The 461,373-nt window shown below is 33.9% G+C and carries 420 protein-coding genes, 15 tRNA genes, 3 rRNA genes, 2 other RNA genes, 20 pseudogenes and 1 riboswitch (1 of these 461 only partly in view); of the genes and pseudogenes, 188 read left to right on the forward strand and 272 right to left on the reverse strand.

The window, feature by feature from the left end:
• Nucleotides 1–610: 610 nt before the first annotated feature.
• From ABWU33_RS05815 to ABWU33_RS05830, 4 genes and pseudogenes are all read left to right on the forward strand, one after another.
• Nucleotides 611–1,957 carry a hypothetical protein gene (locus tag ABWU33_RS05815; RefSeq protein ID WP_264337866.1) on the forward strand — a complete coding sequence of 449 codons (1,347 nt, stop codon included), beginning with the start codon at nt 611–613 and terminating at the stop codon, nt 1,955–1,957.
• A 20-nt stretch (nt 1,958–1,977) separates the two neighbouring features.
• Entirely contained in the window at nt 1,978–3,570 is a 1,593-nt protein-coding gene (locus tag ABWU33_RS05820; RefSeq protein ID WP_353280600.1) for an ankyrin repeat domain-containing protein, read from the forward strand.
• Nucleotides 3,571–4,038: 468 nt separating this feature from the next.
• Nucleotides 4,039–4,158 (forward strand): annotated as a pseudogene (locus ABWU33_RS05825) (IS982 family transposase); the annotation flags it as partial.
• A gap of 144 nt (nt 4,159–4,302) precedes the next feature.
• Nucleotides 4,303–4,713, forward strand: coding sequence for a latrotoxin-related protein (locus ABWU33_RS05830; protein WP_246433180.1), 411 nt, complete (start codon nt 4,303–4,305; stop codon nt 4,711–4,713).
• A 4-nt stretch (nt 4,714–4,717) separates the two neighbouring features.
• Here the strand turns inward: ABWU33_RS05830 and ABWU33_RS05835 are convergent, their stop codons facing one another.
• The 4 genes from ABWU33_RS05835 to ABWU33_RS05850 all read right to left on the reverse strand — a co-directional run bounded on the left by ABWU33_RS05835 (nt 4,718) and on the right by ABWU33_RS05850 (nt 9,234).
• Nucleotides 4,718–5,317 carry a hypothetical protein gene (locus tag ABWU33_RS05835; protein WP_246433179.1) on the reverse strand — a complete coding sequence of 200 codons (600 nt, stop codon included), beginning with the start codon at nt 5,315–5,317 and terminating at the stop codon, nt 4,718–4,720.
• A gap of 328 nt (nt 5,318–5,645) precedes the next feature.
• Nucleotides 5,646–6,539: a helix-turn-helix domain-containing protein gene (locus tag ABWU33_RS05840; RefSeq protein ID WP_353280603.1), complete on the reverse strand. Its 894-nt coding sequence runs from the start codon at nt 6,537–6,539 to the stop codon at nt 5,646–5,648.
• Between the two features lie 320 nt (nt 6,540–6,859).
• A complete protein-coding gene (gene ltrA / locus ABWU33_RS05845) occupies nt 6,860–8,203 on the reverse strand; it encodes a group II intron reverse transcriptase/maturase (RefSeq protein ID WP_353280605.1) in 1,344 nt (447 codons plus the stop codon).
• Between the two features lie 437 nt (nt 8,204–8,640).
• The gene (locus ABWU33_RS05850; protein WP_353280607.1) at nt 8,641–9,234 is read right to left on the reverse strand and encodes a hypothetical protein; all 594 of its coding nucleotides are present in this window, start codon (nt 9,232–9,234) and stop codon (nt 8,641–8,643) included.
• Nucleotides 9,235–9,430: 196 nt separating this feature from the next.
• On the opposite strand from ABWU33_RS05850, the gene recO reads away from it, so the two are divergent.
• On the forward strand, nt 9,431–10,159 hold the full coding sequence (recO, locus tag ABWU33_RS05855; protein WP_007302913.1) for a DNA repair protein RecO: 729 nt from the start codon (nt 9,431–9,433) through the stop codon (nt 10,157–10,159).
• A 22-nt stretch (nt 10,160–10,181) separates the two neighbouring features.
• On the opposite strand, the gene ABWU33_RS05860 is transcribed toward recO, so the two are convergent.
• From ABWU33_RS05860 to ABWU33_RS05880, 5 genes and pseudogenes are all read right to left on the reverse strand, one after another.
• Entirely contained in the window at nt 10,182–11,558 is a 1,377-nt protein-coding gene (locus ABWU33_RS05860; protein ID WP_007302914.1) for a PleD family two-component system response regulator, read from the reverse strand.
• Complete coding sequence (locus ABWU33_RS05865) at nt 11,530–11,820, reverse strand: twin-arginine translocase TatA/TatE family subunit (RefSeq protein ID WP_211908077.1); 291 nt, start codon at nt 11,818–11,820, stop codon at nt 11,530–11,532. The genes ABWU33_RS05860 and ABWU33_RS05865 overlap by 29 nt, the downstream gene beginning before the upstream one ends.
• Nucleotides 11,821–11,825: 5 nt before the next feature.
• Nucleotides 11,826–16,496, reverse strand: a complete 4,671-nt coding sequence (locus ABWU33_RS05870; protein WP_264337582.1) for an NAD-glutamate dehydrogenase — start codon at nt 16,494–16,496, stop codon at nt 11,826–11,828.
• Between the two features lie 27 nt (nt 16,497–16,523).
• Nucleotides 16,524–19,085: an ATP-dependent chaperone ClpB gene (gene clpB / locus ABWU33_RS05875; RefSeq protein ID WP_353280610.1), complete on the reverse strand. Its 2,562-nt coding sequence runs from the start codon at nt 19,083–19,085 to the stop codon at nt 16,524–16,526.
• Nucleotides 19,086–19,154: 69 nt separating this feature from the next.
• A pseudogene (locus tag ABWU33_RS05880) lies at nt 19,155–19,621 on the reverse strand (ankyrin repeat domain-containing protein).
• Between the two features lie 125 nt (nt 19,622–19,746).
• Between ABWU33_RS05880 and tnpA (ABWU33_RS05885) the strand changes: the two are divergent.
• A complete protein-coding gene (gene tnpA, locus ABWU33_RS05885) occupies nt 19,747–20,184 on the forward strand; it encodes an IS200/IS605 family transposase (RefSeq protein ID WP_265024376.1) in 438 nt (145 codons plus the stop codon).
• Between the two features lie 2 nt (nt 20,185–20,186).
• Here tnpA (ABWU33_RS05885) and ABWU33_RS05890 read toward each other — a convergent pair whose 3' ends face one another.
• Nucleotides 20,187–27,992: a tetratricopeptide repeat protein gene (locus ABWU33_RS05890; RefSeq protein ID WP_353280612.1), complete on the reverse strand. Its 7,806-nt coding sequence runs from the start codon at nt 27,990–27,992 to the stop codon at nt 20,187–20,189.
• A 378-nt stretch (nt 27,993–28,370) separates the two neighbouring features.
• Here ABWU33_RS05890 and ABWU33_RS05895 point away from each other — a divergent pair, with 378 nt between their 5' ends.
• The 7 genes and pseudogenes from ABWU33_RS05895 to ABWU33_RS05925 all read left to right on the forward strand — a co-directional run bounded on the left by ABWU33_RS05895 (nt 28,371) and on the right by ABWU33_RS05925 (nt 40,944).
• On the forward strand, nt 28,371–29,000 hold the full coding sequence (locus tag ABWU33_RS05895) for a hypothetical protein (protein ID WP_353280614.1): 630 nt from the start codon (nt 28,371–28,373) through the stop codon (nt 28,998–29,000).
• Nucleotides 29,001–29,213: 213 nt separating this feature from the next.
• Complete coding sequence (locus ABWU33_RS05900; RefSeq protein ID WP_353280616.1) at nt 29,214–31,106, forward strand: hypothetical protein; 1,893 nt, start codon at nt 29,214–29,216, stop codon at nt 31,104–31,106.
• Between the two features lie 836 nt (nt 31,107–31,942).
• Nucleotides 31,943–33,280, forward strand: coding sequence for a hypothetical protein (locus ABWU33_RS05905; RefSeq protein ID WP_096097233.1), 1,338 nt, complete (start codon nt 31,943–31,945; stop codon nt 33,278–33,280).
• 7 nt (nt 33,281–33,287) lie between these two features.
• Nucleotides 33,288–35,486, forward strand: coding sequence for a hypothetical protein (locus tag ABWU33_RS05910; protein WP_096097234.1), 2,199 nt, complete (start codon nt 33,288–33,290; stop codon nt 35,484–35,486).
• Nucleotides 35,487–36,135: 649 nt separating this feature from the next.
• Nucleotides 36,136–38,079, forward strand: coding sequence for an ankyrin repeat domain-containing protein (locus tag ABWU33_RS05915; RefSeq protein WP_264336127.1), 1,944 nt, complete (start codon nt 36,136–36,138; stop codon nt 38,077–38,079).
• A 356-nt stretch (nt 38,080–38,435) separates the two neighbouring features.
• Nucleotides 38,436–39,743, forward strand: a complete 1,308-nt coding sequence (locus ABWU33_RS05920; RefSeq protein ID WP_019236482.1) for a hypothetical protein — start codon at nt 38,436–38,438, stop codon at nt 39,741–39,743.
• Between the two features lie 355 nt (nt 39,744–40,098).
• Nucleotides 40,099–40,944, forward strand: a pseudogene (locus tag ABWU33_RS05925) (IS982 family transposase).
• Between the two features lie 286 nt (nt 40,945–41,230).
• Here ABWU33_RS05925 and ABWU33_RS05930 read toward each other — a convergent pair.
• Nucleotides 41,231–42,643 (reverse strand): IS4-like element ISWosp2 family transposase, encoded by a 1,413-nt coding sequence (locus ABWU33_RS05930; protein ID WP_264686125.1) that lies wholly within the window; start codon nt 42,641–42,643, stop codon nt 41,231–41,233.
• A gap of 75 nt (nt 42,644–42,718) precedes the next feature.
• On the opposite strand from ABWU33_RS05930, the pseudogene ABWU33_RS05935 reads away from it, so the two are divergent.
• From ABWU33_RS05935 to ABWU33_RS05975, 9 genes and pseudogenes are all read left to right on the forward strand, one after another.
• Nucleotides 42,719–43,090 (forward strand): annotated as a pseudogene (locus tag ABWU33_RS05935) (phage major tail tube protein); the annotation flags it as partial.
• An 82-nt stretch (nt 43,091–43,172) separates the two neighbouring features.
• Complete coding sequence (locus ABWU33_RS05940; RefSeq protein WP_262986551.1) at nt 43,173–43,427, forward strand: phage tail assembly protein; 255 nt, start codon at nt 43,173–43,175, stop codon at nt 43,425–43,427.
• A gap of 115 nt (nt 43,428–43,542) precedes the next feature.
• Complete coding sequence (locus tag ABWU33_RS05945) at nt 43,543–45,822, forward strand: phage tail tape measure protein (protein WP_264954164.1); 2,280 nt, start codon at nt 43,543–43,545, stop codon at nt 45,820–45,822.
• Complete coding sequence (locus tag ABWU33_RS05950; protein ID WP_213863735.1) at nt 45,822–46,178, forward strand: phage tail protein; 357 nt, start codon at nt 45,822–45,824, stop codon at nt 46,176–46,178. The genes ABWU33_RS05945 and ABWU33_RS05950 overlap by 1 nt, the downstream gene beginning before the upstream one ends.
• The gene (locus ABWU33_RS05955) at nt 46,175–46,384 is read left to right on the forward strand and encodes a tail protein X (protein ID WP_213863736.1); all 210 of its coding nucleotides are present in this window, start codon (nt 46,175–46,177) and stop codon (nt 46,382–46,384) included. Before ABWU33_RS05950 ends, ABWU33_RS05955 begins: the two co-directional genes overlap by 4 nt.
• On the forward strand, nt 46,385–47,320 hold the full coding sequence (locus ABWU33_RS05960) for a contractile injection system protein, VgrG/Pvc8 family (RefSeq protein ID WP_213863737.1): 936 nt from the start codon (nt 46,385–46,387) through the stop codon (nt 47,318–47,320).
• Nucleotides 47,321–47,372: 52 nt separating this feature from the next.
• Nucleotides 47,373–47,903, forward strand: a complete 531-nt coding sequence (locus tag ABWU33_RS05965; RefSeq protein WP_265024771.1) for an ankyrin repeat domain-containing protein — start codon at nt 47,373–47,375, stop codon at nt 47,901–47,903.
• Nucleotides 47,904–47,969: 66 nt separating this feature from the next.
• Complete coding sequence (locus ABWU33_RS05970; protein ID WP_265024772.1) at nt 47,970–48,191, forward strand: hypothetical protein; 222 nt, start codon at nt 47,970–47,972, stop codon at nt 48,189–48,191.
• A 15-nt stretch (nt 48,192–48,206) separates the two neighbouring features.
• A complete protein-coding gene (locus tag ABWU33_RS05975) occupies nt 48,207–49,115 on the forward strand; it encodes a patatin-like phospholipase family protein (protein ID WP_265024773.1) in 909 nt (302 codons plus the stop codon).
• A 123-nt stretch (nt 49,116–49,238) separates the two neighbouring features.
• Here the strand turns inward: ABWU33_RS05975 and ABWU33_RS05980 are convergent, their stop codons facing one another.
• The 9 genes from ABWU33_RS05980 to ABWU33_RS06020 all read right to left on the reverse strand — a co-directional run bounded on the left by ABWU33_RS05980 (nt 49,239) and on the right by ABWU33_RS06020 (nt 57,163).
• Nucleotides 49,239–50,162 carry a helix-turn-helix domain-containing protein gene (locus ABWU33_RS05980; RefSeq protein ID WP_265024774.1) on the reverse strand — a complete coding sequence of 308 codons (924 nt, stop codon included), beginning with the start codon at nt 50,160–50,162 and terminating at the stop codon, nt 49,239–49,241.
• A 91-nt stretch (nt 50,163–50,253) separates the two neighbouring features.
• Nucleotides 50,254–50,481, reverse strand: coding sequence for a hypothetical protein (locus tag ABWU33_RS05985; RefSeq protein WP_341815162.1), 228 nt, complete (start codon nt 50,479–50,481; stop codon nt 50,254–50,256).
• A gap of 82 nt (nt 50,482–50,563) precedes the next feature.
• A complete protein-coding gene (locus tag ABWU33_RS05990) occupies nt 50,564–52,210 on the reverse strand; it encodes a recombinase family protein (RefSeq protein WP_230609048.1) in 1,647 nt (548 codons plus the stop codon).
• A 289-nt stretch (nt 52,211–52,499) separates the two neighbouring features.
• Complete coding sequence (locus tag ABWU33_RS05995; RefSeq protein WP_265024776.1) at nt 52,500–53,450, reverse strand: hypothetical protein; 951 nt, start codon at nt 53,448–53,450, stop codon at nt 52,500–52,502.
• A 287-nt stretch (nt 53,451–53,737) separates the two neighbouring features.
• Nucleotides 53,738–53,974 carry a JAB domain-containing protein gene (locus ABWU33_RS06000; RefSeq protein WP_246485249.1) on the reverse strand — a complete coding sequence of 79 codons (237 nt, stop codon included), beginning with the start codon at nt 53,972–53,974 and terminating at the stop codon, nt 53,738–53,740.
• Between the two features lie 499 nt (nt 53,975–54,473).
• Nucleotides 54,474–55,493, reverse strand: coding sequence for an IS110 family transposase (locus ABWU33_RS06005; protein ID WP_214303242.1), 1,020 nt, complete (start codon nt 55,491–55,493; stop codon nt 54,474–54,476).
• Between the two features lie 95 nt (nt 55,494–55,588).
• Complete coding sequence (locus tag ABWU33_RS06010) at nt 55,589–56,056, reverse strand: DNA repair protein RadC (protein WP_353280622.1); 468 nt, start codon at nt 56,054–56,056, stop codon at nt 55,589–55,591.
• A 206-nt stretch (nt 56,057–56,262) separates the two neighbouring features.
• Nucleotides 56,263–56,625 (reverse strand): helix-turn-helix domain-containing protein, encoded by a 363-nt coding sequence (locus ABWU33_RS06015; RefSeq protein ID WP_265032143.1) that lies wholly within the window; start codon nt 56,623–56,625, stop codon nt 56,263–56,265.
• Nucleotides 56,609–57,163, reverse strand: coding sequence for a helix-turn-helix domain-containing protein (locus tag ABWU33_RS06020; protein ID WP_265024780.1), 555 nt, complete (start codon nt 57,161–57,163; stop codon nt 56,609–56,611). Before ABWU33_RS06020 ends, ABWU33_RS06015 begins: the two co-directional genes overlap by 17 nt.
• 121 nt (nt 57,164–57,284) lie before the next feature.
• On the opposite strand from ABWU33_RS06020, the gene ABWU33_RS06025 reads away from it, so the two are divergent.
• Nucleotides 57,285–58,250, forward strand: a complete 966-nt coding sequence (locus ABWU33_RS06025) for an Rpn family recombination-promoting nuclease/putative transposase (protein ID WP_264706885.1) — start codon at nt 57,285–57,287, stop codon at nt 58,248–58,250.
• Nucleotides 58,251–58,573: 323 nt separating this feature from the next.
• On the opposite strand, the gene ABWU33_RS06030 is transcribed toward ABWU33_RS06025, so the two are convergent.
• A complete protein-coding gene (locus ABWU33_RS06030; RefSeq protein ID WP_353280625.1) occupies nt 58,574–68,824 on the reverse strand; it encodes an ankyrin repeat domain-containing protein in 10,251 nt (3,416 codons plus the stop codon).
• A 50-nt stretch (nt 68,825–68,874) separates the two neighbouring features.
• On the opposite strand from ABWU33_RS06030, the gene ABWU33_RS06035 reads away from it, so the two are divergent.
• Complete coding sequence (locus ABWU33_RS06035) at nt 68,875–69,894, forward strand: IS110 family transposase (protein ID WP_214303242.1); 1,020 nt, start codon at nt 68,875–68,877, stop codon at nt 69,892–69,894.
• A gap of 450 nt (nt 69,895–70,344) precedes the next feature.
• Here ABWU33_RS06035 and ABWU33_RS06040 read toward each other — a convergent pair whose 3' ends face one another.
• Entirely contained in the window at nt 70,345–72,078 is a 1,734-nt protein-coding gene (locus ABWU33_RS06040) for an OTU domain-containing protein (protein WP_353280627.1), read from the reverse strand.
• Between the two features lie 202 nt (nt 72,079–72,280).
• The gene (locus ABWU33_RS06045) at nt 72,281–72,862 is read right to left on the reverse strand and encodes a hypothetical protein (protein ID WP_353280629.1); all 582 of its coding nucleotides are present in this window, start codon (nt 72,860–72,862) and stop codon (nt 72,281–72,283) included.
• Between the two features lie 80 nt (nt 72,863–72,942).
• Between ABWU33_RS06045 and tnpA (ABWU33_RS06050) the strand changes: the two genes are divergently transcribed.
• Nucleotides 72,943–73,380 carry an IS200/IS605 family transposase gene (gene tnpA, locus ABWU33_RS06050; RefSeq protein ID WP_265024376.1) on the forward strand — a complete coding sequence of 146 codons (438 nt, stop codon included), beginning with the start codon at nt 72,943–72,945 and terminating at the stop codon, nt 73,378–73,380.
• A gap of 2 nt (nt 73,381–73,382) precedes the next feature.
• Here the strand turns inward: tnpA (ABWU33_RS06050) and ABWU33_RS06055 are convergent, their stop codons facing one another.
• Nucleotides 73,383–74,120, reverse strand: coding sequence for a hypothetical protein (locus ABWU33_RS06055; protein WP_353280631.1), 738 nt, complete (start codon nt 74,118–74,120; stop codon nt 73,383–73,385).
• A 930-nt stretch (nt 74,121–75,050) separates the two neighbouring features.
• On the opposite strand from ABWU33_RS06055, the gene ABWU33_RS06060 reads away from it, so the two are divergent.
• Both ABWU33_RS06060 and ABWU33_RS06065 read left to right on the forward strand, forming a co-directional pair.
• Nucleotides 75,051–76,490, forward strand: coding sequence for a hypothetical protein (locus tag ABWU33_RS06060; RefSeq protein ID WP_353280632.1), 1,440 nt, complete (start codon nt 75,051–75,053; stop codon nt 76,488–76,490).
• Nucleotides 76,491–76,637: 147 nt separating this feature from the next.
• The gene (locus ABWU33_RS06065; protein WP_353280634.1) at nt 76,638–78,644 is read left to right on the forward strand and encodes an ankyrin repeat domain-containing protein; all 2,007 of its coding nucleotides are present in this window, start codon (nt 76,638–76,640) and stop codon (nt 78,642–78,644) included.
• A 297-nt stretch (nt 78,645–78,941) separates the two neighbouring features.
• Here ABWU33_RS06065 and ABWU33_RS06070 read toward each other — a convergent pair whose 3' ends face one another.
• From ABWU33_RS06070 to ABWU33_RS06135, 14 genes and pseudogenes are all read right to left on the reverse strand, one after another.
• Nucleotides 78,942–79,085 carry a hypothetical protein gene (locus ABWU33_RS06070; protein WP_230609241.1) on the reverse strand — a complete coding sequence of 48 codons (144 nt, stop codon included), beginning with the start codon at nt 79,083–79,085 and terminating at the stop codon, nt 78,942–78,944.
• A gap of 93 nt (nt 79,086–79,178) precedes the next feature.
• A complete protein-coding gene (locus tag ABWU33_RS06075) occupies nt 79,179–80,669 on the reverse strand; it encodes a recombinase family protein (RefSeq protein WP_230609239.1) in 1,491 nt (496 codons plus the stop codon).
• Nucleotides 80,663–81,097 carry a DUF2924 domain-containing protein gene (locus ABWU33_RS06080; RefSeq protein ID WP_230609237.1) on the reverse strand — a complete coding sequence of 145 codons (435 nt, stop codon included), beginning with the start codon at nt 81,095–81,097 and terminating at the stop codon, nt 80,663–80,665. The genes ABWU33_RS06075 and ABWU33_RS06080 overlap by 7 nt, the downstream gene beginning before the upstream one ends.
• Before the next feature lie 4 nt (nt 81,098–81,101).
• Complete coding sequence (locus ABWU33_RS06085) at nt 81,102–81,566, reverse strand: ankyrin repeat domain-containing protein (RefSeq protein ID WP_353280636.1); 465 nt, start codon at nt 81,564–81,566, stop codon at nt 81,102–81,104.
• Nucleotides 81,567–81,604: 38 nt separating this feature from the next.
• Nucleotides 81,605–82,318, reverse strand: coding sequence for an ankyrin repeat domain-containing protein (locus ABWU33_RS06090; RefSeq protein WP_353280638.1), 714 nt, complete (start codon nt 82,316–82,318; stop codon nt 81,605–81,607).
• A 168-nt stretch (nt 82,319–82,486) separates the two neighbouring features.
• On the reverse strand, nt 82,487–83,653 hold the full coding sequence (locus ABWU33_RS06095) for a phage tail protein (protein WP_353280640.1): 1,167 nt from the start codon (nt 83,651–83,653) through the stop codon (nt 82,487–82,489).
• Nucleotides 83,654–83,916: 263 nt separating this feature from the next.
• On the reverse strand, nt 83,917–84,717 hold the full coding sequence (locus tag ABWU33_RS06100) for a baseplate J/gp47 family protein (RefSeq protein WP_226080699.1): 801 nt from the start codon (nt 84,715–84,717) through the stop codon (nt 83,917–83,919).
• A 2-nt stretch (nt 84,718–84,719) separates the two neighbouring features.
• Nucleotides 84,720–85,055 carry a GPW/gp25 family protein gene (locus ABWU33_RS06105; protein WP_264706622.1) on the reverse strand — a complete coding sequence of 112 codons (336 nt, stop codon included), beginning with the start codon at nt 85,053–85,055 and terminating at the stop codon, nt 84,720–84,722.
• A 2-nt stretch (nt 85,056–85,057) separates the two neighbouring features.
• A pseudogene (locus tag ABWU33_RS06110) lies at nt 85,058–85,304 on the reverse strand (PAAR domain-containing protein).
• A complete protein-coding gene (locus ABWU33_RS06115; RefSeq protein ID WP_047759504.1) occupies nt 85,301–85,765 on the reverse strand; it encodes a phage baseplate assembly protein V in 465 nt (154 codons plus the stop codon). Before ABWU33_RS06115 ends, ABWU33_RS06110 begins: the two are co-directional and overlap by 4 nt.
• Nucleotides 85,752–86,225 (reverse strand): hypothetical protein, encoded by a 474-nt coding sequence (locus tag ABWU33_RS06120; RefSeq protein WP_253308731.1) that lies wholly within the window; start codon nt 86,223–86,225, stop codon nt 85,752–85,754. The genes ABWU33_RS06115 and ABWU33_RS06120 overlap by 14 nt, the downstream gene beginning before the upstream one ends.
• On the reverse strand, nt 86,222–86,722 hold the full coding sequence (locus ABWU33_RS06125) for a phage tail protein (RefSeq protein WP_264374787.1): 501 nt from the start codon (nt 86,720–86,722) through the stop codon (nt 86,222–86,224). Before ABWU33_RS06125 ends, ABWU33_RS06120 begins: the two co-directional genes overlap by 4 nt.
• Before the next feature lies 1 nt (nt 86,723).
• On the reverse strand, nt 86,724–87,029 hold the full coding sequence (locus ABWU33_RS06130) for a hypothetical protein (RefSeq protein WP_214303342.1): 306 nt from the start codon (nt 87,027–87,029) through the stop codon (nt 86,724–86,726).
• A gap of 82 nt (nt 87,030–87,111) precedes the next feature.
• Nucleotides 87,112–87,552, reverse strand: a pseudogene (locus ABWU33_RS06135) (major capsid protein); the annotation flags it as partial.
• A gap of 75 nt (nt 87,553–87,627) precedes the next feature.
• Here ABWU33_RS06135 and ABWU33_RS06140 point away from each other — a divergent pair.
• Both ABWU33_RS06140 and ABWU33_RS06145 read left to right on the forward strand, forming a co-directional pair.
• Complete coding sequence (locus tag ABWU33_RS06140) at nt 87,628–87,927, forward strand: transposase (RefSeq protein WP_353280344.1); 300 nt, start codon at nt 87,628–87,630, stop codon at nt 87,925–87,927.
• Complete coding sequence (locus ABWU33_RS06145) at nt 87,903–88,781, forward strand: IS3 family transposase (RefSeq protein ID WP_353273672.1); 879 nt, start codon at nt 87,903–87,905, stop codon at nt 88,779–88,781. Before ABWU33_RS06140 ends, ABWU33_RS06145 begins: the two co-directional genes overlap by 25 nt.
• Before the next feature lie 42 nt (nt 88,782–88,823).
• Here the strand turns inward: ABWU33_RS06145 and ABWU33_RS06150 are convergent.
• Nucleotides 88,824–89,213 (reverse strand): annotated as a pseudogene (locus ABWU33_RS06150) (gamma carbonic anhydrase family protein); the annotation flags it as partial.
• A 116-nt stretch (nt 89,214–89,329) separates the two neighbouring features.
• On the opposite strand from ABWU33_RS06150, the gene secG reads away from it, so the two are divergent.
• The 4 genes from secG (at nt 89,330) to ABWU33_RS06170 (ending at nt 92,015) form a co-directional block, all read left to right on the forward strand.
• A complete protein-coding gene (secG, locus tag ABWU33_RS06155) occupies nt 89,330–89,650 on the forward strand; it encodes a preprotein translocase subunit SecG (protein WP_250120325.1) in 321 nt (106 codons plus the stop codon).
• Nucleotides 89,650–91,257: a CTP synthase gene (locus ABWU33_RS06160; RefSeq protein WP_127464150.1), complete on the forward strand. Its 1,608-nt coding sequence runs from the start codon at nt 89,650–89,652 to the stop codon at nt 91,255–91,257. Before secG ends, ABWU33_RS06160 begins: the two co-directional genes overlap by 1 nt.
• A 39-nt stretch (nt 91,258–91,296) precedes the next feature.
• Complete coding sequence (locus ABWU33_RS06165; RefSeq protein WP_246433144.1) at nt 91,297–91,455, forward strand: hypothetical protein; 159 nt, start codon at nt 91,297–91,299, stop codon at nt 91,453–91,455.
• A gap of 152 nt (nt 91,456–91,607) precedes the next feature.
• Nucleotides 91,608–92,015 carry a nucleoside deaminase gene (locus tag ABWU33_RS06170; protein ID WP_211907921.1) on the forward strand — a complete coding sequence of 136 codons (408 nt, stop codon included), beginning with the start codon at nt 91,608–91,610 and terminating at the stop codon, nt 92,013–92,015.
• Nucleotides 92,016–92,458: 443 nt separating this feature from the next.
• On the opposite strand, the gene ABWU33_RS06175 is transcribed toward ABWU33_RS06170, so the two are convergent.
• Nucleotides 92,459–93,541, reverse strand: a complete 1,083-nt coding sequence (locus ABWU33_RS06175; RefSeq protein WP_250120323.1) for a hypothetical protein — start codon at nt 93,539–93,541, stop codon at nt 92,459–92,461.
• A 187-nt stretch (nt 93,542–93,728) separates the two neighbouring features.
• Between ABWU33_RS06175 and tnpA (ABWU33_RS06180) the strand changes: the two genes are divergently transcribed.
• The gene (tnpA, locus tag ABWU33_RS06180; RefSeq protein ID WP_265024376.1) at nt 93,729–94,166 is read left to right on the forward strand and encodes an IS200/IS605 family transposase; all 438 of its coding nucleotides are present in this window, start codon (nt 93,729–93,731) and stop codon (nt 94,164–94,166) included.
• A gap of 108 nt (nt 94,167–94,274) precedes the next feature.
• Here tnpA (ABWU33_RS06180) and ABWU33_RS06185 read toward each other — a convergent pair whose 3' ends face one another.
• The gene (locus tag ABWU33_RS06185; RefSeq protein ID WP_246433142.1) at nt 94,275–94,496 is read right to left on the reverse strand and encodes a hypothetical protein; all 222 of its coding nucleotides are present in this window, start codon (nt 94,494–94,496) and stop codon (nt 94,275–94,277) included.
• 436 nt (nt 94,497–94,932) lie between these two features.
• Between ABWU33_RS06185 and ABWU33_RS06190 the strand changes: the two genes are divergently transcribed.
• Complete coding sequence (locus ABWU33_RS06190; protein WP_250120322.1) at nt 94,933–95,364, forward strand: hypothetical protein; 432 nt, start codon at nt 94,933–94,935, stop codon at nt 95,362–95,364.
• 202 nt (nt 95,365–95,566) lie between these two features.
• Nucleotides 95,567–96,190, forward strand: a complete 624-nt coding sequence (ccmA, locus tag ABWU33_RS06195) for a heme ABC exporter ATP-binding protein CcmA (RefSeq protein ID WP_211907917.1) — start codon at nt 95,567–95,569, stop codon at nt 96,188–96,190.
• Nucleotides 96,191–96,205: 15 nt separating this feature from the next.
• On the opposite strand, the gene argS is transcribed toward ccmA, so the two are convergent.
• Entirely contained in the window at nt 96,206–97,912 is a 1,707-nt protein-coding gene (argS, locus tag ABWU33_RS06200; RefSeq protein ID WP_211907915.1) for an arginine--tRNA ligase, read from the reverse strand.
• Nucleotides 97,913–98,057: 145 nt separating this feature from the next.
• On the opposite strand from argS, the gene ABWU33_RS06205 reads away from it, so the two are divergent.
• On the forward strand, nt 98,058–98,615 hold the full coding sequence (locus tag ABWU33_RS06205; RefSeq protein WP_246111582.1) for a hypothetical protein: 558 nt from the start codon (nt 98,058–98,060) through the stop codon (nt 98,613–98,615).
• Nucleotides 98,616–98,788: 173 nt separating this feature from the next.
• Here the strand turns inward: ABWU33_RS06205 and ABWU33_RS06210 are convergent, their stop codons facing one another.
• The 4 genes from ABWU33_RS06210 to ubiE form a co-directional block, all read right to left on the reverse strand.
• Nucleotides 98,789–100,993: a hypothetical protein gene (locus ABWU33_RS06210; protein WP_353280647.1), complete on the reverse strand. Its 2,205-nt coding sequence runs from the start codon at nt 100,991–100,993 to the stop codon at nt 98,789–98,791.
• Nucleotides 100,994–101,080: 87 nt separating this feature from the next.
• On the reverse strand, nt 101,081–101,722 hold the full coding sequence (locus ABWU33_RS06215) for a hypothetical protein (RefSeq protein WP_353280648.1): 642 nt from the start codon (nt 101,720–101,722) through the stop codon (nt 101,081–101,083).
• A 666-nt stretch (nt 101,723–102,388) separates the two neighbouring features.
• Nucleotides 102,389–104,086, reverse strand: a complete 1,698-nt coding sequence (locus ABWU33_RS06220) for an ABC transporter ATP-binding protein (protein WP_353280649.1) — start codon at nt 104,084–104,086, stop codon at nt 102,389–102,391.
• 182 nt (nt 104,087–104,268) lie between these two features.
• Complete coding sequence (ubiE, locus tag ABWU33_RS06225) at nt 104,269–104,967, reverse strand: bifunctional demethylmenaquinone methyltransferase/2-methoxy-6-polyprenyl-1,4-benzoquinol methylase UbiE (protein WP_211907911.1); 699 nt, start codon at nt 104,965–104,967, stop codon at nt 104,269–104,271.
• 125 nt (nt 104,968–105,092) lie between these two features.
• Here ubiE and ABWU33_RS06230 point away from each other — a divergent pair, with 125 nt between their 5' ends.
• Nucleotides 105,093–106,244, forward strand: a complete 1,152-nt coding sequence (locus tag ABWU33_RS06230) for a Bcr/CflA family efflux MFS transporter (RefSeq protein ID WP_211908763.1) — start codon at nt 105,093–105,095, stop codon at nt 106,242–106,244.
• 138 nt (nt 106,245–106,382) lie between these two features.
• Nucleotides 106,383–107,828 (forward strand): ankyrin repeat domain-containing protein, encoded by a 1,446-nt coding sequence (locus ABWU33_RS06235; RefSeq protein WP_211907910.1) that lies wholly within the window; start codon nt 106,383–106,385, stop codon nt 107,826–107,828.
• Between the two features lie 760 nt (nt 107,829–108,588).
• Here the strand turns inward: ABWU33_RS06235 and ABWU33_RS06240 are convergent.
• Nucleotides 108,589–109,269, reverse strand: coding sequence for a thiamine diphosphokinase (locus ABWU33_RS06240; protein ID WP_211907909.1), 681 nt, complete (start codon nt 109,267–109,269; stop codon nt 108,589–108,591).
• A complete protein-coding gene (locus ABWU33_RS06245; protein WP_353280650.1) occupies nt 109,241–109,411 on the reverse strand; it encodes a SemiSWEET family transporter in 171 nt (56 codons plus the stop codon). Before ABWU33_RS06245 ends, ABWU33_RS06240 begins: the two co-directional genes overlap by 29 nt.
• A 109-nt stretch (nt 109,412–109,520) precedes the next feature.
• Here ABWU33_RS06245 and ABWU33_RS06250 point away from each other — a divergent pair, with 109 nt between their 5' ends.
• Both ABWU33_RS06250 and ABWU33_RS06255 read left to right on the forward strand, forming a co-directional pair.
• Nucleotides 109,521–109,820: a transposase gene (locus tag ABWU33_RS06250; protein ID WP_353280344.1), complete on the forward strand. Its 300-nt coding sequence runs from the start codon at nt 109,521–109,523 to the stop codon at nt 109,818–109,820.
• Nucleotides 109,796–110,674 (forward strand): IS3 family transposase, encoded by an 879-nt coding sequence (locus ABWU33_RS06255; RefSeq protein WP_353273672.1) that lies wholly within the window; start codon nt 109,796–109,798, stop codon nt 110,672–110,674. The genes ABWU33_RS06250 and ABWU33_RS06255 overlap by 25 nt, the downstream gene beginning before the upstream one ends.
• 119 nt (nt 110,675–110,793) lie before the next feature.
• Nucleotides 110,794–110,896: riboswitch (TPP riboswitch) on the reverse strand.
• A gap of 76 nt (nt 110,897–110,972) precedes the next feature.
• Here ABWU33_RS06255 and ABWU33_RS06260 read toward each other — a convergent pair.
• From ABWU33_RS06260 to pgsA, 6 genes are all read right to left on the reverse strand, one after another.
• Complete coding sequence (locus tag ABWU33_RS06260) at nt 110,973–111,842, reverse strand: SPFH domain-containing protein (RefSeq protein ID WP_353280651.1); 870 nt, start codon at nt 111,840–111,842, stop codon at nt 110,973–110,975.
• Entirely contained in the window at nt 111,826–112,884 is a 1,059-nt protein-coding gene (locus tag ABWU33_RS06265; protein WP_353280652.1) for a M23 family metallopeptidase, read from the reverse strand. The genes ABWU33_RS06260 and ABWU33_RS06265 overlap by 17 nt, the downstream gene beginning before the upstream one ends.
• Entirely contained in the window at nt 112,881–113,621 is a 741-nt protein-coding gene (locus tag ABWU33_RS06270; RefSeq protein ID WP_211907905.1) for a YebC/PmpR family DNA-binding transcriptional regulator, read from the reverse strand. The genes ABWU33_RS06265 and ABWU33_RS06270 overlap by 4 nt, the downstream gene beginning before the upstream one ends.
• A 7-nt stretch (nt 113,622–113,628) precedes the next feature.
• Entirely contained in the window at nt 113,629–114,315 is a 687-nt protein-coding gene (gene bamD / locus ABWU33_RS06275; protein ID WP_353280653.1) for an outer membrane protein assembly factor BamD, read from the reverse strand.
• Between the two features lie 67 nt (nt 114,316–114,382).
• Nucleotides 114,383–115,357, reverse strand: a complete 975-nt coding sequence (locus tag ABWU33_RS06280) for a hypothetical protein (RefSeq protein WP_250120318.1) — start codon at nt 115,355–115,357, stop codon at nt 114,383–114,385.
• Nucleotides 115,358–115,457: 100 nt separating this feature from the next.
• Nucleotides 115,458–116,000 (reverse strand): CDP-diacylglycerol--glycerol-3-phosphate 3-phosphatidyltransferase, encoded by a 543-nt coding sequence (gene pgsA / locus ABWU33_RS06285; protein ID WP_250120317.1) that lies wholly within the window; start codon nt 115,998–116,000, stop codon nt 115,458–115,460.
• Between the two features lie 119 nt (nt 116,001–116,119).
• Here pgsA and ABWU33_RS06290 point away from each other — a divergent pair, with 119 nt between their 5' ends.
• The 3 genes from ABWU33_RS06290 to grxD are packed head-to-tail and all read left to right on the forward strand — an operon-like array spanning nt 116,120 to nt 118,036.
• A complete protein-coding gene (locus ABWU33_RS06290; RefSeq protein WP_353280654.1) occupies nt 116,120–117,439 on the forward strand; it encodes a malic enzyme-like NAD(P)-binding protein in 1,320 nt (439 codons plus the stop codon).
• 38 nt (nt 117,440–117,477) lie between these two features.
• Nucleotides 117,478–117,696 (forward strand): BolA/IbaG family iron-sulfur metabolism protein, encoded by a 219-nt coding sequence (locus tag ABWU33_RS06295; protein WP_211907895.1) that lies wholly within the window; start codon nt 117,478–117,480, stop codon nt 117,694–117,696.
• 16 nt (nt 117,697–117,712) lie between these two features.
• Complete coding sequence (grxD, locus tag ABWU33_RS06300; protein ID WP_211907893.1) at nt 117,713–118,036, forward strand: Grx4 family monothiol glutaredoxin; 324 nt, start codon at nt 117,713–117,715, stop codon at nt 118,034–118,036.
• A 184-nt stretch (nt 118,037–118,220) separates the two neighbouring features.
• On the opposite strand, the gene ABWU33_RS06305 is transcribed toward grxD, so the two are convergent.
• The 6 genes from ABWU33_RS06305 to ABWU33_RS06330 all read right to left on the reverse strand — a co-directional run bounded on the left by ABWU33_RS06305 (nt 118,221) and on the right by ABWU33_RS06330 (nt 128,333).
• The gene (locus ABWU33_RS06305) at nt 118,221–119,255 is read right to left on the reverse strand and encodes an efflux RND transporter periplasmic adaptor subunit (protein WP_250120316.1); all 1,035 of its coding nucleotides are present in this window, start codon (nt 119,253–119,255) and stop codon (nt 118,221–118,223) included.
• Between the two features lie 739 nt (nt 119,256–119,994).
• Nucleotides 119,995–121,014 carry an IS110 family transposase gene (locus ABWU33_RS06310; RefSeq protein WP_214303242.1) on the reverse strand — a complete coding sequence of 340 codons (1,020 nt, stop codon included), beginning with the start codon at nt 121,012–121,014 and terminating at the stop codon, nt 119,995–119,997.
• Nucleotides 121,015–121,934: 920 nt separating this feature from the next.
• Nucleotides 121,935–123,107: a hypothetical protein gene (locus ABWU33_RS06315; RefSeq protein ID WP_250120314.1), complete on the reverse strand. Its 1,173-nt coding sequence runs from the start codon at nt 123,105–123,107 to the stop codon at nt 121,935–121,937.
• Between the two features lie 339 nt (nt 123,108–123,446).
• On the reverse strand, nt 123,447–124,790 hold the full coding sequence (gene ltrA / locus ABWU33_RS06320; protein ID WP_353280605.1) for a group II intron reverse transcriptase/maturase: 1,344 nt from the start codon (nt 124,788–124,790) through the stop codon (nt 123,447–123,449).
• Nucleotides 124,791–125,467: 677 nt separating this feature from the next.
• On the reverse strand, nt 125,468–128,137 hold the full coding sequence (gene ppdK / locus ABWU33_RS06325) for a pyruvate, phosphate dikinase (protein ID WP_353280655.1): 2,670 nt from the start codon (nt 128,135–128,137) through the stop codon (nt 125,468–125,470).
• A gap of 64 nt (nt 128,138–128,201) precedes the next feature.
• Nucleotides 128,202–128,333, reverse strand: a complete 132-nt coding sequence (locus tag ABWU33_RS06330; RefSeq protein ID WP_256438220.1) for a hypothetical protein — start codon at nt 128,331–128,333, stop codon at nt 128,202–128,204.
• 469 nt (nt 128,334–128,802) lie between these two features.
• On the opposite strand from ABWU33_RS06330, the gene fabG reads away from it, so the two are divergent.
• Both fabG and ABWU33_RS06340 read left to right on the forward strand, forming a co-directional pair.
• The gene (gene fabG, locus ABWU33_RS06335) at nt 128,803–129,537 is read left to right on the forward strand and encodes a 3-oxoacyl-[acyl-carrier-protein] reductase (RefSeq protein WP_211907885.1); all 735 of its coding nucleotides are present in this window, start codon (nt 128,803–128,805) and stop codon (nt 129,535–129,537) included.
• Nucleotides 129,538–129,630: 93 nt separating this feature from the next.
• On the forward strand, nt 129,631–129,966 hold the full coding sequence (locus tag ABWU33_RS06340) for a TrbC/VirB2 family protein (protein ID WP_250120311.1): 336 nt from the start codon (nt 129,631–129,633) through the stop codon (nt 129,964–129,966).
• Between the two features lies 1 nt (nt 129,967).
• Here the strand turns inward: ABWU33_RS06340 and ABWU33_RS06345 are convergent, their stop codons facing one another.
• From ABWU33_RS06345 to carA, 36 genes are all read right to left on the reverse strand, one after another.
• Nucleotides 129,968–131,257: a M48 family metalloprotease gene (locus ABWU33_RS06345; protein WP_211907881.1), complete on the reverse strand. Its 1,290-nt coding sequence runs from the start codon at nt 131,255–131,257 to the stop codon at nt 129,968–129,970.
• Between the two features lie 71 nt (nt 131,258–131,328).
• Nucleotides 131,329–131,982: a 3,4-dihydroxy-2-butanone-4-phosphate synthase gene (gene ribB / locus ABWU33_RS06350; protein ID WP_211907878.1), complete on the reverse strand. Its 654-nt coding sequence runs from the start codon at nt 131,980–131,982 to the stop codon at nt 131,329–131,331.
• Nucleotides 131,983–131,985: 3 nt separating this feature from the next.
• Nucleotides 131,986–132,480, reverse strand: coding sequence for a transcription elongation factor GreA (gene greA / locus ABWU33_RS06355; RefSeq protein ID WP_211907876.1), 495 nt, complete (start codon nt 132,478–132,480; stop codon nt 131,986–131,988).
• 9 nt (nt 132,481–132,489) lie between these two features.
• Nucleotides 132,490–134,031: a F0F1 ATP synthase subunit alpha gene (atpA, locus tag ABWU33_RS06360; RefSeq protein ID WP_007302558.1), complete on the reverse strand. Its 1,542-nt coding sequence runs from the start codon at nt 134,029–134,031 to the stop codon at nt 132,490–132,492.
• A complete protein-coding gene (gene atpH, locus ABWU33_RS06365) occupies nt 134,028–134,576 on the reverse strand; it encodes an ATP synthase F1 subunit delta (RefSeq protein ID WP_250120310.1) in 549 nt (182 codons plus the stop codon). The genes atpA and atpH overlap by 4 nt, the downstream gene beginning before the upstream one ends.
• Before the next feature lie 38 nt (nt 134,577–134,614).
• Nucleotides 134,615–134,968: a YraN family protein gene (locus ABWU33_RS06370; protein ID WP_264330569.1), complete on the reverse strand. Its 354-nt coding sequence runs from the start codon at nt 134,966–134,968 to the stop codon at nt 134,615–134,617.
• 11 nt (nt 134,969–134,979) lie between these two features.
• A complete protein-coding gene (rplQ, locus tag ABWU33_RS06375; protein WP_010404731.1) occupies nt 134,980–135,408 on the reverse strand; it encodes a 50S ribosomal protein L17 in 429 nt (142 codons plus the stop codon).
• 7 nt (nt 135,409–135,415) lie between these two features.
• Complete coding sequence (locus ABWU33_RS06380; RefSeq protein WP_353280656.1) at nt 135,416–136,483, reverse strand: DNA-directed RNA polymerase subunit alpha; 1,068 nt, start codon at nt 136,481–136,483, stop codon at nt 135,416–135,418.
• A gap of 20 nt (nt 136,484–136,503) precedes the next feature.
• Nucleotides 136,504–136,890 carry a 30S ribosomal protein S11 gene (gene rpsK / locus ABWU33_RS06385; RefSeq protein WP_006012273.1) on the reverse strand — a complete coding sequence of 129 codons (387 nt, stop codon included), beginning with the start codon at nt 136,888–136,890 and terminating at the stop codon, nt 136,504–136,506.
• A gap of 24 nt (nt 136,891–136,914) precedes the next feature.
• Nucleotides 136,915–137,283 (reverse strand): 30S ribosomal protein S13, encoded by a 369-nt coding sequence (gene rpsM / locus ABWU33_RS06390; protein WP_006012270.1) that lies wholly within the window; start codon nt 137,281–137,283, stop codon nt 136,915–136,917.
• Nucleotides 137,284–137,342: 59 nt separating this feature from the next.
• Nucleotides 137,343–137,984: an adenylate kinase family protein gene (locus ABWU33_RS06395; protein WP_211907868.1), complete on the reverse strand. Its 642-nt coding sequence runs from the start codon at nt 137,982–137,984 to the stop codon at nt 137,343–137,345.
• Nucleotides 137,981–139,309, reverse strand: a complete 1,329-nt coding sequence (secY, locus tag ABWU33_RS06400; RefSeq protein ID WP_353280657.1) for a preprotein translocase subunit SecY — start codon at nt 139,307–139,309, stop codon at nt 137,981–137,983. The genes ABWU33_RS06395 and secY overlap by 4 nt, the downstream gene beginning before the upstream one ends.
• 3 nt (nt 139,310–139,312) lie before the next feature.
• Nucleotides 139,313–139,783 carry a 50S ribosomal protein L15 gene (gene rplO / locus ABWU33_RS06405; RefSeq protein WP_006012263.1) on the reverse strand — a complete coding sequence of 157 codons (471 nt, stop codon included), beginning with the start codon at nt 139,781–139,783 and terminating at the stop codon, nt 139,313–139,315.
• Between the two features lie 3 nt (nt 139,784–139,786).
• Nucleotides 139,787–140,299, reverse strand: coding sequence for a 30S ribosomal protein S5 (rpsE, locus tag ABWU33_RS06410; RefSeq protein ID WP_010404712.1), 513 nt, complete (start codon nt 140,297–140,299; stop codon nt 139,787–139,789).
• Nucleotides 140,300–140,311: 12 nt separating this feature from the next.
• Entirely contained in the window at nt 140,312–140,683 is a 372-nt protein-coding gene (rplR, locus tag ABWU33_RS06415) for a 50S ribosomal protein L18 (RefSeq protein ID WP_211907864.1), read from the reverse strand.
• A 5-nt stretch (nt 140,684–140,688) separates the two neighbouring features.
• A complete protein-coding gene (gene rplF, locus ABWU33_RS06420) occupies nt 140,689–141,234 on the reverse strand; it encodes a 50S ribosomal protein L6 (RefSeq protein WP_250120306.1) in 546 nt (181 codons plus the stop codon).
• 16 nt (nt 141,235–141,250) lie between these two features.
• Complete coding sequence (gene rpsH / locus ABWU33_RS06425; protein ID WP_211907861.1) at nt 141,251–141,646, reverse strand: 30S ribosomal protein S8; 396 nt, start codon at nt 141,644–141,646, stop codon at nt 141,251–141,253.
• Nucleotides 141,647–141,668: 22 nt separating this feature from the next.
• Entirely contained in the window at nt 141,669–141,977 is a 309-nt protein-coding gene (gene rpsN, locus ABWU33_RS06430; RefSeq protein WP_211907860.1) for a 30S ribosomal protein S14, read from the reverse strand.
• A gap of 12 nt (nt 141,978–141,989) precedes the next feature.
• Nucleotides 141,990–142,526 carry a 50S ribosomal protein L5 gene (gene rplE / locus ABWU33_RS06435; protein ID WP_211907859.1) on the reverse strand — a complete coding sequence of 179 codons (537 nt, stop codon included), beginning with the start codon at nt 142,524–142,526 and terminating at the stop codon, nt 141,990–141,992.
• 6 nt (nt 142,527–142,532) lie between these two features.
• Nucleotides 142,533–142,850 carry a 50S ribosomal protein L24 gene (gene rplX / locus ABWU33_RS06440; protein WP_369800742.1) on the reverse strand — a complete coding sequence of 106 codons (318 nt, stop codon included), beginning with the start codon at nt 142,848–142,850 and terminating at the stop codon, nt 142,533–142,535.
• On the reverse strand, nt 142,850–143,209 hold the full coding sequence (rplN, locus tag ABWU33_RS06445) for a 50S ribosomal protein L14 (RefSeq protein ID WP_007302542.1): 360 nt from the start codon (nt 143,207–143,209) through the stop codon (nt 142,850–142,852). The genes rplX and rplN overlap by 1 nt, the downstream gene beginning before the upstream one ends.
• 18 nt (nt 143,210–143,227) lie before the next feature.
• Nucleotides 143,228–143,458 (reverse strand): 30S ribosomal protein S17, encoded by a 231-nt coding sequence (gene rpsQ, locus ABWU33_RS06450; RefSeq protein ID WP_211907858.1) that lies wholly within the window; start codon nt 143,456–143,458, stop codon nt 143,228–143,230.
• On the reverse strand, nt 143,451–143,654 hold the full coding sequence (rpmC, locus tag ABWU33_RS06455; RefSeq protein ID WP_211907857.1) for a 50S ribosomal protein L29: 204 nt from the start codon (nt 143,652–143,654) through the stop codon (nt 143,451–143,453). The genes rpsQ and rpmC overlap by 8 nt, the downstream gene beginning before the upstream one ends.
• Before the next feature lie 11 nt (nt 143,655–143,665).
• Complete coding sequence (gene rplP, locus ABWU33_RS06460; protein WP_211907856.1) at nt 143,666–144,079, reverse strand: 50S ribosomal protein L16; 414 nt, start codon at nt 144,077–144,079, stop codon at nt 143,666–143,668.
• Nucleotides 144,080–144,090: 11 nt separating this feature from the next.
• A complete protein-coding gene (gene rpsC, locus ABWU33_RS06465) occupies nt 144,091–144,711 on the reverse strand; it encodes a 30S ribosomal protein S3 (RefSeq protein WP_211907855.1) in 621 nt (206 codons plus the stop codon).
• Nucleotides 144,712–144,750: 39 nt separating this feature from the next.
• A complete protein-coding gene (gene rplV / locus ABWU33_RS06470) occupies nt 144,751–145,101 on the reverse strand; it encodes a 50S ribosomal protein L22 (protein ID WP_211907853.1) in 351 nt (116 codons plus the stop codon).
• Between the two features lie 9 nt (nt 145,102–145,110).
• Complete coding sequence (rpsS, locus tag ABWU33_RS06475) at nt 145,111–145,395, reverse strand: 30S ribosomal protein S19 (RefSeq protein ID WP_211907851.1); 285 nt, start codon at nt 145,393–145,395, stop codon at nt 145,111–145,113.
• A gap of 3 nt (nt 145,396–145,398) precedes the next feature.
• Nucleotides 145,399–146,223 (reverse strand): 50S ribosomal protein L2, encoded by an 825-nt coding sequence (gene rplB / locus ABWU33_RS06480; protein WP_353280658.1) that lies wholly within the window; start codon nt 146,221–146,223, stop codon nt 145,399–145,401.
• A gap of 1 nt (nt 146,224) precedes the next feature.
• On the reverse strand, nt 146,225–146,512 hold the full coding sequence (locus ABWU33_RS06485) for a 50S ribosomal protein L23 (RefSeq protein ID WP_211907847.1): 288 nt from the start codon (nt 146,510–146,512) through the stop codon (nt 146,225–146,227).
• On the reverse strand, nt 146,509–147,123 hold the full coding sequence (gene rplD / locus ABWU33_RS06490; RefSeq protein ID WP_006012216.1) for a 50S ribosomal protein L4: 615 nt from the start codon (nt 147,121–147,123) through the stop codon (nt 146,509–146,511). Before rplD ends, ABWU33_RS06485 begins: the two co-directional genes overlap by 4 nt.
• Before the next feature lie 2 nt (nt 147,124–147,125).
• A complete protein-coding gene (rplC, locus tag ABWU33_RS06495; RefSeq protein ID WP_012482005.1) occupies nt 147,126–147,848 on the reverse strand; it encodes a 50S ribosomal protein L3 in 723 nt (240 codons plus the stop codon).
• A gap of 9 nt (nt 147,849–147,857) precedes the next feature.
• Entirely contained in the window at nt 147,858–148,178 is a 321-nt protein-coding gene (rpsJ, locus tag ABWU33_RS06500; protein WP_012482004.1) for a 30S ribosomal protein S10, read from the reverse strand.
• A gap of 14 nt (nt 148,179–148,192) precedes the next feature.
• Nucleotides 148,193–149,365: an elongation factor Tu gene (gene tuf / locus ABWU33_RS06505; protein WP_211907845.1), complete on the reverse strand. Its 1,173-nt coding sequence runs from the start codon at nt 149,363–149,365 to the stop codon at nt 148,193–148,195.
• A gap of 77 nt (nt 149,366–149,442) precedes the next feature.
• Nucleotides 149,443–149,513, reverse strand: a tRNA-Gly gene (locus ABWU33_RS06510).
• 4 nt (nt 149,514–149,517) lie between these two features.
• Nucleotides 149,518–149,599 (reverse strand) — tRNA-Tyr (locus ABWU33_RS06515).
• Nucleotides 149,600–149,708: 109 nt separating this feature from the next.
• Nucleotides 149,709–150,797 (reverse strand): glutamine-hydrolyzing carbamoyl-phosphate synthase small subunit, encoded by a 1,089-nt coding sequence (carA, locus tag ABWU33_RS06520; protein WP_211907842.1) that lies wholly within the window; start codon nt 150,795–150,797, stop codon nt 149,709–149,711.
• Between the two features lie 289 nt (nt 150,798–151,086).
• Here carA and ABWU33_RS06525 point away from each other — a divergent pair, with 289 nt between their 5' ends.
• Both ABWU33_RS06525 and ABWU33_RS06530 read left to right on the forward strand, forming a co-directional pair.
• Nucleotides 151,087–151,716, forward strand: coding sequence for an SDR family NAD(P)-dependent oxidoreductase (locus tag ABWU33_RS06525; protein WP_246433137.1), 630 nt, complete (start codon nt 151,087–151,089; stop codon nt 151,714–151,716).
• Nucleotides 151,717–151,848: 132 nt separating this feature from the next.
• Nucleotides 151,849–152,316, forward strand: a complete 468-nt coding sequence (locus ABWU33_RS06530) for a hypothetical protein (RefSeq protein WP_250120303.1) — start codon at nt 151,849–151,851, stop codon at nt 152,314–152,316.
• Between the two features lie 762 nt (nt 152,317–153,078).
• Here ABWU33_RS06530 and fsa read toward each other — a convergent pair.
• Nucleotides 153,079–153,720, reverse strand: a complete 642-nt coding sequence (gene fsa / locus ABWU33_RS06535) for a fructose-6-phosphate aldolase (protein ID WP_211907840.1) — start codon at nt 153,718–153,720, stop codon at nt 153,079–153,081.
• 426 nt (nt 153,721–154,146) lie between these two features.
• On the opposite strand from fsa, the gene ABWU33_RS06540 reads away from it, so the two are divergent.
• A complete protein-coding gene (locus ABWU33_RS06540; RefSeq protein WP_353280659.1) occupies nt 154,147–156,750 on the forward strand; it encodes a hypothetical protein in 2,604 nt (867 codons plus the stop codon).
• 287 nt (nt 156,751–157,037) lie between these two features.
• Here ABWU33_RS06540 and ABWU33_RS06545 read toward each other — a convergent pair whose 3' ends face one another.
• The 3 genes from ABWU33_RS06545 to pstC all read right to left on the reverse strand — a co-directional run bounded on the left by ABWU33_RS06545 (nt 157,038) and on the right by pstC (nt 160,006).
• On the reverse strand, nt 157,038–157,379 hold the full coding sequence (locus ABWU33_RS06545; RefSeq protein WP_211907837.1) for a F0F1 ATP synthase subunit epsilon: 342 nt from the start codon (nt 157,377–157,379) through the stop codon (nt 157,038–157,040).
• Nucleotides 157,380–157,384: 5 nt separating this feature from the next.
• The gene (gene atpD, locus ABWU33_RS06550; RefSeq protein WP_353280660.1) at nt 157,385–158,821 is read right to left on the reverse strand and encodes a F0F1 ATP synthase subunit beta; all 1,437 of its coding nucleotides are present in this window, start codon (nt 158,819–158,821) and stop codon (nt 157,385–157,387) included.
• A 96-nt stretch (nt 158,822–158,917) separates the two neighbouring features.
• Entirely contained in the window at nt 158,918–160,006 is a 1,089-nt protein-coding gene (pstC, locus tag ABWU33_RS06555) for a phosphate ABC transporter permease subunit PstC (protein ID WP_211907836.1), read from the reverse strand.
• Nucleotides 160,007–160,113: 107 nt separating this feature from the next.
• Between pstC and rpmH the strand changes: the two genes are divergently transcribed.
• From rpmH to ABWU33_RS06570, 3 genes are read left to right on the forward strand one after another with little or no spacing between them, the layout of a single operon-like run.
• The gene (gene rpmH / locus ABWU33_RS06560; protein WP_010404613.1) at nt 160,114–160,248 is read left to right on the forward strand and encodes a 50S ribosomal protein L34; all 135 of its coding nucleotides are present in this window, start codon (nt 160,114–160,116) and stop codon (nt 160,246–160,248) included.
• Nucleotides 160,232–160,609: a ribonuclease P protein component gene (gene rnpA, locus ABWU33_RS06565; RefSeq protein WP_250120424.1), complete on the forward strand. Its 378-nt coding sequence runs from the start codon at nt 160,232–160,234 to the stop codon at nt 160,607–160,609. The genes rpmH and rnpA overlap by 17 nt, the downstream gene beginning before the upstream one ends.
• Before the next feature lie 60 nt (nt 160,610–160,669).
• Entirely contained in the window at nt 160,670–160,891 is a 222-nt protein-coding gene (locus tag ABWU33_RS06570) for a hypothetical protein (RefSeq protein ID WP_211907835.1), read from the forward strand.
• 26 nt (nt 160,892–160,917) lie between these two features.
• On the opposite strand, the pseudogene ABWU33_RS06575 reads toward ABWU33_RS06570, so the two are convergent.
• The 3 genes and pseudogenes from ABWU33_RS06575 to ABWU33_RS06585 form a co-directional block, all read right to left on the reverse strand.
• Nucleotides 160,918–161,728 (reverse strand): annotated as a pseudogene (locus ABWU33_RS06575) (IS66 family transposase); the annotation flags it as partial.
• Between the two features lie 191 nt (nt 161,729–161,919).
• Nucleotides 161,920–162,026: ribosomal RNA gene (gene rrf, locus ABWU33_RS06580) — 5S ribosomal RNA — on the reverse strand.
• A gap of 67 nt (nt 162,027–162,093) precedes the next feature.
• Nucleotides 162,094–164,858: ribosomal RNA gene (locus ABWU33_RS06585) — 23S ribosomal RNA — on the reverse strand.
• A gap of 331 nt (nt 164,859–165,189) precedes the next feature.
• On the opposite strand from ABWU33_RS06585, the gene ABWU33_RS06590 reads away from it, so the two are divergent.
• The 3 genes from ABWU33_RS06590 to ruvX are packed head-to-tail and all read left to right on the forward strand — an operon-like array spanning nt 165,190 to nt 168,618.
• A complete protein-coding gene (locus tag ABWU33_RS06590; protein WP_211907834.1) occupies nt 165,190–166,260 on the forward strand; it encodes a methyltransferase domain-containing protein in 1,071 nt (356 codons plus the stop codon).
• A gap of 48 nt (nt 166,261–166,308) precedes the next feature.
• Nucleotides 166,309–168,093: a ribonucleoside-diphosphate reductase subunit alpha gene (locus ABWU33_RS06595; RefSeq protein ID WP_250120301.1), complete on the forward strand. Its 1,785-nt coding sequence runs from the start codon at nt 166,309–166,311 to the stop codon at nt 168,091–168,093.
• 57 nt (nt 168,094–168,150) lie between these two features.
• Nucleotides 168,151–168,618 (forward strand): Holliday junction resolvase RuvX, encoded by a 468-nt coding sequence (gene ruvX / locus ABWU33_RS06600; protein WP_264337837.1) that lies wholly within the window; start codon nt 168,151–168,153, stop codon nt 168,616–168,618.
• Nucleotides 168,619–168,643: 25 nt separating this feature from the next.
• Here the strand turns inward: ruvX and ruvC are convergent, their stop codons facing one another.
• The 16 genes from ruvC to ABWU33_RS06680 all read right to left on the reverse strand — a co-directional run bounded on the left by ruvC (nt 168,644) and on the right by ABWU33_RS06680 (nt 178,814).
• Nucleotides 168,644–169,132, reverse strand: coding sequence for a crossover junction endodeoxyribonuclease RuvC (gene ruvC, locus ABWU33_RS06605; RefSeq protein ID WP_211907830.1), 489 nt, complete (start codon nt 169,130–169,132; stop codon nt 168,644–168,646).
• Nucleotides 169,133–169,960: a cytochrome c oxidase subunit 3 gene (locus ABWU33_RS06610; RefSeq protein WP_211907828.1), complete on the reverse strand. Its 828-nt coding sequence runs from the start codon at nt 169,958–169,960 to the stop codon at nt 169,133–169,135.
• 47 nt (nt 169,961–170,007) lie between these two features.
• Nucleotides 170,008–170,295 carry a hypothetical protein gene (locus ABWU33_RS06615; RefSeq protein WP_353280661.1) on the reverse strand — a complete coding sequence of 96 codons (288 nt, stop codon included), beginning with the start codon at nt 170,293–170,295 and terminating at the stop codon, nt 170,008–170,010.
• Nucleotides 170,296–170,353: 58 nt separating this feature from the next.
• On the reverse strand, nt 170,354–170,791 hold the full coding sequence (gene tnpA, locus ABWU33_RS06620; RefSeq protein ID WP_265024376.1) for an IS200/IS605 family transposase: 438 nt from the start codon (nt 170,789–170,791) through the stop codon (nt 170,354–170,356).
• 78 nt (nt 170,792–170,869) lie between these two features.
• Nucleotides 170,870–171,259, reverse strand: a complete 390-nt coding sequence (locus ABWU33_RS06625; protein ID WP_353280662.1) for a hypothetical protein — start codon at nt 171,257–171,259, stop codon at nt 170,870–170,872.
• Between the two features lie 39 nt (nt 171,260–171,298).
• Nucleotides 171,299–171,964: a TenA family protein gene (locus ABWU33_RS06630; protein WP_353280663.1), complete on the reverse strand. Its 666-nt coding sequence runs from the start codon at nt 171,962–171,964 to the stop codon at nt 171,299–171,301.
• A 109-nt stretch (nt 171,965–172,073) separates the two neighbouring features.
• Complete coding sequence (metK, locus tag ABWU33_RS06635) at nt 172,074–173,240, reverse strand: methionine adenosyltransferase (protein WP_250120300.1); 1,167 nt, start codon at nt 173,238–173,240, stop codon at nt 172,074–172,076.
• Between the two features lie 39 nt (nt 173,241–173,279).
• A tRNA-Ile gene (locus tag ABWU33_RS06640) sits at nt 173,280–173,356 on the reverse strand.
• Nucleotides 173,357–173,364: 8 nt separating this feature from the next.
• The gene (gene rpmA / locus ABWU33_RS06645; protein ID WP_006012184.1) at nt 173,365–173,634 is read right to left on the reverse strand and encodes a 50S ribosomal protein L27; all 270 of its coding nucleotides are present in this window, start codon (nt 173,632–173,634) and stop codon (nt 173,365–173,367) included.
• A 10-nt stretch (nt 173,635–173,644) separates the two neighbouring features.
• Nucleotides 173,645–173,947 (reverse strand): 50S ribosomal protein L21, encoded by a 303-nt coding sequence (gene rplU / locus ABWU33_RS06650; protein ID WP_015588327.1) that lies wholly within the window; start codon nt 173,945–173,947, stop codon nt 173,645–173,647.
• 218 nt (nt 173,948–174,165) lie between these two features.
• Nucleotides 174,166–174,645: an outer membrane beta-barrel protein gene (locus tag ABWU33_RS06655; RefSeq protein WP_211907817.1), complete on the reverse strand. Its 480-nt coding sequence runs from the start codon at nt 174,643–174,645 to the stop codon at nt 174,166–174,168.
• Nucleotides 174,646–174,879: 234 nt separating this feature from the next.
• The gene (locus tag ABWU33_RS06660) at nt 174,880–175,350 is read right to left on the reverse strand and encodes a P44/Msp2 family outer membrane protein (RefSeq protein WP_211907815.1); all 471 of its coding nucleotides are present in this window, start codon (nt 175,348–175,350) and stop codon (nt 174,880–174,882) included.
• Nucleotides 175,351–175,585: 235 nt separating this feature from the next.
• Nucleotides 175,586–176,122: a hypothetical protein gene (locus ABWU33_RS06665; protein ID WP_353281070.1), complete on the reverse strand. Its 537-nt coding sequence runs from the start codon at nt 176,120–176,122 to the stop codon at nt 175,586–175,588.
• A 78-nt stretch (nt 176,123–176,200) separates the two neighbouring features.
• Nucleotides 176,201–177,436 (reverse strand): NTP transferase domain-containing protein, encoded by a 1,236-nt coding sequence (locus ABWU33_RS06670; RefSeq protein ID WP_264337833.1) that lies wholly within the window; start codon nt 177,434–177,436, stop codon nt 176,201–176,203.
• On the reverse strand, nt 177,437–178,480 hold the full coding sequence (gene pheS / locus ABWU33_RS06675) for a phenylalanine--tRNA ligase subunit alpha (protein WP_353280664.1): 1,044 nt from the start codon (nt 178,478–178,480) through the stop codon (nt 177,437–177,439).
• A gap of 193 nt (nt 178,481–178,673) precedes the next feature.
• The gene (locus ABWU33_RS06680; RefSeq protein ID WP_250120297.1) at nt 178,674–178,814 is read right to left on the reverse strand and encodes a hypothetical protein; all 141 of its coding nucleotides are present in this window, start codon (nt 178,812–178,814) and stop codon (nt 178,674–178,676) included.
• A 452-nt stretch (nt 178,815–179,266) separates the two neighbouring features.
• Between ABWU33_RS06680 and ABWU33_RS06685 the strand changes: the two are divergent.
• Nucleotides 179,267–180,193, forward strand: a pseudogene (locus ABWU33_RS06685) (hypothetical protein); the annotation flags it as partial.
• Nucleotides 180,194–180,262: 69 nt separating this feature from the next.
• On the opposite strand, the gene tnpA (ABWU33_RS06690) reads toward ABWU33_RS06685, so the two are convergent.
• The gene (gene tnpA, locus ABWU33_RS06690) at nt 180,263–180,700 is read right to left on the reverse strand and encodes an IS200/IS605 family transposase (RefSeq protein WP_265024376.1); all 438 of its coding nucleotides are present in this window, start codon (nt 180,698–180,700) and stop codon (nt 180,263–180,265) included.
• Nucleotides 180,701–180,785: 85 nt separating this feature from the next.
• Between tnpA (ABWU33_RS06690) and ABWU33_RS06695 the strand changes: the two are divergent.
• From ABWU33_RS06695 to ABWU33_RS06705, 3 genes and pseudogenes are all read left to right on the forward strand, one after another.
• Nucleotides 180,786–181,571, forward strand: a pseudogene (locus ABWU33_RS06695) (hypothetical protein); the annotation flags it as partial.
• A 40-nt stretch (nt 181,572–181,611) separates the two neighbouring features.
• The gene (locus ABWU33_RS06700) at nt 181,612–182,208 is read left to right on the forward strand and encodes a riboflavin synthase (protein WP_139686594.1); all 597 of its coding nucleotides are present in this window, start codon (nt 181,612–181,614) and stop codon (nt 182,206–182,208) included.
• 57 nt (nt 182,209–182,265) lie between these two features.
• A complete protein-coding gene (locus ABWU33_RS06705) occupies nt 182,266–182,853 on the forward strand; it encodes a CvpA family protein (protein ID WP_211907805.1) in 588 nt (195 codons plus the stop codon).
• Between the two features lie 130 nt (nt 182,854–182,983).
• Here ABWU33_RS06705 and ABWU33_RS06710 read toward each other — a convergent pair whose 3' ends face one another.
• The gene (locus ABWU33_RS06710; RefSeq protein WP_264337832.1) at nt 182,984–184,309 is read right to left on the reverse strand and encodes a phosphomannomutase/phosphoglucomutase; all 1,326 of its coding nucleotides are present in this window, start codon (nt 184,307–184,309) and stop codon (nt 182,984–182,986) included.
• Nucleotides 184,310–184,438: 129 nt separating this feature from the next.
• Between ABWU33_RS06710 and ABWU33_RS06715 the strand changes: the two genes are divergently transcribed.
• From ABWU33_RS06715 to ABWU33_RS06730, 4 genes are all read left to right on the forward strand, one after another.
• Nucleotides 184,439–186,454 (forward strand): hypothetical protein, encoded by a 2,016-nt coding sequence (locus tag ABWU33_RS06715; protein ID WP_264337831.1) that lies wholly within the window; start codon nt 184,439–184,441, stop codon nt 186,452–186,454.
• A 193-nt stretch (nt 186,455–186,647) separates the two neighbouring features.
• On the forward strand, nt 186,648–188,144 hold the full coding sequence (locus tag ABWU33_RS06720; RefSeq protein WP_353280665.1) for a hypothetical protein: 1,497 nt from the start codon (nt 186,648–186,650) through the stop codon (nt 188,142–188,144).
• A gap of 226 nt (nt 188,145–188,370) precedes the next feature.
• Nucleotides 188,371–189,078 carry a uroporphyrinogen-III synthase gene (locus tag ABWU33_RS06725; protein WP_211907801.1) on the forward strand — a complete coding sequence of 236 codons (708 nt, stop codon included), beginning with the start codon at nt 188,371–188,373 and terminating at the stop codon, nt 189,076–189,078.
• Nucleotides 189,078–189,860, forward strand: coding sequence for an exodeoxyribonuclease III (locus tag ABWU33_RS06730; protein ID WP_353280666.1), 783 nt, complete (start codon nt 189,078–189,080; stop codon nt 189,858–189,860). The genes ABWU33_RS06725 and ABWU33_RS06730 overlap by 1 nt, the downstream gene beginning before the upstream one ends.
• A gap of 37 nt (nt 189,861–189,897) precedes the next feature.
• Here the strand turns inward: ABWU33_RS06730 and ABWU33_RS06735 are convergent, their stop codons facing one another.
• The 6 genes from ABWU33_RS06735 to ABWU33_RS06760 form a co-directional block, all read right to left on the reverse strand.
• Nucleotides 189,898–190,857: a hypothetical protein gene (locus tag ABWU33_RS06735; RefSeq protein ID WP_353280667.1), complete on the reverse strand. Its 960-nt coding sequence runs from the start codon at nt 190,855–190,857 to the stop codon at nt 189,898–189,900.
• A gap of 646 nt (nt 190,858–191,503) precedes the next feature.
• Nucleotides 191,504–194,032 (reverse strand): DNA polymerase I, encoded by a 2,529-nt coding sequence (gene polA, locus ABWU33_RS06740; protein ID WP_353280668.1) that lies wholly within the window; start codon nt 194,030–194,032, stop codon nt 191,504–191,506.
• Nucleotides 194,033–194,143: 111 nt separating this feature from the next.
• Nucleotides 194,144–195,610, reverse strand: coding sequence for an Asp-tRNA(Asn)/Glu-tRNA(Gln) amidotransferase subunit GatA (gene gatA / locus ABWU33_RS06745; protein ID WP_211907797.1), 1,467 nt, complete (start codon nt 195,608–195,610; stop codon nt 194,144–194,146).
• A gap of 200 nt (nt 195,611–195,810) precedes the next feature.
• Nucleotides 195,811–198,183: a DNA topoisomerase (ATP-hydrolyzing) subunit B gene (gene gyrB, locus ABWU33_RS06750; RefSeq protein ID WP_211907796.1), complete on the reverse strand. Its 2,373-nt coding sequence runs from the start codon at nt 198,181–198,183 to the stop codon at nt 195,811–195,813.
• 223 nt (nt 198,184–198,406) lie between these two features.
• Nucleotides 198,407–199,639 carry a hypothetical protein gene (locus ABWU33_RS06755; RefSeq protein WP_353280669.1) on the reverse strand — a complete coding sequence of 411 codons (1,233 nt, stop codon included), beginning with the start codon at nt 199,637–199,639 and terminating at the stop codon, nt 198,407–198,409.
• A gap of 77 nt (nt 199,640–199,716) precedes the next feature.
• Nucleotides 199,717–200,583 carry an ankyrin repeat domain-containing protein gene (locus ABWU33_RS06760; RefSeq protein ID WP_250120291.1) on the reverse strand — a complete coding sequence of 289 codons (867 nt, stop codon included), beginning with the start codon at nt 200,581–200,583 and terminating at the stop codon, nt 199,717–199,719.
• A 234-nt stretch (nt 200,584–200,817) separates the two neighbouring features.
• Between ABWU33_RS06760 and ABWU33_RS06765 the strand changes: the two genes are divergently transcribed.
• The 5 genes from ABWU33_RS06765 (at nt 200,818) to plsY (ending at nt 205,908) form a co-directional block, all read left to right on the forward strand.
• Nucleotides 200,818–201,501, forward strand: a complete 684-nt coding sequence (locus ABWU33_RS06765) for a phosphatidylserine decarboxylase (protein WP_211907793.1) — start codon at nt 200,818–200,820, stop codon at nt 201,499–201,501.
• Nucleotides 201,498–202,283, forward strand: coding sequence for a CDP-alcohol phosphatidyltransferase family protein (locus ABWU33_RS06770; protein ID WP_211907791.1), 786 nt, complete (start codon nt 201,498–201,500; stop codon nt 202,281–202,283). The genes ABWU33_RS06765 and ABWU33_RS06770 overlap by 4 nt, the downstream gene beginning before the upstream one ends.
• An 8-nt stretch (nt 202,284–202,291) precedes the next feature.
• Entirely contained in the window at nt 202,292–203,626 is a 1,335-nt protein-coding gene (locus ABWU33_RS06775) for an alanine/glycine:cation symporter family protein (protein WP_250120290.1), read from the forward strand.
• Nucleotides 203,627–203,628: 2 nt separating this feature from the next.
• On the forward strand, nt 203,629–205,095 hold the full coding sequence (locus tag ABWU33_RS06780; protein WP_319606907.1) for an alanine/glycine:cation symporter family protein: 1,467 nt from the start codon (nt 203,629–203,631) through the stop codon (nt 205,093–205,095).
• 237 nt (nt 205,096–205,332) lie between these two features.
• Nucleotides 205,333–205,908 (forward strand): glycerol-3-phosphate 1-O-acyltransferase PlsY, encoded by a 576-nt coding sequence (gene plsY / locus ABWU33_RS06785; RefSeq protein ID WP_211907784.1) that lies wholly within the window; start codon nt 205,333–205,335, stop codon nt 205,906–205,908.
• Here plsY and ABWU33_RS06790 read toward each other — a convergent pair.
• From ABWU33_RS06790 to ABWU33_RS06800, 3 genes are all read right to left on the reverse strand, one after another.
• On the reverse strand, nt 205,903–207,783 hold the full coding sequence (locus tag ABWU33_RS06790) for a hypothetical protein (RefSeq protein ID WP_250120287.1): 1,881 nt from the start codon (nt 207,781–207,783) through the stop codon (nt 205,903–205,905). The two genes, plsY and ABWU33_RS06790, sit on opposite strands and share 6 nt — an antisense overlap.
• A 55-nt stretch (nt 207,784–207,838) precedes the next feature.
• Nucleotides 207,839–208,735 (reverse strand): cation diffusion facilitator family transporter, encoded by an 897-nt coding sequence (locus tag ABWU33_RS06795; RefSeq protein ID WP_250120286.1) that lies wholly within the window; start codon nt 208,733–208,735, stop codon nt 207,839–207,841.
• 28 nt (nt 208,736–208,763) lie between these two features.
• Nucleotides 208,764–208,836: transfer RNA gene (locus ABWU33_RS06800), tRNA-Val, on the reverse strand.
• Between the two features lie 529 nt (nt 208,837–209,365).
• On the opposite strand from ABWU33_RS06800, the pseudogene ABWU33_RS08180 reads away from it, so the two are divergent.
• Nucleotides 209,366–212,718: pseudogene (locus ABWU33_RS08180) on the forward strand (peptidase M2).
• 338 nt (nt 212,719–213,056) lie between these two features.
• Entirely contained in the window at nt 213,057–214,442 is a 1,386-nt protein-coding gene (locus ABWU33_RS06810; protein ID WP_353280671.1) for a collagen-like protein, read from the forward strand.
• 297 nt (nt 214,443–214,739) lie between these two features.
• Here ABWU33_RS06810 and rlmB read toward each other — a convergent pair whose 3' ends face one another.
• Nucleotides 214,740–215,507: a 23S rRNA (guanosine(2251)-2'-O)-methyltransferase RlmB gene (gene rlmB / locus ABWU33_RS06815; RefSeq protein ID WP_353280672.1), complete on the reverse strand. Its 768-nt coding sequence runs from the start codon at nt 215,505–215,507 to the stop codon at nt 214,740–214,742.
• A gap of 92 nt (nt 215,508–215,599) precedes the next feature.
• Between rlmB and ABWU33_RS06820 the strand changes: the two genes are divergently transcribed.
• Nucleotides 215,600–216,091, forward strand: a complete 492-nt coding sequence (locus ABWU33_RS06820; RefSeq protein WP_211907769.1) for a Smr/MutS family protein — start codon at nt 215,600–215,602, stop codon at nt 216,089–216,091.
• A gap of 11 nt (nt 216,092–216,102) precedes the next feature.
• On the opposite strand, the gene uvrC is transcribed toward ABWU33_RS06820, so the two are convergent.
• From uvrC to secB, 14 genes are all read right to left on the reverse strand, one after another.
• A complete protein-coding gene (gene uvrC, locus ABWU33_RS06825) occupies nt 216,103–217,920 on the reverse strand; it encodes an excinuclease ABC subunit UvrC (protein WP_211907768.1) in 1,818 nt (605 codons plus the stop codon).
• Nucleotides 217,904–220,012: a glycine--tRNA ligase subunit beta gene (gene glyS / locus ABWU33_RS06830; RefSeq protein ID WP_250120280.1), complete on the reverse strand. Its 2,109-nt coding sequence runs from the start codon at nt 220,010–220,012 to the stop codon at nt 217,904–217,906. The genes uvrC and glyS overlap by 17 nt, the downstream gene beginning before the upstream one ends.
• 3 nt (nt 220,013–220,015) lie before the next feature.
• Nucleotides 220,016–220,855, reverse strand: a complete 840-nt coding sequence (locus ABWU33_RS06835) for a glycine--tRNA ligase subunit alpha (protein WP_211907766.1) — start codon at nt 220,853–220,855, stop codon at nt 220,016–220,018.
• Nucleotides 220,856–220,899: 44 nt separating this feature from the next.
• The gene (locus ABWU33_RS06840; protein WP_211907765.1) at nt 220,900–221,658 is read right to left on the reverse strand and encodes a phosphatidylglycerophosphatase; all 759 of its coding nucleotides are present in this window, start codon (nt 221,656–221,658) and stop codon (nt 220,900–220,902) included.
• 664 nt (nt 221,659–222,322) lie between these two features.
• Nucleotides 222,323–223,321 (reverse strand): porphobilinogen synthase, encoded by a 999-nt coding sequence (gene hemB / locus ABWU33_RS06845; protein WP_353280673.1) that lies wholly within the window; start codon nt 223,319–223,321, stop codon nt 222,323–222,325.
• Nucleotides 223,314–224,339, reverse strand: coding sequence for an NADH-quinone oxidoreductase subunit NuoH (gene nuoH / locus ABWU33_RS06850; RefSeq protein WP_211907759.1), 1,026 nt, complete (start codon nt 224,337–224,339; stop codon nt 223,314–223,316). Before nuoH ends, hemB begins: the two co-directional genes overlap by 8 nt.
• Complete coding sequence (locus ABWU33_RS06855; protein ID WP_250120279.1) at nt 224,323–224,682, reverse strand: hypothetical protein; 360 nt, start codon at nt 224,680–224,682, stop codon at nt 224,323–224,325. The genes nuoH and ABWU33_RS06855 overlap by 17 nt, the downstream gene beginning before the upstream one ends.
• Nucleotides 224,683–224,755: 73 nt before the next feature.
• Nucleotides 224,756–226,804: an NADH-quinone oxidoreductase subunit NuoG gene (gene nuoG, locus ABWU33_RS06860; RefSeq protein ID WP_353280674.1), complete on the reverse strand. Its 2,049-nt coding sequence runs from the start codon at nt 226,802–226,804 to the stop codon at nt 224,756–224,758.
• 5 nt (nt 226,805–226,809) lie between these two features.
• Nucleotides 226,810–227,022, reverse strand: coding sequence for a hypothetical protein (locus ABWU33_RS06865; protein ID WP_211907752.1), 213 nt, complete (start codon nt 227,020–227,022; stop codon nt 226,810–226,812).
• 257 nt (nt 227,023–227,279) lie between these two features.
• The gene (locus ABWU33_RS06870) at nt 227,280–228,737 is read right to left on the reverse strand and encodes a leucyl aminopeptidase (RefSeq protein WP_246433126.1); all 1,458 of its coding nucleotides are present in this window, start codon (nt 228,735–228,737) and stop codon (nt 227,280–227,282) included.
• A gap of 135 nt (nt 228,738–228,872) precedes the next feature.
• A complete protein-coding gene (locus ABWU33_RS06875) occupies nt 228,873–229,514 on the reverse strand; it encodes a protocatechuate 3,4-dioxygenase (RefSeq protein ID WP_264337819.1) in 642 nt (213 codons plus the stop codon).
• Nucleotides 229,515–229,680: 166 nt separating this feature from the next.
• Nucleotides 229,681–232,821, reverse strand: a complete 3,141-nt coding sequence (putA, locus tag ABWU33_RS06880; RefSeq protein WP_353280675.1) for a bifunctional proline dehydrogenase/L-glutamate gamma-semialdehyde dehydrogenase PutA — start codon at nt 232,819–232,821, stop codon at nt 229,681–229,683.
• A gap of 127 nt (nt 232,822–232,948) precedes the next feature.
• Complete coding sequence (gene acnA, locus ABWU33_RS06885; RefSeq protein ID WP_211907748.1) at nt 232,949–235,552, reverse strand: aconitate hydratase AcnA; 2,604 nt, start codon at nt 235,550–235,552, stop codon at nt 232,949–232,951.
• Between the two features lie 6 nt (nt 235,553–235,558).
• Nucleotides 235,559–236,062: a protein-export chaperone SecB gene (secB, locus tag ABWU33_RS06890; RefSeq protein WP_007302467.1), complete on the reverse strand. Its 504-nt coding sequence runs from the start codon at nt 236,060–236,062 to the stop codon at nt 235,559–235,561.
• A 163-nt stretch (nt 236,063–236,225) separates the two neighbouring features.
• Between secB and ABWU33_RS06895 the strand changes: the two genes are divergently transcribed.
• From ABWU33_RS06895 to ABWU33_RS06905, 3 genes are read left to right on the forward strand one after another with little or no spacing between them, the layout of a single operon-like run.
• Entirely contained in the window at nt 236,226–236,885 is a 660-nt protein-coding gene (locus tag ABWU33_RS06895) for a Tim44/TimA family putative adaptor protein (protein WP_250120273.1), read from the forward strand.
• Nucleotides 236,885–237,589, forward strand: coding sequence for a DNA polymerase III subunit epsilon (dnaQ, locus tag ABWU33_RS06900; RefSeq protein ID WP_250120272.1), 705 nt, complete (start codon nt 236,885–236,887; stop codon nt 237,587–237,589). Before ABWU33_RS06895 ends, dnaQ begins: the two co-directional genes overlap by 1 nt.
• A gap of 35 nt (nt 237,590–237,624) precedes the next feature.
• The gene (locus tag ABWU33_RS06905; RefSeq protein WP_211907744.1) at nt 237,625–238,224 is read left to right on the forward strand and encodes an SCO family protein; all 600 of its coding nucleotides are present in this window, start codon (nt 237,625–237,627) and stop codon (nt 238,222–238,224) included.
• Nucleotides 238,225–238,276: 52 nt separating this feature from the next.
• On the opposite strand, the gene rnc is transcribed toward ABWU33_RS06905, so the two are convergent.
• The 20 genes from rnc to ABWU33_RS07005 all read right to left on the reverse strand — a co-directional run bounded on the left by rnc (nt 238,277) and on the right by ABWU33_RS07005 (nt 257,472).
• Nucleotides 238,277–238,969, reverse strand: coding sequence for a ribonuclease III (rnc, locus tag ABWU33_RS06910; protein ID WP_211907743.1), 693 nt, complete (start codon nt 238,967–238,969; stop codon nt 238,277–238,279).
• Between the two features lie 92 nt (nt 238,970–239,061).
• Nucleotides 239,062–240,138: a quinone-dependent dihydroorotate dehydrogenase gene (locus ABWU33_RS06915; RefSeq protein WP_211907742.1), complete on the reverse strand. Its 1,077-nt coding sequence runs from the start codon at nt 240,136–240,138 to the stop codon at nt 239,062–239,064.
• Nucleotides 240,139–240,352: 214 nt separating this feature from the next.
• Nucleotides 240,353–240,424, reverse strand: a tRNA-Cys gene (locus tag ABWU33_RS06920).
• 6 nt (nt 240,425–240,430) lie between these two features.
• On the reverse strand, nt 240,431–241,321 hold the full coding sequence (locus ABWU33_RS06925; protein ID WP_211907741.1) for a class I fructose-bisphosphate aldolase: 891 nt from the start codon (nt 241,319–241,321) through the stop codon (nt 240,431–240,433).
• A gap of 58 nt (nt 241,322–241,379) precedes the next feature.
• A complete protein-coding gene (locus tag ABWU33_RS06930) occupies nt 241,380–242,387 on the reverse strand; it encodes a molecular chaperone DnaJ (RefSeq protein WP_211907740.1) in 1,008 nt (335 codons plus the stop codon).
• A gap of 56 nt (nt 242,388–242,443) precedes the next feature.
• A complete protein-coding gene (locus ABWU33_RS06935; RefSeq protein WP_211907739.1) occupies nt 242,444–244,723 on the reverse strand; it encodes an AAA family ATPase in 2,280 nt (759 codons plus the stop codon).
• Between the two features lie 297 nt (nt 244,724–245,020).
• Nucleotides 245,021–246,247, reverse strand: a complete 1,227-nt coding sequence (locus ABWU33_RS06940) for a DEAD/DEAH box helicase (protein ID WP_250126911.1) — start codon at nt 246,245–246,247, stop codon at nt 245,021–245,023.
• Between the two features lie 34 nt (nt 246,248–246,281).
• Nucleotides 246,282–246,533: a cold-shock protein gene (locus ABWU33_RS06945; RefSeq protein ID WP_006015726.1), complete on the reverse strand. Its 252-nt coding sequence runs from the start codon at nt 246,531–246,533 to the stop codon at nt 246,282–246,284.
• A gap of 174 nt (nt 246,534–246,707) precedes the next feature.
• Nucleotides 246,708–248,042, reverse strand: a complete 1,335-nt coding sequence (locus ABWU33_RS06950) for a TldD/PmbA family protein (RefSeq protein ID WP_250120269.1) — start codon at nt 248,040–248,042, stop codon at nt 246,708–246,710.
• 18 nt (nt 248,043–248,060) lie between these two features.
• Nucleotides 248,061–248,933, reverse strand: a complete 873-nt coding sequence (gene atpG / locus ABWU33_RS06955) for an ATP synthase F1 subunit gamma (RefSeq protein ID WP_211907736.1) — start codon at nt 248,931–248,933, stop codon at nt 248,061–248,063.
• 166 nt (nt 248,934–249,099) lie between these two features.
• Nucleotides 249,100–250,320: a tetratricopeptide repeat protein gene (locus ABWU33_RS06960; RefSeq protein WP_250120268.1), complete on the reverse strand. Its 1,221-nt coding sequence runs from the start codon at nt 250,318–250,320 to the stop codon at nt 249,100–249,102.
• Nucleotides 250,317–251,048 carry a hypothetical protein gene (locus ABWU33_RS06965; RefSeq protein ID WP_211907734.1) on the reverse strand — a complete coding sequence of 244 codons (732 nt, stop codon included), beginning with the start codon at nt 251,046–251,048 and terminating at the stop codon, nt 250,317–250,319. Before ABWU33_RS06965 ends, ABWU33_RS06960 begins: the two co-directional genes overlap by 4 nt.
• Nucleotides 251,041–252,270, reverse strand: coding sequence for a lipoprotein-releasing ABC transporter permease subunit (locus ABWU33_RS06970; RefSeq protein ID WP_211907733.1), 1,230 nt, complete (start codon nt 252,268–252,270; stop codon nt 251,041–251,043). Before ABWU33_RS06970 ends, ABWU33_RS06965 begins: the two co-directional genes overlap by 8 nt.
• A 116-nt stretch (nt 252,271–252,386) precedes the next feature.
• Nucleotides 252,387–252,593: a hypothetical protein gene (locus ABWU33_RS06975; protein ID WP_353281071.1), complete on the reverse strand. Its 207-nt coding sequence runs from the start codon at nt 252,591–252,593 to the stop codon at nt 252,387–252,389.
• The gene (locus ABWU33_RS06980) at nt 252,568–253,071 is read right to left on the reverse strand and encodes a hypothetical protein (RefSeq protein WP_353280676.1); all 504 of its coding nucleotides are present in this window, start codon (nt 253,069–253,071) and stop codon (nt 252,568–252,570) included. The genes ABWU33_RS06975 and ABWU33_RS06980 overlap by 26 nt, the downstream gene beginning before the upstream one ends.
• A gap of 46 nt (nt 253,072–253,117) precedes the next feature.
• Nucleotides 253,118–253,687: a sugar phosphate nucleotidyltransferase gene (locus tag ABWU33_RS06985; RefSeq protein ID WP_246433123.1), complete on the reverse strand. Its 570-nt coding sequence runs from the start codon at nt 253,685–253,687 to the stop codon at nt 253,118–253,120.
• A 118-nt stretch (nt 253,688–253,805) separates the two neighbouring features.
• Nucleotides 253,806–255,050, reverse strand: coding sequence for a hypothetical protein (locus ABWU33_RS06990; RefSeq protein WP_211907732.1), 1,245 nt, complete (start codon nt 255,048–255,050; stop codon nt 253,806–253,808).
• A 76-nt stretch (nt 255,051–255,126) separates the two neighbouring features.
• Nucleotides 255,127–255,492, reverse strand: a complete 366-nt coding sequence (sdhD, locus tag ABWU33_RS06995) for a succinate dehydrogenase, hydrophobic membrane anchor protein (RefSeq protein ID WP_211907731.1) — start codon at nt 255,490–255,492, stop codon at nt 255,127–255,129.
• Entirely contained in the window at nt 255,489–255,866 is a 378-nt protein-coding gene (gene sdhC, locus ABWU33_RS07000; protein WP_211907730.1) for a succinate dehydrogenase, cytochrome b556 subunit, read from the reverse strand. Before sdhC ends, sdhD begins: the two co-directional genes overlap by 4 nt.
• A gap of 102 nt (nt 255,867–255,968) precedes the next feature.
• Nucleotides 255,969–257,472 (reverse strand): 16S ribosomal RNA (locus ABWU33_RS07005).
• A gap of 153 nt (nt 257,473–257,625) precedes the next feature.
• Between ABWU33_RS07005 and ABWU33_RS07010 the strand changes: the two genes are divergently transcribed.
• Complete coding sequence (locus ABWU33_RS07010) at nt 257,626–258,243, forward strand: hypothetical protein (RefSeq protein WP_211907729.1); 618 nt, start codon at nt 257,626–257,628, stop codon at nt 258,241–258,243.
• Nucleotides 258,244–258,776: 533 nt separating this feature from the next.
• Here ABWU33_RS07010 and ABWU33_RS07015 read toward each other — a convergent pair.
• From ABWU33_RS07015 to ABWU33_RS07055, 9 genes are all read right to left on the reverse strand, one after another.
• Entirely contained in the window at nt 258,777–258,941 is a 165-nt protein-coding gene (locus ABWU33_RS07015; protein WP_246433122.1) for a GDSL family lipase, read from the reverse strand.
• 932 nt (nt 258,942–259,873) lie between these two features.
• Entirely contained in the window at nt 259,874–261,769 is a 1,896-nt protein-coding gene (gene rpoD / locus ABWU33_RS07020; RefSeq protein WP_211908756.1) for an RNA polymerase sigma factor RpoD, read from the reverse strand.
• A gap of 139 nt (nt 261,770–261,908) precedes the next feature.
• A complete protein-coding gene (locus ABWU33_RS07025; protein ID WP_211907728.1) occupies nt 261,909–262,211 on the reverse strand; it encodes a cation:proton antiporter subunit C in 303 nt (100 codons plus the stop codon).
• Complete coding sequence (locus ABWU33_RS07030) at nt 262,208–262,627, reverse strand: Na(+)/H(+) antiporter subunit B (RefSeq protein ID WP_010404274.1); 420 nt, start codon at nt 262,625–262,627, stop codon at nt 262,208–262,210. The genes ABWU33_RS07025 and ABWU33_RS07030 overlap by 4 nt, the downstream gene beginning before the upstream one ends.
• Entirely contained in the window at nt 262,620–263,144 is a 525-nt protein-coding gene (locus ABWU33_RS07035; RefSeq protein ID WP_211907727.1) for a DUF4040 domain-containing protein, read from the reverse strand. The genes ABWU33_RS07030 and ABWU33_RS07035 overlap by 8 nt, the downstream gene beginning before the upstream one ends.
• 11 nt (nt 263,145–263,155) lie before the next feature.
• Nucleotides 263,156–263,428 (reverse strand): monovalent cation/H(+) antiporter subunit G, encoded by a 273-nt coding sequence (gene mnhG, locus ABWU33_RS07040; RefSeq protein WP_012481981.1) that lies wholly within the window; start codon nt 263,426–263,428, stop codon nt 263,156–263,158.
• 6 nt (nt 263,429–263,434) lie between these two features.
• Nucleotides 263,435–263,680: a monovalent cation/H+ antiporter complex subunit F gene (locus tag ABWU33_RS07045; protein ID WP_012481980.1), complete on the reverse strand. Its 246-nt coding sequence runs from the start codon at nt 263,678–263,680 to the stop codon at nt 263,435–263,437.
• A 29-nt stretch (nt 263,681–263,709) separates the two neighbouring features.
• Nucleotides 263,710–264,102, reverse strand: a complete 393-nt coding sequence (rpoZ, locus tag ABWU33_RS07050; protein ID WP_353280677.1) for a DNA-directed RNA polymerase subunit omega — start codon at nt 264,100–264,102, stop codon at nt 263,710–263,712.
• A gap of 60 nt (nt 264,103–264,162) precedes the next feature.
• Nucleotides 264,163–264,459: a helix-turn-helix domain-containing protein gene (locus ABWU33_RS07055; protein WP_353280678.1), complete on the reverse strand. Its 297-nt coding sequence runs from the start codon at nt 264,457–264,459 to the stop codon at nt 264,163–264,165.
• 598 nt (nt 264,460–265,057) lie between these two features.
• Between ABWU33_RS07055 and ABWU33_RS07060 the strand changes: the two are divergent.
• The 9 genes and pseudogenes from ABWU33_RS07060 (at nt 265,058) to ABWU33_RS07100 (ending at nt 279,870) form a co-directional block, all read left to right on the forward strand.
• Nucleotides 265,058–266,006 (forward strand): annotated as a pseudogene (locus ABWU33_RS07060) (IS110 family transposase).
• Between the two features lie 596 nt (nt 266,007–266,602).
• The gene (gene purE / locus ABWU33_RS07065; protein WP_214249852.1) at nt 266,603–267,103 is read left to right on the forward strand and encodes a 5-(carboxyamino)imidazole ribonucleotide mutase; all 501 of its coding nucleotides are present in this window, start codon (nt 266,603–266,605) and stop codon (nt 267,101–267,103) included.
• Complete coding sequence (mutL, locus tag ABWU33_RS07070) at nt 267,103–268,932, forward strand: DNA mismatch repair endonuclease MutL (RefSeq protein WP_211907724.1); 1,830 nt, start codon at nt 267,103–267,105, stop codon at nt 268,930–268,932. The genes purE and mutL overlap by 1 nt, the downstream gene beginning before the upstream one ends.
• Before the next feature lie 403 nt (nt 268,933–269,335).
• Entirely contained in the window at nt 269,336–270,361 is a 1,026-nt protein-coding gene (gene hflK, locus ABWU33_RS07075; protein ID WP_211907723.1) for an FtsH protease activity modulator HflK, read from the forward strand.
• 2 nt (nt 270,362–270,363) lie between these two features.
• Nucleotides 270,364–271,236, forward strand: coding sequence for a protease modulator HflC (hflC, locus tag ABWU33_RS07080; RefSeq protein WP_211907722.1), 873 nt, complete (start codon nt 270,364–270,366; stop codon nt 271,234–271,236).
• A 3-nt stretch (nt 271,237–271,239) separates the two neighbouring features.
• Complete coding sequence (locus ABWU33_RS07085; RefSeq protein ID WP_211907721.1) at nt 271,240–272,703, forward strand: DegQ family serine endoprotease; 1,464 nt, start codon at nt 271,240–271,242, stop codon at nt 272,701–272,703.
• A gap of 372 nt (nt 272,704–273,075) precedes the next feature.
• Entirely contained in the window at nt 273,076–277,308 is a 4,233-nt protein-coding gene (locus tag ABWU33_RS07090) for a collagen-like protein (RefSeq protein WP_353280679.1), read from the forward strand.
• 4 nt (nt 277,309–277,312) lie between these two features.
• Complete coding sequence (locus ABWU33_RS07095) at nt 277,313–278,638, forward strand: hypothetical protein (RefSeq protein WP_211907719.1); 1,326 nt, start codon at nt 277,313–277,315, stop codon at nt 278,636–278,638.
• Nucleotides 278,639–278,877: 239 nt separating this feature from the next.
• Nucleotides 278,878–279,870, forward strand: coding sequence for an AAA family ATPase (locus ABWU33_RS07100; RefSeq protein ID WP_353280680.1), 993 nt, complete (start codon nt 278,878–278,880; stop codon nt 279,868–279,870).
• A gap of 678 nt (nt 279,871–280,548) precedes the next feature.
• Here the strand turns inward: ABWU33_RS07100 and ABWU33_RS07105 are convergent.
• Nucleotides 280,549–281,661 carry an alpha/beta hydrolase gene (locus ABWU33_RS07105; protein WP_353280681.1) on the reverse strand — a complete coding sequence of 371 codons (1,113 nt, stop codon included), beginning with the start codon at nt 281,659–281,661 and terminating at the stop codon, nt 280,549–280,551.
• Nucleotides 281,662–281,730: 69 nt separating this feature from the next.
• Between ABWU33_RS07105 and terL (ABWU33_RS07110) the strand changes: the two are divergent.
• Nucleotides 281,731–283,128, forward strand: a pseudogene (gene terL, locus ABWU33_RS07110) (phage terminase large subunit).
• Nucleotides 283,129–283,258: 130 nt separating this feature from the next.
• Nucleotides 283,259–283,780 (forward strand): pyrimidine dimer DNA glycosylase/endonuclease V, encoded by a 522-nt coding sequence (locus tag ABWU33_RS07115; protein ID WP_211907715.1) that lies wholly within the window; start codon nt 283,259–283,261, stop codon nt 283,778–283,780.
• A gap of 208 nt (nt 283,781–283,988) precedes the next feature.
• On the opposite strand, the gene trmB is transcribed toward ABWU33_RS07115, so the two are convergent.
• Nucleotides 283,989–284,633: a tRNA (guanosine(46)-N7)-methyltransferase TrmB gene (gene trmB, locus ABWU33_RS07120; protein WP_353280682.1), complete on the reverse strand. Its 645-nt coding sequence runs from the start codon at nt 284,631–284,633 to the stop codon at nt 283,989–283,991.
• 103 nt (nt 284,634–284,736) lie between these two features.
• On the opposite strand from trmB, the gene ABWU33_RS07125 reads away from it, so the two are divergent.
• The 3 genes from ABWU33_RS07125 to ABWU33_RS07135 are packed head-to-tail and all read left to right on the forward strand — an operon-like array spanning nt 284,737 to nt 287,048.
• A complete protein-coding gene (locus tag ABWU33_RS07125; RefSeq protein ID WP_264337808.1) occupies nt 284,737–286,389 on the forward strand; it encodes a 30S ribosomal protein S1 in 1,653 nt (550 codons plus the stop codon).
• Between the two features lie 19 nt (nt 286,390–286,408).
• Nucleotides 286,409–286,687 carry an HU family DNA-binding protein gene (locus ABWU33_RS07130; RefSeq protein WP_211907712.1) on the forward strand — a complete coding sequence of 93 codons (279 nt, stop codon included), beginning with the start codon at nt 286,409–286,411 and terminating at the stop codon, nt 286,685–286,687.
• A gap of 43 nt (nt 286,688–286,730) precedes the next feature.
• Nucleotides 286,731–287,048 (forward strand): cell division protein ZapA, encoded by a 318-nt coding sequence (locus ABWU33_RS07135; RefSeq protein ID WP_214249966.1) that lies wholly within the window; start codon nt 286,731–286,733, stop codon nt 287,046–287,048.
• On the opposite strand, the gene ABWU33_RS07140 is transcribed toward ABWU33_RS07135, so the two are convergent.
• Nucleotides 287,026–287,292 carry a succinate dehydrogenase assembly factor 2 gene (locus ABWU33_RS07140; protein ID WP_211908755.1) on the reverse strand — a complete coding sequence of 89 codons (267 nt, stop codon included), beginning with the start codon at nt 287,290–287,292 and terminating at the stop codon, nt 287,026–287,028. The two genes, ABWU33_RS07135 and ABWU33_RS07140, sit on opposite strands and share 23 nt — an antisense overlap.
• 99 nt (nt 287,293–287,391) lie before the next feature.
• Here ABWU33_RS07140 and rseP point away from each other — a divergent pair, with 99 nt between their 5' ends.
• From rseP to ffh, 8 genes are all read left to right on the forward strand, one after another.
• Nucleotides 287,392–288,507 (forward strand): RIP metalloprotease RseP, encoded by a 1,116-nt coding sequence (gene rseP / locus ABWU33_RS07145; RefSeq protein WP_250120231.1) that lies wholly within the window; start codon nt 287,392–287,394, stop codon nt 288,505–288,507.
• Between the two features lie 7 nt (nt 288,508–288,514).
• Complete coding sequence (bamA, locus tag ABWU33_RS07150) at nt 288,515–290,848, forward strand: outer membrane protein assembly factor BamA (protein WP_264337807.1); 2,334 nt, start codon at nt 288,515–288,517, stop codon at nt 290,846–290,848.
• Nucleotides 290,849–291,409 carry an OmpH family outer membrane protein gene (locus tag ABWU33_RS07155; RefSeq protein WP_211907708.1) on the forward strand — a complete coding sequence of 187 codons (561 nt, stop codon included), beginning with the start codon at nt 290,849–290,851 and terminating at the stop codon, nt 291,407–291,409.
• 4 nt (nt 291,410–291,413) lie between these two features.
• Complete coding sequence (gene fabZ / locus ABWU33_RS07160) at nt 291,414–291,845, forward strand: 3-hydroxyacyl-ACP dehydratase FabZ (protein ID WP_211907707.1); 432 nt, start codon at nt 291,414–291,416, stop codon at nt 291,843–291,845.
• 45 nt (nt 291,846–291,890) lie between these two features.
• Nucleotides 291,891–294,962 (forward strand): WPE palindromic element domain-containing protein, encoded by a 3,072-nt coding sequence (locus ABWU33_RS07165; RefSeq protein WP_353280683.1) that lies wholly within the window; start codon nt 291,891–291,893, stop codon nt 294,960–294,962.
• Between the two features lie 85 nt (nt 294,963–295,047).
• Complete coding sequence (locus ABWU33_RS07170) at nt 295,048–295,449, forward strand: hypothetical protein (RefSeq protein WP_211907705.1); 402 nt, start codon at nt 295,048–295,050, stop codon at nt 295,447–295,449.
• A gap of 618 nt (nt 295,450–296,067) precedes the next feature.
• Nucleotides 296,068–297,627, forward strand: coding sequence for a proton-conducting transporter membrane subunit (locus tag ABWU33_RS07175; protein WP_353280684.1), 1,560 nt, complete (start codon nt 296,068–296,070; stop codon nt 297,625–297,627).
• Nucleotides 297,612–298,955 carry a signal recognition particle protein gene (ffh, locus tag ABWU33_RS07180; RefSeq protein WP_211907703.1) on the forward strand — a complete coding sequence of 448 codons (1,344 nt, stop codon included), beginning with the start codon at nt 297,612–297,614 and terminating at the stop codon, nt 298,953–298,955. Before ABWU33_RS07175 ends, ffh begins: the two co-directional genes overlap by 16 nt.
• A gap of 279 nt (nt 298,956–299,234) precedes the next feature.
• On the opposite strand, the gene ABWU33_RS07185 is transcribed toward ffh, so the two are convergent.
• Both ABWU33_RS07185 and ABWU33_RS07190 read right to left on the reverse strand, forming a co-directional pair.
• Nucleotides 299,235–299,936 carry an ABC transporter ATP-binding protein gene (locus ABWU33_RS07185; protein WP_211907702.1) on the reverse strand — a complete coding sequence of 234 codons (702 nt, stop codon included), beginning with the start codon at nt 299,934–299,936 and terminating at the stop codon, nt 299,235–299,237.
• A complete protein-coding gene (locus ABWU33_RS07190) occupies nt 299,929–300,711 on the reverse strand; it encodes an MlaE family ABC transporter permease (protein WP_211907701.1) in 783 nt (260 codons plus the stop codon). The genes ABWU33_RS07185 and ABWU33_RS07190 overlap by 8 nt, the downstream gene beginning before the upstream one ends.
• Before the next feature lie 231 nt (nt 300,712–300,942).
• Between ABWU33_RS07190 and rpmF the strand changes: the two genes are divergently transcribed.
• The 4 genes from rpmF (at nt 300,943) to ABWU33_RS07210 (ending at nt 303,336) form a co-directional block, all read left to right on the forward strand.
• The gene (rpmF, locus tag ABWU33_RS07195) at nt 300,943–301,125 is read left to right on the forward strand and encodes a 50S ribosomal protein L32 (RefSeq protein WP_006014434.1); all 183 of its coding nucleotides are present in this window, start codon (nt 300,943–300,945) and stop codon (nt 301,123–301,125) included.
• Nucleotides 301,126–301,133: 8 nt separating this feature from the next.
• Nucleotides 301,134–302,171, forward strand: a complete 1,038-nt coding sequence (plsX, locus tag ABWU33_RS07200; RefSeq protein ID WP_211907700.1) for a phosphate acyltransferase PlsX — start codon at nt 301,134–301,136, stop codon at nt 302,169–302,171.
• Entirely contained in the window at nt 302,161–303,120 is a 960-nt protein-coding gene (locus ABWU33_RS07205) for a beta-ketoacyl-ACP synthase III (RefSeq protein ID WP_211908754.1), read from the forward strand. Before plsX ends, ABWU33_RS07205 begins: the two co-directional genes overlap by 11 nt.
• Nucleotides 303,121–303,262: 142 nt before the next feature.
• A tRNA-Arg gene (locus ABWU33_RS07210) sits at nt 303,263–303,336 on the forward strand.
• An 8-nt stretch (nt 303,337–303,344) separates the two neighbouring features.
• Here ABWU33_RS07210 and ABWU33_RS07215 read toward each other — a convergent pair.
• Entirely contained in the window at nt 303,345–304,295 is a 951-nt protein-coding gene (locus ABWU33_RS07215) for a complex I NDUFA9 subunit family protein (RefSeq protein ID WP_250120234.1), read from the reverse strand.
• 48 nt (nt 304,296–304,343) lie between these two features.
• Nucleotides 304,344–305,720 (reverse strand): UDP-N-acetylmuramoyl-tripeptide--D-alanyl-D-alanine ligase, encoded by a 1,377-nt coding sequence (locus tag ABWU33_RS07220; RefSeq protein WP_211907698.1) that lies wholly within the window; start codon nt 305,718–305,720, stop codon nt 304,344–304,346.
• Between the two features lie 184 nt (nt 305,721–305,904).
• Between ABWU33_RS07220 and ABWU33_RS07225 the strand changes: the two genes are divergently transcribed.
• The 7 genes from ABWU33_RS07225 to mdh are packed head-to-tail and all read left to right on the forward strand — an operon-like array spanning nt 305,905 to nt 309,689.
• Nucleotides 305,905–306,639, forward strand: coding sequence for a hypothetical protein (locus tag ABWU33_RS07225; RefSeq protein ID WP_264337802.1), 735 nt, complete (start codon nt 305,905–305,907; stop codon nt 306,637–306,639).
• A 3-nt stretch (nt 306,640–306,642) separates the two neighbouring features.
• On the forward strand, nt 306,643–306,924 hold the full coding sequence (locus tag ABWU33_RS07230; protein ID WP_041581354.1) for a hypothetical protein: 282 nt from the start codon (nt 306,643–306,645) through the stop codon (nt 306,922–306,924).
• A gap of 6 nt (nt 306,925–306,930) precedes the next feature.
• Nucleotides 306,931–307,299 (forward strand): HIT domain-containing protein, encoded by a 369-nt coding sequence (locus ABWU33_RS07235; RefSeq protein WP_006014413.1) that lies wholly within the window; start codon nt 306,931–306,933, stop codon nt 307,297–307,299.
• A gap of 17 nt (nt 307,300–307,316) precedes the next feature.
• Nucleotides 307,317–307,670 (forward strand): NADH-quinone oxidoreductase subunit A, encoded by a 354-nt coding sequence (ndhC, locus tag ABWU33_RS07240; protein ID WP_211907694.1) that lies wholly within the window; start codon nt 307,317–307,319, stop codon nt 307,668–307,670.
• Nucleotides 307,661–308,164 carry a NuoB/complex I 20 kDa subunit family protein gene (locus ABWU33_RS07245; protein WP_211907693.1) on the forward strand — a complete coding sequence of 168 codons (504 nt, stop codon included), beginning with the start codon at nt 307,661–307,663 and terminating at the stop codon, nt 308,162–308,164. The genes ndhC and ABWU33_RS07245 overlap by 10 nt, the downstream gene beginning before the upstream one ends.
• Nucleotide 308,165: 1 nt before the next feature.
• Nucleotides 308,166–308,741, forward strand: a complete 576-nt coding sequence (locus tag ABWU33_RS07250; protein WP_250120238.1) for an NADH-quinone oxidoreductase subunit C — start codon at nt 308,166–308,168, stop codon at nt 308,739–308,741.
• 3 nt (nt 308,742–308,744) lie between these two features.
• A complete protein-coding gene (gene mdh, locus ABWU33_RS07255) occupies nt 308,745–309,689 on the forward strand; it encodes a malate dehydrogenase (protein WP_211907691.1) in 945 nt (314 codons plus the stop codon).
• 5 nt (nt 309,690–309,694) lie between these two features.
• Here the strand turns inward: mdh and ABWU33_RS07260 are convergent, their stop codons facing one another.
• The 3 genes from ABWU33_RS07260 to ABWU33_RS07270 all read right to left on the reverse strand — a co-directional run bounded on the left by ABWU33_RS07260 (nt 309,695) and on the right by ABWU33_RS07270 (nt 311,553).
• A complete protein-coding gene (locus ABWU33_RS07260; RefSeq protein WP_211907690.1) occupies nt 309,695–310,483 on the reverse strand; it encodes a TatD family hydrolase in 789 nt (262 codons plus the stop codon).
• Complete coding sequence (locus ABWU33_RS07265; protein WP_211907689.1) at nt 310,473–310,961, reverse strand: RNA pyrophosphohydrolase; 489 nt, start codon at nt 310,959–310,961, stop codon at nt 310,473–310,475. The genes ABWU33_RS07260 and ABWU33_RS07265 overlap by 11 nt, the downstream gene beginning before the upstream one ends.
• A 103-nt stretch (nt 310,962–311,064) precedes the next feature.
• Complete coding sequence (locus tag ABWU33_RS07270; RefSeq protein WP_211907688.1) at nt 311,065–311,553, reverse strand: AAA family ATPase; 489 nt, start codon at nt 311,551–311,553, stop codon at nt 311,065–311,067.
• Nucleotides 311,554–311,681: 128 nt separating this feature from the next.
• On the opposite strand from ABWU33_RS07270, the gene rsfS reads away from it, so the two are divergent.
• Entirely contained in the window at nt 311,682–311,999 is a 318-nt protein-coding gene (rsfS, locus tag ABWU33_RS07275; RefSeq protein ID WP_007302263.1) for a ribosome silencing factor, read from the forward strand.
• 230 nt (nt 312,000–312,229) lie between these two features.
• Nucleotides 312,230–313,492, forward strand: a complete 1,263-nt coding sequence (tyrS, locus tag ABWU33_RS07280) for a tyrosine--tRNA ligase (protein WP_353280685.1) — start codon at nt 312,230–312,232, stop codon at nt 313,490–313,492.
• A 102-nt stretch (nt 313,493–313,594) separates the two neighbouring features.
• Here the strand turns inward: tyrS and ABWU33_RS07285 are convergent, their stop codons facing one another.
• Nucleotides 313,595–314,347, reverse strand: a complete 753-nt coding sequence (locus ABWU33_RS07285; protein WP_353280686.1) for an ankyrin repeat domain-containing protein — start codon at nt 314,345–314,347, stop codon at nt 313,595–313,597.
• A 499-nt stretch (nt 314,348–314,846) separates the two neighbouring features.
• On the opposite strand from ABWU33_RS07285, the pseudogene ABWU33_RS07290 reads away from it, so the two are divergent.
• A pseudogene (locus ABWU33_RS07290) lies at nt 314,847–315,229 on the forward strand (IS4 family transposase); the annotation flags it as partial.
• Nucleotides 315,230–315,431: 202 nt separating this feature from the next.
• Here ABWU33_RS07290 and ABWU33_RS07295 read toward each other — a convergent pair.
• Complete coding sequence (locus tag ABWU33_RS07295) at nt 315,432–315,860, reverse strand: hypothetical protein (protein WP_246433121.1); 429 nt, start codon at nt 315,858–315,860, stop codon at nt 315,432–315,434.
• A 391-nt stretch (nt 315,861–316,251) separates the two neighbouring features.
• On the opposite strand from ABWU33_RS07295, the gene ABWU33_RS07300 reads away from it, so the two are divergent.
• Both ABWU33_RS07300 and ABWU33_RS07305 read left to right on the forward strand, forming a co-directional pair.
• Complete coding sequence (locus tag ABWU33_RS07300; protein ID WP_250120223.1) at nt 316,252–317,271, forward strand: Mrp/NBP35 family ATP-binding protein; 1,020 nt, start codon at nt 316,252–316,254, stop codon at nt 317,269–317,271.
• Nucleotides 317,272–317,420: 149 nt separating this feature from the next.
• A pseudogene (locus ABWU33_RS07305) lies at nt 317,421–317,645 on the forward strand (IS5/IS1182 family transposase); the annotation flags it as partial.
• 216 nt (nt 317,646–317,861) lie between these two features.
• On the opposite strand, the gene ABWU33_RS07310 reads toward ABWU33_RS07305, so the two are convergent.
• Nucleotides 317,862–318,413 (reverse strand): DNA-3-methyladenine glycosylase, encoded by a 552-nt coding sequence (locus ABWU33_RS07310; protein ID WP_012481934.1) that lies wholly within the window; start codon nt 318,411–318,413, stop codon nt 317,862–317,864.
• A 68-nt stretch (nt 318,414–318,481) separates the two neighbouring features.
• Complete coding sequence (locus ABWU33_RS07315) at nt 318,482–319,459, reverse strand: hypothetical protein (RefSeq protein WP_250120224.1); 978 nt, start codon at nt 319,457–319,459, stop codon at nt 318,482–318,484.
• Nucleotides 319,460–319,616: 157 nt separating this feature from the next.
• Between ABWU33_RS07315 and mraY the strand changes: the two genes are divergently transcribed.
• Both mraY and ABWU33_RS07325 read left to right on the forward strand, forming a co-directional pair.
• The gene (gene mraY / locus ABWU33_RS07320) at nt 319,617–320,597 is read left to right on the forward strand and encodes a phospho-N-acetylmuramoyl-pentapeptide-transferase (RefSeq protein WP_250120225.1); all 981 of its coding nucleotides are present in this window, start codon (nt 319,617–319,619) and stop codon (nt 320,595–320,597) included.
• Between the two features lie 5 nt (nt 320,598–320,602).
• Complete coding sequence (locus ABWU33_RS07325) at nt 320,603–321,196, forward strand: ribonuclease HII (protein ID WP_211907682.1); 594 nt, start codon at nt 320,603–320,605, stop codon at nt 321,194–321,196.
• A 7-nt stretch (nt 321,197–321,203) separates the two neighbouring features.
• On the opposite strand, the gene virB9 is transcribed toward ABWU33_RS07325, so the two are convergent.
• From virB9 to ABWU33_RS07340, 3 genes are all read right to left on the reverse strand, one after another.
• On the reverse strand, nt 321,204–321,989 hold the full coding sequence (virB9, locus tag ABWU33_RS07330; protein ID WP_211907681.1) for a P-type conjugative transfer protein VirB9: 786 nt from the start codon (nt 321,987–321,989) through the stop codon (nt 321,204–321,206).
• A gap of 516 nt (nt 321,990–322,505) precedes the next feature.
• Complete coding sequence (locus ABWU33_RS07335) at nt 322,506–322,871, reverse strand: histidine phosphotransferase family protein (protein ID WP_125855783.1); 366 nt, start codon at nt 322,869–322,871, stop codon at nt 322,506–322,508.
• Nucleotides 322,856–323,131: a hypothetical protein gene (locus ABWU33_RS07340; protein ID WP_012481935.1), complete on the reverse strand. Its 276-nt coding sequence runs from the start codon at nt 323,129–323,131 to the stop codon at nt 322,856–322,858. Before ABWU33_RS07340 ends, ABWU33_RS07335 begins: the two co-directional genes overlap by 16 nt.
• 137 nt (nt 323,132–323,268) lie before the next feature.
• Here ABWU33_RS07340 and purM point away from each other — a divergent pair, with 137 nt between their 5' ends.
• A complete protein-coding gene (purM, locus tag ABWU33_RS07345) occupies nt 323,269–324,306 on the forward strand; it encodes a phosphoribosylformylglycinamidine cyclo-ligase (protein WP_211907680.1) in 1,038 nt (345 codons plus the stop codon).
• On the opposite strand, the gene purC is transcribed toward purM, so the two are convergent.
• Nucleotides 324,303–325,025 carry a phosphoribosylaminoimidazolesuccinocarboxamide synthase gene (purC, locus tag ABWU33_RS07350; RefSeq protein ID WP_353280687.1) on the reverse strand — a complete coding sequence of 241 codons (723 nt, stop codon included), beginning with the start codon at nt 325,023–325,025 and terminating at the stop codon, nt 324,303–324,305. The genes purM and purC overlap by 4 nt on opposite strands.
• A 65-nt stretch (nt 325,026–325,090) precedes the next feature.
• Between purC and trmD the strand changes: the two genes are divergently transcribed.
• The 4 genes from trmD to ABWU33_RS07370 all read left to right on the forward strand — a co-directional run bounded on the left by trmD (nt 325,091) and on the right by ABWU33_RS07370 (nt 328,462).
• Entirely contained in the window at nt 325,091–325,789 is a 699-nt protein-coding gene (gene trmD, locus ABWU33_RS07355) for a tRNA (guanosine(37)-N1)-methyltransferase TrmD (protein WP_211907678.1), read from the forward strand.
• On the forward strand, nt 325,786–326,163 hold the full coding sequence (rplS, locus tag ABWU33_RS07360; RefSeq protein ID WP_064085768.1) for a 50S ribosomal protein L19: 378 nt from the start codon (nt 325,786–325,788) through the stop codon (nt 326,161–326,163). Before trmD ends, rplS begins: the two co-directional genes overlap by 4 nt.
• Nucleotides 326,164–326,417: 254 nt before the next feature.
• A complete protein-coding gene (locus tag ABWU33_RS07365) occupies nt 326,418–327,668 on the forward strand; it encodes a PstA family ABC transporter permease (protein WP_250120227.1) in 1,251 nt (416 codons plus the stop codon).
• Nucleotides 327,665–328,462: a phosphoribosylformylglycinamidine synthase subunit PurQ gene (locus ABWU33_RS07370; RefSeq protein WP_211907676.1), complete on the forward strand. Its 798-nt coding sequence runs from the start codon at nt 327,665–327,667 to the stop codon at nt 328,460–328,462. Before ABWU33_RS07365 ends, ABWU33_RS07370 begins: the two co-directional genes overlap by 4 nt.
• A gap of 113 nt (nt 328,463–328,575) precedes the next feature.
• Here ABWU33_RS07370 and pdxH read toward each other — a convergent pair whose 3' ends face one another.
• Genes pdxH through ABWU33_RS07385 form a run of 3 tightly spaced genes read right to left on the reverse strand, consistent with a single transcriptional unit; the run spans nt 328,576 to nt 330,109 of the window.
• Nucleotides 328,576–329,169 carry a pyridoxamine 5'-phosphate oxidase gene (gene pdxH, locus ABWU33_RS07375; protein ID WP_211907675.1) on the reverse strand — a complete coding sequence of 198 codons (594 nt, stop codon included), beginning with the start codon at nt 329,167–329,169 and terminating at the stop codon, nt 328,576–328,578.
• Nucleotides 329,170–329,184: 15 nt separating this feature from the next.
• A complete protein-coding gene (gene mutM / locus ABWU33_RS07380; RefSeq protein WP_029237631.1) occupies nt 329,185–330,000 on the reverse strand; it encodes a bifunctional DNA-formamidopyrimidine glycosylase/DNA-(apurinic or apyrimidinic site) lyase in 816 nt (271 codons plus the stop codon).
• Complete coding sequence (locus ABWU33_RS07385; RefSeq protein ID WP_164819321.1) at nt 329,966–330,109, reverse strand: hypothetical protein; 144 nt, start codon at nt 330,107–330,109, stop codon at nt 329,966–329,968. The genes mutM and ABWU33_RS07385 overlap by 35 nt, the downstream gene beginning before the upstream one ends.
• A gap of 19 nt (nt 330,110–330,128) precedes the next feature.
• Between ABWU33_RS07385 and ABWU33_RS07390 the strand changes: the two genes are divergently transcribed.
• Nucleotides 330,129–330,201: transfer RNA gene (locus ABWU33_RS07390), tRNA-Thr, on the forward strand.
• A gap of 141 nt (nt 330,202–330,342) precedes the next feature.
• Here the strand turns inward: ABWU33_RS07390 and ABWU33_RS07395 are convergent.
• The 4 genes from ABWU33_RS07395 to ABWU33_RS07410 form a co-directional block, all read right to left on the reverse strand.
• A complete protein-coding gene (locus ABWU33_RS07395) occupies nt 330,343–330,618 on the reverse strand; it encodes a hypothetical protein (protein ID WP_052264961.1) in 276 nt (91 codons plus the stop codon).
• Between the two features lie 121 nt (nt 330,619–330,739).
• Entirely contained in the window at nt 330,740–330,994 is a 255-nt protein-coding gene (locus ABWU33_RS07400) for a hypothetical protein (RefSeq protein WP_211907674.1), read from the reverse strand.
• A 65-nt stretch (nt 330,995–331,059) separates the two neighbouring features.
• Nucleotides 331,060–331,584, reverse strand: coding sequence for a hypothetical protein (locus ABWU33_RS07405; RefSeq protein ID WP_246433120.1), 525 nt, complete (start codon nt 331,582–331,584; stop codon nt 331,060–331,062).
• A 67-nt stretch (nt 331,585–331,651) separates the two neighbouring features.
• Complete coding sequence (locus ABWU33_RS07410) at nt 331,652–332,287, reverse strand: hypothetical protein (RefSeq protein ID WP_246433119.1); 636 nt, start codon at nt 332,285–332,287, stop codon at nt 331,652–331,654.
• Nucleotides 332,288–332,551: 264 nt separating this feature from the next.
• Here ABWU33_RS07410 and ABWU33_RS07415 point away from each other — a divergent pair, with 264 nt between their 5' ends.
• Nucleotides 332,552–332,851, forward strand: coding sequence for a transposase (locus tag ABWU33_RS07415; RefSeq protein ID WP_353280344.1), 300 nt, complete (start codon nt 332,552–332,554; stop codon nt 332,849–332,851).
• On the forward strand, nt 332,827–333,705 hold the full coding sequence (locus tag ABWU33_RS07420) for an IS3 family transposase (RefSeq protein WP_353273672.1): 879 nt from the start codon (nt 332,827–332,829) through the stop codon (nt 333,703–333,705). The genes ABWU33_RS07415 and ABWU33_RS07420 overlap by 25 nt, the downstream gene beginning before the upstream one ends.
• Before the next feature lie 373 nt (nt 333,706–334,078).
• On the opposite strand, the gene ABWU33_RS07425 is transcribed toward ABWU33_RS07420, so the two are convergent.
• The 3 genes from ABWU33_RS07425 to ABWU33_RS07435 form a co-directional block, all read right to left on the reverse strand.
• Complete coding sequence (locus ABWU33_RS07425; RefSeq protein ID WP_211907673.1) at nt 334,079–335,605, reverse strand: acyl-CoA carboxylase subunit beta; 1,527 nt, start codon at nt 335,603–335,605, stop codon at nt 334,079–334,081.
• A gap of 124 nt (nt 335,606–335,729) precedes the next feature.
• Nucleotides 335,730–336,146, reverse strand: coding sequence for a hypothetical protein (locus ABWU33_RS07430; protein ID WP_353280688.1), 417 nt, complete (start codon nt 336,144–336,146; stop codon nt 335,730–335,732).
• Nucleotides 336,147–336,242: 96 nt separating this feature from the next.
• Entirely contained in the window at nt 336,243–336,554 is a 312-nt protein-coding gene (locus tag ABWU33_RS07435; RefSeq protein ID WP_353280689.1) for a hypothetical protein, read from the reverse strand.
• 135 nt (nt 336,555–336,689) lie between these two features.
• On the opposite strand from ABWU33_RS07435, the gene der reads away from it, so the two are divergent.
• From der to lpdA, 5 genes and pseudogenes are all read left to right on the forward strand, one after another.
• Nucleotides 336,690–338,015, forward strand: a complete 1,326-nt coding sequence (gene der, locus ABWU33_RS07440; protein WP_353280690.1) for a ribosome biogenesis GTPase Der — start codon at nt 336,690–336,692, stop codon at nt 338,013–338,015.
• A gap of 108 nt (nt 338,016–338,123) precedes the next feature.
• Nucleotides 338,124–339,092, forward strand: a complete 969-nt coding sequence (locus ABWU33_RS07445; RefSeq protein ID WP_353280691.1) for a hypothetical protein — start codon at nt 338,124–338,126, stop codon at nt 339,090–339,092.
• 214 nt (nt 339,093–339,306) lie between these two features.
• Nucleotides 339,307–340,255: pseudogene (locus ABWU33_RS07450) on the forward strand (IS110 family transposase).
• A 323-nt stretch (nt 340,256–340,578) separates the two neighbouring features.
• Entirely contained in the window at nt 340,579–341,058 is a 480-nt protein-coding gene (locus ABWU33_RS07455; protein ID WP_211907670.1) for a disulfide bond formation protein B, read from the forward strand.
• A gap of 678 nt (nt 341,059–341,736) precedes the next feature.
• Nucleotides 341,737–343,122 carry a dihydrolipoyl dehydrogenase gene (gene lpdA / locus ABWU33_RS07460; protein WP_250120201.1) on the forward strand — a complete coding sequence of 462 codons (1,386 nt, stop codon included), beginning with the start codon at nt 341,737–341,739 and terminating at the stop codon, nt 343,120–343,122.
• A 1-nt stretch (nt 343,123) separates the two neighbouring features.
• On the opposite strand, the gene ABWU33_RS07465 is transcribed toward lpdA, so the two are convergent.
• Nucleotides 343,124–343,489, reverse strand: a complete 366-nt coding sequence (locus ABWU33_RS07465; RefSeq protein ID WP_211907668.1) for a hypothetical protein — start codon at nt 343,487–343,489, stop codon at nt 343,124–343,126.
• Nucleotides 343,490–343,562: 73 nt separating this feature from the next.
• Here ABWU33_RS07465 and ABWU33_RS07470 point away from each other — a divergent pair, with 73 nt between their 5' ends.
• Nucleotides 343,563–344,585, forward strand: a complete 1,023-nt coding sequence (locus ABWU33_RS07470; RefSeq protein WP_211908752.1) for a UDP-N-acetylglucosamine--N-acetylmuramyl-(pentapeptide) pyrophosphoryl-undecaprenol N-acetylglucosamine transferase — start codon at nt 343,563–343,565, stop codon at nt 344,583–344,585.
• On the opposite strand, the gene gshB is transcribed toward ABWU33_RS07470, so the two are convergent.
• On the reverse strand, nt 344,570–345,496 hold the full coding sequence (gene gshB, locus ABWU33_RS07475) for a glutathione synthase (protein ID WP_211907667.1): 927 nt from the start codon (nt 345,494–345,496) through the stop codon (nt 344,570–344,572). The two genes, ABWU33_RS07470 and gshB, sit on opposite strands and share 16 nt — an antisense overlap.
• A 63-nt stretch (nt 345,497–345,559) precedes the next feature.
• Here gshB and bcp point away from each other — a divergent pair, with 63 nt between their 5' ends.
• On the forward strand, nt 345,560–346,027 hold the full coding sequence (gene bcp / locus ABWU33_RS07480; protein ID WP_211907666.1) for a thioredoxin-dependent thiol peroxidase: 468 nt from the start codon (nt 345,560–345,562) through the stop codon (nt 346,025–346,027).
• 8 nt (nt 346,028–346,035) lie between these two features.
• Complete coding sequence (gene recF, locus ABWU33_RS07485) at nt 346,036–347,115, forward strand: DNA replication/repair protein RecF (RefSeq protein ID WP_211907665.1); 1,080 nt, start codon at nt 346,036–346,038, stop codon at nt 347,113–347,115.
• Nucleotides 347,116–347,130: 15 nt separating this feature from the next.
• Here the strand turns inward: recF and ABWU33_RS07490 are convergent, their stop codons facing one another.
• The 3 genes from ABWU33_RS07490 to ABWU33_RS07500 all read right to left on the reverse strand — a co-directional run bounded on the left by ABWU33_RS07490 (nt 347,131) and on the right by ABWU33_RS07500 (nt 350,677).
• Nucleotides 347,131–348,291, reverse strand: a complete 1,161-nt coding sequence (locus ABWU33_RS07490) for an aspartate kinase (protein WP_211907664.1) — start codon at nt 348,289–348,291, stop codon at nt 347,131–347,133.
• Nucleotides 348,292–348,380: 89 nt separating this feature from the next.
• Entirely contained in the window at nt 348,381–350,099 is a 1,719-nt protein-coding gene (locus ABWU33_RS07495) for a monovalent cation:proton antiporter-2 (CPA2) family protein (protein ID WP_064085907.1), read from the reverse strand.
• A 5-nt stretch (nt 350,100–350,104) separates the two neighbouring features.
• Nucleotides 350,105–350,677: a thioredoxin family protein gene (locus tag ABWU33_RS07500; RefSeq protein ID WP_353280692.1), complete on the reverse strand. Its 573-nt coding sequence runs from the start codon at nt 350,675–350,677 to the stop codon at nt 350,105–350,107.
• Nucleotides 350,678–350,779: 102 nt separating this feature from the next.
• On the opposite strand from ABWU33_RS07500, the gene tmk reads away from it, so the two are divergent.
• Nucleotides 350,780–351,397 (forward strand): dTMP kinase, encoded by a 618-nt coding sequence (tmk, locus tag ABWU33_RS07505; protein ID WP_211907662.1) that lies wholly within the window; start codon nt 350,780–350,782, stop codon nt 351,395–351,397.
• A gap of 131 nt (nt 351,398–351,528) precedes the next feature.
• On the opposite strand, the gene ABWU33_RS07510 is transcribed toward tmk, so the two are convergent.
• Nucleotides 351,529–351,605 (reverse strand) — tRNA-Met (locus tag ABWU33_RS07510).
• Nucleotides 351,606–351,701: 96 nt separating this feature from the next.
• Between ABWU33_RS07510 and ABWU33_RS07515 the strand changes: the two genes are divergently transcribed.
• From ABWU33_RS07515 to ABWU33_RS07525, 3 genes are read left to right on the forward strand one after another with little or no spacing between them, the layout of a single operon-like run.
• Nucleotides 351,702–353,762: a ComEC/Rec2 family competence protein gene (locus ABWU33_RS07515; RefSeq protein WP_264337791.1), complete on the forward strand. Its 2,061-nt coding sequence runs from the start codon at nt 351,702–351,704 to the stop codon at nt 353,760–353,762.
• Nucleotides 353,763–353,770: 8 nt separating this feature from the next.
• On the forward strand, nt 353,771–355,579 hold the full coding sequence (locus tag ABWU33_RS07520; protein ID WP_353280693.1) for a coiled-coil domain-containing protein: 1,809 nt from the start codon (nt 353,771–353,773) through the stop codon (nt 355,577–355,579).
• Nucleotides 355,579–356,532, forward strand: a complete 954-nt coding sequence (locus tag ABWU33_RS07525) for an RluA family pseudouridine synthase (protein WP_410542180.1) — start codon at nt 355,579–355,581, stop codon at nt 356,530–356,532. Before ABWU33_RS07520 ends, ABWU33_RS07525 begins: the two co-directional genes overlap by 1 nt.
• 6 nt (nt 356,533–356,538) lie before the next feature.
• On the opposite strand, the gene ABWU33_RS07530 is transcribed toward ABWU33_RS07525, so the two are convergent.
• From ABWU33_RS07530 to ABWU33_RS07545, 4 genes are all read right to left on the reverse strand, one after another.
• Nucleotides 356,539–356,886 (reverse strand): diacylglycerol kinase, encoded by a 348-nt coding sequence (locus ABWU33_RS07530; RefSeq protein WP_211907660.1) that lies wholly within the window; start codon nt 356,884–356,886, stop codon nt 356,539–356,541.
• A gap of 271 nt (nt 356,887–357,157) precedes the next feature.
• Nucleotides 357,158–360,385: a carbamoyl-phosphate synthase large subunit gene (carB, locus tag ABWU33_RS07535; RefSeq protein ID WP_353280694.1), complete on the reverse strand. Its 3,228-nt coding sequence runs from the start codon at nt 360,383–360,385 to the stop codon at nt 357,158–357,160.
• Nucleotides 360,386–360,814: 429 nt separating this feature from the next.
• Entirely contained in the window at nt 360,815–361,579 is a 765-nt protein-coding gene (locus tag ABWU33_RS07540) for an SDR family NAD(P)-dependent oxidoreductase (protein ID WP_250120206.1), read from the reverse strand.
• Nucleotides 361,566–362,381 (reverse strand): YihY/virulence factor BrkB family protein, encoded by an 816-nt coding sequence (locus ABWU33_RS07545; protein ID WP_264337790.1) that lies wholly within the window; start codon nt 362,379–362,381, stop codon nt 361,566–361,568. Before ABWU33_RS07545 ends, ABWU33_RS07540 begins: the two co-directional genes overlap by 14 nt.
• Before the next feature lie 128 nt (nt 362,382–362,509).
• On the opposite strand from ABWU33_RS07545, the gene ABWU33_RS07550 reads away from it, so the two are divergent.
• Nucleotides 362,510–362,863 (forward strand): TrbC/VirB2 family protein, encoded by a 354-nt coding sequence (locus ABWU33_RS07550; protein ID WP_211907655.1) that lies wholly within the window; start codon nt 362,510–362,512, stop codon nt 362,861–362,863.
• 725 nt (nt 362,864–363,588) lie between these two features.
• Here the strand turns inward: ABWU33_RS07550 and purF are convergent.
• On the reverse strand, nt 363,589–364,974 hold the full coding sequence (purF, locus tag ABWU33_RS07555) for an amidophosphoribosyltransferase (protein ID WP_353280695.1): 1,386 nt from the start codon (nt 364,972–364,974) through the stop codon (nt 363,589–363,591).
• A 249-nt stretch (nt 364,975–365,223) separates the two neighbouring features.
• Between purF and ABWU33_RS07560 the strand changes: the two genes are divergently transcribed.
• On the forward strand, nt 365,224–365,499 hold the full coding sequence (locus ABWU33_RS07560; RefSeq protein ID WP_353280696.1) for a hypothetical protein: 276 nt from the start codon (nt 365,224–365,226) through the stop codon (nt 365,497–365,499).
• A gap of 6 nt (nt 365,500–365,505) precedes the next feature.
• A complete protein-coding gene (locus tag ABWU33_RS07565) occupies nt 365,506–366,456 on the forward strand; it encodes a hypothetical protein (RefSeq protein ID WP_353280697.1) in 951 nt (316 codons plus the stop codon).
• A gap of 131 nt (nt 366,457–366,587) precedes the next feature.
• Here the strand turns inward: ABWU33_RS07565 and ABWU33_RS07570 are convergent, their stop codons facing one another.
• The 3 genes from ABWU33_RS07570 to def form a co-directional block, all read right to left on the reverse strand.
• Nucleotides 366,588–367,127 (reverse strand): demethoxyubiquinone hydroxylase family protein, encoded by a 540-nt coding sequence (locus ABWU33_RS07570; protein ID WP_211907652.1) that lies wholly within the window; start codon nt 367,125–367,127, stop codon nt 366,588–366,590.
• Nucleotides 367,128–367,561: 434 nt separating this feature from the next.
• Nucleotides 367,562–368,344 (reverse strand): uracil-DNA glycosylase family protein, encoded by a 783-nt coding sequence (locus ABWU33_RS07575; RefSeq protein WP_211907651.1) that lies wholly within the window; start codon nt 368,342–368,344, stop codon nt 367,562–367,564.
• On the reverse strand, nt 368,337–368,873 hold the full coding sequence (def, locus tag ABWU33_RS07580; protein ID WP_211907650.1) for a peptide deformylase: 537 nt from the start codon (nt 368,871–368,873) through the stop codon (nt 368,337–368,339). Before def ends, ABWU33_RS07575 begins: the two co-directional genes overlap by 8 nt.
• 131 nt (nt 368,874–369,004) lie before the next feature.
• Between def and ftsA the strand changes: the two genes are divergently transcribed.
• Nucleotides 369,005–370,243, forward strand: coding sequence for a cell division protein FtsA (ftsA, locus tag ABWU33_RS07585; RefSeq protein WP_353280698.1), 1,239 nt, complete (start codon nt 369,005–369,007; stop codon nt 370,241–370,243).
• 118 nt (nt 370,244–370,361) lie between these two features.
• Nucleotides 370,362–371,144, forward strand: coding sequence for a type I methionyl aminopeptidase (gene map, locus ABWU33_RS07590; protein ID WP_211907648.1), 783 nt, complete (start codon nt 370,362–370,364; stop codon nt 371,142–371,144).
• A gap of 30 nt (nt 371,145–371,174) precedes the next feature.
• Here the strand turns inward: map and ABWU33_RS07595 are convergent, their stop codons facing one another.
• Nucleotides 371,175–372,386 carry an MFS transporter gene (locus tag ABWU33_RS07595; protein WP_211907647.1) on the reverse strand — a complete coding sequence of 404 codons (1,212 nt, stop codon included), beginning with the start codon at nt 372,384–372,386 and terminating at the stop codon, nt 371,175–371,177.
• 205 nt (nt 372,387–372,591) lie between these two features.
• Here ABWU33_RS07595 and rsmH point away from each other — a divergent pair, with 205 nt between their 5' ends.
• Nucleotides 372,592–373,476 carry a 16S rRNA (cytosine(1402)-N(4))-methyltransferase RsmH gene (gene rsmH / locus ABWU33_RS07600; RefSeq protein WP_250120212.1) on the forward strand — a complete coding sequence of 295 codons (885 nt, stop codon included), beginning with the start codon at nt 372,592–372,594 and terminating at the stop codon, nt 373,474–373,476.
• Nucleotides 373,477–374,306: 830 nt separating this feature from the next.
• Here rsmH and ABWU33_RS07605 read toward each other — a convergent pair.
• Nucleotides 374,307–374,606, reverse strand: coding sequence for an ETC complex I subunit (locus ABWU33_RS07605; RefSeq protein WP_211907645.1), 300 nt, complete (start codon nt 374,604–374,606; stop codon nt 374,307–374,309).
• A gap of 142 nt (nt 374,607–374,748) precedes the next feature.
• Between ABWU33_RS07605 and ABWU33_RS07610 the strand changes: the two genes are divergently transcribed.
• Both ABWU33_RS07610 and pth read left to right on the forward strand, forming a co-directional pair.
• Nucleotides 374,749–375,360 (forward strand): 50S ribosomal protein L25/general stress protein Ctc, encoded by a 612-nt coding sequence (locus ABWU33_RS07610; RefSeq protein WP_211907644.1) that lies wholly within the window; start codon nt 374,749–374,751, stop codon nt 375,358–375,360.
• Nucleotides 375,360–375,923 (forward strand): aminoacyl-tRNA hydrolase, encoded by a 564-nt coding sequence (pth, locus tag ABWU33_RS07615; protein WP_211907643.1) that lies wholly within the window; start codon nt 375,360–375,362, stop codon nt 375,921–375,923. Before ABWU33_RS07610 ends, pth begins: the two co-directional genes overlap by 1 nt.
• 34 nt (nt 375,924–375,957) lie before the next feature.
• Here pth and recA read toward each other — a convergent pair whose 3' ends face one another.
• Nucleotides 375,958–377,025, reverse strand: a complete 1,068-nt coding sequence (gene recA, locus ABWU33_RS07620; protein WP_353280699.1) for a recombinase RecA — start codon at nt 377,023–377,025, stop codon at nt 375,958–375,960.
• 114 nt (nt 377,026–377,139) lie between these two features.
• Here recA and truA point away from each other — a divergent pair, with 114 nt between their 5' ends.
• Nucleotides 377,140–377,877 (forward strand): tRNA pseudouridine(38-40) synthase TruA, encoded by a 738-nt coding sequence (gene truA, locus ABWU33_RS07625; protein ID WP_211907641.1) that lies wholly within the window; start codon nt 377,140–377,142, stop codon nt 377,875–377,877.
• Nucleotide 377,878: 1 nt separating this feature from the next.
• Here the strand turns inward: truA and dnaN are convergent, their stop codons facing one another.
• The 7 genes from dnaN to ffs all read right to left on the reverse strand — a co-directional run bounded on the left by dnaN (nt 377,879) and on the right by ffs (nt 383,863).
• Nucleotides 377,879–379,030 (reverse strand): DNA polymerase III subunit beta, encoded by a 1,152-nt coding sequence (dnaN, locus tag ABWU33_RS07630; RefSeq protein WP_211907640.1) that lies wholly within the window; start codon nt 379,028–379,030, stop codon nt 377,879–377,881.
• Between the two features lie 111 nt (nt 379,031–379,141).
• Complete coding sequence (locus ABWU33_RS07635) at nt 379,142–379,639, reverse strand: invasion associated locus B family protein (protein WP_211907639.1); 498 nt, start codon at nt 379,637–379,639, stop codon at nt 379,142–379,144.
• A complete protein-coding gene (locus tag ABWU33_RS07640; RefSeq protein ID WP_250120214.1) occupies nt 379,632–380,525 on the reverse strand; it encodes an RNA polymerase factor sigma-32 in 894 nt (297 codons plus the stop codon). Before ABWU33_RS07640 ends, ABWU33_RS07635 begins: the two co-directional genes overlap by 8 nt.
• Nucleotides 380,526–380,808: 283 nt before the next feature.
• Nucleotides 380,809–381,492 (reverse strand): P44/Msp2 family outer membrane protein, encoded by a 684-nt coding sequence (locus tag ABWU33_RS07645; RefSeq protein ID WP_353280700.1) that lies wholly within the window; start codon nt 381,490–381,492, stop codon nt 380,809–380,811.
• 336 nt (nt 381,493–381,828) lie between these two features.
• Complete coding sequence (locus tag ABWU33_RS07650) at nt 381,829–382,143, reverse strand: YbaB/EbfC family nucleoid-associated protein (protein WP_211908748.1); 315 nt, start codon at nt 382,141–382,143, stop codon at nt 381,829–381,831.
• A 21-nt stretch (nt 382,144–382,164) separates the two neighbouring features.
• A complete protein-coding gene (gene dnaX, locus ABWU33_RS07655) occupies nt 382,165–383,748 on the reverse strand; it encodes a DNA polymerase III subunit gamma/tau (protein WP_250120215.1) in 1,584 nt (527 codons plus the stop codon).
• Between the two features lie 16 nt (nt 383,749–383,764).
• Nucleotides 383,765–383,863: signal recognition particle sRNA small type (gene ffs, locus ABWU33_RS07660), an RNA gene on the reverse strand.
• A gap of 121 nt (nt 383,864–383,984) precedes the next feature.
• Here ffs and ABWU33_RS08185 point away from each other — a divergent pair.
• Both ABWU33_RS08185 and ABWU33_RS07670 read left to right on the forward strand, forming a co-directional pair.
• Nucleotides 383,985–384,095: pseudogene (locus tag ABWU33_RS08185) on the forward strand (WPE palindromic element domain-containing protein); the annotation flags it as partial.
• 203 nt (nt 384,096–384,298) lie between these two features.
• Entirely contained in the window at nt 384,299–384,952 is a 654-nt protein-coding gene (locus ABWU33_RS07670; protein WP_211907634.1) for a glutathione S-transferase family protein, read from the forward strand.
• On the opposite strand, the gene ABWU33_RS07675 is transcribed toward ABWU33_RS07670, so the two are convergent.
• Nucleotides 384,924–385,601, reverse strand: coding sequence for an O-methyltransferase (locus tag ABWU33_RS07675; protein WP_006013497.1), 678 nt, complete (start codon nt 385,599–385,601; stop codon nt 384,924–384,926). The genes ABWU33_RS07670 and ABWU33_RS07675 overlap by 29 nt on opposite strands.
• Before the next feature lie 250 nt (nt 385,602–385,851).
• Between ABWU33_RS07675 and ABWU33_RS07680 the strand changes: the two genes are divergently transcribed.
• On the forward strand, nt 385,852–386,130 hold the full coding sequence (locus ABWU33_RS07680; protein ID WP_010403908.1) for a DUF2671 domain-containing protein: 279 nt from the start codon (nt 385,852–385,854) through the stop codon (nt 386,128–386,130).
• Between the two features lie 28 nt (nt 386,131–386,158).
• Here the strand turns inward: ABWU33_RS07680 and ABWU33_RS07685 are convergent, their stop codons facing one another.
• The 3 genes from ABWU33_RS07685 to ssrS all read right to left on the reverse strand — a co-directional run bounded on the left by ABWU33_RS07685 (nt 386,159) and on the right by ssrS (nt 387,545).
• Complete coding sequence (locus tag ABWU33_RS07685) at nt 386,159–386,851, reverse strand: thioredoxin domain-containing protein (RefSeq protein WP_353281073.1); 693 nt, start codon at nt 386,849–386,851, stop codon at nt 386,159–386,161.
• A 65-nt stretch (nt 386,852–386,916) separates the two neighbouring features.
• The gene (locus tag ABWU33_RS07690) at nt 386,917–387,366 is read right to left on the reverse strand and encodes a type II toxin-antitoxin system RatA family toxin (protein ID WP_353280702.1); all 450 of its coding nucleotides are present in this window, start codon (nt 387,364–387,366) and stop codon (nt 386,917–386,919) included.
• Between the two features lie 17 nt (nt 387,367–387,383).
• A non-coding RNA gene (ssrS, locus tag ABWU33_RS07695) (6S RNA) lies at nt 387,384–387,545 on the reverse strand.
• 115 nt (nt 387,546–387,660) lie between these two features.
• Between ssrS and ABWU33_RS07700 the strand changes: the two genes are divergently transcribed.
• Nucleotides 387,661–388,245 (forward strand): phospholipid-binding protein MlaC, encoded by a 585-nt coding sequence (locus ABWU33_RS07700; protein WP_353280703.1) that lies wholly within the window; start codon nt 387,661–387,663, stop codon nt 388,243–388,245.
• A complete protein-coding gene (locus ABWU33_RS07705; protein ID WP_250120218.1) occupies nt 388,242–389,540 on the forward strand; it encodes a bifunctional folylpolyglutamate synthase/dihydrofolate synthase in 1,299 nt (432 codons plus the stop codon). Before ABWU33_RS07700 ends, ABWU33_RS07705 begins: the two co-directional genes overlap by 4 nt.
• Here the strand turns inward: ABWU33_RS07705 and ABWU33_RS07710 are convergent.
• From ABWU33_RS07710 to ABWU33_RS07720, 3 genes are all read right to left on the reverse strand, one after another.
• Entirely contained in the window at nt 389,528–390,448 is a 921-nt protein-coding gene (locus tag ABWU33_RS07710) for a molecular chaperone DnaJ (protein WP_353280705.1), read from the reverse strand. The two genes, ABWU33_RS07705 and ABWU33_RS07710, sit on opposite strands and share 13 nt — an antisense overlap.
• A gap of 729 nt (nt 390,449–391,177) precedes the next feature.
• The gene (locus tag ABWU33_RS07715; RefSeq protein WP_211908747.1) at nt 391,178–391,684 is read right to left on the reverse strand and encodes a hypothetical protein; all 507 of its coding nucleotides are present in this window, start codon (nt 391,682–391,684) and stop codon (nt 391,178–391,180) included.
• A 62-nt stretch (nt 391,685–391,746) separates the two neighbouring features.
• Nucleotides 391,747–391,831 (reverse strand) — tRNA-Leu (locus ABWU33_RS07720).
• 62 nt (nt 391,832–391,893) lie between these two features.
• On the opposite strand from ABWU33_RS07720, the gene tldD reads away from it, so the two are divergent.
• The gene (gene tldD / locus ABWU33_RS07725) at nt 391,894–393,324 is read left to right on the forward strand and encodes a metalloprotease TldD (RefSeq protein ID WP_211907628.1); all 1,431 of its coding nucleotides are present in this window, start codon (nt 391,894–391,896) and stop codon (nt 393,322–393,324) included.
• Between the two features lie 450 nt (nt 393,325–393,774).
• Here the strand turns inward: tldD and ABWU33_RS07730 are convergent, their stop codons facing one another.
• The 7 genes from ABWU33_RS07730 to ABWU33_RS07760 all read right to left on the reverse strand — a co-directional run bounded on the left by ABWU33_RS07730 (nt 393,775) and on the right by ABWU33_RS07760 (nt 399,742).
• On the reverse strand, nt 393,775–393,933 hold the full coding sequence (locus ABWU33_RS07730) for a hypothetical protein (protein WP_226079405.1): 159 nt from the start codon (nt 393,931–393,933) through the stop codon (nt 393,775–393,777).
• A gap of 366 nt (nt 393,934–394,299) precedes the next feature.
• Nucleotides 394,300–394,899, reverse strand: a complete 600-nt coding sequence (gene petA, locus ABWU33_RS07735) for a ubiquinol-cytochrome c reductase iron-sulfur subunit (protein WP_211907626.1) — start codon at nt 394,897–394,899, stop codon at nt 394,300–394,302.
• A 94-nt stretch (nt 394,900–394,993) separates the two neighbouring features.
• Entirely contained in the window at nt 394,994–397,696 is a 2,703-nt protein-coding gene (gene gyrA, locus ABWU33_RS07740; RefSeq protein ID WP_264337782.1) for a DNA topoisomerase (ATP-hydrolyzing) subunit A, read from the reverse strand.
• A gap of 51 nt (nt 397,697–397,747) precedes the next feature.
• Nucleotides 397,748–397,820 (reverse strand) — tRNA-Val (locus ABWU33_RS07745).
• A 64-nt stretch (nt 397,821–397,884) separates the two neighbouring features.
• Nucleotides 397,885–398,751: a tetratricopeptide repeat protein gene (locus tag ABWU33_RS07750; RefSeq protein WP_211907624.1), complete on the reverse strand. Its 867-nt coding sequence runs from the start codon at nt 398,749–398,751 to the stop codon at nt 397,885–397,887.
• A 68-nt stretch (nt 398,752–398,819) separates the two neighbouring features.
• Nucleotides 398,820–399,218 (reverse strand): DUF1284 domain-containing protein, encoded by a 399-nt coding sequence (locus ABWU33_RS07755; RefSeq protein ID WP_211907623.1) that lies wholly within the window; start codon nt 399,216–399,218, stop codon nt 398,820–398,822.
• Entirely contained in the window at nt 399,215–399,742 is a 528-nt protein-coding gene (locus ABWU33_RS07760; protein WP_211907622.1) for a biotin transporter BioY, read from the reverse strand. The genes ABWU33_RS07755 and ABWU33_RS07760 overlap by 4 nt, the downstream gene beginning before the upstream one ends.
• Before the next feature lie 96 nt (nt 399,743–399,838).
• Between ABWU33_RS07760 and ABWU33_RS07765 the strand changes: the two genes are divergently transcribed.
• Nucleotides 399,839–400,411, forward strand: coding sequence for a nitroreductase family protein (locus tag ABWU33_RS07765; RefSeq protein ID WP_211907621.1), 573 nt, complete (start codon nt 399,839–399,841; stop codon nt 400,409–400,411).
• On the opposite strand, the gene ABWU33_RS07770 is transcribed toward ABWU33_RS07765, so the two are convergent.
• Complete coding sequence (locus ABWU33_RS07770; RefSeq protein ID WP_353280708.1) at nt 400,387–401,532, reverse strand: glycoside hydrolase family 5 protein; 1,146 nt, start codon at nt 401,530–401,532, stop codon at nt 400,387–400,389. The two genes, ABWU33_RS07765 and ABWU33_RS07770, sit on opposite strands and share 25 nt — an antisense overlap.
• Before the next feature lie 72 nt (nt 401,533–401,604).
• Here ABWU33_RS07770 and dapF point away from each other — a divergent pair, with 72 nt between their 5' ends.
• Nucleotides 401,605–402,399, forward strand: a complete 795-nt coding sequence (gene dapF, locus ABWU33_RS07775; RefSeq protein ID WP_010403976.1) for a diaminopimelate epimerase — start codon at nt 401,605–401,607, stop codon at nt 402,397–402,399.
• A 6-nt stretch (nt 402,400–402,405) separates the two neighbouring features.
• Here dapF and sucD read toward each other — a convergent pair whose 3' ends face one another.
• The 8 genes from sucD to hemF form a co-directional block, all read right to left on the reverse strand.
• Entirely contained in the window at nt 402,406–403,287 is an 882-nt protein-coding gene (sucD, locus tag ABWU33_RS07780) for a succinate--CoA ligase subunit alpha (RefSeq protein WP_064085491.1), read from the reverse strand.
• Between the two features lie 3 nt (nt 403,288–403,290).
• The gene (gene sucC / locus ABWU33_RS07785) at nt 403,291–404,451 is read right to left on the reverse strand and encodes an ADP-forming succinate--CoA ligase subunit beta (RefSeq protein WP_211907619.1); all 1,161 of its coding nucleotides are present in this window, start codon (nt 404,449–404,451) and stop codon (nt 403,291–403,293) included.
• Between the two features lie 30 nt (nt 404,452–404,481).
• Nucleotides 404,482–404,682: a 30S ribosomal protein S21 gene (rpsU, locus tag ABWU33_RS07790; protein ID WP_211907618.1), complete on the reverse strand. Its 201-nt coding sequence runs from the start codon at nt 404,680–404,682 to the stop codon at nt 404,482–404,484.
• Nucleotides 404,683–404,880: 198 nt separating this feature from the next.
• Nucleotides 404,881–404,954, reverse strand: a tRNA-Pro gene (locus ABWU33_RS07795).
• 120 nt (nt 404,955–405,074) lie between these two features.
• Entirely contained in the window at nt 405,075–405,770 is a 696-nt protein-coding gene (locus tag ABWU33_RS07800; protein WP_353280711.1) for a 16S rRNA (uracil(1498)-N(3))-methyltransferase, read from the reverse strand.
• Nucleotides 405,771–405,802: 32 nt separating this feature from the next.
• Nucleotides 405,803–405,874 (reverse strand) — tRNA-Glu (locus ABWU33_RS07805).
• A 68-nt stretch (nt 405,875–405,942) separates the two neighbouring features.
• Nucleotides 405,943–407,082 carry a hypothetical protein gene (locus ABWU33_RS07810; protein ID WP_264337777.1) on the reverse strand — a complete coding sequence of 380 codons (1,140 nt, stop codon included), beginning with the start codon at nt 407,080–407,082 and terminating at the stop codon, nt 405,943–405,945.
• 82 nt (nt 407,083–407,164) lie between these two features.
• Nucleotides 407,165–407,989 carry an oxygen-dependent coproporphyrinogen oxidase gene (hemF, locus tag ABWU33_RS07815; RefSeq protein ID WP_250120005.1) on the reverse strand — a complete coding sequence of 275 codons (825 nt, stop codon included), beginning with the start codon at nt 407,987–407,989 and terminating at the stop codon, nt 407,165–407,167.
• Between the two features lie 159 nt (nt 407,990–408,148).
• On the opposite strand from hemF, the gene ABWU33_RS07820 reads away from it, so the two are divergent.
• The 3 genes from ABWU33_RS07820 to ABWU33_RS07830 all read left to right on the forward strand — a co-directional run bounded on the left by ABWU33_RS07820 (nt 408,149) and on the right by ABWU33_RS07830 (nt 412,421).
• Complete coding sequence (locus tag ABWU33_RS07820; protein WP_211907614.1) at nt 408,149–410,629, forward strand: response regulator; 2,481 nt, start codon at nt 408,149–408,151, stop codon at nt 410,627–410,629.
• An 86-nt stretch (nt 410,630–410,715) separates the two neighbouring features.
• The gene (locus ABWU33_RS07825) at nt 410,716–411,558 is read left to right on the forward strand and encodes a ParA family protein (RefSeq protein WP_211907613.1); all 843 of its coding nucleotides are present in this window, start codon (nt 410,716–410,718) and stop codon (nt 411,556–411,558) included.
• The gene (locus ABWU33_RS07830) at nt 411,555–412,421 is read left to right on the forward strand and encodes a ParB/RepB/Spo0J family partition protein (RefSeq protein WP_211907612.1); all 867 of its coding nucleotides are present in this window, start codon (nt 411,555–411,557) and stop codon (nt 412,419–412,421) included. Before ABWU33_RS07825 ends, ABWU33_RS07830 begins: the two co-directional genes overlap by 4 nt.
• A gap of 84 nt (nt 412,422–412,505) precedes the next feature.
• On the opposite strand, the gene ispD is transcribed toward ABWU33_RS07830, so the two are convergent.
• Nucleotides 412,506–413,711 (reverse strand): 2-C-methyl-D-erythritol 4-phosphate cytidylyltransferase, encoded by a 1,206-nt coding sequence (ispD, locus tag ABWU33_RS07835; RefSeq protein ID WP_211907611.1) that lies wholly within the window; start codon nt 413,709–413,711, stop codon nt 412,506–412,508.
• 277 nt (nt 413,712–413,988) lie between these two features.
• Nucleotides 413,989–414,135: a hypothetical protein gene (locus ABWU33_RS07840; protein WP_019236829.1), complete on the reverse strand. Its 147-nt coding sequence runs from the start codon at nt 414,133–414,135 to the stop codon at nt 413,989–413,991.
• On the opposite strand from ABWU33_RS07840, the gene ABWU33_RS07845 reads away from it, so the two are divergent.
• The 12 genes from ABWU33_RS07845 (at nt 414,134) to ABWU33_RS07900 (ending at nt 423,923) form a co-directional block, all read left to right on the forward strand.
• Nucleotides 414,134–414,703 carry an alpha/beta hydrolase gene (locus ABWU33_RS07845; RefSeq protein ID WP_250120007.1) on the forward strand — a complete coding sequence of 190 codons (570 nt, stop codon included), beginning with the start codon at nt 414,134–414,136 and terminating at the stop codon, nt 414,701–414,703. The genes ABWU33_RS07840 and ABWU33_RS07845 overlap by 2 nt on opposite strands.
• A gap of 49 nt (nt 414,704–414,752) precedes the next feature.
• On the forward strand, nt 414,753–415,826 hold the full coding sequence (locus tag ABWU33_RS07850; protein WP_211907608.1) for an AI-2E family transporter: 1,074 nt from the start codon (nt 414,753–414,755) through the stop codon (nt 415,824–415,826).
• Between the two features lie 408 nt (nt 415,827–416,234).
• Complete coding sequence (locus tag ABWU33_RS07855; RefSeq protein ID WP_353280716.1) at nt 416,235–416,513, forward strand: hypothetical protein; 279 nt, start codon at nt 416,235–416,237, stop codon at nt 416,511–416,513.
• Nucleotides 416,510–417,997, forward strand: coding sequence for a group II intron reverse transcriptase/maturase (gene ltrA / locus ABWU33_RS07860; RefSeq protein ID WP_353280717.1), 1,488 nt, complete (start codon nt 416,510–416,512; stop codon nt 417,995–417,997). The genes ABWU33_RS07855 and ltrA (ABWU33_RS07860) overlap by 4 nt, the downstream gene beginning before the upstream one ends.
• Nucleotides 417,998–418,026: 29 nt before the next feature.
• Nucleotides 418,027–418,326 carry a transposase gene (locus tag ABWU33_RS07865; RefSeq protein ID WP_353280344.1) on the forward strand — a complete coding sequence of 100 codons (300 nt, stop codon included), beginning with the start codon at nt 418,027–418,029 and terminating at the stop codon, nt 418,324–418,326.
• Entirely contained in the window at nt 418,302–419,180 is an 879-nt protein-coding gene (locus tag ABWU33_RS07870; protein ID WP_353273672.1) for an IS3 family transposase, read from the forward strand. Before ABWU33_RS07865 ends, ABWU33_RS07870 begins: the two co-directional genes overlap by 25 nt.
• Nucleotides 419,181–419,333: 153 nt before the next feature.
• Nucleotides 419,334–419,495, forward strand: a complete 162-nt coding sequence (locus ABWU33_RS07875) for a hypothetical protein (RefSeq protein WP_211907584.1) — start codon at nt 419,334–419,336, stop codon at nt 419,493–419,495.
• An 18-nt stretch (nt 419,496–419,513) separates the two neighbouring features.
• Nucleotides 419,514–420,149 carry a DnaA ATPase domain-containing protein gene (locus tag ABWU33_RS07880; RefSeq protein WP_211907585.1) on the forward strand — a complete coding sequence of 212 codons (636 nt, stop codon included), beginning with the start codon at nt 419,514–419,516 and terminating at the stop codon, nt 420,147–420,149.
• A gap of 371 nt (nt 420,150–420,520) precedes the next feature.
• A complete protein-coding gene (locus ABWU33_RS07885) occupies nt 420,521–421,507 on the forward strand; it encodes a tyrosine-type recombinase/integrase (protein ID WP_264337774.1) in 987 nt (328 codons plus the stop codon).
• Between the two features lie 56 nt (nt 421,508–421,563).
• Nucleotides 421,564–422,289 carry a lysophospholipid acyltransferase family protein gene (locus ABWU33_RS07890; protein WP_029237643.1) on the forward strand — a complete coding sequence of 242 codons (726 nt, stop codon included), beginning with the start codon at nt 421,564–421,566 and terminating at the stop codon, nt 422,287–422,289.
• 43 nt (nt 422,290–422,332) lie between these two features.
• The gene (gene rpsT / locus ABWU33_RS07895) at nt 422,333–422,602 is read left to right on the forward strand and encodes a 30S ribosomal protein S20 (RefSeq protein WP_211907588.1); all 270 of its coding nucleotides are present in this window, start codon (nt 422,333–422,335) and stop codon (nt 422,600–422,602) included.
• 79 nt (nt 422,603–422,681) lie between these two features.
• A complete protein-coding gene (locus ABWU33_RS07900) occupies nt 422,682–423,923 on the forward strand; it encodes a citrate synthase (protein ID WP_211907589.1) in 1,242 nt (413 codons plus the stop codon).
• 44 nt (nt 423,924–423,967) lie between these two features.
• On the opposite strand, the gene ABWU33_RS07905 is transcribed toward ABWU33_RS07900, so the two are convergent.
• Together ABWU33_RS07905 and ABWU33_RS07910 are read right to left on the reverse strand one after the other, a co-directional pair.
• Complete coding sequence (locus ABWU33_RS07905) at nt 423,968–425,398, reverse strand: hypothetical protein (protein ID WP_353280720.1); 1,431 nt, start codon at nt 425,396–425,398, stop codon at nt 423,968–423,970.
• A gap of 29 nt (nt 425,399–425,427) precedes the next feature.
• Nucleotides 425,428–425,601, reverse strand: a complete 174-nt coding sequence (locus ABWU33_RS07910) for a hypothetical protein (protein WP_353280722.1) — start codon at nt 425,599–425,601, stop codon at nt 425,428–425,430.
• 142 nt (nt 425,602–425,743) lie between these two features.
• Here ABWU33_RS07910 and ABWU33_RS07915 point away from each other — a divergent pair, with 142 nt between their 5' ends.
• Complete coding sequence (locus ABWU33_RS07915) at nt 425,744–426,037, forward strand: GIY-YIG nuclease family protein (RefSeq protein WP_250120010.1); 294 nt, start codon at nt 425,744–425,746, stop codon at nt 426,035–426,037.
• 144 nt (nt 426,038–426,181) lie between these two features.
• On the opposite strand, the gene ABWU33_RS07920 is transcribed toward ABWU33_RS07915, so the two are convergent.
• The 3 genes from ABWU33_RS07920 to ruvA form a co-directional block, all read right to left on the reverse strand.
• On the reverse strand, nt 426,182–427,405 hold the full coding sequence (locus ABWU33_RS07920; protein WP_264337771.1) for a hypothetical protein: 1,224 nt from the start codon (nt 427,403–427,405) through the stop codon (nt 426,182–426,184).
• A 260-nt stretch (nt 427,406–427,665) separates the two neighbouring features.
• Nucleotides 427,666–428,655: a Holliday junction branch migration DNA helicase RuvB gene (ruvB, locus tag ABWU33_RS07925; protein WP_353280725.1), complete on the reverse strand. Its 990-nt coding sequence runs from the start codon at nt 428,653–428,655 to the stop codon at nt 427,666–427,668.
• A complete protein-coding gene (gene ruvA / locus ABWU33_RS07930) occupies nt 428,652–429,224 on the reverse strand; it encodes a Holliday junction branch migration protein RuvA (protein WP_211907593.1) in 573 nt (190 codons plus the stop codon). Before ruvA ends, ruvB begins: the two co-directional genes overlap by 4 nt.
• 299 nt (nt 429,225–429,523) lie before the next feature.
• Between ruvA and ABWU33_RS07935 the strand changes: the two genes are divergently transcribed.
• A complete protein-coding gene (locus tag ABWU33_RS07935; protein WP_007302376.1) occupies nt 429,524–430,048 on the forward strand; it encodes a c-type cytochrome in 525 nt (174 codons plus the stop codon).
• Nucleotide 430,049: 1 nt separating this feature from the next.
• Nucleotides 430,050–430,805, forward strand: a complete 756-nt coding sequence (locus tag ABWU33_RS07940; protein ID WP_250120012.1) for an alpha/beta hydrolase — start codon at nt 430,050–430,052, stop codon at nt 430,803–430,805.
• 42 nt (nt 430,806–430,847) lie between these two features.
• Here the strand turns inward: ABWU33_RS07940 and ABWU33_RS07945 are convergent, their stop codons facing one another.
• Complete coding sequence (locus ABWU33_RS07945; RefSeq protein WP_211907595.1) at nt 430,848–432,761, reverse strand: ATP-dependent helicase; 1,914 nt, start codon at nt 432,759–432,761, stop codon at nt 430,848–430,850.
• Between the two features lie 128 nt (nt 432,762–432,889).
• Complete coding sequence (locus ABWU33_RS07950) at nt 432,890–433,117, reverse strand: hypothetical protein (RefSeq protein WP_353280726.1); 228 nt, start codon at nt 433,115–433,117, stop codon at nt 432,890–432,892.
• A gap of 402 nt (nt 433,118–433,519) precedes the next feature.
• Here ABWU33_RS07950 and ABWU33_RS07955 point away from each other — a divergent pair, with 402 nt between their 5' ends.
• The 7 genes from ABWU33_RS07955 (at nt 433,520) to ccmE (ending at nt 440,437) form a co-directional block, all read left to right on the forward strand.
• A complete protein-coding gene (locus tag ABWU33_RS07955) occupies nt 433,520–434,107 on the forward strand; it encodes an NADH-quinone oxidoreductase subunit J (RefSeq protein WP_211907596.1) in 588 nt (195 codons plus the stop codon).
• Complete coding sequence (gene nuoK / locus ABWU33_RS07960) at nt 434,098–434,406, forward strand: NADH-quinone oxidoreductase subunit NuoK (protein WP_211907597.1); 309 nt, start codon at nt 434,098–434,100, stop codon at nt 434,404–434,406. The genes ABWU33_RS07955 and nuoK overlap by 10 nt, the downstream gene beginning before the upstream one ends.
• A 4-nt stretch (nt 434,407–434,410) precedes the next feature.
• On the forward strand, nt 434,411–436,258 hold the full coding sequence (nuoL, locus tag ABWU33_RS07965; protein WP_353280727.1) for an NADH-quinone oxidoreductase subunit L: 1,848 nt from the start codon (nt 434,411–434,413) through the stop codon (nt 436,256–436,258).
• Nucleotides 436,259–436,261: 3 nt separating this feature from the next.
• The gene (locus tag ABWU33_RS07970; protein ID WP_353280729.1) at nt 436,262–437,704 is read left to right on the forward strand and encodes a NuoM family protein; all 1,443 of its coding nucleotides are present in this window, start codon (nt 436,262–436,264) and stop codon (nt 437,702–437,704) included.
• Nucleotides 437,701–439,086, forward strand: coding sequence for an NADH-quinone oxidoreductase subunit N (locus ABWU33_RS07975; RefSeq protein ID WP_211907600.1), 1,386 nt, complete (start codon nt 437,701–437,703; stop codon nt 439,084–439,086). The genes ABWU33_RS07970 and ABWU33_RS07975 overlap by 4 nt, the downstream gene beginning before the upstream one ends.
• 4 nt (nt 439,087–439,090) lie before the next feature.
• Nucleotides 439,091–439,927, forward strand: coding sequence for a biotin--[acetyl-CoA-carboxylase] ligase (locus ABWU33_RS07980; RefSeq protein ID WP_211907601.1), 837 nt, complete (start codon nt 439,091–439,093; stop codon nt 439,925–439,927).
• Between the two features lie 117 nt (nt 439,928–440,044).
• On the forward strand, nt 440,045–440,437 hold the full coding sequence (gene ccmE, locus ABWU33_RS07985) for a cytochrome c maturation protein CcmE (RefSeq protein ID WP_250120016.1): 393 nt from the start codon (nt 440,045–440,047) through the stop codon (nt 440,435–440,437).
• Between the two features lie 110 nt (nt 440,438–440,547).
• Here ccmE and ABWU33_RS07990 read toward each other — a convergent pair.
• From ABWU33_RS07990 to ABWU33_RS08020, 7 genes and pseudogenes are all read right to left on the reverse strand, one after another.
• Nucleotides 440,548–441,629: pseudogene (locus ABWU33_RS07990) on the reverse strand (IS481 family transposase).
• 87 nt (nt 441,630–441,716) lie between these two features.
• Nucleotides 441,717–442,181 carry a hypothetical protein gene (locus tag ABWU33_RS07995; RefSeq protein WP_211907603.1) on the reverse strand — a complete coding sequence of 155 codons (465 nt, stop codon included), beginning with the start codon at nt 442,179–442,181 and terminating at the stop codon, nt 441,717–441,719.
• A gap of 85 nt (nt 442,182–442,266) precedes the next feature.
• Entirely contained in the window at nt 442,267–442,620 is a 354-nt protein-coding gene (locus ABWU33_RS08000; protein WP_250120167.1) for a hypothetical protein, read from the reverse strand.
• Nucleotides 442,621–442,701: 81 nt separating this feature from the next.
• Nucleotides 442,702–442,989 carry a hypothetical protein gene (locus ABWU33_RS08005; RefSeq protein WP_250120168.1) on the reverse strand — a complete coding sequence of 96 codons (288 nt, stop codon included), beginning with the start codon at nt 442,987–442,989 and terminating at the stop codon, nt 442,702–442,704.
• Complete coding sequence (locus tag ABWU33_RS08010) at nt 442,977–443,804, reverse strand: magnesium transporter MgtE N-terminal domain-containing protein (protein WP_246433114.1); 828 nt, start codon at nt 443,802–443,804, stop codon at nt 442,977–442,979. The genes ABWU33_RS08005 and ABWU33_RS08010 overlap by 13 nt, the downstream gene beginning before the upstream one ends.
• Entirely contained in the window at nt 443,747–444,187 is a 441-nt protein-coding gene (locus ABWU33_RS08015; protein ID WP_250120169.1) for a hypothetical protein, read from the reverse strand. Before ABWU33_RS08015 ends, ABWU33_RS08010 begins: the two co-directional genes overlap by 58 nt.
• A 226-nt stretch (nt 444,188–444,413) precedes the next feature.
• A tRNA-Ala gene (locus ABWU33_RS08020) sits at nt 444,414–444,489 on the reverse strand.
• A gap of 299 nt (nt 444,490–444,788) precedes the next feature.
• Between ABWU33_RS08020 and ABWU33_RS08025 the strand changes: the two genes are divergently transcribed.
• Nucleotides 444,789–444,861: transfer RNA gene (locus ABWU33_RS08025), tRNA-Lys, on the forward strand.
• Nucleotides 444,862–444,878: 17 nt separating this feature from the next.
• The gene (nuoF, locus tag ABWU33_RS08030; protein WP_353280732.1) at nt 444,879–446,132 is read left to right on the forward strand and encodes an NADH-quinone oxidoreductase subunit NuoF; all 1,254 of its coding nucleotides are present in this window, start codon (nt 444,879–444,881) and stop codon (nt 446,130–446,132) included.
• Between the two features lie 22 nt (nt 446,133–446,154).
• Here nuoF and infC read toward each other — a convergent pair whose 3' ends face one another.
• The 3 genes from infC to nuoI all read right to left on the reverse strand — a co-directional run bounded on the left by infC (nt 446,155) and on the right by nuoI (nt 449,255).
• Nucleotides 446,155–446,673, reverse strand: a complete 519-nt coding sequence (gene infC, locus ABWU33_RS08035) for a translation initiation factor IF-3 (protein WP_353280734.1) — start codon at nt 446,671–446,673, stop codon at nt 446,155–446,157.
• A gap of 12 nt (nt 446,674–446,685) precedes the next feature.
• A complete protein-coding gene (thrS, locus tag ABWU33_RS08040) occupies nt 446,686–448,587 on the reverse strand; it encodes a threonine--tRNA ligase (RefSeq protein ID WP_211907606.1) in 1,902 nt (633 codons plus the stop codon).
• A 185-nt stretch (nt 448,588–448,772) separates the two neighbouring features.
• Nucleotides 448,773–449,255, reverse strand: a complete 483-nt coding sequence (gene nuoI, locus ABWU33_RS08045) for an NADH-quinone oxidoreductase subunit NuoI (RefSeq protein ID WP_250120441.1) — start codon at nt 449,253–449,255, stop codon at nt 448,773–448,775.
• A 131-nt stretch (nt 449,256–449,386) separates the two neighbouring features.
• On the opposite strand from nuoI, the gene mnmE reads away from it, so the two are divergent.
• Nucleotides 449,387–450,715 (forward strand): tRNA uridine-5-carboxymethylaminomethyl(34) synthesis GTPase MnmE, encoded by a 1,329-nt coding sequence (gene mnmE, locus ABWU33_RS08050; RefSeq protein ID WP_353280736.1) that lies wholly within the window; start codon nt 449,387–449,389, stop codon nt 450,713–450,715.
• Nucleotides 450,716–450,762: 47 nt separating this feature from the next.
• Nucleotides 450,763–450,850 (forward strand) — tRNA-Ser (locus tag ABWU33_RS08055).
• A gap of 124 nt (nt 450,851–450,974) precedes the next feature.
• Here the strand turns inward: ABWU33_RS08055 and ABWU33_RS08060 are convergent.
• Entirely contained in the window at nt 450,975–451,454 is a 480-nt protein-coding gene (locus ABWU33_RS08060) for a group II intron maturase-specific domain-containing protein (RefSeq protein WP_353280738.1), read from the reverse strand.
• Between the two features lie 132 nt (nt 451,455–451,586).
• On the opposite strand from ABWU33_RS08060, the gene ABWU33_RS08065 reads away from it, so the two are divergent.
• Nucleotides 451,587–451,886, forward strand: a complete 300-nt coding sequence (locus tag ABWU33_RS08065) for a transposase (RefSeq protein ID WP_353280344.1) — start codon at nt 451,587–451,589, stop codon at nt 451,884–451,886.
• The gene (locus ABWU33_RS08070; RefSeq protein WP_353273672.1) at nt 451,862–452,740 is read left to right on the forward strand and encodes an IS3 family transposase; all 879 of its coding nucleotides are present in this window, start codon (nt 451,862–451,864) and stop codon (nt 452,738–452,740) included. The genes ABWU33_RS08065 and ABWU33_RS08070 overlap by 25 nt, the downstream gene beginning before the upstream one ends.
• Nucleotides 452,741–452,781: 41 nt before the next feature.
• Here ABWU33_RS08070 and ABWU33_RS08075 read toward each other — a convergent pair whose 3' ends face one another.
• Nucleotides 452,782–453,081: a transposase gene (locus tag ABWU33_RS08075; RefSeq protein WP_353280344.1), complete on the reverse strand. Its 300-nt coding sequence runs from the start codon at nt 453,079–453,081 to the stop codon at nt 452,782–452,784.
• Between the two features lie 91 nt (nt 453,082–453,172).
• On the opposite strand from ABWU33_RS08075, the gene ABWU33_RS08080 reads away from it, so the two are divergent.
• The 4 genes and pseudogenes from ABWU33_RS08080 (at nt 453,173) to ABWU33_RS08095 (ending at nt 458,148) form a co-directional block, all read left to right on the forward strand.
• Nucleotides 453,173–453,547, forward strand: a complete 375-nt coding sequence (locus ABWU33_RS08080; RefSeq protein WP_353277290.1) for an integrase core domain-containing protein — start codon at nt 453,173–453,175, stop codon at nt 453,545–453,547.
• Nucleotides 453,548–454,030: 483 nt separating this feature from the next.
• Nucleotides 454,031–455,035: an NAD(P)/FAD-dependent oxidoreductase gene (locus ABWU33_RS08085; protein ID WP_211907583.1), complete on the forward strand. Its 1,005-nt coding sequence runs from the start codon at nt 454,031–454,033 to the stop codon at nt 455,033–455,035.
• 623 nt (nt 455,036–455,658) lie between these two features.
• Nucleotides 455,659–457,091, forward strand: a pseudogene (gene terL / locus ABWU33_RS08090) (phage terminase large subunit).
• 121 nt (nt 457,092–457,212) lie between these two features.
• Nucleotides 457,213–458,148 (forward strand): ankyrin repeat domain-containing protein, encoded by a 936-nt coding sequence (locus ABWU33_RS08095; protein WP_353280741.1) that lies wholly within the window; start codon nt 457,213–457,215, stop codon nt 458,146–458,148.
• On the opposite strand, the pseudogene ABWU33_RS08100 reads toward ABWU33_RS08095, so the two are convergent.
• Nucleotides 458,107–458,846: pseudogene (locus ABWU33_RS08100) on the reverse strand (IS982 family transposase). The gene ABWU33_RS08095 and the pseudogene ABWU33_RS08100 sit on opposite strands and share 42 nt — an antisense overlap.
• A 417-nt stretch (nt 458,847–459,263) precedes the next feature.
• Between ABWU33_RS08100 and ABWU33_RS08105 the strand changes: the two are divergent.
• Nucleotides 459,264–460,511, forward strand: coding sequence for an IscS subfamily cysteine desulfurase (locus tag ABWU33_RS08105; protein ID WP_211907580.1), 1,248 nt, complete (start codon nt 459,264–459,266; stop codon nt 460,509–460,511).
• A 48-nt stretch (nt 460,512–460,559) separates the two neighbouring features.
• On the opposite strand, the gene rodA is transcribed toward ABWU33_RS08105, so the two are convergent.
• Nucleotides 460,560–461,373: the 3' portion of a rod shape-determining protein RodA gene (rodA, locus tag ABWU33_RS08110; protein ID WP_250126904.1), read on the reverse strand. Its footprint extends 290 nt past the window's final position; the window shows 814 of its 1,104 coding nt (coding positions 291–1,104); its start codon lies beyond the right edge, outside the window; its stop codon occupies nt 460,560–460,562.

Below are 461,373 nucleotides of genomic sequence, written 5' to 3' on the forward strand. Positions count from 1 at the left end.
GTATTGTATGCTCTATATATAATAATTGCAATTGATTTGAACATGATTTGTTTGCTAATTAGTATTGTGAATTTTCACAGAATAGATTTATATGCAAAATATTATGATACCATATAAGCAGATGGATAATTCATAGTCTTTTTGAAAGGATAACTCTAATGAGAGGACCATGATAATTAGTGTTATAAAGAATTGAATTATTGACTCTTCCTAAAATTGCAAAAAAGGTCGTATATTTGTGAGAACAAGCCGCGTAAAAATAAGGTTATAAAAATAGAAGATTTAAATTATTTCTATAAGTTTGAGAAAATTAGTTCGTATGTAGATATGGATGAAATGGGCTAATGTAGCTAGTTTTAGCGTATAGTTAAATTGTTATATTAAAAAGTTCGTATGGTACACATGGTAGACCAATTGATTCCAAGAAAAACACTTCTCACCGTCCTTGGTTTTGGTTGCTGAAAGTGACTATACTTTTTATTTCTTAATTAAGATACACCGTTAAATTAATAATGATTCACTCAAAATAGCCTAAGTAAAATACTATAATATGCATCAAAATTATTGATAATTATCAATCTGTTTGTTATAGTATAGGGTTGAGGTTGAAATGGAAAATTCAAAAAAGAAAACTATTTCGGAAAAATTAGAAGGGGTACAATATTTAAAGCAGCCAGACTTGCAAAGTAACGCTCTCCTCTTCAAACGCTCAGATAATAATCCAGAGTTGCCAGAGAATTTTAAGGTAGGAAAAGCAGTGGGTGGTGGAGATTGTTTCTTCGACTCAGTTGCACAAGGACTAAGACAATTGAAACCTGAAATAGTCTTTACTGTTAAACCTTTGAGAGAAATTTGTAAGAAATTCGCAGAAAGTCAACTAGAAGATGATTACTCATGGCTTAAAGAGGCTTTAAAAGGTGAAAATCAACAAATTAATGAATATATTACACGTATTGAATTTACTGCCGGTGATGTTGAACAAAAGCCTGAGCCAAATGCCTTGGGTATGGTTTCACCAATATGGGGTAGAGGTGATATTGAAGGGAGAATAATTTGTAAAGTATATGGTGTACAGTTACATATTCTTGAAAAACATATTGTTGAAGAAAGAGAAGTATGGCTAGATCAGTTAATAAGCAGTGAAACTTCTAAGTCTATAGATAATATAAATTATAATGAGCAGAATACCGTACACATAATCAATGCAGGTAATGCACATTTTAATCCGATAATAAATCATAAAAACTTACAAGCTTCAGTTGAACAATCATCGACTCAACGAAAAAGAACTAAAACTGATTCTGAAGAAGATAGAATGGAAGATACAAGTTCTAAAAAGCTAAAAACTTCTTCTCAAGCAGTAGAGATTGTTGGCCTTGATCAGGCAAAAAAAGTGCTAGATGATGAGGAAATTGAAATTACCTCAGTTGCAGGTAATATGTCCGTACAAGCAATGGCGAGATTACAAAATAAACCTACATATCAAAAGTGGGAACAGAAAGGTTTTGATATTAATAATTATCAAGGGATAGAGGAATACTCTCCAAGTAAAGCAGATGATATACCGACTACCAGTATTGAGGAAAAGCAGCAAAGTGCTACCAAATCGAATAAACCATTACAAGATCACATTCCTGATAATAGGAAGGAGTTCCTTCTAAGTGTTTTAAAATCAGCTGAAATTAATGGTATAAAACATTTTAATACTCACCATGGAAAAATCAGTCGTATTGGTCAACATAAATTAACTATGACATTACTAGGTATCGCTCTTGAGCTTGATGCTAAGGAAGTCATTAGCTGTATTCATAAATTAGCTAAAAACAAGGGTGAACTAGAAAAGGTTCTCAACTCTACCAGCCATACTCTAGAACTTCAAAATGGTAAAATACTTCATCATACACCAATTAGTTGGGCGATCCGAAGAGGCAATGTGTCCCAAATCTCCACTATTTAGGATTAGCTAGGGCACGTGGCTTGAATAAATTAGCCTGCAATTCTTTATTTATTGCTATTAAACTTTGCAATATAGTAGCAGTGTCTTACATAATAAAAAACTTTGTTGTTCCAAACATAATAGATGAAAACACGAATACTCCTCTGCATATGGCAGCTGTTTGTGGCAATACTAGGATAGTAGAAGTTTTAATAGAAAATGATGCTTATGTGAATGCAGGAGATGCAATTGGAAATGCCCCATTACATGTTGCAACTGAAAATAACAATGTAGAGATAGTAGATGCTTTATTAAATAGAGGTGCTGATGTAAATGTAAAAAATTATCATGGATATACTCCTTTACATATTGCTGTTGCAAAGAACAATATAGTGGTGATAGATGCTTTATTAAATAGAGGTGCTGATATAAATGTAAAAAATTGTGAGGGATATACTCCTTTACATATTTCTGTTGCAAAGAACAATATAGTGGTGGTAGATGCTCTATTAAATAGAGGTGCTGATACAAATATAAGAAATGATAAATGGTATACTCCTTTACAACTTTCTATTCTAAAGGGCTATAAAGGAATATTATCATGTCTATTAGAGAGGATAAAACCAGATATTAATGAAAGGTTAAAAATTGGTTCTAATTGTGATACTACTCTTTTGTTGTTTGCTGCTCAAAATTGCCATGAAGGAGTAGTAGAACTTTTAATAGAAGAAGGTGCTGATACAGATGTAAGTTTCTACTCTGAGGTTACTTTCTTAGAATATTGTGTTTCCGAAAGAGTGGAAATGGTAGAAACCTTAATAGCACTTGAAACTAGATTAGATTACTTTGAGAACAGAGAAGAGTTGTATAATCTCATACAAAGTAGGTTATCTCACGATCTTGCGCAACAAATGTTAGAATATCGTAGTAGGTGTATAGATGAACTAGAAAGAATGAAAGAAAAAAAGATTAACAAAAGTTGTACATTGTATGATATTCTGAAAAGTAAGGAAGCTAATAAATTAGCATCTTACGTACGAGACAGAAATATGAGAGAAAAGTTAGAAAAAGCTAAAAGTGAATTTCCCATCTTTGCTGAACGAATAGAAAGTCAATATCAAAAAGGGAAAGGAAGACTTGATTTACTAGAACAAGGTTCGAGTAATTTACACAAGGTATTTCCACCAAAAGCTTTTCTTTATAATATTCTGAATAACGTTCTGACAAGTAAGGAGTCCAATAAATTAGCATCTTCTCTACGAGAGAAAGATATGGAAAGCAAGTTAGAAGAAGCTAAAAGTGAATTTCCTATCCTTGCTTACCTAATAGAGAGTAAAAATAAATCAGTGATAGAAATACTGGATTTGTTGGAACAAGTTTCTGGTAATTTACCAGTGTTAGTTCCAGAGGAAGTTTCTCTACAAGTCTTTGAACTTCTAGACAACGTAGATATAAAAAGGTTTAATGAAGCAGTCAATGGTATTGAAAAGTGGATAGGGACATCATTTTCAATGCATAGAGGTAAGCAAAGTAGTGAGTGTTTTTCTGCCTCCAATATTAAAGAACCTAATACCGAGGTGAGAGAGGTAAATATTGAAAGTAAAAACAAGACAGTAATAGGTGAACGAACTTGAGATACAAACTAATATTCATGAGAAATAGCAGAAAATTAACATCGTTTCTGGAGGATTTATCTTTCAATCTAAGAATGTGTAATAGACACAACTTAATCTAACAAGTAAGTTATAAGAACCTCTATTAATCACACGTATATTTATTACAATTTTAGACAAAGAAGATAATAATAATCCTAATATACTTAATCTACGTGTAAGAAACTAGCAAGAAACCCAAAATGCTCCAATAGAAACACCAAATGCTTCAAATGACCTCTTTTGAGCTAAAATAAAGCCAAGTAATACTAAAGAAGAAAAATTCATCATACTCCAAAACCATAAGCATAGTAGTAAATTTTTTAGAAACTATCTTGAGATATTAACTTAATGACCCCAGTTATGGATTAGAAAATAGATAAAAGTAGAATTAATAAAGAAGGAAATAGGGTAAACTCGAGTATTTTAGCAATAATTAAGAGGTTACCCATGAAAAAAGATATTACAGAACTTTACTGTTTCATAGAAGATTTTTGTCGCATTGCTGATGAAAAAATTTCAGGAAAGCTCCTATCAAGTGGGAAAAACCCAACAAGAATACCTAAAATTATAGCTTTTCTTATAATAGTCCGAATGCGATAAGATATGTGTTGATGGCTATAGCAGGCCAGTAGCATATTACGATCTGTTCGGATTATTGTAAAAAGAGCTATAAATGATTTATTTGGCTGGGTAAAAAGCTCTGTAAGTGGATTGTTAAGTTCTAAACCTGAGAGCACTCCAAGTCCAATCTCACAAGTAAATGCAAAAATGGATGTAAATGGTACGATAATGTTACTTGACATGCTCATTAGAAAAGTTACAGGTCAAAAGTATGTTTCTACAGTAGATCAGTCTATATCTCCACTAGAAGCACAGGGATATGCACGCAATATTACAAAGAGATTTGAGAAAGTAGTAGAGCAAGCTGGATTAAAAAGTGGTGTATCAATGCACCGGTTAAATATTGATTATATGGGAATGCAAAAAGAGATTACTAGAAAAGTCATGAGTGGTAAATTTAATGAGATTTCAGGGATTTTAAGCTCATATGTAGAGAAAGCGTTCCCTGGTAGAGGAGCTGGCAAGTTAAGTCCGAAAAAGTTTGACAAGTTTATGTTGTAATAGTTTAGACTTGATAGAGTTTGTTATGCATTTCACTTATTCCCTTATCCTGCAATAGATCGTATCTGAATATTGCTCCATTTAGCATCAATTCACATATTATGTCTTCCTTCTCATTTTCTTTGCATTTGATCAAAGACATTTTCGATATCACCGTATCAGCAAAACTCTTCTGTCCTTCGCTATACGCATTTATCCTTATTCCAGCGCTTAGTGCTTGATCTATTACTTTGTTCAGTTCGTCTACGCTTTTTGCCTTTACTACTGCATTTTTAAACCATCTTAACTCTGTATTTTCACTCACACTTGGCTCTATCTTGCTTAAGGCTGGAATAAACGGATTTTGACGATTTGAAGATTTTGTGTTATAAACCTCGCGTCCTTCTCCAAGATTGATTAATTTTTCAGAAACATCGCTAGGGGAAGGCACACCTTCAGGATTCTCAAACCTACTTTTATCATCAAATATTTTCGGATCAGTCTCGTCTACAAGTATAAGCTGCTGATTTTTTTTGCTAGTACGCCTTATACCTTCAATAGCACTATATAGTCCTTTTGGTAACTTTTTAGAATCAATGATTAACTCATAAGTATTTCCATCCATATCATCAAATGATACTGTTTTTTTTAGTAGTCATACACCCTCCTATATTAAGCATATTATTTAAGTCTATAGAGCAATTTATTGCTTTCTCCACTCTGTAATACTCTCTCTATTTCTTCTGTAAGTTTTTCACTATTATTCATAAAATATACTCCTCGTTAATAACAAATTGTTTTTAATTATTTACTGCTGTTTTTTATCAGCATTGGCATAGAGCCATAGCTTTCGAGTGAAGTCAAATCAATTTTTCAATCTTTTTTACTTATTTTTTCATTAATAAGTTAAGATATTAATAGATACTTATTTTATCTAATTGAAAATTAATTCTTTATGTAAAAGAAGTTGTTACTATTTTAGAAATAACATCAGTAGAAAAACCTAACTGAAGTAAATTATTTGCAACTTTCATTCCCTCTATTTTATCAATCTTCTCTTTGTAAATTTGCTTTCTTTGCAAGAAAAATTCTACCCATATATTTAGCTCATCTCGTGATTCTTGATTGTCAATTTTTCTATATTCTCTTGCCAAACTTAATAATTCACTTTCTTCTTCGCAATCATTTTCTTTGTACTCCTTTATCAGATCTTCAGCATTCACTGATAATTCTCTTGCTATCTCCCACAACCTTTCACTTAAAAGAGTAACGCTACCTTGCTCATAATGATGTATTTGCGAGGGTCCCACATTAAGCTTTTTTGCTAACTCTTCTTGTGTATATCCTCTGATTATTCTCCACTTCTTGATCTCTTGCCCTCTGTTTGGCTCGTATCTCTCTTTATCAGCATATTCTTCAATTGATAAGCCTGTTGCTCGATAGATAATCTCAGTAGCAAACCCCGCCTTAACTAGACCTTTTGCAATTCTTATTCTTGCTGCTTTTATATTACTTTCTTCTTCAGCTCGGACAAATGCATAAATTGCTTTGTGTCCTCCTGTTTTTTCTATGAAATTATACATTTCCTCGGTCTTGACTTTGTCGAAACAACTATCTTCTTTTAGTACTTTTCGTCTTGGAAAGAGATTTCTAATAGGAATTGATAACGCCTCTGCTAGGATTTTTAACTTTTCAGTTGGAATGCCACATGTTCCTTGCTCGTATCTTATTAATGTATGATAGTTTATGCTTGTTTTGTCTACTAAGTCTTTTAGAGTATATTTTCTCTTTAACCTCCAGCTCCTTACTTTTTGTGCTATCTGGTACCTTATCGAGATGTTTGTCATAAATATTATACAGGTTAATACTACCAAATAAAGATATACAAAAGGGATGCTTCTTTCTATGTTTGAATTTTAGTTGAATATTTCTTCACAATTGTGTATAATGATCAATGCTTTTTATCTTACTTTCTCATGGCTCTTTCGAAGTTCCTTGATGCTCGCAATGATATAGCTTTTCGCCGTATTTGTAGGGTCGAGAACTGGCGCGCCTTCTTTAGGGTTTAGTGGCTATTCCGTCGTTTTCACTGTGGGCCTCAATCCAAATTCCCATGTTAACGTTTCCAGCTCCCGCCTCGTCAAACGCAGCATGCGGTTTTCCCGCACTACGCTTTCCTAGCAAGTTCTTTACCAAAGTTTATCACATATTGTGTTGGTGATGCTTTCGGTCTGTAATACCTTATTCTGTAATCTGAATATAGATCCAGCGTTTTGTATATCCATTCGCTACTCCACTTCTTCCACCCAAACCCTTTCTTTGCTTTCCTGGCTCGCATTAAGTTGCGTCTTACCTTCTTTTCCACCCAATGTTTTACGTAATTGAACTTTCGACCAGAGTTCCCTATCCTAAAGTAGTTTACCCACCCTCTCAATATCGGATTGATGTCATTTATCACTCTTTTTATCGGTTGCGATTTATGGCGCCGAAATATTTCCTTCAACTTGCGTAGCAGGTTTGTTCGTGCTTTCATCTGCGGTGTTTTCCTGACATTCCACTTTCCTTGTCTTGTGATATTCTCTTGAAAATCAAACCCTAGGAAGCTAAATGTTTCTCCTTTCTTTAGGTCGATGACTTTTGTCTTTTCTTCATTTACGCTCACTTCTAGTTTTGCTAATTCTTCTTCCAACCTTCTGTATACTGCTCTTTCTAGCCATTCCCGTTTCGGGTATTCTCTGATCAGTATCACTAAATCTTCTGCCCATCTGGCATATTCCATACGTTGGTACTTTCCTTCTTTGGTCACACCTTTTGCTTTCTCCAACATTTTATCTACCTCATTTAGGTATATATTGCTTAGTAGTGGCGAAAGTGGTGATCCTTGTGCTATTCCTCGTTTTCCTCCTGTTTTGAGGATTAGCTTAACCATGTGCATGATTTCTTTGTCATTTATTCTTTTGGCAATCTTTTCCATCAGAATATGATGTCGCACATTGTCGAAGTAGGATTTCAGATCTACGTCAATTACTTTTGTATTGCCTTTGATTGCTGCTTCCGTTACTTTTTGTACTGCTTCATGCGCATTACGCTTAGGTCTATACCCGTATGATCCTTTTTGGAAGTCTGATTCGAATATCGGTTCAAGTATTAGCTTCAGTGCTGTTTGCACTATTCTATCCCGGATGCAGGGTATGTTCAACTTTCTGAATTTTCCTCCAGATTTTGGTATTTCCTTCTGCCGGTTCCTACTTGGGCTATAGGTCTTGGTTATTAGTCCGTGTCTTATTTGTTGAAGATACTTTTCTAAGCCTTCTGCCTCTATCGATTCGAATGTCATCCCATCTATTCCTGGTGCCCCATTACTCTTCTTTGTTAGCTTATATGCTTCTTCCAGTGTCTCCATCTTGCAGACGTGAACATAGATTCCCCAGAATCGCCATTCCGGTTCTGCTTTCGCTTTGATATATATCTTTCTTCTCAGGTCTTGTAATTTTATTGGCATTTTTATCATTTTTACCTTTACCTTCCTTTTGTTAAAAGATTTCTACTAGCAGGGTGCCTTTGCTCCATGAGCGTTACCTCACTTCTTCACTACTACGCACCCATCCGCCACCCTCTCATCTTCGGTTCACTTCCTGTTTTCCAGTTATAGAACCTATCTCTCCAAGGTATTTCTCCTTGGGATGAGGAGGGCTTCTCCAGTTGCTTTGTATGTCCTCATTGCCATGCCGTTACTAACACCCCGCTGAAGTAGACCAATCGTTTCATCCGTTTTTCGTCTGGTCTATCCTGTCTTCGCCAGTACCAAGATGGCTCGACCTTCAGAATATTTCTTTCGAGGCAATCTGTGTATTCGCTTTCGCTACGGCCTGGTAATTCGCCATTATCCTACGATAATGTTGTCGGTAGGCTTCAACATTTTGGTTTCCCTCCATGCTGCTACCCAAGCTACAGGATTCCGACTTTTATCCTGGTAGGTCTATCTCCTACTGAACAATACTCACCTTCTCTGGACGCACTTGGTACAATAAAATCTAACGTGACTTCGCGCCAAATGTGATGCTGCTCAGCAGGTAAGCCAATTAACGGGCTACATTTATATACTGCACGCATTGCATTATCTGCTGCTGATCTAAAAAGAGGATTATTTTGATAAGAACTACTATCTGCTACGTTGGCTACAACGATCTCGCCTTTACTGGATAATAATAAGTTAATTTTTATACTAAAACTTTCTTTATAAACTATGCCCTCAGGAATGCTCCAACACTCTGTCAGTTTATCCCTTATAGAATTAATAATTTCTGTTACAGCCAATTCATCATCTTTGTTCTCAATATTTTTCTTATCTCTTATTTCATTTTTCACCTCTTTAATGTCTTCTCTTAGTTTTCTTTCTACACCCTTTTTTCTTTTGGGAATTGGAATATCCTCATCAATTTCCTGTATTTCAATAATTTGCCTCGGTTGTACTAACTCAACTAATTCTTTTTTTCTTTGTGGTATAGGAATAACTGACGAATCATCCGTTTGGGCTTTCATTGAAAAAAGCAAAAAACAACATAGAAACAAAAGAAGAATATAATTAAAATAGAGAGGGCGCATATGTTAAGCAGCTTGTTTTACTGGTTTAAAGCTAATATTGCACATAAAGTCAATATATTTCAGTTGACTTAAACTCAAATTTGCTACACTAATTTTATTATCTCTATAATATCATATGGTCAATATACTCTAAATGAGATGGAAAGATGAAGGTGTTATTATAGCTGTTAAAAAATACGGTGATAAAAATTTAATTCTTTCTCTATTTACAAAAAATCATGGAAAGTGCAGAGGATTAACTAGGTTAACAAACAATAGCAATTATAAGTTTCAAATAAGTAATCTATTACATGCAGAATGGAGTGCTAAGCTACCTGAAAATCTAGGTTTTTTAAAGTGCGAATTGATTGAATCTCCATTTCATCATTTCTTTCAAGATAGGTTAAAAAGCATTGCTATTGTTTCTTTCTCGTCTATATTAGAAAAAGTGCTTCCAGAAAGTGAATCCTGCATCAAGTTGTATGATAATTTTAGACACTTCATCGATGTAATAAAACATAATAGCCAGTTTTGGCAAAGTCATTACCTTAACTTAGAGCTTCTGCTTCTTACGCAACTTGGATTTAAGTTAGACCTATCAAAATGTGCTGTAACAGGTGTGAAAGAAAATCTACAATTTATTTCTCCAAAAACTGGTAGAGCAGTGTCAAAAAAAGTAGGTGACTGTTATGCAGATAAATTACTACCTTTTCCACAGATGTTGCATGATGTATACAATAACAACCTACAAAATAGCTACTCATATCAAGAATTCAGACTAGGGTTAAAAATTACAGGGTATTTTTTAAATAAATATCTATTTCTGCAGTTAAATGCGAAATTTCCGGAGTTGAGAAATTTTATGCTATCATTTGAATCTTAGTTACTACTTATTTGAAAGAACTTCAACCAGTAACCACTCTATTTCTACCACTGTTTTTTGCTTTATATAAATATTTGTCAGCACGTACTATAAATTTTTTAACATCATCAAGGTCAGATCTTTGCATTGCTGAAATTCCAATGCTCACAGTTACATTATGGGTTGTATTTTTACCCACAAGTATAAAAGGTTCTTTGGCAATAATTTTCCTTATTCTCTCTGCAATAGTATACGCATCTGATACATTGGTATCTGGCATTACAACAACAAATTCCTCACCACCAAACCTAGCTAATAAATCTGTCACTCTGATATTTTCAGAAATTCTTTTCTGTATTTCCTTTAAAAGTTCATCTCCAGCATTATGCCCAAAGTTATCATTCACCATCTTAAAATAATCTATATCAAGTATCATAAGAGATAAACTTCTATCTTTTTCCACAGAATCCTTAACAATATTTCTTAAGTGTGCATCAAAATATCTTCTATTATAACAGTTAGTTAATGGATCCTTTATAGACATTTCTACATTATTAAATAAATTCATTCTCAAGGCATCTTGATACCTTTTGCGTTTCACTTGCAAATTAACCCTAGCTATTAATTCACTCTCATCTAAAGGTACTGTTAAATAATCATTAGCACCTACATCAAGTGCCTTTACTAAATTGCTTTTATCATAATCTTCAGAAAGGATCAGAATTGGTGTATAACGTGTTTCTACTTTACTACGAAACTTAGAACACAACCGTAGGCCGTCAGTTTTTGAAAACTGCATGTCAGAAATAATCAGGTCGTAATTATCCTTAATACCAACCTTTAATGCTTCTTTTGGATCGTGCAGTATTTTAATTGATCTGAAGCGTTGCTTTAGAACATTGTGTATCTGCTCTGCTTGAAAGGTGTCCTCATCTACAACAAGTATGTTAGCATCAAAAATCTGATTAGAATAATCCATAATACTGCTTTCTGCTACTCCACCAATCTCAGCATTAGTTTCTCCTCTCAAGCACAACTCATCTATTATCATCTTTAAGCGCACAAGAGACTTAATTCTTGCAGATAAAGCAGTTTCATCTATCGGCTTAGTTAGAAAGTCATCCGCACCAGCATTAATTCCTTCCACTCTATCATGAGTGTCATGCAGCGCAGTTACCATAATTATTGGAATATAAGTCGTTAAGGGATCATTCTTTAGCTTCTTACAAACCTCAAAACCACTCATTTTTGGCATCATGACATCAAGTAAGATAATATCTGGCTGCTGTTCCGCTACTAAATCTATCGCCTCCTCGCCATCATAAGCTACAATAACTGTATAGTACTCTGCTTTTAGCTGAGCCTCCAAAAGCTTAACATTAGATGGTATATCATCTACTACTAGGATTTTTGCTGTCATTTTTTGTACTATCTAAATTGTAAGTAGGATAAAGCTTGCCATCTTCACCAATTATGTAATTGACTTTTTCAACGTTATGCCCTTCATATAATTCTTTAATTCCGGTATCCTTCAACAATTTCCTAACTCTTGATTTTACAACCCAGAAATACCTATATATATTTTTAATAAGATTAAGAAATACAGGTACTTTACTTTTATCAAAAACAATTATACTCACTAAAGCTACAACTAAAATTTCTGAAAGACCTATATTAAACATTTTTCCTATGAAGCAAGTACTTTAACTCTCCTGATTATGAGTATTAATTTACTTAAATCAAGTTTAGAAGCAACCATCTCATCTAAAAAGCTATTGTAACGCTCTATATAATCCTTATCATTAAGAGCCCAAGTTTGAACCTTATCTACATGATTATCAGTAGCTTTTATAACTTTAACAGCTAGCTTATGATGATAATTGCTTAAATCATCTAATAAATCATTAATTAAGCTGCGATCCCAATAAGAAGAATGGCTTTTAATCTTGACAGCAATTGTTCTAATCATATCAAACCTTAGCAGCGACTTTAATTTAAAGTATATTCTACCAGCTTCAAAGATTGATAAAGATGTCTGTTCAGCAATAGATATAACGTCCAGCGCATAAATAAGAATACGTAAATCAGCAACCTTTTTTGCTAGATCTTTATTTATGTTAAGCTCTACCAAAGAGGTTAATCCATGATTATAGATCTTTAACAGGCGATCATCTAAAACATCATGGCCTAAAGTTTCAATTGTACCCCTAAATTTTGTAACATCATCTAGTTCTGTAAGATTAAGTTCACCAAGATTTTTTACTAACCAAAATGACACTCTACCAATAAATTTTTGTACATTTCTCACTATTTGTAAATACAAATCGGCATCAATTTTGCCATCCAATTCATCAATTTCATGCCAAAGGCTATTTAAATTATATAGGTGATTCACAACAATATATATGTTAACTGCTTCATGTACTCTAATTCCAGTACTCTCAACCAAGTTATTAATAAATATACAGCCCATCTTATTTATTACATCATTTGCAATGCAAGTAGAAATAATTTCCCTGCGAAGTTGGTGTTTCAATATGGAATCCTTAAATTTTATTACCATCTTTTTAGGAAAATAACCTAGCAAGTAGTTATGAGATATAAGATCTTTTTCAGACAGATCGGAATGTATAATTTCATTTTTTATTCCTGTTCTAGCATAAGACATTAGAACAGAGAGCTGAGGAGAACTGAAACCTTCTGCACCAGTTAACATCCTTGCTATCTCTTCTTCAGTTGGAAGAAATTCTACGCTTCGGTTTAACAGCCCAGATTTTTCTAAACTGAGTAATAATTTATGGTGCTGCTCCAACTTTTCTTTAGCTTGCAAGCACTCAAGAAGCAATGCTTTTGTTTCAATCCTGTTATGATTTTCAAGTACCTTAGATGCAACTTCATCTATCATGCTAGCCAGTATTTCATTCCTTTTTTCCAAGGAAATTCCCCCTTCTTTCATAATTGCAACAAAAGCAATCTTGATGTTAACTTCAAGATCAGAACATATTACTCCTGCTGAATTATCAATAAAATCTGCATTGATATACCCACCTATTTTAGCGTATTCTACCCTTCCAAGCTGCGTGCAACCAAGGTTGCCACCCTCTATAAACATAGAAGCTCTAATATCATGACCGTTTACTCTTAATTCATCATTTGCTTTATCGCCAACCATGCCATGGCTTTCACTTTTTGCCTTAACAAAGGTGCCAATTCCTCCATTCCATATGAAATCCACTTTTGCCTTGAGCAAATATCGAATCAAATCATTTGGAGATAATGTATCTTCCATTATATCAAAGCACTTTTTCATTTCTTGAGAAATTTCTACTTGTTTGCTACTACGTTCAAATATCCCGCCACCATGAGAAATCAAATCTCTATTGTAATCCATCCAAGTGGAAAACGGTAATTCAAAGAGCCGTTTACGCTCCACGAAACTCTTTTCCGCATCAGGATTTGGATCAACAAAAATATGCATATGATTAAATGCTCCAATTAAACTCATATTTCTTGAAAGCAGCATGCCGTTCCCAAATAGATCGCCAGCCATATCTCCAATTCCAATAACAGTTGTATCCTGGTAAATATCCTTATTCATTCTCCAAAAATGGCGTTGTGCTGCAATCCATGCACCTCTTGCTGTAATACCCATCTTTTTGTGGTCATAACCTGCTGATCCACCAGATGCAAATGCATCTTCGAGCCAAAAGTTATATTCAGAGGATATTTCGTTTGCATAATCAGAAAATGAAGCAGTGCCTTTATCTGCTGCAACTACCAAATATGGATCATCTTCGTCATACCTAATCACATTTTCTGGTGGAGTTATTTTGCCATCAACTACATTATCAGTAATATCAAGCATTCCTCTGATGAAATTCTTATAGCATTCAACACCTTTCTCCCTTAAAATGTTTTTGTCTTTATAAACTTGCTTTATTACAAACCCACCCTTTGCGCCAACAGGTACAATGACCGCATTTTTTGTCATCTGGGCTTTCATGAGTCCCAAAACTTCAGTGCGAAAATCTTCCGTTCTATCCGACCATCTCAAACCACCACGAGCCAACTTCCCTCCTCTTAGATGTATTCCCTCAAAAAGGTTTGAATAAACATACAATTCACGGTATGGGCGCGGATCAGGTAAACCATTTATTTTACTTGAATCAAATTTGATAGATAAGTATGGCTTATCATCTTGATAATAACTGGTTCTCAAAATTGCCATTATCAAGTTAAATATCGAACGCAAAACGTAATCATGTGAAACGTTGCTGATCTCTTTTAGTAGTTCTTCAATTTTTTCCTGGAAAATGTTAGTAGTTTCTGCTCTATCAATATCTATATTAGGATTGAATCTTGCACGAAATAGCTGTATCAGATATTTCACTATTTTTGGGTACTCTGAGACCACTTTTTGGATATATTCTGGGTTATAGTTAAATAACGTCTGCTTTAGATAGGCACTTAGCACCCTAATAAGAAGTACTTCCTTCCATTTGAGCCCAGCAATAATGATCAAACTGTTGAAATAGTCATTTTTAATTTCCTTGTTGAACACTTTTGCAAGCGTTATTTCAAATTGCTCTTTCAGAGTAATGTCACTTATTAACTCATCGACTCTTGACAACACAAAGTGGTGTATCCATATTCCACCATTGATTTCTATATAATAACCATTATGAGATAGAATTTTTGCTCCCAAATTCTTAGTAATTTTTAATATCTTTGATAATTCAAGACCACCATTGCTTGGAGTATAAACTTTTAACTGATAGTTAAGATTGTCACAAGTAAGTCTCAAATCAACCTCACTTACTCCTTTCTTCCTTACTATCTCCAATTTTTTCATGTCGTAATATGCATCATGAGGTTCAAAATTCTCTTGATAGCTTACCGGAAATGCATTGGAATAGCGGATGAATACATCCTCAACAGTGCTAAAAGTATTATATAAATTGTCTATAAAACGATCTTCCCACTTTTCCGTAATGTTTCTTAATTTGTTTTCGATACGCAAAACTTCATAATCAAGAACGCTAGCATTTTTGGCCTTTAGTACTACATGTAATTTCATCAGATCATATTCATTGATAATGTGATTGTTATAAATATCTGAACTTCCTGCACTTGTTTCATCCTTCAATATATCACGTATCTTGAACATTAGCCTAGCGCTAGCATAACGCATCGGTATCAGTACTATGCAACTAATAAAGTTCCCTAGCTTTCTCAAAAATAACTTGACTCTTGGTCTAATCGCAAGAGACATGATCGAGGTGCAAGTTTCAAATAACTCGTCTTCATTTGATTGGAATAATTCGTCACAAGAAAATGCCTGTAAAATGGAAATTAAAGCTTTATTGTTATGGCCACCAGGAACAAATCCTGCCTTTTTTTCTATTGTTGTAACCTTATCCTTTATTAACGGAATAGTTCGAATATCTTGCACTTCTGCTATAGAAGTAAATAGCCCAAAAAAATGCTGTTCCCTTATTACATCACCCTGATCATTAAATTCTTTCACTCCTATACAATTCATATAGGTACGCCGATGAACTATTGAGATTAGGTCTGATCTTAGTATGTATAAAGAATTCAAGCTTTCAGAAGAAATTGATGAATTTTGGTACTCTTCACTTGCTCTCATTAACCCGAGGCTCTCCTTACCACTTAGAGCAAGCTTTCCTTCTTTATTAGTAATGTATTCTTGATAACCTAAAAATACAAAATTGTTATTTTTCAACCAAGCTAGAAAATCTCTGCCTCCAGCATCCAATGCCGGAAGCTCAAGAAGCTTCTTGAGCATCAATTGCCAGTCCTTTACAACGCAGTTAACTGCTTTTAGCGTCTTTCGTAGAGATTCTTCTAGTGTATCAACAAAGCTACCACTTATGCCTTTAATAATTACATATATTACTGACTCTTTGATTCCATTACTTTCTTCCAAAAGATGAATTTTATCTATTAGGCTATTTTTTCTTTGAACATTAATTATGCTGTTACTATAATAGCATATAGTTAAACCGTGTGACTTAATAGTGGAAATGACAGAATCCACTAAAAAGGGCATGTCATAATTTGTGATTTTAATTATAGTGAAATTGCCTTCTATTCCTGAAATATCATTTACATTACTTACTGCCAATTTACTTTCTTCTTTTTCTTTTTTAAGAATGAAGTTGTATGCATCTTCTGCAATGTATAAAAGAAATTTATCGTTGACTTTTAGGTCACTATTATAAACAAAATTATAAAAGTACTGTATAAACTCTTTAATTTTTTCTTTCTCTTTTTTATTCCCTTGATCAACTAGCTTAAATAAAGACTCAACATTAACATTATGATTTATACACATTTTTCAAAACAAAAATACACAGCGAATCTAGATCTTTTTAACTAAGATTTCGTTACCAGAAGTATACACCATTAGTTCATCTCCTTCTACTATTTCCCCCGATAAAACTAACTTAGCTAGATTATTTTGAATGCATTCTTGTATTACCCTTTTCAGAGGCCGCGCTCCATATTCAGGGTCATATCCAGTTTGTGCTATTAGTTCTTTAGCTTCTTGCGATAAACTAATACTCAGTTTACGCTTAGCAAGCATCTTTTGTAAATAAGAGAATTGAACATCTATAATTTTATCAATGTCATCTTTGGTTAAGCTGTGGAATATAATAATTTCATCCAGTCTATTTAAAAATTCTGGACGAAACGCTGACTTAACTATTTTCATCACCTCATCTTTCACAGATTCGGTAGTTCCTCTTAGCATTATCTCAGCGCCAAGGTTAGAAGTTAAAATCAGTATGGTATTGCGAAAATCAATTAATTTGCCATGGCTATCGGTGAGTCTACCTTCATCCAAAATCTGCAGTAATATATTAAATATATCTGGATTTGCCTTTTCTATCTCATCAAACAAAATTACCTGATATGGTCTTCTTCTTACTGCTTCGGTTAATCTGCCACCTTGTTCATAACCAACATATCCTGGAGGCGCACCAATTAACTTTGAAACGGAGTGTTTTTCCATATACTCTGACATATCAAAGCGTAGAAGTGCTGATTGATCATCAAACAAAAATTCGGCAAGAGATTTTGCTAACTCTGTTTTTCCAACTCCGGTTGGACCTAAGAATAAAAATGAACCAAAAGGTCGATTAGTATCCTGAACACCAGAACCGGAGCGCCTTACTGCATTACTTATCGCTTCAATTGCATCTCTCTGCCCTATTACTCTTTTTCCTATTTCATTTTCCATGTTAAGGAGCTTTTCCTTTTCACTATGCATCATGTTATCAACTGGAATGCCTGTCCATTTTGAAACAATATTTGCAATATCACTCTCAGTAACTTCTTTCTTTAGGAAACTATCAGTAACTTTTTCCTGATTTTTTAACTCATTTTCAAGTTGAGGAATCACACCATACATCAACTCCCCTGCCCTTCCTAAATTTCCATTGCGCTGAGCCAATTCTAGCTCTTTCCTCGCGTTATCCAATTTTTCAGCAGTTTCTTGTATTTTAGCTATTTTATTCTTTTCCATCTGCCATTTACTGCTTAAGTCAGCAAATTTACTGTTTAGACTCTCAATTTCCTCATTTATCTTTTTTAAACGTTGCTTAGAGTTCTCATCACTTTCTTTTTTCAAAGCCTCTGACTCAATTTTCAGCTGTATAATCTTTCTTTCAAGCTCATCAACAACCTCAGGCTTGCTGTCCATTTCAATTCTAACCCTACTTGCTGCTTCATCAATTAAATCGATCGCTTTATCAGGTAAAAACCTATCTGTTATATATCTATTAGAAAGCGTTGCAGCAGCGATTATTGCACCATCTGTGATTCTAATACCATGGTGCACCTCATACCTCTCCTTCAAACCCCTCAGTATTGAAATAGTATCAGTCTCAGTCGGTTGAGAAATAAACACAGGCTGAAAACGCCTTGCAAGCGCAGGATCTTTCTCTATATGTTGACGATACTCATCCAAAGTTGTAGCCCCTATACAGCGAATTTCTCCACGCGCAAGAGCAGGCTTGAGCAAATTTGAAGCATCCATCGCACCACTTGTCGCTCCTGCTCCCACTAAAGTATGAAGCTCATCTATAAACAAAATAACTTTTCCCTCTGCTTTTGAAATCTCATTAATCACTGCTTTTAGTCTCTCTTCAAACTCCCCTCTAAATTTTGTTCCAGCAATTAATGCACCAAGATCCAAAGCTAAAACTTTTGCATCACGCAAACCAAGTGGTACATCATTTGCAACAATTCTGTTTGCTAAACCTTCAACTATTGCAGTTTTTCCAACACCAGGTTCACCTATCAGTACTGGATTATTTTTTGTTCGCCTCAACGATACCTGCATAGTTCTTCTGATTTCCTCATCACGACCAATTACAGGATCAAGCTTACCTTGCATAGCAAGCTCTGTAATATCTTTTGTATACCTCTTTGCCGCATTTAATTTTTCCTCGCTATTTGGAGAGTCTGCACTGCCACCTTTTCTCATTTCTGCAATAACTGAATTTAATTTTTGCGGTGTTACACCACCTTCTGCTAAAATTTTACCTACAATTTCATCTTTTTGTGCAGCAAGGCCCTGCAACAACCGCTCAACAGTAACAAATGTGTCTTTATTTCTCCTCGCAATACCAATTGAATCATCAAAAACTTTTGCTACCTCTCTTGAAAGCTGAAGTCCACCACTACCTGGTCCTCCAACCACTGGAAACTTTTTAATTGTACTACTCACAGCATCAGAAATATTCTGAATATTTCCACCACAAGTGCCTATCAAATCCTGAACTAAACCTGACTCATCTTCAAGCATTACTTTAAGTAAATGTTCAGGCATAAAAATCTGATGCCCAGCTCCCAATGCTTTCATTTGAGCGCTCTGGATTAGGCTTTTTGCTTTTTCGGTAAATTTATTCAAGTCCATAATACAAATTTAACTCATACTTGCTGATATATATAACAACTACTTTCTCAATTTTAAACTTAAAGTCATTCAGCATTCAACCACTATGGATTTCAATCCATAGTGGTTGAATATTTGATCATAGGGCTTATCTTTGTTATGCCTTGACCTTAACACAGCTACATTTCTAGGTTTTTTTCCATCATCGTTTATAATGTTAGGATTAGCGCCTTTTTCTAGCAAAAATTTGATAATCCTTAAATCACCATAATATGCAGCATTATGTAGTGCTGTGCTTACATACTTGTTAATAATGTTTACGTTAACTCCCTCATCTATTAAAAACCTAACTATCTCTAAACATCCCCTTCTGCAGCGTAATGTAACGCAGTTAACTTAGGCATGTGTGTATCAGTATCTAATAAATTTTTTACTGAGAATTTTACAGTTTCTAAGTTACAATTTTGAGAAGCAATGCGTAATATCGTTTTATAATTATCTGCAGCTTTTGCCTTCATGTAGTAATAGGTAGCAATAATACATACTATTACTGTTATAAGCCACTAAAAATGCAGCTTGTTTTTTGTATCTTGACTTTCCATAAGATGGTACAAGCCTCCACCTTCTAGGTGGAGAAACTTTAGTTTGTCAATGTCATAACTGTACTTTATAAAGTATAGTTATGACGGAATATGACAAAGGAAAACACACTGTATTTTATCATAGGTACCATATAGTCTGGATTACAAAATATCGGTACAGAGTATTAACTAAGGCTATGAAGGAGAGAATACGAACAATCATAGCAGAAGTATCTGAAGAAATGGGGATTAAGATAGAAAACGGAGTAATATCATCAGATCATTTACATTTATTCGTAGTAATACCTCCTCATATAGCTGTGAGTGATTTTGTTCAAAGAGCCAAAGGCAGGTCTTCACGCAAAATTCAACAAGAATTTCCAGAGCTAAATAAAATGTACTGGGGAAAGCGTTTTTGGGGAAGAGGATACTTTAGTGCTACCAGCGGACATATCACAGATGAAGTCATTAATGAGTACATCAATAAACATACAGATGCACATCAGCCTCATTCTATATCTAGTATAAGATTGGAGTAGCTTTAGCTTCTCACCGCGCTTCCAGCGCTATATCCAACCTTTCGGCTCTCAGCCGATAGTGGTTGAGTCGGATAATCCATAACTGGGGTTTGTAGCTGTTTGTCCACTGTTGTGTTATTAAAATAGCTTCTAGGTTTATTATCAGCAATGTCATTAGGTTGATATCCACCATTAACTATCTGCTGCTTATCAAACATCTTTTCAATATTGCCTTTTAAAATACTCAAAAACTTCTCATTTTCCGGATAGGCTTCTTCTGCGGCTGAATATAATGTACTTGGTATTTTAGAATATCTTTCGTTCCTTACATGACCTGCTATATCTGAATACACTTTAAAAAAGTCAAAACCTTTCACTGATACACCAGATTGTTTAGCTGTTTTTTTAAGTGTCTTTTTAAATTCTTCCATTATATTAAGTGTATCAGCCAGCACTTCTTCATGAGTAGCAGAACAAAACTTAGGAAGAGGATATTTTTTATCTAGGAAACTTTGTAATAAGAAGAATCCTAAACCAAAATTGTTACTGATACAAACTTCACTACTAAATTGGCTAGTACCAGATGTATTAGAATAATTTGCTGAAGTTTCAGGCAGAGCAGCTCTCGAATCTAATAACCCACTCACAGAGCTTTTTACCCAACCAAATAAATCATTTATCCATGAAGATGGTCGTCTTGTACCACTACTCATTGTGTACTCACTTCTACGGTTTCTAATGTGCTGCCTATGTCTATGAGGTTGATCAGATAACATGACTTCTGTAAACACATCATCGTACACTTGATCCTTATATTCTTTTTTCACAACATTAACGTCTCTTGCTGTACTTATTTCTTTCTCATAATCTTTTAACACTATCTCTTTATCAGTAAATTTTATTGATAACGTTTTCATCTTAGGTGTTTTATAGAATTTACTAAGTGTAATACTGCAAAAATCATCTTTAGTAATAGTCGAATCAAAAGCATTAGTTATTATTAGATCATGACCATTACTACGAACAAACGTATTGTTTCCTCCTTTTCTAGGCGTGATAAGCTCAGCATCTTTCTCCACATCTTGACCCGTTACCACAATAATTTCTTTATCCTTTTCAAAGATCAAAGGTAGTGGCTTTAATTCTAATTCAGAACTTATTTTCATAGGCGCACTATCTGAGATAATACAAAGCTTTCCATACCAGTCCAAACCGTTTCTTAATCTTATTGTCAGCACTTCTACTGTTGGCACTTCTAATAAAAAGCTTTGCTTTACTTCTGTTTCTAACTTAACTAGCAAATCATTCCCATCTTGAAAAATTCTTGGCAGATTAATATGTATTTTCAAATCATCTTGTATTATTTTTATCACGTTACGTAAATCTAACGTATCTATAGAACTTGCTTGATCAGGATTGTAGATGTTTATTTGTGGCATAGAAAAAATATTATGTTCATATCTTTGCTCACCTGAGGCTATAGTAATTACGTATATGTTTTTACCACCATTTCCAATTAAGTGACTGTTATAGATTGGATTATTGTAAATTACCTCACACTTCCCATAGCCAAAAAGTATAGATTCATCACCATCTTGAACAGCGATAGTCATATTGAGTTTATTTGCTATAGCTGGGTAACTTTCTATAATTTCATCAATAGTTTTATTAGTATTCTGTATTGCATACAAGTTTCTTTCCTTACCTACTTTTATTTCAGCACTGTCTTTTAATTGATAGATTATATTGTTCATTATGTTATATGAGATAGATATACTAAAGTTACTATTTGCAACTTTTGAGGAAAAATCGAACTTTATACTATTGTGATCTTTAATATCAATATTCTGAATATCAGCAAGCAAGTAGTCAAATATAAACCTATGGTTATTTTCGAAATTAGCAAGTAATTTAACAGATGCACTACCTTTTTGAAATGGTACAATATAGTTAAAGTTACCTTTGAGTGCTAGATTATTTACTTCAGTGTAATTTCTAACTATTACTTGTATATCATAGACACAGTTATTATCTTTTATTTCCAAATAATCAAGTTGATCTTCCTTACCACCATTACCATCCAAGAATTTAGTTTCACATGCACTAAATATATGATCTGCCTTAGCTTTTCTACCAAGCACTCTTTCTACTGAATTAATTTGAAATCCAGAATAACCATATCTGTTGTACATAATAGTGCCAATATTTGTATTTAAATACACATTCACACTTACAGCTTCTTGAGCAAATTCAGTCAGATCTAAGGTATCAATTCCATCCTCTCCGTACAAAGACCCTTCTATCAGATCTCCCTGCAAAACAAAGATATCATTCTTATTTCCTCCATAATATTCTTTAGACCCATCATTCACTACAAATATGTTCGAACTATCCTTAAATCCTTTTGCATAATCTTCACCTTCTCCTAAATTAATCAGAGTATATCCTTCTATCTTGTTATCAGATAAACCAATTGCATTTTTACATAAATATGAGCCATAACTTGGAGCAGGCTCATCATCTCCTTTTGGTAAACAAAACAATTTTCCACCACTTGGATTATTCGGCCTTGCTCTGCTCCATTTTATATCATTTCTTTTTCTGTCAAGCAGTACTGTACTGTCTAAATCTATCTCAAATTTAGTTGTACATTCTTCAGTATAATAATGTCTAATCCCAAGTGATGTTGTGTGCAGCACTTTACGACAAGAATTCACAACTGATTTACCAGTAGGGAATACATAGCTTTGAATATCACTATACTCCTTTAAATACTCAAATCCTTGCTTAACTAATTGGTTATAAAGTTGTTTTTCTTCCATTAACTTTTCTACATATTGTTCAGGTCGCATACCTATAAATGCACGCAATCCTTCAATAAATTTTTCTCCTCTAGTTAAGTGAATAATTTCATCAATTTTATCAACTCTCTTTACTGCCATATAAATATCAGTGTAAATAAATACTGCAGTGCCAACTCCTGCTCCAATAGGTCCAGTAATAGATGAAACTCCTTCTAATACTTCAAAACCTTTAGCAACTTCAATCCCAATCTCTGCAGCGTCAACTCCCAGGTAAATGCTATCTCCTACTACGCCAACCAATGCTCCTTCTGTACCATTTTTAAATGCTTTTACCTGATTTACTAAATCATAAATAATAAAGGCAGAAGTACCTCGAGCAAGAAAAGGTGATGCAACTCTTAAAGACCTACCAAGTAATACCTTTTCTTCTGAGAGCAAATTTAATCCTTTACGAGATGCAACTTCAGCAACTTTAGCAAATCCTTGACCACCGGCAATAAAGCCAACATTAATTGCTACACCCTGATAATCTCCGGTTAAAAAGTCAGCTAAAATATTTTTAGCTATCATTCCATGCATAGTTATGCTAGAGATTTTCTTTACTCTATTTAAATGATTCATGACCTTCTGATTACTGGTAAGCTTATTGACCAAATTGCTAAACCTACCCTTAACTTGCACTTTATCTTCTAGCTCAATTAGCTGAGAACGTTTTTCTTCTGGTATATCTTTTATATAGTCAATAAACTTTTTACTATCTATTTTAATTTTACTAAAATCTCTTTTCTCATCTTTTTCTGTATTGAATTCATCTACGTCTTCCCAAGACAGTTTACACTCCCCAATCTTCGCTTCTCTTTTGCTCTTTCCTGAACTCGTACTTGGCAAACATTCTTCAACTTTACCTCTTTGATATATTACAGACACCCTTTCTAACAACTCTTTTGCTCTCTGAACATTACCTAAAGCTCCATCGGCAATAGCTAAATCTTCTAAGGCTATAGCTACTTCAAAATGATTTTCTCCATAATGCTTCTCTAAAATAGGTAAAGCTCTTTCTAGCAACCCCTTTTGTTTCTGATAATAACCTAAAACTTCATAACTGATACTCAGGTTTACTAATGTTTTAGCTACTTCAAAATGTTCTGCTCCATAACATTTCTCTAAAATAGATAAAGCTCTTTCTAGCACCTCTTTTGCTTCTTCAGAATCACCTAACATTAGATAATACATACCTAAATCTTCTAGCATTATCCCTACTTTAAAATGCTCTGCTCCATAGTAATTCTCTAAAACAGGTAAAGCCTTTTCTAGCAAATCTTTTGCTTCCTCATAATCACCTAAAGTTTCGTAAGCATTACTAAGATTTGCTAGAGCTATAGCTATTTCGAAATGATTTTCTCCATAATGCTTCTCTAAAATAGGTAAAGCCCTTTCTAGCAACTTTTTTACTCCCTGAGTATCACCTAAACCTCTATAGGCGATACTCAAATTTACTAATATTTTACTTACTTCAACATGATCTCTTTCATGATATTTCTCTAAAATAGATAAAGCTCTTTCTAGCACCTCTTTTGCTTCCTGATTATCACCTAAGGCTATATAATCAGTGCCTAAACTTTCCAGAATCATACCTATTTCAAAATGCTCTTCCCCATAGTGCTTCTCTAAAATAGGTAAAGCTCTCTCTAGCAACTCTTTTGCTCCTTGATAATCATCAAAGTATCTATAGATGTTACTTAAATTTACTAATATTTTAGCTACTTCAACATGATTTTCTCCATAATGATTCTCTAAAATAGGCAAAGCTCTTTCTAGCAACTCTTCTGCTCTTCCATAATCATCTAAAGCTATATAAGTGATACCTTGATTTGTTTTAGCTATAGCTACCTGAAAATGATCTTCTCCATAATAATTTTCTAAAATAGGTAGTGCCCTTTCTAGTAACTCTTTTGCTCTCTCATAATCACCTAAAGCTATATAACTGATGCTTAGATTTACTAGTGTTATAGCCACTTCAAAATGATCTTCTCCGTAATGATTCTTTAAAATAGGCAATGTCCTTTCTAGCAACTCCTTTTGCCTCTTAGGATTACCCAAGTTAAGATATCCGTTACTCATCAATATCAACAAATTCTCAAGATAATCCTTTTCTATTTTTTCTTTATCTTGAGGATTCTTTTTTAACCAACTATCTATACGTGATAAAAATGCCTCTAAGTGCGGTAATAATTCTCGTTTTTTTAAATAGTCTTCTAATTTATCACTACCATAAGGAAAACTTGCTCTGAGTAGCTCGAAAGTCTCTTTCATAACTTCTTCGCTTTTACCCTCTTCTTCTAACGCTATTTTTGTCACTTCTTGAACTAATTTATGAATACTCAACACACCTTGCTCTTGTTCACCATTAACCATAGAATATTTTATAAGTAAACGAACAGCAGACCTTAATTCCTCTTCATTATTTCCTGTCAAATCTAAAAAGAATTCTCTACTAATATTGTCAGGTGCAAGATAAGAGATAACATCAAGAATCCTTAAAGCTAAATTTCCATGCTTTTCATTGCTTGCTATCTTATCGATTGTAATCTTCCAAGTTGTGAAAGTTGTTTTTGCATAGTTATTATCAATTCCTCTAAATCCTTCATAATTAAGCAAATCTTTCGCTTTTTTCTCATATTCCTTTAGGTAATCATCTATATCAAATTTTCTAGTAACTCTTTGATCTTCAATATATGATATTGCTTGCTGTATAGCTAAAGGAAAGTGTTGTAATTTCTCTACCAAAGCTTTTATCTTTTCATTTTGAGATTCATCTTCTATACTAAAGCCCTTTTTTACAAATTCTATCGCTTCTTCTGACTTTAATTCGTTTAGATTAATAACTTCTATCCCCCTTTCCCACTCTCGATTACGAGAAGTAATTAAAATATAAGGTCCATTACCACCCGGTAATGAATCATGAATTGGTAAAAACTTATTCAAATAATTACTTTTCTCGGCATCATCAAAAATAAACAAGCTTTTACTATTACTGAAAAATTCATAAACCTCTTCTATGAGAGCTTTTATATCCTTTTCTTTTCCATTCTCATCTTTTATATCAATTCTTAGTTTATTCTTCGCTAATCGAGTAAATGATTCAACAAGAGCTATCTCACTTTCAGCATTGATCCATATAACGTTGTCATAACAATCTTTACTATATTCTTGAACATATTGTCTAGCTAACTCAGTTTTTCCTATTCCTCCTAAACCGCTAATTGAGGTTATTTGTGATATTACTGTTACTTTTTCTGAACTACGTTGTATCTTATTATGTAGGTCAATTAACTCTTCCCTTCTTCCAGCAAACAAAATTACTGGCTTTTTCACATTAAACCAAATAGGCTCTCTTGCTACAATTGCATCATATATCTTATCAAGCTTTTTATCTATTTTCTCGAAACTTTTTTCACTTTCTTTCCTTCCTTCTACAATAGAATCTGCTATCTTGTGACGTTGCCTACTGGCTTCCTGATATTGACTCATTAATTCATCAAAGACTCCCTTAATCTCATTTTGATTACTTTCTATGTAACCTGATAACTCATTAAAATTCTTACCTATATAATCCTCTAATTCATTGAAGTTTTTTTCAGCTTCCTGTTCCATTTCTCCTTTGAATTTGCTTAGTAACCTCTCTTCGACTAACTTCGGATCTTGCTTATTAATCTCATTCAATAATTCATCTTCCCATTCTTCATTTGTTTTCCCATCTGACTTTAAAACATACCTATACTCTTCTCTGGGAGGATTTTCTTCACTGTATTCTTTCATGAATTTTTTTATTTTATTTTCCAACTCCCACTTCAAAAGAAGACGATAGCCATATTTGCTAGTATCACTCTTTCCATCTATTCTCCTATAGTATTTATCAGCACGACCATCGCTCTTTATCGTTACTAATCCCGCTTTATCAAATATTTCTGCAGTATTCCATGAATTTTTACTTTCTAAAGTATGTCCTAGCTTAATATGAGGAACACCAGTGTAGGTTTGTTTATATCTTTTTGATTCTCCAAAAATAATACCCTCAGTAATTGAGGAAGCACAAAGCTCTTTTTCAGTATTTTTTCTATAGTAATCAACCACTCTATTCACAGCATCTTCTGCTAATTTTGTCATTGCTCTCCGCCAACTTCCTTCTGCTGTTACTTGTATAAATTGGCTCTCAAAACTTTGAAAGATTTCAATACCAGATTTTACTAACTCTTCCCTGACTTTGATTGGATCCTTTTTAAATATATACAATTGATCTATCAGCTTTTTAAGCTCTGCTCTATTATAACTACTACCAATGCTGGATATTGTTGCTCGAAGAATGTTAATTCCAATAAGAGGAATTACTTTTGATTCCGCTTCTCCTTGTTCTGTTCCACCTTTTCCTATATATATTATCATATTAACAAAATCAGCCCATTTACCTTGCTTTCCTCTTTGATTTTCTAGTCTCTTATAGTACTCTGATAAAGAGCGTTCATAAATAAAAACAAAATCTTCAACAAACTTTCTTAGCTTTTCATGTACTTCCTCCTCCTGTGCAGAAAGTCCTTTTACTTGATCAGAAAATTTTTTTAAATGTTCTTCTAGAGTCCTAATAATCTCTCCCTTATTTTGTTGCTTAGCAATATCTAGTGGAGTTTTACCTTGATTATTTTTAATATTTGGGTCTATACCAGACACATTCAAAAGAAGTTCAACAATGTCTTGATGATTTTTGCTTACAGCAACATGTAGTGGTGTATTACCACCATCATTGAGATCAATATCATTAATATTTTCTACTTGAGTAAGTAACCCTTCAATTTCACTAATCTTATTTAGCTGAGGATTATCCGTTCTATGCTCACGTATCGCAAGAAACAACTTGGCAACATTAATATCATTAGGGTTATATTGACGTCTTATTCTATTTTTAAATTGAAAAGATTTTTCTTCCCTATCTGAACTAGTTGCTTGTGGGTTAGTCTTTATATCTTGCATAAAATCCCTCTCTATTTCATATAAAAACCTAAATTTTGTTATATGCTAATAAATAGAATTGGCAATGCAAGTAGTTCTTATGTGTATTTTGATATTTTATCTTCAGGCTATTTTATTTAAGTTTTTGACTAAAGAGTTATATATCTCTTTGGCCTAGCAATACATTTTACTAAAAATTTAAATAAAATAACCATTTCCAGAACTCAAAACCGGCTAGTGAGAGAAGAGTTTGTTTTGGGATGTATTGATCTGGTATTTTTAACGAAAGTTTCATGTTTTATATCTATTCTTTATATAAGTTAAGTAGTTACTTAATTTTATAAATAACAAATATTAACTACTTATTATAAAGATGGTTATTTTGATACTTAATCTATCATGATTGATTGTAAGAAGAATAAAAAATTAAAATACCAGTACAATAGCATTGATGTCGTAAAGGATAGTAAACTAGAAACTCTAGTTGATAAGCATGAGGGAATATATGAAACTTATTCAGCTTCTGGACTGAAATATAGCCTACATGGTAATGTCTACCAATTAAAACTATTAATGCTCTTTTTAAACCGCGGTTTAAACAAAGGTTATGACTTCCGTCTAGCAACAGAATGGGATGATGCAGAAAAATTTGATGACTTAGTATTCCGGTATATCGATAATCAAGGCCATATCAGGTATCGTTTTCTACAGGCTAAACATAAATTAGATGAGAATAAAAAAATTACTGTGGGAGATTTACTGACGCAAAATAAAAATGGTGAATTTAACTTGGAAAAGTATTTTATTTCCTATTTAAAAATTAAAAAGAACAAAAGTTTTAAAGAAGGCATCTTAGAGGATTTTATTATCTGTACTAACATTGATTTTGGCAATGCAGTACAAGATCAAACAAGAAAACTCAAGAGCAATTCAATAGAAATCTTAGTAAAAACAATCAGCACCTATGATTGTTTTTTTCAAGATGGTGGCATAAGGTATAGATTAGAAAGTAATAATGATCTGATTTAATATTTCACACAAAGTAGCACAGCACAAGAAGAAATTAATGGACAAGGTATAGATCAAAAAGTAGAAGAGTTTCTTGCACATCTAGTATTTGCAGTAAATCAACCTAATGAGATTGTACTGGATAGCATTATTGGTAGAGAAATAGGAAAAAAGTTTAAGTTAATTGACTCTGATCTCATTTCACATGATTTTCAGAAACAGATGCTAGACTGGATGAAAGAGAAAGGATTAAAGGGAAAAGAAGGAAGATTTCTTTCGACTGACAATGGTAGGAAATTCTTTGATTTCATAGAAGAAAAAATACACAAGATAGAAATGGTAGGACCAACGTTAAGATATAGTAGAAAATTAAGACAATTTAATATTTTTTTTAAGAGTGGTAACTTAGCAAAAATTAAAAATTTCTTAAGTAGGGGTAAAAAACAGGTTTTGAACCTCGTAGCTCAACAGGGAACCAGATTGAGTGCTATTAAAGTCAATCAAATTTTGTATAGCCTATATGATAGTGAAGATAGCTTTATTCTCATATCTCTAGCCAACATACTAAGACTACAAGACAAGGTATTAAGTGCTTTTCAAGCAGAAAATACTGGGAATTTGTTGGTAATCAAGTGCAAAAATAAGGAAGTATACGATGTACAAGATTTATATATGAAGTTAAAGAATACTATAAGAGATAATATCAATAAAAAGATTATCCTTATTACTGGGAGTAACAACCATTTAGCCGATGCATTCAAAAATGATTGCAACATAGGAAGTAGATATCAAGAAAGCAATGATAATATTAAAGGCTTATGTGATCTTACTGTAGATTCACAAAATAAAATTTTAGAAAGAAAAGTGATTTTTCAAGGTGAGGAAATATTCCTCGGTGATTTATTGTCTAATAAAAAAGACATAATTAATGGGGAAACATTTTCTAGATTAATTAGTGGTCAAATTGAAATAGGTAGTACAGTTCCGAAATTAAACTGGATAGACAGAAAATGCTATATAGAACGTACATTTAGTAACGTAGAAAAAGGCATTTCTAATGCGGAAGAAATTACTGATAAGGTAGCAATTATAGCTGCTGATTCTGGTATGGGTAAATCTACTGTATTAACTCATTTGGCAGAACAGGAAAAAATTAACAGTGCTTCTACGTGGGTAGTTAAAATTGATTTAAGCGAATATGGGCAGTTATTAAATGCAGAAAACTTTAAAGGCTGTAGCAAAGAAAAGGCAATTGATTTTTTGTCAGAGATAATAAACTTGAATACTTATTTAGAAAAAGAATTATTCAGGAAGAGTTTTGATCAGCCAAACAAGGTTGCTTTGTTTTTTGATGGAGTTAGTTTTGCTTGCAAGGGAGCTATCACACTTCTTAAATCTCTAAAGAATACTCAAGTAAAAAAGTTATGGATAACTATTAGAATGAATATATACAAAAAACTAGAAAAGGAGCTAGATGTATTTTCGTATAAGCTGAATTCTTTGACAGCAAATCAGCAGAAGGAATTTCTAAAAAAGTTTTTTCAAGTCAATCTAAAAGTTAATAACATAGATGAAAGCCGTTTAGATTTCTGCATTCAAAAATTGTTTAATGCTTTTAGTAGTAGAATGAATATGAAAGAGGAATTTACATCTTCTCCACTGCAGCTAAAAATAGCAGCTAAAATTTTTCAAGATGATTTCCAAAGATTTTATAATGATAACAGTCAAGGTGAATTCCTACTGCAAGACTGCTTTGACCTAAATAATATATATAAAGAGTTTATTAAGACTAGATTTGACATATATTCCAGTATACACGAAAGAAATATAAGACCAAGTGATAGATTATCATTTAATAGTTTTTTTAAGCAGCGTCAATTTTTGGCTTTATACTTAGTTTTTGGAAAAGAGGTTTTAAAGTGTTTATATCCTAGTAAAATACAAGAAATAAATTCTTTGATAGAAGATATGAAGAAAGGAAATGGGTATGTTGGAGTAGTGGATGATATTATAGATGATAAACAGAAGTTTACTCATAATACTTTTACTGAATATCTTGTTAGAAGAGGACTTATTTATATATCCAACAAGCACAAAAAATATAAGCTAGAGCAGGAAGAACTATAAAGACAGTTGTAACCTAATCTTGCACAGTTGTTTTTGTAATAACGACAAAAAATAAGTTAAGGGATCTTGTCACATAGCTACTCATGAGAAGAATTTATGAAGCAAATTCAAAAAGAGATACACTAATATCAGTAAATTTGTTAATCAAGTAGCATTTTGAGAGCTAACCTTATCCGAGAAGAAGGTGCAGAAGACAGGAATATTTTTCATAAGAAGAATGATACCAATAAAAATCTTTTATTCTATTCAAGATATAAAGCTACCATACTTTCCTATATATTTTAGATAAATCTTTACTAATTTAATAATATATACTATTGATAACTTAAATAATTACACATTTCTAGTGTTTAAAATTAAGAGCGGTGAGAAGTGTTTTTCTTGGAATCAATTGGTCTACCAAACGATACATACGAACTTTTCTAGATAATAATTTCATTATACGCTGAAATCAGCTATATTGGCTCACTTTTACTAAACCTACGTACGAACTGTTTTGCCTAAGCTTATGAAAATAATTTAAACCTTCTATTTTTATAACCTTATTTCTATGCGGCTTGTTCTCGCAAATATACGACCTTTTTTGCAATTTTAGAAAGAGTCAATAATTCAAATTTTTGCAGCACTAAAATAGACGTTTCTTTAGTTACAACAAGGTCTATTTTTTCGTAAATAAAAATGTTTTATAATAATTAATTATTAGAATGAAAATATCATACTTGGCTCTCAAGAAATTTCCTGTTGTGCAGTGGTAAGGTTTGGAGAAAAAGATTGACTTGGCAACGATAATTTACTAGACTAAAGTTTATATTAAAATACAAAATGGGGTTGCGGGTATGGAATCTGGTTTGGATCACAATTACAATAAAATACTTGATATATTAAAAGGTGCTATTAAAGGCGACGATAATCAAGTTAAAGCAAGAAAACACCTTAGAGTAGAAAGATGGTTGAGGGCTTATATTCAATTAATTGAAGATTTTGATGAGGAAAAACTAATTTTTTTTTCTGATATATTCTCTGATAATTCTTGTTGGGATGGAATAAAATTAAAGAATAAAGCTGTTGGTGAAAGGCTAACTGAAGAAAAAAATAAAAATGGAAAAGAAAATCCGCTTGATCTTGCAGATAGATATTACTTGGCATGTAAATATTGTCTAGAAGATAAGATTCCTGGATTATTTGAACAAGTATTTATGAGATTTAAGAGAAGTGCCTTTGAAGAAGATGGATCTGATGATGATCTGAGAAGAGAATTATTGGAAAATATCGAAGAAACTAGCCCTATAGAAGCTTTCTGGTCTTTTCTTATTGATAAGCAGATTGGAAAACTAAACGAATATAAATCAGTTGAAGGTTTGCAAAAATCCATACAGATAAATTCTAATAAAAACTGGGAAGAAGGTATAGAGTTCTTCTATAATAAATTACACAATGATTCCAGTATTTCTAGTCAAGATAAAGATGATCTGTTAATTGAAGCAGCTTTATCTGCAGTAAAGGGTTACAAAGAAGTAGACACCATAGAGTTTTGCCTGTCTAAAATGGATGATGAGCAAAAGAAAAAATTACTAGATAGAGATTATAAGGAAAATACTTATTATGCAGTGTTGAATGTGCTAGTAGGTCAGTATTACTTTGATTCTTTTATGGAATTAATCCGATTGTGTAGTCAGATTGAATGTGAACGTTACACAACTTTTTTATCTTCATTATCAGATCAAGTACTGAAGAATCCAGATCTGTCTGAAGAAACAAAAAAATGTATGATGAATGTTTGGGAACGTATAATAAAATTAAAAACTCAAGACCGCGGGGAGCAATCTATTTCCTCTATTTTTGTAGACTATTCAGTTACATATACAATAGCAAATTTAATTGTGGATCCAAGTAGACAAGGGGTAAGTAAAGAAGAAATATTAGGGAAGATATTAAAGCACGTAAAAGAAATGAGTGGTGAAGAGATGATAAAGGTTAAAGATTCTGTATTAAGTAAAATTCAGTTATTTCATGGGGGTAAAAAATTGCAGTTAGGAGAACAAGTATTTTCTAAATTAGCTCAAGAAGCTTCTAAAGAATCAATTTTGCGTGAAGCTGGTGATACTTTGCCACAGTCAAGTCTCAGTACGACTGATACCCCATATAATATAAAATCTTTAAGCCATAGCAAATAGGAGTAATATGCCAAGTAATGTCAAGCCGCTTGAGTTGGTACAGCTTCTGTTAATGAGAAATAAATCAAAAGACGAGTTCCTAGATTTTCAAAAAAGGTTCCAATCGTTTATCAATCAATCTCCTTCTTTTTTGCATTCAGTTGGAAAGCCAGGCTTTTTCCCTAGTTTCTTTTTTGGTATGTTTGCTACTGTATTAGACACAGAACTTGCTACTAAAATTGGTATTAAAAAACTTCATTTTCGTTTTGATGATAATAGAACTTTAAAAATAGCTATATTAACTAATGAGGGACTTAAGTGTATAACGATGTCTGATCAAGTTGATGGTAACATGCATCTAAAGTTCTCTCAAGGAGAGTTAGAAAAAATAGCACAGAAATGGAAAATGGGAGCAGAGTTTGATAAACTAGAAAAAGAAGAGCATGAAATAACAATTACAGGAAAAGAAGTAAAGTACGGAAAGGTTGATCCAGCTTTTAGTAAAAAGACTGATTATTCACAAAAAGGTTTTACAGAAATAGAAAAAGATCGTGACCAACAAGACCTAGAGAGCTTAATTTCAAAATTGAGTAATCAAGATTTCGAAGAAGTAAAAAAGAACGCTAGAAGAATGTTTAATTATATTACAAATGTCTATAAGAAATATGAAAAAGAAACTCTATTTAGCGGTAAAGAATCAAGTCATCATGGGTTTTTAGCTGGGTTTTTGATAAATTTTAAGTATCGTTTTCACCTAAAACTTTATCTCGAATTATTTGCTGGAAAAGGTTACGCAGACATTATTTTACTTGTGCGCGGTTCTGATAAGTCGCTAAGCTCTATTCCTATTATTATTGAGCTTAAAGCAGGTACTGGTGAGATAAGTACAGTGATAAAAGCATTGAAGCAAGCACAAGATTATGTTAAGGGCTCTTTTTCTAACTCTATAAGAATGATTACTATAGCTAATGAAGCTATTTGTGTAGGATTAAATTTTGACATGGTTCATCACGAAAATGTTAAAATTGATGTAGAAAATTTTCTTAGTCGAGAAGGTAATTCTGTAATAGAAAAGTTACTTGGCACTGAAGCAGCGAATGCTGAGGTGATAAGAACACAGCTAGAGTATCTTTACTATGGAATTGTTTGGAGCAATGGTGGAAGTGATAATATTAATTATGTCAGCAGAATGATCTTAGGTCAGCTAGTACTTATTTCTAATATTATTAAGCGTGAAAAGTTAGGTAAACATATTTTTATTTATGATCAAAATGATAAAATGGTTACTGGATCACAGAAACGCCCAGAAGCAGCAAAAGAAAGTATTGAGGATTGTGTTACAACTATAGTGCTAACTTTAGGTAAGAAGGTGCTTATACTCAACATAAATGAAAAAAATGAATTTGCATTGAGAGTGCCAGATAATAAAGGAATTCCTATTGAAAATATTAGGAGAATTCAAAACGTCAATGACATAAAGATACAAGAAATAACCTGTAACTTATACAGTACGCCTAGTAATAAGAATCCATTTGATCAGTACTGTAATAAGAATAAGGGAATTACAGTAAATACGTATGACTCATTGGACAAATACAAAAGAGGTAAAGAAATTTTACAAGGTAATTTTACTCGAATTGTGGAAAATAAAAAATTTAAAGCAGCTTTGAGCAAAGCTATAGAATCTGGTAAATATGATGATTACAAAAAACTATTTGAAGAAATTTCTCATATACTACATCCTTTCAAATCATTAATAAGCAATGAGGCTACATTTCAAGCTGTATTGCATGGTTTATTTAGTAGCTACGGAGAAGATAATATAAAAGTTATTACTGAATTTCAAATAGGTGGTGGAGAGAAGTTGGATGTTATTTTGGTTATAAATGCTACTGATCAAAAAAAAGAATACCCCCCAGTTGGAATAGAGCTAAAATTTGCTAAGAAAGGAGAATTGGATAAAAAAGAAAAAGATGCTAAGGACCAGTTGAAAAGATATAAAGAAGGTGAAGCGTATAAGGTAATTACTGATGCTGGCAAAGTGAAACTGATATATGCTGTTTTTAATAAAGGTGCAACAGATGAAGGTTCCCTTATAAAAATTGGTAATGAGTTTGTAGAGGTAGATGTAAGACATAGCTCTGTGGTTGCTTTTGGTCAACAGCCAGGTAGTCTCCAACAACCTTATGTTAAACAAGCAGGTCTATCTCGAGCAGTTAATCAGTGATCTAGTCTTAAGAAATAGTCATCTTAAGTAGGTTATGCTGTCGGGAAGTTTTGTGACAAAGTTATAGAAGGAAAACAAAATGATCCTGATACGAGTACATGGAGTGCTGTTAAAAGTTCGTTTTCCGATACATTTATTACTAAGCATAATATGAATTACATTTATAGTAATCAATCTCCAGTGAATTCCTTAGATAGCTAAGAGCTAAAAGTATGTATTGTGTAAATAGTTACCAAGGCTGGAAGGTTTTGAACTTTTTTTCACAACACTGATGTTCTTGCTAAAATATTTTTGAAAAAGTTAGTTGACTTATAAATAATTCTCTACTAATACTGGCATGTGTTTGTTTATTCTGCTGAAGTGGCTCCGCAGGTTACTGTATAAGCTTCAGCAGTTTCCGTGCTCCTTTAAAGCATCATGCTCTTATAGTAGTGATATCAAGTATAGGTCTTAACCATGTTGATTTATAGTAAAATTAGCTCAAATTTGGAGTCATAAGCAACTTTTAACCTCTCTATATACTCCATTGTTACTCACCATAAAAACTTAACAAAAGCTTAACGACGTGAGCAGTAAAAAGATTATGGTTATTGACTTAATGTTACATATCGCATACAATATATCATATATCTTAGCTTAAGGGGTAAGTATGAGTGAGTCTACTGGGATGGTAAAATCTATCATCAATCTACTAAAGCCAAAATCCAAATCAGAACTATATGATTTCGAATATGAGTCCATTATAGAACATCTATCATCTAAAGAGCATTTATTAAATGAGCTGATGAATGATATGTGGTACTCAGGAGACTTACCATCAGTCAGAAACTATAATGAACCATTATCTTTGATAGATAGCAAACTTGGATTAAGTGAACAAATTTGTGTTTGGTTTGCTCTGGACCATGATCTTACGCCAAGTCAAAAAATTTTAAACAAAAAGTTACTTAGTGCTCTAAAATGTTTAGCTTCTAACTGTGGTTCATTTGATAATACTGAGCCCCTTGAAGAATTTTTACATGATAATAAAAACAATAAAGATTTAAAAGTGATTCTTAACCTAAGAAGAGGAGAATCTCAATCAACAGTATTGCATGCGATTGCAGGAGCAAATATTGGTGGATTTCGTCGCATAGGAAATCAGGCTATAGATTTACTCTTAGAAGCAGGCGCAGATCCTAACATACAAGATAATAAAGGAAAAACACCATTATGCCTTGCTGCTGCCAAAGGTCATTACGATAATACAAACTCTCTCCTCTCAAAAGGAGCTAACCCTAATATAACAAGTAGAAAGGGTAAAACTCCACAACAAATAGCAACTAATAAACTCTGCTATAATATAGAAGAATTATTTTTAACTGATAAACAGAAAAAGATGAATAAGGAATTGTATGACTTACTTGCACTAGATTCAGACTGCACTAAAAATTTAAAGGAGTTTTTAAGTAAGCATAAAAGAGACTCAGACCTAAAAGTGGTGCTAAATATTCGGCACGGAATGGGTGAGTCAAAAGTGTTCTCATATGTTGAACGTTTTGCTTGGGACAATGAAGATCTTGCTCAAGAGTTAAGAAAAATATTTCTAGAAGCAGGAGCATTAGATTATGATAAAAATATTATTTATCGTCAGCAAAAGAAAGGACAGGTCAGCAAATTACTCGTTAATTTAACCTCAAATCAAAAGGAGAAGTTAAATAAGTTTTCTGATAAGATGTTTCAAGCTCAAAATATGGCTGAACTTGAAGAGATTGTAAACGATGCTATAAAGTCTGGTGTACGATTAAACTATTCTCTTTCACAAGATTTCTTTTCAGGTAATGAATACACTTTTACCGATTATGTGATGAAAAAAATCAGTGAGTTGGAAAAAAATCCTAAAGTTGCTAGTAATATAATATGTCAATTAGTATCAAAAGGGGCAGTGTTTGGTAATACAGTTGATGCTAACACACTGACACCAGAATTTAAAGAGCATAAAACTAACCTAAAAAAAGCTTATATAGATTATGTTAGCAATTCTCATAAGTTTATTGAAATCGCAAAAAATGCAACCAATAGCGAGCTAAAAGATGTAAGAGTAGACAACTCCGTTTTTTACTTAGAATATTCTAAAGATAGTAAAATAGACATTATAAAGATAACAGATGGGGTAAGGGATTTAGGTCTCACAGATGGGGATGTAAAGTGTGGAAGAAATATAGTAAGGATTGGTAATAGTGAAGTAGAAATTAAAACTGAAGATGGCATAAGGAATTATACAGATCTTACAGAAGGCAGCAGTATAGTATTAACTTTCTATACTAGTTTGGGAGAATTGGAAGTTAGATTATATCCTGATGAGAACAATAAAAAATTGATAAGAGTAGAAGTGAGCGATGAAGATCTATTTGAAGAAATAGCAAGTCATGAAGAAATAGGGCAAAATTGCTTATTGGGAGGTTTATCGGTTATTGAAGCTATAGATCAAGGTGTTTTTGCTAGATCTGGTGGATTAATGCATCCTGAAGTAATAAGCGAGTCTAACAACAAATGGACAGAACGTGAAGAGTTAAGAAGAGTTTCTGACTCTAGGGGAGAAATTGCTAGGTAAATTATGCAGCTAACCACTTTTGCATCTAGAGTGATTATGCTTTAGTATATAATCAAGTTCTGTAACACTGTTCTAACCCCAACTATGAATTAGATTGTAGGTAAATTATTGAAAATCACTACTTTTTTAGTTAAGTTTGATCAAATTTAAAAGTAGCGTATGCATCATGCAGCTAATACCAACACTCATTGTTGGGAACGCAAATGATAAATTTGTTTAACTTCTCAATTATAGGCAAAAACAGCTCTTTTTCATGTGTTTCATAACTAACGGAAATTGGTATTAGAAAAATTATACTTGCATTAGCTTTTATTCATGCTAATTATGTACATAATATATCTATAGATTGAGGGATTATGATATTAGAATATATTTTAGGAACTAAGCAAGTTCATGCAAATGGTGGATTAGCTACTGAAGAACAGCACATGGAACGTTTTGGTCAGCAAACTCTGGAGCCTAGTCCATCATTGTTAGATCAAGAACAAACTGATGACTGGCATGAGTCCGTTGTTGAAGACAACAATACTGTTGTTGAAAGTTCTTTTATTCCAGAGAACTCAATTTTAATGAATTTAGCAAATCTGTTAACTGAAAGCGAAAAAGTTTCGATTGATGAATTTCATGACAAGATGGAAAGTATAATGAAAGAGTTTCATGAAAATAGATACGAAAGTTCTGCAAAGGTCACTCTAGAAAAGATGGAACGTTTAATAGATGAACATTTGAAAAGAAAAATAAAGCTAAATTTACGCTGTGATCACTATGAACGTAGTGTGTCGAATTTTATATTTAAAAAAATAATTGACATTGCTAATGCTAGCAGTGTTATGCGTATAACTCCTACTACTATATCACGTTATAAGGACAATGGGGAAGAGGCAATAGATGAGTGGGAAGAGGCTTTAGAACCTTTATTCAATATTGTCAATAAGCTACTATTAGCAGGTGCAAAAATAGAGTCTGATTTTTACAATGATAGAATGATAGGTGAAACTATGTGGGGAAGTGATGAGCCTATTTTTACAGAGTGTAAAAAAATTAAGGACAAACTGAAAAGTATCGCATATGAAGGTTTAATAAATAAGAATGAACAAGTTCAAGATGATGATCTGCAAGTAGAAGTAGATAACAATCTTGTTCTTTTTAGGTGGCCAAAAAACAGTATTGTTGAAGTTGGAAAGGTTATGAATAGTAAGGTGAATGAAAACTTTAGTATAGAAAGTAGCATCCTACAGATTGGAGAGAGTATAGTAAGAGTTGAAAATATAGGAGGAAAAAGAAATTATACAGATGTCTTAGGAGATAGCATTGAAATGTCCTTTACCACTGAAGTAGGCGAGATTAGTATTCATCTGTATCCTAGTGATAGTAATATAATAAAAGTAAAGCTTGATGGAGAGAACCAGGAGAAGTTTAACAAATTAAAAGATAAATCAAGTCTAGGAGAAAGCTGCTTTTTAGGAGGAAAAAGTGTTCTACAAGCTGTTAACGATAAAGGTTTTGAAAGAAACGGTAGAATACTTATAGAGTCAGCTGAAACTATTAAACAATCAAATTTTGTAGTGAAAGAATCAGGTGTCCCATCTACTCTTATGAGGCCAATCGATAGTTTAGACCAGCTGCAAAAGGTGGGAGCTTCGAAAGAAATAGTAGTGTGTTAATGAAGTCAACTAAAATTAGTAAACAAAAGAAAGGTCTTGGAGGGTAAAAAAATTGATGTATCTTCAAAGTAAGATTTTCTTAGGTATAAACTATACTCTCAAGGTGAGAAGAAATAGTAGGGGGATAAGTGTTGACTTAATAATTTAGAGATTCTTCTAAAGAAATTATTTTTCTCTCTTGATGTTTATTCTTTTATAGGTATAGCCTTTTGTGTTTGATTGAATTGACTTTTGTGATACCTACAGAATTTCCTTTATCACCCCAACTATGGATTAAATAAAGAGATAAAAGTGCAGCTAAGAAGAGGAAAACAGGGTAAGCTCAAGTATTTTATCAATAATTAAGAGGTTACCCATGAAGAAAGATATTACAGAACTTTACTGTTGCGTCGAGGATTTTTGTCGCACAGTCGATGATAATTTTGCTAATATGCTCCTATCAAAAGGAAGAAAACCCACTAGAATAACGGACTTCGGAAATTCTCACCATAATTCTATTATATCATCAATCCCCTTGCAAAAGTTTCAAAGCTTTTTACCTACTTTATCTGCCACTTTATAAATCTGAGTTTTCTAAATTGCCAACATATGACCGATTTATCGCTCTTAAATCACGGGTTTTATGGATTACTTTTGCAATGGTTCTGCAAACAAGCAAAAATGACAGGTATTGCCTACATAGACACTTCTACAATCGCTGTTTGCCACAAAAAAAGAATCTCCAAGAACAAAGTTTTTGATGGTTTGGCAGAAATTAGTAAGAGCACATATGGTTGGTTTTTTGGCTTTAAATTGCACTTGGTAATTAATGAAATTGGAATCACTTACTCTAACCAAAGGTAACGTTGATGACAGAAAACCTGTGCCAACTCTCACTAAAAGACTGACCGGACTTTTGTTTGGAGATAAGGGCTATATAAAGAAAGAGCTCTTTGAGAAACTCTTTGATAGAGGCCTAAAACTCGTCACTAAAGTAAAAAAAGGTATGAAAAACGTACTCATTTCACTTAAAGAGAAGATTTTACTAAGGAAAAGATCGATTGTTGAGACTGTTTTCGACTCCTTGAAAAACAAATTTGAGATTGAGCACACAAGACACAGATCGCCAACAAATTTCCTAATTCATGTTTTTTCTGTTCTGATTTCCTATTCCATGCAGTCGAAAAAGCCCTCTATTTCTATGCCTTTCTTTGCTGGCTAATCCATAGTTGGGGTTTTATCAGACCCACCACATGATTCAGCGGGAGAAGGGCTATCAGGTTCTTACGCAATAACTTTGGAGTTCTGGAATCGTTTCATATGTATGTTTAAGATTATCACTATTTTTATTACATAGTTAAGTATCAGTTCCTGTAAAACTAGTTTACCTTAATTCTTTGTTTTAAAGTATTGGTTTTCTGGCACATAGTCTTTTCCATTGCCTATTGCTTTTGTAAATTGAGATTCTAAGCCGTAAAACTTCTCCAATTGGTCACTCCATCTTACTATTACCCACAAATATAAAGTTCGTGAGCAAGTCGCCATCCTTCTGCTAGATCAAAGAGACGTCTCCATCCTTTCCAAATAGTAATGGGTCCTGGTTCTAGATCATTTTTTCTAGCCAAATGTCCTCCAAGTTGAGCAACCCATGAAACAGCTTCTTTTATAGTAGGAGTTGCATTTGAACATGGTTTTCTATGTATTTTTACATATAGAACTTTCCATTCTTCTTCGGCTAATAAGGTAGTACACGGTAATGTTGGATCAGTTCTTGCAATTGTTGTAATAAAGAAAATTCTCCAAGCAATAATACTCATTACTGTTAAATATCGCATCAACCTTTCTGCTGTTCCAAGCCTACATTCTTCAACTTTGAGACCAGATTTTAAAATTTTATGTAATATTTCTATTTTCCATCTAAGACAATACCACCTAACTTTTTCAACAGCTTCATCAAAGGTATTGACTGGAAGATTTGTTAAAAGCATCCACTCTAGCGGACTTGTTTCAGAAGGAAAGTCTTTTTCAACAACGTAAACTGCATAGTGTGGTAATTTAAGTAATTCTTCTTTCTTATGCCTAATACTATTCTTAGATGGATGCATAATAAACTTTCCGAATCTAACTTCCAAATGTGCTGTTCTTTTTGGCTTATTATCTTTTGCAGGAACTTCAACTTTTACCGTACCTGCACAATGAGAGGATTTAATAAATTCCCATAACTTCTGCTCACCTTTTTCAGGATATCGAGATTTTCTATTTACTGCCCTATCTTTGGAAGCTCTAACTAACACTGCCGAATTAAGATTATGTGCAAGCTCAAAAAACTCATATATATCTGCTTCTCTATCGCATATAGTTATAGTCTCAGTTTGAGTTGAATCAATAATGTTGTTTGTGTTGCTTAAAGTTTCTAACCATTTTATACTCTCTTTATCTTCAATGCGGATACTGTCATTGTTCTTTTTTTTTATGTTTTCAGATTCTTCAGGTCTTGAATAAATTTTTTGATCTAGTATCCCTAGTACCAAACCTTCTATACTAACAGCTAGAGCTGTATGCATTATAATACCTTGACTATGTTTTCTTGTAATAACTCCCAATCCACTTGTTTTTTCATGGTCTGTGTATGAAATATAACTTGTATCTTGGATCACAAAAATTTTTTTATGGGCTTTTGTTCTTTCAACTGTTTTAGCAACGTGTGAAGCTAGAATATCGCCTTCTTTCACGTTCTCATTTTGAAAAAAACGATATGCTGCTTTTGCTTCTGACCAACTTCCACACGCCTGATTGATTGAGCTTTCAGGTAAACTTGTAAAACTATCAGCAATATTTACTAATCGGTCAGTTAACCTTTTATCTCCAAGTACAGCATCTCCAAATTCATTTTCAGCCCATTCATTATTCCTGTTTGCCATTTTTTACCCTCAATGTTTGCAAACTTTAATGTTGTAATACTTTATTTTTATGTCCATTTATATTTGTGGGTAATAGTAAGTATTGACATGGGCATGGAAAAGCTTGAAGCAGATTTTACTTTTGCAGAATATGATTCAGAACTTTTTAGACTTTTTGGTTTGATAGATGGAAATTCAGTAGCTTTGACGCTCCGTGGTGGAATGCAAGGGAGTGGTAGTAACGATATTGAAGCTGTAGTAATCAATCTCAGGGGAATATTCAAAGAATTTGACTTTGGTAGCTGGAAACCTGCTGAAAAAGCCACTCTCAAATGCACTGTCGCTGCTCATTACTATAAACTTACTATAGGTGGTAATGAGTTAATAGAAATCGATGCTGAAAATATGATTAGAAAGATAAATGGTGTTGATCAGATGGCACTACTTCAAACGGTGCTTGGAATATGAAGATTTTTAGAATTCTATTTTTTAGATGTTGATCAAATAGTTACAACATTTTACAAGATTTTATTTTTTATAGGAGAATTTTATGCAAACTATAACACTAAACAACCCAATAACAGTTGATGGTATTTCTGTCTCAGAGTTATCGATGCGTGAACCTAAAGTAAGAGATTTACTTACTATAGAACGCATAGAAGGCGAAGCTTTGAAAGAGGTAGCTTTAATTGCTAATCTAGCATCTGTGCCAAAAGAAGTAGTTGAAGATTTATGTATTAAAGATTATGTAGAAATACAAAAGGTACTAAAAGATTTTTTGTCGCCGCTGGAACAGAGGAGTTAAGATTCAATATTTTAAAACTTAGCTCAACAACAGGAAGTGGAATTGAGCAAATTATTAATATGAGTATAAAAGAGTTTCTAAAGTGGTTAGAAGTAAGTGAAGGAGTAACAAAAAAATGTCAATGCTTTCAATAAAGATCGGTGCAACGTTAGATGGCAGTTTTAATAGTGCAATGACAGGTAGTACAGCAAAGCTTTCTAAGTTGGGTGATAGTATAAAGCAGCTTGATTCGTCAATGAAATCTGTTTCCAAATTTAAGCAACTAAATCATGATGCCCTTGAAGCCATGAAGAATTGGAAGGAAGCGGAGAAGAAAGCAAAAGAATCAGCTGCAGTAATTGCTAAAGAGAAGAAGGAAAAAAAAGAACCAAGCAAAGCACTGAGAAATGAATTCGAAAAATTGAAAGCATCGGCATCAAAGGCAAAAGAGGCTTATATCAAAAAGAGAGATACACTTCACACATTAAATGAAGAAATAAGGAAAAGTGGAAAGGATATTAAATCTTTAGTGAGGGATCAAACTAAACTTGGTTCATCTATTGAAGTACTTAAAGGGAAATACAGTAAATTAGGATCTGTAATACAAAAACAGCAAAATGCTCTGGCAAAAAAAGCTTATTATAGGTCACAAGTAATGGAAACTATAGGACTAGGACTTTCACTTGCAGCACCAATTAAAGTTGCGATTGACTTTGAAAGTGCTATGGCTGATGTTAAAAAAGTAGTGAGATTTGCTGAAGATGAGGCAGCTCACAATCAAGGAGCCGCAGAATTTGGTCAGACATTGAAGGAACTGTCCCATACGATACCACTGTCGGCTGCTGAGTTAGCTCAAATTGCTGCAAGTGGTGGCCAGCTTGGTATCGACAAAGATAAGCTACTTGGATTTACCACAACAGTAGCTAAAATGGCCACGGCATTCGATATGTCCGCTGAACAAGCTGGTGATTCTATAGCTAAACTTTCTAACGTTTATGGAATTGATGTTAGCAAAATGGAACACGTTGGTAATGTAATCAATCACTTATCAGATAATACTGCTGCCAAAGCAAAAGATATGGTTGAAACTCTAGCAATAGTTGGTGGTACTGCAAAACAATTTGGTCTTGACATCAAGGAAACAAGTAGTTTAGTAAATGCCTTCGTTAGTTTAGGTAAACAACCAGCAAAAGCAGGAACTGCCATAAATGCTTTACTTTCTAAGCTCCAAACTGCTGAAGGGCAAGGCAAAGAATTTAAAGCAGCATTGGAATCCATAGGCATAACTGCAGAAGAGATGTCACAAAAAATTGCTCAAAATGGTCAAGAAGCATTACTATACTTTTTTAAAACTTTAGAGAAAACAGATAAACAAGAACGTTCGCAAATTCTTCTCAACCTCTTCGGTCAAGAATATCAGGATGATATTGCACTACTAGTTGGAAGCTTAAAGAATTATAAAGATGCCATAAATCATTTAGCTGACGAGAAAAAATTTAAAAAGTCCATGCAAGAAGAGTTTAATAATCGTGCAGCAACTACAGCAAATAACTTGCGATTATTGAAGAATGCGATAGCAGAGTTAGGAATGAACCTGGGCTCAGTAATGCTACCTCCTTTAAAGTGGATAAGTAATATTCTAAGAGAGATAACTAACCTCATAGCTTGGTTTGCAGAGAAGTGTCCAATTTTGACTACAGGAGTTATGAGCATAATTTCAGCTCTTATTATTGGTAAGATTGCAGTGGTAGGTTTTGGTTATGCATTTGCATTGGCTGGAGGTGGAATATTAACTTTTAAGGCTATTTTGCAGGGAACACTTTTGCCAGTATTAACTTCGTTATCAGCTCGAGTAATTCCAGCAGTGATCATGGGACTGAAAGCTTTAACGCTAACCAATCCTATAGGAGCTGCTATTGCTGGACTATCAATTGGTGCAGCGCTTGTAATCGCTAATTGGCAAAAGGTAAAGAACTTTTTCTCAAGTATCTGGAAATCAGTGACAAAACCTATAGAAAATTGGATTAGTGTAGAAAAATTGTTTAATGATAGTCCAATAAAAGCATTAAAGAAACCAGTAGAAGCAAAAATAGGCAGTGCAACTAGTGAAAATAGAAATGTTTTTAGTAAAGGAAATCCTTTATTAAATAATAATGCTTTTAGTGGAATTTCGAATAGTAGAACGAATATTGAAAGTGTGATTACAGAAAAAAGTTCTGCAGGAGATAATTCAGAGAAAGTTTTAAAAGACTGTGAAAAGTGTGAACAAAAAATTTTCAATCAAACTTTTACATTTAATATAAGTATAAAAGCAGAACCTAACCAAGATGTACGTAGTCTTGCTGATGCAGTAATAAAAAGAATAAGAGAAAAATCGCGAGACGTTCTATTTGATTCAATAGAACCAATTTACTAATGCTATCACTTGGTCAACATAAGTTTTCTCCAACAAGTGTAAGGTATAGTAAAGAAAATCGTTGGAGTACAATTGAGTCTATTGGTAAAATACCTTCATTACAAAATATTGGCCAAGGTACAGAAAATATAGACTTAGAAGGAATAATTTATTTCCATAATCTCAATGATTTAAATCAATTAAAAAGTATGAAAGAAGCTGAGAAAAATCAGGAACCAAGTATCTTAGTAGATAGTTTAGGAAATGTTTTGGGAAGATTTGTTATTGTGCGGTTAGAAGAAAAGCAAATGTCGTATTTTCCCTGTGGATTACCAAAAAAGGTTGAATTTAGCTTAAGTTTAAGGAGTTATGTATGACAGTACATTATATAGCACGAGAAAATGAAATGTTAGATTACATATGTTTTAAGCACTATGGATATAGCTCTGGAGCAGTAGAAATAGTATTGGAGGCTAATCCTGGTCTTGCAGAGTATGGAAGTTTTTTGCCTGCAGGATTAAAGATCAGGTTACCTAGAATACAAGAGCAATTAAAAAAATCGAAGTTAAAAGTGTGGGAATAAATGAAACCTGAATTTAGCATTGAAGGAATAAAAGATCATGTAATATCGGTGCATCTTACTGATGAATCTGGTACTATAGATGATATCGCAGAGGTATGTGTTGATTATGGCAATGAAAATGTAGAAGTTCCAAATGAATTGAACATAGCACTAGGTTATAAGGAAACGGGAATCTTTCCAATGGGTGTATATACAGTCAATGAAGTTACGATACAAGGCCCACCTAAGACCCTACTAATAAAAGCTCATGCAACAAATTTAAGAATATCTTTGAAGGCAAAAGTATCAAAAGAATGGCGCCAAATTACCATAGAAAACTTAGTAAAAGAAATAGCTCAAAAACATGGATATGGATACAAAGTCGCTGAGGAATTTAAGAATGTATTGATACCCCATATTAATCAGGCAGATGAAAGTGATATAAGTCTGTTAACAAAGATCGCAACAGAGCGTGAAGCAATGGCAAAATTAGCTGGTGGGTATATATTGTTTATTTCAAAAAATATGGCAAAATCAGCCACAGGAAAAGCTTTAGGAACAACGACTATTAGAACTCAAGACACAATTAATTGGAAAGTGCATTTTACCGTACGTGATAAGTATAATTCAGTAGTAGCAAAATGGCACAGCTATGAAAAGGGCGAAACTATTAAAGAAACAGTTGGTAGTAGCGAGCCAAGTTATATTATGCTGGAACTTTACTCTAATGCAGAGTCAGCGCTGAGTGCAGCAAATGCCAAGTTGAAACAATTGAAGCGTAACAATGAAACTTTAGATATAACTATGCCTGGTAATCCTCAAATTTTTGCAGAAGCTAAACTTAATCTTATAGACTTTAACCAAGCGGTAGATGGTGAATGGATAGTTAATAGAGCGGAGCATACTCTAAATAGCTCAGGCTACCTTACTATGTTATCAGCATCTTTGAGTAAGTAACGTTAAGGAAAAATAAGTATATAGTCTATTCAATGTAAAGAAACTACTGAATATGAGTCAACTGAAATGTAATGAAAAGGAAAAAATACATTTTGTATGGTTTATAATATTAATGGTATGTGTTGTTATTACTTATTGCTACCAAAGATCTAAAGCTGCAGATAATTATAACAAAACATTACAAGTGGCTACTAATAATTGCAACTTAGAAATAGTAAAACTTTTAGTAAAAGACATGGCTCCAAACTTGAGTGGAACAACGTTACATTTTGCAGCAAGAAAAGGATGTTTAGACATTATCAGATTTTTAATAGAAGAGGAAAAAGTAAATATAAACGCACTTGATAGAAATGCATTTAAAAGAATAGCTTTACATCACGCTGCAGGTGAAGGACACCTAGAAGTTATTAAGTTTTTATTAGACAAAGGTGCAGACCCTACCATTAGAGACACAGATGGGAAAAACCCAAGAGATGTAGCTGTACTAAGATCAAGGCACAATAAAGATAAACCTTACAGAGAAATCATTAAGCTACTTGCAGAAGCAGAGGATCGATACGAATCAACAAAGAGTAATCACTGAAGCTATAAGTTTCTATAATCTGTATATAAACTTCCAAAACTATCCATAATGGATTAATATTCTTACATGAAAAAGCAAAAAATCCCAATAGCGGTAATAATAACAATAGCTGTACAGACTATAGGGTTCATATGGTGGTTGGCAAAACTCGACTTACGTGTACAAATCAATGATAAATTTATAGAAAAAAACCAAGGACTAATAGAAATAGTCTATCGACTTGAAGAGAGAGTGAAAAACCTCACTGAAGAAGTCAACGAACTTGAAGCTATTCACAAACACAAATAACGACTGAATTTTACAATGACTAGATATATCTTGTCTGTTGATGGCGGAGGCATAAGGGGCATAATACCAGCCATTATTCTAGCAGAAATAGAAAAGATGGCAAAGAAACCGATAGCTGAAATCTTTGATCTGATCGCAGGAACCTCAACTGGTGGAATTGTTGTAGCAGGATTATGTAAAAAAGATAAACCTCAATATTCTGCTAATGATTTAGTCGAGTTCTATCGGGAATATGGACCATATATTTTTAAGTCTTCATTTTTTAGGCGATCAATACTATCTTGGTTTCACTGCGCACAATATCCACATAAAAATATTGAATCTGTACTGGATAAATATTTTGGAGAGGATATTCTAAAAAAGACATTAAGTAATTTGCTAATCACAAGTTACGATATTAACAATAATTGTCCATTTTTCTTCAAAAGCTGGAAAGAAGGTAATATTAAGCTGAAAGATGCACTCAGAGCTACAACAGCTGCACCTACTTATTTCATACCAAAACATCTAAAAATCAACCAGATAGACAGAGTATTAGTGGATGGAGGGGTTTTTGCCAATAATCCAGCGGCTTGTGCATATGCAAGTGGTAAGAGGTTATTTCCAAATGATGATATTCTACTGTTATCGATAGGTACTGGCAGAACAGATAGAAGCATAGCCAATTCAAAGAGATTGGGAAAAATAGGCTGGATAAAACCACTACTACATGTGATGTTTGCCTCAAGTTTAGATGCAGTAAATTACCAACTTGATCAAGTTATAGGTGATAAATATATACGCATACAATCGCAACTAAAAATAGCATCACCTGACATGGATAATATTACATCAAAAAATATCAAATCTCTTCAGCAAGAGGCAAAGGCAATGATAGAGGACAATCAGGAACTGATAGATAAATTCTGTGATGTTATATCTTGATAAGTAGAGATGCCAAATTCTGCAGAGCTAAACAAGAGTTTAGAGTAGATATATTAACTACTTTTATTTATATCTTAATATATTATTTCTGAGTCAATAAACTATCGCTGTTTTTAACCCAGGCTAAGTTTTGAAAGCATAATTTTCAAGCTCCTCAATAGATAAATCTGTTATTTTAGAAATAGCATCAATAGAAACGTCCAACATACGTAAATTATTCGCAACTTTTATTGCCTCTGCTTTATAAATCTTTTCTTTGTAAACTTGCTTTCTTTGCGATAAAAATTCTACCCATATATCCAGTTCATCTCGTGATTCTTGATTGTCAATTTTTTTAGACTCTCTCACCCAACTTAATAGCTCGTTTTCTGCTTTGCAATTATCTTCTTCATACTTCTTCATCAGATCTTCAGCATTCACTGATAACTTCTCTGCTATTTCCCATAATCTTTCGCTTAAAATAGTAACACTACCTTGTTCATAGTGATGTATCTGTGATGGTCCTATATCTAGCTCTCTTGCTAAATCCTCTTGAGTATATCCCCTTATTATTCTCCATTTTTTTATCTCTTGTCCTTCGTTTGAATGCTCAGAGCCTTTTTTCTCATCATATTCTTCAGTTGATAAACCAGTTGCCCGATAGATAATATCATTATCAAACCCTACTTTCGCTAAGTTCTTGGCCATGCTTACCCTTGCAGCTTTTACATTATTTTCCTCTTCAGCTTGAATAAACCCAGTTAAGTCGCGAATCAACTTGCATGATTCTTGTCCCTTTATTTTTGCTATCATCCATTCTTTGTTAAAAGAACAATTTTCTCTCAGTACTTTTTGTCTAGGAAATAAGCTGCCAACATGAACTGATAATGCTTCCGCTATTACTTTTAATTTTTTAGTTGGAATGCCACATGCTCCTTGCTCATATCTTAGCAATGTATGATATTTTATGCCGGTTTTATCTACTAAATCTTTTAGGGTATACTTTTGTTTTAGCCTCCAGCTTCTTACTTTTTGTGCTATTTTGTATCTTATAGAGATATTTGCCATATCGTAACAATTTTACCGAAATAAACATCTGTTAGAAAGCCTTTTTCAATTTTATGGTTGTAAGTAAGAAGGGAAGAAAACCTCCCTTCGTTTAAAGTTTCCGAGAAGTTTCTTTACTACCTCCACATACCTTATCAACCCACGATAATGTTTCGCTATTACTAATTGTCTTTTCAACCTTATCTTTACTCCACTTGCCACTCCTAGGAAAACTTCCTTTTTCTACCGCTTCTGTGACCGTCATTCCTCCAAAAAAACACCCTTTTCCTATATTTTCCCCTCTCTTTTGTAGTTCAGACCACATTTCTTTATCTGCCACTCTGACCTCTACTTGACTGTCATTTTCCGCATTATGGTATACTACAATTTTTAGGCTACCAATACTTGTAGGAAATGTTATTTCAAATACACCTACGACAATGTTGCAAATTTTTATTTTCCTTTCCATTATGTCCAGAAGAGTTCGGTAGCTCTTTTACGCGAAATACCACATTTACGTCCTCAAGGTTAATTTCAATTCTCTTGACCAATGTTCTGATAATATCACGTTTAGTTAACCAGTCTGCGTTATCAAGGTTTAACGTAATATTGGAAGAAAAGTCTTCTAAATTGGCCACAACCAGAGTTACCTCCTGTTCTAATTCCTTTTGATAAAATATCTTTTTCTTCTCTTCTTTAATTGTTTTTAAGCTTTGTTTCATTGCTTTAATTCGTGGTTCAAATTCCTCTTGATTGATATATTCTTGAGCATAACTATCGATAAGTCTAGCAATACCACGTTTTAATTTATTTTCTTGTTTCTCTAGCAGGTCACTTTTTTGATCCAATGATGATTTTTTTAGTTCTGAAAGCCTACGCTTGTATTCTTCTAAAATCCTGTTTGGATTTTTCAATAACTGCTTAACCTCTTCCCACACAGCTGTTTCTAATGCATCTGAGCGAATGGGTTTATTGTCACAAATCTTATTACCACCAAAACGGTAAGAATCTTTACCACTACAACGGTAATATGCATAATGACCACCTTCTTCTTCTCGTCTACTTCTCATGCAAGTTCCGTAACATCCGTAATTACAACGCTTACATATGACTAAACCTTGTAGTAAGTACTTTGCTCCTCTTTTTCTTGTCCTTGCTACTTTTCTATTTTCAGCTAATTGTTCTTGAACAATATCAAATATATCTTCATCTACTATATTTGGCACTTTAATATAAATCCAATTTGCTTTTTCAACAGGATAGACAGAGTGGTTACTTTTTGGCTGCTCACAAGAGCCTTTCTGTGGTCTTACTTGCTTTAATCTTACTCCTAACCTTCTTCTACCAAAAGCTGCTTGTCCTTTGTAAGCAGGGTTTTTCAACATACTCCAAATTGTACCTTTATTCCAGCGTTCTTTTCCTTTTTGTGTCTTAATGGACATAGTATTTAGCCGACGACATACTTCCCCAATACTTGTTCTTTCTCTGCCTATCCACAAAAATACTTTACGAACGACATCAGCTTCTTTTTCGTTAATCTCAAATAAAGCTTGTCCTCCTCCCATATGCTTATCTATATAACGATAACCATAAGGAGCTCCTCCCATTACATTTACATAGCCTTTGTTAGCTGCATAGATTTTACCACGACGACTTCGTTCCATAATTTTCGCACGTTCATATTCTGCTATCATACCTTGCATTTGTAACAGTAATTGAGATTCTGGGTTACCGTTAATCTCATAATTTAAAAAAACCACTTTTGCTCCTGCTTTTTCAAATTCTTCAATCAGCACCATTTGATATGCATATTTTCTAGATAAACGATCAGGAGAATGAATGTAAATCTTATCAATTTTACCTTCTGTTACTTTATCACGTAATTTTTCTAAATCAGGGCGGACTAAATGAGATCCACTGTAGCCGTTATCAATAAATTTATACTCACTTAACAATCTGTATCCGTCCAGATTAATTTGCTTCTCTAAAGCTGCAATTTGACTTTCTATCGTATTTCCTTCTACTTGTTTCCCCGAAGAAACTCTCGCATATAAACATACTGTTACCATTTGACCCTCCTTGAATCCCATTTTTATGTTTTAAGTTTTTTTGACTTATTTCCTTTGACACTACCTTTTCATAAGCATCTGATAAGCATTGTTCTGCTAACCGATTAGGTTCATAGCTACAGCTAATTTGGATAGCTAATCTCTTGTTTCTCATGACTTTTCCTTGAAATAATATGTTCATATCATTCCTTAAAGCCGATGGTTAATTGATTATTAGCGCTATAAGTAAATCGGACTCTTGGTTCTGGACACAGAAGTTTTCGAGAAATGGTTTTCTCTAGTTTTATTTTTATGTTTTTTGCAACATTGTCGGTAGTGTAAAAGCACTATTATCAGACACATCAACGTAATTCCTTTCACCTTCTTTTCCAATTCTAACTTCAACCTTACTATTTCCTATTTCTATAACATCACCTCCTAATTTTACCTCTCCTGTGGTTAATCCTAAATTTTTTGTACCTTCCAATATTCTTGCAATATTTACCTTACTACTCTCAGAAAATTTCATAAAAAACGTCTGATTATCCATTTCCACGTCTTCTATGATTCCTTCATTTTCAATAGCACTTTCACCGATTTCTCTCAGTTCTTTAAGCCACTCATCTATCTGTGGACGAACCTCTTGATAGAGTTTGTTATGCATCTCACTTATTCCCTTATCCTGCAATAGATCGTAACTGAATATTGCTCCATTTAGCATCAATTCACATATTATGTCTTCCTTCTCATTTTTTTTGCATTTGATCAAAGGCATTTTCGATATTACTGTATCAGCAAAACTCTTCTGCCCTTCGCTATACGCATTTATCCTGATTCCAGCACTTAGTGCTTGGTCTATAGTCTTGTTCAGTTCTTCTACGCTTTTTGCCTTTACTACTCTACTTTTAAACCATCTTAATTCTGCATTTTCACTTGCACTTGGCTCTATCTTGCTTAAGGCTGGAATAAACGGATTTTGACGATTTGAAGATTTTTTGTTATAAACCTCACGTCCTTCTCCAAGATTGATTGATTTTTCAGAAACATCGCTAGGGGAAGGCACACCTTCAGGCTTCTCAAACCTGCTTTTATCATCAAATATTTTCGGATCAGTCTCATCTACAAGTATAAGCTGCTGATTTTTTTTGCTAGTACGCCTAATAGCACTATATAGTCCTTTTGGTAATTTTTTAGAATCAATGATTAACTCATAAGTATTTCCATCCATATCATCAAATGATACTGTTTTTTTAGTAGTCATATACCCTCCTATATTAAGCATATTATTCAAGTCTATAGAGCAATTTATTGCTTTACGATTAACTTAATACGCAAATTATAAAAAGATCTTGTATATTCTGCAACTATTTATAATAAAAGAATAGCTTTTTCAGGACTTTTATTCTTTAAGTACAACTTAATATACAAACTATACAAAGATCTTTTATATTTTGTAATTCTCCAATACAGATTCTTGACTAAGTCTTTTTGCTACTTGATTTTATATTTCATTGTGTAGCCAAACTTCTCAAGCAATTGAAATTTGGTTTATAACAGCTCTCTTTCCTTAAAACTGCAATATCCTTTGTCTGTCATAATAATGTGATCCTCTAGTTCAATTCCCACTCCTTGACATGCTGATACTAATTCTCTAGTCATTACTTTATCATCTTCTGATGGTTCTAAACTCCCTCCTGGATGGTTATGAGCTAATATTATTGACGCTGCTTCCATTGATAACGCCTTTTTTACCACTTTCCTTTCAGATAAGTTCTCTAATTGCATAAAAGTCAACAATAATTTTTTGTATCATGAAAAATATTTTTTGATGTAAAATTCAGCTCTAATACAACCTTTTATTTATTATTGTATTATCTTATTCAATCAAAAGAGGTTTTATTGGCAATAAAAACATCAACACTAATTTCCAATTAATCTCTTTTAAACTATGTAGCCAATGAATATGTGGATAAATACGTCCACACAAACTTAAAGTATTTATCCACATATTCATTAAGCTTATAAAAACTAAGGTATCATTCTTTTCCTCTATAGTCTTAATGATTTTACATAAGTTAAAAGTAGCATGCTTCCATTGTTCTCTCCGCGGTCTAATATGGCTAATTCATATTGTAGCCAAGCCGCACTATACTTGTTAGGCGGAAGTGGACGGCAACATGTACGCCACGAAGTCTATGCTTCAACTTATCCTCTTGCTTATCCCTTCCATCGGCATTGCTATCTTTACTTTCAGTAAAATTATTGTTTTATACTTCTTTAGTGTTTATTGATAGCAAAACTCTTTTCTATCGATTAGCATCTTATGCATAATCACGGCTAATTTTCTTGCTACTGCAACAATTGCTTTTTTCATGCCCTTTTTCTTTTTAAGCTTCAATCCCCAGCTTCTTAATTTAAATGTCCTTTTACATTTTACCAGTAAGACCTGCGCGGCTTCATATAACATATTCCTACAGTCCACTGGTCCCATTTTTGATATACTTCCGTGTCGATCAATCTCACCAGAAGCGTACTGTCTTGGACTTAATCCCATATAGGCTCCAACTGTATAAGATGTTTCAAACCTATGCAGATCATCTATTGCAGCTTTATATGTCATTGCTACTATAATACCAACTCCTGGAACAGTAGTTAATAATTTACAATCCTCATCTTTTTTGCTTTGTTCTGAGAGCATTTTATCAAGTTTTCTTATTGATTCTTCTATTATTTCTAAACTATGTACTAATGATTCAATTGAGGTTTGGCTAATTTCATCTAGATTATTAACCATTTCTTGCACTTTTAAAGCAAAGTTTGCAGAACTAAGACGTTGATTAACTTTTATCCCGTATATTTTCAGTAATCCCCTTATTGTTCCCGCAATTTGCTCTCTGCAACGTATTAATTGTCTTCTGCTTCCAAGTATTATTTTAACCTGACAAGCTTCGTCTGATTTTACTAATACCTCCTTAAATAGCCCAACTCTCATCATTTGTGCTATGCCTCTTGCATCATTTTTATCATTCTTATTGATTCTCGCAGATAGTGCTGCTGCCATATGCCTTGCATCTACACAAGTTACTGGTAATCCAAGATTCCTCAACTCTTTGCACATCGATATTGATAATTGCCCGCTTTCTATTCCTATGGACTCGTATTTTTTGTTTTGACCAAGCAGAAACTCAGCTATTGCACTGCTTTCACTTGCAACAACCCCTTCTTTAACAATTTTTCCTTTCTCATCAATGATACTAATAAAAGTTTCTTTGAGTGAGACATCTAACCCGCTATAATGTTTCATGAGACTACTCCTACTGTAAAAGTTTAAATTATTCTTGAAGAACTAATTCATTGAATTTGTTACTTCGTGCTAAAATAATGGAGTATGTCTCTCCATCATTCAATAGCAATTACAGTATGTACTTCATCTATTGTACCAAAATACACTTCATCTCTTATCAAACGGTTCTGCTTATCCAAATATATTATCAGGACAGCTTCTTTTGCTGAAAAGCCTATGTTTACCCTTACATACTCTATCAGCTTTTCTTGGCTATCCATTACAGGGCCTCTTTTTAACCCTTCTCTGAGTGCTCTTTTATAAGCTTCTTTAACACATTCAATTGCTGCAGCTGCATGTTCGGTCATTCCTTCTATCATTTTCAGATCATCGATTTCTCGTCCTAAAATTTCTCCTATTCCTGGGCAGTTATCCATTAGAGTTTTAGTAACATCTTGTGCTTGCTTTCTGTCGTGAACTGCTCCTAGAAGCACTGACACTATCTCACGATCAAATAGAGCACTTCCTCCTCCACTCTGTAATACTCTCTCTATTTCTTCTGTAAGTTTTTTACCATTATTCATAAAATATACTCCTCGTTAATAACAAATTGTTTTTAATTATTTACTGCTGTTTTTTATCAGCATTGGCATAAAGCCATAGCTTCCGAGTGAAGTCAAATCAATTTTTCAATCTTTTTTACTTATTTTTTTATGAATAGGTTAAAATCTTAATAGATATTTATTTTTATCTAATTGAAAATTAATTCTTCATGTAAAAAAAATTGTTATTAATCAATTATTTTAGAAATAGCATCAGTAGAAAAACCTAACTGAAGTAAATTATTTGCAACTTTCATTTCCTCTATTTTATTAATCTTCTCTTTGTAAATTTGCTTTCTTTGCAAGAAAAATTCTACCCATATATTTAGCTCATCTCGTGATTCTTGGTTGTCAATTTTTCTATATTCTCTTGCCAAACTTAATAATTCATTTTCTCCTTCACAATCACTTTCTTTGTATTCCTTTATTAGATCTTCAGCATCTACTGACAATTCTTTTGCTATTTCCCATAACCTTTCACTTAAAATGGTGACACTACCTTGTTCATAGTGATGTATCTGTGAGGGTCCTATATTAAGCTTTTTTGCCAATTCTTCTTGTGTATATCCTCTTCCATTTTTTTATCTCTTGTCCTCCGTTTTGGCTTGTACAGCCGATATTCTCTCTATCAGCATATTCTTCAATTGGTAAGCCTGTTGCTCGATAGATAATGTCATTATCAAACCCTGCTTTAACTAGATTCTTTGCAATTTTTATTCTTGCTGCTTTTATATTACTTTCTTCCTCAGCTCGGATAGATTTGGTTAATGCATAAATTGCTTTGTGTCCTCCTGTTTTTTCTATAAAATTATACATTTCCTGGGTCTTAGCTTTGTCGAAACAACTACTTTCTTTTAGTACTTTTCGTCTAGGAAAGAGATTTCCAACAGGAATTGATAATGCCCCTGCTAATATTTTTAACTTTTCAATTGGAATGCCACATGTTCCTTGTTCATATCTTAGCAGTGTATGATAGTTTATGTTTGCTTTGCCTGCTAAGTTTTTCAGGGTATATTTTCTTTTTAACCTCCAGCTCCTTACTTTTTGCGCTATTTGGTACCTTATGGAAACAGTAGTATGCTTTGCCATACAGAAATAGATATTATACAGGTTAATACTACCAAATAAAGATATACAAAATGTTTGCATTTTAGTTGAATATTTCTTCACAACTGTGTATAATTATTAATGCTTTTTATCTTACTTTCTCATGGCTCTTTCGAAGTTTCTCGATCCCAAGAATGATATATCGTTCAAGCGCATCTTTGGTACTGAAAAAAATAAGGACATTCTTATTCACTTCCTTAATGATATCCTTGGCTTCACCGGCAAAAGTACAATAAGGGATATAGAGTTCTTAAGTACTATTCAAGACCCTGATATTGCTTCTAAAAAACAAAGCATTGTTGATGTTCTTTGTAGGGATGAAAATGGGCTGCAAGTCATAGTCGAAATGCAGGTCGCTAAAACTAAGGGCTTTGAAAAACGTGCTCAATACTATGCTGCTAAAGCCTATTCAAGACAGGCTGATAAAGGCGATCAATATCATGACCTTAAGGAAATTATCTTTATTGCTATAGCAGACTGTATTTTATTTCCTGATAAGTCTGAGTACAAATCAAAGCATACTATTCGCGATGAAGATACTAATGAGCATGATCTAAAAGATTTTTACTTTATATTTATTGAGTTACCTAAATTTCCAAAAACCAAAGAAGATCAGCTTTCAAGTATAGTTGAAAAATGGGTCTACTTCTTTAGATATGCAGATGAAACTAGTGAAGAAGAGCTAGAGAGAATAATAGGAAGTGATCTAATAATTGAAAGAGCATATGAAGAACTAAATAGGTTCAACTGGTCAGAAAAAGAATTTATAGCCTACGAACAAGAGATCAAACGTATTCGTGATGAACAGGCTGTCCTTGCTCAAAAGCTCGATGATGCTAAACATGAAGGCATCCAAATTGGAGAAGAGAAGGGCAAGAAAGAAGGCATCCAAATCGGCCATGAAAAAGGTAGAGCTGAAGGTAAGGAAGAGGGTATAGCAGAGGGTGAACAACAGACTAAAATAGCTGTGGCCAAAAACTCACTCAAGGCCGGTGTCTCTATAGATGTTATCGCTCAAATTACCGGTCTCTCTCATTCTGAAATTTTACAACTCAAGGAAAAAACATAATTATTCACTTCAACATTTATGAAAACCTTCTCTAAGTTCGACATATCACCTAATTAAGAATCTGGTGAACTATCTAAAACAGCTATGAAGATTGCACAAAGAATTATATAAATTACTATCATAACGTTACCCAAACTTCTATATCAAAACTACGTGCTGTAAGTTCAATATGGAAAATACATTAATCACTTAGCATTTAATGTCTACTTCATCCATTTTAGCATTAAGACTATCAAACTTGCTACTGGTTGTTTCCCTAATTATTTTGGCTACCTTCACTTTAAATTTCCCACTACTTGGCATATTAACTCTTATATTATAACCTACCTATTGAGATTACCTACAAGCTTGGTTACTCCTATCTCAGAAAGACAAGTTGATACTTTGTCCTTTGAATGGCCTTGAACGGAAGCATTACTTAAATAACTTTGAGGCTCTAAATTCATTTGCTTTGCACCATCAACTTCTAATCTACCATCTCTGTTGTGTAATATCCGTTGTATTGATCGATTTAGTACAACATTTAGCCTGCTATTAAACTCTACCATAAACTTGTCAAACTTCTTCGAACTTAACTTACCAGGACATCCTGCTTCTCTACTAGGACATGCTTTCTCTAAATACGAACTTAAAACTCCTGAGATCTCATCAAATTTACCACTCATGATTTTTCCTGTAACTTCTTTCTGTATTTCCACAAAATCAATATTTAATCGATGCATTGATACACCACTTTTTAATCCAGCTTGCTCTATTACTTTCTTAAATACCTCTGTAATATTGAGTGCATAGCCCTGTGCTTCTAGTTGAGATATAGACTGATCTGCTGTAGAAATATACTTTTGACCCGTGACGTTTCTAACCAGCACATCAAGTAACATTATTGCACCATTTACATCCATCTTTGCATCAATTTGTGAGATTGGACTTTTAGTACCTGATACTACTTCAGGCAACTCAGAAGCTAATAACCCACTCACAGAGCTTTTTACCCAACCAAATAAATCATTTATCCATGAAGATGGTCTTGTGCTACTACTTGCTGCTATTCCAGGTTGATTACTTGAATCTACAGAAAGGAATTTATGTGATGAGTGATTATGATTGCGATTGTGATCCCCGTGGTGATGACGGCGTCTGCGTTGCACAGGTTTTTCTCCTTTTTCATTGAGTTTTTTCTCTAAATATTCTGCAATACTACTATCTCTAGCAATATCTAGCGGTGCCTTGCCGTAATCACCTCTAGCATCAAGATTAGCATGAGCATCGACAAGAACTTTTACTATATCAAGACTGTTGGTATCAGCAGCATAATGTAAAGGTGTCCAATTGTCTTTGTCTTCAGCGTTAACGTTTGCACCACGATTAAGAAGCAATTTGACCACATTTAGTCTTTCATTTAACACAGCTCCATGCAAAGGAGTTGCTTGATATTCCCCATTTTTAGTTTCAATATTAGCACCATTATCAAGAAGGAATTTTATTCTATCTAAATCACCGATTTCAGCAGCTGAATACAGTAGTGTACTGCCATCTTTGTCTTTGGTATCAATATTAGCACCTTGAGCAATAAGACCTCTAACTTTATTAAAATCACTATTTCCTATTGCGCTTAATAACTGTTTATCTAGGATTAATTGTGTTTGTTGTAAGTACTGTACAAGATTATTATGTCCCTTATCTCTAGCAATATCTAGTGGTGTGTTGCCACTACTATCTTTAGTACTAATATTAGCTCCATTATTTATAAGATGCTGCAATGTATCTAAATGACCACCCCAAGAAGCCAAGTGTAGTGGCGTCTCACCATTTTTATCAGCCTCATTAATACTTGCTCCTCTCATGAGAAAAAGTTGTATAACCTCTTCATCACTGCTCTCAGCAGTAGTGTATGTAGAACCTCTACCATATACATCTTGAATATCCTTGTGATTATTCATAACAGCAAAGTGAATAGGAGTCCTGCCAAGTATATCCTTAGCATTCACATTAGCTTCCTTATCAACTAAAAACTTAGCAATATCTGAATGACCTTTCAATGCAGCCCAGTGTAGTAATGTGCAGCCATATTTATCAGTCGCATTAACACTCACATCTTTACTAACAAGAAACTCTACTGTACCTAAATTACCACTCCAAGTATAATAAAACCCACCATGCGTTCTGTCGTCAATATCTTTCGCAATAAGATCACTAATTGTCTTTAGATCTTTTTCATTTTTTACAGTAAGTAACAATTCTTTATCTAAGTGTGCTTGCATAAAAACTTGCCTCATTGTATCAGAATTAGTATAACGTTCCTCATCTTCAGGAGTTCTACCACTGTTATCTTTAACATCAATATCAGCACCTTTACTTATAAGATACTTCACCATACCTAAATGATGAACAGAACATGAAGCATAATGTAGAGGGGTTTTACCATCTTTATCTTTAGCATTAACGTTAGCACCTCGATTTACAAGGCCTTGAACTTCATTAAAATCACTATCTTTTACTGCAGCCAGTAATTGCTCATTTAATTGAGCTTGTTTTAAGTATTTTACGATGCTATCATGCTTTCGGTCGATGGCGATATCTAGCGGTGTCTTACCATCCTTATCTTTAGCTTTGATATCTGCTCCCTTACTTGCAAGATACCCCACTACATCCAGATGGCCGCCACCAGAAGCCATGTGCAATGCTGTCTGCCCATCACTATCTTTTAGATTAACATCAACTTCCCCTTCATCTACAAAATACTTTACCACATCTAGCTTACCATTGTAAGCAGCATAGTGCAGGGGAACTCTACCGCCATTATCTTTAATTTCTAAGCTATTTTTTGCATCTGCTACAAAATATTTTACTATATCCAGATTACCACCATAAGCAGCAGAATGCATAACAGTCATCCCATTACTATACTTAGCATTCAAGCTAGCCCCTTGACTTACAAGATCTCTAACTTCATCAAAATTACCATATTGTGCTGCAATAAGTAATTCTTGATTTAGCTGCACTTGTTTTAAATAGTCTACAACATCGCTGCGCTCTTGATGAGTAGCAATATCTAGTAATGTTTTACCACCTTTGTCTTGAGTATAAACGTCAGCTCCCTTTTCTACAAGGTACTTTACTACACCCAAGTGACCATTCCAAGAAGCACAGTATAGTGGTGTTCGACCATATCTATCAACATCATCGATGCTCATTCCCTTGCTGAGAAAAAATTCTATAATGTTTGTATTATTATTTTCAGCAGCAACATGTATAGGTTTCCTGCCAAAAATGTTCTCAACGTTAATATTAGCACCCTTTTCTATTAAAAAGTTAGCGACTTCTAAGTAGCCTCTCCATGCAGCAAAATGTAGCGGTGTCCAACCATTATTATCAGACTCATTAATATCAACGCCTTTCCCAATAAGGTACTTTAGTATATCCAAATTACCACTATAAGAAGCATCACATATAGAGGGGCGACAACGATGATCTTTACCCTCTAAACTAACGCCATTTTCAACAAGGTATTTAAATATACCAAAGTGACCTTTTAATACAGCATTGCGTGCAGGGGTATTACCATCTCTGTCTTCAGTATTAACATTAGCTCCTCGATTGACAGAATCTCTTACTTTGCTCATATCTCCAACTTTTACAGCATCTAGCAATTCTTGATCTAATTCTCCCTTAGCATTACTAACAATATCTCTAACTTTTCTTACATTAGACCCACAATCTTCTATCTTCCATACACCTTGCATAACCTTGCCCCCTGGAATCCAAGTAAATACTCTTCTCCTATCTTTGTCATATTTAGCATAATCAGCAGCATACAAATACTCATTATGCTTAACATTCCTTATATTACATTTATCACCGTTAGGCTCAATCTTCCACACACCTTGTGTAACCTGTTCACCTGGAATCCAAGTAAATGCCATTCGTCTATCATTATCATAATTAAAATAGTTACTAGCAGCATACAAAGTTTCATTAAATGCAACATTCACTATATAAAAGTTGTCACCATCAGGTTTAATATTCCACCTAAACTTATCATTTTTTTCATTCTTTGGAGTCCAAGTAAATGCCATTCGTCTGTCGGTATCATAATTGAAACATTTGTTAGCAGCATATAAATATTCACCTTGATAAATATTCTTAATACATACTTTCGATGAAAATACTGCATTCCTTACTGATTCTGGCAATCTGCTTTTTAGTTTCTCAAGGTTAGATCTTTCTTCTTGATGAACATCAGGATAGTTCTTCATCTCGATTGCTTCTTTAACATAGTAAGCTAACTTAAATACTGCACTATTATTTAAATCATTATTTCTTTGCATTGCGTTAAATACAGCCACATAACCCAATATACGCTGACTAACATCATTATGGCTTTCTACACAACTTAATATTTTTTTCGTATCTACTTTCCTATATACGTCATTTATAACTCCCTTAATTGTATTATTAAACAACCTTTGATCGAAATTATAAATGTCATTAGCAAGTGTATTAACCGAACCATAACGATCATGTAACATACCATCCTTTAGCTTCTCTTTTACTACATTTTTTATTGAATATTTTAACTTTTCTACAAAAAACTCTGCCCATCTTTTTACGTTAGGCACGGTTTCTGCTTGATTAATAATCTCCTTCTTTAAAACCTTAACCGTTTCCATCATCTTATATGGATCGTTGTTTCTATCCTCAATACTTGTTGCATCCTTACTAAGGAAGAATTTGACCACATCTAAATTACCATTGCAACCAGCTATACGAAGAGGTGTTCTACTATCTTTATCTTCAGCTTTATCTTTAATATCATAACCTTTATCGATAAGGAACTCAGCTATATTTAATTTACCCTCCTGAGCAGCTAAGTGCAGAGGAAGGGCGTCCTTATTTTCAACACTAAAATCCTTTCTATCAAAAAGAACTTTTACTACATCCAACCTACCTCCTTGAATAGCCATATTTAAAGGTGTTAATTCATGCTCATTTCCAATATCTATACTTTTAATCTTTTTTATCAAATCCTCAGCTTTACTATTATTTCTTTGCAATGTTGCATTAAATACCTGCTCTTTTAATAAATCTACTGTTTCCTTATAAAAATCCTCTATAATATCTTCTGAATTACAAGTAGAGACTATGCATTTCAAATTAGAAACCATCGTATCATTAAAAGCAAACATCATTTCCCTTGCTGGTTGATAGGTATTCCAATTTTCTACTTTTGCTAAGGTATTATTCTTATGTGATAACACTAAACTATCATCAGCAATCTCTGTATCAAAATCCAATATAGACTTATCTCTAAAGTCAACTAAACCAACATCATTCTTATTAGTAGGTTGATTATGATAAATTTGTAATCCTTGTTCCTCTGGTTGATAGTATCTGAAAGAGCTAGGATTGATCTCTAGATGCTCAAGCCTTAAGTTTGTACTATCAATTTTATAAAGCTCATTGTTTATTCGTAATACAATTTGTTGATTCTCTGGATTTTGAAAATAATCAACTAAACCAATGGATAAAGACCATTTAGTACCTACACTATCAAATATTGTAATATCTTGTATCTTTAAACTATCCTCTGTAAGGTCAGAGATTGATTTGCCATAACATTCATTTATATAATCCCTTTTACCTTCTTCTATGCTTATACCATCAACATCTGTTACACTTAACTCAGCAAAATCAATGATACTATAAGGTATGTTTTGATAAGACACCACTTTGTTTTTTATTTTTAAATTGAGCCTTATTGGCGACAATGAAGTTTTGCTATTTAATGTATCTGGTAGTTTGATAATATACTGGTGTTGCCCTTTCTCTCCTTCTATTGTAATGTCCTGATAGTAATTACACAGCATCAGATAGTCATCATAACCATAGTTCCGTCCACCATTAAGGTATTTCTGATAACTACTTGTAACGTCAGAGCTACTATAGCTAAAATCAACAATGACTTGACCTGAGTACATGCCAGCAATTATCACTTTTTCACTAGGTACTCCCATATGGTTTTTAATAACTTCTACTTGAGATACTGGTATGTCAAAATTATTGTTATTGACAATATCTTTTGCAATTTGGTAAGTATCAAGTAATTGTTGGTCTAGAATACTTGCTTGTATAAATGCTTTTAACTTTTTTGCACTATTTTGTATTACCTCTCTACTAATATCACTTCCTGAACTTTTCAGCTCTTGATATCTAATATCTTCTATTGTATCAGACAAAGACTTATCCTGTATTGCAACAGACTCTGTTATTCCATTGCTATTTACTTGAATTACTAGATTTTTAAAATCATTGATTTTAGTACTTGAAACAATACTTTGTGTATTATTAGCTAAAACATCTAAGCTATAGCCGACCTTTTCTATATCTTCACTTATTCCCCACTGTGTGATATTAGCAACTTGAACCTTTATTATGTCAATATTTCCTTTTATTTTTCCTGTACTGCCCAAATCACTTACTATCTTAGCATTATCACTATCTTCATTAACAACAAATATTGTTTGTTTTAATCCCCTGTTATGCACATTTTCTTTGTTAACTACTCTAACTTCATAATCTTTGTCTGTGCAGTTAAATGAATTCTGCCAGACTTCTGCATTTTTTACATTAATCAATCTTGTTTTACAGTGAGTAGTAATATTTTGCTTGCTGTCAGAATTAGACACATAGTTATATGTGTTAACCAATCTTATGTTATTACTATTACCATAACGTATAGTTCTACCATGCAAATTTGCAACGACATTATTAGCCTTAACATTCATTACTAGAGTATTTTCTTTTCCTGGTCCACCTTCAAGAGTACCAGACGTATAGTCATTAATAATAAAAATAGTTTCATTATTTTTTGAGCCAACATAACGTATATTACTACCCTCTGGAATATGCATTACTGCTGGATAATTTGCTGCTGCTGTTAATGTTTTAGGTCCTGAAATATATAATACTGATCCTCTAGGAAATGTTTGCTTTTTTGTATTACTATGCTCTTTTCTTGTTGGATTAGTAAAGATAAAAGGTCCGCCTGAGAGAGTAAAGCTCTCTTGACAATTTCTATAAATTTTGCCACTGTTACATGGAGCGAACGCATCGTCACCTGTGTGCTTTGTATTGATTGTTTTGCTGCATTGAGATTTTTGTATCGGATTTGTTAATGGTGCATCTACAATTCTTAAGCCAAGATTTTCATACTCGTATTTTGTTAGATGAGGGATATGTTTTGCATCCGTATTAACAACATAAACTTTCTTTTCTTCAATCTCTTGATAGCATTGAGGACTATTCTTTATACCACAGATAAACCTTTCCCAACCTTCACTCATAACCAAAGTATAAGGTGTCATAGTCAATATCTTAGAGATATCAATAGAAGACAAATCTCTTTTTACACTAGAGGCTATATTGATCTTGTCAAAAGAGATATCTTTATATTTTTTTTCTAAATCACATGTCCACTTCATCTGCGTCGCACACTCAGGACCATACGGTGATGGCATAATACATATAGCCTGTGCACCCATATTTTTAATCACCTCACTATATTTCTCTTCAATGGAGATTACGTATTGTACAACCGCATCTATGTCATAATTGTCATTTAACAGTTTAATAGCTGCTTCTTTTACGTAAGTTAAATAACCTTTTATTCTAATTGTGTCTTCATATTCTTTTTCTACATCTCTTCCTGTAAAAAACTTGATTACCCCTGCAAAAAATACTTCCGCTTGTTCACCACCAGGTAATAGAGGTACTTGTTCTGCTATTGCTTTTGTATACTCTATTCTCTCATGAACTTCTACACCAATTGTTATTAATACATCAGCAACCATAGTAACTACTGCTACCCTACCTAAAACTTTACCTGCAGCAGATAACCCTCTTAAAATCTTAGTAGTAGCACTTACACTTTTTACTGTAAAGCTAACACTTGCACTTATAGGCCTTATGCTCATACTTGCTAGTTTTACACCACTACTAGCTGTCCAATAATAATTTAATGGATGATGATTACCTTGAGCTATTTCATTTATACTATACCCAAATTGATAAGCAATAGTTGCAAATGTAATACTTTGAACTATGGGGTTACTGATAATCTTAACAAACGTTTGACGTACAGGTTGTGGTACTTTACTAATCAATTTTCCTACTTTACTATTAGAAGAAATACTTACACTCGTCCTAACATCATCCATAGCATCTAGTATACCATTGATACCAAATACTTGCTTTAAAGCATTATTATCATGTCGTCCAAGTGTTGCTGTATCACCTATACTATCAAGCAAGTCATATATAGCCATCATGGAAAAAAACTTTCCACCTTTTGCTCCTTTTATTTTCGCTGAATCAAATTTATCACGATCAAATGCAATTCCTTTTTCTTGAAGGCTGCTTTCTACATTACTAATATAATCTGCAAAAACTTTTTCACCAAGATCATCAAAATGATTTTTAAACGTATCAAAAGTATCTTCCCTAACACCTTTTGCTAGCAAGTTCTGTTTAATTTCCTCTACAATATTAGAGTAATCTTGATTAGTTTGAACATCACCTATATCTTCAATGTATTTTTTATTCTCTAACAACTGCTTATCATTTGATAGTTGATGTAATTTATTATGAATTTTCTCTCTTTCTGCATCTGTAGTAAAATTTTTAATTATATCATCGAATTTTACTTCATAGCCATCGATGCTTAAATAATACTCAATATTTTGTCCTTTTATTTTTTCTTTTATAACGCGATCCTTATCTCTGCCTACTTTTACTAAGATCTCAATACCATCACTATAATCATCTACAAAATATCTTTCTGCATTCTTCATTTCTATAATATCACCTATTATCAATTTTTTATCATTACCATTGTTATCTTTTACTTTTACATCAGTCCTATCAGCATTGCCTATCATATCAAACACTTGCTCACGACCTATATCTACAATTTCATTAGTTAAATCCTTAGCATTATCAATATCAAATAGCTCTTTAACACGTTGCTTTTTTTCTTCCTTTGTAATCTTTTCTTCATCAAACGAATCTATGCAGGCCATACTTACACTTCTTTCTCTTCTTGGCTTTTTACTTGGTGGATACTCCGGCGATGAAGATTTTCTTTTAGAACACTGCCCTACAGTAGGCAACATATGATGTGAACTATGAACTACTCCAACAGGAATAAATCCTTCCTTGGTTGTCCTACTTGTTAAAATAAGTTTATTCGGATTATTAGATCCTTTATCGAAAACAACACCGATAAATTTTACCTCATCACCATCTGTAAGTGTTTTATAGGTAACACCTTCTTTGTACTCTTCATTTATTTGATCATTTGCTTCCCTCAATAAAGCTTGAGCCCCTTTACCCTGCCTTGATGCCTTAAGTTCTAACCCTATTGGAGTGTACTCCTCAGCATTTCCACCTTGAGCCACAAACTTAATACCATGAACTAGCATGTCAATACGTTCCCCTCTACCAGTTTGAAACTCAGTTAAAACTAATGCTCTAGTTTCTGGTGATTCCTGTAATTTTAAGTCACTATAATAACTAAACACTCCATTCAATATTCCCTGGAAATGAGCTTCTTTATTAACGAGACTCTTAAAAGGAAAGATTCCTTCTCCAATTTTTTCTAATAATCTACTATATCCTCTTATTGATAAGGATTGGATATCTAGTGCTTTATCAAATGTTTCTTTTAACTCATTAGGATAAGTAACTTCTTTAAAAGTACCTTGAAATCTATTATCTCCGTTGTTGTACTCTTGTAAAGAATTGTATTTTTCAGTCCAAATAGTAAGATATCTTTTAAAATCTGACTTGTACCTAGTATCAAAATTAAGATTTAATTCGATTATTTCCCTATTCCCTATTTCTCTATTTAATCTATCAAGAGGGAGCACTTCATCCAGCCCGTTCAGAACATCCTTTCTGTTAGCTTCAACAATATTTATTACATAAACCAACTTCTCTGTATTTTCTGGAATGAGCACCATTGTCACAACTGCATGACTCGCATCAAGATTAGCTGACAATCTCTCCCTGGCTCTTTCAGCTGCTAAACGTCCAGACCCACGAAGATTAGGACGTACCTCGGTAGGTATATTGTCTCCATAGATAAAAATGTATTTTTTAAAACCAGTTTTTAAATCTTCAACTCTATTTAGCAATAGTGATTGCCCTAGTAAAAATCTACTAAAATAATGTTTATCTCCCTTCTCAGGTGTACCAGGAAACGTATGATAAATACGTTCTAGATTATCTTTCACCTGTCCCTTTAATTCTATTGTTCCAATCCTTTGCGTATCCCAGTCATCAGCAGATTTTAGCATATCTTGAAAAAGAGGAATTATTTCTTCCCCACGATTTGATACTTTAATATCAGAGATAGGAGATGGATTATCAAGATTGACACCAACACATAAAATGTCATCTGCAGTGGTTAGAACTCGCTGAATATTTGGTTGAAAGCCTTGTGCATACATACTGTAATTGCTATTGAATGATGGAGAGACATACTCCATTATTTTAGCACGAAGTAACAAATTCAATGAATTAGTTCTTCAAGAATAATTTAAACTTTTACAGTAGGAGTAGTCTCATGAAACATTATAGCGGGTTAGATGTCTCACTCAAAGAAACTTTTATTAGTATCATTGATGAGAAAGGAAAAATTGTTAAAGAAGGGGTTGTTGCAAGTGAAAGCAGTGCAATAGCTGAGTTTCTGCTTGGTCAAAACAAAAAATACGAGTCCATAGGAATAGAAAGCGGGCAATTATCAATATCGATGTGCAAAGAGTTGAGGAATCTTGGATTACCAGTAACTTGTGTAGATGCAAGGCATATGGCAGCAGCACTATCTGCGAGAATCAATAAGAATGATAAAAATGATGCAAGAGGCATAGCACAAATGATGAGAGTTGGGCTATTTAAGGAGGTATTAGTAAAATCAGACGAAGCTTGTCAGGTTAAAATAATACTTGGAAGCAGAAGACAATTAATACGTTGCAGAGAGCAAATTGCGGGAACAATAAGGGGATTACTGAAAATATACGGGATAAAAGTTAATCAACGTCTTAGTTCTGCAAACTTTGCTTTAAAAGTGCAAGAAATGGTTAATAATCTAGATGAAATTAGCCAAACCTCAATTGAATCATTAGTACATAGTTTAGAAATAATAGAAGAATCAATAAGAAAACTTGATAAAATGCTCTCAGAACAAAGCAAAAAAGATGAGGATTGTAAATTATTAACTACTGTTCCAGGAGTTGGTATTATAGTAGCAATGACATATAAAGCTGCAATAGATGATCTGCATAGGTTTGAAACATCTTATACAGTTGGAGCCTATATGGGATTAAGTCCAAGACAGTACGCTTCTGGTGAGATTGATCGACACGGAAGTATATCAAAAATGGGACCAGTGGACTGTAGGAATATGTTATATGAAGCCGCGCAGGTCTTACTGGTAAAATGTAAAAGGACATTTAAATTAAGAAGCTGGGGATTGAAGCTTAAAAAGAAAAAGGGCATGAAAAAAGCAATTGTTGCAGTAGCAAGAAAATTAGCCGTGATTATGCATAAGATGCTAATCGATAGAAAAGAGTTTTGCTATCAATAAACACTAAAGAAGTATAAAACAATAATTTTACTGAAAGTAAAGATAGCAATGCCGATGGAAGGGATAAGCAAGAGGATAAGTTGAAGCATAGACTTCGTGGCGTACATGTTGCCGTCCACTTCCGCCTAACAAGTATAGTGCGGCTTGGCTACAATATGAATTAGCCATATTAGACCGCGGAGAGAACAATGGAAGCATGCTACTTTTAACTTATGTAAAATCATTAAGACTATAGAGGAAAAGAATGATACCTTAGTTTTTATAAGCTTAATGAATATGTGGATAAATACTTTAAGTTTGTGTGGACGTATTTATCCACATATTCATTGGCTACATAGTTTAAAAGAGATTAATTGGAAATTAGTGTTGATGTTTTTATTGCCAATAAAACCTCTTTTGATTGAATAAGATAATACAATAATAAATAAAAGGTTGTATTAGAGCTGAATTTTACATCAAAAAATATTTTTCATGATACAAAAAATTATTGTTGACTTTTATGCAATTAGAGAACTTTTCTGCTTGCTGCAAAGCCTTATCTGGAGTAGCATTAGAACCTGCTCCCGCTTTTAATTCAATAATAATGGGAATAGAATCCAATGCACGATCAGGACCACGAGCCAGCAAGATAATATCTGCATAACCCCTTCCTGCAAATTGCTCTGGGTAGACTCTAAAATTATACCTGTAGTGGAAATTCATGAAAACGCCTACCGCAAACCCATGATGTGCTGCTTCACGTGCTCTGCTAGCATAGATTAGTGAGTCTGCATATTCGGAGTGAATTGTGTAAATCTTATCAAGAATTCTCCTTAAAGATGCTTTAACTGTTCGCTGATTGGAAATAGCTAGCTTCGCTATATCGACTTCGGGATCCCTCCATAACCCTTTTCTCACTTTTTTAAATTGAACTTCAGAATTATGTTCTATGTCTACTCCTTTATCTTTCACATCAACAACTATTTCTCCCTGATGACCGGCATCTTTAATGATTTTTATTGATTTAACTTTAATTTTATCTAGGTTATTTTCAATAAGAGAGTAAAGCTTGCCTAATACCTCCTTCAATTCACCTTGATCAAACTCTTGAGTGTAAGAATGAGAACCACTTTCTGATATAACAAATAATTTTACTTTATCGATCACATCTTTTTGACTCTTCATTTCACCATTTTTTATAATAGCTACCTTCAAAGTCTTTGCACCGTCAAAGCTAAAATAAATCTCCTTGATGTCTAGCTTTTTTGCCATCTCTGTATCCAACAAAGTAGAAAAACTACCTAGGAAGAAGTGTGTAAAAAACCCTGCTTTTTCTACAGAGTGTAAATAAGATGGAATCTGATCCACAAATGACTGAAATCTCGGTTCAAAAGATTTAAAATCCTCATCTTGCCGGCTTATACCAACTTCTTTATCTGCTTCCTCTATCAATAACTGTATTAACTCAAAGTCTTGTGGTCTTACTTTACCCATGACTCTTTTTAAGCCTTTTGCAAGCTCTTTATCATTATCAATAATATTCCTTTCAAGACCAAAATTATAATGGTTTCGTTTACCTGGTGCACCAACATGAAATAATTGTATTTGAATATCCCCATTACCATATTGAGTCTCAACTTCACCAGAAACACTAATCGTTGCGCTAAGCATTCCACTCATTGCTCTTATTTCAGGTTCACCTCCCCAAGTATCAGGGTTCCTCATGTTTTCCAAGTAACGCTCAAAATCACCTTCAACAAAATCTCTGAACTCATTTCTATAAGAACTTATGTGATCAACTACTCGATTACGAAATAAGTTTCTTACTAAATTTGCAAATGTATCATCATAATTCGCAGCACCTAAATTCCGAACCAAACCTCTAATATGATCTAAATTTTGGGTTACAGTTCCATCATTTCCAAATAGTACTTCATACCTTTGTCGAAATAAAGCATCGTCGTTTCTGACGGGTATTAAGTAAGCCATAGTAACAGACCAAAACAAGCAACTACCGTCTCCTGGAACATCGATTCTCTTAATCTGACTTCCACTTTCGGAATCAACATCAGATCTCCGATAACGCTTAAGTTGAGAAAATTCTCTAGCTTGCTCTATATATTGCACTTCATCCGATAATTCAGTAATCTTTGAATTAACATCTTCTTTTTTTAGATGATCTGTTGGATATTGTATCTTGAACACAAACCCCCTTCATTATATTATACTAAACCCACTATACCAAGCTTATTGTATAACCATCAGAGATATCAATAATAAAAGCTATTTTTGCCTACATGCTGACTTGTGTATATAACATTTGTATTACAATGCAACATCTTTTTGACAGAAGCTAAAGTAGTAACAAGAAACCACCACCTACTTTATAGAATTGCCTTATAATACCTTAATTGCCTAACCCTAATTGCTCACATGCTTTGCTTAATTCAACTTCAGTTAAGCTAGTGAACTCTTCATCTGTAGACTTTCTATATGCTAGAAACTTATTCAATGAATCAGCATCTCTTTTTTCCAATATAGATCGTATGTAGCCTGCCTGTTTAGAACACATAAACTCTTTAACCTGATCAGAATTAGCTTTATTTAATAACGCCCATACTGGTTCCATACAGCCCTTTTCTACTAAAGGTGTTAATAAAACTGTACAGAAAAGAGGTGATTTATCCTCTAGTTCCTCTCTTATCACTAAAGCACGATGGCTATCAAATCCTTCCTTCATCCACATATGCATAAAAAGCTTTACACTTTCACTTACATAAGGCTCTGAATGTTTTTTGATTTCCATGTCTAACCAGATATTATAATCATCTTCTGGAACATCATTTGGCTTTAAACAATCAAATAATTCCTGAAATTTATCAAAGCGAAGTGCACCCTGTAGTGTATTCAAACTACCATAATAACCATTTTCAGCTAAGTCTCTTTTTAGAAGTTCTGGATATTTATCAGGACTTATTTGACTTTCCATAAGATGGTACAAGCCTCCACCTTCTAGGTGGAGAAACTTTAGTTTGTCAATGTCATAACTGTACTTTATAAAGTATAGTTATGACGGAATATGACAAAGGAAAACACACTGTATTTTATCATAGGTACCATATAGTCTGGATTACAAAATATCGGTACAGAGTATTAACTAAGGCTATGAAGGAGAGAATACGAACAATCATAGCAGAAGTATCTGAAGAAATGGGGATTAAGATAGAAAACGGAGTAATATCATCAGATCATTTACATTTATTCGTAGTAATACCTCCTCATATAGCTGTGAGTGATTTTGTTCAAAGAGCCAAAGGCAGGTCTTCACGCAAAATTCAACAAGAATTTCCAGAGCTAAATAAAATGTACTGGGGAAAGCGTTTTTGGGGAAGAGGATACTTTAGTGCTACCAGCGGACATATCACAGATGAAGTCATTAATGAGTACATCAATAAACATACAGATGCACATCAGCCTCATTCTATATCTAGTATAAGATTGGAGTAGCTTTAGCTTCTCACCGCGCTTCCAGCGCTATATCCAACCTTTCGGCTCTCAGCCGATAGTGGTTGAGTAAAACAAAACTCGAATATTTCAGGATAACTATTACAACGGTTCCCTGCTACATATACTGCTGTCTTCATCAAGATTTCATCCTTTTTCTGTTCACTCATCTCACTTTCAGGTAATGATTTTATTTTATTCCAAAAGAATTCCACTGCCTGCTCCTGCTTAAGGCTCACAGCACACTTAAGTCCATATTCATATGGATGACAGCCATCTAAATTTAATTTAGAGATATAACCGCTAATAAAATGTGACCAAAACTGCGCTAAAAGACCCGACCCGCAACACCTAACTAAGTGCTCATACTCCAATAGACTACTCTTACCTTGAGCTGATAATTCCTCTTTTCTTTCCTCAAACAAAGCAATAATATCTTCTTCTAGACAGCAACTACAGGCAATGGCATACTTATCAAAGAGATTACCTGAATCTGGCGCAATTAACTTTTTGCCTACGACTTGCCTATCAAGCTTAACTCCATGTAAATTGTCTACTTTTTTCCAACAATCCTCACTAGACAATACCTGTGCAAGAAAATTACGTCCTTTTTTGCCACTTTTTTGGTGCAGACGCCAATTTGCATAGCACCAGCGTTCAATTTGAAAAAGCTTAGATGCTCTATGGGGATCATCCTCTTTAATAGACGAAAACAAAACTTTTGGAATATCTGAACGCAACATAGCCACTACCTTAATTAATTAGATTATCAATTACATTTTAAGTATAGTATTCTATCTTTAAAACTTGTCAATCATTATTGTAGAAAATTTTCTAACCCAAAGTAGTTTTAGGCAAAAGTCTCTTAAGAAGGTCGGTACGGGATTTTTCTTTACCTTCAAATTCTGTTTTCATTATGAGTTTGCCTTAAATTCCTCCTTAAGAAAATTAGTATTAATCTAACAACGTATTTTACTAATAGCTTAAATAATATAGCCATTTTCAGTGCTCAAAACCAGGGACGGTGAGAACAATTTTTCTTGGAATCAGTTGGTCTACCGCGCGATACATACGAACTTTTTTGTATTCTGACTTTGCTATACGCTAAAACTAGCCATATTAGCCCATTTTATCCATATATACATACGAACTGTTTTGCCTAAGCTTATGGAAATAATTTAAATCTTCTATTTTTATAACCTTATTTTTACGCAACTTGTTCTCAAAAATATACGATCTTTTTTGAAGGAGTAAACAATTGAATTGTTTATAACACTAGCTAGCATGGTATCTTCACTAAAATATTTTTTGAAAAAGTTAATTGACTTATAAATAATTCTCTACTAATACTGGCATGTGTTTGTTTATTCTGCTGAAGTTGCTCCATACAGGTTTGCTGTAAAAACTTCAGCAGTTTCCGTACTCCTTTAAAGCATAATCCATCACGCTCTTAATAATAGTGATATCAAATATAGGTCTTAACTATTTTAATCTATAGTAAAATTAGCTCAAATTTGCAGTCATAAGCAACTTTTAACCTATCTACATACTCCATTGTTACTCACCATAAAAACTTAACAAAAATATGAGTAGTAAAAAGATTGTGTTGAAATTAGCTTGACCAATATTATATATTGTACATAATATATTCTATATCTAGGCTAGGAGGTAGTATGGATACAGAGTCAGTAAAATATGTTGTAGAATCTATCAGTGAACAAAAGCTAGGAGAGGAATTAAATACTGAGCCATGGCATTCAAAAATTGAGTGTAATAGCAATGAGGGACCAACGCCTGAAGATGACATAACAGATTTAGATGATTATAGTTTGTTTGTTCAAGGAATAAGTAATCCTTCGGAATGTTATGACCTTGATCAGAGACATGAAACTAGGGAGGCTGTTGACACATGTGTAAAACATACATTGTCGTATCAGAGTGAAACTGATGATAGTGATTTATATTGGAAAAATTACCCTATTAGTCCAAGAGACTCTGCTTTAATTAAGTTAGATCTACTACTGACTGAAAGTGAGAGAAGTCTAATTGATGAATTTCGTAAAGAGTTAAAAGATGTAGTAACAAAAAATGATCAAGGTTATAGGGATAAGCATGAAAATTTTACAAACACTGCTTTAGAGCGTATAGAGTGCATAACAAATAAATATTTGCAAAAAGGGATAAGACTCAATTCAAAATATAACGATGATAAGTATACTATAACAAGTTTAATTTTTAAGGAAATAAGAAATATCCCTGATAGAATACGACAGCATAAGGGATTACCACCTTATGAGAGTTTATCAGACGATAGTGAGACTATAACAAGTTTAGTTTCTAAGGGAATAAGAGATATTCCTGCCTACGAGGGTGTATCAGATGATAAAAATATAGGTATTATACGCAATATCATGAGTAATTTACTATTAAAAGGTGGAAGAGTAAAATGCAGTTCCTTTTATGATGATAAGTTATTGTATGCAACTTATGGGTTCAGTTATGAGATTTTTGCAGAACGTGAAGAAATCGATAACAAGCTAAAAAGCGTAGCAGATGAAGGTATTATAAACAGTAGTGCCCAAGGCAAAGCTTTACACGTAGAAATGGATAATGGATATTTTTATGTAAAATATTCGCAAGATAGCACTGTTGAGGTTGCAAAAGTTATAAATAATCCAAAAGTGAAAGATTTAAGTTTTAGACATCATATATTTCATGTTGGAAAGAGTATAGTAAGAGTTGAAAATGTAGGAGGAAAAAGAAATTATACAGACGTTTTAGAAGGTGGCATTGAAATGTCTTTTACTACTGAAGTAGGAAAGATTAGTATTCATCTACGTTCTAGTGATAAAGACAACAATAAAATTGAAGTAAAGATAAGTGACGATGACAAGAAGAAACTTGATCAATTAAAAGATAAGGAAGAAATAGGAGAAAATTGCTTACTTGGTGGATATTCAGTACATGATGCGATTAAACGAGGATATTTTGAAAAACATGAAACACTACGTCAATCTTCTGAAAAAATTACCTTATCTAATGAAAAGAAAAAAAATAGTTGGTGTGAGATAGTAACAAATTCAAAACAGACAACAAGCCGTACTGTAGGGTAAATGCTAAACTGCTTGATTGTCTAAAGATCTTATATTACTCACCATAAAAACTTAACAAACGACATAAGTAGTAAAAAGATTATGGTTATTGACTTAATGTTACATATCGCATACAATATATCATATATCTTAGCTTAAGGGGTAAGTATGAGTGAGTCTACTGGGATGGTAAAATCTATCATCAATCTACTAAAGCCAAAATCCAAATCAGAACTATATGATTTCGAATATGAGTCCATTATAGAACATCTATCATCTAAAGAGCATTTATTAAATGAGCTGATGAATGATATGTGGTACTCAGGAGACTTACCATCAGTCAGAAACTATAATGAACCATTATCTTTGATAGATAGCAAACTTGGATTAAGTGAACAAATTTGTGTTTGGTTTGCTCTGGACCATGATCTTACGCCAAGTCAAAAAATTTTAAACAAAAAGTTACTTAGTGCTCTAAAATGTTTAGCTTCTAACTGTGGTTCATTTGATAATACTGAGCCCCTTGAAGAATTTTTACATGATAATAAAAACAATAAAGATTTAAAAGTGATTCTTAACCTAAGAAGAGGAGAATCTCAATCAACAGTATTGCATGCGATTGCAGGAGCAAATATTGGTGGATTTCGTCGCATAGGAAATCAGGCTATAGATTTACTCTTAGAAGCAGGCGCAGATCCTAACATACAAGATAATAAAGGAAAAACACCATTATGCCTTGCTGCTGCCAAAGGTCATTACGATAATACAAACTCTCTCCTCTCAAAAGGAGCTAACCCTAATATAACAAGTAGAAAGGGTAAAACTCCACAACAAATAGCAACTAATAAACTCTGCTATAATATAGAAGAATTATTTTTAACTGATAAACAGAAAAAGATGAATAAGGAATTGTATGACTTACTTGCACTAGATTCAGACTGCACTAAAAATTTAAAGGAGTTTTTAAGTAAGCATAAAAGAGACTCAGACCTAAAAGTGGTGCTAAATATTCGGCACGGAATGGGTGAGTCAAAAGTGTTCTCATATGTTGAACGTTTTGCTTGGGACAATGAAGATCTTGCTCAAGAGTTAAGAAAAATATTTCTAGAAGCAGGAGCATTAGATTATGATAAAAATATTATTTATCGTCAGCAAAAGAAAGGACAGGTCAGCAAATTACTCGTTAATTTAACCTCAAATCAAAAGGAGAAGTTAAATAAGTTTTCTGATAAGATGTTTCAAGCTCAAAATATGGCTGAACTTGAAGAGATTGTAAACGATGCTATAAAGTCTGGTGTACGATTAAACTATTCTCTTTCACAAGATTTCTTTTCAGGTAATGAATACACTTTTACCGATTATGTGATGAAAAAAATCAGTGAGTTGGAAAAAAATCCTAAAGTTGCTAGTAATATAATATGTCAATTAGTATCAAAAGGGGCAGTGTTTGGTAATACAGTTGATGCTAACACACTGACACCAGAATTTAAAGAGCATAAAACTAACCTAAAAAAAGCTTATATAGATTATGTTAGCAATTCTCATAAGTTTATTGAAATCGCAAAAAATGCAACCAATAGCGAGCTAAAAGATGTAAGAGTAGACAACTCCGTTTTTTACTTAGAATATTCTAAAGATAGTAAAATAGACATTATAAAGATAACAGATGGGGCAAGGGATTTAGGTCTAACAGATGGAGATGTAAAGTGTGGAAGAAATATAGTAAAGATCGGTAATAGTGAAGTAGAAATTAAAATTGAAGATGGCATAAGGAATTACACAGATCTTACAGAAGGCAGCGATGTAGTATTAACTTTCTATACTAGTTTGGGAGAATTAGAAGTTAGGTTATATCCTGATGAGAAAAATAAAAATTGGATAAAAGTAGAGGTGAGTGAAGAAGGCCTACTTCTACTTGATAAAATAGAAAGTTATAATGAAGCAATAGAAGATTGTAATGAGGGAATAGAAAATTATGAAGAAATAGGACAAAATTGCTTACTGGGAGGTTTATCAGTCATTGAAGCCATAGACCGAGGTGTTTTTGCTAGATCTGGTGGGTTAATGCGTCCTGAATTAATAAGCGAATCCAATAAGCAGAAGGGTTCATGGGTAAAACGTGAAGAATTAAGAAGAGTTTCTGATTCTAGGGAAAAAATTGCTAATTTACCATAAAAGTTGAAAATTATTATTTAAATATAAATTACTACAGTTAATAAATTATTGCAAAGGAGTCGAATCGATATCAATAATCTTTTAAGAATACTCTTTTATGTTGTTTTTCAGGAAAATGAGATGTCATTGTACAGGAGCTGGCCACAAGGTGTATTTTCAGGATATGAGACTGTATTAAAACACGATTGGCTGAGCCGACCTTTTACAGAATTTTTTTTCCAGATCTATAGCTCTTTTCACAATAATCCAAATAAATCATAATATGCTACTGGCCTACTATAGCCATAAACACATATCTTACCCTGTTCGGACTACTATAAGAAAAGCTATACTATTAAAATATGCAGCTAAATTGTATACATTGTCTACCACTGTTGCATCTAGTATGCTAAAATCTTCATCATCTATATTAATATTTTCGCATAATTGATTTTGTAACATCGACTTACATCAATCTCAATATCTTTTGGCATGGCCCTTTGTAGCAGCTCCTTCTTGCACATACTCTTTTCAATCTCCCGTTGCTTTTGTAAATTAAGATGCTAATCCATAAAATTTCTCTAATTGCTCGCTCCACAACATCGGTATTTCTTTCAAATCAGATAGCTTCAAACCTCTTGGCTGTCTCCCATTTACTATGTCTTCCTTAATCTTTGGTGCTAAATAATTCAACCTTAAAATTTGTTGTATACGTCTTGTACCTATATTAATTTTGGCACTCAGCTCTCCTACACTTGCATATTTTCCCTCTTCTAGTTGCCGTTTCCACAGATGGGCTCTTACCACTGCTTTCAGTAGTGCATTGTTTGTTTTGCCTTCTGGCTCAGTTACTGTGCATTTCTTTCCTTTCTTTTTTATTGGTATAAATTCCACCTTATCCTCTAAACTCACCTCTATTCCATCTTCTTTTATCATTACTCCTTTTATTAACTTTTTCACTACTTCTTTCTGCTTTCCAAAACTTAAATTTTTCCATTCTTCTGCTTTTTCTCCCCATTTTTCATATAAATCTTCTGCTCTCTTCATTACTTCTTTTTCTACTTCTCCTGCTATTACATTTCGGCTTCCTGATTCACAACCCTTTCCCCTTAAATGATTGTTGCATACGTAATATCGATATCTCTTATTCTCTTTTTTTGAGTATGTCAGCGTCATATTTACATCACAGCTCTTACATTTAATTATTCCCTTTAGTAGCGCTTCCTCATATTTTACTCCTCGATACGGTTGATTACTTATCAATTCTTGTGCTTTTTTCCACTTTTCCTCTTCTATTATCGCATCGTGCTTTCCCTCATACTGTTTGTCATAATGTCTTATCTTTCCCACATATATTGGATTTGTTATTATTCTTCTCACCGTTGCTTTTTTAAAGATATCCGTTTTTGCTTTTGTTCGGTATCCTTCCCTGTTTAACTCTCTTGCCAACTCTGCCATTGACTTCAGCTCCAAATATCTTTCAAATATATGCTGCACTGTTTTTGCTTCTTTTTCATTTATTATTAATTCCTTATCTTTTACATCATACCCAAGCGGTAAAGTTCCTCCCATCCATAAACCTTGTTCTTTTGATGTTGCTATTTTATTTTTTACTCTCTCTACTATCATCTCTCTTTCTAGTTGTGCTGCTCCTGATAATACTGTCTGTACGAATTTTCCCATTGGCGTATTATTGTCAAATATCTGTGTTACTGCTACAAAATTTACTCGGTGCCTTCTAAAAAATGACGTTACTTCTATGCTGTCTTTTGTTTCTCTTGATAACCTATCTAGTGTATATACTACTACACAGTCTATCTCTCCTCCTCTGACATCTTCAAATAATTCCTTTATCGCTGGTCTTTCTAAATTTTTTCCTGAATATCCTCCATCATCGTACTTTTTTGCCAATGCTACCCAGCCTTCTTTGCTCTTTATATACTTTTCACATGCTACTCGCTGGGCATCAAGGCTATTAAACTTCTGCTCGAGACCATCCTCATTTGATTTTCTTGTATATATCGCACATCTTACCTCTTTCAGCATTCTTTCTCCTTATCTCTCATTCCAAATAGAAGCGGCCCATTGTAGCTCATTCCCATTATTTTTCCTGCTACTGCTGACAATGACGTGAAAAATTCTTCTCGGTAGATTAAACCCTTATCTGTCACCATTACCGCATGCGTCTCTTCTCCTCTCTCTAGTATTAATTCTGTTCCTTCTACTGGTAATTTATCGCTACTTATTCTTTTTCCCTTCTCTAGCCGATCTGCCAGATACTCTAGTCTTTTTGTCCCCTTTCTTGACATTTCTCCATACGCTTTTTCCTGCATTCTATAAGCTAATCTTGGTATCAGATATTTCTTTGAGTATCTAGGTGCTTCTTCCACAAATACCTTCTTCCATATTTTTCTCAGCTCATTCAAAGGTTTTTTCTCTAAATTCATTACTTTCTTTTCTATTTCTTTCTCCATATTTTTAGCCCTTCATAAATAGCTTCTCAATTCTGTCTGTTTCTTTCTTTAATACCTCGGTTATCTTTTTGCTATTTTTCGCATAATCCATCGCTGTCATTCCAAATTTATCCGCTTGCTCTATTTCTCCTCCAGCTTTCACTAGCTCCTCCACTATTTCTTTTTCACCTACCATGCACGCAAGGTGTAGAGGTATGCATTTATTTCCATATTCCTCAGCATTTACGTCTGCTCCTGATTTTATCAATTCCCTCACGATTTCTAGACGTTTCTCCGTTACCGCTAGGTGCAGTGCTGTGTGTCCTTCTATATCTTTAGCATTCACATTCGCTCCTTTTTCGACTAATAACTTCACTGTTTTTGCGTCTACCGCATAATGCAGTTCCTTCTCGTCTCTTGCATAAATATTTTCATGTGAGTTCTCTAATAATTCTTCTGCTGACTTATTAAATTTGCCAAGCTTTAACATAATCCACCTCACCTTTTCTTTAAAATCAAGTCCCCTTTTTAAGCCTTTCTTCCTACTACATTTTCTACCTCATCTATCATTTCACTTACTTGGCTCATTATTTTGCTTGCTAAATTTTCACATTCTTCCTTTATTAGTGATTTGTCTCTCTTCCTTATTTCTCCTATCTCTATTATTTTTAGCTCCGGCATGTAGCTTCCATTCAACATGTCTGCTATTTCTCCCACTAGCCTCTCTATTCCATAGCACGTCAGTTCTCTACTTTTTGTTACTCCACCTTTTTCTCTCAGAAATTTGCTCGCCTTTTCACTTTCTTTGCTATCACATAGGCAATACTTTTCACTTTCCCAAATGTAATACATTGGTGTTGCACCATATTTATTCAGTTGATTAACCTCAGCTCCTGCTTTTACTAGCTCTTTTATTATTTCAACTCCTCCTATTTTGCACGCAGAGTGTAGTGGCGTACATCCAGTGACATATTGAGTGGCATTTACTTCCGCTCCCGACCTTAGCAACACTTTTACATTTTCTAAGCTTTTCGCAAATACTGCACAGTGTAGTGGTGTATAACCCTTTTTATCTCTTGCATTTACCTCTGATCCTTTTTTTATTAATAATCTCACTGTTTTGTAATCAGAGATTTCTACTGCTTGATGCAAGATCGTCTCTCCTTCTTCATTTTTTTTGTTAATATTTTTAAATCCGTTACTTGATACTTCTTTAAAAAACTTACTCTTGCTAAAACTCATTTCATACCTCATAAAATTAGCTTTTCTAGCGCCAGACAAATTTCTTATATTTACCTGCCGCTATTCAAGTCATGTCCTTTTTAGCATGAGAAAGCAAGTCCTTTTCTTTTTATTTCATACACTTTTACCTATTATTAATATAATATATGAGGATCTAAATATAAATACTTAACTTATTAGACATATTACTTGACTATTTTTCCAACTTCTGTGCAAATGTCGATATTCGTGCCATTTCAGTACTCCTGGATAAAACACTAAAATGTAATTTTCTAATTCGTGTATCGAATCTTCTTTTCCTGAACTTCTATCATTTTCGCAACTAACGTGATATTCCGTTAAATTAGCTTTCGCAACCTTTTGATCAGTAAGATTCTTTGCTTCATATTCATAGCTGATATTAAATCTTTCCAAAATTGGTTTGTATTCCAAGTTCCATAGCTGATCAGAAAGTTTATCATTACCAAGGAAAAGTGTGCCTCCTATCTCTTCTTGATAACAAAGAGGAAAACAGCTATTTATTTCTCCTAATTTCCAGCTATCTGACAGTACAATCTGTGCTTTGACAAACTTAATTGCTGGTAATAAACTTTGTGGTAATGGATATAGTGCTTTTAAGTTGTACCACAAATGATTTCTTTCATAAATACCGTTATAATTCTTTGTGTGAGGCTCGGTTTCTCCAAGGATTGCTACATCTAGGCGATATATATCATTGCTTAAAGCTCGTTCATAATGATCGCGTAGATAGTTTTCTATAATCCTAATAACTGGACCACTAGACCTGAAAAAATTTACTCTTCCAAACGATAATACTGGTCCATCTTTTTCAACTTTTCTACCTGAATAGTCTGACAATAAGCTGCCGAATAAACTTTCATCTAAAATAAACCTATCAACGTTATGGTGATCATTGAAAATCCTCATTAGCCTTGATCTTGCTGGTAATGATAGTTTTGCAAGTTCTACTACTGCATCTACGAAGAAGTCATTTGGTACCTCTTTTATCCCTACTTGCAACTCAAAAAAGTGTTTACCGGGTGGTTCTTCGATGATTGTAATGTCTTCTATATTTGCCCACTTGAGTGCTATTTTAAGTGATTTAGGTGTTCCTCGCAGTCTTTGAAATTTTACTCCTTCTATTACGGCTTTTCTTCTATCTTTTACCCAACGCAGTATCTCTTCTAAACCATATTCCTCAATCAACCACGGCAATATTTTTTCCCCTAGGCTAAATTTAAATCCTCTTATCCTGCTTGGATCAACTTTATAATCGATTGCATTAACCAGTGCTTGCTCTTGCTTTTTTGCGTTTGGCGGTAATAAACTTTTCATTTGTCTTTTCTTTCAAGTTGCTTTAATTTCCTTTATTTAGGTAGCTTATGAGTAACCAAGAGATCATTGCAGAAAAATAAAGATGTTCTTAATATCGAAAACACTCTCCATAATATTTGACCATATTATCCATACTTTAAAAAACAAGTTACAACTTCTGGAAGAATATCAATACTTTCGTCTCCCTAACATTGGATCCAGTGAACCTTAAACCACTTATTGCACGCAATCCCCTCACTGGCACAAAACAAAAAAAATACGTTTTAAATCCTATCTAACTTGACGTGGCCAAGCACTGCACACTCATTCCCCAATACCACAACATCCTCTTTTGGTTCTATTAATTCTACGTTTTCTACACCCTCTACAAATAGATTCGCTATTATCCACGATCTTGTTACACTCCATCCCAGCCTTCTACTTTCTTCAAACTTCTTAATAAATTGCTTCTTGATTTCTTCCTCTGATATTATAGGACTTATGCTCATTCTGCTGTGAATATCTATTTCCGTAATATTGCAACCTATCACTGTTACTGTATCTGTTAAAACCCTTATATCATCTCTAGTAACCTGCTTTTTTACAATTTCTAGTAGCTCTTCTGACACTATGCCAGTTGTGGATAATTGTGTTGATAAGATTGAAATTTGTACTTTCCCTGGTATAGTTGATTCCACTAGTGCATCTTTTACTCTACTATCTGCTGACAGTGCATGATATCGATAGTGTTCTTTGCTTCCACACGTGCTTGAGCCCACTATTTTTGCTTTAATTCTTTTTCTAAATCGTTCATCATCTTCTTCTTTCTGCCTCTCTACTCCATAAAATTCAGCCAAATTATCAAGATCTTCTCCCCTTGCAAATTTCAGTAAATTACTCTTTACTGCTTCGTTCATCCTTTGTCTGAGCAAAAGTTCTCGCCAGGCTGCTACCTCCAGAATCTTTATCGCTGGATCGGATTCTACTAACGCTGAAAAGGTTTCATCTCTACACACTAACTCCTCCTTCATTCTGGAAAAGATTTCCTCATAGCTTAGTTTTTCAATAATATTAGATGTCTGCATTTCTAAACAACTATTCCACTAATACCTATGAATTTGCCTTCTGAAAGATACATACCTTCAAGTACAAGAGTCATTTTTCCTTCTTTAGCTTCAGCAATCTTTACTTTTTCTAACTTAAATCTCTTCTCAAATTTCCCCAGTGCTTCTGCTGTTGCTGCATAGATTTCCAAAGTTAAATCTCTATTTATTGGCTTATCTACTAATTCAAATAATCGAGAACCATACTCTCTTCTCATTACTCTACTGTTAATAGGAGTGGTCAGTATATCAATTATCGACTGCTTTAAGTGCTCTATTCCTTCTAACGCTTTTCCTGTTTTAGCATCCATACCCTTCATTTCTATTTTGCAAAAACGCTTTCACTGCCTTTTATTACTTTAAACCCACATATCTCCTACTCTTCCTACACTAAGACCATTTGCAAACACTGTTTTTGATCCTTCAGTTAATGCTCTTCCTTCACTAAAACTGTCTCCTTGTCTACATATTGACTTACCGTTTACAAAAACATTATTACTTCCGCTAATGCAGAAATGTGGTATAGCTTCTCCACAGTAGTCTCCTAACCTCACTATTCCTTTGTTCAATTTAAGTCGATCCTTTCTGCTTTCAGTTTTATTCCACTTTTTGTCATTTCTATCTCTGATTTTCCTACTTTGAAATTTAATTTATCCACTACAGAAATTTCAAGATTCTTGCTCTCTTTGTCATACAATAACTTTGTTCCATCTTGAAATACTAAACTGTTAATCATTTCACTATTCTCTGGAGCAGAATAATTTTGCTGATATATTCCAGCTAGTACTACTCCTAATGATAACTCTCCCAATGGTGACAATATTACTACCTGTTCATTTATGCTTGGTGGTAGCCAGCTTCTTTCCTCTCCTGCTCTAGAAGTTATCCATGGAAGAAAATCTGTTAAAAGTTCTCCTATCTTCACTCTTACTTTTGCTTTCTCATAATCTACTTCTTTTACAACTCCTATTCGTACAATATTTGCTAACTTTCTTTGCAGCTCTGAAATAGCAAAATTACTCTCTAACATTTTCTTCTATTATAATCGTATGTGGCTTAATCTTATTTTCTGTCCATATCGATTTACCTAAATGAAGCTGATGACTCCAATCAACCATCCACACCAAATATGCATCTAATTCGGGTCTAAATCCGTCAATTTCTGCAGAGATAAATTCTCCTGGTGAAACATTTTTTATATTCCATGTATTTTTGTTTACAACTTTTGCCACCTCGGCAGCTAATGTTCTGACAATAAGAGGAGCATTTTCGATTGTGCTATCAACTACTATTCTAGCTTCAAATCTTGCTTTCAGAGCTAATTCTTCTGTTCCTGGATCTTTTCCTTGCTCTAGACTTGATAATTCTATAAATACTGCCGGTGCTACTAATTCTTTCCTTATTGCTGGATATACTTCGCATGTTTGTATCGCAGAAATTTCTTTCTTCAGCGTGGTACAAATTTTATCATGTAAATCTTTCAAATTCATCCTTTATAGCTCAATTCACGTTCAAAAAATTTTGTAAACACTTTCTCAACCTCATAATTAACAAGATTTCCTATTATCCTTGAAGCCTCAGGTTCGAGTGGCAATTTAACTTCCTTTATTGGCAATGCTGCTCTTCCTTCACGTTTAAACATACCGCTATTTCCTTTTGGCATAACTGCTGCAAATCCTCCTATAAACTCATGCTTTCCTACTTTCGATCCTCTTCTTGTTTTTTGTATCTTGCCAATTGTCGATGCTCTAATGTCATAGAGATTTGCTCTAATCAACACGTCTAATCTGCTAGTTTTCGCCTTAAAAATTCTTAATCTCTTTCTTATCAAACTTAATTTTATCTGCTTTTCTTCACTGATTTCCTTAGCTGCTTGCGCTTTTAACCATAGTGCCGTTTTGTTTAATGCCTTTACCGTTGCTAATTCTACTTTTCTTCTTTTAGCATTTACATTTTCTATTACCTCAACTTCTATATGAACAGACATTTTACACCCCAGACGCTTTTATTTTCCACGTTATTCCAGACTTGTCTCTAAGTGGCGGTGAGTGTACTTTATATCTTCGATCACCTATAACAAAAACATCTCCTACTATTGGCCTTAACACATCAAACGCACTTACTTCTAACGCTAAAGTTTCTTCCACAAATTGTCCTTCACCAATCTCGTATAATTTATCTGGCTGTTGCTTTAATACTTGTACCATGTATGACTTATCCTTTGATTTATACAAAGCCACTTCTCCTAAATGGGCAAAACAATCTTTTAGTAATCTCTTAATATTCTCTTGCATTCTTTCATAAGTATGCTAATAAGGTATATACTAGTAGAGTCCTCTTGTGCCTCACCAACTTGTAGTTACTCTACCAGTATTGTTATGCTGCAACGACTTTTACTAATGTTCCTGGTCTGTGGCACACTGGCAGAGGATTTGACTGTGTATGTAAATCAGTTCCTCTATCAAACCTCCTTGGCTCTTGTTTTGCATATAGTGGCTGTCCAAGGGTATTTACTGTCTCATTAAAGTCTGCTGGTGCAAAATATGTTGTAAATGTACTTGCTGTTCCTACTGGAAAACAGTGCCCTGTATCTCTTTCTATAAATCTTCTCACGGTTCCTTCAGGATCAGTTGCTTGCCCTCTATATTCCTCAAATGTGATTCCACAGAACGTAAACCCTGACCTCATATCATTCCGAAGCGCTGCTCCTTCTTGCCATCTTTCATATGCTTCTTTTACTTTAGTATGAGAAGTAAGTGCATCAAAAAACTCAGGGCTTACTAAAGCATGAATCCCGGTCATATATTCACCACTGACCTTACCCAGAAAAAGTAGACAGAAAGTTAAGACGTTTTTGAAGTAAAATAAAACGTTTTTTCAAAGAGGTGTGGTATGACAAAAAGAAAAGAATATACAGCAGAATTCAAAATTGAAGCTATAAGACTAGTAAAAGAAACAGGTCAATCATCAGCAAAAATAGCAAGAGATTTGGGTATTAGCGGTGATTCATTAAGCAGATGGGTAAAAACATACAATGATAGAATGTCTGGAGTAGATGCGTTTCCAGGAAAAGGGAAAGTAGCTCATTGTGACAAAGAAAAGTTTTATTTAAAGAAAGAGCTGGCAAGAGTAACGAGGGAAAGAGACATTTTAAAAAAAGCCCTGGGATATTTTGCAAACCAAAAAGAGTAAAATATTCTTTTATAAAAGAACATGAAAACTGCTATAAAATACGGGAATTATGCAGATTTTTGAACGTATCTGCTTGTGGTTATTATAAATGGATTACTAAGGAAAAAAACAACAAAAAATCAATAAGAGAAGAGCTCATACAAGATATTCAGAAGGTATATCGAGCATCACAATGCAGATACGGAGCTCCTAAAATTCACGCTGAATTAAAGGCTTTAGGTAAAAATTATAACATCAAAACAGTGCAAAATGTTATGCAGAAAAATGGCATTCAAGCTAAGCTTAGACGAAAGTTTAAAAGTAAAAAACCACAAATAGACAATAGAGTTATAACTCCTAACATATTAAATCAGAATTTCATCGCTGATCAACCTAACAAGATATGGGTAACTGATATTACGTACATAAAAACTAATGAAGGATGGTTATATTTGGCAGCAATAATAGATTTATATTCACGCATGGTGATTGGCTGGTCAATGAGTAATGCAGTAAATAGGCAATTAGTTATAGATGCGTTATTCATGGCTATTGGTAGGCGCAAATCTGCTAAAAATCTACTATTTCATAGCGATCAAGGATCGCAATACACCTCTAAAAATTATCAATTTTTACTAAGTACAAAAAATATTACTTCTAGTATGAGTCACAAAGGTTGTTGTTATGATAATGCTGTTTCAGAGAGCTTTTTTAGTTCACTTAAGAGAGAGTTACTCATTGATACTTCACAACACTCTGCACAACAAGCTAAAACCGCAATATTTGAATATATAGAAATTTTTTATAATAAACAGCGTAGACATTCTACTATTAACTATTGCATTCCTGAGCTTTTTGATTCATCATTCTCATAGCAAAAACGTCTTAACTTTCTGTCTACTTTTTCTGGGTAAGGTCACTTTTCCATGTGTCACCAGTGAACCAGCAGCTACCATAGCTTCAGACTCGACAATCGCATGATCCATTATAACAGAGCCCATACCAATAAATGCTTTATCATGTATCATGCATGCATGCAACACACAAAAATGTCCAACCGTCACCATACTACCAATAATCGTGTCACCGCCTGGATTTCTATCTACATGAATTACGGTGCCATCTTGAATATTCGTTTCATCACCTATTTTGATTGATCCAACATCTCCTCTGATCACACAATTAAACCAGATACTCGCATTCCTTCCTATTTCAACGTTACCTATGATACGCACACCATCTGCGATAAAAGAACTTTCATCCATTTTTGGCTCATAATCTTTGTATTTTAAAATGTGATAGCTCATAATTTAAATAAGGTTTAATACATACTTGGATTCCAGTAGTCAAGTTACTCGGGTAAAGATATTCTTGACTTATGATCCTTATGCTCCTAAAATTTTTATTTTTAGCTCTATTCATAATGTCAGTAACAGTACTTAGTATACTTCAAATAATATTAGTTGTTGTATTGGTAATTTTAGTGCTCCTGCAGCCACCTGGAAGTAGTTCATTAAGTGGCTTTAGTAATTCACAGCAGGGAATGAATTCAATAATTCCGGTAAAGTCTTCTGAAAATCCACTCAGTAGAATAACTTCTATAGTTGCTGGACTGTTCATTATAAATACACTGTTACTATCAGGATTATGTTCAAAAGATGTACATAAAAAATCAATTGCAGAGAAGATTATATCAGAAAAAAAGCAAGAAGGCCAATCAACTTCTGTTCCATTTGAAAATTAATGAAAGAAACCAAGTTTATCTTTGTTACAGGTGGAGTTGTTTCATCACTTGGTAAGGGTTTAGTTGCTTCAAGTGTGGGAGCACTTCTTCAAGCTCATGGGTTCAATGTTCGCATCAGAAAGCTTGACCCATATCTCAACATTGATCCTGGAACAATGAGCCCAGCTCAGCACGGGGAAGTATTTGTTACTGAGGATGGTGCTGAAACTGATTTAGACCTTGGACATTACGAGCGTTTTACTAAAATTAAAGCAACCAAGGACGACAATATAACAACTGGTAAAGTATATAATAAATTATTAAAGAAGGAAAGGTGTGGTGATTATCTAGGCAAAACTGTGCAAATCATTCCTCATGTGACAGATTTAATCAAATCTTTCATTTTTAATGGTACAGAAGATTTAGATTTTGTAATATGCGAAATAGGCGGAACCGTAGGTGATATTGAAAGCCAACCGTTTTTGGAAGCTATACGCCAAGTTAATTATAAACTAGGAAAGCAAAAAGTTATCCTTATTCATTTAACTTTAATACCATATCTCACTGCAGCACAAGAATTAAAGACAAAACCGACACAGCATTCAGTTCGAGAGTTAAACTCTGCGGGGTTACAACCAGATATTATATTATGTCGCAGTGAAAAAGAAATTTCCGATAATCAAAAAGAAAAGATAGCCAATCTTTGCAATGTTTCTTTATCTAACGTAATACCTGCTCCTGATGTAAACCATATATACGAGTTACCGTCCTTGTATAATCAATGTGGGCTCGGGACACAAATTTTGGATCACTTTCACTTAAGTAAGCCAAAACCAAGCTTACCTGAATGGGACCAAATAGTACACTCTATGAGACATCCAACACAAGAAGTTATCGTTTCCATAGTAGGAAAATATACTGAATTTCCTGACGCATATAAATCACTGATTGAAGCATTAAACCATGGTGCAATTAGTAATAAAGCTAGAGTGAAGATAAATTGGGTCAACTCAAGAGAAGAGAATGGAAAATCTATAGATGCAAAGTTTATCAGAGAAAAATTACAAAGCTCTAATTCAGTCCTTGTTCCAGGAGGATTTGGTGATAACGGAATAGAAGGTAAAATATTAGCAATAAACTATGCCCGTGTAAATAACATTCCTTTTTTAGGAATATGTCTTGGTATGCAGCTTGCAGTGATTGAATTTGCTCGTAACGTTATTAAGCTTGAAGATGTACACTCTGAAGAATTTTATACTTGCAAACACCCAATCATCAAGCTCGCTGATGGTAAGAACGTTGATCTTGGTGGAACCATGAGACTTGGAACATACAAGTGTAATGTAAATCCAAATTCAAAAATGGCAAATGTGTATAGTAGTGTCACTATTTCAGAAAGACACAGACACAGATATATAGTTAATTTAGATTATAAAAATAACTTAGAAGAGAATGGAATGATATGCAGTGGTATATCAGAAGATAAAACATGCATAGAGGCAGTGGAGCTAAAAAATCACTCATGGTTTATTGGTGTGCAATTTCATCCAGAATTTCAATCAAGACCATTTTCTCCTCATCCTCTCTTTACATCATTTATTAAGGCAGCTATTGACAATAGAGTTTAATAGAACTGAATAAACTATATTCTAATAGAGAGGTAAAAAATGTTACTAAGAAATAGTAAAGATAGCATTACATATGGATCTGCGACCTTCGAGGAATTGAATAGGCATGTAGAACAAATAATATATAAATTAGAGGAGGATCAAATTATAGAGGATATAATGGAAGAAGTAGTTGTAGCTATAAACGAACTAAAATAGGTAGAAGAAATAAAAAAATATTTAAAGCGAGAAATAGATAGCCTTGTAAAAAGGACAATAGTCCTTAGTGAATTCTATAACCTAGAAAAAATAGAAAAGCCAAGAAAAGAAAATTATATTTACCCAAGCACCTAATGTTTAAGTACCAATACATGGAACTTGCCATAGAGCAAGCAAAACTTGCTCAGAAAGATGGCGAAGTGCCAATAGGTGCTGTAATAGTTAATGGAAACAATATCATCTCCTCTGCACACAATATATCTAATGATCCAACTGCACATGCAGAAATGTTAACAATTAGAAAAGCATTTTCAACTTCCACGCTTTATGAAGCTGAAATGTACGTAACGTTAGAGCCGTGCCCGATGTGCGCTCAAGCTATCTCTTTTGCAAAAATTAAACGTCTGTACTTCGGGGCTTACAATCCCAAAGGTGGAGGAGTTGAAAACGGCACTAGAATATTTCAATTCTGTAACCACATACCTGAAGTTTATGGTGGAATATTAGAAACAAAATGTTCTCTTTTATTAAAAGATTTCTTTGAGAAATTGAGAACTTAGTTTAAGATCTGTGAGATTGTTTCAATATTTTTTGAGTAAAATCTGTATTATAACTCTTTCGTATATTTGACCAATTTGCTCATTCAACGTACATAAGGGATGTTATTACGATAACTCCGTTGCAGAAAAGTTTACTCAAAAGGGAGCTTCTTATTGATACTTCTCAACGTTCTGTTCAACAAACTAGAACTTCCATATTTGAATACGTAGAAATTAGATTTCTTGCACTACTGGAATCTAGATTTTCTTGCTAAATCCCAGACTGGCTGGTTATGCAAGAAATCTATTTTTTATCATAAATAACTTAAATATTATATTATAAACTCTGCTAAATTTATTCTCACAACAAAAACTTCTTCTCTACTTTTTTTTGAGTAAGGTCACCAATTCTATTTTTCTACAAAAGTGTTCTCTGAACTAAAAAATCCAGAGAACATTCTCTCTTATATCAACTCATTATCAATGGGAAAAGAACTAACCTCATTATCATAAGAGTAAGGAGTTGTTCTTTGCACATTATCAAAGACAGCTTTTAATAGTACTTCCTTATCACTATCCCATGCAACTTTCTCCATAATTGCATTATAATCTTTACACTTTTGATCATTTCCACAGTCCTTGATTTTACCATTAAGCTTTAGATAAGGCTTTAATGAATTATAGTGTACTTGAGTATTATTGCCCTCTTTATCTATCATATTCCCTGCGTTATTAACAATTATCAATGGTGCAACTTGTTTCGCTTTCACAATACTTGCTCCACCGGAGTCTTTGATGAGATCAGGACATGATTCTCTAGAAAAAAAATTCTTGTTTAATTCTTTATTATCATAACCATTGCCAAATTGGCAAAAACTCTTAACATTCTCATCCTGACAGGCTAACTCTTGTGGATTATCAATACATTTAAGACATTTCGTATTACCAAAGTTAGCTACTGAACTAATAGTATCAGTAAAGGCAAATTTAAAATTTACTGCACCATAAACACCCTCTGATCCCTTTTCTATATATGGCAAAATTTTAGAATTACTATACATCTCAGGATAGAGTTCTTTTAATAAATCAGATGTATTAAAACCTTGATAACCTATCTTATTATCCGATTTATACAAAGTAGCCTTAGGCCCACAAATTTCTGGCAGGCTACGATCTGGTGTTATTTCTCGAGATGTAATTTCTCCACTTTCATTCCCTCCTTCATTGGTAACATGTTTGCCTCTATCATTTTCATTCCCTCCCTTAATACTAGGTTTATCTGTACCGATTCTTTTCTCATTTTTACATTCTTCAGCTGCTTTTTTATACCACTCAGTCTCTGCTTTTGCCATGTTAATTTTACACTTTAAAAGTTCTTCTTTTACTCCTTCAATCTTACTCTGCATCACTTCTTCTTTCTCCTGTTCAATTTTGTACCTCAAAACTTCCTCTTTTGCTAGTTTAGCTTCTAATTTTGCTTGTTCAGCTTCTGCTTTAATATCATCACATTTTTCCTGATTAATTGCCTGTCCACCGTTTTCTTTCATCTTCTCAGCATCTTTTTTACACTGTATTAACTCATCTTTTGCTGCCTCAGCTTCATTCTTAGTTTGTTCTACCTTCTCTCTTTCTTCTTGAACCTTTGACTTTCCATAAGATGGTACAAGCCTCCACCTTCTAGGTGGAGAAACTTTAGTTTGTCAATGTCATAACTGTACTTTATAAAGTATAGTTATGACGGAATATGACAAAGGAAAACACACTGTATTTTATCATAGGTACCATATAGTCTGGATTACAAAATATCGGTACAGAGTATTAACTAAGGCTATGAAGGAGAGAATACGAACAATCATAGCAGAAGTATCTGAAGAAATGGGGATTAAGATAGAAAACGGAGTAATATCATCAGATCATTTACATTTATTCGTAGTAATACCTCCTCATATAGCTGTGAGTGATTTTGTTCAAAGAGCCAAAGGCAGGTCTTCACGCAAAATTCAACAAGAATTTCCAGAGCTAAATAAAATGTACTGGGGAAAGCGTTTTTGGGGAAGAGGATACTTTAGTGCTACCAGCGGACATATCACAGATGAAGTCATTAATGAGTACATCAATAAACATACAGATGCACATCAGCCTCATTCTATATCTAGTATAAGATTGGAGTAGCTTTAGCTTCTCACCGCGCTTCCAGCGCTATATCCAACCTTTCGGCTCTCAGCCGATAGTGGTTGAGTTTAATTCACTAGTTTCTGCTTCTAATTGTGTAATTTCTCTTTATGATTCCACAGCATCTTTTTTACACTGTATTGACTTATCTTTTGCCTTCTTAGTTTCATCTCTACAGTCACGAAGTAAATCTTCTTCTGATTTATCATCCTCTTCTCCCGCAACCTGATCTCCTAGATTTTCGACTTGCTCACCCTCTTCACCATAAAAAAGTTTGTTGGCATATAAATTACTATTATTAACTTGATCGCTATAGATATTGTTTGACATTGTGACCTCCTATATAGTCAAAACTGGAATTAAATTAGAGTATAAAAGCTAAGAATTCAACATGGGTAAAAGAAACCACAGCTCAGGAAATCTAAGGTTAACTCAGAAATTATTATAAGCCAAAATGATTAAAAATTTTATAACTTATATTGTAGATCTAGCATGATAACCAACAATTAGATTTTCTTCAATTTCCACCTTACTCACCAGCTTGACACAGTCCATCTTTATTCATTAGAGAGCCGTGATTCTTCTACTCTCTAATGATTAATCACTTGTCAGTTTTGAGTGTAGTAGTTGATAGCCTGTACGTAAATACGTTGCTTTTGTTCTTTAGAAATTTTTAGTCTACTATCTTTATCCAGAAAAAAATTGTAAAATTTCTATAGTTATGGTATAATTATAAATACTGCTTGCCAATAAGCTGAGTATAAAAATGCCGTTCGGACAAATCATTATATATAGTACGGAACTACTTGCTGTAATTGCAGTATTTCTCTTTTTGAGAAAAATATACAAAAATCATATTAGAAAAATTATATTTCCTCTAAAAGTTCTCAAAGAAGAGTGGGAAGAAAATAGAAGATTTAATGAATTATATCAAAAAAATAAGCAAAAAGAGTTGATGAAACAACAGGAAATGTTAAGGGAGAAACAAAAGAATATGCAAGTTTACAAAGAAGATCTAGAAATAGTTGATATAGCAAAACCGCTAGGTAAATGGACAAAGATGGTTATGATGGGTAGCGTTTTAATGAAGCATTTTGCACAATTGATACACAGAGAAGGTGATAAAAAAGGATTTTGGGAGCTGTTTATAAAAGCTCAGTCTTCAACTAAGGGTAAGTATAAAGGAAAAGGCAGATGACGTATCCGTTGTATAACCTGCTTTCTGGCATTAAACTTCTTAAGTGTTATAGTCAGTCAAGCACTGGGATGAGACCATCTGCTACCTACAAACCCAATGTTCGTACAGTTGTATGTCAAACACTGACTGTTTGTTGTGCAAGCTATCCAATGTTCATACACTGAAGTGTTTAGGCTCCAAGTTCTCTTTAAAGGTCCAATAGATGCTTGAATGTAAAAATCTATCCTGTGCTCGTAATAACAAAGTATTATTTAAAAACCTCAATTTTAAAGCTGAACCAAAATCAAAAATCTTAATCACTGGTCCAAATGGTAGCGGCAAAACCAGCTTAATCAGAAGTTTATCTGGACTTTTGCCGCCAGTGTCAGGTAATATAATGTACCGTGGAAAAGATATATATGATGACCTAAAATCCTATATACCTTCCATGGTCTATATAGGCCATAAAAATGCCTGTAAAGATAGCTCAACAGTTGGTGAAAACATACAATTCTGGGCAAGAATACGGAATACTAGAGAATTAATTATGGCAGCCGTTTGTTGCTTACAGTTGCAACCTGTACTTAATATCAAATATAGTGAACTTTCTGCAGGCTGGAAAAGAAGAGTTGCGCTTGCTCGCCTGTTAATTTCTAATGCAAACATTTGGCTGATAGATGAACCATTCTGTAATCTTGATAGCACAACATGTGAATTAGTATTGAACCTAATCTCAATACGCTCTGAGCAAAACGGTATAGTAATTATTACAGGACATAGCTCTACAGAACAACTGTGTGACTTCAAGACAATCGATATACGTGATTTTAACAGACCTCTTGTATAATTTTTGGCCTTAAAATTAACTCATCTCTTTCAAAGGATCTATATTAAAAATAGAAAGCCCAGAAGAGATTACGTGCGCTAAGGCTTGGACGAGAAACATTCTTGCAGCGGTGAAGTTCAAGTTATCTTCTAGTATGAACCGCATGTTTAAATCACTTTTGCCATACCCCCATAAAACGTGAAATGCTTCTGCAACTTCAAGTAAGTAGAAAGTAATTCTATGTGGCTCACAAAGCCTTGCAGATATTTCTACCACATCTGGCCACTTTGCTAAGGTTTTTATGAGGAATAGCTCCCCATCTGTCTTTAAAAGTGAAGGGTCTGCTGTTGGGAGCTCTTTTGGAGCATTACGCATTAACGAATGAGCACGGGCGTGCGCATATTGCACATAAAAAATAGGGTTGTCTTTTGACTGTTCTTTAACTTTAGCAAAATCAAAGTCCAAGACCATATCATTCTTGCGTGTTAACATTATAAAACGAGTTATATCCCTGCCAACCTCTTCCACTACATCCCTAGCTGTAAGAAAATTTCCTGATCTTTTCGACATCTTAACAGGTTTGCCATTTTCGAAGAAATTCACAATATTATGCAGCTTTACCTCTATCTTTGCTTGATCATCACTGAGCGCAGAGACAACTGCTCTAAGCCTTTTAATATAACCGCCATGGTCACTGCCGAGCTCTACGATCATATTGTTAAAACCACGTGATATCTTATCAAAATGGTAAGCAATATCCGATGCAAAATAAGTCCAGCTACCATCCTCTTTTTTTAGTGCGCGGTCAACATCATCACCAAATGTTGTAGAGCGAAATAACATTTCTTTTCTGGAAGTCCAACTTTCACTTTCTTTGCCTTTTGGTTTCTCCAAGTATCCTTCATACACAAGACCCTTATCAGATAATATCTTTATACTCTCTTCGATTTTGCCATTTTTTTGTAGCTCATACTCTGAAGTAAAAATATCATGATTGACTCCAAGCAAGCTCATGTCCTCCTTTATAAGTTCTAAGATAGAACTTAAAGTATATTCTCTAATTACTCGATTATCTTCCTCTTCTCTAAGCTCCTTGCCATATTTTTTAGCTAGCCCCTTCCCTATTGGCTTTAAATATTCACCTGGGTATAAACCTTTTTCAATGCTAACTTTCTCTCCCAGAGCTTCCTTATACCGCAAATATACTGACCGAATTAGCGTATCTATCTGTGCTCCAGCATCATTGATATAGTACTCCTTAGTGACATTATAGCCAACTTTCTTTAGTAAATTTGCTAAAACATCACCAAACACTGCCCCTCTTGCATGACCAATATGTAGTGGCCCAGTTGGATTTGCGGATACAAACTCAACATTGATGGCCTGATTGTTTCCAATTTTGAGAGTGCCAAACTCCATTTTTAGCTCATTTATTTGCTTTAAAATCCCATGCCATACTTCCATTTTCAAGTGCATATTGATGAAACCAGGGCCCGCTATTTCCACTTTTGCAACTTCACCAAAAAGTTCAAACTCTTTAGCTAAAACTTCTGCGATTTCAATGGGATTCTTCTTTTCATGTTTTGCAAGCACCATAGCAACATTTGTATAGATATCACCATGTGCTCTATTGCTTGGAGGCTCTATGATAAAGTTTGTTGCATTCGTGCTTATAACACCCCTTTGCCTCAACTCATTTAACTTGCTGGAAATGAGAGAGGAAACCTGCTTGAAAATATTCATTAACTAAAAAGCTATAAGACCTGTAGCAGTATAGTGGATAAATGGGGGAAGTTGAAGGGTTATCTTGTGTCAGCTTGTTAATACACTTGACAATGACTGAAGTCTATGCTATAATAAGAATTATATTAACAGAGGAGTTATAAACATGATGGAAGTAGAACTTAATAAATATGTTAATGGTAATACCTTAGACTTAAATAGTCTACATATACACATGGAGAAGTTAATAAACTTTTTACAAGAGAATCCAAATATTACAAGCCTTATCTTACACGACTGTTATATTGATGCTGAGGGTGCAGAAGTTTTAGATGAAACATTAAAGAATGTTAATGCTCCGAATCTTACTGAGTGTAAAGTAACTTCTAGTATTATGGGTAATCAAGGTTCAATAGCAATCACTAAATTATTAGAGAATGGTAACTTTCCAAATCTTGTTAAGCTTGATTTAATTTCTAATAATATAAGCCCTGATGGTGGAGTGGAATTTATAAATGCACTAAAGAATGGTAGTTTTTCAAATATTACTGAGTTTAATTTACTTTCTGACAGTGTCTGCGATAAAGGTATAGTAGCATTACACGAATCATTGAACAACAATAAGCTTCCAAATCTTGTTCAGTTTAATTTCCCCTTTAATCCTACTAATGATGAAAGCATAGAAACGCCAAGCGAACATCTATTCGCTGACAGCATTATATAAAGGTTTTATTTGTTGCTATTATTCAAATTTACCTATGTTGAACTATACAAAAGTGTCACAAAATCCATATATGTAATTTGATTAGAATTTTACCGTCACGCTGAGTAAGGTTACTCATTCTATTTTTCTACAAAAGTGTTTTCTGAGCTGAAAAGCCCAGAAAACATTCAGTCTTATATAAAATTAGTATCAACGGAAACAGAATTATCCTCATTGTCATAATAGTTGAGGTTTGCTTCTTGAGTACTATTATAAGCAAAAGCATTTTTTGATAGTACTTCTTCCTCATCCCTTCTATCACAGCCTTTTTCATTAAAGCCATATTCATCATGGCCATCCTCTTGGACTTGTATTTTTAACTTCTCAGCTTCTGCTTTTGCTTGCAGAACCTCCTCTTTACATTCCGCTTCGTTATCATAGTAAAAGAAAGTCTCATCTTGATTATCATTGGCACCAGGAGAATAACTTGGGAGAGCAGGTATTTTCAGCTTTACTTCCTTATCAGAACTCCACAGACCCCTCTCTACAGACTCTTTAACTTCTTCTAATTGCTGCGGAGACTTACCGGTTGAATCTTTTATCTCACCTTTATAATTTAGACGATCCTTTAGTATAGCATACTTATGTTGAGCAATTTTGTAGCCAGCTTTATCTATTATAGAACCGTCCTTAGTGACGATAACCATTGGAGCCTCTAGCTTTGCAACTATAGTTTTACCTTCACACTCCCTTAATTTTGCTAACGGAAGATCTAAAATCAAATTAGGACACTTTTCATTCAGAAAAAAGTTTTCACTATTAATAGGACTGCTGTAAGGTACAGCAGTTGGACAACAAGCACTTGTGTTGATGCTTCGAATCTCCTCTCGACATTGTAAACCAGCAGTTCCTTTTGCACCTCCTTTATTACACCACATGTTACTAGGTGCGGCAAACGTAAAGTTTATATTTTTTCCACATTCTTCATCCTCTTGACACCTAAAAGTTATACCAAAATTTTGTGCATGATATTGATCCTCACTTTTGCTATCAAAATGACTCATGATCTTATCGTTTTTCATTAAATCAGGCAAAAATTGTTTCAAAAGGTCTCTTGTAAACCAAGCAGGCTTACCCACGTGCTTTTCTGCTGAATATTTTTCAGCATTCTCCCCGCACATTTCTTTATCAATATGACCCAGATTGACAAGTTTACCTTCTATGACTTTATCATCTCCATCTTTATCATCACTATCCTTTTCTTTCTTGCCATCTTTATCATCGCTATCCTTTTCTTTCTTGCCATCTTTATCATCGCTATCCTTATTAAAGCCATCTTTATCTTTGTCGCCTTTATCGCGGCCATTTTTATCACGCTTACAATCTATCTCATCCTCTATTTCTTTTTTTATTTTATCCTTTATCTCATTCTTAGTCTTGTCATCAATCTCAAACTTAAGATCTTTCTCTAGTTCATTTTTAATCTTTTCCTTCAGTTCATTCTTAATCTTGTCATCAATCTCAAACTTAAGATCTTTCTCTAGTTCATTTTTAATCTTTTCCTTCAGTTCATTCTTAATCTTGTCATCAATCTCAAACTTAAGATCTTTCTCTAGTTCATTTTTAATCTTTTCCTTCAGTTCATTCTTAATCTTGTCATCAATCTCAAACTTAAGATCTTTCTCTAGTTCATTTTTAATCTTTTCCTTCAGTTCATTCTTAATCTTGTCATCAATCTCAAACTTAAGATCTTTCTCTAGTTCATTTTTAATCTTTTCCTTCAGTTCATTCTTAATCTTGTCATCAATCTCAAACTTAAGATCTTTCTCTAGTTCATTTTTAATCTTTTCCTTCAGTTCATTCTTAGTCTTATCGCCAATCTTAAACTTAAGATCTTTCTCTAGTTCATTTTTAATCTTTTCCTTCAGTTCATTCTTAGTCTTGTCATCAATCTCAAACTTAAGATCTTTCTCTAGTTCATTTTTAATCTTTTCCTTCAGTTCATTCTTAGTCTTATCGCCAATCTTAAACTTAAGATCTTTCTCTAGTTCATTTTTAATCTTTTCCTTCAGTTCATTCTTAGTCTTGTCATCAATCTCAAACTTAAGATCTTTCTCTAGTTCATTTTTAATCTTTTCCTTCAGTTCATTCTTAGTCTTGTCATCAATCTCAAACTTAAGATCTTTCTCTAGTTCATTTTTAATCTTTTCCTTCAGTTCATTCTTAGTCTTATCGCCAATCTCAAACTTAAGATCTTTCTCTAGTTCATTTTTAATCTTTTCCTTCAGTTCATTCTTAGTCTTGTCATTAATCTCGTACTTAGGGTCTTTACCATCATCTAGCCTTGTATATAAATTAATTTTCAATTTATTTGAATAAGGGAAAGTGTTCTGTAACATAAAATTGCTCCATTAATAAATAAAGGTTACTAAAAAGTTAACATAAAATAGAAATGTATACTAACAATGTATACACCTTCATTACTTTCATATAATATAAACAATACCTTCTGGTACTGACATTTGTTCAGGAGAAAATGCTGATTCTGTGCGCGTATCTATTATAGAAGCATTTATCGCATCCACACAAGCTTTGCATTCAGGATTATTATCACATTGTCCTTTGATACGATTGTCTGGACCAATTTCAAGATTGTTGTCACTTTTATCAATAATTTCTTTACATTTTGCAAACATTAAACCACTAGATTTCTTAGTAATGGCATCTTTAATCTCTCCAGAAACTGCATCAACTACTATTGAAAGCCTTGAAAAGTCAATTGGTTTTTTAGGTTCTGGACAAGCAGGGCACTCAGGACAAGGAGGTATTTCTACCTCAGGACATTTTACATCAGGACAAGGAGGTATTTTTACATCAGGACATTTTACATCAGGACATTTTACATCAGGACATTTTACATCAGGACAAGGAGGTATTTTTATATCAGGAAGCTGTATATTTAATTCGAGTCCATCACGATACGGATCAAAGTGGTTATGGCAATGTGGGTTAAAGTGGTTATGACAATGTGGATCAAAATTATGATGGTACCGTGGGTTAGTTGTGCAAGCTGTGCGCGTAGGAATGCATGAACCAACACGTGGAGATGAGGAAAAATTATAATTCATAAGAATCCTTTAAAAAATAACTATTAGATTATTATAGGATAAAAAAGTTAATGATTTAATAATTCTAAGGTTAAAACTAGCATATACAAACTTACAGTACATTTCAAAATACGATTTTAATATAGAAGATATTCGCATTGAAAAGCTTTGCCACAGCAAAATGCTGCTAAGATTTCAAGAAAAAGCTGTCAGTAGTCAAATTTATTGTATTTTAAAGCAAAATGTGAAGCACATGGAAAACCATGTGCTATTGGAAGTACGTATATCAAGAGTGAAAGAACGTACGTTTGTTAGTGATTTAAATCTAATCTCTTAGCAGAAAAAATCAAACGTATCACAAGGATTATAACATGTATCATAATAGTTATGATATGAGTTAAAATGATTGTGACACAAATTAGTAGCACAAGGTGCGTATGCAGGTGCAGAAGCTTGTGCACAGTGCGAAATTGGTGCTGGTAAAACTTGTGTTGGCACAACCTGTGTTGGCAAATTGAAAGCCGTACAAGGTGATTTTGGGAAATGACTATAATTATAAACCATAATAATCCTTAAAAAAATACTATGATATTATTATAAGTTAAAATAATTAAAGATTTAATAACTTTCATTATCAATCTAGCATAATAACCAACAAGTATGACTCAAATTTTCCTTCAGTTTTTACTATATCCTCACCAATTTTGCATACAGCCCATCTTTACTCATTAGAGAATCATGAGTTCCCACTTCTTCTACTTTCCCGCAATTAATCACTATAATCTTGTCAGTTTTGAGTGCGGTTGATAGCCTGTGCGTAATTACAATTGTTGTTCTGTTTTGCATCAACTTGCTAAGTGCTTTTTGCACTAGGTTTTCACTTTTATAATCAAGAGCAGAGGTTGCTTCATCCAGTATTAAAACCTGAGGGTTTTTGAGTATGGCTCTTGCTATTATGATGCGTTGTTTTTGTCCTTCAGAAAGTTTCAGTCCTCTTTTTCCTACAAATGTATCAAATTTATCCGGCAGCTTATCAATAAATTCCATCGCATAAGCGCTGATAGCTGCTTGCTTCACCTCTTCATATTCAGCATCTGGTTTACCATATAGTATATTTTCCATTATTGAACAAGAGAATATCATATGGTCTTGTGGCACTAAGCCAAACAACGATCTGAGGTCATTTAGCGCAATTGATTTGATGTCATGCCCATCAATAGTAATACTGCCTTCACTTGGATCGTGAAAACGGAGCAAAAGCTTTAAAATGGTGCTCTTGCCACTTCCAGATGGTCCAACAATTGATACTGATTGGCCTACCTCTATAGAAAATGATACGTTATTTAATGCTGGCTTATCAGCATAAAAAAATGTTACATCATTAAACGAAATTCTTTTTTGAACACTATTGATCCTTATAGGATTATCACTATCTAATATAGAGCTTTTCATGTTCATAAATTCAAATAAACGCTCTACAATTCCAAGACCTCGTTGCAAATCACTGATGTTATCGCTTAGATTGTTTACAGCCCCTGAAGCAAGCGCTGAATAAAACACAAATGAGGAGAGTTCTCCAATGGTCATATTATTACTTAAGACTTCTTTTATTCCAAAAAAAAGCAAAATAACTAGCGAACCTATCACACACGTGATAACTAGAGTTACTAAAATAGCACGTAAGAGTACTAATTTTACGTATGATTTTGATACTGAGTTTAGATGTTTCTGAAAACGAATTTTTTCATTTTCTTCGAGTACAAACGATTTGATAGTTATTATAGATCTAAAATTTTCCTCACTCAATGATGCAAGCTCACTTAATTTATCCTGAGCGAAGCGTGCATAATTGCGAACTTTTTTTCCAAGTGAAGTCATGATAATGAGAAGTATGGGTATTATTGCAGCTGCATATGCAGTGAGGTGCAGATTTGTGTATAATAGCATTGCAACACTACCAGTCAGTACAACAAAATTTCTCAATATTGTCAGTAAGCTGCTGTTTATTATCGATTGCAATGCAGAGGTATCAGTAATTAATGCTGAGATAACATCTTGTACGCCTGTGTTCTCAAAGAAACTCGGTTGCAAGTCAGTGATACTGCTATATAAGTCGTATCTGATTCTTGCGATAACTTTCTCGCTGCCAATGCCAATGAAATATAACCGAATAAATGCAGTGAAAGAAATGCCTAAAACTATCAGTATTGAAACTACGAGCTTGGTAGTAAAGTTATGCTCTGCGCCAGAATCAATTATGTTGCTTAAGCCCCTACCAAAAAGAAGAATCGTTAAAGCTGAAAATAGAACTGCAATAAAAGCTATGCTAAAATAATGTAGACTAGGTTTTATATAGTAAAATAGCTGCTTAATGTTAGATCGCATTTTATTTTAAAGTTAAGTATTTAGCTTCAGGAAAAAGTTACAATATTAGTTTACAGTGTACTTCGTTAGAGCAATACGTTCAAGAAACTTTAGCTTGATTTCTACTGAAGGAAAAACGCTGCGCAATTACAGGAAGATAGCAAAAGAACTGTTGGAAGGATGAGCATACCAGAGTTTAATATTCATTTTATTCCAATGTGTAACGCCACTATTCCATAGCTCATATTATAGAACTCAACATTCTTAAAGCCTACCTCTTCAATTTCCATTTTAAAATTAGTTTGAGTTGGAAATTCTCTTATGCTTCTTACTAGGTATTCGTAAGAACCCTTATCTTTAGCAACCATGCTACCAATTTTAGGAATTACTTTAAATGAGTATAAGTCATAAAATTTGGTGAATATCTCATTTTGATAATGCATAGGGGCAAACTCCAAGCAAATAAATTTCCCATCTGGCTTCAATACCCTATATGCTTCACTTAAAGCCTTTTTACGGTCAGAAAAGTTTCGAATACCAAAAGCTACTGTATAATAATCAAATTCAGAATCTTCAAATGGTAAACTCTCTGCATTTGCACATACCCAATTGAAATTTAGCTGATTTGAATTTATTGCTTTATCACGCCCTTTGTCCAGCATGTTTTGATTTATATCACATACTGTAACTTGAGTACTTGGTTCACCTCTTGCTATTCTTATAGCTATATCTCCGGTTCCTCCAGCAATATCCAAAACCTTGGAGTTCTTTTTAAAATGCACACTACTTACCATCTTCTCTTTCCATAGCCTGTGCATTCCAAGGCTCATTATATCATTCATAATGTCGTAGCGATTTGCTACAGAATCGAAAACCTCTTTAACTAATTGTGATTTATCCATATTTTATACAGAGATTAGCAGTTAAATTAATATACTAATGAGAAAAATATACTACAATTAAACATATTTAATCCAGTAAATCATTAGTGTCGACAGCTTTTTCACAAAATATCATCTCTCTTATTATTATATTATCTGTAGCAGTTGTTGATATGGCAACAGACTTATACTCAGTTGCATTGCCAAGTATTGCCAACTATTTTAAGGTGAAAGGTAATATAGCGCAGCTTACGATCAGTTTAAATTTAGTAGGAGTTGCAATATCTGGATTAATTTATGGCCCATTGTCAGACTATTATGGCAGGCGCCTAATAATGCTGATTGGTATGACAATTTTTACTTTGGCAAGTATTGTATGTTGTATAGCTGATAATATTATACTTTTAATATTAATCCGGTTTATACAAGGAGCTGGAGCTGGTGTTGCAGGCGTTGTCGGATATGCAGCAATCAGGGATATGTACTCAGGTAGTGAATACTCAAGAGTAATCTCAAAGTTAAATATGATAGTAGCACTTTCACCTGGAATAGCTCCAGTGGTAGGCAGTTATATAATTTCACATGGTTATAGTTGGAAGTTTTTGTTTTTTATCATATCACTTGCCGCAATTATTATGCTCATTTTTATTTACTTGAAGCTACAAGAAACGCTGACCGTAAATAAAAGTAAAGCCAGTATTAATATCTTCAAGCAGTATATATTAATATTTAAGAATTATCGTTTCCTTGGATTTTCAAACATTCATGGATTAACTTTCATGTGGCTTTGGGCATACATTGCTAACTACCCGTTCATATTTGAATCAATGGGCGTTGAAGTACAATATTTTGGCTATCTCATATCAATCATAGTTATATTTTACATAATTGGAACTTTAATTAATAGAAGGTACGTACCAAAAATAGGAGTGAGCAAGATGTTAATAATAGGTTTGGTATTACCGATGATATCGGATGGTTTATTGGTATATTTTTATCTCGCAAACAAGTTAAGTGTACTTATTCTGCAAGTTCTTTGGATTCCGAGCAATATCGGGCTTGCACTCGTAATCAGCAATAACGTAACTTCTGCTTTAGAAACAATCAAGGGTATAGGGCTTGGTAGTGCAGTCCTCTCATTCTGCAATATGATGTTTGGAGCTATTGGAATATATATAGTAGGAAAATTTTTTCACTATAGTATTTTACCAAATTTACTGTTAACAGTTGCATGTTCTATAATTGCAATTCTTATATATAGTTTACTTAAATATACTGAAAAACACAGAGAAGGCTGATTACAATAGATTTCTTATATAACCTTATGAAGGTGTAATTTCGGTATGTGGTGCTGGCATCCAGAGAACTTTATCTGCAGAGTTCATTGATTATTAGCAACTGTACCATGATAATACAATTTCTATAGAAAAGTTCAGATGAGTGGCAATTTTATTGATTATACACATTTTAACAGCTCCCTAAATCAGGGTGAGAAAGTTCGATTAGCTGAAAAGACTCACAAAGTTAGGGAAATCTTCTTAAAATATATCAGCAATGATGTTCATAATATGTCAGTTGAGGTTCTTAACACCTATGATTTTGGAAAAGAATATAATGATATATTTAAACAACCAAACAGTATTCATGTACAATTTGGAGATGTTGGAGATAAAGTATTAATTTACTCATGGCCTCGTTACAACGAGTTTGATGAAAGTAAATGGAAAAATTTTTTATCACAACTAACAAAGGATCATAATCTAAAATTTATTGGAACTGGGCCACTTGAGTTTAAATATGAAGGTTTTAATTACAGTGTGTATCCTCCAGCTTTCAACTTTTCACAAAAAGAAATATCTTCAAGACAAATCAATAAAGTTTATACCCTTTTCAAAGCGACAATTTCTGATGATTATAAAGATTATGAACCTTTAGCTTTCAGCTTTTCACAAGAAGAAGTAAATAAAATTATAGAAAATATTAAAAGATCTCATAAGTCAATAAAAAAGCAAGTCATTGACCATTACCAATCATCAGGAAAAGATTTTGTTAAAAATGATTTAGACTTCATAAAGATTGGTACCGATATAAATAATAAAACAAGATTTAGTTCTGTAATATATTTTAACAAACCCAATGGTGTTAATGAAATTAAACTAGAATTATATAAAGCGACTCCCTTACACTTATTTGCTAAGCTTGGGGACAGTTTTTCTCAGCAGCTAGAAGATGATCTAGATAAGGGGGCAGATGTTAATGCAATAGATGAAAGTGAAAAGACCCCTTTACATTATGCTGCTAAAAATGGTCATATAGACATAGTAAAAATTCTATTAGCAGTAGACGGAATCGCTATCAATGTAAAAGACAAGGATGAAAAAACTCCTTTTGATTTAGCTAAAACAGAAGAAATAAAAGCTCTATTAAAAAAAGCCGCAGAAAAAACTGATGACAGTTCAGTATCGACAGATAGTGAAGGAGATCAAGAGGAAGATGCTGGACAAGAAGGTAATGTCCAACCAGTTACACAAGAGCAAGACCCAAAGGAAGAACAACAGGAGATCAGTGCAGAAGAAGAAAGTGATGTAAAAATTGAAGCTGCTGATAATGGACATTCTATTGACATAACACTTACACAAAATGGTGTTAGTCCACGAAGTGAATCATCAACAAATGAAGAACAGCCAAGCTCTTTTTTTAGTAGTTTGTTTGGTATACTGATTAAACCTTTTTCTTTAATAAGATCATTTTTGGGTGGATTTTTTTCATGGTTGTTTGGATCTGATGAACCATCAACTGAATCTGATCAAATAATTGCACCAAGTAACTCAGGAGGAGAGGAGCTAACAAACTATCAAGAGGGTGATAATAATATTATATAATAGATTTCTTGCATAACTGGAATGCAAAAAAAAATCAGTTGATGTCATGAAAGTAGCTGACACTGGCACCCAGTTAAATTTACGGAGTATAATGGATTTCAGCGTCAAGCACACAGCTGTACGAACATTCATTTTTGCAGGTAAATTGCACAGCAAATGGTGTCATTCCAGTGCTTGACACTGGCATCCAGTCCTTTCACAGAGTTCCATCCAAAACGTTGTAAAGTGTTTACCAACTTAGGCCCAATCTGGATTCCAGTGTCAAGCACTGGAATGACACCGTCTGCTACGCGAATTGCCCACAAACCACAATGTTCGTACAGCTGTGACTGGAATGACAAGAAAGGGAGCAATGACTTGCACATTCCCCTGAACAGATACCTTGACATTAAAGTTTCTAGGTTTGAGTAGTGAAATCCGATCAGTATGAAAATTAGCAAACTCCTTTTTATTCGCTGTAGAATAAAATTTTTTATTTTAATGAAAAAATTGCTTCCGCATACTCAAGATGCCATTATAATGATGGTAGAGATATTTAGAGAGCTCAAAATCTATCTTGGTCTGCAGACCTTTTAACCAATTTTTCAATAAAAATTCAGCCACATCTGTTGTGTGTACATTCTGAATCTTTTTTATACAGGAGGATTTTATGTCCAGAATTCCAGATATTTGACCTTTACTTTAGCTAATAACAGGCGCCTGTAGTTTTTAGAATTAGTGTTAACACGGTTTTTCTACTTTTTTTTCTTAATGTTTTAACTCAATACACACCATCATCATTTACTGCTTCTAAATATATCATTGCTAAACACACGCCGCTGTGTATTTCTATAGATAACTCATTGCCTAAACTTCGATTAAAGCAAGAATTCTTTCCTGGAAAAGCAAGGTTACTAAGGTACAGTTCCCATTGTAATCCTTTAGTTGATATTTGAGCTTTCGGTATACCAAGTAAGGATATTTTAGTATTTTTTAGCAAAGAGGAAAAATAGCTAATACCTTTTTGTAAGGCGTACCCCACCGTGGGAGGCGAAGGCATATAAAAGATACTATCTGTACTTAAAAAAAAGTTAATATTTTGTAGTATATGATCAATTGCTCCTCCAGTAATACCCGTTACTATTGATGGCAATAACTTTACTGTTTTTAAGTGAGCCATTGCTTTAGAAAAGTCGCAATAATCTTGATCAGGTAGATATACTGTATTTAAATTAGCACGTAAATTCGGATTTATACTATCCAAATCTCCTATTACAAGATCAGGTTTTACGCCAATTGATAGAAGCTTATTTGCTCCTCCATCTACAGCAATAACAGGTATATCTTGTTTAAAAAACGATGAATCAGGTATTTCTCCATTTAGTACTACAATAGAACGATATTCTTGCTCCACGCTACAATGTAGCATATGGTTATAAAACGCTTCGTGCAGTTTTTGCATCGTAGTAACATTTTTGAACAATTGATATTATACTGATCACTAATCCAGCAATATTACTGAGTATCACAAAAGTTAAACCCTGACAAATACCGTAAATAAGCCAAGATGATGAACAAATAAGATAATTCACTAACATTAGCATCGATACGTCACGAGTAAGTTTTGTGATATATGACCTTACCCAGAAAAAGTAGACAGAAAGTTAAGACGTTTTTGAAGTAAAATAAAACGTTTTTTCAAAGAGGTGTGGTATGACAAAAAGAAAAGAATATACAGCAGAATTCAAAATTGAAGCTATAAGACTAGTAAAAGAAACAGGTCAATCATCAGCAAAAATAGCAAGAGATTTGGGTATTAGCGGTGATTCATTAAGCAGATGGGTAAAAACATACAATGATAGAATGTCTGGAGTAGATGCGTTTCCAGGAAAAGGGAAAGTAGCTCATTGTGACAAAGAAAAGTTTTATTTAAAGAAAGAGCTGGCAAGAGTAACGAGGGAAAGAGACATTTTAAAAAAAGCCCTGGGATATTTTGCAAACCAAAAAGAGTAAAATATTCTTTTATAAAAGAACATGAAAACTGCTATAAAATACGGGAATTATGCAGATTTTTGAACGTATCTGCTTGTGGTTATTATAAATGGATTACTAAGGAAAAAAACAACAAAAAATCAATAAGAGAAGAGCTCATACAAGATATTCAGAAGGTATATCGAGCATCACAATGCAGATACGGAGCTCCTAAAATTCACGCTGAATTAAAGGCTTTAGGTAAAAATTATAACATCAAAACAGTGCAAAATGTTATGCAGAAAAATGGCATTCAAGCTAAGCTTAGACGAAAGTTTAAAAGTAAAAAACCACAAATAGACAATAGAGTTATAACTCCTAACATATTAAATCAGAATTTCATCGCTGATCAACCTAACAAGATATGGGTAACTGATATTACGTACATAAAAACTAATGAAGGATGGTTATATTTGGCAGCAATAATAGATTTATATTCACGCATGGTGATTGGCTGGTCAATGAGTAATGCAGTAAATAGGCAATTAGTTATAGATGCGTTATTCATGGCTATTGGTAGGCGCAAATCTGCTAAAAATCTACTATTTCATAGCGATCAAGGATCGCAATACACCTCTAAAAATTATCAATTTTTACTAAGTACAAAAAATATTACTTCTAGTATGAGTCACAAAGGTTGTTGTTATGATAATGCTGTTTCAGAGAGCTTTTTTAGTTCACTTAAGAGAGAGTTACTCATTGATACTTCACAACACTCTGCACAACAAGCTAAAACCGCAATATTTGAATATATAGAAATTTTTTATAATAAACAGCGTAGACATTCTACTATTAACTATTGCATTCCTGAGCTTTTTGATTCATCATTCTCATAGCAAAAACGTCTTAACTTTCTGTCTACTTTTTCTGGGTAAGGTCAATATGCTCTATATACTTGAGGCAATAACCCAATGAGAGATGTAATGAACGCGATGAAGCCAAAGCATTCTTCAATATTTATATACATACATTTTCCTACGTTTGTTTTAACAAGATCAGGTTCAAAGGGTTGTACTTTATGTACTCTCAGCTTTTTTAGAGCACCCCTAATGCGTGTAATTTATAACATCATTTAGTCTATTAATCAAGAAATTAACAGTGACTTGCATTCATGAAACCCAATCGGCTTCTATGCTAATTATTATCCAAACTAATAGTCGGCTGTGCATCCTGCTCAGAGATCAGAGCAACTAGCAAATTGTTTATCAATTGAACCTTTTGTTTTCCATCCAATTGTAAGCTTTTATTTTTTTCAAAATGGGCTATTACTTCTTCGATAATTCCTATTGCATTTTGCACTATATGCCTTCTTGCAGAGGTGATGGCATGCGCTTGTTGACGCCTCAGCATTGCTTGTGCAATCTCAGATGAATAGGCCAAATGCGATATTCTCGCTTCTGCAATTTCAATTCCAGCAATATTCAATCTTTGTTGTAGCATTGATCTCAATTCATTTGAAATTTTATCAGAATTTTTACGCAAAGATTCCTCATCGTTTTCGCTATCATACGGATAATTACTTGCCATTTCTCTAATTACCGAGTCACTTTGCACAAAAACGAATTCATGATAATTATTAACATTATAATATGCCTTTGCAGGACTGCTAACTTTCCAAACAATTACTACTGAAATCTCTATCGGACTTCCATTAGCATCATTAACTTTAATTTTTTCTGTGTTAATATTCTGAAATTTCAGAGACACTCTATATTTACTCGAAAACGGAAGCGTTACACATATTCCAGACTTAAAATAAGTTCCAATATAATGACCAAAAAACTCTATCACTCTTGCTTCATTAGGGTCATTAACGAAAAGTGCCTGAAGAAAAGTCAAAATTGAAACAGCAGCAACTCCAAGTGCAATTGTGCTGTCATACACAAAAAGTACCAATAAAATTAACCCTAGCGCTATTAGTACAGGAAAAGCCCGAATTTTACTTAGATTTCTATCACTTATCGTATTTTTATCTGTGCTGTCTTTATCAGATTGCTTTTTCACTTGCACCCTCTCTGCTGATTATTTCATCTACCTTACTTACAAATAATTTAAACTCTCTTAATTCACGATCAGGCAACTTTATCTCATTGCCATGAGCTATCGTAAGCGGATCAATATGTTTACCATTATATATAACTTCATAATGTAAATGAGGTCCTGTTGCAACACCAGTGCTGCCGACATAAGCAATGATCTGCCCCTTCTTTACTTTAGAGCCTAACTTTATATCGCTACTAAATTTGCTTATATGTGCGTAACAAGTTGAATATTCATTTTTGTGTTTTATTTTGATGTAATTTCCATAGCCACCATTCTTTCCTATATATTCTACCACACCCTCTGCAGCAGCATATATGGGACTGCCAAGCTTAGCTGCATAATCTACTCCTTTGTGAAAAGCAATTTTACCGCGAACAGGATGCTTTCTATTACCAAATTTCGAAGATATACGATAATCTCCATTCAAAGGACTTACGAAACTCTTTAAGCTTACACCCTCTTTATTAAAATACCTTTCTTTGCCGTCTTGCGATTTATAATGATATAAGCTAATGGCTTTATTGTTTGTTGTCAGTGAAGTATATAAAATTTTTTCTTCAGCTTTCTGATTACCGAGTGATTTCTCAAAAAGAACCTCCAACTTACCTTTTGGCACAATGTCTTTTTTAAAACCTATACCAAAATCTTTATATACGTTGATTAATTTCATCACCGTATTTGGCGCCAAACCTCCTGCATCAAAAAAAGAGGATTTTATGTCACTGGATATGAATGATAGCTTTCTATCACTTTCTGTCACCAAAGCAGCTTTTTTTTTCCTGATCCCGTCTTGGAATAACACTGGAGAGTGGGTTAGTGTCATTCCAGTGCTTGACACTGGAATCCAGCTTTTTAATCGAAAATGTTGTATAGCGTACTGTTTATAATCAATTTTGCTAGATTCCAGTGTCTGGGCACTGGAATGACAATAGTCTTTCTGCACAAATGTTTCAGTTGCATATGCTGGTAAAATACAAAGCAGTGGAAGTATTACCAGCCTCATAGTTTATCAGCAAAAATAAAATTACCTTCAACATACTGCACATCATCATTATCTTCTAGCTCTTCAACTAATATAGATAATTTATCAATTAATTCTTTGTCGCTAACTTCAATCAGGTCCTTTGGTTGCCATGAAAGACGAGCAAGTTCTGGTTCTCCAAATTTTGTATAGAAAGCGTCACGTACTTTACCAAAGTCTTTTACTTCACAAGTTATAACATATAATTCTTCTTTGTTATTTTCCTCAACATTCAATACTTCTAATTCAATTCCATAGTTAAATAAATCTTCAAAATTTATACCCTCTGCTTTATAGACAATTAAGCCTACATGATCGAAAAGGTAACTCACACATCCTGTTTCTCCCAAATTACCGCCTTTGCGAGAAAAGATATAACGTATCTCAGAAGCAGTTCGGTTGCGATTATTTGTCAGAGCATGGACAATAAGTGCAGCACCAGAAGGTCCGCAGCCTTCATATTGTATTTCTTCATAACTTTCTCCAGCAACGTTACCAGCTGCATTTTTTATTGCTGTTTCTATTTTATCTTTTGGTAGATTTTCCTTTCGCGCAGCAAAGATAGCAGAGCGAAGACGTGGATTGAGTTCGGGATCAGGCAGCCCTTGTTTTGCAGCAACTGTTATTTCCCTAATGAGCTTCGTAAATTTTTGCGAGCGCTTTGCATCCTGAGCACCTTTTCGATGTTTTATATTTGAAAACTGTGAATGACCAGCCATAAGAAAACTAATTAACCCCTTCTACTAACATATTTTCATACTGCTCAGCTTCTAAGTCAAGGCCAAGAGCTAAGTGAGCTGTTATTAAATAACTAATAACTCTAGAAGAATATTTAGAATATTTATCGCTTATCATATTTTGAAAACGCTTAATTGCTGCTAAATATTCACCACGCTTTAGGTAAAATTCACCAATAGAATACTCTTTTTTTGATATATGTTCTGTGATTAATTTTTCTTTTTCTTTGATCTCTTCTATATATTCGCTATTCGGAAAAAGATTAATATATTCAGTAGCTAGCTCTAAAGTTTTATATGCAATTTGTTGCCCAAGCTGCACTTTGTTAATTTGCATGTAATAAGATAATACTCTTAAGTAATATACATATGGCAAATCTTCACCATTTGGATAAACGTATATATAATCATCCATATCACTTGCAGCACCGCTGTATTTACCCATATTATAGTGAGAAAACCCAGACAATAATTTGGCTTTCATTGCCCAATAAGATAAAGGATACAAATCCTCTATCTTTTGAAATGCTCTAATAGCTTGCTTATATTTTTTCTGATCATAAAGCTTAACTGCCTCCTCATATAGTTCAGTTTCAGTGTGTTCAAGGTCATTCGCATATAACTGCGTAAAGTGGCAAATTAGAAGAAAAAAGCATATGATTAAAGTCTTATACATAAGATTTTTTTTGATCAAAATAAAGTATAGACTAAATATTACCTAAATAAACAAATTTTTGGCATTATCATCGAGCAAAAACCTGCCCTTCCCGTATATTACCTATACCAGCACCTGTTGAAACACCTTTTCCACTCACTTCTACGTTCTCTAGCTTTCTAATATAAGAATGTATGATCAATCCACTTCCGACCATCAAAAGAGCAATACCTACTAGACCTAAAGCAGGTCCAACAGCAGATAATGCTACTTCAGAAATCAACATTATCCTCCTGACTAGTAATAAAGAAGAACCAGCAAGCATTAACTTAGCTGTAGACATATTGCTTGTCTTTTTTTCAGATTTCTCATCAAAGCCTTGATCTTTTTCTACTTCAGAATTTTTATTTTTCTTGTACTCACAATAGCAAAAAGTAGCACTCGCTACAAAGTAGAATATACTAGAAATTGAAAAAGCTACGTCTTCTATTATTCCTTGTGCCAATGCTTCGCTTACTATGCTAGCCACAATAACTAATGTAACTAAAGCAGCATCAGCATAGTTACAGTAATCATCAACTGTATAAGGAATATCTCTCTTTTCTTTTTCTCCATCTTCAATATTCTCCAACTCTCGTTCTTTTTCTGCTATTTTTCTATTATTATAAATTAAATATAGCGTGCAAATAAGAGATAAGACTGTGAAAGGTAATATAATATGGCCTAATGCACCGCTTATAAGGCCAAGTAATACCTGATCGCTACATGTTTTTTCGAGCTCAATTGCCATCAGCAATGCAAATGGAACCATTGTTGCCAATGATACACATTTTCTATTTAGCTCTCTTTTTTTTAACGTTAATAACTCCTGTTCCAGCTTCTGCTTTTTTTTTCCTTCTTCAAGTATTAATAATTCTTGCTCAAGTTTTTTTCTCTTTTTTTCTTCTTCATCAACTGTTGACCAGAAATCTCGAAAAAAATCCTCTATTTTAATATCTTTCTCAGAACTTGATCTCTTAAAGGAAGACTCAGTATTAAAGCTATCTATAATAATACCAGTCATACAAACTTGACTAATTTATAAACTAATACATTATACAGGATTTTAACTAATCAGTCAATATTGTGAAATTATTAACTTTCTTTGTATACTCTTAAGCAATTTAGTCAATCTGTTTGATGCTAGCTAGAACGTAATTATAGCCTGACCACATAGTCATAACAGCTGCAGCCCATAAGCAAATCACACCTGCATATCGAATTTTCTCATAATCACTCATTATTAGCGCTACCACAGCAATCATCTGCAAAAATGTTTTAATTTTTCCAGCCTTACTCACAGGTAGGCTAACGTTTGTAGCTATCAAAAACTCCCGCATACCTGAAACTAATATCTCCCTACAAACAATTATAACTGACGGTATAATTGTAATATCATCTATCTTGTGCTTATAAACTAGCATGATTATTGTTGAAGCTACTACTAACTTGTCGGCAATTGGATCAAATAACTTGCCAAAATTCGATTGGACTTTCCATGCACGTGCTAAATAACCATCAAAAAAATCTGTAATGCACGCAAACATAAAGATCAATATTGTTATTAGACTTGCATATTTACTTTCTATATAAAAGCTTGATATTATTGCCGGTATCGCGAGCGCACGAGAAATTGTTAGCAAATTAGGCACGTTTTTCTTAAGCATGTAAGTCACACTATTGGTAGATAAACTTATACAGAAGTACAGCAGAATTCACAAGCTAATAGTTGAACATTCATAAAAACCCCATATACTTAAAAAATTACTAACAATAAGCTCAAAGCATGAATAATAATTTAGATAACACCACAAAACAAGAAGCACTTAAGTACCATAATAAAAGTGGTAAACCTGGTAAGGTATCGGTTATACCAACAAAACCCTTATCCACACAGCATGACCTATCACTTGCTTATTCCCCTGGTGTTGCAGCCCCATGCCTTGCAATAGCTAAAAATCCTAAAGCTGTTTATGATTACACGGCAAAAAGCAATTATGTGGCTGTCATTTCAAATGGCACCGCAGTGCTGGGACTTGGCAATATCGGTCCTCTTGCTTCAAAACCCGTCATGGAAGGCAAAGCTGTTTTATTTAAGCGTTTTGCTGACATTGATGCAATTGATATAGAAGTTGACACAGAAAACATAGAAGATTTCATCAATGCAGTAAGGTATCTTGGTCCAAGTTGGGGGGGAATAAATTTAGAAGATATAAAATCTCCTGATTGTTTCATAATAGAAAAACGTCTAAATGAATTGATGGATATTCCGGTTTTTCATGATGATCAACATGGAACTGCAGTAGTTGTTGCAGCTGGTATAGAAAATGCCCTCGATATTGCTGGAAAGAAATTAGAGAATGTCAAGATCATCATGAATGGTGCTGGAGCAGCTGGTATTACGTGTTTGGAAATACTGAAGTCTATGGGTGCTAAGAACATAGTACTATGTGACAAACAAGGAGTAATACACAAAGACAGAAAAGAGGATATGAATGAGTGGAAGGAAAAATATGCAATTGACACTAAAGAACGTTCTCTACTTGATGCCATAAAAGGCGCTGATATATTCATCGGACTATCCGCAAAGGATGTGCTTAGCGAAGAGATGTTAAAAAGCATGGGTAAAGACCCGATCATTTTTGCTCTTGCTAACCCTGATCCAGAAGTAAGGCCTGAATTTGCAAAATCTGTAAGGCCAGATGCAATAATTGCAACTGGTAGGTCAGACTATAACAACCAAGTCAATAACGTAATGGGATTTCCTTACATATTCAGAGGAGCACTCGACGTACATGCAACGACAATAAATGATGAAATGAAAATTGCTGCTGCAGATGCAATAGCAAAGCTTGCCCGCGAATCAGTGCCAAATGAGATATCTGCAGCCTATGGCGGTCGTAAAATGAGCTATGGACGTGAATATATAATACCTACTCCATTTGATCCAAGATTAATTTCTATAGTATCTCCTGCTGTTGCAAAAGCTGCAGTTACTTCAGGTGTGGCAAGAAAGGAAATAGAGAACTGGAATAAGTATGAAAGCCAATTAAAATCTCGTCTTGCTAGTGCTCTAAGCACGCTGAATCTATTGTCTTCACAATAATTAATTGCGTATTTTAGACTTATAATTAAAATAAACTGATGACTATTACAATTCACGAGTTAGAGAAAATTATCAAACAATCATTTCCTGATGCTGATATAAAGATTAAGGACCTTGCTGGAGATGATGATCATTACCATCTAAAAATAACTTCCAAGTGTTTTTCTGGAAAGACAAAAATAGAACAACATAGAATGGTATATAAAGCTCTCAAAGATCAGTCTATACATGCATTGCAACTAGAAACTAGCACTTAAAATTAAGGTGATATTTATGAACAACTTTGAACAAATAAAAAAAGACATAGCAGAAAATGATGTAGTGCTGTATATGAAAGGCACCTCTGACTTTCCTCAATGCGGATTCTCTGGGCTCGTCGTGTCAATTCTCAAAAAATTGAATGTAAAGTTTAAATGCATCAACGTACTTGAGAATGATGAAATACGTCAGTCCATAAAAAGTTTTTCTGATTGGCCAACAATTCCACAAATATATATAAAGGGAGAGTTTATTGGTGGCTGTGACATAATCCGTGAGATGTATGAAAACGGTGAATTACAAAATTTGTTAAAAGAAAAAAAGGTTATTGCCGAGTAAGTTTACACAGCAGAGTGGCAAAATAAAAACATAGTGTCAGTGTCCAGACACTGCCTTCTTTTCTGGATTTCAGTGTCAGCTACTTGAATGACACCCTTTTAGTAGCACACACACAACTGTACAAATATTGTGATTTATACCTCAAAAATGCGAGTAGCTCATTTGGTGTCATGTTACATTCGAGTTATACCTTATCACCAGGCTTCACAAATAGATGACCCAATGTTATTAGCTTTATAGGCTTACTTTCATTATTTGCGACTACCCAAACTCCATCGTCTTCATAATCAACAATTTCTATTGCTGTAAATACTACATAATTATTATCATCAACAATCTTTATTCCAAGAATACCATCGTCATTTAAGCTTAAGGCCGAAGAAGGAATTTTATATGCAAATCTTTCACCTGAAGGGAGGCTTACACTAGCAGTCAGTCCTTGCAAAGATATAATCTCATTATCAGTTACCTTTACCTCCACTCTATAAGATCCAGTTTTAGGCTCAGCAATTTTACTAATAAAACTCACTTCACCTACTAATTCCCTTCCGTCTAGCAAATTAATTTGCGCTGTGCTACCTAGCTTTATTTTATTTACTTCATTTTCTGAAACATATAACACCACAAGAACCTGATCAAAATTAACTATGTCATTTATCTTATGTCCAAGATTAACAAAATCCCCTTCATTTACGTTGATCTTATCTATATAACCATCAATAGGAGATTTAATCGCAGTGTTTTCTAAATCCAATTCTAGCCTTTTTAGGTCAGCTTTTGCACTCTGCAATGCAGTAAAAGCTGATTCCACTCTTATCTGTGCTCCATAGCCTTTTTTATTCAATTTTCGAGAGGAATCATACTCAATTTCACGCTGATTTAATAAAGCTTTGGCTTTCTCAACTTGTGCAACTCTGTCATAATCTTCTATCTTTAAAATTACATCGCCTCTTTTTACTTTTTCACCATCAGACAAATAAATAGCAATAACTTGACCACTTGTTCTTGAGACAAGGCTTGCCCTATGCAAGGGATTTACTGTACCAGAAAAATTTAAATATACAGTGCGATTTTGTGGAGTATAATCCTGAGTTTTTACTGAAAAACTACTAATTGGATTATCACTATGAACCGCCTGATCTTTTTTTAAAAATGTATTGTTGATAAAAAACAGTAGAATAAGAGCAATACTGGAAACGATGATTACTTTGTTTCTCATCCTTAAACAGTAAAATTTATTGACCAATCTTGTTAGAAATAACTGCATAAATTTTCAAATATCAGAAGTATAAGTATAATACATCTATTGTCACTCTATAAACAGTTTTACGTAAGCAAATTTTCCTACAATAAGTAAGTTTGCCAAAATGAAATTTTTAATTAAGAAACCTTATCCGAAAAGTTATTATGTCAATATAAGAATTAACATTATATTAGCATATAAGTTCTCTAATTGCATAAAAGTCAACAATAATTTTTTGTATCATGAAAAATATTTTTTGATGTAAAATTCAGCTCTAATACAACCTTTTATTTATTATTGTATTATCTTATTCAATCAAAAGAGGTTTTATTGGCAATAAAAACATCAACACTAATTTCCAATTAATCTCTTTTAAACTATGTAGCCAATGAATATGTGGATAAATACGTCCACACAAACTTAAAGTATTTATCCACATATTCATTAAGCTTATAAAAACTAAGGTATCATTCTTTTCCTCTATAGTCTTAATGATTTTACATAAGTTAAAAGTAGCATGCTTCCATTGTTCTCTCCGCGGTCTAATATGGCTAATTCATATTGTAGCCAAGCCGCACTATACTTGTTAGGCGGAAGTGGACGGCAACATGTACGCCACGAAGTCTATGCTTCAACTTATCCTCTTGCTTATCCCTTCCATCGGCATTGCTATCTTTACTTTCAGTAAAATTATTGTTTTATACTTCTTTAGTGTTTATTGATAGCAAAACTCTTTTCTATCGATTAGCATCTTATGCATAATCACGGCTAATTTTCTTGCTACTGCAACAATTGCTTTTTTCATGCCCTTTTTCTTTTTAAGCTTCAATCCCCAGCTTCTTAATTTAAATGTCCTTTTACATTTTACCAGTAAGACCTGCGCGGCTTCATATAACATATTCCTACAGTCCACTGGTCCCATTTTTGATATACTTCCGTGTCGATCAATCTCACCAGAAGCGTACTGTCTTGGACTTAATCCCATATAGGCTCCAACTGTATAAGATGTTTCAAACCTATGCAGATCATCTATTGCAGCTTTATATGTCATTGCTACTATAATACCAACTCCTGGAACAGTAGTTAATAATTTACAATCCTCATCTTTTTTGCTTTGTTCTGAGAGCATTTTATCAAGTTTTCTTATTGATTCTTCTATTATTTCTAAACTATGTACTAATGATTCAATTGAGGTTTGGCTAATTTCATCTAGATTATTAACCATTTCTTGCACTTTTAAAGCAAAGTTTGCAGAACTAAGACGTTGATTAACTTTTATCCCGTATATTTTCAGTAATCCCCTTATTGTTCCCGCAATTTGCTCTCTGCAACGTATTAATTGTCTTCTGCTTCCAAGTATTATTTTAACCTGACAAGCTTCGTCTGATTTTACTAATACCTCCTTAAATAGCCCAACTCTCATCATTTGTGCTATGCCTCTTGCATCATTTTTATCATTCTTATTGATTCTCGCAGATAATGCTGCTGCCATATGCCTTGCATCTACACAAGTTACTGGTAATCCAAGATTCCTCAACTCTTTGCACATCGATATTGATAATTGCCCGCTTTCTATTCCTATGGACTCGTATTTTTTGTTTTGACCAAGCAGAAACTCAGCTATTGCACTGCTTTCACTTGCAACAACCCCTTCTTTAACAATTTTTCCTTTCTCATCAATGATACTAATAAAAGTTTCTTTGAGTGAGACATCTAACCCGCTATAATGTTTCATGAGACTACTCCTACTGTAAAAGTTTAAATTATTCTTGAAGAACTAATTCATTGAATTTGTTACTTCGTGCTAAAATAATGGAGTATGTCTCTCCATCATTCAATAGCAATTACAGTATGTACTAACGTGCTATTAGTTTTATAATTAAGGAGTATATTATGACAAACCCTATACTAAACCCTCCATTTTAATGGAAGGCACTTCATGATTGCTATAGAGAATGTGAAGAAAAGTCCCCAGGGTGGGTAACAGCAGAGCGAAATAATTGCAAGTGGTACTGTCGTCTGAAAGATACTCATGGCTTATTTAAATCTGATTCACAAGAAGAGTCGACACCTATTGATATAAGTAGTACATTCAGAGAGATTGGAAATAAATTCTATGATCCCGCAGATTCAGTGCTGTTCTATAGTAAAATAAAGGATCAAAGTTCAATTAGTAAGTCTACTTTTGTAGACTTACTCTCTCATATTGACTCAACTGCAGAGCTGAAGTGCTAATGCCTGATTTTTTTTACTGACTTTCCGTATTTTCAGGAAGAGGAGACCCTATTAACTCCATCTTGGTCTGTTGTACCACAATGTGCGTACAGCAACTAAAAGGGTGTCATCCCAGTGCGTGACACTGGAATCCATAATCTTTTCAAAAACTCAGAATTCCTTGATCCCAGTGTCACGCACTGGGATGACACCTATTTATTTTCGGTGCTCCCTTTCTTGTCATCCGAGTAGCCTTTGCTTGTCATTCAAGTAGCAGACACTCGAATCCATTATACTCCGTAAATTTAACTGGATGCCAGTGTCTGAGCACTGGCATGACAACAAAGGAGCTACTTTCATGACAACATTTAGTTGTATTTCTCTCATCTACCTATTTTGCCACCCTGATGAGTAGATATATTAGCATATATTTAATAGAGTTTAGCTCTTCACTAAACGGGCACCCAATTGTTCAACACTATCAATTTTAATTTGTAAAGTATCCTTTACAAACTTGTTAGCCTGGTCTGTACTCATAAAAGCTACCCATTTATTAGGCATTAATTTTTCCATAACAGCTCTATCTTTATTTTGCAAATGACAAATATAGCTATACTTTTTAAAATCTAGAAGTTTAGCAAAGCCATCACGATCATTCTCATGGTGAAAAGCAACATTTATACCTACTATTTCGTCCGTTTCTTGCAGCTTTCCATCTTTATCTATTACCTGTGCCTTAGCAAGCGCAACTGTAGGTTTATGGCCATAATTTGCTCCAATAACCCTTCTTATTGAATGTTCTATTGCTATTTTTTGCACTTCAGGATTTTCATCAAACTCTTTCAAAAAATTAAGGTGTAAGTTAATATATTCAGAGTATTTCAATCTGTGTTTTTTATGTATAGTTGGTTTGTAGGACAGTTCATTTGTAGGTGACTTATAGTTTGCAAGAAGCAATTTTTGTTCATACTGCTCATTAAATTCCTTTATCTTTTCAAAATGTCTTTCATATTGAGTCAATCCATCTTTCCCTTTTTTCTCCATCCTTTCCAAGAATTTCTCTACAGGTTCTCGTTTGGCTAGATTAATTTTGCGTATAAGCGGAATTTGTTTTTTCAAGCTAATCCAATATGGTAGGCAAACAACTTTTGCATCTTTCGAAAATAGACCTTCTAACTTTTTCACTGCATTGTATAAGTTTGCTGATTCTGGTTTATAATGCCCGCTATTATTGTCTATATAAGTTATTTTACCATTTACCACTTTCATTAAACCAGAACATAAAACTGGCCTACCACCTGCAAGAGTTGAATGACGATAAGCCCATTCGCTTTTGTTAACATTAATATGTTCATGAGTTACTAATTTTCCATCAAGCGTGATAACATAAGCTACACAACCTTTTTTACCCTTACTAATTTTATCAGTTGTATCATATAGTTTGCCTTTAAAGCCTTTTAACTTATTACCTTCCACTTCTGGCATTAAGTCCACGTATAATTTTCCTTTATAAGGAATTTTAGTATACTCTGCTTGGTCATCTGGAGTAAAATACTTAACCCTTGTATTAGTTCCAGGAATTTTTCTTCCTTCAACTCCAACTTCTGGAAACAAATTATATCGTGGAAAAAAATAAGTAAAATTATTCTCTATCCAATACAGAATCTTATTTATGATACCAAAAACCTTTCTATTACCTAAATCAATAGAGAGTTGCTGTTCCTTTGGTACTGCTAGATAATTGGACTTTGTACCAGATTTGCCAAATTCTTTGGCAGCATATTTAAACTTTTCTAGTAAATATTCCTTACGTTCTTGTAGGGTCGAGAACTGGCGCGCCTTCTTTAGGGTTTAGTGGCTATTCCGTCGTTTTCACTGTGGGCCTCAATCCAAATTCCCATGTTAACGTTTCCAGCTCCCGCCTCGTCAAACGCAGCATGCGGTTTTCCCGCACTACGCTTTCCTAGCAAGTTCTTTACCAAAGTTTATCACATATTGTGTTGGTGATGCTTTCGGTCTGTAATACCTTATTCTGTAATCTGAATATAGATCCAGCGTTTTGTATATCCATTCGCTACTCCACTTCTTCCACCCAAACCCTTTCTTTGCTTTCCTGGCTCGCATTAAGTTGCGTCTTACCTTCTTTTCCACCCAATGTTTTACGTAATTGAACTTTCGACCAGAGTTCCCTATCCTAAAGTAGTTTACCCACCCTCTCAATATCGGATTGATGTCATTTATCACTCTTTTTATCGGTTGCGATTTATGGCGCCGAAATATTTCCTTCAACTTGCGTAGCAGGTTTGTTCGTGCTTTCATCTGCGGTGTTTTCCTGACATTCCACTTTCCTTGTCTTGTGATATTCTCTTGAAAATCAAACCCTAGGAAGCTAAATGTTTCTCCTTTCTTTAGGTCGATGACTTTTGTCTTTTCTTCATTTACGCTCACTTCTAGTTTTGCTAATTCTTCTTCCAACCTTCTGTATACTGCTCTTTCTAGCCATTCCCGTTTCGGGTATTCTCTGATCAGTATCACTAAATCTTCTGCCCATCTGGCATATTCCATACGTTGGTACTTTCCTTCTTTGGTCACACCTTTTGCTTTCTCCAACATTTTATCTACCTCATTTAGGTATATATTGCTTAGTAGTGGCGAAAGTGGTGATCCTTGTGCTATTCCTCGTTTTCCTCCTGTTTTGAGGATTAGCTTAACCATGTGCATGATTTCTTTGTCATTTATTCTTTTGGCAATCTTTTCCATCAGAATATGATGTCGCACATTGTCGAAGTAGGATTTCAGATCTACGTCAATTACTTTTGTATTGCCTTTGATTGCTGCTTCCGTTACTTTTTGTACTGCTTCATGCGCATTACGCTTAGGTCTATACCCGTATGATCCTTTTTGGAAGTCTGATTCGAATATCGGTTCAAGTATTAGCTTCAGTGCTGTTTGCACTATTCTATCCCGGATGCAGGGTATGTTCAACTTTCTGAATTTTCCTCCAGATTTTGGTATTTCCTTCTGCCGGTTCCTACTTGGGCTATAGGTCTTGGTTATTAGTCCGTGTCTTATTTGTTGAAGATACTTTTCTAAGCCTTCTGCCTCTATCGATTCGAATGTCATCCCATCTATTCCTGGTGCCCCATTACTCTTCTTTGTTAGCTTATATGCTTCTTCCAGTGTCTCCATCTTGCAGACGTGAACATAGATTCCCCAGAATCGCCATTCCGGTTCTGCTTTCGCTTTGATATATATCTTTCTTCTCAGGTCTTGTAATTTTATTGGCATTTTTATCATTTTTACCTTTACCTTCCTTTTGTTAAAAGATTTCTACTAGCAGGGTGCCTTTGCTCCATGAGCGTTACCTCACTTCTTCACTACTACGCACCCATCCGCCACCCTCTCATCTTCGGTTCACTTCCTGTTTTCCAGTTATAGAACCTATCTCTCCAAGGTATTTCTCCTTGGGATGAGGAGGGCTTCTCCAGTTGCTTTGTATGTCCTCATTGCCATGCCGTTACTAACACCCCGCTGAAGTAGACCAATCGTTTCATCCGTTTTTCGTCTGGTCTATCCTGTCTTCGCCAGTACCAAGATGGCTCGACCTTCAGAATATTTCTTTCGAGGCAATCTGTGTATTCGCTTTCGCTACGGCCTGGTAATTCGCCATTATCCTACGATAATGTTGTCGGTAGGCTTCAACATTTTGGTTTCCCTCCATGCTGCTACCCAAGCTACAGGATTCCGACTTTTATCCTGGTAGGTCTATCTCCTACTGAACAATACTCACCTTCTCTGGACGCACTTGATACTGACATTTTTACCTAACTCACTATTATTTTATCTTATATTATTTTAAACAAAAAATCAGTCTTTCTTAAGATATTAAGAAAAAAGTAGCAGCAAAATAGCTAAACTGACTTAGATTTATCGACAATTTGAAAAATCATCATTCCGCTACTTGTTAGCGAAATCTATGTTCGTACAGTTGTGCTGCCCAACAAACTTATGCTAAGCTGTGCTGCCACTAATTTTGCAACCGGTACTCTATAGGGCGAGCATGACACATAATCAACCCCTGATTTGATGAAAAACTCTATGGACTGTGGATTCGCTCCATGCTCTCCACATATACCAAGTTTAATTTCTTTTCTGGTTTTTTTGCCCCTTTCGATAGCTATTCTGATTAATTCCCCTACCCCTTCGACATCTAGCACCTCAAAGGGATCGTTTTTGAAGATGTTGCTTTCCTTATAAGAATCGAGGAAATTAACTGAATCATCTCGTGAAAGTCCCATAGTTGTTTGTGTTAAATCATTAGTGCCAAAACTAAAAAATTCTGCGTGTTTTGCGAGTTTGTCAGCAATAAGTGCTGCTCTTGGCAGTTCTATCATCGTTCCGATTGAATAATTCACATCGAAATTTTTAGCTTCTTTCTTTACTAACTCGCATATCAGAACAAACTCTTTCTCGCTCATGATAAAAGGAATCATGATTTCAGGTTTCACTTCTATCTTCTTTTCTTTCCTTAATTCACTTGCAGCACTGAGTATTGCCCTAATCTGCATTTTATATATTTCAGGATGAGAAATAGCAAGCCTACACCCTCGATGGCCAAGCATTGGATTTTTTTCTGATAACTGTACTATTTTATTTTTTACCGATTCAACTGACTTATTCAGTGATCTGGCGATTTTTTCTATAATGGATTGATCATGAGGTAAAAACTCATGTAGAGGTGGATCAAGTAATCGTATAGTGACTTCCTTGCCCTCCATAATAAAAAACATTTCTTTGAAATCAGACTTTTGCATTTCTTCGAGTTTATTTAATGCACTTGCCCTTTCATTTTCATCATCAGCTATTATCAATTTTTGAATGAATTCGATCCTATCACTAGCAAAAAACATATGTTCTGTGCGACATAAGCCTATACCTTCTGCACCGAATCCTTTTGCAATTTTTGCATCTTTTGGAGTATCAGCGTTCGCTCTCACCTTCACTGTTTTGACTTTATCTACCCAGTTAATTATCGTTTTGAACTCTTGAGATAATTCAGGCAAAATTGTAGGGAGAATACCAAGCATAACCTCTCCTGTTCCTCCATTGATGGTGATTGATTCACCTTTATTTACTTTTATATCCCCCATAGAAAGAAATTTTTCATCTTTATCAATATAAAGTCCATTTAGACTACAAATACATGGTTTACCCATTCCACGAGTTACAACAGCGGCATGCGAGGTCATACCTCCTCGCGCTGTTACTATTCCACTTGCAGCATTCATTCCATTAATATCTTCAGGGCTCGTCTCTGATCTTACCAAAATTACTTTTTTGCCCTGCTCTGCAGCTTTTTCAGCATCACTTGCACTGAATACTACATATCCAGAAGCAACACCTGGAGAAGCTGGCAGTCCTTTGCCTATTACTTCTTGATCGATTTTAACATCAAGAACTGGATGCAATAAATTGTCAAAAGTTTTTGGATCAATTCTCAATATTCCTTCCTCTTTTGTAATCACTCCTTCGTTTACCATATCAACTATTATGCGAATAGCAGCTTCGGCTGTGCGCTTGCCAGACCTAGTCTGCAAAATCCATAACTTACCTTCCTGTACAGTAAATTCGATATCCTGCATGTCCTTATTATGACTTTCAAGTTTTTCACATATCGCGCATAATTCTCGGTAAACACTTGGTAGCAACTTCTCCATGGTACTTTCTTGCTCCCCTTCAATTGGCATAGGAGTATAAACACCAGAAACCACATCCTCACCCTGAGCATTAACTAAAAACTCACCAAAAAGCTTTTTTTCTCCAGTTGAAGGATTACGTGTAAATATCACGCCGGTTGCAGAATTATCATTTAAATTACCAAAAACCATTGCTTGTACATTAACTGCAGTTCCAAGGTTTTCAGGAATATTATGTATTCTTCTATAGGAAACAGCCCTATCATTTTTCCAAGAGGCAAATACTGCATTAACTGAGTTTAACAATTGCTCTTCAACGTTCTGCGGAAAATGTTTCTCGGTTTTTTCATATACTATCTTTTTAAAATCGTTAACAATTCTCTTTAAAACATCAACATCAAGATCAGCTAAGCTTTTTGCTCCACTCTTTTGCTGCTCATTATCAATAACATCTTGAAATAGGTGATGATCAAGCTGTAGTACAACATTGGAGTACATCATGATGAAACGGCAGTAGCTATCGTAAGTAAAACGTTCGCCACTTTTTTTTGCAAGCCCAACAACGGTTTCATCATTTAGACCAACATTTAAAATAGTATCAAGCATGCCCGGCATTGAACTAACACTACCAGAGCGTATGGAAACTAATAAGGGATTATTTAAATCCCCAAATTTACAACCGATGTCATTTTCGAGCATCGTCATGTAGTTTTTTATCTCGTTACGTAGATCACAAGACAATTCATTATCTTGACAATAGGCCTGACAAACAGCAGTGGAAATTGTAAAACCAGGTGGAACAGGAATGCCAATGTTACACATCTCTGCCAGATTTGCTCCCTTCCCTCCTAGTAGATTTCTCATTGCTGCATTGCCTTCACAGTTGCTTTGGCTAAAGTAATATATTAACTTTTCTTGCATTTTCTTCGGATTTTCACTAATATACATACTATTCTAATAAATTTGTCAGGCAGGAGTAATAAATTTTGTAAAATTCAGCAGAGCTAATACATTAAATAGTCCCTTTTCCTTTCATTCCAGTACTCTTTTCTGTCATCTCAACGACCTCTATGATGTCATTCCAGCGCATGACGCTAGAATCCAGTTTGTCCATAATCTCACCAAAAACGTTGTGTTTTAGCATAATTTTGTGCTCAATATGCTTATTTGTAGTAAAGACTTCTGGATTCCAGCATCAAGTGCTGGAATGACACCGTCATACCTGTTGGAGTATGAATGTAGCCTTATCTCACACTCCTGTCATCCCAGTGCCCAGACACTGGGATCCAGAAGACTGATCAAGTAATAAGAACTAGTCACGCGCTGGCTCTCTTAAATTACTTTAGCTATAAGTGTTAAGAAATTTACCAATCAAAAAAAGGCAAAAGAATCCACATGGTGCTAATTTTATTACTGTAATTGATAATGTGCTAACTCTTAAAATAAGCGCGATCTGGCCGAATGTAGAAAAAATAAAAAAGGCATTCAGCCGACATAATTTCGCCAATAAATACAAGATTTGTCAAGAAGCTTCTATTAAATGAAAGTTATGAAAAAAATCTATTGCAAGTCTTTTAATATTCTGTTAAGAGCTGGAACAAATAAAAATTATTATGTTTGGATTAGAGAATAAGAAATTTCTGATTACTGGTGCATCAGGCGGAATAGGCCAGGCAATTGTAGAAATTATGCATAAGGCCAGAGCAACTTTATGTATTTCTAGTACAAAAAAAGAAGTACTCGAAGAAGTTGCTAAAAAATATGAAAAAAACATTCACGTACTTCCTTGCGACTTATCAAATCCTGAAGAGGTAAATCAACTAATAAATAAAGCAAGTGAGTTGATGAAAGGCTTTGATGGACTCATATGCAATGCAGGAATTACACAAGACAGCTTATTGTTGAGAATGACAGATGAAGCATGGCAAAAGGTAATTGATATTAATTTGAACTCTACATTTAAACTAAATAGAGAAGCATGCAGAAAATTAATTAAAAACAACTGGGGAAGAATTATAAATCTTTCCTCAATAGTAGGTTTAACAGGCAATGCCGGGCAAGTAAATTATGCAGCATCAAAAGCTGGAATAATAGCTATGAGCAAATCTATAGCAAAAGAAGTTGCAAGTCGCGGTGTAACAGTAAATTGCATTGCTCCTGGGTTTATAGATACTAAGATGACTGAAGTTTTAAATGAAAAACAAAAAGAAAAAATATTAGATAATATTCCAATGCAAAGAATGGGAACAGGAGAAGAAATAGCAGCAGGAGTATTGTTTTTAGCAAGCGACGAAGCAAGATATATAACGGGGCATGTGCTTAACATCAATGGTGGGCTATTTATGTAGCAACACTTATTTATGGACAAACTATGAGTTTTACCTTAAAATAAATATATATAAATTTAGATTCACACTAGTTTATTACTTGGAGGCAAAAGAATGAGTTATATAATAAAAAAACTTTTTAATGCTTTATGTATAGTGCTGTTTCTCTCTTTTTCAGATTACGCAAATGCTGCTGATAATATAGATGATACAACTGCCCAAGTAATATGCAATATTATTGGTTATATTTGGGGAATAGGTGGGCCACTTATGACTGTAGTCATAATAGGTGCAGCTTTGCTTGCAATATTTGGTAGAATGCCATGGCCAGCTCTCTTTGCCTTGGGTATGTTTTGTGGTGTATTTTTTGGCGCCAAAACGATTATAATGAAAATTATACCCAATATAAGTACTGAAGTAAAAGATATGTTGGATAAGTGCGGGAAATAACCTAAAAATAAGTGTGTTTTTGTGTGTATTGTTCCTTCATATCCTCAATTTGCAGCAAGCAAGAGCTATCTTTCGGTAAAGTTTTAATAGCTAACTCAGCGTACTTCATAAATTTCTCTAAATTACCTTCAATACAAGCCTTTTTCGTCAAAGCAAAATAATACATTGCCATATCAGCGCTACGTTTATATGCAATACTTAAATACTTCCAGACAAAGGCGTTATTTGTTTCTACGTTTGCAACCTGCTCTAGGTAAAAAATTGCCTTCTCTATTTCACCGTGTAATAATAAAGTATGAGATAACGCAAGTTTCACTAAATAGTTATTCTTCTCAGATAAATATCTAAGTGATTCTTCATACATTTTTATTGCTTCACTTAAATTTCCAGCTTTGTATAACATCTCCGCTTTTAATTCATATAAATAAGGATCATTGCGTGACTCTTGAATCAATGAATTAACTTTAGTAATAGCCTCTTCTATCTTTCCTTGCCTATAGTGAATTACAGCATTTACATACTTAGAACTACCTTCATATTTACTAGATAACACATGAATAGGAGCAAAGAAAGAGTCTAGCTTTGCAAGCATACGCTCAAACTTCAGCAATTTATCTGCAAGGATTGGTTTTATATTGTTTTTAACCTTATAATTCTGTACAGCAAATATACGCTTATCACTAAGTGGGTGAGTGCGGAAATACTCTTCAGTGTTTTCATGCTCAATACTCTTAAAATAGTCAAAAATCTCTTTCATACCCAAATTATCATAGCCAGATTCATCTAGGTATCTTAAAGCATAGCTATCTGCTACACTCTCTTGCTCTTGAGAATAGTTAAAAAACAACCTTGAACTAAGCGTTACACCACTAAGCAAGATTGCACTCGCAACCTGAGGGTTAATGACAATACTAGAAACTAATCCTACCATATAACTAACCATTGCTATTGATTGAAAATAACCTACAGCACTACTCATTTGTAATACATGACCAGCAGATATATGAGCAATTTCATGTGCTAATATACCAAGTAAGACATAAGGTTCAGTCGAATATTGTAAAAGCCCTAAATGAATGAAAATGCTATTATTGTTAATTACAAAAGCATTAATCGATCTATCATCAACTATAAAAACTTTTATTTTATCATTATCAATACCCGCAGCAGAAAATAAAGGTTGCGCTAGATCCTTCACTACCGCTTCCACTTCACTATCTCTAATAATACTAACAGAGTAAGCGCTATTACAGTATACGAAAAAAAATAGTAAAACAAAAAGCTTAGACATGGAAGTTCCTTGTTTGTATAACTTTTAGGAATTTTACATTTTAACATTTAAACTATACGAATTTATAAACGCTAGTTTAAATTTTGAACGTAACTGATAAGTTTATCAATGGTAGTTAACTTAATTTTGTGTTGTTCAGCAAATTCAAGCAACTGGGGTAAGCGCATCATAGAGCCATCATCATTCACTAATTCACACCCTACAGCCGCATGACTAGATCCAACCAATTTTGCTATCTCAACACTTGCCTCAGTATGACCGTTGCGTGCTAAAACCCCGCCCTCACTTGCAATAATAGGAAAAACATGACCAGGAGTAATAATATCATCCTTAGTACTTTTTCCATCAATAGCGGTAAGTATCGTATGCGTTCTATCATGAGCAGAAACACCCGTTGTAATACCATAACGAGCATCGACTGACGTAGTAAATGCAGTGTGAGGAATAAGTGCTTCATCTACATTACTTCTCTTCATAAATTCAAGGTTAAGTTTATTCATGTAAAACTTTGTCATAGCTAAAAACACAATACCAGTGCCATACCTAACCATAAAAGCAATATGTTCTGGTTTCACCTTTTCAGCTAAAATAACCAAATCACCTTCATTCTCTCTGTTTTCATCGTCAACTAAAATGAATAATTTACCAGAACTAGCATCCCTCAATACATCTTCCACAGAAGAAATACCGGGTAGACTAATTGAAGGATAAGTTACTTGTACCATGATTTACTTAAACTCAATCTTAACTATTTTATACAATTTCTCTCCATTTGGCACTATCACTTCCACATACTCACCAACTTTTTTGCCAATTAAAGCACTACCGAGTGGTGAATCCGTAGAGATCAACTGCTTTGAAGCATCAGCTTCATATCCACCTACAATCTTATAAACATATTCAATTTCACTGTTATCATCGTTTAACATGCTTACCGTAACAGTTGCACCAAACATTACTGTATCACCAGACAAATTTTTTACTTCTATCACTTCTGCATGTGAAAGTTTACTTTCTACCTCAATTATACGGCCTTCAATAAAACTTAATCTCTCCCGTGCTGCATGATATTCTGCATTTTCGGATAAATCGCCTTGATCACGAGCATCAGAAATAGCCTGTATGATAGAAGGTTTTTCTTCCTTTAATTTCTCAAGTTCGACTTGCATACTCTCAAAACCTTCCCTTGTAATAGGAAATTTGTTAATAATGGATGAAGTCATAATCACCACCTAAACGCAATTAAATTGAGTGACAAAATCACTCACAATACCAAGAATATCATCTTTTATATCATCATTCATGTCACCCGACAACTTTTTTAAAACTCCAGGGTGAACAGTTTGAAAATAATTGATAAGATCACACTCGAACCTATTGATGTTGCTCACCTGTACCTTATTTAATTGACCATACAGATTAGAAAAGATATACATAAGCAATACTTGCTCTTCTATTTGCATAGGTGAATACTGTTTTTGCTTTAATAATTCAATAAGGTATTTACCTTTGTTTAAGGACAATTGAACAGTAGCATCAAGATCAGAACCAAATTTAGCAAAGTCTTCCAGTTCTCTATATTGGGCCAAACTCAGCTTTATAGAACCAGCAACTTTTTTCACAGATTTCAATTGTGCAGCAGAGCCAACCCGAGAAACCGATAAACCTATATTCACTGCAGGGCGAAATCCTTTGTGAAACAATTCAGACTCAAGAAAAATTTGTCCATCGGTAATTGAAATCACATTAGTTGGAACATATGCAGATACATCACCAGCCTGAGTCTCAATAATCGGCAAAGCAGTCAAAGATCCCTGTCCTTTTTCATCAGACATTTTGGCAGCTCTTTCAAGCAAGCGAGAGTGTACATAGAATATATCTCCAGGATAAGCTTCACGACCAGGAGGACGTCTGAGCAATAAGGACATCTGCCTATATGCCACAGCATGCTTAGATAAATCATCATATACCACCAAGCAATGCATTCCATTATCACGGAAAAATTCTCCAATAGTGCAACCGGTATAAGGTGCTAAAAATTGCATAGGCGCGCAGTCAGATGCGCTAGCCACAACTACGGTTGTATACTCTAATGCTCCACTTTCTTTTAGCTTATTCACCACTTTTGCTACCGTCGAAATTTTTTGTCCAATAGCAACATAAACACAGTAAATTTTTTGATTTTCGTTTACCTCATCATTAATCTTCTTCTGATTGATAATAGTATCAATCGCAATAGTGGTTTTACCAATTTGTCTATCGCCAATAATTAATTCACGTTGCCCTCTACCTATAGGAATCAACAAATCTATAATTTTAATTCCTGTCTGCAGAGGTTCATGCACAGATTTACGGTCAATAATACCTGGCGCTTTAGATTCTATATACATTTTGTTCTTGGCTCTAATTTCTCCGCCATCGTCTATAGGATCGCCTAATGCATTTACAACTCTCCCTAATAATTCATGACCTACAGGCACCTGTACAACATCACCACTACATTTTACAACGTCCCCTTCTTTTACATCACGGTCATTGCCAAGCACAACTATTCCAGCTGTATCATGATCTAAATCAAGAACTATTCCTTCTACACCGCTTGCAAAAGATACCTTTTCACCAAACTTTGCTTTTTCCAGCCCATAGACCAATGTAATACCATCCGTTACTGAAATTACTTCACCTATATTTTCTCGTTTTATAGGATTATCAAATGTCTCAACCTTCTCTTTTATTATGTTTACTACTTCAGAGGCATTTATGCTATTCTTCATATATAATTCCTTATTTTCAACATTTCCATTTTACTCAAATCAACCAATCTATCCAAATAACTCTTAAGCGAAGCATCAATCAAGTTAAAACCATACCTAACTACGAAGCCACCTAGTATAGAAGGATCAACCACATTACTGACTTTTATTATTTTACCAAGAAAGTTCAAAGATTCAGTAATTATTTTTATATCAGGTTTCTTTAAAACCTCTGCTGATTTTATAGTAATTTCCAATTCGTTTTCACTTTCCCTTACAAGATTTAAGAATTTTTCTAATATAAGGATTAATAAACGGGAGCGCTTGTTTGCAAGTGTAACCATAATAAATTTGACTAAGTTTTCACTCAAGTTCTCATTTATAGAAAGTATCGCTTCTTTTTTGTGCAAAAGAGAAACCATAGGATGAGATAGATACACAAAAACATCTTGATCTTTAAAAAAAGCTAACAAAAATTCTACTTCTTTTCTTATAATACCTAATCTGCTTCCTGAGACATGAAACAGTGCTCTAGCATAAGATGAAACTAAATTATTGTTTTTCATATTAAATTACCTATTCTAGTAAATCTAAGTTATTTAAGCTACCATTCCTCAATCCAAGCATTTTTTATATAAATAGGTCTTCTCCTTAAGGAAAGAAAACATAAATCATATCTGACTGAATAATCTAAAAAATCAAGATTTTTACTTAAGAAATATTTAGAAGAATTTATAATAGACTGACACTGAAAATGAGATATCGGTACTTCTTTTCCAAATAAACTTGTTTTAACTTCTATAAAAATCAGCTCCTTTTTTTTAGATACAATTAAGTCAATTTCACCCAACTTACAACGGAAGCGACGTTTTATAACATTATAGAATTTCAGCTTTAAATATATCGAAACTAACAATTCTCCAAAGTAACCTACAAAATAGCGTAACCTACTTACCATAAAAAGAATAATTAGCTTTGTGTAACTACTTTGCTTCCTTTTTTATTTTTACTATAAATCTCACCTTTTGCTGAAATATCTCTATCAACTAGCTCTATCACTGCCATTGGAGCGCAATCACCCTTTCGAGTACCAAATTTTATTATTCTAGAATATCCACCTTTACGGTCTTGATAACGATTAGCTAGAACGCTTAATAATTTATCAACTACTAACTTACTATTATGAAGACGTGAAAGCAAAAGCCTTCTACCATGTAAAGAATCGTTATTCTTAGCAATTGTAATAAACTTTTCCACATATGGACGAAGTGCTTTAGCCTTTGGTAAAGTAGTTACAATCTGCTCATGATTAATTAACGAGATAGATAGATTCTTTAACATTGATAACCTATGCTCGGTACAACGAGACAGTTTATTTTTCTTTATTCCATGTTTCATATACTACCTAATCCTCATCAGTATGTTGTTTAGCCAGTTCCTCTATATCCTTAGGCGGCCAATTTGGTATATTCATACCCAAAGACAAACCTGAATTATTTAAAATTGCCTTGATTTCATTCAAAGACTTTCGGCCAAAATTAGCAGTTCTTAACATTTCAACTTCCGTCTTTTGCACAAGATCACCTATATAAGTGATATTTTCATTTTTCAGACAGTTATGAGATCTAACAGATAATTCCATTTCATCTACTTTACGCAATAGAACAGGATCATAGCCCAAATCTTTAGCACCACCAGACAAAGAAACTTGCGATTTTTTATAACTCATATCAGAACTAATAAAAGGCTGAAATTGCTCCTGTAATATTCTTGCAGCATAGTCAACAGCTTGACTTGGAGAGATTGTACCATCAGTTTCAATTGACAATATCAGCTTATCTTTATCAGTAACTTGACCAACACGACTATTCTCTACTCTATACGAAACCCTCTCAACAGGACTATATAAAGCATTAACTGGAATAAAACCAATTAAATCTTGTTCATTCATAGACTTTAAAAATTCATTTTCTTTATATTTATTTACAGCAAGATAACCTTTTCCACTAGCAACATATATAGTAATGTTAAGCTCCACATCTTGACCTAGTGTACATATCACCAAATCTTTATTAACAATAGAGCATTGGTCATCAGTTTCTATCATTCCAGCTAATACTTGACAAGGCCCTTTAGCGCTCAAATTTAAGCACTTATTAGACGTGTTATTTAGCTTACATCTCAACATGCCCATATTTAATGCTATATCAGTTATGTCTTCCCTAACTCCTTGGATCGAAGTAAATTCATGATTCACGCCTTCAATTTTTATTCCATAAACAGCACTACCGCGAAGAGAAGACAACATTACACGCCTTAATGCATGACCCAACGTTAAAGCAAAACCACTTTCCAAAGGTTCTAGAACTATATCACCTTTTTTACTTGAATCACCTGATATTACCTTAATCGCATTAGGCTTAGTTAATCTATCTAAATTTCCACAGAAAGAAACACTATCACTATAATACATACAAAAACCTTCCAAATATCCTATACTCTTCTTTTTTTCCTTAATCTACAACCATTATGAGGTATCGCCGTTTTATCTGCAATTGAAGTGACAGTCAATCCACAATTCCGAAGTGCTTTAACTGCAGCTTCTGCACCAAAACCAGGACCACGAATTATTACAGAAACAACCTTCATACCAAATCTCTCTATTACTTTCTTCGCAGCAGAATCGGCAACCTTACCTGCAGCATAAGGTGTGGATTTTCTCGAACCAGAAAAACCACATGCACCAACAGAAGTTTGGTAAAGCGTATTACCACAAACATCAGTCACATTTACAAAAGTATTATTAAAAGTTGCACGAATATGGACAATACCAGTAATAAACCTTTTTGTATTCTTACCAACCGTTTTAACTTTTTTCATAAAAACTCACGATAATAACAAATTTTATTTTTTCCCAGCAATAGGCAATTTAGATCTGCCTTTACGAGTTTTAGCATTAGTATGGGTTCTTTGTCCCCTCACAGGCAAACCTTTTCTATGCCTTAATCCTCTATAGCAACCGATTTCCATTAAAGATTTTATATCCATAGCCACTTTTTTTCTTAGCTCACCCTCTATGACATATTTTTGCCTAATAAAACTACTAATTTTCTCTATATCTTCATCTTGTAATTCTGAAACACGCTTACGCTCATCAATTTTACAGCTACGACAAATTATATTCGCAGTAGTAATACCTATACCATGTATATAAGTTAATGCAAAAGGAATACACTTCTTCACTGGAACATTTATGCCTGCAATACGTGCCACTGATACCTCGATACTTTATTAATAATAACTCTTAATTTATACCATAAAACAACTTATAGTCAAATCAAATTACAAGAAATTTTACTTTCAATCTCTTGCATTACTCTATCAACACTCAAATTAGCGTTAATTGTTAACAACTTGCCCTTATAATACTCGCGCAAACCCTTCATCTGAAAATGATATTCTCTTATCCTCTTATTAATTGCAAGCATATTAGCATCATCAATTCTCTTCTCCAATCTCGTACTTTTACATTTAGCACAAGTAGTATTTTTAAAAGAAGATATACTATATATACTTTTACAATCCAAACAAGTAAGACGATCTTTTAATCTATCAATTGCAATATTATCGTCAAGCTGCAACTCAATTACAAGATCAACATCCCTATTGCATCTTTTTTGCAAAACTTGAGTTAAAAAATGAGCTTGATTTAAATTTCTTGGAAAACCATCTAACAAAAAATCACCATCTATTAATGCAAGCTGGTCACACAATAATTTACATATAACTTCATCTTGAATTAAATTACCAGATTCAACAGTATCCTTTATTCCTTTACCTAATTTACTCCCACTAGATATAATATTCCTTAATAAATCTCCTACTGAAACTAATTTAAAATTATACTTTGCTATTAACAAACTGGACTGAGTACCCTTACCAGAGCCAGGAGGACCAAAAATTGTAATAATCACTTTAGTCTCCTTGTTTTAGACTCATATTTCTTTATCCAACTATCGTACCTATTTGAAAAAACATAAGATTGTACTTGCATAATAGTATCAGTAATAACGTTAACTATAATCAGCAAGCTCGTCCCACCAAAAATAAATGGTATATCATAATGATACCTCATAATTTCAGGTATAGTACATATTACCACCAAATACGCAGACCCAATAAATGTTAATTTAAAAACTATATCTTGAAGATAATCAGAAGTATGTTTTCCAGGCCCTCTACCAGGAATAAAACCACCATTTTTCCTAAGAAAATCAGCATTTTCCTCTGGATTAAATATAAAATTGGTATAGAAAAAATTAAAAAGTACTATGAGTATTAAGTAAGTTATAATGTACATCACTTTATTTTCCATAAAGTAGTTTAAAATAAAATCAGCAATGGCATGACCTTTATAGAAATTTGCAATTGAAATAGGCGTTAATAAAATTGCGTTAGCAAAAATAGTTGGTATTACACCAGATAAATTGATCTTCAATGGAATGTAAGTAAAATCATCATTATGTAATTTTTTAAACTGTTTTTTGGGATATTGAACAATTACCTTTCTATAAGAAGATTCTGTAAAAATGACTAAAAGGAGCAGTAAAAAAAACAATGCTATAACAAAAAGGGTAATGAAAAACGACATACTACCATTTTTATTTAATGTTAGCAGAGATGATAAAGCATTATGTAATTCAGATGTTATGCCAGTAAAAATGATTAATGAGATACCATTGCCTATACCGCTCACACTGATCCGCTCACCAAGCCATATTAAAAATATAGTTCCACCTAAAAGGCTAAAGACACCTATAGTACGAAACATAATACCAGGTTCAACTACAACTAATACCCCTTCCCTATTCATTCTTTCTAACCCTATTAAGATCGTAATTGATTGAAAGATACAAAACACTATAGTCATATAGCGTATATAAGAGTTCATCTTTCGACGTCCTAACTCTCCTTCATTTTTAATTTCATTGATTCCTTTAACGGCAGAAGATAATAATTGCATAACTATGGATGCAACTATGTATGGCATAACGTTTAACGCCAAGATCGTCATTCTAGCTAAAGCGCCACCAGAAAATAAATTAAATACTCCAAAAACACCAGAACTCTCTTTTGGAAATATATCATTGATTATATCAAGATTAACTCCAGGAATAGGAACATAAGTGCCTAAACGATAACAAACTAAAGCCATTAGCGTAAAAAATATACGCTTTAGTAAATCACTTTTATATAACAACGTAGAATCCAAACTATTAAATGCAAATTTACTGCTCATGATTTACGATAGTATTTCTACACTACCACCAACTGAAGCTACAGATCTTTTTGCAGCTTCTGATGCAAAATCAACATGAAACACAAATTTTTCGCTTAATTTACCCTTATTAAGAAGTTTGATTTTACTTTTAACAGATCTGATAAAACCTAGTTTATGCAGTAGCTCCTTATCTATGATAGAATCCTTGACTATTTTTTTAGCTTCCATTAAGCACTGTACATCACCAACATTAAATATAGAGTATAAGTTTTTGCGTATAGGCTTAAAACCTCTTTTAGGTAAACGAGTATATATAGACTGCTGTCCACCTTCAAAACCATTTATAGAAACGCCACTTCTCGCTTTTTGCCCCTTATGCCCCCTACCGGATGTTTTACCTTTACCACAACCAATACCTCTACCTAATAATTTAGGCTTCTTTTTCTTAGATAATTTGGTAAACACAGAATTTAATTTTACAGCATCATTCATACTTTACCTATTTCCAACTATCTCACTAATCTTTTTACCCCTCTTACCTGCCACTTGGCGAGGAGATAACATAACATCAAAAGCCTTAAATACTGCACATATAATATTATGGGGATCATTTGATCTAGTAGACTTAGCTACCACATCCTTTATACCTAATACCTCAAAAACCGACCTCATTGCTCCACCAGCAATAATACCTGTTCCAGTTCTTGCAGCTCTTAAAACTATCTCACCAGAACAAAATTTAGCTTTAATATCATGATGTAAAGTTCTACCTTCACGTAAGTACACCCTAATCATCGACTTCTTTGCAGCATTTACAGCTTTCACTCTTGCTTCAGCAACCTCTGCGTGTTTACCTATTCCACATCCTACCCTACCCTTACCATCACCAACAACAACCAAAGTTGAAAATGAAAATCTTCTACCACCTTTAGTAACCGTTGTTACCCTTCGGACTGAAACCAAAAGTTCTGATAAATCATTATTATTTTGTAAATTCTTTACAGCCATACTTCAAACCTTCTAAAATTCAAATCCAGAGCTTCTTAAAGCTTCAGCAAATTGAGAAATCAATCCTGTATACTTATATGCCCCCCGATCAAAGACGAACCGCTGCTGCAATTTTGTACTAGGCAGACGCTCAATCAATAAAGAAGAAACCTGTTTTATAGTTTCAGCATTGACCCTACCTTTACATACATTCCTAATTTTATCATCCAAAGTAGAAGCAGAAGCTAGGGTTGTTCCTTTTGCATCGTTAATCAACTGAACGTAAAAATGTTTATTAGACTTAAATATGGATATACGTAAACGCCCAGCCCTCTTATCGAGCTTCGCTCTATTACGAAGTTTCCTTTTTTCATAGCTACTTAAAAAATTATACAATCTTTTCATTTTAATTACTTCTTTTTATTTACAACCTTACGCAGCATAAATTTGCCTTTTATTACAATACCCTTACCTTTATAAGGATCATATTTTCTAATTTTGCATATATCAGAAGCCACCATATAGACTTTTTGCTTATCCATACCACGAATCACTAAATGAGTTGGCTTTATACACTTAATCTCAACGTCTTTAGGCACTTTATACTTAATATTATGACTATAACCAAGATATAAAGTCAAATACTTATCATCACATTCTGCTTTATACCCTACACCATTAATCTCAAGATCAACAGAAAAACCATTAACCATACCGTTAATCATGTTATTAATATTACTTCTATAAGTGCCCCATATAGATTTTATTTTATTATAATCATCCCTGCCTTGATCAACAGAAAGTAACAATTGATTATCAACTATCTGACACAGAATGCCACTACACAAGCTCAGCTCTTTTTCTACCCTAACACTTCTTATTAATACCCTACCATTATTATATTCAACTGAAAGATCAGCAGGAATATTGATAGGTGCGGCACCTATACGAGACATACATTTCTCCTATCATTTAAAATACACGACACAAAACTTCTCCACCAACTTTTAATCTACGTGCATTATAATCGGTCATCACTCCTTTCGGCGTAGATATAATAAAAATTCCAAGACCATTATATGCTTTAGAAATGTCCTTACACTTAGAATAATAACGACAACCGGGCTTTGATACCCTAGCTATATCATTAATCACAGGTGATTTATCATAATACTTTAACTGTACAACAAGCGAAGGGACACTATCACTCTCTTGCTTTTCATAATTAAGAATATACCCTTCCTCTTTTAAGATCTTCAATATAGAAGAATTCACTTTAGAGAATAGGACTCTTGTTTCCCTATGCATTGCCAATTGAGCATTACGTATTCTTGTTAAAAAATCACCAATACCATCAGATAACGACACTATTACACTCCTTATATCACATTTACCAACTAGATTTTGTAACCCCTGGAACTTGTCCAAAAGAACACAAATCACGTAAAACAATCCTACATAAACCAAATTTTCTATATACTCCTCTCGGCCTACCAGTTAAAGCGCATCTATTCCTAATTCTGATTTTAGAAGAATCTCTAGGCAATTTTTTAATCAGCTTATTTTGAGCTGCAAACCTTTTTGCAATAGATAAATCCTTATTATTCATTATAGATTTTAATTCTTCCCTTCTCTCCCTATACTGATCGCATAACTTTATTCTACGAAGATTCTTCTGTATCATGGATTTTTTTGCCATATATATTTTCTCTCAATTATCAAAAAAAGGGAATTTAAGAGCCAGTAATAATTCCTTTGCTTCCTTATCACTAACTGCACTTGTTATAATATTAATATCCATACCTCTAATTTTACTTATTTTATCATAGTCTATTTCTAAAAATGATATATGCTCCTTGATACCAAAGGAAAAATTACCATGACCATCAAATTGCTTCACACTAAACCCTCTAAAATCTTTTTCCCTTGGCAAAGCAATATATATTAATCTTTCTAAGAATTCATACATTTTATTTCTACGCAAAGTCACTTTACAACCTACCGTTGCACCTTTTCTAATTTTGAAACCAGAAATAGATTTTTTTGCAAAGGTTAACACAGGCTTTTGCCCAGCAATCAAATGTAGATTATCAAATGGCTCATTTATCGCTTTATTGTCCGTAGCAGCATCTCCAACTCCCATATTGATACACACCTTGACAAGTTTAGGCACTTGCATTACATTGCCGTAATTAAACTTATCCTTTAAGGATTTTACTATATTATCTTTATACAATTGTTTAAACATATCAACCTAATCTATCACTTCTCCAGAAACTTTTGCAAAACGCACTTTTCTACCATCTATAATCTTAAATCCTACTTTAGTTGGAGTTTTACACTTAGGATCCAATATTGCAACATTGGATACATCAATAGCTAACTCTTTATTCAATATACCACCACCACTACCAGCTCTTGATTTAGTATGTCTCTTACACACATTTACGCCAGAAACAACTACTTTCTTTTTAGCATCACGTATTATAACTTTGATTACCTTACCAATTTTTCTCTTATCTTTACCAGTTAAAACTATAATATCATCACCACTTTTTATTTTAGCACTCATTATAAAACCTCATCAGCTAATGACATTATTTTCATAAAAGAACCAGATAATAACTTTTTTACTGGACCAAACACCCGAGTGCCAAGTGGTTCACCTTGATCATTAATTAAAACCACAGCATTGCTAGAAAAACGAATTACAGAACCATCAGATTTCTTAACACTATTTTTTACTCTAACAACAACTGCTTTATATACTTTTCCTTTTTCAACTTTACCTTTTGGGTTAATAGACTTAGTAGATATAATAATCGTATCACCTACAGATGCAGATTTCCTACCACCTAACAAGCCAATACAAAGCACTGCACGCGCACCAGAATTATCAGCTACTTCTAACAATGTATTTTTTTGAATCATATAAATACCTATTCCTTTTTAGCTATTGATAACAACCCATTTTTTAGTAACAGAAATAGGCTTATGTTCCTGTATTAAAACCCTATCTCCCTTTTTGCAACTATTACCCTCATCATGTGCTGTATACTTCTTATATTTTTTAATAACTTTTTTATACAACCTATCCTTATACACTTGTAACACCGAAACCTTTACAGTCTTATCAGACTCAGCATTAGTTACGACACCACAAAAAACCTTCTTAGGCATTTTTTCCCTCTCTCTTTCTTCTATTCAATACAGTTAGACTACGAGCTATGCTCTTTTTTATTAAGCTAAAACGTGAAAAATTGTTGCACTGGCCCAGCTTTTTTTGAAAAGCCAAATTAACAAATTCTTTCCTCAAATTCACAAGGAGTTCATGTAATCCTTGTGAAGATTCTGATTCAAATTTAACTATATCCATTGCAACTCCATTCAATTATGATTAGATATAAATTTACACTTCATAGGAAGCTTAGCAGTCGCTTTTTCAAGCGCCAATCTTGCTAAATGCATGGGAACATCACTACTAATTTCAAACAAAACCCTACCGGGCTTAGCTTTAAATACCCAAAATTCAACACTACCTTTCCCTTTACCCATACGTACATCTGCTGGCTTTTTACTAACCGGGGTATCAGGAAAAATTCTTATCCACAATTTACCAGAGCGTTTTAACGTTCTAGATATTACGCGCCTTGCAGTTTCAATATGCTTAGACTGAACCTTACCTACTTCCATAGCTTTTAATCCATAATCTCCAAAAGACAGCGTGCTACCACCCTTAGCATTACCCTTGATTCTCCCCTTAAATGACTTTTTATATTTACTCTTTTTGGGAACAAACATTTCAATATACCTTAACTACCAACATAAACCCAAACTTTAACTCCTATAATACCACATATAGTCTTCGCTTCACAAAAAGCATAATCTATATTAGCACGCAAAGTGTGTAAAGGCAAACGACCTTCTTTGTACCATTCAGTACGAGCTATTTCAGCTCCACCAAGACGCCCAGAGCAACTTACTTTAATACCCTCAGCACCCATCTTCAAACAATTTTGAATAGCTTTTTTCATCGCTCTTCTACATGAAATCCTTTTTTCTAGCTGATGTGTAATACTCCTTGATATTAAAACTGCATCTATTTCAGACTTTTTAACTCCTACTACATTCACTTCGACACTACTTTTTACTTTTTTAGCTATTTTTTGCTTTATCTTCTCAACATCTAAACCTTTCTTACCTATTATAACTCCAGGCTTAGAAGAATGTATTATTACAGACACTAAATTAACTGTACGCTCTACAATTACTTTAGAAATACCAGCATGCTTAAAGGATTCATTTATATAACTGCGAATAAATAGATCGTGATGCAATCTCTGTTTATAATCGTCTGTAGCACACCAAACAGAATCCCAGGTATTACTATTTACTTGTAATCTAAATACTTTAGGATTAACCTTCTGTCCCATATTTTTACACTTTCCTTATTAACTTTCCATTTCTATAAATCATACAATTTCTTTCAATTTTATAGTTATATTACTATAAAATTTACTCATTCTATTAGCCCTACCCATAGCTTTTGGATATACTCTACGCAAAGTAAGGGACTTACCTATTAAAATTTCCTTTATATATAAATTATCAATGTTCAATCCATAATTATTTTGAGCATTAGAAATTGCAGAATTCAACACTTTCATTATAAAACCAGCAGCTTTTTTTTCACAAAATCTTAATTGTACATTAGCAAAAGAAACTTTTTTATTACGTACTAAATCAGCAACCAAATTCAATTTGCGAGGAGTCGATCTTAAAATCCTAGAACCAGCCTCAACTATTATATCCCTATTTTTCATATAAATTACCTATCTTCTTGTTGCCTTTTTATCACCACCGTGCCCAGTAAATTTACGAGTAGGTGAAAATTCACCAAATTTATGACCTATCATATTCTGATTATCAATACTAACAGGAATGTAATCTTTACCATTATAAACAGCAAACTTTAAACCCAAACAATTAGGAAGAATTACAGAAGCCCTGGAATGAATTTTTATCACCTTATTAATAGAACCCTCTTTTAAAGCTCTCTGAACTAATCTTAGTACAGATGGGTGTAAAAAAGGTGGTTTCCATACAGATCTACTCATAAATTAACCTTTCAATTTTTTTATATACTTATCACTAGATTTATTTTTTTTCCTAGTTTTCCTTCCTTTTGTTGCAACACCCCAAGGAGTAACAGGATGACGACCGCCAGAAGTTTTTCCCTCTCCACCTCCATGAGGATGGTCAACCGGATTCATTGCAACTCCACGTACAGTAGGTCTAATCCCAAGCCACCTACTTCTCCCAGCTTTACCCAACTTTCTATTCTTATGGTCAGGGTTAGATACTACACCAATAGTAGCCTTGCAAGAAGATAAAATCAACCTAATTTGACCAGACCTGAGTCGTAATAAAACATATTGACCATCACGACCAACGATTTGTGCATAACAACCAGCAGCTCTAGCAATCGCAGCACCATTACCTGGCTTCAGCTCAACATTATGAACGAAAGAACCAACAGGTATATGCTTGAGTAGTAAACAATTCCCTGGCAAAATATCAGCATCATCTCCAGCTGTCACAACATCACCAGGCTTCATACCTTGAGGAGCTAATATATAAGATTTAGCATCATCTTCCTTATATGATACTAATGCTAAAAACCCACTTCTATTTGGATCATACTCTATTTTCTCAACTACACCCTGATCACTTCTATTACGTTTAAAATCTATAACTCTATACTTCTTCTTGTGACCACCACCCCTGTGACGAGTTGTAATTCTACCATGATTATTTCTTCCACCACTGGATTTCTTACCAAATACAAGAGACTTCTCCGGCTTATCTTTTGATAAACCAATTTTACTTATTAATATAGTCCCACGAGAAGACGGAGTAACAGGATTAAAAAATTTCATACCCATATTAAACGCTCATTATATCTAATTTTTGACCATCTATCAAAGAAAAATAAACCTTTTTTCTCTGTTTTTTACAACCAATCACACCCCTGAAACGTCTATATTTAGGTTTAACTCTAATAACATTTATAGAAGAAGTTCTGACATTAAATAAAGACTCTATTGCCGATTTTATTTGACGCTTATTTACATTTACAAAAACATACAAAGAGTATTTATTAAACTTCTCTCTTAAAAGAGAAGACTTTTCTGTGATTACAGGAGATTTTATTATATTATTATATTTAATCATAACAATCTACCTTCAAGATGCTTTAAAGTGTCTTTTGTTAACATCACGCATTCATGATTCAATATATCAAAAACATTTAACCCAATGGGTTTGATTAAATCTACATAATGCAAATTTTTAGCAGCACGTAACAAATCATCTCCATAATCACCAACTATTAAAAAAGAAGAAAATTTAAAATTTTTAATATATTCACACATTTTAGATGTTTTCTTCACATCAACATTTAAACTATCAAGAACAATAACTTGATTATTTAAATATTTTAGAGATAAAGCAATTTTTAAACCAAATTTACGTACTTTTTTATTAAGAGAATAAGCATGACTCCTCACAACAGGACCAAAAATAATTCCACCACCTCTAAATTGAGGAGATCGCAAGCTCCCCTGTCTCGCCCTACCGGTACGTTTTTGACCATAAGGCTTAGCTGTTGTACCAGAAACATCACTGATACCCTTTGTTTTATGAGCACCAACTCTTCTCTTTGCTAATTGCCATCTCACTATATCATGCAAAATACTCAATTTTTGCTTGGCAGAAAATATCAAGGGATTAAGCTCAACACTACCTACATTATTATTAGATAGATCAACTAATTCACATTCCATAACTAACTCACCAAATTATTAGCATCATCACTCATATTCAACAGCAGACCTACTGGAAAAGGAACATCTTTATGTAAAGGCTTTTTAACTGCATCTCTCACAAAAACATAAGAGTTTTTAAACCCAGGAACATTATTACCCTTTACAGCAATTATGCTATTTTCATAATCAATGGATAATATTTTCATATTCTGTACAGTTACTCTGCTATTACCTAAATGACCAGCCATTTTCTTCCCCTTGAATACTCTACCAGGATCTTGACATTGACCAGTAGAACCTTGTGATCTATGAGCAATAGAAACGCCATGAGATGCCCTAAGCCCACTGAAGTTATGCCGCTTCATCACACCAGCAAACCCTTTGCCTAAAGAATAACCCGTAATGTCAAGATATTGACCAACTACAAAATGATTAACCCCCACCTTTTTACCACATTCTATTCCGAATAGATCAGTTAATCTACTTTCGTATAATTTACATTTACTATTTATACCCTTTTTCTTTAAATATTCCAACTGAGGTTTTGCTATTTTTTTTAAATCTCCTGTGCCTAAAATGACTGAATTGTAGCCACATTTATCTTGTCCTTTTATATCGATAATATAAGTTTCGCTGAGATGCAATAAGGTTACAGCCATGCGACTATTATCAAAATACATAGCAGTATGGCCAACATTCGTCATTAACAAACCAATTCTCCTAAGCGAATTTATTCTCTTCATTTCCTTTTCCTAAATATTAACTTCCTTAACCTTTAAATCCACTTCTACACCAGCAGAAAAAGATAAATCTGCAAGCATCTTCATCATAGTAGAAGTAGGATTATGTACAATAATTAACCGCTTAGAAATTCTCATTTCAAATTGCTCACGAGATTTTTTATCAACATGAGGAGACCTATTAACAGTAAATTTAGAATCTTTTCTTGGCAACGCAATCGGACCAGATAAATCTGCATTAAACTGCTTTAATTGATCAATAAACTCGCGAATACACTTTTCCAACAAAGAACAATCGAAAGCTTTGATTCTAATATATATATCTTGCTTCATCTTAGTTATTATACTCATTCTAAAATTTCCGAAACAACCCCAGAACCAACAGTTCTACCACCTTCTCTTATCGCAAAACGCAATCCTTTATCCATTGCTATTGGTACTTGCAACTCCACTTCTATACTTACATTGTCCCCTGGCATTACCATCTCCTTTCCATCTAGCAATTTTATGCTCCCAGTTACATCCGTTGTCCTTAAATAAAACTGTGGCTGATAATTTCCAAAAAATGGTGTATGCCTTCCTCCTTCTTCTTTCTTCAATATATACACCTCCGCATTAAATTTCTTATGCGGGGTTATTGTCCCTGGTTTTGCCAATACTTGCCCTCTCTCCACTTCTTCTCTCTTTGTTCCTCTTAGTAGTATTCCTACATTGAGTCCTGCACTTCCCTTATCTAGCAACTTCTTAAACATCTCAACACCAGTACATATCGTCTTTTGCGTCCCTTTCAGACCTATTATCTCTATCTCGTCCCCTGTCTTTATCTCCCCCTTCTCTATTCTTCCTGTTACTACCGTCCCTCGGCCCGATATTGAAAATACATCTTCTATTGGCAACAAAAACGGCAAATCTATAGGCCTTGGAGGTACTGCCACATACTCATCTAACTTCTCCATCAATTTATCTATTGATTTCTTTCCATACTCACTACTATCATCCTCTAATGCTTTTAACGCAGACCCAACTATCATAGGCACTTCATCACCTGGAAATCCATACTTACTCAGCAACTCTCTCACTTCCATTTCTACCAAATCTATCATATCAGCATCAGCAACATCAGCTTTATTTATATATACCACGATATATCCAACACCCACCTGTTTTGCCAGCAATATATGCTCTCTCGTTTGTGGCATCGGCCCATCAACCCCTGACACTACCAATATCGCTGCATCCATCTGTGCTGCACCTACTATCATATTCTTTACATAATCAGCATGTCCAGGGCAATCAACGTGTGCATAGTGTCTCTTTTCTGTTTGATATTCAACATGCGCTGTTGCTATTGTTATACCTCTCTTTCTCTCTTCTGGCGCTTTATCTATTTGATCATATGCTACAAAATTACCATAATGCTTTGTTATCGCCGCTGTTAACGTTGTCTTCCCATGATCCACATGTCCTATCGTTCCCACGTTTACATGCGGCTTTCCAAATGCTTCTACTATCGCTGTCATAATCTTAACTCTTCTACTTAAAATACAAATACATCAATAAATAATATGTTGATTTTATATAAATACAACAAAAAAAGAGCGGATAGTGGGAATCGAACCCACGTCACTAGCTTGGAAGGCTAGAGCTCTACCATTGAGCTATACCCGCACAATGGAGGAGGTAGGATTCGAACCTACGTACGCAATGCGGACAGATTTACAGTCTGTTACCTTTAACCACTCGGTCACTCCTCCACAAAAATCTGTTAAGAGAACACTACCTTAACTTAAGTTTTATTATTTCTAATATTAAACATCCAAATCCAAAAGATCAAGTAATAAAAGCTAATCTAACTGATTTCAGTTAGATTTTACTTTTATATAACAAAATATTGTCAATAAAACGCCCAAATAAATAATGTGAATCATGTGTACCTGGCGCTTCTTCTGGATGGTATTGAGTAGAAAAGACTGGGTAATCCTTCATCATTATCCCCTCTACACTATTATCAAATAGAGAAATATGAGTAACTTCAACGTTACTTGGAAGAGAAGCTGAATCAACAACAAAACCATGATTTTGGCTAGTTATCTCAACTTTTTTATTCTCTAGATCATAAATTGGATGATTACTCCCTCGATGACCAATATCCATCTTGACAGTCTTTGCTCCCAAAGTAACTGCAAGTAATTGATGGCCCAGGCATATGCCAAAAACTGGTATTTTAGATTTCACAATAATTTCTATTTCTGAAATTACACTCTCTCCTATCTCTTGTGGATCACCAGGGCCATTTGAAAGCACTATACCATCTGGATTCATGCTTAATATTTTGTGAGCAAAACCTGTATCTGGTTTGACTAATTCAACCGTACAATCAAGTTCTACTAAGCGTGAGATTATACTATTTTTTATACCGAAATCAACAATTACAATCCTATATTTTGCATTAAGAGCGCTTTGAAAGTTATTACTTAAACTGACTTTCTTAGTTATTTCTATTCCATTTACAGATTTGTATTTCTTCAATTCATCTAATATATGTGCCTCACTTGACGGACATATCATTCCATTTTGAGATCCATGTTTTCTCAAATATCTCGTCAAAGCTCTAGTATCAATTCCCGATATCCCAACTACATTATTTTTCTCCAACCAATCATTTAAACTAATATATGAAGAAGAGTGAGACATAGGAGAAAGTTCACGCATAACCACACCACTTGCAAAAATTTTCTCTCCTTCATTATCTTTATGATTTATTCCAACATTACCAATATGAGGAAAAGTGAACGCTATGATTTGATTAGCAAAAGAAGGATCGGTTATAGTATGTTGATACCCGGTCATACCAGTGATAAAACAAACTTCACCTATACATTTGCCCTTTTTACCTACCGATCTTCCCCAAAAGCACTTGCCATCTTGTAAAACTAAAGCTGCATCCTGCATTTAATTCTCTCAACTCATTTAAAATATTATATAAGAATTTTAAATTACAAGTAAGCAAATACTAAATTTCCCTTTAACTTTATATAAAATTCAAAATTATAAGTAGCTTTCTTTTTTTATTATTTAGCAAAATTATAGCAAACTTAACTTGTGTGAATAGGCAATAGTCATTACATTCATACTTCACGTTATGTAAATTCACATGGATAGAAAAACTTGTCTCATTACAGGAGCATCATCTGTCATTGGAGAAAGTCTAGCACGTTTGCTCATTAAAGATGGATGATTTGTGGTTGGCATTGCAAGGCGCACTGAAAAACTGGAAAAATTAAAAGAAGAATTAGGTAGTAATTTTTTACCTATAACATGTGATGTAAGCAAAAGTGAAAATATTAAAAACTCGTCTGATTTTTTAAAAAAGCAAAATATTATACCAAATCTCTTTTTTCTTAATGCAGGATGTGGCGAAATAGAAGATAAGTTTCATACCAACATTCATAGAAAAACATTTGAAACCAATTATTTTGGCGTTATCAACTGGATTGAAGAATGGATTCATCATAATTCCTTGGCAACTTTTGCGGTTATATCTTCTCTTGTTGCTATGCATGCAACACCACATGCTTCTGCATACTGTGCCAGCAAAGCAGCACTAAAAAGTTGTTTTCAATCACTAAAAATCCAATATGCTGACAGTAGCACAAAGTTTATCACCATAATGCCAGGGCCAGTAAAAACAGATATGTTTAAGTCTAATAAACCACTTCCCTTCATATGGGAGCCAGAAAAAGCTGCAGCATATATTTTAAAAAGTATATTTAAAGGAAAGAAAGTTATAGCGTTTCCAATTTTCTGGCGGTTATTTTTTCATATTTTACAAATTCTTCCCACTAAAATGACTGCAAGAATCTTACGATAATCACCAAATCTACCATCTTGTAAAGCTAAAGCTCTTCAAAACTCAATCGCAAGCTTCTCCACACAAAAACATCTTGACTATAGCATGTTTCATATTATATGAATAAACTGTTAATGAAAGTGGAGGGTTGCAATGCCTAATAATACAGATCAGTCTAAAAAAATAAATGAGAAATGGTTATTTATAGGAGGTGCTTCACTGTTTCTTGTAATAATGCTACCATCAATTTTTCTCTTAGCAAAAATAGCTATGATGTTTGTTATAATCTCAACGACAGCAATAGCAATAAAAATTGCCTCAAAAGCAATATCAAACGTTTTAGAGGATAAAGAGAATCAATCAACACAAAATAAAATTATAAACCTAGCTATTGGAGCAGTGTCCATACTTGCAGGTGGGATATCATTACTTATTACAGCAAAAGTTGGTTTCATCGCAATATGCTCAACTATAGCTATTTTAGCTCTGTATGAATATATTAAAGATGAAAAAATAGGTAAGGATATAAATGATAAATTCGATGAAATAGCTAATGATACAACTGAGTTTTGCGTCAACAACATTGAAAAACTTATTCCATCACAAAGTTGTGAAGTGTAATCTTTTGTTTATAAATTTTTAGATGCATGGCTAACGTATAAACACTGAAATCAGCACTTCCTTTCTTGTTATTCTAGCAATGGCTTCCATCATCAAAAATGTTGTATTACTTTTATACTCGCAAATCTAAATGGATTCCAGTGCTGGAATGACATTACCTTGAATGGAAATCGGTGCGTGATGTACATCTGTATAGAGATTAAATATGTCATTCAGTTTGTTATCATTCTAGTACTGCCATTCTATAGGTAACAGCTGTACCTGGAAATCCTCTCTTGTCATTTCAGCACTGGAATCCAGAAAACTTAATTTCAAACCAGTACTTTCCCTCTTTTCATCCCAATTTCCAAAATGTTACTCCAGTACTGAAATCCAGCTTTTTTATAACTATCGAAAACACTGTATTACTTTACAAATTTAACTAGATATAATTACTTGCATGGCACGTTCGTAAAATTACGATAAAAAATTACTTGACAAACTCTAATAGTTTTGTTACCATACGTAGTGAAGGCGTTCTAGAGCTCGGAATCTATCTTCGTCTGCAGACTTTTCAATTCAATTAATCTATAATCTTCAGTTAAAATATATTTAAGCTATACTTCGGTCGTAGCTGTATACATTTTTCTGAATCTTTTTTTATTAACAGGAGGGTCATTATGTTTAAAATTCTGAATTACGCATATCATTAACCTGCATGTCTTTAAGGGACAGATGGTACCTATGTCCTTTTTATATTATATTTTATAGCAATATCATGTATTACTTTACGCCCCAGTCTTTTTCAAATATTGCGAGCCCTTGATCAGTAAGTGGATGATTAATTAACTGTCTAAGTATTTTTGCTGGTACAGTAATTGAATGAGCACCAAGCCGTGCAGCTTCTATTACATGTGCTGGACTTCTTACTGATGCAACAAGAACTTTTGTCTTAAAATTATAATTAGAATATATAGTGCATATATCTTCTATTAGCGATAGGCCATCATAGCTTATATCATCAAGGCGACCAACAAAGGGAGAAATAAAACAAGCACCGACCTTAGCGGCAAACAGTGCTTGTCCAGGAGAAAAACATAATGTAATGTTAGCAGGTATTTTATGTTCTGTCCACAACTTTTTACAAGAAATTAATCCTTCATGTGTAAGGGGTAACTTTACTACGATATTACTAGCTATTTTCGCTAACTTCAGGCCTTCCTTAACCATATCTTCATGGCTATCTGCAACAACTTCAACACTAACAGGCCCTTTTATAATAGAGCATATTTCGCTTACTAAATCTTCGTACTTATCTTTATGTCCAGATTTTGCTATTAAAGAAGGATTAGTTGTTATGCCATCAATGAACTCTTTTAGCTCCTTAATTTCATTCAAATCAACACTATCAAGAAAAATTTCCATATTATTGTCCTATTAAAAACCTATTTTTACAAAATATTGTCATCTTTGAAAAGTATTAAATAAAATCGGATTTTTAACTCAACTCAATTTTCAGTCCGTTAGGAAAGAAAATATTGCACTGAGACACAGTATACTCCTGGTAATAAACATGAATTGGTTGCACTTTATTAACAAAATTAGCATAACCAATTTCTGAAGTTTACTAGCTTTACGTTCAATAGAAATTCTTGCATAGCCTAAAACTTAGTGCTACTATTAGTATAGTAACATAAATAGGTAGTGAGGAACAATAAACAAAATGACTAAGTTCGAGTTTAATGCTCGCAATTAAATTCAACTAAAAAGGTTCATATAAAAGGAGTTTTGATAGCTTAATCACTCCTAAAGTAAATATATTATCAGAACAATAGTAATAAGGGGTATACTATGTCAACAAATTTCCCGACATTGAAAAACATATTAGCAGAGCTGAAAAGAAAAAATAGCATTACTGTTTTAGAAGAACATTGTCAGGAAAAATGGGAGGTTTATGACTTGCTCATGGATTTAACAAATGATGAAAATTTTAAGCAAGCATATATAGATCTATCTTTCAACAAGAGCTTTAAAAAAAACTTTATAGAATTAGCAAATCAGGCAAAAAAAGCTGTAAGTAAGTATTTTAGAGATAAAGACATAGACCTTCGAGCTTTTTATGTAGAAACTAACAATTCTGATAAAGTGTTAAACATTAATCTTATTAATTACAATAGAAGTGAGCCAATAAGAATTAGTGATATCTTACAGCAAGAAAGGGATATTAGCACATTGAATATCTATTGCGATAAAAAGCATGACATATACGCTTACCGAAAAGGTAAGGAAAGACATTATGAATTTAAAGAGGGTGCATATTATGAAATGACAAGCACTTGGCCTGTGCAGGACAAGGATGGGAAAACTTTTACCTGTACTATGGTTATGAATGTAAGTAATTCTGGTATAACTAAAGTACTACAGTTTAATGGTAAAGATTTTGAATCGCCACCTGAGGAGTTTTTGGAATTAATAAGACAAAATGAAGAATTATATATTCAAGGTCTCTCTCTACATGACGCTGTCAAAGCATTATTGGAGAAGAATAAAGATGCTCCAGCTGTTATTAATCTGCAAAATAATGAACATATCGTAATCAATAAAGATGAAAAGATGAAAGATCTTGAAAATGATGCTAAAAGCAATCCTATTCTTTCTTTCACTAGCAACAATGTATCAGAGGTTAATACACAGCAGGTTGCAACTCAGGCAATTGCAACTCAAACAGAAGTTAATTCACAGCACACTGAAACTCAGACAGAGGTCTCTGTACAACACGTTAAGACTCAAACAGAAATTGGCTCTCAACAGACTGAAACTCAGACAAAAGTTGATTTACAAGAGGTTGCAATTCAAACAGGAATTAGTTTACAGCACACTGAAACTCAAACGAAAATTGGCTCTCAACAGGCTGAAATTCAAAGTTTACAAGAAGTTGCAACTCAAACAGAAGTTAATTTACAGCACACTGAAACTCAGACAGAGGTTGCTGTGCAGCACGTTGAAACTCAAACAGGAATTGGCTCTCAAGAAACTGAAACTCAGACAGAAGTTAACTCACAACAACTAGATCAAAAGCTTACAAAAGCTGAACAAGAAATTAGAGAATTAAATGAACTGAGGAACAATTTACAATATAGGTTCGACAACGCTGAACAAGAACTTGAAGAGTTAGAAAAGCACAATAGTGATTTACAGGATAAACTTGGAGAAGAAAAGCAAAAAAATGCAAAATTACAAACTGAACTGACACAAAAAGATGAAAAACTAGCAAATATATCAACAGAGCTGCAAGAAAGAGTGCAAGAACTTGAAGGTGCATATGAAGAAAAGAAAGACCTGAAGAAAAAGCTGGAAGTTGCCAATGCACGAAAAGAAGAGTTGATAAGTGAGTTAAGAAAATTGCACGAGGAATTAAATCAACTGAAAGAAGAAAAGTATAGTTTGGAAGACAAGCTTGATCAATCAGAACACTATAGCAATAGTACAAAAGAAAGCAGTGAACAACAAATATCAGATTTGAAAGAAGAGTTATTATTACTGAAAGAAGCAAATCAAATGTTAAAAGCAAAGCAAGTAGAATCAGAACAAGAACTCGTGGAGGCTAAGCAAAAAATTGAGGAATTGAAGGAACAGTGCAATGATTTACAAGTTGAGTGTAAAGAAAAGGAACAAAGACTTGAGAAAGAAATGAGTAAAACAGATGAGCGAATAATCCAGCTCAATAAGGAGCAAGAGCAGAAAATTCAAGAAATTTATGGAAAAAATAAGGAACTGGAAGAAAAGGTAGAAGAACTGAAGGAAAAGCTAAAAACTGCTAATGCAGAACAAGAGAAACTACAAGGTAAATTGAACCAGTTTAAAAAAAAAGAGGAAGAGATAGAGGAAGCAGAACACATGATAAGTGCAAGGGATAAGTGTATAGCGAGTTATAAATCTCAAATACAAAATTTAGAAAATGAGCATAACGCACATTTGGAATCTGATGAACAAGAGGCAGATCAGCTAACGTGGGATTTTGAAACGTTAAAGAACGAGCTAGAGCTTAAAGATGAGCAGATCGAGACAATAAGAGGGCAATTACGGCAGGAGATAGAAGAAGAAATAGTTAATAAGTACCGTCCATCACTGGAATTAAAGTTTAAAGAATATGAAGATGAGATTGAAAGATTAATAAGAGAAAAAAAAGAGCTAAACGATAAAGTACAATACTTAAATAACGAAGTAGAACTGTTAAGTCCAGTAATTGATAAAGTACTTGTTAATAAAAAGGAAGTTTTTGATAACAATTCAAAAATGTTTTACCAGCTTACAGAGGAAATTGATGATTCAGAAAAAAAACCTAGGTCTTTAAGCCTTGATAGCGCATTTCATAGCGATCACTGTAATTCACTTCTAGACTTAATCAGCAGTCCATCAAAGGTGTGTAGCCAAAGTCAGCGTGGAGGTGTTTAATACTGTTCAGATGCATATGAAATCAGTGCTTCTTCTTGTCACCCAACTCTTGTCATCCCAGTGCGTGACACTGGGATCTGGACATAAAAACATTTGCAAATTATGCAATAGACAACAGATTCTAGGAACATATGTTAAAATCATATCCATGATGAAAATAAGATAGATCCCAGTGTCACGCACTGGGATGATATCCTTCTAATGTTCGTACAGTTGTGTGTCAGCTACTTGAACGACAAACATTGAGATGACAAGAGTAGATTTATTTCTTGAACAAAAAAGAGCCCCTAAAGAGATTTGACATCAAGATAACTTAAATATATACCAACTCTCTTATCTTTTAATGATTCCTCATAATGAGTCAGGTGATCAAAAACCTGAATTTGATTTGTTAGAATGCTACAATTATTATTTGTAACCTCTAATATACCATTATCAATTACAACTTTTTCCTTTGTCTGGTTACTCATTTTAACAGTAATTATACCAGGCAATAAATAAATTAAATAAGGGGAATGGCAGGCTAAAATCATCAATTCCCCTTCAAGCCCACTCACTGAAAGCGAGACCACTTCATCGAATGAAATTCGATTATCAGGAGAAAAAAATTGCACCTTAAAAGTGTTCATAATCTTTAATGTCCGGCTCCAACTTCAGCTTTTATTGATTCAGCTTTTTCTATTGCTTCACTTATACTTCCCACCATATAAAAAGCAGCTTCTGGCAGATGATCATATTTACCTTCAATAATTCCTTTAAAACTAGAAATAGTATCAGAAAGTGAAACAAATTTGCCAGACATGCCAGTAAATACCTCAGCAACATGAAAAGGTTGAGAAAGAAACTTCTGAATTTTACGAGCTCTATCAACAATAATTTTATCTTCATCAGATAGTTCATCCATACCAAGTATTGCAATAATATCTTGCAGCGACTTATAAGTTTGCAATATACGTTTCACCTCAGAAGCCACATTATAATGTTCTTCACCAATGATTTCAGCAGATAAAGACTGAGAAGTTGAGTCAAGTGGATCAACAGCAGGGTATATACCCATTTCAGCTATCTGCCTTGACAACACTGTAGTGGCATCAAGATGAGAGAATGTCGTTGCTGGAGCTGGATCGGTCAAATCGTCTGCAGGAACATATATAGCCTGTACAGAAGTAATAGAACCAGCAGTAGTTGAGGCTATTCTCTCTTGCATAGCGCCCATATCAGTCGCAAGAGTTGGCTGATAACCAACAGCCGACGGTATTCTTCCAAGCAAAGCAGAAATTTCAGAGCCAGCTTGAGTAAAACGGAAGATATTATCTACAAAAAATAGAACATCTTGATTTTCATGATCACGAAAATACTCCGCCATAGTTAGTGCTGTTAAAGCAACCCTAGCCCTTGCTCCAGGAGGTTCATTCATTTGACCATAAACCAAAACGGCTTGAGATTTTTCGTGCTCATTTATATCTATTACATTCGAAGTAATCATCTCGTTATAAAGATCATTACCTTCACGCGTTCTCTCTCCTACTCCAGCAAACACAGAAAATCCTTTATGAGCTTTTGCTATATTGTTAATCAATTCCATTATCAGAACTGTTTTACCAACACCAGCTCCACCAAATAAGCCAATTTTTCCTCCTTTAAGATAAGGAGCAAGAAGATCTATAACCTTTATTCCTGTAACTAAAACTTCTTCCTGTATCTTCTGCTCGGTAAAACTTGGAGGTGATCTATGTATAGGTTCTAAATTATACTTTCCTTTTAAAGGACCACACTCATCTATAAGCTCTCCTACAACATTAAAAATCCTTCCTAAAGTTGAGCGTCCAACCGGAACTGATATTGGTGCACCTGTATCAACAAACTCATCACCTCTTGACATACCACCTGTGCTATCCATAGCAATGCAACGAACTATATTGTCACCTATATGTTGTGAAACCTCTAAAACTAGCTCCTTGCCCTTACATTTTAGTTTGCTTTTTAAAGCATTAAATATCTTAGGTAACTCGCCTTCAAATTTTAAATCAACAACTGCTTGAGTTATTTTAACTACTTTACCTGTACTCATCTCTTTCATCACCTAACACTACAATTCTATAAAAGAACTTCTAAAGAAAATAAATCTTATATTATTAACAGAAATTTTGCAATATTAAAACACTTACTAGTTACGTTTCATTATAAACAATGCAAATGCATTCAATAGCCAAGTAATAACAAACAGCACCAAACTAAGCGCATAAGCAGCAAGAGTTTGCACACTATTGAAATCCTGATCTCCGGTAAGTAATGTAGCAATTTGTACAGTGATAGTAGTAACTGAATTGAGAGGATTAAAGGTCAAATTTGCATTGATTCCCACAGCCATTAGTACAATCATTGTTTCACCTATCACCCTTGAAATTGATAATAAAACTGAACTTAAAATTGTAGGCATTGCATAAGGTATTGTTATATGCCATATAGTTTCCGCTGGTGTTGCGCCAAGCGCCATAAAACCATAACGTAAACTTTTTGGAACAGATCTTATAGCATCTTCAAGCAAAGAAATAATAAAAGGAAGAATCATTATTCCAATCGATAAACCAGCAATCAAAGCACTTTCTGAGTGTATACTTAGATTAAAAAAATTCGCTACCTGCTTTATAAAAAAAGACAAAAATACAACTGAGAAGTATCCATATACAACAGTAGGAATAGCAGACAAAACCTGTAAGGCTGTATTAATAACATAACGCACTTTTTCACTCGCATACTCACTAATATATATTGCAGAAAATAAACCAAGCGGCACCGCAACTAACATTGCTACAATAGTTATAAGTAATGTCCCCACTAAAAGTGGCGCTATACCAAAACACCCCACCTCTCCTTCACCAATAATAGCTACATTATGCTTCCATTTTAAGCAAAATAAGAATTCTGAAATAGCTACTTTATTAAAAAAAGAAATGGACTGAACAAAAATAGATAGCATTATAAATAAAGTGATAAAAAGTGATATTGCTAAAGCCATAAATAACAAAAATTTTACCATCTTATTTCTTTTACTTTTAAAGATAAAAATCAGCATAAAAAAAAGTAACGCTATAGAAATAGAAGTTATAAAATAACCATCATAGAATGCTAACAAACAAGGTAGCATCCACATACAACTCAAATATATATAAGACTTAACTTTACTTACTGCTTGAAACTTACTCAAACAAAATAAAAGGATTAGTAAAACAGGTACGCCTATAATTAAATTCATTTTTCCATATATCAAATTTTATTCAACAAGAATGCCATAGAAGTTGACCATTATTTGACAATAGAGCAAAATAGTTTAAAATAAATAGTCATATTAATATAAAAACAATGAAAAGAACATTTCAACCAAAAAATTTAAAAAAAAAGCACAAACATGGATTTCGTTCACGTATGTCAACAAAAGCTGGAAGAAAAATTCTTAATAAGCGTCGCTCATTAGGGTGTAATAAATTATGCGCATAGTAAGCATAAAAAAAAAGAGTTTTCCTTTGCTTTTAAAAACAGATTAGCACCTTACAGTCTTTTTTATCGAGGGGTATATATATCACTATATGCTATAAAAGAAAGAGAACCTGAAAAGTATATTCATGTTATTAGAGTAGGTCTGGCTATCAGTAAAAAAGTCGGAAAAGCAGCAAAAAGAAATAAAATAAAAAGGCAATTACGAATGCTAGCTAAAGTTAGCATTTCTAATATAAGTAATGTAGGATACTATTACATAATACTAACCCATAAAAACATTATGCAAGCAGGCTATAAAAATTTACAAAAAGACCTCAATATTTGCTTAAAGAAAGATGAAATAAGAAGGAATTTTCACTAAAGTATTTACAGCTATATTTTTTATGATAAGATAAGTGAAGTTTTTAAAATAAATTAATAGATGTGGGTGCTTGAGGTAAAGAGTATAAAAAAACAAGATAAAAAGCTCGATACAAATAATGCTGAAGAGAGTTTTTATGAATATAGAAAGTCTAGCTATCGTACACAATGGGGAATGGCATTTGAACAAAGCCAATACTTAGAACAAAATAAAGATAATCCTAGAGGGAAATTGCTAAATTTTAATATAGAAGCAACTCATTACAATAAGAGAATAGTTTGATAAAAGTACCCGTTCAGGGAAGTGGTTCAAGAAACGATAGGCAGGGGATTGTACAGTTCTCTTTGTTTCCATGTTAAGTATAATGAAATTATCCTTTCAAGTTCCTAGCTCTGATTACGTAAAATATGAGCTTTTACAGTAAACGATATAATACCTAATTTGCTGTTCAGCGTGATAGTGGAATACTTTCTGGTTTACTTAAAAAATTTCACATCGTTCTTTCAGATTTTAAAATATTTTTCGCAACTTGAGAAGCTCCAGTTGCTTCAGATAGGTAGCTTCAAGTAATACCTTATACGTTTTGCAACTTTCTTACACTTCTGTTTCATTTTTTAATAAAGCTTTTTTTAGCATAAATAATTCAGTAGATGCGTTTTTTAAGTAACAGCCCAGAATTTTAACTTCAATAGTTCAGCTATGTTTCAAAGTACCTGTCAGCGACTATTACGATTGCAACATACACTGTCTTTTAAATCTTCTTTCCCTTTAAAACTTGCAGTATTGCTTCAGCACTAACCAAGTTTACCTTTATTATAACATGTTGATGCGCAAAACCTCACTTTTCTTATTCGATTTGCTCATACACCTTTTTGCATTTTGAAGGAACTCTATATTCACTATTTGATATGCTTTCAATTTACATTAAAAACATCACTTATAATTCTCACGTTTTGAATTTTTATAAAATCAACTGAGTACTACAATTATCAACTAACCCTTGGACCGAATGTATCTGCTTCTTGGTAGTTTGCTACTTCTTCTTTCTCCTCATCTCCAATAACTTAATTAATATTCAATTATATAAAGTTTGATTTTCGGAAGATCAATTGTTTGATGATTTGTTAAATGTTGCTATCTCTCCTCCTAATTTGCAAATAGGTGACAAATTCTACTTTTAAATTTTCTACTTTTATCTTAAAGTTTTCGCAGAGTTCTAAAAGATCAGTTATATTACCTCACAGCTACTCTATGTTTACCTTGTTTCATCGCTCTACTGAAAAGATATAAATAAGAAGAAATTTTTATAAACTTGGCAACGACCTACTTTCCCTTTTTAAGTATCATCGGCGCTAAAAAGTTTCACTTCCGAGTTCGAAATGAGATCGGGTGGTTCATTTTTGCTATAGCCACCAAGTCAACAAAAATTTCTGACTTAACAAATTTTAATTTAATATTTAACACTGCATATGCACATATAGAAAGCAAATAAATCAATCAGGCTATTAGTACCAGTTAGCTTCACATGTTACCATGCTTCTACACCTAGCCTATCAACGTGGTAGTCTCCCACGGCCTTAATTGGGAAATTTTTTTGAAGAGGGTTTCTTGCTTATATGCTTTCAGCAATTATCCCATCTATACATAGCTACCCAGCGATGCTATTGGCATAACAGCTGGTACACCAGAGGTATATACATCTCGGTCCTCTCGTACTAGAGTCAGATCTTCTCAAATTTCCTTCACCCACGGCAGATAGAAACCGAACTGTCTCACGACGTTCTAAACCCAACTCACGTAACACTTTAATCGGCGAACAGCCGAACCCTTGGGACCTTCTCCAGCCCCAGGATGTGATGAGTCGACATCGAGGTGCCAAACGGTGTCGTCGATATGAACTCTCGAACACCATCAGCCTGTTATCCCCGGCGTACCTTTTATCCGTTGAGCGATAACCCTTCCATACAGAATTACCGGATCACTATGACCGACTTTCGTCTCTGCTTGGCTTGTCAGCCTCGCAGTCAGGCAAGCTTATGCCATTGTACTATCAAGCTGATTTCCGACCAGCTCTAGCTTACCTTCGCACGCCTCCGTTACTTTTTAGGAGGCGACCGCCCCAGTCAAACTACCCACCATACAATGTCCTAGTTCCAGATAATGAAACATAGTTAGATATCAAAAGTGTAAAGGGTGGTATCTCAAGGTTGACTCCATTATAGCTAGCGCCATAACTTCAAAGTCTCCCACCTATCCTGCACATCACACTTTTAATAGCAATGTAAAGCTATAGTAAAGGTGCACGGGGTCTCTTCGTCTAACCGCGGGTACCCCGCATCTGCACGGGGAATTCAATTTCGCTGAAGTGATGTTGGAGACAGTGGAGAAATCGTTACGCCATTCGTGCGGGTCGGAACTTACCCGACAAGGAATTTCGCTACCTTAGGACCGTCAGTGTTACGGCCGCCGTTTACTGGGGCTTCAATTCAGAGCTTGCACCCCTCCTATTAACCTTCCAGCACCGGGCAGGCGTCAGACCCTATACTTCCACTTACGTGTTTGCAGAGTCCTGTGTTTTTAGTAAACAGTCGCTACTCCCTATTTTGTGCCACCTACTCATAGTTGCCTAAAAGCGGGTTACCCTTCTTCCGAAGTTACAGGTATAATTTGCCGAGTTCCTTCAACATCATTCTTTCAACACCTTAGTATACTCTACTCATCCACCAGTGTCGGTTTACGGTACGGCCTCATAAATATAAGTGCTATTTCCTGGAGCTTCTTTTAAGCATAGATCAATCCAATCAGACCTATACAAATACAAAACCCGTCACACTTAAGAGGTTTAGGAATATTAACCTAATTGCCATCGACTACTCCTTTACGGACTCGCCTTAGGAACCGACTAACCCTACGCAGATTAACTTAACGTAGGAACCCTTAGATTTTTGGTGAGAGTGTTTTTCACACTCTTTTACGCTACTTATGTCAGCATTCTCACTTCCGATATCTCCAGCAGTTTTTACAAACCACCTTCACAGACTTACGGAACGCTCCGCTACCGCGCCTATTAATCGAAATCAATAAGCACCCACATCTTCGGTATACAGCTTTAGCCCCGGTACATTTTCGGCGCAGAAAAACTTATTTAGACAAGTGAGCTGTTACGCTTTCTTTAAAGGATGGCTGCTTCCAAGCCAACCTCCTAGCTGTAATGGTTTTTCTACTTCCTTTCCCACTTAGCTGTAATTTTGGGACCTTAGATAGTGATCTGGGCTGTTTCCCTTTCCACCACGGACTTAGCACCCATAGTGTGTCTGCTGTATAATTAACTATTGGTATTCGGAGTTTGGTTAGATTTGGTAAGATGATGAATCCCCCTAGTCTATCCAGTGCTCTACCCCCAACAACATAAATACAACGCTCTACCTAAATAGATTTCGCGGAGAACCAGCTATTTCCAAGTTTGATTGGCCTTTCACCCCTAATCACAACTCATCCAATAATGTTGCAACATTAACTGGTTCGATCCTTCAGTATGTTTTACCATACCTTCAATCTGGTCATGACTAGATCACTTGGTTTCGGGTCTAATCCATAAAACTAAACGCCCTATTCAGACTTGCTTTCGCTACGCCTACACCTACCGGCTTAAGCTTGCTTCATAGATTAACTCGCTGACCCATTATGCAAAAGGTACGCTGTCACTCTAAATATCAATAAATTGATATAGAGCCCCAACTGTTTGTAAGCACTTGATTTCAGATTCTATTTCACTCCCCTCCCGGGGTTCTTTTCACCTTTCCCTCACGGTACTTGTTCACTATCGGTCGTTAAGGAGTATTTAGGCTTGGAGGATGGTCCCCCCATATTCAAACAGGATTTCACGTGCCCCGCTCTACTCAAGGATTTAAAAACTTTCTATTTGTACAGGACTATCACCTTCTATGGTTACCATTTCCAGAGTATTCTAATTCTTATTTTTAAATCACTAGCCTTTTCCGCTTTCGCTCGTCACTACTAACAGAATCTCGGTTGATTTCTTTTCCTTTGGCTACTTAGATATTTCAGTTCACCAAGTTTGCCTTATATACTTAGTATATAATAACTAGCTAAGCTAGTTGGGTTTCCCCATTCGGAAATCTGCGGATCAAAATTTGTTGACAATTTCCCACAGCTTATCGCAGCCTGCCACGTCCTTCATCGCCTCTTAACGCCAAGGCATCCATCAAGTGCTCTTAATAATTTATTTATCTGACTATATGTAGAATATGCAGAGTTAAATATTAACTTACAATTGAATTGAGATTAAATAATCTCTACCATAAAACTTTTCAAACATCTAAAAACTAATCTTTTATATGTTACAATCTGATAAATCATATGTCAACGCCTTTTTACACAAAACATTTACCTATTATTATCAACAACAATATACCAGCAATCTTAAACAGTACAATCTGAGAAATATTTGATAAATTGATATGTACAGAAAAATTAATGAAAAAGATATTTTGTAAGATAAAATGTGTTAAAATTAGTTACCTAAAAATGAAAATGAACATTTGGAGTATTTCTAATGTATGAAAAGTAATCTATCTTTTATAAAAAACTTTGCTTTAAATTGTATATCCAAGCTCACTGGCTTATTAAATAGTAAAAAAGTAAAAAATTTCATTATGGATAAATACAGTACTCTCCATAAAGAAATTGTAGTGTTTCTTGAAAAATCTAAAAACCTGTTAAATACCAACACTGAAATCGGGTTATATCACTTCTATAAAGGTAATATATCAGATGCAAAGTTAAGATTTTGGTTAATTAGCATATTCTACCCTAATTTACCTCTAGTCTGGTATAATATCGGAAGATGTCATTTTGCAGTAGGCAATACTAATAAAGCTTATAATTATTTAACAAAGACGCTAAAATTAGATAGTAGTCACAAAGAAGCTTCTTACTATATAAAGAAAATAACAAACACATCAGATATTGTAGAATTGCCTGAAAATCTCATAAAGCAATATTTTGATTACACAGGTGAATATTTTGTTGAACATTGGTTAATTGCCAAACAATACAGAGGACATGAACTAGTACATATGATAATCAAAAAAATCTTTCACAACTCCACTTCTGAACTGAATATACTTGACCTTGGTTGCGGTACTGGAATATGTGGTCACTTCCTAAAAATAAATAATATTAGAAGTCGCATAACAGGAGTTGACATCTCAAATAGAATGCTCAATATTGCAAGAGGATGTCTTATAAAAGGTAAACCTGTTTACAATGAGTTAATACATACAGAAATGAAAGAGTTTCTTAAACAAGAGAAGAACCAGCAGTATGATGTAATTATCTTTGCTGAAGTGCTACACTATCTACATGATTTTCTAGCAGAATTGGAACTAGCAAAAAGATTGACAAACAAAAAAGGGGTTATTGTATGTTTAGTAAGAAGAAAGGAAGGTAGAGGTATTGACTTTGTAAACAAAGGAGATTATTTTCGTCATTCAGAAGATTATATTCAGCATGTTGCAAAAGAAACAAATATGCAAATAAGTCAAATGAGTTACTGTAAAATATATGGCAGTCAGGTTGATGGTATCTTATTTGCATTACAACATCCACAAACAAATTCAACAACTTAATCGAGAAATCGCTCAAATAAATTTCTATATTATCATAAAAGGAGCCTTATGAATTACATTACTATTAATTACGCAAAAGATAGTAAATTAACCGATTTTGGAAAAGCAGTTCTATTGGATAGGTATTTAATAGAAAATGAAAGTTATCAAGATCTCTTTATACGTATTGCTAATTACTATTCTGATGATAGAAAACATGCACAACGTCTTTATGATTACATGAGCAACTTGTGGTTCATGCCTTCAACACCAATACTTAGTAACGGCGGTACCAAAAGAGGATTGCCTATTTCCTGCTTTCTTAATGAAACTGAAGATAGCTTGAAGGGAATAGTTGATCTATGGAATGAAAATGTTTGGCTCGCTGCACGCGGTGGTGGAATAGGTAGTTATTGGGGAAATTTACGTTCAATTGGTGAAAGTGTCAAAGGTAGCGGTAAAACATCAGGAATTGTGCCATTTATCGTAGTACAAAACGCTCTGACGCTTGCAATCAGCCAAGGATCCTTAAGAAGAGGAAGCTCAGCAGTTTATCTTCCTGTATGGCATCCAGAAATAGAAGAGTTTCTAGATTTACGTAAGCCAACTGGTGGTGACCCAAATCGCAAAGCATTAAATATACATCATGCTGTAATAGTAACAGATAAGTTTATGCAAGCTGTTGAAGATGATCAAGAATGGGATTTAATAAGCCCTCATAACAATAAAGTTATTTCAACAGTAAAAGCACGGGATATATGGATTAAAATATTAACAGCAAGAATTGAAACTGGAGAACCTTATATTATCTTTCTTAATGCAACAAATAACAATAAACCAGAACCTTACAAAAAGCTCAATTTAGATATCAAAATGTCAAACCTATGCAGTGAAATAACTTTAACTACAGGTTACGATCACCTGAACAAGTCGCGCACTGCTGTATGTTGTTTATCATCCGTAAATCTTGAATACTACGAAGAATGGAAAGATAATGAGCTTTTCATAGAAGATATAATGCGTTTTCTTGATAATGTATTAGAGGATTTCATAAACCAAGCACCAAATGAAATACAGCGAGCAAAATATTCCGCAATAAGAGAGCGTAGTATCGGTCTTGGCGTGATGGGTTTTCATTCATTTTTACAAAGTAAAATGGTTCCTTTTGAATCAGTAACAGCCCAACAATGGAATAAAAAAATATTTAAGCATTTGCGCGAGCAAGCAGATGTAGTTTCTAAAAAATTAGCAGAAGAAAAAGGGCCATGTCTTGACGCTAAAGAAATCGATCTAATGGAAAGGTTCACACATAAGCTCGCTATTGCTCCAACTGCCTCAATTTCGATTATCGCAGGCAACACTTCCCCTGGAATAGAGCCATATGCAGCAAACGTATTTATACAGAAGACATTGACAGGTTCATTTGTAGTACGAAATAAATTCTTGCAAAAACTACTAGCAGAAAAAAATCAAGACAATGATGAAACATGGTCCTCAATTTCAACAAATGAGGGTTCTGTTCAGCATTTAGATTTTCTTAGCAAGCATGAAAAACTGACATTTAAAACAGCATACGAACTTGATCAACAATGGATCATAGAACATGCAAGTGATAGAACTTCTTATATTTGTCAATCTCAATCAGTAAATCTGTTCTTACCTGCCAATGTGCATAAACGTTACTTACATAAAATACACATGCTTGCTTGGAAAAAAGGATTAAAGAGCTTATATTACTGCAGATCACAATCAATGCAGAGAGCTGACAAGGTCTCACATGACATATTCAAAAAAAGTGAAATATTGCAACAAAAAACAGATATTAATTATGATGAATGTCTATCATGCCAGTAGACTGTACATACCTTACTGTCACAAAAATACAATTGTACAAAAGTTATGTTTTCATAGATGCTACATAGAAATCCAGATGAATTTCTAAAGTCTATTCCAAGAGATAAACGTATAATGTGCCTTGATATGGGAGAAAAACAAATAGGCGTAGCATTTAGTGATAAAACACAGCTTATAGCTACAGCTCATAGTATATACTACAGAAGAAATATAAGCAAAGATTTAGGTTATCTGTATAGAATATTCAAAGAAAATGAAGCTGGATCAATCGTAATAGGACTACCATTCAAAATAGATGACCAAGAGACCGAATGGTGTAAAGCAATAATCCAATTCGCAAATAAAATAATAAAAAAATGTAAGATAAACATATATCTACAAGACGAAAGTTTATCAACATCTCTTGCAACTCACGCACTAAAAATTACCGGAATATCAATCACAAAATCAAAGAAAATAGATGATAAAATTGCCGCATGTATTATTCTGCAACGAACATTGGATAAGATAAACACCATCAAATAGTTTTTTAAACTGAATTCACGTAAAATTACTTGATCAAACAAGAACTTTTCGTATAAGCATGACAAATTGCTGTAGCAAGAGCGTCAGCAGCATGGTGACATTTTATATTTGAGTTTTTAACTACTTGCTTCACCATAAATATAATCTGATCCTTACCAGCATGACCATCTCCGGTAATGCTCTTTTTTATATAATTTGCATCATATTCATTCATGGTCAACTTCGTCATTTGTAATACTAAAATTGTAATTGCTCTTGCATATCCTAAAGTTAGTGAAGATTTTGGATTTTTATTAACAAAAATTTTCTCTACAGCAGCTTCATTTGGAGAATATAGAGAAATTACTTTCTTTAATTCTTCAAAAATTATATGTAGACGTTCACCTGTACCCAATTTACCATCAGTTGATATGGCACCACCACCCAAAAATTCAATACTATTCTTTTCTTCCAGGCTGATAATGGCCCAACCGGTTTTGCTTATCCCTGGATCTAGACCTATTATTTTAATCACTTAATAAAGGCTTAACCAATAAATAAACAGAAATAAAAATATCCAGACTAGATCGACAAAGTGCCAATACCAAGAAGCAAACTCAAAGCATAAGTGATCTTGAGGTGTAAATTGATCTTTTCGAGCTCTAAATAAACATACTGACAAAAATATTATACCTATTATAACATGCACACAATGAAAACCAGTAATCATGTAAAAGTTGGATGTATAAATAAGTTTTTCTCCTGTTTCTCGTAAAGAAAAACTTGCTTCATGATATTCGATTGCTTGCACTATTATAAAGAACATCCCAAGCAATATAGTTATAGACAGCATTTTAATCATGCTTTTTTTATCATTTTCAAGTAAAAAATGATGTGCTGAGGTAATTGTTGTACCAGAAAGTAATAATATTAGTGTATTCATGAATGGTAACGACCATGGATCAGGTGGTAAAATCCCTTCAGGGGGCCATTCAATTTTTTTTGTAGGAGAAAACGCTTCAAACAAAAAGATCGGATCAAGCCAGGCTTTAAAGAATGAACAAAAGAACGCTATAAAAAACACAACTTCCGAGAGGATAAATAAGTACATTGCAAGCTTGAGTCCATGTTTTACAATGGCAGTATGGCATTTATCATAAATTGCTTCTCTTATTACATCTCTCCACCAATAAAACAGCACTCCTGATACCGCAGAGATTCCCAAAACTAAACCAAATATTCCAGAAATTTGTTTATGGAGTGTACCAACTAATCCAAGTGCAAGAACAAGAATTGCTGCTGATATAGCAATTGGCCAGGGACTTGGGTCTACTAAATGAAAATCATGTTCTTTACTTTTCATATCATCTTCAAAAATACGTACCAAGCATACAAATTAGCTTAAAATTGTCAATATTTCTTAAAATCTTGATCAAATTTTGAAAAATTATATGCGCTATTCCAAAAGCCTAACTCAAATTGTGCAGTTATTTTAAATAATTCAAGCATTCTGGTCCTTTCACTTTCCCTTACTTTGTTACAATACTCGTCAACAATACCTTCCAAAGCAACACATCCAGATTCCATCAAGCTACTGCCAAAAAAATCAAACCAATCCTTATACCTATTATTTTTTTTAATTTTACTTCTCATACTACCAATAGCAACTTTATATATAAAATGGCAAGACTCAACCACTATCGGCTGAGAGCCGAAAGGTTGGATATAGCGCTGGAAGCGCGGTGAGAAGCTAAAGCTACTCCAATCTTATACTAGATATAGAATGAGGCTGATGTGCATCTGTATGTTTATTGATGTACTCATTAATGACTTCATCTGTGATATGTCCGCTGGTAGCACTAAAGTATCCTCTTCCCCAAAAACGCTTTCCCCAGTACATTTTATTTAGCTCTGGAAATTCTTGTTGAATTTTGCGTGAAGACCTGCCTTTGGCTCTTTGAACAAAATCACTCACAGCTATATGAGGAGGTATTACTACGAATAAATGTAAATGATCTGATGATATTACTCCGTTTTCTATCTTAATCCCCATTTCTTCAGATACTTCTGCTATGATTGTTCGTATTCTCTCCTTCATAGCCTTAGTTAATACTCTGTACCGATATTTTGTAATCCAGACTATATGGTACCTATGATAAAATACAGTGTGTTTTCCTTTGTCATATTCCGTCATAACTATACTTTATAAAGTACAGTTATGACATTGACAAACTAAAGTTTCTCCACCTAGAAGGTGGAGGCTTGTACCATCTTATGGAAAGTAAATAACTGTTACAGCTTCATAAATTTCGCTATACGAAGTAGACAAAAGAAAGTTAGTAAAATTGAAACACTCTAGCGACTTTTCTCCACGATTTATGGAGTATACAGCAAAGTAGTGGTCGCATAACACTCTTATAATCTCTATTCCTCCTTGAGCCACCTCAATCAATGGAACAATGTTGTTACAACTCTCCATTTTTGATGCAATAATTAAAACAGTACGAACATAATCAGCTACAAAAAATGCATCTTGTTGTATATAAAACTTGAAATTTTCTATGTTTAAAGTATTATTTGCTAACTCAACATTGAAAGGATGCTCAATAATATCCTTTAAAAGATTTGACCCATAATAACTCTTAATTATACCACTAAACATCACATAAACTAGAATATAATTTAGTGTTAATACTACAGACTATGCTAGAGAATATATCTCATCCCAAAACATTATTTCTAGCTCTAGACCTCTCTTAAAAAACTCACGCATCTTTTTCCTCTCACAATCACCAGCCTTTGCATATAGATTATTTGCAACGTCAGTAACTTGATTAATCGTAGCATTCATTACTGTGTTATTATAAATATCAATCCACCCTTGATATCTGTGATCTTCAATTTTTTTAAGCATAACCTCTCCTACCATATGATTTATAATAATTTGGTATATATTAAAACAAGGACAAGACGCTGCTAAAGCTTCAGCAACAGAATTATGATATGCAGCACGCATAAAAAAGTCAGTGAAAGCAGAACAAGATTCTGATTTTTTATGATTATCGGATAAATCACAAGTCTCAAAATATTCAGTATACTGCTTTCGAACCGCAAATGTTCCCCTTGCTACATTAACCAAACTGCTCATTATTTCAATGTCATCAACTTTAGATGCAATAATCAATAAAGCACGAGTACAGTCCACTAAATATAAAAAATCCTGCTGAAGATAAATTTTGAACTTTTCATAATCTAGCGTATTGTTTATCAATTCAACATTGAAAGGATGTTCTTTTATTTCCTCAATAAGATCAGATGATTCTTTTATAGCAATATCATAAAATTCTTCTTTTGGTTTGTCGGACATCTTGTAAGCCTCATAAGTATTAAAACTAGTATAGTTACTAAAAAGTTACTTACAATTTATAATAAGTTATTATATCAGTATCAAGCTAGAAATAAAAGAGTTTAATAGTTTAAAGAAATTCTCTCTTTTCTTCTTCTATATTAAATTCTTTACAAAAATCAGTAGATAAGTCCACACCTTCCCAAGAAAATCCACCATCACTTTCCGATTCTTTACCAAAATGCCCATAGCAGGCTGTACGTTTATATATAGGACGATTAAGTGATAAATGTCTTATTATGCCTTTAGTTGATAAATCTATGTTACCTTCAATAAACCCTTTAATCCTCTCTTCATCTATTGTATTCGTGCCAAATGTATCAATGTAAAATGAAGTAGGTTTTGAGACACCAATTGCATAAGAAAGCTGCACAAGACAACGTTCAGCTAAACCTGCAAAGACAATATTTTTAGCAAGGTATCTCGCCATATAAGCTGCGGATCTATCAACTTTTGTTGCATCTTTTCCAGAAAACGCTCCTCCACCGTGTGGAATATAGCCTCCATAAGTATCAACCATAACTTTTCGTCCGGTTAATCCACAATCACCAACTGGTCCACCAATAACAAATCTACCTGTTGGATTGACTAAGAGATTTTCTTTAGGGCACATCCACCCTTCAGGTAAAGATGAAGCTATGTAAGGATAAATTATTTCCTTCACTTTCGATTGACTCAGATCCTCAAGATGCTGTATTGAAACAACAATACTTTCAGCACGCACTGGAAGGTTATTCTCATACGCCAAAGTGATTTGCGATTTTGCATCCGGACCAAGCTTTACCTCTTTGACCATACTCATAATATTTCTCAGAATCGAGTGTGCATAAAAAATGGGTGCTGGCATGAGGCTTTCTGTCTCTATTGTTGCATAGCCATACATTATGCCCTGATCCCCAGCACCTTGATCCACACCTATTGCAATGTCATTTGATTGTTCATGTAGTAATATATTTACTTTCACTGTTTCCCAGTGGAAACCATCATGCTCATAACCAATATCTTTTATTGTATTCCGTACAATACTTTCAATCTTGCTATTTTCAATGTTCGGCCCAAATACTTCCCCAGCTATAATAACATTATCTTTAGTAACCAAAGTCTCTATTGCAGTACGAGAGGAAGAGTCATTAAAAAGGTATTCGTCAAGTATTGCATCTGAAATCTGGTCTGCTACTTTGTCTGGATGACCGGCTGCTACTGATTCACTGGTTACTGAATTCTTATGTAAAACCATCGCTTAGTTACACGATATCAAAACTATTGCAAATTTAAATGGTGGGTCTGGGAAGAGTTGAACCTCCGACCTCACGCTTATCAGGCGTGCGCTCTAACCACCTGAGCTACAGACCCGTATCTATTCAAGCCAAGGCTTGCATATCATCTGTAGGCACAACATCAATAAACGTCTTTTTATTTGCTGATTTTCTAAAACTCACCCAGCCTTTCGTTTTAGCAAAAATCGTATGATCTTTACCCATACCAACATTCTTTCCAGGATGAAATTTTGTACCTCTTTGACGTACAATTATGTTACCTGGAATAACCTCACCATTCTTCTTTATCCCGAGCCGACGCCCTGCCGAATCTCTGCCATTACAGGAACTACCACCTGATTTTTTAGTTGCCATATCTTACCTCTTACTTTTGAAGACTAATTTCATTGATACGAAGAACAGTAATATACTGCCTATGACCATTTTTCCTACGGTAATTTTTTCTTCTCTTTTTCTTAAAGATTATAATTTTTTTATCTCTACACTGCTCCAGTACTTCAGCTTTAACAACAGCATTAGATGAACAAGATAAGCCATTACTTGAAACACAAATCACTTTATTGATTTCTACTTCCTCTTTTTCTTCAGCTTGTAATCTTTCTACTTTAATTATGCTGCCTTTTTTTACTAAATACTGCTTTCCACCAGTTTCGATTACTGCAAACATGACAAATATCAATTATTGTTATTAACACTAATCGTAAATGATGTTACACATACTGTCAATATAAATAAAAACATGAAATACTTCTACCTTTATCTGCTTTTCCTCGTGGAGAGTAGTCAAGTTTTAAAACTTGACTACTCTTAAATTCTCTTAGTCTCATGAAAACTTTACGACGTTAATAAAAACTCAAGCTTTCACTAAAAACATTCAATCGGAGCTTATAAATTAAAACTCATTCCAAGTTCAAACCCATGAGAAAAATTACTGAACTTGTGAAGTTTATAGCCAGCGAAAACATTCGTTCTCTCAGAAAGTGGAAGATTAATACCAGAACCTATCTGGTAGGAAAAAAACTTTTCTACGTCTGGCTGTTGACCTTGCTGTGCTGGTGGAGATACTTTAGCTCCACCTCCTACACCAAAAGTAACATAAGGAATAATATCCGTACTTTCAAATTTATAATGATAATGAAGCTTTGCCATGAATCCTAGCTCTGCCAAAGATCCTTCAAACAAAACAGATTTGACTACAGGACCAGCTGAAATTTTTATGCTATCTGTATAATGATAGCCAAGATCATAATTAACACCAAGATTGCCATATGACGACGAAGTATAGATTCTATCTTTAATCCAATCAACTCCAAAAGACGGTGCTGACAGAGAACAGCAGACTACTAAAGTAAGTAATTTTTTCATTTTTACCCTCTAACCATGAATATACGCATATATACTCACAGAAAAGTTAAAAATTACATAACTTACATAATAAAATCGGAATCACTTTCTTAGCTACTTGCATTTCTCTTGCAATTGCCAAACTTCTCTTTGTCACATTTTGTTACCTACTGCAATCATCATTTTAGCCTATATCACTTGCTTTTTTTCAACAAAAATTCAAACCAGACTTCACTAAAAACATTCAATCGGAGCTTACAAATTAAAACTCATTCCAAATTCAACCCCATGCGAAAGTTCATGAAACTTCTGCAGCTTGTAGCCAGCAAAAACACTTGTTCTCTCAGAAAGTGGAAGATTAATACCAGAACCTATTTGATAAGAAAAAAATTCTTCTACTTCTGGCCCTTGATTTTCTGAAAGAGGAATTTTAGCAACTCCTCCTACACCAAAAGTAACATAAGGAGTAATATCTGTATTTTCAAATTTATAATGATAATGAAGCTTTGTCATAAGTCCCGCGTCTAAAATCCCTTCACTCATAACAAGTTTAACTGCAGGACCAAATGAAATTTTAATGCTATCTGTACAATGATAGCCAAGATCATAATTAATACCAAGCATGCCATACGACGAAGAGGTGTAGGTTCTATCTTTAACCCAATCAACTCCAAAAGACGGTGCTGACAAAGAACAGCAAGCCAACAAAGTAAGTAACTTTTTCATTTTTATCCTCCAAAGATTAATATATGCATATACAAGCATATAAATATTAAAAATAGTATAAATTGCAAGTAAAAAATTGGAATTATTTTATTTTTTTTGTTATTTGTCTTTCTCTTGCAATTGCAAATTGGCATATCTTTCACTATCTGCTGCAATCATCATTTGAGTCTACATCACTTACTTTCGCTTCAATATAATTTCCCACTAGCCTTTACTAAAAATATTCAATCAGAGTTTACAAATTAAAGCTCATTCCTAGCTCAATTCCATGAAAAATTTTATGAAACCTTTGCAATTTGTAGCCAGCAAAAACACTTGTTCTTTCAGAAAGTGGAAGATTAATACCAGAACCTATTTGATAAGAAAAAAATTTATCATTGACTATAGTTTTGAAAACCTCTGCCAATAGGGTACTTATGTTTTCACCTACATTATCAGCTCTACTTATTTTAGGTTTAGCCTTCATTGTACGAACTATAACAGGACCAACACCAGCAGTAATATAACGAGTCATACTCGTACCTTCAAATTTATGATGATAATGAAGCTTTGCCATAAGCCCCATAACTCCTCCAAATTCTTCATCAAGAGCAGGTTTGATTACATAGCCAACTGAAATTTTAGTGCTATTTGTATAGTGAAAACCAACATCATAATTAATACCAAACCGGCTATATGACAAAGAAGTATAGATTCTATCTTTAATCCAATCAACTCCAAAAGACGGTACTGACAGGAAACAACAGACCACCAAAATAAGCAACTTTTTCATTTTTAACATGTATATTGATATACATGTATACTAATGCATATATTAAAAATAACATAATTCGCGTAATAAAAATTAGAGTTATTTTATTTTCTTAGTTATTTGCCTTTCTCTTGCAATTGCAAGACTTTTCTCTGGCACATCCTCTACTATAACGCTACCTGCTGCAATGACAGAGTCATCATGCACATTAAGCGGTGCAATTAATGAACTATTGGCACCAATAAAACAATTGCTTCCAATATTTGTTTTATGTTTCTTTTTCCCATCATAATTACAAATAACGGTACCTGCACCTATATTACTCCCCTGCCCTACCTGAGTATTTCCTATATAACTTAAATGCTTTATCTTAGTATTTATACCTATATCACTTGCTTTTGTTTCAACAAAATTACCTATGATTGCACCATCACCTATTGTTGTATTTTCACATTTGGCAAATGGACCAACCCTAACACCAGATCCTATTTTTACTCCAGGACCAAAAAAAACGTATGGGTAAACAATCGAATCCATACCAATTTGCGTATCAAGAGAGAAGAAAACAGTTTCTGGAGCAACAAGCGTTACTCCAGAGTTAGTGAAAAACTTTCTTTTTTCTTCTTGAAAGTAAAACTCGGCCTTTGCAAGGTCATTCCTATTATTTATGCCAGTTGCCTCCTCCTCATCAGCAATAACATAGCCGACATTTAAATTACTCTTTACTGCAATGGCAACGATATCGGTCAAGTAATATTCATGAGCTTGGTTATTACACTCTATTTTCTCCACCAATTCACGTAGATTCTTTTCACGTGCAACCATTATTCCGGCATTAGCAAGAAATTCCTCATCATTATTTCTACCATTTTGTGCTTCTATGATTTCTCTTAGGGAACCGTTCTCAATAATTAGTCTACCGTATCCTTTATTATTAGTTTTAAACCCAAGACAAACTAAAGCATTGCTCTCTCCTAAGCAGCTTATCATTTTAGTTATTGTGCTGCTTTTTATTAGTGGAGTATCCCCATACTGCACAACAACAATATCTGACAATTCTTTCAGGTTTCTCATTGCAATTTTGACTGCATCCCCTGTACCGAGCGTTGACTCTTGTGTAATTAGTTTTATACCCTCAAAGCATTTCAGCCTTTGAGTTAAAGGTAAATCGACTACAATAACTATTTTTTCAGGATTCAGCTGCTTTGCATTGTAAATGACATGCTCAAGCATGGAGAAATTACCTATTTTGTGCAGAACCTTAGGCAAGCTTGAATTCATTCGTTTACCATGCCCAGCAGCAAGTACAACAAATGTATAAGATTTATTTGTCACTTATCTTAAAGACGAAAAATGAAAACCATAATGGTTGAGCCAACTAACTCTATTGTCGTAAAAGCTCCTTAGATCACTAATTTGATATTTCAGCATTGCTAGCCTTTCTATACCAATCCCAAATGCAAAGCCACTGTATTTAGTATGGTCTATTCCAACATTTTTAAAGACATTTGGATGCACCATACCACATCCAAGTACTTCAATCCATTTACTACCTTTATAACTTATGTCCACTTCTGCAGAAGGCTCAGTAAAAGGAAAAAAACTATTACGAAAGCGTATTTTTAGACCTTTATCTCCGAAAAATTTACTAAGGAAGAGATGAATAGTAAATTTTAATTGGCCCATATTGACATTTTCATTAACATAAAGCCCTTCTATCTGATGAAACATAGGAGTGTGAGTTGCATCAAAGTCATTTCTGTATACCCTGCCTGCAGCCACTATTTTAATTGGAAAAGTTTTTGTCTTTTCCATAGTTCTAATCTGCACAGATGAGGTATGAGTGCGCAGCACCATTCTTTTATCGTTTATTTTATTCTTTAAGTAAAAGGTATCTTGCTCCTCTCGCGCAGGATGATGACTTGGAGTATTTAGCGCATCAAACACGTGAAATTCATCTTCAATATCAGGACCATCAACTTCTTTGAAGCCCATATGTGCAAAAATGAGCTTTACTTCACTTATAACTTTGCTCAGTGGATGAATCTTGCCAATTCTTTCTGGTCTGACAGGCAGTGTGATATCAACTGCTTCATTTTGCAGTTTTAACTTAACTTCTTTATCTTTTAGTTCATTTTCTTTGCTTGTTATAAGCTGGTCTATCTTATTGCGTAAAACATTAATCACTGCACCTAGGTCGCGTTTTTCTCCTGCATCATCTATATTCTTTAAGTCATCGAAATAAGCTTTTACTACACCCTTTCTCCCCAAGTATGACAACCTAAGTTTTTCTAAATCCTGCAAAGAAGCAGCATTTTCAATCTCAGAAACTGCCTTATCTTCAAGTAAAGGTATTTCGCTTATTAGCTCTTTATTCACCTTAAAAACGCTAGCTTAAACTTTCATTATAGTGCAATCTTTAATATCATCAATAAAACTATTTGGATAAAAAGGTGTCATCCCAGTACTCTCCTTCTTGTCATCCCAGTGCTTGACACTGGGATCCAGGAATTTTATTAGGTTGGTAAGCATAAAAGTAGCCGTTTTATGTTAAAATACAACGTTTTGATGATCATGAAAAAACTGGATGCCAGTGTCTGGGCACTGGCATGACATCATCTTTTTTATCAGATGCATATGAAATCAGCGCTTTCTTTCTTGTCATCCCAGTGCTCTCCTTCTTGTCATCCCAGTGCTTGACACTGGGATCCATAACAGGTAATAAGAAGTGCTGGAATGACATCTCTATAGGACTCCTAACTAATACAGAATATTAAAAAATTTACCAGGCGAAAAAAAAGGCAAAAGAATCCCCCAGTAGTGAGTTTTGACCCTATAATAATGTAAATTGGCATTGTAATAATGTGCTAACGCTTAAAATAAGCGTGTTTTAGCTGAATGTAGAAAAATAAAAAAAGCCGCTATAATTTTATGTAATCTGCCAATATATACCTGAGTTTTTTACTGAATTTTGTTATTAAATCTGCAGAGATTAAAAACAAGGATAAACACTCTCATTGTCATGATAAGAAGACTGATGAGGTTTGTAAAGTAACTTTTTCTGCTTATTGAACCCAACGCGCCGCTGTTATACAAGGGTGCTATAATTATTAATTTATTGACTAATTATATTTTTTATTTCACTTTATATTAAAAAATTTACTCATGCATAGTAGTAACATAGAAACTAAGAAAAAATACGAAATCGAGGATTTACCTAAGTTTTTTAAGAATAGATCCAAAGACATAAGTAAGGCATTTTCTAACGAAGTACTGGAGATTAGCACCATTCGCTCAAAAAATATTACAAGTGATAAGCAAGAGTTTTCATTTAAGATCAAGCTGCTGACAGAGGTAAACCCTAATACAATATTACCTCAAATAAAACATTTAATTGACTTTTTTAAAATCTGCCTTTCTCAGGAGAAAAACTTCACAGCCAATATAAAAGTAGCAAAAGAAAGCGAAGAACTATACAACAACTACCATAAAGCTAATAAAACTGTAGAAGAATGCATAAGTAATGCTCCAATTCAAATCCTCCTGCAGGGCATAACGATAACGCTACAAACAAACGTTAAAAACATTAACCTCGATAGCTTGCAACAAATCGAGATATTCTTAGATGAGCAGCTAAAACATTTAGAAAAAGCCAAAAGTGAGGAGCAAAGTCAAGATACATTACAAGTAGAAGAAACTGAAAATAAAAACGAAAATGTGGTTGAAAAAAGGAACACGCAAGATAAACAAATTGTACAAGGTTCGTTTGGCTACAATATAGCAAGTAACAGAAAGCAAATTACACGTGCACCATTAATTGTTGCTGCAATGCATGAAAATTTTTCCTGGTTTAGGTCTCTTTTTCAGCAATTCAATTTTTTTAATGCAACACAATTCTTTTTCCCACAACTGCAAAAATTTTCTATACAGAATAGCAATATACCATCTGGTGTCATTCCAGCGCAAAAAGAACCAGTGTCAGAAACTCGGATAACAGAGGGTAGTATAGGAAATCTAGTACCTCAAGAAACAGAGCGGGATATAGGTCAAACTAGGCCGCACACAGACTACTTTAAAGCTAACAGAAAAAAGAACTCAACCACTATCGGCTGAGAGCCGAAAGGTTGGATATAGCGCTGGAAGCGCGGTGAGAAGCTAAAGCTACTCCAATCTTATACTAGATATAGAATGAGGCTGATGTGCATCTGTATGTTTATTGATGTACTCATTAATGACTTCATCTGTGATATGTCCGCTGGTAGCACTAAAGTATCCTCTTCCCCAAAAACGCTTTCCCCAGTACATTTTATTTAGCTCTGGAAATTCTTGTTGAATTTTGCGTGAAGACCTGCCTTTGGCTCTTTGAACAAAATCACTCACAGCTATATGAGGAGGTATTACTACGAATAAATGTAAATGATCTGATGATATTACTCCGTTTTCTATCTTAATCCCCATTTCTTCAGATACTTCTGCTATGATTGTTCGTATTCTCTCCTTCATAGCCTTAGTTAATACTCTGTACCGATATTTTGTAATCCAGACTATATGGTACCTATGATAAAATACAGTGTGTTTTCCTTTGTCATATTCCGTCATAACTATACTTTATAAAGTACAGTTATGACATTGACAAACTAAAGTTTCTCCACCTAGAAGGTGGAGGCTTGTACCATCTTATGGAAAGTCAAAAAAGCAGGCTAAAGAATTATTGCAAGAAGAAAAACAATCAATCATAAAACAAGCTCAAATTGATGCTAGAGTAGCTATGATAGATAATGTAGCTGAGCACAAGGGAAAAAAACTCGATGAAATATTCGTAGAAGTAGTAAGTGAATATAAAAATCAAGACTCAGATACATTTTACAATATTTTCAACTCAGTATTTAATATTATTTATTTCCAAGATAAACAACTACATGAAGTATTAGAACCAGATGAGATATCAGAAGTGCTAGAGGTACTCAAAAGGCCACAACCCCCTAATAATTCACTTTTAGGTAAAGAATATTTACAAAAGCAAGTATATAGAAAAAAAGAGCAGTTGATTAAATTAGTTTCAGGCCAACCTTCTCCACAGCCTAAAAATGTTTCTCATGAAATTTTACCAAGCAAAGCTGTAGACCATTTACCAAAAACAAATGAAGCTAAAACTCGATTGCCTACTAATATTAGGCTCAAATCACCATTAAAAGCTATGTTTTCTTCGAAAGAGACTTATTTTTGTCTATTTTTAGTAGCAGCTTCTATATCAGCACTCTGCCTATGGCACTTGCCGCTGGGAAAAGTGTCAATTTTAAAGGAATTGGTGCCAACAGAAAAAAGGGAAAGTATCGGTCTAACATTAAACATAGGGTTACCAATATTAATTACACTGTGCGTTTTGAACCTGGCTTACTTTCTATATTCTGAATATTCTGTAGAATCTATTGAGCAGATAAGTAAAAAAGATCTTCCTTTGCGCACCTAACAAATAAGATCTTTTGTGATATAATTATTTATTTTATTGCATGTTTAAAGGAATTATCAAAGATATTGGCACTATAACTGATATCACTATCCACCCTAACTCTGATCAAATCTTCCATATTGAGACACAAAATTTATCCTCTATAAACAAAGGAGATTCAATATCCTGCTCCGGAGTGTGTTTAACTGTTGTCAACATAATGAGCAATGTATTCACAGTTCAAGTATCTCAAGAAACCATGAAGGTTTCTAACTTAAATACGTGGAAAACAGGGAAAAAAATAAACCTAGAACAAGCAATGAAACTGAGTGACAGAATTGACGGCCACTTGGTTCAGGGTCATGTGGATGACACAACAGAAATTTTAACAATCAATCAAAATTTAGAATCTCATGAAATCAGACTATCATGCCCACAAGAATTAATTAAATTTGTTGCAAAAAAAGGTTCTGTAACGCTAGATGGAGTTTCCCTTACAGTAAATTCAGTTGTCGATCAAGAATTCACTGTGAATATCATTCCCTATACATGGAAAAACACAACTTTTCAGCATAATAAAATAGGTAATTACCTAAATTTAGAAGTTGATATGATTGCTCGGTACTTAGACCAGCTGATAAAATATCAACACAATTAATTTTACAACTTTGTTATTTACAACTATTATATCTTGAAAATCATATAGATACAAAATATGTTTTTCGATAGCCTAATTATCTTTATTATTGTCTTGTGTGTAATAATATCGATAACTAGAGGTTTTATAAAAGAGCTATGTGCATTAATGTTCTTGCTCTTATCAGTCTTTTTGACAGCTAGTTACTATGATTTTTTTATTATAAATTATAGTAAGTATTTTGACTCTAAAGTTACACAAAACATACTTTCTACAATCTCTGTATTTATTATACTTAATCTTACATTCATGACAATGAATAACTGGCTAATGTACATATTATCACCTATAAGGTTGGGATTAATGGATAGAGTTACTGGAATCTTTGTCGGAGCACTCAGAGGAATATTGCTTTCTTATGTACTATTTTTTGCTGTGCACTTATATTGCCACACAGTATATGATAAAAAAGAGGGAGAGTCTAAAATAGACGCAGAAGACATATTGCCCAATTGGATAATAAATTCACACTCTTATCAGGCTTTATTTGTGACAACAGAAGAAGTAATTAACATGTATGTACCAGAGTCATTGATACTAAAAATAAAAGAGATCGGTGAGGAAATGGTTGATCAAGAAAAACCTCAAAACAATAAAGAAAAGTGAGTGTTGATTTTCTATAGCTAAACTATCCTAGACAGCTATTATCCACAGCAATTCGCTATAGGTTACCAATTCCTATTACTAATCAAACAAAACTGCAAACATTGACGAATAAGTAAATCATCAAAAAAATTTAAATGTATAATTTTAGTTCATCAATGTAATACAACAAAACTTTTTTAGTGAATTCAAAATCTTCTAAGGTATTTCCTTCACATCTTGCTGTTATGCAGTTTTGCGTATTTGATACTCTAAGAAGCCACCAACCTTTATCATCAGTTACCTTAATTCCATCAAGCTCTGAAAATACAATGTTTTGCTGCTTTAGTGTCTCCTTTATTGATTCAATTATTTGAAATTTTTTCTCATCCTTCACTACAATTTTCACTTCATGAGTGATATATAACTTTGGTAAATCTTTAATCATCTCAGATAGGCTTTGGTTTTTCTTAAGTAAAATGTCAATGGCTTTAATAGCAGAATATAGTCCATCATCAAAACCTAGCTCAGAAAAGAAAAAATGTCCACTCAGTTCACCGGCAAACTTTGCTCCTTCTTCTACCATCTTTTTCTTAACTAGTGAGTGTCCAGTTGCACAGGTAATTATTTGCCCTCCTAATTTGCTAACGAAATCATGCACTTTCATACTCATTTTTACGTTGGCAATAACCTTGCTTTTTGGGTGTTCCGCCAATACTTCACGTGAAAAAATCATAAACAAGTGATCATTGGAAACAACATTACCTTTATTATCAATCAAGCGTACCCTATCACCATCACCATCAAGTGCAATACCAAGATCACATTTATCTTTCTTGACAATATCTATTAACTGAGCAAGATTTTTCTCTTCTATGGGATCTGGGTCATGCAGTGGAAACGTTCCATCTATAAAGCTATTGGTTACGATGTGTATATGATCTGGTAAAATCTTTTCAATATACCTTACAATTGTTGGGCTATTGCCAAAATCCCAGGCTATTTTTAGTTTTTGTGTAGTGTTATTCTTGAGCACATCTTTTAATATGTTAACGTACTCACTATATATATTCGTGTTAATTAAGCTTCCAATTTTCGTGCTGTTTTTAATTGTATTGCCTATAATTTCCTTCATTTCTTGATCTGAGTAAACTTTTTTACTACTGAAAAATTTAAAGCCGTTATATTCTCTGGGATTATGAGAAGCAGTGATCATAATCCCAAGATCTGCCTGCATTGTTGCAGCGTAGAGCATAGGTGAAGAACAGAGCCCAACGCGTATAACATTCGCACCGGATAAAATCAAGCCTCTGATTAATTCTTTTTCTATGCTTGGTGAATCTATCCTGCTGTCATAGCCTACACAAACGTTAGCTGCAGTTTGACCAAATTTTCTGCCTATTTCATACCCATCACTGATCTGCAGGTCTCTGCCTACCACACCTCTAATATCGTATTTTCTTATAATAGTATTGTCCATACTGCACTTCTTGGAGTGGTTAATATATAACATTCCCGCCAAATACTCAAGTTTATTTAACTATAAGATTAGTTGATTTTTTAAGAAAATATGCTAATATTATAATATAGTTCTCTAAAAATAGAAATTATGCTAAAAGAAAACTTATTTATAGCTGAAAATCAAGGTTTAGATGTAGATGAGCAAAAGAAAAATGATATTTTAAGTTTCATTAAATCTTGCAAAAATTTTCAGGATTTTATCAGAAAACTAGAAGAAGAAAATTTAATCTGGTACTTTATTGGTCCTTTACACAAAGATGAGAACATTAAAGAACAGGTAAGTTCAAAGTGGAAAGAGGAGTTTCAAAAGTTTGAGCAATCAATAAATGCAACACATAAAAAATTCGCAAAATCTCTACCAAGTGAAAATTTCTTAGTATATACAACACAAGATAATGAATTTAAAATTAGATTTGAAAATAAAGAAAAACCAATAGAGATTAGCACCCTTTTAAGAGCCAGTGACGAAGGCAAGGTTTATAACCTATCTTTAGGGAAAGATAGTCAAATAACTGCAACCAAAAAAGGCAGCGAAAGGCACTATGATTTTACTGGTTCAAGCTCATGTGAGATGACCATTAACTGGCAAGCTAAGGATTCTAAAGGCAATAGCATAGATTGTAGCATGACTGTAGAAGTAAGTTCTAAGGGCATAAAAAGAGTGATTGGTGAACCAAAATTTGGAGGAATAACGAGTTCAGAAGAAGCATTAAAATTAGTTGAGCAGAATAAAGAAGTTTTTATCAACAAAAAAACTCTGCATCAAGCTTTTACTGACATGGGCAAAAGTGTGAACGAGCAGCAAACGCTGGCAGAGGAAATATTTACAAAAGATCCACCACAGTCACCTATACCAAGTAGTAGTGGATATTCTTCTCCTGATTCGCGTAGAAGTTCTTTTTTCACTGAGAGCGAAATTGGTGATGAAGAGTCTGAAATCACTGATGAATACATTGACGACGGTTACGATCAACAAAAAATGCACAAAGATTATGACAGAAAGTATGAGCAAGAGGGATTAAAAGGTGTAGATGAGACTATAAATGAAATTAACAAACTTGCAAAGCAGCGTGATGATCTAATCTCGGAACGTGATTACCTGAGAAATGAAATTAACGAACAACAGGAAGCAATGCGTGAAAGAGATCAAAAAATCAAGGAACAAGATGCTTCTGTTAAGTCACTTATGGAGGAGCACAAAAAATTAAAAGAGCGTAACCAAAAGATAGAAAAGGAAGGTGATACAGAAATAAGAACATTAAGTGAAGAAAAGCAAATTTTGGAAGGAGAAGTTAAAAGACTTAAAGCTGAATTGAAAAGAATAACGCAAGAAAAAGATCAAGGTATTGAACAACTAACACAAAAGATAAAGGCGTTAGAAAAAGAACTACAGGATAAAAATGATGTAATAAAGAGCTTAAATGATCAGTTGAAAGACAAAGAAGATGAAGTTCAATCAGTAAATGGGATAAACAAAGAACTACAGAAGAAATTGAAGCAAAGTGAAGCTAAGTTAAGTGCACTAGAAAAAAAGAATGCAAATTTGGAAAATAATCTAAAGAAAACATTGGAAGAAGGTTCACAAGATAATCATGAAAAGCAGTTTGTAGAACAATGGATGGAAGCAAAAAATGAAAACGAAAAATTGACTTATACAGCAAATCAATTAGCTGAAGAATTAAATCAACTGCAAAAAGAAAAAGAAGTTTTGGAGGAAAAAATTCGACAACTTGAACCCGGAAGATCACTTGCGGATGAGTTCAGTGAAGTAAATGCGAAAGTAGCTACTTCAACTCAAACTGAAGTTGAATATGAAAGTAGAGGAATCGAGGCAAGTGATCACGAAACTACAGTTCCTAAAACACAAGACCAAGGTACAAATGCAGGTATTGATGCATCATCTTCAACAGATCAAAAAAAGACCAAGGAAGAAGAAGCTCGAACAAACATACCACAAAACATTATGGATTGGCCTATTCCAATTCCGAATGATAAACCAGAAGAGCAGGAAACTCCATTAGAGCCAACTAAGGTAAATACAGAATTATCAGATCCAAAATCAACCCCTGCTGAGATTCCTAAAAAATCCACCCCTTCAAAATGATGAGTTTTTGCTTCAACTATAGCTAATCCAAACGAAACATCATACCGCAACAATCACTAATTTTCTGTGCTTTCAAAAAAACACATCAAGCAAAATCATTTGAGAGTAAGTGGACATTGTTAGATGAATTAACCCTAACTTAAGAATCAGATATATACAATATTAGTATGTTTAATTAATAGTGAGGTTTAAAATGTCACCTAGTGAAAAAAACTCTTCAAATTTTGTTGAAACTAAGCAAGATGATCTTAAAATGATTCAAGATTCTTCATTAAATTCAGATATCATTCACGATCCCAAGAAGCTAAAAGACAGAATTATGGATCTGTTAAAAGGAGATATAGCATTCTCTAAAATGAAGCAAGGAGATCAAGCTCTTGTAGTAGGTACAGCAAGTGGATTATTTTCAGCAGTGTTACCACTTTTGGCAGTTGGTGCAACACTTGCTATACCAAGTGCTATAGTTGGTCTTACTCTATTTTTCGCTGTGAAAGTTGCTGTAAAAGCAGTTCAATCTGGATATAAAGGACTCAAATGGTCAGCAGAAAAAACAGTTGAAGGGGCGAAGCATATTGGCGGAAAAATTAAGGATGGCTATGAGTATTCAGCAGATTCACTGAAGAGAGGTGCTAGTTTTGTAAGTGAAAAAACAAAGGAAAAGACAAGTAATGTGCTCACTGCAACAGCGAATAAATTATATCGTGCAGCTGGTAATGAGAATTATTCAGATAGAATAGATAATGAGCTTATTCCTGATTCACCAAAAAAGAAGAGAGCTCAAGAAGTGAAAGAAGATCTTATAGCAATTTGTACTGATGGAAAAAATAATTCCACGTTAATAAAGAGCATACTTTCTGGAATATCAGAAAAAATAGAAGGAAAAATAGCAAAAGAAACATATCTTGATTGGAGAGATTATTTGCCAGACCAGCTAGTAGATAAATGGAGAGAGCAGAAAAAATTTATTGATAACTTGGACGCAGATGGTTTGCGTAACTTAGTTACAAAAAGACTATCAGATAAAGATAAATACTTTAAAGACAGTATTTTCTCTGAACATCATGATGAGATTAAGGAAGTTATTAAAGAATGCAAGGAAGAGCATACTCATTTTAATACTTTAGAAAGGCTTAATAAGTCAGCAAAAAGGCATAAAGCAAGTTCTATGAATTCACTGGAAAATAGCTTATCAGGTAGTAGTTCAACGAGTTCTATAAGTACTGTTAGCAGCAAAGCAGAATTATTAAATCCTAATGAGCATAAGGAAGTAAAAGCACCTACTTCACTTTGGAGCAAGTTGTCATCATCACTAAAAGGTGGCAAAAAGCCAGAGGAAGCTACTTATATAAGATATCAAGATTCTGAGTTGGATCAGATACAATCTGCGGAGATAGGAAATAGCCGTTTTTATGTTGCTCCGGAGAAACCGCCAAGAAGCAATTCAATGGGTTCTTTAAGCACTGACAGTACTGCTACAACTTCTAGCTTTGCCAGTTACCGTCGTAATTCTGATAGTGGGTTCAATTCACCAAGTTCTTCTACTCCACAAAGACACAGTCCTTCTCAAGAAACAAGATTTGGTCTAGGAGTTACGGAAGAGCTCACTGAGAAGTTGGCAAAACGACGTGCGATTGTAGATCAACCAAACGTAGAATCTGTTCAACAAAAAGCTGAGCCTAGTAAAGGATAAACAAAACCGCTTATCATTCTAAAAGGATGTTACTCATTGAGTAACATCCTTTTTCCATTTGATCAAAATGTTCGCTTATTTAAGATCCGTTTTCTAGCACTGGGCCAATTATTGAGTTTCTCTTGCCTTTTTTTCTAGGTTATGCAAGAAACTTAAAAAATAAAAGTTTTTATTCAATAATTTGTGTATAAGGGATATTATTTTACTGCTAGTGAAATAAACCAGAATGAAGTCTATTTTATTGACAAGGCCTTTATTAGATTCGTTGAGCACAAGAAGCACGCTAAAAAAATATGGATACAAAGTTTTTATAGAGCCAGTATTCACAATAAAGTACTTAAATCCTGATATATCTACGTATGAATTTGACGTTGTGATATCTACAAGTAAAAACAGTGTAAAGGCTTTCAGTCAAATATGCAAAGAGGATAACTTTTCGATTATTACAGTTGGTAATTCAACTATGCAGGCTGCAAAAAATTTGGGATTTTCCGATATAATCTCAGCAGACAGCAACGTTGATGGTCTGATATCATTCATAAAATCTCATTATTCAAATGCAATAAAGTTCTTATATATAAGGGGACAAGAAGTATCATGTGACCTAAAAAAAAGATTATCTGAAGAAGGTTTTAACATAAGAGAAGTTGTACTCTATAAAACAATTACTAAAAGGAGTCTAACTAATAGGTGTAAAAATTTACTATTGGACGGTAAAATTGATAGCGTTGCTTTTTTTTCCTCACAAACTGCAAGGGTATTTTGTTCATTAGTTCTAAAAAGTGGGCTATCTCCTGTGATGAATAATACAGTTGCATATACCATGAGTAAAAACATTGCTGATAGTTTAAAGTTAATCAAGTGGAAAAAAATTATAACATCGAGGTTTCCCACAGGGGAGAGTTTAATTGATATAATTAATAAGGATTGTTGATGCTAAAGATTGCAACTTGGAATGTAAACTCCATACGTAAAAGAATTAACCAACTTTGTAGTTTTATAGTTGATAGTCAGATAGATATAGTTTTGCTGCAAGAGATAAAATGTACAGAAGAGCAATTTCCTTATGCAGAGATAGAAAAGTTAGGATATGAATATGCTGTCTATGGACAGGTTGCAAGAAATGGTGTTTGTGTTTTATCTAAATATCCAATACTGGAAAAATTAAAAATTGATGTTGTAGAGAGTCATCAAGAAGCACGTTATATAGAGTGTGCGATAAAACACACCAATAATAAGGTAAGGGTAGGAAGTGTATACGTTCCAAACGGTCAAAGCCCAGACTCTCATACTTTTGAGTATAAACTCAAGTTTTTTGATAACCTATATGAAAGGATGGGCACTTTGTTGAAAAATGAAGAGTTAACTATTATAGCTGGCGATTATAATGTTGCACTGGATGAAATTGATGTTTTTGATTCAAATTTATTAAATGGCCAAGTGTGCTTTCATATAAAAGAGCGTGAGAAATTAAGAGCGATCTTGAATCTTGGTTTTAAAGATGCATTTAGAATATCTCACCTCAACTTACAACAATTCACTTGGTGGCATTATCAAGGTAATTCACTCAGAAACAATCAAGGAATGCGAATAGATCATATGCTGCTATCGCCACAAGCTGCAGATAAATTGGAAACATGTTACATAGATGATAGGTTGCGTAAACTAGAAAACCCATCTGATCATACTCCCGTTGTATGTGTTATAAAACAATAAAAGACCTATTACACAATTCACCTTTGGCAAATAGGTCTTACTTGACTGCTGTCTTTTCTGTGCTTTTGGCTGGCTGATCTATAGTAATTTTTCCATCAAGCATAGTAAGCTGCTCACCCCCTTTATTTCCTACCTGAGGAGCTTGTTCCGGAGTAGGTTGTTTTTTACTCCCGTCAGCAATTGTTTCAAGAGGGCTTTCAATTGGGGTTTTTAAAATATCATCAATACCCTTGTCAATTTTTTTATTCAATTTTGCTCTCTTTTCTGTATCATCTTTATCTTGTGAACTAGGATCATATAAAGTACCTTTTTTGTTATTTGAAAAAAGAACCTCAACTCCTCCCTTTACAGCAAATATTGTACCAATAACAGCAGCAACTATCGCAAGTGTAGTAGGACCAAAAATTAATATTGAAGCAATGGAAAAAAGAATAGGCAGAAAAACCTTACGTAAGCACTTTGTTACCATCTCTTGATCACTAAGTAGTGGTTCATCCTCTTCTTTTTTATCTCCACCTAAAAATGGTATTTTTTCTTTCACTCCATCCATAAAGGAGCCATAAATATTTTTCGGGTCTATTTTTATTCCCAATAGTAACCCAACAAGTTTTATTAGTGAATCCTTAGCTTCTATACCACGTATATCAGCTACACAATCATCTACTAATTTCTTTATTTCAACATTCTTGACATTCTCTTTGTTCGCTAATTTTTTCTCTCTAACTTCTTTAAATACAGAAAGTAAAAACTGACAAAAATTCTCCTCACTGAGTGATTTTATATCTTTTGGATTGACATTATTAAGTAGTATGTCCTTATAAGCTGATATAAAATAATCAGTTATTCCTTTGTCCTTCTTTAATTCGGCTTTAACTTCTAATACTTTTACAAAGTAATCGTAAATTTCCTTATGTTCCTTCTTGAAAAGTATCTCATTTTGCTCGGTCACCTGAGTAGATGACTCTAAAGGCTTATTTTTTGCTTTTGGAACCGTCATAATGACCTACTTGTACTAACCTATGTTTTAATTATAGCATATTTTTCACATTAGTTCAAATTTCTTAGAACCTATCTTGAAAGGGAAAAAAGAAAAGAATAAAGCAAAAAATAGAAGAGTAACAAATGATATAAGTGATAAGGGAATGTAAAAAATTGCTTCCATATATTTTAAATCTGATTATAATTACAGTTAGAGATATTTTAAGAGCTCAAAATCTATCTTTGTCTGCAGACTTTTCAGTCAAATTTTTAATCAAAAAGCGTAGCGTATCTTCTTTAGTGCATGTAAATATGCTTAATCTCTGTTGTATGTGCGCTGCACTTTTTTCTAACCTTTTTTTTACACAGGGGGATTTTATGTCCAGAATTCCAGATATTTGACCTTTACTTTAGCTAAAAACCAATAGGCGCCTATTGTTTAACGCTAATTAAAATAAAAATTTTTCTAGATCAGTAATATATAGAAAAATCACTGTTTACTGAAAACGGGATATGATTGCCAAGAAAGCTGCTAATGTCACAGAATTTTAGGTAAATGTTGTTTGCTTGACGTATGAGTGTACTCTCCTTACTTCAAGAAGTATTTAATATATGCTTAACCACTTAAGTCCTTTCAAGACAGGTTCTTAGGGTCTACGGTATAATTAAGAAAAGCCCCAGTTGTCGCTAATTTTTATTTCTACTTCAAGTGGTATAGAAATTTCTACTGCATTTTCCATTATATCTTTCATAAGTTTTGCTGTTTCTTGTACCTTGTCGTCCTCTACTTCAACTAGTAGCTCATCGTGGACTTGGAGGATTATTTTACCTGTTTTCAATTGATCAAAAAGCTGAATCATTGCACGTCTTATTATATCAGCGGCGGTTCCTTGCAGCGGTGCATTGATTGCTGCCCTTTCTGCAAATTGTCTTAGATAAGGAATTTTATTATTTATGTCTCTTACAAAACATCTTCTACCAAACAAAGTCTCTACATAACCATGATTTCTCGCGATAGATACTGCTTTTTCCATATAGACCTTTATTTCTGGGTAACAAGAAAAATAGTAATTAATGTATTCAGCAGCCTCTTGAAAGGTAATGCCAAGTCGCTTTGCAAGGCCAAATGGACTAATGCCATATATAATGCCAAAATTAATGGTTTTTGCTTTGCGTCTTAATTGCTCATCTATTTCTTGCACTCCAAAAACTTGTCTTGCGGTAATATCATGAATATCTTCCCTATTTGCAAAAGCTTCTTTAAATGCCGCAACATCTGCCACATGTGCCAGGAGTCTTAATTCTATTTGCGAATAGTCGGCAGAAATTATCTTGCACCCTTTTGGCACAATAAACGCTTGCCTGATAAGACTACCTTCTTCGCTTTTGATAGGAATATTTTGTAAATTAGGATTGCTAGAGCTCAGCCTTCCAGTTGCAGTCACAGTAATTGAAAAGCTTGTATGTATCCTACCATCAAGCGGATCAACCTGTTTTATTAACGCGTCAGTATAGGTACCCTTTAATTTACTTGAATGTCGCCAACTTAAAATTTTACCTGCGATTTCTGTCCCCTCCTCTTCAAGTGCCTCTAGAACTTCAGAGTTTGTGCTATAAGACCCAGATTTTGACTTTTTCTTTTTACTTAGCTCCATTTTATTAAACAAAACATCACTTAATTGTTTTGGCGATGCAATATTGAATTTTTCTCCTGCTAAATTATGTATATCGTTTTCAAGTACAGCAATTAGCTGCTCAAACTTATCAGACAATTCCTGTAGTTTTTCAATATTGAGCAGTATTCCATTTTGCTCCATATCAAATATTACTTTCATGAGAGGTCTATCAAAGCGCTCGTAAATCGTAAAAAGTTTTTCCTGAAATAATCTTTGTGTCAGTTTCTCATGGATCGCTATTAAAATTTTTGCCGAGAAAGTTTCTACATTTTTACTTAAATTGTGTGCAATTATGTTTGGAATGCTGTGATCATGCTTACCTGTGTCAAGGCTGTATGACATGATCATCAGGTCATCAATTGAGTCTAGCACTCTCTCTATTGTAGGAAATATTTCTCTGATCTTTCTAATATCATGTACTATTTTAAGCACCCCATTTGAAAATAAAGTTGAATTTATTATAGTAAGTGCATCTTGTAGGCAGCTTTGATCTATGTAGAAAATATTATCCTCACTACAAGATAAGGAAATTTTGTTCAATCTATTGTTTTCAAAGTGGCAATGAATTGCAATTTTACCTTCATATCTGCAATGCTCCAAAAATTTTTCTAATTCTTCACTACTATATTCTGTTTTCTCTTTTGTGCTAGATCCACTATAAGAAAAGAGCTTTTCTACTTTTCCTATCAATGAATTAAATTCATATTTCTTCAAAAAGGATAACAATTTTTCCATATTTGGAGGATGGACTTCATATTTTACAATATCATGTTGAAGATCTACTTTTTTGCATAGTGACAAAAGTTCTCTTGAAATTAGTGCTTTTTCCTTATGCTCAGTAAGAATATTACGAACTCTTGTTTGCTCAATGTTATTGATGTTTTCTATAATGTTATCCAATGAATCAAATTCATCTAGTAATTTAGCTGCAGTCTTTGGCCCTATTCCTGGAACGCCTGGAATGTTATCAGATGCATCTCCAGTTAGAGAAAATAAATCAAGAAGCTTATTTGAATTTACACCAAATTTTTCTATCACTTGTTTTTCATCTACGTATATATTTTTGATAGGATCAAATATTAGAATGTTGTAATTCAAAAGTTGAAATAAGTCTTTATCTGATGAGATTACTACTACTTTAAAGTCTTCGTGGTTGGCATATTTTGCAGCTAGTGTTGCAATTATGTCATCTGCTTCATAGCCTTCAATCTCTTCATAGCTAAAGTTAAAAGCTTCTACCGCTTCTCTCAGTATTGTAAATTGTGGAATTAGATCCTCAGGAGGTATTACTCTGTTTGCTTTGTACTCAGAATATAAACTGTGCCTGAAATTTTTTTTGCCAGAATCAAGTGCTATAGTTAAGTAGTCCGAATGGGAAATATACTTCAGAACCATATTAAGAAAACCGTACACAGCACCTACTGGAATACCAGCTGTGGTAGTTAAATGATGTAAGACATAGTAAGCCCTGAAAAGAAAACCATAACCATCAATGATTGTGAAAGTTTTTTCTTTCATTGTAGATATTTATGTGTGCCTTTGATGGTCTGTTATTTAGCTATAAAAATCAAGCTCTTGTTTCCTATAGCCAAAATAATCATAATGCTATAGTTACTATAAGAAAACATATTACGTAAGGGAATTAACTATTCTGCCACAATTTTGCTCTATCACACTTGCCATATTTAATATTCCAGCTTCATCGTAATAATTTCCAATTACTTGCAAAGCAAGTGGTAAGCCTTCATTTGAGAGCCCAACAGGGACAGAAATAGCAGGTAACCCTGCTAAGCTTGCCGGCACGGTAAACACATCATTGATGCACATAATTAGCGGGTCTGGCTTTTCATTTAAGCCAAAAGCTTCTGTTGGAGCAGATGGCACAAGTATGTAATCTATTTTTTCAAACGCTTTTATAAAATCATTTCTAATTAATGCCCTAATGCACTGTGCTTTTTCATAATACTCATTGTAATGACCTGAAGAAAGCGCATAAGCACCAATTAAAATTCTCCTTTTCACTTCTTTACCAAAACCTTCTGCTCTTGTTAGCGAATACATTTCTTCAAGGGTATCAGCATCAACCCTGAATCCGTAACGTACACCATCATAGCGAGCAAGGTTAGATGAAGTTTCAGCAGAACAAATTAGATAGTAAACCGGTATCGCATATTTAGTATGAGGCAGAGTAATGTCAACAACTTCAGCACCATTTTCTTTTAAATTGGAAGAAACTTTTTCCCAATGATGAACGATTTCTTCTGAAATTCCATCCATTCTATATTCTTTTGGTATACCAATGCGCTTACCCTTGATATCACCATTTATAAGATTAGAGAATTTAGGAACTGGTCTTTCGCTCGATGTTGAATCTTTTTCATCATAGCCACAAATTGTTTCCAGCATTAACGCTGAATCAGAAACGGAACGAGTAATTACTCCTGCTTGATCAAGAGAGCTCGCAAATGCAATCATACCAAAACGCGAACACCTTCCATAAGTTGGCTTTATTCCCACTACTCCGCAATAAGCTGCTGGTTGACGTACAGACCCACCAGTATCGCTTCCTAATGCTCCAGCGCATAAAAACCCAGCAACTGATGCTGCAGATCCACCAGATGATCCACCAGGAACAACTTTTTCTCCGTCACTTTTTCTAATCCATACATTTTTAACAGGACCAAAATAGCTATTTGTGTTCGCAGAGCCCATAGCAAATTCATCCATGTTAAGTTTACCAAGCATGGCTGCTCCACTTTTTAAAAGCACATTAGATACCGTAGATTCATAAGTCGGGATGAAATTTTCCAGCATTTTTGAGCATGCTGTTGTTTTTATTCCTTGTGTACAGAATAAATCTTTAACACCAACTGGTATGCCCATAAGTGATGAAATATTATCTTTTTGTTTAAAAAAGTATTCATCTGCTATTTTAGCAGCTTTTATCGCGATTTCTGGGGTTTTTGTTACAAATGCATTCAGTTGCTCATTTTCGACTGCATTAACATGCGTCTCTACAAGCTCAACAGCAGAAAAATCCCCCCGCCTTAGTCCATCATGCATCTCTGTAATAGTGAGCCTTCTCAATTCATTCATTAATATTCAATTTTAGCGAGGTATTAATTATAACAACAGTAGGGCAGAAAATCTATATATTTATGATCGAAAATAGGAATACAATCGAGATCAATTCAGATTTCTGAAATAGACTGATTAGTAGTACGTTTTAAATGTTGTGTTGGCACACAATGCTGGAATCACAAGCCCTAAGGGCCTTCATATCTAGATTTCTAAAATCAAATATCAATATCATGCACGTTAAGTGCATTGTTATTTATAAAGTCACGACGTGGTTCAACTATATCACCCATTAGCACCGAGAATATGCTATCTGCTTCCTCACAATCTTTTATTTCAACTTTTAACAGAGTTCTAGTTTCTGGATTGAGTGTAGTTTCCCAAAGCTGATCAGCATTCATTTCACCAAGGCCTTTAAATCTCTGCAGAGTTAAACCTTTCTTACCATAATCCATCACTATTTTTGCGAGTGCACTTGGAGACTTTATTTTTATTTCAGTTTCTTGCGACTGTAAAAATGAATCACCATTAAATAAGTCAATTATGTTCTCAAGAGAACTCAATATATTCCGTATTTCTTTGCTTTCAAGCATACTAAGCGAGAATACATATTTGTCTGCTAACCCTTGAAACAATTTAGCAATGTGAATTTCCTCATCTTTTACTTCTACTTCCCAATTATATTCACTATACATCAATTTTAAATATTTTAATATCTCATCAGCAGACAATAGAGCATTCTTTTTGCTTAAAATTAGCAATGATTCTAAGAGATCTTTTGGTATTTCCCTATCATAATTTTTGCTAATGTTTGAAATACTGAGGCACTTATTCAAAACGAAACGCAAATCTTTGCCTACACCATTTAATGTTAATTTTTTAATCGCTGAATTTACTATATACTCTTCAAAAGTTTCATCATCTTTGATATAAGTATCTTTAGCATTTTTTGTAACTTTATAGAGCGGTGGCTGCGCTATGTATAAATATCCTTTTTCAATTACTTCACGCATATGTCTAAAAAAGAAAGTTAGAATCAAAGTTCTTATATGCGAGCCATCAACATCTGCGTCTGTCATAATGATAATTTTATGATACCTAGTTTTTTCAATATCGAAGTGCTCACTCCCTATTCCAGCTCCAATTGCCGTGATCAGAGAGCCAATTTCTGCAGATGAAAAAATACGATCCAGCCCTGCACGTTCTACGTTTAGAATTTTCCCTCTTAAAGCAAGTACCGCCTGTGTTTTACGATTACGTCCCTGCTTTGCAGTACCACCTGCGGAATTACCCTCTACTATAAACAATTCCGATAACTCAGGAACTTTTTCCTGACAATCAGCAAGCTTTCCAGGTAGAGTTGCAATATTAATATTGTTTTTATTTTTAACTAACTCTCGTGCTTTTCTTGCGGCTTCTCTTCCTTTTGCTGACCTAATCGCTCTTTCTACTATACTTGCTGCTAACTTGGGGTCAGTTTCAAGTATTGTACTCAACTTGTCAAAAACTATGCTCTCTACAACTGCCCGCGCTTCAGAACTGACCAATTTATCTTTTGTCTGTGAAGAAAATTTAGGATCAGGCATCTTGAGAGATAAAACACAAGTTAAGCCTTCTCTAACATCTTCTCCAGTCAAATTCACTTTTGCCTTCTTCAAAAAACCTTCATTGTTTGCATAGTTATTGATACATCTGGTTAGTGCAGATCTAAACCCCGCCAAATGCGTACCACCATCCCGTTGTCTTATATTATTTGTGAAGCATAGCATATTCTCATAGTAGGAATCATTCCACTCCATTGATATTTCTACACTGGTACCTAGATCTTTTACATTATCTCTAATGCTGGCAATTTTAGTAACATGTGTCTTATTCTTGTCTAAGTACCGTACAAAATTAGCTGTACCAAAATTATCTTCAGACTCTTTACTATCGTTAAAATGAGACTTTACATGTGGTTTATTACGGAGATCACACAAAATGATCTCAATATTTGAGTTTAAAAATGCCAATTCTCTGATGCGACTCTCAAGAGTGGAGTAACTAAAATCAATACTACTAAAAGTCCCCGTTGATGGCATAAACGTTACTCTAGTTCCTCTTTTATTTGTGTTTTCATTAATTACCTTTAAAGATTCAATAGACTCACCATCTTCAAAGCGCATAAAATGTTCTTTTTTATTGCGCCAGATGGTTAATTCCAGCCAACTAGATAACGCATTAACAACTGAAATTCCAACACCATGTAATCCTCCAGAAACCTTATAGGTATTGCTGTCAAATTTACCTCCTGCATGTAATTGGGTCATTATCACTTCTGCTGCTGATATCCCTTCCTCTGGGTGAATGTCTGTTGGAATGCCACGACCGTTGTCGGTTACAGAAACTGAACCATCTTCATTTATGCTAACTTCAATCTTACTGCAATACCCAGCCAAAGACTCATCTATCGCATTGTCAACAACCTCATACACCATATGGTGCAAGCCTGATCCATCATCAGTGTCACCAATATACATACCCGGACGCTTTCTCACAGCATCAAGACCTCTTAGGATTTTTATTGCGTCAGCGTTGTAGTTACTTTCCATGGAATTGCTTTATTTATAAATTATTAATTAATATTACATTTGTATGTGCTGATTAGCAACATCTTTAAGTTGAGAGAAGGATCCTTGACATATAGATAAAACATAACATATCTACCTACACGAAGTGGTTTTACATGTTATTTCAATACATAAACTTAAGTTCAAATAATCATACAAAACTCTGCTTCATATTTCAAGATAAATGGCTACAATCAAATACAATTTACCTTCTCCTTTCAATTGGACTTTCTAGCTCAACACAGGATAAGTTGCTCATACACTCTTCTAATATTTCATTCTTTTCATCATTGTTTAATCTATTGCTGAACTCTTGACACCTTCTCTCAAGAGCTGAACGCGTAGTCATAATATACCTTACTGTTTCAGATGATAACTCTGGTAACTCGCTACGGATCCTTTCTTGTTCTGTTCCAGAGAAATTGGTGAAATTGGCTCTGGCCATTTCAGGGAATTTTTGTGTGATCGTTTCTTTTATCATTACTCTAGCCTCTTCTCCATCGAGTGTAATAACCACTGATGGATGTAAGCCAGATAAAGACTCAAATAATTTATTGTATGTTCCACCTGCACAACTTTGACCTTGATTACCGTAAGTTGTTGCAGCGTCTACAAGACCTTTTAAAAACATACCTTTTCTGTTTTTTATGTCTTCATCATTCAAAGGAGTTCTTTGATTCTCTGTTCCTGTATTTCTATCATTGCAGGCTTTCCAACATAAAATAGCTGCTTGCTTTAGTGTTAACTTACTATGATTGTCTTTAAAATTATCTCCTGTTCTATTGATAAATCTTAAGCATTCAAGTGCATGAGATTTATCGCCTTCTGTAAATTCATTTGACTGTTTGATGTACTCTTCAATGTCGGTTGTGTTGCCTCTATTTAGCTGTACATAGAATTCATCTTTGCTTAAATTCTCTTTATACTTTTCTATGAGTCTATCAACACTCAAGTTTATACTAGCAACTGCACTTGGGTCATGAGTAGTTTGTGCCATAAAAGGAATGGCTGCTAAATCTTGAAAGAAAATAGGCCTTTCTTCCTCTGGAATTTGTTGTATTAAATCGTTAAACTGCTGTATTTCTTCAATGAGTGATTTGTTTAGCAACCATAAGCACAATATAGGCAGTACCAAAAGCACACAGGAATTAATAATGTGTATAATTAAAAAAATGCTTAATGTTATTCTAATAACATTTTTTGGCCACGCTGATAATCTTTTTTCATTTTCCCTTGGTTTGAAAAAATAATTTACTAATGATAAATACAAAGAGAGCTGTAAAAGAAGAAAAAATGAAGGAATTATACTTACTAATAAAACTATATTAATGAATCTTTTAATCTTATTAGTGTTGTTGTAAGCATTTTGCACTCTTTCTATTAAAGCCTGTACTCTATTTCTATTTTGCTGTTGATTATTATTTTGAACTGCAAACATAACACACACCCTATTTTAACATTAATATGTCATGCTATAGAAAGAATGTAAATAAAGCAAGGAATTTAGAGCTGCTTTTATTTTTGTTTGATTGGGGATACCACTTCTATACTTTCCGCTCCATCTAAGTTACTATTTGGTTTTTCTACAGTAATCTTGGGAGTTACTTTATTCTCGATATCTGCTCCATATGAGCTAAGTACTTCAATGGCCTTTTCATTTCCACTATTGAGTGCAATATCCAAGGCATCCATTCCAGCTTTATTTTTGTGGTTGATAAAATTCTTCAACCGATCTCTACCAAAGCTTTCTATATATTGTTTAATAATGAGTTCCACTACTTTTCCAGGACAATTATTAGCAGCAGGAAAAAGTATTGTGTTGTTATTATTATCTTTTTTCGTTATGTCTGCTTTGAGTTTATTTATCAAATACTCGATAACTTCTACTCTGCTATCATCCTTTGCTTCAGTGCATTGCCTAATAGCTAAAAATAAAGCTGTACGCCCATTATTATCAATATCTTCAATATTCTGTCCCTTGTCAACTAAGGCTTGTATTATACTTTTATTTCCATATAAAGTAGCAAGGTGAAAAGGTGTATGTCCTTCAGTGCTTTCTCTTTCATCAATTGACGCACCATTGCTAGCTAGCAATTCTATAAACTCTGGCGTGTTTGCAAAAATTGCAAGGTGCATTGGTGTTAAGTCATCTTTGCCATGATTTCCAGTTTTTGCGTTAAAGTTTGCTCCGTTATTTATCAGCAATTTCGCTATTTCAAACTGCTTATACCCGATAGCAATATGTAGTGGTGTACGATTACGTTCATAATTATCATTGACATTTGCACCAAACTTTATTAGCAGCTCTGTAGCTTCAATATCACCCATCCGAATTGCAGAGTATAAGGAAGGAGATTCATCTTTTTCTATTTCCCCTGTCATACGAAATTACGAACATAATAATTCATACATTATTAAGAATTATTATTAAGTTTCTATTAAAATAATATTAACAATAGCTAAAAATCTTTAATTTTTATTAAAAATTTAATACCCATCAATGATTATATAAGCAAATGCTTATATAATCATTCCAAAAGTGAAGCAGTGAAAAAAAGCTTTTCATGAGAAATTATAAATGATAAATTGTTAATAATGAATTATCGAGAATAAATTATGTGCTTTGGTTTACCTAACATAAACAGAGAAGGTTATTTATTTATAGTTGTTTCCTTTATCGTAACATGTATAGCATTCTCTATATCTTGGGGAGCTGGAATTACTTGCTTATTTCCAACGTTATTATGTACCTATTTTTTTCGTGATCCAGCAAGAGCTGTACCAAACAATAAGGACTTTATATTAAGTCCTGCTGATGGTGTAATTTCAAAGATAGAAGAAGTTAGTTACTCTTTATCAGAAGAGAATGAAGAAGAAAAGAAATTTACACTTGTCAGCATATTTCTAAGCGTTTTGAATGTCCATGTGAATCGTATACCAATATCTGGTACGATAAAGGAAATGAACTATAAAAAAGGCAAGTTTGTTTCTGCAATGAGTAATAGATCCAGTAATGAAAATGAAAAGCAGATTATTGTGATTGAATATGAAAAGGGAAAAGAAATCATTGTGGAACAAATAGCTGGATTTATTGCACGCCGCATTGTTTGTAATTTGAGGACATCTCAGAGCGTAAAAGCAGGTGAAAGATTTGGAATTATAAGATTTGGTAGCAGAGTAAATATTTATATTCCTATTGGTATAGAAGTAAGAGTTTCAGAAGGACAAACTGTTATTGGCGGTGAGACAGTTATAGCAGATTTTAATAAACAAGAGAAGCTTACTTTTGATGTTATATGAATAACGATGAAAGTAACAGTAAATTTTTACCTATTACCAAGTTATTCCCAAACTTTATAACTTTATTAGGTTTATGTGCTGGCCTTACTTCACTTAAATTCACATTTAATGAACAATGGGAATTTTCAGCAATTTTTATTATCATTGCAGCAATAATAGATGGAATGGACGGCAGGATAGCCAGAATTTTAAAATCAACTAGCGATTTTGGAGCACAACTCGATTCTTTTGCAGATTTTCTAAATTTTGGTTCAGCACCTGCTTTTCTTTTATATTTTTGGAAGTTAAATGAAATTAAAGTTGTAGGATGGATTTTAGTAATGATATATGTAATCTGCATATCAATAAGACTTGCAAGATTCAATGTTTCGCTACATTTAGAGCAATTATACTGGAAAAAATTTTTCTTTTCCGGTGTTCCAGCTCCTGTATGTGCTTTACTCGCTCTGTTACCAATAATTATTACCTTTCAATCTCATGAAAGTGAATATCTACTTCTTATAGAGCAATTTTTTAACGTAAAGAATACAGCTTGTTACTTTTTGACCATCTCATTTTTTTCGATAAGTCATATTCCAACTTTCTCTGCAAAATACATTTATGTCCCTAAAAGTTTATCCTATATATTTGTGTCATTTTTTGGAATATTGATCATATTTTTTATAAGTAAGCCCTGGATAACACTACCAATTTTAGGTGCAGTTTATATCTTGACTATTCCAATAAGTACCGGACTTTATATACATTACGCATATAAAACTAGCCAGCTATATAAAAAATAGTGAGCAGCATGATTATAAAAGTAACTGATCTATTAAACTCTTTTTTATATATAAAGATATTCAACATACCATTTATAATTATTTGGGTAATTGCAACTGGGGTTTTTTGTACGATTCGATTCAAATTCATTAACTTTAGGTTGTTCAAATATGGGATACAAACACTATTCAACCTAGAGAGCCATAATAATAACGGCATAATCACCCACATTCAGGCATTTGCAACGGTAATTTCAGGAACAGTTGGTCTTGGAACAATATCAGGAGTTGCAATAGCTATTACAATAGGGGGGCCAAGTGCAGTTTTTTGGATGATAATTACCGGGGTACTTGGCATGTCAATAAAATTTGCTGAAGTAGTGCTTGCATTTACTCATCGCTCTGAAAACACAACTGGTGGGGCTTTTTATTATATGGAACATGGATTTGCAAAGATTGGATTTATGAAGACTGGCAAATTCCTTGCATTTATCTACGCAGTTATGCTGCTTGTTGCAATGATTCTAGGCGGCATACCATTTCAGGCAAATCAAATTACAGCGTTGTCAAGTAACTTATTTGAATACAACACATCTGTTATTATCTCGCTATTTGTATTAATTGTAATACTGGGAGGAATAAAGCGAATTGCTTTAGTTGCAACAGGTTTAGGACCGATCATGATAATGTTATATATAGGCATGTGTATATATTTAATCTGTGTAAACGGAAATAATCTACTGAATGCTCTATCTATAATATTTCAAGATATCTTTAACAAATCAGCTATAGGAGGTGGAGTATTGAGTGGATTAATAGCAGGGGTAAGAAGGTCAGTGTTTGCTAATGAAGCAGGTACTGGAACAGCAGCTATAGCACATTCGATTGTAAAAGAGAAAGACCCAGTTAAAGTTGGAAGTGTTGCAATGATTGCACCATTTGTAGACACAATATTAGTCTCATTTTTGACTGGTATTGTGATAATTATTACCGATATGCATATCACTAATACCGTAGGTGATATTACGTTAGTTAGCTCAGCATTTTCAACAGCCTTACCTTTATTTAGCAAGCTAGCTCTTCCGCTGATAATGTTTTCCTTTGCATTTTCCACAATAATAGCTTACTATTACTACTGTGAAGTTGCCCTAGTGTACTTATTTGGTAACAAAAAAGTACTGATATTGTTTCAGTTTTTTATAGTGGGTTCAGTGTATATCAGCTGTATATCAAAAAATATAGAATTTATATCTTATTTAGGTGATAGCCTGTTTATGTGCCTTATGATTCCAAATGCTGTTGCGATATATCTACTGAGAAGGGAAGTCTTAAATACAATAGATTCTTATTACAAAAGGTATTAAACATGATTTATAGAATGCTTTATATAGTGTTATTTTGCCTACCATTTAATGATGTATACGCTGCTTCAGTTTTTCATAAAAGTTATGACACTGCATTAAATGGAGTAAGCAACTTCATGAATGAAGTGTTGTTTTTCAAGATCTTTCACGTACCATTTATAATTCTTTTATTGGCCTTTGGTTATATATTTCTAACACTACGTTTTAGATTTCTCAACATAAGGATGTTTAAGCATGCGTTCGCTATTTTATGTGGAAAATATGACACAGATCATCATGATGGTCACATTACGCATTTTCAGGCATTTGTAACCGCGCTGTCAAGCACAGTAGGTCTTGGAACTGTTGCTGGTGTTGCAATCGCAATTTCAGTGGGAGGGCCAGGAGCGGTACCTTGGATGATGATTACAGGTTTTTTTGGTATGTCTGCAAAGTTTGCTGAAGTAACTTTAGCATTCAGACACAGAACAGAAGGCCAGGAGCAGTTATTCAGTGGTCCCTTTCAATATATAAGAAATGGACTAGAGAAATTTGGATTCAAGAAACTTGGTATTGTCCTAGCTGCAATATATGCAGTGTTTTTTGTATTATCAGGTCTTGGTGGAAGTGTGGCATTTCAGACTAACCAAATGGTTTCAATATTATCTGGCTATTCAAATTGGATAGATGGTCATCCTTGGTTTCTCTCTTCCATAATTTCTACATTACTTGCTCTAGTGATTATCGGTGGAATCAGGAGAATAGCTAAAGTCTCTTCTGCGCTGGTGCCTATTATGTCACTCATATATATTTTGAGTTGTTTCACGATTATTGCATTCAATATTCACAATTTTAGCAATACATTAAAAATATTGTTTTCAAGTATGATAGACTTCAATGCTGTTGGTGGAGGAGTAGTAGGAGCATTTGTTGCTGGAATTCAAAGAGCAATTTTTGCCAGTGAAGCAGGTGTTGGTTCTGCTGCAATCACTCACGCGGTAGCTAAAGATGAGGAGCCAGTTAGAACTGGGCTGGTTGCGATGATAGAACCATGCTTTGATACAATGTTAATTTGTTGCTTGACAGGAATAACAATAGTAATAACAGGTGCATACCAGACCGGCATTGGCGAGGGAATATTGATCACCCAAAAAGCATTTGAAACAGTTTCTTCTTGGTTTCCTATACTTTTAACCATCGCTGCTCCTTTGTTTGCCTTTTCCTCAGTAATTTCATTTGTATATTGTTGTGAAATGGGATGGCTGTATTTGTTTGGTGTAAAAAGTGTAGTAATATATCGTATAGCGGTGGTGGTAGTTGCATTTTTGTCAGGTTTGTCTAAAGATATAATGGCTATTGCTAATATTGGTGGGGCTTTATTCTCTTGTTTAGCACTCATCAATATGACAGCACTTATACTGTTTAGCAATCAGATTAACAATGAAGTCCAATGTTATCTAAAAAGGCTAAGGAATAATAAAATTAATTAAATTCTGGCATATGAAGGTACAACAACAGATGTCATTCCAGTACCATCTTCTTTTCATAGCAAAACTCCCTTTTGTCATCCCAGTGCGTGACACTGGGATCTATTTTGCATATAGTTCCACCGTAGTGTTATATTTTAATGTAAAATTTTATATTTATCTACTAAATTCGTTTGCGAATAAAGTTCGCTGGATCCCAGTGTCACGCACTGGGATGACAAGAGAGAGGATGCTAGAATAATGGAGAAATATATAATTCTTATATTATCCTACATACTAGGTTCAATACCGTTTAGCTTAATTATTGCAAAAATAAATGGTATAAATTTAAGAGAAGTAGGTTCAGGAAACATTGGTGCTACAAATGTTGCAAGAACAGGAAATAAGAGACTTGCTGTCCTCGCATTATTTTTAGACTCTTTGAAAGGATTTGTCGCGGTTTATACAGCACAACAATTTTGTGATAATAACGATTTTTATATATATGTATCTGCAATTTTAGCAGTTCTAGGGCATATGTTTCCTATTTGGCTAAGGTTCAATGGAGGAAAAGGGGTTGCAACAACTTTGGGAGCTTTGATAGCACTTAACATTTCTATAGCATTAGCATTTGTACTTGTATGGCTAATAGTATTTTTTATCTTTCGGTACTCCTCTCTTGCTTCCTTGGCTGCTACTGCAGCAGCTGTTATAGCATCTTTCTTTTTTCAAAAGGAGTTATTCCTTATACTACTCACTGTAGCGATATTAATTTTCTTGAAGCATTACAAAAATATTGCAAATCTTCTGCAAGGCAGAGAGCATAAGTTTTTATAAGCGATGAGATGTTAAATCACTGACACTTAAACTACGAGATAAACTGCTTGATGGTATTATTTTATCTTCTTTATTTAAGATTGTAATTTTTACTCTTGTTATACTCTCTAATTCTTGAGGTATTAAAAATTCATCTTCAATGAATCTTTGCTTCACTTCTTGTATTTGTTCATAAAGTGTGGTTACATTGCGCTTATTTTGATTATAAATATCTTCAATCTCTATCTCTAGCCTGTGTGAAGCTTCTTTTTTTAACATGTTATTTATCACTGCTTCTGTTATTGCTAGCTTTTCTTGTAGAATTTTCTTTATTTCTTCTTTATCGTCTCTGCTATTTTTACTCAGTTCTGTGTATACCCTATAACACCTTTTCTCTAGTGGTAACATTCTTAAACTATCTAACATTCTGTCCACTTGACCTTCAACCGTCTTCTCAGCTTTTAGCCTAAATTCCTTAATTTCTTTCTCTATTACCTTATCAGCTATTCTCTTAGCTTCATCCAAAGATGAATCCTGGAGAGAAAAATCTGTTTTAAGTAAATCACACTTTAAAAGCTTCAAAAAGACTTTTCCTTTGATATTTTCAATTTGATTATCTAAATCATGATCTTGTAATTTATTTCTTATGTATTGATTCAATTTAGAATGCTCTAATTTATTTAACTTTACAGAGTTAATATTTTTCATTAACGTCAGTACAATTTGTTCACTATATTGAGAAGTAAAACTCAGTAAATTTCTCATTAAGGGAATACTTACTTCTGCAATAAAATCATCAACTACTTTTTGACTTTTATCATCTTCATAATTATTTTGGGCGTTATGCCAAGCCCTAAGAATTTCTTTACTGTTTTTCTTATTTTTTAGCCTGTCTAACATAAACTTACGTGCTTGATTTTCTGCTTCTGTAAGGAGCATTTGTCTAGGTGGTGTAAACTTAATCTCTGGATCGGAATGAATACCCTCTAATGTACTTAACATTCTGTAGATAACACCAGTAAAACATGTGTTAGGAATTCGTTCTTTTCTAGAGAAAGTTTGGCTATCTAGTAAATTTGCAATCAACGCGTCTTTTTTATTTTTTACAGCTTCTCTATCTCCATCATTGCAGGCTCTAAGAACTAACAGAAGAATTTGTCCACCAGTGAAGCCAGAGCTATGTTTCTCATTACCTTTGCAAAAATCTTGCAAAAACATTACTAATTTTCCCTTATTCTCATTACTAAATGGTTGGCCATCAAGCATATGTAAGTGATTTATATATTCAATAAATTCTTTAAATCCCTCATTATTAATAGCGTCTTCTGGTACTGGATCATATTTGCGTATTAACTTACCAATATTATTACTAATATCGTCATTCAATTGATGGGGCAGTAAATGCTCATAAGTACCATCAAACTTATTTGTCATACTGCGAGTATTTTCTTTTATGCCTTCTAAAAAGAAACTTATAGCAGATTTGAGTAACGTAAATGGATTAAAATCCTTTGGCCTTAATTCACTTTGTAATAGAATTAAAACCATTGCAAGTGGTATTGTTGCAAGTAACGAAACAAGTAGAAAAGTAATCGTAAAAGTTAGATATGTTACAGAAGCAAAAAATAAAAGGAAAGATGCTATCTTAATTTTATTTTTCTCAAAAAATATTTCCCAATATTCCTTTTTACTTATTTTTTCCTGCTTTGCAGCTTTTATGTCTTTATAAACGTAAAAAGTTTTTATTTCAGATCTAAAAAACAATGTGGCAAAAGATAAAAAGACATTGGCAGGATTAACTAAAATGCTTAAAGAAACAAAAGCTGCGAAGTAACTTGCTGTCTTTAATCTGTAAGAATCCTTTCCAGGAAATTGTATTTGGGAAATACCTATCATAGCCTACTCTCTATAATATTATGATATTGTAGTAATAACAAATAGCCTATAGATGTCAATGCTTAAGTATTTTACTGTCTACGCACTCATCGTATTCAATTTCAACTGTAGAGTGCGCAATTTCGAACCTATTTAATAGTATTTTTTTTATCTCATACAAAATATTAGTGTGTTGTCCATTTTGCTTTATCTTGGCATGCATAGTAAGTATAAAATAATTATCAGATAGTGACCATGCATGTATATGATGCACATCTATCACTTCAGGTAACTTAGATACAATCTCACTTTTTATCTCCTCAGCAGATACACTCTCAGGTGTACCTTCAAGGAGTATATGGCAAGAATTCTTGAGAATTTTATAGCCACTGTTTAAGATTATTACACTGACAAATACTGACAAAATAGGGTCCACTATTTGCCATCCGGTAAACATGATAATTATGGATGCAAGTATAGCAGCTACAGAACCTAAAATATCTCCGATAACATGCAATACAGCACTTTTTATGTTTATATTACTTTCGCATTTACTATGTAATATAAAAAAGACTATAATGTTAGAGATCAGGCCAAGTGTGGCAATTATTAGCATTACTTTCCATTCAACATTGACCGGACAAATGAATCTCTTTATTGATTCAATTATAATGACCGCTGCAATGAAAAATAGAGTTAAACCATTAACAAATGCTGCAATTATCTGCAATCTGTGATACCCATATGACCTCTGTAAATCAGATTTCTTAGCTGAAAATTTGTGCGCTACCCAGCTTAAAATCAAGGCAAAAAGATCAGTGAGCATATGCCCTGCATCTGATAACAGAGCAAGCGAGTGTGAAATTACTCCACCTACTATCTCCATAAGCATTGTTATTGCAACTATTATTATGGAATAAATTAAGCGCTTGGACTCTGCTATTGAGTGTTTGCCATTGTGCACTGCTGTCATATAAAATCTTTTTATGAGCAAAAAAACGTGGGTAACACTGGGCTCGAACCAGCGACCCCTTGCACGTCAAGCAAGTGCTCTACCAACTGAGCTAATTACCCATCTTAACCTTAGTATAGTGCTTCAGTGAAATGAAAGTCAATTTGCTTTTAGACTTCTTGCTGAATGAAACTCCTTGACAAACCTTCCCACTTTCCTTATCATATCAATAAGAGTATTTATCCTTGTTTTTAATCTCTGCAGATTTAACAACAAAAATTCAGTAAAAAACTCAGATATTTATTGGCAAATTACATAAAATTATAGCGGCTTTTTTTATTTTTCTACATTCAGCCAAATCGCGCTTGTTAGCACATTATCAATTTACATTATTAAAACTCACTACATAGGGATTTTTTTGCCTTTTTTAAAATTGATAAATTTCTTAATATTTATAATTCCGTTACTTGTTAGCAGCCACCTAAGGTTAGCTATAGAATTTTAGCCACATTCTAAATGTTACATATTAAGTTAACTATCTATACTTTTTTATTAAGATATAAATTATACCAATATGAGAATTTACGTTTTTTTCAGATGAGTCACTTTATGCTTGATATTGTAAAGGCTAATAAATTAGAGGTTAGAATTATGACAATCAATCAACAAATAAATAAAAATATAACTAAAGAAGAATACTTTAACAATAAGCATATCATAGAAGTTAAAGATTTAAATATTAAAGTAGAAGTTTATTCTCATAATTTAAGAGCAAGTAAAGTTGCTCACATTGAAAGTGAGATAAGAGAAACAGCTACTAATTTTAAAGATGCATTTAAGCTGGAGCCTGGTAGCTCAGAACAAACGTTCAAAATTTATGTGTTTGATGATAAGGCTGATTACACTCACCTTGGTGGAAGCGAACGTTTTGGTTCTTACCTTGGAGATGAAGGTGGTAAATGTTACTACAAAGGAGAAGCTGATATTTTTGCTGAGATGTATGTCTATCAGCAAGGTGGCGTTCATAACCTTCAGCATGAATTTGCACATGGTTTAACTTACTTGGCTACAGGAGGAAAATCTCTACCTACAGTATTAATGGAGGGAATTGCAGATTACTTTGAACATCATTCAGATCACAAGTTCAATGCTCAAGGGTCAAGCATTGATAAAACTGAAGCCGCAAATTTGGATCTAGGTGGAATTTTAAATTTACAATACTCAGCCAATGGTGAAGAAAACAGTTTAGTGTATAAAACTGGTCATGCGTTGATAATGTACTTACAGGAAAAAGATCCTAGTTTATTAAGAGACTACCTAGATGCTTTACGTCAAGGTAACTCAGATGAATCAAAAAGTTTCTTGAAAGACATAAAAGGACATGATGCTGACTTCAAAAGTTGGCTTGCTGAAAATGATACAGAAACTGCAATGGAACATCTCAACGCTTTGCAAGTTACAAAAGGAGATTTTATAGCAACTGGTCAAGAAATCGTGGGTGGAGAAATTAAAGATGTATCGTATTATAAAGCAAATATAGAAAAAATAGATGGAGAAAACGTTGGAAGTTTTTCTCCTGTAGAACATGTTGCATTTTATGATGTTGCTCGTGCTATTAATAGGGCAACAAATGATAACCTCGATATATCAAAGGAATATCATTTTTTAAAGGTAGTAAAAACTCCTGATGGACAGGATAAACTAACTTACTCTGACCAACAAGGTAATGAATATAAAAACAGTCAAGAGTATAAAAATCAGGCTTTTAGAATATTATCAAAATATGATACAAAAATTAAGAGTGAGGCAGATAAATTCGATAATTTGAATAAAGAACGTGGTGAAATGTATCAAAAATATCATAAAGGAGAGATTACTATTGAAGAGTTACGTAATGAGGAAAATACAAAATACAGACCAGCATTCTTAAAGTTTGATCAACTAAAAAACAAAACAGTTGATGAGATTGAAAATAATCCTCAGGCAGCAAAAATATTAGGAGAGCTGGTCAATATCGATCCAAACTTGATAAGAGGTACAAATCATATTGATCTACAAGAAGGCAAGTTTTTTCTATGCAAGCTCTTGGTCACGGAGATATGGGTGCACTATCTATATATGATGGGAATACAAAGCTTGGAGAGTTGTCGAGCGAATCGGGCTTTTTTAAGCAAGTTGAAGGTCAAACTAAAGAAACTTTTGTTTTTGAGGACATATTGCATAACTTGAATACTCAATATGATGGAGGTGCTTATATGGCAATTACAAAAGAAAACGGTCATTATAAAGCTTCTCTGATAGATGGCAGAACAGTTGAACGTGATGAATACTTTGATGAAGCACATTTACATGAAAATGAATTGTTGCATCCTAGCACTGGACACATTCAAAAAGATTTAGATTCTCTGCTTCTTAGAGGGACCAAAATTCTAAATCATCAGGATTCAAAGCATGCTCAATATTCTGATGAGCAAAGAGAAAGCGGCGTAATCGTAGAAAAAGGAACATTATTGGATGATAAAGGGACTGATAGAACAGACGACGATGTATACGAAGCGGTTGTAAAGCAAGGAGGCGAAAATCTACATGCATTCAAAAATATGGGCTTCTATATCACTGAAGAGATGAAAAATGAAAGAGGTGAAGTTATAAATGAAAGTAACTTGTTCATTCATGATCATGGAAAAAACGTAAGGTTTCAATTGCCAGGCAATGTTACTCACCTAAAATTGGTGGAAAAAGATGGACAATATAAATTAGCACCATCTGATTCTGAAGGAAGAGAATACAGTAGCATACCAGACGAATACAAATATATTGACCCAGTATTTGCACATGAATATGAAAAGAGAGATTATTCTCATAAACATATAAATGTGGGCCTTATAAACTTAGAAAAATATGCCCCTGGTAAACTTTTTACCATTAAACATGATCCAAATGATTATCAGATACAAAGAAACTCGAGTGGTGAAATAGTGAGAATCAACAATCAAAGATATTTCACTAAAGTAAAACTATTTGATGGTGATACTGATGAAGAAATTGGAATGTTATCTAATAATTTCCATAACTTCAAAGGAAAAATATTCTTTTCTGCTGATTATAACTACAGTTATAACGATTTCCTAGCATCTGTTTCTCCTCAAGTTGAAATTGAGGATATGGGAAGTGGAAGTAAAAAAATAACTTTTGATCAAGGCAGTGGCGATATCGGCGATACTAACAGAGACTACACGGACTATCAGAGAATATTCACAAAAGAGAAACAAACCGAAAGTCCAAAAGGGCAAGTAAGTGAAACTAAGACAGAGGTTAACATGAGCCATAGTACTACTAATGTTGTTGCTGAAGAGAGAACTGTATCAAACGACAATAGTGAAATACAGTCTGATCAACCACAAATTCCAACAAGGGCAAAAAGGTCAGCTTCAGTGGAGGAGAAAGAGCAGGTAGTGTTGAAAGACACAATCTTGAAAATAGAAAAGAGCTATGATAGAGATGTAGAAGGAAAGCATAAGGCAAATGTAATCATAGATTATAATGATGTGAAAGCCTTGTATAATAGAGCAGAAGGAGTAGATAAGCAATCTGTGTTAGATTTTTGGAACAAACTGCACACATCAGATTATAAGGTTGGCGCTTTGCCGGAAGACAAGTATTACTTTAAAGATGGCAAATTTCTAATTCACGATAGTGATACGAAAAAGCTTATAGTGTTACCTGAAGATAAGGTATCCATCAAAATAATGAAGGATGGTGATAGTTATAGTTTGGCTATATCAAATGGTAATGGCAAAATAATAAGCAGCATTAGTAAAATAGATAATCCAAATTACGAATTGCTATCAGATTCAAGTCACTTCAGCTTAGAAACACAAGATAACTTTGAGTTATTAGATCAACATCATGAATATAATCTCTATCTAGAGAATGGTTTTGTGAAAATGTTCGACTGCGCAAGCGATCACGTTTATCACGATCATAACTCAGCCTATATCTAATATACAAGGAGGGCCCTGCCCTCTTCTTGTCATTCAAGTAGCTGACACTGGTTCACCTTATGATGGTGTCATACCAGTGCTCAGACACTGGCATCCAGTTAAATTTGCAAGTATAAAAGTAATCAACGTTTCTTATGATGGAAAAATGGATTCCAGTGTCACGCACTGTAATGACACCAAAGGGGCTACTAGGATAACATCGTCTGCTACATACTTAGATCACAAGAGAAGAATTCTGAAGCGAAAAGCCTAAAGGGAATTTTATGCAAAATCTAGTATTTACGGAATTTATATTATTTTCATGCACATTATGGTTTTTATAATTAACAGAGGGTGATATGACTACTACAATAAAAGATGCAGCAGACGATGCTGGTTTTATAACAGCCCTAATGGCATTACAAGGATTTAATGACAAGGTATATATTAAAGCTGCTCCAGCTGATGAAGTTTACACTAAAATAGCTGCTGATACTGCATTTGTTAAAACTACAGATCTTGCAACAAAAGTTGCAGCAAAACCTGTTGTCGATGCTATAACTGCTTCTTCTGATTTTACAAATAAGGTATATATTAAAGCTGCTCCAGCTGATGAAGTTTACACTAAAACTGATGCTAATACTGCATTCGTTAAGGCTACAGAACTTTCAGAAAAAGCTGCAGAAAAAGCCGTTGTCGATGCTATAACTGCTTCTTCTGATTTTACAAATAAGGTATATATTAAAGCTGCTCCAGCTGATGAAGTTTACACTAAAACAGCTGCTGATACTGCATTTGTTAAAGCTACAGAGCTTAAAACAAAAGCTGCAGCGAAAGATGTCGTGGATGCTATAACTGCTTCTTCTGATTTTACAAATAAGGTATATATTAAAGCTGCTCCAGCTGATGAAGTTTACACTAAAACAGCTGCTGATACTGCATTTGTTAAAACTACAGATCTTGCAACAAAAGTTGCAGAACAAGCTGTTGTGGATATTCTAGTTCCTGCTCTTGCAACAGTTGGTACTGATGATACTAAGAAGGTTTACACTAAAGGCACAGTAGATACTAGTTTTGTTAAAACTGCAGATCTTGCAACAAAAGTTGCAGCAAAACCTGTTGTCGATGCTATAACTGCTTCTTCTGATTTTACAAATAAGGTATATATTAAAGCTGCTCCAGCTGATGAAGTTTACACTAAAACAGCTGCTGATACTGCATTTGTTAAAACTACAGATCTTGCAACAAAAGTTGCAGAACAAGCTGTTGTGGATATTCTAGTTCCTGCTCTTGCAACAGTTGGTACTGATGATACTAAGAAGGTTTACACTAAAGGCACAGTAGATACTAGTTTTGCTAAAATTGATGCTTCCAACCTTACAGAAGCAAATCAAAAAGCTTTTGCAAAAGCTATTCTTCCTGCTAAAGATGGCCAAAAATCAATCTTAATAAATGAACTTGGTGAAGCTTTGGATAGGGTTGCAGATGATAAAGCTACCGATAAAGTATATGGTGCTAAAGGTAGTGAAAAGATAGCAAAAGATTTCTTAGCTGATAAAGGATTAAAACCAACGCCTGAAGATGTAGCCACCGAGCTAGCAAAAAACGCAGTTTTTCAAGCTAATAACAAAATTCAAGTAAGTTCTCAAGACCCAGAATTTCAAGCAGCTGTAAAGACAGTAATGTCACAGCCATCCTTCGAGATTCCAATAGATCCAAGTGCACCACTTTCTTGGGATTGGTAATGTAAGTGCCAGTAGATGATATCTCGCTATGTCATTCACTGTTGTCATTCCAGCATGTGATACACAGCTGTACGAACATTATTCTGTAGGAAGATGTCATGCCAGTGCCCAGACACTGGAATCCATTTTTCCATCATAAGAAACGTTGATTACTTTTATACTCGTAAATTTAACTGGATCCCAGTGTCATGCACTGGGATGACATCTTCCAGCTGTGCATGTGAAGCTAAAATGGCATTCTTTTTTCTAGATTCCAACGGTCTTGATAGCAGGCAAGAAGTATATTTTTCATTGCAACTAATTTGCAGTGATTTTTGTTTTAATGTAGATGGAATATAGTCCTATTGCTGCTGCATTTGAAACATTTAGGCTATCAATTACGTTTGACATTGGGATTTTTAAAAGATAATCACAACTTTCTTTCACTAATCTCCGCATTCCTTTCTCTTCAGAACCAAAAACAATTACTCTTTTTTGCCCAAAATTCTTTATTTCATCTATATTTTCCTTTGCATTGCAATCAAACCCATAACACCAGTAGCCTATCTTTTTTAAAGACTCCATCGTCTTTACTATGTTTGTAACGTATATTAGAGGAACAATGTCTAATGCGCCACTTGCTGTTTTTGCGATAGATGCATTTTCGCTTGGTGAATGGTGATACGGTAAAACCAATGCATCAATGTTGAAACAAGCTGAGGTTCTTAAAATCGACCCTATATTGTGTGTATCAGTAATTTGATCTAAAATGACTATAGTAGAGTTTTCACCTGATCTTTCAGCTATTTCTTCAATATTTAAGCTGTGAAAAATAGGAGTAACTTTTAAAGCAATTCCTTGGTGATTTACACCTTTGGGTAAAACATCATTGAACATTTTGTTCTCTACCAGTCGAGCTTTAATGCCCTTACTATCTGCACATTGTTTAATTTCTTTCTCAAATTCTCTGTAGAAATTTTCTGTTACTAACAGTTCTATACACCGCCTATTTTTGTTTCTTAATGCTGAAATACAAGTGTGCTTTCCATATATCCAACAGTTTTCATTAGCTTTTGATGATTTCATCTCATTATTAAAAATCAGATTTTTATAGAGTAAGCAATATTTTACTGTGTTTATATATTGTTGTAAAATTATGCAGTTCAATTAATGAATTTATGTCAGATGATGAGTTAGATTGGCAAAAAAATGTTAAGCCAATAGAATGTGGAAAAGTTACTTTGAAAGTTGATCACAAAGTAAATATAAAATCTATGATTGATAAAGGTGCCTCTAGTTTACAAGAAAATTTTCTTAATACTGATAATGGTGATTCATCATTTTGTCTTGACTACAATACAAAATTAAAGATCGATAGGGGCAAATATTTTATAAGCGATAAACTCGATTTGCACGGCTATAGTATAGATAATGCTTATTGTAAATTGATAGATTTTATTATCAAAAATTATCAAGCAGGGAATAGGTGCTTATTGGTAATTACGGGGCATGGTAATAGTACAGATAAAATAGACACTATAAAGAATAGCTTAAATAAGTGGTTGAATGACACAAAAGTTCGGAATATGATCTTATACTATCAGCAAGCAATAAAAAAACATGGTGGCAAAGGAGCTTTTTATGTCTTATTAAGAAGAAATAAAGGTTAATTTTAGAGTACCTATTTAGGAGTACCTTTCTTAGAATTCACGTTTTGAAGAATGATTTCTGCTAAACCTTTACTAATTCCAGGTACGTTTTGAATTTCAGCTAGAGAAGCTTTGCTTATATTTTCTACCGAACCAAAATGAGACATGAGTGCCTTTTTTCTTTTACTGCCAACACCGGATATTTTACTTAATTGTGAAGCAAAAAACTGTTTATCGCGTTTTTTTCTATGCGAAGTTATCGCAAAACGGTGAGCTTCATTACGCAGCAATTGTAAATAAAGCATGACCTTGCTGTCACTTGCTAGAGTAAATTCTTCTCTGTCCGGCACATAAAATCTTTCATTTCCTGCATTACGATCATGACCTTTCGCCATACAAGCAAAAGGAACTTTTATATTCAATATTTCCAATACATTCTGCACTATGGAAACATGTCCTGGACCGCCATCAATCAGTAAAAAATCAGGGATTATATCTTTTATATTGCCAGAGAAACGTCTAGTCAGCACTTCTCTCATCATTTTATAGTCATCACCTGAACTTTCTTCTTTTATAGTAAATTTTTTGTATTCACTTTTTAAAAAACCTTCCTGCCCTGCAACAATCATCACACCAACTTGTTGATTTCCAGATATATGGCTATTATCATAAACCTCGATACGCTTTGGAATATTTGGTAACAAGAAAATCTTCCTAAGCTCTTCGAGCTTTTCTAGGTTATTTCTATAATCAGTAAGCTTCTGCTCTAGGCTATGCTTAGAATTATTGTAAATAAAATTCAACAAATCACGCTCTTTACTATTTTTCGCATACAAAACTTTTATTGATTTTTGAGTAAGAGCATAAAGTGCTTGTTCTATAATTTCCTTATCCTTAATAAAATCGGGAACGTAAATTTGCGCTGGTGGTGTATTAACTGGATTATACAAATTGACCAAAAAGGTGGATAAAATTTCATCATTTGGATGATCACTACAATTCTCAATGAAGTAAGGAATGCTTCCATAGTTACCTTTATCTCTGAAAGATAGTACACCAATGCATGCTAAGTCTGCCTCACGTACAATGCTGAAGAAATCTGCATCTTCTTCAAAAGAAAAATCCATTGGCTGCATTTGAATTTGCTGAAGAAATTTCAATCGATCTCTATAGACAGCAGCAAGCTCGTAGTTCATCTCCCTACTGCACTTTTCCATTGTAGAAAATAGCTGTCTTTGCACTTCTTTATTCCTTCCTAGCAGAGTATCTTGTGCTTGTTTTACTGATTTGCAGTAATCATCTTTTGTAATTTTATCTACGCATGGTGCTGAACAGCGCTTAACTTGATACTCAAGACATGGTCTTTTTGTTGAAGAGAAATATTGATCTGAACATACTCTTAAGAGAAAAGCTTTTTGCAATGATAATATAGTGTTCTTAACAGCAGCGGCAGATGGAAAAGGGCCGTAGTAATGAAACTCATTCTTCTTAAACTTACCTCTATATTTCGCTATTCTTGGATAATCATGCTTAGAAATTGTTATATAAGGATAAGATTTTCCATCCCTAAGCAAAATATTATAAGATGGTTTTAACGATTTTATTAACTGTGCTTCAAGAAGCAATGCTTCGATTTCATTCTCAGTGATGAATATTTCAACCTTAATAACCTGTGAGATCATTACTCTGATTCGTTCAGAAAGGTTTTCGAATTGAAGGTAGTCGGATAATCTCGACTTCAAGTTTTTTGCTTTACCAATGTATAAAACCTTATTCTTATCTCCAACCATCTTATAAACGCCACAGGATTGTGGAGATGATTTGATTTGTTCCTTATATTGCCTGAGCATTTATCAATTGTTTAACCTGTATAAGGTTAAACTCTGCTACTAAATGAAAGGTAGAAACAACATTTGCAAGCAAAGACAACCTGTTTATTCTAAGCTCATTAGAATCACAGTTAATCTTTACACTGTCCATAAATTGATTGATAAATGGAGCAAAACGAGCAAGTTCATCAAGCGCTGTATTAAAGTCGTTATTTTCTATCGCTTGTTTGATGTTTTTACAAGCAGCTATAGCACAATTTGATAGCGCAATCTCCTCATCTTCAATCAAAAACTTCTTACTGTAAGATGCATTATAAGTAGTGCCATCACTTTTTCTCACTTTGCTCATCATGTTACTGGCTCTTTTATAAGTGCTTAGAACCTGTTCACCTTCTTTTGTACTAAGATAACGATCCAATATCACAGTTTGCTTTTCCGCTTTCAGCAGATCATTAATATCGACTTTATATAGTATTGAATCTACAACATCTTGCCTTATATTTCTATTTTTTAAAATAATCTTGAACCTTTCTAAGCAGAATTTAAATACTAGTTCTGAAATTTGTTTTTCACTTGGCTTATCAACTGGAGTTATATTTTTATTCAATAGAAGCCTTGAACATAAAGATACTGACTTATCTATCAGCAATCTAATTGGAATATGCAAATTATTTTCAAGTATTGTTCTAATTATACCAATTGTCATTCTCCGCAAACCAAACTGATCATACGAACCAGAGATTTTCTCACCTGCTGCAATTAAGCCAACCAAACTATCCATTTTGTCTGCAATAGCTACAGCAATCGCAGTAGGAGATTTAGGGCATTCTTGGTCCGATCCAATTGGCTTATAGTGCTCAGTTATAGCTTCCACTACTTCTTTATCCTCTTGAAAATAAGAAGCGTAGTATCCACTCATTACTCCTTGCAATCCCGGAAATTCTTTCACTATCAACGTTGCAAGATCTGCCTTTGCTAAATATGCAGCACGTTCAACTTTAATTAATGAAGCATGTGGAATAAATATCGCTATATAATTTGAAAGAGCGATAATACGCTTCACTTTTTCTTCTACGCTACCGAGCGAAGCATGAAATGAAATAGAGCTCAATTTTTTGACATAGTAATCTAGGTTTTCCTTCTTGTCTTGAGATATCAAAAACTGGGCATCAGCAAGACGTGCTTCTAATATTCTTTCATGGCCTTTAACAACTTCATTGTTGTTAACATTTACAACAGTAACAAAATGTGATATTTTCTGTCCATCACTTAAAGCAAGATACTTTTGCTGCGTATTAATTATACTAAGTATTACTTCCTTCGGTAATTCTGATGATTTTACTTTACCAAATAATACTATTGGCCACTCTATAAGCCCTGCCAATTCATTAAGTAAATAATCATTTTTTTCAAGTTGTAAGTTCTCCTCTTTTGTAAACTTATTAATCTGATCTAGTATAAATTGCTTTCTTTTGTCCAACTGGAGAATGACATTATTTTTTTCTAACAATTCAAAATAGTCTTTGGGTGTTTTAACAGTAAGTACTGCATCACCTGAAAGAAACCTATGACCATACGTCACGTTGCATGCTGTAACCCCTGCAAAAGATATAGGTATTATTTCGTCATTTAAAATACATAGAATATTTTTAATTGGCCTAACCCATCTCTCTTTTCTTTCACTCCATCTCATACTCTTTGGCCAAGAAAAGTTTTTTAGCATTTCCTCCAGTTGATTTTTGAGAAACCCGTTGATGTTAAATAAGCAGCTTTCTCTCTTAATGAAGTAAAAATCTTCATCGTTTACTTTGCGAATGAGTAAATCTTCTTCACCTTTCCGATTTTTTCTCAAAAAACCTTCGATAGCACTTTTCGGTGCATTAACTCTTGGTCCTTTAATCTCATTGTTAGAATCTTTTAGCTCCAAAGCACTTATGCCATCAATAAAAAGAGCAATGCGACGTGCAGTCACATAAACTTCTATAGATGCAAATTTCACATTATTTTTACTAAAAGCATTAGTGATATAGCTCTTAACCTGAGCTGCAGATGAATTCTGCATTCTTGATGGAATTTCTTCTGAAAGACATTCAAACAATAATTGTGACAACATATTCTACTTTGCTCTATATAATTCACAGCATTTTTTTGTTAACTCTCTCACTCTACCAATATAGGCTGTACGTTCATTCACACCAAGCACACCTCTTGCATCAAGTAGATTAAGTAGATGGCTCGTTTTAATACATTGGTCATAAGCTGCTATCGGCAATTCTTTTTCAACAAGGAATTTACACAGTTTTTCTGTATCCTCAAACTGCTGTTGTACTACTTTAGTATCATAATAATCAAGTGCCAGGTAAGAAAACTCTCGCTCTCTTTGTTTAAAAATATCTCCATAAGTTGCACCGCTACCGTTCCACATTATGTCGTAAACATTATCTACACCCTGTATGCACATTGCTAAACGCTCTAACCCATATGCTACTTCACCAGGAATTATTCTGCAGTCAATACCTCCCACTTGCTGTATATAAGTAAGTTGTGTTACTTCCATTCCGTTGCATGTAACCTCCCAACCAAGACCGGATGCACCAACACTTGGGTTTTCCCAATCATCTTCAATAAACTTAATATCATATTCTTTTGTCGATACACCAAGAGCTTTTAAGCTATTTAAGTAAATATCTTGCAAATTGCTGCCAGATGGTTTTATTATAACTTGGTATTGATGATGCTGATATAAACGATTAGGGTTGTCGCCATAGCGTCCATCTGCAGGTCTGATTACTGGTTGTAGATACGCAATTTTTGTTGATTTTTCGTCAATCGCTGACATGATTGTTGCGGGATGTAGTGTTCCAGCTCCAACTTCAGACGTATATGGATGAAGTATAGTACACCCTTCATCTACCCAAAAATCTTGTAATCCCTTTATTATATCTTGTAGATTCACGCAAACTGTATATCTTTTAAACTGAATACATAAGCAAATAAGTACTATTCTATACTTATTTTTTTAATAGTGCCATGAAAATAGTCACTCAAGGCTATTGAACTTTCTTTTACATACTCAAATATGCTTTTGTTTAAAACAATCGCATCATGCATAGTCAGATCGCAGAATATAAATGCAGTCAAGTACAATAAAATCACTGCATAAAACACATGAAAAATCCCTTCAAATGTGATTGATATTGCATTGTTATAACTAAGCTGTATCGTACTTATCGGCCATGGTTTTATTACTTCTACAATATTAAAAAATAAATAAGGTATTATAAAGAAAAAGAACAAATGCATAAGATCATTAAACCAAAATGGACATTGAAGTATTGCTTTACATATACTTAGATAGAATTTACTTACAGTATAATAAATTGACATTATTGCCGGCATCGAAAGCGCAACAGTCAGCACCTGTCCTGATGCTATTTGTATTACTATATTCTCATCACTGCTGGCTGAAGGATCTTGAATGTGAAAAATGGATATTGCAACTAATTGCAGCACTAACATAACTATTGCTAGCTTGGTAAAAATGGCAGCTACAACTATGCCTGTATTCGGCATTTTATATAGTATAAAATCACCTCCGTATGTAAGCATTAATATAATGTCGGTAATAAATAATATTAGAAAAGAAGACCAATAATGCTGCCAACCCGGTAAATACCCTACTCCTAAAAAAGAGCTTACTATTTTGGCAGGAAAAACCTTGCCTAGCACCTTACCCAAAAATTGAAAAAAAATCCCCATGTCCTAACTAACACTTGACTTATATTTTTCACAATACTGAATTGTAATGGACTTATCAATACACTTCTTGCATAGAAAAAAGGCAAATAGTTAAAAACGATCTAAGTTTAGCAATAACCGTTGCCCCTTCTATCGTCATCCCAGTGCCCAGGGATTGGCTCTTTTTTTCTAGATTCCAGTACTGGAATGAGATCTTCAATATTCTTACATCTGATCTCAAACTATGGAATAACACCGTTATACGTACTGGAATATGGGCATCATTCAAGCAGCTGATCTCTATGATGGCATCATCCCAGTACTGGGATCCAGAACAGGTAATAAGAACTGGTCACGCGCTGGCCTGAAGCTTTAACTATAAATATTAAAAAATTTACCAGGCGAAAAAAAAGGCAAAAAAATCCCTATGTAGTGAGTTTTAATAATGTAAATTGATAATGTGCTAACAAGCGCGATTTGGCTGAATGTAGAAAAAATTTAAAAGACATGCAGCCGCTACAATTTGTGTGTAATTTGCCAATAAATATTTGAGTTTTTTTACTGAATTTTGTGATTGAGCCTGCAGGTCAAAAACAAGGATAAATACTCTTATTGATATGATAAGGAAAGTGGGAAGGTTTGTCAAGTCACTTCGGCCAGCTACCTACTTAGATGTTCCACACTGCTAAGTAGATACCAAATTTTTTGCAACATCAAGTGCAGCATAGGTAAATATTGCACTTGCACCTGCACGTTTAAAACCAATTAAGGACTCATAAATCACTCTGTTATAATCCAGCCAGCCATTATTTGCTGCAGCTTTTATCATTGCGTATTCACCGCTTACTTGGTAAGCAAAAATCGGAAAATTAAACTTTTCACTTGCTGTTTTTATTACATCTAAGTATGGCATACCCGGCTTTATCATAATAAAATCTGCACCTTCATCTATATCCATTTCGATTTCGCAGATTGCTTCACGTGCATTTCTATAATCCATTTGATAACCACTTTTGTCAATGAAATTTGATGATGCGCACGAACCGACAACTTGCCTGAACGGCGCATAGAAGCTAGAACAGTACTTTACTGCATAGGACAATATTGACACATTCTGAAAGTTATTATCATCCAATGTTTTTCTTATTTTTCCTATCCTGCCATCCATCATATCAGAAGGAGCAACTATATCGCATCCTGCTTTTGCTAAAACAAGTGCTTGCTTACATAATGCTGACACAGTCTCGTCATTTTCTACATCTATCCTACTGCTTTTTAAAATGCCATCATGACCGTGAGTAGTGTATGGGTCTAGTGCAATGTCTGCAATAATGCCAATATCCGGTACATTTGATTTTACAGCACAAATTGCTTTACAGATTAAATTGTCAGGATTGTACGCTTCCTCGGCGTTTTCAGATTTTAGTTTACTATCAACTACAGGAAAAATTGCAACAGCATTAATCCCCGAGTCCTTAGCTTTCTGAATTATAGAAATTAATCCATCTATTGAATAACATTTGATATCAGATAAGCCAGAAATTGGCTCAATTGTTTCTTCTCCGTCATGAACAAATAAGGGAAAAATCAAATCATTTACTGATAAAGTGCTTTCACTTGTTAAATTGCGAATCCAATTGCCTGAGCGCCTACGCCTTAACCTTGTATTTGGGAAATTAAACATTGGATCCAGGCAAATTCCCAGTAAAAAGCAACACTCCTGAAATGAGTATTACCCAAAGTACCGATATTGGCAAAAATACTTTCCAACCAAGACGCATTAATTGATCATAACGATAACGAGGTATTGTAGCTCTAATCCAAACAAATATAAACAAAAGTACAACTATCTTCAAAACAAACCAGATTAAACTAGGAATTTTATACAGCAAACTAAGCTCTAATGGAGGATACCACCCTCCTAGAAAGAATATTGTCATCATAGCGCTTGCTAAAATCATATTTGCATATTCTCCCAAGAAAAAGAGAGCAAAAGGCATTGATGAATACTCGACGTTATACCCAGAGACGAGCTCTGCTTCAGCTTCTGGTAAGTCAAATGGGTGACGATTAGTTTCGGCAAGCAAAGAAATAAAAAATATTATTCCTATAGGCATTAGTAATAAATCAATCCAAAATGGCATATTATGTTTCGCTACCACCATCTCTCCAAGATTTAATGTGCCAGTTGTAATAACAACTGTAGCAACTATTAGACCTATTGAAACTTCATATGAAATCATTTGAGCAGCTGACCTTATAGAGCCAAGAAATGCATAATTAGAATTACTAGACCAGCCTGCAATAATAATGCCATATATTCCCAAAGAGGATATAGCTAGCACATAAAGCACTCCAACATTAATATTTGCTATTACCTTAGGGATTATTACCTGCTGTCCATTTTCTGTAATTATTTCAGCTCCAAATGGTATAACTGCCCAGGAAATTAATGCTAAAATAAAGGTGAGCATTGGAGCCATAATAAACAGTATGGTGTTTGCTCTAAATGGTATTATCGGCTCTTTAATTATCAATTTGATAGCATCTGCAAATGGCTGTAGTAGCCCAAATGGCCCTACTACACTTGGACCATGCCTTAGTTGAATTGCACCAATAACTTTACGCTCAAAGTACACTAAATATGCTACTGAAAGCAAAAGTGGAATAAGAAGAAAAAGAATATCAAATATCAAGTACATGCAACCCTAAATCAAAAAAATAGTTCATAATTGTGGCAATAAAAAATACAGCAAATGCTCTAGACACAAAAGACAATGTCCCTATTGAAATCAATAGGACAACACTTTTCTGTACAGCATTTAGCTTAATAGAATAGTAAAATGATATGCATATGAATGACACTAGTGACATCATAATTAAGAGCATTGTGAGAGGCAAATAATTCCCTCTTCCCTCGCTAACTATAATAAATGTTATTGCCATCCATACATATCCTTCCGTAAATAATGCAATAATATCATTGATAAAATCAACTAGCTTATAAACGAACTGTTTTTCTAATGTATTTTGTTCTTTACACAAAAATATAGAGTTTAATTTTCGTTGAAAATATACCAGAGTTATTAGTAATAATGGTGTTAGAATAAATAAAATATTAAGTAGAGTGTTCATAAAAATCCTTAGTACAATCTGCCATTATTTTTGAAGCGCGACTTATTGAGTCTGTCATATAAAAATTACACTTTTTTAGAGTGAAAGAGATATTACTTAATTTTATTTCATCACAGGTAATTGGTACCCATTTGTTTTTCACCACTTGGTCAGCATCTCTAAACTGTGGACCAATAGTGTATAATTTCTTCCTCACATCAAATAAATGATCGTATAGTAAGGAAAGGCCCAAATATTGGGATAAATTTTTTATAATCAACCAATCTTCCTTTGCTTCACCAGGAGGAAAAACAGCTAAATTTGTTCTCTGTACTCGCCCTTCAGTATTTACATAAGTTGCATATTTCTCTGTGTAAGCAGCTCCAGGTAGAATAACATCTGCTATGTGTGCTCCACTATCACCATGATGGCCTTGATAAATTACAAATGTACTTTCTAACTTTGATATATCAATTTCATCTGCGCCAAGAAGATAAACTACTTCTATCTCACCACTTTCTGCCTGTTTTAGCATCTGATTAATGTCTTTTCCACCTTCGCTAGGAACAAATCCAATATCGAGTCCACCAACCCTTGCTGCAGCCTTATGCAGTACGTTAAAGCCATTCCAGTCATCTCTGATCATGTTAAATTTTTCTGCAATTTTGCCAGCTAGAGCTAAAACTGATTCAGAATCATCTCTTATTAATGCATCTTGACCGATAATTAGCATAGGGTTCTGAGCCGCACTCAGTAACTCGCAGAATTTGTGATTTCCCTCTTCTATTTCTTTTAGAACGTTTGGACCATCACCTAATCTTTCAACATTATATAGATATTCAAGATTAGGACCAATATTTGCAATAGTGAAATTACCTTGTAAATATCTCTTTCTCAATCTTGCGTTAATTATTGGTGCTTCTATTCTTGGATTTGTATTTATAAGCAGACATAAATCTGCATTTTCTATACCCTCAATAGTGGTGTTGAATACATATGACCCACGATTATTTGGTATAAGCTTTGCTCCATCTTGCCTACAATCTATATTCCCCGAGCCGAGCTTCTGCATCACTTCTTTGAGTAGAAGCATAGACTCACAATCTGCTAAATCACCTGCAATTGCAGCTATTTTATTTGATTTTGTATTCTTTAATTTCTTTGCAGCAACAGTTAGTGCTTCATTCCAATCAACTGGGGCTAATTTACCATCTTTTTTTACATAAGGTTGATCAAGACGCTGAACTTTTAGTCCATCATAGGCAAAACGCGTTTTATCTGATATCCATTCTTCATTTACCTCTTCGCTCAGCCTTGGTAATATTCGCATAACTTCCAGGCCACGATAATCAACTCTAATGCTACTTCCCACAGCATCTAGCACATCTATAGTCTCACAATGTGATAGCTCCCATGGACGCGCTGTAAAGGAGTAAGGCTTTGAAGTTAAAGCCCCTACCGGGCAGAGATCTATGATATTTCCAGATAATTCAGAACTAATATGCCTTTTTATGTAAGTGCTAATCTCTACATTTTCTCCCCTTCCGATTCCTCCAAGTTCATTTGTACCTGCAACATCAGACAAAAATCTAACACACCGAGTGCAATGAATGCATCGATTCATCGCAGTCTCAATCAGTGGTCCGAAGTGTTTTTTTGGCACAGCCCTCTTATGCCCATCAAGTCTGCTGGTTCCTTTCCCATAAGCCATCGTGATATCTTGCAAATCGCATTCACCACCTTGATCGCAAATTGGGCAATCAAGCGGGTGGTTAATTAGCAAAAACTCAAGCACACCTTCACGTGCTTTTTTAACCTTAGGGGTATCAGTGTGAATAACCATCCCTTCTGCAACTGGCATTGCACAAGAGGCTACTGGTTTTGGAGGTCCACCCTCCACTTCAACCAAACACATTCTGCAGTTACCAGCAATTGCTAAACGCTCATGATAACAGAAACGTGGAATTTCAACGCCCACAACTTCACAAGCTTGAATTATAGTGAGCCCATGCTCTACTTCACATTCCTTAGAATTAATAGTAACTTTAACCACAACTATTATACAGCTTCCCACTTTATAGGATTGCAGCTTACCTCATCTTCAACCAGATTGCCGTTGTCATATTGAGCAGACATATAATTCATGCGCGAGTCACGATCTATATATCTAACAGGTTTTACCGGTTTATCTTTATACATTTTTTGCTCAGCTTTCTTACGCTGAGTAGGGTTATTTTTACTAGCTGTTTTCGCTTTCCCGCCTGCTGCCATATAAACTCCTAAAAACTTCTTATTTTATTTTAACACTTAAGTATACACCGTCAATGCTAAATAGCTTTAAAGTTTTAATAGTCCATTATTACAATCATCATTTGAACAAAATACTTTCTCTTGATGCTGCTCAAGTGTGTAACTTTAGAATCCCCAAAAAAGAAAATGTAAGTTACTTTGATGATATCATTTTCTACGTCTTATAAATAGACATTCATGTAGCCGTAAATTAAGCTATAAACTCAATACAAAGATCCTTAATTATCAATCTCATAATACTTCTCAACCAACTTATTTAGCAACCTTACACCGAAACCTACTGCCCCTCTTGGAGAAATATCAGTGCCTTTTTCGTGCCAAGCAGTGCCTGCAATGTCTAAATGTGCCCAACAAGTGTCGTTTACAAAACGCTGTAGAAACTGTGCAGCCATTATACTATCTCCACCAGAACCTGCAGGAGCTATATTTTGCACATCAGCAATCGGCGAATCAATAATTTTGTTATAAGTTTCATTCATAGGAAAGCGCCATAATTTTTCATTTACTTCATTTCCTGCATCAATCAGATGATTCGCTAATTCATCGTTATTTGAAAAAAGACCAGCATATTCATTATTTCCCAGTGCAACCACTATAGCACCAGTTAAAGTTGCAAGGTCGATCATAAATTTCGGTGCAAATCTATCTTGTGTATACCATAAAGCATCCGCAAGTATTAGTCTTCCCTCTGCATCGGTATTTAATATTTCTATTGTTTGTCCAGACATTGAAGTGACTACATCGCTCGGTCTTTGAGCATTACCATCCACTGCATTTTCTGCAAGTGCAACCACACCAATTGCATTTACTTTTGCTTTTCGCCCAGCTAGAGTACGCATCACTCCAACTACAGTAGCAGAACCTGCCATGTCATATTTCATTGACTCCATACCGCGTGAGGGTTTAAGTGACACTCCACCAGTGTCAAACGTTATACCCTTGCCTATAAAAGCTATTGGTTTTTGTTCTTGAGAAGCCCCATTCCATTTTATCACCACTAACTTTGGCTCTTTACTACTTCCTTGTGCTACTCCAAGCAGGGCTCCCATTTTTTTCTCTTCCATTTGCTTTTTATCAAGCACTTCAACCTCAAGACCAAGTTTAGTAAGTTCAGCTTTTATACGATTAGCGTAAGACTCTGGATATAAAATATTAGGTGGCTCAGTAGTAAAAGCACGTGCAAGAAAGATGCCTTCACCTTCGTGTTTTAAACGCTCAAATGATTTTTCAATGCTACTTAACTGTTCATCTTTTACTAATAATGTAATTTCCTCTACTTCTGTAATTTTTTCATCCTTTTTAGTTTTATACTTATTAAACTTGAAACTGCGCAGAAATGCTCCATATGCAACATTTGCTGTACTGCCCTCGATTGAAATAGCTGCTCGCTTGATTCTTAATCTGCTTAGCTCACAATATATTTTACCACCAATATTTAATCCTTTGCTTTCATCCCATTCATCTCTCATTCCAAGACCAGCAACTATAATATTTTTTCCCTCTGATGAAGTAACGGAGAAAAATTCACCAAAACCTCCATTAAAACCACTAAATTTCTTGATGTTATCTATAGCTTGCTTATCTTGTAGAACATTAGTTATGAGCTTATCACCCTCAAACAAACCTACCACTAGCGTCTCAAAATCGGGTAAAGCTTTAGAAATTGTTATCTTCATCGTTGACATCTCCGTTGCAAATAATTGTAAGCTGCACATAAAACATAGTAAAAACATTAGTAAGATATTTTTCATATACATTTTAAGTACAATAGCGCTTAAGACTACTATGAACTCCCCTGATATGCAAGGGCTTTATCTTTTATCAGAAAATTTGTTATGCCCACCTAGGGTTATATTAAATGTGTAGGTCTTCATGGCCTGATTGTTATAAGTAAATGGTGCTATCAGAAGGCTTGCAAGTCCACTCTCAATAAGATTACCAAAAAGAAGATCATCACAGTTATCGCAATTATGATCAGCAAAAAACATTTGTGTTGTGAATTCTGGAAAATCTGGATGTTGGACCAAAAAGTTGATGTGTGGAGCCCTATCACCAATTTTACCTGGTACTATTGTAATAAAATTATAATAGCCAAGGTTATTTACTACAAATCTTCCTGATCCAGCAAAATTTGGATCAAGCTCCACATTTTCATCATAATAGCTCATACCAAGTGAGTCTGCGTGCCATATAGAAACCACAGCATTTTGTATCGGTAAGCAATTTACATCAGTAACTCTACCCACTACATTTATTAATTCTCCTGCTGCATTATTTGGAGAGCCAGGTTTTCTTCTTAAATTATTTGAAGAGTTAAAGCTTTTTGGCCTTGTTTCAAGATCATAAATCCCTGGAGTTTCAATACAATTAAGCAAAATAGGATCAGCTGCAAATAATGACAAATCGAATATAAATTGTACTAAAAACGCTAATAAGATATTTTTTAAATTCATTTTGTTTATAGTGCTTTTATCAGAATTATAGCAACCTTTTTCTTTTATTAAAGACAAGACTTCCTTTGAAGCCTCCTTAGAATCACAACTATCCTTTCAGTGTATGAGTTTTAGGTTTTAGTACTGCATACACAACTGCACGGACTTCCAATTTAGAAATTGCAAATCAATCCAAACACGCAAGTGTAATGTTACCTCCACATGCTGTAGTGTTGACACTTACAACCTTTTCTATAGAAAAACGTTGCAGATAATTAGGACCACCAGCTTTTGGTCCGGTACCTGACAGTCCTCTACCGCCAAATGGTTGTGTTCCAACTGCTGCACCTATTTGATTGCGATTGATGTATACATTTCCAACTGATATTTTCTTGCTTATTAAATCGATCTGACTTTGTACACGGCTTTGCAAAGAAAACGTAAGTCCATATCCTGTATTGTTTATATCACTTATAACTTCATTTAACTGCAACTTATTAAAACGTATGATATGTAAAATAGGCCCAAACACTTCTTGCTTTAATTGCGAAATTTTTTGTATCTCATAAATATACGGAGGAAAAAAATAACCATTATAAGAATTTGTATCCATGGGTACCTTGGACAAAAGGTTTGAATCTTCATCCCTTGATATTTTTTCCGTATGTTTAGTGAGCACATCAATAGATGCTTTGTCAATTATTGGACCAATATCTGTGCTCAGTTGTATTGGGTCACCTATCTTTAGTTCTTGAGCTGCATTGCATATCATTTTTATCTGTTTTTCTGCTATATCTTCTTGAATAAATAGCACTCTGAGAGCAGAACAACGTTGACCGCCACTGCAAAATGCAGAAATTAAAACATCCTTAGTTACCTGCTCTAAAAGAGCAGAACTATCAACAATCATAGCATTTAATCCACCAGTCTCAGCGATAAGTGGCACAATAGGACCATCTCTACTAGCAAGCATTCGATTAATTATTTGAGCAGTTTGTGTTGAACCAGTAAAAGCTACACCGGAAATTCTATTATCTGGTACTAATGTTTTACCTAAATACCAACCATCCCCTGGAATAAGGTGTAGCACATTTTTTGGTATTCCAGCTTCGTGTAGTATCTTAACGGCTTCATAGGCAATAATCGGCGTTTGCTCTGCCGGTTTTGCCAGCACTGCATTACCTGCCGCAAGTGCAGCTGAAACCTGTCCAATGAAGATAGCGAGTGGAAAATTCCACGGTGATATGCATAAGAAAACTCCTCTGCCTTCAAAAAAGATGAAGTTATCTTCACCTGTTGGACCTGGCAATTTTTTCCAGTCATTCAGTTCATTTTTTGCTATCATTGCATAATAGCGCAAAAAGTCGATTGCCTCTCTTACTTCTGCTATTGCATCGGATAAAATTTTTCCTGCTTCTACAATCAGAATATAAATTAACTCTTTCATCCTTTCCTCAAGCAAATCTGCAGCTTTTTCAAGGCATTTAGCGCGCTCTTCTGCTGAAACATTCTGCCACTTAGTAAAAGCACTATGTGCTATTTCAAGAGCATTTAAAGCCTGAGCACTTGTTGCACTTGACACTTCTCCAATTACATTTTCCAAATGTGCAGGATTCACTACTTCGGTAAATTTCGCACTGTCAAGAAACGACTCTCCATCAATTATTGGGCCAACTTGCCATTTCTTTTCACTAAATTCCCTTACATCATTTGCAAATTGTGAAACTGCAATTGAATCGCTAATATCCATTCCCAAGGAGTTTTTTCTTTCCTCTCCAAAAATATCTCGTGGCAACGGAATGCTTGGATGAGGCTCATACTCTAAGATTTTTACTTTTTCTAATGGATCTGAGACTAATTCTTCAATTTTAACGTCAGAATCATTTACTTGATTGACAAACGAGCTATTAGCTCCATTTTCAAGAAGGCACCTAATAAGGTATGGCAATAAATCACTATGTTTACCAACTGGTGCATATATACGACAATTGATGCTTGTTGCAAGTTCTGAAATTGCATAATCATACAAACTTTTACCCATTCCATGTAAGCGCTGAAACTCAAAACCAGGATGATTTTTATCGGCAAGCTCTATTATAGTAGCAAAAGTATAAGCATTATGAGTTCCAAAACATGGATAAAAGTGATTCTCTTTGCTTAAAAGTTTCTGCGCACAGGCAAGATAGCATACATCTGTGTAGCTTTTTCTAGTAAACACCGGATAACCAATTAACCCTAATTCTTGTGTGCGCTTGATTTCTGAGTCCCAATATGCTCCTTTTACAAGCCTCACCATAATTTTATGCTTTGATCGAATGGCAACATCTTCAACAAAATCAAGAACAGATAAAGCACGTTTTTGATACGCTTGCACAGCCAAGCCAAGCCCCTCCCACTTAGAAAGTGAATCATCAAGACGCAATTGCTCAAATAAAACTAATGACATCTCAAGTCTTTCTGATTCTTCTGCATCTATACAAAGTGAAATGTTATATTTCTTCGCTTCATGACACAGTTCCAGCAACTTAGCTCTCAGCTCTTCAGCTATATTACCAAATTGGCTAAATTCATAACGTGAGTGCAGTGAAGACAATTTGATTGAAACCCCTTGAGATTTAAAGCAATCATTTATGTCAGCAGATTCACCTATGGCTTTTATTGCATGCATATATAAATTAAAATACTCTTCCGCATCCTCAACTGTGCAAGCAGATTCACCAAGCATATCAAAAGAGCATAAATACTTACTGTAGTCATCTGACTTCACACTTTCCAATGCTTTTTCTATAGTTTCTCCAACAATAAAATGCTTGCCAAGAATGGATATTGCTTGTTTCACCGCTTTGCGGATTATTGGCTCTCCTAAATTTTTCAATAACCTGGAAATTATGTGATAGAATTTTGAATCCTCTTCATTATTTCTCAATATACTGCTTCCTATAATTAAACTCCATGTAGAAGCATTAACAAACAATGAAGAGGAACGCCCCAGGTGTTTATTCCATTCTTGGTTGGCAATTTTATCTTTGATCAATTCATCTATTGTGTAATCGTCTGGTATTCTAAGTAATGATTCAGCAAGACACATTAGCGCTACTCCTTCGTCGTTAGAAAGTGAGTACTGTTGTATAAAAGAATCTATAATGCCTAATTTACTACCTCTAATCTTTTCGACAATTTGTTTTGCAATATTGTAAATTATGTTTTTTGAATCAGCCGAAAGTTCTGATTTTTCTACAAGATAGCGTACGTGACTTTTTTCATCAGCACGATAAAATGCCTGCAATCGTTTTCGTAATGCGTTAGGTTCTTGTATAGAACTGATCATAATTATCTACAAAACACCCTTTACCATATATAAGATAAGATTATATCATAACTTTACATAGAATAAATTATTATTTAAATAAAGAGCCAGAATCGATTCAAAAAACCTAGTTGATGAATGTGATAGCTCAAAAGGACTGCGCAAGTATATAGCTCAACACCCCACCACTCATCAAGTACTTAACCTCAGTTGCAGTTTGTACACAGCACTTGAGTTGAATGGATTGCTCTGAATCATCCTTTCTTTTAATGATACATTCTAGATTTCCATTTGGTACTACTTCACCTTTTATGCTCACTATCTCACTACCATCAAATATCTTTCTCGTTACTCCATCCTGAAATGCAAGTGGAAGAACACCCATACCGACCAAATTGGACCTATGTATGCGTTCAAAACTTTCTGCAATCAGAGCTTTAATTCCCAGCAATGCAGTACCCTTTGCTGCCCAATCCCTACTTGAACCCGTACCATATTCTTTTCCTGCAATGACAACTAATGGAACAGCTTCTCTTTTATATTGCATTGCTGCATCAAAAATTGACATAGTTTCTTGAGAAGGAATATGTTTTGTATAGCCACCCTCAGCACTCACCATTTTATTTCTTATTCTGATATTAGCAAAGGTTCCACGCATCATTACGTTGTGGTTACCGCGGCGAGATCCATATGAATTGAAATCTTGCGGTTCAACTCCAAGACCTTTTAAATATATGCCTGCAGGACTATTTGAGGCAATATTTCCAGCGGGAGAAATGTGGTCGGTAGTCACGCTATCGCCAAATATCGCGAGTATTCGTGCATCCTTTATATCAAAAATGTTGCTTTTATCATTGTCAGTCAATAAATTATCAAAATAAGGAGGGTTTTGTATATAAGTACTTTTCTCATTCCAGTTGTAGATTTCACTTTTCTCACACTTTATCTTTTGCCAATGCTCATCACCAGAGAAAACATCCTTATACTTTTGTATGAACATTTCACGTGTTACAACACTTTTAACACAGTTCTCAACTTCATCATTTTTTGGCCATATATCTTTGAGATAAACATCATTTCCATTCTTATCTCTGCATATAGGATCTTTTGTCAGGTCAATTTGTACAGTGCCTGCAAGTGCATAAACAACAACAAGTGGCGGAGAGGCCAAGTAATTAGCTTTGACTGAAGGATGGATTCTTCCTTCAAAGTTACGATTACCGGATAAAACTGCTGCAACAGTCAAGTTTTTATCCTTAATATCACTTTCTATATCTTCATTAAGCGGACCGGAGTTTCCAATACAAGTTGTACAGCCATACCCAACCAAATTAAAACCCAAAGCATTTAGATCTTCCTGTAACCCTGACTTTTCTAAATATTCTGTTACAACTTGTGACCCTGGAGCAAGAGAAGTTTTAACCCAAGGCTTTGATTTTAATCCAAGGTTGACTGCATTACGCGCTACAAGTCCAGCAGCAATCATTACGCTTGGGTTTGAAGTATTAGTGCAGCTTGTTATTGCTGCAATAACTACACTTCCATCTTGGAGTTTATCGCTTTCCTCTGACTCATTAACTGGAAATGATTTAGAAAAAGATTCTGCCACTTGCGAAAGAAAAACCTTATCTTGCGGTCTTTTTGGACCGGCCATTACTGGCTCTACGCTCGATAAATCAAGCTCCAGTGTGTCAAAGAACGCCAATTCGTCATTACTACGCCACAGCCCTTGTTCTTTTGCATAGACTTCAACCAATTTAACCAACTCTTTTGGCCTTCCGGTTAAGTTTAAATAATCTAGTGTCTTCTGATCAATTGGAAAGAATCCACAAGTTGCACCATATTCTGGAGCCATATTAGCTATGGTTGCTCTATCTGCCAAAGATAAATAATCTAATCCATCACCATAGAATTCCACAAATTTGCCAACAACGCCTTTTATTCTTAAAACATTGGTAATCGTCAGCACTAGATCGGTTGCAGTTACTCCTTCTGAAAGTTTTCCAATTAATTTAAATCCTACTACTTCTGGAATCACCATACTAATTGGCTGACCAAGCATCACAGATTCAGCTTCTATTCCACCAACACCCCAACCAAGAACCGATAAACCATTCACCATAGTAGTGTGGCTGTCCGTACCAACTAAGGTATCTGGATATAGAACTCCGCTATCGTTACATACAACTTGCGCTAAATATTCAAGATTCACTTGGTGGCAAATTCCAGTACCTGGTGGCACTACTCTAAAATTTGTGAAGGATGATTCTCCCCATTTTAAGAATTGATATCTCTCTAAATTTCTTTTCACTTCCAATTCAACGTTTTTACAAAATGCGGAAGTGCTTCCGTAACTGTCCACTTGAACAGAGTGGTCGATCACAAGATCAACAAGTACAGATGGATTTATTTTGCTTGGGTTGCCCCCGTTTTTCTTCACATAATTACGCATCGAAGCTAAGTCAACAATAGCAGGAACTCCCGTAAAATCTTGCATCAATACCCTTGCTGGTTTATAGCTAATTTCGTGATTGACATGTTTATTGACACAACTTGCTAGTGTTTTTATGTCACCCAATTTTACGCTCACTCCATCTTCGTTACGCAATAAATTTTCAAGCAATACCTTGAGTGAGCAAGGCAATTTTGTTAAATCTACTCCTAAGAATTTACCAGCGTTACTTAGGTTAAAGTAGTTATATAACCTTCCATCAATATTTAAAGTCGTCTTTGCATTTAAAGAATTGTTCATCCTGTATTAGTTAAAATTGGAATTACTAGCGCTACTTTTTTGTTGTTGACTTTGCTGCTGATACATAGTTTCAAAATCTATAGGATCTAGCATAAGTGGAGGAAACCCGCCACTACTTGTAGTTCTTGCAATTATTTCTCTTGCAAAAGGGAAAAGAAAAGTAGGTCCACCAATAAATAAAGCTTGTCTCACCTCTTCTTCACTTAGCTCTGTAAAGTTTTCTATTGAAAAAATACCGCAATACTTTACCTCGCAAATGAAAGCTATATCATCTTTTACATCTTCATCTTTTACCGTTGCTTTGGCTTCTATATGCAAAGTAATTTCATGAAAAGGCTTTTCTTCACTTATTCCTTTTTTATTTTCTGTTCCTTCTAATTTTGCTGAATTAATATTAACCATTACATTAATATCAGGAGCTTTACTAGAAGGAAGGAATGGCGAATTTGGATTCTCAAACGAAAAATCTTTGACATACTGACCATGAATTTTCATTTTGTGTTGTGACATTTCTTACGTCTCCTTTAATTAAGTTGAGATGTTTAATACTTTCTTATATAATATATCCATTTACAAATGAATAGTAAACCTAACTATAGGTTAATATGAAAAACATATTTTTATCAATAATTAATAATATTTAGATACTTTATATATCAAGGAGTAAGTTACCATGATAGAGCTTGTAATATATGCTTTACTAGCGGCGTTTATTTTTTCACGCTTATATAATTCTTTAGGAAGATCATCCAGTCTCAATCTAAAAAAGCTAACAGGTGTATTAGATGTAAGTCAAAGTAAAGAGGATGTGGTAGAAAATATCGAAGATTATACTTATAGCAATAACAAAAGTTCAATAGAAGCTACTTATGAACAAATATTACAAAAAAACAGAGAGTTCTCTATTTCCAATTTTATAGAAGGTTCAAGCATAGCTTTTGAATTAATAATTAAATATTTCAACCAAGGAAATTTACCTCAATTAAAATCTCTTCTGGACAAAGATTTGTATAACAGCTTTGTGGATAAGATTAAACATCGTAAAGAGATACACGAGTCTATAATTGTTTCTATTGTTTCACAAAAAATCTTAGAAATAAAACTAGTAAAAAACGTAGTATTTATTGCAGTATACTTCCTTTCAGAGCAAATTAACTTCGTTAAGAATGGTGAAGGAGACATCATATCAGGTAGTATGTCTACTATTAACAAAGTTGAGGATGTATGGCAATTCAAAAAAAATATTAATTCATCAGACCCAACCTGGTTGCTTGTTTCTATTAACTATAAGAAGGCAAGTACTGATAAAAATTCAACAACAAATGACAACTGATGGAAAGCAAGCTACGAGAAATAGTACTTGATACTGAAACTACAGGTCTTGACACTGAGTCTGGCCATCGAATTATTGAGATAGGATGTGTAGAACTAATTAACCGTATTCCAACAGGTAAAACATTTCATCGATATCTTAATCCAGAGAGAGATATACCTTACCACTCATTTAAGATTCATGGTATTAGTGAGGAGTTTTTGGAAGATAAACCACTATTCTCAGATGTTGCACTTGAATTTCTTGACTTCATATCCAATGACATTTTGGTGATTCATAATGCTGAATTCGATGTTAAGTTCCTTAATATGGAGTTAGGCAAGTTAAATGCTGGGTTAATTTCCTCAGATAGAGTGCTAGATACATTACCACTTGCAAGAAAAAAGTTTGTAGGATCACCTGCTTCTTTAAATGCATTATGTAAACGCTTTGATATATCGTTGGAAGGTAGAGAATTGCATGGAGCATTAGTTGATGCTCAATTGCTTGCAAAGGTCTATGTTGAGCTTACAGGAGGATTGCAAACCTTTTTATTTAATAATGAATGTGCTCAGGACAATAACTCTACGTTTATTCAGCATAAAGTGCGTAATTTAGCTCGCAGAGAACACTCACCAAGTAGTGAAGAATTTGATGAGCATAAGAAACTGTTAGACAAAATTAACAATCCACTTTGGAAGGAATATGTTGAATCAGTCAACTAGTTAATATATGATTTAATTTTATTAGGAACGCTTTAATGGTAAAGTCTATAAGGTTATTGTCTAGTCTACTAATAGCATTAGCAGCTGTCTTCTTAGGTTATTGTTATTTTACTAAGAAAGGCATCTTTGTCCCATACAATACAGAAATTAAAATAGGTGGGGATTTTTCTTTAATTAACCAAGATGGACAAATAGTACGCAGTAGTGATTTTAAAGATAAGTATATGATGATTTTTTTCGGATTTTCCTCATGTAAAAGAATTTGCCCTATGAACCTAGGAATAATTTCAGAAACACTTGCAAAGTTAGATGAAAAAACTAACAACAAACTACAAACATTTTTTATTACAGTTGATCCCGAGCGTGATGACACAGAAAGTCTTAAAGAATTTCAGCAGCAATTTGACCATAGAATACAAATGCTAACTGGTGAAAGACAAAAAATAGATGAAGTAGTTGCAAAGTATAAAGTATATGCAAGCAAAGTAGGTGGAGAAGAGGAAATTAACCATTCTTCAATAATATACCTTATTGGCCCTGAAGGAAAATATGTCACACACTTTGTAGCTGATTTAAATTCAGATGAAAGTCAATCTGATAAGATTCTGGCTGAGATAAAAAAATATGTAAGCTGAACTAAAGAGCTTAGCTTACTTTAAATTTATGCTAACGGCTATTTTGATTAAACTAAGTCGTTTTTTCAATTTTTTCTAGGATCAACTCAGCAGCTTTTTGTTCAGCAATTTTCTTACTAGGAGCACATGCAGAAACTTTGTCATAACTCTCTATGCAAACTGATATAGTAAATTCAGGATTGTGTGCTGGTCCAGTTTGTTTTACAAGCTCATACTTTGGTAAAGGTAATTTATTTCTCTGAGTCCATTCTTGCAGTGAAGTTTTAGGATCTTGAGGAGGATCGAGGATGTCCTTAGCTAGCTTTTCCCAATGTCGGATAATAAATTTCTCAACACTCTCAAGTCCGCCGTCAATATAAATTGCACCTATTAGTGCTTCAAGCGAATTTTCTAAATTTTTTAAGTTACATTTTCCTCCGTTACAACGTTCACTATTATTCATGATAATAAAGTTACCTAACTCTATTTCTTTAGCAACATTAGCAATGGTACTGCCACAAACTAAATCCGTTTTTCTTTTTGCCAATGCTCCTTCTTTTTCTTCAGGAAATAGTTTAAACAGTATGGCAGATACGACCATATTCAAAACACTATCGCCCAAAAACTCTAGTCTTTCGTAGCTTACAATCTGGTTTTTGCTATTCCTTTTATTTACGCTTGGGTGAGTTAGTGCCTCTTCTAATATTGCATAATTTGTAAATTTATAATCAATGATCTTAGATATTGCATCATTCAAACTCTTCATACCCATTATTTAAAAGAAAAGCACTTCCTACCACACCTTTATACTAAAAAATTAGTATTATTTTACTAAAATAATACCACCAACTTCCAAAATTAATGTATACAACCCACCACCTCACTAATGTTACTAAATCCATCTCTCCTTATTAGTTCTGCAAGTTCTAGATTAATTTTGTTTACAACTTGAGGTCCGTGGTATATGAGAGCAGTGTACAACTGTACCAAAGAGGCTCCTGCCTTTATTTTTTTATATGCATCAGCACCACTTGAGATTCCTCCGCATCCTATCAACAATATTTTGCCCTTAGTAAGTTTGTACATATCGCTCAATAACTCAGTTGAAAGTTTGAACAGTGGTTTACCACTCAATCCGCCACTTTCGTTGTGGTGGAAATGCAGATTATCTCTACTTACCGTAGTGTTGCTTACTGTTAATCCGTCAATCTTATATTCCAACACAAGCTCAGCGATATTTTCTTTCGTTTGCTGATCTATATCTGGAGAAATTTTTAATATTATCGGTATTGATTCAGAGCTATCAATTGATTTTTTGGTTAGAGTAATAGACTTCAACAACTTGGATAATTCTTGTTTGTTGTGTAAATCACGCAAGTTAGGTGTATTTGGGGATGAGATGTTCAGTACTATATAATTGCTCTTTCCATATACTATCTTTATTAAGTCAACATAATCGCTGATTTGGTCCTTTGATGTACTGTTTTTTCCTATATTGATGCCAAAAATGCAATTATCAAGCTTAGTTTCACTTATCTGCTTAAGAAAATAGTCCACCCCTTTATTATTGAATCCCAATCTATTAATTATTCCTTCATCTTTAATTAACCGAAAAATTCTCGGTTTTTTGTTTCCATATTGGGGATATTTAGTTACAGTACCAGCCTCAATAAATCCAAAACCAAATGAGAGCATGGGCCTTAGAACTTCCGCATTCTTATCAAAGCCTGCGGCAAGACCCACAGGACTTCTAAGTTTATTACCAAAAAAGTTTACATTTAAAGACTCTGGTAGCTCTATAGGTTTCTTAAAGGGCATTTTTTTTAACGCCATTATTAACAAGAAGTGAGCAATTTCAGGTGGTAGCAAAAATAGTAAATTACGCAATATCATTTTGTAAAACACTTTGCTCATTTTTAGTTTATTTTTTACCATGCAACAAGAATAACTTAGAAAGATTGAGGTTTATCGAAATAGTAAGTATATAGTTTCTATGCAGAGAAAAAACTAATTTTTCTGAAGGGAAACAACAACTTGATTAGTATTTTTATCTAGTAATTCTAGGTAGCCAAATTTGTTAATTTGAGATTTTATTAGTATAGGAATCTTATTTCGATTTAAATAAAATCAATGATCTAATTGGAGTAAGAGGCCGGGACCGGAATTGAACCGGTATAAAAGGATTTGCAGTCCTCCGCATAAGCCATTCTGCCACCCAGCCATTTTTTTATGCGTAGATATTAATTATATCTTTTAGCATAGATAAAGCTTCTTCTCTTTTGCGTTGAAAAGTATTACGCCCAATTATTGAGCCATTACCACCGCCTTGCTTAATTTCTTTTACCTCACTACTTATATCACCCACTGACTTTGACTCACCACCAGAGAAAACTACTATTCTTTTTCCTGCAAAGCAAGACTTTTTAATATATTCAATTCTTTTGAATAATGATTCAATATTTTCTATTTTTTCTCTTTCCATATGGTTGGTTGGAAGTTTTACTTTTATTATGTTGGCACCGAGCAAAGCCGCTATATGCGCAGCATAAGCAATGACATCAACTGCTGTTTCACCTTCTTTGGAAATCCCTTCACCACGTGGATAAGACCATAGCACTACAGCAAGGCCACAAGATTTAGCCTCAGCTATAATTTTGCGAGCTTCTTCCATCATATCAAAACACTTAGCAGAACCAGGATATATAGTAAACCCAACAGCCACGCAGCCCAAACGTAGAGCATCTTTTACAGAGGAAGTTATTGCTTGATCTGAAGTTAAGCTTTTTGAGTGCAAAGAGTTAGCGCTATTAAGCTTCAAAATAAGTGGTAGCATTCCAGCATAAGTTGAAGCACCAGCTTCGATCATACCAAGCGGAGCAGCGTATGCACTTACTCCTGAATCAACTGCAAGCTGAAAATGATAATGTGGATCGTAAGCATCAGGGTTAACTTCAAAACTTTTTATTGGTCCGTGCTCAAATCCCTGGTCTACAGGGAGAATTACTAACTTGCCAGTTCCACCAAGTTTCCCATGCATAAGAATGCGAGTAAGATTCGCTTTTACTCCAGGGTTTTCACTTTCGTAGTAACTTAGGATTTGTTTTACTTCTTCACTCATTAATATCTTCAAATTTACTCAAAGTGTAGCAAAAACTATAGTTGAAGCAAAGACCTTTTTATGCTCTTGTTCCTACGCCTATATTTAAAGGTGTAACTTTAGGATCAGTAGTATGCTGTTGTGGTTTTTCTTGAACTAAATCTTCAAAATACATTTTAACAATAGGAAGAACGAGCGGCATAAGTACTAATTTGTAGTCATACCATGCAAATTTTTCTTTATAACTAAATTCCGCATCTTCTTCATATAAACACTGGATACAGTATTCACCATATAGTTCAAAAGCTTTTATAAAAGTTCTAAGTAAAGCAATAAGTAATAAATCTAATAGTAAATTAGCCATAAGCACCATTCCATATTGAACAGGCCAGCCATTTTGTGCAATTTCCGATACTAAACTGCACACAGCAAACGCTGCTGCTATACATAGCACATAATTATCAGCAGCAATAAGTAGATTGTATCTTCTATTTAACCTATCTAGATTTTCTTCTTGTGAGCCTCTTTGTTTACTTGCTGCATAGATAATACTACAAAAGGATATAATAAATAACCATGGCCAAACTCCGATGCTGAATGCATAAAATTTATAAGCAATATTTTGCACTTTGCCACTGTTAGCAAGTTGTGATAAGCAATATTTGACTTGAGGCGACGGACCAAGTACCACATTTGCTAATATAAAAAATAAACATGCTCTATTCACAGCTTTCTCTCTACGCAATAGAATCTCATTGATTCTCCTTTGTTTTTCCTGCACTTCTCGCTGTAATGTTATAGATATGCCAGGAGTTCTTCCTGCTTTTAAGTCGTTAAGATATTTCTCTAGCTTATCTTTATCTGCACTAAGTTTTTTAAACTTTTCTTCAGCTATTTTTTTCTCTTTCTCTCCTACTACTTTATCAGGGTGACATTTTAATGAAGCTCTTCTAAAGCGCCGCTCAACTAACTTAAGTACATCATCAAACTCCTGGCTTATTACTTCTTCTGCTTTTATTCCCAGCCTTGAAAATAAGTTCTGTAAATCTTGATTACTGTAATATTGATTTCTGGTTAAACTTGCCACTATAGCCTCATTAAAAAATAGTGACTATACTACAAATTTAATACTCAAGCAAGAATTTAAACTATATCAAAAGCAATTCCGTGTTTACCAATATAAATCCTTAATTTCTTTCCTTTAATTAATCGACGATTCAGTATTTCTTCAGCCAAATGACTTTTTATCTCTTTTTCAATCAGCCTCTCTATTGGGCGTGCTCCCATTTCTTTGCTATAACCTGTTTGAGCAAGATAAGACTTTACTTCTTCTTCCACTGAGCAGCTTATACCCTTTTGCACAAGTTGTTTTTTTAATTCCTGAATAAATTTATCCACAATGTGCAAAATGACATCCGCATCCAAATCAGAAAAGGAAATGACTGCATCAAGACGATTACGAAATTCAGGGCTAAAAACCCGTTCCATTGCTTTTTCGCTGTCACTGATGTTAAAGTTTTTATACCCAAAGCCAATAGAACTTTTGTTACGTTCAAATGCCCCTGCATTGGTTGTCATAATTAAAATCGTATTGGAAAAATTAACCTTACGTCCGTAAGTGTCTGTAACACAACCATAATCCATGATTTGTAGTAATATATTATAAATATCACTATGAGCTTTCTCAATTTCATCAAGAAGTACTACGCTATATTGATTATTAGATACAGATTCTGTAAGCAATCCACCTTGATCGTAACCCACATATCCAGGAGGGGAACCAATCATTCTAGATATTGTGTGAGGTTCCATATACTCAGACATATCAAACCGAATAAGGTTCATACCCATATTTTGTGCTAGTTGCTTCGCAAGCTCAGTCTTACCTACACCAGTTGGCCCTGCAAAAAGATACTTTGCCAAGGGTTTATTGTAACTTCTCAGACCAGATTTAGCAATTTTAATAGAATTAACGAGAAACTCTATCGCTTGCTCTTGACCAAAAATGGCCCTATTGAGATTTTCTTTCAAAGATTTTACTCTTTGCATATCATCAAACCCGCAAGGTACGTTTGTAATCCTAGCGATAGTACTCTTAATGTCTCTACTGTTTATAATTTTTCGCCTGCTTTTTTGTAACTTACAATATGCCCCTGCTTCATCTATAACATCAACTGCTTTATCAGGTAATATTCGCCCAGTAATATACTTGTGTGAAAGTTCAGCTGCAGATTTAATGGCATGTTTCGTGTAATATACTCCATGATACCTTTCATAGTAATGCTTTATACCATCTAGTATCTTTACTGTATCATTAATAGAAGACTCTTTTACATTAATTTTTTGAAACCTCCTTGCTAATGCTTTATCCTTTTCAAAGCTATTGCTATATTCTCTATATGTAGTTGCACCTATACAACGCAACGCACCTCTTGCAAGTGCAGGTTTGAGCAGATTGCCAGCATCAAGAAAGCTGCCACTTGTTGAACCTGCTCCAATAATAGTGTGTATTTCATCAATGAAAAGAATAGCGCCAGGTTTTGCCTCAATTACTTTTATTATAGATTTTATTCTCTCTTCAAAGTCACCTCTATAGCGTGTTCCTGCAAGAAGTGATCCTAAATCCAAAGCATAAATTATGCTGGATCTCAGTGCACTCGGAACACTACCTTCAATAATTTTCAATACCAAGCCTTCAACTATTGTTGTTTTACCAACACCTGGTTCTCCGACATATAAAGGGTTATTTTTTCTGCGTCTTAGCAAGATTTCTATAGTGCGATTTAATTCATAATCACGACCAATGACATAATCTATTTTTTTGCTTCTTGCATAATCATTTAAATTTCTACAATAATTTTGTAGAACTTCTTCATCTTTTAATAATTCACCTTTATTTGCTACAGTAGAGATATCGTTATTCTTATCAAGTTTTATCTTGCGATTAGTTACATATTCTTCTATATCACCTGAATATTTTATATTGGATATGTTATAAATCAAATTAGAATCCTTTGCATTCTGTTTGCGTAATAGCTCTTCAATGTATAAATCTTGCTCAGACAGAATCTCTAATAGAATACTTGCTCCATTTATTTCTTTTCTTCCCAGACGATGAGCTCGTATCATGGCTTTATGTATTATGCGTTGAAATAGCACATCAGGCTCAACTTTATTGACAGTTAATTCGGAGTTGTCTTGTAAAAAACCTTTTGTATTATTACCATGATCATTCCTTAATATAATATTATCTATATTTATAATTTCACCAGCTTTGATGTTACATCTTGATAAAACATAATTTACATCCACATCTTTGGTTAATGCTAGCAACAAATGTTCCACTTTTGCATATTTAAGCTTACAATCAGAAGCAATCTGTAACGCTCTATTTAAACTTGCCTCTAAATTTTTAGAAATCATCTATTCTCTTTAAAAGTGTAAATTTATATATAATTAGTAGCACACAATTATTAAAAAAACTGAAATCTAGCAGCTCGTTGTAGCCAAATTGAATGAAGCTACAGATTATAGTCCACACAGCCTAACATTATACCGTTGTGATAATCTCAAAACATTATAAGCAGCAGAATTAAGATTATCAAATTGTAGGTAAATCTAATTTGGGCTAGCTATATATTCTTTCTACCATCCTCCAATCACTTCACTTTGCAGCAAGCTTACTGGAGCTTTTAAAGAATAGAAGAATAGTTAAGTACATTAATACGCTTTTTCTAGTACTCTGCTTTTCTTCTTAAATACATTGATCTTTTTTCTACCGTATTTAGCCTTTAACGTACTTGGCCTTTTAAAGATCTTTTTGCCGTTACGTTTTTGAGATTGCATACTACAATCAAAATTTGGCTCTCCTTCTTTATCTGCTAGTGCAGGCAGTCTTCTCTGATCTTGAGGTGTAACAAAAGATAATGCAAATCCTTCAGCTCCCGCACGTGCAGTTCTACCTATACGATGAACATAATCAGCTTGCGATTGTGGTACATCATAATTGATAACATGTTGAATGTGCGGAATATCAAGGCCGCGAGAAGCAACATCTGTTGCAACCATGATTCGATTGCGGCCACGACGAAAAGAATTAATGACTCTTTCACGCTTGTGCTGCCTTAAATCACCATGAATTGCCAAAGCGCTATAGTCATCTTTGTGCAATTTGTCAGCTAGCTGATCCGCTCCTCGCTTTGTTTTGACAAAAATAATGATCGATCCTTTGCGCTGACATAATTGTGTAACAAGTTTTCCATATTTTTCTGATTCTGACGCATAAACAATTTCTTGCTTAATTTTTGCAGAAGTTGTAGCCTGACAATCAACAGAAACACGCTCTGGCTGATTAAGGTACTTCTCAGTAAGTTTAACTATATCACTAGGAAGAGTTGCAGAAAACATAAGAGTCTGACGTATTTTTGGCAGATATTTCATGATCCCTTCAATTTGAATTCCAAAGCCCATATCAAACATACGATCCGTTTCATCAAGCACAAGAGTGCTGACATTGCGAGTAATCAAAGCTTTACGCTCAATATGATCTATAATACGACCAGGAGTACCTATTATGATTTGTGGTTTTTTCTGAAGCTGATTTAGCTGCCTAAAAATAGGCTCACCTCCAATCAACAAAGCGACTCTTAGTACAGAATTTTGAGATAAGAGTTTTCTTATCTCATTTGTTACCTGATGAGCAAGCTCTCTGGTTGGCACGATGACTAAAGCTGAACCAATGCTTGGCTCATTCAGTAATTTAGCAACCAGTGGAATAGCAAATGCCAAAGTCTTTCCAGTTCCCGTTTGAGCAGATCCAAGGATATCTTTGCCCTGGAGAGCTAGAGGAATCGCTTGCATTTGAATCGGGGTTGGAATACAAAGATTATTTTTACTTAGAGCTTGCCTAAGCAAAGTTGGAAGCCCCATTTCATGAAAGTTACTCACAATACATTACCCTATTAAAAAGCTTCACGATAGACTAATCTTCTAATCTTAAATTTATTGCAGACTTTTTATCTTCCCCGTTCCTACCACGCTCCTCTTTAAGCTCATAACTTACTCTTTCCCCTTTCATTCCTTTCTTTTTATCCTCTCCTCGAAGTGCATCAGGTCTTATTCCTGAACGTTCTAATGTACTAACATGTACAAAAACGTCCTCACCTTTACCTTCTGGCTTGATGAAACCATAGCCTTTTTCAACATTAAACCATTTTATATTACCAAATTCCATATGGATAACTCCTAAACTACTAACTAATATTATTAATGTGATGAAAAACTTTGAAATTACGATTTAGAATGCTTTAAGCTTAGTTACTGCAACTAAACTTCTATACTCCATAGTCTATTCTTAACATTACATAGTAATAGTACACAATTATTGTACTTAATGCAACTAAAATTTTTAATCACTAAGTGAACCTGCTACTGTCATTTCGCTAACTTTAATCGTTGGTGAATTAAACTGCCCACAGAAAGTTAGGTCATTTGCAACAACTAAATTGCTAAACATATTTTTCAAATTGTCGGCAACAGTAATCTCGTGTATTGGATACGTTATTTTACCATTTTCTATAAAAAATCCGCATGCACCTTGACTATAATCGCCATTGATTAAATTAACACCAAAACCAAATAAATCAGTTACATATATTCCTTCTTTTACTTCCTCAATTAATTCCTTAAACGATCTATTACCATTTTTGAAATAGAAATTACTAGCTGAAGGAATAATTGCAGCATTACTTGCACGAGTTGCATTTGCGGTCGTTTCCAAGTTTAATTTCCTAGCCGAATATAGATCTAAAATCCAGTTTTGCAGTACTCCATTTTTTACAAATTCATTTCTTCTGCTCATTATTCCTTCCCCGTCAAACGGTCTTGATGTTATACCCCTTGGTAACAATGGGTCATCAATAATGCTAATCTCAGTATTAAAAATTTGAGTATTTAAACTATTTCTCAAAAAAGAGCTATTATTTACAATATTGCTACCATTTATGGCAGAAGCAAAGCTCTTTACTAGCTCTTTTGCTGCTCTTTTTTCAAAAACAACCGGAAATTTGCCTGTCCTGATTGTACATGAATCCAATTGATCTATTGCTCTTTTTGCTGCTTCTTTCCCTATTGACTCCGGTGTTTTTAAATCACTGAAGTTGCATGCTACATCGTAATCGTAGCCTATTTTCATTTCACTCTTTTCTCCAGCAACAACAGAAACCTGATTAACAAAAGTTGACTTACTAAATGAACCAACAAAACCAGAAACGGTTGATAATACTGTATTTACTGAAGTATGTGAAGATGAAGCTCCTTCGGAATTAATAATATTTTTATGTGCAAGAGCTGAATTTTCTGTAGCTTCAGTAATTTCTTTTAATTTATTAATTGTTACAACATTATTATCTGAGATATTTAAATCTGCAGAAGAGATATAATTACTGCCATCTACAGCAAAACTAATATAAGGATCTTCCTGGGCATTCTTTGCCATTTCCACCACTTGGCTCACTGCACTACTAAGATTATTCAAATCGTTTGTGGAAATATACGCAGCTTTGTTCTTACCTGCTATAGCTCTAATTCCGACAGTACAGTTTTTAGATTGTGATATTTGTTCAATTTTTGATAGACGCTGAGAAACCGAGGTCTTATTAGTTTCATATATTGTAACTTCTGCGTCTTGATTCTGCTTTTTTATTAGTTTAGTGATATCTGCTGCAATATTTAATATATTCATTTTTCATTCCTTGAGTTTCTATAAAGATTCTGCACCACCTATAACTTCAATCAAATCAGTTGTAATTGCTGCTTGACGAGAACGATTATAAAGTAATGCTAGTTTATTTAGCATTTCTTTTGTATTTCTGTTTGCTGATTCCATAGCAACCATCCTAGCACTATTTTCACTTGCTGCACTTTCAAGTAAAGCAGAATAAAGAGCAGCTGTAACATAATCTTGAGTCAAAGATTTTAAAATAAACTCAATATTTTGTGGTTCATACTCATAGCTGTAATCTGTTAGAGGACTAACTACAGAATTATCAATTAATAATGAGTCTTTACTCCATGGTTTTATTGTTTCTAATATTGGCTTTTGCATGAAGGTATTATAGAATTTATTGTAAAAAACCTTAACTTTATTGTATTTACTTAGATCTATATCACTAACCAAGGCTTCCACACGCTTTAGTGTGATTCCCTTACTATTTTCAACCTTCAAGATATTTTTAGAATTAAATCTATTTTTGCCTGTCTCAAAAGCTTTCTTACCAAAAAAAACAATGTCTACTTTCTTATCATTTGCAATTAATTTGTTTATATGCTCCTGACTGAATTTAACAACAGAGGAGTTGAAGCTGCCACATAAACCACGATCAGATGCAATAATAAATACTAGGAAAGAATCTTCATTATTGATATTTAGAATTCTTGCTAGTAACTCTTGATCCGCTGATAGCGCTAGTGAAGAAATAATGCTATGCAGCTTAGATATATGCAATTTTGAATTTGATAATTTCTTTTGGCTTTGTAATAATTTTGCTGCAGAAACCATTTGCATTATTTTCGTGATTTTCTGCACAGACTTAATATTTTTAATTCTTAAGGATAATTCCTTTAAGCTCTTCATTTTATATATAATTCTAATTTATTAAAATATATAACTGATAATGTCTAAAAACAAGTTTTTTTGACATTGGAGTCAAACCTAACTAAGAAACTCACAGATTTACTGTTTTGAGATAAAGATTATATTAAAGCAATCTCGATGTAAAAGTATCACACCTTATGGAGTCTTATAATATAAGGTAAATACAATTAAGACTATTGCAACTTGAGCACTTATAATCCCATTGCTTTAGCTCTTTATTACAATCAACACATTTCCAATCTGGATCAGGCACAGCTTCTGAGTCCATCTTATTTAGCCAGTAAATTGCTTGATCATACTCTTGTAGCATAATCTTGAGCTGTACCATCACAAGGTAGATTGATATGTAATTAGCTTTTTTCATAGCAATATCTAAATGCTGACTTGCAAGATCATATTTCCCTAAGCTAATTGAAGACAAAGCAAGCAAGCAATAACTAAAATAATAATCAGGGCGTAAGTTATATAGTCTTTCAGCGCCTTTATTATTTAACTTGATATACATTCTAGCTGATTGAGGAGTAGGATTTACTCTATACTCTTCCTCTAATACTGTAGAAGCTTTTCTGATTTTTTCAAGCTTGATATATAATTCTGCCTTTAAATAATTGATGGGCTGAAAAGTTGCATAATAACTTTGTGCTTTAGCTAAATAATCTATAGCTTTGTAAAAACTTCCTTTACTTTCGTATTGCTTTGCTAAAGCGCAATAAAAAACCGCTAACATCTTTTTACGATCAAAGGGAAGAAAAATATTGAATTTGATAGCTTCCTTTAACTTTGAAATTGCATTTATCCAATCTTCTTGCAATATACAATGCTCTATTTGAAAGGGAATAGACAAAATTTTATCATTAATTGAACTAGAGCAATATTCTATAAATTTTTGAAAGACTAACCTTTCTTGCTTTAGGTGAATAATCAGTTTATTGATCAGAAGTAGAGCTAAGTTGCGATTTTTACTTGCAATACTCGTTAAATTATGGCTGAAAAAGCTGTAATTTCCCGTTTTACCTGAATTAAAGAGCTTTACTAAAGATAATTTATCACTTTCTTCATTTAGATTTTTAATTAGCTTATTGGTGTTCTCTATATTACCTAAGTCTAAGCTAAAGAAAGCTTCAAAGAGAAGCAATTCTTCCCTACTTCTTCTTCTATTTTTTATGTTAGCAAATGTTGATGAAATAGAAGAACAAAAACGTGCAACTGCAATCAATAAAAATAATAAGACTACGCAAGCAAGAATAACGAAATATAGATCAATACTTATAGTGTAATTGCCTAATTCCAATTTTATTACTTCACCACTTACCTTGATCCATATGCCAAATAAAAAAGAAAAAGCAAAAATTATAAAATAAATCATGAGATGTATTGTAATAAGTGACGATATATTATTGAAGTATTCTTGAAAGCTACAATAAAATCATTCAATTTATTAAGCCATGGTTTGAATTCTGGGTATGTTAAGTCACTTATTGCGGTGGCTATGCTCTGCCAATCATTATCGCTTATTAATTCTTCAATTTCCGCAAGCTTTAACCTGAGTGGATCACTACGATCATCTATCTTTATCCAATTTGAAATGATTTTTTTAAACAAGTTACTTTTATTGTAGTTAATAACAGTCATGTTCTTCTCAAAAGACAATTTCAACCCGCGTAAAGTATCTACCTCTTTCAAATTTTCCAATTCATTTACTGCATTTTCTATTTCTGGATCGTCAAGCTCTGATATCAAAGGCTTTATTGAATTTATATGATTATCAAACTTGGCTCCTCGCAATAACGAATTCTTCATCTTAATCACAAGTAGCAGCAACTTTGCGAGGTTCTTATGCCTTAAACTACCATCACCCTGCTCACATTGAGTGTGAAGATTTCTCTTTAAGTCAAATATCCTTTTTTCTACCCTAGATTGATTAATTTCAAGCAACATTCTAAGTTCATCTATCTTTTCCGTTAAAACACTTATACTGTCTTCACTTTCTTGCTGATTTATTTTAAAAAATATTATGTTATTTATTGTAATATAGCTGGCAAATAACAATACAATTAAGAACCAACCTATGCATTTTTTTCGAGTATCATTCATAACGTAATATCTCCGCTGGGTCTTGTGCAGCTGCCTGCAATGCAGGAGGAATTGTTGCTAAAAATGACAAGAACAATGCAAGTGCAGAAATGTTCACTACATCTTGAGAAACTAATATCACTGGCAAACTTGAAAAAAAGTATATCATAGGATCAAATAGCTTGATGTTGGTAATGTTTTCTAAAAACACTCTAATATTTTCAATATTGAGAGAAAAAACAACCCCTATAATAGAGCCAAGACAAGTTCCTGTAAAACCAATGAGCAATCCACAAGCACAAAATATGCGCATAATGCTTCCGCTTGTTGCACCAAATGTACGCATAATTGCAATTGCAGATTTCTTTTCTTGCACTATCATCATCAAACTTGAAACAATATTGAATGCTGCTACAACTATAATTAAAGTGAGAATTAAAAACATCACATTTCTTTCAGTCTTTAAAGCATTAACATAATGGCTTTGCTGAGATTGCCAACTTTCAGCTCTCATTCCTGTTTCTTTTGCTATAACGTTTGCTAGCTTATTAGCCATAGCAATATCATCTACAAACACTTCTATACTTCTCACATTATCTTTATAATTAAAAAAAGCTTGAGCTGACTTTATGGGCATATACACCAAAGTATTATCATACTCAAACATACCCATATCAAATATTGCTACAACTTTATATTCTTTCATTTTTGGTATTTCACCAGACAATGCGTCAAATCCTTCAGGTGATATAAGCATAATATTATCACCATAATCAATATTCAAAGCTTCTGCTAATCTTGCCCCTATTATGATACCTTCATCGAATTTTTCCACGTTACCCATAATTACATTATTCTTAACGGTAGTATTATTAAGTAAGTCTTTAGTTGACACACCACGGACTACGCTACCCACAATTCCACCATTTGCTGCAACGATCACTTGATCATTGGTCATAGAAGTAGCTTTTAATACACCTGGGATTTTCTCAATAGATTTTAACACTACGTGGTAATCTGAATTTATGCTTCTATCAAAGTAAACATTAATATGGCCATTAATGCCAAGTACAGAGTCGAGCAGCTTTGCTCTGAACCCATTCATTACAGACATTACTACTATTAGCGTTGCAACTCCAAGAGCAATACCAATAATAGAAAACAAGGCCATTATAGAGCAAAATCTAGAATTCTTTGCTCGCAAATAGCGAATAGCCATAGTAAATTCAAAGGCAATAGACATTATACTAAGATTTAAATATCATACTTTTTATGCTTCATATAACTGTAATTTTTCCTTTACCTCAAATTAGGTTGTCTAAATTTAGCAAGCTTATAGAATATATTCAATATTCTATATTAAGACCTTCCATATATATCGTCCAATCTTACTATATCATTATCAGATAAAAACTTTCCTACCTGAAACTCAACTATCTCAAGAGGAAATCTTGTACTTTTATTCTCAATTTTATGAAACACCTTCCTTGGAATCTCTATTACATGATTTTTCGTTATAGCATATGTTTTGTCATCTAAACTAACATATCCAACTCCTGATAGTATTTATATGGTACTCATCTCTATAGTGGTGAAATTGCTTAGAAGTGCAGCTTAGTGGATTTATAAAAAGATATTTTATAAGAAAATCCTTGCCCATTAAAACTACACTATAAAATCCCCATGGCTTAATCTCTTTCCTTATTGGCTTTACTTCCTTAACTTTATTAATGAACAACATTAGGCTCTTACTTGGCTGTTTATAAACTCTACCTAGTAAATTTTTTGCATCATTTTCTGTCATCAAAACTGGCTCTCTTCCGTTGGTTACAGCTTGAAACGACTCAAAATTCTTATTAAATCTCTTACTTAACTCTAAAACTGAACCCCAAGTGCCAACATCCATCCAATCGAAATTGGCTTCTATCATTACAATATTTTCTGCTTTTTCTATCACTAGGTGATCAATAGATGTATCACCCATTCCTGCACAATTTTGCTGTTCTAAATACAGAAATCTCTCTCGTGGTACAAAATGCTTCATACTTTTACAACATAAATTATAGAGAGTCGGAGCAATTTTTTTTATCTCATATATAGCGTTTTGCTCTAAACACAAATATTCCAGAGTTCCAATAATGATCGTTACTTACCTTACGCTCGGGTTTTTCTGTAAAATCTTTTACTATATGACATTTTTCTTTCTGACCATATACTGCATTTATATAGCCGTATTCAGAATTGAATTCATGAGGCTTTACCCCAAAAGTGACTATAGAGTCAGTTTCAGAGGCTAGCTTAGACGCTTTCTCAATAGAAACATAAAAACTATTCAAATCACCTATAAAATGGTCTGAAGGAAGAACTAAGATTGTCTCGTTCCTATCGCAGAGAAGCACAGCAATTAGTATTGCTGCCGCTGTCCCAATTTTAACTGGTTCAAAAACTACTTTACATTCCTGTAATGCATGTAATTCCTGCATCAATAATGACTCATATTGTATATTTGTGGTAATGATGGGTGGCATATAATCGCTTTTTAGCCTCAACAAAGTGTTGTGAAACATAGTATTCTGACTAAATATTTTCTGAAATTGCTTTGGCTTAGATAGAAGCCAAAGTCTGCTGCCACTACCACCACACAGTATTACAGGGCGCATTTAATTAAGATATTAATTATTTGATTAATATCTTATACTAACGGCAAAATGCATGCAAGTTTTTATTGTGAGATGATTAAAGTAAAAAGTAATTTAAAGTGATGGTTGACTACGAGCATTATGGAATCCCTACATTTCGTGATGAGTCTTGTCTTCTTTCTATCTCTCTATCAATATGAGGAATGCTGCTTTTTTGATTAACGGCTGCAGCTATTTTTTTATCAGTTTTGTTTTGCGGCTTCTCCTTTAAGCTTTCTCCAACACCTGGTTCTCTGGATTTATCTATACTTTCACTACTTTTATTCAGCGCCTTTTCCAAGTCTCTTTCAATACCTGGACTTCTAGCATCAAGCTCATCCCATGTACCCACTATACTGAGTGGCTTATGATCCTTCTGCTCCGGCTTTAGCCCTTCTTCACCTTTAATAATATTAAAGTCACTTTTTGCCTCTTTCCAACATTCTTTCAATTGGTGTTTCAACATAGTAAGATAAGCATCACCATACTTTTTCTCATTTTCTACAAATAATAAAATTGGAACCTTAAGTATTGTAGCTCCCATATTTACTAAATTTTTTACTACCACTGCAGGAGTGAAAAAAAGATAACCAAAAGATTTTGCAACTCGATTTTTTCTAGCTATCAAATTCTCTCCTAATTTCATAGGAATAAAAGTCAGCATTCTAGCACAAATCTTAGCTAAACCCGCAACAAAAACAATAGGAACAGATATCAGACTTTTATCTAGCTCTAGACTACCATTTTGATCTCTAATTTCTGAAAAATTAGTGCTTAATTTTTTATAATTACTAGTGTATAGTAATTCTCCATTTCTTCCCTTTTCATCAACAAATCCCTGAACTTTACCCTCTCCATTTTTTACCTTTTTCATTAGCACAGAAGAGTGAGTTAATTTAAACGGATATTTAGGATCATTAGTTTTTTTAGCTTCAAAAATTGGAATATGTTTTTCAAGATCGATTTTTGAAAACTCAAATGGTTTATAGTAGCCATCATAATGCTTAACATCCTTGTTTTTTTCCCGATTAACTAAAAAGTCAATAGTAAAATAAGACCTATCGTCCGTTTCCTTGACAAAAGTTAATTCAAAACTTGACCGCTTTCGATCTCTCTCGCCATATGAAAGTTTATATATAGTCTCACCATCACTATTCTTACTTTCTATAACTTTCCCAGATTCTACAATCTGATCGTAATTCTTTGGATATTTGCATTTTCTTCCATCTGTATAGGTCATTACCTTTCTAAGATCCTTGACATAAACTTGAGATTCAGATGAAGCAAATAAACCTTTTGCTTTAAGTGTAAAATCTGTTACTGCTTTTTTTAACACTCCGAACATGTTGTCAAACCAAAATCGCTATAGTTCAATAATAAAATTAGTAAACTAATAATATATTAACACAAAACTAACAATTTTACAAGAAAATATGCCTATAAAAGAAAAAAGTCGTAAAAGCAAGGACTATATAAGTAATGCTTGATAAGTATTTTATGCATGTAATTGTAAAAATCCTTAGAGGTACGCTGTCTATATAATCTTCACACACTACCTGCATTCCAAGAACTGCATGCCAAAAAATGCAAAACACCAGTATAACAAAAAACAAAAGCTCTAGTGGATGATTAATAGCCTGAAATAATTTTTCATTAAAAGATAAAGGGCCATCAACATAAAATGTGCAAGAAAATGAGTAAATAAACCAAGGAAATAAAAATAACAAAATCACCGCAGAAACACGCTGGATCCACCAATGATGTACTGAATTTACAGATTGACTCATATAAATATAAATAAAAAAGCCATAGTAGAAAGAAATAGCATTATTGTTAGTAACATAGCACTTTTTAAAACACTAGCAATTTCTAAATTAAGCCCAGCATCCCACAATAAATGACGAATACCATTAAGAAAATGATACATAAAGCTTACAAAGCACAAGATATAAGCTAATTTAGCAACAGGAGTGAACAATAATGCATTTAAGCACCTTACTATAATTAACTTAGGGGAGTAAACATATAATATAAAATACCAAGAAAGTATGATTAATAAAAGAAATAGCAAGATACCAGTCAATCTATGCATAATAGAAAAAAAACTAGTAACTTGTACTTTATATATTTGTAAATGTGGGGAAAGAGGCCTATTACTCATAAAATTTCGTTATCGAGAAATTAAAAAATAAAGTAGAAGTAAAGACAGCAGTATAGTACATAATGACACTATTATTTGAAATGGTGAATTACGTACAAAGCCTAAGGAGGTAATCCAGCTGCAGATTCCCCTACTGCTACCTTGTTACGACTTCACCCCAGTCACTGATCCCACTTTAAATAACTCCTTCCTTGCGGTTAGGCCATTAGCTTCGAGTGAAACCAATTCCCATGGCGTGACGGGCAGTGTGTACAAGACCCGAGAACGTATTCACCGTGGCATGCTGATCCACGATTACTAGCGATTCCAACTTCATGTACTCGAGTTGCAGAGTACAATCCGAACTGAGATGTCTTTTAGGGATTAGCTTAGGCTTGCGCACCTTGCAACCCATTGTAGACACCATTGTAGCACGTGTGTAGCCCACTCCATAAAGGCCATGATGACTTGACATCATCCCCACCTTCCTCCAGCTTATCACTGGCAGTTTCCTTAAAGTACTCAGCATTACCTGATGGCAACTAAGGATGAGGGTTGCGCTCGTTGCGGGACTTAACCCAACATCTCACGACACGAGCTGACGACAGCCATGCAACACTTGTGTAAAATCCGGCCGAACCGACCCTATCCCTTCGAATAGGTATGATTTCCATGTCAAGAAGTGGTAAGGTTTTTCGCGTTGCATCGAATTAAACCACATGCTCCACCGCTTGTGCGGGTCCCCGTCAATTCCTTTGAGTTTTAATCTTGCGACCGTAGTCCCCAGGCGGAATGTTTAACGCGTTAGCTGTAATACAGAAAGTAAACTTCCCATATTTAACATTCATCGTTTACAGCGTGGACTACCAGGGTATCTAATCCTGTTTGCTCCCCACGCCTTCGCGCTTCAGCGTCAGATTTGAACCAGATAGACGCCTTCGCCACTGGTGTTCCTCCTAATATTTACGAATTTTACCTCTACATCAGGAATTCCTCTATCCTCTTTCAATCTCTAGGTTAATAGTTTTAAAAGCAATTCCAAGGTTAAGCCTCGGGATTTCACTTTTAACTTATTAACCAGCCTACGCGCCCTTTACGCCCAATAATTCCGAATAACGCTAGCCCTCTCCGTATTACCGCGGCTGCTGGCACGGAGTTAGCCAGGACTTCTTCTGTGAGTACCGTCATTATCTTCCTCACTAAAAGAGCTTTACAACCCAAAGGCCTTCTTCACTCATGCGGCATGGCTGGATCAGGCTTTCGCCCATTGTCCAATATTCCCCACTGCTGCCTCCCGTAGGAGTCTGGACCGTATCTCAGTTCCAGTGTGGCTGATCATCCTCTCAGATCAGCTATAGATCATTGCCTTGGTAGGCTATTACTCCACCAACTAGCTAATCTAATATAGGCTCATCTAATAGCAATAAATTTTTCCCCCGTAGGGCGTATACGGTATTAGTTGCCGTTTCCAACAATTATTCCGTACTACTAGGTAGATTCCTATACATTACTCACCCGTCTGCCACTAAGTTATACCATAGCAAGCTACAATATAACTCCGTTCGACTTGCATGTGTTAGGCCTGCCGCCAGCGTTCATTCTGAGCCAGGATCAAACTCTCAAATTTAGACTTCAACCTATAAAAGGTTGAGGGTACATCGGATAAATCCGACAAAAAATAATTTAGCTTAATACTGCTGTCTTTATTTCTACTTTAGAAATATTTTAATCTCCAACTATTCAAACAACTCTAAGAATATTATTATGTGATATAATCACTATGTCAATATGTTTTTGCAAATCAAAAGCATTAATGTATAAATATATAACTATTTGGAATATTACCATGAAAAAATACATCTTTCTGCTTGCACTCGCGCCAATGTTAGTTGGCATCACATTATACTTATTGCGTAACATTGATAACACAAAACAATCTATAACTGCAGGTGACAAGTTTTACGAAGTATTATTCTTAAAAAAAGATAATAAGTCACTGCTAGAAGAAATAGATTCAAATTGGGAATATTTAGCAAATTTTGAACGCGCATTCAATCATATCTCAGATTCAATGCCAACAGACACGGCATCTATTATTTATAATGATTTGGCAGACGATAAAGATGCTCCTGATGTTTTGCGTGAGTTAGCACAATACTTAGAAGTAATGAGCTTACTTCACTCCAGCGATGAAAAAACAAATAGAGATAAAATTAGTAATTTAGAATCAAATGCAGTGTACCCTTATTCAAGCCAAGAAGCTATCGCTATAGTAAAGATACACAGTAACGACATTAAAGGTGCAATTGAAATATTGCATTCATTATTAAATGATAGAGAATGTCCGACTCTAATCAAGGCCAATGCACAAGAATTACTTCGGATATACGAAAACTAAAAAACTTGCTTGCATAACAATTTGGCAGCGCATCTGATGAAATAAAGAACTTTACTTGACAAACCTACCTATTTTATTATGGCACTAAAAGTATTTATGACTCAAAATTTGTTTTTGACTGTAGGATCAATCACAAAATCCAGTAAAAACTTAGGTGTTTATTGGTAAATTACGTAAAATTATAGCGGTTTTTTAAATTTTTTCTATACTCAGCCAAGTCGCGCTTGTTAGAACATTATTACAGCACCACTTACAGTAATATAGAGTCAAAATTTCACTACTCAGAGGTTCCTTTTACCTTTTTATTTAGTAAGACTTCTCTATATTTATAGTTAATATATCAAAGAATAAACTTCACTAGCAGAATGTCATTCTAGCACTAAAATGACAAAAAGAGGATAAAATCGCAATAGCTATTGTATCAAGCACCGTTGTATTTTCTCTATATTTTAGATTACTTTGTTTACCCCCCTCCCTTTACCATTCAGCTACGCAGATAGTTACTACAAACCGTAAAGATGTTTAAAAGAAATCTAATTTTTTATCAACTCATACATTTCATTACCAACTTCACAATAAGGTTCTGCAGTTGGATAAAAATAATCAAAAAAGAAATAATCCTTTAGTATTTCTGTGCTGCATCCAGAATTATAGTAAGTATCAAGCCTTCCTTTAAATATCAACAAGAGTATCTTCATACTTTTTCCAAATCACCCTACCCCAAACTGGTCTACGATGTTTGATAGGTATGCATCTCGATCATTTAACCCTTTGCTCTTATATTTAACAAGCATACTTTTCATTTTAGAGTTAAGATCGAATGCTTTTATTTCAAGATCTGCACCTTTCTTCATATAATCTAAATCATTAGCTAATTTTGTATTGAAACTCTGTGTAAGCTTTGCAGCCAGCTCTCTTGCTTTTCGTCTTTATTAAAGCTAGTATCAAACCAACCTCAGTCACATTTGCAACAATCACATGCTTTACACCATATTAATTTAGAACCAAATGCATTACATATTTCACTAACCGCTTTATTTCAATACTTTTTCTGCTTTAACATTGTTATAAGCAGTGGCACCCATAATATTATTTCCTCGATTATAATGAAAAATAAAATCTCCTTTACCTACGTCTGGATGATGTTTAATTACTGCGTTTAGCTGATTAACTAAACGAAATTTATTGAGGAAATAAGAAAAAATAGGGTTAAGAATTTCAGATGCTGTTGCATATAAAATCGCATAGTTATGATCTTGCTGTTCATAGTATCGATCAAAAAATGAGCATCTCCATGATGACTCAAATTCTTCTAAACCTAAATACTTTGCTACATATTCAACAACAGTAAGGCCATTGCTAAAAATCCTCCTTAATAAAAAGGGGCATTAAGTTTCACGTTTCTTACAAAGGATAAGTTATTAAAATTTCAATAATTACACCATTATCAGATAAACTATCACCCAGAACACAAAAATTTTTACACTTTGAATTAGAGTTATTATTTTTATTTGCCATAACATTCAATATCTAATCATACTGCTCTATAAAGCCTATAAAAAAAGAAAAATAGGGTAAAATTATAGAACTTTGGCTGAATTTTACCTATTTTTTGAGCAGCCCTTCTGCCTTAAAAGAAACCTCTAAGTTTTTTAGCACGGCTTGGATGTTTCAACTTACGTAGTGCTTTTGCCTCTATTTGCCTAATTCTTTCACGTGTAACATTAAAAATTTTTCCTACTTCTTCTAAGGTATGCTCCTTTCCATCTTTACCAAGGCCAAAGCGCATCCTTAAAATTCTTTCTTCTTTTGGTGTTAAAGTTGCAAGAACATTGGTCGTAATGCCACGCAAGTCGGCAAGTATTGCAGCATCCTCTGGTTTAGAAACTCGCTTATCTTCTATACAATCACCGAAGGTACTACTATCATCCTTTCCTGTTGGAGCTTCAAGACTTACCGGATCTCTTGCTATCTTCATAACTTTGCGTATTCTTTCTAGCGGCATCGCCAATTCTATACTCAATTCCTCTAATGTAGGCTCTCTACCCATTTCATGAGTCATCTTTCTTAATGCTTTGTTGATTTTACTGATAATTTCCACCATATGTACTGGTATTCTAACTACTTTAGACTGTTCAGGTATTGCCCTAGTGATTGATTGTTTTACCCACCAAGTACCATAAGTCGAAAATTTATACCCACGTTTGTAATCAAACTTATCCACAGCCTTCATAAGACCAATATTACCTTCTTGTATCAAATCAAGCAGATCAAGTCCTCTTTTTGAATACTTTTTAGCAATCGAAACCACCAGCCTTAAATTAGCCTTAATCATTTCTTGCTTTGCTTGAGAGACTTCTTGTTCATGTTTCTGTATTCTCTTGATTACCTTCTTAAACTCCTGAACTTTATCTCCTTGTACATAACTCTTAATATTGCTTAAGGCACTAGCTATATACTCATAGCTATCGTTTATAAACCTTAAGAATTTATTTTTTAATTCACCTGTAAAAAGAGATTGATTTTCATTAATCTTGAGAAAACTTATTTCACTCAACTCGTGCTCTAAAAGCACATCATCATAAACATTATACAAACTTTCTCTATCAATACCGTACTTTCTAGCTTCAGTAATAAGATTAGCTTCTTCAAACGTGATTAGTCTACTTATTTCGTAAAGTTTTTGTGTAATTCTGGTAATAGCAGCATCACTAAACTGAATTTGTAATGCTACAGACCATATTTGATTATATAAATTTTCTAGCTCATTAGAGAAATCTTTAGAATTTTTTTTCAATACCAATGCTTCATTTGTTAAAGCAATGATCTCATCCAATGCCGTGATAACCTTTGGCAATAAATCACTTTCCATTTCAAGAACAGAAATATTTAAGTTAGCTGAACTTATGTCTTCACTCTCATTTCCCTTTTCATCATTACCTTTTTCCTCATCATTAACACAATCTCTAACATCTTCAACTTCACTTTCTTCTTTGTCTACCATATTAAAATCAGAGTTATAAATTGCATCCAGATTTATAATTTCTCTCAGTAAAAAAGTTCCACCACTTAAATCATCACGCCATGTTTTGATTATTTTGAATGCCACTGATGTTTCAATTATTGCACGTAACATGTTATGCTTTTCAGATTCAATTTTTTTTGCTATCTTAATTTCATCTGCTCGTGACAAAAGCTTTACAGAGCTCATATCCTGTAAATAAATCCTTACTGGATCATCATTTTGCACTAAAGTTGTAGTAGTATTCAACGATGTCTCATCATCAAGCTTATTACCATCATCATTAGAAGGAGCTTCTTCCTCATCTTCACTACTTTCGAGTATGTTAATTCCAGAGTCTTGCAATAAAGCTATAGTATCATCTATAAAATCAGTTGAAAAATTTTCATCTGATAACTTATCATTTATATCATCAAAAGTGATAAAACCGCCCTTTCTTATACTTTTGGTTACAAGATCTTTGATGATCTTTTTCCTATCTTCCGTACCATTAATAGTTGACATCATTACCTTTACAGTTTATAATTTTATTTCTTATTTATCAAATAAACTTACAATTAGCAAGCTTATAGTTTTATTCTTAATTTATAGTTACTTGCTACTTCATATAGTTTAAGATACTATCAATTTATTCACACTCTTTTTAATCAACTAATCTCTCTATTCTTACTACTATGGACAATCCAACTGAAAATGTTGCAATTCCAACCACTATAGCAGTAAGCATTAAGACGTGAGGTATAGGATTGGTATATAAGTGAAAATTTGAAGTCAATATAGGAGGTAAAGAACTTTTTACATACCCTAAAGATATGTAAAACAACAAAACAGATGCTTGTAAGACACTTAATCCCATCATTTTTTTGATTAAGTTTTTATCATTTACAATGATATAGAAACCTAGCACCATTAATATAGTAATGCCTACATAATTATATAGAGTCATTGTTTTTTCTTGCGAGCAAAATTTATATATATGATTAACATGGAAGAAGAAACGGTAAGCAATACACCCAGCTCCACTAAGAAAATACCCAATTTTTGACCTGTTCTACTATCAGCTGACAATATACTATAGGATAAAAAATTTTGGCCAAATAAAACTGTTATAATACCAGCTCCTCCATAGGTTAAAATACCTAGTACGTTAGTAAATTTGATAATAGAGTAAGGTATTGCTTTTAAAGTTGTAGGTATATCAAATAACATAGAATATAATATTATCCCAGAAGCAATAATTATTCCCGCCTGAAAACCTCCACCTGGAGTATAGTCACCATGAAACTGTATATATAAACCAAACAAAATGATAAAAGGTATCATCAAAAATGTTACTGCACTTAATACCGGATCTTTAATCACTTTCTTTCTCTTCTAATATTAACATTATACAAAGTGCAGCAGTAAAAACTACTATAGTTTCTCCAAATGTGTCATAGCCACGAAAGCTTGCTAAAACAGCTGTCACTATATTAGGAATACCAATAGCTTTTTCAGTACTTTCTACATAATAAGGAGCAACGTGCAAGTGAACTGGAGCATTATGACTGCCAAAATCTGGTAATTGAATCATAAAGTATGATAAACATGCAGTCAAAAATAACATAAAAAAAAGTGTTGTGGGGCTATGAGATAAATTTGCTTTGTAATTCTTTACCAAAGAGAGTGCTGCAAACGTAAAGACTGTGCTCAATCCTGCACCAACAGAAGCTTCAGTAATTGCAACATCTGGCGCATTCATAATCAAGTACATAAGTGCAATAAGTGCACTAAATACACACATTAGAACAGCACTTACAACCAAATGTTTCGAAAGAACTATAAAAACTGTAACCGTGAGTAACAGCAAAAGTAATATTAGATTCAGTGTTTCTAGCATTTTAACCTTCTTTAATAGTCTTTACTTTTATAATAAGTACGCGCTAAAATATAACTGTTAGTTGAATTGGCTATCCATATTATAAAAATTAATAATATAACTTTAATAGTATTGATTGAAAATTCATTTTGCCAAGCAAAACCAATCAACAACAACATTGCGCCACTAGAATCTGCAATACCTGCAGCATGTAGTCTAGTATAGAAATCAGGAAATACTACTACTCCTACGCTTGAAATGACTATTAAACAAACACCTAAAAATATGAGAATGGATGCTACCATAAATTATCAAAACAACATTAATCTCATTAGCGCTATAGTTGATATAAAGCTAATGCTAGCATATAGTAATGCTATATCAATTAAAAAAAAATCATTCAGAACAATCGATATTGCTGTTATGAGTAAAACTAATTGTGTTGATAAATTATTGAATGCTAAAATCTTATTGTAAACATCACTTGACCTAAATACTATACAACATAACATTACACTCATACAGAACAAAAGCACATAGATAGCAATACTAATCATTTATAAACTATTATAACCTCTGCAGATTTCTAAATCGGTACTTCTTCACCACTATCTTGATCATCTATTTCATCATCGTGGCTTTCTTGACTTACATCCAGACTTGTGTTAAGTTGATGATCAGAAAAATTTAACAAATTTGCTAGCTTACTTGGAGTATTAATATAAGTATTATCTGTGTTTCCTTTCATGTGCTCCTTGCACCTTTTGACCAAAAGGTTAAACAACTCATGAGTATTCACCTTCTTTTCCGCTATTTCATATAAAGAAACTATCGTATCCTTATGATCTTTAAACTTAACCATTTCAACGGGATCGCTTGCCCCTGTACTCAAATCATGCGTTCTTTGACTTGCTAGCAGAACCAATTTAAAACGGTTGTGTACCTGTTCTACACACTTTTCTACAATAGACTCAACCATAAAATACTACCTTGATAAGCTTTATACTATATCACAAAAAATAAGATGTCAACTTCAGATCTATTGAGATCCAATTCTACATTCTACTTTTTCTTCTTTAGCTTTTACTGATTGATTTTCTGTTATTGTAATTGTTATTTCATGATCAAGCTTTTTCAAAAAACCTAACAGTCTCTCTAAAGAAAAACCACTTATCTTACCACTTTTAATTTGTGACACCTTTGGTTGATCAATACCAAGTTTCTCAGCCGCACCAGCTTGAGTCCAAGTATTTTTTCCTATAATTTTACTTATTATGCCAAGCAATTTTTTTTTTATTGCTTCACTATCCAGATTGTTTAATGATATTGTTTCCATAATTTTTACTCTCACATACCAACTAGCTTTATTAAATATTATATCATAATATTTAATATACCAATATATTAATAGTATATAACTTGTCAATAATTATCTGATACTCAAAGTTTTAAATTGACTATAATTTTTATCAAAATACTAGTAATTTCAAACTATTATTTTGTAAAAAACTTACTATTAAAGAGAATAAGTTGAAATTGCAAAGTTTAAAATACAGAAATAATCATTTTACAAACTCGTTTTAGAGACTGTACATGATCTCAAGAAAGGAATAAAGCCGGAGATAGAGTATGTAAATTATGAAAACAGAGCAAGATGAGTAGGAGAAAAACTGAGTAGAGTTCTGTAGAAAGAAACAAAATCAAGAATATTGTAAGTTGAAAATGTGATATAAAAGAGGATAAGAGGGAAAGATAGCCCTACTCACTATAGGAATAGGACTATCATGGGCGTGTGCGACCGGAAGAATATTGGTACTACAACCGTTTAAATCAAGGTACACTAGCCCATCTCTCGATACGTTTGAATAGTTGCTTGGGACATATATATGCACCCGTTTACAATCTTAAATTAACTAAAACTATCGAGGTTTGTTATGGTTACATCTTATCAAAATTTTATTGGCATTGATATCGGAAAATTTAAAAATGTCGTTGCAATTCACAAACAGAAGAACGCTGTCAAATTTGACAATGATTCTGATGTTTGGCAACAATTATTTCAAAAGTTTTCAGATATTCTACCTAATTCTTTAGTAACTTTGGAAAACACAGGAAAATATGAGCTTGGTTTGTCACATTTTCTTATTGACAAGAATATTGCAGTACATCGAGCTAATACTCGTAAAGTAAAAAGCTTTATCTTGTCTCACGGAACTGTAGCAAAGTCTGATAAATCAGATGCGAGGGCTCTTGCTCAATATGGATTTGAACGCCATAGAACTCTCTCTCTATTTGTACCTACAATCAAAAGAACAATCAACCCTGGTTGCACTTTGTCAACGTCGTGATGACATTACGCAAATGAGAGCTCAGGAAAAGTGTAGACTGGAAGCTCCTGAAAATGACCATATAAAGGAAAGTTGCCAGAAGACCATTGAATTTTTCAATAATCAAATAAACGAACTCAATGACACTATACAAAAAATTATTGATGAAAGCCATGAGCTACAACAACGTCAAAAAATCCTTAAAACAGTTCCTGGAATAGGCAAAAAGTTATCACAAGATTTTTTGTGTTTAATGCCAGAGCTTGGCTACTTAAGTAGAAAAGAAGTAGCAAGTCTTGCCGGAGTAGCACCTCATCCTAGGGAAAGTGGTAAAACTGTTGGTTACCGAAGGATTATAGGAGGTAGAAGTAATGTTCGTTCAAAGCTCTTTACATCTGCCATGTCTGCTGCAAGGTCCAAATCTGCACTTGGCACCTTTTATTCTAAGCTTGTTGAAAGTGGTAAGAAGAAGATGGTAGCTATAACAGCTCTAATGCGTAAAATTATAGTAATTGCTAATGCAAGGCTTAAAGAGGCAATTAATTTGAATGTTTAAAATTTACATAGCAGTAATTGAAATGAATATTGTGCGTCCACACAAACTTAAAGTGCTTGTTCACATAGATTAAATGGAAATTGTTGCAGTAGCTGTTTGATATAGAATTCTGTTTCTATGACAAACGGGTTTTTATTATCTATATGGTTGGGTAAAGTTGCAAAATTATACAAATGAAAAATTAAAAAAAACATAGTTGATTTAGGATGTATTTTACATAGTGTTACAGGTCCTAAAAAGTGGCTTCAGTGAATCAACAATGTTTTCAAAATGGCAAGATTATTTTAATAAATGAAGTAAAAAACATAGCGGAAGTAAAGAAAGTGTTTTGAAACATATATAAAAAAGTAGTTGCAAAGAAACAAATAAAAGGATTTAACTGTAGAGATCTTTGCCCTATTGTCAAAAGGTAAGTCTCTAATACTCTTATAGATATGAATAGACCCTTAATATCCGAAATTTATACCTCTATATTTTAATATAGGGATTCATTTCAATTTTTAAAGTTTCTATTTAATGAGAATGCTATATCATATTCGTAATTTAATTTAAATATCTGTTGCTTCTGAAATACTATTTGGTTAGTAAATAAAATCATGTCTAATACAGAAAAAATGAAAAAGGATGTTGCTGTAATTATGGGAAGCGAGTCGGATTATGGCACTATGGTGCATGCTATTAACCTATTAAAAGAATTGGAAATTTCACATGATGTATTTATAATATCCGCACACAGAACACCAGAGAGACTCTTTAATTTTACTAAGTCTGCTCAAGAAAAAGGCTTTAAGGTTATTATAGCTGGTGCAGGAGGAGCGGCTCATTTACCTGGTATGACTGCATCGCTTACTTATTTACCTGTTATCGGTATTCCTGTGCATAGCAAACAATTAAATGGGCTAGATAGTCTATTATCTATAGTGCAGATGCCAAAAGGTGTTCCAGTTGCAACAATGTCTATAGGAGAGAGTGGAGCATGCAATGCCGCTATTACTGCTGCATCTATATTGTCGATTTCTAATAGTGAAATTGCAGATAGATTAAAAAAATGGAGAGAGGAGCAAACTCAAGCAGTAAAAGAAAAACCAACATTATAATGGCAATAGTTCTTTTAGATACAAAAACCATAAATCGTATAGCAGCAGGAGAAGTAATAGAAAGGCCTGCAAGTGTGGTAAAGGAATTAGTGGAAAATGCAATAGATGCCAGAAGCTCAGAGATAGAAATTAAGATAGAAAGTGGTGGGCGTAACCTCATTACTGTAATCGATGATGGTAGCGGAGTAAAAAAGGATGATTTAGAACTTGCGTTTATGCGCCATGCTACTTCAAAATTGAGTGACAGTGAATTGATAGAGATCAAGCATCTTGGCTTTAGAGGAGAAGCTTTGCCTTCAATTGCAGCAGTAAGCAGAATAAAATTATCATCTAAGGCAAGCAAAGCAGATCAAGCATGGTCTATAAGGTATGAGGGGGGAGAAAAAATAGGAGAGCTTGTTCCTTATCCTTTATCGATAGGAACATATATTGAAGTACGAGATTTATTTTTTGCCACACCAAATAGACTAAAATTTCTCAAAACCGAAAGGGCAGAAACACAAAGCATTGTTGATATTGTAAACAACTTAGCAATGATCAATTATGGAATTGAGTTTACTCTTATCTCCGATAATAAGAAGCTTCTTAAGTATGCTAAGCAGACCTCATTATTTAGCAGGCTATGCGAAGTAGAAGAAGAATTTCATGAAAACTCTTTGCAAATTAGTGAAGAAGAAGATGGCATTAGGCTTACAGGATACATCTGTAAACCTACTGTCAATCGTAGCAATTCAACTCAGATCTATACATTTGTTAATGGTAGACCAATTAAAGATAATCTACTTATTGGTGCAATTCGTTATGCGTATCACGACCTTATTCCAAACAATAGATATCCTTTTGCAGCGCTGCACTTAGAGATACCGTATGATCAAGTTGATGTAAATGTTCATCCAAATAAATCAGAGGTAAGGTTTCAGAACAAGAGGCTAATATATGAAATAGTGAGAAGGGGGCTAATAAAAGTGCTATCAAAGAGAATAGATCTTGTAGAAACTGTATTGGCCCAGACTGGAACAACAACGAATCATCTATCATCAGATCCTTTTAGTAGGTCTAGTCTTAAAAATGAATTTTATGGAAGAAGGTCGGATCCTTTTGAAAACCAGTTAATGAGAGAATTTACTTCTCCAAATATAGAGACAAAAAGCTTATCAGAACATTCAAAATCGTTTGATTATACTGGTATGCAAAAATCTCCTACACGAGCAGAAACTACAATTTTGGAAAGGAAACAAACCGATCTAATAAGGGACTATCCACTTGGGTTTGCACACTGTCAAATCTACAATACTTATATTATTGCTGAGGTAAGAGACAAACTAATTATAGTAGATCAGCATGCAGCCCATGAAAGACTAGTATACGAGTGCTTAAAGGAGAAATCAAGTATAAAAAGACAAAAACTTCTTTTGCCTGAAATGGTTGAAATCAAAAATCAAGCTGGAATGGAGATGATTAAAACTTATAAAGATAAACTTTTTGAGATGGGTTTTGAGATTGAAATTAAATCAGAAAATAAGATCATAGTAAAAGAAGTTCCTGCAATCTTAGGAGCAGTAGACACAAAGAGAATGCTCATTGATATAGTGGATAGACTAACAGAAATAGAAGATACATTACCTATAGAGGATAAGGTGAATAAAATACTAGCCACAATTGCTTGTTATGGATCAATAAGAGCAGGCAGAAAGATGAAATTGGAGGAGATGAATGAATTATTGAGGCAAATGGAAAAGACACCTTATTCTGGACAATGTAATCACGGAAGGCCAACCTATATAGAAATGAAATTAAGCGACATTGAAAAGTTATTTGAGCGAAGGTGAGAAGTTATCACAAATATGTATAGATTATACAACTCTAGTTTCGTCATCTCAAAACTCAGATACACAATTGTTTGAACATTGTAATTTGCATAGTAGATAATGTCATTCCATCACTTGACAATGATTTATTATGCAGCTACTTGATTAAAATTAAGTTTCCTAAATCCCAGGCATTGTCTTTTATGTTAATAATTAATATACAACTAACGATACTTATCAAAAACGACAATAAAGAATTCAAAAAAAGCTAGAAATTCTGTAGAATTGACCATAACATATAGAAAAAAAGGAAGTGTATGATCACATCCTTCAATCTGATCATTAATTTGTAAACAAAATAGTTTTGCATTTTTTGATAAGATTAAGTAATATCAGCGTATTAGTTATACAATTAATAATTTTTATGGATGAGCGTAATCCTTGGAATCTTGGAAAGAAACCGTCAGGTCCAGGTAATGAAGATATTTTAAGTAAAGCTGTGTCTGATATAAGATGCTTTTTTAATGGCTTAACCAGAAATAGAGGGAAAAAACTTTATTTCATCATTTTCATTGTTTTGTTGTTTTATTTTTGTACTGGTTTCTATATTGTCCATCCGAGTGAGGAAGGTATAGAACTTACTTTTGGCAAATATTCCAATACAGAAACATCTGGTTTGCGTTATCACTTCCCCTACCCTATTGGCAAGGTTTTTAAAGTGAACGTTAAAGAAGTAAATCGTGAAGAAATTGGGATAAGCAGCTCTTATGGGCGAGATACAGATCGTGGTGAAGGAGTGATGCTTACCGGAGATGAGAACATAGTCAACGTTAACTTTGAGGTCCAATGGAGAGTCAGGGATGCTAAAGATTATTTATTCAAAGTACGGGATTATAAACCTGGTTTTAGCGTTAAAAATGCTGCTGAAAGTGCTATGAGAGAAATAATAGGTAAGAATACGATCTCTTTTGCACTCGAAGGTCAAGGCAGGGCTGAAATTTCCAGAGATACTAGAATTTTATTGCAACAGATTCTTGATGGATATCAAATGGGTATAGAGATTTTATCCGTTCAAATGAAAAAAATTGATCCACCAGAAAAGGTGATTAGCTCATTTAGGGATGTACAAAGTGCTCGCGCAGATAAGGAGCGTACCATAAACGAAGCATACGCTTACAGTAATGATATTATACCTCGTGCAAAAGGTGAAGCAATAAAGATAAAATTAGATGCAGAAGCATACGAGAATGAAATAATAAATGAAGCAAAAGGTAATGCAAATCGCTTTTTATCTCTTCATGAAGAATATAGACAAAATCCTTCTCTTGTTAAGAACCGTATCTATCTTGAAACTATGGAAAATATTTTTAGCAAGGTAGATAAGTTTGTTATAACAGACGATCTGAAAGGTATGTTCTCTTATTTACCCCTTACAAATCTAGGAAAATAGTCATGAGTAGTAATATTAAAATTGTTTTTGCTTTTGTATTTGTTGTGTTATTGATTGCATTATCTAATTCAATCTTCGTTGTTCAAGAAACAAAACAAGCAATAGTTATACAACTCGGTAAAGTCGTAAAAGATGTTAGGGACAGTGGTTTATATTTTAAATTGCCATTTATAAATAACGTAGAATTTCTTGATAAGAGAATTTTAGATTTAAGTCCTGATAAAACTCCAAGGGAAGTGATAACTGCAGATCAAAAGCGTATTATAGTAGATGCTTATGCAAAATATAAAATAATAGATCCTATTACTTTTTATCAAACTGTGAAAAATGAATCAGGGCTAGTTAGAAGATTATATCCTGTCATAGAAGCTCACATAAGGGAGAATATAGGAAGATTTTCATTAATTAGTTTGTTGAATGAAAAGAGATCAGAAGTGATGCAATTAATTCAACGTGGAGTTTATTCTGAAGCTGGAAAATTTGGCATAGAGATAATAGATGTAAGAATTAAGAGAGCAGATCTACCAGAAGAAAATAGTTCTGCAATATTCCGCCGCATGCAAACTGAAAGAGAAAAGGAAGCAAAAGAAATTAGAGCAGAAGGAGAACAAGCTGGACAAGAAATTAGATCAAAAGCTGATAAATTAAAAAGGGGAATTGTCTCTAGTGCAGTAAAAGAATCACATGAAATAAGAGGCCGTGGTTATGCTGAAGCAACTAGAATCTATAATGAGGCATTCAAGGTTGATGAAGAGTTTTTTAACTTTTATCGCTCTATGAAAGCTTACAGTAAATCATTTGCTGAGGGTAATACTAAATTTGTGCTTTCACCAAATAATAATTTCTTAGATATTTTGAACAAGGGATGGAAATAGTTTATGAAAAGTAAAGCATTTATTTTATCTATATTTGCATATTTTTTAATTTCATTTTCTTCATATGCTAATCTGTTTGCAAAAACAGTTGCAGATCCTGTATGTAGTTGTAATAAAGGGCTTGCTGATATAGTGGAAGAACTTATTCCCGCAGTTGTAAATATTTCAAGTGAGCAAATAGTTAAGCAAGAAAATAACAGTAGAACTAAAATTCCCTTTACGCCAAGAAATAATTTCTTTGATGACTTTAGAGAATTTTTCGAGCATTTTGATCAATTTTTCGATAGAGCTCCTAGCATTAATAGAGAAGTGACGTTACTTGGGTCTGGATTTATTATAGATAAAAGTGGAACCATAGTAACCAACTATCACGTTATTAAAAATGCCCAAGATATTACAGTTACTATGAACGATAATACTTATTTCAAAGCAGAAGTTTTAGGCTATGATGCAAAAACTGATCTTGCTGTGCTTAAGATTAATTCTGATAAAGATCTTCCTTGTGTTGAATTTGGTAATTCTGACAAAGCAAGAGTTGGTGATACAGTTATTGCAATAGGCAACCCTTTTGGTTTGGGTGGCTCTGTAAGTACAGGGATTGTGTCTGCAAGATCTAGAGACATTAGTATTGGTACTATGAATGAATTTATTCAAACTGATGCTGCAATTAATAGAGGTAACTCAGGGGGACCACTATTTCATCTAAATGGAAAAGTTATAGGTATTAATACTGCTATTTATTCCCCATCTGAGTCTGGCGGTAACGTGGGTATAGGCTTTGCTATACCATCTAATCTAGCTATTTCAATTATTGACACATTAAAAAGTGGTAAAAAAATAAAACATGGTTGGCTTGGCGTGCAAGTTCAGCCTATAACAAAAGAATTTGCTGAATCCTTGAGTTTAAAAGATATCAAAGGTGCATTAGTTGCAAGCGTAGTAAAGGGCAGTCCTGCAGAGAAAGGAGGAATCAAAGTAGGTGATATACTATTAGAGTTTGACGGCAAAAAAATTGATAGAATGACGCAATTACCTCATATGGTTTCACGAACTGAGCCCGGAAAGAAAGTACAGGTTAAGTTACTTAGAAAAGGTAAAGAAGTCAATATCAAGGTTGCAATCGAGGAATCTGCAAACGATGATTCAGGTAATAATCAAGAAGAAAATAAATCAACATCTAGTTATATAAGTGGTTTAACCGTTTCAAATTTGCCAAAAGAACTAAAAAACAATGCACCCACAAAGGGTGTAGTAGTTACTAGTGTAGATAGTAGTAGTAATTCTACACTACGTGTTATTAAGAAAGGTGATATAATTATTCAACTAGATGGAATCGATATTGAAAATACTAATGATTTTCAAAAACAAATTGATTCAGCAGTAAAGAAAGACGGCAAAGATTCAGTAATGTTGCTTATTTACCGCAATGGAAACCAGTTTTTTACTTCAATCAAATTGAAGAAGTAGCTATTTATCTAGCTGGTCATGAAAAAATTGCTTGACAAATTTAACTAGCTTCTTTACCCTAAGGGTGAGGGCTTTTATGTAGATTAATAAAATTTATCCCTATACTGAAAACGTTTCCAACGAGATTATGGAAGAACTAGATTTCAGTATCAAGCACTGGAACAACATCATCTATAAGATGAAAGAGCTGGAGTGGTAAGAAATTCGATAATATAAAGCATTTTTACGCTCAGTTGTAAAAAAATAACTTTCTTTCACAAGTTAATTTATAATTAAATTAGTGTAAAATATAATTATATTTACTGATCATCATTATTAATCAATAATTAATACCCATAAATTAATTATATCTAATCGCAAAGGGAGGTGGAGATGCGTTTTAAACTAGAAAAGGAAGGTATCCTACAAAAAGATTGTAATAATAGAACTGGTCGTAGGATACCTGCACAAATAAGATTAAATAACAAAACAACATTTAGCCTGCCTAGTGTATCTTACATTATCATCGACACCAATATTGATCTGAGTTTTCACATTTGGGATTTGAAGCATGACGTGGCAAGTATACTAAACGACTTATCTGAATGGCCACAATTAAAGCTAGAAAGGGTAGGAAATGATTACAAATTCGCTTTAGTTACTACCTCTGATAAACCTTATTATTATTACTATGATGGCAAAGCTAATATCATCGCTACTATTGATCTTATACCTCAGAATTACACATATGGTTTCTATGTTAACACATATAATCGTGAAAGCTGTAGTATTTATTATGAACGGCTAGAAAACAGGAAAGTTTTAATAGATCCAAAAGACATAATTAGTAGCAAAAATGTCAGTTTTATTTTGGAAGATCTTAAAAGTTCACCTGATAAAAGACTCGAAATAAAAATAGGAGACTATTTGTTTAAAGAATCAAGAAATATATACAAATTATATAGGAGCGCTCAGGTATATGATTCAATTGGTAGAAAAGTTGGCATATTGAATGATATCAATTCAGCATTTACTCGTATAAGCAATACATTCGAGTTATTCCCTTTTCATGAAATGGAGAGCTTGAAAGCACAAGATACCTATTTCGCAGTAAAAAAGTTAGGCAATAATTATGTTGGTTGCATATCGTATGAAAATAGCACATGCAAAAATTTTTATAATTTTAACCCTAATTCTTTTGGGTATGAGCACGACAATAGACCAGGTCCATATCCTTATTATTATAACTTAGAAAATTTTGATAACTTTTTGGAGGTTGATGTGAATATTCAAGAACATATAAATTTAGAAACAGAAATTAAACTTTTAAAACGCAAAATTGAAAGATTAGAACGTACTGGTGTACAAGGTCCTAAAGGTGAGCCAGGTGAAAGGGGACAAAAAGGTAATAGAGGCTTCGATGGAGCGCCTGGTCCTCAAGGTAACAAGGGAGATACTGGATCGTCAGGTGCGCATGGATCAAAAGGCGATCAAGGACCTAAAGGAGAAAAAGGAAATCAAGGCACTAATGGAATAACTCCAAGTATTAATCAAGTTGTTACCGAATTTTCTTCTAACAGAGCCCATCTATATCCTTTAGCAGCAGCTATAATGGAAGAAGATAAGCTTAATTCCATGGGATTTTCAGAAAGAATAGCACATTTTTTTGGTGAGCGTGTAAAGCGAGAAGATTCTTTAAAAGCGTTAGTTAAAGGCGTACAAGGTCCTCCAGGCCAAAAGGGCGAACCAGGTCGTAACGGTGAACGGGGGTTAAAGGGCGAACAAGGTTCCAAAGGTAATGAGGGTGACCGAGGTTTTCCTGGTCCAGAAGGTTCTAAAGGAGATACTGGCTCAAAAGGTGAGAAGGGAGATGCCTCAAGTGCTATAGAAATTGCAACTGAATTAGTTACCAGTAAAAAAGCTGAGCTAGGAGAAGCAGTTCTTAACGCAAATGGTATCAAAGGTGAAAATCTTGCAACTCAGATTGCCGGTAAAATTAATCTTAATTCGCAGGAACTTGTGAATAAAATTGATGTAGCAAAACTTACTGAAGGAGTAGTAAGTAAACTTTCTTTAGAGGAAGCAAAAAACATTATAAAAGATACTGTGAGTAAGATAACAAGCGATGCCACAAAGAAAAATAATCCCGATCCTATAGCCTTCCAAAAATATGAAAAATTTGCAGAAAAGCTTGCTAAACTACTTGTTGATAGAAGCAGTATGAGCGAGATAGAAGCTCACAATCTTATAAAAGGTAAGGTGAGCGATTGGGCACTTGCTAAGTATCTTCTGCTTCATAGTGATTTAAATAAGCAGCCAAAGGCTCTAGAAATCGTGAAGCAAGAAATAGACAAGGAAAAATTAGTTGAGTATTTGCTTGAGTATGCCAAATTAAAAGGCGATGTGAATGCAGCAAAAACAATAGTTGAAAATATTGTTCATCAGTTCTTTGACACTCAAAAAGTAGGTGAATTAGGAAGAGCAGTACTAGAAGCAAAAGATGATCAAGATAAAAAAGTGCTGGTAAATGATCCAGTCTTACGTGAAGGAATAGCAGAAGAGTTGAGACAAAATCCAGGAAAGATAAAAGGTCCCAAAGGAGATACTGGTTCTAAAGGTGATAAAGGAGATACTGGAACAGATGGATTGCCAGGTGCACAAGGTCCTAAGGGAGAGCCAGGTATAAATGGAACAAAGGGAGATATTGGTCCTAAAGGATTAGACGGAGCCATGGGAATAAAAGGTGATATGGGTGAGAAAGGAAAGATAGGTTCTAAAGGTGACAAAGGAGATACTGGGTCTAAAGGTGATAAAGGTAGAGATGCAAGTCCTGAAGAAGTTGCACAAAAATTAATTAATAATGGCACTATTGCTAATCAGGTGCTTGAATATCGTGACCAAGGCGGAGATTTAGTATTAGAGAAGCAAGTTGCAGGAAGAATTATTAGTAATCAAGATATTCAAACAGGAATAGCCATTGCATTAGCTGATAACAGAATGGAAGAGCTAGCAGATGTGTTACTAAGTGATGCTAATCATACATTAGTAGAAAACCTTGCAAATAATACCGAGCTAACACAAAGCATTGCAGAAGAACTAAGGAAAAATCCAGGAGAAGTCCAAGGTCCAAAGGGAGAAAAAGGAGATATTGGTCCTAAAGGCATAAAAGGTGAGCCAGGTATAAATGGAACAAAGGGAGATATTGGTCCTAAAGGATTAGACGGAGCCATGGGAATAAAAGGTGATATGGGTGAGAAAGGAGAGATCGGAGCTCCAGGTGCAAATGGATTGCAAGGTCCAGAAGGTCCTAAGGGAGAGCCAGGTCTGAGGGGCTTCAATGGTACGCAAGGTCTTACAGGTAACAAGGGTGAGCCCGGTATAGACGGATTAAAAGGAGATATTGGTCCTAAAGGATTAGACGGAGCTATGGGAATAAAAGGTGATATGGGTGAGAAAGGAGAGATAGGTTCTAAAGGTGAAAAAGGAGAACCAGGTGCGAATGGGTTGCAAGGTCCAGAAGGTCCTAAAGGATCAGATGGGTTGCCAGGTTCAAAAGGAGAGCCAGGTCTAAGGGGCTTCAATGGTACACAAGGTCTTACAGGCAACAAGGGTGAGCCAGGTATAAATGGAACAAAGGGAGATATTGGTCCTAAAGGATTAGACGGAGCCATGGGAATAAAAGGTGATATGGGTGAGAAAGGAGAGATAGGTTCTAAAGGTGAAAAAGGAGAACCAGGTGCGAATGGATTGCCAGGTTCCAAGGGAGAAGATGGAATAGGTGCTACATTAGCTGATCAGTTTTTACGTGAGATAAGAAAAGCAAAAAATGAAACTCTGGATGCTAAAAAAGCAGCAGAGGCAGCTAAAAATGCTTCAGAAGGTTTTGCCAAACAAGCTAAAGATACGGAAGATAAGGTTAAAATACTACACAATCAAACAGTGAATCTTACAGGAGAAGCTGAAGATTCTGCTGATCAAGCACTTCAATCCGCAGAAAATGCGGAAGCATTGCATAGTAGCGTAAGAGATATGTTTTGTACAACAAATCCTGCAGATCAAGTTTGTAGTGCACACAGAAGAAGGAGGGAAACTAAAAAATCATCAGTGACGAGCGGAGCAAGCAGACCAACTTCATTTATATCTCAAGTAATAAATTTCTTTTACCCTGCGGTAGGACAGGACGAATATAAAGTAAAAAATGAAATACAGGAAGTGGCAAAAATAATAGATGCAGCAGATGTTGTAACAAAATTTGAAGAAGTATTGGGAGCAACAGCTGTGAAATGTGGCATTTCAAAGAAAAGTCTAAATTTTGATCCAGTGGAACTGCAGTCAACCATTATCAATAAGTCATTACTTAATGATGAAAATCATAATGAGTTGTTGAAGTTCTTGTGTATAACTGCAAAAAAATCACTCCCTAATTACAAACAAACTAGTAAATGTTTGTTTACTTTTAAAGATCATATGGAAAAAAGATTAAAAGACAATGAGCAGCAAAGAGCTTTCGTTAATACTGAAAAAATAGTGGCAAATAATGAGCAGCCAAGGAGTTTTATGAGTTATGTCTCTCCTCCTAGTAGCCTCAGTGCTATTAATCAGCAAGTTGTCGGTTATTTAAGGTAATATCATGGAAAAACATATATTTAAAATAGAGGATAAAAACCCGCTCTATAAAAAATTGATTAAACTTCCTGCTGAATATTATATATTAAACAAAAATAGTAAGGTTATCCATTCACATATTGGTACAATTAAAGTAGAGGATATTAATGGTTTAAAGTTAAAGAAGCAGGGAGATAAAATATCTTTATATGAAGGAAACTTACCCCTGCAGGCAGAAAGATCTGATGAAAGTGGAAACTCTATTAAAGAGGATCTTATTGTAGAACAAGAAGCTATAATAAGTACAAATAGAAACAATATTATAGAAAAGCTTGAATCAAAACCTATCTTGATTTCGCTTTACAACATAAAAGATAGTCCTAACTTTGGCCTCAAATTGTCTGGTAGAGATATAACTGGAGTACTCAATTTTATCAATTTTAACGATGAAAATGACCCAGTACTACAAAAAATTCAAGAAGAAAAAGGTGGACTTTATTTTACAATAGAAGGTGATTATATCTATATATCAGATGAAGAAGGAAAATGTCTTCCAGTATGTGAAGATGGTAGTTGCTATAAGTATCAATACACAAAAAATGAACATGATATATTAGAAATTAGTGAGATATCAACAATAATAAAAAACTTAACTAAAACTGAGCAATGCAGTGCACCAGCTAAGGCAGAGCAGAATTTTACTTTGCAGCAAGGAGAGAAGTTATCGGATAATATCTATCAAGCAGATATCATGTTAAACGGTAAGCTCGTAGCTACTTTACCGAAAATAGGTTACTGCATGCTTGATGACCAATTGGTCATACATAATCACGTTACAGAAGAAGAGATAAAAATTCCTAGAGACTTTCATTACCTTAAAGTCGTTAAGTCTAGTAATAATGATGATTATAAATTAACGTTTTGTAATTTCTTAGGTAATAAGTTTTTTGAACATAAAAAGTACGATTCTCAATACTCAAATGTTCCAAATAAATATCAATATATAAGTTTAAACTGTATGAAAAAGGAATATAAGCCAGATTTCTGCAAGTTACTTAACGATAAACCATCGTTTTTTATTGTGAAAGGAACTACTAATCAAGATTCTTCAGGCCACTGCCCAGCTGATGTATTTGAATTAACAAAAAGTGGAAAAGGTAAGAAAATGGCTACATTAATTGATCAATTTGGCTCTTTCAATAAAGAGGGTAAGTTTCAATATTGTGATTACCATACAAAAGCAGATTACGATGTTTATGATTCTTATAAAATTAATAAAGAGTACACAGCAACAGATGAGTTTCTCTTCAATGATGACATAGTTCTTTATACTATTCCAGAGCTATCTTAACCACGCACAAAGTATATTATAATTGCTTTTTAAAAGTGAATTTAGTAGAATTCAAAGAAGTGTAAGGGTATATTTTTTTAGTATTTAATCTAAATAAAATTGTTCTCAGTTTAAAATCGATATAAGACAGTAAGATGAAAAAAATTGAAATCTCAGAATTACTCAAAAGAATTGCTATCTGTTTACTATGCATAGCAATTATGGTCTCTATTGCTCTTTTGTTTGCCTATATGCATACAATGTTTCTCAGTAAAGGATATGAGCTGGCTGCACATTATATTAGCGAAGCTATGCCTTTTGTGTTACTCACTGTTTTCTTTTTTATCGCTTGGTTTATATATGATCAAATATTTAGTAAAATGAAGGAAGTAGAGCTGCCTATAGAAATAGAATTAGCTAATTCAGATAATAAAACAACATTTGCTAATGTTATAATTGACGATTCCTTAAAACAACGATTGCAGATTATTTGCTGTAACCAAATGACAGAAGAAATGCGTGAGATGTTTGGAAGTGAAAGTATTAACTCACTAAAAGGTTATATACTGCACGGCCCTCCTGGAAATGGTAAAACACTTATCGCCCGCGCAATTGCAGGTGAATCCAATATGAATTTTATAAGTATCTCAGGTCCAGAACTTATTGGAGTATATATTGGTCATGGTGCACATGCTGTACGCGAGCTTTTTAAAGTAGCGAGAAAATATTCTCCTTGTATAGTATTCATAGATGAAATAGATGCAGTTGCCCAAAAAAGAAGTACCGCTAATAACTCAGCTTACAACTGTCGAGAGAGCTTAACACAGTTACTAACTGAAATAGATGGATTTAAGAGCAGAAAAGATATAATAGTAATTGGTGCAACTAACCTGGTCAATGAGATAGATCCAGCACTTATTAGGCCTGGACGCTTAGGTCAAAGGGTTCATATACCTAATCCAAATGTGGAAACGAGACAAAAGATATTGGAGCTTTATACCAAAAATACAAAAACTGATGGAAGGCTAAATATTCAAGATATTGCAAAAAAAACAGAAGGCTATTCTGGAGCTGAGTTAGAACAATTAGTTAATGAAGCAAAAATATACGCTGCTCTTGAAAGAAAGTCCAAGGTAGTGAGTAAGGAAGATTTCAACCACGCGTTTCACAAGCTAAATCCAGTACAAGGAAGAGGGAGAATAACATTAGCTTCATGTCAGACACAGACGACAGAAGCCCCTTTTGTACAATAAAAACTGGAAGTGTAGCAAGATGTGCCAAATTTCGTTATTGAAAATAAAATTTAAAACTTGCTATCATTTTGCCACTCGTTAGTACCACAGTGGTTTTGTAATAGAACACAAGCTGCAAAAACTTAAGGAAAAAATGGGTCAGTGCTTGACACTGGCATCTAGTTCTTTCCATCAAAAATGCTGTAAAGTGTTCACCAATTTAGTTGGATCCCAGTACTGGGATGACATTATGAAGACCTAGCAGTTTATGACGGTGTCATTCCAGCGCGTAGCGCTGGAATCTAGTTCTTATTACCTGAGTCTTCTGGGTCCCAGTACTCGTATGACAAGAAAAGGGAGTATTGGTTTCAGCATTAGCCATGCATCTGGATCCCAGTATCAAGTACTGGGATGACAAGAGAAAGAGGACACTGGGATGAAATTATGAAGGCCGGGATAAACACTATGAGGACTGGAATGACATTATGAAGACCTCTAGCAGTTTATGACGGTGTCATTCCAGTGTGGAATCCAGCTTTTTTGTAATTTTATTGAAAATATCGTATAGCTATTTGTTCACAATTAATTCTTCTGGATCCCAGTACTCGGATGATAAGAAAAGAAACACTGGTTTCAATATTTGCATGCATCTGAACAGATACAGATGGCTAAAATATTGAAGAAAGCATACGCGTCAAGTTAAGAGCAACTAGCCTTCTTTGACTTGTTAAGAAAGGTCTTTTTTTCCTCAGATTCTATTGTCACATGCTGAAATGACATCGAAGGATGCTCTTGCTTCTTCATGTAATTATGCAAAAAGTCCTTTGGATTTTTGCAGCTTGAAAAATCTTTATAAAATTTACTTTCTTTAAATGCTTTAATCTTCTCTTCATTATTTAATGAGCCATATTTAGAAAAATATTCATCTGTAATATAAATATATAAACTAATCAACTCAGGAAAAGTGTAATCAGTTTTGTTGGAAGACTTTAAACACGTAATTGGCAATTTATGTATATCTTTATCAGCTTTTTTCGAATCAATACACTCATCATTTTTTCTTAATATTATATGCTGCTTGAAAAATTCTTCATATTCCTCAAATCCTTCAAATACTTCTTTTTTTTGGTAATCTTTTCTTCTACCGCTTTGATCTATTTTTTCTATTTCTGTTGCAAGTTGCGCTGGCTGTTTTATCGTTTTATCTCCCTCTCGATTAAAGTACATTGTATAAGGAGTAATTGAATTTACGATTTTATATGTCTTCCAGTGGCAGCCAAAAATCTTTAGTACCAATTTGATTATCGGAGCAAGAAAAATTTTTAATTTTGCCATAAAACCAAAGTAATAAAGAGACGCTTGTTTAAGTGAACTAGCGGCATTGCTAACGATACATCTTAAATGTATATCCTTACCCTTAAAATTTTTATGAACCTCTGCAGCCACATGTCCACCTAGGCAGTCTCCAAACAATATGATATCATCTGGCTTTATACCTTTTTCCAATAAGTTAGTTACAACTGCTACACCAGATTTAACTCTATTGCTACGTATCAATGAGTTATTTTTACTTAAACCAAGTCCAGGATAATTAAAAAGATGTACAGTTATCCCTTGCTCTGTGGCCCAATTCCAATTTGGGGAATAATCTTTACCAGGGCTTAACGCTCTATTTCCACCAATAAAGTATATCAGATGTTTTTCACCTTGATTATTGTTTTGATTTTTACCAAGAAGCGTAATTGTCTCTATTTTCATCCCGTTTTGAGTTTTTATAAATTCTCTCTCAGTTTGCTCTCTTATTTCTTTCATATTTTAACTCTCACTATGCTGGTTTAATTATACAACAAAATCTTAAAAAAATCAACAAACCTTAATTTTATGAACAATATAAACCTTCTCAAATTCATTGAATTATGCTTTCAAACGGTAGTGCCGGGGTGTGAGTATAATGATTATCAATATATAAAAATCATAGCAGACAGGCTTGAAGCAGCAAGCGCTGGTGAAGCAAGAAGAATAATATTCAATATGCCGCCGCGTTCAATGAAGTCCATTTGTGTAAGTGTTGCATGGCCCGCATGGATACTTGGAAATCAGCCAACTGCAAGAATAATAGTTGCAAGTTATTCTCGGTTGCTTAGCGAAAAGCACTCACTCAATACAAGGTGCATAATGCAATCTGATTGGTATAGAGAGCTATTTCCGAAAGTAGAATTATGCAAAGATCAAAACACTAAATATAAATTTCAAACAGTGCAAAGAGGATGTAGGATTGCAACATCAGTTGAGGGAACATTAACCGGTGAAGGTGGAGATTTCATTATCGTGGATGATCCACTAAGTCCCGCACAAGCTTTGAGCGAAACATTTAGAAAGCGTGCTGCAAACTGGTTTGATCAGGCTTTAGTAACCAGGCTCAATGACAGAAAAAAAGGAGTTATCGTTCTTGTGATGCACAGACTCCATTTAGAAGATTTAACTGGTCACCTCCTCTGTAAACCAAGAAACATATGGCATCATGTCTGTTTACCAATAATAGCTGAAGATAAGGAGATTATTTATTCAGTTAATAATCATATTCCAGAGCATGAACAGGAAATATACTCAAGAAAAGAAGGTCAATTGTTGTATTCCCTAACTGAAGGAAAAGAAGAAATTGAGATGATAAAAGCTGAACTTGGGAGTTATGGTTTTGCTGCTCAATACCAACAAAACCCTCTACCACTTTCAAGTGCTATAATTAAACGAGAGTGGTTGAAGCGCTATAAAAATTTTCCTGATAGCCTCTTGCATGTAACACAAAGTTGGGATACTGCAATTTCAACAAACAATACAAGTGACTTTAGTGTCTGCACTACCTGGACAAAAGTAGATAATACATTCTATTTACTCGATGTATATCGCGCAAAACTTGAATATCCAAAACTTAAAGAGAAAGTTCTGTCGCTGGCTGCAAGGTGGAAGCCACACGCAATTTTAATCGAAGCAAAAGCAAGCGGTCAGCAATTGGTTTAGGAGCTCAGGAAAAACAGTGATTTACCTATTATTCAAATAGTACCACATGATGACAAATTAACTCGATTTCACCGAATTGTCCCAATTATAGAATCTGAGCGGGTTTTTCTCCCTAACCAAGCAGTATGGCTTAGCGACTTTGAGTATGAGATTTTAATGTTTCCAGAAATCCGTCACGACGATCAAGTAGACAGTACCGTGCAATATCTTCAGTGGGTGAGAAATAATATTGCTAGAGTGGTAGCTATACGTTCATTGTAGCTTGAAAAGGTTCCTCGGAATTGTGTATAATTTTTTTAACTGAGCTTATTTAACTTATCCATTTTCTGAATGATATTTTAGGGTTTATTGAAATAAATACTACGCAAAAATTCTATCTCTGGGTGCTTAGATGAATATCTTTATATTAGACGAAAATCCTGTAACTGCAGCACAAATGTTATGCGATAAGCACATAGTAAAAATGCCGCTAGAAACTGCTCAATTGCTTAGCAGTGTTTTTTCAATAGCATTAAAAGAGCCAAATCCTTTAGTCAGCATTACAAACCAGAATATAGAAGTTCCATATAAACTTACTCACAAAAACCATCCTTGTTCTTTATGGGCTAGACAATCAAAAGGAAACTTTGATTGGTTAATAAAACATGGAAAAGAATTGTGTATAGAATATAGCTTGCGATACAAAAGAACGCATAAATCCGAAGAAGTTATAGATTGGTGCGATAATAACAAGGATTTGCTAATATTTCGATCAGCTGATATACAAGCTTTTACACAAGCGTTACCTAATCGATATAAATGTAGTAACCCAATAGAAGCATATAGAGAATATTACCTAAAAGAAAAGATGAGATTTGCTAAGTGGGAAAAAGGTAGAGAAGCACCAGATTGGTTGCTAGACAAAATGCTATAGGTTATAAAATTATCCAAACCGATCATAAAAAAGGTAGAATTGAAGTTGCAAAAGCAATGCTGGCTGATAATGTTGATGTTTATCAAGTTTATTGATCTTTCTATTTGTGAGATTAAAGAATTCAGTAAACTGTTATTCCCAGTATATGGTAGGCTACTTGCACTATAGAGTGTCATGTACACATCTGTACTAACAAGCAGAGGTAAATCTAAGTCAGTTTAGATATAACATTTACTTTAAAAAACTTTATTTTACGCTGATATTCTAGCGCTTTTCTGTGGTATTTTGTTGGGGTATAATTTGCAAAACTATCTTCCTTATAGGTTAAAAAATTACACTGCTTTATATGTAACTCTATCCACTCTGCATAATCCTGATGATCAGTTGCAATAAATATTTCACCTGTGACAAGTATTTTTTTTGCTAATAAATTTAAAAATTCCGTATTAATTAACCGTCTTTTGTTGTGACTTCTTTTTGGCCATGGATCTGGAAAGAGAATAAAGAATTTTTCAACACTGTGGTCAGGAAAATTGACAATTAATTCTCTTACATCTTCTGTCCATATTAAAATATTTTTTATGCTGTGTGCTTCTATGCTTTTTAGCAAGGAAGAGACCCCCTTTAAATAAGGCTCACATCCTATAAATAATAGATCAGATTCATTGAATGCCTGATGGAGCATATTTTTACCATTACCGAAACCTATTTCTACTCGTATTCTTTTTTGTAAGTCTACGATCTTTTTTATAGATTCCTTGCTGTTTTTAATAGAATACTTCTCCAAAACATTCAACTTCAACCTAGATCTTCTGGAAAATGACCTAATCCAATTATTATTCCTAGATAACATATCTTACATAACTTAATCTTTTATAGCTTAAACAATTCTCGAAATGAATTAATGAGAATTTACTTGTCACTAATTATTAATATTATATAATATATGAGTTCTAATGAAGTTAAAATTAAAAGGTATGGAAAGTACAGTTGCTATCAAGAGGCTATCATCAAATAGATTCATAGAAGAGATATTTCAAGATCAATTTGATAATCAAGACAATGACTTTTGTGAAGATTCTTTTGCTAACAAAATCAAAGAAGGAGATGTGGTAGAAGGTATAATCACAAGAAGAAATTCTAATGATATTGTGGTTGATGTTGGTTTAAAGTCAGACGGAAGAATTCTGATTAAGGAGCTCAGTTGTAATGATGATATCACTGTTGGCTCGAAAATTAGAGTTTATGTTGAAAGAATTGAAGATTACCATGGTAATGTTGTTCTTAGTCGTGAGAAAGCAATCAGAGACGAAAAATGGAATAAATTGGAAGAAAGCGCAGTTACAAAAGATGAAGTAACAGGAATCATTAAACGCTCAATTAAATGCGGTTTTATTGTTGATCTTGGTGATGGAATAAGTGCGTTTTTACCGCTGAGTCATGTGGATTTGAAGCAAATAAAAGATGCTAATCACCTTATTGAAACTGAACAAAAATTCATCGTGCTTAAAATGGATAAGAAGCAGGGGAATATTGTAGTATCAAGAAAGCTGGTATTAGAGAACTTGCATGCTGGTGAAAAAATTAAGTTTTTAGAATCTTTAAATGAAGGTGATGTAGTAGAAGGCAAAATAAAAAGCATCACTCACTACGGTGCATTTGTTGGCATTCATGAATCAGATACAGTGGGAGTTATAGATGGACTGCTACATATTACAGATATCTCTTGGAGTAATGTAAGTCATCCATCTGCAATTTTTTCTTGTGGTCAGCATATAAAAACTAAAATTATAAAAATAGATAGAGAAAATGGAAAAATCTCCCTTGGTGTAAAACAATTAGGAGATAATCCTTGGCAAGATCTAGAGTCAAAATGTCCAATTAACAGCGTACACAAAGGATGTGTAACGGGTATAAAAGATTGTGGATTCATTGTTGAGATTAAACCTGGGATTGCGGGTTTGGTACACTCATCAGAAATAACTTGGAGCAAGAGTAATTTACCAATCAGTAGTTTTGTAACAATAGGACAAGAAGTGGATGTAAAAATTCTCGGTATTGACATTATTAAAAATAAGATGAGTTTAAGCACAAAAAGGTGCGTAGAGAATCCTTGGCAAGTATTTATTGATAAATATCCTCTTGGTTCTATTGTTTCTGGTAAAGTTAAAAGCAACAATGGTTCGCAAATATCTGTGACTTTTGATAATTCTGAGATATCTGAGGACGTAGAAGGAACAATTTATATGCAAAATCTAAGTTGGTCGAAAAACAATTCAGATGAGATAAAAAAGTATAATGTAGGTGATGAAATAGAAGCAAAAGTGATAAGGGCTAACGTAGATCGGACAAGAATTTATCTTGGAGTAAAGCAAATAGAGTATGATCCTCTTGAAGAACTGATAGAGAAAGTTAAAGTAGGGGATAAAATTCAGGTTACTGTAAGTAAGAGAGAGGAAAATGGTCTAATCGTTGAGGTTGAGAACAATGTAACCCTTTTAGTAGATCAAGAGCATTTACCAGAAAATAAAAAGTTTTCTATATCAGAAAAAATACAAGTTGAAGTAGTAGGTGTTGAAAAATATAATATAATATTATCTGCCAAATAACTTCTTGTGCTTCATATAAATGGCAACAAAATCTGATATAATAGCAAAAGTGGCAAAAAAACACCTTTTGTTAGATAAGGTCATTATAGCAGACATAGTTGATAGTTTCTTTCGAGTGTTTTCAAACACGTTGAAATATCATAATAGAATTGAAATCAGGGGGTTTGGTTCTTTTTCAATTAGAAGCTATAACTTGAAAGAAGCAAGTAATTTGACGTCACAGAAGGTTGCAAAACATCAATACTTTAAAACTTATTTTCGTAGCAGTAAAAAGTTATCCCTCTTGATAAATGAATGAAAATCTATATTGTAAATTTGAAAGTTGTACAATATAGCATCATATGCAAGTAGTAGAAATAGTTATACGTAATAACACATATAAAATATCTTGCGAAAGTAAAAAGAAGGACCATTTATTACAACTTGCTAATAGCTTCAACAAGCTAGTTAGCTCCATATCTCAAAGAACTGGAGGTAAGGGCTCAGATGCATTAAATTTCTTACTTGCAGCATTGACTCTCGAAGACAAAATTTTAGAATTAACAAAGCGATTAGACGAAATAAATCAAGAATGCAAAAAGTATAGGGAGGAAAAAAGAGTAGAATATGCTGAAGTATTAGATAGGGTAAACAAGATTATTGGGTGCATAAGTGATTAAAGCAAGCAATCAAATCGACTACCTCACTACTCAAATCAGGGGGGAGAAGTTTCTTACGAGTTATGTAACAATATAATTCGTAATCATCAAGATCAACTATTTTTTCGTATTCAATTAGTTCACTTAAGGAAAATTTATCAAGATATTTCAATGCAAAATGCCCTAAAAGTATATCAGTTTCTTTACAACCCCTATGCCAACTCCTATACATCAGTTTTCTTCTTAATAAGGAGATATCTATCATTGTCATTAAACTTTTTTTTAATTTAAAGACTAAACTAAATACTTGTCAAGCAAGGCGCGTTTTAATATACTCAATGTTTGATTAAGATTTAAAACATAGGTGGAATTAATTTCTCATCAACTTAGCGCTGGAATATATTATTTTTTATCGTTTTCTTTAATAATTTCTATCATAGTATTCGTGCATGAATGTGGGCATTATATTGTCGCTAAAGCATGCAAGGTTAAAGTTGAATCTTTTTCTATAGGCTTTGGTCCTGAAATTTTTGGTTTTAACGACAAGTCTGGAACTAGATGGAAATTAAGTGCCTTTCCATTGGGTGGCTACGTTAAAATGTTAGGGGATACTAATGCAGCAAGCGTTCCTGTTGATCAACAAAAATTAACTGAAGAAGAAAAATTATACTCATTCCATACAAAACCTCGATATCAAAAAGCAGCAATAGTTTTTGCAGGGCCTTTTGCAAACATGATATTTACCGTTATAGCTTTCACAATATTTTTCAGCGTGGCAGGTTATTATCGTACTCCACCAGTAATTGGTAATGTAATTGAAGAAAGTGCAGCAAAGCAAGCTGGCCTATTACCAGGTGACACTATTACACAGATCAATGAGTACAAAATAAAATACTTTGAAGATATTTCACGCGTGATAATGTCCAACCCTGAAACAAGAATAGAAATTAAGTATAGCAGAAATAACAAAGAGTACAGAACTATTCTAACTCCGTTTACAGTTGAGGATAGAGATGTCTTTGGTAACATAATAGAAAGAAAAACTATAGGAATTACCTCAATTAATATGATAGGGTTAAAACAGTCATCTTTTCTTGGAGCTGCTAGCCTATCAGTGAATGAAACCTACCACACTATGTGTTTAACAATCAAAGCACTCTTTCAAATTGTTGTTGGTAAAAGGAGTATAAATGAAATAGGTGGGCCAATAAAAATTGCAAAATATTCAGGGCAATCAGCTAAAAAGGGACTTATGATGGTTCTATATTTTATGGCAATTATTTCAGCTAATTTAGCTGCAATTAACTTGCTGCCAATACCACTACTAGATGGTGGGCATTTATTTCATTATATTATAGAAGCAGTTATACGTAGAGATTTGAGTTTGAAATATCAAAAATATGCAGTCACTTTCGGTGCTACCATATTGTTTTTGTTGATGGCAGTTGCAATCACAAATGATATTAGGCATCTTTTTTAAGATACATATGAAAAAGTTATTTCACATACTAATAATAATACTTATTTCTTTTCCCACTCTACTTGTTGCTCTAGAAAATAAAGAAAAAGTACAGATAAAAAATATTAAGTATATTGGCAATGAGCGAGTAAGTGATCAAACAATAAGGTTTTATACAAAATTAGAACCAGGTAGTCATATAAATGATGATGATGTAGATTCAGTTATAAAAGATTTATACAAAACAAAGTTATTTGCTAGTATTAACGCCTATATCGATGATGAAAAAAACTTAGTAGTAAAAATTCATGAGAACCCATTGATTAACAAAGTAATATTGAAAGGCAATAAGTTATTTAACAGTAAAGAGTTGCTAAATAACGTTATCCAGTCAAAATCACTAACTATTTTCACTGAAACAAAATTACAAAACGATTTAATAAATCTAGCTACTCTTTATAGGAACAGTGGTAAAATTGGTGTTAAAATTGCATATGAGCTAGATAAACTTGGTAGCAATAGGATAAACCTAATTTTTAAGATAAAAGAAGGAAGAACGTCTAAAATTAAGGGTTTACGATTCATAGGTAATAAAAACTTTTCAGCAAATGAGCTAGAGCAAGTTATCAAAAGGCATAGCAATGATATATTTAGTAAGTTATTTAGAGCCATTTTTAAAAGCGGAACTCATTATTCACCTCAATATCTACTGATTAACACAGAACTGCTTGATCGCTTCTATTCATCTAAGGGGTATATTCAAAATAATATCCAACCAATTGTTGAGGTTGATAATAACAACCAAATAGAGTTAACTTTTTTGATTGATGAAAAGCAGCAATACTTATTTGGAAATAATGAAGTTGATATTGAAACTGAGATTCAGGATTTAAGTTTAAGGGAAGAAATATTAGAATTTATCAAAGAGGAAAATAATCAAATATTTAATAGAGTTAAAATTAACAATACAGCAGAAAAAATAAGTAAACATTTAAACGAAAAAGGATATATATTTGCAAAAGTTAATCCAGAATATACACAACATAACAATATTGTGGATGTAACTTACAAAGTGCTACCAGGTAAAAAGATTTATATAAACCAAATTACTATTGATGGTAATGACCGCACTTTAGATAAAGTAATTAGAAGAAAACTTAGCATAGCAGAAGGCGACGCATATAACACATCTGACATTCAAAAATCACGTAGAAAACTTATATATAGCGATTTTTTTGAAACAGTAAAAATAAATAGTTATATAGTGGATGAAAATGCAGTAAATCTTGATTTAAATGTCAAAGAAAAAAGAACTGCCTCGTTATCTTTAACAGGTGGCATGTCCCTTCCTGGTGGAGTATTTGTTAAAACCGATTTCACAGATCGTAATTTATTTGGTAGTGGTAAAGAGGTATCTTTTGCTCTTGAAAAAAGTCAATATGTTCTTTCTACTAGTATAGACGCTGTTGAAAATAATTTTAACGATTCTGATACTTCACTAGGCATGAGTATTTTTTATGAAAAACAAGACAAACCAAACACTACTTTCGATACCTGCAACTGGGGAGGAATAGCAAAAGTATCATATAAAATCTCAGAAAATCTAACCAATTCCTTTCAATATTCTTATAAGTATAATCACATACACATGGACAATAAGGGTGGAAAAGATGAGGATATCTCTGAGATAATAAGAGATCAAGAAGGTGAGTATCAGGTTTCATCAGTGGGATACACGTTAGCGTACAATAAACTGGATAACCTCTATACTCCTAAAGAGGGATATTTATTGCGTTTAAGTCAGGATATTTCAGGATTATGGGGAAATGTAAATTTCCTAAAATCTGAATTCTTATCTTTTTATACACACCCTATATTAAGCAAAATTGATGATGATATAACATTGCGCTTTAAAGTAGCAGCAGGTCATATTTTTTCCTATACTAATAAAGAGCTCAACATTGGCCAGCACTTCTTTAAAGGTGGCAATGAGATTAGAGGATTTGACCTTTCCGGCATTGGACCAAGAGCAGAAGACAAAAATAAAAGCTCATTGGGAGGCAAAACTTATTTTAATTTAACACAGCAAGTAGATTTTCCACTATCTAAATTATACGACTATGCTGGTATCAAAGGCTCACTATTTGTTGACTATGCAACACTTTTTGGTTTAGATGAAAAGAAGGGATATAGTGGGAAATATTACGATAGTAAGCTTATAAGAGTATCACCAGGTTTTGGCTTTTCAATGCCTTCTCCTTTTGGTAGGCTGAGATTAGATTTTGGATTTCCTTTAGTAAAGGAAGCTTATGACATAATACCATCGACAAACGTTAAAATTTCTATTGAAGCGGGGATTTAAATGAAATATATACAGTTATTTACATCAGTTATTGCCTTAATTATTTCCTTATTTGTGGGGTATAAGTTTGTAGGGTATCAACCTCAGAGCGCGATTAATACAAAGGCTGCCATTATTGATAGTGACAAAGTTATCAATGAATCTCTGGCTCTGCAAAATATACAACAACAAATAAAGGAGCAGAATTCTAGATTACAGCAAGAATTTGAAAATGAGTTGGAAAAATTTAAGCCATCGAAAGAAGAATTTGACCTTTTGTCAGAAGAAGCAAAAAAAGAAAAGACGGAACAATTTAGTAAGCATACTGTAAGCGTTAGGGATAATTACGCCAAGAAAATGTCACATTTAGAAGAAAATTATCGAGAAGCAGTAGAAAGTGTCTTTAACAAGATAAAAGAAGTTGCTAAAAGAACGGCAGAAAAAAACAATATAGATTTAGTACTATTTATTTCAAAAAAGAATCAAGTTTTATACTCCATGGATGAAGTCGATTTATCGGATGTGGTATTAAAAAATGTAAACAAGGAAATACCTGAATTTGCTTTGCAAAGCATTGAGTAGGCTTATGCAATGTAATATCAATAATATTATAAAAATACTACCACATTCTTATCCTTTTCTCTTAGTAGATAGGGTTATAGAATGCGAACCTGGTAAAAGTATAAAAGCAATCAAAAATGTTACTTTCAACGAGCAATTTTTTATTGGTCATTTTCCTGGCCATCCGATAATGCCAGGAGTTTTGATAATTGAGTCTTTAGCTCAGGCATCTGCTATATGTGTTCTCGGTAAAAAAATAGTAGAAAATAAAGTTGTATACTTTATGTCCATTGAAAACGCAAAATTCAGAAAGCCAGTCACTCCAGGAGATACCTTAATTCTTCAATCTAACTTTGAAGGTTTGCGTTTAGGTGTATACAAATTTAAGTGTGTTGCATCTGTTGGAAAAGAAGAGGTTGCAGGAGCAACAATCTTAGCAAAACTGCAAGATAAATAAAATCTTCATCTATAAGAAACAGTATGTACACTGTATAGTATAAAGATGCAACTGAATTTCAAAATCTCATTTTCAAACTTATACACTCGTAGTGAATTAATAAAGTTAGATAAGGCGTTTTTGGATTACATAAAATCGTGCGATGAAAGCTTGTTTTATTCATTAGTTGAAGCAAGAGAAAAAGCAGCTTCTTCTTCGATGTCATCCCAGTGTTCATCCCAGTGCTTGACACTGGGATCCAGAAAACAAAAAGGATGGATTCCAGCTTGGATGAAAGATGGTTGTAATAGCCAGTTAATAATGGATCTCTCACATTTACTTGATGAATTTATTGCAAAATTTTTCAATATTGAAAAAGAAGTAGAAGAGTTAAAGGAAAAACACAATGACTTTGCTGTAATATACAGATGCAAAAGATTATTTGTTCAGCGTTATGCATTGAAGAAATACACTGATGTAGCAAATATTGATTATGTCACTAACAAATTAAATAGTTTCATTACTTTACCGACAACAGAAAAAAACTTTTCTGAGCAGGTAATGAGTTGGCTTGAAAATAAAGAGGATCACAAAGAAGAAATAGAACTTGCGGCTCAATATGCAGTTTGGAGAGTGAAAAATAAACAGAGTATACTATTTAGCATACATAAGAAAATTGATTACGAAAATCTCGTATCATTCTTGAAAAAAGAAGTAGATGAGGTTGAGGTTCTGTATTCAAATGAGGTGAAAAGAAGATATGGTTTTGATCTAACAAGCAAAAAGGTGAGTTTGAATAAAGCACTAGATAATGCTCACTACTGCATATTTTGTCATAAGCAAAGTAAGGACAGCTGCTCAAAGGGGCTAATCAATGATGACAACACTTTCAAAAAGTCTCCACTTAGAGTTGAGCTGCACGGCTGCCCACTAGAGCAGAAAATATCAGAAATGAATCTGGTAAAAAGCGAAGGATATAGCATAGCAAGTCTTGCAATTGTGATGATAGATAACCCATTATGTGCGGCTACTGGAAACAGAATATGCAATGACTGCATGAATTCGTGCATATATCAAAAACAAGAACCCGTAAATGTGCCAGCAATTGAAACAAGGATTCTAGATGATGTGCTTAGTTTACCGTATGGATTTGAAATATATTCTCTGCTTAGCCGTTGGAATCCTTTAAATTTTAAGCGTCCATTGCCAAAAGGAAACACTGGAAAAAACGTCCTAGTTGTAGGCCTTGGTCCTGCGGGTTTTAATTTAGCTCATCATTTATTAAACGATGGGCATAACGTTATCGCCATTGACGGACTAAAGATTGAAACTTTGATCGATAATTTACAGCTAATTAAAGGTTTTGAACACGAAAAATTGAGTGAACGCACGGCAGATGGGTTTGGTGGAGTGTCAGAATACGGCATTACTTCTAGGTGGGATAAAAATTACTTAAAGATTATTAGATTACTGCTGGAAAGACGTGAGAATTTTGCACTTTATGGAGGCATTCGTTTTGGCAGCACGATAACTGTTGATGACGCATTTAACTTGGGTTTTGATCACATTGCCTTGGCACTTGGCTCTGGTAAGCCACGAATGATCAAAATAAAAAACATACTAGCCCGTGGAGTGCGCATGGCATCTGACTTTCTTATGTCGTTACAACTGACTGGCGCTCTTAAATTTGATTCTATAGCAAATCTGCAAGTTCGTATGCCGATAGTTGTCATAGGTGCAGGACTCACTGCAATTGATACTGCTACTGAAGTTTTAGCTTACTATCCGATTCAAGTAGAAAAATTTCTTCTTCGTTATGAAATATTGGTTGATAAGTATGGAAAGAAATATGTCGAAAAAGATTGGAAAGAAGAGGAATATGAACTTGCAAATGAGCTGATATCGCATGCACAATTGATCCGAAAAGAGCAAGAATCAGCAAAAAAAGAGAATAGAGAAGCAAAAATATTGGAACTAATGCAAAGTCTAGGGGGAGTGAAAATTGTATATAGAAAAGAGCTAAAAGATTCACCAAGTTATCGATTAAATAGCGAAGAGGTGCAAAATGCACTATCAGAAGGGATTTACTTTATTGAAAACTTAGAGCCGATTGAAGTTGTAATAGATAAATATAACCACGCTGAATCAATAAAACTAATAGACACAAAATCTGATGAAATCAAGCATATAAAAGCACGTTCTATTTTTATAGCAGCAGGTACTGAACCAAATACAGTTATTGCAACAGAAGATAAAAAGCATTTTAAATTAAATAACGGATATTTTACTCATTTGAATTCATCGGGAAAAGAAATAGATCCTATCTTTTCTCCTAAGATGCGAGATAAAGATAGAATATTAGTATATAAGGAAGGCAATAAAACAATTAGCTTTTTTGGTGATCTTCATCCCTCGTATAGCGGCAGTGTAGTCAAAGCTATGGCAAGCGCTAAGAATGGTTACCCTATCATTTCTCAGCTTTTGAATAGAGTTAATAGCTTCATTTATGTCACTCCGGCTAGAATCTCGGAGTCACATGCACAATTGTATGAATGTTGTAATATAAGAGTAACTTTCACCAAAAAAGATGTCATTCCAGTGCCCAGACACTGGAATCCAGAAAACTTAATTTTGAATGAGTACACCAGATGGTTGTATAGTCAGAACTGGATTCCAGTGTCAGCTATTTGCACGACACCACCTGCTATGCGAATTACCTACAAATTGCAGCATTTGCACGCTAAAGCGTCACGCGCTGGAATAATATCAGAACACCTAGCTAACAAAGAATTTTTCAATAAAATCAAAGAGCAATTCACTGCAAAGGTTATAAAAGTTCAATATTTAACAAACAAAGTTGTGGAAATAGTGATCAAAGCACCACTTGCGGCAAAGAATTTTAAACCTGGACAATTCTTTAGGTTGCAAAATTTTGAAACCAATAGTAGAAAAGCCAATAATACAAACCTTGCTATGGAAGGTATAGCAGTAACCGGCACTGAAGTAGACAAAAAAAAAGGATTTATTTCCACTATTGTGCTTGAAACTGGCGGTTCCACTAATTTATGTAAATGTTTTAAAAAAGGTGAACAAATAATTCTTATGGGTCCAACTGGCAGTCCTACTGAGATTGGTTAAACCTATTTTGTACTAATTATACCATAATGTATATTATTTATTAATAAATCTATACTACAATAATGATTTTTATTAAGGTAGTATTATGACACATCAGTTAATATTCACACTTCCAAAAGAAAGCTACTCTATAGCTATAGGACCATGTTCTGCAAAAAGTAGAAAGTGTAAGGAGTTTATAGCAAAAAACGAAGACGTAGGTATGAAATTTCTTATTTCTACTAAAGATGATACTGGCAAAACAGGAAAAATGTCCCTTTGTAAAGATAATAACGGTCAAGATGAGTGTACAACATCCTACACAGTTCAATTTCCAGTAATTTATAATGATCTTTTTAATGATAGCTTGAGCTACGTAAGTGTTCTTTTGGATCATGATAAAGGACATTTAACTAGGATGCGCAATGAATTCGATAAATATAATATTGATTACACAGTTATGGACAATGATATAACACAGAATATGTTGTCAGAGGTTTTTATATAATCTAATTTTCATTATACAGCTACTCAGAGCTCTCTTGGTTCCATTATCTCTACTCGAATGCCGTCATTACAGTGCTTGATACAGGGATCTATAGATAAACAATTTAATATTCCACTACGTGTTAGCGGAACCTATCTATATCATTATCCAAAAAACATAAAAAACTAAATTAACGAAGAATTCTTTAATAGAATCAGATATTGCGAAGAGCATAAAAGTCGAATGAGTGCATTAAAAACTGGCAGATCCATTATATTTATGCAAATACTGAAGAGAAAGCGAGTAAATAACTCTCAACTGACAGACTTAATGAAGTTCTAGATATTAAAGTGATGCCAAACTTTATTTCAAAAAGTAAATAATTTACTAACGCTCGTGCACAAATTAAAAATAAATTATGCACGAGTGTAGCACTGTGAATTAGGAGTGCTATATTAAAGCTTACCTCACTATTAAAGCTATCGGTCAGATTAGATTAAAAACCTAATCTGACCGGTTTCTCTATAACCTTCTAAACCCTGATATAATTATATGGTAATTAGCTTAACTAGTGGTTAATATGCAAATTGATTTTATTTGTATGTTGAGGTAGCATAAACCATACTGTTTTACATCATTGTGCAACTTTATAAATTTTTATTGCTATTTCTATTGACTACATTAATAGTGATAGTCCTAATATTACCTGAAAATTTAGGTACTACACTGAATTGCTCTCATCCAGTTCTAAATTTTGATTTATCTTTTCGCATCGTACTAATATCTTTTTTATCAGTTGCATTTTTAGCTGTTCTACCAGTACAAAATTTGACTTTTTCAGAGATGCTATCTTTTGCTGCTTACACTATTAGTTCACTTTATGCAGTTTTATCTGAACATATGATATTGGTTATAATATTCTGTGAATTAATGACTGTCAGTGCATTTTTTACTATCGCATCTGGCTGTAGAGATAGTGGACCTGCAATAAGGTACGCTTGTGTACACTTTTTCGTTGGAGTTATATTAATAGTAGGATTGGCACTTCAAAGCACTAACCTGATAATTTTGGGTTTATTGATAAACTGCGCTTGTTTTCCTTTTTCGTTTTGGATTGTTGATGCATATCCTGCTGCATCGCTACATGGCACCACATATCTCTCTTTATTTACCACTAAAGTCTCTTTTTTAGTGATGCTTTTACACACTTATAACCTATGGCAAGATTGTACTGAAATATTAGCGCTTGTAGGCGCCATCACTGCAATTTACAGCATTATATTTGCTTCTCTTGAGCAAAATATTCGCAGATTTTTATGCTATAATGTTGTAGGACAAATGGGCTTGCTGATTATTGCAGGAAGTTTGCTCAGTCCTTCGGAAAAAGCAATACCAATTTTGATACTGCATATAATCTTCTCTCTTGTTTATCAATCATTATTGTTTGTGGTCAGTAATTCGATTATTTTACAAACAAAAACAATTAGTTTTAATGGAGTGGGTAAACTGATGTCATTGGAAGGCATGTGTGCTATAATCGCAATACTTACAATGGCTGCATTTCCTGGAACCGTTGGATTTATCAGTAAATCATATATCACAGCTGAAATTGAAATGAACACTGTTGCCTTAAAAGGGTATAAAAATTTATATAAGCTTCTAAATTTGCTGCTTCATTTAAGCTTGGGGCTAAAGTTTCTTTATTACTTATTTATTGCAAAAAGTAAGTCAAAACCTTTAGCAGAGAGGGGAAGCAAAATGACTATGATTATTTTAGCATTTATATGCGTAATCGCTGGCAATCCTTACTTACCTATTTACAATAAACCTTCGATTTTCGATTTTGTGTACAACACAAAAAATGTTTTGTCGCAATTTAATTTATTACTATGTACCACTTTATTGTTTATTCCTTTACGCAAGTTATTTTACCCGAGAGTAAATTTTAAAATGGATGTTGATTGGATTTTTAGAATTTTCATATCCTATATTATCTTGTTGTTCAATCAATTGGTCTTTAAAGTGAGAGAAATGTCTGCCAACGTACTGCAAAACTTGACTAATTCACTTACTAATTTATACTTTAATAATATTACTAAACTTAAAGAAGTGCTAAGTTATAACTCAGTAAGTTTTGTTTCAGCTTCTTCTCTCTTTTTAATGAGTATTCTACTAATGCTATTATGTTTAAATCGTTAACTGAAAGTTTAAATTCTGTATTTAGTAAACTGAGAGGAAAGTCGATCATTTCTGAAGATGATTTTAATCTTGCCATGCGTGAAATACGTATAGCTTTAATTGAAGCTGACGTTTCACTTGAAGTTGCAAAAAAATTCATCAACGACATTAAAGATAAAGTGATTGGGGAAAAAGTCATAAAAAGTGTTTCTCCAGCACAAATGATAATTAAAATTGTGCAGGATAATTTAGTTGCAGTTCTCGGATCAGAGAAAAGTGACTTAAATCTAGCAGTTAAACCCCCTGCTGTGATTATGATGGTGGGCTTACAAGGTGCAGGTAAAACAACTACCTCAGGAAAGCTTGCTTTAAAGCTAAAAAAGCAAAAGAAAAAAGTGATGCTTGCCTCTTTAGACATTTATAGGCCGGCTGCCCAGAAACAACTTGAGGTGCTGGGTAAACAGATAGACGTACAAACTTTATCTATAGTAATAAATGAGGAGCCTATTGCAATTACAAAAAGGGCACTGGCAGCAGCAAAGAACGATAATTATGATGTATTAATACTAGACACCGCAGGCAGGCTTCATATTGACAATAATATGATGAATGAGTTGAAAGCCGTAAAGGAAATAGCTTCACCTGCAGAAGTTATTTTAGTAGCCGACGCAATGATAGGCCAGGATGCGGTCAACATTGCCAAATCATTCAATGAGGTAATAGGTGTAACCGGCATTATTCTCACCCGTGTTGATGGTGATGCACGTGGTGGTGCTGCTCTTTCTATGAAAATGATCACCGATTGTCCAATTAAATTTATTGCTTGTGGTGAAAAATTAAGTGACCTCGATGATTTTTATCCCGATAGAATTGCAAAAAGGATACTTAGCATGGGTGATGTTGTATCATTGGTTGAAAAAGCTGCTGAGATTGTTGGTCAGGAAGAAATTGATAAGTTACAAAAGAAAGTAAAAAAGGGTAAATTCGACCTAAACGACCTAGTGGGAATGTTAAAAACTCTGAGTAAAATGGATGGCATTAGCAACATAATGAAATTCATCCCTAGTTCATTCACAAAAAAGCTAAGTAGCAGTGTGCCAGACGACAATAAAGTGAAAAAATATATAGCCATCATAAACTCAATGACCGAAAAAGAAAGGCAAAATCCAGATATTTTAAATGGCAAAAGAAGACTTAGAATTTCTAAGGGGTCCGGAACAAGTGTAACTGACGTTAATCTTCTAATTAAGCAGTATAATCAAATGAGCTCTATGGTGAATAAGTTCAGTAAAGTTGACCATAGTAAACTCAAAGAATCTGATTTGATGGATATGCTAAGCAGAAAGTAAGTCAGCAGGTAGTGGAATGAAATAAAATCATCAGTTGTAATTGCTGTTGAATAGTAAAGTATATTATTTTAGCGTGAAGTAATAAATTCAATAAATTTCTTCAGTTGGAATTGGCATGATAATAAAAATTGATACAAGTTACTTTATCTATATTTAATGCGCTGTTTTATAGCTAACACACTATACCACCGTAGCACTACACTAGTAACAGACCGAAGGTTGTCGATATCTCAAGTTAGGCTAGTTACAGCATCCACAATATCGTTTGTAAACCTGTAGCTATATACAATAAATGAACTTTTTTATATATTCGTTGTTAGTATTTTGTATTTCCTGAACAGTTCCGTGAAAAATGATCTCCCCTTCATATAATACTGCTATTTTGTCAGCTATTTTAAATGCACTATGAATATCATGTGTAATCGTGATAATTGTAGGACGAAGATCTTGAGATAATTTTATTATTATCTCGTTTACTACATCTGACATGATTGGGTCTAATCCTGAAGTTGGCTCATCCAATACAATAATTTCTGGGTTGTGTGCAATTGCTCTTGCAAGTGCCACTCTTTTCTTCATTCCACCTGATAGTTCTACTGGAAACATTTCTGCTATGTTTTCTTCCAGTCCAACGTCATTTAACTTCTCGATTGCTAGGCGTTTTGCCTCCTTTATGCTGATATTAAAGCGTTTTTTATAATTAAAAGATATATTTTCCCACACTGTAACGTAGTCAAACAAAGCGGAATTTTGAAATAAGACTCCAAATTTATTTTTGCTTTTACTATTTATTTTAATAGACCCTGAGTCTGGTGTCAGTAATCCAATAATTATTTTTGTTAATACAGATTTACCACTTCCTGAGCCGCCAAGTATGACTAATGATTCTCCTTTCGATATATTGAAAGTTATGTTGTTTAATATCGTTCTATCATCAAAGGATAAGCTTAGATTCAATATTGATATTATGGGGCTATGCATGTATTAAAGTAATTAAGTAATTTGCTAAAATTATCAATATAGAGGATATAACAACAGTTGATGTTGTTGCAATACCTACTCCTCGTGCACCTTCCCTACAATGGTAACCGTAATAACAACTTGAAACAGAAATTATGGCGCCAAAAGCAGTCGCTTTCATTAGCCCAACAATAAAATCGTACATATTAAAGAATTGAGCTGTATATTTTATGTATATATTTAAATTGTGGTTAAATTCAAAGACTGCGGTGACATACCCTCCAAATATTCCTATTAGATCTGCACATACTGTAAGTATTGGAAATACTATAACTGACGCTAGAATTCTTGGTACAATTAAATATTTGAAAGGATTGATGTCCAAAGTTGTAAGTGCATCTATTTGTTCAGTGATGCGCATCGTGCCAATTTCTGCTGCAATTGAGGACCCAACCTTTCCTACCATTATTAAGCTGATCAAAACTGGCCCTAACTCTTTAATGATAGTAACCGTAACAAGTTTAGGTACTACTTGTTCTTGATTAATCAATATACCACTTAAGCTACTCTGTAAAACTATCACTGCTCCTATAAAAACTCCAGTGAGCCCAACAATTGGCAAAGAGAAAAAGCCTATCTCTATAATTTGTCTTGCCACATTGCTAAAATAATATGGAGGAATAAAGCAGTGGTATAGAGATTGAATAAAAAATACAAATGCGTTACCAATCCTCAACAGAAAGTTGATAAAGCATCTACCGATTATTCTAACGCTGTCTATATTAAAGGAACTCACTTTACATTTATCTTAGCTAAAATTAGTTTTACTGATTTTATTAAAATTTTTATTAACTTCGCCAGAGTATAGTCAAGATATGTCTTAAGTTCAATATACTTTGATCAAAATGCTTGAGTTTAAGTTTATAAGAGTGAATTGTATAAGAAAACCTTACTTATTTCGCTATTTACTTCTTGTAAAAAACATGCTACTAATAAATTGTGTTATATAATTGAATTGGAGTAAGTTTTGGCAGTTCCGAAGAGAAAAAAGTCAAAATCAAGGCGTAATATGCATCGTTCTCATCATGCTATTAAGCCTAAGAATATTGTGGTATGTGCAACAACTGGAGAATTCATGTTGCCTCACAACATAGCAGTTGACAATAGTTACAAAGGAAAACGTGTTTTCATTAAACAAAAGGCGGAGTAACTCATGATATGTTACCCACGGTCAACAACAACATAGTTATTGCACTTGATGCTATGGGAGGGGATTTTGCACCTTTTTCCGTAATTCAGGGTGCTAGTTTTTTCTTGGATAATCTTGTTGACCCAGGTGTTGAAGTTTTTTTTCATATTTATGGAGATCAGAAAGAAATATCTCCTTTGCTTTCAAAATACAAAAAAGTAAGCGATAGCTCCGAATTTACCCATTGCTCTGATAATGTTCTTCCAAATGATAAACCCTCTTTTGCACTTAGACATCGCAAAGATTCAAGTATGAAGGCAGCTGTTGAAGCAGTGAAAAAAGGTAAAGCTTTTGGGATGGTGTCTTCAGGCAACACTGGAGCATTGATGGCTATCTCCAGATTTATTTTAGGAACATTACCCAATATCTATCGTCCTGCTATTGCATCTGTCTGTCCAACTAAGACAAAAAGCTTTGCATTGCTTGATCTTGGTGCAAATGTTGACTGTAATACTGACTCATTATTTCAATTTGCATTAATGGGGAGTATATTTGCAAAAATAGCATTAAAAGTTGAAAATCCTGAAGTCGCTTTGCTAAACATTGGTACAGAGGAAGTGAAAGGTACTGACTCAGTAAGAGGAGCTTTTGAGTTACTCAAAAATGCTCCAAGTATTAACTTCAAAGGATATATAGAGGCAAGTGAATTTTTAGATGGTAATATAGACGTAATTGTTGCTGATGGTTTTGTTGGTAATGTAATGCTCAAGACAGCTGAGGCAACTGCTGGTACTTTTATCAGTCTAATAAAACAGGAAGTATTTAATTCATGGATGACAAAAATGCTTGTCGGCATATTGTTGAAACCCAAGCTAAATAAAGCATTAGAGCGTTTTAATCCTAAAATTAGAAGTGGAGCTATGTTTTTAGGGCTAAATGGTATCATTATAAAGAGCCACGGAAATTCTGATGCTATTTCTTTTGCTCACGCTATAAAATTTGCAGTAAATGCAATCAGTGAAAATTTGAACCAGAAGATAATTAACGGGGTAAGTCATATTAAATAAAAGTTTCATATTGAGCACTGGTTCTTACCTACCAAAAAAAATTTTGAGTAATAACGAAATTGCATCGATAGTTGAAACAAACGATGAATGGATAAGGCAAAGAACAGGAATAGTTCAAAGACATATAGCAGATGAAGGAGAATTAACGTCAGATTTAGCTGTTAATGCAGCGAAAAATGCTATAGAAAAAGCGAAAATTTCAATAGATGAAATTGGTTTGATCATAGTTGCAACAACAACACCTGACAAAACTTTTCCTAGCTGTGCAACGATTATACAAAGTAAATTAAAGTGTAAAAACGCATTTGCTTTTGATGTACAGGCAGCATGCTCTGGTTTTATATATGCAGTTACAGTTGCTGATTCACTTATAAAGTCTAACGATAGAATTAAATACGCGCTTGTTATTGGTGCTGAAATAATGTCTAGGATTGTTGATTGGGAAGATAGGTCAACTTGTGTACTCTTTGGTGATGGTGCTGGTGCAGTGATAATGAAATCAGAAATGAGTAGCAGTAGCATTATATCAACAAACTTACACTCTGATGGCAATGTGGACTTATTATGTACAAACGGAGGAATATCCTCTACTCGTGATTCTGGAAAGATACTTATGAATGGAAGAGAAGTGTTTAAACATGCAGTAGAGAAATTAACAGCCTCAGTAGAGGAAACTCTAAAATGCAATAGTTTGAAGATTACTGATATTGACTGGTTAATTCCCCATCAAGCAAACATTCGCATTATTGAAGCAGTAGTAAAGAAATTAGATTTTCCTATAGAAAAAGTAATTAATACAGTTGATAAGCATGCAAACACCTCAGCAGCGTCAATTCCACTAGCCTTAGACTATGCAGTACAAGAATCAAAAATAAAGTCAGGAAATCTGATATTGCTGATTTCAATAGGTGCAGGCCTGACCTGGGGTTCTGTGTTACTGCGCTATTAGACTTCCTATTACCCACGCTTCTTTTTTCTCAGTTTTATCGTTACATGCTGTACTGACAAAGTTTTGAGATATTATCACAAACATTATATTCACAAGAAATACTTGACTTCACGTGTACTAAGAAGCATTTTATACATGATGTGTGCCCGTAGCTCAGTTGGATAGAGCAACAGCCTTCTAAGCTGTGGGTCGTAGGTTCGAATCCTACCGGGCACATTCTTCTATCAACGCTTTCTATAAATTTTCAAGTATTCTGGTACCACATTTTCAATTGCTAGTGGTCTAATTTTCATTGTTCCGAGATCATCTGACTTTTCGATTGAACTATTCATCATAACTTTCACCTGATCTCGAGTAAGTATAGGGCTTGCATCTCCGGTTATAGGTTTTAACAGCACAGAAACAACTTTACTTTCTAAGAAAAAGGCTATCAATCTTGCCATTGGAAAAGGTACATTGATCAGTAGACACTTTCTGTTAGTCACATTCAGAATAAACTTTAATAAGCTTTTAAAAGAGTAAACTTTTGGTCCACCTATATTATAAATTTTTTTATCTTGCTTATTAAAGCTGATAATACGATATACCACTTCAGCTAAGTTTGTTACACATATCGGCTGAAATTTCGTTATTCCACTACCGATTAACGGCAAAAAAGGAAGAATTGTTGCTAATCTTGCAAATTTATTGAAGAAACTATCTTCTTTACCGAATACAAGACTTGGCTTAATTATTATTGCTCCCTGAAATGCTGAAGTTACAGCTTTTTCACCTTCTAATTTACTTTGGGCGTATCTTGACAGCTTACTATTTTCTATTCCCATGGCAGAAAAATGTATCATCATGTATACACTTTTTATTTGCGCAGCTTTTGCTATTCTTTCAGCTACTCCAACATGAACGTCATAGAAATCGTGCTTTCTTGTCTCATATAGTATTCCTACTAAATTTATAACAACATCACATCCCTCCATACTTTCTAAAATTGATTTTTCATTAAAAAAATCTCCTTCAATTATTGATATTTGTCCTAAATTTCCACATAACTTCAGACAAGCAGCTTTTTCCTGATCACGAGTAAATATTCTTATTAAATACCCCGCCGCTGCCAAGCGTCTTACGATGTGTTTTCCTATAAATCCCGTTCCACCAAAAATAACTATACGTTTTATCACAGTTAAAACTTCCAATAACTTAACTTTAAATTAATACAATAGTTTTATTTAATATTCTATTGTGAATTCCTGCATTATAAGGTCCATTCTCATTCCATGAGAACCTTTAACTAAAATTACATCATTACCTTGAACAATATTAGCTAAATTACTTTTCAATTTGTTAGAATCATCGAAATGCATGCCTTTTATATTCTCCGGTAAAAGTTTATTCAATTCTAACATAAATTTACCAACCGTATGAACTTTATTCACATTTTGTTCTACTATAGAGTCAAGCAATTCTGTATGAAATACTATGCTTTCATTACCAAGTTCTAACATATCGCCAAGTAGTGCCACTTTTCTTAAATTAGAATATGTACCTAAAGTTCTTATTGCAGCCTTCATTGAAGTAGGGTTAGCATTATAGGAGTCGTTAATCAAATGTACTAATTTTCCATTGTATTTAGCTTGATGAACATTACCTCTACCTTCTGTTACAGTAAAATTCTCAAGTGCTAGTGGTAATTTAGATAAATCAAGTTCGAGACTTTGCAAAACTGCTGTAACAACTAATGCAGAGTATGCAAAATGTTCGCCTTTTACAGGTAAATTACAGTTCATAATTTGACCACTGTTCAGTTTGATTTTTAAATTTAGACCGTTATCGTCTCTTATTAGGTCTAACAAACAAACAGTAGCACTTTCATTCTTACCAAAGCTTACTACATTTCTGTTAGCATTTGATAAGAGATAATCATAATGTTCATTATCCTTATTCAAAACCAAAGTACCATTATTTTTCATACCATGTAGAATTTCTAATTTCGCTTGCGCAATATCAAGTAGAGATGAAAAATTTTCAACATGCGCAGGTTCAATGTTGGTAATAACTGCAATATCCGGATTGCTAATCTCCGATAACTCTTTTATTTCACCAGCTCTACTCATTCCTATTTCAAGGATTAAGTACTGGCAGTCTTCTGGCGCTTTTAGAATCGTAAAAGGCAATCCTATATTATTATTCAAGTTACCTTCATTTACATGAGATACTCCATAATGCAACAAAACAGTGTTAAGCATATCTTTTGTAGTGGTTTTCCCAACACTACCTGTAATTGTGATAACTTTAGCATTAACAAGAATATTTCTAATGTAATATGATGCCATATTATGCAAAGCTTTTAGAGTATCTTGCACAATAATTAGAGGAAAATTTCTATATTTATCTTCGCTTACTACCGCAGCAACAGCTCCTTTTAAAAATGCTTCATGTAGAAAATCATGCCCATCAAATTTCTTTCCCTTGAGAGCAATAAATAAATCACCTTTTTTTATGCTTCTTGTATCCGTTGAAATATTTGAGCTATATACCGAATTACAAACACCCTCCCCTCTTCCGCCAGTAGCATCGATAATATTATTTGCGTTCCATTTTAACATAATTTATCTTTAAAGGTAATTTGAACAAGAAAAGCAGCAAAAATACTACATACTTTGGTAATGTACAAATAATGATTGCTATTTCTATAATTTCATCTTATAATAGATATACAAGCTTAAATATTTTCGTCTATAATTGGGTGTATTTTACTATCTGATTGTAGAAAGTGACTTGGAGGTATGTATGGCAAAAGATGAGTCAAATAAAAAGTCTATTTTGGCTAAGATAAAAGGTGTGTTTTTTCTTGTGCCTAAAGCACTTATTTATCCTATAAAGAAACCTTTTGCTTCAATTGATGAAATGAAGCATGATGCTAAAGTTTCATTAAAAAACGCTGTGAGTGATGTACCTAAAGAAGAAGAGAAATATGACCCACCTATAAAAACCACAGAAGCTAGTAAGTACCTTGGCATACAAATAACAAAACAAGAAAAAGGTAAGGTAAGTTTTTTAGCGTCAAGAACTTTAACGGGGAATATACCTTACTTGAGTCCAGAGAAATTAGATGAAATAAGGGAAGATCTGCCCAATATAACTATTTTTAGAGAAGAAAACAAAATTGTAATTGAAGTTGATGTTGAAAAGATTATCCAAGAAATAAAAGATAAAAATCTAGGTATGGATGAAAAAGTAATGAAAAAGTACGCTCTTGAAGGAATTTATAATAAGATTGATTGTGATCTTAAAAATTTGGCAAAAATTACTGGTGGAGAGTTTAAAGTTCACACAGATCGGAAATTGCTGTATGGTATTGCAGAAAAGTTGTATAGTGGATATGATAGTAAAAAGCAGAAGTCACAGGAAGTTGTAAGGCCTATGGATAAAGAAAAGTCATCAGAGAAAATTTTAAATAATTGGCAAAAAGCTATTAAACAAGATTTTGAAAGTTGCGAAAGCATAAGAGGTAGGGGGAAATAAATTATGGAGAGTGTTATGAAAGAAGTTCAAATAGAGGAAAGGTATCATAGCCTAACTGTTCCTGGAGATATGTATCATTTACAACCAGAAGTTATTGCTGCAAGAAGGGCAAATAGAATAGAAACGTTTTCAAAAAGACACCAAATGGACTATGGGTCAGTTTTGCGTGGACAAGATATACAGCTAAAAGACGTTTCAAGTCTTGAAGATGCTTCTAGCGAAGCAGCAATAAGCCCACCTTCTACACCAAATCATAAGCAAAATAGAAGAGGACCAGGAATTTAATAAAGTATGGGTAGTACAGCTTATGATGACACTAATATCTTTGCTAAGATATTAAGAGGTGAGTTGTCTTATGAGGAAATACATAAAAATGAAAATGTGCTAGCTTTTCGTGATAAGTATCCTGATGCACCAGTTCATATTCTAGTTATACCAAAAGCTCAATACGTTTCATACGATGATTTTGTTCTGAAAGCTTCCGAAGAGGAAATAGTAAGTTTTTTTAAAACTGTTAGAGAAATAGCACATAAATATAACTTAGAAAAAACAGGATATAGATTAGTTACTAATCACGGTAAAGATGGAGAGCAAGTTATACCGCACTTTCACATACATATTTTAGGTGGTAAAAGATTAGGAAAGCATGTAAATTCATAGTGTTATATGTTTTTTAAATGAGTGAATATTTAACCATATTAATTTTTATCTGTGTATCAATTGTAGTATCCTTTACTTTAGGTGTATTACCTATGTTTCTTGCAGTCAGTAACCCAGATGGTGAAAAGCTTTCTACATATGAGTGTGGCTTTAATCCTTTATCAAGAGCCAGAAAAAGTTTCGACATAAAATTTTACTTAGTTGCAATATTGTTCATAATATTCGATTTAGAAATTGCTTTTCTTTTTCCTTGGGCCGTTTCTTTATCTAAAATAAGCTATTACGGATTTTGTTCTATGATGATATTCCTTGCAATACTTACTATAGGCTTTATTTATGAGTGGTGTAAAGGTGCGTTGGAATGGGAGTAAATTTATCTAATAGCGATTGGAATCGTTACAAAAAAGAAGGTTTTCTTATCACTAAATTTGGCGATTTAATAGATTATATAATGAACTGGGCAAGGTCTGGTTCATTGTGGCCAATGACATTTGGTCTTGCATGTTGCGCAGTAGAGATGATGCACACTGCATCCAGTCGTTATGATCTTGATAGATATGGCATAATCTTTCGTGCAAGCCCAAGGCAAGCAGATGTTATGATTGTTGCTGGCACGTTAACTAATAAAATGGCAGCAGCATTGCGTAAAGTTTATGATCAAATGGCGGACCCCAAATACGTCGTTTCTATGGGAAGTTGTGCAAATGGCGGTGGCTATTATCATTATTCTTACTCAGTAGTCCGTGGTTGCGATAGAATTGTGCCAGTTGATGTATATGTTCCTGGATGCCCTCCAACTGCTGAGGCGTTACTATATGGAATGCTATGTCTACAAAATAAAATAAAACGAACTAAGAATATATAGCATGGATAAAACTGCAAAATACATACAAAAAAAGACTAAATGTGAATGTATTCAGAAAAATGATGGCACTATTGTAATATATTCAGCTTTGAATGACATTGAAAATCACTTACTCTTTCTACGTGATGATGAAAAGTGTAGGCTTGAATTATTAGTTGACGTTTTTGGAGTTGATTACCCAGATAGAAAAAAACGTTTCGAGCTAATATACAATTTGCTCAGCCTTGTGCACAATATCAGAGTGCACATAAAGCTTCAGTTATGTGAAGATGATATACCTCTAAGTGCAGCAAAGATATTTAACGCAGCTTCGTGGTTTGAGCGTGAAGTATTTGATATGTATGGAATAGAGTTTTCTAATCACCCAGATTTACGTAGGATTTTAACGGATTATGGATTCAAAGGTCATCCAATGTTAAAAGATTTTCCTCTCACTGGCTACGAGGAAGTAAGATACGATATAGAGGCAAAAAAGGTTGTATATAATCCTATAGACTTACCGCAAGATTTTCGTATGTTTGACAGCTTATCCCCTTGGGAAGGTAGTAAAGCCACAAAAGTAAATATAAAGGAGTAGAAAATGACAGCACAAAGAAAAAAAATATCTTTGATTGGTGCAGGAAATATCGGTGGGACTCTTGCCCATATGATTGCACTAAGAGAACTAGGAGATGTTATTTTGCTTGATGTAAGCGATGGAATACCACAAGGTAAAGCACTTGACATTACAGAATCATCTCCTATTGATCGATCTAATGTCAATATTACTGGTACAAATAGGTATGAAGATATAAAAAACTCTGACGCAATTATAATAACTGCTGGCATTGCCAGAAAACCTGGAATGAGCAGAGATGACCTTCTGCAAACTAATGCTGCAGTAATGAAAGAGGTTGGGGAAAATATTAAAAAACATTCTCCAAACGCATTTGTAATAGTGGTTACCAATCCTTTAGATGCTATGGTTTCAGTAGTATACAAATCTTCAAGCCTGCCAACTAATATGATTGTTGGTATGGCAGGAGTGCTTGACTCTGCTCGTTTTCGTTATTTTCTTGCAAGTGAGTTAAATATTTCTGTCGAAGATGTATCTGCTTTTGTGCTTGGAGGACATGGTGACACTATGGTACCACTAATCAATTATGCTTCAATTGCTGGCATTCCACTTACCCAAATCATTGAGATGGGTTTGATTACGCGAGGAAAAGTTGATGAAATAGTTGAGCGCACTCGTAATGGTGGAAAAGAAATAGTTGATCTACTTAAATCTGGATCTGCATACTATGCTCCTGCATCTTCAGCCATAAGCATGCTAGAATCATACTTAAAAGATAAAAGGCGTATATTACCATGCGCTGCTTATCTTAATGGTGAATATGGTGTGAAAGACTTATTCATTGGTGTTCCTACTATTATTGGCAAAAATGGAGTTGAGAAAGTTCTAGAAGTTAAAATGAACGATAGTGAACAAGAGATGTTTTATAAATCTGTAAGTGCAGTAAAAGAGCTCTGTCAGCTAAATTAATTGCCCTATAGAATTTCTTTGAGCTCAAGCTTCGAAAACAGTCTAAAAAAATTATTTGTAGTTATTTTTGCTACTTGTTCCGACGATTCATTCCATAATTCTGCTAAACAATTCACAACATATTTCACCATTGCCGGTTCATTTTTTCTTCCTCTGTAAGGCTCAGGAGATAGATAAGGTGCATCAGTTTCAACTAAAACACGCTCACGTGGCACATTTTGTGCAATTTCTCTTAGTAAGTTCGCATTTTTAAAAGTAATAATTCCAGAAAATGAAATGTATAATCCCAAGTCCATAGCCTTATAAGCAAGCTCTTTAGAAGAAGCAAAGCAATGCATTACTCCACTAAAAGCGTCCTTCTTCATTTCTGAATTTAACATATCAATCATCTCACTATCAGCATTTCTAGTGTGAATAACTAAAGGTAATCCTGTTACTTTTGCCGCTTCTATATGTGATGCAAAACTTTTTTTTTGATTGCTTTTGTTATCAGATTTATAAAAATCTAATCCAGTTTCACCGATACTAATTACCTTTTTGCCCTTAGTAAATTCAATCAATTCATCAGCATTTATACACTCACCTTTTTCCACATTAGTATCAAGCGGATGTATACCAACGGAGCAGTAGACTTGATCATAGGATGAAGAGATTTTTAATAATTTAGGGATATCATTAATGCTTATACATATGTTATGCAAAATTCTCACACCATTTTGCTCTGCTCTTGAAATTACCTTTGGTATTTCATCATCAGAAAAATAAATTAGATGACAATGAGAATCAACTATCATAAATAGATCCTTTTATGATAGAAGAAAACTCTTCTATCACTTTTTTATAAACTTCTTTTTTGAACGGTATGGCACTGGCTACCAAATCATCCACATTTTGCCAACGCCACTCTTTGAACTCTGGATGATCAGTATAGTTAATATTAATATCCTTATCCTTCCCACAAAATTTCATTAAGAACCACCTTTGCTTTTGGCCAGAATATCTCCCATTCCAGCATATCGGTATAACTTCCTTGGGTAAGTTGTAATATATCCACTCTTTATTTTGAGCCACAACTTCTGCTTCATCAGTACCAACTTCCTCCAATAGCTCACGTAGCGCTGCCTGCTCTAGCTCTTCACCTTCATCAACTCCTCCTTGTGGCATCTGCCAATAAGAGTCACTATCAAAACGTTTTCCAATAAAAATATTTCCCTGTTTGTTAAATAACATTATGCCAACACAAGGGCGATACTCTTTCTCCTCACTAATCACAAATACTCTCTATTGCTAAATTATCTATCATAGAAGTTCCAACTACTTTTTTACTATTCATTTTTTCAACAATTTTTTTTGCAACTTCTTTTGCGCTTAAGTTTTAGTTATCAATTTCAAGTGAACCTTGAGGCATAAATAGTTTCTTTCCTTTAATTCTTCTCATAGCAAAATCTGAATCAGTAATTTTTCTCTCCTGCTCTCTTTCCTTTAATTGAACGCGCTTTACTAGTTCTCCACTATTACAATATAACACCACAGGGAGAATCTCCACGTTCATTTTTTTACTTAAATTCACCACTGAGTTATATACTTTTTGATCATAGGAATCACCTTTTATCAATTCGTTTGTAAATATATAATGCTTTGATTCTATATGGTATTTTTCCAATATTGCTAACATATTCTCTCTAATCACAAAAATTTCTTCCCATATTTCACTTGTAACCTCAGCGTTTCTGAAATCAATCATATCAAATATGATATTATTAAACAGGTTATTGTCTACTATCACCCCATCAATAATATTACACAGCTCTTTTGCAATCGTAAGTTTGCCACTACCCGGAAATCCGATTAAGTAAATGATCATACCATCAGAAAACTATCATATATTACAAATATATGTATTATAAACGTTACACTAGAAACATATCAAAAATAGTTCATATTCAGAAATTTTGAGTGTATCATTACAGATAAATTATATAATTTAGAATAATGAATGGTGATACAGAATCAATAAAAAATACAATTGTAGATGTAATAGATCAAAACAAAGGTCAAGATATAGTTACTTTTGATGTACAGAATAAAACTGTCATTGCAAAATATATGATCATTGCATCCGGTGATTCGAGCCGCCATGTAAAAGCATTAGCTGAGCACGTGATGAAAAATCTCAAGCAATATGATAAAATAGATGTAGAAGGTATGGATGAAGGTAACTGGGTGATTGTGAATTTTCAAGGTATAATGGTTCACCTATTCAGGCCAGAAGTAAGAGAATATTATAAGATAGAAGAGTTATGGAATTGATTATCCAGGTAGCTGGTATACACTTGCTCAAATGTTGTAATTTTGAAGGCAACCCTTATGAAGTTGGTGGTGTCATTCCAGTGCTTGACACTGGAATCTAGAAAACTTAATCATAAACGAGCACACTATACAACATTTTTGATGAAATTTCATAATAAACTGGATTCCAGTGTCAAGCACTGGAATGACGCCATCGTTAACAACACCGTTTACACACAAAATAACATATTATGAAACATAAATCCGAGTTTTTAAACTTCATTCAAGAAAGAGGATACCTATATCAATGTACAAACATTGATAGGTTAGACCAGCTATTATCACAAGATAATTATATAATTGCATACATTGGGTTTGATTGTACGGCACCAAGTTTGCATATTGGCAGTCTCATTCAAATCATGATGCTCCGTCACCTACAAAAATTCGGTTATAAGCCAATAGTTCTACTTGGAGGTGGCACAACAAAAATTGGTGACCCATCTGGTAAAGACAAAGCAAGAAGCGTCTTGCCGATAGAAGATATCAATCAAAATATACTTGGTATAAAGAAAACCCTCAAGAAGATGATATCTTTCGATTATGGAAAAACTGGTGCAATCATAGTAAACAACGCAGATTGGTTAGATAACATAAAATATATAGACTTTTTGCGTGATATAGGGACACATTTTTCTGTAAATCGCATGTTAGGCTTTGATAGTGTGAAAATTAGGCTAGATAGGGAGCAAAATCTAAGCTTTCTCGAGTTTAATTACATGTTGTTACAAGCCTATGATTTTGTCGAGTTGAATAAAAAGTATGGCTGTCGTCTCCAGATTGGAGGGTCAGACCAATGGGGAAATATAGTAAACGGAATTGAACTTAGCAAAAAGTTAAATTTACCTGAGCTGTTTGGTCTTACCACACCTCTTTTATTAAACGCACAAGGAAAAAAGATGGGCAAAACTGAAAGTGGGGCAGTATGGCTTGATGGCAGCATGCTAAATTCCTATGACTATTGGCAATATTTTCGCAATGTTGATGATCAAGATGTTGGTCGTTTCTTGAGACTTTTCACTGATTTACCAACTGATGAAATTAAAAAACTAGAGTCCTTGAAGGATCAAGAAATAAATGAAGCAAAAAAGGTCTTGGCAACAGAAGTGACAAAAATATGTCATGGTTGCAAAGAAGCTGAACTTGCACGATCTGCTGCAATCTCTGCTTTTGAAAATGAAGATAGTTCATTGCTTTCTGGTTACACTATCACAAGAGAACAAGTTGCAAATGGCATACTCCTGATAGACTTGCTTCATGACACCGGTTTTGAACCTTCAAAAGGTGCGGCAAAGCGTTTAATACAGGGAAATGGATGTAAAGTTAATGATAATACTATAAACGATGTTAACTATACAATAAACTCTGAAAGCTTTGAAGGTCAGCCATTTATCAAATTATCTGCAGGAAAGAAACGCCATATTAAAATTTTAGTGAGTGAAGTAAGAAAGTAAATTTGTCTCTGTTCAGAAGAATAGCAAAATAAGGTAGCCAAGAAAAGACAATTATAGGGACAAATGGATATCATTGAAGCAGCTGACACTGTGGCAGAATCGCTAGATAACCCTACTATCGCTAGCAGTTTCTTGCTGTCGATTTGCTGAGATTGGTTTATCAACTTGAGTGTCAGGCTTTGACAATTTATATATAGCATTGCCAACTATTAATGCTGTTGCTGTAATTGCAACTACTACTATAACTATAGGTATTAACTCAGCTGTAATTTCTCCGGCTGTAAAAAGTGCTATAGATATAGCAGTACCTAATAATGCAGTTACTCCACTGGCAATCCACCCTTTCTTAATTGCTGGACAATTAAGATAGTATAAAGGAGTCTCTCCCCACATATCTACTACATTAACATTGACACCTCTTTCTACAAGAGCATCTATTATGGCCATACTGCGAAATAAAGCAGCATAGTGTAAAGGAGTCCTTCTCCATATATTTATTGCATTAACATTTGCACCTTGTTCTATGAGAGCGTTTGCTATGTTTATACTATCAAGATAAGTAGTATTATGTAAAGGAGTATCTCCTTTTACATCTTTTTCATTAACATTTGCCCTTTTTTCCATGAGAGCTTTCGCTATATTTTCTAGGTTAAAGGAAGCCACCAAGTGCAAAAGAGTCGCTTTTTCACCATCTTTAAACACATAATTTATATCAAAGCCAGACTTTTCCCACTCTTCATATTCCTTTGAATATCTTTTCAGCTCATTTTGTATTTTTTCAATTACGTTATCTTTGCTTAAATCTTTGTCAACATTAACTAAATTCAATAATTCGTGCCAATTTGAAATTTCCATTGCTATAACCTTACCTTTAATTTTCAATAATGTATTTAATTATATGATAAGAAGTCAATTTAAATAAATTACACATATATGGAACTTATCAGATAAATATATAATATGAACTAGATTCCAGCGGGCTTTGTTGCATCACTATCTATGAAAGGCTAACTATACAAGCAGCTTATTGAAAATCTTATTTTTTGCAATCAATCTGATTAAATTTAAGAATAGTAATTTATTGTTTGTACTAGTAAATTTAATTCTACTTAAAATAGCTAAAGCATTGAAATTCTTGAATTCTAGCTAGATTAGTGAATGATAGTAAAACTTCTTTTACTTAAATTTAGATATTTACTGACTGTCCTTACTATAAATGCTAGAATAATAAGCTATTGATATTCTACATTTTTATCTTTTATCCATCGTAGATAGAGCCCAATGGCGTCAACTTAAGGAAAGATGTTAAGGAGTAAAATACTGTAAAAAATAGGACCTTTGGTTTCTATTTTATTTCAATAAAGAAGATATCAGTAAAGCTTATCTGTTAAGGTGTCACATAGAGGAGTGCTATAAACGACTCAAAGTAGAAGGAGAATTAGAGAATTTTTCTGGGATAAATTTAGAAACAAGAATTTTGTGCAAACTTGGTCATGTGCAATACTTCATATGTGTGATGCACAAGAGCCTTGGAACCCAGATCAAATTGCTGAGTATCGTTTAAATTTTTCAGTTTTATTTGGTGTAATGAGACAGAAACTTTATCAGGTGCTTGTTGGAACCAAAAAATTTCCAAGCCCTTTTTAAGTATACGCACTAAAGTTAACGTGAAGATTGTATAGCTGCAATAAAGTAGATAAGCCTAAACGCCATCATGCCTTTAGGAGAGCTTGCTAATTTATTCTCTTAAGTTAACGCCATTGCCTGAACAGATACATAAAAAAGTAGTACTTGCAAGAAAGAGTTACTTAAGAAATTAACTAACTTTGCTATTTTCTCTAACATACCTAGAAGAAATAGATACATTATCTAATGCAGTTCTAATACTAGCATTGTTCTCATTAACAACTACAGCTAGCTTAAAAGCATTCAAAGTATATTAACCATATAGAAACAGTACAGTACTTACTGCAGTAAGTGTATCTTGTAGCATAGCACTATTTTGAACTCGTGTTAAAATAGAATCGACACATTTATTATTACCTTTATACATAGCAAAGGCAAGTGGTTTAATGACATACGTCACTCCTGTAAGCTGCACAATATCTTTAGAAGTAAGGATATTTCGCAGTGTATCACTATTTTGAGCTCGTATAAAAATAGAATTGATACACTTGTTATTGCCTTTATATATAGCAAAGTTAAGTGGCGTTAAAGTATACGCTATAATATTTAAATACTGTACAATATTTCTAGAAGCAAGGATATCTTGTAATATACCATTTTCCTGGGCTTTTGTTAAAATAACATCAACATATCTTTCCTTGTTGTAATGTATGGCAAAGCCAAGCGATGTTAAGTTGTACATCAAACCATCTTGATAATTTATAATATTTGGAGCAGTAAGAATATCTTGTAGTATACCACTGTTTTGAGCTTGTTCTAAAATAGAATTAACACATTCATTATTGTCTCTATGTATAGCTAGGCTAAGCAGTGTTAAAGTGCGTCCTCCACCTGTTGGAAATCGTGTAGTATATCAAGTGATAAGAACTTTTAGTAAATCATTTCCTGAAACTGCTTCCAAGATATCGCTGATGCTCCTTCCATTCCATATGGATCTTTTTAGCTGAAAATACAAATCTTTTTGTTTTCGTGTTAAATTTTGATGATTTAGCATATTCTTGTAACCTCGTTTTAAAGTCAGTGCAGTTTAATTATTCTATGTTAGTATACACCAATAGAAAAAATTTCATCATATGTTCTGGAAAAAATTTACACAGGTTAATGAGGAAACCGTAAGAGAGAGCCTAAAAAAGGTTATAGAGAAGAAAAGTGGTAAGAATGTTGGTGTAGTATCCTCAATTATTATTAAAGGTAAAGATGTTGCTTTTGCTCTTGAAGTTACTGAGCCAAATGAAGAATTAAGAAAAAATTGTGAGCAAGCTGTTAAGGCGATACCGGGAGTAGGAAAGGTTACTGTAGTTGCTACTGGTCAAAAACAAGCTAGGCAACAAAAAGCTAAACTTCATATCGAAGGAGTGAAAAATATAATTGTCGTTGCTTCTGGTAAGGGAGGTGTGGGTAAGTCGACAGTTGCACTAAATCTAGCTCTTTCGTTAGCAGAATTAAAACATAAAGTTGCGCTAGTTGATGCAGATATATATGGTCCTTCGATTCCTAAAATGTTGGGCACTGAGAAATTGAAACCAGAAATACAGAGTGGTAAAGCAATGCCTATAGAGAAACATGGTCTCTATACTATTTCAATTGGCTATTTTATTGATAAGGACCGCGCAGCAATATGGCGTGGACCTATGATCACAAAAGCACTTTACAATTTGCTAATGGGAACAAGGTGGTCTGATATAGAATATTTAATCATTGATACACCGCCTGGCACTGGCGATGTACATTTAAGTCTGATGGAGAATTTTAGTTTAACTGGAGCAATAATAGTTTCAACTCCACAGGAGCTTGCTTTAGTCGATGCACAAAAAATTTATGATATGTTCACAAAGCTCAGCGTGCCAATTATCGGCATTGTGGAAAATATGAGCTATTTTGTTCAAGATAATTCAAAAATACACATATTTGGAAAAGGTGGTGCAAAAAAAATGTCTGAAGAGCTGGGAGTCAAACTCTTGAGCAGAGTTCCTCTAGATCCGCAAATATGTAGTGCTTCTGATTGTGGAAATCCTTCAATACTAAGTGAGGATTTAGTAAGGATTTATGAAGGCATTGCTAAAGATGTTAGGTCTTTTGTATGCAGTCTATAAAGTTTTTTTAAACTACTTTTAAAATAGGTAGAATGTAATTTTAGGTGAATAAAATATTTCAAATGGCAGCAGCTACCTCGTATCTGAGCAGACAATAGACTTCTTGGATAACTTAAGAAACAAGTAGTAGAAGCAATATTAGGGAAGGTATAAATTTTGAGCAGGTAAGTAAACTTGATGAAGAGAAGCTTCGAAGACTAAGAGGAGTAAAAAGAAAAACATTGGAAAAATAATAGAAATTTTAATAGAGGAAGAGGCCAAGAAAAAGGCAAGAGGAGGAAAAACAAATATATTTATTAATAGCACTCGAATATTTGTGTAAATACCGTACATATTTCCATATAGCGCAAAGCTATGGAATAAGTGAAAGTTCTTGCTAACGGCTGAATAGAAGATGCATTGATAAAACATCGAGATTTCAGGAAGATAAAGAGCTATTAAAGTTAAATAGGAGTATGCAAAAGTTTTATAAAAAGGGAATGTTCAACTCCCCCATAGAAGATCAAAAAATATCCTTAGGTTATCCAAGAAGTCTATTGTTGGTAAACATAAAAGGCTATTTGCCTTTTTATCTAGTTTATGCAGGAGGTCTAATATTTATTGTTGAGTGTGATTTTAGGCATGTCTGCTAAAACGCAACTTTTAAATCGCCAAAATTTCTCCTTGCCTTTACTAATTCCGATTCTTGGAGTGCACACATAATCTGGTTTGAGGTGATATTCATAGAGACAAAATTCATGACTTATAGTAAGGTCTTGTTTATTATGTTCTTTTGTAATGTTTAATTTTTTGCACAGTATGCCTGGCCCGCCTAAATTTGCTTCAAGCGGTTCAGTGAGCTTTAATCCTCGTATTAACACTGCTGCTGGGAATCCTTCTGCTTCTGTTACAATATTTAGACAATAGTACATTCCATATATAAAATATACGTACGAAAACCCTGGCGTACCAAACATTACTGAGGTTCGATTAGTATAGCCTCTTGCTGCATGACAAGCTGGGTCATCCATTCCTATATACGCTTCAACTTCAGTTATTATTCCACTAAAATTAGAAAATTTCAGCATCTTCCCTAGCAGCTCCCCAGCTACGGTTAAAGTTGGCCGTTCATAGAAATTTCTTGGTAATATTGTGTTATTCATCATAGAAGTACAAGTTACTTACATTTGTAAGCAAGTTATACTATTTTTGCTTTTTCTTATTTATTTAGTCAAGAGCATCTCTGAGAAGTAGAAGTTGGTGTTGTTGTCACATTTGTTACATCTGTTGAAGGCTGCTGTAAAACCTTGACTGATTCAGAGCTCTTTTGTTGCAATTGCGGTACTAACTCTTCATATAAAGATTTTGGCTCACGTCTCTTACCTATTTTGACTTCTTTATTTGCACGCAACTGCTCTGCAGTAACACCGTTGCCTTCAAGGAGAGTTACACCATTCTTACCATCAATGTTAACTTTAATTTTGCATTCTCTTTCATCAACATACCACTTTAAAGTCATTTCATATAACCCACTAATTATTTCATAAACTCTTTCCTCATTATCACTATCATTATTAATATAGCAACATGCCCCTCTCTTTTTTTCTTGATTAGGATGACAAAATGTAATTGTTCTTACACCATACTCTTTACATATACTACCGCCTAGAAGTTTAGCTATATCTACTCCTTCTTTATTGGCATGTAGCACAACTCTCACGGTGGGGTAAACAATATTACCTTCCCTTTTGCCTTCTTTTATCATTATGGACTCTATGGTATATACCTTCGATATCTCTGCCTTAATTTGGTCAGCAATCTTGCCTACAATCTCTTTACCATGATAGTGAGATTCTCCTTTCTTCGGAGAAAAAGGTTCTTTGTTTGTAGTATTAGTGAAAGGATCATTCTGTAAATCAAAGAATTTATCCCATTCTTCATCACTGTCTAATTTGATATATCCACGCTTGTTCTTGCCTGATACTGCATTCTGAATACTAGACGATCCTTCTGTTACAGTTGTACCAGAGCTATTGCTTTTACCTTTTAGAAGAACAAGATGCTCTTCTGACCTTTCTTCCTTACTCAACTTTGAAGCTGCATCACCAAAAGAAGGTTTCTCTACTATATGCGTGTAAGAATTTTTAACTCTACTCTCATTATCAGGTACTGTAGTAGCCCACAAAAGCTTTTTAATATAATCTAACATATGCCACCTCTTACCATTAACTAAATGTCAGTATGCAAACTTTGCTATAACTAATCAATAACTAAATTTACTCCAAATAAAATGAGCTGATAAAAAGGTATAAATTGAGATTAGGTAAAGCTTTTGGTATAATATCTAGTTAATTTTGAATAGGCAGGTGACCTCAGCTACAAAGACGTTTTTTATCTCATTTATTTTTGGGTTTATTCTCTTTCCCTATTTTATAAAACTTCTAAAAAAGATAAGTAAAGATGGACAACCAATCAGATCATATGGACCAGAAAGTCATTTAATAACAAAAAAGAATATACCACCTATGGGTGGAGTAATAATACTAACTTCTGCTTTATTACCAATCCTGCTTTGGACTCAATTAACACCAGAAATTTCATTGCTGGTATTTATAACTCTATTTTTTGCTCTACTTGGATTTATTGATGACTATTTAAAATTGAAGACAAATCACCACCGAGGTTTAAGTGCAAAAACCAAAATACTTATTCAGTTTGTCGTTACTCTGGTCTGTATGTTTATACTTAAGCTACAATCTGCTGAAGGTTTTACAAAAATTTCTCTATTTAGAGAAGTAGCAATCGACCTTGGCTATCTATATCTTCCGTTTGCTGCATTTGTAATTGTCGGCTCTTCTAATGCTGTGAATCTTACAGATGGCCTAGATGGCCTTGCTGCAACTCAAGCCATTACTTCCTTTGCTTTTTTGGGGCTAATTGCATACATAACTCAGGCAGATGTAAACATTACTTTATTCTGCATTGCATTTATAGGAGCTATTTTAAGTTTCTTGTGGTTTAACACACATCCAGCAAAAATATTTATGGGTGATGTTGGAAGCCTATCAATCGGTGCAGCTTTAGGACTCACTAGTGTTCTAATTAAAAAAGAAATGCTTTTTGCCGTTATTGGAATAATCTTTGTAATAGAGACTTTATCTGTGATTATTCAGGTATCATATTTTAAATATACAAAATTTAGATATGGAGCAGGAAGAAGAATTTTCCTTATGACACCAATACATCATCACTTTGAAAAGAAAGGGTGGTCAGAAAATACAATAGTTATAAAATTTTGGATAATTTCTATCGTTTGTTCGATTTTTGCTTTAACTTTCTTATTATAGGAACTATGAAATATCCAGATTTCACATTAGAAAATACATTATCAGGAATTATAGCAGGAGTAGATGAAGTTGGAAGAGGTCCGCTTGCCGGTCCAGTGATATCTGCAGCTGTAATATTTACTGATAGAGATACGGTTATTGATGGAATAAACGACTCAAAAAAGCTAACCCCTAAGTGTAGGCAAGTTCTATACGAAAAAATAACGTCTGTTGCAAAATTTGGTATAGGAATGGCAAGTGTAGAGGAAATAGACTCATACAATATCTTGCAAGCAACAAAGCTTTCAATGAAACGTGCGCTGGTAAATTTAGATTTAGAACTAGATTATGTGTTAGTTGATGGTAACCAACCACTTGAAGTGAAATGGCAAACAAAGTCTGTAGTGAATGGTGATAGTTTAAGTATATCAATTGCAGCCGCTTCAATCGTTGCAAAAGTTACAAGAGATCGACTTATGGAAGAATTGCATAATAAACATCCTCAATATAATTGGTATAAAAATAAAGGATATGGAACAAAAGAACACCTCAGCGCTATTGGCCTTCATGGAATTACGAAGCACCATAGAAAGAATTTTGCACCTATAAGAATACTATAGCCTTTAATCACTTACCTTTTTTGAAAGGTATGTTTTCATTAAACAGGCAGACTGTACTTGATCCGTTTCTTAAGGTAAATACCGAGTTTACTCTTTCAATTATCAGGTAGTCATCAACTGTACGAAAATTTATCAAGGACTCATATCCTGCAGAATCAACCATAAAAACTGCCGGGAAATCAGAGTTTATTTTATTAAATTGTAGATATGTAAATTTTCCGTCATCAAAAACCTTAATTGGTATTATTGATTGACTGCCTTTAACGTGCGATATGGAATAGTTAAAATTCAAGCCTTTCTTTATAACCTCAATATCACTTATATCAGGGATAGTGGTATAACTAGCTTGCTCTAGAATATCACCGTTACTCGTTGAATAAATTTCATCACTGTTGAACAGTGGATAAAGAAACCTTACTTCATATGCTAACCTTGGATCATCTAGCCCGTTTGCTTCTTCAGCATGAAATTCGAAATAATAAACTCTTTTATTGGTAATTATAGTTGCATTAGTATCGGCAATATCATCTATAGGCTTAATAAATAATCTATTACCTTGAGGAAGGAGTTGCCAACCGGTTGCATCACCCATTGAAAGACTCTCTATTACCTCCCCTGGCTCAAACAATATGCTGGATTGATAACCATAAAAGCCCGTGTACTTATGTATAGCCTGTGGATTATAATTCATTACCTTTATGTGATTATCACCAGCTATTGGTCTTGGTTCCTGTTTTGCAAGTGCATAACCACTACAAAAAAATAATAGTGCAACAAAGAGTACCCTAATCATAGTATCAAAATAAACTGATCTTTATTTTATCATTGATAGACATGTACTGCAACTATCAAACTATCCCAGTAGTAAGCGACAGAAAATGCAAGCTTCATAATAATTCATTACTGCAGGAAAAAATTCTTTAAACATTATTTTCATATATGTTAAAATGAGTTGTGAGGTAAATTAGGGAGTGTTAAATAAACCATACGCGTCAAGTTAAGGAAAAGTGGTATAAGGAAGAAAGGAAACGAAAAAAAACTATTTTATATATTAAGTAATAAAGTTATTAATTTATAGATTATTCTAGATAAGAACTCCCTAAAAAAATAAATGTAACAAATAAAATGCCCATCTCAAATGTTGCTATATTTCACGATATTTCCTTAACTTGACGCGTATGGTTTATTTAACACTTCCTGCAAATTAACTACAGATTTTATGTCTAAGTTACTCCACAAAATTTTTCCTTTCCTTATCCAAGATTCAAATTTATAGTATCGATTCCTTTTTATGAAATATGAAGCCATCTCAAGTTATAGTTAAGCCTATATTCAGTGAATTACTTTCACAAGTGCAATTGATTTTAGTGTTATACTGTTCTAACAGTAAAGAAGTCATATAGATAATAATGTCTTTTGTATCCAAACGAATATCATTTTTTTTTGTTAATTTGCTCACTAATAATGTACTTATTGATTTATGTTCATTTACTACTTTTATAGTGAGTAGTGTTTTATCTTCTGTTTTAGTCAGTAAAATAGACACTAATTCAATTTGTGCCACTGCACTGATTATAGTTATCACCATATTGGAAATTATCTTATTTATTTTTTCAATTAAGTTTTCTGTAGGACATTCACTTACTCTCCACTGAAGCTTTACTTTTTTTTTAATAAATAATTTTCTATATTGGATTTAGTCTTAACAAAGCTGCAATTATCTGATGAATGAGAATACGCTTGCTTCATAACTTTGTATTTATATATTAAATCATCGGAGCTTTCTTTAAGCAATGACAATGCTTCGTTTTGCATATTAGGGTTGTTTTCTTCAAGCTCTTCCAATCCACCCACTATTCCTTGCATAGAACTAGCAAAATCATGAAGAATTCGTCCTGATAGGCATTCTGTTATTAACATTATGTTTTTATTCATTGGATAAAAGTATAAATGATTTAAGTTAACCCTATATTGGTAGGCACGTAGTAGTCAATTTAAGAGAAAGTTTCGTTGCGCTTTTTGTGTCAAAGCATTAATGTAGTATTAATAATTATAAGATTTATGAAGGCGTTATGAATACTTATGCTAAATCTGGAATAGACCTTAAACTATATAACGAACTAATAAAAAAAGTTAAACCTATTATTGAAAAGACTAAAGGAGAAGAAGTAATTAGTGAAGTAGGATCATTTTCCGCATTGTTTGACTTTTCTTCGCTGAGTAAGAAATACGACCATCCAGTACTTGTTTCCTCAACTGATGGAGTGGGCACAAAACTATTAATAGCTCAAGAGGTGAATAAGCATGATACTATAGGTATAGACTTAGTTGCAATGTGTGTAAATGATTTACTTGCACAAGGAGCAACACCTTTATTTTTCCTTGATTACTTTGCAACAGGCGTTTTAAACAAAAACGTTTTATTGTCTGTAATCCAGGGCATTGCAGAAGGGTGCAAGGAATCTAAAATAGCATTAGTTGGTGGAGAAACTGCAGAAATGCCTGGAATGTATGGTAACAATCACTATGACCTTGCAGGGTTTGTGGTTGGTGTTGTTGATCGAAAGCAAATTCTTCCAAACTGTAGTATAATGAAAGCAGGTGACTGTGTAGTTGGTTTAGAATCAAATGGAATTCACTCAAATGGATTTTCTTTGGTGCGCCATATTTTTAAAAGCTTAGGTATAAATTATAATGATATATCTCCATGGAATAATAAATCTTGGGGTGAAATATTACTTAAGCCAACAAAGATATATGTTGATTCTTTGTTGCCTATTATGCTAAAGGTAAAAGGCATTGCGCATATAACAGGTGGCGGGTTAATAGACAATATTCCAAGAATTCTCTCAGGAAATTTATTTGTAGACATAAATATTAATTCTTGGAAATGGCCAGATATATTTTTATGGCTGAAAGAAGAAGGCAAAATAGAAAAGAGAGAAATGTTAAAAACATTTAATTGCGGCATAGGTATAGTACTGATTGTAGATCCCGAGAATATGAAGGATGTGGAAAGTCATTTCCAAAAGCGTGGAGAAAAAATTGAGATTATTGGAAAACTTGATGAGGCATGTAACCCTCCACTTGATAGAGTAGTATTTAGTTAGTCTAACTTTACTGACAGTCTTTTTGCAACTTCTGAGTATGCTTCCTTTAAGTTTCCTAGATTTAAACGGAAAACATCTTTGTCTAGCTTTTTATGCGTATTTTTATCCCATAGCCTACAATTATCAGGGCTGATTTCATCGGCTAAAATGATTTTAGTGCTGTTGTTTATCAATTTACCAAATTCTAACTTGAGATCAACTAAATATATATTTGCATTTGAAAATAGGTCGACTAAGATTTTGTTGATCTTTAAAGTTGTAGTTTTAACTTCTTCCATTTCTTTATGGGATAACCAACCAAAATATAGTATGTGATTTTCATTCACCATTGGGTCGGCTAGGTCATCATTTTTGTAAAAAAACTCGATTATAGGAGATGTAAGTGTCTCACCTTCTTTGATATTAAAACGTTTGCAAAAGCTGCCAGCTGCAATGTTTCTAACCACTATCTCAAGAGGTATTATCTTGAGTTTTTTGACTAGCTGTTCTCTTTCGTTTAGAGTGTTTATAAAGTGCGTGCTAATTCCTGCTTCTTCAAGCTTTTCCATGATAAAAGCACTAACATGATTATTAATTATTCCTTTGCCCTCAATAATTTCATATTTTTCCTTGTTGAACGCTGTAACATCATCTTTAAAGTGCTGTATGACATTTAACGAGTCTTCAGTTGCTATAATGGATTTTGCTTTACCTTCGTAAATGATTTTATTCGGTGACATGATTAATTTAGCTGTATACTATAAGATAATATCAAATTGCTGCTTAGTTTACTACAAATTTGCTAATGACGTTTAGTGTTACAGTGTTAACCATATTTCCAGAAATGTTCCCCGGGTTTTTGAACTATTCTCTTGCCGGAAAAGCGTTAGAAAAAAAAATATGGAACCTTGAAGTAATAAATATTCGTTCTTTTGCAAAAGATAAACATTCAACTGTGGATGATGTTCCATATGGAGGTGGAGCAGGGATGGTTATGCGCCCAGATGTGATTGGTAATGCAGTTGATAATGTGCTTTCTGCTCATAAAAATACTAGATTTATTTATATGACTCCATCTGGTACAAAATTTAATCAGAGCATTGCAAAGGAGCTAACAGAAATTCCTCATGTAACAATATTGTGTGGTCGATTTGAAGGTGTTGACCAAAGAGTAATTGATGTGTATACTCCTTATGAGTTAAGTATTGGAGATTATATACTTTCGGGAGGTGAGCCAGCTGCAATGGTGGTTCTTGATGCATGTATTAGGCTTCTTCCAGGTGTAGTAAATAATTTCGATAGCGTTGCTGAAGAAAGTTTTAGTTATAGTGGTGGTATGCTTGAATATCCTCAATATACTAGGCCTGAGCAGTGGAGTAGGTACAAAGTTCCTGAGGTTCTGTTGTCTGGCAATCACAGAAAAATAAGTGATTGGAGAAGGGAACAGTCATATGTTAGAACAAAGGAACGTCGACCTGAATTGTTGAATGGAGATGATAAATGACAAACTTACTTGAAAAATTTAACGAACAACAAATACAAAGATTAGCCAAAGAGATGCCAGCTTTTTGTCCTGGCGATGATTTGAAGGTCACTTTTAAGGTAGTTGATAGTACGGGTGAGCGTATACAGATATTTGAGGGCGTATGTATATCAAAAAGAAATCGTGGATTACACTCTTCTTTTTCAGTTAGAAAGGTAAGTCATGGAGAAAGTATAGTATCACAATTTTTTGTTTACTCTCCTGCATTAATTTCAGTACAAGTGATAAGAAAGGGAAAGGTCCGTAGAGCAAAATTATATTATCTGTGCAAGCTATTTGGAAAAGCTGCAAGGATCAAAGAACGTACTACTTATGTTAAAAAAAAATCTAAGTAGATACAATAGGGAGTGATGTCAATTGTATCATCTCAAAACTCTCTCTTATTATCCCAGTGTGTGACGCACAACTGTACGTTTGCCTCCCGCTGTGGTGTCATCCCAATGTTTGACACTGGGATCCAGATTCTCCTTTTGGTTTGTGCTTTCATGAGAAATATAAAAATTATTTGCAGGCAAAGCCTGCTAGATCTCAGTGTCAAGCACTGGAAAAAGGGGAAAGTTTTTTCAAATCCTCATATAAAGAAAAGTAAATGAGTATAAAGAAAAACTTCCTTAAGTTACTTCAATCTAAGCGCGTACATGCTCGTGTAAAAAGAAAAAATAAAAAGAACAGCATTTTATGCTTTTGCTCTTTTACATCACTGATTGTCTCAGTTGGGTGTCCTATATGTATATTACTAAGTATATTAGTTAACTCTTATAGTGCTTTAACAGTAACGAAAATTTTATTGCCAGTTGAAATAAATGCTGATCTTACTTTAACAAATAATCCTAGTGATTTGCGGTATAAGTCCATTGGCTTACTCAACGATTCTTTACGTAAGGTGTTTAAAGAAACTGATTTTAAAGACAGTGACGAAATTTTAAGTCGTAATTCTTACAAAGAACTAGAGAAATTTTTTCGTAAGAAAGTGAAAGATAGTGGTGAATATGAGATCTGGTTTACCGCATCGAGTGTGATCAATTCACTATATAAAAATAAATGTTTGAATGATCATTATGCTAAATTACTTGATTGGTTAAAAGAGAAGGGAAGAGTAAGAAAATTTTTTAATAAGTCTCTGTTTCTTAAGTCTGATTCTCGTGAGCCTGAGAATGCAGGGATTTTAGGGGCATTTATCGGTTCATTAATGACAATTATAGTATGTTTAGCGTTGGCATTGCCAATAGGAATTATGTCAGGTATCTGTCTTTATGAATTTATGCCTAGAAATAGGCTAATAACCAGTATTGTAGAAATTAGCATGAATAACCTTGCTGCAGTGCCTTCGATAATATTTGGTGTGGTAGGACTGACTCTCTACTTGGGCATATTTGGTTTACCCCGTTCTTCACCGCTTGTTGGCGGGATGACTCTTTCATTTATGATGCTGCCTAATATTATTATTGCAACAAAAAATGCCTTTACAAACGTTCCTATTGCAATAAAAGATGCAGCGTTTGCGCTAGGTGCACCTCACATCAAGGTGATATTGGATCACTCTTTACCGATTGCGTTGCCACGGATAATACATGGTGCAGTGCTTGCAATTGCAAGGATTTTAGGCGAATCCTCCCCTTTACTTATGATAGGCATGGTAGCATTTATTGCTGATACACCTACATCCTTCTTCGATCCGGCAACTGTTTTACCTGTACAAATATACATATGGTCAAGTAGTCCTGAAATTGCATTTATTGAGCTTGCTGCCATTGCAATTATAGCTTTATTGTTAATGCTATTTGCTTTGAATTTAATAGCAAATTTTGTAAAAAGAAAGTTCGAGTTTTTTGATTCATGAAAATTACAATCCTATCTGGTTATGGCTTAAATTGCGAAAAAGAAACTGCATTTGCATTTATGGAATGCAGCAGAAAGCTTGGTATTAATAATATTGAAGTAAAAATCGTTCACATTAATGATATTATAGATAATCCAAGTGAACTGAAATTAAGTAATATACTTGCAATTCCAGGAGGTTTTTCCTATGGTGATGATACTGGCGCTGGTAATGCATTTGCTTTGCGTATAAAAAACAACTTGTTAGACGAATTTCAAAATTTCTTATCTCAGGATAAGCTTATTATAGGGATATGTAATGGTTGCCAGATATTAGTAAAATTAGTTCCAGAATTCTCTAATCTAGCTTTAACCTCTAATGATATAGGTAATTACCAATGTCGTTGGATTAGAGTGAGAGTTAATCCGCAGAGTAGTTCTGTTTGGCTACGGGGCCTGAGTGAGCTATATCTTCCTGTTGCTCATGGAGAAGGCAGGTTTTTTATGGATCAAGATATTTTAAATCAATTGATTGAAAATAATTCCGTTGCACTGCGTTACGTTGATGAAAATGGTGACTATGCAAATTTACAATTTCCTTACAATCCAAACGGATCTATATACGACCTGGCAGCTTTGTCAGACAAAAGTGGTAGAGTTTTAGCTTTAATGCCTCACCCAGAGAGAGGAATATTTTTTACTCAGCAGGATAACTGGCCTCTTGAAAAAGAAAAATGTAAACGTTCAGGAGTGGCTATGCCAAAATATGGTAATGGAATGCTCATATTTGAGAATGCACTAAAATATTTTGCGTAAGTATTACAATACGTTACATACAACAAGTTTTTAAGCCATAAAAAGTTACTTGATCAGGTCCTGTTATGACAATAAATCCTTATCTTTGATCTGCAGAGTAGCTTTCTCTAACGTTAGGGATATAATTGCTCCACTTTCCAAGTGCTTTTCTCAACAAGAGTATATCTAAATCTAGTGTGTCTCCTATATTCACCTTCTTGCCAAAATTCAATTACCTTTGGGATTACGCAAAATCCCACCCAAAAGTCAGGACGAGAAACTTGTGTATTGTGAAATTCTTTCTCTTTCAATTCTATAGCCTGCTCAAAATCTTGCCAATTTTTCAGAACTCTTGATTGTTTTGAGCACCACGCGCTAATTTGACTATCACGTGCTCGAGAAGAGAAATATTCGTCAGCCTTTTTGCCGCTTAGAAGCATAACTTCTCCTTCAATTCGTACTTGTCTAGAAAATTCTGTCCAATGAAATACGAGTGCAGCTTTGGGGTTCTCAGTCAATTCTTTTCCTTTTCTACTGTTTACGTTAGTAAAGAACACAAAACCTTCTTTACTATATTCCTTTAGTAATACCACTCTTGCAGATGGAATGCAGTCTTTGCTACACGTTGCTAGCGTCATTGCAGTTGGCTCTTTACACGGAGAATTAAGTACTTCTTGATACCACTTTGAAAACAAATCAAAAGGATCTTTTTCAGGTGAGAGTGTCATATGCAAAAATAAAATTTAATTCTGACATGCATTGCAAAAATAAGTGCTACGACCATTTTGTCGTATAAGTGTTATGATATTGTTGCAGATTCTGCAAGGTTTTTGCACTTTACCATATACGTAAAAGTTATTTTGAAAGTATCCAGCAGATCCAGATGGTTGTGCATAATCTTTCAGTGTTGAACCACCAGCAGCAATTGCATCACTCAGAGTATTTTTTATTTCGATAGCAAGTTTTTCGCACTCTATATATGTTAAATCTTGTGCTAGCCTAAGTGGTGATATGCGAGCTCTAAATAAGCTCTCAGAAGCATATATGTTACCTACGCCAACTATTAGCTTATTATTCATTAATACTGATTTGATATTTGCTTTTCTGTTCTTTAGCAACTTCTGTAAATAATGTCCGTCAAATTCATCTGTGAGGGGTTCTATTCCTAGGTTATTAAAAAAATTTAGTTCTTGCTCTCTGTTTAAAACAATCACTAATCCAAACCTTCTTGGGTCATTAAAGATTAGTGAAGTGTTGTCAGAAAATAAGAATATCACATGATCATGTTTGTTCTGTGCTTGATTGTCTTCAGCATATATAAGCTTTCCGCTCATGCCAAGGTGTATGATTACAGCCATACTAGCATCTATATTCGAGATTATATATTTACCTCTACGCTTGATATCATTTATAACTTTGCCCTTTAGCAAATCATCAATATTCTTCGTTATTGGTACACGCAAATTACAATTATTGACTGTCACATTGCTTATTTTCTTATTTTTGATTTTATCAAATAAGAAGTTAGAGATTACTTCCACTTCTGGGAGTTCTGGCATCTTGTCTACTCTGCTGCTGTTTTTTTCTTTTTAGAATATTTTGCTTTAAAGCTTTTGCCAATCTTTTTCTCTCTTCTTCTTTTTCCTTATTTTTTTTCATGTTATTCATTATCATAATACGTGAACTTGCCGTTGTAGCTCAGGTGGTAGAGTACGTCATTGGTAATGACGAGGTCCCAAGTTCGAATCTTGGTAACGGCAGTTTAGAGGACGATATTCATAAAGTCAATCCTCTAGATGCTAATTAGATTATAGAAAAACATCTAGTAAATACCTTTTATACACTACCATTAAGCTGCTTTTTCAGTATTACTATTCAATAATACCTGCCGTAATTTTTCTTTAGAAAATCCATGCATTAAAAGAAATTGTATAATCCTTTGCCAAAAATCCCTCACAATATACTGAAGGATTATTAAAACTTACGTTGGCAGGGTTAAACCTGTTACCATAACTTCCCCCACCACAAATATTTTCATAACAACACTGCTTACAATCGTCAGGCCTGTTTTCCATATCACTCAAAAAGTTATTAAAAAATTTATCTGATAAGAACTTAGCCCAACTAGTATTGCTTATGTTATATTCAACAAACTTATGAGGGACACATGTTCTCAAATCATCTAGTGGGCCGAGATTACCATTATTGGAAACACATATTAACGGTAATACAAAAGGGCTTCTCTTGCCAAATCCCTCAACTCTTGAATAATTACCGTAAAATAGCTCTAATGAAAAGTTATATAGAAATTTCTCTATCCTTTTTATGATAGTTCTCAGTCAGGTCTTCTTTTATCTTATCTGCCCAGCATATATTACCATGCCCTCCACCATCTCTATCAAACTGACAATGGCTACTGTGATTATTTCTACCATGAAAATTATCTGAAAGCTTCTCTATTCTTTTAAGTATAATACTACTACTAACTTGACCAATATTAACGCTAAGACGCTCTAATAATAAATCCACTTGTTTTTCTTTGTCATTTACCATAATTACTTTGCTTTAAAATAGCAAAGTTTAGGTTTACTATAGCTTTTGTCAAGAGTTTATTTGAGCTATTTATATATTGGAATGCTACTCGTCATTTTATTTGCTTTCAAATGTATAACTTTCGGTATCTTGTTTTCAAGGACTTTTAACTTAATATTACCACTATTAAGATCAATACTATAGCATTTTAGTTCTTGACCATCCTTGAGTCTCATATTATGGCAATCACTACCTAATTTAACCCCACGTATCTTTTGTAGCTCTAGACTTCTGGTTAAGTTAAAGCATATATCACTATACTTATCAGTATCTTGGAAAGTTAAATTTTTATTCAGTAATCTACTGGGTAATAAACTGAGAAGTATGCTAGAATCTCCTATAGAGGCTATGATATCTTTTATAAAGGACTCTGATAAGTAATGTTTTAAATGACTTGCAAATAAGTCAACATTAAAATTAACTTGCTTTGAAGTCGCTTCATTTATTATTCTATTTATAACATTTAATAAGTTATATTCTCCATTACTAATCTCATTTAATTTCTCATCAATTATCATTGCAAGAATAAAACCTCTGTTATAGCTCAACATGCTTATGTTTTTATCAAGTAAATGTTTTTTGCCTACCTTTTCAAAATTAATATCAAGTACTAAGGAGTTAAAATATTTTTTTTAAAATAGTATTAATTATTTCTAAATATTCATCTTTATTAATAAGTTTCGTGTCAAGTAAGGTTTTCACTCCATAAAATTCCGTAAATCCTTCAAAAAACCACTTATATTTTATTTCATTTTTCTTATCGTTGTCTTGCTCTATTATATGTCCTATATATCTGTGAATTAATTCATGTGATATCACTCTAGTATAATCTTTGATATTTTTTTTTAAGCTTCCCTCAATAATTACATAGTCCTTTCCTGCAGCACCTGTAGTTCTACTAAGATTGGGATTATCAACAAGTACTATATTATACGGCTTACTTTCTAGTATGAATAAGTTATCTTGAGCTAAGATAATTTTATTAATAATATTTACAAGACTGATACTATTATGAGCATTGGTATAAAGCTTATTTCTTTTATCAAGATCAAAACTTCTAAAATTGTCAGTTCTAATAATTTTTTCTATATTATCAAAAGGTTTTCTAAAAGGTAAAAAATCAGGTAAGTTTTTTAAATGTGATGAAGAGTTATCTAAAGCAATAGCAGAATGCATATACTGAACGTATATAAGGAAAAAACAAATAATATAATTTAATAGACTGTGTACATTTTTAAGCTTAATGTTTGCCATAAATAAAACAGGACATTGAAGAAGTGTAAGTAATTACGATTAAGCAAATATAATTTATTGCTAAGTAGGTGATAAGGATAATTTTAATTATCTCTTTAAAACTTTACTCTTCCCATATTATTGAACACCTTATAATAAAGACTGAGAAGAAAGTTATAAAGGATTCCATATTCTTATCATCATAGTGACCTTACCCAGAAAAAGTAGACAGAAAGTTAAGACGTTTTTGAAGTAAAATAAAACGTTTTTTCAAAGAGGTGTGGTATGACAAAAAGAAAAGAATATACAGCAGAATTCAAAATTGAAGCTATAAGACTAGTAAAAGAAACAGGTCAATCATCAGCAAAAATAGCAAGAGATTTGGGTATTAGCGGTGATTCATTAAGCAGATGGGTAAAAACATACAATGATAGAATGTCTGGAGTAGATGCGTTTCCAGGAAAAGGGAAAGTAGCTCATTGTGACAAAGAAAAGTTTTATTTAAAGAAAGAGCTGGCAAGAGTAACGAGGGAAAGAGACATTTTAAAAAAAGCCCTGGGATATTTTGCAAACCAAAAAGAGTAAAATATTCTTTTATAAAAGAACATGAAAACTGCTATAAAATACGGGAATTATGCAGATTTTTGAACGTATCTGCTTGTGGTTATTATAAATGGATTACTAAGGAAAAAAACAACAAAAAATCAATAAGAGAAGAGCTCATACAAGATATTCAGAAGGTATATCGAGCATCACAATGCAGATACGGAGCTCCTAAAATTCACGCTGAATTAAAGGCTTTAGGTAAAAATTATAACATCAAAACAGTGCAAAATGTTATGCAGAAAAATGGCATTCAAGCTAAGCTTAGACGAAAGTTTAAAAGTAAAAAACCACAAATAGACAATAGAGTTATAACTCCTAACATATTAAATCAGAATTTCATCGCTGATCAACCTAACAAGATATGGGTAACTGATATTACGTACATAAAAACTAATGAAGGATGGTTATATTTGGCAGCAATAATAGATTTATATTCACGCATGGTGATTGGCTGGTCAATGAGTAATGCAGTAAATAGGCAATTAGTTATAGATGCGTTATTCATGGCTATTGGTAGGCGCAAATCTGCTAAAAATCTACTATTTCATAGCGATCAAGGATCGCAATACACCTCTAAAAATTATCAATTTTTACTAAGTACAAAAAATATTACTTCTAGTATGAGTCACAAAGGTTGTTGTTATGATAATGCTGTTTCAGAGAGCTTTTTTAGTTCACTTAAGAGAGAGTTACTCATTGATACTTCACAACACTCTGCACAACAAGCTAAAACCGCAATATTTGAATATATAGAAATTTTTTATAATAAACAGCGTAGACATTCTACTATTAACTATTGCATTCCTGAGCTTTTTGATTCATCATTCTCATAGCAAAAACGTCTTAACTTTCTGTCTACTTTTTCTGGGTAAGGTCAGAAAAAAAGATTAGAAAAAAATGCAGTGCACATACGACAGAAATTAAGTATGTGTGTATGCACCCACATACGCTGAAGAGGATACGCTACATTTTTGTATGAGTTCGATTGTTTAATAAAAAAAGTCTGCAGACAAAGATAAATTTTTGAGCTCTAAAAATATCTCTAATTGTAATTATAATCAGATTTAAAACACGCGGAAGTAAATTTTAGCTAAGGTAAGAATATATTGTAGAAAAAAGAACCCAAAAGTTAGCGTTATTGGTAATCCAAGCGCTAGTCTTGGTGTAACGGCACTGTAGACCTTACAATAAAGACTGAGAGGAAAGTTACAAAGGAAGATTATCATGCTTCTTCCATATTCTTTCTACTTTCTTGTTTTTAAGTAGCTCTAATGCTTTATGAAAGTGATGCCTTGTTTTACTTGGCACTATAATGTCATCAATGTATCCATGTGATGCAGCAAAAAATGGATTAGCAAATTTCTCTTTATATTCTTTGATTAACGTTTGCTGGTCTTTTTCATGCCTAAATATAATTTCAACTGCACTTTCAGGGCCCATTACAGCTATCTCAGCGGTTGGCCAAGCATAATTTATATCACCTTTTAAATGCTTTGAGTTCATAACAATATATGCACCACCATACGCTTTTCTAGTGATAAGGCTAATTTTCGGCACGGTCGCTTCAGCGTAAGCGTAAAGCAGTTTCGCTCCGTGTTGTATTATATTATTGTATTCTTGATTCGTGCCAGGTAAAAACCCTGGAACATCAATAAGTGTGATGATGGGAATGTTAAATGCGTCACAAAATCTTACAAACCTTGCAGCTTTTCTTGAAGAGTCAATATCCAAGCATCCTGCAAGGTGCATAGGTTGATTTGCAACAACACCAATAGTATTTCCTCCAATTCTGCCAAAGCCAATTATGATGTTACGAGCAAAATCGGGTTTTAGTTCAAAAAATTTCCTTTCATCACACACCTTTTCAATGAGTTCATACATATCATAAGGAGTATTAGGATTACTAGGAACTAGAGTGTTCAAAGATTCATCAACATCATCAATTAAGTCGCAGATCGGTACAGTTTTTGGCAACTCTTGATTATTTGCTGGCAAAAAGGTGAAGAATTTTCGCATTTCTAGTAGCATTTCAACTTCATTATTGAATGCAAAATCTGTTACTCCTGTTTTGCTCGTATGAATTTTTGCTCCACCGAGATCTTCGTGGCTTACGTTTTCGTATGTAACCTTTTTTACTACATCTGGTCCGGTTATAAACATGTATGAGCTATTTTTTACCATGAAAATAAAATCGGTTAGCGCTGGAGAGTAAACTGCACCGCCAGCACATGGGCCCATGATTAGAGAGATTTGTGGTATAACGCCTGATGCATTTACATTCCTTTGAAAAATTTCTCCGTAACCAGCAAGGGAATTTACTCCTTCTTGGATTCTGGCTCCACCAGAATCGTTTAGTCCGATAATTGGAATCCTGGCATTAATTGCCATATCCATAATTTTGCATATTTTTTTTGCATGTGATGCACCAAGTGATCCACCAAAGACAGTGAAATCCTGAGAATAAACAAAAACTTTTCTGCCATAAATAGTACCATGGCCAATTACAACTCCATCACCTAAAAAATCAGCATTTTGCATGCCAAAATCAGTTGCGTGATGCTTCACAAACTTATCATACTCTTGAAATGAATTTTCATCGAGCAATATACTCAACCTTTCTCTAGCGGTTAGCTTTCCTTTTTCATGTTGCTTGTTAACTCTATCAGGACCTCCTCCTTTTTCGGCTTCTAATGTTTTGATCTTTAGAGTTTCTAGTATTTCAGAGTCTTGCATGTAGTAAAATAACTTTCAAATTGGTTGTAAACTTTATTGAGCTTACAAATCCTATTGATTATACACATACACCGTTGCTGCATGCAACGGTGTATGTGTACGATAATTAATGCGCTAGCAATTTCTATTTAATATTCTGAGAATGCTGAGACTCACTAACATTCTGTGCACTTGCACTTGTTACACCTATTGATGGATTAATTGTTATAACTTCTCTTTCAATTCCTTGTAAGTTTGAAGCCAATGAGACCAATTTTGCTAGAGTCATGTCATTATATTTATCCATCTTCTTATTCTCATAATAGCCAATTTTTATTTTTACAGCTTTGTTTTCCTCGAAGTCCTCAGGACTTATATTATCACTTAAATCAGTACAAAATACGTTACCATTTTCACTAATATTTAAAGCAATACTGCAATCTCTATCACCCACTTTCCAGTTAAATTTAATTATACAAGACTCATTTAGTATTTGATAAAGCCTTACACCATCATCACTTTGTGAAACACGCACCAACCTTTTATCTTCTGGAGATACCAATGTAAAAGCTCCAATTTTTGGATTACTATCCTTTAAGGCTTTACCAGGAAATGAGTTATCAAATTTTAACTCACCTCTGCCTTCTTTTAACGATACCTATGCAGTAAATGATTTATCTTCTTTTCCTCTCAACCTCACATCTATAGAATCATTACCTGTATATTCAGCAATTCCTTTTCGAATTACACTCAGAAATTTCTTAGTTTCTTCATCATTGTCACTCAAAAAAAGCTCCTTATTTGCATGTGACCGGGATGGATCATTGAGATTCTCCAATGCTTTAGCTAAAGTTATATAGTTATATATACGTGTCCTGTTGTTATAAGGTGTCCCTAATTTATAAATTTGAGGAGTTAATTGAGCAACTTGATCGAAATTCATTATTAAAGTTTCATTTGCATTATGCATAGTGCCTCCAATTCTACATAATAAACTTAAGATAAAATATCCTAATTTTAGGATAGGTATATAATCTATCAAGTCAATAGTTAAACTAAAAAATTTTGATTATAATTTACTATGTATAAAATACGCTCTTAAACTATGCTGAAAATAGCCATAATAGGCCTTCCAAATGCAGGCAAGTCAACTCTATTTAATAGGCTAGTAAGAAGAAAAGCAGCGGTAGTTAGTGACATTCCAGGAGTAACGAGAGATAGGCGTGAAGGAATTGGAAGAATTAGTGATTTAGAGTTTAAAGTTATAGATACAGGAGGATGGAATGACCAAACCAGTTTTTCACTACAAGTTATTGAACAAATAGAGTTTTCTTTATTAAGCGCAGATGTAATTTTTTTTCTTGTTGATGCAAAAGTGCAAAATGAGCAGAACAAAGAGTTTGCAAAGTGGCTGAAGAGAAAAACGAACAAACCTGTAATACTAATAGCAAACAAATGCGAAAGTCATAAATCGGAAAATGTTGATCATTTGCAGTTCTTCAACTTCATAGGTCCGGTGTACATCTCAGCCGAACATAATCTTGGTATGATTGATCTTTATGATGTATTAGCTGGTGTTATTGAAGATTTTAACAAAAAAACTGAGCTGCCTGAAAGTGAGTCCATTAGACTGAGGATTGCAATCATCGGTCGCCCAAACGTTGGAAAATCAACTTTTTTAAACAGTTTACTTGCAGAAAATAGACTAATAGTAAGCTCAAAACCTGGTACCACGCGTGACTCTGTGGATATTTCATACGACCATAATGGGAAATTAATCACTCTCATCGATACTGCGGGAATCCGCAGAAAGGCAAATGTTGTTGATAACTTAGAATCAAGATTTGTTGAAAAAAGTATAGAGTCAATAAAGCGCTCTCATGTAGTGATTTTAATGCTAGATTCCTTGCTTGGCGTTGAGCAGCAGGATTTATCAATTGCTGAAGCTGCAATTAAAGGGGGGAAGGGAATTATCATCGTTTTAAATAAGTGGGATTTAATAGGTAAGGATGACAGAAGTAAGTTAATAAAATTTGTCAAACAACAGGAAGTGACTCGGTTATTTTTGGAAGTGCCAACTGTAACAATTTCTGCATTGAAAGGTATGCGCTGTGGTGATGTGATAGATAAGTGTCTTGAAGTGAGTGAATCCTTAAACAAGAAGATCAGCACTGCAAAACTGAATAATTGGCTAATAGATGCTGTGGAAAAACATTCTCACCCACTTATAAAAGGTAGAGCAATTAAAATGAAGTATATTGTTCAAATTGGCACCAAACCTCCAGCTTTTTCTTTGGTATGCAACGTCCCGGAAAGTGTTGATGAGAGTTATAAACGTTATTTGACTAATGGTCTTAGAAAAAACTTCTTTGTTGAAGGCGTACCAGTCAGATTACTTTTGAAAAAGAACAAAAATCCCTATGTAAAGTAGGTAATCTTATTTAAGTAATATTTTTAATAAATAAATAATATTACTTAAATAAGTAGTTGATAAATTAATATTATATAGCAAAGTATTAACTTATTTAGTACTTTTGCTATGAATTATAAAGGACAAGATTTAAGGCCTGGATCTCCACATACTTTCACGGTTGATACACCCTTAGTGTTTCAGTGGCTTCCCCGAAAATATGGATATCTAATCCCAGAAAAATACGTGGAGAGATTGAGCGAATGGGCAAAGAGGGAAAGTACACGTGTAGTGAAATTAGTAATAAATGGATCTGGTTTTACTCCTATGCAACGTAAAGAGTTGGAGAATAAAATATCAAACAGAAAATTTAACCCAAACAAAAATATAGAACTTATAGATTTTAATGAGCTGGATTTAGGGGAATATGAGTTTAGCTTTCATTTACAAAAAATGTGGCAAATTGAAAAATCTAAATGTCCTTTATACAAGGTGTCTCAATATTTTAGAGATCTATACTCTATTCCAGAAGATGAAAGATTATCTTTTGGTGTTGAGATAGACAGCATGCGTATATTTATGTTGTTGGCACTGAAGTCTCCTATAATTTATTTTGATTTTGATATCTTACCTACAGAAGACAAGAAAATTGGTGAGATTCATGCTAAACAGGGCTTTCTACTTGCTGAAAATGAAGGAACAGGCCACAGCTACAGCGGTATGATAGATATTGAGAACGCTATCATTGCTGTAAGTGATGCTGGTAGAATAAAGATTACGGAAATTTATAATGAAGTTAAGAGAAGATTTAAAACATATTATCCTATGCTTAGATCAGCACCATCTTATGTTTACACAATTACAGATGTTATAATATGTCACAGTCTTTCTAATGAATACTCATTTGACAAAAAATCAGTTATAGAAGAAATATTCGGCTTCAAAACCAATGGAGGAGAAGTTGATATTCAATATGACAATAGCTGGACGAAAAACAAGGATGAATTGTATACCAAAGAAGAAATTGCAAAAATAGATAGTGATACTAGAGTTGCAACTGATATGAAAGGGCTGATTACTGAACCAATTGTAAGTTGAAAATGTGATATAAAAGAGGATAAGAGGGAAAGATAGCCCTACTCACTATAGGAATAGGACTATCATGGGCGTGTGCGACCGGAAGAATATTGGTACTACAACCGTTTAAATCAAGGTACACTAGCCCATCTCTCGATACGTTTGAATAGTTGCTTGGGACATATATATGCACCCGTTTACAATCTTAAATTAACTAAAACTATCGAGGTTTGTTATGGTTACATCTTATCAAAATTTTATTGGCATTGATATCGGAAAATTTAAAAATGTCGTTGCAATTCACAAACAGAAGAACGCTGTCAAATTTGACAATGATTCTGATGTTTGGCAACAATTATTTCAAAAGTTTTCAGATATTCTACCTAATTCTTTAGTAACTTTGGAAAACACAGGAAAATATGAGCTTGGTTTGTCACATTTTCTTATTGACAAGAATATTGCAGTACATCGAGCTAATACTCGTAAAGTAAAAAGCTTTATCTTGTCTCACGGAACTGTAGCAAAGTCTGATAAATCAGATGCGAGGGCTCTTGCTCAATATGGATTTGAACGCCATAGAACTCTCTCTCTATTTGTACCTACAATCAAAAGAACAATCAACCCTGGTTGCACTTTGTCAACGTCGTGATGACATTACGCAAATGAGAGCTCAGGAAAAGTGTAGACTGGAAGCTCCTGAAAATGACCATATAAAGGAAAGTTGCCAGAAGACCATTGAATTTTTCAATAATCAAATAAACGAACTCAATGACACTATACAAAAAATTATTGATGAAAGCCATGAGCTACAACAACGTCAAAAAATCCTTAAAACAGTTCCTGGAATAGGCAAAAAGTTATCACAAGATTTTTTGTGTTTAATGCCAGAGCTTGGCTACTTAAGTAGAAAAGAAGTAGCAAGTCTTGCCGGAGTAGCACCTCATCCTAGGGAAAGTGGTAAAACTGTTGGTTACCGAAGGATTATAGGAGGTAGAAGTAATGTTCGTTCAAAGCTCTTTACATCTGCCATGTCTGCTGCAAGGTCCAAATCTGCACTTGGCACCTTTTATTCTAAGCTTGTTGAAAGTGGTAAGAAGAAGATGGTAGCTATAACAGCTCTAATGCGTAAAATTATAGTAATTGCTAATGCAAGGCTTAAAGAGGCAATTAATTTGAATGTTTAAAATTTACATAGCAGTAATTGAAATGAATATTGTGCGTCCACACAAACTTAAAGTGCTTATTCACATATTCATTGGCTTAAGCAAGCAATAGCTGTTTGACATAAAATTCTATTCCTATGACGAATGGATTTTTATTACCTACATGATTGGATCAAGTTGCAAAATTACACAATAAAAAATTTTTTAAAAAACATAGTTGATACAACGGCGAACATATGTATAGGGTGTAAAAGTGGTAACATAGTACTTAGTGTTCTATCGTTACATGAAACGTTGTCAAACAAGAGTTGACTCTTCACAGATATTGTAGTAATTCATTAACTATGTCAGATGTAAATAACAGTTCTATAATTTTTCTCTTATCAAGCGCTGTCGCTTTAATTTTTGCATATGTGCTAGACTATTTTTTCAATATGATACCGTGTAAGTTATGTATATACGAGCGAGTAGCTTACTATGTTACAGGTCTACTTGCAGTTGCGTACATGTTCAAAGAAAACAAAATCCTAATCTATGCGATGTTTTGCAGCTATCTCATTGGTGCAATAATATCTTTTTATCATGTAGGTCTTGAACTCCACTTATTTCATGATGTTTTAGGCTGTACAGAGCAAGCAAGTGGTAACGTTAGCATAGAAGAGCTAAGAAATAATCTATTAAACCCTAACTACTCTCCGTCTTGTGACAGACCTCATTATATCTTTGGTGTTTCGTTAGCAACATGGAATCTTATTTATCTTATAGTAGCTCTATTCTTATCAGGTAAAATGTATTGTGGAGAAAGAAATAAGGTACAACAATAATTGGTATAGACGCTGTACTTGTGCGTTACTTGGTGCTGTCCGTAATTTAAAAATTTGGCAAGTCACACCCACTGATTCTTGCACAGCTGTACGAACATTATGGTTCAGCATGTCAGTGCCCTCTTTCTTGTCATCCGAGTAGCTGACACTGGAAGTGTAGCTATCATCCAAATAACCTTTCGTTGTTATTCAAGCAGCCTATTTCTTGTCATCCCAGTGCCCAGATACTGGGATTCAGTTTGTCCATAGTCTCACCAAAAACGTTGTGTTTTAGCATAATTTTGTGCTCAATATGCTTATTTGTAGTAAAGATTTCAGCATCAAGTGCTGGCCTGAAGCTTTAGCTATAAATATTAATAAATTTACTAAGTAAAAAAAGGCAAAAGAATCCCTATATAGCGAGTTTTAATAATGTAAATTGATAATGTGCTAACAAGCGTGTTTTGGCTGAAGTAGAAAAAATTTAAAAAACATGCAGCCGCTATAATTTTTATGTAATCTGCCAATAAATATCTGAGTTTTGTTGTTAAACCCGCGGAGATTAAAAATAAGGATAAATACTCTTATTGGTATAAGAAGAAAAGTGGGAAGATTTGTCAAGCCGCTTCTATGCACCTGAGCATTGATCATACGGGTTCCATCTGTTATATATAATCTTTTTGAATACGAAGAAAGCTGATGAATGAGTATGATATTACAGTTATAGGCAGCGGTCCTGGTGGTTATATAGCAGCAATTAGAGCGGCACAGTTTGGATTTAAAACTGCAATTGTTGAAAAGGAAGAAAATTTGGGTGGTATATGCTTAAATTGGGGGTGTATACCAACAAAATCGCTACTTAGAGCATCTGAAATTTATAGGTTAATAACAAGATCAGAAGAATTTGGCATAAAAGTAAAGGATGCAAGTTTTGATATACAATCAATAGTGAAATACTCAAGAAACGTTGTTGATAAATTGTCAAGCGGTGTTGCATATTTGATGAAAAAAAATAACATCAAAGTTCATCAAGGCTTTGGTAAACTTGCAGGTAATCGTACTGTAAAAATTCTTAATGACAAAAAGGAGGAGGAAATTTCTTCCAATCATATCATTTTAGCAACAGGTGTTAGAGCGCGAAATCTACCTGGAATAGAGGCGGATGGAGATTTAATATGGAATGCGCAGCACGCTATGACTCCAAAGAAGTTACCAAAATCGCTACTAATCATAGGTTCTGGTGCGATAGGAATAGAATTTGCAAGTTTTTATAGTACTTTGGGGGTTGATGTAACAATTATAGAAGTAAAAGACACTATTTTGCCGCTGGAAGATAAAGACATTTCAAATTTAGTACAAGAGATATTTACAAAACAAGGAATAAAAATATATACGAGCAATAGTGTAAAAACTTTCACTAAAAATAAAGACTCTGTTCAAGTGCAGCTAAGTAGTGGTGATAATAAAGAATTCGATAGAGTAATTGTTGCAGTTGGCGTTCAAGCAAACACTGAAAATATAGGTTTAGAAAATACAAAAATTAAGTTGAGTCCTTCTGGTTTCATTGAAACGAATGAGTGGTATGAAACAAGTGAATCAAGTGTGTATGCAATAGGTGATGTAGCTGGTCCCCCATGTTTAGCGCATAAAGCAAGTCATGAAGCTGTAATCTGTGTTGAGAAAATTGCTGGTAAAAATGCTCATAAGTTAAAAAAAGAGTGCATACCAAATTGCACTTACTCTCATCAGCAAGTAGCAAGCGTTGGCCTTACTGAGGAACAGGCAATAAAAAGTGGATACGATATAAAAGTAGGAAAATTTCACTCCAACTTTAATGGTAAATCTATTGCACTAAGTGAAACTGAAGGTTTAGTGAAAACAATTATAGACAAAAAAACAGGCGAACTTCTTGGAGCTCACATGATAGGAGCGGAAGTAACAGAGTTAATTAGCAATTTCGCTCTTGCAAAGCAACTAGAGGGAACAGACTGCGACATAAAATCTACGATTTTTCCTCATCCAACTATTTCGGAAATTATACACGAATCAGTACTTGCTGCAGATGATGAATCGTTAAATAGTTAAGCTAACGATTCATTGTTTTAGAGCTACAATTATCCTGATTAGGCGATTCAATTCTAATAGATTGATTACCAATATCAGATTTTTCTAACTTTTCTTTTAACCCTTCAGCTGCTTCTTTCACTTCAAGCTTTTTTTCCTGATTAAGATCCTCTGGGCTTTTTCTTTTACTGTCTAAACCTTGTTGTCTATCAATATTTTTATTGAGTTGTTCTTGCTGAGGTAGATCAACAACTGAGTTAAAAAGAGCTTTTGTTATGCTTTTTAATAATCCTATAAAACCTCCGCTTCCGCCTTCTCTTTGCTCTTGAGGCTTGTTTTTCACGTTTTTGCTGTTGCTACTTTCAGGCATTTTTAACTCAACTATCATAAAGCTTAATAAAATTTTACATGCAGATTATTAAAAAATGATTAATAATCTATTATCAAATTGCTATTTACAGATGGATATTATTCTAGCAACAGGCGGTACAGGTGGGCATGTTTTTCCAGCTATAACCTTAGCAAAAGCACTAAAGGTACAAGGGCACAATTGTATATTATTCACTGATCAAAAAACCATCAATATAGAAAGTTATATTTTACCATTGTGCAAGCCAAGTGGCAACAAATTGAAGTTTCTCTTTTTGTTAATGTATAGTTGTGTATTAGCACTGTATCAAACAAGAAAATTAAAACCAAAGCTGATCATTGGTTTTGGTAGCTACGCTTCTTTTCCAACTCTTTTTGCAGCAAAGATTTTTTCTATACCTATAATTTTACATGAACAAAATATAGTTTTAGGGAGAGTAAATAGATTCTTTTTCAAGAGTGCAAAATTAATTGCAACTAGCTTTCCAGAGACTAAGTATGCAGAAGGTAGTAAATGCGTTTTTACAGGAAATTTTGTCGATATAGAAGCACAAGGCTATTCTAGAGCTGAAACAGTTTTAAACGTGTTAATAATAGCAGGCAGTCAGGGTGCAAATTTTTTTGATGATGTAGTGAGCAGCGTAATTTGTGATCTACCTGTTGAAGTAAAAGAGAGGATTAGAGTAACGCAGCAATGTACGAAGAAAAATATAAACAAGGTCAAGAGTCTATACAAAAGTGAAGGAATTGATTGTGAGTTAAGTGAGTTTCTCGATGATATGGAAAATAAACTGGCCAATGCTCATTTGGTAATTAGCAGAGCGGGGGCAACTTCAATAGCAGAGATTACTCTTGCTGAGCGTCCTGCTGTATATATTCCTTATCCTCACTCAAAAGATAACCATCAATTTTATAATGCAAAACATATTGAAGATTCGGGAGCAGCTGTAATGGTTGAGCAAAATAGTAACGCGAAAAAGAATCTAGGAGAGTTGCTAGTTGATTTATTGCAAAATTGTCAAAAATTGCTTGATATGGCTAATAATACTAAGAAAACAAGAATAAGGAATGGAGTTACTGAATTTATTAAGGCAATAGCTCAAGAACTTAGTTGACGAATTGCTTTTTCTTCAAATGCATCCCATAGTTCTTTTTCTAGTGATTTACTATACAACTTATTGATATAAACTACTCCCGTAGGCGAAGTTGTGTTAATTTCAAGAAGGAAGTCATCTATAATATCAATGCCAACGAATATTAGCCCTCTTTTCTTTAGCTCAGGACCAATTTTATTACATATTTCGTTGTCTCTATCATTCATTTGGACAGGCTCAAAACTTGCTCCGAGTCTCAAATTTGTTCTGATTTCTCCGCTAGACTTTGGAACTCGCTTCATTACTCCTATTGGCTTTCCATCCAGTAGCAGTATTCTTTTATCTGTATTTATCTTTTTACAAAACGCTTGTGCAATTACAGGACATTCATATTTTGCAATCATGAGATCAACTACCACTTGAATGCTATTTTGGTCTTGTATTCTTATTACGTCATTTCCTCCATAGCTATATAGTGGTTTCAAGATGATATCTTGATAGTCGTGACAAAAATTTCTAATCATCGATATATTTTCAGTGATCAAAGTTGGAGGAATTAGCTCTGGAAACAGTGAAGTAATTAATTTTTCAGGGCAGTTTCTTATTTCTGTTGGATTATTTATTACTAACGCAGTAGTCTTTTCTAAGATATAGGTTGTTGTAATGTACCGCATATCAAATGGTGGATTCTGTCTGATAAATATGATATCCATTTCATTTAGGTTGATTACTACATCCTCTTTTGAAATGAAGCTACAATCATCAACGCTGACTTTCTGAGCAAGGGCAATTGGCTGATTTAACTTGAGTGCTAAATTATTAGGTACATAAACAAAAATTTCGTACCTTCTTCTTTGCGCTTCTTTTATTAATGAAAATGTAGTATCAGCTTCAAAATTTATACTTTCATCCATCTGAAAAGCTACTTTCATTTATCCTCCCTTCCTATTACAATATAATATAGTACCATAAAAGTGTTAATAATGGAGCAAAGTATGGAATTAACAATAGGAAATAATGCACCTGATTTTAGCTTGCCAACAGATTCTGGTGAGATTTTATCACTGAGTGAATTTTTTGATAAAAAAAATGTAGTTCTTTATTTTTATCCTAAAGACGATACTCCGGGCTGCACAATGGAGGCAAAAGGCTTTAGAGACAATATAGAAAATTTTTCTTCTCTTGACACAGTGATAATTGGTGTATCAAAAGATAGCGTTAAGTGCCACGCTAACTTCAAAGCAAAATATTCTCTGCCATTTTCTTTAGTTTCTGATGAAAATGCTGAAATGTTGGAAAAGTATGGTGTTTGGGTAGAGAAAAGTATGTTTAGCAAAAAGTATATGGGAGTAGAGCGTACTACTTTTTTAATAGATAAAAAAGGTAAAGTAGTGAAGATTTGGAAAAATGTAAAAGTGAGTGGACATGTTGATGAGGTTTTAGAGGAAGTAAGCAGAATATAAATTAAAGAATGGCTACCCATTGCTATATAAAAAAATTGAAATTACATAATTTCCGTAGTCATTCAAATTTCGAACTGGATTTAGACGATAGATCGGTTGTAATAACTGGTCAAAATGGTGTTGGTAAAACTAATATACTTGAAGCAATCTCATTGCTTGCTAAAAGTAATGGCATGAAAAAAGTAAAAATTAGTGAGATGCAAAATAGACTCAGTAATGAAGATTGGGCAGTGCATTATGACTTTTTTAATGGAACATACTTTAACTCAATTGGTATAGGAAAGAATCTTAATAATAAACTAATACAAATTGATGGAAAAACACAATCAAGTTATTCATCTCTGTATAGAATATCCAATGTAATATGGCTCATTCCACAAATGGACTATATTCTTCTTAATTCTCCGAGTGACAGATTAAAATTTTTAGACCGTATCGTCTCACTGTTTGAAGAAAATTACACTTATTGCTATATGAAATACAGGAAAGCTAAACATGAGCGAAGTAAACTGCTTAGAGAGAATATTTTAGACGAAAATTGGCTCTCTAGCCTTGAAAACGTCATGGCTACCAATGCAGTTGATATTTTACGTATGCGTTTGTCTGTTTTAAAAATACTACAGGGCACAATTGATAACCATTCTTGTGAGTTTTTTCCAAAGGCAAGTTTGAAATTTAGCAGTCAGCTAACTTTGAACGATACTGCAGAATATTTTCAGAATCGTCTAAAGGAAAATAGAGAAAAAGACTCATTAACTGGTAGAGTAACCTTTTCTGTACATAATGATAATTTTCGGGTTTTTTGCCAAAAAGGGGACATGCCAATAAATCTTTGTTCTACTGGAGAGCAAAAGCTATTACTGCTTTCTATCATCTTATCTAGTGTAAAAGCAAGGTGTATTCATTACAATAAAGCACCTCTTCTTCTGCTTGACGATATAATGTCTCATCTGGATAAAGATTACAGAAAGGTGTTAATTGAGGAGGTGTTAAGCATTCAATGTCAAACTTGGATAACCGATGTAAATCAAGATAATTTCAATAACTATCTTTGCTCTTTCAAGTTTTTTGAATTATCAAGTAAATAAATTTCAAGCGTGCTGTCATACATCAAGCTCATATTCGGTATGTAAATCTCTAATTAAAGCCTCAGCGTGTTTTTTTTGAACAACTATACTGATCTTGATTTCGGACATTGTGACAGCAAGTATTTCTATCTTTTTTTCGCTTAAAACCTTGAGTGTGCGGTACATCACTTCAGTGTTAGACATAACACCAATACCAATTATTGAAATTTTAGCTATATTATTGTTTACGACATAATTTTCATTTTTGTTCAATAACTTTGTCATTAAATCAACATCAAATTTAGAAATCAAAAAGCTTGACCCATGTATCATGTCAACTTTAACGTTTGCTCCTGCTATATCTCTTAAAGTATCCAGAGTATTTGCAAAGTTAGTAAAAGTTACAAGAGCTTCGTGAGTGCTATAAGTTATTCCAGTAATTAAGTATCTTTCCAGTACATCTTTTTCGTGTAGTACTGTAGTGCCTTCTACTTCCTCAAAAGTGGATAACACTTGCACCTTAATATTATGCTTCATTGCAAGTTGTACTGAACGATTATGCAATATTTTAGCACCAGATGACGACATCTCCAATATTTCATTGTAAGAGATAGATTTAAGCTTGCGTGCCCTTGGAACAATTTTTGGGTCTGCTGTATATATTCCGTCAATATCAGTAAAAATTTCACAAGTCCTAATACCAAAGACTACAGCAAAGGCAATTGCTGAGATGTCAGATCCTCCTCTACCAAAAGTAGTGATTCTATCATCGTATATACCCTGAAAACCAGCAATGATTGCAGCAGTATAACCCTCAGCAAAAGATCTTTTTACATGGTCAATTTTTATCTTTTTTATTTTAGACTCAGAATAAAAATTATCCGTTAGAATTGGTAACTGCCAGGCGAGCCATGATTTAGCATTAACTCCAACAGACAGAAGAGTGATAGCTAATAACCCGCAAGAGACTTGTTCTCCTGCTGAAAGCAGGACATCATACTCTGATAACTCTTGTCTACAATTTAAATTTGAAATTTGCCTGGCTTGAAAAGCCATTTGGTCAGTGAATCCTGCAGCAGCGGATACAACAGCAATTACATTATAACCTTTTTCAATATCGTTTTTTATTAGATTTGCAACTCGATTTAAGTCAGTTAGCGAAGTACCACCAAATTTTTTTATTATTATTTTGTTCATAGTTACAATAAGGTCAATTTCACCTTTCTAGAGAGTATAGTTGCTTAATTAAATGTGTTTTTCTGGTCACTAATTAAAGTGATAGAGGATTATTCATCTTTATCACTACCAAGGTCTTTTAACATACTGTAGTTGCCTTTTCTAAATTTACCTTTTAAAGATGTAACTCCGCTCTCGCTAATACCACTTAAACTTAATGCTGCTCCACCTAGCTGCAATCCAATTTCAGACGTTTCGGGAATAACTTTACTAGCCCCTAGATCTTTATAAACCTCCACATTATTCAAATCTGGTAAACGTATTATAATATTTACATGCGGGAAGTTTGTTGCAACTAGAGAAACTATTTTCTTTATAGTGACTTCGTTCTTTATTGAAACCACAAGAGCTTGAGCTCTTTCTATTCCTACTGATTTTAAAATTTCATATCTTGTAGCATCTCCAAGATATATAGGGAAACTGTCATTTTTTCCTTCTTTCACTATTTTTGATTGAATATCTACAACAACATAACTTAAATGCTCCGCAGTAAGCATTTTCGTTACCATATATCCCACTCTACCAAACCCGGCAACTATTACGTGGTTATAAAGATCTTGTGTGTCTGTTTCGATTGCTTCATCGTCTAGTATTATTTTTTCAGTGCTAAATGAATTTGCTATCCAGTCTCCAATTCCCGATAAAAGAGGAGTAAAAGCCATAGTTACTGTAGTTACCATCATAAGCACTTGAGCGATTTCACTTGATAGTACATCTAATTCATCTGCTAAACGGAATAAAATAAATGCAAATTCACCGCCTTGTGCAAGCAGTAATCCAGCTTGTATTGCAGGTGCACTTCTAAATCCAAAAAATCTACACAATGTATATATAATGGAAGTCTTTAAAACGATAAGGATAATTGATAATAAAGTAACGAGTGGTAACTTATTGAGTAAAAGGTCAATATCAATAGACATGCCAACAGTCATAAAGAATAAACCAAGAAATAAGTCTTTAAATGGCAATACTGCATGTTCTACCGAATTCCTGTGTTCTGTTTCTGCAACTAGTAACCCAGCAACAAATGCGCCTAATGCCATTGATAAATGAAATTGTTCAGTAATAAATGCTGATCCTAATATTATCAGAAGTGTTGTTGATATAAAGATTTCATTACTCTCCATTTTGGCAATAACCGAAAACAATGGCCTCAGTAATAACCTACCAGTTACAAATATCAACACCAATGCAATAGCTGCTTGCACTAATGAGCCTGCCAACGAGCTTATTAAGCTGTGTTCAGAATTGCCAGTAAGCAGGGGCACTAGTACTATTAGAGGTACCACTGCAAAGTCCTGCATTAGTAGCACTGCTATTGACAATCTACCAACTTGGCTTGCTTGAGAACCCTTTTCTTGCAGAACCTGCAACACTATTGCTGTTGAGGATAGTGCAAGTCCACCACCGATAACTGCTGCCATGTTTGTATTTACTCCAAAGGCAAGAGCAATGCACCATATTGCTATCATGGTAACTATAACTTGAAGGGAACCAAACCCAAACACATGCCTACGCATAGCGATAAGGCGTTCAAATGTCAATTCAAGACCTATAATGAACAATAGGAAAACTACGCCAAACTCTGCAAAGTTATCCATTACTTCAACTGAATGTATCAGATTAAATCCATGAGAACCAATCAATGCACCTGCAACAAAGTAACCAAGTACTGGGCTAATATTCATTTTCCAAAACGCTATGACTATAAACACAGCAGCAGAGAGTAAAATTATAATATCAAACAAATGCTGAGAGCCGCTGTGCATAATATTTAACCTGTAGAATTAGACCATTTTATTGAACAACCAATGCTTGATTTTTGGTCAACTGGAGGATTGCTAGTTTCTGCAATAAATTTCATGGCTTGAAATAAATCACTACTTCCTACTTCGTAATTTTGAACTTTCTCTTTTTTTGTGTTGTTAAAACACCCGCGATAGCAGAGGGCTAGTTTGGAATTAAAGCCAAAAAAATCAGGGGTACAAACAGCACCATACTCTTTAGCTACTTCTTGGTTATTGTCAATCAAATATGGAAATGTAAACTTATTTTCCTTCGCAAAATTAATCATGTTTTCAAAGGAGTCTTCTGGGTACTCATTTACATCATTTGGCATGATTGCAACGGTGTTTACCTGATAATCTTTTTTCAACAAATTAACATCGCTTACTAGATTGCTAATAATTGATTGAACGTAAGGACAGTGATTGCATATAAACATTACAATGAGACCATTTTCCCCATAGCAGTCACTTAATGTATAATATTTGTTATCCACTCCCAGGAGATTAAAATTCTTTGCATTAAAGTCTAAATCTATCTTAGGAGTGTCTAGCGTAACCATAGCTCATAGAGAATTGTATACCATAATTTATGATCTTATTGCTTAAATGTCAAATGGTTTCTATGTACACTGTTTGCATTTAGCATTGTAATTATAAAATTTATGTTCATAACCTTCGAAGGAATAGATGGTTCTGGTAAAACAACACAGTCTGAGTTACTTGCAAATTATTTCAAGCAAATTCACGGTGAAAATAATGTCGTATTGACTAGAGAACCAGGTGGTACTGATTTTGCAGAAAAAATAAGAGGATTACTACTTAAGGATAATATTGATCCTATTTCTGAACTCTTGCTGCTTATCTCGATGAGGCACGAACATATGAAAAAATTAATATTGCCAGCTCTTAAAGAGGGAAAGACAGTTATTTGTGATCGATTTATCGATTCAACTATTGCGTATCAAGGGTATGGACTAGGTGTTGACTTGAGTCTAATAAGAGACTTACACAAATTAGTGGAAATTAAATATCCAGATATCACATTTATTTTAGATATTGATGTTCAAGTTGGACTCAGCAGAGCAAAGGATAAAAATAAGTATGAAGAAATGAGCATTGATTCCTATCATAAAATTCGAAAAGGATTTCAAGAAATAGCTGTAAAAGAATCTAATAGATGTAATGTTATTACTGTAATTGCAGATAAAGACAACAATAAAGCGTATAGTGAAATTATTGATGTAATAAGAAAAAAGAAAAAAGGCATGCAGCCGCTATAATTTTGTCAATAAATACCCTGAGTTTTTTACTGAATGTTACGATTGAGCCTACAGGTCAAAAACAAGCTTTGAGTTAGAAATACCATTGCTATTATAATAAGAGAAATCGCAATGTTTGTACAATTGAAAGATGGTTGCGGGAGTAGGATTTGAACCTACGACCTTCAGGTTATGAGCCTGACGAGCTACCGAGCTGCTCCATCCCGCGTCGTTGCTTATTTATTATTATATGCGTAATAATAATAAATAAAAGAATAAAATCACACTATTACATATATTTATATATCTATTAACCTTTCTTAACATGATAGTAAATTATATACATAACAATCTGTGCAATGAAAAATATAACTTGATATTGTGGTTCCCGGTTTTTCAGTGTGCAGGAATTTTAACCTATTTCTCATTAAATTTTGAACCAAGCTGTGCTTTCACTATATCTATTTTTCTCTTGCTTTCACCTATACTAATTCTGATTGCAATATTATACAGGAAATACGCAATATTATGCATTTCTTTAATTGCAGTGCTCATAGGATTTACAGCCAGCAAATTCAGAACAGATTCAGTTAATACTCACATTCTTGATAAGGAAAGGTATGTGAAAGATATTGTTGCTACAGTGAAGGATATTAATAACAAGGGCTCGTATGAGCAATTTTTGCTTTATGAAATAAAAAACACGAAGTTCAAGCTGGATAACATCAGAATATCAGTTAGAACCAAAGCGGAAGAAGGCATTAAAATAGGGGATCAAGTAAAATTATCAGCAAAACTCTTTCCTCCAAAAATTGCGCCTTCGGAATATGCATATGATTTTGCAAGAATAGCATATTATCAGAAAATAAGTGCAACAGGCTTTGCAACAAGCAAAATAGTCCTGTACAAAAAGGCTGAAGCAAGAAAATTTCAAGAGTATATAGAATCTTTCCGTCAATATATCTATGAAAACCTACAGCAAAATACCAAAAAGCCACACGCGGACATAATCTCTGCATTATTAATTGGCAAAAAAGACGGGATAGATCAAAAAACTATGAATGCGATACGAGATTCAGGTATAGCACATTTATTCGCTATATCTGGTTTACATTTATCGTTTGTTGCTGGTCTATTTTTTATAGTATTCCGTAATTTATTTGCAATATCTGAAACTTTGACTCTTAAATATAACACTAAAAAAATATCTGCATTCTTTACTATCTTGCCAACTACCTTTTATTTGTTGATTACCGGTATGCAAATTTCTGCTCAGCGTGCCTACATCATGGTGATCTTGGTACTTGTTGCAATAATCATAGAAAGGAAATATCGAGGATTAATAGCAATTGCGTTTGCTGCTTCGGTGATACTCATAGTGGAGCCAGAAGCAATCTTAAAGCCAGGTTTTCAAATGTCATTTTCTGCTGTTTTGGCACTAGTTGCCAGCTATCAGATCAATGCTAATAAGTTATTCAAAATAAAAATAATAAAATATTTTGTGTCGATAATGATCAGCTCAATAATAGCAAGTTTAGCAACTGTTCCGTACACAATATACAATTTTAACTATTTTTCAATCAGTGGCATTATCACAAATTTGATTGCTATACCAATAGTTACACTCATTATTATTCCACTTGGAATAATCTATGTTTTATTGATTCCTTTAGGTACTCAGTGGATTATAACGCCTCTCATGGAAAGCCCAATTGACAGCGTTTTATATATAACAAACGCAATTGCCAGTCTTCAGTATTTGGTTATTCCTATTCGCACTTTTCCTGCCTCATTAATTATTATAATAACGCTTGGGCTATTATGGTTATGCTTGTGGGAAAGGAATTGGCGTTTCTTTGGAATTTTCTTTATTGTGCTAGGTATTTTCTCTAGGGCTATGTATACAACTCCTGATATTCTAGTCAGTGCTGATAATCTTGCTGTAAAAGAAGATGACAATTTACTATATTCCCTTACTAGAAAAAACAGAAATTTTGTTGTCAAAACGTGGGCAAAGCAAAACGGGCAGAATCAAATTGTGAATCATACTAAATTCAGTAATTCAAACAAAAGGCTAAAATGTAATGATTATGACTGCATATATAATAAAGGAAATAATAAGTCAGTGTTGCTAGCTCACAAAAGAGAAGATATTTTAGAAAATTGTAACAATGTCGATCTAGTAATTCAGTTAAGCAAGTTTAACTATCCAGCTTGCAATACTAAAATCATCAAATATGCTGACTTAGAGGCATATGGCACACACTCTGTTTGGCTAACAGATAGTGGTATAAAGTTAGTAAAGTGCGTTCTAATCGTCCTTGGCATAAGCCAAAAACTTGTTTTTAAAGTATCATTTATATATAATTACTTAATTAGGATGTAAGGAAATTTATGCCTTTAGATACAACAAATCCTTTCAATGTTAAAGTAGATCATAATTTTGCCAAAATAGATGATGCTATTGGTTTTTTTCCTAGGTTATGGCGTGCAACAAAGAAATATTCTGTAAGTAACACTTTACCTATAGCAGCTGTAAATACTTGGCTTCAATTTTCTTTGGCTTATGTAGCTGCAATAATAATAACTAGTAATAATTTAAGCTTTATTACAGATATTTTTAACCCAACATTCATGCCAATTTACACTTTGGTTTCTGTTATTCTTTTAACAACTTTTGTAGCCTCTTCTGCTATGAGATATATGCATAAGCAGAAGATAAAAGAAGGAAAAAAGCCGATAGAGGAATTAATAAATGATAAAATTAGAGGTGGCAAAGACAACGAGATAAGTGAAATCGCTGAAAATGCTCTGAAAATAGAGATAAAACCAAATTTAAGTTTTATAAGTCACAAAAAAGCAAGCTTTTCAATAATTTTGCCAATCTCTGAAAATCAAAAAAAAATATTAGATGATCAAAGACAAGAGAATAAGAATAAGGACATTTTTCTTGCCATACCATATGTAGTTAGTGCTGCAATCATAGTTGGTGCGTTAATACAAAATAGATTTAGCTTTGCCAATGTTCAGGATTTGGAATGGGCCATAGTTGCACTGGCTAGTATCATTGCTATTGTTGGGATATGTATAACATTCAGCAAGCTAAAAAACAATGAGATAAACAATAATCATAATATTGTTAAAAAGTTTAATAATTTGGATATTCTCTTTCCATTCAGAAGAGGTGGGGTTGTATCAGTAATGGAAAAAAAGACAAAAGATGAGGAAGTAAATGATTCTACATCTCGATTGATAAAATTACTTGATAAGCACTTGACTGATTTTACAGATAAAATTGTTGACTCACTTGATAAGCAGTTAGATGAAGTTAAAGGTCTACTCGATAATAAGCTTCTAAAGCCTGCAAATGATGAAATTAAAGAAACACTTGTTCATCTACGAAGAGTCAGAGAAGACATCAAAGAAGATTTGGATGAGTTGCACAAGGAAATCTCGCCCATTTTAAGTGAAGCTAAAGGGCTGGTAAAAAGAGCAAGTTCACTAAACATTGAAAGTATTTTTTCTAGTTTAGATAATGCTATTAAAATCGCTGAAGATAAGGTTGAGCGATTTGAACCAAGCAGATTTGTTGGCTTTTTTAAATCTGGGGAAAGCACAGTTAGTGATGATCCTTTGTTTATAGATATGTTGGAAAAGCAAAAAGAAGAGGCGGAAAAGATAAGGAAGAAATTAGAGGAAGAGCTAAAAAAAGTAAAAGATGAACTAGAAGAATTAAAGAATAAACAAACTCAATCAACCGAACCTAATAGCAGTGAAGGCAGTATTACTGCTACTTCTCTTGAAAAACAGCGAGATGAAGAGAAAAAAGCAATAGAAAAACATAGATTATTAAAATCAAAAAAAAGGATGAAAGAGCTGGAGCAAGAAAATGCAAAATTGGAAAAAGAATTATCTGAACAAGAAAAAATGGATGAATGGAGAAAAAAAGTTAACGGTAAAGCAAGTGGCTTTCTATATTATTTATTAGAGTCTATTAAGCTAGAAGAAAAAGATAAAAAAGAAGAAAAGAGGGAGTTAACGCTACGGGATTTTGATAATAAAATAGTAATTTACTGGAAAGATGGCTCTCAAACAATTTGCCATATTAAAAAACAAGACGGCCTTCAAATTCAACCTAGTACAAAAGTTGATTTTGTGAATCCAGATGTTCATGCAGCATTCAAAGTAGCTTGCGCAGGGTAGTGACCATAGATATAACCTTAAATGTTAATAGTGACGAAAAAAAATTAAGGCTAGATACTTACATAGCTAAAAAGTGTAACATATCACGCAGTAAAGCACAAAGATTGATACAAGATGAGCGGGTAACATTACTTGGCACGCCAATAATTAATAATGACCACATAGTAAAACCAGGTGAAGAGTATATAGTACATCTCGTTCAACCTGACATATCCACATCAATTGAACCTAACTATAATATAAAGCTTGATATCATCTACGAAGATGGGGACATTATAGTTCTGAGTAAACAAAGTAGATTAACAGTACACCCAGGTGCTGGAACAAACAATGATACACTCCTGAATGCAGTGATCGCTCACCTTGGCAAAATTCCATATACAAATACAAGACCAGGAATTGTTCACAGGCTTGATAAAGATACTAGTGGACTCATGGTAATTGCAAAAAATGAACAATCCCACAGCTTCTTGTCTGAACTGCTATCAAATCGTAAAATAAAACGGGAATACTTAGCAGTAATTTGGGGAGCATTACCTAATCTGCAAGGAACAGTAAAAACCCATATTGCTCCAAAACGCAGTAATAAAGAAATGATGTGTGTCACAAAAACAGCAGGTAAATTAGCAATCACTCATTATTCAGTGAAGAAAATTATAGGGCAAGCAAGCCTGGTTAAATGTACTTTAGAGACAGGCAGAACACACCAAATTCGAGTACACATGAGCCACATAGGACATTCTGTAGTTGGTGATCAAGTTTACGGAAAAAATAGTAGTAAAAGTGAAAAACATGCTAAAAACTCTGACTTTATCCGTAATTTCAATAGACAGGCACTACATGCTCACACGCTAGGCTTATATCATCCAAAAAGTAAAGAATATATAGAATTTGTTTCTGATTTACCACAAGACATGCAAGTCTTAATCGGTGAACTTGAAAATATATCTTAACAACATTCATATCAATATTATCATCCATGTTATCAAGAAGTTAATTAATGAGAGAAAAACTGCTGCACTACCTAGATCTTTCACTTTTTTTGAAAGTATATGTTGTTCACTTAAAATACGCTCAATTGTTGTTTCAAAAGCAGTGTTAATAATTTCTACAATTAACACCAAAAATAGGCTACTTACCATTACTGCACGTTCTAAATTACTTACATCTAAAACAAACAAAGTTGAAACACATACTATAAAAAGTAGTAACTCCTGTCTGAACGCAATTTCTGATATAAAAGCTGATTTTATTCCTTCACAGGAGTATTGAATTGCTTTTATTAGACGAGTAATGCTTTTCTTCATTATCAATTTTGGAAACTCAATGAATTACACTTATTGCACTCAGGTAAAAAATGCATGAAAACACCTTTCAGTCGTGATCACTTACAAAGATTTTTAAGTTAAAGTCTAGCATATTGTTTGAATCAAGAAAATTAGTACAAAGCCTTTCAACAAACGCTCAAGGCAGTTATATATTGATACTGACACAAAAATCCTTTAATTAAATTTCTCTCGCCTTAGCTTACACGATCCTCATTTTGAAATAAGTAATAATTTATTATAGTCTTGATATTTAAACATTTTGTATCTGCTGTAATGATTTCACTTCCAATTTGCTATTCTTTACATATTGAATTGCAAGCGCTAACGCTTTACTCCCAGAAGCTGTGGTGCTATAAGCTATATTTTGCAAAATAGCAGTTCTCCTGATATCTTTGCTATCTGAGACTGATTTCACACCTTTTGAAGTATTGATTACTAGATTTATTTTTCCATCTTTGAGCATATCAACTATGTGGGGTCTGCCTTCTCTCACTTTATTTACAGCTTTTGCAGCAATGCCGTTATTGTTCAGATGCAAAGCTGTGCCTTTGGTGGCATATATTTCAAAACTCAGTTCTTTCAACATTCGTACAACAGGCAATATATACTCTTTATCATCATCTTTTACTGAAACCAGAGCTGTTCCTTCTGTTGGTAACTTGTATCCTGCAGCCATGTGCACTTTTGCAAGTGCAGCTCCGAAAGATAAGTCAATTCCCATCACTTCTCCTGTTGATTTCATTTCAGGACCAAGTAAAGTGTCAATTCCCGAAAAACGCGTAAATGGAAAAACAGCAGCTTTAACTGCAAAATGATTGAAAGGCTTGTTTTCCTGATTCAATTTTTTACCCAAAATAACCTGAGTGGCAAGCTTTGCAATAGGAATATTGATTACCTTGGAAATAAAAGGAACTGTACGGCTAGCCCTTAAATTCACTTCAAGTATGTATACATCACTCTCTTGAACAGCAAACTGAATGTTTATCAGACCTTTCACTTCTAGTGCAAGAGCTATTCTTTCAGTTTGGAGCTCGATCTCTTTTATTACTTCGTCACTCAATGTATTTGTCGGTATTGAGCATGTTGAATCGCCAGAGTGGATACCAGCTTCTTCAATGTGCTCCATGACCGCTGCAATGAAAACTTTTTTCCCATCACATACAGCATCAACGTCAACCTCAACTGCATTGACTAAAAATTTATCAAGAAGCAGTGACCCGTGTTCAAAAATTTTGGTTTGATTCAAGACATACTCTTTAAAGCTCTGAGTATCGTGTCTAATCGACATAGACTGACCGCCGAGGACATATGATGGCCTAACTACTAGTGGAAACCCCACCTTTTCTGCGTTGATTAACGCTTCTTTTACTGAATGACAGATAGAATTTTCAGGTTGTTTTAAATTAAGTTGCAAAGCAAGATTTTTAAATCTCATGCGATCTTCTGCAAGGTCAATAGAATCAAACGAAGTTCCCAGAATTTTGAAACCTCTCTCGTTAAGCACTTTGGCTAACTTTAAAGGTGTTTGACCACCTATTTGAACTATTACACCAACCAGTGTGCCATTTTCTTGCTCTTTGCTTAGTATTGCAAGCACATCCTCTGCAATCAGTGGGGCAAAATATAAACGATCAGCGGTATCATAATCAGTTGAAATGGTTTCCGGATTACAGTTAATCATTATTGTTTCATACCCCATTTCTTTGGCGGCAGAAGCTGCATGTACGCATGCATAATCAAACTCAATACCTTGACCAATGCGATTTGGACCACTTCCTAAAATGACAACTTTTTTTCGATCCGAAATATTCGCCTCACATTCCGTTTTATTTTCAACATCACCCTCATAGCAGCCATACATATAAGCAGTGCTCGATTCAAATTCAGCTGCACAAGTATCTACACGTTTATAAACTGGATTAACACCAAATTTTTTTCTCATTGCTTCAATCTGTTCTACTTTCTTATTGCTTAATTTTGCCAATCTTGCATCTGAAAACCCCATTTTTTTCAGCTCTAACATTTCATATGCAGTCTCAGGAAGGCCGTTTTCCTTGATTTTTTGTTCAGCTAATATAATTTGCTGTATATTCTGCAAAGACCATAAGTCATATCCTGTAATCGAATTTATTTCTTCTATGCTAATTCCGTGACGCATTGCGTCAGCAGCAATCAGTAATCTGTTTGGTAGCAATTTTGCTAATTGAGATTTTACGTGATCAATATCAATGTTCTCAGGAAATACTTCATCAAGTCCTGTAAGACCAGTTTCAAGTGAACGAAAAGCTTTCTGCAGTGACTCATTAAAAGTGCGGCCTATAGACATCACTTCCCCGACTGATTTCATGGAAGTTGATAGTTCACAATTCGTCCCCTTAAACTTCTCAAATTCAAAACGAGGAATTTTAGTGACGATATAATCAATCACTGGTTCAAATGCAGCAGGTATAACTGGAGCGCAATCATTACGTATCTCATCGAGTGAATAGCCGATAGCAAGTTTAGTTACAACTTTTGCAATAGGATAACCTGTTGCTTTTGAAGCAAGCGCAGAAGAGCGAGAAACCCTTGGATTCATTTCAATTACAACGAGGCTTCCATCTTCTTTAGGATTCACTGCAAACTGAACATTTGCACCACCGGCACTAACATCAATTTCTCTTAGCACTGCTATAGATGCATTTCTCATCTGTTGGTATTCTACGTCACGCAGAGTCAAAGCAGGAGCAACCGTGATACTATCTCCGGTGTGCACTCCCATTGGATCAATATTTTCTATCGAACAGACTATTATGCAGTTATCTTTACAATCACGGATAACTTCCATTTCATATTCTTTCCAGCCGATAATTGATTCATCTATCTGAACTTCATTTATTGGCGAAATTTTGAGAGCACTTTCTGCAATATTGAAAAACTCCTCTTTATTGTATGCTATGCCGCTACCTGCACCACCAAGGGTGAATGATGAGCGGATGATTGCTGGTAATCCAATGTAGTCCAAAGCCTCTTTTATTTGTTCTTGATTTTTTATAATGATACTTTTGGGATATTTCAGTCCTATTCTATCCATGGACTTACGGAATAACTCTCTATCCTCTGCTTTTTTTATTGCTTCTCTATTTACCCCTATTAATTCTACGTTGTATTTGTCTAACACTCCATCATCTGCAAGTTTTATAGCGCAATTGAGTGCTGTTTGCCCGCCCATTGTTGGCAATATTGCATCTGGCATCTCCTTGATTATAATTTTCTCTATGATTTCAGGCAGTACCGGCTCAATATAAGTTGCATCAGAGAATTCAGGATCTGTCATTATAGTTGCAGGATTGGAGTTAACTAAAATGACTTTATAACCTTCACTTTTTAATACTTTACAGCTTTGCGTTCCAGAATAATCAAACTCGCATGCCTGACCTATAACTATTGGGCCTGCTCCTATTACTAATATAGATTCTATATCTGTGCGTTTCGGCATAATTACAATAACGGTCTCTATTCAAGTAATGTTACCAATCTTTCCTGTATATGTGAATTTTTATTAAACCTATTAGCTAACTACTTTTAGGCTTGACGCATAACTGTACGAACATTGCAATTTGCGTGGCAGATTCCAGTGCTTGACACACAGCTGTACAAACATTCATTTTTGAAGGTAAATTGCACAGCAAATGATGTCATTCAAGTAGCTGACACTGGTTCCTTTATGACGGCAGTGACCAGAGGTGTCATCCCAGTCTGGGATCCAGAAAACTTAACTTTAAATAAGTGGCCGCACAATAAAGACTAGATTCCAGACTGGAATGACACCATAGAGGCACTGGGATGACATCCTTCCTAGTGGACTCAAATCACAATGTTCATACAGTTGTGGGCTTAACGGTATCTTTGCAGATACTATGGTAATTTACTCGGTAGATTTGCTAAGTGGCAAGATTTGTCCTGATATACTGCAGTCATCAGAAGCCAACTCTACGAATTTATTTGTTAACTTCTCAGGCGATACTAATTCAGATATATCTTTTCCCGAAAATGCTTGCTTATACATTTCACTATCGATAGGATCTTCCGAATACACGGCATTTATGCATAAGTTCGTATGCTTTGTCTCAGATGCATATATCTTCACCATTACTTCTAGTGCAGCCTTACTTGCAGCATATGGTACCCAATATGGATAAGAGGAAGGAGAAAGTGTTATCTCTGAGGTCATGAATATCGCTCTTCCAGCATTAGACTTTTTTAGTATTGGACCCAAATTTTTTAGCAAGTACCAACTGGCAGTAAAATTTGTATTCATTACGTTCTGTAGATCTTCAAGCTCACAATCATGAACAGAGCTCAACTTACCTAAAATTTCAGTGCATGTAATCAGTATATCAAGTGTTCCAGATTCTGATAATTTTGGGCTTTCTATCATATTTGCCAGTTTTTCTACGTTTTCAAAGTCTAAAAGATCAAGCTGAATTAGTTTCACAGAGCCTTCTTTAAGCTCTTCAATTTCGTTATACAATGGCTTGAGATTATCAAGAGATCTGGAAATCAGAATCACACATGCACCTTCTTTTACAAATCTTTTTGCAACAGAAGAGCCTATTCCACCTGAAGCCCCGGTAACTAAAGCTATTTTACCTTCTAACTTACCCATTTCTTTCTCTTTAGCAAGATTCATTGAAATATTTTAGCTGAAAATTAAATTTTGCTCCATATATAAAAATCAAACTTAGCACATAAAAAAATAGCAACGACATCACCACACCACCTAAACTTCCATATATCAAATTCAGTTGATCAAAGGAAGCTTTTAAATATTGCTTGAAAGCTGAAGCAGAGATCGTCCAAAGAATAACAGCCACACAAGATCCGGGAAATACGTCTGATAAGTTTTGCTTTATGTTTGGCAATGTAAAATATAGCCAAGATACTATAGTAAAAAGCACAAACTCAATAAGTAAATATCTAGTATAACTTAGCCCTTGGTAAGAAAAATCAATTAACATTGGCACTAATGTAAAAAATACTATAGTCAGAGTTGTAACAAGCGTAATTACTAAAAATTGTAATATACTGAGCACCCTTCTCCATATATAAGGCGATGAAACCGGAACTTTATAGGCCTTATTCAATATCGTTCTAAATCCTTCAATTGTTGATGAGGCAGTCCAAACAGCGCCTACAATTGCCAAGGTTAATAAGCTTTGCGGAGGGCCTGATATTATCTCCCTAATACGTGGCATCAAAGATGATAAAATATCCTGTGGCATGTTATCAATAATAAATGCCCAGCCGACATTGTATTGATCTAAGAAATTTGCGAACGTTGATGCCATGGCTATTAAAACAATAAGAAAAGGAAATATTGATAACAGGATTAAAAATGATAGATACCCTGCATGCTCCACTCCATCATTATAAATTGTGTCAATTAAAGCACGATAAAGGCAATAAACGATACTATAAAATTTCTGTAGCACTTGTAATATAAATAAACTAAGAAAAATATTCTAAATGAAATAAAGCATACTTTTAAGCAAAAAATCCTCACCGTTTACTTAAATTTAATCAAAATGATAGATAATCCAGCGTTAAATACGGAGGCATAATGAAAAACTTTCTTCTACTTGTAGCTTTAATTCTTTCCTTTGCATTTGATAATGCTTTTGCTGCTGCTGTTACTGATGATGCAACAACCAATACAATATGCAAAATAGTAGGCTATACTCACGGTATAGGCGGACCTATGATTACAATAGTGATAATAGGTGCAGCTTTGCTGGCAATATTTGGCAGAATGCCATGGCCAGCGCTTTTTGCACTTGGTGCATTTACTGCTGTGTTTTTTGGTGCACCTGTAGTTGTTTCAAAAATAGTACCAGGTGGTGTGATTTGTAAAGATGGTGCAACTGCTTGCCCTGATGGTAAAAGATGGGATGCAACAAAAAATACATGCTTATAATAAGCATTAAAGCTTCAAAACATTAGCAAATGGTGCTTCTTTAAGGAGCACCATCATTGCACGAACTTGTGACTTAAGCCACCATAAAGGTGTTATTCGAGTAGTCCCTCCCTTGTCATCCCAGTGCGTGACACTGGAATCCAGGAAATTTGATTGGATATTAAGTTTATGAGCATAGAAGCAGTTAATTTTATGTTAAAACACAACATTTTTGATGAGGCTGTATTAAGAGATGGATCCCAGTGTCAGCTACTTGAATGACACCTTTGCTATCTTCAAAAATGAATGCTCGTACAGCTGTGTGTCAGCTACTTACATAACGCCTCTCTAAAATTACTTTAGTTACAAATATTAAGAAATTTACTAAACGAAGAAAAAAGGCAAAAAAGTCCCCGTGTAACGAGTTTTGACCCTATAATAATTTAAATTGATAATGTGCTAACAAGCGCGATTTGGCTGAATGTAGAAAAATAAAAAAAGCCGCTATAATTTTATGTAATTTGCCAATAAATATCTGAGTTTTTTACTGAATTTTTGTTGTTAAATCTGCAGAGATTAAAAACAAGGATAAATACTCTTAGTATCATAGTAAAGGGAATGACGAAATTTGTAAAGTAGTTTTCACTCAAATGACGCCCAGGCAAAAACTATATGGTTATGCAAAAAATCTATTTTTAAAACTGTTAATATAACATAGAAAAAACCTCACCTTCATTAATAATAGATTACTTACCAATTGGGTAGTCACCAGTGAAGCAAGCATCACAATATTGCGGTGTAGCGTTGTTACGTTTTTCTTCTTTAACAGCCCTGTATAGTCCATCAATACTCAAGAAGGCTAGGCTATTTACTCCTATAATTTCCTTAATTTCCTCTACAGATTTATTTGCAGCAATTAAATCTTTGCACTCTGGAGTATCTATTCCATAAAAACAAGAATGCTTAATTGGTGGGCTTGAAATTTTGAGGTGAATCTCTTTTACTTCCGCATCCTTTAGCATAACTATTATATTTCTGAGCGTACTACCACGCACTATACTATCATCTATTAAAATTATGTTTTTGCCTTTCAAAGTGTGCTTATTAGCATTGAATTTTAATTTTATTCTAACTTTACGTACTTCAGCGGTGGGTTGTATAAAAGTTCTTCCTATGTAATGATTACAAATTATCCCCAGTTCCATAGGTAATCCTGAATGCTTTGCATATCCAATAGCTGCAGGTATTCCAGAATCAGGTATTGGTACAACCATATCTACATTGTTTTTTGGTGGGCTCTCTTCTGCAAGTATTCTTCCTATTTCTTTTCTTATATCATATATGGACCTCTTCTCCATTATGCTGTCTGGTCTCGAGAAGTAAACGTATTCAAAAATACAAAAACTTGATTTTTGCTGTGGGAAAGGAAACATTGAGTCTAGCTTACTATCCGAACTGATGGTAACTAATTCGCCTGGTTCTATTTCTCTAATAAACTCTGCATTTATTATATCAAGAGCACAAGTTTCAGATGCAAGAACGTAAGAACCGTTTAACTTTCCTAAAACAAGAGGCCTGATTCCAGATGGATCACGTACTCCAATAACTACTTCTTGATTGATTGCCACAAAAGAATAAGCACCTTGTATTTGCTTTAATGCATATATAAAACTCTCTAAAAAGCTATCTTTTTCACTGCTTGCTGTCAGATGCACTACCACTTCTGTATCAATATCTGACTGAAAAACGCACTCTTGTTTAATTAATTGTTCGCGTATCGGAGAAATATTAATTAAATTACCATTATGTGCTATGGCAAAATCCCCAAATTTGCCACTTTTGCCAAACATGGGTTGCACTCCAAATTTACTACCACTTGTTGAGTATCGAACATGACCTATTGCACAATCCCCAGGTAAGGATTTCTTTATTTCATCTATATCATCAAATACACTGCTCACTTGGCCTTGAAAGTGATAAGAGTGCAGCTTATCGTTGTTACTGGTTACTACGCCAAAAGACTCTTGACCTCTATGCTGCAAAGCGTGGAGAGCAAGTATAGAGTTAAAAGCAGCACTTTGGTTGTAACTTATGCCAAATACCCCACACTCCTCACGTACTTCATCAAGCATGAAAAATATTAAATAAAGCCTGATTGTACTTTAGTAGAGGCAAAGTACAAGAATTTTATTTGTTAATCCCTTTCAAATTTGAAGCTTGCTACGGTAGTTTTGATGTATACCAGAAAGTAGGTTATATGCAATTAACCAATTTTGAGATTTTTGACAATTTTTTAGCACTGAAGAGAAAAAGATATTTTTATTGACTTATCTATGTATTGAAGTAATCACTAAAAAGTTTTAGTGGTTATGGTATATAATATGTCTAAGAAAGTAGGTAAACAAGGTGAAAGTAATCTTATTTTAGAGCCTGAACAGTTCTCTAACAGGTTCTTCAATAGTCAACAGAGTAGTTCATCAAATCCAAAATTACCGACTATAAGTCGTAAAGATAGGCATATGGATTTAACCAAGAAAAGGTACGCAAAAAACAAAGATGTTGCAGAATATCTAAGGAGTTATGACTTTATTAAAAGAGCAGAGGAATTGTCAATAATTTATCTTTTTGAGCGAGACCCATCTTCTACGAAATTGTAAATACCATTGACTACAGATGAACAAATTCTAGTTAAAAAATTTTGTGATGAGATGATAAAAGGTATAACAGAACACGATGAGCAAGAAAGCGTTTTAAAGTACATGGAACGCATAATAGAGGATTATTTAAATCAAGGAATAAGATTAAACTCATATTACGGTAAGGACAATAAGACTGTAACAAATTTTATATTTGAAAAAATGGAAGAATTAATTAATCGCTTTCATGCAAATCCACACAATTCAACTACAAAAAATATCATACAAAAGATCACTCGTAATTTAGTGTTAAAAGGTGGGGTAGAAAAAGGATTATCTTTTTATAGCGATATTGAAGGCGGATATTACGGATCTAATTATTTAAATGATCTTAACGAACAATGTAAGAGTAAGAAAAAAATGCTAGAGGGTCTAGCATATGAAGGTATTGTGAAAGAAAATAACAAGCAAATTGATAAATATGATCTTGAAGTAGAAGTAGATAATAAATATTTTTATATTAAGTATCCACAAGGTAGTATTGTTGAAACTGCAAGAACTTTAAATAATGAAAAAGCTAAGGATTTAGAAGTTGGCATATTTCAGATTGAGGAAAGTATAGTAAAAGTTGAAATTACACAAGATGGAAAAAGAAATTACACAGATATCTTAAAAGGTGGTATTGAAATATTTTTTACTACTAAAATAGGAGAGATTAGTATTTATCTACGGAAAGATGGTAATAAAATGGTAGTAGAAATTGATGAGAAAAGCAAAATAAGATTTAGCAAGTTAGAAAACAAATCAAGCTTTGGAGGGAATTGTCTTATACAGGGGAAAAGTGTTTTAGAAGTTATGGGCAAGAGTTTTGAAAATATTCCTGAGGAGTTAACTCAGACTATTAAAAACGTTCCATCTACTAGTCTTATGCAAACATGTTTACAACAACAAGAAAACTCTAATAGGGAATTAAATTAATGTATTTTTAGGATAATAATTAAGAAATTAATTATAAACATTCATACGCATTCGATTGGAGTAGAGGATATGGGGCAGCAATTAGCACAAGAACTAAAGGCAAATGTGGTTGGTTGTCAAATAGTGATTGATTAAATCAATTTAGAGAGATAAATAGCAGCTTTGCAGCTTGTTTTTATGAACAAAGATAAAACGTTGTAGCCAAGTGCGCTTTCGGCATTGTGCTGAATTGCAATATCTCTGTGTTCTAACTCCTCATCACGAAACTTACTTATGGTTTCTCTTAATTCCCCATCTTCTAAATGTAAGACTTGCTCCTTGTAGTGCTCTCCGATCACTTCTTCAACTGCAGCAGTGCAAGCCATAGCGGCTTTTTTACCCATCATAGCAGTTACAACACCAAGTGTCACCCCTAAAGCACGCCAAATTGGCAACAAAACAGTAGGACGAACTCTTTGCTCCTTGATTTTCTCATTAAAATAGTGGAAATGTTTTTTTTCCTGCTCCTCCATTTCAATTATTTTGTCAATTATGGAAGATTTTTTAAGAATAAATTTTTGACCAGAATAAATACAAATGGCTCCATATTCGCCAGCATGATTTACTCTAATTGCTTGTTCTAAAAAATTTCCTTTCAATTTTTTTATATTGCTTTCCAATGTCTCCTCCATTTATTTCTGCATTAGTACTACTATAAACCAACATATTATAGAGTAAATAAAATTCCATGCGTGCATTGGACCAACATTGTGATTATAGGAACTCAAGCAGCTATAGCAACGGCAAGAGTTACTTGACGGACTCCGCCATTCTCCTTAAAATAAGGGTGAAGATATATTATTTATCTTCAGTCTGTGCAGATAAAGCGACAAAAAGCTCAATATACTTGATGTTTAATTTTTTGCACTATGTGCACTCTATGTCTTTATAAAACTTTTACCCACATAAGCTAAAATGCGCTTATCAAAGGATTTAACACAATGAAAAACGCCAATTAAAAAAATAGGTAGTAGCTGATAGATTTTCTTTTGCCTTTTTCTCTGTTTAGTAGATTTTTCAATATTTAATTCAATTAGCCGTTACTAAGACGATAACGAGTAGTAAGCTAAACATCCGTGTAGTTATTGGTATTATCAAGATATTCCCTAATCTTCTTCAAATCTTCCCAAGCTAAGCGTTTTTGTGCTGGTTGACGAAGTAGATAGGCTGGATGAAATATAGCGGCTGTAGTAATTGAATGAGATAAATATTGGTTAGTATAAGTATGAAATCTGCCACGCAAGTTCGATATAGTCTTTGTGTTATCAAGAAGGCTATAACATGCAATTCCTCCGACAAAAATCAGAATTTGCGGTAAAATAAGAGCAATGTGCTTCTCAACAAATGGTCTGCACATATCAAGCTCTAGGTCAGTTGGTTTTCTATTACCTGGTGGACGCCAAAACACCGCGTTGCTTATATACACCTTAGTGCGGTCCAGACTAATTGCACCGAGCATCTTATCGAGCAGCATTCCGCTTGCACCACAAAATGGTATGCCTTTCAGGTCTTCATTTGCTCCTGGTGCTTCACCAATAAGCATGATTTTTGCATTCGGATTACCATCAGAAAAAACAGTATTAGTTGCAGTTTTTTTTATTTCACAACCCTCAAATGACTTAACTGCACTTCTTAGTTCATCTACACTACTACATTGACTTGCAAGCTTCCTTGCTTCAATGATCCAGTCACTTGGGAACATGGTTTGTTGTTCTTTTTTCTGCTCGATGACAGAAGATTGTGCAGCTCTCTCATTTTCCATTTTTTTTTCCTCTTCACTTTCAGTTAGTGTGCAATCAACTCCCACTTCATGATAGAACTTCAACAATTCTAGATCTTCATTACTCATAGTGCCTCTTAACCTTTTGTGCTTTTTTCATAGCCAAATCATACTTCAACCTAGATAAATGTCTAATGTATAATATACCATTTAAGTGATCCAATTCATGCTGAATACACCTTGCAAGCCAACCACTAGCTTTTAGCGTCTGTTCTTCGTTATTTAAGTTTTTATATTTTACAGTTAAATATTTTGGACGCTTGATTTCATGGCTTTGCTCCGGAATTGAAAGACATCCTTCACTCATAATGACTTGTTCATCAGATAATTCCTTAATTTCAGGGTTAATCATACAAAACTTGCCAACTGAGTCATACCCTGCTAGCTCATCTTCTTCCTTCCCTGGACTAACGTCCATGACAAAAATTCTCTTCAGCACTCCAACTTGTACTGCAGCAAGACCAAGACCTTCTGCATCGTACATAGTTTCAAACATGTCGTTTACTAATTCTTTAATTTTATCGGTTATATCTATTACTTCACTGGCGCGTGTAGTTAATCTTTCGTCAGGAGCAATTACAATTGGTAACTTAGACATAAAAATTGTAATTCTGTGTTTTATTTTTCTTTTTGTCTAGGTATATTAAAATGTTGCTACATTTATGATAGAAATATAAATTCATTCAGGGAAGCTACAATTTAAATGGAATCGCATCATAAGGTCAACTAATGTACTCTGCAGTAATAACAAAACCAAAGCAGAATGTTTTTGCTGTTTTAGACGTAGGTACAACAAAAATTATCTGCCTCATCGTTAAGATCAATAGCAATTTCAGCTATAAAATAATAGGAACGGGTTATAAAAGTGCAGAAGGTATAAGTGGCGGATCAATAACTGACGCAAAGCATGCAAGTTACTCTATTTCATCAACTGTAGGTTTAGCTGAACAAGTATCAGAAGAGACTATAGACCAGATATATGTGAATGTAGCCGGATGTGGAATCTCATCTTTTTACGTACATAACGAAATAATTGCAGCTAATCACGAAATTTCAGACCGAGACATAAAACGTGTAGTCTTTCAGACATTTGAGAAATATATCGAAGAAAATGTCATCATTCACAATATACCACTGAAATATCACTTAGATGATATGACTGACATAAAGGAAGTCAGTGGATTATATGGAAAAAGATTATCTGCTGATGTTAATGTTGTCACTGCTTCGCGTCCAGCGCTTACCAATATCGAAAATTGTATAACTAATAATAGTGGGATAAGTATGGCTGGTTGTGTTGCTTCTGCATATTCTGCAGGCCTTGCCTGTCTAAGTAAAGATGAAAAAGAGCTAGGAACTGCCGTTGTTGACATAGGAGGTGGATGCACTGCAATTGGAATTTTTAAGAGAGGAAAACTTGTGTACACAAGCAGCATTCCAATTGGTGGCATTCACATTACCCGAGATATAGCTTATGGACTATGCACAAGTATAGAGCATGCTGAACGCATAAAAATACTATACGGTAGCACTATTGTAACTTCAATAGATGAGAATGAATGTATTGCAGTGCAAAGTAATGAAAGCGATGAACCAACTCAAGTGTTTAAGTCTGAACTTGTTAACATCATAAGACCAAGGATTGAGGAAATACTTGAGCTGATAAGAGAACAATTTCAAGAACAGAAAGATCCAATTAATAAAGTAGTGATCACAGGTGGAACCAGTCAACTCACAAGCATGAAAGAAATTGCAACCTATATATTCAATAAACAAGTCCGTATCGGATGCCCTGAATCTTGTAGCGGTCTTGATGGCGAATACGACAAAAATCCTGTATTTTCTGCTGCTTTAGGCTCTATAAAGCTAATAGTTGACACCTTTTATAGAAATAATTCTGGAATGCTTGGTCACGATGGCAAAATAAGTAAGTTATACCATTGGGTTAAATCAAAAGTCACAGTCTAGATTTTTGTCTTTATCTCTTAATATACAAATGGCTTGATCTAGGAGCTTATTTTTATAGTATTATTAAACTGATGTATCCGTAAGAAAAGCAGAAAATTACAATAAAAACGTAAGAAACATGAACATAACTATACATTCACAAGAAGATTTTGACTTTATGCGTAAAGCTGGCAGGCTTGCAGCTGAAACCCTTGATTTTATTGCACCATACGTCAAAGTAGGCGTAACAACTAATGAATTAAATGATCTATGTCACGATTTTATAATCAATGCAGGTGCAATTCCAGCACCACTGAATTATAAGGGATATCCGAAATCAATTTGTACTTCGAAAAATGCTGTTGTATGTCATGGTATTCCTGATGATAAACCTCTTAAAGATGGAGATATTTTAAATATTGACGTTACAGTGATTTTAAATGGCTGGTATGGTGATACAAGTCGCATGTTTTGGACTGGTAAACCCTCAATAAAAGCAAAGCGTTTGTGTAATGCTGCCTACAATGCGCTAATGGAAGCGATAAAACAAGTTAAGCCCGGCAATAAGTTAAATGAAATAGGATTTGCTATAGAAAAATATATTGAAGATTTTGGATATTCTATCGTACGCAATTATTGTGGACATGGCATAGGAAAGGTTTTTCATGCTCCACCAAATGTTGTACATTTTTATGATGAAGGTGAGGATCTTATCTTAAAAGAAGGCATGTTTTTTACGATAGAACCAATGATCAATGCTGGAAAACATGAAACTCTTCTCAGCAAGCTAGATGGCTGGACAGTGACAACACGTGATCTTTCACTTTCTGCACAGTTTGAGCATACGCTTGGAGTCACAAAAGATGGAGTTGAAATATTTACACTATCACCTAAAAATTGGCATTTTCCACCTTATGATTAGATTTTTTAAACACTTGGTTTTTGAAAAAATCTAACTCTTAACTTGTGATATAGCAACTAACCCAATTAGTGCACAGAAAATCATGTAAAAACTTGCTAAAGTTCCTTGTCCTGTAACTTTGATAATAGTTGTGCATATAAATGGTGCAAGACCACCAAAAAATCCCGAAGCTATATTTCTTGATAAACCAAATCCACTATATCGTACCTTTATTGGGAATAATTCGCACATAAAGGCGCTAACAGGACCAAGAGAAGCAGCTATTGGGATTATAAAAAGAACGTGCGCCATTATGGTGAGCAAATTATTACCACTTAGTATCATTGAAAAAACTGGATAACTTACTACTATAAAAGTCACAAATGCAAATTTCATGACTCTTTCTCTCCCTACCTTATCAGAAAGTATTGCAAATAGTATAGTCAATCCTCCAAGTGCAACCTGATTCAATATTTCTACTGCGTGATTAAAGTGAGTGTTTATTGTTGATGCAAGTAGATTAAAAAACACTAAATATATGTAAAGAGATGCATTCTCAACTATGTCAACTCCAATTGATATTAGAAAAGGTTTTTTATAGCCATTTAACAGTTCTTTTAACGGTAATTCATGTGGCTTTTCCTGCTTTTTATATTCTGGGCTTTCATCGAGTATATATCTCATATATATACTGATTAATCCTATTACAAAACTGAAAATAAAAGGCAATCTCCATCCCCAAGATTCAAAATCGGATACTTTTTTGCATATAAGCACCACTATAAGACTTAATATTGAGCCAAGAATTGCGCTCAATACTTCAATACTGCTAAAGAATCCTCTTTTATTTTTAGGAGCATGCTCTATTAAAAATGGGGCATTTCCTGCCTCTCCTCCAAGAGATATACCCTGCAATAATCTTAAACATACCACCAGTACTGATGCGAGTACCCCAATGTTCTGATACCCTGGAACAAATGCAATAAGTACGGTTGATAGAGTCATCAATATGATAGAGAGAAATAAAGCAATCCTTCTTCCATATTTATCGCCAATGTGGCCAAATATAGCAGCACCAATTGGTCTTATTAAGAAACCCACTGCAAACACTCCAAAAGCTTTAAGTATGCTGACTAATTTGTCGTCTGATGGAAAAAACACATCTCCGATTATGCTTATTAGATGGCTGAAAAGCATGTGATCATACCACAACAAAGTGTTACAAATTAAACTTGATAGTATTACTTTTGTTATTTGTTGCACGAAATCTTCCGTAATTTGTTTGATATTATAGTAATATTACTTACTTTTTCAAACGTGAATTATGTAAATGTTATATTAATAATATTATCTTATTAAATTTTTATATCGTTGATTATATTTAAATATTCTTATACTATACCTATATATTTCCATATATTTTTTGGCGAGAAAGTTATTTTAATTTAAGTGCACAAAGTCTCTTGATATGACACATATTCCAGTTTTGTTAAAAGAGATGATACTGCAATTGTCACCACACAGTGGTGGTATATATGTGGATGCCACGTTTGGAGCTGGAGGATATAGCAAAGCAATATTGGAATCCGCTGATTGCAAAGTGTATGCAATTGATAGGGATGAAACAGTTACCAAATTTTATGATGATCTGAACGTTAAATACCCTGATAGAATAAATCTATTTATTGAGAAATTTAGTAATATTAAAAATTTATTAGATAGTAATAATATTAAAGGTATCAATGGAATAGTTTTCGACGTTGGAGTTTCATCTATGCAGCTTGATAATGGAGATAGAGGATTCTCATTTCTACGTGATGGCCCACTTAACATGAGAATGGATAACTATTCTCATATGAATGCTTCGACGTTTGTTAACGCTTTACGTGAAGAAGAGATTGCGAACACTATATATAATTATGGGGGTGAGCGTCATTCTCGTAAAATCGCAAGAGCGATAGTAAATGCGCGGAAGAAGAAAATTATCAAAACTACATTTGAACTTGCGGATATTGTACGTTCTGTAGTGTTTCGTGGAAAAAGCAAGATTGACCCTGCAACTAGAACATTTCAGGCAATCAGAATATGGGTAAATGATGAGCTAGGAGAGCTTGAAAAGGGTATTAAAGCTGCATCTGAGATTTTAAGTGAAAACGGCAAATTAATTGTAGTTACCTTTCATTCTCTAGAAGATCGTATAGTTAAAACCCTTTTTAAAGATTTGTGTGAACCAGGACCTACCAAGATATTCTCCCTTTTAAACAAAAAAGTGATTAAAGCAAGTGCGGAAGAAATAAATGCAAATCCGCGTGCGCGTTCAGCAAAATTAAGAGCTATACAGAGGTTGTCATAAGAACCTTCTGTATTATTTCAATAACTATGTTTTTATTATAGGGTCATTTAAGGTAAAATTACATGTCCACTCACTAAATAAATAGCTAACACAAATAGAACGTGAAATTAATTTAGTGCAAAGCAACATAAAAGTTCTTCAAGCAGAATGAAGTTATTTGAGTAATCCAAAAGGGGCTTGTAAAGCTTATGGAGAAATATATAAAAAAATAACTCTTTGATACTAGCTAGCCAGGTTCAACTCTCTAAATAGCCGCAGTGCGTTAGCACAATTTAAAACCTAGAGTAACAATTAGAACCTATCTTGCAAGGGAAATTTGAAATATTAACGTAAAAAATTGCTTCCATATATTTTAAATCTGATTATCATTACAGTTAGAGATATTTTAAGAGCTCAAAATCTATCTTCGTCTGCAGACTTTTCAGTCAAATTTTTAATCAAAAAGCGTAGCGTATCTTCTTCAGAGCATGTAAGTGTGCTTAATTTCTGTCATATGTGCGCTGCACTTTTTTCTAATCTTTTTTACACAGGAGGATTTTATGTCCAGAATTCCAGATACTTGACCTTTACTTTAGCTAAAAACCAATAGGCGCCTATGGCTAATTAAAATAAAAATTTTTCTAATATATAGAAGAATTACAAAATCACTGTTACTGAAAACGGGGCAAGAAAGCTGCTAATGTCAAAGAATTTTAGGTAAACATTGTTTGCTTGACGTATGAGCGTGCTCTCCTTACTTCAAGAACTCTTTAATATATGCTTAACCACTTAAGTCCTTTCAAGATATGTTCTTAAATTTAGGCTTTTAGATAAACACACTACGATAAAACTTACTTTGATACGAAATTATTCGCATAAGATTTTGGCAGTCTTTTAACATCTTTTGGCATTTCAATTGTGTACTTTGTGTTGTGTTTCTTTGCGTAAGATACTGCTTTTTCAAGAGAATCAAACTTTAATACAATCTGTTTTTGGGGATCTTTTGATCCAAACCACCCCATCAAAGGTTCAATATAGTAAGAACAAGGCTCAATTTTTAGGTGCCAGAATTTTGTATTACCTAAACCAGATTGTGTTGCAGTTTTTGTTGGCTTATAAATCTTAAAAACTACTTGATCGTCAATACTCATAGTCCTTACTACGTAATCTTCAGTATATATCTAAATAAATTTTTCCACAAAGAATTAGTGTGAAAGAATGAAGTTTGAAATAAATATTTTTATGTTATATTATTAAATTATATAAAAAGGATTAGCTGAATAGGAGTAATCGATGGCACAGCAAGAAATGGTAACAATTAATGCAGAGTTACGTGATGTAAAAAAAAAGAAAGCGATGCAGGCTCTGAGGGAGAAGGGAAGTATACCTGCAGTTATATATGGCAAAGGGCATGATAACGTAAATTTGACATTGTCTGCAAAGGAATTTACTAAACAATATAAATCAGGTGCTCTTTCTGCACATTTAATAGAACTAGATATTTCAGGGAAAAAAGAATATGCTCTTGTTCGTGATATTCAATGGCATGTAGTAAAGGATACTGTGCAACATGTTGATTTTCAGTTTGTTGATAAAGGTAGTGAAATTAAAATAGATATACCTTTATCATTCATCAATGAAAGTAAATCACCAGGAATCAAATTAGGTGGAGTGCTTAATGTTTTGTGTCGTTCTATTACTGTCAAATGCTCTCCTGAGAAAATACCTCAAGTCATAGAAATTGATTTGTCTGGCAAAATGATTGGTCAGTCTATACATATCAATGATGTAAAATTGCCAGAAGGTGTTAAATTTGTAGCTCATGAAGAAGAAAATTTCACCATTGTAACAATCTCTGCTGCTGATAGTGATGTTGAAGAGCCTCAAACAAAAACAGAGGAGTAGTGCATTTAATAGCTGGGCTTGGTAATCCTGGTAGTAAATATGAATTAACTCACCATAATATTGGCTTCATAGTTATTGACGCAATTCACAAATATTGGAATTTTCAGTCATTTTCTAATAAAGCTGATTACTTGATAACCTCTGGCATAATTAATAATAATAAAATCATGCTGATAAAACCTTATTCATTTATGAATAATTCAGGTATTCCTATTGCAAAAATAAAAAATTTTTACAAATTATCGCTAGACAATATTGTTGTCATACATGATGATGCTGACTTAAAATTCGGAAGAATAAAAGTAAAAAAAGGCGGTAGCTCTGCTGGACACAATGGACTTAAGTCTATAGATAGCTTTATTGGTAACGATTATTGGCGTTTGAGATTTGGAGTAGGTAGGCCTGAAAATCGGAAAAGCTTAGCAGATTATGTATTATCAAAATTTGAAAATTTTGATAACGCTATCCTCTTAGTGGAAAAAATAGCAAAGAATATACACCTAATGCTGCAAGGAGATAACGCAGCTTTCATCAACTCGGTTGAGAGTGAAACTTTAGTATAGCAAACGAATACTGCCCAATACAAACTAATTTAGATTAGAATACTGATTCTTCTAGAAGTTGTTCGCGTTCCTCTTCTATTGTAATAGAATTATCATGATTTTTAAATAAATCTCTGATTTTTGTTTCTATTTCATTTGCAATTTCTTTATTCGCCTTGAGGTAGCTTTTTACATTTTCTCTTCCTTGCCCAAGACGCGTATTGTTATATGAATAATAAGCGCCTGCCTTTTCAAGGACACCAAGTTTTGCTCCTATATCTATTATTTCCCCAAGTTTTGATATGCCTTCATTATACATTATATCAAATTTTGCCTCTCTAAATGGAGGAGCGACTTTATTTTTTACAACTTTAACTCTCGTTTCATTACCCGTAATATTCTCTTTATCCTTTATCGCACCAACTTTTCTTATATCAAGTCTTATAGAAGTATAGAATTTTAACGCATTTCCACCAGTGGTAGTTTCAGGATTTCCATATATTACTCCTATTTTCATACGAATTTGGTTGATAAATATCAATATACAGTTTGCTTTTGAAACTACAGAAGTTAGTTTCCTGAGTCCATGGCTTAGAAGCCTTGCTTGCAATCCCATGTGCTGATCGCCCATATCCCCTTCAATTTCAGCTCTTGGAGTTAGTGCTGCAACAGAATCAATAACTATTACATCAACTGCACTAGAACACACTAAATACTCAACAATATGCAACGCCTGCTCTCCAGTGTCTGGTTGTGAAATTACCAAATCATCAGTTTTCACTCCAAGTTTACGAGCATATATAACATCCAGTGCGTGTTCCGCATCGATAAATGCACATAAACCTCCTTTTTTCTGTGCTTCAGCAATTACATGCAAAGCAAGGGTAGTTTTACCAGAACTCTCAGGGCCAAATATCTCAATTATACGTCCTTTTGGCAATCCCCCAACACCCAGAGCTGAATCAAGTGCAATCGACCCTGTAGATATCGTGTCTATTTTTTCTACAGGGTTTTGCTTTAGCTTCATTATTGCACCTTTACCGAATGCTTTTTCAATTTGACTTATTGCATTATCTAGTGCTTTTTGCTTATCATTATTTCTTTCTTCTGGATTATGTGCCATGGATCATTTATTAACTTGTATAGTCTCCATGGTAATTGAACGCAACCAATCTGCCAAGGGTTTTTTAATAACGAAGAACGTTAGTTACCTAAAATTAGATAGATAGACTTTGTAGTGCGATACAAAATAACGATAGAATACAATGGTAGTGGTTTCTCTGGCTGGCAAAAGCAACAACACTCTGCTAACTCAATTCAGGAAACCATAGAAAACGCTATATTTAATTTCAGTGGCGAGAGAGTCTCTTTGCATTGTGGTGGCAGAACTGACACAGGGGTTCATGCTTTAGGGCAAGTTGCTCATTTCAATATGGAAAGGCAATTTGAGCTTTACAGAATAAGAAATGGAATAAACTATCACTTAAAAGCGATTCCTATAGTTGTGCTTAGTGCAGAAGCTGTAGATGATGCATTTCATGCACGATTTTCAGCAAAAAAAAGATATTATGAATATAGAATAATTAATCGCTACGCTCCTGCAGCTCTGGAAATCGGTTATGTGTGGCAAGTATTGCACCCACTTGACGTAAACATCATGCGTGAAGCTGCTAGACACCTGCTTGGAAAACATAATCTTTCAAGCTTCCGCTCAAAAGATTGTCAAGCTACAAATCCGGTCAGAACAATCGATGATATTGATATAGTACAAAACGGAAGTCACATATACATCAAAATATCTGCGATTTCCTTTTTACATAACCAGGTGAGGATTATTGTTGGTACTTTAGTTGAATTTGGAAAAAATAGAACTAATCCACAAGAAATGCTAAATATATTAAGTCAATGCAAAAGAAACGCCGCTGGAATCACAGCACCGCCTCACGGCTTATACTTAGTAAAGATAGATTACTAGCTTAAGTCCTCATTGGCATTACTATATATAATGCACTTGGATCATCTTCATCAGTGATAATTGTAGCGCTATTACCATCTGATAGGCTGACCTTACATTTGTTTTTTATACAAGATAAAGCATCAAGCAAATAACGAGAATTAAATCCTACTTCCATAAGAGCTCCATCGTAATCCACCTCTATAGACTCAGTCGCATCACTGCACTCTTGGGAATTTGAATGTAGAGTTAATAAATTCTCTTGCAATGAAAATTTAATTGATTTTATTTTATCGGACACAACAACAGAAACCCGATCTATAACGCTAGCAAGCTTACTACTCTCAACAATCATTTGTTTATCTTGAGACGTTGGAATGACAGCTTTGTAATCTGGAAAAGTCCCATCTATCAATTTTGATATTAGAATATACTCACCACATGTAAATTTGATTTTTCTATCTGAAAGTTTTATATTTATCTCATTACAATCACCCAATACTTTCAACAATTCCATGATAGTTTTACGTGGAATGATCACCCCAAATTCTCCGTTGATATCTTCAGGTTTAGGCCTTTTTATACATGATAAACGGTGGCCATCAGTTGCAACGCAGTACAGAAATTGCTCATCTGTATGCAGATATATCCCGTTTAAATTATACCTTGTATCATCCAGCGACACAGCAAACTTCGTTTTAGTCAACAAGTCTACCAAATCTGCACTTAGTAGAGTGAAATCGTATTGATGATCACCTTCTTCAAGAACAGGGAAGTTATTTGAAACTACGTTCGGTAAAGAAAAATTTGCATTTCCACAGGATATCAATAATTTTCCTTGATTATTCATTTCGAAATTGACATCCAAATTAGTTGGCAATTTTTTCACTATGTCATGTAAAGTATGTGCTGAGATTTTCACTTCTCCTTCTGCTGATACATTTGCAGTAAGTGAGGCAAATATTGAAATGTCAAGATCAGTAGCCTTCAATTTTATGCTACCATATTGTGCTTTGATATTTATACACGCTAAAACATCTATCGCGTTGCGCCTTTCAACCACTCCACTTACCCTGGATAGCGTATTTAAAAGGCTTGCACGACTTACACTAAAACGCATTTGTTCACACACAGAACTTTGTTCTTTGATTCCTATATCTACAATTTTTGACATATTAATTCTCAAAAATATATTTTAAATGATATTCATATTCTATGTAAAGTGATATCCATATTTTTGTCTGAGAGACAAAACAGCCTATCTTATACTTTAGTGATCAATAATTTACTTTGTATGGCATAAGTCATGCATTTTTTGGTACGCTTTTTGAAAGCCAAGCAAGGAATAAGTATCATCAACATTTGCTGTTTTTACTTTTCCATTAACTACCATTGATAATCCCTGCTTCATTTTTAGAATCAAATCTTGGTCCATTTTTGTATCATCTGTCCACGCAAGACTTCCCTGTATTATTGGCAATTGATATTTAATTTTTTTATCGATATTGAGAACTACAGGCTCATTATTATACTGAAAGCCAGAAGTGACGCTCACCTCATCTGCTTTTTTATCAACGTAACTGACCATTACATACGGCTTGCGGTCAGCTGTATAATGTTCACTTTTTTTCTTAGGATGAGATACAATGTAACACACTTTTTCACCATCTTCCAATGCAGTGTACACAAGCCAATCTTTATATTTTTCCTTCAGTTGTACGTTACTAACCGATGCAAGAGTGTCTATTGAAAAAAATATTAGAAATACAAAAAGACTACGCATGTAAACCAAGTTTCAAACTCTCTGATTTTACATGTTGTTTTACCTTACTCATTGCTTGCTCAGCCAACTGTCTTATTCTTTCTCTTGAAACACAATATTTTTTGCTAAGCTCATCCAAAGTCTGAGTATTCTCAGATAAATATCTGCTAATGAAAATGTCTCTTGATCTTTCATTAAGACTTGCCAGCGCATTGCTTAAAATTGTTTCTTTTAATGCCTTTTCTTCATGATTCTGGTAAGCTACTTCTTGACTAACTAAATTACACGGAATCATATCTTGTAACTCCTTTTTAGAGTCATCACCTATTTTTATACAATTATTTAACGACTGATCCTTACAAGCCAGACGATAGCTCATCTGTACAACATCTTCTTCAGATACAGAAAGCTCATTTGATATTGCTTTTATTTCTTCTTTACTCAAAGTTTCTCTGTTTGTGTATTGTAAAATTCTTTTTTTTATTTTACGTAAACTAAAAAACAATCTCCTTTGTGCTTGCGTTGTACCTATTTTTACAAGTGACCAAGATTTTAATATAAAGTCTTTCATTGAAGCTTCAATCCACCATACTGCATAAGTTGAAAAACGAAATCCCAAGTTAGGATTGAACTTTTTCACTGCATGCATTAAACCCATATTTCCTTCCATGACCAGGTCCATCAACAATAGACCGTAATTCTTAAATTTCATTGCAATTTTTACTACCAAATTCAAATGGCTAGTAATCAACCTGTGAGCAGAAGAAATATCCTGGTATTCTTGCCAATTTTTTGCTAATCGCACTTCCTCTTCTGGGGAAAGCATAGGAAATTTTCGCACTTCAGCAATATATTGCATGAGATTAGTGCTACTATTAACACATAAATTTGCTACTGGGGTCAACATAATAACTTAAATTAAAACTCTATACATATAATATATTGATTTTCAGTGAAAAATTCAAGCTTTAATTAAAAAAGCACAATTTTACATCTAATTGAGATCTTAACAACAGCTACCTAAATGTATCATTAAAATTGCTAGCGTGTAACTATAAAAACTACATTAAATAAATAATGTGTTATTCCAGTGCTCAAACACTGGAATTCACATTTCTTTTTTCTAGATCCCAGTGTCATGCTACTTGAATGACAAGAAAAACCCACTGGGATAATAAGACAAAGATAGACTAGAAATTAAACGCTACTCCAGCTTCTGCACCAACAGTGCTGTAAAGAACATTTTTGATATCATTATCATCCTTATTTGTCTTATCAAAACTAGCACCATAAGAACCGAAGTAACGAGCTCCAGCAAAGAGTTTGATTTCTGGGGTTACATCATAACTAACACCAGCTTTTGCTTGATAAGCAAAACCAAATCCTTTTTGATCTTTAACTGTATCAGCTTTTGAAGGATTGCTGATATATGCTGCACCAACACCAACACCAACGTATGGAGTGATAGGCATATCTTCAATCGCTATATCGTAATAAACGTTAACCAATCCTGAAAATGCTGTTAAACTGTCTGCAACATTTGTTTCAGAAGTATTTACTACAGCTGTATCTTTAGCCAATTGTGAGTAAAGCCCTTCAATATCAACTCTAATGTCATCCATTTTATAACCAAATGCACCACCACCAGCTATAAAAGATCTTGTAAAGGGACTATCCTTTTGTTTACCTGTTGCATTTGTAATACCATCAACTTTTGTATAAAAAGTTAAAATTTCACCGTTGTATTGTAAACGAACGTAGTAGCTAGTTTCTTCATCACTTATTGGACCAATAGGGTCTGATGAAAAAGCAGAGTTTGATAGGCTTAGCAACGTCACTAAAGCAGCTGCCGAAAAAAACTTTTTATAATGCATAATTGCCCTCGTTAAAAAAATTAAAATTCCACTTTAGCAGTCTAAATAATAACTAAAGTTAAGTCAAGTGCTAACTTAATAACACAAAACCTTCTGTATCTTAACTAACTTTTAGGAAAATACAAAGATTTTATTAATTAATAAATAGAGTTACTCTACTTTTTTTACTCTTGATCTTCTGACACCTATTTCACTAATGTCTTTTTATCTTCTGATCTGCATTCATCATTGTGAATTGCTTCATATTCATGCAGTAATATGAATGTACTTCATGGAAGTACTAGTATAAAAGGAAAACACTTAGTTACTGCATTAAGGCAAACTTCAGTAGTAAATTTAAAAAGGAAGTTTAAGTCCAGGCGGTAAACCCATCATACCTGCAAGATCAGAAGTTGCATTTGCCATATCTTCTTCTGCTTTTTTGATGGCATCATTGAATGCTGCTGTCACTAAATCTTCTACTATATCTTTTTCTTCATTTCTCATAAGTTCTAAGTCTATATTTACCTTTTTAGCTTTATAGCTACCTATTTTTATCACTTCCACTAATACAGAAACTTTACCACCACCAGAAATACCTTGAAACTCTTTTCCAATATACTTTTCTTGAGCTTCCGCAAGCTTTTTTTGCATTTCTTGCGCTTGCTTCATTATTTGACTGAAATCCACAACCTACTCCTTATTTTCTATATTAACTACCTTTGCACCTTTAAACGTATTTAATATATCCTTAACTGCAGGTGCATAATTTAAATTACTCACTTCCCTATTCATATAACTTGTATCAACTATAATAACCCACTCCTGATTAGTAGCTTGATTTAAGTAACTTTTCAAGTCATTACAAAAATTACTGTTCAAGTTAGATACAGCTTTTAATTTTAAATACCCAAATTTACAATCTATTAATTGTAGATTACTACACAGTTGTTTGTAAAGATAAATTTGGTTACTCCGCCTTAATAGTTGCAAAATCTTATCAAAATCGTAATTTTGTTGTTTATTTTTCACATGGATCCCAGTGTCACGCACTGGGATGACAGAGTGGGGTTTTTCCACATATTTTTTTGGATCCGAGTAGTCAGCTACTTGGATGACAGGGGGGGAAGGTGCAACAGGTCTGCCCTGTCTATTTCCTTGCTCTACATTCTGTGAAAGAATTTTTTTGATCACCTGTTCCGGAGAAGGCAAATCAGAAAGATAACAAAGGCTAATTAATATCATTTCAGCGGCAATTTCATTGCATGTTGAAACCTTTATATCTTGAATACCCTTAAGCAGCACCTTCCACAATCTCGAAAAAAATATTAAAGACTTTTTTGCACTCAAATCTTTTACTCTGCTCTTCTCATATTCTGTATCAATCTCTTTTGTAATTAAAAAACGGCATATTAACTGGATTGTTTGCAGTAGATCTTCAAAAATATTGAGCGGATTTGCTGTTTTTACCACATTGTCGAATACTAACAAAGCCTTCTGTAAATCACTGTCTAATACTGCTTCCAGTAGATCAAATATAACGTTTCTATCTACTAGACCAAGTATGTCTGTAACACTTTGAGTGGATATTGTACCATCTTTGCTATATAGCACTGCTTGATTCATCAAAAATAAAGCGTTACGCATTGAATTGCTACAGTGGTGCGCAATTAATTCCGATGCTTCTTTTTCAATAAAATAATTTTCTTTTTGTGCAATATCATTTAAACGCTCCATTATCTTAGCTGAAGGAATGTTATGTAAGTCAAACCTTTGACAACGTGCAATAACAGTTATTGGTATCTTTTTTATTTCTGTAGTTGCTAGAATAAACTTTACGCTAGATGGTGGTTCTTCTAGAGTTTTAAGTAATGCATTAAATGCATTACTGGATAACATGTGTACTTCATCTATAATGTAAACTTTAAACTTAGAACTTATTGGTAAATAGCAAATATCTCCCAAGATGGCTCTAACATCCTCAACACTAGTGTGACTTGCCGCATCGATTTCAACTACATCTGGATGGCTTGAATTTTTTATTGCCAGACAACTTGTACATGATCCACAAGGTTCAAAAGTTGGCCCCAATGAGCAGTTCAAACATAAAGCTATTATTCTTGCAGTGGTGGTTTTACCAATTCCACTGCTACCAGAAAGCAGTATAGATTGTGGAATTTTGTTGAGAGTAAAAGCATTTTCTAGTATACGCACCAATATATCTTGACCTACTAAATCTTTAAAGCTACTAGGACGATATTTTAATGCTATGTTCATAGCCTAGAATAAAACAAATAGTACAAATAGGTATGCAACCCAAAAAGATTCTGATATGGTTGCTTCATTTCTGACCTGACCAAGTTACAGAATTTTTGCCTGCATACCTTATAAAAGGTTATACTTTTTTTTTTTTTTAGCAAGGTATATTCTATATTAGTCTTATAATTTATATGTTAGACCTTTTGCAACATTACTTTGGAGTAAACAGCTGTTACCTAAAATACTCTTCTTCTGTCATCCCAGTGCCCAGACACTGGGATCCAGAAAACTTAATTTTAAATGAATACATTAGGCTGTTGTATAATAAGAACTGGATTCAAGTGTCAATCACTGAAATGACACCCTTCCGGTGGGGATTGCTCTCAAACTACAATGTTCGTACAGTTGTACTGGGATCCAAGTATAAAAATATTTGGAAATTATACAATGGACAATGGATTCTAGGAGTATATGTTAAAAGTAATGTCCATAATGAAATAAGCTGGATTCCAATGTCACGTACTGGAATGACAACATATAGGTATTGGAATAACAAAAGAGGAATATTATGATTTTATATCATTTTCCTCTTTGTCCGTTTTCACGAAAAGTTAGAGCTCTTCTCAAGGAAAAAAAGCTGAGTTGTGATTTTGTATATGAAAATCCATGGGAAAAGCGGAATGAATTCATGGAGATCAATCCAATCGGACAAGTACCAGTATTAATAGATAATAACTTTGTAATAGCGGATAGTAATGCCATTTGTGAATATATAGAAGAGACTTACAATAGCGACGTCAAATTACTTGGTTCATCCACTATTATTAAGTCTAAAATACGCGCTTTAATCAATTGGTTCGATAGCAAATTTTACAATGAAGTTACTAAGTATATTATGAATGAAAAAGTAATTACTAACCGCAGCCCTGACTCTAGATTTCTTCATGCAGCTCAGCATAACCTGCCTTGCCATATGGAATACATCGAACACTTAATTAACAAGAACGTTTGGCTTGCAACCGATAAGTTCACTTTAGCCGATATTACTTTAGCATCACATATTTCTATAATAGACTACGTAAATAGTTTCCCATGGGAAAAAAGTAAGATTTTAAAAGAATGGTACTCCATTGTTAAATCAAGGCCTTGTTTTCGCGAAATATTATTAGAGAGAGTTTTTGGGTTAACTCCCCCTAGACATTACGCTGACCTTGATTTTTAACTTGCGTTAGTTTTAAAGCTACAGTCATTCCTTCGTCAGTAGGAATCAATATGGAGAAATATTTTTTTTCATCTGACAATCTATCGTTAAACTCTCTCATAGCATGCCATGACTTTTCTGATACTTCTTTTGGAGGCGATTCTAAAAATACTGTATCAAATAATAGAGTGTTATCTGCAACGATTAGCCCATCTTGTTTAATGTATGACTCTGCCCAATCTAAATACTTAGGATAACTACTTTTGTCAGCATCGATGAATATCATGTCAAATGGTGCCTTTGCTGATAATTCATTAATTTTTTCCAGTGCATCACCTTCTATTAGAGTAATTTTATCACTTAGATTAAAAGCACTAAAATTTTTTTTTGCTATTCTTGAGTGTTGAGGATTATTTTCTATTGTATATATATGACCATCTTTCGGTAAAGCTTTTACCATACAAATTGACGAATAACCATATAACGTGCCAATTTCAACTATGCTTTTAACTTTATGGATTTTGATAAATAAATTTAATAATTTTCCTTCTTCAGGAGTGATTTGAATACGTTGTTTCTTATCAAGAGTACAATGTTCTTCTATTTTTTTATACTCTTTTGCAAATAAGCTTCTTATGTACAACGATTTTCTGCTAAAGTTATGACGCATTAAGTTTTATAATATAAACTAAGGAGGTTTAATCTATATAAGATTTATAAAGATAACAATAGAGTTAAGAATAATAAAATTTTTTATTTTAAGTTGTTATTTTATAAAGTAAAATTTTAAGTGACAAAGATTATTATATATTTTACTATGGTTAACTAGTATAACAATCAATTGTTATACTAGAATTAAGGGATCGTTTATTTACATCTCTCTTAAAATGTAATTTTTATAATCAATTAGAGGGGGTTATATGTCTTATAACATTGCTAACGAAGTTGAAACGTTAAGCAAGAAATCTAATAATAATGAAGGAGTGAAATTACTGCACAATCCAGCTTATCGCGAGAAGTACAAAGAACGCTTTAACGAAGCTCAGAAAAAAGTTATGGATATGGTCCAATTTTATGATGGAACGATAGTATTAATAGAGAATAAAATTGCTATGTATTATTATGCTTGGCACAGTAAAAAAAGAGAGTTTGAGCGTAAAAAGCAACAAACAGTATCAAAAAATACTGATTCAGCATAGGATTTTTATATGGTAAGCTACAGTGTTATTACTTCACTATAGCTTTTCCATATAACTCATCTATTACATTAGTGAAGTATTCCAGGTCTCTATATCCTTCATGTTTGATTTTACCATTCCCTACGTATGATTTGTCATCGTTAAGCTTGATGATGAATACAGGAGTAGCTGTGATATCAAGTTTATTAATTGCAAGTGATTTATCATTTATAATTTTGTCCATCATCTTTCTATCATTAATGCATTGGTTAAATACATCTTGCTTCAAATTGCTTAGTGCAGCAATTTTTTGTAGTATAGTTAAATCACTAAAATTATAGTAGTTCCACGAGTCTATTGCATTAAACACAGCTTTGTTAAAATTAAAATAGTCTTCTTCTTTTTCATAGCAATAACTTAGCATTGCAGCTTTTAATCCTCTGTAATCTAGAGGAAAATGACGGAATATGTATAACATCTTACCTGTATCTATGTACTTCTCTTTGATTTTAGGAAAAACTTTCTTATGAAAAAGAGAACAATGATAACAAGTGAGCGAGGCGTATTCTATCATTAAAATTGGTGCTTTTCGATCTCCTAATAATTTATCATCAGGCAATAGGGACAGTAGTTCTTTTGGTGTTATTTCATCAGTTTTTTGAGTGTTGGGTAAGTTTTGTTCAATAGCTGCATAAGAACTAACACTTATAAAAATAAGTAAGAACAATAATCTAAAAATCATTACAATGGAAATACTGAACTTATTAAAAAATTTATGCATTTATACAAACAATGTCAAGATAACTTTTACTCAGCAAGGCTTTCTAGTCTGTCTTTGAATGCAGTAATTATTTTATTTTGTACATATTTATACACCGAGTTTAATAAAGTAGAAAACAAATTGGATTTAAACTCAAACTCTATATAGAACTCTACCATAGTTTTATTTTTGCTCATAGGAGTGAATTTCCATTCGTTGTATAAATGTTTAAATATTCCATTTGAGGACACAGCTTTTATCCAACTTTCATTTATTCCATTTGGAGCAAGGTAGGTCACTTCTGATGTATAACTTCCTTTAATGCCATGAAAAGCTGCAAGGAGATCCACAATCATCTGGCTATCAGTTTTTTCTTTTATATAAACAGCTTTGCACCAAGGAACAAAATCAGGATACTTCTCAACGTCAATTACAACTTGAAACACCCTATGAGATGAACAGAAAAAAACACCTTGTTCTTTATATTGGTTTAACATAAACCTGAATAATAAAAATGGGATCCATATCTACCGTCAGTCTTAGTAGATTCCTGAGACCTAAAGTTAAGGTGGGTATCACATACTAATTTCAATGAAATTAACAGAGGCAATCCCCTTGATCAGAGATTATCGCTCGGGAAATTTAACTTAACTCATAACGTATAGCACAGACCCCTATTAATTATAGATTATTTATATAGAGTATGTCTATAGGTATGTTAGAGCTAGCGACTATTATTTTGCCTTTGTTAAATTTTGCATTTTAAGTATCATAGCTAATAAATATATCTTATGAATGTTATTAAGCTCTTAACCATTTTTATTTTAATATTCTCAAGTGCTTACGCGAGTTGTATAGGTCACAAAACTTTTGTGCTTGCCATGAAGCAGCAAATAGACAACACGTCTATGAAAGGAAACAGAAAAAATCTAGAACATATACATGAAGAACTTCAGAAGATCATTCAGAATAATGTTAACCTCAAAGAAATATCTCGATTTGTAATAGGGAAATATTGGAATTTATCTACTCAGAAAGAAAAAGAAGAGTTTCTAAAAGAATATGAAGTATATCTCGCGCGTTTGTGCGCTAAAATTTTGTATAAATACATAAATAATAGTGAAATGATCATAATGAGTACAAAAGCAGTTGACGATGAAACTTGTCTGATAGGAACAAGATTTTCTTATGGTGATGAGGAATTTACAAATATTGACTTTAAAGTTACTAAAAGTGACAGTTCTTTCTTAATAAACGATGTTGTAATGAGTGGAATAAGTATTGCTATTAATCAACGTTCTCAATTTAGTGAAAAGATCGATACGAATGGCATGGCAAGTGTAATAGATGAATTAAAATGTAACAATAATTTATGATATACATGCCTCATTGGCCTAAGCCGATTGGCAGTAGGCCAAAGGATTTTTCTCTTGATCGCATAAAAAGCTTTCTAAATAAATTGGGTAATCCCGAGAAAAAAATACCGCCAATAATTCACATAGCTGGCACTAATGGCAAAGGATCAACGCTATCGTTTATAAGATATATAATGCAAGCAGCAGGGTATAAAGTTCATACGTACACCTCTCCACATTTAGTGAATTTTAATGAGAGAATAGTTGTTGCAGGCACTGATGTCGATGATAGTGAATTACACAACTCACTGGAAGAATGCCGTATAGCAGTTGCGGAACAACCTATCACTCTATTTGAGGCCACAACAATTGCAGCTTTCTTAGCTTTTGCTCGTCATAAAGCGGATATTACTTTAGTTGAGGTGGGTATGGGTGGAAGGCTTGATGCAACAAATGTTATAGATAATCCGATCCTAACGATCATCACTTCCATTGCACTTGACCATACAGAATATCTTGGTCCTACCGTAGAAACCATAGCAGGTGAAAAGGCTGGAATAATGAAACCTAATGTTCCTTGCGTAATAGCACCACAAGAAAAATCTATAATGAACACATTAGAACATCATGCAATAAATAAGAAATCTCCTCTGTATAGAGGAGGACTTGAATGGAATTGCGAAAAACAGAATAACAGGATGGTCTTTCAATCGACTATTCAATCAATAGAATTTTCTTTGCCATCTTTAAAAGGAGATCATCAAATAATCAATGCAGGAAACGCAATTGCAGCATGTAGCATTTTGAGTGGGAAGTATGGATTTAATATTGGAGAAGAGGACATTGCTTCAGGTTTACAGAGCACTTATTGGCCTGCGCGGCTAGAGTCTATAAAAGAAGGTAATTTAATTTCTTTATTACCAAAAGATTGGCAATTATTTCTAGATGGCGCGCACAACAATGATGGTGCCAGAGTGTTAGCTAAGTGGGTAAGAGACAATTTTACTGAAGGTGTCTATATGATCTTTGGTGTTACTCGTAACAGAAACGTCGCAGAGTTCTTAGAGCACTTAAAGCCATACATCAAACTACTATGCGCAGTTTGTGTTAAATCTGAACCTAAAGCAACAAGTACAGATTTAATTAGAGAAGGAGCTCATAATATAGGAATCAATGCTATCGAATGTGAATCAATTAGTGATGCAATATCAAATTACATATTGAAAGCCTCTATTCAAAACGTCAAAACCATACTAATTTGTGGCTCGTTATTTTTAGCCAGAGATTTGAGTATGGAGAATAATCAACCTACTTGATGAGCCGAGACGTTAAAAGCACCATCAGGATTTACAATGCTGCTTGGCTTTTTGGTTGATGCTCCTATAGGTACATTTTGTTCATCACCTATTCCTTCAGTTTTTACAAGATTTACAACTTTTCTCTCGTAGATTTCACTTGCTAAGTGTAGTAATAAACTACAACCTAGTAATGCAGCAAATCCGATGAGTATTTTACTGTTTAAGCAACTAGATTGGTACTGTAACACCAAACCTGCTACTAATAAAATAGGAGGAAGATAATTTGAAATTTGGGAAGTAAGAATTAGATATTTAAATGCTTTACTTTTGGATATCTCATCTCTTAGCTCTTCTTGATCTAAATTTTCACCTTGTTCCCGTTGAGGATTTTGCAAATCCACAGCTTTTTTAAATAAAGAAGATATCAAATAAACAGATAAGAAAAAAGTTGTAACAGATGTTATTAGAGTCGCACTAAACAAAATGCCAGGTGCATCAGTAAAATTAGCAGCCTTATATAGCTTAAACCCCAAGTAAATATACGACACTAATGACGAGATGAACAGTAGGATATTTACCCGAGTAAAAACAGCATAATACTCTGCACGCTTATCATTCTGACCTTGCTGAATTGATTGTAAATACCTTTTCAATTCCTCAGGAATGATTAATCCCTGATTCTTTCCACTTAGTGGTTTAATATATTGCAAAAGTGCTGCTTTATTTCTGTTAAGGGCCTGTATTTTTTCATCGCTACCTCCTGGTTTATCTGGGTGACACTTTATTGATAACCTTCTATAATTTTTTGCTATTATGTTAGATATTTCTAAGAAGTTACAACCTTCTACTTCTTGTACTTGAATGCCTATCTCTTTAAATAGACTTTCATTATAATCATATTCTCTTTTTCTTAACTTATATCCCATATCTCCACCTAATAAATTAACTAACTATTAATACTTTATAATATATAAATTTCCAAATCATGTCAATTATTTCATTCATGCTTATTGTATGAATTATTTCTTTCACGACTACCATGACAAGTGTATGAAAGTTATTATTTAGTGCATAATAGTGCTTCAATGTTTAGGTTACAGTTTTCATTGGTCATTTGAGTAACTCAAATCCGATTAATGCCAGTTCTATCTATCTTGTCACTTAAGTAGCCTCTATTTCAGCACAGGAATCTACTTTATAGTGATGTCATTCAAGTATCTGACATTGATTCCTTTATGATGCTGTCATCCCAGTGCTAGACACTGGGATCTAGTTAAATTTACGAGTATAAAAGTAATGTTAAAATACAATGTTTCCGATGATTATGAAAAAGCTGGATTCCAGCGTCACGCGCTGGAATGACACCTTTTTTACATTACTTTAGCAATAAATATTAAGAAATTTACCAAGCAAAAAAAAAGACAAAAGAACCCCCGTATAGCAAGTTTTAATAATGTAAATTGATAATGTGCTAACAAGCGCGATTTGGCTGAATGTAGAAAAATAAAAAAAGCCGCTATAATTTTATGTAATTTGCCAATAAATATCTGAGTTTTTTACTGAATTTTGTCGTTGAGCCCAAAAACAAGGATAAATACTCTTACTTTCATAGTAAGGGGGATGGCGTAATTTGTCAAGTTCAATAAGCTAACTTATTAACATGTAATAATGCAGGGAGCTATTGCAGATTGAATGTTCACTAGCTTTGAGGTTTTGGTTTCATCTATTTGCGGCTGACTAATCATAGTTCGAATGAAATTTGTTGCCATAAAGGTACAACCTAGAATAAAAAAAGCAACGGAAATAAAGGGGATAATAGGAAATTCAAGAGGTAATATAGATGTAATTCCTCCTATTAAAAATGAAACATTAGATGTAACGTCGAGGCAGATCTTCATTAATTTATCTTGCCAAGAGGTATCGAGTTGCTTATTAAGGCCACACTGCCTAAGATGATCAGTTAATGACCATATATTTAAAGCAAGCGAAAGTGCACTTAGCATAGTGCTGACAATAGTACAGTACAAGCTTAAGGAAGAAATATTTAGGGCTAATGCTGCTGTATACCCCATCAAAGAAGCAATAGATAGTGCAGTAACTAAGCGTTTTGAATAAGTTCGTACTTTCTTTCTGTAAACAAGACTCTCTTTCTCACAACCCATAAACTTAAGTATAGTAAATACGTTATATTGTATCATTAATTAACTCAAGAATCAATATAGAGTGCCCGAGAGAAGACTTGAACTTCCACAACTTGAAAAGTTACTAGCACCTGAAGCTAGCGCGTCTACCAATTCCGCCACCCGGGCTTTTTGTGATTTACTATGTTAAAATTAAACAATATACTTAAACAATTTTCAGCTCAAAGGTAATGCCAAATCTAGATCAAATATTTTTTGCTCAAAACAATGTTAATATTAATAACGTGTATAAAATAGTCAATAACGCTTTGAGCAACAGTGATGGTGGTGAGTTATTTTTAGAGTTTTGCCAATCAGAGTCTCTAGTTTTTGATGATAATGTATTGAAACACATGGATTTAAATACTAGAAGGGGGTTTAGTTTAAGGTCTTTTTGTGAAGATAGTACATCTTTTGTTTGTTCTTCTGAGATTAGCGAAAAAGAAATTAGTAACGCTGCTTCTATGGTAAAAAGTTCAGCATCTTTAAGCAAAACAAATTCAATAAACTTAAATGAGGAGACAAAAAGCCTGTACTCAACGATTAATCCCATAAATGAAATGGATCTGAACTCAAAAATTAAACTACTCAATGAGGTTAATGAGTATGTAAGGTCGAAGAATAACTGCGTGAAGCAGGTAAAAATAACTCTAAGTGGAGAATGGCAAGTTGTACAAATAATAAAAGATGATCACAGGTTAAGCGATATTAGGCCTTTGGTACGTTTTAATGTACTAGTCATCGTAGAGAAAAATGGCCGAGCTGAGAGAGGTTCTGCAGGGCACGGTGGAAGAGACTCTTATAGTAAATTTGTTTCTGAGAAGAAGTGGAAAGAAGTTGCAAACCAAGCGTTAGAGCAAGCGCTAGTAAATCTTGAGGCAATTCCAGCTCCGGCTGGAGAGATGACAGTTGTTTTAGGTTCAGGTTGGCCAGGAATATTATTGCATGAAGCTGTAGGTCATGGACTTGAAGGTGATTTTAACCGTAAAGGAATCTCGGCATTTTCAAATTCTATGGGTAAACAAGTGGCAGCCAGTAACATTACTGTAATTGATGATGGAACTCTACCTAATTTGCGTGGTTCTATTAGCATAGACGATGAGGGTACTTTACCTGGCTATAATGTGCTTATAGAAGATGGAATTCTAAAAGGATATATGCAAGATCATATGAACGCTAAACTTATGGGTGTAAATCCAACTGGTAATGGTAGAAGAGAAAGTTACAAAGAAGTTACTATGCCACGCATGACAAACACCTATATGTTGCCAGGAAAATATACACCAGAAGAAATAATATCCAGTGTAAAGAGAGGCCTATATGCAGTAAATTTTGGTGGTGGACAAGTTGATATAACATCAGGAAAATTTGTTTTCTCATCTTCGGAAGCTTACCTAATAAAAAATGGTAAAATTACACAACCAGTCAAAGGAGCAACGCTAATTGGTGATGGGCCAACAGTGCTAAAAAAAGTATCAATGATTGGTAATGATCTAAAGTTAGATCCTGGTGTTGGTACGTGCTCAAAAGACGGGCAAAATGTACCTGTTGGAGTTGGTCAGCCAACACTCAAGGTCGATGCAATAACTGTTGGTGGAACTGAATATGTAGATAAGGGCTAAGCGAACTCAGCTCATGCTGTACAATTGTACAAATATTGTAACCATTATTCAAGTAGCTCATATAGATGCAAAAACTACTTAACAAATTTCTCTGCCTTCCTTGCCATAACGTGTATAACAATCTCACAAAAAATAATATCATAGAATTCAATAGGTGGTCTTTCAAAATCCTTAAGGAAAGTAAAATACTGTTTAAATAGGCCGATATAGATGGTTTTACGATATAATAAAATTATTATAAACAAGAACTTATAAACTCTAGCAAATGAATTTGTGAGTTTAGTGGTGTTAGGAATACCTGGCTCTTTTATGTGGATTGACATTCTCAATAACCTGCTCTAGAGAGAGATTATATAATTTTGACAAGGTTCTTGGCATGTGATATTTTTCTCAAATATAGGGAATGGTATAAATGACTTTATATCTATATCCAGCTCTAGGGGAAGATCTTCAATGTTTACGTCCATCCCTGATAAAGGATATTCTATGTCCATGTGCAGCTTTGGGGGATAGTTCTACTTTGAAGATTTCTTTCACTTTTACTATTGCGACTCCCGATTCCACTGAAATCACTCTTTCCCTTAATTCATATTGATATGGTGACTCCATTTATTCCCTCACTTTCAACTTTTTCTTGCTTTACCATATCTCTTCCCCTCTTGTCTCTATCTTTATGTATTAAGCTATATAACTCAAAATCTTGATAAAATGCAGAAAAGTTTTTTTAATTTCAGCTCCATCCTCGAAGAGTTAGAAAATAACTTTAAGCAAGTTAGTCAGCATTTTTCTGACGCAAAGGAACAAGTTTTAAATTTAGCTATCAACTCTGAAGATTTGGCAGGCAAGTTTCTTAATTATCACCCGAATATGTGCATAGTATAAAATTAGCTTGATAGACTTCAAGAGCTTTGCCTATGAAGTCAGTGTGCTTCTTGAAATGGAATACACTTTTATTACTTTAATTATAAAAATCCGTTAAGCCTTCTTGCCAATTACTACAATATTTTCACTTGGAAAAAAGTAGTCAGGTATAGCCATGTTTTTTGGTGCAGGACCGCCAATTACTCGGCCTGATGTGTCATAATATGAACCGTGACAAGGGCAGAACCAACCGTTGCCGTCTTTTGTAGCGTGATCAACTGGTACACATCCAAGATGGGTGCATATTCCAATCATAATTAACCATTCATCTTTCCCTTTGTATACTCTTTTTTCATCTGATTCAGGATCTCTCAAATTTTCTGCATTTATGGCTCTTGCAGCCTCAATCTCTTGTTTTGTGCGCTTGCGGATAAATACTGGCTTACCTTGCCATTTTACCTTTTTTCCTTGTCCTTCTTGAATATCAGATAGATTAACCTCAACCGTAGACATCGCTAAAACCTCAGCAGAAGGACTCATAGACTTAACCAATGGCCAAAGACCGCTTGCAGCTCCTATACCTGCCATGGCACACGTAGTTAATGTGATAAAATCTCTTCTACTCTTATTTTTGGCAAAATCTTTAACAAGAGATGTTTTTTTATTCTTCTCATTCGTCAATGATTTTTTATTTTTAGTTAACTTCTTATCCATCAATCTCTACTTGAACATAGACATATATTTTAATTTAAATACTATAGATTAATCAATAGAAATTTGCACTATTTGCTTAACCTTTGCTATACAGTTAAGAAGAAACAGAGTTTTCAATTTCGGAAATACTATCTTCAGTGGAATCAGGATCCTCAATTTTCGCTACTGACACCACCTTTTCTCTACTCTCTGTTTTAAACAGAGTGACTCCTTGAGTGCTACGTCCTGCAATTCTGATATCATTTACTGAAATACGAATTAACTTTCCTTTATCTGTAATAAGCATGATATTATCACCCTGTTCAACTGGAAAGCTAGCAACAACATTACCGTTTCTATCGGTAGTAAGGATATTTGTAATACCAACACCACCTCTATTTGTTACCCTATACTCATACGCAGAAGTTCTTTTACCAAAGCCATTTTCGGTAATAGTTAATATAAACTCCTCATTCACTGCAAGTTTTAAGAATAATTTGTTATCTATTCCTAAATCATTCAAAGTCTTTTCCAATTTAGAATCAATGGAGTTATTAATCGCAGCCCCCAGTCTTTTTGCAAGTGGAACTTTTAAGTAAAGTTCTTTTGTTTCTGTTGCTACACCTATCCCATTTAATATGGTCATGGATATCACGCCGTCATTCTTTGCAAGTTTGATACCTCTTACGCCATCTGAATTGCGACTTTTAAATTGACGCACATCACTTACAACAAATCTGATACTTTTGCCGAATCTTGTTGAAAGAAAAACATGATCAATTTCATTGCATACTTTAACTGATATTAACTTATCTCCTTCATCGAGCTTGATTGCTATTTTTCCATTGCTTGGAATATAGTGAAAATCCGCTAAAGAATTGCGCCTTATGTTCCCATGAGCAGTAGCAAAAACTATGTTTTGATTTTCGTCATTTTCACTTGGTAATGGCATTATATTAGTTATAGTTTCACCATCGCTAAGCGGGAATATATTAACAAGTGCTCTTCCACGTGCAGTTGGCTCTGCAAAAGGTAACTTATAAACTTTTAATCTATAAACTCGGCCAATATTAGAAAAGAATAAAAGGCTAGTATGGGTATTCCCAACAAATAATTTTGTGGTTACATCCTCTTCTTTTAATCCTTGTCCTAGCTTTCCTTTTCCACCACGACGCTGAGTTCTATAATGAGAAAGCTTCACACGCTTAATATAACCATTCATAGTTACGGTTATCACCATATCCTCTTGTGGAATTAGATCTTCAGCTTCAATGTCCGTATCTGATTCCTCTATTGAAGTTTTTCGCGGCACAGCAAATCTGTTCTTTATTTCTTGTAGATTGTTTTTTATTTCTTTCATCAACTTCTCTCCTGAGCCAAGAAAAGCGATATATTCTTTTATCAGGTTGATCATTGAACTTAGCTCAGCTTCTAATTTGTCTTTTTCAAGGCCTGTTAAACGTTGCAATTTCATGTCAAGAATAGCTTTCGTTTGCAGCTCAGTTAATCTATACACTCCGTCTTTCAAAAAGCTCATGCTGTCTGAGATTAATCCAATAATTGTGTTTATCTCAGCTGAAGTTTTCCATTCTTTATTTAAAAGTTCTCTACTTGCTTCCGCAGGATCTTTTGCACCACGGATGATTTTTATCACTTCATCTATGCTCAAGACCGCAATGTAGAGCCCTATATATATATGAGCTTTTTCCCTCGTTTTTCTTAGACGAAATTCTGTTCTCCTGATTAATACTTCTTTTCTAAAATCAACAAAAGCAGCTATGATTTCTTTTAATGACATCAAAGCAGGCCTGTTATTGTTGAGGACTAGAGTGTTAACACTAAAACTACTTCTTAGTGGAGTTAGTCCCAATATTTGATTAAGTATAAAACTTGCTTCAGCATTTCTTCTGAGGTCAATTACTACCCTAATACCAGACTTATCAGACTCATCCCTAATTTCTGTTATGCCATCAATTCTTTTTTCTTTTACAAGCTCACCTATCTTCTCAATTAATTTTACTTTATTTACCTGGTAAGGTATTTCATCAATCACTATTGCTTGCCTATCTTGTGGCAGGTCTTCCATGTGAGTCTTGCCTTGCACAACAATTGATCCACGACCCGTTGCAAATGCTGATCTTATTCCAGACCTTCCAAGAATCGTTCCCCCAGTTGGAAAATCCGGCCCTGGCATCACTTCAAGTAACTCATCCAAAGTAACTTCAGGATTATCTATATATAACATACAAGCATCTATTATTTCTCCAAGGTTGTGAGAAGGAATATTGGTTGCCATACCAACTGCAACACCGCTTGCACCATTTACCAATAGATTCGGAAATTCTGCAGGCAGTACAACAGGCTCTGTTTCATTTCCATCATAGTTTGGCCTAAAATCAACTGTATCTTCGTCAATATCATTTAGTAAAAAATGCGACACTCTGTGGAGCCTTGCTTCTGTATATCGCATTGAAGCTGGCGGATCTCCATCTATCGAACCAAAGTTACCTTGCCCATCAATCAGTGGTAAAAGAAGAGAAAAATCTTGAGCCATCCTGACCAAGGAGTCATAGATAGCCATGTCACCATGTGGGTGATATTTTCCCATTACATCCCCGACTATACGAGCTGCTTTTTTATACGGTTTACCGGCATCGAACCCAGCCCTCGACATTGCGTATAATATGCGCCTATGAACAGGTTTAAATCCATCTCGCACATCAGGTATAGCTCGACTTATGATCACACTCATTGCGTAGGAGAGATAAGAATCCTCTAGCTCTTTCACTATTGAAACTGATACTATGTTGTCTTGCATTTTCTATACTTTGATTGAAATAATTGTAATATTAATATTCAACTAGGCTAATGGGCAATGACAGACTTGAACTGCCGACCTCCTCGGTGTAAACGAGATGCTCTACCAGCTGAGCTAATTGCCCCTCTAGATATAATTCTATAGTTCAATGTTGTTGTTGTAAACAAAAATAGCGATACAAGCAACTCTTATGGAATCGCTGGGTGCTCACTATGGAGTTGTATAAATTTTAGTCTTGCTGCTACCTTGTATAAAGGTATTCTTTCACTTGCATTTTTTGACATGTTCAACAACTTTGAATAACATGCTGTGGCATTTTTAAAATCTGAGAGCTTATCTAGAATAACAGCTAAATTATAGGTATAAAAAATATTGTTTTGATCTAAAGACATTGCTGCTTTCATATATTCTTTAGCTTTTACGTAATCCCCTTTTTTCATATAGATCAAACCTAAATTTGCTGATAAAGGGGCGCTATTTCTGAGTGTATCATACAATTTCAACATTTCACTCAATGCTAAATTAGGATCATATTGTGAGATTATCGTCAGAAAATTCTTTAATACATAAGGGTTGCTAGGATATTCTTTTAACAGTCTTGTGTAAATCTCTACAGCTTTTTTAAATTCTTTGTTAGCGTAATAGATATTCCCTAGTCCAATTAAAGCACTTTCATGATAAGGAAATCTTGCGATAATCTGATTGAGGAGAGAAGTAGCTGTTTCACTATCTCCTAACTCAAAGGAATCTTTTGCTTTTTTTAAAATAGAGTATATGTCAAAATTCTTGCCAGAATTCTGCGAAATTTTGATATTAAATTTGTCACTTTTTCTCTCGAGAACATCAAGATCTTTATATTTTTTATCAGCTTTTATATGCTTGACAACACTATCAAAGACCTTCTGTATCTCCAAATTTTCACTAGCATAGGTAACAGAAGACCTCCATAAAATCACAACGCAAATTAACATGCAGACAAACATAGATCCTAGTGTTGTGGCATTGGCTGCAGCGCGTAACCAGTAAATCTTATTTCTTTGAACTATACGCAACACATTACAAATTCATAAATGCTAAATTACTTATCTAATATAATAATAAAGATATTATTAATTGGCAGATACTATTTAGAATGAGTTAAAAGAGCACTTCTACACATTCCATATGGTTGCCAATTACACTCCTCACATGCGTAGTCAAATTTCTCTAAAGACATTTTCTTTCTAATTCTTTTGACTGCTTCACTCCAGGTCAAAATCTCGCCAATTTTTATTCCTAAAATTTCCATATGCCTTCTATCTAGCTCTAAAACTTTAGCTTGTGTGGTACATTTACCTTGTTTAGTCTGGTTTGGGCAAACACTGCAAATAGTGTCAAGATTATCAACTACTTCGATTTTAGTATTAGGATCACTAATTACTTTACTTGCTATCTTTTTGTAATTTTCTACAAAGCTCTGAGAATATCCATACCCTTGAAATGCAAGAGTGCACATAAAATGATGAGGACGAAACCTTATCACTTTTTCAAATACTGCAAAGCTGCTACAAGTAGAAAAATTTTTACCAAACCAGGAAGGATGAATGGTAAAACACCTACCATTATTGCTTGTTTCAGACCCACGTAAATAGTAAGCCAACTAATACCACAAATAAAGATTACGACTGTACCCGCCAGACAACTTAAAGAATTACACATAAATGATTTATATTTAGAGTTCAGTAATTCATTTACTCTGCTCATTACTACAACAGCAACTAAACAGCCAATCAAATATCCACCTGTTGGCCCGAGAAAAATGTGATGACCACCAGAAAAATTCGCAAAAACAGGAAATCCTGCTGCACCAAGTGATAGATATGTAAGCACAGAATAGAATGCTGTTCTGCGGTTAAATTTAAGCCCAACAAGCATTAATCCTAAAGTTTGCAATGTGATAGGCACAGGCTGCAATGGTATGCTTATTTGAGCCATCAAGAATAAAAGTAAAACACAAGACAATATTTCAGCCAGTGTTGACCTACTGCTTGATTGTGTTATAAACATATCTTCCCAATAAAAATAACTTACTAAATGTAATATATGTGTATAAGAGGTTTTGCAATTTAAATTTTGCTTATATTGCGCTACAATGAATTATTTATGCACTATTTAAAAATGATGAGTAAACAAGATCTATTATCGTTGATGAAAGAAAGACACAGCGGACGTTCATACGATCCTACAAGAGCAATATCTCAGAAAGAAATGGATATTTTAATAGAAGCTGTAAGGCTCACACCCTCGTGTTTTGGTGATGAACCTTGGCGATATGTGATATGCAACAAACAGAACAATCAAAGCGCATGGAAAAAATTGCTCGGTTGCCTTGATGAATCTAATCAAAAGTGGGCAAAAGATGCACAAATACTAATTATATCTCTAAGCGCTAAGAACTTCCGTAAACAAGGTAAAGGAGAAAATTTTTGGGCTAAGCATGATACTGGTGCAGCAAATTATGCACTTATGCTGCAGGCTGCAGCTATGAACTTAATGGCTCATCAAATGGGTGGATTTGATAGAGATAAAATAGTTAAGAGATTCAATATACCTGATGATTTTAATGTAATGTCAGTGATAGCAGTTGGTTACGAAAAAGAGGGTGCTGAAGTCAAAGAAAAACAAAGAAGATCAATAAAAGAAATATTCTTTTATGACGAATGGCCAGCGAGCTGACTTGACCATGCTTCTCTTAATATCTTAAAAATTGAATTATTTGGCAAATAATTTTTTTTCATCCTACCCTCTTCAATTGCTTGCCAATCTTTCCACGATAATTTCTTACTTCCAAGTTCATAGTCCATACCATCCCATATATCTTCTCGAAAGCCATAAACAGCAAAATGCCAATTATATTCATTAAAAATAGAAGTAAGATCTCGAAAATAGTGCTCTAATCCTTTTGAGCAGCGGTGCCCGCCAAACTCTCCAGCAAGGATCTTATAATCTGGTATATTATACCTCTTTTGGAAAATTTTTACAGGTTCTATATATGATTTTAACTTATCTTTATTCCAATACTCTACTTTTTTTGCATCAAAAGATTGAACATGTCCAGGGTAGGCGAAGTTACCTTGGTTTAATTTTAAGTTTGTATAAGCAAAGGGCTCATATATATGAAATGAATAAAGAACATTTTTATCACTAACTGGTTCAAATTTGTTAAAAGTATTAGAGTCAGCATAACTGCTGCTATCAAATATTATTGGGGTCTCTGAGTCAACTTGGCGGATACTGTTTACCACGCTGCTATAAAAGCCAAATAGATTCTTCTGAACTTTGCTTTGTTCTACGTTATAAATAGCCGAGTCTGCAGTATTATAAAGCCTTTCTGGATGTGGTTCATTTAAGATATTATATCCAACAATAGCAGGATGATCTTTAAGCTCTTTCGCAAGATCTTGCCAAAATTTTGCTGCTTGTTTTTGAAAAGCTTGATCTGACCATAAACGTAAATCATCTTTATCGTTATTATTTTGCTTCCATCTAGATCCAGGTAAGCTAAGCATCGTTAACACTACTGGTATTTTTTGTTGATGAAAAGCATCTAAAACATCTTTCAGAACTTTCAGGTCTTTGGAAATCAGGTCCAGATAATTGTCTGCATTGCCTAAGAGGAAGTCACGTTGCGTAGTTTCAAATTTGTCAGGAGCAAGACGAATAAAACCAATTTTGTATTCCTTTGCTGCTTTGATTAAGTCACTATCAACTTTTCTATTGAAAACATTTGCTCCCTTTCTAACTCCAGTTTGCCAAAAGAGCATTTTGCTGTTCTCCGGTATTGACTTAGCACTCACATTACAGAAAACTATAGAATACAAAACAGCTGTAATTAGAAGAAAAATTTTCACTTATATAATTTTGCTATAATGGTAAGTAACCTAACAGACAAGATCCCGTTTGTAAAGATGCATGGTACTGGCAATAGTTTTGTTATCATAGACTCACGTTCAGCAAATAATTTAGACTGGAATTATAGACAAATTGCTGATCAAGGCAGTTGTGATCAAGTGATAATTATAACAATGTCTAATGCTGCAAACTGCTTTATGCATATCTACAATGCTGACGGTAGTCGAGCTGAAATGTGTGGAAACGCAGCACGCTGTGTTGGATATTTGATAATGTTAGAAAAAGGTACTGAATATATCACTATTGAGCTGATAAATAATCGTATCTTAGAATGTTTTAAAGTAGGTGATAAATCAATAAAGGTCAATATGGGTAAACCACTGCTTAAATGGAATGAAATTCCTCTTTCTTGTGAATGCGATCCCCTTTATCTACCTATAGAGCTTGAAATGCTGAAAGAGCCAGTTGCAGTAAATATTGGTAACCCTCATATAGTTTTTTTTGTTGATAACATAAGCGAAATACCATTGCAGAATTTAGGACCAAAGCTAGAAAATCACGAATTATTTCCTCAGAAAACAAATGTTAGTATTGCACAAATAGAAAAATCTGGAGAAATAAACTTAAGAGTTTGGGAAAGAGGAACAGGTATTACTGCTTCATGTGGTAGTGCGGCTTGTGCAGCATTTGTTGCATCTATACTTCGTAAGTGTTTGGCTACTAAACAAACTTCAGTGCATTTACCAGGAGGTCAGTTACTGATTGAGTGGTCAAAAAATATACTGATGACTGGGGATATAGGGTTTTTATGACCTAGGCTAGGCACTGACACTCATTACTTCTAACACCTTTTTACCAATCACAGCAGGGGTTTCTGCAATCGCAATCCCAGCACTGCGCATAACCTCTAACTTTGCACCAGCACTTCCGCCACTAGAGGAGATAATAGCCCCAGCATGCCCCATACGTCTTCCTGGAGGTGCTGTTTGACCTGCTACAAAACCAACGATTGGCTTTTTAGTTTTTTCTGTTTTCACAAAATGTGATACATCCTCTTCTTCGTTTCCACCTATTTCACCAATAACTACAATACCATGAGTATCATCATCTTTTAAAAACAACTCCATACAATCAACAAACGTCATACCATGAACAGGATCCCCTCCAATTCCTATACATGTTGACTGACCAAGACCAACAGCGGTTGTTTGTGCTACCGCTTCATAAGTTAAAGTTCCAGAGCGAGACATAATTCCTATATGTCCACGTCTGTGAATATGTCCTGGCATAATTCCTATTTTGCATTCTTCGGGTGTAATAACCCCTGGACAGTTTGGGCCAATCAATCGACTGTTTGAACCAGCGAGAGCGTGCTTTACCTTTACCATGTCAAGTATAGGAATGCCCTCTGTGATGCAAACTATTAATTCTATCTCTGCATCTATTGCCTCAAGTATTGCATCAGCTGCAAATTTAGCAGGTACATATATCACAGTAGCATTCACGTCAGTTTTTTCTTTAGCTTCTGCTACGGTATTAAAAACTGGTAAATTAAGGTGAGTGCTTCCACCCTTGCTAGGAGTTACACCGCCAACCATTTTGGTTCCATAGCTAATTGCTTGTTCTGAATGAAATGTACCTTGTGCACCAGTAAAGCCCTGACATATTAATCTTGTATCTTTATTTACTAAAACAGACATACTCTACTTCACCTCTTGTACTATTTTCTGTGCAGCCTCGTCAAGTTCGTCTGCAGCAATAATATTTAGCCCTGACTCTTCTAAAATTCTTTTTCCTTCTTTGAAGTTAGTGCCTGATAATCTAACCACTAAAGGGACCTTAATATCTATTTCTTTTGCAGCTTCAACTACTCCATTTGCAATGATATCACAACGCATTATACCGCCAAATATATTAACCAAAATTCCTTTTACATTACTATCAGATAATATAATTTTAAATGCTTCAGTGACAGTTTCCTTACTTGCTCCACCACCAACATCTAGAAAGTTAGCAGGCTCTGCTCCATAGTACTTTATTATATCCATTGTTGCCATAGCAAGACCTGCACCGTTCACCATGCAACCAATATTGCCATCCATTTTTATATAACTGAGACCATGCTTTGAAGCTTCTATTTCTTCTTTGACTTCTTCATCGTAATCACGTAGGCTCACGATTTCTGAATGACGGTATAGAGCATTGTCATCAAAATTAATCTTAGCATCAAGTGCAATAAAATCTCCAGCATTCGTTTCAACTAGTGGATTAATTTCTATCTGGCTCGCATCAGTTGTAATAAACGCATCATATATATTTTTTGCAATATTCGTTACCTTTCCTATTTGTTCTGAACTCAGATTAAAGCTATTGCAAAGCTTATTGTTATCAAAACTTGTAAAACCAGTAGCAGGGTCAATATTAAAATTCACAATCTTTGTAGGAGAATTTTTTGCCACTTCTTCGATATCCATTCCACCTTCTGAAGAAAATATAAATACTAGCCTGCTAAGCTTTGGATCGACTACTAGACTCAAATAGTACTCTTTTTTAATGCTTGAACCTTCTTCAATGTATACTCTCTTTACCTGCTGTCCGCTTGGCCCTGTTTGATGAGTAACTAAAGTTATGCCAAGCATGTCCTTTACAAGTTGTTGAGCTTCTTTAGTTGACTTTGCTAGCTTTACGCCACCAGCCTTACCCCTACCACCTGCATGAATCTGAGCTTTAACCACAAACACGTCAGATTTTAGTTGATTTATTTGAGTTTCTACTTCTTCTGCAGATGTAGCAACAAAACCCTTTGGTACCGGGACATTAAACTTGTGTAAAATTTCCTTTGCTTGATATTCGTGAATATTCATAAGATAACTAATTATTAACCTTAGTAAAAGCTACCAACCATAACGCTGTCTTCTGCATTCTTGCTGATACCTCTTTTTTCTTGCTTCAGCTTTTTTTTTAGCTGTTTTCTCTGATTTCTTTTCGTGATATTTTTTTTTCATTTTGATCCCTCTTCCTTCCTTTTGAATTATTTTTTTCAACACTGGAAGAGCTCTATCTACATCACCATAATGGACTGATACTTCAATCAAACTCTATACCTCCTTCGGTAATCACTTCAAAATCCATTTATAAATTAGAAAATTAACATTGTCAATTATTTTATAAACTTGAGCGATAGAATATGATATGCAGTGATTTATATGAAAAAAGCTTCATTCTGTTGTCAATCATTTACTTGCTGATAAAAATTGCTCTTAGGTTACAGTGCTCTTGTAATTTTTCTAATCTCGGGGCGGAGAGATTTGAACTCCCGACCCTTTGGTCCCAAACCAAATGCGCTACCAGGCTGCGCTACGCCCCGACTTCCTTACTAAGAGTATCGATAGTTCGGAAAAATGCAAGTTTCATTTATTTCTTTTAGGAAAAATATAATGCAGATCTTTATATAGAGTGTCAAGTTGCACTAGCCATATTAAAAAATCTAGCTATACCAATTGGTGAAGGTTAATGCAGCAACTACAGCAGTATCAACTCTCAAAATTCTTTTTCCTAGACTCAGTTTCTGACAAAATTTATTGGCAGAATCAAGTTCGCAAGATGAAAAACCACCTTCGGGGCCAACAATAATAGCAACGTTTTTCTTGCCTTTTAGAACTTTATTAGGAGGTTGTCCTTCACCTGTTTCATCACACAAAACAAAATTTTTATTCTGAGAATCGGATAATTCACAAAAATTAATAGGAAGAAAAATCTGTGGTATACTTGTCCTACCGGATTGTTCCGCAGCTTCAATTGCCTGTAATTTCACTCTACTTAGGTTAATGTTTTTTACTACTGTACGTTCTGTTGAAATAAATTGAATGCAGGTTACTCCCATTTCAGTTGCTTGTCTTACTATGTTGCTTAAGGCGCCGCTTTTTACCAGAGCACAATACAAATATAGATTTTTTTCATGTTGTTGTTGTTTAGTGCGTTCTTTTGTTATAATTTTTGTCGATTTACTTGATATATTCACTACTTCTCCTAACCATTCTCCATCCTTTCCATTAAAAAGATAGATGTTATCATGCTTCTTAAGCCGCATTACATTGTAAATATAGTGACTTTGTCGTGGATGAAGCACCAAACTTACATTTTGTGATAAAGCTTCTTCAACATAAAGCCTAATTTTTTTCATTCAAAACTTTAGTTATTTGCATTCTGTTTGAGTGACTCTTACGGGATTTGAACCCGTGTTACCACCGTGAAAGGGTGGTGTCCTAACCACTAGACGAAAGAGTCGACTTGAATCTAACTGAGTTATATCGATTATACATATAAAGTCAATTCAATTATTTTGAATCACACAGTTAGAGTGATATATCAGTGATTTTATATCGACAGCCTCCTATTACCCCATGTTCAATGCTTACTGAACCTATCTCAGATTTAGGAGCTTTAGATCCTAATTCTAATTTTTGTTCAACTTTTGTATCTGAATCATAGCCAGAATCGTATCCAGAATCTCTACGCTCAAAATTTTGCCTTATTTCTTTTACGTTAAAGCCAGCCTTGGTCTTGATTTGCTGACTCGCTGGCTTATTAGCACTTTGCTCATTTAGTTTTACTTGCAAATTATTCACTTTATCCTGCACTAATCCATGATAAGTCCCAGAATTATCTTTTATATGTTTTGCTTGTCTTTCTGATCTCTTTTTCGATAAATCTACCTTAGCATAAATAGGCTCTGGTTGCTCTTTATGATTTAAGCTAGTAGGCTTTTTTTGCTCTGAGAAATCATCTACATCTTCATAAATAGGTTCTCCTGATATACTAGAACAACCACTATCTTTCAATAATAAATTTTCAGCAGATCTTTTATGCAAATCATATACTTCAGCATAAATGGATTCTTCCGATACTCTCAACTCTTCTAATGAGTTACTAACCTTAGCGTCATATACCTCATCATAAATGGGCTCTTTTAAAAGTAAAATATCATCATGCTCAAAAATTCTAGGAGGTTTTTTAGGTGAGTTGGCCTTAAATTTTAGCTCTACTTCCTCTTTAAGCTTGTCACAACTTTCCGTTTGTTTCAAAATCTCCAATATTTCTTTTCTTTCTTTTTTTATTAGCTCACCAAGCACTAAACAACATTTTTCTTTACGATCTTTGAGACTGTCCTTATCTCCGTACTGCATAGCTTCTGATGCTATTTTGTATTGAAGGATTACATTTCCTATACTATTATTTATTTCATTAATATTTGCTCCAGCACTAATAAGTAACGTCATTACATTATGATCAAGATTTGTTACTGCATACTCTAAAGCTCGATTTAAAGTTTGATCATTATTCAAGTCAAATGACCCCTTGTTCCTAAAAGGATTAATTTTAGAAAAGAGTTTTTCAAAGCTGTTTACTATATTATGAAGACTTAAAGCTAGCCTCACGCCTATTATATTGCTATTTCTAGCGGATTTAATTAAAAAACTATCTACTATACCCATGATTGTACCCCTCTATACAAAAGCTCACCATTCTGGTACAATTTTAAACTATAACGATTTATTTTATATTAATAACCGCTTTTCACACCCACTTAACAAGAGGCGGCATCGACATCATAATTGCATCGGGGTTACCATTAGTCATTAAACCAAACCTTGTACCACGATCATAAAGAAGATTGAACTCCACATATCTGCCACGTTTTATCAATTGTTCTTCTCGTTGTTCTTTTGTCCAAGATTTTTGCATATGTTTGTGTATGATGTGTAAGTAAATTTCTAAAAAGGCTTCACCTACTGCTTTTGTGAACTCAAAATCATTTTTCCAGTTGCCAGAAGTTAGATTGTCATAAAAAATTCCACCAATACCACGTGGCTCTTTTCTATGTTGTAAAAAAAAGTAATCATCACATTGCTTTTTAAATTTCGGATAATATTCGATGTTGAACTCATCGCAAGTTGCTTTAATTGATTCGTGAATATACTTGCAATCTCCCTCATCTTTATAAATTGGAGTAAAGTCCATTCCTCCACCAAACCATTGTTTTGAGGTATATATCAGCCTTGTGTTCATATGTGCTGCAGGGATAAGGGGAGATTGCATGTGAGACACTAAAGATATACCGCTTGCCCAAAACTCTCCATTGCTTTCACTTGCACCAGGAATTTCATTAATGGCTGAGTCTTCGAGCTTTCCGTATACTCTTGAAACGTTTACTCCAACTTTTTCAAAAATATTACCAAAGATAATTGTAGATTCACCACTTCCTCCACCTGGTCGGCTCCACTTTCTTTTTTCGATTTTTGGTTGTGTGAATGACTGTACCTCAATTGATAAGAAAGATTCGGTGATCTTGTTTCTCAGTGCGCAGAACCATTCAAATGCTTGTGTCTTTTGTTTTTCCATAATGCCTTCTGTTGGCTTATTAATATTATTGTACTCTATATTTACAGGACTTAATTAGATTGGGATAGTAACTACCCATCAAGGATGTTAATAAATCTATAATAATTAAATCAATATAGTAGAATATTTTTATATGTGCAAGGATGCCAAGCAATAATAATGAGTAAAAGATACATAGATAACAAAAAAGAGAACAGAGTTGACTTCATACTAAGAAATTATGGGATGTCAATTATTGTGATGGCAGTCATTATGTTCTTACCTCCAATAGCAATATCAGTACTCTATTTTTCTAATGTATATAGTCAGCATGTTAATATAGAGATTAATTTATTAATTAGCATTCTAATGACTCTCTTTGTGGTATATAATATAAAACGTTACAAGTATCTACTTAATATCATAGAGTTTCAAAATGCAATATTTGCAAATGCGCTGAATCATAATACAGAGTTTTGTCTCATTTTACATAAAGATGAGGGTATTATTTATGCTGATGCGAGGTTCTACGAAAGGTTTAAAGATCACATAAACGATGATGTTACGCTAGATAAAATTCTTGAAGCAGGAGATGTGTCAGAAAAAGACAGAAAATCACTCTATCATGCGTTAAGAAATAACACTTCTGTAAAAGTATGCATTTCCTTAAGCAAGAAGAGTAGAATATCTAACTTTCTTTTGCTCTCTGAACCAATACCGGATAATCCACAAATTGCTATAAATAGTAATAAGACTTTAAATTTATCATTAGCCCCAATAGCAAGACCGAATGGGTATTTTGTACTGAAGGCAACACAGGTAAACAAAGAGCAGGTATATGAAGAGTTGATAGAGAAACACAATATAGCAACTTACGTTGCAAATACAAAAGGAGGTATCTTATCTGTAAATAAAAGATTTTTAGACATGTTTGAACTAAAAAAATTGGAAAAAGGTAGCTCAATCAATGATTTTATATCTCAATCTAAGTATGACGATACAATAACCAAAAATGAAATTATGTTTTTTACTATAAGCGGTGCTCCATTTAAGGCTTATATGAGTACTGCTATATTTTGTGATAAATACAATCATAGCTATATACACGGCTTTATAACACCAACTGAATCAAATATTGTTGATTATCAACTACACCCTTGTTTTACAAATTCGTCAATTGCTATTGCACAATGCGACATAAATGGCAATTTTATAAAGAAAAATATAGCATTAGTAAAACTTGCGGGGTCAAATAATGGTTCTATCTTTGCATTGATATCAGATGGTTATCATATGAAAGTGCGTGAATATTTTTCAAGTAATAGGATAAATAATGCGTCCTTTGATGTGCAGCTCAATGGCGGTAATAACATGAAAATATATTTTAATAAGTTTCTTCATAATAAAGTGATGTTCATACTTTGTTATTTTATTGATAATACTGAACGTAAAAAACTAGAGATAAAACTTGAGCATTATCAAAAGGTGCAAGCTATAGGGCAATTAGCAGGTGGTATTGCACATGATTTCAATAATATATTAACCGGAATAATAGGATTTTGTGATTTGCTTTTACTCCAGCACTCAGCTAGCGATCCATCTTTTGGAGATATAATACAGATACAGCAAAATGCAAAACGTGGGTCAAATTTAGTAAGACAACTGCTTGCTTTTTCAAGAAGACAGACTTTGCAGCCAAAGATTATTAATGTAAATGGTACGATAGCTAATCTTTATGAAATGATCAAAAGATTAATAGGTGAAAATATAAAATTTAATATTTATTATGGTAGCGATTTGGGTGCTGTTAGGGCTGACCAAGGACAATTAGAGCAAGTTATGCTTAACTTAGCAGTTAATGCTGGTGCTGCTATGGAAAAGGGGGGAGAGTTAACTATACGAACCTTTAATCAAAAGGTTGATTCATTAAATTCTACACCTCAGGATATGTTTTCTCCAGATAAGGAAACGATTGAACATGGGAATTATGTTGTGATTGAAGTGATTGATACTGGATGTGGAATGACGAGTGATATAATTGAAAAGGCATTTGATCCATTTTTTTCTACCAAAGATATTACTTCTGGTACAGGTCTTGGCCTCTCTACTGTATATGGCATTATTAAACAAACCGAAGGATACATCTATGTTGCTAGCAAAGTGAATCATGGAACTAAATTTAGCATATTTTTGCCCATAGTTTACATATCGGATGAAAATGATAAAGAGGAAGATAGTAAAGAAATAGAGAAACCGGTAGAGATTAAAGGTAATGGTATAATTTTATTAATTGAAGATGAAGATTCAGTAAGGGAATTTACTGCTAAGGCTCTTACAAGAAAAGGATTTAATGTAATAGAAGCGAGTATAGGCAGCGAGGCACTAGAGATCATTAGAAAAAAAAATCAACACATAGATCTAATAATCACTGATGTAATCATGCCAGAGGTGAGTGGTCCAGAAATAGTTAAAGAAACATTGATACATAGGCCAAACATCAAAGTTATTTTTATTTCTGGGTATGCAGAGGATGCTTTTTTAAAGAGCGATGAAATCAATATAGAAGACTTCCATTTTTTACCCAAACCATTTACTCTGAATGAGTTAGGAAATAAGGTTCAAAGTGTGTTACACAAGACAAAAAAAGGCAGTTTACTTTGAGCATGATTGGCAACAAAAAAATTTTTCTAATGCAAAAATTTCTTGCATATATACAATAGAGTTATTTTATACATAAGATAAAAGGTGTGAGCAAGATCATTGCAGTAGTAAATCAAAAGGGTGGAGTTGGTAAAACTACAACTAGTATAAATTTATCAACAGCCTTTGCTGCTGTGGGAAAAAGTACTTTACTGGTAGATCTTGACCCTCAAGGAAATGCTAGTACAGGACTTGGGATTTCTTATCGTAGCAGGGAAGAAAAAAATATATATAAAATACTGCTGAGCAGCGAAAGTGAATTGGTGGAATCGGCAATTTTCAATATAAAGGAAATTCCAAATCTATCGCTGATTTCATCAGTGGTTGACTTATCAGCTGCAGAAATTGAGCTATCACAACTTGAGCAGGGAAAATTCGTACTAAAAGATACGCTAGAGAAAGTACGTAATAATTATGAGTACATAATTATCGATTGTCCTCCATCACTTGGTCTGCTTACTATCAATGCTCTGACCGCTGCTGACTCGATTATTGTTCCTCTTCAGTGTGAATTTTTCGCTCTGGAAGGATTGAGCCATTTAGTTAAGACTGTAGAGCTGATAAAAAGAAACAACCTAAACCCTTTCCTGTTAATAGAAGGAATATTGCTCACAATGTATGACAGACGCAACAAACTTAGTGAGCAGATTAAAAATGATATTTGCCAATATTTAAATGATAAAGTATATAAAACTATTATCCCCTTGTATGAGACCATTATTCCACGTAATGTACGGTTATCAGAAGCGCCTTCTCATGGAAAACCTGCTATTGTATATGATCTTAAGTGTCCTGGTGCACAAGCATATATAAGTTTGGCAAAAGAAATTTTAAAGAAACACATGAGCATCTGTAAAGAGAAAAAGCTGATAAGTGAGGGTGCAGCGTGAAGGACAATAGGCGCTTAGGTAGAGGTCTTGCTGGCCTCATAGGCGATAATTATGGTAATAAAGAAGATCGGTTACCTATTTCATTACTACACCCGAGCAAATTTCAGCCGAGAAAATATTTTGATGAGGAGTCATTAAAAGAACTTGCAGGTTCGATAGAGAAAAATGGTATAATACAACCTGTTGTGGTGCGCAAAGATCCAAATAATGAAGGTTATGAAATAGTAGCAGGGGAACGTCGTTGGCGAGCAAGTAAGGTCATAAATCTTGATAGTGTGCCGGTTATCATAAAAGATTTAAATGACAAGGAATGCTTAGAAGTATCGATAATTGAAAACATACAGAGGCAAGATATTAATCCAATAGAAGAAGGTGAGGCGTACAGAAAACTAATAGATGAATTCTCCTATACACACGAAGAATTAGCCTTAACTTTAGGTAAAAGCCGCAGTCACATAACCAATATGATACGAATGCTGTCACTCCCTAATGGAGTAAAAACAATGATCAACGAGAAAAAATTGTCTATGGGTCATGCAAGAGCATTGATTAATGTTGAAAATGCGGAAAGTATTGCAGAAAGAATAGTTTCTCAGGGCCTGAGCGTTAGACGAACTGAAAAATTGATAAAAGACTTACAACAAAATAACGACCGAAAAGAGCATAAGTGTACTAAAAATCAAGATATGGCAGCATTAGAAGGAGCTATATCTTCTCAGCTTGGTTTAAAGATCAAAATTAATGAAAGTAATTCTAAGGGTAAAGTCATGATACGTTATAACAACTCAAATGAATTGGATTTTATATTGAAAATTTTGAATAGAAGACTTGAATCAGCTATTAATGTCGAAAGTAGCTCATAGAAATTTCTTGACAAACCTTCCCACTTTCCTTGCAATGGAAGTGAAATGGTGGAGTTTGTCAAGTAAGTTATTTCGTTTCTACCTTCAATAAAAATTTGCACGCAATAGCACAGAAGCATACGTTGCTATTCCCTCATTTCTGCCAATAGAACCTAATTTTTCCGCTGTGGTTGCTTTGATACTTACGAATTCACCATTAATTTCTAATATTTTTGATATGAATTCCTTCATTCCTGCTTTGTAAGGCGATATTTTAGGCTCTTCACAAACTATAGTAATATCTAAATTAGACACGCTATATCCTTTTTCCTGTGCTTTTTTAGCAGCAAAGTCAAGAAAATGAGATGAATTGCAATCCTTCCATTTAGAGGAATTAGGAGGAAAATGTTCTCCTATATCGCCACATCCTAGTGCTCCGAGTATTGCATCAACGATTGCATGTATTGCAACATCACCATCGGAATGTGCCTCTATTGCCATATTATGCTCAATTTCCACACCGCAAATTTTTATAAAGCTCTTAGCATCATTTTGAATTTTAACAAATTTATGTATATCATAACCGGTTCCGACACGGAATTTTGGCTCTCCAAAGAGAAGTTTTGCCATATTGATATCCTCTTTTGTAGTTAACTTAAAATTCTTTTTCTCACCTTCAATAATCGCAACATGTTTTTTATGCTCCACCATTAGTGATGAATCATCAGTAAATTCTTTGACTGATTGATGGCACGATAATAATTCTCTGAAATTAAAAATTTGAGGAGTTTGCATGGCTCTAAGTTTTTCTCTTGAAATCGTAGATTCAATGAAATTATTACTCACCAACGATATAGTATCCTCGACTTCTATTGCTGGAACTACTCCTGTATATTGACCATTAATCATAGATTCAATCAAGTTGTTTATTAGAATATTTGATACAAAAGGCCTACAAGCGTCATGTATAATAACAAAATCTGGATTGATCTTTTGCAAACTCTCCAGTCCAAGTTTAACTGAACTCTGCCTGCTTTTTCCTCCACATACTGGACTCAGCAATTTAGTATCTATAGTTGATGACGTAACTTCTTTATAGAAATCTTTTTGACTTTCATTCACTACCACTCTTATGTAACTTATGTACTGATTAGCTAAGAATTTCCTAATTGTGTGAAATAAAACATACTTACCTGCCAATTTTATATACTGTTTAGGGATTTTGGCATTGCATCTACTGCCTACTCCTGCTGCAACTATTAATGCTGCTATCTTGTATTCCTCAAGTCTGTTAGTGTACATGCTTACCATTTTCGGTGTTAATACAAGTTATCTAGCATTTTAAAAAAGTTGATCCAATTCTCAAAAAAGAATATTCTTTTACTAGGTGTAATATATGCTAGAGGAAAATAATACACGTTACTAAGTATAATAAAGAAAATGAGATACATCTTATATTTTTTCATGGAATAGGTGATAATTATAAGAATGCGGCCAGGTATATACAAGATAGATCTACATATCTCCATAGGTCTAATTTTCACACTCATGCACATAAATACCCAATTGCATTTCAAAACTATATAACTTACGCAATAGCTAGTTTCTTGTTTTTAGGAACATCAATACTATTACCAACTTTAATATTACTTACTAATCCAATGACATCTAGGACAGCAAGTTTAGCCATCTTAGCAGCTTTAACTTGCACCTTTTTATCTGTACCACCACTCATGATTCCGTTTATAAATAAGAATCAAAGCTTGTCTCAGCCTTCAATAAAAGAAATCAGTAAATTAATTGACAATGGTGTGAAGCCTGAAAACATTATACTTCTCGGCCATTCCTTTGGAGGAGCAATTGCATCAGAAGTGCTGAAATATTTTACAGACAGAGATATTAAACTCGGAGGTATTATTTTTACCAGCACTTTCAGCTCTTTTTACAATGCAATAAAGCATTTTCCAATTTCTCAGACAAAAATTCTAAGCATACTACCCTCTTGTTTGTTAAAAAAAATGCTTAAGGTCCTAAATTTAGACTTTGATATAGTAAGCAATATACAAAAGCTACAAAATAATGATATATCAATAGCGGTCATTAATCATGAAAGAGACACCTTAATACCATATCCTGCACAATTAGCAAAAGGACTAGAAGATAATCAATCGTTAAATAGAAATTTGACCAAAATCGTTAATTTGAAAAGCTTTGAATATGACCCGCACAACGGAGTTTTATCTGGTTGGGAATTGGATGAAAATTTAGCTGATCTAATACTTAATAAAACAATGAATAGATAGTATTTACAAAAAACTGTATATTTTTTGGTAAATTGACTATGTTAGACATATGCAAAAACGTCATATAACTATTTGTTGTGTACTACTTTTTATAATAGGGGCATTATTTTTGATGCGTCCTATGATTGCTCCGTGTCTAATATCCGTTTTTGTTGCACATTTGTTTAACCCTCTAGTAACCAAGTTTGAAAAATACAGAATACCGCGTTCATGTTCTGTAGTTTTTATAACACTTGCCTTATTGATAGCTTTTATATTAGTTATTACATTTGTTTTACCTATTATATATTTTCAAATTACTTTAATATTAAATTTCTTAGTGAATAAGATACCTTCACTAAAACTTAAAGTGATTCCTTCTGTGCTAGAATTTCTTAATATAAAAACTGAAGATAGTTTATTTGATCACTTGTCTAAAAATCTAGTAGAAAATTACAGTGATTATATATCTTATTTTATAAATGCTCTTAGCATGGGCAGTAATCTTATAATTCAAGTGCTAAGTTCAAGCTTTAGTTTGATTTACATGGTATCATTAATAGCTATTACGCTTATGGTGTTTTTTTATGTATTACGTGATTGGCCTTCAATTGTAGAAAAGGTTAGTAAACTAATTCCCATTCTTTACAGAGAAAAAGCTGCAGGTTATTTTTCCAAAGTAGATTTCATTATATCTAATTACCTAAAGGGACAGCTAAACGTATGTATAGTTATGATGATCTTTTACTCCGTGGGCCTTAGCATAATTGGGCTGAAGCATTCTGTAGCTATTGGAATTTTATCAGGAACATTAACATTTATACCCTATATAGGGCCATTATTATACACTATTATCGGATTTTTGAGCGCCATTACTCAATTTAGTGGATGGTTTGAAAGTGCTGCTGTCTTGCTATTATTTAGTGTTGGTCAATTAATAGACTCAAGCATATTAGTGCCTTTATTAATAGGAAAAAAAGTTCATATACATCCAACTATCATTATTTTAGGAGTTGTCATATGCACCTCATATTTTGGGTTTATAGGTATATTATTTTTTATTCCAATAATAGCAATGTTCAGTGTATTAGTAGAATATACAGTTAATAAATATTTTGAAAGTGAGCTTTATAAAAATGGCTAATTAGTTCACGATAAAAAGAAAAAGGACCTCTGATACATTTGAGAGATGGTGCAACCTGAAAGTCTTCGGTCATATTGTTTAAAAGGAGAGGAATTTATTCAGAAAGAAACTGAAAGGATTCTAAAACTTATTAAACCAGATGTTTTGCCATCTGAGTCTACGCATCAGTGCGAATCGGGCAACCGGTTGGTGCCAAGCGATGCGGACAATGAACCTCCTTCTTGAAAAAGAAGATGCTCAATCGTGAGAGGGGCATAAACTGCAAGCATCATGTGGTTGGAGGGCTAGGCTTAGTGGTATGGTGAACGTAAGTGAAGCTTTATAAGTACCGATACGATGAAAGAGCTAAAGATGCTGATAAGCTCTGACCAAAAGGTAATGTGGATAAGTTACATTTTTCATTTCTAGATGTACGCAAATAATAACTCCACCGGTATAGAGAAGCAACCTAACCCACTGTTGTATGATAGAAGGAACAGGGTAAGCCTGTATTTTCGCCTACATGGCAAGCAAACCGCAAGGAATGCTGATGGAAGTGCAGGTAAAGGAGAATGGAGAAAGCGAATGCCATTTTGTAACGAAATGGATAGAATTTGTAACATTAATTCGCGTGAAAACGAGCAGACTTCCATTTGGTCCCTCGTGACAAGAAACTTTGTTAACCACTTAAGGGAGGAAAGCAGATGATTACAGATAAAACTGTAAGTGCACCTACCGACAACTCCGAAGCATGGAAGCAATTGCCATGGAAGAAATGCCAGAAAGTTATTGTGAGGCTACAAAGACGTATTGTTAAGGCTGTCCAAGAAGGAAGATGGGGTAAGGTAAAAGCTTTACAACATCTTCTCACACGCTCTTTTAGCGGAAAAGCTTTGGCTGTTAAGAGAGTAACTGAAAACCAAGGAAAAAACACAGCGGGTGTAGATCGTCAACTATGGTCAACTTGCAATGCTAAATTTCAAGGAATAAAGCAGTTAAAGCAAAGAGGATATAAACCTTCTCCGCTAAAACGGATTTATATCAGTAAATCTAATGGCAAAAGAAGACCTCTTGGAATACCAACGATAAAAGATAGAGCCATGCAAGCATTATATCTGTTTGCCCTGGAGCCAGTATCTGAAACGATCAGCGACCATCACTCCTATGGCTTTAGACCTAAAAGATCCTGCGCAGACGCTACTGTGGCTTGCCACTTATTACTGGCAAGTCGTAATCAACTACAATGGATACTCGAAGGTGATATCAAAGGTTGTTTTGATAACATTAACCATGAATGGCTCATGAAGCATATTCCTATGGAGAAGAAAATTCTTCATAGATGGTTAAAAGCTGGTTTCCTAGAATCGAAAACTCTGTATCCCACAACTGCTGGCACTCCGCAAGGAAGTATAATTTCTCCAATACTAGCTAACTTTACCTTAGATGGTCTTGAACAGTTATTAGAAAGTCGCTTTGGTAAATTAGGTAGCAAAAGAAGAGGAAAAATCAGAAGTGGAGTGAATGTAATCAGGTACGCAGACGACTTTATTATTTCAGGTTTCACACATGAAGTACTGGAAAATGAAGTTAAGCCTTTAGTATCATCTTTCCTTCATGAGAGAGGTTTAATTCTTTCAGAAGAGAAGACAAAGATTACATCTATCACAACAGGGTTTGACTTTCTTGGTTGTAATGCACGTAGATATAATAAGAAGTTAATTATTAAACCTTCGAAAGAAAGTATTAAAAAACTTCTTAATCAAGCACGTACATTGATAAAAGCAAATATAGCGAACACTCAGGCTATAGTAATTAAGTCACTCAACTCTCTACTGAGAGGATGGGGAAATTACTATCACCATGTGTGTGCTAAAAAAGCGTTTAGAAAGATCGACAATGAAATTTGGCATAGTTTATGGAAATGGGCAAAGAAAAGACATCCTCGTAAAGGATTACGTTGGATAAAGAATCGTTACTTCAAAGTAATGGGTCAACGCCAATGGGTTTTTGCTGCACCCATATGCAAGAACAAACCAAAAGAGATACGGTATTTAAGACTGCTTAAGCTGATTGATATACCTATCAGACGACATGTTACAATCAGAGCGGATGCAAATCCCCTTGACTTAAAATGGAAAAAGTTGACCTTACCCAGAAAAAGTAGACAGAAAGTTAAGACGTTTTTGAAGTAAAATAAAACGTTTTTTCAAAGAGGTGTGGTATGACAAAAAGAAAAGAATATACAGCAGAATTCAAAATTGAAGCTATAAGACTAGTAAAAGAAACAGGTCAATCATCAGCAAAAATAGCAAGAGATTTGGGTATTAGCGGTGATTCATTAAGCAGATGGGTAAAAACATACAATGATAGAATGTCTGGAGTAGATGCGTTTCCAGGAAAAGGGAAAGTAGCTCATTGTGACAAAGAAAAGTTTTATTTAAAGAAAGAGCTGGCAAGAGTAACGAGGGAAAGAGACATTTTAAAAAAAGCCCTGGGATATTTTGCAAACCAAAAAGAGTAAAATATTCTTTTATAAAAGAACATGAAAACTGCTATAAAATACGGGAATTATGCAGATTTTTGAACGTATCTGCTTGTGGTTATTATAAATGGATTACTAAGGAAAAAAACAACAAAAAATCAATAAGAGAAGAGCTCATACAAGATATTCAGAAGGTATATCGAGCATCACAATGCAGATACGGAGCTCCTAAAATTCACGCTGAATTAAAGGCTTTAGGTAAAAATTATAACATCAAAACAGTGCAAAATGTTATGCAGAAAAATGGCATTCAAGCTAAGCTTAGACGAAAGTTTAAAAGTAAAAAACCACAAATAGACAATAGAGTTATAACTCCTAACATATTAAATCAGAATTTCATCGCTGATCAACCTAACAAGATATGGGTAACTGATATTACGTACATAAAAACTAATGAAGGATGGTTATATTTGGCAGCAATAATAGATTTATATTCACGCATGGTGATTGGCTGGTCAATGAGTAATGCAGTAAATAGGCAATTAGTTATAGATGCGTTATTCATGGCTATTGGTAGGCGCAAATCTGCTAAAAATCTACTATTTCATAGCGATCAAGGATCGCAATACACCTCTAAAAATTATCAATTTTTACTAAGTACAAAAAATATTACTTCTAGTATGAGTCACAAAGGTTGTTGTTATGATAATGCTGTTTCAGAGAGCTTTTTTAGTTCACTTAAGAGAGAGTTACTCATTGATACTTCACAACACTCTGCACAACAAGCTAAAACCGCAATATTTGAATATATAGAAATTTTTTATAATAAACAGCGTAGACATTCTACTATTAACTATTGCATTCCTGAGCTTTTTGATTCATCATTCTCATAGCAAAAACGTCTTAACTTTCTGTCTACTTTTTCTGGGTAAGGTCAAGTATTTTGATGAGAGAGTAAAACGAACAAGAATGTTGGCAAGCTCCTTTTCAAGAGAAGGTTCTCTACTATTAGTGTCACCACTAAAGTTGATGTATTCTGAGGATTTATGAAAGACAAGCCGGTTCGACAAAAGAAGAACTTAGATAAGGGGCTCAAGCGTAGTGTGGGGAAACCTGCATGCTGCGTTTCTAAGGGAGGGAGTAGTAGTAATACTGCTTCCTTACCTGACCAAGTAAATTTTTATGCAAAAATTATTATCAAAAAGTAGTAATGTAAGAGGCTTTACGTGCAATTAAATTTATTTAACAATAATCAAGTTGATTATTGTTGGCAAAATTATATCGTCTTAGACGAAAACAAGCACATATATAACTCGATAATTAATGATTTATCTTGGAAATGCTTAATTCTGTTTGGGCCTAAAAACTCTGGGAAAACTCACCTTGCTCATATCTGGCAATCAAAAAACGATGCTATTTTCATTGATGTAAATAATTTTGTAAGCGAAATGAGGTACAGCGATGCGTTTATTTTAGAAGATGTACAAAACATTAAAGATGAGGAAATGTTATTACATTGTTATAATTACATGAAAGAAAATGATAAGAGACTGCTAATTACTTCTTCGATTTTACCGAAAAAGCTTAACTTCAAACTAAAAGATTTAAGCTCGCGAATATTATCAACTATCAGCGTAAAAATTTTACCTGCAAGCGAGGAATTATTAAGAATCATGCTAATAAAACAATTTTCAGATAAACAGTTAAAAATTGATCTAAAGGTAATTGATTATATTCTAGCAAGAATAGAACGTTCTTTCCACAGCATTAATAAAGTTATAGAAAAAATAGATAATGAATCTATAGGATCAAATGTAACCATTCCTTTTATTAACACTTTATTAAAAAAAAGTGCCAATTGATTCCTTTTTTTGTAAAGTATTTATTATATATATTAAAAATTTATTAATATCCATACAATAATGAAGTTGAAATCAATATTTCTTTATGTTAAAACTATAATAAATGCTATGATGTAATAAGAATAAACAGAAATAGCTAAGGAATATTTTATACGATAGTAAAACTTACTTTACAGGATGTTTTTTATAGATTTGATGTTATAATTGAAATATGGTAAAAATAAGATCAAATTTAAAAAAAAGGTTAAAACAAAGGTTTGTAGTACTTACTTTATTGATAAATGCTTTGTTTATCTCATATTTTCTTATAAAAAACACAAAAAATACTTTCAATCAAATTGAAGTCAAAGAAATAAATATAGGAGCTGATAATGAAAAATAAACAACTACAAAATAAAAAAGAGAATCTTTACATAACGTATTACATAGATACTTTGGTTTCCGAAAAATCCTCTACACAAAATACTTTGGAAAGTTATCGTTCAGATTTACACCAACTTGAAAAATTTTTATTAGAAGGAGGCACTACCTTAGTTGGTGCAAGTAAAGCTAATATTAAAGATTATGTAAACTTTTTACGTACACAAAAGAAATATAAAACTAGCTCTATATCAAGAAAAATATCTGCTATCAAAAATTTCTATAAGTGCCTATTTAATGATGGAATAATAGACTTTAATCCAGCACCGGCTAATGATAATGAATTAAGAAATCCAAAGGTTTCCCGTCCTTTGCCTAAGCATTTAAGTGTTCAAGAAATATTTTTGCTCATGGAAACAGTAAAAAAATCAGCAAGCGGATCGAATAAAAAGATAAGCAGTAAAAGGCTATGTGCAATTTTAGATATCCTTTACTCTTCCGGGATGCGTATTTCTGAACTAATTAATATGAAGTTATGTGAAGTATCACATTTAGTAAACAGTAACGGTAAAGAAGGCTATATAATAATAAAAGGAAAAAGTGGCAGAGAAAGGCAAATCTTTTTTAATGAGCAAGCATTGCAAAGCCTTAAAGATTATTTATCAATTCGTGACAATCTGCTCCCTAACAACAAAAAATCTGATTGGCTATTCCCAGGTGATAAACCTAATAAACCAATTACAAGGCAAAGAGTTGGTCAATTAATAAAGGAATTAGCAAGAAAGTGCGATATTGATGAAAATAAAATCTCTCCACATGTGATTAGGCATTCTCTTGCTACCCATCTACTGAATAGCGGAGCAAATATTGTGCTGATACAAAAAATTCTTGGCCATACTAATCTTTCTACAACACAAATATATACTCATATTGCTAACGAAAAGTTAAAGGACAAATTAGCTGATTCTCATCCTATTACTCAGATGATCAATAATTAAACTTATTGCTTTTAGTTTTGTAGTAAAGTTAAATTCAAATAAGTTTACGTGTGTTTGTGATTGCAAGTTTATTGTTTAATTTACTCCTTATATTATGGGAAGTATTCTATACTTTAATTACTCTCCCTGTAATTTTCTTTCCTGAGTGTGTAATAACCATTTTCCTTGTTTGCTCGGTGAGAGTTGTATTATTCATGTTGCGTTTATTATGTGGCATTAAATATGAAGTGAGGGGAATGGAAAACATTCCTAAGCAACCTTTTATAATTGCATCTAAACACCAATCTCCATTTGAAACATTTATTTTTATACTACTCTTTAGAAAAGCAGTTTTTATTTTAAAACGTGAATTGAAATGGATTCCATTCATTGGTTTGCATCTCATGGCATTAAAAATGATTTTTATTAACCGCTCAGATGGTATTAGTTCTGTGCGTCATATCATGAAATTAGCAAAAGTGTGTATAAAAGAAAATAGAGGCATAATAATATTTCCTGAAGGTACAAGAACAACTATAAACCAAAATATAAAATATCAATCGGGTATTGCTGCTTTATATAGCGTATTATCTGTTCCTGTGTTACCGATTGCTTTAAACACTGGTTTGTTTTGGCCAAAAAGCATACTTTCTCTGAGAAAGAATCCCGGAAAGGCGGTAATAGAAATATTACCTCCCATATATCCTGGGTTAAACAAAAATGAATTCTTGCAAAGTTTAGAAAAAATCATTGAAGAAAGAAGTAGTAGATTAATTGCAGAAAAAACTGATATTGCAAATTAACAAAAAAACTTTATAATTAAAAGAAAAGTACAGGTATTAATATATGGCAAATCATAAGAGTGCTAAAAAAATGATAAAGGTAATAGCAAAGCGTACTTTAGTAAATAAGATGCGAAAAAGCAAAACTCGTACTGCTATTAGAAGATTAGTTGATATAATCAAGTCTGGTGATAAAGAGAATGTTGTCTTGGCATTTCGGAATGCTGAATCCAATTTACACAAATGTGTAAATAAAGGTGTCATTCATAGGAATACCGCTGCGCGTAAAATAAGTCGCTTAAATGCAAAAGTAAAAGCATTGATGACCGCTTAATACGGTTAATGTAAAGTTAGCTGTATTAATATATACTCTTCAGTTTGTATATTCTGTATAAAATTAAGTAGCTCAAGTGATGGATAAAAAAGCATTATTGGAACTAAGTAATGGGTCAAAAATTGATCTGCCCGTATTAAGTGGAACAGTAGGTCCTGATGTGTTAAATATTAAGGATTTATATAAAAAGACAGGATTATTCACTTACGATCCAGGATTTGTTTCCACAGCTTCATGTTCTTCTTCAATTACATTTATTGATGGAGATGAAGGAGTTCTTAAATATAGGGGACATAATATAGCTGATTTGGCAGAGAATAATAATTTTACTGCTGTGATTTATTTATTGCTCTATGGTGAATTACCCAGTTCAGAGCAACACAAAAAATTTCTTCTCAAAATACAAGAATCATCCAAAGTATCAGAGCAAGTTACAAATGTAATCAAAGCATTTCCAAAAACTGCTCACCCTATGTCGATTTTAGTTGCATGTTTTGCAAATTTGTCAGCGTCTTACCATGAAATGCATGGCAAAAATGTCAATGGTGAAGATTTAGATTTTGGAATTTCTGCAATAGCAAAAGTTCCTGCAATTGTTGCAATGATTTATAGACATATCAACAATCAGGAATTCATAAATGCTAATAATAAATTAAGTTATAGTGAGAATTTCTTAAATATGATATTTGGCAGTGCTGTTAATAATACCCTTTTTGTAAAAGCTCTGGATAAAATATTTACTCTCCATGCTGATCATGAACAGAATGCTTCTACAGCAGCTGTCAGATTGGTAGGGTCAGCTGGTTCTAATCTATTTGTAAGCCTGTCTGCAGGAGTTGCTACACTTTGGGGTCCAGCACACGGTGGAGCTAATGAGGCAGTTATAAATATGCTCAAAGAGATAGAGCAAAGTGGAAGTGTAGATAGATTCATTGAGAAAGCTAAAGATGATAAAGATCCATTTAAGCTAATGGGATTTGGACATCGTGTTTATAAAAACTATGATCCGCGCGCGCTTATATTAAAGGATGCTTGTCATGAGATTTTAAGCAAACTAGAGCAAAACAATGAATTACTTGAAATTGCAAAAAAACTTGAAGAAATAGCTTTAAAGGATGAGTATTTTATTACACGTAAGTTGTATCCAAATGTTGATTTTTATTCAGGTATAATAATGAATGCTATTGGTATCCCTTCAAGTATGTTTACACCCATTTTTGCACTTGCAAGAACCACTGGTTGGGTTGCCCAGTGGTATGAAATGGTAAACGATAAAGAAACCAAGATTTGTAGGCCAAGGCAGCTCTACTTTGGCAAATAAACTTTCATTCACAATTCGTCCTCAAATAGTCTAATTTTCTTTAGCTATAAAATACAACAAATTGATTTTTTACTAGTTGATGTCTGCTTTTTTGCAGAACATTGGTTAGGCTGTGATATAGAAGGTTGGTTAAATTTTGTTTTGGGCTTATTAAAAGAAGATCGTCCTGAAGAAGGGCCAAAGCCACTATCTTTAACCGAAACATCACCCTCACCTTCACCATAGTAGTCGGGCCCAAGGAATTTGCTTGAGTTTCCATTATGTGATTTATCTATAACTGAATTCTTAGGTGAATCAACAAAACCACTATCTGCACTTGTATCTGCACTTGGTCCATCCGTCCCTACTTTTTCTTCAGAAGGGGCAAGAGTTTGTGGTTTCATAGCTGGCACACGCGCAGGATCAATGGACAGTTTATAATCCTCATTGATTACAGAGCTCTCTATGATCTTATCCATCACGCAGTAAGCAATGTCTGGGTTAGCAAAATCTATTCCATACACTCCTTTACTGCCCAATAGCGATTTCTGTGAAGTCCGACCTTCAAAGCTATTTAATATATCCATACCAAACATATTATTAACGTGATTCACTTCTTCTCTTGTTAAATATCCCTCCTCATTATTATTACTTACAATAGGAATTAAAACTAAATCTTTGTTACTGCTCAAGTAAGAGTCACGTACAATACGATCAACTGGTATGTTTGCTTTACGAAGCAAATCAACCACTGCAAATTTCAGCATGTCAGTAACTCCAATCTCGCCTTTTGGAGTATCAAAACAACGACATGTCAAGCATATTTCATGCCTTACTATGTCTTTGACGAACTTAAGATCATCAAAAACGCCTTTCTTTAAATATACATAATTCCCCTTCTCTTCTAAAAAACCCTTAGATCTTTTAGGACTATTTTCATAACTTTCCATTCTCGATGAGAATGATTTTACAAAAGAGTCTTTTAATTCTTGATCATCAAAGCCCTTACAGTATAAATAAGATTTTCTGTCAAAGCTCACATCGTATACATTGTTTTCCACATAACCCTGATCAGGATGAGCGTCTATAATACTCTCTATTGTGAATCTTATAAGTTCATTAGCTAGCAAATATTTTAGATTACAAACTACCTCTTTTTCAATTGGCACTGAAAACCTATATCTGCTACTATCTGTAGTCCATTTCCCTTGATTAAAGTTAAAAGGAAAAGAGTCTGTATAAAAAAGATCATTGGCAGCCTCTTCGGCAGCAGCTTTGTCACCCTCATTTTCATTATCTCCACAAAATTTTCTTACTATACTCTCTCTCATATTGCTCAAGTACTCTCTGCCCTGATCAATATTCATATTTTTATCAAATGAGAGAACAACATGATCTTTTTCTATAGTGAGATTAGTAATAGCAGTATTATCAGAAAGAAGAACACTATTAAACGCTTTTACTAATTCTCGATTTATTTTACTTTTATTAGGCATAACGCCACCTCTCTAATTAATCAACATAATTACTTACCACTCCTACTTGCGCCCTGAACACTAGATTGATTTTTCTTTCTTTCCTCTTCACGTCTAATCATGTCTCTAAAATCATCTATTTTCTTTGGATCTATTTTGCTCAGATCAATCTTTACTCTCCCTGAATCAGGTACTTTTTTATTTGGATCATTATTACCATGCATATTAGCCTCCGAATTAAATTATTATGTAATGAGTATATTAAGAATCAACTACTAGCACAAGAAGTTTTTTTACATAAATTTTATTCACCATTTTTATACTCCTGGATTCCAGTCTGGAATCTAGTAAATTTATTTATTATATATGAAAAGTTATTATATTTATATACTTGCAAGTGAACGCAATGGAAACCTATATACAGGTATAACATCAAATTTGACTAAACGAATTTGGGAACACAAAAGCAAAGCCATCTCTGGTTTCACGTCAAAGTACAATGTTTGTAAACTAGTCTATTTTGAAGAATTTCAAGAGATAAACTTAGCAATTAGTAGAGAAAAACTCCTAAAAAGCTGGCAGAGAAAATGGAAAATAAACTTAATTGAAAAAACAAATCAAGAATGGAAAGATTTATATGATGAAATTGTGTCTGGATAACAGTGTCTGAGTACACAACTGTACGAACATTGCAATATGGCGCATCGTTGGCACTGGCTTCCATTCAAGACGGTGTCATTCCAGCACTTGATGCTGGAATCCAGATAAAAAACCAGTCTGGAATGACAAAAAGAGAGAGAACCTTTACACACCTCTCTCTTTGACTGAAGAAGTATGGTTTTCAACTTTTATGTCCTCAGTTAATCCTCCTGGCAATTCCACAGCAGCATTAGCAGCTTTTTGCTTACTCTTAGCAGAAGACTCTTCTCCTTTACGTTTCTTCCCATTAGCATCCTTCGATGTGTTGTTTCTTTTAACTCTCCTGTGTTCCTTTTGCTGTGGAGCAGGTGGACAGACAGCTAGCTTTGGTTTTTCAGTTTTCTCTTCTTTTGCTTCTTTCTTTTCTTTATTCATTTTTTCCAGTTTTTGTACTTCACTATTTTTGTGACTTATAACAGGTTTAGGTAGAGTGTCTACTAATTTTTCTATAGGCTTTGGTAAAATAGCACGTTCTTGCTTATTCAGAGTGATTGGCATTGGAACTTGAGATGAAAAATTAAATAGGGAAATTGGTGTGATTTCATTCACTTTTGTTTCTATTTCTTGACAAACTTCTTTTGATTCTGTTTTTTCTGCTTTTTTATCTTCCTTTTTCTCGGTTGCATCTTGCTCTACTACTGCTGCTAAATCAACTGCAAAAATTTCTGCAAACATTGCAATGACTGAGCCCACGAGAAAAGTTTGAAGCTTCAATTTTAAATTTTGCAACGCTTGCAAACGTTCGAGTATTGCTATTTCCTCTTCCGGAGATAACCCACCACTGAGTAATTTCTCCTGCAATTCTTTTATCTCTTTGTCTAGCCTTTTATCCCAACTTAAGTCTAAATCTTTTTTGAAGATCTTTTTAACTAATTTCTTAAGCTTATCACGCAAAAACTTAATTATCGAAAGAAGCAGATTTTTCTCTTTCTTCTCCTTGAGCATTTTGTAGACTTTCGGATCTACATTTACTTCAAAAAGATTAAAGAGGGATTCAAAGAAATTTGCGAATACCCCTTGACTATTATCAGTAAAGTAATCCTCACTATCTTGTATCTGTAGCTCTACTTGAGATAATGTTTCATCAATGCAACTCGCAGCCTGACGCTCAAGCTCTATTCTCTTGAGCTCAGCTTTCCTAGCAAGCTCCTCCATGAATCCTTTTAATTCATTGAGCTTCTGCTCTGCAGAGAGATCTTGCTCCCTGATTCGATTAATGAAGATTGAGCTACCGTCCTCTTCGTTGTTATTGATTAAAAAATTTCCCATTGCTTTTTCTCCATTAATTGAATTACTGTTTCTATAATTGTTTAGAAAGCTTTTTACTATTTTATCTTAAGTCTATAAAATACAATAACTCAATCTTACAATATGAAGTATTTAATAAGTATTAATCTTAAAAAATATCAATAAGTTATTGATATTTTTACATTCATACTATATACAGCCTAGCATATATCACGTAATTTTTCAAGAACATATTCACTATACTTTCTTATTTGCCTCTAAAACACCTGCAAATCATATAATAAAAGAATATTATAATGTTTAGTGTAATACTATACAATGTTATAAAATATAGTATAATACTAGCATACCACTGAATTAATGCTGAGATATTCCTTTGCTTGATCAGTTAAAACACGTCCTCTTGGTGTGCGCTTTACGAAACTGACCTTGATTAAATAAGGTTCTACTGTTTCTTCAATATTGCCAACATCTTCAGATAGTGCAATAGATATGGTGTCAATTCCAACAGGTCCTGAGGTGTTAAACAAAAATCTCAGATAATCCATATCTAATTTATTTAGTCCCATTTTATCTATACCCAATTTTGATAGTGCAGAACCGGCAATTTCACAGGTAATTTTTTTATCATCTTTTACTTCAACAAAATCTCTTATTCTTCTGAGTAATCTCAAAGCAATTCTTGGAGTACCACGGGCGCGGCAGGCAATTTCTTGCACAGCATCCTTTTCGATTTCAGCACAAAGAACTCTTGCACCTCTTTTTATAATATCAACCAGTTCCTCAAAAGAATAAAACTCAAGATGCAGGGGAATACCAAAACGATCCCTCAGCGGTGCAGAAAGCAGTCCAAGCCGTGTTGTTGCCCCAATCAGTGTAAATGGTGGTAAATCTATTCTTAAAGTTCTGGTAGATGGGCCCTCACCTACTAGTATATCTAGGCAAAAATCTTCCATAGCAGTATATAAAACTTCCTCAATGCTACGATTTAATCTATGGATCTCATCGATAAATAGAACATCTTTTGCATTTAAAGTAGTGAGCACTGCAGCTAAGCCCCCAGCTTTACTAAGCAATGGACCAGAAGTTGCACGAAAGCTAACCCTTAACTCCTTAGAGACAATTTGTGCTAAAGTTGTTTTACCAAGCCCTGGAGGACCATAGAGCAATACGTGATCCAAAGCTTCAGCTCTCGTCTGTGCAGCATTTATAAACACTTTTAAATTTTGTATTAAGTCTTTTTGCCCGACAAAATCATCAAGTTGCTCAGGCCTGATATTTAAATTACGTACATCTTCAGAGTATTCCTTACTACATGATATTGACTTCATATTGTTTTAAGCGCCATACGAATAATATCTTTAGTATCCAAGTTTGGTGATTCATCTTCTATTTTTTTTATTGTATCATAAGCTTTTGTTCTTTCATATCCAAGATTGATCAAAGCTGAAAGAGCATCTTCACTAATTGAGTGAAAATGATTGTTATTTGTCTCTAATTTACTTACTTTGCCATTCAGCTCAGTAATAATTCGATTTATGAGTTTCAGGCCAAGTCCACTCACCTTAAGTGCTAGTTTATCCTCATTTATAATTGCCAAAAACAGTTGCTCTGGAGTTAATTTGCTCAAAATTGACATTGCGGTTTTATAGCTGACACCGCTCACTTTAACTAATAAACGCAGACACTGCTGTTCTTCTTTACTTATAAAGCCATATAGCTGAGTAACGTTTTCTCTGCTATTTGCATAAGTGTCGATAAGTAATTTTACTCTACTTCCAATCGAACAAGCACTTAAAGTTTTGGCTGAAAGATATACTATGTAGCCAACATCATTTACATTCAGGATTATGTGATCGCTACACACCTCATCAACTATTCCTCTTAGATTTCCTATCATTTCTAGTACTTTATAAAATTCAGTTTAAATGCTCCTGAATCTTAGGTCAAGCAAACGAACATTATAGAAGTGGTTCCAGTTTCAATCATTGCAGACAAGTTTGCAGGAAATCTATTTTAATATGTTATTCCAGATCATTATGTAATTGAACCACAAGTTACTCCGATAGAAATAGAATTGCAGTCTCCTAACTTAGCTAAGTAATAGAAATTTCTATCTTTGGTGAAATAAAGGTAATTGTTTACTGTTTGCGAAAATATTTGCATAATTTAAGTAACATTACTTGATAAGAATTAACTATGGAGCTTAATAAGATTGCAGCATCGATTTTACTTTCTGGATTAATAATTATGATAGTTAGTAATGTAGTTGATATGCTCTACAACCCAGAGGATTATAAAATTGAACACCAAACAATAGTAGCAGCCAGCAATGAGCCTCAACAAAAGATTGAACAAGTGGCACTTGATATTGGAGAGCTCATGCAGAATGCTAGCTTTGAAAAAGGCAAGTCAGCAGCAAAAAAATGTATAGCTTGTCATAGTTTTGAGAAAGGTGGAATGAATAAAGTGGGGCCAAACTTATGGAACGTGGTTGGAAATAAAAAGGCCCATCTTGGCAGCTCATTCAATTACTCAAAAGCACTACTTGAAAAAGGTGGGAAATGGGAGTATGAGGAGTTATTTGCTTTTTTAAAAAATCCAAAAGCCTACATAAAAGGTACACGTATGGCATTTGCAGGCATTTCCAATCCACAAGAGATTGCAGATCTAGTCAGCTATTTGCGTTCGATGAGCGATAGTCCGGTTGCCTTGCCAAAGTAGTATGAATTATTGTAAATTACTCGATGGAAGTAATGGCCATATAGCATATCGAAAGCTACAAGGAAAGAAGGCCTCTATAGTTTTTCTTAGTGGTTTTGCATCCAATATGGATGGAACTAAAGCAACTGCCGTTTACAAATTTTGCCAAGAAAATGATATAGCACTTGTGCTCTTTGATTATTTTGGCCATGGTAATTCAAGTGGTGATTTTGCTGATTATACAATAAGTGATTGGCAAAAAAATTGTGCTAAAGTGATAAGTGAATTAACTAGCAATAAACAAATAATTATAGGTTCAAGTATGGGAGGATGGCTGATGCTGCTCACTGCTCTTCAATTTCCAGAAAAAATTGCAGCATTAATCGGCATATCATCTGCTCCTGACTTCACTGAAGATTTAATATTCAAGCAATTGTCAGACAAGCAAAAAGAAGAGCTAAGCTCTAAAGGTGTAATAGATTTTACTTCGGAGCATTGTGCATACAAAATAACTAAAAATCTGATCGAAGACGGTAGAAAGAATCTTCTTTTAAATAAAAAAACAATAGATGTAAACTGTCCTGTGCGCTTGCTGCATAGCATTAATGATCAAGATGTTCCTTATCAAGTTTCATTAAATTTAGCTAAAAAAATCAAATCAACAGACGTTGAAGTACACTTAATAAAATCAGCAAAACACAACATGTCTGATAATTATTCACTGAAAATTTTATTTAAGACCATCAGAGAATTTTTGTCAGGAGAAATATATAATTGAAGTAATTTAGATGTGTTTGTCGTAAGAACTGCAGTTATAGCTTCAACAGTAGGCACTACTCTTTATCACCTCAACATTTTCTCTTGGCAGTTCTTTAATAAATCGAGAAGTGTGCATTGGTTGCCACTGATTATTAATTTCCCTCCTATCTGCACATGAAATGATTAACCTTTCTTTGGCTCTGGTTATGCCGACATATGCGAGTCTCCTTTCTTCTTCTAAAGCTTTACCACTTTTATCTTCAAAAGATCTTTGATGAGGAAATAATCCTTCTTCCCAACCAGGTAAAAACACACACGGAAATTCAAGCCCTTTAGCCGCATGAAGAGTCATAACATATACAGTGTCATCGCTATTCATATTATCCACTTCCATCACCAAACTAATATGCTCCAAGAAGGTTATAGTGCTGTCAAAATTCTTCAAAGATGAAATGAGCTCTTTAACATTTTCTATTCGCGCTAAACCCGTCACTCCTTCATTCTCAAGCATTTCCATATATCCTGATTGATTTGCTACGATTTTAACAAATTCATGCAGTGGTTTTACGCTTACTATTTCTTCCCAAGCTTTAATTTTATTTAAAAAATCATTTATTGAGAGTTTAATTCTTTCGGTTACTTGATCACTATTAACCAATATTTTTGCTGCCTGAAAAAAAGAAATTTTGTTATCCTGAGCAGTCGTGTATATTTTCTTTAGAGTTGTAGCTCCTATGCTTCTTTTGGGACGATTTACGATCCTTTCAAAAGCGAGATCATCATTATTATTTGTAACAAGTCTCAAATATGCAATTATATCCCTTATTTCTTGACGTTCGTAGAATTTTACGCCACTTATAATCCTATAGGGAATTGAATATTTTATAAAATACTCTTCGAACACTCTAGTTTGAAAAGTCGCTCTTACGAGCACTGCAATGTCACTAAATCTGTATTTATTGAGCTTTAATATCTGTTCGCTTATGAACCTTGCTTCAGCTTTCCCGTCCCATAATTTTATTAGATTTACCTTTTCCCCTTCAATGTTTGTTGTCCACAACTTTTTTTCTAAGCGAGTCTTATTGTGATTGATAACATATGATGCAGTTGCAAGTATGTGGGATGTTGACCTGTAGTTACACTCCAGTTTAACGGTTTTTGCATTTTTAAAATCATCGGAAAATTTCAAAATATTTTCAACTTCTGCACCACGCCAACTGTATATCGATTGATCGTCATCTCCTACACAACAAATATTTGAGTGCTCTTTTGCAAGGTATTTTAGCCAAAGATATTGTATTGCATTTGTATCTTGATATTCATCTACCATGATATATTTAAACTTGTTTTGGTAGTAGGATAGAACCTCGGTCTTTTGATTAAAGAGTTGTATGTTATATAGCAATAAGTCACCAAAATCGACAGAGTTAAGGAATTTTAACCTTTCCTGATACTGGTGATAGACTTTGAGTGCAGTTACGTACACTGGCCTAAATGATTGAACGTCTTCCACTTCGAATGGCAGTAAACACTTCTCTTTCCATTGCTGAATAATATTCATAATGGTCTTACATTTTTCTGATAGGTAATCAGGGCTGATTTCATTCATGATGTTTTTTATTACCTGTAATTGGTCATCCACACCAATAATTGTAAAATTGGAATTTAGCCCCACGACTTCAGCATGATGACGTAGAATTTTTGCTGCAATTGCATGGAAAGTGCCAAGCCATGGTATGTTTGTGCCCGTGAGTTCAAGCACTCTTGATATCATTTCATTTGCTGCTTTGTTCGTGAATGTAACTGCTAATATTTCATCAGAATAAGCGTGACCGTTTCTAATTATGTGCGCTATTCTTGAAGTAATCGTTCTTGTTTTTCCCGTTCCCGCCCCTGCCAGTATCAAAATTGGCCCATTTAAGTTAGTTACAGCTAATTGTTGCTCTGGATTTAACAGTGAGAGATAATCGTTCATTGAAGCCCTATAGACTATAACTCCGTAAAGTTAAACCTATGATCCAAATATTGTAAAGATTTTATTGAATAGAACAGTTTAAAGAATGCTTCACTCAAGTACTACATATTTAAACGTAGGTTTTTTATCTATCTTGTTTTAGTAGCTTCAGGTGTATGTCGAGTAACAACAACTTGATTTGAGGTATTGGCACTAGAGCTTCTGCTTGTTGGGTGGATAGGTGGAGTTTTGAATGGCTTAGGCTTACGATTCAGTTCCTTCATCTCTATTTCCTCAGCTTTAACAGGAAGTTTTTCTGAAACATAGAAGTTATGCATTTCAGGTCGTTCAGTGAGATTTTCATATGTTTCTTTCAACCAAGCTCCGATATCATATATAAACCCATATGCTTTTTCTTTAAATTCTCTCCATGATCTGCCTAAACTGGCTAGTGTATTTTATTGAAGTAAATTGTCACATAATCTCTTGTGGTATATTGATAACTCTCTCTATTTAATTTTTCACTTTGCTTGTCACAAGTTTTGAAGTAACCAAATATGTTATACATTTTGAGCTGTGACTAACTATTAACATGCATATATTATACATTAATAAATTAAAATTGTCAAGAGTGTTTGTGTGACTGAGGAAATGCTCTATATAATAATTTAAAATGGAGCTGAAGCTTGTAGTACAATGTTTTTAAACGTTTAATATAATATTGACTTTACGGCAATAATTATTTTAAGTTAGTAACTATTGTTGCAGTTAAAGTATCGATGCCTTTTTTCTTTTGTTTTTTCGCAATTCTTAGCATTTTATCTGCTGTTTGTGTAATTAGCGTAAGGAATCCTGTGCATGCAGTATTATTTTTAATTTTCACCTTCGTTAACTCTGCAGTGCTTTTTATTCTCCTTGGAGCTGAATTCATTGCTATGATGGTGCTGATAGTATACATCGGTGCAGTTGCAGTGTTATTCCTCTTTGTAGTCATGATGCTCGATATCGACTACATAAGATTGCATCAGGGTTTTGCAAAGCATTTCACTCTTGGTGCTATATTATGTGTTGTGTTTTTTCTAATCATCAGCTTTGTAATTCGCAGCTCAGCACCGAATATAAGCAATGTTATAAACTATAATACCAATAACGTGAAAGCTATCGGTAATTTGCTCTACACTGACTACATGTACGCTTTTCATCTTTCTGGTATTCTGCTGCTTTTTGCAATTGTTGGTGCAATTGCTCTTACTTTGCAGGAAAAGAAAAAAGGAGTTAGAAAACAGAACGTGTTAAAGCAATTGACACAATCTTCATCTGTAAAATTGATTAAGGCTAAATTTGGAAAAGGAGTGGAATGGAAATAGGATTAAATCACTTTTTGATAATTGCTGCTGTTTTGTTCACTATTGGAGTGTGTGGTATTTTCATCAACCGTAAGAGCATAATCAACATACTGTTATCAATAGAAATATTATTGCTGGCGATTAACATCAATTTAGTTGCTTTTTCTGCCTTTATGAATGATATAGTTGGGCAAATTTTTGTGATGTTTGTGTTGACTGTTGCAGCAGCAGAGTCAGGAGTTGCGCTTGCAATATTGGTTGTATATTATAGAAACCGTGGGAATATAGATGTTAAACAAGCGAACTTAATGAAAGAATGAAAGTATGATGGATATACTGAAATTAATAGTATTTTTGCCACTCTTTGGTTCGCTATTTGCAGCACTTTTTAGAAAAAGTCAGTTAGTTACAACGGCAGGGATTGGAATATCTGCAGTTTTATCTTGGTATGTTTTTCTCACCTTCTCTGAAAATTATCACTTGAGTTTATTTCCTCTATTTTCATTAAGTGTATTAAAAGTAAATTGGGCAATTAGTGTGGATGCTCTCTCATCCTTAATGCTTATTGTCATTACCACCGTTTCACTAGTAGTCCACCTCTATTCTATCGGTTATATGGAGCATGAAAAAGGGAAGTCGAGGTTTTTTTCTTACCTATCGCTATTTACGTTTTGCATGATTGTGCTGGTTGTAAGCGATAATTTCGTGCAGCTTTTTTTTGGCTGGGAAGGGGTTGGCCTGTGTTCTTATTTACTCATAGGATTTTGGTTCCAAAAATATTCTGCAAATAATGCAGCAATTAAAGCATTTGTTGTGAATAGGGTAGGAGACTTTGCACTATTGATTGGAATCTTTCTTATTTATTATACATTTCACTCTTTGAATTTTACTGAAGTTTTTGATACAACTGATCTTCTTGGCACGCAGAACATTAGAGCATTCTGCTGTGAATTCAAAGTAACTCATATAATATGCATATTACTTTTTATTGGCTGTATGGGTAAATCTGCACAGCTTGGTTTACATGTTTGGTTGCCAGATGCAATGGAAGGGCCAACCCCTGTTTCTGCACTCATTCACGCAGCAACGATGGTAACAGCAGGTATATTTTTAGTAGCAAAATGTTCTCCATTATTTGAGCTATCAAATGTGGCACGAGAATTAATAGTTATTGTTGGGGCACTTACTGCTTTCTTTGCAGCTACGGTTGCGATTACTCAGAACGATATAAAAAAAATAATTGCTTATTCAACCTGCAGTCAACTTGGTTATATGTTCATGGCATGTGGGCTTTCTGCTTACAATGTTGCTATTTTTCATTTAATGACACACGCTTTTTTTAAAGCTCTACTATTTCTTGGTGCTGGCAATGTGATTCATGCAATGCATCATGAGCAAAACATTCAGAAAATGGGAAATTGCTGGAAGAAAATCCCTTGCACTTATACTCTCATGTGGATTGGATCTCTTGGGCTTTCTGGAATATTTCCATTTGCAGGTTTTTACTCAAAGGATTTGATAATTGAACATGCTTATAGCACGGATAGCTTTGCTTTTGTAATAAGCTTAGTTGTTGCATTCTTCACAGCGTTTTACTCTTGGAGGTTATTGCTTCTTGTGTTCCACAGCCAAAAACAAAGTAAAATTAATATACATGAGGCACCAAAGATTATGCTTATACCATTACTGATACTCGCTTTTGGATCAGTATTTTCTGGAATATGGGGAGCAAATATTTTGAACATAACTAGTAATGCGTTTTGGAAATCAAGTTTAGTGATGATTGATGAGCATAGAGTTCATAATTTCTTTATAAAACTACTGCCAACCTTAGCAAGCCTAAGTGGAATAGCACTTGCGTACCTAATTTACCAATATCAAGTAATTAGGCAAATTAAGAGTAAATTTTTACTTAAGTTTTTGCAGAATAAATGGTACTTTGATGAGGTGTATGAGTTTGTTATAATTGCACCGATAAGGTTTATATCTAGGCTTCTATGGAAGTTTGATGTTAAGGCTATTGATTCATTTGGACCAAATGGTGTTGTAAGGTTGGTTAATGAATGTTCAAAAAGTTCTATAAAGTTACAAACTGGTTATATATTTGATTATGCATTTATTATGTTTGTTACTTTAATAATCGGTGCTTTATATATTATTGGAATTAAATAGAAGGTGTTGTTACTTAGTATATTCTTGCTTCCACTGATAGGAGCGTTGATTTTATCCTCAATCAGGATTAATCATCAATCTATACACTTAAGATTCCTTGCCCTATTTTTTGCTGTACTTCCATTTTTGCTTAGCATTGTAGCTTGTATAGAATTTGATTATAACAATACGGACTTTCAGTTTGTCAGCTATCCAGTAAGAGATATTGGAATAGGGGTGGATGGAATATCGTTGCTTTTCCTTCTGCTTACAACTTTCTTGTTTGTTATTTGTATGCTCTATAATTGCAAAATGAGTTATACGACCCTAAAAGCCTATATGGCATTATTTCTACTGCTTGAGAGTTTTGTAGTCGGTTTTTTCGTTTCACTGAATGCTATAAGCTTTTATGTGTTTTTTGAAGCTGTCTTAATACCAATGTTCTTTATTATTGGCATTTGGGGAGGGAAGCAAAGGATATATGCGACGTTTAAGTTATTTCTTTATACATTAACTGGTTCATTATTATTTCTACTTGGGTTAGTATACATCTATAGTGTTTTTGGAACGTTTAGTATACAAAAATTAGCTACATTAGTGCCAAGCCTTTATCTTGAAGTGCAGTCATTGCTATGGATTGCATTTTTTATTTCTTTTGCAATAAAAGTACCGATGTTTCCATTTCACACTTGGCTTCCTGATGCACATGTGCAATCACCAACTTCTGGGTCTGTGATTTTAGCTGGCTTGCTTATTAAAATGGGGGGATATGGATTTTTAAGGTTTTCTATTCCAATGCTTCCTCAGGCAAGTTTGTATTTTTCAAATTTCGTTGTTGTGCTGAGCATTATTGCGGTGATATATGCTTCTCTAGTTGCGTTTGCTCAAGATGATATAAAGAAGTTAATAGCTTATTCTTCAATAGCACATATGGGGATCGTTACCGCTGGCCTCTTTTCATTTTGTGAGGAAGGAGTACTGGGTAGCATATTTCAAATGATTAGTCATGGCCTTATTTCTGCTGCTTTATTTTTGTGTGTTGGAATGCTATATACTCGAACTGGAACTTTGGAGATTGCAAAGTATTTTGGCATAGTAAACACAATGCCAAAATTTGGTTTTATGTTCATTTTATTTTCAATGGCTTCAATAGGGCTACCTGGAACATCTGGATTCATAGGTGAGTTTTTGGCTATGGTTGGAATGTTTAAGAGCATAGGGTTTTTTACAGGATTTATCGCACTTGGCACTATTTTAAGCGCAGTTTATATGCTGAATTTATGTAAGCAAATAATATGGGGGGTTAGCTATTCTAAATTATTAAATAATCGCTTGGATAGCATAGAATTTTCTGTCTTAATTCTGCTTGCAGTGTTTGTTATTTTGCTTGGATTCTACCCAACCCTTGCACTGAATTATTTGAAGCCATGTATGGCAAATTTGTTAATCAAATATAATGCGCTATGAATTATATACAGATATTGCCGGAAACGTTCTCTATTATCTCCTCGTTAGTGTTGCTACTGCTTGGAATTATATTTAACCGCCGAACTATCAACTTATTAGCACTTGGCTGCACAGTGGTAACTTTGATTATTTTAATTCTTTCGGCAGAAAACAATGAAATTTTTCTCTTTAATTCGTTGTTAAAACTCAATTTATACATCAGGTCAGCCCAAGGGTTAATTCTCAGCACAGGAATTTTAATACTTTTGATGCTGAATTTATCAAAATATGACTATAAATATGAATTTTCAATATTGATTCTTTTTGCGCTATTTGGCATGGTAACTTTGGTTTCAGCAAATAGTCTGATTTCTTTTTATTTAGCTTTTGAGTTGATGAGTATATCTTTGTATGTTCTTGCGAGCTTTAATAAAGATTCAGCTTATTCATGTGAAGCAGGAGTGAAATATTTTACACTTAGTGCACTATCTTCCTGCATTATGCTATATGGAATGTCGCTGCTTTATGGATATACAGGACAAGTCAATTTCTCTGAGCTCGGTTCATTCTTGCAAAACCATCAGATAACTTATGGAATAGTTTTTGGGTTAGTTTTTATCCTTATTGGTTTGTGTTTCAAGCTTGCTATTGCTCCTTTTCATATGTGGGCTCCAGATGTCTATCAAGGTGCACCTACCATAGTAACTGCGTTTTTTTCTACGGCCCCAAAAGCTACACTTGTAACATTTTTAATTCGATTGATGAATGAAGAGTTAGTAAATGTAAAAAGTTATGTTCAGCCTATTTTCTTATACGTTTCAGCATTGTCTGTGCTTATCTCAGCTTTTGGGGCCTTGCATCAGCAAAACTTAAAAAGGCTGTTTGCTTACAGTTCAATTGGTCACATTGGTTTTATATTTGCTTCACTTTCTATTTTTACACAAGCAGGAATAGGTAGTGCCTTAATGTATCTGGTGATATATATCATCACAAGCATAGGGCTATTCTCATATCTCGTACAAATTGACGATGATGATTGCAATATCGCAAACTTGTCTGGTATAGGAAAAAAGCAACCAATTTTAGCATTCCATCTTTCTATACTATTACTCTCGATGTCAGGAATACCTCCACTTGCAGGTTTTATCGCTAAATTTTTTATATTCAAAAGTTTAATAAATTCTGGCTTTATCAGCCTGTCTTTGATCCTTGTAATAGCGAGTGTGATATCATGCTACTATTATTTAAATATCATGAAAGTTATGTATTTTGATAAAGCTAGTGGTAATAAGGTTGCTTATTCTAGGGGTCTATTCATTATCACTTCAGTGGTTTCACTGATCAATCTCGTTCTTTTCTTGTATGTAGAAGATCTTGACTCACTCATTAAACTAAAGGGCTGACAAGGTGATCCTTGAAGGTTTTCGTATTTATCATTACAAAGAAGTTCCAAGTACTAATAAAGAAGCATTGGGTTTAATTGAGAAAGGGATATCTAATGAAACTATTATTATTGCCGATAAACAAGCAGAAGGCAGGGGACGCACTGGAAAAAGCTGGATTTCTCCAGAGGGTAATCTCTATGCAAGTTTGATAATTAACCAAGAAAAGAATGTCAGCAAATTGACAGAATTGACTTTTGTGACTGCTCTTGCTGTTGGAAATACTTTATTATCGTTAAATTTCTTGAATAATCAAACCCACTGCGGTGTCATTCCAGTGCGTGACACTGGAATCCATACTTTCTCTTCTGGATCCCAGTGTCAAAGCACTGGGATGACAAGAGATCAATTCATAAACGATCTCAATCTTCAACATAAATGGCCAAATGACATTCTAATCGATGGCAAGAAAATAAGCGGAATATTGCTTGAAAAAAAATCCAATTCAAATTGGCTCATTATAGGAATTGGAATTAATGTCAATCATGCGCCACTTCCAGGCACAACGTGCATTAGCAATTACGGTGAATCTGTGTCTTACATGGATCTGTTAAAAGAATTAATAATAAACTTTAATAAGCTAAGAAAGCAATGGCTATTTGATGGGTTTTATGCTATAAGAGAAATGTGGTTAAAAAAAGCATTCAAAATGAATGAGCAAATCAGTGTAAAGTTAGCTGACAAATTGTATGAAGGAATTTTTGCTGATATAGATAAAAGTGGTAAATTGGTATTGCAGCAAAAGGATGGAAGCTTAATTTATTTTGATGCAGGTGAGTTATTTATTGGCAGTGCATTATGAATACGTATGTAATTTTTGCTTACCTTATTAGTTTTACGTTGATTACCGGAGAACTGATCCTTACCATTTCTTGCTATACTAAAAGTAAAAAAATTCTAAAAAGCCTGAAAGATAATAATGAAGAAGAAACATAAGCGATTAATTATAACTTTAGGAATTTTCTGCTTTTTAAGCTGCATAGTCTTTTTTATTTTAACAACGCTCAAAGAAAATATCTCATTTTTCTATACAGTAAGTGAAGCCATAGTCTTGCCAAATAATCAAAAGCCAATCCGTGTTGGTGGAATGGTTGTTGAAAATAGCGTGATACGGAGCGAAAGCGAAGTGATTTTTCAAATGACAGATTTTAATAAGAGCATTATGGTGAAATATCAGGGAATACTTCCACCAATGTTTTCAGAAAAAAGTGGTGTTGTTGTGCAAGGTAAAATATTTGATAATAGTACCTTTCTTGCAAATACGGTGTTTGCAAAACATGATGAGAACTATATGCCGAAAGTTTTAAAATAGATTCCCTAATGCAGCTGTATTGAAACGATATGTAGAGAGAGTAACAGCCTGCTAGCAAGCTGTTACTCTCCTAACTTGTAATAGTTTAGACTTGATCTGACAGGCATGAATTATCTGACAGAAGAATTGACAAAGTCAAAACCGATATCAGCATCCTGTTTAATGCTATCAATATTTTTCTGATAAGCAATATGCATACTATCAAAAAAGGTTTGCATAGGCATAGCAATATTTACCTGAATGTGGTCTAGATCTATTGTAAGAATGCACCCAATGGTCTACGTCTAACTGAAGTTCTGCCAAAGAGGTGTAAATTTTCTTTCTAAAGATAATATTGTAACATTCATCTTGCATAGTTCTATGGAACCTTTCACATATGCCATTAGTCTGTGGAGAACGAGCTTTGGTTCGAGAATGATCAATATTTTCTACCCCTAAATATAGCTGGTAAACGTGATTTTCAGGTCTGCCACAATACTCTGTACCACGATCCGTCAAAACACGTAGCAATGATACTTTCTGTTCATCAAAGAACGGTACTACCCTATCATTAAGAAGATCTGCAGCTGTGATAGCAGTCCTTTCTGTGTAAAGCTTAGCAAAAGCAACTCTGGAATAGGTATCAACAAAGGTTTGCTGGTAAATTCGTCCAATACCTTTGATATTACCAACATAATAACTGTCTTGGCTACCTAAGTATCCTGGATGCTCTGTTTCAATTTCTCCATGGGCCTCTTTATTCTTCCTTAGCCTTTTCTAGAGCTGTTATCTGTTCTTCTGTTAAAATGATACCATCCTGAGCTACTTTTGCTTCTAATGCCTTTAACCTCTTTTTAAAATTTTCAAGATCGTTTCTTTGCCACACTGATCTTATTCCACTTGCAGAGATGAGAATTCCTCTCTTTTTCAGTTCGTTTGCTGCTCTTTCTTGTCCGTATGCTGGAAACTCTATTGCTATTTCAACTACTGCTTTTTCTATATCCTCCGACACTCTATTTGCATACAATGGCTTGCTTTTGCTTATCTCGTGTAAAGCCTCTTCTCCTCCTGTTTCATACAGTTCTTTGAAGCGGTAAAATGTATCCCTTGAATATCCCATTACTTTACACGCCTGTGATACATTTCCTAATTGCTTTGCAAGTTCTAGCAATCCCAACTTTGGTTTTAGTATTTTTTCTTGTGTTGTATTCATATCTGACACTCCTTTAAAACTTGTTTATATTTTTATCTTACTTTGTTTGCTTGTCAGATCAAGTCTAAACTATTATACCCCCCCCTACTATAATATATCAGAGTGAGTTGGTGCTTCCCATTCTACGTTATTATGGTCAATTATTGCTGCTTTTAATCCTTCAACTTCTCCCCTTAGGTGATCAAGTTCTTCTGCCCATGTTCTATAGTTTTTATTATTATCAATAAATCCATCCTGTTGAATTAACTCATTCAAATGAGATAAACCTTTGGCCAAGCGTTGGTTTGTATCAAGAGACTCTTTTCGAAGTTGTACTATGTTTTTCATAAGTGAGACATTCAAATTAGAAACAAACTTCTCATTTAAATCGTAGATTAACTTATCCATAACTTGATAGACGTAATGAATTGTTGCAATTTTATCTTCAATGTCCTCAAAGTTTGTGGGCTTAACTTTAACTTCTATATTGTCTATTTCTTCAAAGTTGAAATCGCTCATTTGGTTTATTGCTTCAAAGTTATTTTCGCTTTCTTGTTTACTGTTGTTACTCATATTAGCTCCATAAAATTTTAAAATCAACCCAGTTATATTGAAATGGTATGTACAGCCTGCTAGCAAGCTGTTACTTTTTTACACCTTACAACATGTCATGATAGGGTGGTGCCTCCTCAGGTAACATATTATTTACTTGAGCTGTTAAATCTGCTAGATCTTTTTGTAATCCTTTACTTTTGTTGCCTATAATATCTTGCAAACTTGCAACTTTATCTTGCTCTTCTTTTAACATACTATTCAACCTATTAATAAGTTGTTCATTAATATTATTAGCTAATTCATCAAATACTTTTTTAACAGTATCACCACTAACCGCTTTCTTAAAGTCCTGTATATCCTTACCACTACCTGTCTTAAGTTTAATAAGACCAAGAGCGCTTATAAGTTGTTCTTCATTATTAGCACTTTGTAAAAGGTTTTGCGAGTTCTCACTCATATAAATTACCTCCATAAATTATTAAAGTTTAAATTATTTTTTAGTTTCACATGCACACTGTTGATTTATCAATATCCAAGTTCACAATAAATGATCTGTTACTGCAAACTCAGCATTAACATCTTGAAGAACGTAAGTTGATGGATGTGCATCATTCCAATTTGCTTCACTCTCCTCAGGAAGCATTCGTTCAACCTTACTCATAAGGTCTTTCATTTTTTCATTTTGCTCATTAAATTTCTCCTTCAATGCATCAATAATAGCACTAGACTGATCTTTACTGCCAAGATCACCAATCACAGATATGACTTTCTCATGAGGCAGTTTGTGAATAATATCTTTAAGATCTTTTACATCTACGTTATCCAAAAGTTCTTTAAACTGCTCATGAGACATACTATGAGCAAAAGCTTTAAGTTTTTTTCTGGGTTGTTAGCTAAAGACTTAACAACCATCTGAATCTTATCAGAATCATCAGTTAACTCTCGAGCTACTATTGCAAGTTTCTCATGGTCTAGCTTATTAATTAAATTATGTAATTTATCTCCTTCTAACATTTTTACTAGAGTTGAAAGTCGATCTTTTAATGCTTCATGTAGAAGAGTGTTGAAAGCTTTCTCATCTGCATCTTTTATTAATTCTACAAACTGATCATTGCTCATTGTATTAATAACTTCCTGAAACTGATCCATTTTCAAGTGAGGGAAAATTTCTTTTACTTGATCTAGGTTAAAGTCTTTTACTAAGTTTGCAACCTGATCCTTATTTAATAAGGGGACTATTATTCCTAACTTTTTTGAATCCAATGTGTGAGTAAGGGCTTGTAATTGATGATTGGTTAGATGATCCACTAAAGCTAGGAATTGGTTGTCTGTTAAGTTCTCTGCTAAAGCCTGCAACTGGTTTGAGCTCAACTTAGGAACGATTTTTTGTAGTTGCCCATCTGTTAAATTCTGTGCAAGAACCTGCAGTTGCTTGTTACTAAGAGAATTGGCAAAAGTCTTTAATTGATTTTCTGTAAGATCTTTGATGAAAGTTCTAGCAAACTCATCTGATAGTATTATCTCCTTGTGAGATGATATAATATAATTTATTTCCATTTGTTTCTGAGATAATATTGCCCGTTCTAGTGTTTCAGAATGCTGTGAATCAATAGCATTTCCCTGCTCATCTGAAAATAACATTTGTGGCTGTGATCATCCAACTCTTCCCATGTTAGATATTGATATTCTACTGGTCTCAAAAAAAGGATCGGGACTGAGTATTCAGGATCATTATGAAGAACGAAGTTTGCTTGCATTAATTTACCATCATAATATACAAAAGAGTAGCAATTGTCCAATGAATTATCACTTATTTGAACAAGATCTTTTCCGTTATCAATCAGGCATATAAGTGACATTGTATGCGATATTGTACACGTTGTTACCTTCAATATTGGTTTTATAGTATCTTCACTATCTAATGGTTGAAGTTCAACTCTAGAAATCTTTTCAGTCCTTCTAGTAATATTTTTTAACTCTATACTATAAGTTTCAATCTTGTCAAATTCACTCCCAGGCACCATTTTAAAAACATGTTTTTTCCACTCATAGGTATTACCAAACCAATTTAATTATAGCTATTCTAACATTTATTGATTAATTTATTACTAAGTTGGCATGCATTAGAATTATAATAACAAACATCACTTGTGTTAGGAAAAGTTATAAGAAGAAGTAGGGATTTTTGGGAAAATAGATTAAAATAAGCTGTTTTGATAGGATTTATAGTATCCTAGGGATAATATAGATTGGTGGAGGCAAGCGGGATCGAACCGCTGACCTTCTGCGTGCAAAACAGATGCTCTACCAGCTGAGCTATGCCCCCAATTCTTGCTTAAAGCATAAATCACTCACGCTGAAATGCAAGAAATATTTATCTGTTATGCTATTACTCAATAGTGCACAAACTCTGCAGTTATGTAAAATTCTCCATCTTTTTAGAGTTGTATCTCAGCTTTGCCAAATAAATCTGTTAATTAACAAGAAATTTTCCTTCAAAAATTTTCAATTAAATTATCACTAACGCAGTATATTATATAATTTATTTAACCACGCATGAAAATTTTAGTTTGATTAAAACAGATAAAAACTATATTACTGTTTAGTATATCTGAAAAATAAAATGATCCCGTAGCTCAGCCGGTAGAGCAACTGACTTTTAATCAGTGGGTCACGCGTTCGAATCGCGTCGGGATCACTTAGAATCTTAAAAGCATGCTAAAAGAACAGGACAAAATATTCACAAACTTAAATGGTAAAGAAACACCACTAATTGAGGGTGCAAAAAAACGTGGTAGTTGGCAAAAAACAAAGGAATTACTGGATTTAGGATCAGAAAAAATCATTGAGGAAGTAAAGAAATCTGGCTTGAGAGGTCGAGGGGGTGCAGGATTTTCTACTGGCCTTAAGTGGAGCTTTATGCCTAAAAATACTTCAAAAGCGTATTTAGTAGTCAATGCAGATGAGTCAGAACCTGGTACGTGTAAAGATAGAGATATATTACGATATGAGCCACATAAGTTACTTGAGGGAATTCTTCTAGCTGGCAGAGCGATCAGCGCATCAGTTGCATATATTTATATCAGGGGTGAATTTTATAATGAATATTTAGTTCTAAAAAAGGCACTTGAGGAAGCCTATAAAGAAAATTTAATTGGAAAAAATGCCTGCAAATCAGGTTATGATCTTGATGTATTCATTCACAGAGGTGCAGGAGCTTATATATGTGGAGAAGAAACAGGTCAACTTGAATCAATTGAAGGAAAAAAAGGCTTTCCTCGCATGAAACCTCCATTCCCTGCGGGTGTTGGACTTTTTGGCTACCCAACCACAATAAACAACGTTGAAACTATAGCCATGGTTCCAGATATTCTAAATCGCGGAGGAGAGTGGTTTGCATCTCTGGGTAAACCAAATAATACTGGCACTAAGGTCTTTTGCATTTCAGGGCATGTAAATAATCCATGTAATGTTGAAGAAGAGCTCGGAATTTCACTGCGTGAATTAATTGAAAAATACGCAGGTGGAGTGAGAGGAGGTTGGGATAATTTACTTGCTGTAATACCTGGTGGGTCTTCAGTCCCATTAATTCCAAAATCTATATGTGATACTATTGAAATGGATTTTGATTCATTAAGGGCTGCACAATCAGGACTTGGTACTGCTGCTGTAATAGTGATGGATAAATCAACTGACATAATAGCTGCAATAGAAAGATTATCACATTTCTATATGCATGAGTCCTGCGGACAATGTACACCATGCCGTGAAGGCACTGGATGGATGTGGAGAATTATGAGAAGAATGGTAGCAGGAAATATTAAACCTGGTGAAGTAGATAAGCTACTTGACCTTACAACTCAAATAGAAGGGCATACAATTTGTGCACTTGGCGATGCTGCAGCTTGGCCAGTTCAAGGATTAATCAGACATTTTCGTCATATAATTGAAGAGAGGATAGTAACTTAACTTATACTTTTAAATGATTTTACTACTTAGCAGCTAAAGTTAAAGAATATTGATTTCCTTCCCTTTTAGGTGCTAATTCTACTTTTGCAATATCTTCAGCGTCTCTAATTAGCCGTTCTAATTTTTCCAGCCCAACTTCAGTGTTTATAAGCTCTCTCCCTCTAAATCTCATTGTGACTTTAATTCTATGTCCATGCACAAGAAAATCCCTTGCTTGACGCAATTTTGTTTCGTAGTCGTGATCACCAATATTAGGACCCAGTTTAATTTCTTTTATAGTTAATGTTTTTTGTTTCTTTTTTGCTTCATTTGCCTTCTTTTTTATATCATACTTTTGTTTGCTATAGTCCAGAATCTTACATACTGGAGGAGTTGAATCAGGTGCGATTTCTACCAAGTCTAAATTAACACTTTGTGCAGCTTCCAAAGCTTGTTCTATTGGAACAATTCCGACCATTTCACCACTATGATCAACTAAGCGTACCTCCTTAGCTGTGATGAGTTCATTAATTCTGTTTTTATTGTTCTTTTTGACTTGCAAATTTTAGCTCCATTAATTCAAATTAATAATTTTTAACAGCAATTCAGTAGCATTCTCCAAAGAAAAAGACTCCTGTTTTTCCGATCCTAAATTTCTCACTGACACAGTTTTATTTGTAACTTCATTTTTGCCCATGATCCATAATATAGGTACCTTACTTGAACTATGCAAACGTATCTTATAGCTAATTTTTTCATTGGTCAAATCAGTTTTGATTCTCACACCTTGTTCTTTTAAAACGTTGCTGATTTCTGTAGCATAACCGTCAGCCTCATTTGTAATGGTCAGAATAGCAAGCTGTGTTGGAGCAAGCCAAACTGGAAATTTTCCTGCATAATTTTCTATTAAAATTCCAATAAAACGCTCAAAAGTTCCAAGAATTGCCCTATGTAACATGACAGGGTGATGCTTGTGCCCGTCTGCTCCTATATAAAAAGCTCCAAGCCGCTCCGGTAAAATAAAATCAACTTGCAACGTTCCACATTGCCAATTTCTACCTATTGCATCTTTCAAAACAAACTCTAACTTTGGACCATAAAATGCACCTTCACCAGGATTAAGTTCATAACTAAGCCCTGCTTCTTTAACTGCTTCAAGCAGTGCTCTTTCAGCTCTATCCCACACTTCATCATTACCTGATCTAGTATCTGGACGGTCTGAAAATTTCACAGAAATTTCATTGAACCCAAGTTCTGAATATACTTCTTTTAAAAGGTCACAAAACTTTACAGTTTCAGAATTCACTTGTTTTTCCATACAAAAAATATGTGCATCGTCTTGCGTAAAACCACGCACTCGCATCAGTCCATGCAATGAGCCTGAGCTTTCATTTCTATGGCATGTGCCAAACTCTGCCATACGTATCGGTAAATCACGATAGCTTCTGGTGTGAGAATTAAAAATCTGCACATGACAAGGGCAATTCATGGGTTTTATTGCTAGTTTTTTACTTTCAGATTCATCAATAATGAACATATTTTCACGAAACTTATCCCAATGTCCCGATTTTTCCCACAGCTCTTTGCTTACTAAAATAGGGGTTTTTACCTCAAAGTAGCCATTGTTCATTAACTTTTTTCTGATGTAAGACTCAAGAACATTATATAAAGTATATCCCTGTTCATGCCAAAAAATCTGCCCAACAGCTTCCTCTTGAATGTGAAATAAGTCCATATCCTTAGCAATTTTGCGGTGGTCGCGTTTTTCTGCTTCCTCCAAACGTTTAAGATAAGTATTTAATTCATCCTTATTTCTCCACGCGGTGCCATATATTCTTTGCAACATTGGGCCCTTAGAATCGCCACGCCAGTATGCACCTGCTACTTTCATAAGTTTAAACGCTTTAACTCTGCCAGTTGATGGTGAGTGCGGACCACGACATAGGTCTACAAAGTTGCCTTGTTTATAAACAGTTAGGTTTTCGTTTTCTGGTATTGATGAGACAATATCAACCTTGTATCTTTCACCTATATCACTAAAGAAATCAATTGCCTGCTTACGAGTCCAAACTTCTCGGACGAATCTGTGGTTACTTTTTATAATTTCCTTCATTTTTTTTTCTATTGCAGTAAGATCGTCCGTGGTAAAGGCACGATCTGTAGCAAAATCATAGTAGAAACCATCTTGAATTGTTGGCCCGATAGTAATCTGAGTATTAGGAAAGAGCTCTTTTACTGCCTGTGCCATTATATGAGCAGCATCATGCCTTACTATATCTAAACCCGCTTCGTCACTCAGTTGTATTACCTCTATCTCTGTATCAGATTCAATTTCACGTGAGAGATCATACAACTCACCATTTACCTTAAAGGCAATTGCTTCTCTCAAAGCATCCGGTTGTAATATATCAAAGCCAGTGACTCTACCACTGTATTCTTTTACTTTTTGTTCGGCTAAAAAGGTAACTTTTATCATTCATTAGACCTTTTGTCATCCCAGTGCTTGACACTGGGATCCATGTTTCTTTCTTTTCTAGATTCCAGCGTCACGCGCTGGAATGACACCAAAAGGTGAGCTACTGATCTTTCAGTTAAATAACAGTTGTACAAGAGATCTATTACATACTTGCTGTAAGAAATTTTAATTGTTGACATACCTAGTTAATAATACGGCCTGTTCTTTTCTAACCTGAGTGCAATTGCTTCTTCCCAAACTTCACCATTACGCAATAGCTTTTCTTTATTGTACATTAGCTCCTCTCTTGTTTCAGTAGCAAATTCAAAGTTAGGACCCTCCACAATTGCATCAACTGGACATGCTTCTTGGCAAAGTCCGCAATATATGCATTTTGTCATGTCAATATCATAGCGTGTGGTGCGGCGACTACCGTCTTCTCTTTCCTCTGCTTCAATAACTATTGCTTGAGCAGGGCAGATAACTTCGCATAACTTACAAGCTATGCATCGTTCTTCACCATTTGGATACCTACGCAACGCATGCTCACCACGAAACCTTGGACTTAAAGGGCCCTTCTCTATAGGATACCTCAAAGTAACCTTTGGTTTAAACATATATTTTAATGTAATAACAAACCCTTTAATTAACTCTACAAAAGACCAGTACCAAGCTAATTTCTTGAGCATAAAATATTTAAAACTTGTGTCAGTCATTATAAATCATATTATCAGTTTTCAAAATAAATATTTTCACCTGGGTGACTTTTTAGGTATTTTGGTTTCTTAAGTATAATATTGCTAAGTAGTTCATATCAATAATGACAAACACAAATGAAACTATTTTCGCTTTATCGACCGTATTTGGTAAGTCAGGAGTTGCAGTAATCAGAATTTCAGGCAACTACGCGCTTAAAGCTTTAAATCATTTTCATATTAAGAAAGAAATTAAACCAAGATTTGCTACTTTAGTTGATCTATATGATGATTCCAGTCAATTGATAGATAATGGAATAATCATCTATTTCCCTGCTCCAAACAGTTTCACTGGCGAGGATGTTATAGAGTTACAAGTGCATGGAAGCAAGGCCGTCATAAAAATCATCTTGGAGGAATTATCAAAAATTTTCGTTATGGCCAGGCCTGGAGAATTCTCACTTAGGGCTTTTCTAAATGGTAAATTTGACTTAACGCAAATAGAAGGGATTGCAGACTTAATTGATGCTGAGACGAAAATGCAAGCTAAACAAGCGATTAAGCAGATATCAGGAGAATTGGAGAGACTATACAGCAATTGGAGGCAAAGATTAATAACGATACAATCCAAAATCGAAGCATATATAGACTTTCCAGAGGATATTTGGGCAGAAAAAAGTGAATTGGAAAAAATTAATAATGAAGTGCAATCTCTCGTGCAGTTGATACAAGAGCATTTAAATGATAATAGACGGGGCGAAAGGTTGCGTGAGGGTTTACATATTGTAATAACTGGTGAACCAAATGTCGGTAAATCAACTCTGTTTAATTTCTTAGCCAAGCGTGATATTGCTATTGTTTCTGAATATGCAGGCACAACAAGAGATATACTTGAAGCTCATATTAACATTGGTGGATACCCAATCATTCTCTCTGATACTGCTGGAATTCGTGAGAGTTCAGATCCAATAGAATCAGAAGGTATTAGTCGAGCGAAAAAAAGGTCTTTTGAAGCTGATTTAAGAATAGAACTATTTCCTTTTGAACAGCGTCATAATATCAATTGCAACGTTGTAAATAGCGATACTATTTATGTATTGAGCAAAGCTGACGATGTTATCAATAATTACAATATAAAAATTAATGGCATAGATCTTTTACCCATTTCTATTCTAAAGGGAATAGGTACAAACAAATTGATCTCTCTCATAAAAGAGAAGGAAAAGGAAAAATTTGGGCATGATAGAGACACTCCTGTGATTACTCGGCAAAGACATAGGAATCACATGCAGAAAGCACTGGAACATTTACAGCGTTTTAATATCTATAATCCAATTGAGTTGATATCTGAAGACTTGAGGCTTGCTACATTTGAACTTGGTGCAGTGATTGGAATTATTAATGTTGAGGAAATATTGGACAGTATATTTAGCAACTTTTGCGTGGGCAAGTAAAGCTTTTATAGATTGCTTAAAATCAAATATTGTGATAGAAAAGAAATGGACGGATGGCCGAGCGGTTTAAGGCACCAGTCTTGAAAACTGACGTACGTGATGAGCGTACCATGGGTTCGAATCCCATTCCGTCCGCACAGGTCAGGTAAGGAAGCAGTATTACTACTACTCCCTCCCTTAGAAACGCAGCATGCAGGTTTCCCCACACTACGCTTGAGCCCCTTATCTAAGTTCTTCTTTTGTCGAACCGGCTTGTCTTTCATAAATCCTCAGAATACATCAACTTTAGTGGTGACACTAATAGTAGAGAACCTTCTCTTGAAAAGGAGCTTGCCAACATTCTTGTTCGTTTTACTCTCTCATCAAAATACTTTTTCCATTTTAAGTCAAGGGGATTTGCATCCGCTCTGATTGTAACATGTCGTCTGATAGGTATATCAATCAGCTTAAGCAGTCTTAAATACCGTATCTCTTTTGGTTTGTTCTTGCATATGGGTGCAGCAAAAACCCATTGGCGTTGACCCATTACTTTGAAGTAACGATTCTTTATCCAACGTAATCCTTTACGAGGATGTCTTTTCTTTGCCCATTTCCATAAACTATGCCAAATTTCATTGTCGATCTTTCTAAACGCTTTTTTAGCACACACATGGTGATAGTAATTTCCCCATCCTCTCAGTAGAGAGTTGAGTGACTTAATTACTATAGCCTGAGTGTTCGCTATATTTGCTTTTATCAATGTACGTGCTTGATTAAGAAGTTTTTTAATACTTTCTTTCGAAGGTTTAATAATGACCTTACCCAGAAAAAGTAGACAGAAAGTTAAGACGTTTTTGAAGTAAAATAAAACGTTTTTTCAAAGAGGTGTGGTATGACAAAAAGAAAAGAATATACAGCAGAATTCAAAATTGAAGCTATAAGACTAGTAAAAGAAACAGGTCAATCATCAGCAAAAATAGCAAGAGATTTGGGTATTAGCGGTGATTCATTAAGCAGATGGGTAAAAACATACAATGATAGAATGTCTGGAGTAGATGCGTTTCCAGGAAAAGGGAAAGTAGCTCATTGTGACAAAGAAAAGTTTTATTTAAAGAAAGAGCTGGCAAGAGTAACGAGGGAAAGAGACATTTTAAAAAAAGCCCTGGGATATTTTGCAAACCAAAAAGAGTAAAATATTCTTTTATAAAAGAACATGAAAACTGCTATAAAATACGGGAATTATGCAGATTTTTGAACGTATCTGCTTGTGGTTATTATAAATGGATTACTAAGGAAAAAAACAACAAAAAATCAATAAGAGAAGAGCTCATACAAGATATTCAGAAGGTATATCGAGCATCACAATGCAGATACGGAGCTCCTAAAATTCACGCTGAATTAAAGGCTTTAGGTAAAAATTATAACATCAAAACAGTGCAAAATGTTATGCAGAAAAATGGCATTCAAGCTAAGCTTAGACGAAAGTTTAAAAGTAAAAAACCACAAATAGACAATAGAGTTATAACTCCTAACATATTAAATCAGAATTTCATCGCTGATCAACCTAACAAGATATGGGTAACTGATATTACGTACATAAAAACTAATGAAGGATGGTTATATTTGGCAGCAATAATAGATTTATATTCACGCATGGTGATTGGCTGGTCAATGAGTAATGCAGTAAATAGGCAATTAGTTATAGATGCGTTATTCATGGCTATTGGTAGGCGCAAATCTGCTAAAAATCTACTATTTCATAGCGATCAAGGATCGCAATACACCTCTAAAAATTATCAATTTTTACTAAGTACAAAAAATATTACTTCTAGTATGAGTCACAAAGGTTGTTGTTATGATAATGCTGTTTCAGAGAGCTTTTTTAGTTCACTTAAGAGAGAGTTACTCATTGATACTTCACAACACTCTGCACAACAAGCTAAAACCGCAATATTTGAATATATAGAAATTTTTTACAATAAACAGCGTAGACATTCTACTATTAACTATTGCATTCCTGAGCTTTTTGATTCATCATTCTCATAGCAAAAACGTCTTAACTTTCTGTCTACTTTTTCTGGGTAAGGTCACTCTTTTTGGTTTGCAAAATATCCCAGGGCTTTTTTTAAAATGTCTCTTTCCCTCGTTACTCTTGCCAGCTCTTTCTTTAAATAAAACTTTTCTTTGTCACAATGAGCTACTTTCCCTTTTCCTGGAAACGCATCTACTCCAGACATTCTATCATTGTATGTTTTTACCCATCTGCTTAATGAATCACCGCTAATACCCAAATCTCTTGCTATTTTTGCTGATGATTGACCTGTTTCTTTTACTAGTCTTATAGCTTCAATTTTGAATTCTGCTGTATATTCTTTTCTTTTTGTCATACCACACCTCTTTGAAAAAACGTTTTATTTTACTTCAAAAACGTCTTAACTTTCTGTCTACTTTTTCTGGGTAAGGTCAATTGGCTGGTCAATGAGTAATGCAGTAAATAGGCAATTAGTTATAGATGCGTTATTCATGGCTATTGGTAGGCGCAAATCTGCTAAAAATCTACTATTTCATAGCGATCAAGGATCGCAATACACCTCTAAAAATTATCAATTTTTACTAAGTACAAAAAATATTACTTCTAGTATGAGTCACAAAGGTTGTTGTTATGATAATGCTGTTTCAGAGAGCTTTTTTAGTTCACTTAAGAGAGAGTTACTCATTGATACTTCACAACACTCTGCACAACAAGCTAAAACCGCAATATTTGAATATATAGAAATTTTTTATAATAAACAGCGTAGACATTCTACTATTAACTATTGCATTCCTGAGCTTTTTGATTCATCATTCTCATAGCAAAAACGTCTTAACTTTCTGTCTACTTTTTCTGGGTAAGGTCATATAAAGCTTCACTTACGTTCACCATACCACTAAGCCTAGCCCTCCAACCACATGATGCTTGCAGTTTATGCCCCTCTCACGATTGAGCATCTTCTTTTTCAAGAAGGAGGTTCATTGTCCGCATCGCTTGGCACCAACCGGTTGCCCGATTCGCACTGATGCGTAGACTCAGATGGCAAAACATCTGGTTTAATAAGTTTTAGAATCCTTTCAGTTTCTTTCTGAATAAATTCCTCTCCTTTTAAACAATATGACCGAAGACTTTCAGGTTGCACCATCTCGCTATGATAGCTGATTTTTAGAGCTTATTTGGACTATGTGGTTCATAACGCTGGAAATCTTATCTAATCTAGCCACATCTTTTAAAAATACATCCCTTTGTAAATTGACCTTGTTAGCAAAGAAAGCTAATATCTATAAATAGATCACCATCTGAATATGGAAACCGATATCGTAATAATAGGTGCAGGGCCTGTTGGAATATTCACTGCTTTTCAAGCGGGAATGCTTGATATGAGATGTCATGTAATAGATGTTTTGGATCAAGCAGGAGGACAATGCATAGCTCTTTACTCAGAAAAGCCAATATATGATATACCTGGTTATCCTGTAATTACTGCCCAAAAATTAATTGAGCGACTAATGGAGCAAGCTTCACCGTTTGAGCCTGTTTACCATTTAAGTCAAAAAGTGGAAAAGATTTCAAATAACGAAGGTGAAAACTTTACTATCATAACGAACATAGGTACAGAGGTAAAATGCAAAGCCGTTATCATTGCTGCAGGTAACGGAATGTTTGAACCTAACCGTCCACCCTTAAGTGGTATATTAGAATATGAAAATAAATCTGTATTTTATAATGTAAATAAAATTTCTGATTTTCAGGACAAAACTATAGTCATTGCAGGGGGGGGGGATTCTGCGGCTGATTGGACTGTAGAACTTTCTAAAGTTGCAAAGAAAATTTATGTGATACATAGGAGAAAGGAATTTCGCTGCACTCCTGAAACTAGAAATAAATTAGAATCACTTGAAAATAATGGAAAGATAGAACTGGTAGTGCCATATCAATTACACGAACTAGCAGGAGGTAATGGGCAATTGAGCGCAGTGATAGTAAAAAACATTGCCTCTAAGGAAGAAAAAGAAATATCCGCTGATTTTTTGCTGCCATTTTTTGGATTGTCAATGAATCTTGGGCCAATAAACAGTTGGGGTATAGAGTTAGAACATAGCCGCATAACTGTCGACCCAGCTACACTTAGAACCAGTAGAGATAGAATATATGCAATCGGAGATATAGCTACTTATCCAGGCAAACTAAAATTGATACTAAATGGCTTTGCTGAGAGCGCCATGGCTTGTTATCACATATACAAAGTAATTCACAATTCTCCAGTTAATTTTCAATATTCAACTTCAAAGGGAATTCATGGAAATTAAAGAGTCAGGAGATCCATGAACCTACATGGAGTTATCTCAAGCATAAGGGAATACAAACGAAAAAGATTACTTTACAAATTTCCCCAACTCCCTTATCATGACAACAAGAGTATTCATCCTTCTTTTTGGGCTCAACGACAAAATTCAGTAAAAAACTCAGATATTTATTGGCAAATTACATAAAATTATAGCGGCTGCATGTTTTTTAAATTTTTTCTACTTCAGCCAAAACACGCTTGTTAGCACATTATCAATTTACATTATTAAAACTCGTTACACGGGGATTCTTTTGCCTTTTTTTCATTTGGTAAATTTCTTAATACTTGTAACTAAAGCTTCAGGCCAGCACTTGATGCTGGAATCCAGAAATCTTTTGAGCACAAAAGTTATGCTAGGTTTTTGTTGGTAAGAAACCAGTGTCAGCTACTCGGATGACACCAAAGGGGCACTTGGATAGAGGCTACTTGAATAAAACCATCATAAGGTGAAACTAGATTCCAGTGTCAAGCACTGGAATGACAAGGAAAGGGCTACTTGGATGACAAGAAAAAGGACGCTGATATGACACCAAAGAGGCTGACACCACCATAAAGTAAATTCCACTAACACTATAGGAGACTAACATGAATTTTTTAAAATTTATCGAACTATGCTTTCAAACGGTAATGCCGGGGTGTGAGTATAACAATTATCAGTATATAAAAGTTATAGCAGATAGGCTTGAAGCAGCAGGTACTGGCACAGTGAAGCGAATAATATTCAATATGCCTCCGCGCTCAATGAAATCTATGTGCGTGAGTGTTGCGTGGCCCACATGGATACTAGAAAATCAGCCAACCGCAAGAATAATAGTTGCAAGCTATTCTCAGCGGCTTAGCGAAAAGCATTCGCTTGACACCAGGTGCGTAATGCAGTCTAGTTGGTATAGAGCGCTATTTCCAGAGATAGAACTATGTCAAGACCAGAACACTAAATATAAATTTCAAACAGTGCAGAGAGGATGTAGGATTGCAACATCTGTTGGTGGAACACTGACTGGTGAAGGTGGAGATTTTATCGTCGTAGATGATCCACTGAGCTCCTCTCAAGCCTTGAGTGAAACGTTTAGAAAACGTGCTACAAATTGGTTTGATCAGACTTTAGTAACTAGGCTCAATGACAGGAAAAAAGGAGTTATCGTTGTTGTAATGCACAGACTACATCAGGAAGATTTAACTGGTCATCTTCTCTCCAAGCCGAAAAATATATGGCATCATGTTTGTTTGCCAATGATTTCTGAAAATAAGGAAATTATCTATTCAATCAAAAGATCAATTCTCCCTTCTCCTGTTCCTATTATTCAAGTAACTACAAATGAGTGCAAAAGCTCAACAGGCGCTACATCTTCAAGGATTTTATACTTAAAAAAGGAAGTTCAGCTGCTATATCCCCTAGATGTAGGAGAAATTGAAATGATAAAGGCTGAACTTGGGAGTTACGCTTTTGCTGCTCAATATCAACAAAATCCTCTGCCACTTTCAAGTGGTATAATTAAGCAAGAATGGTTGAAACGCTATAGAAATTTTCCTGACAATCTCTCACATATAACTCAGAGCTGGGACACTGCTGTTTCAACAAACGATTCTAGCGGCTTTAGTGTCTGCACCACTTGGACAAAGGTGAATAATAAGTTTTATTTACTCGATGTGTACCGTGCAAAGCTTGAGTATCCAAAACTTAAAGAACAAGTTCTATCACTAGCTGCAAGATGGAAGCCACACGCAATTTTAATCGAAGCAAAAACAAGCGGTCAGCAATTGATTCAAGAGCTCAAGGCAATACCTATTATCGGGACAGTGCCACACGGTGGCAAACTTGCTCGATTCCACCAGATTGTTCCGATAATAGAATCTGGCAAGGTTTTTCTGCCACACCAAGCAGATGGCTCAGCGATTTTGAGTATGAGATTTTAATGTTTCCAGAAATCCGCCACGACGATCAAGTAGATAGCGCTGTGCAATACCTTCAGTGGATGAGAGATAGTAGCTTCAGGGTTGCAGCTATACGAACATTGTGATCCAAGAGGTAATAATTTGCTACCCACAATTTCGATTATAAGCTCATTTAAAATAAATATTGATTTCTTATTTTAATTATTTAAAAATTAAAATAAATTATTTAAGATTAGGGTAAAAATTATGACAATAAATTATCAGCAGTGGCGGGAAATATTAAGTACGGTTAATAGTGATAATAAATTAGATAAAAGGAACGTAATTGAAAAAGTAAAAGAAGAGCTAAAGGCAAGCAATGAAGAGGTATTTAAACAGTGGGAAGAGAGTAATTTTTATGTAAATTATAAATTTGAAGTTGGAGATAATGAATTCACATTATTACATTTAACTGCTAAGTTAGGCTATACGAGCTTGACAAAGGCTTTAATAGTAACAAAAGGGATAGATGTTAATATAAAAGATAAAAATAAAAAGACACCTTTACATTTAGCTGCTGAAAATGGTTATAAAGAGGTAGTAGATGCTCTGTTGGAAAAAGATGAAATCAGGATTAATGAACAAGAAGATAAGGAGGGATGGACACATTTACATTTAGCTCTTATGAATGGCCATGCAGACGTGGTAGAATCTCTCGTAAGAAACGGTGCGAATATTAATATAAAAGATGACTATGGAGTGACACCTTTATCTTTGGCTATTCGAAGAGATTATGTATTTACTCCGCCAAAAAAACGTGAAGGCTCCTATGTTAATGTGAAAAATCATGCTAGAACTGCTTCTAGGAATTTAGCTAAAGAGGAAAAACAACTTACATCAGCAATTGCGAAAGGTTTTTTTGCCGGTAGTACAACTGCATTATCAGGTGTTTTAATAGCGAAAGCACTTTCTGCAACTGGAATAGTTACAGCTGAGTCAAAACCCTCTACACCAATAGCAGTGGTTGCAGTTATAGCAACAGGACTAGCAGTTGGTTGTGCTACATATATGATGTTAAAGCCCAGTACTAAAGTTGATGGAGTAGCAGTCTTAATGGATGGGCGTCAAGAAGCTGCTAGCACTACTAACCCCAGTTATGGATTAACCAACACAGTAAGGCTTAGAAATAGAAGGCTTTTTTGACTGCATGGAATATGAAATTAATGTAGAAAAATATGTACCAGAAAATTTATTGGCGATCTGTGCCGTGTATTTTCAAGCTCAAATTTATTTTTTAAACAACCAAAGACTGTCTCAATAATCGACCTTTTTCTCAATAAAGACTTCTCTTTTAGTGAGATTAGTGCGTTTTTCATGCCTTTTTTCACTTTAGTGACAAGCTTTAAACCTCTATCGAAGAGTTCCTCAAAGAGCTCCTTCTTGATATAGCCTTTATCTCCGAACAAAAGTCCTGTCAGTCTTTTAGTTATAGTTGGCACAGGTTTTCTGTCATCAACGTTACCTTTGGTTAGAGTAAGTGATTGAATTTCTCCAATTTCGTTAATCACCAAGTGCAATTTAAAGCCAAAAAACCAACCATACGTGCTCTTACCAATTTCTGCTAAACCATCAAAAACTTTGTTCCTAGAGATCCTTTTCTTGTGGCAAATGGCAATCGTAGAAGTGTCAATGTAGGAAGTACCTGTCATTTTCGCTTGTTCGCAGAACCATTGAAGAAGTAATGCTAAATACCGTAAAACTCTCGGCTTTAAGGCAATAAATCTGTGATATGAAGGCATCTTTGAAAATTCTGATCTATAGAGTAACTTAAGGTAACAAAGATAAAAAGCCTTGAAGTTTTTACATGGCGATTGGTGGTATAACAGGATTATGGTTAGCATTTCTGAGTGCGCTATTTCTGGTACTCTGGTTGGTTTTTTGCCATTTGATAAGAACTTATTTGCAAAATTTTCATCTACTACACGACAAAAATCCTCGACTCAGCAGTAAAGTTCTGTAATATCTTTCTTCATGGGTAACCTCTTAAATTATTGCTAAAATACTTGAGTTTACCCTATTTCCCTCTTTATTAATTCTACTTTTATCTGTTTTCTAATCCATAACTGGGGTTAGTAGGGTTACCTAGCGCGTATTCGACCTAGCTGCATAAACACTGATCATAGAAAATGACATTACAGGGACACTGGAATAACGTAGGAGAGAGCGCTGACAACTTTCGTTTAGGCAAGATTATATCTTGAAAAAATTAAGCTTTAGTGCTATTAAATAGTTGTAAATTTTGTCTCTTTGGTAGCTTTATGAATGTTGAAAGTAAGAAAATACATGATACTAAAATAAAATTACCAATATTTCTCGATTATCAATCTACTACTAAAGTAGATCCTCGTGTTTTGGAGGTGATGATACCTTATTTTGGTGAGTTTAGTAATGCACACTCTCGTAGCCATTCATTTGGTTGGACAGCTGAGGAAGCAGTAGAAAAAGCAAGGAAGTACATTGCTGATTTAGTGAATGCAGACAGCAAAGAAATCGTCTTTACCTCGGGTGCAACCGAATCAAATAACATGGCTATCAAAGGTGTTGCTCATTTTTATAAGAATAAGGGAAATCATATAATAACTGTCTGCACAGAGCATAAGTGCGTTTTAGATTCTTGTCGACATCTGGAAAATGAAGGCTTTAAAGTTACATATTTGTCCGTTAAGCAAAACGGAATTATAGATTTATTGAAACTTGAGGAGGCAATCACTGATAAAACAATTCTGATTTCAGTGATGATGGCAAATAATGAAATCGGAGTAATGCAACCTGTCAAAGAAATTGGTGCAATGTGTAGAAAGCATAATATATTTTTTCATACAGACGCTGCCCAAAGCTTTGGAAAAGTTCCAATAGACGTAAATGAAATGAACATTGATCTTATGAGCCTTTCTAGCCATAAAATTTATGGACCTATGGGAATAGGTGCATTATATGTCCGTAGAAAAAATCCTCGTGTTAGGTTGACGCCACTAATTAGTGGTGGTGGACAGGAGAGAGGCATGCGCTCTGGAACAGTTCCTACTCCCCTTGCAGTTGGTTTTGGTGAAGCGGCACGTATCGCTAAAGAAGAAATGGAAATAGAAGCAAGCAAATTAGAAGAGTTAAGAGATATTTTGTACAACAAAATAAAAGAGGCATTTCCTGATGTTGTTTTAAATGGTGACTACGAAAATAGGATTCCAGGTAACCTTAACTTAAGTTTTCCTTATGTTGAGGGTGAGTCTCTTATCATGGCAATCAAGGATTTAGCAGTAAGCTCTGGTTCTGCATGCACATCCGCATCTCTTGAACCTTCTTATGTCATAAGATCACTAAACAATGGCCACGATCTTGAGCATTCATCAATTAGATTTGGCCTTGGCCGATTTACAACTAAAGATGAAGTTCTATACGCAGCAGATCTTGTTACTAAAAATGTTGGACGGCTAAGAGAGATGAGCCCACTTTTGGAAATGGTACAAGAGGGAATAGATTTAAGCACCGTAAAATGGGACTCTCATTGAAGAATAAGACGTTAACCATTAGCAGAGTGATGGTTGTCTAAGCTCTTTCTATGGGTGAAATCGGAAACTTAGCTTTAAGTCCTTTGTAGATGTCACGGAACTAAGTAGCAATCCTATACATATTAAGCTCGCAGCAGTTGTGCTTCCACCATAGGATAGAAATGGAAGTGGGTCACCTATTATAGGTAATAGGCCTGTTGTCATTCCAATGTTTATAAAGAAATGAGCACCAAAAAAGGCGAAAACCCCGATAGATATTAACTTAGAAAAGTAATTTTTTGACCTGTAAGCAATGGAGAATATTATAGCAAGCAATGTGGTATAGAGTAAAATCAAAGCCATGCTGCCTAAGAACCCCCATTCCTCACTAAGTACCGCAAAAGCAAAATCTGTGCGTTTCTCTGGCAAAAATCCAAGTTGAGTTTGACTCCCATTAACAAACCCCTTACCAAACAAACCTCCTGAACCAATAGCTATTTGAGATTGCTGCGCATTATAACCTATTCCAAGTGGATCTACTGATGAATCCAAAAATGATAATATCCTTTGCTTGTGATAAGGGCGCAAAAAAGGCCAAATAGCTGGTATTGCAAAAATGCCAAGCGTTCCAAAAATTATTAAATGAGGTCTTTCCATTATTGCTGTGAATATAATTGATGCTCCTATAAACAATATTATTACAGCTGTTCCTAAATTAGGTTGCTTCAATACAAGGAATACAGGTAAGAAAATAATTATAAGTGGCTTAAATAAACTTTGAAATTTCATCATTTTATACACACTTTGTTTATTAAAATAACGAGCAAGTGCAAGTATTAAGCCCACTTTTACAAATTCTGATGGTTGTAAACTAATTGACCCA

It is taken from the genome of Wolbachia endosymbiont (group B) of Cyclophora punctaria, from assembly GCF_964028235.1.
Lineage (GTDB): Bacteria > Pseudomonadota > Alphaproteobacteria > Rickettsiales > Anaplasmataceae > Wolbachia.

Coding starts and splice junctions, on each gene's coding strand:
- ABWU33_RS07910 (WP_353280722.1), bottom strand. CDS start 425,601: ATGCATGGTAATAATGATCCAAATAAAAAAGTACCTGATTCAGGGAGA.
- ABWU33_RS06170 (WP_211907921.1), top strand. CDS start 91,608: ATGGAACTTGCCATAGAGCAAGCAAAACTTGCTCAGAAAGATGGCGAA.
- fabZ (WP_211907707.1), top strand. CDS start 291,414: ATGCAATGTAATATCAATAATATTATAAAAATACTACCACATTCTTAT.
- ABWU33_RS06120 (WP_253308731.1), bottom strand. CDS start 86,225: ATGAATTTGAAAGATTTACATGATAAAATTTGTACCACGCTGAAGAAA.
- gyrB (WP_211907796.1), bottom strand. CDS start 198,183: ATGGAAAGTAACTACAACGCTGACGCAATAAAAATCCTAAGAGGTCTT.
- ABWU33_RS07820 (WP_211907614.1), top strand. CDS start 408,149: ATGAGTAAAAGATACATAGATAACAAAAAAGAGAACAGAGTTGACTTC.
- thrS (WP_211907606.1), bottom strand. CDS start 448,587: ATGATAAAAGTTACCTTTTTAGCCGAACAAAAAGTAAAAGAATACAGT.
- purC (WP_353280687.1), bottom strand. CDS start 325,025: ATGTCACCGAATAAAATCATTTACGAAGGTAAAGCAAAATCCATTATA.
- ABWU33_RS06245 (WP_353280650.1), bottom strand. CDS start 109,411: ATGCTAATGTTAGTGAATTATCTTATTTGTTCATCATCTTGGCTTATT.
- rplC (WP_012482005.1), bottom strand. CDS start 147,848: ATGAAGAGAATAAATTCGCTTAGGAGAATTGGTTTGTTAATGACGAAT.
- ABWU33_RS06655 (WP_211907817.1), bottom strand. CDS start 174,645: ATGAAAAAATTACTTACTTTAGTAGTCTGCTGTTCTCTGTCAGCACCG.
- tnpA (WP_265024376.1), bottom strand. CDS start 180,700: ATGACGGAATATGACAAAGGAAAACACACTGTATTTTATCATAGGTAC.
- ABWU33_RS07230 (WP_041581354.1), top strand. CDS start 306,643: ATGGAGAGTGTTATGAAAGAAGTTCAAATAGAGGAAAGGTATCATAGC.
- plsY (WP_211907784.1), top strand. CDS start 205,333: ATGGAGAAATATATAATTCTTATATTATCCTACATACTAGGTTCAATA.
- gshB (WP_211907667.1), bottom strand. CDS start 345,496: ATGAAAGTAGCTTTTCAGATGGATGAAAGTATAAATTTTGAAGCTGAT.
- ABWU33_RS06840 (WP_211907765.1), bottom strand. CDS start 221,658: ATGGGGATTTTTTTTCAATTTTTGGGTAAGGTGCTAGGCAAGGTTTTT.
- ABWU33_RS06935 (WP_211907739.1), bottom strand. CDS start 244,723: ATGATTTCTAAAAATTTAGAGGCAAGTTTAAATAGAGCGTTACAGATT.
- ABWU33_RS05965 (WP_265024771.1), top strand. CDS start 47,373: ATGAGTCAACTGAAATGTAATGAAAAGGAAAAAATACATTTTGTATGG.
- ABWU33_RS06065 (WP_353280634.1), top strand. CDS start 76,638: ATGAGTGAGTCTACTGGGATGGTAAAATCTATCATCAATCTACTAAAG.
- ABWU33_RS07165 (WP_353280683.1), top strand. CDS start 291,891: ATGCAACTGAATTTCAAAATCTCATTTTCAAACTTATACACTCGTAGT.
- sucD (WP_064085491.1), bottom strand. CDS start 403,287: ATGTCTGTTTTAGTAAATAAAGATACAAGATTAATATGTCAGGGCTTT.
- pdxH (WP_211907675.1), bottom strand. CDS start 329,169: ATGACACTCTCACCTGAAAAAGATCCTTTTGATTTGTTTTCAAAGTGG.
- ABWU33_RS07955 (WP_211907596.1), top strand. CDS start 433,520: ATGCCTTTTTTCTTTTGTTTTTTCGCAATTCTTAGCATTTTATCTGCT.
- sucC (WP_211907619.1), bottom strand. CDS start 404,451: ATGAATATTCACGAATATCAAGCAAAGGAAATTTTACACAAGTTTAAT.
- rplB (WP_353280658.1), bottom strand. CDS start 146,223: ATGGGTATGAAATTTTTTAATCCTGTTACTCCGTCTTCTCGTGGGACT.
- ABWU33_RS07945 (WP_211907595.1), bottom strand. CDS start 432,761: ATGAACGATTATCTCTCACTGTTAAATCCAGAGCAACAATTAGCTGTA.
- ABWU33_RS06755 (WP_353280669.1), bottom strand. CDS start 199,639: ATGTTTGCAGTTCAAAATAATAATCAACAGCAAAATAGAAATAGAGTA.
- carA (WP_211907842.1), bottom strand. CDS start 150,797: ATGCAGGATGCAGCTTTAGTTTTACAAGATGGCAAGTGCTTTTGGGGA.
- ABWU33_RS07675 (WP_006013497.1), bottom strand. CDS start 385,601: ATGCGTCATAACTTTAGCAGAAAATCGTTGTACATAAGAAGCTTATTT.
- ABWU33_RS07465 (WP_211907668.1), bottom strand. CDS start 343,489: ATGATAGTTGAGTTAAAAATGCCTGAAAGTAGCAACAGCAAAAACGTG.
- ABWU33_RS07690 (WP_353280702.1), bottom strand. CDS start 387,366: ATGTTAAACCAATATAAAGAACAAGGTGTTTTTTTCTGTTCATCTCAT.
- nuoH (WP_211907759.1), bottom strand. CDS start 224,339: ATGTACTTGATATTTGATATTCTTTTTCTTCTTATTCCACTTTTGCTT.
- ABWU33_RS07645 (WP_353280700.1), bottom strand. CDS start 381,492: ATGCATTATAAAAAGTTTTTTTCGGCAGCTGCTTTAGTGACGTTGCTA.
- rplF (WP_250120306.1), bottom strand. CDS start 141,234: ATGTCTCGTATAGGTGCCGCACCTATCAATATTCCTGCTGATCTTTCA.
- recA (WP_353280699.1), bottom strand. CDS start 377,025: ATGGCACATAATCCAGAAGAAAGAAATAATGATAAGCAAAAAGCACTA.
- ABWU33_RS07085 (WP_211907721.1), top strand. CDS start 271,240: ATGAAAAGTAAAGCATTTATTTTATCTATATTTGCATATTTTTTAATT.
- recO (WP_007302913.1), top strand. CDS start 9,431: ATGAGATGGAAAGATGAAGGTGTTATTATAGCTGTTAAAAAATACGGT.
- ABWU33_RS07125 (WP_264337808.1), top strand. CDS start 284,737: ATGAAGTTAAAATTAAAAGGTATGGAAAGTACAGTTGCTATCAAGAGG.
- ABWU33_RS06035 (WP_214303242.1), top strand. CDS start 68,875: ATGAAACATTATAGCGGGTTAGATGTCTCACTCAAAGAAACTTTTATT.
- map (WP_211907648.1), top strand. CDS start 370,362: ATGAACATAACTATACATTCACAAGAAGATTTTGACTTTATGCGTAAA.
- fabG (WP_211907885.1), top strand. CDS start 128,803: ATGTTTGGATTAGAGAATAAGAAATTTCTGATTACTGGTGCATCAGGC.
- atpD (WP_353280660.1), bottom strand. CDS start 158,821: ATGAGTACAGGTAAAGTAGTTAAAATAACTCAAGCAGTTGTTGATTTA.
- ABWU33_RS05860 (WP_007302914.1), bottom strand. CDS start 11,558: ATGACAGCAAAAATCCTAGTAGTAGATGATATACCATCTAATGTTAAG.
- rpsN (WP_211907860.1), bottom strand. CDS start 141,977: ATGGCAAAAAAATCCATGATACAGAAGAATCTTCGTAGAATAAAGTTA.
- ABWU33_RS06125 (WP_264374787.1), bottom strand. CDS start 86,722: ATGTCTGTTCATATAGAAGTTGAGGTAATAGAAAATGTAAATGCTAAA.
- ABWU33_RS05920 (WP_019236482.1), top strand. CDS start 38,436: ATGATATTAGAATATATTTTAGGAACTAAGCAAGTTCATGCAAATGGT.
- ABWU33_RS06220 (WP_353280649.1), bottom strand. CDS start 104,086: ATGCGATCTAACATTAAGCAGCTATTTTACTATATAAAACCTAGTCTA.
- ABWU33_RS07235 (WP_006014413.1), top strand. CDS start 306,931: ATGGGTAGTACAGCTTATGATGACACTAATATCTTTGCTAAGATATTA.
- ABWU33_RS07400 (WP_211907674.1), bottom strand. CDS start 330,994: ATGGTAAATGACAAAGAAAAACAAGTGGATTTATTATTAGAGCGTCTT.
- ABWU33_RS06865 (WP_211907752.1), bottom strand. CDS start 227,022: ATGGCAGCAGGCGGGAAAGCGAAAACAGCTAGTAAAAATAACCCTACT.
- hemB (WP_353280673.1), bottom strand. CDS start 223,321: ATGTTTAATTTCCCAAATACAAGGTTAAGGCGTAGGCGCTCAGGCAAT.
- ABWU33_RS06005 (WP_214303242.1), bottom strand. CDS start 55,493: ATGAAACATTATAGCGGGTTAGATGTCTCACTCAAAGAAACTTTTATT.
- ABWU33_RS06715 (WP_264337831.1), top strand. CDS start 184,439: ATGCTAAAAGAAAACTTATTTATAGCTGAAAATCAAGGTTTAGATGTA.
- ABWU33_RS07700 (WP_353280703.1), top strand. CDS start 387,661: ATGAATGTTATTAAGCTCTTAACCATTTTTATTTTAATATTCTCAAGT.
- atpH (WP_250120310.1), bottom strand. CDS start 134,576: ATGAAAAACAATAATTTAGTTTCATCTTATGCTAGAGCACTGTTTCAT.
- rplQ (WP_010404731.1), bottom strand. CDS start 135,408: ATGAAACATGGAATAAAGAAAAATAAACTGTCTCGTTGTACCGAGCAT.
- ABWU33_RS07220 (WP_211907698.1), bottom strand. CDS start 305,720: ATGTTAAAATGGAACGCAAATAATATTATCGATGCTACTGGCGGAAGA.
- tuf (WP_211907845.1), bottom strand. CDS start 149,365: ATGACAGCGATAGTAGAAGCATTTGGAAAGCCGCATGTAAACGTGGGA.
- ABWU33_RS07270 (WP_211907688.1), bottom strand. CDS start 311,553: ATGATCATTTACTTAATCGGATTTCCGGGTAGTGGCAAACTTACGATT.
- ABWU33_RS07415 (WP_353280344.1), top strand. CDS start 332,552: ATGACAAAAAGAAAAGAATATACAGCAGAATTCAAAATTGAAGCTATA.
- ABWU33_RS06990 (WP_211907732.1), bottom strand. CDS start 255,050: ATGTTCGGAGTGTTAAAAAAAGCAGTAACAGATTTTACACTTAAAGCA.
- ABWU33_RS07730 (WP_226079405.1), bottom strand. CDS start 393,933: ATGGAGTCACCATATCAATATGAATTAAGGGAAAGAGTGATTTCAGTG.
- ABWU33_RS05950 (WP_213863735.1), top strand. CDS start 45,822: ATGCTATCACTTGGTCAACATAAGTTTTCTCCAACAAGTGTAAGGTAT.
- ABWU33_RS07610 (WP_211907644.1), top strand. CDS start 374,749: ATGGCACAGCAAGAAATGGTAACAATTAATGCAGAGTTACGTGATGTA.
- ltrA (WP_353280605.1), bottom strand. CDS start 124,790: ATGATAAAAATGCCAATAAAATTACAAGACCTGAGAAGAAAGATATAT.
- ppdK (WP_353280655.1), bottom strand. CDS start 128,137: ATGTATATTAGTGAAAATCCGAAGAAAATGCAAGAAAAGTTAATATAT.
- ABWU33_RS07575 (WP_211907651.1), bottom strand. CDS start 368,344: ATGAGTAATGAAGATCTAGAATTGTTGAAGTTCTATCATGAAGTGGGA.
- ABWU33_RS07435 (WP_353280689.1), bottom strand. CDS start 336,554: ATGCATAATGCAAATGAAACTTTAATAATGAATTTCGATCAAGTTGCT.
- trmD (WP_211907678.1), top strand. CDS start 325,091: ATGACGTTTAGTGTTACAGTGTTAACCATATTTCCAGAAATGTTCCCC.
- ABWU33_RS06665 (WP_353281070.1), bottom strand. CDS start 176,122: ATGAAAAAGTTGCTTATTTTGGTGGTCTGTTGTTTCCTGTCAGTACCG.
- rsmH (WP_250120212.1), top strand. CDS start 372,592: ATGACACATATTCCAGTTTTGTTAAAAGAGATGATACTGCAATTGTCA.
- ABWU33_RS06540 (WP_353280659.1), top strand. CDS start 154,147: ATGTCAACAAATTTCCCGACATTGAAAAACATATTAGCAGAGCTGAAA.
- purF (WP_353280695.1), bottom strand. CDS start 364,974: ATGCTTGATGAAGTACGTGAGGAGTGTGGGGTATTTGGCATAAGTTAC.
- ABWU33_RS07365 (WP_250120227.1), top strand. CDS start 326,418: ATGAGTATAAAGAAAAACTTCCTTAAGTTACTTCAATCTAAGCGCGTA.
- ABWU33_RS07385 (WP_164819321.1), bottom strand. CDS start 330,109: ATGAATAACATGAAAAAAAATAAGGAAAAAGAAGAAGAGAGAAAAAGA.
- ABWU33_RS07100 (WP_353280680.1), top strand. CDS start 278,878: ATGTTTCTCAGTAAAGGATATGAGCTGGCTGCACATTATATTAGCGAA.
- tldD (WP_211907628.1), top strand. CDS start 391,894: ATGCCAAATCTAGATCAAATATTTTTTGCTCAAAACAATGTTAATATT.
- pstC (WP_211907836.1), bottom strand. CDS start 160,006: ATGAATTTAATTATAGGCGTACCTGTTTTACTAATCCTTTTATTTTGT.
- secG (WP_250120325.1), top strand. CDS start 89,330: ATGTCAGTAACAGTACTTAGTATACTTCAAATAATATTAGTTGTTGTA.
- mutL (WP_211907724.1), top strand. CDS start 267,103: ATGGCAATAGTTCTTTTAGATACAAAAACCATAAATCGTATAGCAGCA.
- ABWU33_RS05940 (WP_262986551.1), top strand. CDS start 43,173: ATGCAAACTATAACACTAAACAACCCAATAACAGTTGATGGTATTTCT.
- ABWU33_RS08015 (WP_250120169.1), bottom strand. CDS start 444,187: ATGGTGCCTGGGAGTGAATTTGACAAGATTGAAACTTATAGTATAGAG.
- acnA (WP_211907748.1), bottom strand. CDS start 235,552: ATGAACAATTCTTTAAATGCAAAGACGACTTTAAATATTGATGGAAGG.
- ABWU33_RS05980 (WP_265024774.1), bottom strand. CDS start 50,162: ATGGCAAATATCTCTATAAGATACAAAATAGCACAAAAAGTAAGAAGC.
- rpoD (WP_211908756.1), bottom strand. CDS start 261,769: ATGTCAACTATTAATGGTACGGAAGATAGGAAAAAGATCATCAAAGAT.
- tnpA (WP_265024376.1), top strand. CDS start 19,747: ATGACGGAATATGACAAAGGAAAACACACTGTATTTTATCATAGGTAC.
- rpsT (WP_211907588.1), top strand. CDS start 422,333: ATGGCAAATCATAAGAGTGCTAAAAAAATGATAAAGGTAATAGCAAAG.
- ABWU33_RS06700 (WP_139686594.1), top strand. CDS start 181,612: ATGTTTAAAGGAATTATCAAAGATATTGGCACTATAACTGATATCACT.
- carB (WP_353280694.1), bottom strand. CDS start 360,385: ATGCCGAAACGCACAGATATAGAATCTATATTAGTAATAGGAGCAGGC.
- ABWU33_RS07130 (WP_211907712.1), top strand. CDS start 286,409: ATGGCAACAAAATCTGATATAATAGCAAAAGTGGCAAAAAAACACCTT.
- ABWU33_RS07105 (WP_353280681.1), bottom strand. CDS start 281,661: ATGAAAGAAATAAGAGAGCAAACTGAGAGAGAATTTATAAAAACTCAA.
- mnhG (WP_012481981.1), bottom strand. CDS start 263,428: ATGGTAGCATCCATTCTCATATTTTTAGGTGTTTGTTTAATAGTCATT.
- ABWU33_RS06010 (WP_353280622.1), bottom strand. CDS start 56,056: ATGAATAATGGTAAAAAACTTACAGAAGAAATAGAGAGAGTATTACAG.
- purE (WP_214249852.1), top strand. CDS start 266,603: ATGTCTAATACAGAAAAAATGAAAAAGGATGTTGCTGTAATTATGGGA.
- mnmE (WP_353280736.1), top strand. CDS start 449,387: ATGACAAACACAAATGAAACTATTTTCGCTTTATCGACCGTATTTGGT.
- ABWU33_RS06060 (WP_353280632.1), top strand. CDS start 75,051: ATGGATACAGAGTCAGTAAAATATGTTGTAGAATCTATCAGTGAACAA.
- fsa (WP_211907840.1), bottom strand. CDS start 153,720: ATGGAAATTTTTCTTGATAGTGTTGATTTGAATGAAATTAAGGAGCTA.
- ABWU33_RS07035 (WP_211907727.1), bottom strand. CDS start 263,144: ATGCTAGAAACACTGAATCTAATATTACTTTTGCTGTTACTCACGGTT.
- ABWU33_RS07640 (WP_250120214.1), bottom strand. CDS start 380,525: ATGTTGACCCCAGTAGCAAATTTATGTGTTAATAGTAGCACTAATCTC.
- hflK (WP_211907723.1), top strand. CDS start 269,336: ATGGATGAGCGTAATCCTTGGAATCTTGGAAAGAAACCGTCAGGTCCA.
- rpmH (WP_010404613.1), top strand. CDS start 160,114: ATGAAAAGAACATTTCAACCAAAAAATTTAAAAAAAAAGCACAAACAT.
- ABWU33_RS06240 (WP_211907909.1), bottom strand. CDS start 109,269: ATGCAAAAACTGCACGAAGCGTTTTATAACCATATGCTACATTGTAGC.
- ABWU33_RS07855 (WP_353280716.1), top strand. CDS start 416,235: ATGTACGCAAATAATAACTCCACCGGTATAGAGAAGCAACCTAACCCA.
- grxD (WP_211907893.1), top strand. CDS start 117,713: ATGAACAACTTTGAACAAATAAAAAAAGACATAGCAGAAAATGATGTA.
- ABWU33_RS07245 (WP_211907693.1), top strand. CDS start 307,661: ATGGGAGTAAATTTATCTAATAGCGATTGGAATCGTTACAAAAAAGAA.
- ABWU33_RS05995 (WP_265024776.1), bottom strand. CDS start 53,450: ATGACTACTAAAAAAACAGTATCATTTGATGATATGGATGGAAATACT.
- ABWU33_RS06985 (WP_246433123.1), bottom strand. CDS start 253,687: ATGCGCCCTGTAATACTGTGTGGTGGTAGTGGCAGCAGACTTTGGCTT.
- ABWU33_RS07185 (WP_211907702.1), bottom strand. CDS start 299,936: ATGCATAGCCCCATAATATCAATATTGAATCTAAGCTTATCCTTTGAT.
- ABWU33_RS05900 (WP_353280616.1), top strand. CDS start 29,214: ATGAAAGAGAAAGGATTAAAGGGAAAAGAAGGAAGATTTCTTTCGACT.
- ABWU33_RS06025 (WP_264706885.1), top strand. CDS start 57,285: ATGGCTCTTTCGAAGTTTCTCGATCCCAAGAATGATATATCGTTCAAG.
- ABWU33_RS07885 (WP_264337774.1), top strand. CDS start 420,521: ATGAAAAATAAACAACTACAAAATAAAAAAGAGAATCTTTACATAACG.
- ABWU33_RS06765 (WP_211907793.1), top strand. CDS start 200,818: ATGTGCTTTGGTTTACCTAACATAAACAGAGAAGGTTATTTATTTATA.
- ABWU33_RS06625 (WP_353280662.1), bottom strand. CDS start 171,259: ATGTTTAGTGGTATAATTAAGAGTTATTATGGGTCAAATCTTTTAAAG.
- nuoI (WP_250120441.1), bottom strand. CDS start 449,255: ATGCTCAAGAAATTAGCTTGGTACTGGTCTTTTGTAGAGTTAATTAAA.
- ABWU33_RS06760 (WP_250120291.1), bottom strand. CDS start 200,583: ATGACAGGGGAAATAGAAAAAGATGAATCTCCTTCCTTATACTCTGCA.
- ABWU33_RS07170 (WP_211907705.1), top strand. CDS start 295,048: ATGACACATCAGTTAATATTCACACTTCCAAAAGAAAGCTACTCTATA.
- ABWU33_RS07140 (WP_211908755.1), bottom strand. CDS start 287,292: ATGATAGATATCTCCTTATTAAGAAGAAAACTGATGTATAGGAGTTGG.
- ABWU33_RS06020 (WP_265024780.1), bottom strand. CDS start 57,163: ATGGCAAAGCATACTACTGTTTCCATAAGGTACCAAATAGCGCAAAAA.
- ABWU33_RS07840 (WP_019236829.1), bottom strand. CDS start 414,135: ATGAGTGGTGGTACAGATAAAAAGGTGCAAGTTAAAGCTGCTAAGATG.
- ABWU33_RS06280 (WP_250120318.1), bottom strand. CDS start 115,357: ATGACTGGTATTATTATAGATAGCTTTAATACTGAGTCTTCCTTTAAG.
- ABWU33_RS06730 (WP_353280666.1), top strand. CDS start 189,078: ATGCTAAAGATTGCAACTTGGAATGTAAACTCCATACGTAAAAGAATT.
- rpmC (WP_211907857.1), bottom strand. CDS start 143,654: ATGGATATAGTTAAATTTGAATCAGAATCTTCACAAGGATTACATGAA.
- ABWU33_RS06965 (WP_211907734.1), bottom strand. CDS start 251,048: ATGAATGATACTCGAAAAAAATGCATAGGTTGGTTCTTAATTGTATTG.
- ABWU33_RS06000 (WP_246485249.1), bottom strand. CDS start 53,974: ATGCAATTAGAGAACTTATCTGAAAGGAAAGTGGTAAAAAAGGCGTTA.
- ABWU33_RS07760 (WP_211907622.1), bottom strand. CDS start 399,742: ATGTTTATAACACAATCAAGCAGTAGGTCAACACTGGCTGAAATATTG.
- ABWU33_RS08065 (WP_353280344.1), top strand. CDS start 451,587: ATGACAAAAAGAAAAGAATATACAGCAGAATTCAAAATTGAAGCTATA.
- rplX (WP_369800742.1), bottom strand. CDS start 142,850: ATGAGTGCTAAAATAAAAAGTGGTGATGATATTATAGTTTTAACTGGT.
- ABWU33_RS06705 (WP_211907805.1), top strand. CDS start 182,266: ATGTTTTTCGATAGCCTAATTATCTTTATTATTGTCTTGTGTGTAATA.
- greA (WP_211907876.1), bottom strand. CDS start 132,480: ATGACTTCATCCATTATTAACAAATTTCCTATTACAAGGGAAGGTTTT.
- rplS (WP_064085768.1), top strand. CDS start 325,786: ATGACAAACTTACTTGAAAAATTTAACGAACAACAAATACAAAGATTA.
- ABWU33_RS07935 (WP_007302376.1), top strand. CDS start 429,524: ATGGAGCTTAATAAGATTGCAGCATCGATTTTACTTTCTGGATTAATA.
- ABWU33_RS06380 (WP_353280656.1), bottom strand. CDS start 136,483: ATGTATTATAGTGATAGTGTTTCTTTCTGTGGAAATTTAGATAGATTA.
- ABWU33_RS06795 (WP_250120286.1), bottom strand. CDS start 208,735: ATGACAGCAGTGCACAATGGCAAACACTCAATAGCAGAGTCCAAGCGC.
- ABWU33_RS07405 (WP_246433120.1), bottom strand. CDS start 331,584: ATGTTGAGCTATAACAGAGGTTTTATTCTTGCAATGATAATTGATGAG.
- ABWU33_RS07550 (WP_211907655.1), top strand. CDS start 362,510: ATGAAAAACTTTCTTCTACTTGTAGCTTTAATTCTTTCCTTTGCATTT.
- ABWU33_RS06080 (WP_230609237.1), bottom strand. CDS start 81,097: ATGGAGAAAGAAATAGAAAAGAAAGTAATGAATTTAGAGAAAAAACCT.
- ABWU33_RS07995 (WP_211907603.1), bottom strand. CDS start 442,181: ATGAGTAACAACAGTAAACAAGAAAGCGAAAATAACTTTGAAGCAATA.
- ABWU33_RS07800 (WP_353280711.1), bottom strand. CDS start 405,770: ATGAAAAAAATTAGGCTTTATGTTGAAGAAGCTTTATCACAAAATGTA.
- ABWU33_RS08105 (WP_211907580.1), top strand. CDS start 459,264: ATGAATGTTGAAAGTAAGAAAATACATGATACTAAAATAAAATTACCA.
- ABWU33_RS06780 (WP_319606907.1), top strand. CDS start 203,629: ATGATTTATAGAATGCTTTATATAGTGTTATTTTGCCTACCATTTAAT.
- argS (WP_211907915.1), bottom strand. CDS start 97,912: ATGAATATTTTCAAGCAGGTTTCCTCTCTCATTTCCAGCAAGTTAAAT.
- ABWU33_RS05870 (WP_264337582.1), bottom strand. CDS start 16,496: ATGTGTATAAATCATAATGTTAATGTTGAGTCTTTATTTAAGCTAGTT.
- tnpA (WP_265024376.1), bottom strand. CDS start 170,791: ATGACGGAATATGACAAAGGAAAACACACTGTATTTTATCATAGGTAC.
- ABWU33_RS06810 (WP_353280671.1), top strand. CDS start 213,057: ATGACTACTACAATAAAAGATGCAGCAGACGATGCTGGTTTTATAACA.
- ABWU33_RS06235 (WP_211907910.1), top strand. CDS start 106,383: ATGAGTGGCAATTTTATTGATTATACACATTTTAACAGCTCCCTAAAT.
- ccmA (WP_211907917.1), top strand. CDS start 95,567: ATGCTTGAATGTAAAAATCTATCCTGTGCTCGTAATAACAAAGTATTA.
- ABWU33_RS06205 (WP_246111582.1), top strand. CDS start 98,058: ATGATGGAAGTAGAACTTAATAAATATGTTAATGGTAATACCTTAGAC.
- rpmA (WP_006012184.1), bottom strand. CDS start 173,634: ATGGCAACTAAAAAATCAGGTGGTAGTTCCTGTAATGGCAGAGATTCG.
- ABWU33_RS07810 (WP_264337777.1), bottom strand. CDS start 407,082: ATGGGTATAGTAGATAGTTTTTTAATTAAATCCGCTAGAAATAGCAAT.
- secB (WP_007302467.1), bottom strand. CDS start 236,062: ATGTCACAACACAAAATGAAAATTCATGGTCAGTATGTCAAAGATTTT.
- ABWU33_RS07765 (WP_211907621.1), top strand. CDS start 399,839: ATGCACTATTTAAAAATGATGAGTAAACAAGATCTATTATCGTTGATG.
- ABWU33_RS07095 (WP_211907719.1), top strand. CDS start 277,313: ATGGAAAAACATATATTTAAAATAGAGGATAAAAACCCGCTCTATAAA.
- ltrA (WP_353280717.1), top strand. CDS start 416,510: ATGATTACAGATAAAACTGTAAGTGCACCTACCGACAACTCCGAAGCA.
- rplN (WP_007302542.1), bottom strand. CDS start 143,209: ATGATTCAAAAAAATACATTGTTAGAAGTAGCTGATAATTCTGGTGCG.
- ABWU33_RS06045 (WP_353280629.1), bottom strand. CDS start 72,862: ATGGAAAGTCAAATAAGTCCTGATAAATATCCAGAACTTCTAAAAAGA.
- ABWU33_RS07425 (WP_211907673.1), bottom strand. CDS start 335,605: ATGCAAGACTCTGAAATACTAGAAACTCTAAAGATCAAAACATTAGAA.
- ABWU33_RS06980 (WP_353280676.1), bottom strand. CDS start 253,071: ATGAAGCATTTTGTACCACGAGAGAGATTTCTGTATTTAGAACAGCAA.
- ABWU33_RS07295 (WP_246433121.1), bottom strand. CDS start 315,860: ATGTACAACTTAACATCGCTTGGCTTTGCCATACATTACAACAAGGAA.
- ABWU33_RS06085 (WP_353280636.1), bottom strand. CDS start 81,566: ATGTTAAAGCTTGGCAAATTTAATAAGTCAGCAGAAGAATTATTAGAG.
- putA (WP_353280675.1), bottom strand. CDS start 232,821: ATGATCAGTTCTATACAAGAACCTAACGCATTACGAAAACGATTGCAG.
- ABWU33_RS06095 (WP_353280640.1), bottom strand. CDS start 83,653: ATGAAAAGTTTATTACCGCCAAACGCAAAAAAGCAAGAGCAAGCACTG.
- ABWU33_RS07490 (WP_211907664.1), bottom strand. CDS start 348,291: ATGAACAAAATAATAATAAAAAAATTTGGTGGTACTTCGCTAACTGAC.
- trmB (WP_353280682.1), bottom strand. CDS start 284,633: ATGTTATCTAGGAATAATAATTGGATTAGGTCATTTTCCAGAAGATCT.
- ABWU33_RS07340 (WP_012481935.1), bottom strand. CDS start 323,131: ATGAATAAAAACATAATGTTAATAACAGAATGCCTATCAGGACGAATT.
- ABWU33_RS05990 (WP_230609048.1), bottom strand. CDS start 52,210: ATGGTAACAGTATGTTTATATGCGAGAGTTTCTTCGGGGAAACAAGTA.
- bcp (WP_211907666.1), top strand. CDS start 345,560: ATGGAATTAACAATAGGAAATAATGCACCTGATTTTAGCTTGCCAACA.
- virB9 (WP_211907681.1), bottom strand. CDS start 321,989: ATGATTAGGGTACTCTTTGTTGCACTATTATTTTTTTGTAGTGGTTAT.
- ABWU33_RS06590 (WP_211907834.1), top strand. CDS start 165,190: ATGAAAAGTAATCTATCTTTTATAAAAAACTTTGCTTTAAATTGTATA.
- polA (WP_353280668.1), bottom strand. CDS start 194,032: ATGAAAGAAAAAACTTTCACAATCATTGATGGTTATGGTTTTCTTTTC.
- ABWU33_RS05840 (WP_353280603.1), bottom strand. CDS start 6,539: ATGACAAACATCTCGATAAGGTACCAGATAGCACAAAAAGTAAGGAGC.
- ABWU33_RS07015 (WP_246433122.1), bottom strand. CDS start 258,941: ATGAAGATACTCTTGTTGATATTTAAAGGAAGGCTTGATACTTACTAT.
- rpsK (WP_006012273.1), bottom strand. CDS start 136,890: ATGAAAAAAGTTAAAACGGTTGGTAAGAATACAAAAAGGTTTATTACT.
- rplO (WP_006012263.1), bottom strand. CDS start 139,783: ATGAATGATGCTGTAAAATTAAATTCTGTGTTTACCAAATTATCTAAG.
- ABWU33_RS07680 (WP_010403908.1), top strand. CDS start 385,852: ATGTCTTATAACATTGCTAACGAAGTTGAAACGTTAAGCAAGAAATCT.
- ABWU33_RS06115 (WP_047759504.1), bottom strand. CDS start 85,765: ATGTTAGAGAGTAATTTTGCTATTTCAGAGCTGCAAAGAAAGTTAGCA.
- def (WP_211907650.1), bottom strand. CDS start 368,873: ATGTCTAAGTTACCAATTGTAATTGCTCCTGACGAAAGATTAACTACA.
- ABWU33_RS06925 (WP_211907741.1), bottom strand. CDS start 241,321: ATGAGTGAAGAAGTAAAACAAATCCTAAGTTACTACGAAAGTGAAAAC.
- rpsC (WP_211907855.1), bottom strand. CDS start 144,711: ATGGGACAGAAGGTTAATCCTAAAGTATTTAGATTACAAGTAAATAGT.
- ABWU33_RS07310 (WP_012481934.1), bottom strand. CDS start 318,413: ATGAATAACACAATATTACCAAGAAATTTCTATGAACGGCCAACTTTA.
- ABWU33_RS07900 (WP_211907589.1), top strand. CDS start 422,682: ATGGATAAAAAAGCATTATTGGAACTAAGTAATGGGTCAAAAATTGAT.
- ABWU33_RS07715 (WP_211908747.1), bottom strand. CDS start 391,684: ATGGGTTGTGAGAAAGAGAGTCTTGTTTACAGAAAGAAAGTACGAACT.
- rpsS (WP_211907851.1), bottom strand. CDS start 145,395: ATGAGTAGATCTGTATGGAAACCACCTTTTTTACACCCATCTGTACTA.
- ABWU33_RS07155 (WP_211907708.1), top strand. CDS start 290,849: ATGAAATATATACAGTTATTTACATCAGTTATTGCCTTAATTATTTCC.
- ABWU33_RS06265 (WP_353280652.1), bottom strand. CDS start 112,884: ATGAGGCTGGTAATACTTCCACTGCTTTGTATTTTACCAGCATATGCA.
- ABWU33_RS06090 (WP_353280638.1), bottom strand. CDS start 82,318: ATGAGTTTTAGCAAGAGTAAGTTTTTTAAAGAAGTATCAAGTAACGGA.
- ABWU33_RS06305 (WP_250120316.1), bottom strand. CDS start 119,255: ATGAGAAACAAAGTAATCATCGTTTCCAGTATTGCTCTTATTCTACTG.
- ABWU33_RS07025 (WP_211907728.1), bottom strand. CDS start 262,211: ATGACTCTATATAATTATGTAGGCATTACTATATTAATGGTGCTAGGT.
- ABWU33_RS06875 (WP_264337819.1), bottom strand. CDS start 229,514: ATGAATTTAAAAAATATCTTATTAGCGTTTTTAGTACAATTTATATTC.
- ABWU33_RS07865 (WP_353280344.1), top strand. CDS start 418,027: ATGACAAAAAGAAAAGAATATACAGCAGAATTCAAAATTGAAGCTATA.
- sdhD (WP_211907731.1), bottom strand. CDS start 255,492: ATGAGTCAATCTGTAAATTCAGTACATCATTGGTGGATCCAGCGTGTT.
- rplV (WP_211907853.1), bottom strand. CDS start 145,101: ATGAAAAATAGGGATATAATAGTTGAGGCTGGTTCTAGGATTTTAAGA.
- ABWU33_RS06160 (WP_127464150.1), top strand. CDS start 89,650: ATGAAAGAAACCAAGTTTATCTTTGTTACAGGTGGAGTTGTTTCATCA.
- atpG (WP_211907736.1), bottom strand. CDS start 248,933: ATGAAGAGCTTAAAGGAATTATCCTTAAGAATTAAAAATATTAAGTCT.
- ABWU33_RS06720 (WP_353280665.1), top strand. CDS start 186,648: ATGTCACCTAGTGAAAAAAACTCTTCAAATTTTGTTGAAACTAAGCAA.
- ABWU33_RS06100 (WP_226080699.1), bottom strand. CDS start 84,717: ATGCAGACATCTAATATTATTGAAAAACTAAGCTATGAGGAAATCTTT.
- ABWU33_RS07045 (WP_012481980.1), bottom strand. CDS start 263,680: ATGATTAGTATTGCTATCTATGTGCTTTTGTTCTGTATGAGTGTAATG.
- secY (WP_353280657.1), bottom strand. CDS start 139,309: ATGAGCAGTAAATTTGCATTTAATAGTTTGGATTCTACGTTGTTATAT.
- ABWU33_RS05945 (WP_264954164.1), top strand. CDS start 43,543: ATGTCAATGCTTTCAATAAAGATCGGTGCAACGTTAGATGGCAGTTTT.
- ABWU33_RS06770 (WP_211907791.1), top strand. CDS start 201,498: ATGAATAACGATGAAAGTAACAGTAAATTTTTACCTATTACCAAGTTA.
- ABWU33_RS06070 (WP_230609241.1), bottom strand. CDS start 79,085: ATGTTACAAAATCAATTATGCGAAAATATTAATATAGATGATGAAGAT.
- ABWU33_RS06895 (WP_250120273.1), top strand. CDS start 236,226: ATGATAGAGCTTGTAATATATGCTTTACTAGCGGCGTTTATTTTTTCA.
- recF (WP_211907665.1), top strand. CDS start 346,036: ATGGCTACCCATTGCTATATAAAAAAATTGAAATTACATAATTTCCGT.
- ABWU33_RS06775 (WP_250120290.1), top strand. CDS start 202,292: ATGATTATAAAAGTAACTGATCTATTAAACTCTTTTTTATATATAAAG.
- ABWU33_RS07445 (WP_353280691.1), top strand. CDS start 338,124: ATGAATTATAAAGGACAAGATTTAAGGCCTGGATCTCCACATACTTTC.
- tyrS (WP_353280685.1), top strand. CDS start 312,230: ATGAAACATAAATCCGAGTTTTTAAACTTCATTCAAGAAAGAGGATAC.
- ABWU33_RS07260 (WP_211907690.1), bottom strand. CDS start 310,483: ATGATAGTTGATTCTCATTGTCATCTAATTTATTTTTCTGATGATGAA.
- ABWU33_RS07495 (WP_064085907.1), bottom strand. CDS start 350,099: ATGCACAGCGGCTCTCAGCATTTGTTTGATATTATAATTTTACTCTCT.
- hflC (WP_211907722.1), top strand. CDS start 270,364: ATGAGTAGTAATATTAAAATTGTTTTTGCTTTTGTATTTGTTGTGTTA.
- rplP (WP_211907856.1), bottom strand. CDS start 144,079: ATGTTTGTTCCCAAAAAGAGTAAATATAAAAAGTCATTTAAGGGGAGA.
- ABWU33_RS06790 (WP_250120287.1), bottom strand. CDS start 207,783: ATGATAGGTATTTCCCAAATACAATTTCCTGGAAAGGATTCTTACAGA.
- glyS (WP_250120280.1), bottom strand. CDS start 220,012: ATGTTGTCACAATTATTGTTTGAATGTCTTTCAGAAGAAATTCCATCA.
- bamA (WP_264337807.1), top strand. CDS start 288,515: ATGAAAAAGTTATTTCACATACTAATAATAATACTTATTTCTTTTCCC.
- ABWU33_RS06185 (WP_246433142.1), bottom strand. CDS start 94,496: ATGTCAAACAATATCTATAGCGATCAAGTTAATAATAGTAATTTATAT.
- ltrA (WP_353280605.1), bottom strand. CDS start 8,203: ATGATAAAAATGCCAATAAAATTACAAGACCTGAGAAGAAAGATATAT.
- ABWU33_RS06485 (WP_211907847.1), bottom strand. CDS start 146,512: ATGATTAAATATAATAATATAATAAAATCTCCTGTAATCACAGAAAAG.
- ABWU33_RS06820 (WP_211907769.1), top strand. CDS start 215,600: ATGTCAGATGATGAGTTAGATTGGCAAAAAAATGTTAAGCCAATAGAA.
- ABWU33_RS06345 (WP_211907881.1), bottom strand. CDS start 131,257: ATGTCTAAGCTTTTTGTTTTACTATTTTTTTTCGTATACTGTAATAGC.
- ABWU33_RS07250 (WP_250120238.1), top strand. CDS start 308,166: ATGGATAAAACTGCAAAATACATACAAAAAAAGACTAAATGTGAATGT.
- ABWU33_RS07905 (WP_353280720.1), bottom strand. CDS start 425,398: ATGCCTAATAAAAGTAAAATAAATCGAGAATTAGTAAAAGCGTTTAAT.
- ABWU33_RS08080 (WP_353277290.1), top strand. CDS start 453,173: ATGAGTAATGCAGTAAATAGGCAATTAGTTATAGATGCGTTATTCATG.
- ABWU33_RS06945 (WP_006015726.1), bottom strand. CDS start 246,533: ATGGAATTTGGTAATATAAAATGGTTTAATGTTGAAAAAGGCTATGGT.
- ABWU33_RS07370 (WP_211907676.1), top strand. CDS start 327,665: ATGAAAATTACAATCCTATCTGGTTATGGCTTAAATTGCGAAAAAGAA.
- ABWU33_RS05905 (WP_096097233.1), top strand. CDS start 31,943: ATGGAATCTGGTTTGGATCACAATTACAATAAAATACTTGATATATTA.
- ABWU33_RS07915 (WP_250120010.1), top strand. CDS start 425,744: ATGAAAAGTTATTATATTTATATACTTGCAAGTGAACGCAATGGAAAC.
- ABWU33_RS07670 (WP_211907634.1), top strand. CDS start 384,299: ATGATTTTATATCATTTTCCTCTTTGTCCGTTTTCACGAAAAGTTAGA.
- ABWU33_RS06105 (WP_264706622.1), bottom strand. CDS start 85,055: ATGAAGGGTATGGATGCTAAAACAGGAAAAGCGTTAGAAGGAATAGAG.
- ABWU33_RS06630 (WP_353280663.1), bottom strand. CDS start 171,964: ATGTCCGACAAACCAAAAGAAGAATTTTATGATATTGCTATAAAAGAA.
- ABWU33_RS05970 (WP_265024772.1), top strand. CDS start 47,970: ATGAAAAAGCAAAAAATCCCAATAGCGGTAATAATAACAATAGCTGTA.
- ABWU33_RS06680 (WP_250120297.1), bottom strand. CDS start 178,814: ATGGATCCCAGTGTCAAGCACTGGGATGACAAGAAGGAGAGCACTGGG.
- nuoL (WP_353280727.1), top strand. CDS start 434,411: ATGATGGATATACTGAAATTAATAGTATTTTTGCCACTCTTTGGTTCG.
- ABWU33_RS06130 (WP_214303342.1), bottom strand. CDS start 87,029: ATGCAAGAGAATATTAAGAGATTACTAAAAGATTGTTTTGCCCATTTA.
- ABWU33_RS07225 (WP_264337802.1), top strand. CDS start 305,905: ATGGCAAAAGATGAGTCAAATAAAAAGTCTATTTTGGCTAAGATAAAA.
- ABWU33_RS07315 (WP_250120224.1), bottom strand. CDS start 319,459: ATGTTAGATTATATTAAAAAGCTTTTGTGGGCTACTACAGTACCTGAT.
- ABWU33_RS05930 (WP_264686125.1), bottom strand. CDS start 42,643: ATGGCAAACAGGAATAATGAATGGGCTGAAAATGAATTTGGAGATGCT.
- ABWU33_RS05960 (WP_213863737.1), top strand. CDS start 46,385: ATGAAACCTGAATTTAGCATTGAAGGAATAAAAGATCATGTAATATCG.
- ubiE (WP_211907911.1), bottom strand. CDS start 104,967: ATGGATAAATCACAATTAGTTAAAGAGGTTTTCGATTCTGTAGCAAAT.
- rsfS (WP_007302263.1), top strand. CDS start 311,682: ATGAATGGTGATACAGAATCAATAAAAAATACAATTGTAGATGTAATA.
- ABWU33_RS06970 (WP_211907733.1), bottom strand. CDS start 252,270: ATGTCTATTGCCTTTGAATTTACTATGGCTATTCGCTATTTGCGAGCA.
- ABWU33_RS07520 (WP_353280693.1), top strand. CDS start 353,771: ATGCCTTTAGATACAACAAATCCTTTCAATGTTAAAGTAGATCATAAT.
- ABWU33_RS06960 (WP_250120268.1), bottom strand. CDS start 250,320: ATGATTTATTTTATAATTTTTGCTTTTTCTTTTTTATTTGGCATATGG.
- ABWU33_RS07500 (WP_353280692.1), bottom strand. CDS start 350,677: ATGGTTACGCTAGACACTCCTAAGATAGATTTAGACTTTAATGCAAAG.
- ABWU33_RS07570 (WP_211907652.1), bottom strand. CDS start 367,127: ATGGAGGAGACATTGGAAAGCAATATAAAAAAATTGAAAGGAAATTTT.
- ABWU33_RS07300 (WP_250120223.1), top strand. CDS start 316,252: ATGTTCTGGAAAAAATTTACACAGGTTAATGAGGAAACCGTAAGAGAG.
- ABWU33_RS05890 (WP_353280612.1), bottom strand. CDS start 27,992: ATGCAAGATATAAAGACTAACCCACAAGCAACTAGTTCAGATAGGGAA.
- ABWU33_RS06950 (WP_250120269.1), bottom strand. CDS start 248,042: ATGAATATATTAAATATTGCAGCAGATATCACTAAACTAATAAAAAAG.
- clpB (WP_353280610.1), bottom strand. CDS start 19,085: ATGGACTTGAATAAATTTACCGAAAAAGCAAAAAGCCTAATCCAGAGC.
- dnaQ (WP_250120272.1), top strand. CDS start 236,885: ATGGAAAGCAAGCTACGAGAAATAGTACTTGATACTGAAACTACAGGT.
- rnc (WP_211907743.1), bottom strand. CDS start 238,969: ATGAAGAGTTTGAATGATGCAATATCTAAGATCATTGATTATAAATTT.
- ABWU33_RS06570 (WP_211907835.1), top strand. CDS start 160,670: ATGTGGGTGCTTGAGGTAAAGAGTATAAAAAAACAAGATAAAAAGCTC.
- ABWU33_RS08010 (WP_246433114.1), bottom strand. CDS start 443,804: ATGTTATTTTCAGATGAGCAGGGAAATGCTATTGATTCACAGCATTCT.
- ABWU33_RS07605 (WP_211907645.1), bottom strand. CDS start 374,606: ATGAGTATTGACGATCAAGTAGTTTTTAAGATTTATAAGCCAACAAAA.
- ccmE (WP_250120016.1), top strand. CDS start 440,045: ATGAAGAAGAAACATAAGCGATTAATTATAACTTTAGGAATTTTCTGC.
- ABWU33_RS07940 (WP_250120012.1), top strand. CDS start 430,050: ATGAATTATTGTAAATTACTCGATGGAAGTAATGGCCATATAGCATAT.
- ABWU33_RS07685 (WP_353281073.1), bottom strand. CDS start 386,851: ATGATTTTTAGATTATTGTTCTTACTTATTTTTATAAGTGTTAGTTCT.
- ABWU33_RS07055 (WP_353280678.1), bottom strand. CDS start 264,459: ATGGAAACAATATCATTAAACAATCTGGATAGTGAAGCAATAAAAAAA.
- ABWU33_RS07410 (WP_246433119.1), bottom strand. CDS start 332,287: ATGGCAAACATTAAGCTTAAAAATGTACACAGTCTATTAAATTATATT.
- dapF (WP_010403976.1), top strand. CDS start 401,605: ATGGTAAGTAACCTAACAGACAAGATCCCGTTTGTAAAGATGCATGGT.
- ABWU33_RS06595 (WP_250120301.1), top strand. CDS start 166,309: ATGAATTACATTACTATTAATTACGCAAAAGATAGTAAATTAACCGAT.
- ABWU33_RS07975 (WP_211907600.1), top strand. CDS start 437,701: ATGAATTATATACAGATATTGCCGGAAACGTTCTCTATTATCTCCTCG.
- ffh (WP_211907703.1), top strand. CDS start 297,612: ATGTTTAAATCGTTAACTGAAAGTTTAAATTCTGTATTTAGTAAACTG.
- dnaN (WP_211907640.1), bottom strand. CDS start 379,030: ATGTCAAAAATTGTAGATATAGGAATCAAAGAACAAAGTTCTGTGTGT.
- ABWU33_RS07515 (WP_264337791.1), top strand. CDS start 351,702: ATGATAGTAAATTATATACATAACAATCTGTGCAATGAAAAATATAAC.
- rplR (WP_211907864.1), bottom strand. CDS start 140,683: ATGAAAAGATTGTATAATTTTTTAAGTAGCTATGAAAAAAGGAAACTT.
- tnpA (WP_265024376.1), top strand. CDS start 93,729: ATGACGGAATATGACAAAGGAAAACACACTGTATTTTATCATAGGTAC.
- ABWU33_RS07635 (WP_211907639.1), bottom strand. CDS start 379,639: ATGCGTAGTCTTTTTGTATTTCTAATATTTTTTTCAATAGACACTCTT.
- gatA (WP_211907797.1), bottom strand. CDS start 195,610: ATGAATGAATTGAGAAGGCTCACTATTACAGAGATGCATGATGGACTA.
- ABWU33_RS07850 (WP_211907608.1), top strand. CDS start 414,753: ATGCAAAAACGTCATATAACTATTTGTTGTGTACTACTTTTTATAATA.
- rpsQ (WP_211907858.1), bottom strand. CDS start 143,458: ATGCCTAAGAAGGTTTTTTGTGGTGTCGTAACTAATGCTGAGTCTGAT.
- ispD (WP_211907611.1), bottom strand. CDS start 413,711: ATGGTAAGCATGTACACTAACAGACTTGAGGAATACAAGATAGCAGCA.
- ABWU33_RS07090 (WP_353280679.1), top strand. CDS start 273,076: ATGCGTTTTAAACTAGAAAAGGAAGGTATCCTACAAAAAGATTGTAAT.
- ABWU33_RS06530 (WP_250120303.1), top strand. CDS start 151,849: ATGCCTAATAATACAGATCAGTCTAAAAAAATAAATGAGAAATGGTTA.
- ABWU33_RS05895 (WP_353280614.1), top strand. CDS start 28,371: ATGATTGATTGTAAGAAGAATAAAAAATTAAAATACCAGTACAATAGC.
- ABWU33_RS05835 (WP_246433179.1), bottom strand. CDS start 5,317: ATGGATGGAAATACTTATGAGTTAATCATTGATTCTAAAAAGTTACCA.
- ABWU33_RS06905 (WP_211907744.1), top strand. CDS start 237,625: ATGGTAAAGTCTATAAGGTTATTGTCTAGTCTACTAATAGCATTAGCA.
- ABWU33_RS06175 (WP_250120323.1), bottom strand. CDS start 93,541: ATGAAAGAAAACGGTGGACAGGCAATTAATCAGGAAAAATGTGATGAT.
- ABWU33_RS07705 (WP_250120218.1), top strand. CDS start 388,242: ATGATATACATGCCTCATTGGCCTAAGCCGATTGGCAGTAGGCCAAAG.
- ABWU33_RS07540 (WP_250120206.1), bottom strand. CDS start 361,579: ATGAATCTTGCTAAAGAGAAAGAAATGGGTAAGTTAGAAGGTAAAATA.
- ABWU33_RS06210 (WP_353280647.1), bottom strand. CDS start 100,993: ATGTTACAGAACACTTTCCCTTATTCAAATAAATTGAAAATTAATTTA.
- ABWU33_RS06075 (WP_230609239.1), bottom strand. CDS start 80,669: ATGCTGAAAGAGGTAAGATGTGCGATATATACAAGAAAATCAAATGAG.
- ABWU33_RS06915 (WP_211907742.1), bottom strand. CDS start 240,138: ATGGTAAAAAATAAACTAAAAATGAGCAAAGTGTTTTACAAAATGATA.
- atpA (WP_007302558.1), bottom strand. CDS start 134,031: ATGAAGAATAGCATAAATGCCTCTGAAGTAGTAAACATAATAAAAGAG.
- ruvX (WP_264337837.1), top strand. CDS start 168,151: ATGCTACATAGAAATCCAGATGAATTTCTAAAGTCTATTCCAAGAGAT.
- ABWU33_RS07470 (WP_211908752.1), top strand. CDS start 343,563: ATGGATATTATTCTAGCAACAGGCGGTACAGGTGGGCATGTTTTTCCA.
- ABWU33_RS08085 (WP_211907583.1), top strand. CDS start 454,031: ATGGAAACCGATATCGTAATAATAGGTGCAGGGCCTGTTGGAATATTC.
- ABWU33_RS06190 (WP_250120322.1), top strand. CDS start 94,933: ATGCCGTTCGGACAAATCATTATATATAGTACGGAACTACTTGCTGTA.
- ABWU33_RS05865 (WP_211908077.1), bottom strand. CDS start 11,820: ATGTTTAATATAGGTCTTTCAGAAATTTTAGTTGTAGCTTTAGTGAGT.
- ABWU33_RS07010 (WP_211907729.1), top strand. CDS start 257,626: ATGTCAATATGTTTTTGCAAATCAAAAGCATTAATGTATAAATATATA.
- ABWU33_RS05850 (WP_353280607.1), bottom strand. CDS start 9,234: ATGAAAGCCCAAACGGATGATTCGTCAGTTATTCCTATACCACAAAGA.
- ABWU33_RS07115 (WP_211907715.1), top strand. CDS start 283,259: ATGAATATCTTTATATTAGACGAAAATCCTGTAACTGCAGCACAAATG.
- ABWU33_RS06290 (WP_353280654.1), top strand. CDS start 116,120: ATGAATAATAATTTAGATAACACCACAAAACAAGAAGCACTTAAGTAC.
- dnaX (WP_250120215.1), bottom strand. CDS start 383,748: ATGAACATAGCATTAAAATATCGTCCTAGTAGCTTTAAAGATTTAGTA.
- ABWU33_RS07650 (WP_211908748.1), bottom strand. CDS start 382,143: ATGAAGCAAGCGCAAGAAATGCAAAAAAAGCTTGCGGAAGCTCAAGAA.
- ABWU33_RS05915 (WP_264336127.1), top strand. CDS start 36,136: ATGAGTGAGTCTACTGGGATGGTAAAATCTATCATCAATCTACTAAAG.
- ABWU33_RS06250 (WP_353280344.1), top strand. CDS start 109,521: ATGACAAAAAGAAAAGAATATACAGCAGAATTCAAAATTGAAGCTATA.
- lpdA (WP_250120201.1), top strand. CDS start 341,737: ATGAATGAGTATGATATTACAGTTATAGGCAGCGGTCCTGGTGGTTAT.
- ruvA (WP_211907593.1), bottom strand. CDS start 429,224: ATGATAGGAAATCTAAGAGGAATAGTTGATGAGGTGTGTAGCGATCAC.
- ABWU33_RS05955 (WP_213863736.1), top strand. CDS start 46,175: ATGACAGTACATTATATAGCACGAGAAAATGAAATGTTAGATTACATA.
- mdh (WP_211907691.1), top strand. CDS start 308,745: ATGACAGCACAAAGAAAAAAAATATCTTTGATTGGTGCAGGAAATATC.
- ABWU33_RS06545 (WP_211907837.1), bottom strand. CDS start 157,379: ATGAACACTTTTAAGGTGCAATTTTTTTCTCCTGATAATCGAATTTCA.
- sdhC (WP_211907730.1), bottom strand. CDS start 255,866: ATGAGTAATAGGCCTCTTTCCCCACATTTACAAATATATAAAGTACAA.
- rplD (WP_006012216.1), bottom strand. CDS start 147,123: ATGGAATGTGAATTAGTTGATCTATCTAATAATAATGTAGGTAGTGTT.
- ABWU33_RS06870 (WP_246433126.1), bottom strand. CDS start 228,737: ATGAAGATAACAATTTCTAAAGCTTTACCCGATTTTGAGACGCTAGTG.
- uvrC (WP_211907768.1), bottom strand. CDS start 217,920: ATGCTCAGGCAATATAAGGAACAAATCAAATCATCTCCACAATCCTGT.
- ABWU33_RS07560 (WP_353280696.1), top strand. CDS start 365,224: ATGTCTAAGAAAGTAGGTAAACAAGGTGAAAGTAATCTTATTTTAGAG.
- ABWU33_RS06610 (WP_211907828.1), bottom strand. CDS start 169,960: ATGAAAAGTAAAGAACATGATTTTCATTTAGTAGACCCAAGTCCCTGG.
- bamD (WP_353280653.1), bottom strand. CDS start 114,315: ATGTATAAGACTTTAATCATATGCTTTTTTCTTCTAATTTGCCACTTT.
- rpoZ (WP_353280677.1), bottom strand. CDS start 264,102: ATGGTTGAGTCTATTGTAGAAAAGTGTGTAGAACAGGTACACAACCGT.
- ABWU33_RS06660 (WP_211907815.1), bottom strand. CDS start 175,350: ATGAAAAAGTTACTTACTTTGTTGGCTTGCTGTTCTTTGTCAGCACCG.
- ABWU33_RS07710 (WP_353280705.1), bottom strand. CDS start 390,448: ATGGGATATAAGTTAAGAAAAAGAGAATATGATTATAATGAAAGTCTA.
- gyrA (WP_264337782.1), bottom strand. CDS start 397,696: ATGCAAGACAACATAGTATCAGTTTCAATAGTGAAAGAGCTAGAGGAT.
- mutM (WP_029237631.1), bottom strand. CDS start 330,000: ATGCCAGAACTCCCAGAAGTGGAAGTAATCTCTAACTTCTTATTTGAT.
- nuoF (WP_353280732.1), top strand. CDS start 444,879: ATGCTAAAAGAACAGGACAAAATATTCACAAACTTAAATGGTAAAGAA.
- purM (WP_211907680.1), top strand. CDS start 323,269: ATGAATACTTATGCTAAATCTGGAATAGACCTTAAACTATATAACGAA.
- ribB (WP_211907878.1), bottom strand. CDS start 131,982: ATGGTACAAGTAACTTATCCTTCAATTAGTCTACCCGGTATTTCTTCT.
- der (WP_353280690.1), top strand. CDS start 336,690: ATGCTGAAAATAGCCATAATAGGCCTTCCAAATGCAGGCAAGTCAACT.
- ABWU33_RS06055 (WP_353280631.1), bottom strand. CDS start 74,120: ATGTTGCGTTCAGATATTCCAAAAGTTTTGTTTTCGTCTATTAAAGAG.
- ABWU33_RS06165 (WP_246433144.1), top strand. CDS start 91,297: ATGTTACTAAGAAATAGTAAAGATAGCATTACATATGGATCTGCGACC.
- rpsJ (WP_012482004.1), bottom strand. CDS start 148,178: ATGAAGCAAGATATATATATTAGAATCAAAGCTTTCGATTGTTCTTTG.
- ABWU33_RS07530 (WP_211907660.1), bottom strand. CDS start 356,886: ATGAAGAAAAGCATTACTCGTCTAATAAAAGCAATTCAATACTCCTGT.
- rplU (WP_015588327.1), bottom strand. CDS start 173,947: ATGTTTGCAGTAATCGAAACTGGTGGAAAGCAGTATTTAGTAAAAAAA.
- ABWU33_RS06270 (WP_211907905.1), bottom strand. CDS start 113,621: ATGGCTGGTCATTCACAGTTTTCAAATATAAAACATCGAAAAGGTGCT.
- ABWU33_RS06370 (WP_264330569.1), bottom strand. CDS start 134,968: ATGGTAAGTAGGTTACGCTATTTTGTAGGTTACTTTGGAGAATTGTTA.
- ABWU33_RS06310 (WP_214303242.1), bottom strand. CDS start 121,014: ATGAAACATTATAGCGGGTTAGATGTCTCACTCAAAGAAACTTTTATT.
- ABWU33_RS06295 (WP_211907895.1), top strand. CDS start 117,478: ATGACTATTACAATTCACGAGTTAGAGAAAATTATCAAACAATCATTT.
- rplE (WP_211907859.1), bottom strand. CDS start 142,526: ATGTTTAAACAATTGTATAAAGATAATATAGTAAAATCCTTAAAGGAT.
- metK (WP_250120300.1), bottom strand. CDS start 173,240: ATGGTTTTACATAAGAATTCAGTAACCAGTGAATCAGTAGCAGCCGGT.
- ABWU33_RS06710 (WP_264337832.1), bottom strand. CDS start 184,309: ATGGACAATACTATTATAAGAAAATACGATATTAGAGGTGTGGTAGGC.
- rpsE (WP_010404712.1), bottom strand. CDS start 140,299: ATGGCTGTAAAGAATTTACAAAATAATAATGATTTATCAGAACTTTTG.
- tmk (WP_211907662.1), top strand. CDS start 350,780: ATGTTCATAACCTTCGAAGGAATAGATGGTTCTGGTAAAACAACACAG.
- ABWU33_RS07135 (WP_214249966.1), top strand. CDS start 286,731: ATGCAAGTAGTAGAAATAGTTATACGTAATAACACATATAAAATATCT.
- ABWU33_RS07455 (WP_211907670.1), top strand. CDS start 340,579: ATGTCAGATGTAAATAACAGTTCTATAATTTTTCTCTTATCAAGCGCT.
- ABWU33_RS07875 (WP_211907584.1), top strand. CDS start 419,334: ATGAAAGACAAGCCGGTTCGACAAAAGAAGAACTTAGATAAGGGGCTC.
- pgsA (WP_250120317.1), bottom strand. CDS start 116,000: ATGCTTAAGAAAAACGTGCCTAATTTGCTAACAATTTCTCGTGCGCTC.
- ABWU33_RS06140 (WP_353280344.1), top strand. CDS start 87,628: ATGACAAAAAGAAAAGAATATACAGCAGAATTCAAAATTGAAGCTATA.
- tnpA (WP_265024376.1), top strand. CDS start 72,943: ATGACGGAATATGACAAAGGAAAACACACTGTATTTTATCATAGGTAC.
- ABWU33_RS05815 (WP_264337866.1), top strand. CDS start 611: ATGGAAAATTCAAAAAAGAAAACTATTTCGGAAAAATTAGAAGGGGTA.
- ftsA (WP_353280698.1), top strand. CDS start 369,005: ATGTACTCTGCAGTAATAACAAAACCAAAGCAGAATGTTTTTGCTGTT.
- nuoK (WP_211907597.1), top strand. CDS start 434,098: ATGGAAATAGGATTAAATCACTTTTTGATAATTGCTGCTGTTTTGTTC.
- ABWU33_RS06330 (WP_256438220.1), bottom strand. CDS start 128,333: ATGCTAAAACACAACGTTTTTGGTGAGATTATGGACAAACTGGATTCT.
- rlmB (WP_353280672.1), bottom strand. CDS start 215,507: ATGAAATCATCAAAAGCTAATGAAAACTGTTGGATATATGGAAAGCAC.
- ABWU33_RS07845 (WP_250120007.1), top strand. CDS start 414,134: ATGATTCCGTTTATAAATAAGAATCAAAGCTTGTCTCAGCCTTCAATA.
- ABWU33_RS05910 (WP_096097234.1), top strand. CDS start 33,288: ATGCCAAGTAATGTCAAGCCGCTTGAGTTGGTACAGCTTCTGTTAATG.
- ABWU33_RS06735 (WP_353280667.1), bottom strand. CDS start 190,857: ATGACGGTTCCAAAAGCAAAAAATAAGCCTTTAGAGTCATCTACTCAG.
- ABWU33_RS06340 (WP_250120311.1), top strand. CDS start 129,631: ATGAGTTATATAATAAAAAAACTTTTTAATGCTTTATGTATAGTGCTG.
- ABWU33_RS06215 (WP_353280648.1), bottom strand. CDS start 101,722: ATGAATTATAATTTTTCCTCATCTCCACGTGTTGGTTCATGCATTCCT.
- ndhC (WP_211907694.1), top strand. CDS start 307,317: ATGAGTGAATATTTAACCATATTAATTTTTATCTGTGTATCAATTGTA.
- ABWU33_RS07285 (WP_353280686.1), bottom strand. CDS start 314,347: ATGGAAATTTCAAATTGGCACGAATTATTGAATTTAGTTAATGTTGAC.
- ruvB (WP_353280725.1), bottom strand. CDS start 428,655: ATGAAGTCAATATCATGTAGTAAGGAATACTCTGAAGATGTACGTAAT.
- ABWU33_RS06725 (WP_211907801.1), top strand. CDS start 188,371: ATGAAGTCTATTTTATTGACAAGGCCTTTATTAGATTCGTTGAGCACA.
- ABWU33_RS07325 (WP_211907682.1), top strand. CDS start 320,603: ATGAAATATCCAGATTTCACATTAGAAAATACATTATCAGGAATTATA.
- ABWU33_RS08075 (WP_353280344.1), bottom strand. CDS start 453,081: ATGACAAAAAGAAAAGAATATACAGCAGAATTCAAAATTGAAGCTATA.
- petA (WP_211907626.1), bottom strand. CDS start 394,899: ATGGATAAGAAGTTAACTAAAAATAAAAAATCATTGACGAATGAGAAG.
- plsX (WP_211907700.1), top strand. CDS start 301,134: ATGTTACCCACGGTCAACAACAACATAGTTATTGCACTTGATGCTATG.
- ABWU33_RS08000 (WP_250120167.1), bottom strand. CDS start 442,620: ATGAGTGAGAACTCGCAAAACCTTTTACAAAGTGCTAATAATGAAGAA.
- hemF (WP_250120005.1), bottom strand. CDS start 407,989: ATGGAAAAACAAAAGACACAAGCATTTGAATGGTTCTGCGCACTGAGA.
- ABWU33_RS05975 (WP_265024773.1), top strand. CDS start 48,207: ATGACTAGATATATCTTGTCTGTTGATGGCGGAGGCATAAGGGGCATA.
- ABWU33_RS08095 (WP_353280741.1), top strand. CDS start 457,213: ATGACAATAAATTATCAGCAGTGGCGGGAAATATTAAGTACGGTTAAT.